This is a genomic window from Streptomyces sp. NBC_01716, from assembly GCF_036248275.1.
Taxonomy (GTDB): domain Bacteria; phylum Actinomycetota; class Actinomycetes; order Streptomycetales; family Streptomycetaceae; genus Streptomyces.
In genome coordinates, this window is the sequence record NZ_CP109181.1 from 1609624 (window position 1) to 2070996 (window position 461373).

The 461373-nt window shown below is 70.0% G+C and carries 374 protein-coding genes, 12 pseudogenes and 1 riboswitch (1 of these 387 only partly in view); of the genes and pseudogenes, 159 read left to right on the plus strand and 227 right to left on the minus strand.

The features are described 5' to 3' along the window. The 6 genes in view from OIE74_RS06895 to OIE74_RS06920 are tightly spaced (at most 27 nt apart) and all read left to right on the plus strand, a layout consistent with a single transcriptional unit that may run on beyond the window. On the plus strand, positions 1–1560 hold the 3' portion of the coding sequence (locus OIE74_RS06895; protein ID WP_329379472.1) for an ABC transporter substrate-binding protein. 150 nt of this gene lie to the left of the window's left edge; the window shows 1560 of its 1710 coding nt (coding positions 151–1710); its start codon lies off the left edge, out of view; its stop codon occupies positions 1558–1560. Beyond that, a complete protein-coding gene (locus OIE74_RS06900; RefSeq protein WP_329379473.1) occupies positions 1557–2597 on the plus strand; it encodes an ABC transporter permease in 1041 nt (346 codons plus the stop codon). Before OIE74_RS06895 ends, OIE74_RS06900 begins: the two co-directional genes overlap by 4 nt. Then, positions 2594–3508 (plus strand): ABC transporter permease, encoded by a 915-nt coding sequence (locus OIE74_RS06905; RefSeq protein WP_329379475.1) that lies wholly within the window; start codon positions 2594–2596, stop codon positions 3506–3508. Before OIE74_RS06900 ends, OIE74_RS06905 begins: the two co-directional genes overlap by 4 nt. Beyond that, the gene (locus OIE74_RS06910; protein WP_329379477.1) at positions 3508–4539 is read left to right on the plus strand and encodes an ABC transporter ATP-binding protein; all 1032 of its coding nucleotides are present in this window, start codon (positions 3508–3510) and stop codon (positions 4537–4539) included. Before OIE74_RS06905 ends, OIE74_RS06910 begins: the two co-directional genes overlap by 1 nt. After that, entirely contained in the window at positions 4536–5615 is a 1080-nt protein-coding gene (locus tag OIE74_RS06915; protein ID WP_443076042.1) for an ABC transporter ATP-binding protein, read from the plus strand. Before OIE74_RS06910 ends, OIE74_RS06915 begins: the two co-directional genes overlap by 4 nt. A gap of 27 nt (positions 5616–5642) precedes the next feature. Continuing rightward, positions 5643–7550 carry a prolyl oligopeptidase family serine peptidase gene (locus OIE74_RS06920; protein ID WP_329379481.1) on the plus strand — a complete coding sequence of 636 codons (1908 nt, stop codon included), beginning with the start codon at positions 5643–5645 and terminating at the stop codon, positions 7548–7550. Between the two features lie 37 nt (positions 7551–7587). On the opposite strand, the gene OIE74_RS06925 is transcribed toward OIE74_RS06920, so the two are convergent. The 7 genes and pseudogenes from OIE74_RS06925 to OIE74_RS06955 form a co-directional block, all read right to left on the minus strand. Next, positions 7588–8163 (minus strand): hypothetical protein, encoded by a 576-nt coding sequence (locus OIE74_RS06925; protein ID WP_329379482.1) that lies wholly within the window; start codon positions 8161–8163, stop codon positions 7588–7590. Between the two features lie 212 nt (positions 8164–8375). Continuing rightward, a pseudogene (locus tag OIE74_RS06930) lies at positions 8376–9509 on the minus strand (ROK family glucokinase); the annotation flags it as partial. A 275-nt stretch (positions 9510–9784) separates the two neighbouring features. Next, positions 9785–10714 carry an ATP-binding cassette domain-containing protein gene (locus tag OIE74_RS06935; protein ID WP_329379487.1) on the minus strand — a complete coding sequence of 310 codons (930 nt, stop codon included), beginning with the start codon at positions 10712–10714 and terminating at the stop codon, positions 9785–9787. After that, positions 10711–11790 carry an ABC transporter permease gene (locus OIE74_RS06940; RefSeq protein ID WP_329379489.1) on the minus strand — a complete coding sequence of 360 codons (1080 nt, stop codon included), beginning with the start codon at positions 11788–11790 and terminating at the stop codon, positions 10711–10713. Before OIE74_RS06940 ends, OIE74_RS06935 begins: the two co-directional genes overlap by 4 nt. Next, positions 11787–12809, minus strand: coding sequence for a sugar ABC transporter substrate-binding protein (locus OIE74_RS06945; RefSeq protein ID WP_329379491.1), 1023 nt, complete (start codon positions 12807–12809; stop codon positions 11787–11789). The genes OIE74_RS06940 and OIE74_RS06945 overlap by 4 nt, the downstream gene beginning before the upstream one ends. A 97-nt stretch (positions 12810–12906) precedes the next feature. Next, positions 12907–13917 carry a sugar ABC transporter substrate-binding protein gene (locus tag OIE74_RS06950; protein WP_329379493.1) on the minus strand — a complete coding sequence of 337 codons (1011 nt, stop codon included), beginning with the start codon at positions 13915–13917 and terminating at the stop codon, positions 12907–12909. A gap of 129 nt (positions 13918–14046) precedes the next feature. Next, the gene (locus OIE74_RS06955; protein WP_329392197.1) at positions 14047–14730 is read right to left on the minus strand and encodes a GntR family transcriptional regulator; all 684 of its coding nucleotides are present in this window, start codon (positions 14728–14730) and stop codon (positions 14047–14049) included. Between the two features lie 303 nt (positions 14731–15033). On the opposite strand from OIE74_RS06955, the gene OIE74_RS06960 reads away from it, so the two are divergent. Beyond that, entirely contained in the window at positions 15034–16041 is a 1008-nt protein-coding gene (locus tag OIE74_RS06960; RefSeq protein ID WP_329379495.1) for a Gfo/Idh/MocA family protein, read from the plus strand. 78 nt (positions 16042–16119) lie between these two features. Here OIE74_RS06960 and OIE74_RS06965 read toward each other — a convergent pair whose 3' ends face one another. The 4 genes from OIE74_RS06965 to OIE74_RS06980 form a co-directional block, all read right to left on the minus strand. Then, positions 16120–16542, minus strand: a complete 423-nt coding sequence (locus OIE74_RS06965; protein WP_329379497.1) for a PaaI family thioesterase — start codon at positions 16540–16542, stop codon at positions 16120–16122. A 75-nt stretch (positions 16543–16617) separates the two neighbouring features. Further along, on the minus strand, positions 16618–17829 hold the full coding sequence (locus tag OIE74_RS06970) for a cytochrome P450 family protein (protein ID WP_329379499.1): 1212 nt from the start codon (positions 17827–17829) through the stop codon (positions 16618–16620). A 71-nt stretch (positions 17830–17900) separates the two neighbouring features. Continuing rightward, positions 17901–18584: a response regulator transcription factor gene (locus OIE74_RS06975; RefSeq protein ID WP_329379501.1), complete on the minus strand. Its 684-nt coding sequence runs from the start codon at positions 18582–18584 to the stop codon at positions 17901–17903. Further along, positions 18581–19804: a sensor histidine kinase gene (locus tag OIE74_RS06980; RefSeq protein WP_329379503.1), complete on the minus strand. Its 1224-nt coding sequence runs from the start codon at positions 19802–19804 to the stop codon at positions 18581–18583. The genes OIE74_RS06975 and OIE74_RS06980 overlap by 4 nt, the downstream gene beginning before the upstream one ends. A 257-nt stretch (positions 19805–20061) precedes the next feature. Between OIE74_RS06980 and OIE74_RS06985 the strand changes: the two genes are divergently transcribed. Further along, positions 20062–20817 (plus strand): SDR family oxidoreductase, encoded by a 756-nt coding sequence (locus OIE74_RS06985; RefSeq protein WP_329379505.1) that lies wholly within the window; start codon positions 20062–20064, stop codon positions 20815–20817. 16 nt (positions 20818–20833) lie between these two features. Here the strand turns inward: OIE74_RS06985 and alc are convergent, their stop codons facing one another. Beyond that, positions 20834–22015, minus strand: coding sequence for an allantoicase (gene alc, locus OIE74_RS06990; RefSeq protein ID WP_329392198.1), 1182 nt, complete (start codon positions 22013–22015; stop codon positions 20834–20836). Between the two features lie 17 nt (positions 22016–22032). Then, on the minus strand, positions 22033–23388 hold the full coding sequence (allB, locus tag OIE74_RS06995; RefSeq protein ID WP_329379507.1) for an allantoinase AllB: 1356 nt from the start codon (positions 23386–23388) through the stop codon (positions 22033–22035). 360 nt (positions 23389–23748) lie between these two features. On the opposite strand from allB, the gene OIE74_RS07000 reads away from it, so the two are divergent. After that, positions 23749–24564: an IclR family transcriptional regulator gene (locus OIE74_RS07000; RefSeq protein ID WP_329379509.1), complete on the plus strand. Its 816-nt coding sequence runs from the start codon at positions 23749–23751 to the stop codon at positions 24562–24564. A 191-nt stretch (positions 24565–24755) separates the two neighbouring features. On the opposite strand, the gene OIE74_RS07005 is transcribed toward OIE74_RS07000, so the two are convergent. Continuing rightward, complete coding sequence (locus tag OIE74_RS07005) at positions 24756–25067, minus strand: DUF5955 family protein (protein WP_329379511.1); 312 nt, start codon at positions 25065–25067, stop codon at positions 24756–24758. Between the two features lie 268 nt (positions 25068–25335). Between OIE74_RS07005 and OIE74_RS07010 the strand changes: the two genes are divergently transcribed. The 3 genes from OIE74_RS07010 (at position 25336) to OIE74_RS07020 (ending at position 28143) form a co-directional block, all read left to right on the plus strand. Further along, positions 25336–25950: a nucleotidyltransferase family protein gene (locus OIE74_RS07010; protein ID WP_329379513.1), complete on the plus strand. Its 615-nt coding sequence runs from the start codon at positions 25336–25338 to the stop codon at positions 25948–25950. A gap of 217 nt (positions 25951–26167) precedes the next feature. Next, positions 26168–27790 carry a malate synthase A gene (gene aceB, locus OIE74_RS07015; RefSeq protein ID WP_329379515.1) on the plus strand — a complete coding sequence of 541 codons (1623 nt, stop codon included), beginning with the start codon at positions 26168–26170 and terminating at the stop codon, positions 27788–27790. Positions 27791–27852: 62 nt separating this feature from the next. Continuing rightward, positions 27853–28143 (plus strand): hypothetical protein, encoded by a 291-nt coding sequence (locus tag OIE74_RS07020; protein WP_329379518.1) that lies wholly within the window; start codon positions 27853–27855, stop codon positions 28141–28143. 19 nt (positions 28144–28162) lie between these two features. Here the strand turns inward: OIE74_RS07020 and OIE74_RS07025 are convergent, their stop codons facing one another. Beyond that, positions 28163–29755 carry an NnrS multi-domain protein gene (locus OIE74_RS07025; RefSeq protein WP_329379520.1) on the minus strand — a complete coding sequence of 531 codons (1593 nt, stop codon included), beginning with the start codon at positions 29753–29755 and terminating at the stop codon, positions 28163–28165. 54 nt (positions 29756–29809) lie between these two features. On the opposite strand from OIE74_RS07025, the gene OIE74_RS07030 reads away from it, so the two are divergent. After that, the gene (locus OIE74_RS07030) at positions 29810–30424 is read left to right on the plus strand and encodes a TIGR03086 family metal-binding protein (protein WP_329379522.1); all 615 of its coding nucleotides are present in this window, start codon (positions 29810–29812) and stop codon (positions 30422–30424) included. 57 nt (positions 30425–30481) lie between these two features. On the opposite strand, the gene OIE74_RS07035 is transcribed toward OIE74_RS07030, so the two are convergent. Further along, positions 30482–32704, minus strand: a complete 2223-nt coding sequence (locus tag OIE74_RS07035; RefSeq protein WP_329379524.1) for a HEAT repeat domain-containing protein — start codon at positions 32702–32704, stop codon at positions 30482–30484. A gap of 149 nt (positions 32705–32853) precedes the next feature. Here OIE74_RS07035 and OIE74_RS07040 point away from each other — a divergent pair, with 149 nt between their 5' ends. Together OIE74_RS07040 and OIE74_RS07045 are read left to right on the plus strand one after the other, a co-directional pair. After that, positions 32854–33675 carry a chitosanase gene (locus OIE74_RS07040; RefSeq protein WP_329379526.1) on the plus strand — a complete coding sequence of 274 codons (822 nt, stop codon included), beginning with the start codon at positions 32854–32856 and terminating at the stop codon, positions 33673–33675. Positions 33676–33711: 36 nt separating this feature from the next. Further along, entirely contained in the window at positions 33712–34095 is a 384-nt protein-coding gene (locus OIE74_RS07045) for a VOC family protein (protein ID WP_329379528.1), read from the plus strand. A 28-nt stretch (positions 34096–34123) separates the two neighbouring features. Here OIE74_RS07045 and OIE74_RS07050 read toward each other — a convergent pair. Then, positions 34124–34309: pseudogene (locus OIE74_RS07050) on the minus strand (ABC transporter substrate-binding protein); the annotation flags it as partial. A 179-nt stretch (positions 34310–34488) separates the two neighbouring features. On the opposite strand from OIE74_RS07050, the gene OIE74_RS07055 reads away from it, so the two are divergent. Continuing rightward, positions 34489–35346, plus strand: a complete 858-nt coding sequence (locus OIE74_RS07055) for a chitosanase (protein WP_443076043.1) — start codon at positions 34489–34491, stop codon at positions 35344–35346. Positions 35347–35440: 94 nt separating this feature from the next. Here the strand turns inward: OIE74_RS07055 and OIE74_RS07060 are convergent, their stop codons facing one another. From OIE74_RS07060 to OIE74_RS07090, 7 genes are all read right to left on the minus strand, one after another. Beyond that, entirely contained in the window at positions 35441–36799 is a 1359-nt protein-coding gene (locus tag OIE74_RS07060; RefSeq protein WP_329392200.1) for a nucleobase:cation symporter-2 family protein, read from the minus strand. Positions 36800–37106: 307 nt separating this feature from the next. After that, a complete protein-coding gene (locus OIE74_RS07065; RefSeq protein WP_329379531.1) occupies positions 37107–38483 on the minus strand; it encodes an 8-oxoguanine deaminase in 1377 nt (458 codons plus the stop codon). A gap of 40 nt (positions 38484–38523) precedes the next feature. Beyond that, positions 38524–39426 (minus strand): factor-independent urate hydroxylase, encoded by a 903-nt coding sequence (gene pucL, locus OIE74_RS07070; protein ID WP_329379534.1) that lies wholly within the window; start codon positions 39424–39426, stop codon positions 38524–38526. Between the two features lie 3 nt (positions 39427–39429). Further along, positions 39430–39822, minus strand: coding sequence for a hydroxyisourate hydrolase (gene uraH, locus OIE74_RS07075; protein WP_329379537.1), 393 nt, complete (start codon positions 39820–39822; stop codon positions 39430–39432). Positions 39823–39826: 4 nt separating this feature from the next. Then, entirely contained in the window at positions 39827–40336 is a 510-nt protein-coding gene (gene uraD, locus OIE74_RS07080) for a 2-oxo-4-hydroxy-4-carboxy-5-ureidoimidazoline decarboxylase (RefSeq protein WP_329379540.1), read from the minus strand. A gap of 136 nt (positions 40337–40472) precedes the next feature. Beyond that, positions 40473–40784 (minus strand): helix-turn-helix domain-containing protein, encoded by a 312-nt coding sequence (locus tag OIE74_RS07085; RefSeq protein ID WP_329392201.1) that lies wholly within the window; start codon positions 40782–40784, stop codon positions 40473–40475. A 62-nt stretch (positions 40785–40846) separates the two neighbouring features. Next, a complete protein-coding gene (locus OIE74_RS07090; protein WP_329379543.1) occupies positions 40847–41098 on the minus strand; it encodes a hypothetical protein in 252 nt (83 codons plus the stop codon). 252 nt (positions 41099–41350) lie between these two features. On the opposite strand from OIE74_RS07090, the gene OIE74_RS07095 reads away from it, so the two are divergent. Next, positions 41351–42103, plus strand: a complete 753-nt coding sequence (locus OIE74_RS07095; RefSeq protein ID WP_329379546.1) for a hypothetical protein — start codon at positions 41351–41353, stop codon at positions 42101–42103. Positions 42104–42184: 81 nt separating this feature from the next. Next, positions 42185–42859, plus strand: a complete 675-nt coding sequence (locus tag OIE74_RS07100; protein ID WP_329379548.1) for a hypothetical protein — start codon at positions 42185–42187, stop codon at positions 42857–42859. A 42-nt stretch (positions 42860–42901) separates the two neighbouring features. On the opposite strand, the gene OIE74_RS07105 is transcribed toward OIE74_RS07100, so the two are convergent. Next, positions 42902–43627: an LmbU family transcriptional regulator gene (locus OIE74_RS07105; protein WP_329379551.1), complete on the minus strand. Its 726-nt coding sequence runs from the start codon at positions 43625–43627 to the stop codon at positions 42902–42904. 45 nt (positions 43628–43672) lie between these two features. After that, entirely contained in the window at positions 43673–43981 is a 309-nt protein-coding gene (locus OIE74_RS07110) for an MmyB family transcriptional regulator (RefSeq protein ID WP_329379553.1), read from the minus strand. A gap of 30 nt (positions 43982–44011) precedes the next feature. Here OIE74_RS07110 and OIE74_RS07115 point away from each other — a divergent pair, with 30 nt between their 5' ends. The 4 genes from OIE74_RS07115 to OIE74_RS07130 all read left to right on the plus strand — a co-directional run bounded on the left by OIE74_RS07115 (position 44012) and on the right by OIE74_RS07130 (position 46807). Then, positions 44012–44146: a hypothetical protein gene (locus tag OIE74_RS07115; protein ID WP_329379557.1), complete on the plus strand. Its 135-nt coding sequence runs from the start codon at positions 44012–44014 to the stop codon at positions 44144–44146. Positions 44147–44253: 107 nt separating this feature from the next. Next, positions 44254–45120 (plus strand): TIM barrel protein, encoded by an 867-nt coding sequence (locus OIE74_RS07120; RefSeq protein ID WP_329379559.1) that lies wholly within the window; start codon positions 44254–44256, stop codon positions 45118–45120. A 51-nt stretch (positions 45121–45171) separates the two neighbouring features. Continuing rightward, positions 45172–46062, plus strand: a complete 891-nt coding sequence (locus OIE74_RS07125; protein WP_329379561.1) for a 2-hydroxy-3-oxopropionate reductase — start codon at positions 45172–45174, stop codon at positions 46060–46062. Positions 46063–46522: 460 nt separating this feature from the next. After that, positions 46523–46807, plus strand: a complete 285-nt coding sequence (locus OIE74_RS07130) for a hypothetical protein (RefSeq protein WP_329379563.1) — start codon at positions 46523–46525, stop codon at positions 46805–46807. Positions 46808–46880: 73 nt separating this feature from the next. On the opposite strand, the gene gcl is transcribed toward OIE74_RS07130, so the two are convergent. After that, the gene (gene gcl / locus OIE74_RS07135) at positions 46881–48656 is read right to left on the minus strand and encodes a glyoxylate carboligase (RefSeq protein ID WP_329379564.1); all 1776 of its coding nucleotides are present in this window, start codon (positions 48654–48656) and stop codon (positions 46881–46883) included. 238 nt (positions 48657–48894) lie between these two features. On the opposite strand from gcl, the gene OIE74_RS07140 reads away from it, so the two are divergent. Together OIE74_RS07140 and OIE74_RS07145 are read left to right on the plus strand one after the other, a co-directional pair. Continuing rightward, positions 48895–49515 carry a hypothetical protein gene (locus tag OIE74_RS07140; protein ID WP_329379567.1) on the plus strand — a complete coding sequence of 207 codons (621 nt, stop codon included), beginning with the start codon at positions 48895–48897 and terminating at the stop codon, positions 49513–49515. A 47-nt stretch (positions 49516–49562) separates the two neighbouring features. Further along, positions 49563–50078: a GNAT family N-acetyltransferase gene (locus OIE74_RS07145; protein WP_329379570.1), complete on the plus strand. Its 516-nt coding sequence runs from the start codon at positions 49563–49565 to the stop codon at positions 50076–50078. Positions 50079–50102: 24 nt separating this feature from the next. Here OIE74_RS07145 and OIE74_RS07150 read toward each other — a convergent pair whose 3' ends face one another. Beyond that, entirely contained in the window at positions 50103–51830 is a 1728-nt protein-coding gene (locus OIE74_RS07150; RefSeq protein ID WP_329379573.1) for an AMP-binding protein, read from the minus strand. Positions 51831–52080: 250 nt separating this feature from the next. On the opposite strand from OIE74_RS07150, the gene OIE74_RS07155 reads away from it, so the two are divergent. Both OIE74_RS07155 and lysA read left to right on the plus strand, forming a co-directional pair. Continuing rightward, entirely contained in the window at positions 52081–52467 is a 387-nt protein-coding gene (locus OIE74_RS07155; RefSeq protein ID WP_329379575.1) for an SAV_915 family protein, read from the plus strand. Next, positions 52464–53795 carry a diaminopimelate decarboxylase gene (gene lysA / locus OIE74_RS07160; protein ID WP_329379578.1) on the plus strand — a complete coding sequence of 444 codons (1332 nt, stop codon included), beginning with the start codon at positions 52464–52466 and terminating at the stop codon, positions 53793–53795. Before OIE74_RS07155 ends, lysA begins: the two co-directional genes overlap by 4 nt. Positions 53796–53865: 70 nt before the next feature. On the opposite strand, the gene OIE74_RS07165 is transcribed toward lysA, so the two are convergent. After that, positions 53866–54639: a VOC family protein gene (locus OIE74_RS07165; RefSeq protein WP_329379582.1), complete on the minus strand. Its 774-nt coding sequence runs from the start codon at positions 54637–54639 to the stop codon at positions 53866–53868. 213 nt (positions 54640–54852) lie between these two features. On the opposite strand from OIE74_RS07165, the gene OIE74_RS07170 reads away from it, so the two are divergent. After that, positions 54853–55890, plus strand: coding sequence for a LacI family DNA-binding transcriptional regulator (locus OIE74_RS07170; protein ID WP_329379585.1), 1038 nt, complete (start codon positions 54853–54855; stop codon positions 55888–55890). Between the two features lie 32 nt (positions 55891–55922). Here OIE74_RS07170 and OIE74_RS07175 read toward each other — a convergent pair whose 3' ends face one another. The 6 genes from OIE74_RS07175 to OIE74_RS07200 all read right to left on the minus strand — a co-directional run bounded on the left by OIE74_RS07175 (position 55923) and on the right by OIE74_RS07200 (position 63635). After that, positions 55923–56948, minus strand: coding sequence for a hypothetical protein (locus OIE74_RS07175; RefSeq protein WP_329379588.1), 1026 nt, complete (start codon positions 56946–56948; stop codon positions 55923–55925). A 100-nt stretch (positions 56949–57048) separates the two neighbouring features. Continuing rightward, positions 57049–58200, minus strand: coding sequence for an XdhC/CoxI family protein (locus OIE74_RS07180; protein WP_329379591.1), 1152 nt, complete (start codon positions 58198–58200; stop codon positions 57049–57051). A gap of 49 nt (positions 58201–58249) precedes the next feature. Continuing rightward, entirely contained in the window at positions 58250–59710 is a 1461-nt protein-coding gene (locus OIE74_RS07185) for an NCS2 family permease (RefSeq protein WP_329379594.1), read from the minus strand. A 132-nt stretch (positions 59711–59842) separates the two neighbouring features. After that, complete coding sequence (locus OIE74_RS07190) at positions 59843–62227, minus strand: xanthine dehydrogenase family protein molybdopterin-binding subunit (protein ID WP_329379597.1); 2385 nt, start codon at positions 62225–62227, stop codon at positions 59843–59845. A 2-nt stretch (positions 62228–62229) separates the two neighbouring features. Next, the gene (locus OIE74_RS07195; protein WP_329379600.1) at positions 62230–62742 is read right to left on the minus strand and encodes a (2Fe-2S)-binding protein; all 513 of its coding nucleotides are present in this window, start codon (positions 62740–62742) and stop codon (positions 62230–62232) included. Positions 62743–62744: 2 nt separating this feature from the next. Continuing rightward, complete coding sequence (locus OIE74_RS07200; protein ID WP_329379603.1) at positions 62745–63635, minus strand: FAD binding domain-containing protein; 891 nt, start codon at positions 63633–63635, stop codon at positions 62745–62747. A gap of 188 nt (positions 63636–63823) precedes the next feature. Between OIE74_RS07200 and OIE74_RS07205 the strand changes: the two genes are divergently transcribed. Both OIE74_RS07205 and OIE74_RS07210 read left to right on the plus strand, forming a co-directional pair. Further along, positions 63824–65569, plus strand: a complete 1746-nt coding sequence (locus OIE74_RS07205; protein ID WP_329379606.1) for a PucR family transcriptional regulator — start codon at positions 63824–63826, stop codon at positions 65567–65569. Between the two features lie 387 nt (positions 65570–65956). Then, positions 65957–66715, plus strand: coding sequence for a hypothetical protein (locus tag OIE74_RS07210; RefSeq protein ID WP_329379610.1), 759 nt, complete (start codon positions 65957–65959; stop codon positions 66713–66715). 22 nt (positions 66716–66737) lie between these two features. Here OIE74_RS07210 and OIE74_RS07215 read toward each other — a convergent pair whose 3' ends face one another. Further along, entirely contained in the window at positions 66738–67949 is a 1212-nt protein-coding gene (locus tag OIE74_RS07215) for an acyltransferase family protein (RefSeq protein ID WP_329379613.1), read from the minus strand. Positions 67950–68038: 89 nt separating this feature from the next. Further along, positions 68039–68866: a GntR family transcriptional regulator gene (locus tag OIE74_RS07220; RefSeq protein ID WP_329379616.1), complete on the minus strand. Its 828-nt coding sequence runs from the start codon at positions 68864–68866 to the stop codon at positions 68039–68041. A gap of 143 nt (positions 68867–69009) precedes the next feature. Here OIE74_RS07220 and OIE74_RS07225 point away from each other — a divergent pair, with 143 nt between their 5' ends. Further along, entirely contained in the window at positions 69010–69858 is an 849-nt protein-coding gene (locus OIE74_RS07225; RefSeq protein WP_329379619.1) for a (2Fe-2S)-binding protein, read from the plus strand. Between the two features lie 215 nt (positions 69859–70073). Then, positions 70074–71150: a DUF2637 domain-containing protein gene (locus OIE74_RS07230; protein WP_329379622.1), complete on the plus strand. Its 1077-nt coding sequence runs from the start codon at positions 70074–70076 to the stop codon at positions 71148–71150. Between the two features lie 96 nt (positions 71151–71246). Here OIE74_RS07230 and OIE74_RS07235 read toward each other — a convergent pair whose 3' ends face one another. Next, positions 71247–71672: an ATP-binding protein gene (locus tag OIE74_RS07235; RefSeq protein ID WP_443076046.1), complete on the minus strand. Its 426-nt coding sequence runs from the start codon at positions 71670–71672 to the stop codon at positions 71247–71249. Positions 71673–71893: 221 nt separating this feature from the next. Between OIE74_RS07235 and OIE74_RS07240 the strand changes: the two genes are divergently transcribed. Then, on the plus strand, positions 71894–75001 hold the full coding sequence (locus OIE74_RS07240) for an alpha-mannosidase (protein WP_329379627.1): 3108 nt from the start codon (positions 71894–71896) through the stop codon (positions 74999–75001). 30 nt (positions 75002–75031) lie between these two features. Here the strand turns inward: OIE74_RS07240 and OIE74_RS07245 are convergent, their stop codons facing one another. Further along, positions 75032–76780, minus strand: a complete 1749-nt coding sequence (locus tag OIE74_RS07245) for a pyruvate dehydrogenase (protein ID WP_329379630.1) — start codon at positions 76778–76780, stop codon at positions 75032–75034. 99 nt (positions 76781–76879) lie between these two features. After that, a complete protein-coding gene (locus OIE74_RS07250) occupies positions 76880–78520 on the minus strand; it encodes a protein phosphatase 2C domain-containing protein (RefSeq protein WP_329379633.1) in 1641 nt (546 codons plus the stop codon). Between the two features lie 478 nt (positions 78521–78998). Here OIE74_RS07250 and OIE74_RS07255 point away from each other — a divergent pair, with 478 nt between their 5' ends. Both OIE74_RS07255 and OIE74_RS07260 read left to right on the plus strand, forming a co-directional pair. Further along, positions 78999–80015, plus strand: coding sequence for a helix-turn-helix domain-containing protein (locus OIE74_RS07255; RefSeq protein ID WP_329379637.1), 1017 nt, complete (start codon positions 78999–79001; stop codon positions 80013–80015). Positions 80016–80085: 70 nt separating this feature from the next. Beyond that, a complete protein-coding gene (locus tag OIE74_RS07260; RefSeq protein WP_329379640.1) occupies positions 80086–80568 on the plus strand; it encodes a DUF456 domain-containing protein in 483 nt (160 codons plus the stop codon). Positions 80569–80609: 41 nt separating this feature from the next. Here the strand turns inward: OIE74_RS07260 and OIE74_RS07265 are convergent, their stop codons facing one another. Then, positions 80610–81440: a M23 family metallopeptidase gene (locus OIE74_RS07265; protein ID WP_384200671.1), complete on the minus strand. Its 831-nt coding sequence runs from the start codon at positions 81438–81440 to the stop codon at positions 80610–80612. A 252-nt stretch (positions 81441–81692) separates the two neighbouring features. Here OIE74_RS07265 and OIE74_RS07270 point away from each other — a divergent pair, with 252 nt between their 5' ends. After that, on the plus strand, positions 81693–83090 hold the full coding sequence (locus tag OIE74_RS07270) for an N-acetylmuramoyl-L-alanine amidase (protein WP_329379642.1): 1398 nt from the start codon (positions 81693–81695) through the stop codon (positions 83088–83090). Between the two features lie 33 nt (positions 83091–83123). Here OIE74_RS07270 and OIE74_RS07275 read toward each other — a convergent pair whose 3' ends face one another. After that, positions 83124–84125, minus strand: coding sequence for an ArsR/SmtB family transcription factor (locus OIE74_RS07275; RefSeq protein WP_329379645.1), 1002 nt, complete (start codon positions 84123–84125; stop codon positions 83124–83126). Positions 84126–84199: 74 nt separating this feature from the next. Here OIE74_RS07275 and OIE74_RS07280 point away from each other — a divergent pair, with 74 nt between their 5' ends. Continuing rightward, positions 84200–84574 (plus strand): PPOX class F420-dependent oxidoreductase, encoded by a 375-nt coding sequence (locus OIE74_RS07280; RefSeq protein ID WP_329379648.1) that lies wholly within the window; start codon positions 84200–84202, stop codon positions 84572–84574. On the opposite strand, the gene OIE74_RS07285 is transcribed toward OIE74_RS07280, so the two are convergent. The 3 genes from OIE74_RS07285 to OIE74_RS07295 form a co-directional block, all read right to left on the minus strand. After that, positions 84544–85983, minus strand: coding sequence for a bifunctional transcriptional activator/DNA repair enzyme AdaA (locus OIE74_RS07285; protein ID WP_329379650.1), 1440 nt, complete (start codon positions 85981–85983; stop codon positions 84544–84546). The two genes, OIE74_RS07280 and OIE74_RS07285, sit on opposite strands and share 31 nt — an antisense overlap. A 126-nt stretch (positions 85984–86109) precedes the next feature. Continuing rightward, positions 86110–87222 (minus strand): ribosome small subunit-dependent GTPase A, encoded by a 1113-nt coding sequence (gene rsgA / locus OIE74_RS07290; protein WP_329379653.1) that lies wholly within the window; start codon positions 87220–87222, stop codon positions 86110–86112. Between the two features lie 297 nt (positions 87223–87519). After that, positions 87520–88389, minus strand: coding sequence for a helix-turn-helix domain-containing protein (locus OIE74_RS07295; protein WP_329379655.1), 870 nt, complete (start codon positions 88387–88389; stop codon positions 87520–87522). A gap of 193 nt (positions 88390–88582) precedes the next feature. Between OIE74_RS07295 and OIE74_RS07300 the strand changes: the two genes are divergently transcribed. The 4 genes from OIE74_RS07300 (at position 88583) to OIE74_RS07315 (ending at position 91199) form a co-directional block, all read left to right on the plus strand. After that, positions 88583–89041: an ATP-binding protein gene (locus OIE74_RS07300; RefSeq protein WP_329379657.1), complete on the plus strand. Its 459-nt coding sequence runs from the start codon at positions 88583–88585 to the stop codon at positions 89039–89041. Between the two features lie 50 nt (positions 89042–89091). After that, positions 89092–89505, plus strand: a complete 414-nt coding sequence (locus tag OIE74_RS07305) for an AraC family transcriptional regulator (protein ID WP_329379659.1) — start codon at positions 89092–89094, stop codon at positions 89503–89505. A 48-nt stretch (positions 89506–89553) separates the two neighbouring features. After that, a complete protein-coding gene (locus OIE74_RS07310) occupies positions 89554–89964 on the plus strand; it encodes a VOC family protein (protein WP_329379662.1) in 411 nt (136 codons plus the stop codon). A gap of 68 nt (positions 89965–90032) precedes the next feature. After that, complete coding sequence (locus OIE74_RS07315) at positions 90033–91199, plus strand: aminopeptidase P family protein (RefSeq protein WP_329379665.1); 1167 nt, start codon at positions 90033–90035, stop codon at positions 91197–91199. A gap of 58 nt (positions 91200–91257) precedes the next feature. On the opposite strand, the gene OIE74_RS07320 is transcribed toward OIE74_RS07315, so the two are convergent. Then, complete coding sequence (locus tag OIE74_RS07320; RefSeq protein ID WP_329379668.1) at positions 91258–92520, minus strand: hypothetical protein; 1263 nt, start codon at positions 92518–92520, stop codon at positions 91258–91260. Between the two features lie 86 nt (positions 92521–92606). Continuing rightward, positions 92607–93743: a cation diffusion facilitator family transporter gene (locus OIE74_RS07325; RefSeq protein WP_329379671.1), complete on the minus strand. Its 1137-nt coding sequence runs from the start codon at positions 93741–93743 to the stop codon at positions 92607–92609. A gap of 103 nt (positions 93744–93846) precedes the next feature. On the opposite strand from OIE74_RS07325, the gene OIE74_RS07330 reads away from it, so the two are divergent. Next, positions 93847–94194 carry an ArsR/SmtB family transcription factor gene (locus OIE74_RS07330; RefSeq protein ID WP_329379673.1) on the plus strand — a complete coding sequence of 116 codons (348 nt, stop codon included), beginning with the start codon at positions 93847–93849 and terminating at the stop codon, positions 94192–94194. 95 nt (positions 94195–94289) lie between these two features. Then, a complete protein-coding gene (locus tag OIE74_RS07335; protein ID WP_329379675.1) occupies positions 94290–95066 on the plus strand; it encodes a peptidoglycan recognition protein family protein in 777 nt (258 codons plus the stop codon). Positions 95067–95120: 54 nt separating this feature from the next. Here the strand turns inward: OIE74_RS07335 and OIE74_RS07340 are convergent, their stop codons facing one another. Beyond that, positions 95121–95609 carry a GNAT family N-acetyltransferase gene (locus OIE74_RS07340; protein WP_329379677.1) on the minus strand — a complete coding sequence of 163 codons (489 nt, stop codon included), beginning with the start codon at positions 95607–95609 and terminating at the stop codon, positions 95121–95123. Positions 95610–95752: 143 nt separating this feature from the next. On the opposite strand from OIE74_RS07340, the gene OIE74_RS07345 reads away from it, so the two are divergent. Next, positions 95753–97093, plus strand: a complete 1341-nt coding sequence (locus OIE74_RS07345; RefSeq protein ID WP_329379679.1) for a 6-phospho-beta-glucosidase — start codon at positions 95753–95755, stop codon at positions 97091–97093. A gap of 363 nt (positions 97094–97456) precedes the next feature. On the opposite strand, the gene OIE74_RS07350 is transcribed toward OIE74_RS07345, so the two are convergent. The 7 genes from OIE74_RS07350 to OIE74_RS07380 all read right to left on the minus strand — a co-directional run bounded on the left by OIE74_RS07350 (position 97457) and on the right by OIE74_RS07380 (position 103688). Next, positions 97457–98167 carry a TSUP family transporter gene (locus OIE74_RS07350; RefSeq protein ID WP_329392203.1) on the minus strand — a complete coding sequence of 237 codons (711 nt, stop codon included), beginning with the start codon at positions 98165–98167 and terminating at the stop codon, positions 97457–97459. 73 nt (positions 98168–98240) lie between these two features. Beyond that, complete coding sequence (locus tag OIE74_RS07355) at positions 98241–99482, minus strand: cytochrome P450 family protein (RefSeq protein ID WP_329379681.1); 1242 nt, start codon at positions 99480–99482, stop codon at positions 98241–98243. Then, on the minus strand, positions 99479–100741 hold the full coding sequence (locus OIE74_RS07360; protein ID WP_329379684.1) for a cytochrome P450: 1263 nt from the start codon (positions 100739–100741) through the stop codon (positions 99479–99481). Before OIE74_RS07360 ends, OIE74_RS07355 begins: the two co-directional genes overlap by 4 nt. Continuing rightward, on the minus strand, positions 100738–101439 hold the full coding sequence (locus tag OIE74_RS07365; RefSeq protein WP_329379686.1) for a GTP-binding protein: 702 nt from the start codon (positions 101437–101439) through the stop codon (positions 100738–100740). Before OIE74_RS07365 ends, OIE74_RS07360 begins: the two co-directional genes overlap by 4 nt. Beyond that, positions 101414–101773 carry a DUF742 domain-containing protein gene (locus OIE74_RS07370; RefSeq protein ID WP_329379689.1) on the minus strand — a complete coding sequence of 120 codons (360 nt, stop codon included), beginning with the start codon at positions 101771–101773 and terminating at the stop codon, positions 101414–101416. Before OIE74_RS07370 ends, OIE74_RS07365 begins: the two co-directional genes overlap by 26 nt. Further along, the gene (locus OIE74_RS07375; RefSeq protein WP_329379691.1) at positions 101770–102192 is read right to left on the minus strand and encodes a roadblock/LC7 domain-containing protein; all 423 of its coding nucleotides are present in this window, start codon (positions 102190–102192) and stop codon (positions 101770–101772) included. The genes OIE74_RS07370 and OIE74_RS07375 overlap by 4 nt, the downstream gene beginning before the upstream one ends. After that, a complete protein-coding gene (locus OIE74_RS07380; RefSeq protein ID WP_329379694.1) occupies positions 102189–103688 on the minus strand; it encodes an ATP-binding protein in 1500 nt (499 codons plus the stop codon). Before OIE74_RS07380 ends, OIE74_RS07375 begins: the two co-directional genes overlap by 4 nt. A 756-nt stretch (positions 103689–104444) precedes the next feature. Here OIE74_RS07380 and OIE74_RS07385 point away from each other — a divergent pair. The 3 genes from OIE74_RS07385 to OIE74_RS07395 are packed head-to-tail and all read left to right on the plus strand — an operon-like array spanning position 104445 to position 108580. After that, a complete protein-coding gene (locus OIE74_RS07385) occupies positions 104445–104588 on the plus strand; it encodes a hypothetical protein (protein ID WP_329379697.1) in 144 nt (47 codons plus the stop codon). An 18-nt stretch (positions 104589–104606) separates the two neighbouring features. Further along, on the plus strand, positions 104607–104951 hold the full coding sequence (locus OIE74_RS07390; RefSeq protein WP_329392587.1) for a hypothetical protein: 345 nt from the start codon (positions 104607–104609) through the stop codon (positions 104949–104951). Further along, positions 104945–108580 carry an NB-ARC domain-containing protein gene (locus tag OIE74_RS07395; protein ID WP_329392204.1) on the plus strand — a complete coding sequence of 1212 codons (3636 nt, stop codon included), beginning with the start codon at positions 104945–104947 and terminating at the stop codon, positions 108578–108580. Before OIE74_RS07390 ends, OIE74_RS07395 begins: the two co-directional genes overlap by 7 nt. A gap of 208 nt (positions 108581–108788) precedes the next feature. On the opposite strand, the gene OIE74_RS07405 is transcribed toward OIE74_RS07395, so the two are convergent. Further along, on the minus strand, positions 108789–109376 hold the full coding sequence (locus OIE74_RS07405) for a GNAT family N-acetyltransferase (RefSeq protein ID WP_329379699.1): 588 nt from the start codon (positions 109374–109376) through the stop codon (positions 108789–108791). Positions 109377–109510: 134 nt separating this feature from the next. Here OIE74_RS07405 and OIE74_RS07410 point away from each other — a divergent pair, with 134 nt between their 5' ends. Both OIE74_RS07410 and OIE74_RS07415 read left to right on the plus strand, forming a co-directional pair. Continuing rightward, positions 109511–109888 (plus strand): VOC family protein, encoded by a 378-nt coding sequence (locus OIE74_RS07410; RefSeq protein ID WP_329379702.1) that lies wholly within the window; start codon positions 109511–109513, stop codon positions 109886–109888. A gap of 87 nt (positions 109889–109975) precedes the next feature. Continuing rightward, positions 109976–110440 carry a VOC family protein gene (locus tag OIE74_RS07415; RefSeq protein ID WP_443076048.1) on the plus strand — a complete coding sequence of 155 codons (465 nt, stop codon included), beginning with the start codon at positions 109976–109978 and terminating at the stop codon, positions 110438–110440. A 35-nt stretch (positions 110441–110475) separates the two neighbouring features. On the opposite strand, the pseudogene OIE74_RS07420 reads toward OIE74_RS07415, so the two are convergent. Next, positions 110476–110706 (minus strand): annotated as a pseudogene (locus OIE74_RS07420) (DUF6328 family protein); the annotation flags it as partial. 535 nt (positions 110707–111241) lie between these two features. On the opposite strand from OIE74_RS07420, the gene OIE74_RS07425 reads away from it, so the two are divergent. Further along, positions 111242–112135, plus strand: coding sequence for a S1 family peptidase (locus OIE74_RS07425; protein WP_329379704.1), 894 nt, complete (start codon positions 111242–111244; stop codon positions 112133–112135). A gap of 167 nt (positions 112136–112302) precedes the next feature. Beyond that, a complete protein-coding gene (locus tag OIE74_RS07430) occupies positions 112303–112746 on the plus strand; it encodes a VOC family protein (RefSeq protein WP_443076050.1) in 444 nt (147 codons plus the stop codon). Here the strand turns inward: OIE74_RS07430 and OIE74_RS07435 are convergent. After that, positions 112686–113438 carry a helix-turn-helix domain-containing protein gene (locus tag OIE74_RS07435; protein WP_329379710.1) on the minus strand — a complete coding sequence of 251 codons (753 nt, stop codon included), beginning with the start codon at positions 113436–113438 and terminating at the stop codon, positions 112686–112688. The genes OIE74_RS07430 and OIE74_RS07435 overlap by 61 nt on opposite strands. Before the next feature lie 83 nt (positions 113439–113521). Continuing rightward, a complete protein-coding gene (locus tag OIE74_RS07440) occupies positions 113522–114664 on the minus strand; it encodes a YihY/virulence factor BrkB family protein (protein ID WP_329379713.1) in 1143 nt (380 codons plus the stop codon). Positions 114665–114681: 17 nt separating this feature from the next. On the opposite strand from OIE74_RS07440, the gene OIE74_RS07445 reads away from it, so the two are divergent. The 14 genes from OIE74_RS07445 (at position 114682) to OIE74_RS07505 (ending at position 128254) form a co-directional block, all read left to right on the plus strand. Next, entirely contained in the window at positions 114682–116325 is a 1644-nt protein-coding gene (locus OIE74_RS07445) for an acyl-CoA dehydrogenase family protein (protein WP_329379716.1), read from the plus strand. Positions 116326–116542: 217 nt separating this feature from the next. After that, entirely contained in the window at positions 116543–117835 is a 1293-nt protein-coding gene (locus tag OIE74_RS07450) for a helix-turn-helix domain-containing protein (protein WP_329379719.1), read from the plus strand. Positions 117836–117929: 94 nt separating this feature from the next. Next, on the plus strand, positions 117930–118535 hold the full coding sequence (locus OIE74_RS07455; RefSeq protein WP_329379721.1) for a GNAT family N-acetyltransferase: 606 nt from the start codon (positions 117930–117932) through the stop codon (positions 118533–118535). 69 nt (positions 118536–118604) lie between these two features. Then, a complete protein-coding gene (locus OIE74_RS38605; RefSeq protein ID WP_356584885.1) occupies positions 118605–118688 on the plus strand; it encodes a putative leader peptide in 84 nt (27 codons plus the stop codon). Positions 118689–118814: 126 nt separating this feature from the next. Then, entirely contained in the window at positions 118815–120512 is a 1698-nt protein-coding gene (locus OIE74_RS07460) for a nitrite/sulfite reductase (protein ID WP_329379724.1), read from the plus strand. After that, positions 120509–120685, plus strand: a complete 177-nt coding sequence (locus OIE74_RS07465) for a hypothetical protein (protein ID WP_189106622.1) — start codon at positions 120509–120511, stop codon at positions 120683–120685. Before OIE74_RS07460 ends, OIE74_RS07465 begins: the two co-directional genes overlap by 4 nt. Further along, entirely contained in the window at positions 120682–121395 is a 714-nt protein-coding gene (locus tag OIE74_RS07470; protein ID WP_329379728.1) for a phosphoadenylyl-sulfate reductase, read from the plus strand. The genes OIE74_RS07465 and OIE74_RS07470 overlap by 4 nt, the downstream gene beginning before the upstream one ends. Continuing rightward, on the plus strand, positions 121395–121940 hold the full coding sequence (cysC, locus tag OIE74_RS07475) for an adenylyl-sulfate kinase (RefSeq protein ID WP_329392206.1): 546 nt from the start codon (positions 121395–121397) through the stop codon (positions 121938–121940). The genes OIE74_RS07470 and cysC overlap by 1 nt, the downstream gene beginning before the upstream one ends. Further along, a complete protein-coding gene (gene cysD, locus OIE74_RS07480; protein WP_329379731.1) occupies positions 121940–122911 on the plus strand; it encodes a sulfate adenylyltransferase subunit CysD in 972 nt (323 codons plus the stop codon). The genes cysC and cysD overlap by 1 nt, the downstream gene beginning before the upstream one ends. Before the next feature lie 2 nt (positions 122912–122913). Beyond that, positions 122914–124269, plus strand: coding sequence for a sulfate adenylyltransferase subunit 1 (locus OIE74_RS07485; protein ID WP_329379734.1), 1356 nt, complete (start codon positions 122914–122916; stop codon positions 124267–124269). A 278-nt stretch (positions 124270–124547) separates the two neighbouring features. Beyond that, positions 124548–125669 (plus strand): ABC transporter substrate-binding protein, encoded by a 1122-nt coding sequence (locus tag OIE74_RS07490; protein ID WP_329379737.1) that lies wholly within the window; start codon positions 124548–124550, stop codon positions 125667–125669. 59 nt (positions 125670–125728) lie between these two features. Further along, a complete protein-coding gene (locus OIE74_RS07495) occupies positions 125729–126520 on the plus strand; it encodes an ABC transporter ATP-binding protein (RefSeq protein WP_329379740.1) in 792 nt (263 codons plus the stop codon). Further along, on the plus strand, positions 126507–127409 hold the full coding sequence (locus OIE74_RS07500) for an ABC transporter permease (RefSeq protein WP_329379744.1): 903 nt from the start codon (positions 126507–126509) through the stop codon (positions 127407–127409). Before OIE74_RS07495 ends, OIE74_RS07500 begins: the two co-directional genes overlap by 14 nt. 5 nt (positions 127410–127414) lie before the next feature. Further along, on the plus strand, positions 127415–128254 hold the full coding sequence (locus tag OIE74_RS07505) for a sirohydrochlorin chelatase (protein ID WP_329379747.1): 840 nt from the start codon (positions 127415–127417) through the stop codon (positions 128252–128254). Positions 128255–128280: 26 nt separating this feature from the next. Here the strand turns inward: OIE74_RS07505 and OIE74_RS07510 are convergent, their stop codons facing one another. Next, positions 128281–128883, minus strand: a complete 603-nt coding sequence (locus OIE74_RS07510) for a TIGR03086 family metal-binding protein (RefSeq protein WP_329379749.1) — start codon at positions 128881–128883, stop codon at positions 128281–128283. Between the two features lie 87 nt (positions 128884–128970). Then, positions 128971–129969, minus strand: a complete 999-nt coding sequence (locus OIE74_RS07515; RefSeq protein WP_329379751.1) for a ketopantoate reductase family protein — start codon at positions 129967–129969, stop codon at positions 128971–128973. Between the two features lie 272 nt (positions 129970–130241). On the opposite strand from OIE74_RS07515, the gene OIE74_RS07520 reads away from it, so the two are divergent. The 4 genes from OIE74_RS07520 to OIE74_RS07535 all read left to right on the plus strand — a co-directional run bounded on the left by OIE74_RS07520 (position 130242) and on the right by OIE74_RS07535 (position 134439). Next, entirely contained in the window at positions 130242–131456 is a 1215-nt protein-coding gene (locus OIE74_RS07520; protein WP_329379754.1) for a sulfite oxidase, read from the plus strand. A 264-nt stretch (positions 131457–131720) separates the two neighbouring features. Further along, the gene (locus OIE74_RS07525; RefSeq protein WP_329379757.1) at positions 131721–132803 is read left to right on the plus strand and encodes an ABC transporter substrate-binding protein; all 1083 of its coding nucleotides are present in this window, start codon (positions 131721–131723) and stop codon (positions 132801–132803) included. Further along, on the plus strand, positions 132800–133705 hold the full coding sequence (locus OIE74_RS07530; RefSeq protein ID WP_329379761.1) for an ABC transporter permease: 906 nt from the start codon (positions 132800–132802) through the stop codon (positions 133703–133705). Before OIE74_RS07525 ends, OIE74_RS07530 begins: the two co-directional genes overlap by 4 nt. After that, the gene (locus OIE74_RS07535; protein ID WP_329379764.1) at positions 133681–134439 is read left to right on the plus strand and encodes an ABC transporter ATP-binding protein; all 759 of its coding nucleotides are present in this window, start codon (positions 133681–133683) and stop codon (positions 134437–134439) included. Before OIE74_RS07530 ends, OIE74_RS07535 begins: the two co-directional genes overlap by 25 nt. A 204-nt stretch (positions 134440–134643) precedes the next feature. On the opposite strand, the gene OIE74_RS07540 is transcribed toward OIE74_RS07535, so the two are convergent. The 4 genes from OIE74_RS07540 to OIE74_RS07555 form a co-directional block, all read right to left on the minus strand. Next, entirely contained in the window at positions 134644–135381 is a 738-nt protein-coding gene (locus tag OIE74_RS07540; RefSeq protein ID WP_329379766.1) for a scabin-related ADP-ribosyltransferase, read from the minus strand. Positions 135382–135494: 113 nt separating this feature from the next. After that, the gene (locus OIE74_RS07545) at positions 135495–135866 is read right to left on the minus strand and encodes a nuclear transport factor 2 family protein (RefSeq protein WP_329379769.1); all 372 of its coding nucleotides are present in this window, start codon (positions 135864–135866) and stop codon (positions 135495–135497) included. After that, entirely contained in the window at positions 135859–136413 is a 555-nt protein-coding gene (locus tag OIE74_RS07550; protein WP_329379771.1) for a DUF1697 domain-containing protein, read from the minus strand. Before OIE74_RS07550 ends, OIE74_RS07545 begins: the two co-directional genes overlap by 8 nt. 124 nt (positions 136414–136537) lie before the next feature. Continuing rightward, positions 136538–137734 (minus strand): S8 family peptidase, encoded by a 1197-nt coding sequence (locus OIE74_RS07555; RefSeq protein ID WP_329379774.1) that lies wholly within the window; start codon positions 137732–137734, stop codon positions 136538–136540. 378 nt (positions 137735–138112) lie between these two features. Between OIE74_RS07555 and OIE74_RS07560 the strand changes: the two genes are divergently transcribed. After that, positions 138113–140479 carry an MMPL family transporter gene (locus tag OIE74_RS07560; protein ID WP_329379777.1) on the plus strand — a complete coding sequence of 789 codons (2367 nt, stop codon included), beginning with the start codon at positions 138113–138115 and terminating at the stop codon, positions 140477–140479. Between the two features lie 118 nt (positions 140480–140597). On the opposite strand, the gene OIE74_RS07565 is transcribed toward OIE74_RS07560, so the two are convergent. Together OIE74_RS07565 and erm are read right to left on the minus strand one after the other, a co-directional pair. Continuing rightward, a complete protein-coding gene (locus OIE74_RS07565) occupies positions 140598–140771 on the minus strand; it encodes a hypothetical protein (RefSeq protein ID WP_443076052.1) in 174 nt (57 codons plus the stop codon). 52 nt (positions 140772–140823) lie between these two features. Then, positions 140824–141609 carry an ErmE/ErmH/ErmO/ErmR family 23S rRNA (adenine(2058)-N(6))-methyltransferase gene (gene erm / locus OIE74_RS07570; protein WP_329379779.1) on the minus strand — a complete coding sequence of 262 codons (786 nt, stop codon included), beginning with the start codon at positions 141607–141609 and terminating at the stop codon, positions 140824–140826. A 471-nt stretch (positions 141610–142080) separates the two neighbouring features. Here erm and OIE74_RS07575 point away from each other — a divergent pair, with 471 nt between their 5' ends. Continuing rightward, on the plus strand, positions 142081–142956 hold the full coding sequence (locus OIE74_RS07575; protein WP_329379782.1) for an aminoglycoside phosphotransferase family protein: 876 nt from the start codon (positions 142081–142083) through the stop codon (positions 142954–142956). 235 nt (positions 142957–143191) lie between these two features. On the opposite strand, the gene OIE74_RS07580 is transcribed toward OIE74_RS07575, so the two are convergent. Both OIE74_RS07580 and OIE74_RS07585 read right to left on the minus strand, forming a co-directional pair. After that, the gene (locus OIE74_RS07580) at positions 143192–143914 is read right to left on the minus strand and encodes a 3'-5' exonuclease (protein WP_329379784.1); all 723 of its coding nucleotides are present in this window, start codon (positions 143912–143914) and stop codon (positions 143192–143194) included. A gap of 85 nt (positions 143915–143999) precedes the next feature. Then, the gene (locus OIE74_RS07585; protein WP_329379787.1) at positions 144000–145232 is read right to left on the minus strand and encodes an SAV2148 family HEPN domain-containing protein; all 1233 of its coding nucleotides are present in this window, start codon (positions 145230–145232) and stop codon (positions 144000–144002) included. Positions 145233–145632: 400 nt separating this feature from the next. Between OIE74_RS07585 and glgX the strand changes: the two genes are divergently transcribed. Both glgX and treY read left to right on the plus strand, forming a co-directional pair. Beyond that, positions 145633–147756, plus strand: a complete 2124-nt coding sequence (gene glgX, locus OIE74_RS07590) for a glycogen debranching protein GlgX (protein ID WP_329379790.1) — start codon at positions 145633–145635, stop codon at positions 147754–147756. Positions 147757–147950: 194 nt separating this feature from the next. Next, positions 147951–150293, plus strand: a complete 2343-nt coding sequence (gene treY / locus OIE74_RS07595; protein WP_329379792.1) for a malto-oligosyltrehalose synthase — start codon at positions 147951–147953, stop codon at positions 150291–150293. Positions 150294–150320: 27 nt separating this feature from the next. On the opposite strand, the gene OIE74_RS07600 is transcribed toward treY, so the two are convergent. Together OIE74_RS07600 and OIE74_RS07605 are read right to left on the minus strand one after the other, a co-directional pair. Then, a complete protein-coding gene (locus tag OIE74_RS07600) occupies positions 150321–150872 on the minus strand; it encodes a hypothetical protein (RefSeq protein ID WP_329379795.1) in 552 nt (183 codons plus the stop codon). Positions 150873–150899: 27 nt separating this feature from the next. Further along, positions 150900–151448 (minus strand): DUF1707 and FHA domain-containing protein, encoded by a 549-nt coding sequence (locus tag OIE74_RS07605; RefSeq protein WP_329379798.1) that lies wholly within the window; start codon positions 151446–151448, stop codon positions 150900–150902. A gap of 425 nt (positions 151449–151873) precedes the next feature. Here OIE74_RS07605 and treZ point away from each other — a divergent pair, with 425 nt between their 5' ends. Next, positions 151874–153661: a malto-oligosyltrehalose trehalohydrolase gene (treZ, locus tag OIE74_RS07610; RefSeq protein WP_329379801.1), complete on the plus strand. Its 1788-nt coding sequence runs from the start codon at positions 151874–151876 to the stop codon at positions 153659–153661. A 68-nt stretch (positions 153662–153729) separates the two neighbouring features. Continuing rightward, the gene (locus OIE74_RS07615; RefSeq protein WP_329379804.1) at positions 153730–154713 is read left to right on the plus strand and encodes an aldo/keto reductase; all 984 of its coding nucleotides are present in this window, start codon (positions 153730–153732) and stop codon (positions 154711–154713) included. 207 nt (positions 154714–154920) lie between these two features. Here the strand turns inward: OIE74_RS07615 and OIE74_RS07620 are convergent, their stop codons facing one another. Further along, positions 154921–155685 carry an SDR family oxidoreductase gene (locus OIE74_RS07620; protein ID WP_329379807.1) on the minus strand — a complete coding sequence of 255 codons (765 nt, stop codon included), beginning with the start codon at positions 155683–155685 and terminating at the stop codon, positions 154921–154923. A 106-nt stretch (positions 155686–155791) separates the two neighbouring features. On the opposite strand from OIE74_RS07620, the gene OIE74_RS07625 reads away from it, so the two are divergent. Further along, positions 155792–156844, plus strand: a complete 1053-nt coding sequence (locus tag OIE74_RS07625) for an AraC family transcriptional regulator (protein ID WP_329379810.1) — start codon at positions 155792–155794, stop codon at positions 156842–156844. Positions 156845–156889: 45 nt separating this feature from the next. On the opposite strand, the gene OIE74_RS07630 is transcribed toward OIE74_RS07625, so the two are convergent. Further along, a complete protein-coding gene (locus OIE74_RS07630) occupies positions 156890–157864 on the minus strand; it encodes a hypothetical protein (RefSeq protein ID WP_329379813.1) in 975 nt (324 codons plus the stop codon). Positions 157865–157999: 135 nt separating this feature from the next. Beyond that, a complete protein-coding gene (locus OIE74_RS07635; protein ID WP_329379816.1) occupies positions 158000–158638 on the minus strand; it encodes a nucleoside/nucleotide kinase family protein in 639 nt (212 codons plus the stop codon). An 88-nt stretch (positions 158639–158726) separates the two neighbouring features. Between OIE74_RS07635 and OIE74_RS07640 the strand changes: the two genes are divergently transcribed. Both OIE74_RS07640 and OIE74_RS07645 read left to right on the plus strand, forming a co-directional pair. Further along, the gene (locus OIE74_RS07640; protein ID WP_329379819.1) at positions 158727–159116 is read left to right on the plus strand and encodes a VOC family protein; all 390 of its coding nucleotides are present in this window, start codon (positions 158727–158729) and stop codon (positions 159114–159116) included. 239 nt (positions 159117–159355) lie between these two features. Further along, positions 159356–160371, plus strand: a pseudogene (locus tag OIE74_RS07645) (IS5 family transposase). Between the two features lie 19 nt (positions 160372–160390). Here OIE74_RS07645 and OIE74_RS07650 read toward each other — a convergent pair. The 5 genes and pseudogenes from OIE74_RS07650 to OIE74_RS07670 all read right to left on the minus strand — a co-directional run bounded on the left by OIE74_RS07650 (position 160391) and on the right by OIE74_RS07670 (position 165370). After that, positions 160391–161818: a M20/M25/M40 family metallo-hydrolase gene (locus OIE74_RS07650; RefSeq protein WP_329379823.1), complete on the minus strand. Its 1428-nt coding sequence runs from the start codon at positions 161816–161818 to the stop codon at positions 160391–160393. A gap of 162 nt (positions 161819–161980) precedes the next feature. Further along, positions 161981–162388 carry a peptide-methionine (R)-S-oxide reductase MsrB gene (gene msrB / locus OIE74_RS07655; protein ID WP_329379826.1) on the minus strand — a complete coding sequence of 136 codons (408 nt, stop codon included), beginning with the start codon at positions 162386–162388 and terminating at the stop codon, positions 161981–161983. 18 nt (positions 162389–162406) lie between these two features. Beyond that, positions 162407–163807, minus strand: coding sequence for a UDP-N-acetylmuramate--L-alanine ligase (gene murC / locus OIE74_RS07660; protein WP_329379829.1), 1401 nt, complete (start codon positions 163805–163807; stop codon positions 162407–162409). A gap of 183 nt (positions 163808–163990) precedes the next feature. Further along, positions 163991–164455 (minus strand): annotated as a pseudogene (locus OIE74_RS07665) (indole-3-glycerol phosphate synthase); the annotation flags it as partial. 126 nt (positions 164456–164581) lie between these two features. Next, positions 164582–165370: a pyrimidine reductase family protein gene (locus OIE74_RS07670; protein WP_329379834.1), complete on the minus strand. Its 789-nt coding sequence runs from the start codon at positions 165368–165370 to the stop codon at positions 164582–164584. A gap of 613 nt (positions 165371–165983) precedes the next feature. Between OIE74_RS07670 and zapE the strand changes: the two genes are divergently transcribed. The 3 genes from zapE (at position 165984) to OIE74_RS07685 (ending at position 169127) form a co-directional block, all read left to right on the plus strand. After that, a complete protein-coding gene (gene zapE / locus OIE74_RS07675) occupies positions 165984–167087 on the plus strand; it encodes a cell division protein ZapE (RefSeq protein WP_329379837.1) in 1104 nt (367 codons plus the stop codon). 82 nt (positions 167088–167169) lie between these two features. Continuing rightward, a complete protein-coding gene (locus OIE74_RS07680) occupies positions 167170–167595 on the plus strand; it encodes an OsmC family protein (RefSeq protein WP_329379839.1) in 426 nt (141 codons plus the stop codon). A 170-nt stretch (positions 167596–167765) separates the two neighbouring features. Further along, on the plus strand, positions 167766–169127 hold the full coding sequence (locus tag OIE74_RS07685; RefSeq protein WP_329379843.1) for an alkaline phosphatase PhoX: 1362 nt from the start codon (positions 167766–167768) through the stop codon (positions 169125–169127). Between the two features lie 68 nt (positions 169128–169195). Here OIE74_RS07685 and OIE74_RS07690 read toward each other — a convergent pair whose 3' ends face one another. The 3 genes from OIE74_RS07690 to OIE74_RS07700 all read right to left on the minus strand — a co-directional run bounded on the left by OIE74_RS07690 (position 169196) and on the right by OIE74_RS07700 (position 172696). Next, positions 169196–170482 (minus strand): S1 family peptidase, encoded by a 1287-nt coding sequence (locus OIE74_RS07690; RefSeq protein ID WP_329379846.1) that lies wholly within the window; start codon positions 170480–170482, stop codon positions 169196–169198. 160 nt (positions 170483–170642) lie between these two features. Beyond that, the gene (locus OIE74_RS07695) at positions 170643–172070 is read right to left on the minus strand and encodes a flotillin family protein (RefSeq protein WP_329379849.1); all 1428 of its coding nucleotides are present in this window, start codon (positions 172068–172070) and stop codon (positions 170643–170645) included. A gap of 116 nt (positions 172071–172186) precedes the next feature. Beyond that, positions 172187–172696: a hypothetical protein gene (locus OIE74_RS07700; RefSeq protein WP_329379851.1), complete on the minus strand. Its 510-nt coding sequence runs from the start codon at positions 172694–172696 to the stop codon at positions 172187–172189. Between the two features lie 163 nt (positions 172697–172859). Here OIE74_RS07700 and OIE74_RS07705 point away from each other — a divergent pair, with 163 nt between their 5' ends. After that, entirely contained in the window at positions 172860–173699 is an 840-nt protein-coding gene (locus OIE74_RS07705; RefSeq protein WP_329379853.1) for a polysaccharide deacetylase family protein, read from the plus strand. A gap of 75 nt (positions 173700–173774) precedes the next feature. Here the strand turns inward: OIE74_RS07705 and OIE74_RS07710 are convergent, their stop codons facing one another. After that, positions 173775–174452: an AIM24 family protein gene (locus OIE74_RS07710; protein ID WP_329379856.1), complete on the minus strand. Its 678-nt coding sequence runs from the start codon at positions 174450–174452 to the stop codon at positions 173775–173777. Positions 174453–174523: 71 nt separating this feature from the next. Between OIE74_RS07710 and OIE74_RS07715 the strand changes: the two genes are divergently transcribed. From OIE74_RS07715 to OIE74_RS07735, 5 genes are all read left to right on the plus strand, one after another. Then, positions 174524–175306: a peptidyl-tRNA hydrolase gene (locus OIE74_RS07715; protein WP_443076053.1), complete on the plus strand. Its 783-nt coding sequence runs from the start codon at positions 174524–174526 to the stop codon at positions 175304–175306. A gap of 121 nt (positions 175307–175427) precedes the next feature. Then, on the plus strand, positions 175428–176213 hold the full coding sequence (locus OIE74_RS07720; protein WP_329379859.1) for a DUF4142 domain-containing protein: 786 nt from the start codon (positions 175428–175430) through the stop codon (positions 176211–176213). A gap of 136 nt (positions 176214–176349) precedes the next feature. Beyond that, positions 176350–177690 carry a DUF692 domain-containing protein gene (locus tag OIE74_RS07725; RefSeq protein ID WP_329379862.1) on the plus strand — a complete coding sequence of 447 codons (1341 nt, stop codon included), beginning with the start codon at positions 176350–176352 and terminating at the stop codon, positions 177688–177690. Positions 177691–177696: 6 nt separating this feature from the next. Next, a complete protein-coding gene (locus OIE74_RS07730) occupies positions 177697–178653 on the plus strand; it encodes a TIGR04222 domain-containing membrane protein (protein WP_329379865.1) in 957 nt (318 codons plus the stop codon). A 186-nt stretch (positions 178654–178839) separates the two neighbouring features. Next, the gene (locus tag OIE74_RS07735; protein ID WP_329379868.1) at positions 178840–180501 is read left to right on the plus strand and encodes an alpha/beta hydrolase; all 1662 of its coding nucleotides are present in this window, start codon (positions 178840–178842) and stop codon (positions 180499–180501) included. A gap of 79 nt (positions 180502–180580) precedes the next feature. On the opposite strand, the gene OIE74_RS07740 is transcribed toward OIE74_RS07735, so the two are convergent. Next, positions 180581–181438, minus strand: a complete 858-nt coding sequence (locus OIE74_RS07740; protein ID WP_329379871.1) for an aldo/keto reductase — start codon at positions 181436–181438, stop codon at positions 180581–180583. 166 nt (positions 181439–181604) lie between these two features. On the opposite strand from OIE74_RS07740, the gene OIE74_RS07745 reads away from it, so the two are divergent. After that, entirely contained in the window at positions 181605–182543 is a 939-nt protein-coding gene (locus OIE74_RS07745) for a LysR family transcriptional regulator (protein WP_329379874.1), read from the plus strand. On the opposite strand, the gene OIE74_RS07750 is transcribed toward OIE74_RS07745, so the two are convergent. The 3 genes from OIE74_RS07750 to hemG form a co-directional block, all read right to left on the minus strand. After that, a complete protein-coding gene (locus OIE74_RS07750; protein ID WP_329379877.1) occupies positions 182518–183030 on the minus strand; it encodes a mycothiol transferase in 513 nt (170 codons plus the stop codon). The genes OIE74_RS07745 and OIE74_RS07750 overlap by 26 nt on opposite strands. A gap of 347 nt (positions 183031–183377) precedes the next feature. Then, positions 183378–184094 (minus strand): hydrogen peroxide-dependent heme synthase, encoded by a 717-nt coding sequence (hemQ, locus tag OIE74_RS07755; RefSeq protein WP_329379879.1) that lies wholly within the window; start codon positions 184092–184094, stop codon positions 183378–183380. A gap of 4 nt (positions 184095–184098) precedes the next feature. Continuing rightward, a complete protein-coding gene (gene hemG / locus OIE74_RS07760) occupies positions 184099–185550 on the minus strand; it encodes a protoporphyrinogen oxidase (protein WP_329379882.1) in 1452 nt (483 codons plus the stop codon). A 266-nt stretch (positions 185551–185816) separates the two neighbouring features. On the opposite strand from hemG, the gene OIE74_RS07765 reads away from it, so the two are divergent. From OIE74_RS07765 to OIE74_RS07775, 3 genes are all read left to right on the plus strand, one after another. Then, positions 185817–186701 carry a DUF4349 domain-containing protein gene (locus tag OIE74_RS07765; protein ID WP_329379885.1) on the plus strand — a complete coding sequence of 295 codons (885 nt, stop codon included), beginning with the start codon at positions 185817–185819 and terminating at the stop codon, positions 186699–186701. Between the two features lie 70 nt (positions 186702–186771). Then, complete coding sequence (locus OIE74_RS07770) at positions 186772–188154, plus strand: FAD-dependent oxidoreductase (protein ID WP_329379888.1); 1383 nt, start codon at positions 186772–186774, stop codon at positions 188152–188154. A 248-nt stretch (positions 188155–188402) separates the two neighbouring features. Further along, positions 188403–189296, plus strand: a complete 894-nt coding sequence (locus tag OIE74_RS07775; protein WP_329379891.1) for an IS982 family transposase — start codon at positions 188403–188405, stop codon at positions 189294–189296. Positions 189297–189315: 19 nt separating this feature from the next. Here the strand turns inward: OIE74_RS07775 and hemE are convergent, their stop codons facing one another. After that, positions 189316–190407, minus strand: coding sequence for a uroporphyrinogen decarboxylase (hemE, locus tag OIE74_RS07780; protein ID WP_329379893.1), 1092 nt, complete (start codon positions 190405–190407; stop codon positions 189316–189318). 91 nt (positions 190408–190498) lie between these two features. Here hemE and OIE74_RS07785 point away from each other — a divergent pair, with 91 nt between their 5' ends. The 5 genes from OIE74_RS07785 to OIE74_RS07805 all read left to right on the plus strand — a co-directional run bounded on the left by OIE74_RS07785 (position 190499) and on the right by OIE74_RS07805 (position 197272). Next, positions 190499–191173 carry a DUF3000 domain-containing protein gene (locus tag OIE74_RS07785; RefSeq protein WP_329379897.1) on the plus strand — a complete coding sequence of 225 codons (675 nt, stop codon included), beginning with the start codon at positions 190499–190501 and terminating at the stop codon, positions 191171–191173. Between the two features lie 188 nt (positions 191174–191361). Beyond that, a complete protein-coding gene (locus OIE74_RS07790) occupies positions 191362–192021 on the plus strand; it encodes a helix-turn-helix transcriptional regulator (RefSeq protein ID WP_023537917.1) in 660 nt (219 codons plus the stop codon). An 87-nt stretch (positions 192022–192108) separates the two neighbouring features. Next, complete coding sequence (locus tag OIE74_RS07795; protein WP_329379899.1) at positions 192109–193392, plus strand: HRDC domain-containing protein; 1284 nt, start codon at positions 192109–192111, stop codon at positions 193390–193392. 536 nt (positions 193393–193928) lie between these two features. Beyond that, complete coding sequence (locus OIE74_RS07800; RefSeq protein WP_329379902.1) at positions 193929–195149, plus strand: thiolase family protein; 1221 nt, start codon at positions 193929–193931, stop codon at positions 195147–195149. Beyond that, the gene (locus tag OIE74_RS07805; protein ID WP_329379905.1) at positions 195146–197272 is read left to right on the plus strand and encodes a 3-hydroxyacyl-CoA dehydrogenase NAD-binding domain-containing protein; all 2127 of its coding nucleotides are present in this window, start codon (positions 195146–195148) and stop codon (positions 197270–197272) included. Before OIE74_RS07800 ends, OIE74_RS07805 begins: the two co-directional genes overlap by 4 nt. Before the next feature lie 156 nt (positions 197273–197428). On the opposite strand, the gene OIE74_RS07810 is transcribed toward OIE74_RS07805, so the two are convergent. Further along, on the minus strand, positions 197429–198475 hold the full coding sequence (locus OIE74_RS07810; RefSeq protein ID WP_329379908.1) for a hypothetical protein: 1047 nt from the start codon (positions 198473–198475) through the stop codon (positions 197429–197431). A 212-nt stretch (positions 198476–198687) separates the two neighbouring features. Here OIE74_RS07810 and OIE74_RS07815 point away from each other — a divergent pair, with 212 nt between their 5' ends. Then, positions 198688–199080: an NTP pyrophosphohydrolase gene (locus tag OIE74_RS07815; RefSeq protein ID WP_329379910.1), complete on the plus strand. Its 393-nt coding sequence runs from the start codon at positions 198688–198690 to the stop codon at positions 199078–199080. Here the strand turns inward: OIE74_RS07815 and OIE74_RS07820 are convergent. The 10 genes from OIE74_RS07820 to ngcE form a co-directional block, all read right to left on the minus strand. After that, positions 199056–200606 carry a glycosyltransferase family 39 protein gene (locus OIE74_RS07820; RefSeq protein WP_329379912.1) on the minus strand — a complete coding sequence of 517 codons (1551 nt, stop codon included), beginning with the start codon at positions 200604–200606 and terminating at the stop codon, positions 199056–199058. The two genes, OIE74_RS07815 and OIE74_RS07820, sit on opposite strands and share 25 nt — an antisense overlap. Positions 200607–200653: 47 nt before the next feature. Continuing rightward, positions 200654–202117: an amino acid permease gene (locus tag OIE74_RS07825; protein WP_329379914.1), complete on the minus strand. Its 1464-nt coding sequence runs from the start codon at positions 202115–202117 to the stop codon at positions 200654–200656. A gap of 195 nt (positions 202118–202312) precedes the next feature. After that, positions 202313–204244: a 1-deoxy-D-xylulose-5-phosphate synthase gene (dxs, locus tag OIE74_RS07830; RefSeq protein ID WP_443076344.1), complete on the minus strand. Its 1932-nt coding sequence runs from the start codon at positions 204242–204244 to the stop codon at positions 202313–202315. 244 nt (positions 204245–204488) lie between these two features. Then, on the minus strand, positions 204489–205781 hold the full coding sequence (locus tag OIE74_RS07835) for a sugar ABC transporter permease (protein ID WP_329379917.1): 1293 nt from the start codon (positions 205779–205781) through the stop codon (positions 204489–204491). Further along, the gene (locus OIE74_RS07840; protein WP_329379920.1) at positions 205778–206566 is read right to left on the minus strand and encodes an ATP-binding cassette domain-containing protein; all 789 of its coding nucleotides are present in this window, start codon (positions 206564–206566) and stop codon (positions 205778–205780) included. Before OIE74_RS07840 ends, OIE74_RS07835 begins: the two co-directional genes overlap by 4 nt. A 195-nt stretch (positions 206567–206761) precedes the next feature. Next, positions 206762–207874, minus strand: coding sequence for an ABC transporter substrate-binding protein (locus OIE74_RS07845; RefSeq protein ID WP_329379923.1), 1113 nt, complete (start codon positions 207872–207874; stop codon positions 206762–206764). 121 nt (positions 207875–207995) lie between these two features. Then, the gene (locus tag OIE74_RS07850; protein ID WP_329379925.1) at positions 207996–209195 is read right to left on the minus strand and encodes an ROK family transcriptional regulator; all 1200 of its coding nucleotides are present in this window, start codon (positions 209193–209195) and stop codon (positions 207996–207998) included. Positions 209196–209573: 378 nt separating this feature from the next. After that, entirely contained in the window at positions 209574–210497 is a 924-nt protein-coding gene (locus OIE74_RS07855; protein ID WP_329379928.1) for a carbohydrate ABC transporter permease, read from the minus strand. After that, positions 210497–211426: a carbohydrate ABC transporter permease gene (locus OIE74_RS07860; protein WP_329379931.1), complete on the minus strand. Its 930-nt coding sequence runs from the start codon at positions 211424–211426 to the stop codon at positions 210497–210499. Before OIE74_RS07860 ends, OIE74_RS07855 begins: the two co-directional genes overlap by 1 nt. A gap of 257 nt (positions 211427–211683) precedes the next feature. After that, positions 211684–213132: an N-acetylglucosamine/diacetylchitobiose ABC transporter substrate-binding protein gene (gene ngcE, locus OIE74_RS07865; protein ID WP_329379934.1), complete on the minus strand. Its 1449-nt coding sequence runs from the start codon at positions 213130–213132 to the stop codon at positions 211684–211686. Positions 213133–213655: 523 nt separating this feature from the next. Between ngcE and OIE74_RS07870 the strand changes: the two genes are divergently transcribed. From OIE74_RS07870 to OIE74_RS07895, 6 genes and pseudogenes are all read left to right on the plus strand, one after another. After that, entirely contained in the window at positions 213656–217498 is a 3843-nt protein-coding gene (locus OIE74_RS07870) for a GH92 family glycosyl hydrolase (protein WP_329379937.1), read from the plus strand. A gap of 189 nt (positions 217499–217687) precedes the next feature. Next, positions 217688–217762, plus strand: a pseudogene (locus tag OIE74_RS07875) (hypothetical protein); the annotation flags it as partial. 94 nt (positions 217763–217856) lie between these two features. Next, positions 217857–218432, plus strand: coding sequence for a DUF5753 domain-containing protein (locus OIE74_RS07880; RefSeq protein WP_329379939.1), 576 nt, complete (start codon positions 217857–217859; stop codon positions 218430–218432). Next, positions 218429–218632, plus strand: coding sequence for a DUF397 domain-containing protein (locus OIE74_RS07885; RefSeq protein ID WP_329379942.1), 204 nt, complete (start codon positions 218429–218431; stop codon positions 218630–218632). Before OIE74_RS07880 ends, OIE74_RS07885 begins: the two co-directional genes overlap by 4 nt. Before the next feature lie 2 nt (positions 218633–218634). Beyond that, on the plus strand, positions 218635–218829 hold the full coding sequence (locus OIE74_RS07890; protein WP_329379945.1) for a DUF397 domain-containing protein: 195 nt from the start codon (positions 218635–218637) through the stop codon (positions 218827–218829). Positions 218830–219104: 275 nt separating this feature from the next. Then, positions 219105–219857 (plus strand): IPT/TIG domain-containing protein, encoded by a 753-nt coding sequence (locus OIE74_RS07895; protein WP_329379948.1) that lies wholly within the window; start codon positions 219105–219107, stop codon positions 219855–219857. A gap of 97 nt (positions 219858–219954) precedes the next feature. Here the strand turns inward: OIE74_RS07895 and acnA are convergent, their stop codons facing one another. The 5 genes from acnA to OIE74_RS07920 form a co-directional block, all read right to left on the minus strand. After that, complete coding sequence (gene acnA / locus OIE74_RS07900) at positions 219955–222669, minus strand: aconitate hydratase AcnA (protein WP_329379951.1); 2715 nt, start codon at positions 222667–222669, stop codon at positions 219955–219957. A gap of 325 nt (positions 222670–222994) precedes the next feature. Next, positions 222995–223453, minus strand: coding sequence for a peptidase inhibitor family I36 protein (locus OIE74_RS07905; RefSeq protein ID WP_329379953.1), 459 nt, complete (start codon positions 223451–223453; stop codon positions 222995–222997). A gap of 63 nt (positions 223454–223516) precedes the next feature. Next, positions 223517–224467: a hypothetical protein gene (locus OIE74_RS07910; protein ID WP_329379956.1), complete on the minus strand. Its 951-nt coding sequence runs from the start codon at positions 224465–224467 to the stop codon at positions 223517–223519. Positions 224468–224560: 93 nt separating this feature from the next. Then, a complete protein-coding gene (locus OIE74_RS07915; RefSeq protein ID WP_329379959.1) occupies positions 224561–225550 on the minus strand; it encodes a helix-turn-helix domain-containing protein in 990 nt (329 codons plus the stop codon). Between the two features lie 157 nt (positions 225551–225707). Beyond that, a complete protein-coding gene (locus OIE74_RS07920) occupies positions 225708–226328 on the minus strand; it encodes a dihydrofolate reductase family protein (protein ID WP_329379962.1) in 621 nt (206 codons plus the stop codon). Positions 226329–226589: 261 nt separating this feature from the next. Between OIE74_RS07920 and OIE74_RS07925 the strand changes: the two genes are divergently transcribed. After that, the gene (locus tag OIE74_RS07925; protein WP_329379965.1) at positions 226590–228119 is read left to right on the plus strand and encodes a helix-turn-helix domain-containing protein; all 1530 of its coding nucleotides are present in this window, start codon (positions 226590–226592) and stop codon (positions 228117–228119) included. A gap of 173 nt (positions 228120–228292) precedes the next feature. On the opposite strand, the gene OIE74_RS07930 is transcribed toward OIE74_RS07925, so the two are convergent. Together OIE74_RS07930 and OIE74_RS07935 are read right to left on the minus strand one after the other, a co-directional pair. Then, positions 228293–228916, minus strand: coding sequence for an NADPH-dependent F420 reductase (locus OIE74_RS07930; RefSeq protein WP_329379968.1), 624 nt, complete (start codon positions 228914–228916; stop codon positions 228293–228295). A 246-nt stretch (positions 228917–229162) separates the two neighbouring features. Then, a complete protein-coding gene (locus OIE74_RS07935; RefSeq protein WP_329379970.1) occupies positions 229163–229897 on the minus strand; it encodes an SDR family NAD(P)-dependent oxidoreductase in 735 nt (244 codons plus the stop codon). Between the two features lie 208 nt (positions 229898–230105). Between OIE74_RS07935 and OIE74_RS07940 the strand changes: the two genes are divergently transcribed. Then, positions 230106–231017, plus strand: coding sequence for a LysR family transcriptional regulator (locus OIE74_RS07940; protein WP_329379973.1), 912 nt, complete (start codon positions 230106–230108; stop codon positions 231015–231017). Between the two features lie 73 nt (positions 231018–231090). Here OIE74_RS07940 and OIE74_RS07945 read toward each other — a convergent pair whose 3' ends face one another. Beyond that, entirely contained in the window at positions 231091–231474 is a 384-nt protein-coding gene (locus OIE74_RS07945; protein WP_329379975.1) for a substrate-binding domain-containing protein, read from the minus strand. Positions 231475–231527: 53 nt separating this feature from the next. Further along, positions 231528–232286 carry an SDR family oxidoreductase gene (locus tag OIE74_RS07950; protein ID WP_329379978.1) on the minus strand — a complete coding sequence of 253 codons (759 nt, stop codon included), beginning with the start codon at positions 232284–232286 and terminating at the stop codon, positions 231528–231530. Between the two features lie 62 nt (positions 232287–232348). Between OIE74_RS07950 and OIE74_RS07955 the strand changes: the two genes are divergently transcribed. Beyond that, positions 232349–232942, plus strand: a complete 594-nt coding sequence (locus tag OIE74_RS07955) for a TetR/AcrR family transcriptional regulator (protein WP_329379981.1) — start codon at positions 232349–232351, stop codon at positions 232940–232942. Positions 232943–232975: 33 nt separating this feature from the next. Here OIE74_RS07955 and OIE74_RS07960 read toward each other — a convergent pair whose 3' ends face one another. Together OIE74_RS07960 and OIE74_RS07965 are read right to left on the minus strand one after the other, a co-directional pair. After that, the gene (locus OIE74_RS07960) at positions 232976–234391 is read right to left on the minus strand and encodes a hypothetical protein (RefSeq protein ID WP_329379984.1); all 1416 of its coding nucleotides are present in this window, start codon (positions 234389–234391) and stop codon (positions 232976–232978) included. A 213-nt stretch (positions 234392–234604) separates the two neighbouring features. Then, entirely contained in the window at positions 234605–235222 is a 618-nt protein-coding gene (locus tag OIE74_RS07965) for a TetR/AcrR family transcriptional regulator (protein WP_329379987.1), read from the minus strand. A gap of 171 nt (positions 235223–235393) precedes the next feature. Here OIE74_RS07965 and OIE74_RS07970 point away from each other — a divergent pair, with 171 nt between their 5' ends. Both OIE74_RS07970 and OIE74_RS07975 read left to right on the plus strand, forming a co-directional pair. Beyond that, positions 235394–236389, plus strand: a complete 996-nt coding sequence (locus OIE74_RS07970) for a saccharopine dehydrogenase (RefSeq protein ID WP_329379990.1) — start codon at positions 235394–235396, stop codon at positions 236387–236389. A 293-nt stretch (positions 236390–236682) separates the two neighbouring features. Further along, positions 236683–237600 carry a D-alanyl-D-alanine carboxypeptidase family protein gene (locus OIE74_RS07975; protein WP_329379993.1) on the plus strand — a complete coding sequence of 306 codons (918 nt, stop codon included), beginning with the start codon at positions 236683–236685 and terminating at the stop codon, positions 237598–237600. An 83-nt stretch (positions 237601–237683) separates the two neighbouring features. Here the strand turns inward: OIE74_RS07975 and OIE74_RS07980 are convergent, their stop codons facing one another. Beyond that, positions 237684–238346, minus strand: a complete 663-nt coding sequence (locus OIE74_RS07980) for a response regulator transcription factor (RefSeq protein WP_329379996.1) — start codon at positions 238344–238346, stop codon at positions 237684–237686. After that, the gene (locus OIE74_RS07985; protein WP_329379998.1) at positions 238343–239470 is read right to left on the minus strand and encodes a sensor histidine kinase; all 1128 of its coding nucleotides are present in this window, start codon (positions 239468–239470) and stop codon (positions 238343–238345) included. The genes OIE74_RS07980 and OIE74_RS07985 overlap by 4 nt, the downstream gene beginning before the upstream one ends. 210 nt (positions 239471–239680) lie before the next feature. Here OIE74_RS07985 and OIE74_RS07990 point away from each other — a divergent pair, with 210 nt between their 5' ends. Further along, the gene (locus tag OIE74_RS07990) at positions 239681–240043 is read left to right on the plus strand and encodes a DUF6223 family protein (protein WP_329380001.1); all 363 of its coding nucleotides are present in this window, start codon (positions 239681–239683) and stop codon (positions 240041–240043) included. Positions 240044–240123: 80 nt separating this feature from the next. On the opposite strand, the gene OIE74_RS07995 is transcribed toward OIE74_RS07990, so the two are convergent. Beyond that, a complete protein-coding gene (locus OIE74_RS07995; RefSeq protein WP_329380004.1) occupies positions 240124–241092 on the minus strand; it encodes a helix-turn-helix domain-containing protein in 969 nt (322 codons plus the stop codon). Between the two features lie 530 nt (positions 241093–241622). Here OIE74_RS07995 and OIE74_RS08000 point away from each other — a divergent pair. Then, the gene (locus tag OIE74_RS08000; protein WP_329380007.1) at positions 241623–244469 is read left to right on the plus strand and encodes an AfsR/SARP family transcriptional regulator; all 2847 of its coding nucleotides are present in this window, start codon (positions 241623–241625) and stop codon (positions 244467–244469) included. 68 nt (positions 244470–244537) lie between these two features. On the opposite strand, the gene OIE74_RS08005 is transcribed toward OIE74_RS08000, so the two are convergent. The 13 genes from OIE74_RS08005 to OIE74_RS08065 all read right to left on the minus strand — a co-directional run bounded on the left by OIE74_RS08005 (position 244538) and on the right by OIE74_RS08065 (position 267136). Continuing rightward, positions 244538–244798, minus strand: coding sequence for an acyl carrier protein (locus tag OIE74_RS08005; RefSeq protein WP_329380009.1), 261 nt, complete (start codon positions 244796–244798; stop codon positions 244538–244540). A gap of 44 nt (positions 244799–244842) precedes the next feature. Continuing rightward, positions 244843–245844, minus strand: a complete 1002-nt coding sequence (locus tag OIE74_RS08010) for a beta-ketoacyl-ACP synthase III (RefSeq protein ID WP_329380011.1) — start codon at positions 245842–245844, stop codon at positions 244843–244845. Then, positions 245829–246923, minus strand: coding sequence for a histidinol-phosphate transaminase (gene hisC, locus OIE74_RS08015; RefSeq protein ID WP_329380014.1), 1095 nt, complete (start codon positions 246921–246923; stop codon positions 245829–245831). The genes OIE74_RS08010 and hisC overlap by 16 nt, the downstream gene beginning before the upstream one ends. Continuing rightward, positions 246916–247938, minus strand: coding sequence for a 4-hydroxy-2-oxovalerate aldolase (dmpG, locus tag OIE74_RS08020; RefSeq protein WP_329380017.1), 1023 nt, complete (start codon positions 247936–247938; stop codon positions 246916–246918). Before dmpG ends, hisC begins: the two co-directional genes overlap by 8 nt. After that, the gene (locus tag OIE74_RS08025) at positions 247935–248828 is read right to left on the minus strand and encodes an acetylating acetaldehyde dehydrogenase (RefSeq protein WP_329380020.1); all 894 of its coding nucleotides are present in this window, start codon (positions 248826–248828) and stop codon (positions 247935–247937) included. The genes dmpG and OIE74_RS08025 overlap by 4 nt, the downstream gene beginning before the upstream one ends. After that, a complete protein-coding gene (locus OIE74_RS08030) occupies positions 248825–249664 on the minus strand; it encodes a 2-keto-4-pentenoate hydratase (RefSeq protein ID WP_329380022.1) in 840 nt (279 codons plus the stop codon). Before OIE74_RS08030 ends, OIE74_RS08025 begins: the two co-directional genes overlap by 4 nt. Positions 249665–249694: 30 nt before the next feature. Continuing rightward, positions 249695–250660 (minus strand): methyltransferase, encoded by a 966-nt coding sequence (locus OIE74_RS08035; protein ID WP_329380025.1) that lies wholly within the window; start codon positions 250658–250660, stop codon positions 249695–249697. Between the two features lie 328 nt (positions 250661–250988). After that, positions 250989–251777 carry a thioesterase II family protein gene (locus OIE74_RS08040; protein WP_329380027.1) on the minus strand — a complete coding sequence of 263 codons (789 nt, stop codon included), beginning with the start codon at positions 251775–251777 and terminating at the stop codon, positions 250989–250991. Between the two features lie 43 nt (positions 251778–251820). Next, complete coding sequence (locus OIE74_RS08045) at positions 251821–252003, minus strand: MbtH family protein (RefSeq protein ID WP_329392209.1); 183 nt, start codon at positions 252001–252003, stop codon at positions 251821–251823. Positions 252004–252083: 80 nt separating this feature from the next. Next, entirely contained in the window at positions 252084–256175 is a 4092-nt protein-coding gene (locus OIE74_RS08050) for a non-ribosomal peptide synthetase (protein ID WP_329380030.1), read from the minus strand. Then, the gene (locus OIE74_RS08055) at positions 256172–262726 is read right to left on the minus strand and encodes a non-ribosomal peptide synthetase (RefSeq protein WP_329380033.1); all 6555 of its coding nucleotides are present in this window, start codon (positions 262724–262726) and stop codon (positions 256172–256174) included. Before OIE74_RS08055 ends, OIE74_RS08050 begins: the two co-directional genes overlap by 4 nt. 84 nt (positions 262727–262810) lie before the next feature. Beyond that, positions 262811–265789: a non-ribosomal peptide synthetase gene (locus OIE74_RS08060; RefSeq protein ID WP_329380037.1), complete on the minus strand. Its 2979-nt coding sequence runs from the start codon at positions 265787–265789 to the stop codon at positions 262811–262813. A gap of 72 nt (positions 265790–265861) precedes the next feature. Beyond that, positions 265862–267136 (minus strand): MFS transporter, encoded by a 1275-nt coding sequence (locus OIE74_RS08065; protein ID WP_329380040.1) that lies wholly within the window; start codon positions 267134–267136, stop codon positions 265862–265864. A 464-nt stretch (positions 267137–267600) separates the two neighbouring features. On the opposite strand from OIE74_RS08065, the gene OIE74_RS08070 reads away from it, so the two are divergent. From OIE74_RS08070 to OIE74_RS08085, 4 genes are all read left to right on the plus strand, one after another. Continuing rightward, on the plus strand, positions 267601–269622 hold the full coding sequence (locus OIE74_RS08070; protein WP_329380042.1) for an AfsR/SARP family transcriptional regulator: 2022 nt from the start codon (positions 267601–267603) through the stop codon (positions 269620–269622). A gap of 72 nt (positions 269623–269694) precedes the next feature. Beyond that, positions 269695–271593: an amino acid adenylation domain-containing protein gene (locus tag OIE74_RS08075; protein ID WP_329380045.1), complete on the plus strand. Its 1899-nt coding sequence runs from the start codon at positions 269695–269697 to the stop codon at positions 271591–271593. Between the two features lie 35 nt (positions 271594–271628). Then, positions 271629–273413 (plus strand): carbamoyltransferase family protein, encoded by a 1785-nt coding sequence (locus OIE74_RS08080; protein WP_329380048.1) that lies wholly within the window; start codon positions 271629–271631, stop codon positions 273411–273413. Then, positions 273410–279253: a non-ribosomal peptide synthetase gene (locus OIE74_RS08085; RefSeq protein WP_329380051.1), complete on the plus strand. Its 5844-nt coding sequence runs from the start codon at positions 273410–273412 to the stop codon at positions 279251–279253. Before OIE74_RS08080 ends, OIE74_RS08085 begins: the two co-directional genes overlap by 4 nt. Before the next feature lie 77 nt (positions 279254–279330). Here the strand turns inward: OIE74_RS08085 and OIE74_RS08090 are convergent, their stop codons facing one another. Genes OIE74_RS08090 through OIE74_RS08135 form a run of 10 tightly spaced genes read right to left on the minus strand, consistent with a single transcriptional unit; the run spans position 279331 to position 289452 of the window. Further along, positions 279331–280494, minus strand: coding sequence for an enolase C-terminal domain-like protein (locus tag OIE74_RS08090; protein WP_329380054.1), 1164 nt, complete (start codon positions 280492–280494; stop codon positions 279331–279333). 24 nt (positions 280495–280518) lie between these two features. Next, complete coding sequence (locus tag OIE74_RS08095; RefSeq protein ID WP_329380057.1) at positions 280519–281460, minus strand: phosphoglycerate dehydrogenase; 942 nt, start codon at positions 281458–281460, stop codon at positions 280519–280521. Continuing rightward, positions 281457–282626 carry a sialidase family protein gene (locus OIE74_RS08100; RefSeq protein ID WP_329380060.1) on the minus strand — a complete coding sequence of 390 codons (1170 nt, stop codon included), beginning with the start codon at positions 282624–282626 and terminating at the stop codon, positions 281457–281459. The genes OIE74_RS08095 and OIE74_RS08100 overlap by 4 nt, the downstream gene beginning before the upstream one ends. Next, on the minus strand, positions 282623–283390 hold the full coding sequence (locus tag OIE74_RS08105; RefSeq protein ID WP_329380063.1) for an HpcH/HpaI aldolase family protein: 768 nt from the start codon (positions 283388–283390) through the stop codon (positions 282623–282625). The genes OIE74_RS08100 and OIE74_RS08105 overlap by 4 nt, the downstream gene beginning before the upstream one ends. Before the next feature lie 41 nt (positions 283391–283431). After that, a complete protein-coding gene (locus OIE74_RS08110) occupies positions 283432–284382 on the minus strand; it encodes an aldo/keto reductase (RefSeq protein WP_329380066.1) in 951 nt (316 codons plus the stop codon). Further along, entirely contained in the window at positions 284379–285224 is an 846-nt protein-coding gene (locus OIE74_RS08115; RefSeq protein WP_329380069.1) for an ABC transporter ATP-binding protein, read from the minus strand. The genes OIE74_RS08110 and OIE74_RS08115 overlap by 4 nt, the downstream gene beginning before the upstream one ends. Continuing rightward, positions 285221–286027: an ABC transporter ATP-binding protein gene (locus OIE74_RS08120; RefSeq protein ID WP_329380072.1), complete on the minus strand. Its 807-nt coding sequence runs from the start codon at positions 286025–286027 to the stop codon at positions 285221–285223. Before OIE74_RS08120 ends, OIE74_RS08115 begins: the two co-directional genes overlap by 4 nt. Then, positions 286024–286935 carry an ABC transporter permease gene (locus tag OIE74_RS08125; protein ID WP_329380075.1) on the minus strand — a complete coding sequence of 304 codons (912 nt, stop codon included), beginning with the start codon at positions 286933–286935 and terminating at the stop codon, positions 286024–286026. Before OIE74_RS08125 ends, OIE74_RS08120 begins: the two co-directional genes overlap by 4 nt. Next, the gene (locus tag OIE74_RS08130) at positions 286932–287867 is read right to left on the minus strand and encodes an ABC transporter permease (RefSeq protein WP_329380077.1); all 936 of its coding nucleotides are present in this window, start codon (positions 287865–287867) and stop codon (positions 286932–286934) included. Before OIE74_RS08130 ends, OIE74_RS08125 begins: the two co-directional genes overlap by 4 nt. 1 nt (position 287868) lies before the next feature. Then, positions 287869–289452, minus strand: coding sequence for an ABC transporter substrate-binding protein (locus OIE74_RS08135; protein WP_329380079.1), 1584 nt, complete (start codon positions 289450–289452; stop codon positions 287869–287871). Between the two features lie 130 nt (positions 289453–289582). On the opposite strand from OIE74_RS08135, the gene OIE74_RS08140 reads away from it, so the two are divergent. From OIE74_RS08140 to OIE74_RS08150, 3 genes are read left to right on the plus strand one after another with little or no spacing between them, the layout of a single operon-like run. Then, complete coding sequence (locus OIE74_RS08140) at positions 289583–290728, plus strand: nucleotide-binding domain containing protein (protein WP_329380083.1); 1146 nt, start codon at positions 289583–289585, stop codon at positions 290726–290728. Continuing rightward, entirely contained in the window at positions 290725–291729 is a 1005-nt protein-coding gene (gene pdxA, locus OIE74_RS08145) for a 4-hydroxythreonine-4-phosphate dehydrogenase PdxA (RefSeq protein WP_329380085.1), read from the plus strand. The genes OIE74_RS08140 and pdxA overlap by 4 nt, the downstream gene beginning before the upstream one ends. An 11-nt stretch (positions 291730–291740) precedes the next feature. Continuing rightward, a complete protein-coding gene (locus OIE74_RS08150) occupies positions 291741–292541 on the plus strand; it encodes a DeoR/GlpR family DNA-binding transcription regulator (RefSeq protein ID WP_329380088.1) in 801 nt (266 codons plus the stop codon). A gap of 105 nt (positions 292542–292646) precedes the next feature. Here OIE74_RS08150 and OIE74_RS08155 read toward each other — a convergent pair whose 3' ends face one another. The 4 genes from OIE74_RS08155 to OIE74_RS08170 all read right to left on the minus strand — a co-directional run bounded on the left by OIE74_RS08155 (position 292647) and on the right by OIE74_RS08170 (position 298912). Continuing rightward, complete coding sequence (locus OIE74_RS08155; protein WP_329380091.1) at positions 292647–295676, minus strand: golvesin C-terminal-like domain-containing protein; 3030 nt, start codon at positions 295674–295676, stop codon at positions 292647–292649. 70 nt (positions 295677–295746) lie between these two features. After that, a complete protein-coding gene (locus OIE74_RS08160) occupies positions 295747–297093 on the minus strand; it encodes a glycoside hydrolase family 16 protein (RefSeq protein ID WP_329380094.1) in 1347 nt (448 codons plus the stop codon). Between the two features lie 218 nt (positions 297094–297311). Continuing rightward, complete coding sequence (locus OIE74_RS08165) at positions 297312–298247, minus strand: sugar kinase (RefSeq protein WP_329380096.1); 936 nt, start codon at positions 298245–298247, stop codon at positions 297312–297314. Beyond that, positions 298244–298912 carry a bifunctional 4-hydroxy-2-oxoglutarate aldolase/2-dehydro-3-deoxy-phosphogluconate aldolase gene (locus tag OIE74_RS08170; RefSeq protein WP_329380099.1) on the minus strand — a complete coding sequence of 223 codons (669 nt, stop codon included), beginning with the start codon at positions 298910–298912 and terminating at the stop codon, positions 298244–298246. The genes OIE74_RS08165 and OIE74_RS08170 overlap by 4 nt, the downstream gene beginning before the upstream one ends. Positions 298913–299050: 138 nt before the next feature. On the opposite strand from OIE74_RS08170, the gene OIE74_RS08175 reads away from it, so the two are divergent. Genes OIE74_RS08175 through OIE74_RS08185 form a run of 3 tightly spaced genes read left to right on the plus strand, consistent with a single transcriptional unit; the run spans position 299051 to position 301850 of the window. Beyond that, positions 299051–300217: a mandelate racemase/muconate lactonizing enzyme family protein gene (locus tag OIE74_RS08175; RefSeq protein WP_329380102.1), complete on the plus strand. Its 1167-nt coding sequence runs from the start codon at positions 299051–299053 to the stop codon at positions 300215–300217. Positions 300218–300219: 2 nt separating this feature from the next. Beyond that, on the plus strand, positions 300220–301134 hold the full coding sequence (locus OIE74_RS08180) for a dihydrodipicolinate synthase family protein (RefSeq protein ID WP_329380104.1): 915 nt from the start codon (positions 300220–300222) through the stop codon (positions 301132–301134). After that, positions 301131–301850: an SDR family NAD(P)-dependent oxidoreductase gene (locus tag OIE74_RS08185; RefSeq protein ID WP_329380107.1), complete on the plus strand. Its 720-nt coding sequence runs from the start codon at positions 301131–301133 to the stop codon at positions 301848–301850. Before OIE74_RS08180 ends, OIE74_RS08185 begins: the two co-directional genes overlap by 4 nt. Positions 301851–301945: 95 nt before the next feature. On the opposite strand, the gene OIE74_RS08190 is transcribed toward OIE74_RS08185, so the two are convergent. From OIE74_RS08190 to OIE74_RS08210, 5 genes are all read right to left on the minus strand, one after another. Then, a complete protein-coding gene (locus OIE74_RS08190; protein WP_329380110.1) occupies positions 301946–302851 on the minus strand; it encodes an SMP-30/gluconolactonase/LRE family protein in 906 nt (301 codons plus the stop codon). Continuing rightward, entirely contained in the window at positions 302851–303660 is an 810-nt protein-coding gene (locus OIE74_RS08195) for an IclR family transcriptional regulator (protein ID WP_329380113.1), read from the minus strand. Before OIE74_RS08195 ends, OIE74_RS08190 begins: the two co-directional genes overlap by 1 nt. A 114-nt stretch (positions 303661–303774) precedes the next feature. Beyond that, positions 303775–305079 (minus strand): ABC transporter substrate-binding protein, encoded by a 1305-nt coding sequence (locus OIE74_RS08200; RefSeq protein ID WP_329380117.1) that lies wholly within the window; start codon positions 305077–305079, stop codon positions 303775–303777. A gap of 38 nt (positions 305080–305117) precedes the next feature. Beyond that, the gene (locus tag OIE74_RS08205) at positions 305118–306002 is read right to left on the minus strand and encodes a carbohydrate ABC transporter permease (protein ID WP_329380120.1); all 885 of its coding nucleotides are present in this window, start codon (positions 306000–306002) and stop codon (positions 305118–305120) included. Further along, positions 305999–306940 (minus strand): carbohydrate ABC transporter permease, encoded by a 942-nt coding sequence (locus tag OIE74_RS08210; RefSeq protein ID WP_329380123.1) that lies wholly within the window; start codon positions 306938–306940, stop codon positions 305999–306001. Before OIE74_RS08210 ends, OIE74_RS08205 begins: the two co-directional genes overlap by 4 nt. 263 nt (positions 306941–307203) lie before the next feature. On the opposite strand from OIE74_RS08210, the gene OIE74_RS08215 reads away from it, so the two are divergent. After that, complete coding sequence (locus OIE74_RS08215) at positions 307204–309912, plus strand: FG-GAP-like repeat-containing protein (RefSeq protein WP_329380126.1); 2709 nt, start codon at positions 307204–307206, stop codon at positions 309910–309912. 77 nt (positions 309913–309989) lie between these two features. Here OIE74_RS08215 and OIE74_RS08220 read toward each other — a convergent pair whose 3' ends face one another. Genes OIE74_RS08220 through OIE74_RS08230 form a run of 3 tightly spaced genes read right to left on the minus strand, consistent with a single transcriptional unit; the run spans position 309990 to position 311937 of the window. Next, entirely contained in the window at positions 309990–310553 is a 564-nt protein-coding gene (locus OIE74_RS08220; RefSeq protein ID WP_329380128.1) for a YcxB family protein, read from the minus strand. A gap of 2 nt (positions 310554–310555) precedes the next feature. After that, a complete protein-coding gene (locus tag OIE74_RS08225) occupies positions 310556–311311 on the minus strand; it encodes a hypothetical protein (protein WP_329380131.1) in 756 nt (251 codons plus the stop codon). Then, positions 311308–311937, minus strand: a complete 630-nt coding sequence (locus tag OIE74_RS08230; protein WP_329380134.1) for an RNA polymerase sigma factor — start codon at positions 311935–311937, stop codon at positions 311308–311310. Before OIE74_RS08230 ends, OIE74_RS08225 begins: the two co-directional genes overlap by 4 nt. Positions 311938–312162: 225 nt before the next feature. On the opposite strand from OIE74_RS08230, the gene OIE74_RS08235 reads away from it, so the two are divergent. Next, on the plus strand, positions 312163–314559 hold the full coding sequence (locus tag OIE74_RS08235; RefSeq protein WP_329380137.1) for a SpoIIE family protein phosphatase: 2397 nt from the start codon (positions 312163–312165) through the stop codon (positions 314557–314559). 108 nt (positions 314560–314667) lie between these two features. Here OIE74_RS08235 and OIE74_RS08240 read toward each other — a convergent pair whose 3' ends face one another. The 3 genes from OIE74_RS08240 to OIE74_RS08250 all read right to left on the minus strand — a co-directional run bounded on the left by OIE74_RS08240 (position 314668) and on the right by OIE74_RS08250 (position 316040). Next, positions 314668–315108, minus strand: coding sequence for an Asp23/Gls24 family envelope stress response protein (locus OIE74_RS08240; RefSeq protein WP_329380140.1), 441 nt, complete (start codon positions 315106–315108; stop codon positions 314668–314670). 186 nt (positions 315109–315294) lie between these two features. Continuing rightward, positions 315295–315837: a DUF1707 SHOCT-like domain-containing protein gene (locus tag OIE74_RS08245; RefSeq protein WP_329380142.1), complete on the minus strand. Its 543-nt coding sequence runs from the start codon at positions 315835–315837 to the stop codon at positions 315295–315297. Between the two features lie 65 nt (positions 315838–315902). Continuing rightward, a complete protein-coding gene (locus OIE74_RS08250) occupies positions 315903–316040 on the minus strand; it encodes a hypothetical protein (protein ID WP_329392588.1) in 138 nt (45 codons plus the stop codon). On the opposite strand from OIE74_RS08250, the pseudogene OIE74_RS08255 reads away from it, so the two are divergent. Further along, positions 316018–316491, plus strand: a pseudogene (locus tag OIE74_RS08255) (sensor histidine kinase); the annotation flags it as partial. The gene OIE74_RS08250 and the pseudogene OIE74_RS08255 overlap by 23 nt on opposite strands. Before the next feature lie 28 nt (positions 316492–316519). Here OIE74_RS08255 and OIE74_RS08260 read toward each other — a convergent pair. From OIE74_RS08260 to OIE74_RS08275, 4 genes are all read right to left on the minus strand, one after another. Further along, positions 316520–316720, minus strand: a complete 201-nt coding sequence (locus OIE74_RS08260; RefSeq protein ID WP_329380145.1) for a ferredoxin — start codon at positions 316718–316720, stop codon at positions 316520–316522. A 116-nt stretch (positions 316721–316836) separates the two neighbouring features. Continuing rightward, positions 316837–317418 carry a TMEM165/GDT1 family protein gene (locus tag OIE74_RS08265; protein WP_329380148.1) on the minus strand — a complete coding sequence of 194 codons (582 nt, stop codon included), beginning with the start codon at positions 317416–317418 and terminating at the stop codon, positions 316837–316839. Between the two features lie 277 nt (positions 317419–317695). After that, a complete protein-coding gene (locus tag OIE74_RS08270) occupies positions 317696–319117 on the minus strand; it encodes a DUF2252 domain-containing protein (RefSeq protein ID WP_329380151.1) in 1422 nt (473 codons plus the stop codon). A gap of 116 nt (positions 319118–319233) precedes the next feature. Further along, positions 319234–320697: an MFS transporter gene (locus OIE74_RS08275; protein ID WP_329380153.1), complete on the minus strand. Its 1464-nt coding sequence runs from the start codon at positions 320695–320697 to the stop codon at positions 319234–319236. Between the two features lie 219 nt (positions 320698–320916). On the opposite strand from OIE74_RS08275, the gene OIE74_RS08280 reads away from it, so the two are divergent. Continuing rightward, on the plus strand, positions 320917–322002 hold the full coding sequence (locus OIE74_RS08280) for a serine hydrolase domain-containing protein (protein WP_329380156.1): 1086 nt from the start codon (positions 320917–320919) through the stop codon (positions 322000–322002). Between the two features lie 21 nt (positions 322003–322023). Here OIE74_RS08280 and OIE74_RS08285 read toward each other — a convergent pair whose 3' ends face one another. From OIE74_RS08285 to OIE74_RS08295, 3 genes are all read right to left on the minus strand, one after another. Further along, complete coding sequence (locus tag OIE74_RS08285; protein WP_329380159.1) at positions 322024–322620, minus strand: TetR/AcrR family transcriptional regulator; 597 nt, start codon at positions 322618–322620, stop codon at positions 322024–322026. Positions 322621–322698: 78 nt separating this feature from the next. Further along, the gene (locus OIE74_RS08290; protein WP_329380162.1) at positions 322699–323379 is read right to left on the minus strand and encodes an ABC transporter ATP-binding protein; all 681 of its coding nucleotides are present in this window, start codon (positions 323377–323379) and stop codon (positions 322699–322701) included. Between the two features lie 106 nt (positions 323380–323485). Next, positions 323486–324934: an ABC transporter permease gene (locus tag OIE74_RS08295; protein WP_329380165.1), complete on the minus strand. Its 1449-nt coding sequence runs from the start codon at positions 324932–324934 to the stop codon at positions 323486–323488. Between the two features lie 118 nt (positions 324935–325052). Between OIE74_RS08295 and OIE74_RS08300 the strand changes: the two genes are divergently transcribed. Further along, on the plus strand, positions 325053–325448 hold the full coding sequence (locus OIE74_RS08300; protein WP_329380168.1) for a nitroreductase/quinone reductase family protein: 396 nt from the start codon (positions 325053–325055) through the stop codon (positions 325446–325448). 15 nt (positions 325449–325463) lie between these two features. Here the strand turns inward: OIE74_RS08300 and OIE74_RS08305 are convergent, their stop codons facing one another. The 5 genes from OIE74_RS08305 to OIE74_RS08325 all read right to left on the minus strand — a co-directional run bounded on the left by OIE74_RS08305 (position 325464) and on the right by OIE74_RS08325 (position 331691). After that, on the minus strand, positions 325464–326468 hold the full coding sequence (locus OIE74_RS08305) for a glycoside hydrolase family 26 protein (protein WP_329380171.1): 1005 nt from the start codon (positions 326466–326468) through the stop codon (positions 325464–325466). Positions 326469–326533: 65 nt separating this feature from the next. Beyond that, positions 326534–327562 (minus strand): LacI family DNA-binding transcriptional regulator, encoded by a 1029-nt coding sequence (locus tag OIE74_RS08310; RefSeq protein ID WP_329380174.1) that lies wholly within the window; start codon positions 327560–327562, stop codon positions 326534–326536. Then, positions 327559–329988, minus strand: a complete 2430-nt coding sequence (locus tag OIE74_RS08315) for a glycoside hydrolase family 2 protein (RefSeq protein ID WP_329380177.1) — start codon at positions 329986–329988, stop codon at positions 327559–327561. The genes OIE74_RS08310 and OIE74_RS08315 overlap by 4 nt, the downstream gene beginning before the upstream one ends. Before the next feature lie 129 nt (positions 329989–330117). Further along, a complete protein-coding gene (locus OIE74_RS08320; RefSeq protein WP_329380180.1) occupies positions 330118–330555 on the minus strand; it encodes a RidA family protein in 438 nt (145 codons plus the stop codon). Then, the gene (locus tag OIE74_RS08325) at positions 330552–331691 is read right to left on the minus strand and encodes an acyl-CoA dehydrogenase family protein (protein ID WP_329380183.1); all 1140 of its coding nucleotides are present in this window, start codon (positions 331689–331691) and stop codon (positions 330552–330554) included. The genes OIE74_RS08320 and OIE74_RS08325 overlap by 4 nt, the downstream gene beginning before the upstream one ends. Before the next feature lie 106 nt (positions 331692–331797). Here OIE74_RS08325 and OIE74_RS08330 point away from each other — a divergent pair, with 106 nt between their 5' ends. Both OIE74_RS08330 and OIE74_RS08335 read left to right on the plus strand, forming a co-directional pair. Then, positions 331798–333441 carry an AMP-binding protein gene (locus OIE74_RS08330; RefSeq protein ID WP_329380186.1) on the plus strand — a complete coding sequence of 548 codons (1644 nt, stop codon included), beginning with the start codon at positions 331798–331800 and terminating at the stop codon, positions 333439–333441. Between the two features lie 43 nt (positions 333442–333484). Then, positions 333485–334303: a PaaX family transcriptional regulator gene (locus OIE74_RS08335; protein WP_329380189.1), complete on the plus strand. Its 819-nt coding sequence runs from the start codon at positions 333485–333487 to the stop codon at positions 334301–334303. Between the two features lie 54 nt (positions 334304–334357). On the opposite strand, the gene OIE74_RS08340 is transcribed toward OIE74_RS08335, so the two are convergent. Together OIE74_RS08340 and OIE74_RS08345 are read right to left on the minus strand one after the other, a co-directional pair. Next, on the minus strand, positions 334358–336670 hold the full coding sequence (locus OIE74_RS08340) for a bifunctional salicylyl-CoA 5-hydroxylase/oxidoreductase (RefSeq protein ID WP_329392210.1): 2313 nt from the start codon (positions 336668–336670) through the stop codon (positions 334358–334360). Positions 336671–336714: 44 nt separating this feature from the next. Then, the gene (locus tag OIE74_RS08345; RefSeq protein WP_329380191.1) at positions 336715–337542 is read right to left on the minus strand and encodes an enoyl-CoA hydratase family protein; all 828 of its coding nucleotides are present in this window, start codon (positions 337540–337542) and stop codon (positions 336715–336717) included. A gap of 359 nt (positions 337543–337901) precedes the next feature. On the opposite strand from OIE74_RS08345, the gene OIE74_RS08350 reads away from it, so the two are divergent. Beyond that, entirely contained in the window at positions 337902–338318 is a 417-nt protein-coding gene (locus OIE74_RS08350) for an ATP-binding protein (protein WP_329380194.1), read from the plus strand. A gap of 11 nt (positions 338319–338329) precedes the next feature. Here the strand turns inward: OIE74_RS08350 and argF are convergent, their stop codons facing one another. The 3 genes from argF to OIE74_RS08365 form a co-directional block, all read right to left on the minus strand. Further along, positions 338330–339382, minus strand: coding sequence for an ornithine carbamoyltransferase (gene argF / locus OIE74_RS08355; RefSeq protein WP_329380197.1), 1053 nt, complete (start codon positions 339380–339382; stop codon positions 338330–338332). 138 nt (positions 339383–339520) lie between these two features. Next, on the minus strand, positions 339521–340753 hold the full coding sequence (locus OIE74_RS08360) for an arginine deiminase (RefSeq protein WP_329380200.1): 1233 nt from the start codon (positions 340751–340753) through the stop codon (positions 339521–339523). A gap of 110 nt (positions 340754–340863) precedes the next feature. After that, on the minus strand, positions 340864–343455 hold the full coding sequence (locus OIE74_RS08365; protein WP_329380203.1) for a polynucleotide kinase-phosphatase: 2592 nt from the start codon (positions 343453–343455) through the stop codon (positions 340864–340866). 492 nt (positions 343456–343947) lie between these two features. Here OIE74_RS08365 and OIE74_RS08370 point away from each other — a divergent pair. Beyond that, positions 343948–344827, plus strand: a pseudogene (locus OIE74_RS08370) (IS5 family transposase). A gap of 504 nt (positions 344828–345331) precedes the next feature. Here the strand turns inward: OIE74_RS08370 and OIE74_RS08375 are convergent. The 5 genes from OIE74_RS08375 to OIE74_RS08395 all read right to left on the minus strand — a co-directional run bounded on the left by OIE74_RS08375 (position 345332) and on the right by OIE74_RS08395 (position 351570). Then, entirely contained in the window at positions 345332–347302 is a 1971-nt protein-coding gene (locus OIE74_RS08375) for a twin-arginine translocation signal domain-containing protein (RefSeq protein ID WP_329380206.1), read from the minus strand. Between the two features lie 82 nt (positions 347303–347384). Next, entirely contained in the window at positions 347385–348206 is an 822-nt protein-coding gene (locus OIE74_RS08380; protein WP_329380209.1) for a carbohydrate ABC transporter permease, read from the minus strand. 31 nt (positions 348207–348237) lie between these two features. Beyond that, complete coding sequence (locus OIE74_RS08385; RefSeq protein ID WP_329380211.1) at positions 348238–349128, minus strand: carbohydrate ABC transporter permease; 891 nt, start codon at positions 349126–349128, stop codon at positions 348238–348240. Between the two features lie 44 nt (positions 349129–349172). Then, positions 349173–350462, minus strand: a complete 1290-nt coding sequence (locus OIE74_RS08390) for an ABC transporter substrate-binding protein (protein ID WP_329380213.1) — start codon at positions 350460–350462, stop codon at positions 349173–349175. A gap of 73 nt (positions 350463–350535) precedes the next feature. Next, a complete protein-coding gene (locus OIE74_RS08395; protein ID WP_329380215.1) occupies positions 350536–351570 on the minus strand; it encodes a LacI family DNA-binding transcriptional regulator in 1035 nt (344 codons plus the stop codon). Positions 351571–351693: 123 nt separating this feature from the next. Between OIE74_RS08395 and OIE74_RS08400 the strand changes: the two genes are divergently transcribed. Continuing rightward, positions 351694–353304, plus strand: coding sequence for an FAD-dependent oxidoreductase (locus tag OIE74_RS08400; protein ID WP_329380218.1), 1611 nt, complete (start codon positions 351694–351696; stop codon positions 353302–353304). 13 nt (positions 353305–353317) lie between these two features. Here OIE74_RS08400 and OIE74_RS08405 read toward each other — a convergent pair whose 3' ends face one another. From OIE74_RS08405 to OIE74_RS08420, 4 genes are all read right to left on the minus strand, one after another. Then, positions 353318–354355, minus strand: a complete 1038-nt coding sequence (locus OIE74_RS08405) for a LacI family DNA-binding transcriptional regulator (RefSeq protein ID WP_329380221.1) — start codon at positions 354353–354355, stop codon at positions 353318–353320. 18 nt (positions 354356–354373) lie between these two features. Beyond that, positions 354374–356926, minus strand: a complete 2553-nt coding sequence (locus OIE74_RS08410; protein WP_329380224.1) for a glycoside hydrolase family 2 protein — start codon at positions 356924–356926, stop codon at positions 354374–354376. Positions 356927–357257: 331 nt separating this feature from the next. Further along, positions 357258–357452, minus strand: coding sequence for a hypothetical protein (locus tag OIE74_RS08415; RefSeq protein ID WP_329380227.1), 195 nt, complete (start codon positions 357450–357452; stop codon positions 357258–357260). Positions 357453–357787: 335 nt separating this feature from the next. After that, on the minus strand, positions 357788–358483 hold the full coding sequence (locus tag OIE74_RS08420; protein WP_329380230.1) for a DUF2238 domain-containing protein: 696 nt from the start codon (positions 358481–358483) through the stop codon (positions 357788–357790). A 373-nt stretch (positions 358484–358856) separates the two neighbouring features. On the opposite strand from OIE74_RS08420, the gene OIE74_RS08425 reads away from it, so the two are divergent. The 3 genes and pseudogenes from OIE74_RS08425 to OIE74_RS08435 all read left to right on the plus strand — a co-directional run bounded on the left by OIE74_RS08425 (position 358857) and on the right by OIE74_RS08435 (position 359847). Continuing rightward, positions 358857–359201: a hypothetical protein gene (locus OIE74_RS08425; protein ID WP_329380234.1), complete on the plus strand. Its 345-nt coding sequence runs from the start codon at positions 358857–358859 to the stop codon at positions 359199–359201. Then, positions 359159–359491, plus strand: a pseudogene (locus OIE74_RS08430) (IS30 family transposase); the annotation flags it as partial. The gene OIE74_RS08425 and the pseudogene OIE74_RS08430, both read left to right, overlap by 43 nt. Positions 359492–359673: 182 nt before the next feature. Next, positions 359674–359847 (plus strand): DUF6188 family protein, encoded by a 174-nt coding sequence (locus tag OIE74_RS08435; RefSeq protein WP_329380237.1) that lies wholly within the window; start codon positions 359674–359676, stop codon positions 359845–359847. A gap of 235 nt (positions 359848–360082) precedes the next feature. Here the strand turns inward: OIE74_RS08435 and OIE74_RS08440 are convergent, their stop codons facing one another. The 9 genes from OIE74_RS08440 to OIE74_RS08480 form a co-directional block, all read right to left on the minus strand. Next, positions 360083–361600 (minus strand): 3' terminal RNA ribose 2'-O-methyltransferase Hen1, encoded by a 1518-nt coding sequence (locus tag OIE74_RS08440; RefSeq protein WP_329380240.1) that lies wholly within the window; start codon positions 361598–361600, stop codon positions 360083–360085. 392 nt (positions 361601–361992) lie between these two features. Further along, positions 361993–362922 carry a homocysteine S-methyltransferase gene (mmuM, locus tag OIE74_RS08445; protein ID WP_329380243.1) on the minus strand — a complete coding sequence of 310 codons (930 nt, stop codon included), beginning with the start codon at positions 362920–362922 and terminating at the stop codon, positions 361993–361995. Between the two features lie 33 nt (positions 362923–362955). After that, complete coding sequence (locus tag OIE74_RS08450; RefSeq protein ID WP_329380246.1) at positions 362956–363882, minus strand: LLM class F420-dependent oxidoreductase; 927 nt, start codon at positions 363880–363882, stop codon at positions 362956–362958. Positions 363883–363940: 58 nt separating this feature from the next. Further along, positions 363941–364426, minus strand: a complete 486-nt coding sequence (locus tag OIE74_RS08455; protein WP_329380249.1) for a DUF6099 family protein — start codon at positions 364424–364426, stop codon at positions 363941–363943. Positions 364427–364569: 143 nt separating this feature from the next. Then, on the minus strand, positions 364570–364947 hold the full coding sequence (locus OIE74_RS08460; protein WP_329380252.1) for a nucleotide pyrophosphohydrolase: 378 nt from the start codon (positions 364945–364947) through the stop codon (positions 364570–364572). A gap of 72 nt (positions 364948–365019) precedes the next feature. After that, positions 365020–365424 carry a cell division protein SepF gene (locus OIE74_RS08465; RefSeq protein WP_329380255.1) on the minus strand — a complete coding sequence of 135 codons (405 nt, stop codon included), beginning with the start codon at positions 365422–365424 and terminating at the stop codon, positions 365020–365022. Between the two features lie 122 nt (positions 365425–365546). Beyond that, positions 365547–367949, minus strand: coding sequence for an excinuclease ABC subunit UvrA (locus OIE74_RS08470; protein ID WP_329380257.1), 2403 nt, complete (start codon positions 367947–367949; stop codon positions 365547–365549). Positions 367950–368082: 133 nt separating this feature from the next. Further along, a complete protein-coding gene (locus OIE74_RS08475; RefSeq protein ID WP_329380260.1) occupies positions 368083–369030 on the minus strand; it encodes an NAD-dependent epimerase/dehydratase family protein in 948 nt (315 codons plus the stop codon). A 44-nt stretch (positions 369031–369074) separates the two neighbouring features. After that, positions 369075–369524: an ATP-binding protein gene (locus OIE74_RS08480; protein ID WP_329380263.1), complete on the minus strand. Its 450-nt coding sequence runs from the start codon at positions 369522–369524 to the stop codon at positions 369075–369077. A 167-nt stretch (positions 369525–369691) separates the two neighbouring features. Here OIE74_RS08480 and OIE74_RS08485 point away from each other — a divergent pair, with 167 nt between their 5' ends. Continuing rightward, a complete protein-coding gene (locus OIE74_RS08485; RefSeq protein ID WP_329392211.1) occupies positions 369692–370531 on the plus strand; it encodes a helix-turn-helix domain-containing protein in 840 nt (279 codons plus the stop codon). Beyond that, positions 370531–370770, plus strand: coding sequence for a DUF397 domain-containing protein (locus OIE74_RS08490; protein WP_329380266.1), 240 nt, complete (start codon positions 370531–370533; stop codon positions 370768–370770). The genes OIE74_RS08485 and OIE74_RS08490 overlap by 1 nt, the downstream gene beginning before the upstream one ends. 67 nt (positions 370771–370837) lie before the next feature. On the opposite strand, the gene OIE74_RS08495 is transcribed toward OIE74_RS08490, so the two are convergent. Beyond that, positions 370838–371362 (minus strand): hypothetical protein, encoded by a 525-nt coding sequence (locus OIE74_RS08495; RefSeq protein WP_329380268.1) that lies wholly within the window; start codon positions 371360–371362, stop codon positions 370838–370840. A 467-nt stretch (positions 371363–371829) separates the two neighbouring features. Here OIE74_RS08495 and OIE74_RS08500 point away from each other — a divergent pair, with 467 nt between their 5' ends. The 4 genes and pseudogenes from OIE74_RS08500 to OIE74_RS08515 form a co-directional block, all read left to right on the plus strand. Beyond that, positions 371830–372420 carry a hypothetical protein gene (locus tag OIE74_RS08500; RefSeq protein WP_329380270.1) on the plus strand — a complete coding sequence of 197 codons (591 nt, stop codon included), beginning with the start codon at positions 371830–371832 and terminating at the stop codon, positions 372418–372420. 156 nt (positions 372421–372576) lie between these two features. Then, positions 372577–374412, plus strand: coding sequence for a pentapeptide repeat-containing protein (locus tag OIE74_RS08505; protein WP_329380273.1), 1836 nt, complete (start codon positions 372577–372579; stop codon positions 374410–374412). A 231-nt stretch (positions 374413–374643) separates the two neighbouring features. Continuing rightward, complete coding sequence (locus OIE74_RS08510; protein ID WP_329380275.1) at positions 374644–375921, plus strand: YeeE/YedE family protein; 1278 nt, start codon at positions 374644–374646, stop codon at positions 375919–375921. A gap of 304 nt (positions 375922–376225) precedes the next feature. Beyond that, positions 376226–376394, plus strand: a pseudogene (locus OIE74_RS08515) (IS5/IS1182 family transposase); the annotation flags it as partial. A 146-nt stretch (positions 376395–376540) separates the two neighbouring features. Here the strand turns inward: OIE74_RS08515 and OIE74_RS08520 are convergent. After that, positions 376541–378136: a hypothetical protein gene (locus OIE74_RS08520; RefSeq protein ID WP_329380278.1), complete on the minus strand. Its 1596-nt coding sequence runs from the start codon at positions 378134–378136 to the stop codon at positions 376541–376543. A gap of 404 nt (positions 378137–378540) precedes the next feature. On the opposite strand from OIE74_RS08520, the pseudogene OIE74_RS08525 reads away from it, so the two are divergent. From OIE74_RS08525 to secD, 6 genes and pseudogenes are all read left to right on the plus strand, one after another. Continuing rightward, positions 378541–378711: pseudogene (locus OIE74_RS08525) on the plus strand (YeeE/YedE family protein); the annotation flags it as partial. A 41-nt stretch (positions 378712–378752) separates the two neighbouring features. Next, positions 378753–379613, plus strand: coding sequence for an alpha/beta fold hydrolase (locus tag OIE74_RS08530; RefSeq protein ID WP_329380281.1), 861 nt, complete (start codon positions 378753–378755; stop codon positions 379611–379613). Positions 379614–379666: 53 nt separating this feature from the next. Then, complete coding sequence (locus OIE74_RS08535; protein WP_329380283.1) at positions 379667–379984, plus strand: ArsR/SmtB family transcription factor; 318 nt, start codon at positions 379667–379669, stop codon at positions 379982–379984. Then, the gene (locus tag OIE74_RS08540; protein WP_329380285.1) at positions 379981–380919 is read left to right on the plus strand and encodes an SRPBCC family protein; all 939 of its coding nucleotides are present in this window, start codon (positions 379981–379983) and stop codon (positions 380917–380919) included. The genes OIE74_RS08535 and OIE74_RS08540 overlap by 4 nt, the downstream gene beginning before the upstream one ends. Before the next feature lie 68 nt (positions 380920–380987). Beyond that, the gene (locus OIE74_RS08545; protein ID WP_329380288.1) at positions 380988–381557 is read left to right on the plus strand and encodes a hypothetical protein; all 570 of its coding nucleotides are present in this window, start codon (positions 380988–380990) and stop codon (positions 381555–381557) included. Positions 381558–381632: 75 nt separating this feature from the next. Next, a complete protein-coding gene (secD, locus tag OIE74_RS08550) occupies positions 381633–383984 on the plus strand; it encodes a protein translocase subunit SecD (RefSeq protein WP_329380290.1) in 2352 nt (783 codons plus the stop codon). A 251-nt stretch (positions 383985–384235) separates the two neighbouring features. Here the strand turns inward: secD and OIE74_RS08555 are convergent, their stop codons facing one another. Next, positions 384236–384979, minus strand: coding sequence for a LysM peptidoglycan-binding domain-containing protein (locus OIE74_RS08555; RefSeq protein ID WP_329380292.1), 744 nt, complete (start codon positions 384977–384979; stop codon positions 384236–384238). A 4-nt stretch (positions 384980–384983) separates the two neighbouring features. Beyond that, positions 384984–385149, minus strand: a riboswitch (cyclic di-AMP (ydaO/yuaA leader). Between the two features lie 828 nt (positions 385150–385977). Here OIE74_RS08555 and OIE74_RS08560 point away from each other — a divergent pair. Further along, complete coding sequence (locus OIE74_RS08560; RefSeq protein WP_329380294.1) at positions 385978–386625, plus strand: ScbR family autoregulator-binding transcription factor; 648 nt, start codon at positions 385978–385980, stop codon at positions 386623–386625. 115 nt (positions 386626–386740) lie between these two features. Here the strand turns inward: OIE74_RS08560 and OIE74_RS08565 are convergent, their stop codons facing one another. Further along, positions 386741–388639, minus strand: a complete 1899-nt coding sequence (locus OIE74_RS08565) for a glycosyl hydrolase family 28-related protein (RefSeq protein ID WP_329380297.1) — start codon at positions 388637–388639, stop codon at positions 386741–386743. Between the two features lie 261 nt (positions 388640–388900). Between OIE74_RS08565 and OIE74_RS08570 the strand changes: the two genes are divergently transcribed. Then, positions 388901–390559, plus strand: a complete 1659-nt coding sequence (locus OIE74_RS08570; RefSeq protein ID WP_329380300.1) for an FAD-dependent oxidoreductase — start codon at positions 388901–388903, stop codon at positions 390557–390559. Further along, positions 390556–392079, plus strand: a complete 1524-nt coding sequence (locus OIE74_RS08575; protein WP_329380303.1) for an ATP-binding protein — start codon at positions 390556–390558, stop codon at positions 392077–392079. Before OIE74_RS08570 ends, OIE74_RS08575 begins: the two co-directional genes overlap by 4 nt. Here OIE74_RS08575 and OIE74_RS08580 read toward each other — a convergent pair. Further along, positions 392064–392330, minus strand: a complete 267-nt coding sequence (locus OIE74_RS08580; protein WP_329380307.1) for a UBP-type zinc finger domain-containing protein — start codon at positions 392328–392330, stop codon at positions 392064–392066. The two genes, OIE74_RS08575 and OIE74_RS08580, sit on opposite strands and share 16 nt — an antisense overlap. 160 nt (positions 392331–392490) lie before the next feature. On the opposite strand from OIE74_RS08580, the gene OIE74_RS08585 reads away from it, so the two are divergent. The 3 genes from OIE74_RS08585 (at position 392491) to OIE74_RS08595 (ending at position 395713) form a co-directional block, all read left to right on the plus strand. Then, positions 392491–393870 (plus strand): VWA domain-containing protein, encoded by a 1380-nt coding sequence (locus tag OIE74_RS08585; protein WP_329380310.1) that lies wholly within the window; start codon positions 392491–392493, stop codon positions 393868–393870. A 178-nt stretch (positions 393871–394048) separates the two neighbouring features. Then, the gene (locus OIE74_RS08590) at positions 394049–395116 is read left to right on the plus strand and encodes an NAD(P)-dependent alcohol dehydrogenase (protein ID WP_329380313.1); all 1068 of its coding nucleotides are present in this window, start codon (positions 394049–394051) and stop codon (positions 395114–395116) included. Positions 395117–395125: 9 nt separating this feature from the next. Beyond that, on the plus strand, positions 395126–395713 hold the full coding sequence (locus OIE74_RS08595; RefSeq protein ID WP_329380316.1) for a TetR family transcriptional regulator: 588 nt from the start codon (positions 395126–395128) through the stop codon (positions 395711–395713). 22 nt (positions 395714–395735) lie between these two features. Here OIE74_RS08595 and OIE74_RS08600 read toward each other — a convergent pair whose 3' ends face one another. The 11 genes from OIE74_RS08600 to OIE74_RS08650 form a co-directional block, all read right to left on the minus strand. Then, entirely contained in the window at positions 395736–396029 is a 294-nt protein-coding gene (locus OIE74_RS08600) for a helix-hairpin-helix domain-containing protein (protein WP_329380318.1), read from the minus strand. A 106-nt stretch (positions 396030–396135) separates the two neighbouring features. Then, positions 396136–396882 (minus strand): hypothetical protein, encoded by a 747-nt coding sequence (locus OIE74_RS08605; RefSeq protein WP_329380320.1) that lies wholly within the window; start codon positions 396880–396882, stop codon positions 396136–396138. After that, positions 396879–397709 carry a phosphate ABC transporter ATP-binding protein gene (locus OIE74_RS08610; RefSeq protein ID WP_329380323.1) on the minus strand — a complete coding sequence of 277 codons (831 nt, stop codon included), beginning with the start codon at positions 397707–397709 and terminating at the stop codon, positions 396879–396881. The genes OIE74_RS08605 and OIE74_RS08610 overlap by 4 nt, the downstream gene beginning before the upstream one ends. Before the next feature lie 48 nt (positions 397710–397757). Next, positions 397758–398720 (minus strand): sortase, encoded by a 963-nt coding sequence (locus OIE74_RS08615; RefSeq protein ID WP_329380327.1) that lies wholly within the window; start codon positions 398718–398720, stop codon positions 397758–397760. Between the two features lie 135 nt (positions 398721–398855). After that, positions 398856–400262, minus strand: a complete 1407-nt coding sequence (locus OIE74_RS08620) for an Ig-like domain-containing protein (protein WP_329380330.1) — start codon at positions 400260–400262, stop codon at positions 398856–398858. 162 nt (positions 400263–400424) lie between these two features. After that, on the minus strand, positions 400425–401393 hold the full coding sequence (locus OIE74_RS08625) for a hypothetical protein (RefSeq protein WP_329380333.1): 969 nt from the start codon (positions 401391–401393) through the stop codon (positions 400425–400427). A gap of 209 nt (positions 401394–401602) precedes the next feature. Further along, complete coding sequence (locus tag OIE74_RS08630) at positions 401603–404050, minus strand: hypothetical protein (RefSeq protein WP_329380336.1); 2448 nt, start codon at positions 404048–404050, stop codon at positions 401603–401605. Continuing rightward, positions 404047–405759, minus strand: coding sequence for a phosphate ABC transporter substrate-binding protein PstS (pstS, locus tag OIE74_RS08635; RefSeq protein ID WP_329380339.1), 1713 nt, complete (start codon positions 405757–405759; stop codon positions 404047–404049). Before pstS ends, OIE74_RS08630 begins: the two co-directional genes overlap by 4 nt. Beyond that, positions 405756–407051, minus strand: a complete 1296-nt coding sequence (pstA, locus tag OIE74_RS08640) for a phosphate ABC transporter permease PstA (protein ID WP_329380342.1) — start codon at positions 407049–407051, stop codon at positions 405756–405758. The genes pstS and pstA overlap by 4 nt, the downstream gene beginning before the upstream one ends. Positions 407052–407145: 94 nt before the next feature. Then, positions 407146–408147, minus strand: a complete 1002-nt coding sequence (gene pstC, locus OIE74_RS08645; RefSeq protein WP_329380345.1) for a phosphate ABC transporter permease subunit PstC — start codon at positions 408145–408147, stop codon at positions 407146–407148. A 61-nt stretch (positions 408148–408208) separates the two neighbouring features. Further along, complete coding sequence (locus OIE74_RS08650) at positions 408209–408595, minus strand: hypothetical protein (protein WP_329380348.1); 387 nt, start codon at positions 408593–408595, stop codon at positions 408209–408211. Positions 408596–408903: 308 nt separating this feature from the next. On the opposite strand from OIE74_RS08650, the gene OIE74_RS08655 reads away from it, so the two are divergent. Continuing rightward, the gene (locus tag OIE74_RS08655) at positions 408904–409479 is read left to right on the plus strand and encodes a TerD family protein (RefSeq protein ID WP_329392212.1); all 576 of its coding nucleotides are present in this window, start codon (positions 408904–408906) and stop codon (positions 409477–409479) included. A gap of 96 nt (positions 409480–409575) precedes the next feature. Continuing rightward, positions 409576–410043: an NUDIX hydrolase gene (locus OIE74_RS08660; protein WP_329380351.1), complete on the plus strand. Its 468-nt coding sequence runs from the start codon at positions 409576–409578 to the stop codon at positions 410041–410043. Positions 410044–410110: 67 nt separating this feature from the next. Here OIE74_RS08660 and OIE74_RS08665 read toward each other — a convergent pair whose 3' ends face one another. The 14 genes and pseudogenes from OIE74_RS08665 to OIE74_RS08730 all read right to left on the minus strand — a co-directional run bounded on the left by OIE74_RS08665 (position 410111) and on the right by OIE74_RS08730 (position 426280). Then, positions 410111–411472: an enolase C-terminal domain-like protein gene (locus OIE74_RS08665; protein WP_329380354.1), complete on the minus strand. Its 1362-nt coding sequence runs from the start codon at positions 411470–411472 to the stop codon at positions 410111–410113. Between the two features lie 56 nt (positions 411473–411528). Beyond that, the gene (locus OIE74_RS08670; protein WP_329380357.1) at positions 411529–412488 is read right to left on the minus strand and encodes a 5-dehydro-4-deoxyglucarate dehydratase; all 960 of its coding nucleotides are present in this window, start codon (positions 412486–412488) and stop codon (positions 411529–411531) included. 136 nt (positions 412489–412624) lie between these two features. Continuing rightward, positions 412625–414046: an NADH-quinone oxidoreductase subunit N gene (locus tag OIE74_RS08675; protein WP_329380359.1), complete on the minus strand. Its 1422-nt coding sequence runs from the start codon at positions 414044–414046 to the stop codon at positions 412625–412627. Beyond that, positions 414043–415548 (minus strand): complex I subunit 4 family protein, encoded by a 1506-nt coding sequence (locus OIE74_RS08680; protein ID WP_329380362.1) that lies wholly within the window; start codon positions 415546–415548, stop codon positions 414043–414045. Before OIE74_RS08680 ends, OIE74_RS08675 begins: the two co-directional genes overlap by 4 nt. A 5-nt stretch (positions 415549–415553) precedes the next feature. Then, a complete protein-coding gene (locus OIE74_RS08685) occupies positions 415554–417530 on the minus strand; it encodes a proton-conducting transporter transmembrane domain-containing protein (RefSeq protein WP_329380365.1) in 1977 nt (658 codons plus the stop codon). Then, positions 417527–417832 (minus strand): NADH-quinone oxidoreductase subunit NuoK, encoded by a 306-nt coding sequence (locus tag OIE74_RS08690; RefSeq protein ID WP_329380367.1) that lies wholly within the window; start codon positions 417830–417832, stop codon positions 417527–417529. The genes OIE74_RS08685 and OIE74_RS08690 overlap by 4 nt, the downstream gene beginning before the upstream one ends. Then, a complete protein-coding gene (locus OIE74_RS08695) occupies positions 417829–418398 on the minus strand; it encodes an NADH-quinone oxidoreductase subunit J (RefSeq protein ID WP_329380369.1) in 570 nt (189 codons plus the stop codon). The genes OIE74_RS08690 and OIE74_RS08695 overlap by 4 nt, the downstream gene beginning before the upstream one ends. A 63-nt stretch (positions 418399–418461) precedes the next feature. Next, on the minus strand, positions 418462–419391 hold the full coding sequence (locus OIE74_RS08700) for an NADH-quinone oxidoreductase subunit H (RefSeq protein WP_329380371.1): 930 nt from the start codon (positions 419389–419391) through the stop codon (positions 418462–418464). Next, the gene (locus OIE74_RS08705; RefSeq protein ID WP_329380375.1) at positions 419384–420535 is read right to left on the minus strand and encodes a hypothetical protein; all 1152 of its coding nucleotides are present in this window, start codon (positions 420533–420535) and stop codon (positions 419384–419386) included. The genes OIE74_RS08700 and OIE74_RS08705 overlap by 8 nt, the downstream gene beginning before the upstream one ends. Next, a complete protein-coding gene (locus tag OIE74_RS08710) occupies positions 420526–420876 on the minus strand; it encodes an NADH-quinone oxidoreductase subunit A (RefSeq protein WP_329380379.1) in 351 nt (116 codons plus the stop codon). The genes OIE74_RS08705 and OIE74_RS08710 overlap by 10 nt, the downstream gene beginning before the upstream one ends. Before the next feature lie 147 nt (positions 420877–421023). After that, positions 421024–421299: pseudogene (locus tag OIE74_RS08715) on the minus strand (putative quinol monooxygenase); the annotation flags it as partial. Between the two features lie 63 nt (positions 421300–421362). Next, positions 421363–422997: an ATP-binding SpoIIE family protein phosphatase gene (locus tag OIE74_RS08720; RefSeq protein ID WP_329380382.1), complete on the minus strand. Its 1635-nt coding sequence runs from the start codon at positions 422995–422997 to the stop codon at positions 421363–421365. A 97-nt stretch (positions 422998–423094) separates the two neighbouring features. Further along, positions 423095–425557 (minus strand): ATP-binding SpoIIE family protein phosphatase, encoded by a 2463-nt coding sequence (locus OIE74_RS08725; RefSeq protein WP_329380385.1) that lies wholly within the window; start codon positions 425555–425557, stop codon positions 423095–423097. Positions 425558–425824: 267 nt separating this feature from the next. Further along, positions 425825–426280, minus strand: a complete 456-nt coding sequence (locus OIE74_RS08730) for a peptidoglycan-binding domain-containing protein (RefSeq protein WP_329380388.1) — start codon at positions 426278–426280, stop codon at positions 425825–425827. A 317-nt stretch (positions 426281–426597) separates the two neighbouring features. Here OIE74_RS08730 and OIE74_RS08735 point away from each other — a divergent pair, with 317 nt between their 5' ends. The 3 genes from OIE74_RS08735 to OIE74_RS08745 all read left to right on the plus strand — a co-directional run bounded on the left by OIE74_RS08735 (position 426598) and on the right by OIE74_RS08745 (position 430428). After that, positions 426598–427401 carry a peptidoglycan-binding protein gene (locus OIE74_RS08735; protein WP_329380391.1) on the plus strand — a complete coding sequence of 268 codons (804 nt, stop codon included), beginning with the start codon at positions 426598–426600 and terminating at the stop codon, positions 427399–427401. Next, positions 427398–428270, plus strand: a complete 873-nt coding sequence (locus tag OIE74_RS08740; RefSeq protein ID WP_329380394.1) for a helix-turn-helix domain-containing protein — start codon at positions 427398–427400, stop codon at positions 428268–428270. The genes OIE74_RS08735 and OIE74_RS08740 overlap by 4 nt, the downstream gene beginning before the upstream one ends. A gap of 343 nt (positions 428271–428613) precedes the next feature. Continuing rightward, entirely contained in the window at positions 428614–430428 is a 1815-nt protein-coding gene (locus OIE74_RS08745) for a pectate lyase (RefSeq protein WP_329380397.1), read from the plus strand. An 87-nt stretch (positions 430429–430515) separates the two neighbouring features. Here OIE74_RS08745 and OIE74_RS08750 read toward each other — a convergent pair whose 3' ends face one another. After that, positions 430516–432393: a CocE/NonD family hydrolase gene (locus OIE74_RS08750; protein WP_329380400.1), complete on the minus strand. Its 1878-nt coding sequence runs from the start codon at positions 432391–432393 to the stop codon at positions 430516–430518. 336 nt (positions 432394–432729) lie between these two features. On the opposite strand from OIE74_RS08750, the gene OIE74_RS08755 reads away from it, so the two are divergent. Continuing rightward, a complete protein-coding gene (locus OIE74_RS08755; RefSeq protein WP_329380404.1) occupies positions 432730–433974 on the plus strand; it encodes a serine hydrolase domain-containing protein in 1245 nt (414 codons plus the stop codon). 14 nt (positions 433975–433988) lie between these two features. Here OIE74_RS08755 and OIE74_RS08760 read toward each other — a convergent pair whose 3' ends face one another. The 3 genes from OIE74_RS08760 to OIE74_RS08770 all read right to left on the minus strand — a co-directional run bounded on the left by OIE74_RS08760 (position 433989) and on the right by OIE74_RS08770 (position 447712). Beyond that, positions 433989–434720, minus strand: a complete 732-nt coding sequence (locus tag OIE74_RS08760) for a hypothetical protein (protein WP_329380407.1) — start codon at positions 434718–434720, stop codon at positions 433989–433991. An 880-nt stretch (positions 434721–435600) separates the two neighbouring features. Continuing rightward, positions 435601–446439: a non-ribosomal peptide synthetase/type I polyketide synthase gene (locus tag OIE74_RS08765; protein WP_329380410.1), complete on the minus strand. Its 10839-nt coding sequence runs from the start codon at positions 446437–446439 to the stop codon at positions 435601–435603. Next, positions 446378–447712, minus strand: coding sequence for an MFS transporter (locus OIE74_RS08770; RefSeq protein WP_443076059.1), 1335 nt, complete (start codon positions 447710–447712; stop codon positions 446378–446380). Before OIE74_RS08770 ends, OIE74_RS08765 begins: the two co-directional genes overlap by 62 nt. A 220-nt stretch (positions 447713–447932) precedes the next feature. On the opposite strand from OIE74_RS08770, the gene OIE74_RS08775 reads away from it, so the two are divergent. Beyond that, a complete protein-coding gene (locus tag OIE74_RS08775; protein WP_329380415.1) occupies positions 447933–448382 on the plus strand; it encodes a hypothetical protein in 450 nt (149 codons plus the stop codon). Positions 448383–449927: 1545 nt separating this feature from the next. Next, on the plus strand, positions 449928–452117 hold the full coding sequence (locus OIE74_RS08780) for a polysaccharide lyase family 8 super-sandwich domain-containing protein (RefSeq protein WP_329380418.1): 2190 nt from the start codon (positions 449928–449930) through the stop codon (positions 452115–452117). 102 nt (positions 452118–452219) lie between these two features. Here the strand turns inward: OIE74_RS08780 and OIE74_RS08785 are convergent, their stop codons facing one another. From OIE74_RS08785 to OIE74_RS08800, 4 genes are read right to left on the minus strand one after another with little or no spacing between them, the layout of a single operon-like run. Then, positions 452220–453299, minus strand: coding sequence for a glycoside hydrolase family 130 protein (locus OIE74_RS08785; protein ID WP_329380421.1), 1080 nt, complete (start codon positions 453297–453299; stop codon positions 452220–452222). A gap of 2 nt (positions 453300–453301) precedes the next feature. Continuing rightward, complete coding sequence (locus tag OIE74_RS08790; protein ID WP_329380424.1) at positions 453302–454135, minus strand: carbohydrate ABC transporter permease; 834 nt, start codon at positions 454133–454135, stop codon at positions 453302–453304. A 1-nt stretch (position 454136) separates the two neighbouring features. Next, entirely contained in the window at positions 454137–455177 is a 1041-nt protein-coding gene (locus OIE74_RS08795) for a carbohydrate ABC transporter permease (RefSeq protein WP_329380426.1), read from the minus strand. Positions 455178–455188: 11 nt separating this feature from the next. Continuing rightward, complete coding sequence (locus OIE74_RS08800) at positions 455189–456490, minus strand: extracellular solute-binding protein (RefSeq protein WP_329380429.1); 1302 nt, start codon at positions 456488–456490, stop codon at positions 455189–455191. 214 nt (positions 456491–456704) lie between these two features. Between OIE74_RS08800 and OIE74_RS08805 the strand changes: the two genes are divergently transcribed. Beyond that, entirely contained in the window at positions 456705–457802 is a 1098-nt protein-coding gene (locus OIE74_RS08805) for a LacI family DNA-binding transcriptional regulator (protein ID WP_329380431.1), read from the plus strand. 463 nt (positions 457803–458265) lie between these two features. On the opposite strand, the gene OIE74_RS08810 is transcribed toward OIE74_RS08805, so the two are convergent. From OIE74_RS08810 to OIE74_RS08820, 3 genes are all read right to left on the minus strand, one after another. Further along, positions 458266–458916, minus strand: coding sequence for a nuclease-related domain-containing protein (locus OIE74_RS08810; protein WP_329380435.1), 651 nt, complete (start codon positions 458914–458916; stop codon positions 458266–458268). A gap of 836 nt (positions 458917–459752) precedes the next feature. After that, the gene (locus OIE74_RS08815; protein WP_329380437.1) at positions 459753–460106 is read right to left on the minus strand and encodes a hypothetical protein; all 354 of its coding nucleotides are present in this window, start codon (positions 460104–460106) and stop codon (positions 459753–459755) included. Between the two features lie 286 nt (positions 460107–460392). Beyond that, positions 460393–461298 carry an RHS repeat-associated core domain-containing protein gene (locus OIE74_RS08820; protein WP_329380440.1) on the minus strand — a complete coding sequence of 302 codons (906 nt, stop codon included), beginning with the start codon at positions 461296–461298 and terminating at the stop codon, positions 460393–460395. Between the last annotated feature and the right edge of the window lie 75 nt (positions 461299–461373).

Here is a 461373-nt window from a genome sequence, read left to right on the forward strand (position 1 = left end):
GTCAAGGAGGGCGGCAGCCTGGTCATCGGCGCCGAGCAGGAGCCCGACTGCGCCGACTGGATCTCAGTGTGCAGCGGATCCATCTGGGGCGACTACATGATGCGGACGACCACGATTCCCAAGGTCTTCGACGTCCGGCCCAAGGACAACACCTGGGTTCCGGTCGCGTCCCCTCTGATGGCCGGGCAGCCTACCATCACCGAGGGCGAGCGGCAGAAGATCACGTACAAGATCTCCCCGGACGCGGTCTGGTCCGACGGCGAGCCCATCACCTCGGCGGACTTCAAGTACACCGCCCTGCAGGTCCGTGACGGCAAGGACGTCCTCGACAAGACCGGCTACGACAAGATCGCGAAGGTCGACACGCCGGACGAGAAGACGGCCGTGGTCACGCTGAAGGAGCCGTACGGCGGGTGGCGCACCCTCTTCAGCTCCGCGTACGGCGTCCTGCCCGAGCACCTCCTCAAGGGCAAGAACCGCAACGCGGTCATGAAGGACGGCTACACGTTCAGCGGCGGGCCCTGGAAGATCGAGTCCTGGAAGAAGGGCACCGCGATCACCCTCGTCCCCAATGACCGCTACTGGGGCGAGAAGCCGAAGCTCGACAAGGTCACCTTCCAGCTCACGACCGACACAGCGGCGGCCTTCCAGGCGTTCAAGAGCGGACAGCTCGACGCCATGTACCCGACGCCGCAGCTCGACGTGGTCGAGCAGCTCGGCCAGGTCGCGGGCGGCGCCAGACGGCAGATCGACGCCCAGACGGGCAACCTCGAAGCTCTGTGGATGAACAACGAGAAGTTCCCCTTCGACTCACCGGACGTCCGGCGGGCCGTGGCCCACGCGGTCGACCGGAAGGCGATCGTCAACAAGCTCTACGGCTCCCTCGGTGTGAAAAAACCGGCCCAGAGCTTCCTCACGCCGATCCTCTCCTCGTACGCCGGATCGGACTTCTCCCGCTACACGCGGGACCTGGGAGCCGTCGACGAGGCCATGACCGGCGACGGATGGAAGAAGGGGGGCGACGGCATCTGGGCCAAGGACGGCCGCCGCGCCGAGTTCGGCATCGTCTCGCTCGCGGGCAACAAGCGGCGTGAACTCACCGAGCAGATCCTCCAGACCCAGCTGAAGCAGGCGGGCTTCCGGATGACGATCAGGAACACGAGCCCGGCCGACCTCTTCGGGAAGCAGGCTCCGGCCGGCAACTACGAGATGGGACTGTGGACACTCGTCGACACCTTCCCCGACCCCGCCCTCAGCAACAGTTTCAGCAGCACCTCCATCCCCACCGAGGCCAACGGTCAGTCCGGGCTCAACTTCGTCCGCGCCAAGATCGACGGGCTGGACCCGCTGCTCGCCGCCGTCGACCGGGAGACCGAACCGGCTAAGCGTGCGGAGTCCTCCCGCCGGGCCGACAAGCTGATCGCCGACGCCGTGCCCGCGATACCCATCGGCACGGTGCCGAACATCCTCCTGTGGAGCGACCGCGTCGGCGGCCCGCTCAGCAACAACCCGAGTGAAGGCCCCTGGTGGAACCTCGCGGAGTGGGGACTGGCGAAATGACCGTGGCCCCGCGGCCGTCGGCCGGCGGCCCCGCCGGCCGACGGGTCCGGGCCGGCCGGTCCCGGCAGATGCTCCGCTACGCCGCGCGCCGGCTCACGTACTCGGTCCCGGTCGTGCTGGTCGCGTCGTTCGTCTTCTTCTGGGCCGTCCGGTCCACGTTCGATCCCCTGGCCAAGCTCCGCCAGGGGCGCGACCCCGGGGTCATCACGCGGGAAACGGCCCGGCTGGGCCTGGACCGTCCGGTCATCGAGCAGTACGTCCTGTGGATGAAAGCCTTCGCCACCGGGGACTGGGGCGTCAGCACCCGGACCGGCGACCGGGCGCAGGCGATGATCGGATCGGCGCTCGGGACCACCCTCCAGCTCATGGTGTGGGCCGTGCTGTTCGCCGTGGTCATCGCCCTGGCGATCGGCACGTATTCGGCCTCGCGCCAGTACTCCCTCGGGGACCATCTGCTCACCGGCCTGTCCTATCTGGGTGTGGCCATGCCCGCGTTCTGGCTGGGCCTGATGCTCATCCAGGTACTCGCGATCTGGCCGCGTGAACAGTTCGGCCTCGACCAGCCCCCGCTGTATTTCGTCGGGCTCCACTCGCCGGGGCAGAGCGGTGTCAACGCCGACTACTTCCGGCATCTGGCGCTGCCCGTGCTGACCCTGACCGTCGGTCTGATCGCGAGCTGGTCCCGTTTCAGCAGGGCCTCGATGCTCGAAGCCCTCACGAGTGACTATGTGAGGACGGCCCGTGCCAAGGGCGTGCCTCCGCGCCGGATCTTCTTCCGGCACGCGCTGCGCAACTCCCTGGCGCCGTTCGTCACCGTCGTCGCCGCGGACACGGCCCTCCTGATCGGGGGCCTGGTGGTCACCGAGCAGATCTACGCGATCTCCGGGATGGGCCGTCTGTTCCTCGACTCCCTCCTGGCCGGTGACGTGTTCGTCCTGCTGCCGTGGATGCTGATCGTGGCGCTGGCGATGGTCCTGTTCAATCTGGCGGCCGACCTCGGGTACGCGCTGCTCGACCCAAGGGTGACCCTGCGATGACCGTACCCAGCCTGTATCCCGGACAGCCGGCGGAATCCCCCGGCCCGTCGGCCCGCGTGGCCACGGACAAGAGCGGACGCCGCCTCGTCACGGAGCGGTTCCTGCGTCACCGCATGGCCGTGGCCGGCCTGTTCATCCTGTCGGCGCTCATGATCTGCTGCTACGGGGCGGCATGGATCGCCCCGTACCCGCGCAACGCCCAGAATCTCCTGACCGGGGCGCTCGCCCCGTCCGGGCAGCACTGGCTGGGCACCGACGACCTCGGACGGGACTATCTGACCGAGTTGCTGTACGCCGGGCAGGTGTCCCTGACCGTGGGGCTGGGCGTCGCCGTGCTGTCGACGGCGGTCGGCACCCTGGTGGGCGCGGCCTCCGGACTCATCGGCGGATGGATCGACGAACTGATCATGCGGGTCACCGATCTGTTCCTCATCATTCCGGCGATCGCCCTCCTGGCCCTGGCCATGCAGACGCTGAGCCCGTCACCCGTGACCATCGTCCTCGTTCTCGCCGGGCTCGGCTGGACCGTGATCGCCCGTGTGGTGCGCTCCCAGGTGATCAGCCTCCGGGAGAAGGAGTTCGTCGAGGCCGCGCTGGTGCTGGGGGCGTCACGTACGCAGATCATCGGCCGCCATCTGCTGCCGAACCTGCTCGGGGTGATCATCGTCAACGCTTCCCTCTCGGTCGCCGCCGCGATCATCCTGGAGTCCACGCTCAGCTTCCTGGGCTTCGGCATCCAGCCGCCGCAGTCGAGCTGGGGCAACATGCTCAACCAGGCCGCCGGGCTCGTCGGCACGCCGAAGGACTATCTGCTGTACGCGCCCGGCGTGGCCATCCTCCTCACCGTTCTCGCAGTCAACTTCCTGGGCGACGGACTGCGGGACGCCTTCGACCACCAGAGCAGGCAGTGATGACCTCCCTCTCCTCCCGCGCCGGCGACGCCCCGGCGGACCCGGCCGCGGCCCTGCTGTCCGTCCGTGATCTCACCGTCGAGTACAAGACCGACGCCGGCCTGGTCGCCGCCGTGGAGCGGCTCTCCTTCGACGTGGGCGAACGGCAGACACTCGCCATCGTCGGCGAATCGGGCTCGGGCAAGAGCGCGGCGGCGATGGCCGTCATGGGGCTGCTTCCCGCGTCCGCCCGGGTGACCGGCTCCATCCGCTTCCGGGGGCGGGAGCTGCTCGGCCTGCCCGAGCGGGAGCTGCGCGCCGTGCGGGGACGCCACATCGGCATCATCTTCCAGGACGCCCTGGCCGCGCTGAATCCCATGATGACGGTCGGGGACCAGATCGCCGAGGCCGTGACCGTCCACGATCCGACGCTCGGACGCAAGGAGCTGGCGGCCCGCGCCGCCGACCTCCTCGGGCTCGTCGGCATCCCCGCGCCGGAGAAACGGCTGCACGAGTATCCGCACGAGTTCTCCGGCGGCATGCGCCAGCGCGTCATGATCGCCATGGGCATGGCGAACGAACCCGACATTCTCATCGCCGACGAACCGACCACGGCCCTGGACGTGACCGTTCAGGCCCAGATCCTGGAAGTGCTGCGACGGGTGCAGGAGCGCACCGGCACGTCGGTGCTGCTCATCACGCACGACCTGGGCGTCGTCGCGGGGGTCGCCGACCGGGTGATGGTGATGTACAGCGGCCGCAACCTGGAGCTGGGCGGCGCGGAGTCGGTCTTCTACGAGCCGTCGCACCCCTACACGCGGGCGCTGCTTGACGCACTCCCCCGGATCGACCGGCGTGTTCCCCGGCTCACCCAGATCCCGGGCCAGCTCCCGCCTCCCGGGCAGCGACCGCGCGGATGTCCGTTCCAGCCCCGCTGTCCCCACGCGCGGCCCGCGCTCTGCGGCGCCGAGTCCGCGTCCCCGCTCCAGGTGTCCACCCTGCACACGACGTCGTGTGTGCGGGCGCACGAGATCGAAGGCGAACTGCGATGAACACGTCAGTGGAGACCCCGTCAGCGGATACCCCGCCAGCGGTGAACGTCCAGGGCCTGGTCGCCGAATACCGCACCGGCCGCAGAGCGGGAGGGGGCGGCACCACCGTGCAGGCCGTGTCCGGCGTCGATCTCACCATCGGCCGGGGCAGGACCCTCGGCCTGGTCGGCGAGACCGGCTGCGGCAAGAGCACCCTCGGCCGGTGTCTCGTCCGCCTGGTACGCCCGGCCGGCGGCCGGGCCCTGGTGAACGGACTGGACGTCGCCGGCGCGAAGGGCGAGGCCGTCGCCCGGCTGCGCAAGCAGATCCAGCTCGTCTTCCAGGATCCGTACTCCTCCCTCGACCCCCGGATGACCGTCGAGCAGATCCTCTTCGAGCCGCTGCGCATCCACCGCCTCCACCGCTCCCGGCGGGCCGAGCGGGCACGGGAACTGCTGGAGCAGGTCGGCCTCGACCCGGACCACGCCCGTCGCTACCCCAGCCAGTTCTCCGGGGGGCAGCGGCAGCGCATCGGGATCGCCAGGGCCCTGGCGGTCGAGCCGGACATCCTCGTCCTCGACGAGCCGGTGAGCGCCCTGGACGTCAGTGTGCAGGCGGGGGTGATCAATCTGTTGCAGGACCTCCAGCAGGAGCTGGGGCTCACGTATCTCTTCATCGCCCACGATCTGTCGGTGGTCCGTCAGATCAGTGACGAGGTCGCCGTGATGTACCTCGGCCGGATCGCCGAGAGCGCCCCAGCCGCCGAACTGTACGAGGCACCGCAGCACCCCTACACGCAGGCGCTCCTGTCGGCGGTCCCCATCCCGGACCCGCGCGCCGAGCGGGCCCGCCGGCGCATCGTGCTCCAGGGGGACGCCCCCAGCCCGCACAGCCCGCCCTCCGGGTGCCGCTTCCGTACCCGCTGCTGGAAGGCGCGGGAGATCTGCGCACAGGAAGCCCCGCCGCCGCTGGACCTGACGTCCGGTCACCGGGTCGCCTGTCACTTCCCCGAGCGGGCCGCACCGCTGGATCCGGGAGCCTCGCAGCCCGCCACCGAACGCGACGTCCACGACGCCCGCGACGTTCACGACCTCTGACACACACGAGCTGTAAGGAGTCGGGCAATGGCCCACGACTGGCACCGGTTCTTCGAAGCGCGGCAGTGTGTCTCCTCCCGCCGGGGACGCGGCACGAGGCGCGACCTCGAACTGATGACGCACGACGCGCCCGACGGACCCGTCCTGACCGTGTGGGACGCCGGCGACGACGTCAGCCGTCCCGTCGAGGCCGCGTACGGCGATCCGCGCAACGCGGTGCTGTCGGCCGACGGCACCCACATCCTCAATCTGCTGGACGACAACGGGTCGGAGATGGGCCATGTGTGGTCCCTGCCGGTCGACGGGGGCCCGGCGGTCGACCTGACGCCCGGGACACCTCCGTACACCCTGCGCGGGATCGATGTCGCGCGCACCGGGGACCACGCCGTCCTGTCCGCGGTCGCCGCGGACGGATTCTCGCTGTGGCTCGTCCACACCGGCGGGGACCGGCCGCCCCGGCGGCTGTTCACCTCACCGGCGGAGGCGTGGAACGCACTCGTATCGGCCGACGGCCGGTGGGCGAGCGTGGACACCACGGACCACAATCCCGGCCTCCGGCGCTTCGCCGTGACGGTCGTCAGCACCTCGGCCGACGCACCGGGAGAACCGCTCAGGACACTGTCGGACGGGCCGGAGGAACCCGTACGCGGCATCCGGTTCTCGCCCGTGGCCGGGGACGGCCGGCTGCTTGTCTCCACCGAACGGACCGGGTTCATCCGGCCCTGCGTGTGGAATCACGCCGACGGGTCACGCGCCGACCTGGACGCGCCCCACCTGCGGGGCGATGTCGTCCCGCTCGACTGGTCGGACGACGCCGCGTACGTCCTGCTGGTCCATGTCGACCAGGGCGTGCACAGGGTGCTGGAGTGGCACCCGGACAGTGGCGCGCTTCAGGCCGTCGCGCACCCGCCGGGCGCGTTCTTCGAGGCCGACGTCGCCGACGCCCATGCCAACTACTGGGCCTCCCACTACGGCGCGGACGGACAGATCCGGCTCCTCCATCAGCGTTTCGACAGCCCGCTCGCCCTCCTGAGTGTGGACCGGGCGTCGGGCGCCCTCACCCCTCTGTGGACACCACCTCTGCGCCCGGCGGGCGTCCCCCTGACCTCCCACACCGTGCGTTCCCTGGACGGGACACCCGTACAGCTGTGGGCGGGACGTCCCCCGGGAGCCGACGGCCCGAGGCCGACCCTGCTCAGCGTGCACGGCGGCCCGCAACTGGTCACGGTCGACCGGTACACACCCGAAGCCCAGGCCTGGCTGGCCAACGGCTTCGCGTTCGCCGCGGTCAACTACCGGGGCTCGCAGACCTTCGGCCGCCGCTTCCGCGAAGGGTTCTGGCACACGGTGGGCGAACGGGAACTGGAGGATGTCGCCGCGTCCGCCGAGTGGCTGGTGAGCGAAGGCATCGCGGACCCGGACGCCCTCTTCATCTCGGGAGCCTCCTACGGCGGCTACCTGTCGCTCCTCGCCCTCGGACGCCTGCCGCACCTCTTCGCCGGAGCGCTGGCCTTCGTCCCGATGGCGGACTGGGTGGGCGCCTACGCGGACATGAACCCCGCGCTGCGAAGCGCCATGCGCTCCTTCTTCCACACCGGTCCGGACGACGACCCGGACACCTTCCGGCGGGCATCCCCCATCAGTTACGTCGACCAGGTGCGCGCACCGGTATGGATCAAGACGGGCACCCACGACACCCGGACACCGCCCCGCCAGGTCCACGGATACGCGCGGGCACTGGAGAAGGCGGGCGGCGACGTCACCGTGGAGTGGTTCAGCGGCGGCCACGAAACGAGCAGCAGAAGCGCCGAACTGGCCGACCAGCAGCGGATGATGGATCTCGCGGGCAAGGCACTGAGGGGCGAACGCTGGGCCGAGGGGCGGGTGACGCCTCCTCCCGAGGGCTCGGTCGGACATCCCGCGTCAGGTCAGTGAAAGGGTCACCGCCGCATCCCAGGGCCAGGGGTGGTCGTCACGGGGTGGTCGTGGAGACGACGTACACGCGGGGCATGGCCGGGTCGCTCAGGTCCACCGTGATGTCCTGGGTGGGGCGTGGGTCCTTCTGTTTGTGGGTGGTGCCCGACCAGACGCGGGTGGGGATGAAGTTCCAGCCGACGGTGCGCGAGTCGCGGGGCGCGATGCTGACGTGGCCCTCCTTGAGCGCGGAGCGGTGCGTGCCCAGTTCGGTGAGGAAGGTGTCGAGCCGGCCCGACGTCACGTTGAACTGCACATACAGCCGGCTGGACTTCCAGTTGCTCGTCTCGTAGTAGCGCACGTTGGTGGCGCGCGCGGGGATCGGCACCTCGAAGACCCGCTGCTTCATCCGGGACGGCACGGCGTCCGTGAGACCGGTGGCCGAGGACTCCAGCTCCTTGTCGAGACCGCTGCGCCGGCTCTGGCCCGCCGAGACCACGAGATAGCCGGCGGGGACGCCGATGAGCAGCACGATCACTATCGCCGTCAGCCACCGGCGGCGGACCATGTGGCGGTGGTTCTCCGGCGGCTTCTGGGCCTCGTCCGGAGACTTCGACTGGTGGGGCACGGTCATGAGGGAGGTTCCTGGCTCGTGCGCGGGGCGCGGCTGGGGCTGGTACGGGGTTCCCGCGGGTCTCCCGGTGCGCGCGGCGTCTCGGAGGTGTGCTCGTCCGACGCCGGCTTGGGCTCCGTCTCCGCTTCTGCTTCCGCTCGCGCCGCCGCGGCTGATTCCTCCGCCTCGCGCGCCTCGCGCAGCTCGTGTTCCTCGCGCAGTTCCTGCGGCATCCGGCCGGTGCGGATGGCCTCCGCGTACAGCTCGTACTTCTCGTACCGTTCCAGTCTTCGCCGGTTCGCCCGGCGGAAGCGGCGCGCCACGAGCCGGGAGAGGTCGGCCGCGCCGACCATGCCGGCCTCGGGGCCCAGCTGCGCCTTGGCGATACGGGCCTCCGGCCGGTAGCCGCGCCCGGTGAGCTGGCGGCGGAATGCCTCCCTCGCGGGGCCGATCAGCAGATCGTCGGCCGCGCTGACGCCGCCGCCGATGACGAAGCAGGACGGGTCGAGGGCCGCCGCCAGATTGGCGATGCCGACGCCGAGCCACTGGCCGATCTCCTGGAGCAGTTCGACGCACATGGCGTCGCCCTCGCGGGCCAGCTCGGTGATCAGGGGTCCGGTGATGTCGGGGATGTGGCCCTTGACGCGTTCGATGAGGTTGTACGCCACCGGGGAGTCGGCGGCGGCCAGTTCCCTGGCCTCCCTGACGAGCGCGTTGCCCGAGCTGTACTGCTCCCAGCAGCCCCGGTTGCCGCAGGGGCAGCGGTGCCCCGCGGGCACGACCTGCATATGGCCGAACTCGCCGGCCACCCCGTACTTGCCGCGCTTGACCCGGCCGTCCTCCAGTATGGCGCCGCCGATACCGGTCCCGAGCGTGATCATCACGAGGTGGTCCTCGCCGCGTCCGGCGCCGAAGCGCCACTCCGCCCAGGCGGCGGTGTTCGCGTCGTTGTCGACCATCACGGGGACGGCGAGCCGGGAGGAGATCGAGTCCCTGAGGGGTTCGTCGCGCCAGGCGAGGTGCGGGGCGAAGAGCACCTTCGCCCGGTCGGCGTCCACCCAGCCGGCGGCGCCGATGCCGACGGCGTGCACGTCGTGGCGGTCGGAGAGGTCCAGCACCAGCTCGACGATGGTGTCCTCGACGACCTTCGGGCTCTTGGACTTGTCCGGCGTCTCGGTGCGGATCTTCTCCAGGATGTTGCCGTCCGGGTCGACGACGCCGGCCATCACCTTCGTACCGCCGATGTCGATGCCGACGGTGGGCACGCGCGGCGCGGACGCGTGCGAGCGGCGTTCGCGGGTGCCGACGGTCCGCAGGACGGTGGCGCGCGCGGTGCCGCGGTGCGTGAAGTCGCGGTAGGTACTCATCGCAGCCGCCCCCTCATGTGCTGTGGGGCGAGCGCGGTCCGGGCGGCCGGAGCAGGGCGGGGACTTCCCGGGCTGGGGCCGCCTGCGGGGTGGGCGGCACTGCTACCGGAACGCGGCCTGGGTACTCGCACGTGTCGTGTCGTCCCTGCGGATCGGGGGCTCGTCGCGCCCGGTGACCGGGGCGGCGGCGGTGGGGGGTTGGCCACCGCCGCCGATTCTGCCATCCGGAAGGTGGGGAGGTCGGTCAGGGCCGGGGCCTGTCCACCGGACAGGATCTAGACTCCGCCGGCCGGGGGCTTCCCGTTTTTGTCGTCTTTCACCAGTTGACCCCCGTCGTCCACCGGACGGCCACCGAGGTGGGCCGGTGCGGGGGCCTTCGCCAGTTCGTGGCTCAGCTCTTCGAGCTCAGAGCCGCCCGCCATCTGGCGCGTCAGCTCGTCCAGGGTGATCGACCGCTTCGTGTGGCTGCCGGCCATGACACCGCGCTTGAGCAGGACGAACCGGTTGCCGACGAGATACGCGTGGTGCGGGTTGTGGGTGATCAGCACCACGCCCAGACCCGCGTCGCGCGCGGCGGCGACGTACTTCAGTACGACTCCGGACTGCTTGACGCCGAGCGCGGCGGTCGGCTCGTCCAGGACGAGGACCTTCGCGCCGAAGTGGACGGCACGCGCGATGGCAACGCACTGCCGCTCACCGCCGGACAGGGTCCCGATGGGCTGGTCGACGTCGCGCAGGTCGATGCCCATCCGCAGCAGTTCCTCGCGGGTGGTGCGGCGCATCCGTTCGACATCGAGGCGCTTGAAGGGGCCCGCGCCCTTCGTCGGCTCGGAGCCGAGGAAGAAGTTCCGCCAGACGGGCATGAGCGGTACGACAGCGAGGTCCTGGTAGACGGTGGCGATGCCCAGGTCGAGGGCCTCGCGCGGCGAGCCGAGCGTCGTCCTCCTGCCCTCGATGAGGAATTCGCCCGCGTCGTGCTGGTGCAGTCCCGCGATGATCTTGATGAGGGTGGACTTGCCCGCGCCGTTGTCGCCGAGGACGCAGGTGATCTCGCCGGCACGCACCTCCAGCGAGACGCCTTCGAGGGCCCGGATGTTGCCGTAGTACTTACTGACGTCGGCCAGCTCGACCAGGGGTGTCGTGGTCGCCGTTCCACCGTCGGTCGTGCCGGTCGCGCCGGCCGGGGTCGTGGGCGTGCCGGTCATTGGACTGCCTCCGCTCGCTTGCGGACCCATGCGTTGAGCAGGGTGGCCAGAAGGAGCATCGCTCCGAGGAAGAACTTGAACCAGTCCGGGTTCCACTCCGCGTACACGATGCCCTTGCTGGTCATGCCGAAGATGAAGGCACCGACCGCGGAGCCGATCGCGGAGCCGTAGCCGCCGGTGATCAGACAGCCGCCGATGACCGCGGCGATGATGTAGATCAGCTCGTTGCCGACGCCTTCACCGGACTGTACGACGTCGAACGAGAAGAGCAGATGCTGGCCGGAGACCCAGGCGCAGAAGCCGACGCCCATGTAGAGGCCGATCTTCGTCAGCCGGACCGGGACACCGACGGCGCGGGCGGCCTCGGCGTTGCCGCCGACGGCGAAGATCCAGTTGCCGAAGCGGGTACGGAGCAGGATCCAGGTCGCGAGGGCGACCAGGCCCGCCCACCAGAGGATGGTGACCTTCAACCCGACGCCGCCGAGAGTCAGTTCGGAGGCGAAGACCTTGCGCGCCGACTCGAAGCCCTCCATGTCGCCGACGCTCTTGGTCGAGACGGTGTCGCTGATCAGCTTGGTCAGACCGAGGTTGAGCCCCGTGAGCATCAGGAATGTGCCGAGGGTGATGATGAAGCTCGGCAGTTTCGTCCGCGTCAGCATGAAGCCGTTGAACACCCCGATGGCGAGGGTGACCAGCAGGGACACGAGGACGCCGACCCAGATGTTGGCCGTCATCTGGTAGCTGAACATCGAGGAGATCAGAGCCGAACTGGTCACCAGCACACCGGCCGACAGGTCGAACTCGCCGCCGATCATCAGCAGTGCCACCGGCACAGCCATGATCCCGATCGTCGACGCCGCGTACAGGACGGTGCCGAAGCTGGACGTCTTCAGGAACGAGTCGGCGACGACCGAGAAGAAGAGGAACACCGCCACGGCGCCCACGACCGCGCCCAGTTCGGGCCTGCCGAGCAGCTTGCGCAGCGGCGAGTCACCGAGCAGCCGCTCGTCCTTGGCCCGGCCGCCGCTGCCGCCGTCGCCCGGCCGGTCCTTCACAGGTGGTGCGGTTGTGGTCATCGGGTCCCTCGCTCCGCGTATTTCTCCAGCTCGGCGGCGTCCTGCTGGTTGATGATCTGCGGTCCGGTGAGGACCGGGCGCCCGCCCCCGAGTACGTCGGCGTTGTACCGGTAGAGCCAGAGCAGATCGACGGCCTCGTACCCCTGGAGATACGGCTGCTGGTCGACGGCGAAGCCGAGACGGCCCGCCTTGAGCGAACCCGCGACGGCCGCGTTGAGGTCGAACGTGTCGATCTCGGCCTTGCTGCCGGCCGTCTCTTTCGCCTTGACGGCGGTGTCGGCGAACGGCGCGCCCAACGTCACGACGGCGTCGATGCTCTTGTCGCTCTGGAGCTTGGCCTCGATGGACGCCTGGACGTCGGGCATGTTGGTGCCCTCGACGTACAGGTTCCGCATCGTGCCGTCGAAAGTCTTCTTGGCCCCGGCGCAGCGCTGTTCATGGCCGACGTTGCCCTGCTCGTGCAGGACGCACAGGGCCTTCTTCTTGCCGCGCTTGTCCAGTTCGTCGCCGACTGCCTCGCCGGCGATGGACTCGTCCTGGCCGATATGGGCGAGCGCGCCGAACTGCTCCGACTGCTCGGAGCCCGAGTTGACGGTGATCACCGGGATGCCGGCCTTCGTGGCCTTGGCGACGACGGCCTTCATCGCGTCGGGCTTGGCGAGCGTCACGATCAGCCCGTCGACGCCCTTGTCTATGTACGACTGGACGAGCTGCGCCTGCTGCTGGCCCTCGTCGCTGTGCGCGTACAGGAAGTTGATGTTGTCCTTGGCCGCGGCCTGCTCGGCGCCCTTCTGGACGATGTCCCAGAAGGTGTCGCCGTCTCCCGAGTGGGTGACCATGGCGACGGTCCACTTCGGGGTGCTCACAGCGGCCCGCCCCCGTGCCTGTGCCTCGGCCGCGGCGGCCCGCTCCTCGGCGCGTTTGCCGCCCGTGCTGCTGCATCCCGCCAGGGACGCCGCCCCGAGAACCACCGCCAGCACCGCGCCGACCGCGCGTATCCCTGTCCCCACTCCTGCCACGACGCCGTGCCCTTCCCGCTGTGCTTCCCGGTACCGCCGGGCGTGGTACGTCCCGGCCCGGCGGCCCAAGTATCAGGCATGGGTGAACGGGGCATGGTCATCGGGTGCCGCGGGCGGTGTACTTCTCCAGCGCGGGGACGTCCTTCTCGGTCACGAGTGCGGGTCCGGTGAGTACGGGCTTTCCACCGCCGATGACGTTGCCGTTGTTCTTGTTGAGCCACAGCTCGTCGACCGCGAGATAGCCCTGGAGATAGGGCTGCTGGTCCACGGCGAAGCCGATCTCCTTGGCCTTGAGCTGCTTGACCACGTCCGCGTTGAGGTCGAAGGTGTTGATCTCGGCGCCGGATCCCGCGCCCTCCTTGGCCTTCACGGAAGCGGCGGCGAACGGCGCCCCCAGCGTCACGACCGTGTCGATACTCTTGTCGCTCTGGAGCTTGGCCTCGATGGACGACGTGGACGCGGGCATGTTGGTGCCCTCGACGCTCAGATTCTCGACGGTGCCCTCGAAGGTCTTCTTGACACCGGCGCAGCGGCCTTCGAGCGAGACGTTGCCCTGCTCGTGGATGACGCAGAGCGCCTTTTTCTTACCGCGCTTGTTCAGCTCCTCGCCGACGGCCTCACCCGCGACGGCCTCGTCCTGGCCGATATGGCTGAGCGCCCCGAAGGGCTCGGAGAACTCGGCGCCGGAGTTGATCGTGACGACGGGGATCCCGGCGGCCGTCGCCTTGGCGAGGACCGCCTTGACCGCCTCGGGCTTGGCGAGGCTGACCACGAGCCCGTCGACGTCCTGGTCGATGTAGCTCTGGATCAGCTGGGCCTGCTCCTTGCCCTCCTTGTTGGCCGCGTAGAGGAACTGGACGTTGTCCTTGGCCGCGGCGACCTTGGCGCCGCTCTGGACGATGTCCCAGAAGGTGTCGCCCTCGCCGGAGTGCGTGACCATGGCGATCTTCATACGCGGGGTCTTGGCAGCCGTACCGCCGCCGCTGTCGTCGGCCTTGTCCTCGGAGTCCTTGCCGCCGGAGCCGCTGCATCCGGCGACGAGGGCGAGTGCGCATGCGGTGAGCAGCGCCGCCGCCGTGCGGGCCGCCGCCTTTCGGTTGGTACGCATGGTGGGTCCGCCTTCTCTTCCGGCCGCCCCGTTGCGGCTGGGGGGAGTTCTAGCGGCGGTCGCGCGGCCCCGTCAATACTTTGTCCGAACATTCTTACGACAAAGTCTCAAGGGCGGGCTCAGGAGGACTCAGGAGCGGACGAGGAGCTGGAACTCGAAGACGTAGCGCGAGGCCCGGTAGATGTGCGAGCCGAACTCCACCGAGCGGCCCGTGTCGTCGAACGTGGTGCGCTCCATCGCCAGCAGCGGCGCGCCCGTCGTCTCGTCCAGCAGCCCCGCCTCCCCGGCGTCGGCGGCGCGCGCGCCGACCGACTGGCGCGCGCTGTGCAGCGTGATGCCGACGGCCCGCATCATCCGGTACAGGCCGGTGGATTCGAGCTGTGCGGTGTCGCAGTCGAGGAGTTCGACGGGGAGATGGTTACGCAGCCGGGCCATCGGTTCGTCGTGGGCGTACCGGAGCCGTTCGATGAGCCGTACGTCCGTCCCCTCGGCGATCCCGAGCGCGGCGGCGACCTCGGCGGTGGCCGGTTCGACCGTGTTGCGCAGCACGCGGGTGGCGGGGCGCTGGCCGGCCGCCTCCAGGTCGTCGTAGAGGCTGCTCAGCTCCAGAGGTCGTCTGACCTGGCTGTGCAGGACCTGGGTGCCGACGCCCCGGCGGCGTACCAGCAGACCCTTGTCGACGAGCGATTGGATGGCCTGGCGGACGGTCGGCCGGGAGAGCCCGAGCCGGCCCGCCAGCTCGATCTCGTTGCCGAGGAGGCTGCCCGGCGCGAGCCCGCCCTGCTCGATGGCGGCTTCGAGCTGCTGCGACAGCTGGAAGTAGAGCGGGACCGGGCTGGTGCGGTCGACACCGAGCCGGAGCGCGGCGGCCTGCGGCGCGGCGGCCTGGTGGGCCGCTCCGCTCGGCTGCTCCCGCTCCGGCTGCTTGGACACGTCCGCGAGCGTAGCCCCGTGCGATGTTGACGGAAAGTCCTGAAGTTCGGTTGTCAGGACAAGAGCGGAACAAAGCGCGGGGACGGACAGTGACCTCCGCCGTTCGAACAGAGATCAACTTCAGGTCTGGATGTCAGGACAAACGCTTGACATGGCGACAGGCCGAAGGCCACCTTGGGGGCCATGCGCATCGGACTTATCGGCACCGGCCGTATCGGCACCTTCCACGCGGAGGTGCTGAGCCGCCATCGCGAGGTCGGCTCCCTGGTCGTCGCCGACACGGACGCGGCCCGAGCCGCACACGTCGCCGACCGTACGGGCTCCACGGCCGCCCCCTCGGTGGACGAGGTCTTCTCCTGGGGCGTGGACGCCGTCGTCATCGCCTCCGCCACCTCCGCCCACGCCGACCTGATCAGCCGCGCCGCGCGGGCCGGACTGCCCGCCTTCTGCGAGAAGCCGATCGCACTGGACCTCAAGGGCACGCTGGGCGCCCTGACCGATGTCGACGCCGCGGGCACCGTCCTGCAACTGGGCTTCATGCGCCGCTTCGACGCCGGTTACGGCGCGGCCCGCGATCTCGTACGGTCCGGGGCGCTGGGCCGGCTGCACACCGTCCGGGCCATCACCTCCGACCCCGCGCCGCCGGCCCCGGAGTATCTGCCGCTGTCCGGCGGGCTCTACCGGGACTGTCTGGTCCACGACTTCGACATCATGCGCTGGGTCACCGGGCGCGAGGTGGTGGAGGTGTACGCGACCGGTTCGGACGCCGGTCCCCCGATGTTCCGCGAGGCCGGGGACATCGACACGGCCGCCGCCGTCCTCACGCTGGACGACGGGACGCTCGCCACCGCCACGGCCACCCGCTGCAACGGCGCGGGGTACGACGTACGGATGGAACTGGCCGGTGAACAGGACCAGTTCGCGGTCGGCCTCGACGACCGTACGCCGATCACCTCGACCGAGCCGAAGGGTCCGCCGCGCTGCGACAACCCGTGGCCGGGCTTCCTGGAGCGGTTCGCGCCGGCGTACGAGGCGGAGCTCGACGCCTTCGTCCGGGTCGTGGGCGGCGAGCTGGCGAACCCGTGCGACGGGCACGAGGCGCTGCACGCGCTGCGGATCGCGGAGGCGTGCGAGCTGTCGCGGCTCGAACACCGGCCGGTGCGGCTGGAGGAGATCCCGGGCGGGCGTTAGGGCGTGTCTGTCGGATCTTGCCGGGCCCGCGAAGATCCGCCGGACAGGGCCTGGGGTCCTGTCCGGCGGATCTTCGGCTCAGGCGGGCTTCCGCACCGGCAGGATCGTGCCCTGCGCCACCGCGCACAGCGTCTCCGTGCCGTCCTCGGCCACCGTGAACAGGTCGCAGCGCACCGTGGCCTGTCTGCGTCCCGCGTGCACGACCGAGGCGCGGGCGACCAGCTTGGTCCCGGTGCCGGGGCGCATGTACTGGATGGAGAAGCCGGCCGTCAGCACGGCGGGGCCGAGCACCGTACCCGCCGCGAACGTGATGCCGTTGTCGGCGGCGTACGCCAGGACTCCGCCGTGCAGATAGCCGTTCTGCTGCTGGAGGTCCTTGCGGATGTCCAGCTCCAGCTCCGCCTCGCCGTCTCCGAAGACCATGATCCTGGTGCCGAGCAGGCTGCTGAACGGCTGGGCCTCCAGCACCTTCCGCGCCAGGACAATGTCGAACTCCCGCATGGTCAGACTCCTCCGGAACGTACCCGCGCGGCACCCCGCGCCTTCAGGGCCTGATCCGCACGACAGGCCCTATCCCTACCACCGCACCGGCAGACTCCGCACCCCGCGGATCAGCATTCCGGGCAGCCAGTCCAGCGGCCCCGTGTCCGGGTCGAGGGTCAGGCCGGGGCAGCGTTCGAGAAGGGTGCGGACCGCGATCCTGGCCTCCAGGCGCGCGAGCGGCGCGCCGAGGCAGTGGTGGATGCCGTGCCCGAAGGCGAGATGGCCGTGGTTCTGGCCCTTGGCGCCGGTCGCCGTGGCCGTCGCCGTACGCCGGATGTCGAAACGGTCCGGGTCCTGGTAGCGCGCGGGATCGCGGCCGGCGGCGCCGAGGCCGACCAGCACCGCCTGGTACGCGGGGATGACCGTGTCACCGACGGTCACCGGTTCGCTTGTGAAGCGGGCGGTGCCGTTCAGGACCGGCCCGTCGTAGCGCAGCATCTCCTCGATCGCGCCGTCGAGCAGCCCGAAGTCCTCGCGCAGAGCGGCCAGTTGACCGGGGTGGCTGAGCAGGGCCCGGATGCCGTTGGTGATGAGGTTGACCGTCGTCTCGTGACCGGCGATCAGCAACAGGAAGGCCATCGCGCGCAGTTCGGCGGCGGAGAGCCGGTCGCCGTCCTCGGCGCGGGTCCGCAGCAGGGCGGAGAGCAGATCGCCTGAGGGGCCGGCGCAGCGTTTGTCCTCGATCAACTCGTCGAAGTAGGCGCCCAGTTCATGCACGGCCGTGTACTCGCTGGCGGCGCCGGCGGGCGCCACGATCTCCGTGGACCAGGCGCGGAAGACATCGCGGTCCGCGGCCGGCACACCGAGCAGTTCGCAGATGACGGTGATGGGCAGCGGATACGACAGCGACTCGACCAGGTCGCCGTGGCCCGCGGGAAGCATGGTGTCGATCAGTTCGTCGGTGAGCCGCTGGATCCGCTCCCGTAAGCCGGCGACCCGGTGGGCGGTGAACTCACGGGCGACGAGCTTGCGCAGGCGGGTGTGGTCCGGCGGGTCGACGACCAGCAGGGTCGGGCCGATGACGCGCTCGTCGAGCATGCTGCCGCCCACCGTGGCCGGGGACTTGGAGAGCCGTGGGTCGGCGAGCGCGGCGCGCGCCTCCCGGTGCCCGACGATCAGCCAGAGCCGGTCGCCGTAGGGCGTACGGATCTGGTGGACCGGTCCCGACTCGCGCAGTTTCGCGTAGTACGGGTACGGATCGGCGGTGAAGTCGGGCCCGTACGCGCCCAGATCGACGACAGTCATCGCGTCAGGTTACGACGCCCCGGCGTGCGCCGCCGACCGACCATGACCGCATGATGGCCGCCCGACGACCGCTACGTGTCCTCCCCGCCCTTCGTCACCAGATCCGCGTCGTGCACCAACAGGGCGATCTGGACACGGTTGTTGAGGTCCAGCTTGGCCAGGATGCGGGACACGTGCGCCTTGACCGTCGGCAGGCTCATGTACAGCTCCGCCGCGATCTCCGCGTTCGAGCTGCCGCGCCCCACGGCGAGCGCCACCTCCCGCTCGCGCGCCCCGAGCCGGGCCAGCCGGCCGGTCGCCGTGTCCTTGCGTACGGGGGTGGGCGCCCCCGCGACATGGGTCATCAACTGCCGGGTGACGGCCGGGGAGAGCACGGGCTCACCCGCCGCCACCTGCCGTACCGCCGCGACGATCTCGGCCGGCGGCGTGTCCTTCAGGACGAACCCGGCGGCGCCCGCGCGCAGCGCCCTGAGCACCTGCTCGTCGGCGTGGAACGTGGTCAGGACGAGGACTTCGGGCGCTCCGGCGCGCGCCCGCAGGAGTTCGGTGGCGGTGAGGCCGTCCATGGCCGGCATCCGGATGTCCATGAGGACGACGTCGGGGGTGAGTTCGCGGACGAGTGCCTCGACCTCGGCGCCGTCGGACGCCTCTCCCACGATCTCGATGCCGTCCGCACCCCCGAGCATGAACGTCAGTCCCGCGCGTACGAGTGGATCGTCGTCGACGATGAGCAGCCGGATGGTCGTGGTGGTCATGCGGACCACGGTAGCCAGGCGCGGACGGCGAAACCCCCGTCATTCGTCGGACCGTGCTCGAACCGGCCGCCGGCCAGGGTCGCGCGTTCGGTCAGTCCGATCAGCCCCTGGCCGGATCCCGGTACCTCCGGAACGGGGCCGCTCGGCGCCTCGTTGCGTACCTCCACGGTGATTCCGTCTCCCGGGCCGCCGCTCACGAGGACGGTCGTGCCGGTGCCGGGTGCGTGCTTGCGCGCGTTGGTCAGGCCCTCCTGGGCGATGCGGTAGGCGGTGCGGCCGGTGGCGGTGGGTACGGCCGCCGGGTCGTCGACGGCGCTGTCGATGGTGACCTTCATCCCGGCCTCGCGGGACTCGGCGACCAGGGCGTCCAGCGTGACGAGGGTGGGCTGCGGACGCTCGCCGTCCTCGCCGGGAGCGCGCAGCACGCCGATGATCATGCGCAGGTCCTGGAGCGCCTCGTGCGCGCTGTCGCGGATCACGCCCGCGGTTCTGGCCACTTCGGGGGCCGGCGCGTCGGGCCGGAACTCCAGCGCGCCCGCGTGGACGCTGAGCAGCGTCAGCCGGTGCGCCAGCACGTCGTGCATCTCGCGGGCGATGGCCTCGCGGGCCAGGCGCTGTGCCTGCTCGGCCCGGAGCGCGGCCTCGTTCTCGGCACGTACGGCGCGCTCACGCAGCGCCAGGACGAGCCGCCGACGGGACCGTACGAGCATGCCCCAGGCGACCGCGAGCAGCGTAAGGAGCGCTCCGAGGATGACCGCGACGAAATGGGTGACCGTCGGGTCGGGCCGCAGATACGCCTGGGCGGTCATCGCCGCGAGAGACAGGGCCGCGACGTAGGCCACGGGCCTGAACGGCCGGTGGACGGCCAGGCTGAAGAGCGCCACGAGGGCGGCGCCGCTCGCCGCCGGTGACACGATCTGCACGAGGTTGAGGCCGACGGCCAGGGCCACCGGCCAGCGCCGCCGCACCCAGAGTGTGCCGCAGGCCGCCAGGCCGCTCAGCAGGTCGGCCATGATGACGAGCTCGCCGTTGCCGGCCTTCTCGGACGCGTCCAGCGAGACCATGCCGATGAAGACGGCGAAGAAGAAGACCATCAGGTCCACGACCCAGTCGCGCACGGTACGCCGGAGCCGGCGCCCGCCCCGTTTCGCGGCGCGCTCGGGGTCGAGGGACCCCGCCATGGCCGAGGGCAGCAGCCAGGGGTATTCCGTACGCGTCATACGGCCAATCTATGCAGGTGGGGGCGGAACGCGCTGCTCGTGAGCGGTGTGCGGCTACCAAAGTCGCGGGTTCATCGACTTTGGGCCTGGCTGGTCGGGGGTCGTAAGGCCCGGGGTGTGCGGGCGGGTGCATGCGCGCTCGCTGTCGCCGTCCGATTACCGCCGGTGCCAAGGGGTGCCGGGCCGGTTTGATCGAGGGCATCCGCAGCACCCACCTGTCGCCCGCCGTCGCGGGCGACCGACCGAAGGAAGCAGCCATGTCTGTATCGAGTTCCGCGCCGGCCGGCAGAACCGCGCTGGTCACCGGCGGCAGCCGGGGCATCGGGGCGGCGGTCGCCCTGCGGCTCGCCCGGGACGGCTTCGACGTCGCGATCACCTATGTCGCGGACGAGGCCGCCGCGCGGGCGGTCGTGGGGAAGATCGAGGCGACCGGGCGGCGCGGCCTCGCGCTGCGCGCCGATTCGGCGGACCCCGCGCAGGCCGTGGGCGTGGTGGAGCGGGCCGTCGACGGTCTCGGCGGGCGGCTCGACATCCTCGTCAACAACGTCGGCATCGGACTGCTCGGCCCCATGGACACCTTCCCGGTGACCGAGGTCGGCCGGCTGCTGGCGGTGAACGTGCAGGGCGTCTTCCTCACCACGCAGGCCGCCACCGCGAGGCTCGTACACGGCGGCCGGATCGTCACCGTCGGCAGCTGTATGACCCAGCGGGTGCCCGGCCCCGGCGGCACGCTCTACGCGACGAGCAAGTCCGCGCTGATCGGGCTGACGAAGGCGGTGGCACGGGAGTTGGGCGAGCGGGGCATCACCGCGAACATCGTCCACCCGGGCCCGACGGACACGGACATGAACCCGGCCGACGGCCCCTACGCGGCGAGTCAGAGCGCGATGACCGCGCTCGGCCGGTACGGGTCCGCCGACGAGGTGGCGTCGATGGTGGCCTTCCTGGCGAGTGACGAGGCGGCGTACGTCACGGGTGCCGAGTTCGCGGTGGACGGCGGGCACGCCGCGTAACGGCGTCGGCGGGCGGTCAGCCGCCCAACTCGCGGTGGCGGGCGGCCAGTCGGGTGGCGCCCTCCTCGGTGAGCGAGCCGAAGAGGCGCAGTCGGGAGATGCCGCCGTCCGGGAAGATGTCGATCCGGACCTGACGGGCCGTCACGGGGCGGTCGAGGACGAAGCGGTGGTTGGTGTCGGGCTGGAGGCGGGTGCGGGGCAGGACCTCGGTCCACTCCCCGTCCCGCGTCCCGGCTCCGGGCTCACCGTCGCGTACGGAAAGGGCCGCCCAGCCCGCCGAGTTGCCCTTCAGATACGCCGTGTCGATCTCGACGGCGCGGATCTCGGACCGCTCGGCCAGCTCGTAGCGGATCCAGTCGTTGCCCCGGTCGCGGCGCCGGCGTGTCTCCCAGCCGTCGTCCATCTGGCGTGAGCGGCCCGGCTGGATGGTGTTGGTGGCGGGTGAGTAGAAGCGGTCGGATGCGTCCTCGACCCGGCCGCCGTTCTCCAGGGCGGCGAGGTCGAACGTACCGAGGGCGGTCAGCCACACCGGGTCGGGCGCGACATCGCCGTACACCCGCAGTCGCGCGATGCCGCCGTCGGGATGCTGGTTCACCCGCAGATGGGTGAAGCGCCGCTCGGCACGGACGGCGAAGCCGTTGGCAGCGTGTCCGCCAACAGCCGTACGGGGCACGAGAGTTGTCCATTTCACGCCGTCGGCCAGCAGCTCGGCCGGGGACGGCGAGCCGGGCAGCGACGTCGCTTCGACGGACACGGCCCGCGGGTAGTTGCCCCGGAAGTGCGCCGTGTCGACGACGATTCCGCGTACGACACCGGGGGCACCGAGCCGTACGAGAGCCCAGTCGTGGTCCTCGTCGGCGGGGTGCGGCCGGTCGGCGGAGGCGCCGCGCCTGCGGCGGGTCTCCCAGCCGTCCATGATCTTGCCCTTGTGCCCGAAGCGCTCCGGATCGAACTCGGCGGGGCCGGGCTTGAGCAGATTCTCACGCTCGGCGAAGAACTCGTCGTTGGCCGCGACGACCCCGGCGCCGAGCCTGCGGTCGGCCAGGTCGACAAGGTGGGTGAAGGGGTGGTCGGCGGAGCGGTAGTCCGCGTACGGATCGCCGCCGCCGTACGGCGCGGCGTCACCGGTGAAGGTGGCCTCGGTGGCCTCGGGCGGCGTCTGGGCAGTGGACGGGGACGGGGTCGAGGTCGGGGGCAACGGGCTTGTGGGCACGGTCAGTTGGTCCTTTCGAGCAGTCGGCCCGAGGGCTCGGCGATGGCTCCGTCGGCGACGATCCGCCGGCCGCGCAGCCAGGTCGACCTGACGACGCCGTACAGCGTCCTGCCCGCGTACGCGGTGACACGGTTGCGGTGCTGGAGCGCGGCGGGGTCCACGGTGAACGAGTCGTCGGGCGCGAGCACCGCGAAGTCGGCGTCACGCCCCGCCTCGATGGCGCCCTTCCTGTCCAGCCCGGCCAGCGCGGCGGGGGCCGCCGACATCCAGCGGGCCACGTCGTCGAGCGAGTGACCGCGCCGGCGGGCCTCGGTCCACACCGCGGGCAGGCCGAGCTGGAGGGAGGAGATGCCGCCCCACGCGGTCGCGAAGTCGGAGGTCTTGAGGTCGGTGGTGGAGGGCGAGTGGTCGGAGACGACGCAGTCGATCGTCCCGTCGGCCAGCCCCTGCCAGAGGGCGTCCTGGTTCGCGGCCTCGCGGATGGGCGGACAGCATTTGAACTCGGTGGCGCCGTCCGGGACTTCCTCGGCGGTGAGGGTGAGGAAGTGCGGGCAGGTCTCGACGGTCAGCCGTACGCCGTCCCGCCTGGCCGCGGCGATCAGCGGCAGCGCGTCGGCGGACGACAGGTGCAGGACATGGACCCGGGCGTCGAGCCCGCGCGCCGCCGCGATCAGCCCCTCTATCGCGGCGATCTCGGCGTCGCGGGGGCGGGAGGCGAGGAAGTCGGCGTACTTCGCGCCGTCACGCTGCGGTGCTGCGGCCAGTTCGCGCGGGTCCTCGGCGTGCACGATGAGCAGCCCGCCGAAGCCGGCGATCTCGGCGAGCGAACGGCCGAGCTGTGCGGCGTCCAGTTCGGGGAACTCCTCGACGCCGGACGGCGACAGGAATGCCTTGAAGCCGAACACCCCCGCTTCGTGGAGCGACTTGAGGTCCTTGACGTTGTCGGGCAGCGCGCCGCCCCAGAAGCCGACGTCGATGTGCGCCTTGCGGCCCGCGACCTCGCGTTTGATCCGGAGGTGGGCCGTCGTGGTGGTCGGCGGCAGGGAGTTGAGCGGCATGTCGATCAGGGTGGTGATGCCGCCGGACGCCGCCGCGCGGGTGGCGGTCCAGAAGCCCTCCCACTCGGCGCGGCCGGGGTCGTTCACATGCACATGGGTGTCGACGAGGCCGGGCAGTACGACGTCGTCGCCGACGTCCTCCACCCGGGCGCCCGGCGGGGGCTCGTCGGGCCACTCGTGGGGGAGCACGGCGGTGATCGTGCCGGCGGCGACGGCGACCGACGCGGGGCGCGTGCCCTCGGGGGTGACGACACGCGTCGAGCGCAGCACCAGGTCCACGTGCCGGTCCGGGCCGGTCATCGGCGCCACCCTCACTTCTCCGTCGGGTCCAGGGGGAATCCAGGAAATTCAACGAACTGTTGAAGGAGTCTTCATGCCCGACCGCCGGTCCGTCAAGGCCACCCCGCCCGCTACGGCGCCCGCTGCACTACACTGAGGTGTTTCCGCAAAGTGAAAATCGAATTTCGCAAGACAGAAGACCGCTCCACCGCCTACGGTACGGACCGATCACTCCAGGTGACGGACGACACCCGGACAGGCACCCTCTGACCGGCGAAGACGTGGATCGGCCCGCTGATCAGGACACCGGTCGCCCGCCTGGGCGCCCGGTAAACTGCTGACTCGCCCCGCCCGTCCCGACGCCCCGAGAGGACCGTTGTTGTGCCGACGTCCAGCGCCGCCAGCGCCACCGACGCTGCCAAGCCCGCCTCCGCGAGCGGCGGCGTCCAGTCCCTGGAGCGCGCCTTCGATCTGCTGGAGCGGATGGCGGACGCGGGGGGCGAGGTCGGCCTGAGCGAGCTGTCGGCCAGCAGCGGTCTGCCCCTGCCGACCATTCACCGGCTGATGCGTACGCTCGTGGCCTGCGGTTACGTACGCCAGCAGGCGAACCGCCGGTACGCGCTCGGCCCGCGTCTCATCCGGCTGGGCGAGTCGGCGTCGCGGCTGCTCGGCACCTGGGCGCGGCCGTATCTGGCGCGGCTGGTCGAGGAGACCGGCGAGACGGCGAACATGGCGCTGCTCGACGGCGACGAGATCGTGTATGTCGCGCAGGTGCCGTCCAAGCACTCGATGCGGATGTTCACCGAGGTCGGCCGGCGCGTGCTCCCCCACTCCACGGGCGTGGGCAAGGCGCTGCTCGCGCACACGTCGGCCGAGGAGGTACGGGCGCTGCTCGCGCGTACGGGTATGCCCGCGGCCACGGAGAAGACGATCACGACGCCCGACGGCTTCCTCGACGCGCTGGAGGCCGTTCGCGCGGCCGGTTACGCGGTGGACGACAACGAGCAGGAGATGGGGGTCCGCTGTCTGGCGGTTCCGGTGCCCAACTCCCCCACTCCGGCGGCGATTTCGATCTCGGGCCCGGCCGGACGCGTCACGGAGACGGCCACCGAGCGGATCGTGCCGATACTCCAGGAAGTGGCGCGGGACCTGTCCGAGGTCCTGGCGAGCACGGCGGCGGCCCACCAGCAGTCCTGAGCCCTCTGCCGCCCGCCCGGAAGCCGAGGATCCACCGGACAGGACCTGGCTGCCGTACGCCCCAATCCCCTGGGGCGTACGGCGCTCAGGCGCCTCTGATCCGGTACCCGATACCTGAAAGACCGGGTGGGCGGCGGCGCTTCATGCGGTCGTGCTGGTCATGCGGGTCGTGCTGATGACACCGGTGGCTCTCAGTGCCCTAACTCTCCGAAGAGGTCTACCGCCTTCCTGACATCCATCAGGGTGGGCGCCAGAGCGCTCACCGAGCCGATCGAACCGACGATCAGCAGCAGCGAGCGGCGCATCCGCCGGATCTCCGGATCGCCTCCCGCCACCATCGCGGCCATCGCGGCAAGTTCTTCCTCCGCGATTCCCCTGTCTCTGAACTCACTCGGATACGCGGCGAGTTCCCGTCTCAGTCGCGCCACGGCGAACCGCAGCCCGGTCAGCCGGGGATCCTCACCCTGCTCTGTCACTCGCGTATGCCCCACGCTCCGCAACAAAGTTCTCCCCCTCGCACGCCATCGTGCTTGTGCCTTCGGCATGATGCCCGCCCCTCCGGCGCCTCCCTGTTGACACGCCTGGCGCCGTGAGACGCCGCACAGTAAACGCCACCCGGGAGGCCTTCCGCCACCGAATGAACAGGATTCAACTTGTTGAAGTGACGTATCGCCAGGTGAGCGCCCGACAACGTTCTGACGCGCCGTCCGACACGGACGGACGGGCCGGGGGCGGCGGAGCGCGAAAGGCCTGGTGAGGTAAGGAGAACCTATGAAAAAGAACGATCACGGAGAGTCGCCGGTCGCGGGGCTGCTGCTCGCGGCAGGCGGGGGCCGGCGGCTGGGCGGCCGGCCGAAGGCGCTGCTGCCGTACCGGGGGCGTCCGCTGGTGGAGCACGCAGTGCGGTCACTGCGGGAGGGCGGCTGCGAGCGGGTGTACGTGGTGCTCGGCGCCGCCGCCGACGAGGTACGGGCCCGCGCCCAGCTGCCGGACTGCGTACTGGTCGACAACCGTCGGTGGGCCGGCGGCATGGGCTCGTCCCTGCGGGCCGGACTCGCCTCGCTGACAGAAGCCGCCACGCACCGCGCGGCGCTGCTGATGCTGGTCGACCAGCCGGGCATCGGTCCGGCGGCCGTGGCACGGGTCCGGGCCGCGTACCGCTCCCCGGGCACTCTCGCCTCGGCCTCCTACGGAGGTGAGCGCGGGCATCCGGTGCTGCTCGGCGCGGACCACTGGGCCGGGATCGCGGCGGGTGCGACGGGCGATCAGGGGGCACGCGGGTATCTGAGAGACCGCGCGCGGGACATCGTTCTCGTCGAGTGCGGGGATGTCGCGGACGCGTACGACATCGACACGGAGGAGGATCTGTCGCACCTTGAGTCCTGAGTGGGGACGGTGGCACTGAGCGCCACGGTCTCTCGCCCCGGAGAATCTCGACATCAACAAACCATTGAACTTCCACCATGAGGAAACTAGTATCCACAGGCCAGAAGCGCCCGACCCCCCGGAAGGCGCCCGTGACCCGGCCCGGAGCCCCGGCACCCAGTGCCCCCACGGTGATCCGGCGGTCGCCGGAGGCCGCCCCTCGAAGGAGTGACAGCTCATGTCCGCACCAGCGCCGTCCCCGCTGGCCGTCGTCGATGCCGACACCCTGCCCCGGCAGGACGAGGTCCTCACCGACGCGGCTCTCGCCTTCGTGGCCGAGCTGCACCGCAGGTTCACCCCCCGCCGTGACGAGCTCCTGATCCGCAGGGGCGAGCGGCGCGCGGAGATCGCCCGTACGTCGACACTGGACTTCCTGCCGGAGACCGCGGCCGTACGGGAGGACGACTCCTGGCGGGTCGCGCCGGCCCCGGCCGCGCTGGACGACCGCCGGGTGGAGATCACCGGGCCCACCGACCGCAAGATGACGGTCAACGCGCTGAACTCCGGCGCGAGGATCTGGCTCGCGGACTTCGAGGACGCCTCGGCTCCCACGTGGGAGAACGTCATCACCGGCCAGCTCAATCTGATGGACGCCTACGCGCGGAAGGTCGACTTCACCGACCCGGTGTCCGGCAAGTCGTACGCGCTGAAGGCCGACGGCGAACTCGCGACGGTGGTCACCCGCCCGCGCGGCTGGCACCTGGACGAGCGCCACCTGCGCCTCGGGGACCGCGCGGTACCCGGCGCGCTGGTCGACTTCGGGCTCTACTTCTTCCACAACGCCCAGCGTCTGATCGAGCTGGGCAAGGGCCCGTACTTCTACCTCCCGAAGACCGAGTCGTACCTCGAAGCGCGGTTGTGGAACGACGTGTTCGTCTTCGCCCAGGAGTACGTGGGGATCCCGCAGGGCACCGTCCGCGCGACCGTACTGATCGAGACCATCACGGCGGCGTACGAGATGGACGAGATCCTGTACGAACTCCGGGACCACGCCTCCGGGTTGAACGCCGGGCGCTGGGACTACCTCTTCTCGATCGTCAAGAACTTCCGTGACGGGGGAGCCAAGTTCGTGCTGCCGGACCGCAACGCGGTCACGATGACGGCGCCGTTCATGCGCGCGTACACCGAACTCCTCGTCCGCACCTGCCACAGGCGCGGCGCCCACGCCATCGGCGGCATGGCGGCCTTCATCCCCTCCCGGCGGGACCCCGAGGTCAACAAGGTCGCCTTCGCCAAGGTCAAGGACGACAAGGACCGCGAGGCGGCGGACGGCTTCGACGGCTCCTGGGTCGCCCACCCCGACCTGGTCCCGATCGCGATGGCCTCCTTCGACGCGGTCCTCGGCGAGCGCCCCCACCAGAAGGACCGCCTGCGCGAGGACGTATCGGTGACCGCGGCCGAGCTGATCGCGATCGACTCCCTCGACGCCAGGCCCACCTACCAGGGTCTGGTGGGCGCGGTCCAGGTCGGCATCCGCTACATCGAGGCGTGGCTCCGGGGCCTCGGCGCGGTCGCCATCTTCAACCTGATGGAGGACGCGGCGACGGCGGAGATCTCCCGCTCCCAGATCTGGCAGTGGATCAACGCGGGAGTGGTCTTCGAGAACGGTGAGACGGCCACCGCCGAGCTGGCCCGCGAGATCGCCTCGGCCGAACTGGCCGCGATCCGCGCGGAGATCGGCGAGGAGGCGTTCACCAGGGGCAAGTGGCAGCAGGCCCACGACCTGCTGCTGACGGTGGCGCTGGACGAGACGTACGAGGACTTCCTGACCCTGCCGGCGTACGAACAACTGCGGGGCTGAGCCGCGTCTTCACGACACCTTCACGGGGTATCGCCCCCCGCCATCACTCACTGGGGGGACGCATGAAGCGGTGGGCGAACGAAGGCCCGAACGGCCCGCGCCCGATGACACCGGCCCTGCGGGTGGAGATCAGATCGGATCTCAACCACGCGCGGGGGCGGATGATCTACGGGGTCGTACTGGCCGCCCTGGGTGTCGGGGTGAACATCTGGACGTTCACGAACGGCATCGGCCAGATCGCGGTCCTCGTCGGCGGCCTCGCCCTCGGCCCCCTGGTGTTCCTGGGCGGCTACGTCTCGGACCTGCGGATACGGCGGTATCTGCGCAAGCACGATGTGTCGATCGACGCGTGAAGGACCGGCGTTCCTGATCTCACTTGGTGCCCGCCTTCCACGCGGCGGCGGGGAACGCACACCTCGCCCTCGCGTGCTCGGCGGGCAGCAGGCGGACCTGGGAGGCGGGGACCTTGAAGGCCGCTTCGGTGTCCTCGTTCCACAGGGCCGCCTCTCCCCCGGTGACACCGAACGACAGAAGAGGGCGGGCCGGGTCGAGTTCGCCGTCCTGGACGTTCAACTCGGCCTTGGGGACGGTCGGTTCGACGCAGGTCCAGGCCGGTTCGACGCCGAAGTAGGACGGTGGGCGCGTCCGCTGCGCCGCCGCCGACTTCACCTCGTCGACCGCCGCGCCGGCCGACTCCAGTGCCAGCAGGCTCACCTGAGCGGCCACCAGGAGTTGCGCGGCCACGTACAGCGGGGCGTTCAACTGCTCGCCGGGACGCAGATAGGTGGCGTGGACGTGCTTGGCCATCCCCCAGAGGGCCGGCACGACCAACGCCACGCTCAGGAAGCTCAGCAGCTTCAGCGCGGAGGCGGTCTGCCAGATGCCGGGGACGTCCAAGTCCCCCCGCTTCAGGCCCAGTTCCGTCGCGTAGATCGCGTGCAGCAGCGATCCTGAAGCCACGGTGAACGACGCGACGAGCGTGAGCGTCACCGGCGCCGCCCAGGCCAGCCACTCGCCCCAGGTCCACTGGCGCACCAGCAGCCAGATGCCGGTGATGGTGACCAGCACCGCCGCGAAAGTCAGCATCTGCAACGGGGTCCAGCCTTCGCCGCCCGGTCCGATGGGGGCGAGTGCGAGCACGAGAAGGAAGCCCGACGCCAGAAAGGTGGCGAAGACACCGAGCGCGCGTCCGCCGGACTGGAACATCAGGCTGCCGACGCGCGCGGCCACCACGAAGCACACGGCGGCGAACACCACCCACAGCCAGGTGCGGAAGCCCGACTGCTGCCTCGCGACCACCGCGCAGAACGCCATCACCGCCAGCCAGGCGAAGAGCCTGTACGTCCAGCGCTGCCGGTCCTCCTCGCGGCGCGGCACGATGTGGGCGCGCTCCTTGCCGTGCAGCGCGCGTACGTCGGAGCCGGTGCCCGCGGGGGCGCCGCCGCCCGGCAGGGTCATCCGGGACAGCCGTCTGGCCTCCGAAGCCGTACCGGTGACGAGCATGCCGGTGTCGTAGCGCCCTCGGCGTTCCCTGTACCGGGCGCGCGCCAGGGTCAGCCGCCGGCGGAGCCGCCCGGGGACGGTGAGCGGGCGGGGCGCCGGACCGGGTGCGGGGCGATGGGCGACCGTGTGGACCAGCCACTCGGTCAGCTGCTCGCGGTCCCGCTCGACCAGTTCGCAACGGCGTACGTGCATCTCCAGCCGCGCGGCCTTCGCCAGCCGCTCCACGCGCCAGGCCGCCGCGCGCTCGGTCCTGCGGTTGCGCGCACCGAACAGCCGGACCTCCACGACATAGAGCCGCGAGCCCGGCACCGGGCGCAGTACGCCGGCGGATATCCCCTCGCCCCGTACGGAACTGTCGACCAGGGGCCACCCCCGTTGCTCGAACTCCCGCTCCGCCTGGTCCCAGTCACGCTGCCGCCCTCTGACCTCGACCAGGGCCAGCACCCGTTGGTCGTACCGCACACCCTGCACCCGAATCCCCCGATGAGTTCTGGTCGGCGGTGAGGTCTACCCCACATGGACACCCCTACCGATACACGATTTCCCGACCACGGACCCGCCTGTCGCAGCATTGCCGGGCTGCTCAATGGAATTGACGAGAAGCATCTCGCGTCGCCCACGCCCTGCCCGGAGTACAGCGTGCGTGAACTGCTCGCGCATCTGGTCGGGCTGACCCTCGCCTTCCGGGACGCCGGGAAGAAGGAGCTGGGGGTGACGACCGACTCGTCGCCGAGCAAGGCGCTGCCCCAACTGCCGGACGGCTGGCGGGGCGCGCTCCTCACGCAGCTGGACGGGCTCGTCGAGGTCTGGCGGTCGCCCGGCGCCTGGCAGGGCTTCACCCGGGCCGGCGGGGTGGATCTGCCGGGCGAGGTCGCGGGGATCGTCGCGCTGAACGAGCTGGTGGTGCACGGCTGGGACCTGGCGCGCAGCACCGGCCAGGCGTACGAGGTCGACCGGGCGAGCCTGGAGGCGACGCTCTCCTTCCTCGAACCGGCGGCAGCGAGCGCGGAGTCGGGCGACGGGCCCGAGGGCCTGTTCGGCCCTCCGGTGCGCCTCCCGGACGGCGCGCCGCTGCTCGACCGGGTGATCGGCCTGAGCGGCCGCCGACCGGACTGGCGGCCGGGTCTGTAGGACGGGGACCGGTCCGGGGTGGGCGCGGCGCCGGGGAGCGCGCCCACCCCGGGTGTCCTAGGCCGTGCGCAGCAGCGCCCGTGCCTCCTCGCGGAAGCGGGCGTCCGCGCCTGACGGGTCCTGGGAGAGGCCGGGGATGAAGACGTGTGCGTCCCGTTCCGCCAGACTCGTCAGGCGGCTGAGCTGACTCTCCGTCAGGTTCCCTGCTCCGACGGCCCGCAGGACCTCCAGTGCCGTGTACGGGTCGGAGTTGGTCTCGGCGGATGTCAGTGCCGCGTCCGCGAGCCGGGTGAGGTCCTGGTTCGCCGGGTCGACGGCGAGGAGAGCGAGTGCCGCCGCCGCGGCGTGGTCGCGGTGGGCGAGTTTGCGTTCCAGGAGTGGGGCGAGCGGGCGGCCCTGCTCGCCGAGCTCGCCCGCGGCCCGTGCCGCGCGGATGTTCTGCCAGCGCGTCCAGTCGCCGTCGGCCTCCTCCAGTACTCCGGCGATGATCGGCAGGGCTTCGTCGGCGCTGCCCGTGAGCCGCCACAGCGCGCGGGCGATCTCCGTGTCGGCGTCGAGGCGGGGGGTGTTGCGCTTCTGCTCCGGGGAGCCGGACGCGGAACCGGACTCGGGGCCGGACTCGGGGCCGGACGGCTTGCGGGCCGCGTCGCTCAGCGCGGCGCGCAGGTACGGCAGCAGTGCCGGTGCCTGCGAACTGTCCAGCTCCGCCGTGCGTTTCGCCGCCTCGGCCACATCCCGCCCGCCGGCGACCAGGGCCTCGGTGACGGCCCCCACCAGCGGCTCCGGCTCCCCGGTGAGACGGAGCAGCGCCGAGCCCAGTTCGATCGGGCTCTGCTCGGTGAGGTCCGCCGCACGCAGCGCCGCGGCGACACGGTCCCGTTCCTCCGGTGGGCAGACAGTCGGCAGGGCGCGCAGGGCGACGAACGGATACCGGTCCAGCGCGGCGAGCAGCTCAGGCACGGCCGGTGCCGCGCGGCGCCCCCAGCCGGCCAGGACCAGGCCGAGGTGGATCGACTGGTTCCACGGGATGTCGCTGTCCGCCAGCCAGGCCCGGATCGCGTCCAGCAGCTCCGGTACGTACGGGAACGCGCCCGGGGCACCCTCATGACCCGCCGCCTCCCAGCCTCCGGCGTACGCCTTCGCCGCCCCGTCCAGCGCCGTCGGACGGTTCGGAAGGTCCGCGGCCAGCAGCGGGGCCGCCTGCTCGGGGACCGTCGCGACCAGTACCGCCAGCGCCCGGTCGGCCAGTTCGCCACCCGCCGTGGCGATGGCCATGAGCGCGGGGACGGCGGGCGCCGCGTCGCGGCCGAGGTGCTTGACGAGATACAGCGCGTCACCCGCCGACGACGGGTCGTCCAGGAGCGCGGTCAACGGCCCGGCGAGGCGGGCCGACGCGGCACGCGAGACCTCGCAGGCGTGCTCGGCCGCCGCCACGGCCTCCTTGCGCGCGTCCGCGTCCGGGTGCCGCAGCCCGGCGTCGACCAGTGTGAACGCCGCCTCCCGCGCCTCGTCCGTGTCCCGGTCGAGCAGCACCTCGGCCACATACCGCAGCGGCTCCGCCTGCTCCTGGACGAACCGGCTCGCGACCAGTGGCGCGGCGGGCAGCAGAGCGATGAACGCCTCGTGATGGGCACCGGTCCACGGCAGGTCCGCGTCCACGCTCGCCAGCAGCGCGGCCAGCCGCACCGGCGCGGCCTCCACCGCCTCCCCGGCGTCCCCGCCGATGCCGAGCACGGCCCGCTCGAACTCCCCCGCGCCCGCCGGATCGAGCCATACCGCCCCGGCCAGCGCCTCCGCCCGTACCAGCGGTTCCAGCTCCTCCTCCCAGCACCGCCGCAGCACCGGAAGCACCTGCTCCGTCGCGCCCGAGCGGGCCGCCGCCCAGACCGCCGCCTGTCGTACGGAGCTGTCGGGCGACTCGACCAGCGGGAGTATCAGGGGCAGTTGGGCGGTCACGGCCACCCGGCACGCGCCGGGCGTCTCACTCCGCTCGTCCTCGCTCTCGGCGATATGGCCGATCAGCGGAAGCACATCGCCCGGCCGGACACCGGCGGCGGCGAGCCGGGCGAGATACGGCACCGCATAGGGCGTGGCCTCGTACACCGAGCCCTGGTGGACGATGTTTCCGTAGAGCTCGTACAGCGCCTCCTCCGCCTCCTCGGCGTCGTCGCTCGCCAACGCCCGTAGCTGGTCGGGGACATCGTCGGCGCCTCCGTAGGCGTGCTCCCGTTCCGCCCAGGGCTGTGCGTCGAGATCGGCGAAAATCTGTGCGAGATCCATGAAGCGAATCCTGGCACGAGCCTCTGACAACGCGGCCCGGCCCGGCTCCACATGGGACCGCGCACGCGTGGGCCGCGACCGGGCTGTTGACTGGGACCGTCACCTGCGCCGGGCCGACCCCCCGGTCCGTGAGGAAAGGCCGCCGCCCCATGCCGTACGCGCTCCGCCGCCCGCTGCTCGCACTCCTGCTGGCACTCGCCACCCTGTGCGCGGCCTGCACGGCCGCCGCGCGGGAGGACACACCGGCGGCGCTGGACGACCCGGCGAAGAAGGAGATCGCGATGCGGCTGGTCTCCAGCGCCGAGAACGCCTCGCTCGACTGGAAGGCGCAGTACCGCTACATCGAGGACATCGGCGACGGCCGCGGCTACACCGCGGGCATCATCGGCTTCTGCACCGGCTGCGGCGATCTCCTCAAGGTGGTCGAGCGTTACGTCGCGGCCCGGCCGGACGGCAACGTGCTGGGCCCCTTCCTCCCGGCACTCCGCGCGGTCCGGGGCGGCGACTCGCACGACGGGCTCGGCCCCGCGTTCACCAGAGCCTGGCAGCGGGCCGCCGCCGACGATCCGGCGTTCAGGAAGGCACAGGACGACGAGCGCGACCGGGGCTACTTCGACCCGGCCGTCGACACGGCGAAGGCCGACGGGCTCGGCGCGCTGGGGCAGTTCATCTACTACGACGCGTACGTGATGCACGGCTCCGGCGACGCACGGGGCTCCACCGGCTTCCGCACGATCCGCGAACAGGCCCTGAAGGAGGCCGAGTCACCGGCGAAGGGCGGTGACGAGGCCGCTTACCTGGACGCGTTCCTCGACGCCCGCGTCGCCGCGATGCGCCGCGAGCCGGCGCACGCGGACACCAGCCGGGTCGACACGGCGCAGCGCGTTTTCCTCTACGCGGGCAATCTGGACCTTGAACCGCCCCTCAAGTGGAAGGTGTACGGCGACACTTACCGCATCGCCGGGAGCTGAGGGGGCGGGGCGCGAGAGCGGCACTACCCTGCCCGTATGGCACTTGAATGGGAACAGGTAGTGGTGGACTCGGCCGACCCGGCGGCGCTGGCCCGGTGGTGGGCCGATGTCCTCGGGTGGGTCGTGGTCAATGACGAGGACGGCGAGTACGAGATCCGGCCCGCCCCGGATCGTATGCCAGGGCTGCTGTTCCTGGCCGTACCGGAGAAGAAGACCGTGAAGAACCGGCTCCATCTCGATTTCCGCCCCACCGACCACGAGGCCGAGGTTCAGCGGTTCCTGTCCGCCGGCGCGCGCCGCGTCGACGTGGGTCAGGGTGACGACGCCACCTGGGTCACCCTCGGGGACCCCGAGGGGAACGAGTTCTGCATCCTCCGGTCACGGGGAGTCCCCAGCGGCCAAACCGCCGCCTCGGACTGATCAGCCGGTGTGGAGGATCCGGGACCCGTGGCCGTCCGAGGATCCCGTCGGCCTCGTTGACGTCGGAAACGGCCAACTCAAGCCCGGCGAGCAGGTGTTGGCCCGCCTCGACCCATCCGGGCCGGGTCAGCGGAACGAGAGCGCCGATCCGGACGGCTGATTCGTCAGCCCCCTCCGTCGCAGGTGGCGGGGGTGGCGAGGGTGGCGTACTCATGCGTTGGCGTCTCCCGACCGACGGTTCACGGGCAGTGCGGCAGCAGTATGCCCACGGCGACGCTCCCCGCGCATCGGAGATTTCTTTGACCGGGCCATGGGTGTACCTCGCCGCCAACCTTCGGTAGGAAAGCTTCCTAACAGAACACCGAAGCGATCGACTCCCCCCATGGAGGTCCGGTGCCAACCCCCCACACACGCACCCGCACGTTCGGAATGGTCCCCCGCGTCCTGCTCGGACTCGTCCTGGTCGCGGGGCCGGTGACGGCCGTCGCCCACGCCGTGCCCGGTGCCGACAGGGCCGACGTCACGGCGGCGGCCGTCGCCGCTCCCGGTCTGGACGACCCGGCGAAGAAGGAGATCGCCATGCAACTGGTCTCCAGCGCCGAGAACTCCTCGCTCGACTGGAAGGGCCAGTACGGCTACATCGAGGACATCGGCGACGGCCGCGGCTACACCGCCGGCATCATCGGCTTCTGCTCCGGCACCAGCGACATGCTGGACCTGGTCGAGCTCTACACCGAGCGCGAGCCGGACAACCCGCTCGCCTCCTACCTTCCCGCCCTGCGCGCCGTCGACGGTACGGACTCCCACGAAGGGCTCGACCCGGGTTACCCGGACGCCTGGAAGCAGGCGGCCCAGGACCCGGCGTTCCAGACCGCGCAGAACGACGAGCGCGACCGCGTCTACTTCAACCCGGCGGTCAACCGCGGTAAGGAGGACGGCGTCGGCACGCTCGGGCAGTTCATCTACTACGACGCGATCGTCATGCACGGCGACGGCAACTCCGACGTCAGCTTCAGCGGTATCCGCCAACGCGCGCTGGACCAGGCCCGGCCTCCGTCGGAGGGTGGCGACGAGACCGCGTATCTGAACGCCTTCCTCGACGCCCGGGTCTGGGCGATGAAGCAGGAGGAGGCGCACGAGGACACCAGCCGGGTGGACACCGCGCAGCGGGTGTTCCTCGACGCGGGCAATCTCAGTCTGGACCCGCCGCTCGACTGGAAGGTGTACGGGGAGGACTTCCACATCGGCTGATCCCCCCGGGGCGGAGGCCCCTGAAGTCGGTGCCGGGGCGGCGCACTTGGCTGCCCCGGCACCGATCCGCCCTCAGTGAACCGTCAGTGAGCAGTCAGTGAGCCGTCAGTGAAGTCTCGCCGGAGCCGGTACGGGCGCTCCCCTTCCCGCCCCAGTGGTTGAACGCCAGATTCAGCACGATCGCCACCACACACCCCGTACTGATCCCGGAGTCCAGCACCACCAACAGGTCCTCAGGGAACGCGTGGTAGAAGCCCGGCGCCGCTATCGGTATCAGTCCGATCCCGACGGCGGCGGCCACTATCAGCGCGTTCTCGCCCTTCTCCAGCGCGGCGCCCGCCAGCGTCTGAATACCGCTCGCCGCGACCGAGCCGAAGAGCACGATGCCCGCGCCGCCGAGAACCGGCAGCGGGACGAGCGCGATCACCGAGGCGAGCACCGGGCACAGGCCGAGCAGAACGAGGATGCCGCCACCGGCAGCGACCACGAAGCGGCTGCGGACCTTGGTCATGGCGACAAGACCGATGTTCTGCGCGAAGGCGCTGCACATGAAGCCGTTGAAGAGCGGGCTGACGGCGCTGCCGAGCGTGTCGGCCCGCAGCCCGCCCTTGATGATCCGCTCGTCCGCCGGCCGGTCCACGATCTTGCCGAGCGCCAGCATGTCGGCGGTGGACTCCGTCATACAGACGAGCATCACGATGCACATGGAGACGATCGCCGCGATCTCGAACTGCGGCGCGCCGAAGTGGAACGGCGTCGGGAAGCCGACCAGTCCCGCGTCCTTGATCGCGTCGAAGTCGGTCATGTTCAGCGGAATCGCCACGACGGTGCCGACGACCAGACCGAGCAGGATGGCGATCTGCTGGAGGAAGCCGCGCAGCACTTTCCGCAGGACCAGCACGATCAGCAGGGTGAGGCCGGCCATTCCTATGTTCTTCATGGAGCCGTAGCCGTCGGCTGTGGCATCGCCGCCCTGCGACCAGTTGAAGGCCACCGGGAGCAGCGAGACGCCGATCAGGGTGATGACGGTGCCGGTGACCACGGGTGGGAAGAACCGCACCAGTTTGGAGAAGTACGGTGTGAGGACGAACCCGAGCACGCCGGCGACGATGATCGCACCGAAGATGACGGTGATGCCCTCGGCGCCGCGCTCCCGCCCGATGGCGATCATCGGCGTGACACCGGCGAACGAGACGCCGTTGACGAACGGCAGCCGCGCACCGACCTTCCAGAAGCCGAGGGTCTGGAGCAGCGTGGCCAGGCCGGCTGTGAAGAGGCTGGCGCCCATGAGGAACGCGGTGTCCCGGGCGTTCAGCCCCACGGCCGGCCCGACGATCATCGGCGGCGCCACCACGCCCGCGTACATCGCGGCCACGTGCTGAAGGCCGCTGGTGAACGTCTTGAAGGGCGGGAGGGTCTCGTCAACCGGATGCCCGCGGTCCTGGCCGGACATCTCGTCGGGGGCGGGTACGTCTTCGCGAAGCCTGGGCCTGGCTGCCACGGGGGTTTCCTCCGGTCGGTTACGCGTCGGCGGCGACGCGGGTGTCAGGGAGGTGCTGGGGGAAGTGGGGTCACGCGAGTGATCCGCGACGTAACGGGGCTGTGTTACGTACACGAGTCACCGCCCCGGGTGGTGGCGCACCGTCGTGCGGTACGCCACCACCCGGACGCGGCTGCCAGGAACCCCGCTCGGGTCCCGTGGCCGCCGGTCGAGGGCCGTCCCCCTCGACCGGACGTCCGGAAAGTCCGGCCGGGCTTCGTCAGCCCGCCGCCGCGATGCTCGCGAGGCGCCGTGCCTCGGTACGCGTCGAGCGGGCGACGGCGTCCTCGTCCACCGTGGTCAGGTGGTTGTCCTCGACGACGGTCCTGCCGTTCACGAGGGAGAGGGTGACGGGCGCGGCGGCGCCGAAGACCAGGGCGACGACGGGGTCCGCGATGGCGGAGTGGGCCAGGGTGTCCAGCTTCCACAGCACCAGGTCGGCGAGCTTCCCGGTCTCGATAGAGCCGAACTGGTCGGCGCGGCCGAGGACTTGGGCGCCACCGTAGGTGCCGAGCCGCAGTGCCTGACGGGCGTTCAGGGCGGACTCGCGGTGGGCGCCGAGGCGGTTGATGAGCAGTGCGTTGCGCAACTCGGTGTGCAGTTCGCCCGATTCGTTGGACGCGGTGCCGTCCACGCCGAGGCCGACGGGGACGCCCGCCTTCAGCATGTCGGGTACGCGCGCGATACCGGCCGCCAGACGGGCGTTGGAGGACGGGCAGTGGGCGACGCCCGTGCCGGTGCGGGCGAAGGCGGCGATGTCGGAGTCGTTCATATGGACGCAGTGGGCCATCCATACGTCGGCCCCGAGCCAGCCCGTCGACTCGAAGTAGTCGGTCGGGCCCATCCCGAACAGTTCCTTGCAGAACTGCTCCTCCTCGACCGTCTCGCTGCCGTGCGTGTGCAGCCGTACGCCCCTGCGGCGCGCCAACTCGGCTCCCTGACACATCAGTTCGGTGGAGACGGAGAACGGCGAGCAGGGTGCGACGGCGATCTGTGTCATCGCGTCGAACGAGGCGTCGTGGTAGCGGTCGACGGTCGCCTCGGTGGCGGCGAGCGCGTCGTCCAGGGACTCGACGGCGAAGTCCGGCGGCAGTCCGCCGTCCGACCGGCCCCGGTCCATGGAGCCGCGGGCGAGGGTGAACCGTACGCCGGTCTCGGCCGCGGCCCCGATGATGGCGCCGGTGAGATCCCCGGAGCCGCGCGGGTACACGTAGTGGTGGTCCATCGCGGTGGTGACTCCGCCGCGCGCCATCATCGCGAGCGAGCCCTGGGCGGCGGCGCGCACCATCGGCTCGTCGATGCGCGCCCAGGTCGGATAGAGCGCCACGAGCCAGTCGAACAGGTTGTGGTCGGTGGCCAGGCCCCTGGTGATCCACTGGTAGAAGTGGTGGTGGGTGTTGACCAGTCCGGGGGTGAGCAGATGGCCGGTGGCGTCGACACGCCGTACGACGTTCTCCAGGCCGGCGGGCGCGCTGCCGGCGCCCACGGATTCGATGAGGTTGTCCGCGACGACGACGTGACCGGACGCGTACTCAGTGTCGTTCGCGTCCACGGTCGCGATGGCACAGTTCTCGATGACGATGCGCGAATCCGCCATGGCGGGTTCTCCTTCTTCCCGTTGAATGGACGGATCCGGGCTAGAGATTGGTCATGTCGAGCGGGATCCGCGCTTCGACGCCGTCGCGCAGCACGGTCGCCTCGATGAGGCCGTAGGGGCGGTCGGCGGCGAAGTAGACGGCTCCGTCGGGGGTTTCGTTCTTCAGGCCGAACGGTTCGAGGTCGACCAGGAAGTGGTGGTTGTTGGGGAGGGAGAAACGGATCTCGTCGATCTCGCCGCGGGATTCGATGATCCGCGAGCCCATTTGGTAGAGCGTCTGCTGGAGGGAGAGGGAGTACGTCCCCGCGAAGGCCTGGAGCAGATGCGTGCGCGCCTGGTCGTAGGAGTTCTCCCAGTCGGGCATCGGCTCGGCGTCGTCGGTCCAGTTGTAGCGCCACCTCGCGGAGACGTCGGTGGCGAGTATGCGGTCGTACGCCTCGCGGAGCGTCGTGTACTTGTCCTTGACGTAGCCCCAGAACTCGGAGTCGGTCGAGTTCAGCACCGTCAGATCCTTGAGGCCGGAGATGATCTCCCACTCCGAGCCGTCGTAGGTGATCTGCGCGACGCGGGTCTCCTGGCCCTTGCGGACGAAGGAGTGTCCGGCTTCTTCGGGGCCGATGCGCTCCCAGGCGTACTCCTCGATCCGGATACGCGCCCGGTGGATCGGGTCCTGGCTGGTGACGAAGTGCCGGGCGAGATGGATGCCGAACTGCTCGGCGGACTCGATGCCGTGCTCCTTGGCGAACGCGTACACCGTGTTCTTGGTGGTGTCGGTCGGCAGGACGCTGGCGTTGGAGCCGGAGTAGTGGACTTCCTCCATGTCGCCGGAGAGGGCGACCGAGACGTTCAGATCCTTGATGTGGTGGGTGTCGCCGTCGCGCGCGATCTTGACGACGCGGTTCTCCGCTTTGCCGTACTGGTTCTGGCCGAGAATGGTCGGCATCTGCTAGCTCCCTCGGTATACGGAGTAGCCGAACGGGTTGAGCAGCAGCGGTACATGGAAGTGTTCGCCCGGAGTGACGGCGAAGGTGATCGCCACCTCCGGGAAGAACGCACCGCTGTCCCGTGGCGCGGGGGCGTCCTGCTGTGCCTCGGCTCGCTTCTGGCTGTGGAGGTACGCCTCGGTCTCGAAGTCGAGACGTACGTGGGTCGTTCCTTCCGGCAGCGCCGGCAGGTCTCTGCACCGCCCGTCCGCGTCGGTCGCCGACCGGCCCAGCACCACCCACGGCTCGCGGCTGCCGCCGCGGGCGGAGAGCGAGACGGCTACGGACGCGGCGGGGCGGCCGACACTGGTGTCCAGGATGTGCGTGGACACCGATGCGGTGGTCTGGGTGCTCAAGGGGTCACTCTCCTGCGTGTACGAGGCGGGTCAGCCGGATACGGTTGATCTTGCCCAGCTCGGTGCGGACGACGGCCCGCTCCTGCTCGGGCGTGTTGCCGATCCGTACGCGGACCGCGTCCCGCATCTGCTCACCGGTCCGGCCGGTGGCGCAGATCAGGAAGACGTGTCCGAACCTTTCCTGGTAGGCCAGGTTCAGTTCGAGCAGTTCCGCCTTGAGCGCGTCGGACGCCCCCGCCATGCCCCGCTGTTCGCGGGCCGAGGTCGGGTCGCCCGGCTTCGGACGGCCGATGGGCGGGTGCCCGGCCATCGCCTCCGCCAGATCGCCGGCGGTCAGGCCGGCCGTGGCGGTGTCACCGGCGCTCAGGAGAGCGTCTGCTGTGGCGTACGGACGGTGGGCGAGCAGCTCGCTCCCCCACGCCGTACTGGCGCACACCTCGTGCAGTGCGGCGCGTGCCGCGCTGTCGGAGGAGGTGTTGAACCGGGTGAGGCCCGGTGGCGGGTCGGTCGTCACGGGAGCCTCCGTGGCTGTGCTTGACGGGCTGCGGGACAGCTAACGCCCTCACGAACATCACGTCAACACTTTGTTGAATTTTTCAGCCCGCCCCCGACCGACTCCGACCGGCTCGGCCAGCTCGTCTCCGACCGGTTCAGCTCGTCTCCGACCGGTTGAGATAGTTGTAAACGGTGAACCGGCTGACTCCGAGAGCACCTGCGACGGTCTCCACCCCGTGCCGTACGGAGAACGCCCCGCGCGCCTCCAGCGAGCGCACCACGGACTGCTTGGTCCTGCGGTCGAGTTCCGACAGCGGCATGCCGTGCCGGCGCTCCAGCGCGACGAGGATGTGGTCGAGCGACTCGGAGAGCTGCGGCAGGCGTACGGCGACGACGGCCTCGCCCTCCCAGCTCAGGACGACGTCGTCGGGCCTGGCCAGGTCGGGCCGTACGGTCTCCGCACCCATGGCGTCGATGAGCGGCTTCACTGCGGCGAGGAGCGGATGGCCGGTGAGACCTGACTGCTCGGTCACTTCCCGTCCTCCGCGATCACGTTCACCTGGAGCGACACACGGGTGGCGCCGGCCTCCAGGGAGCGGCGGAGCAGGGTGTCGACGGCCGCGATGACTACGTCGGCGCCGCCCTCGGCGGTGTTGCCGAACGGCCCGACGTCCACGGAGTCCAAGTCGGCCCCCTGGATTACCTCACGGGCCACCACGGCGTGGCCGGGGGGTTCATCCAGGTCGAACGGCTCGGTCGTGAATTCCACTCTCAGTCGCACCGCGCCCCCTAGAAATCGCCGTCGCTCCGACCCGACCCTAACGGTCGCCCCGCCATGACGACTCGGCGCGCGACGTCTCCGCAGGTCAGCGTGTGGGACGTCCCAGGATGCCGCCACTTCCGCTTCAATTGTGGCGGAACACCGCGCCGGTCCCGCAGACTCGTCCGACCAGCCGCACCCGCTCTCAAGGAGACGACTCTGAGGAAGAACACATCGCGGTGGCTGCTGCCGGCCATCGTTTCCTTGCTGGCCGTGCCCTTGTCGAGCGGCTGCGCCATCAACAAAGGCACGGCACTCGCCGCGGATTTCGAGAAGGACTGGGCGGGCACGGCGGACGTGGTGAGAATCCACACCACCAAGAACAACACACTGCCCTTCGCCGGGTCGTCGACCGGGGTGCTGGTTCTGGCGGAGGGCACGTCGGCCGACCGCGTGTCCGAACGGGCCGACGAGCTGGGGGACTACGTCGCCCGGCACAAGAAGATCACCGGCCGGATCACTGCGGACGGCATCACGTTCACCGTCTTCGCGGACAAGGGACGCACCCGTGAAGTGCTGGCCCTCTGGCGGTCGTTGACGGTCGACGATCACGTGGTGAACGGCGACATCAACGACGCGTCCCGGAAGGCCACCAAACGCTGGCGGTCCGAGTTCACCGCGGCCGATGCCACCGGTGCGATGACGGTGTTCAAGGACATGGTCTCCGACGGAGGGCGGTACCGGCCGCTGTCGGGCGTGGCGTCCTTGAAGGTGAGCACGGGGCGAGATGTGCTGCCGGGGCTTTCCGTCGAGACCGGCTTCGACGGCAGCCTCCCGACCGAGGCGATCGCCGCGTACGAGGCGGTGACCGCTCGGCACGAGGTTGTCGGAGCGGGCCTTTACCCCGATCGTCTGTCCATCGTCGTGGCGGAGGGGGCGGACCTGGCCGATGCAGATGAAGTCGCCAGGAGCGCGGCGCCGGGTCTCGGTGCCGCCGTAGAGGTCAGGAGCAAGGGCGGTGGCTGATCGCCGACCGGACGGATCCATCCCGGGGCGCCCCTTCGTAGCGACCGTTGGGACACAGACACACGAGAAGGAGCCCATCGGGTGACCAGTACTCTGAAGCTGCGAGCGCGGCGGCGGCTGCGGACGACTCCCGGCGGGCAGTTCGACTGCGAGATCAGCTTCTCCGACGGACCGGGAACCGTCCAGACGGTCGCCTACGGGGAACGGGAACTGCCGCCGGGCGGCATACCCGCCTACCTCGCGGCCCGCAAGGACGGCGTCCGCTCCTTCGTCCTGTGGGCGGATGAGCACCGGCAGGCGCGGGTCGCCCGCGTCGTCACCCTCACCGCGGGCCGGCGGGCACAGTTCGAGGTGCTCGGCCCGCAGGGCGAATCACTCGGCAGGCTCACGCGCGACAAGGCGTTCAGCCGGGGCATCCGCACACGCTGGACGGTGAGCCGCCCCGGCGCCCCCGACGCCGTGGGATACAAGGGCCGGCTCTTCTGGTGGTGCGTGTGGTGGCTCTGCACTCCCATGCTGCCGTTCGCCTTCATCGCCGCGCTGTTCAACGGTGGCATCGGCGGCGACTTCCCACGAAGCCCCCGCCGCATCAAGTGGCGCGCCGGCGGACGGATACCGCTGGAGTTCAAGTCGTTCGGCGACACGGTGCGGGTGAACGCACCCGACCTGGACTGGCGGCTCGCAGCGGCCCTCGCGGCCCTGATCCCGTCGTTCGACGGCTGGATCGGGTACGCGTGGGACAGCAGGACGGACTGATCCGCGCGGACGATGTGCCCGTCACACGCGGTCCGGCAGTCCTCACCCGGCTCCCGCCGGAGACAGGCCGGACCGCCCCCGCGGGGGCGACTCCGCCGCCGCATCGATCTCCGGGTGACCGTGTTCACCCAGGACTCGCTCGGCCGCCTTGTCGAGCGTGGTCAGCACCCACTGCTCGAAATCGATGCCCGCCCGCGCCGCGGCCTCGTGCCACCACGTGACATGAGCGTGAGGGACGGCGAGCCGTTCCTTGGCCTCGGTCCGCTTCTCGCGTCCCGCCTCGCCTTCGCGCGAGGCGCGCAGGGCGGTGCGGAGCTGCTTGGTGGACCACTTCATCTGCTCAGCACGATCGAGCCACGCCTCCTGATCGTCGACAGGGAGCGAGGTCAATTCGGCGTGGTGCTGGAAACTCAGTGCCGCCCGCCGGCGGTTGAACTCGAATCGCCGTGAGACCCAGGCGTAGTTCCGGAGCGTCTGGTATCGCAGGCCCACGGCACGGATTCCTCGTTGATACCGGTCCGTGTAGTGGTCTTTCCCGTACACGAGCCAGTCGCCGAGCCACCATGAGGATGAATCCAGGATTCCGGACAATTGGCGCCCGGCGTGCTCCCAGTCTTCGAAGGTCATCCCGGCCGGTATGCGCAGACCGATCTTTGTGGTCAGCAGCCGGCCTCGGTCGGGCCCGTCGCCCATCGCCCTTCGCTCCCGTGGCATTGTCCGCGGGTTCGTACGGAGCGTTGCCGCCTCGGCGTTCCTGGGGTTCGTCATCTGATTCGTCACCACGCGAATGCGTTCATCAACGGCCCGCCCCGTTCACCGAAATCCGCTGTTTCCACCCGTACAACGGGCACGGTAGCCCGGCCCGGTCACGGAGTGTGCCGGTCGTTCGGCCCACAGCCGGGCGAATTCCTCGTCGCGGGTGGTGAATTCGGCGATGAGGCCGCTCAGCACCCGGCCCTCCGGATGCGCGGCCCACGCGGCGCGCAGATGCGCGATCCCTTCCCGTACGACGCGTTCGCGGTCGACGTAGAAGGCGGAGATCCGCGGATGCATCAGACACAGCCACATCGCATTGCGCCGGGACGGCGGCAGGGTGTCGAAATCCAGGAGCAGGCCGGCCATTTCGCCGTTCCGGGCCAGGATGTCGTAGCGGTGGTGGCGGTAGGCCCGTCGGCGTTACGCGACGGGGCCGGCGCGATCGAGCCGGGCTTCCCGCACAGCCTGCTCACCGGTGCCAGGGGCCCCTCGCTGACCCGCGGCGACATGGTGGTCGAACCCCGCCGCTGATACGGGCCGAAACGGGCCCGCCCCCTTGACAGCCCTCCCACACCCCAGGCAATCTTCCATTAAGCAGAAACTAACTTCCGCAATACGGAAGGAGCGCAGAACCCCTCATGGCCCCCTTCACGAACAGGCCCGGCTCGGAGCAGCGCTTCAATGTGAATCTTTCGATCCTCTTCACCGAACTCCCGCTGCTGGAGCGCCCCGCGGCAGCCGCGGCGGCGGGCTTCACCGCCGTGGAGCTGTGGTGGCCCTGGGTCGACACCCCCACTCCGCCGCAGGCCGAGCTGGACGCCCTGAAGTGGGCACTCGACGACGCGGGCACCCAGCTCGTGGGGCTGAACTTCTACGCCGGCCGGCTGCCCGGCCCCGACCGTGGCGCGCTCTCGCTGCCCGGCGACGAGTCGGACCGCTTCCGCGCGAACATCGACGTGGCGGCCGGCTTCGCCGCCTCGGTGGGCTGCAAGGCGCTCAACGCGCTGTACGGGAACCGGGTCGAGGGTGTCGGCCCCGCCGCGCAGGACGAACTCGCCCTGGAGAATCTGGTCCTCGCCGCCCGCGCGGCCGACCGGGTCGGGGCGATCCTGCTGGTCGAGGCGCTCAACAGGCCCGAGTCCCCACACTATCCGCTGGTCAGCGCCGAGGCCGCGGTCGGCGTCGTGGACCGGGTCAACGCCGCGACGGGTCTCGGCAACGCCGCGTTCCTCCTCGACATCTACCACCTGTCGATGAACGGTCTGGACGCCGAGGCGCTGGCCGCGGTCATCGACACGTACGCCGACAGGACCGGGCACGTACAGATCGCCGACAACCCCGGCCGCGGCGCGCCCGGCACCGGCACGCTGCCGCTCCAGGACCTGCTCGACCGGCTGCGCAAGGCCGGTTACGAGGGCTGGGTCGGGCTTGAGTACAAGCCCGGCGACCGCCCGAGCGCCGAATCCTTCGAGTGGCTGCCGGCCGACGCACGAGCCGTGCGCTGAGCCGGAGCCCGTACCCGGACACGACACATATATGTGAGAGAGGCACCCCCGATGAGCACTCTTCCCAAGGTGGCATGGATCGGCCTCGGCATCATGGGGTCCCCCATGGCCGAGAATCTGATCAAGGCCGGATACTCCGTGACCGGCTTCACGCTGGAGCAGGAGAAGCTGGACCGGCTGGCGGCCAACGGCGGCACGGTGGCGGCCTCGATCGCCGAGGCCGTCGACGGCGCGGATGTCGTCATCACGATGGTGCCCGCCTCTCCGCAGGTCGAGGCCGTCGCGTACGGCGAGGACGGCATCCTGGCCAACGCCGGGCAGGGCGCCCTGCTGATCGACATGTCGTCGATCACCCCGCAGACGTCGATCGATCTGGCCGAGGCCGGCCGGGAGAAGGGCATCCGGGTCCTCGACGCGCCGGTGTCCGGCGGCGAGGCGGGAGCGATCGAGGCGGTTCTCTCGATCATGGTCGGCGGTGAGCAGGCCGACTTCGACGAGGCCGGGCCGGTCTTCGAGGCACTGGGCCGGACCATCGTCCTGTGCGGTCCGCACGGCGCGGGCCAGACGGTGAAGGCGGCCAACCAGCTGATCGTCGCCGTCAACATCCAGGCGTGCGCCGAGGCCGTGGTCTTCCTGGAGAAGTCGGGCGTGGACCTGACCGCCGCACTCGACGTCCTGAACGGCGGTCTGGCCGGCTCGACCGTCCTGACCCGCAAGAAGGACAACTTCATCAACCGCGAGTTCGCGCCCGGCTTCCGGATCGATCTGCACCACAAGGACATGGGCATCGTCACCGACGCCGCCCGCAATGTCGGTGCCGCCCTTCCGGTCGGCGCGGTCGTCGCGCAGCTGGTCGCGTCGCTGCGCGCGCAGGGTGACGGCGGTCTCGACCACTCGGCGCTCCTGCGCGGCGTGGAGCGGCTCTCCGGAGAGCAGGTCTGACCGGCCCGGTCCGCCGGGTCCGACCGGTCCCACCGAACTCCGGGTTGTGGCGGCGCTGACACCTGTCCTGTCGCGCCCAGGCGCCGCCGCAGCCCGGGAACCACCAGCCCACGGCAACGGGGGCCAACAGCCGTCCCTCCCAACGGCCCTCGTGAGGGGTGGTCGCTGGGAGGGACATCCCAGGGACCGCGGCGGCGCGCGAGCCAGTGCGGTGGCAAGGGGAGCGCCTGTCACCTTCCTGACCAGGAGGAAGGCCGGCCGGCGCGCCCCGTCGCCGTCGCCGCGGTCCCACAGCCCCGTCCGGGGCTCCGTCAGGCGCCGTCCGGCGGTGCGAATGTCCTGTCGCGCCAGCCTCGCACCGTCGGACGGTCTCCAACTCCCGTGTTAGGCACGTAAGATGCCCGGCCGATTCGTCGGCCGGGCATCTTGTGCGGTACCGGCGGATCCGCACACTGAGAGGATGAGCCTCACCGTCCTCCTCGTCCCGCCGGTCGTGCTGCTGCTGATCGTGGGGCCGCTCATGCTCGCCAAGTACCAGAAGGCGGCCCGACGGCCCGGCGCGGGTGCCGCCGCCGGTGCCGCTGCCGGTGCCGGAGCTGTGGCGTCCGCCAGTTGGTGGGCCGACGGCCACGCGCACGGCGACGCCGGGGACGCGAGTGGTGGGGACAGCGGAGGCGGGGACGGCGGCGGTGGAGACGGTGGTGGGTGCGGCGGGTGCGGAGGCTGTGGCGGTTGCGGAGGCTGAGGTCGCACGTACGACAGCGGCCCCCCGCACCGGTGTTCCGGGCGAGGGGCCTGACGACACGTCACATGTCGTGTCAGACAAGCGGCTTGATCTCCGTCGGCGCGTGGCCGGGCTCGGTCGCGAGCTCCTCCCACTCGTTCACGCTGTCGATCCGCACACCCATCGAGATGTTCGTGATCCGCTCCAGGACCGCCTCGACCACTACCGGCACACGGTGCTCCACCGCGAGCTTCTTGGCCTCCTCGAAGGCCGGCAGCAGCTGGTCGGGCTCGGTGACCCGGATCGCCTTGCAGCCCAGACCCTCGACGACCTTGACATGGTCGACCCCGTAGACGCCCAGCTCCGGTGAGTTGATGTTCTCGAACTCCAGGTTGACCTGGAAGTTGATGTCGAGATTGCGCTGCGCCTGCCGGATCAGCCCCAAGTAGGCGTTGTTCACCAGCACATGGACGTACGGGATCTTGTGCTGCGCGCCGACGGCCAGCTCTTCGAGCATGAACTGGAAGTCGTAGTCGCCCGAGAGCGCGACGACCGTCGTGTCCGGGTCGGCCTTCGCGACACCGAGCGCGGCCGGGATCGTCCAGCCGAGCGGTCCCGCCTGGCCGCAGTTGATCCAGTGGCGCGGCTTGTAGACGTGCAGCATCTGCGCGCCGGCGATCTGCGAGAGCCCGATGGTGGTGACGTAACGGGTGTCCGTACCGAAGGCGCGGTTCATCTCCTCGTACACGCGCTGCGGCTTCAGCGGCACGTTGTCGAAGTGCGTCCTGCGGTGCAGGCTGCCCTTGCGCTCCAGCACCGACCCGATCCACTCCGTACGGTCGGGCAGCCGGCCATCCGCCTTCAGCTCCTTCGCCACCTCCACGAAGAGCTCCAGCGCGTCCCTGGCGTCCGAGGCGATCCCGTAGTCCGGCGCGAAGATCTTGCCGATCTGGGTCGGCTCGATGTCGACGTGGACGAAGGTGCGGCCCTCCGTGTAGACGTCGAGCGCGCCGGTGTGGCGGTTGGCCCAGCGGTTGCCGATGCCGAGGACGAAGTCCGAGGCGAGGAAGGTCTCGTTGCCGTAGCGGTGCGAGGTCTGGATGCCGACCATGCCCGCGTTGAGGTCGTGGTCGTCGGGGATGGTGCCCCAGCCCATCAGGGTCGGCACGACCGGCGTGCCGGTCAGCTCGGCGAACTCCACCAGCAGGTCGGACGCGTCGGCGTTGATGACACCGCCGCCGGCGACGATCAGCGGGCGCTCGGACCCGGTGAGCAGCGTCAGTGCCTTCGCGATCTGCGCGCGGGTCGCGGACGGTTTGTAGACCGGCAGCGGCTCGTACGTCTCGATGTCGAACTCGATCTCGGTGAGCTGCACATCGATCGGCAGATCGATGAGGACGGGTCCCGGCCGGCCCGAGCGCATCAGATGGAACGCCTGCTGGAACACACCGGGGACCTGCGCGGCCTCCAGGACGGTGGTGGCCGCCTTGGTGACCGGCCGGGCGATCGACGCGATGTCGACGGCCTGGAAGTCCTCCTTGTGGATCACCGCGGTCGGGGCCTGTCCGGTGATGCACAGGATCGGGATGGAGTCACCGATCGCGGAGTACAGGCCGGTGATCATGTCGGTGCCGGCCGGACCCGAAGTGCCCACGCAGACACCGATGTTGCCAGGTTTCGTACGGGTGTAGCCCTCGGCCATGTGCGATGCGCCCTCCACATGGCGGGCGAGCGTGTGGTCGATGCCACCCGCCTGTTCGAGGGCCTTGTAGAAGGGGTTGATCGCCGCGCCCGGCACACCGAACGCGTCGGTGACGCCTTCGCGCTTGAGGATCTCAACTGCCGCTCTGGCAGCGGTCATACGAGGCATGGAGTGCTCCTGCTTCGGCCTGGTGGACTCGGGCTCTGTCGCGCCACCTGAGAGCGTCGATTCCGTTGATTCCTTCTCTTCCGGTCCCTTCCAGTCTCTTCCGGGATGCGGAAACTGTGTTCTACTATGTGGAATCAAATCTAAAGTGCCTTCCCAGCGGCGTCAAGGGAAGGCGGAAGCCCCTCCCCAACGGCCGTCCGTTGATGGACGATGGGCGGCGGAAGAGGGGGTACCGAAGGTGGCAAAGACCGTTCCTGTCCGCTGTCCCGACTGCGGGCTCGGTCATCAGTTCACGGCGCCGGCCTATCCGTGCCCCTGTGGATCGACCGTCTCGGCGCCCCTGGTCGCGGGTTCGCCCGCCACCCGCGTCGTGCGCCGCACCTGGGACGACGAGTGGGTGACCGTCAGCTGCTCCGCGTGCGGACGGCAGGACCAGTGGCCGCGGCCGGAGCTGGGCTGCCAGTGCGGGACCATACTGCGGGTGCCGGTCAGGCCGGTGACGGCGGGCACGACGTACGACGCCCGGCGCGACGCCGCGCTGTATCTGCTCGCGATCGGCTTCCGGAACGTCGTACGGGCCCAGGCGCCGCCGGAGGCCGGTATCGATCTGCGCGGTCCCGGGCTCGTCGCCCAGGTCGACTCGGGCCCGTCTCCCGCCGATCCGCGCGCCGTCGAATGCCTGTGGCTCAACGCGCTGCACGAGTCGGCGGTGAGCGCGTTCTTCTCCCTGGCCGGTTACACGGACGAGGCGCGCGAGCGCGCCGACGCCCTCGGGGTGCCCCTCTTCGTCCTGGACCCGGCGGGCACCCCGCGACCGGTCAACGGGCCCGCTGCCGACCTGGATCGCTCACACGCCTGACCGGAACACCACAACCGCGCACGTGGTCGCGCGGGCATACTTTCTCCATGCGAATCCGCCCCGCGGTCCCCGCCGACCTCCCGCTTCTCCAGGACATCGAGAGGGCCGCCGGTGAACCTTTCCGCGCCGTCGGCATGGCGGAGATCGCCGACGACGACCCCCCGGGCATCGATCTCCTCGACCGCTATCTGCGCGCGGGCCACGCGTGGGTGACCGAGGACGCCGCGGGCCGCCCGGTCGCGTATCTGATCTACGACGAGGTCGACGGCGCCGCCCATATCGAGCAGGTCTCCGTCCACCCCACGGCGTCGCGGCACGGCGTGGGCCGCGCGCTCATCGAGCATCTCGCCGTACGGGCACGGTCCGCCGGGCTGGCGGGACTCACCCTCACCACCTTCGCGGACGTGCCGTGGAACGCGCCGTACTACACCCGGCTCGGCTTCCGCACCCTCGCGGAGAGCGAACTCACCGACGGGCTGCGGGAGATCAGGCGCGCCGAGGCCGCGCACGGGCTCGACCACTGGCCCCGCGTGTGCATGCGCCGCACCACGACGCCGAGTTGAGTGACCGGACGCGCTCCGGGCCCCTCAACGCAGGTCGCTCTCCTCGTACTCGGCGCCCGAGCCCTCGGCCGTCCGCTCGCGCAGTTCGATACGGCGGATCTTGCCCGAGACCGTCTTGGGCAGCTCGGCGAACTCGATGAGGCGCACCCGCTTGTACGGGGAGAGAACCGCGCGCGAGTGCGCGAAGAGCAGCTTCGCCGTGTCCGGGCCAGGCTCCCAGCCGTGCGCCAGGACGATGTACGCCTTCGGCACGTTGAGCCGCAGCGGATCCGGCGCCGGTACGACGGCGGCCTCGGCCACCGCCTCGTGCTCCAGCAGCGCGCTCTCCAGCTCGAACGGCGAGATCTTGTAGTCCGACGCCTTGAACACGTCGTCGCCGCGGCCGATGTACGTGATGTAGCCGTCGGCGTCGCGCGAGCCGATGTCGCCGGTGCGGTAGAAACCGTCCGCCATGGCCTCGGCCGTACGCTCCGGGTCGCCGTGGTAGCCGGTCATCAGACCGACCGGGGAGTGGGCGAGGACCAGCGAGATCTCGCCCTCGGTGGCGCCGGGCGCGCCGGTGACCGGGTCGAGCAGCTCCACCGCATAGCCGGGGGTCGGCCGGCCCATCGAACCGGCCTTGAGCAGCTGCCCCGGTGAGTTGGCGACCTGGACGGCCGTCTCGGTCTGGCCGAAGCCGTCCCTGATCGTCGCGCCCCACTCCCTGCGGACGGTCTCGATGACCTCGGGGTTGAGCGGTTCACCGGCGGCGACGACCTCGCGGGGGCGGTTGCGCAGCTGGGTGAGGTCGGCCTGGATGAGCATCCGCCACACGGTGGGCGGGGCACAGAAGCTGGTCACGCCCGCGCGGTCCATCTCGGCCATCAGCCGGCCGGCGTCGAAGCGCGTGTAGTTGTGGATGAAGACGGTCGCCTCGGCGTTCCACGGCGCGAAGAGATTGGACCAGGCGTGCTTGGCCCAGCCGGGTGAGGAGATGTTCAGATGCACGTCGCCGGGCCTGAGCCCGATCCAGTACATCGTGGCGAGATGGCCGATCGGGTACGAGACATGGGTGTGCTCGACGAGCTTGGGGTGGGCGGTGGTGCCGGAGGTGAAGTAGAGCATCAGGGTGTCGTCCGCCCGGGTGACCCCGTCGGGCTCGAAGTCCACGGACTCGCCGTGGGACGCCTCGTAGGACCGCCAGCCGCCGTCGGAGGCACGGCCGGTCCCGCCGTCCGGGTCCCCGGCGCCGGCATCGGGGCCTTCGGCGCCGACCACGATCCGGGTGTACTCCCCCGGCACCTCCGCGAACTTCCCGGTGTCACCCGCCCGGACGATCACATGCCGTACCCGCCCGCGCTCGATCCGGTCCCGCAGGTCCAGGGGGCCGAGCAGCGGGGTCGCCGGGATGACGACGGCGCGGAGCTTCATCGCGGCCAGCGCCGTCTCCCACAGCTCCGTCTGATTGCCGAGCATGACGAGGATCCGGTCCCCGGCCGCCACGCCCTGGGCGCGCAGCCAGTTGGCCACCTGGCCGGAGCGGGTGGCCATCGCCGCGAAGGAGGTGACGCGCTCGGTGCCGTCCTCCTCGACGATGTGCAGCGCGGGCCGGTCGTTGTCCTCGGCGATGACGTCGAACCAGTCGAGCGCCCAGTTGAAATGCTCGGGCCGGGGCCAGACGAAGCCTTCGTACGCCGCCGTGTAGTCCTCCCGGTGCCGCAGCAGGAAGTCCCTGGCGGCGCGGAACTGCCCGGTCGCATCGACTGTCGTCATGTGCCCTCCTCATCACGCGCCCGTTCACCGACATCCTGTAACGGGCGATGCGCGTCTCACCACCCCCCTACGGGGGTGAACCGATCGTGTCACCCGTAGGGGCTGCCGCCGTGAGAAAGCCGCCGCCGTAAGAGAGCCGTCAAATAACCGGCCCCGCCGGTCAACGCCGCGTCATGAGATGTCCGGTCCGCCCCGGGCCGGGCATAGCTTCCAGGTGTCAGACAGCGACGACTCCCCTGGGGAGGACACCATGGAGAGCACCACTCACGAAGACGCGGACCCCGAAGAACGCAAGCCGGCGGGGCCGCTGTACATACCTGTACGGCTCGGCTCCGCCGGGGGTCACCATCTGCGCTTCATGCGCACACCGCTCGGCGCGCGTACCGCCGTCGGCTTCACCAGCGCGCGGCGGCTGACCGCCGCGCTCGGCCCGCGACAGCCGTACATCCGCCTCGCGGAAACGTGCCTGCGGACGCTCTCGGAACCGCTCGGCGTCGTCCTCGTGACCATCGACCCGCAGCTCGCCGCCGCGCCCGTCGACCGGCGGACGCCCGCGCCCGGCCACGCGCCGGCCCGCACGACGGTGCGGCCGTGTCTGCGCCACACCGGCGGGGTGCCGCTGGCGGTGGGCGCGTGAGAACCGAACCGCGGCTCGTCGTCAACGAGCTGAGCTCCCCGTCCGTCTGGCCCGCGTCGGCCGTGTCGGCTCCCGGCGGCGACCTCTGTGTCGCCGGTGTCTCCCTTCTGGAGCTGGCCGAGCGTTACGGCACTCCCGCCTACGTGCTCGACGAGGGCGAGGTACGGTCCCGGGCCCGCGCCTGGCTGCGCGCGCTGCCCGAGGCGGAGATCGTCTACGCGGCGAAGGCGTTCCTGTGCCGCGCCGTCGTGGACTGGATGGAGCAGGAGGGCCTGGGCCTCGACGTCTGCTCGGCGGGCGAGCTGGAGCTGGCGGCCACCCGCGGCTTCCCCACCGAGCGGATCGTGCTGCACGGCAACGCCAAGTCGCCGGAGGACCTGCGGACGGCGCTGCGGCTCGGGGTCGGCAGGATCGTCATCGACGCGGACTGCGAGATAGCGAGGCTCGCCGCGCGGGTGCCGCCGCACGACACGCAGCGGGTGATGATCCGCGTACTGCCGGGGATCGGGGCCGGCGCCCACCCGAAGATCCGTACGGGGACCGAGGGCCAGAAGTTCGGTCTTTCGATCGCGAACGGGGACGCGGCGGACGCCGTGGCCCGGATCATGGGCCAGCCGCAGCTCGAACTGGTCGGTCTGCACTGCCACTTGGGCTCGCAGATCGTCTCGCCGGAGCCGTACGAGCGGGCGGCACGGGCGCTGGTCTCGTTCCTCGTACGCGTACGGGACCGGTTCGGTGTCGTACTGCCCGAGCTGGATCTGGGCGGCGGCTTCGCCGCGGCGTATCTGCCGGGCGACGAGGCTCCGGCGCCCGCCGTGTACGGACGGCGGATCAGGCGGGCGCTGATCGGCGCCTGCGCCGGGGCGGGCCTGCCGATCCCGCGGCTGACGCTGGAGCCTGGCCGCTCGATCATGGCGCCGGCCGGGATCGCGCTGTACCGGGTGCTCGCCGTGAAGCGGACGGGCGGCCGGGTCTTCGTGGCGGTGGACGGCGGCATGAGCGACAACCCGCGCCCCGCGCTGTACGGCGCCCTCTACACCGTCCGCCGGGTCGGGCGCGCCTCGACGGCGCCGATGCGGGCGGCCACGGTCGTCGGCCGGCACTGCGAGGCGGGGGACGTGCTCGCGGACGGGGTGGAGCTGCCGGACGACATCCGGCCCGGCGACGTGCTCGCGGTGCCCGCGTCGGGGGCGTACCAGGTGTCGATGGCGTCGGGCTACAACATGACCGGCCGCCCGCCGGTGGTGGCGGTCGCCGACGGACGCTCGCGGCTGCTGGTGCGCCGCGAGACGCTCGACGACCAGCGCCGCCGCGACGTCGGCCTCTGAGCCCTAGGGCGTTTGGATCTTGCCGGTGGCCGGGCGGGCGCGCCTTCCGCCCGGCCCGGCCCACCCCGTGTCAGACCGCCGCGGTGACCGTGAACAGCGCGCCGTCCGGGTCGCGGAGTGTGGCCTCCTCGACCTCCGACGACGCGTCCGACCGCACCACGAGAGAGCCGCCCGATGCCAGCGCGGCGTCAACGGCCGCCGGCACGTCCTTCACGTTGAAGTGCACGTGCCAGCGCGGCCGGATCTGCGGATCGGGGGACGCCTGGACCGCGCCGCCCCTGATCCGCGCGAGCGGCTCGTCGCCGTCGAGGAGCACCGCCTCGTCCTTCTCGTGCGCCAGGCGCAGTTTGCCCACGCCCTCCGGCTCCCAGCCGAGCGTGAGCGAGTAGAAGCGCCCTGCCGCCGCGGCGTCCCTGGTGCACAGCTCCAGCGAGGCCGAGCCGCTGCCGCGCCCCATCGACCAGTCGGTGCGCACGGAGCCTTCCCAGATACCGAAGACCGCGCCGTCCGGGTCGACCGCGAGCGCGGCGCGCCCGGTGTGGAAGGCCAGCGGACCGACGCCGACCGTGCCGCCGCGCTCCCTGATCCGGGCCGCCGCCTCGTCGACGTTCGTGACGTCGAAGTACGGGGTCCAGGAGACGGCCACCTGGAGCGAGGAGGCGAGTGCCCCGATGCCGCCGACGGGCACGCCGTCGATGAGCGCCACGGAGAAGTCGTCACCGAGCCCCGCGCGCCGGTAGGTCCAGCCGAGGACCCGGCCGTAGAAGTCCTGGGCGCCCGGCAGTTCGCGTGCCAGCAGGCTCACCCAGATAGGCGCTCCGGCGACTCCCTGTGCTTTCGGCATCCCGCTCCGTTCCATTGAAATCACTGCCCTCCCGTGCGGCGCATCGGAAGGCTGGTGCCCTTACGTACACGACAGACACCTTTGAATGTATTTGAAGGAAATGCCGAGCGGCACCCAGCGGGCGTCCGCGATATGATCAACCACTTATCGTGGGAGCGCTCCCAGTGATTGGATGTCGGTCCCCCCGACGGAGCCCCCGATGGAGGTCGCAGGATGGTGGCAAGGGGACGTACGCGTACGGGCCGGAGCCGGCCCACCCTCGAAGAGGTGGCGGCGCACGCGGGCGTGGGCCGGGGCACCGTCTCGCGCGTCGTCAACAACTCGCCACGGGTACGGGAGTCCACCAGGCAGGCCGTCGAACGGGCCATCGCCGAACTGGGCTACATACCCAACCGGGCGGCCCGCGCGCTCGCCGCGAACCGTACCGACGCGGTGGCCCTGGTGATCCCGGAGACCGAGAAGCGGTTCTTCGCCGAGCCGTACTTCTCCGACGTGCTCCACGGTGTCGGCACCGGCCTGGCCGACACCGAGATGCAGTTGCTGCTCACGCTCGTACGCACCGAGAACGAGCGCCGGCGCTTCCTCCAGTACGCGCGCGCCGGCCGCGTCGACGGCGTGCTGCTGGTGTCCGTGCACGGCAGCGACCCGCTGCCGGATCTGCTCGCCGAGATGGACCTGCCGACGGTGCTCAGCGGCCGTCGTTCGGCCGACGAGCCGGTGAGTTACGTCGACTCCGACAATGTCGGCGGCGCCCGCTCTGCCGTACGGCACCTCGCGGAGACCGGGCGGCGGCGGATCGCAACGGTCACCGGGCCGCTCGACATGTACGTGGCGCGGTGCCGGCTCGGCGGGTATCAGGAGGCCGTGGCCGCCGCCGGGGGTGACGCGGATCCCTCGTGGACCGCGCACGGTGACTTCACCGAGGAGAGCGGACGGCGGGCGATGACGGAGCTGCTGGCCCGCCACCCGGATCTGGACGCGGTGTTCGCCGCGTCCGACGTGATGGCGGCGGGCGCCCTGCACTCGCTGCGGGCGGCGGGGCGGCGGGTGCCCGAGGACGTGGCCGTCGTCGGCTTCGACGACTCCCCCATCGCCGCCCACACCGATCCGCAGCTCACCTCCGTGCGGCAGCCGGTGGAGGAGATGGGGCGGGCGATGGCGCGGGTGCTGCTGGAGGGGATCGACGATCCCGGCGCGCCGGCGCAACACGTCGTACTGCCGACGGAGTTGGTGCGGCGCGCGTCGTCCTGAGACCGTGGCCGTCGTTCGGCGTCAGCGTGAAGTCAGGTCAGGCGCCGTCGACTTGAGGTAGGTCGCGACCCAGACCAGCGGCGCGTTCCAGTTGATGGTGTTCTCCTTCGAGCCCCAGGCGCTCGGCGCCGTGCCGGGCCCCGCCTAGGACTTGGCGGCGGGGCGGCCGGTGGGGGTGACCGGGTCGTTGACGAGGGCGCTGTTCGGGCCGCCGGAGAGCCAGCCCTTCGGGTACGGGGTCGCGGGGTACAGCCCCCAGGCCAGCCGGTCGTGCAGATCGGTCTCCCGGTGGGCGCCGTAGCGGAGCCCCACGGGTAGGCCTCGGCGCCCGAGATGAGCGCCGGACACCCCTCGCCCCGCTGGGTCTTGACGAGCGTGTCGGCGACGGTACGCAGAGTCGTACGCATCCGGGCCAGGTCGGCGGCGGGGAGGCCGTTGGGCACGGCGAGCAGCGAGAGGGTGCCGGCGGCGGCGACCCGGCCCCAGTCGACGGGGGCGATCTCGCCGTAGTGCGCGGAGCGGGTGAGGGCGGAGCGGTAGGTCCTGGCGGTGCGGTCGGCGCGCTGCTCGGCGGTGAGGTAGAGCTCGGCCGCCGCCGCGTAACGGTCGTCGCTGTTCTGGGTGTCGGGGTAGTCGCCGCGGCCCTCGGCGTCGGCCCAGGATCCCGCCACATCGAGGCGCTGCTCCTTGCCGCTCCTGGAGTCCTTGCCGCACCAGTTCTTGTAGCAGGGTGCGGAGTTGTCGCCGGGGTGCAGGGCGGTGTGCGCGTGCGCGGCGTGCTGGAGGTGCTCGGCCTTGACGGGGGTGCCCATGCGATGGAAGTAGAAGTACTGCATGGCCTGTCGGCCGAGGTCCGGGTAGAGCGGCTTACGCGTGACGGTGAACGGCACGCTCGTACCGGCGCCGGTGACCGTGAGCCGGCGGATCCCCTCGCCGGTGGCCCCTGAGAAGTCGGCCTGGTGGACATGGTCGCCGGACGCCTTGTCGGCGCCGCGGAGACCATAACGGACTATTCCCAATAAAATATGCCAGAGACTCTGGTGGCTCCCGCTCTTCACCCACCTGCGGCTGTTCGGAGTGGAGCGGCTCGCTCGAAAGAGGTGTGCACACGGTCCGTACGGCCGTCCGGGGACGGCGGGCGCCGGGCGCCCGGGGGCGTCAGGCGACGGAGCCGATACGGCCGGCGGGTGCCCGGCTCCGGTCGTGGTGGATCGGGGTGTGGGCGCCGGTCAGTGAGACGCCGGTGCCGCCGCGCCGGTTCGCGACGATCTCCGCCGCGATCGACAGCGCGGTCTCCTCCGGCGTGTGCGCGCCGAGGTCCAGGCCGATGGGGCTGCGCAGCCTCGCCAGCTCCAGTTCGGTGACGCCGACGGCGCGCAGCCGCTCGTTGCGGTCCAGGTGGGTGCGCCGGGAGCCCATGGCGCCGACGTAGGCGACGGGCAGTCCGAGGGCGAGTTCCAGCAGGGGGATGTCGAACTTGGCGTCATGGGTGAGGACACAGAGCACCGTACGGCCGTCGGTCTCCGTCGACTCCAGATAGCGGTGCGGCCAGTCCACGACGATCTCGTCGGCGTCCGGGAAGCGGGCCCGGGTGGCGAAGACGGGGCGGGCGTCACACACCGTGACGTGGTACCCGAGGAACTTCCCCACCCTGACCAGGGCGGACGCGAAGTCGATCGCGCCGAAGACGATCATGCGCGGGGCGGGCACGCTCGACTCGACGAGCAGCGTCAGCGGCCGTCCGCAGCGCGAGCCGTCCTCGCCGATCGTGACGGTGCCGGTGCGGCCCGCGTCCAGCTGGGCGCGGGCCTGGTCGGCGGCGGTGCGGTCCAGCTCAGGGTGGCCGCCGAGCGTCCCCTCGTACGCTCCCCCGGGGCGTACGAGGAGCGCGCGGCCCCGCAGGTCGGCGGGCCCGTCGGTGACCCGTGCGACCGCCGCCGCCTCGCCTCGGGCTGCGGCGGCGAGCGCGGCCCGCAGCACCTCCCCGCCGGGAGAGTCCGCGCGTACCGGTGTGACGAGGATGTCGATGACGCCGCCGCAGGTCAGGCCGACGGCGAAGGCGTCCTGGTCGCTGTAGCCGAAGGTCTCCAGGACGCTCTCGCCGCTCTCCAGGGCCTCCACGCACAGCTCGTAGACCGCGCCCTCCACACATCCGCCGGAGACCGAGCCGATCGCCGTGCCCGCGCTGTCCACGGCGAGGGCGGCGCCCGGCTGCCGGGGCGCGCTGCCGCCGACGGCCACCACGGTGGCCACGGCGAAGTCACGTCCCTGCCCGACCCACCGGTCCAGTTCTTCGGCGATGTCCAGCATGTCGGCCTCCTTCGTTCTCAGTATCGGACGCGGGGAGCGGCGCGGCGCGTCAGCCCACGCCGAGCCAGCCCTCGATCGGGTGGAGGGCGAAGAAGACGAGGAAGATCACGGTCAGCCCCCACATGAAGGCGCCGATCTCCCGGACCTTGCCCTGGGCGGTCTTGATGGCGGCGTAGGAGATGACTCCGGCGGCGACCCCGGCGGTGATCTGGTAGGTGAACGGCATGATCACCACGGTCAGGAAGACCGGGACGGCGACCGCGCGGTCGCTCCAGTCCACGTGCTTGGCGTTCTGCATCATCATCGCGCCGATGACCACCAGGGCCGCCGCCGCGACCTCGCCGGGGACGATCTGGGTGATCGGGCTGAAGAAGAGGCACGCGGCGAAGAAGAGGCCGGTGACGACGGAGGCGAAGCCCGTACGTGCGCCCTCGCCGACGCCGGTCGCGGACTCCACGAACACGGTCTGGCCGGAGCCGCCCGCGACGCCGCCGATCACACCGCCCGCTCCGTCGATGAACAGCGCCTTTGACAGGCCCGGCATCCGGCCCTTCTCGTCGGCGAGCTTCGCCTCCGTACCGACGCCGATGATGGTGGCCATCGCGTCGAAGAAGCCGGCGAGCACGAGCGTGAAGACGATCATGCCGACCGTCATGGCGCCGACCTCGCCCCACCCGCCGAACTCGATGTCGCCGAAGAGCGAGAAGTCCGGCATGGAGACGGCGCCGCCGGTCAGTTCGGGCGGCCCGCTCGCCCACGCCTTGGCGCCGATGACACCGGCGGCGTTCAGTACGGCGGCGACGGCCGTGCCGACGACGATGCCGATCAGGATCGCGCCGGGCACCTCGCGGGCCTGGAGCATGAAGATCAGGAGGAGCGTGAGGGCGAAGATCAGCACGGGCCAGCCGGCCAGTTCACCGGCCGGGCCCAGGGTGACGGGTCCGCCGCCCTGCGAGGCGTGCACGAAGCCCGCCTTGACGAGGCCGATCAGCGCGATGAAGGTGCCGATGCCCATCGTGATCGCGTGCTTGAGGGCGAGCGGGATGGCGTTCATGATCATCTCGCGCAGGCCGGTGACGACCAGCAGCATGATGACGACCCCGTACATCACGCACATGCCCATGGCCTGCGGCCATGTCATGTTGGGCGCGACCTGGGTGGAGATGACGCCCGAGACGGAGAGCCCGGCGGCGAGGGCCAGCGGCACCTTGCCGACGAAACCCATCAACAGCGTGGTGACGGCCGCCGCGACGGCGGTGGCGGTGATCAGCGCGGGCTGGCCGAGCACATTGCCCGCGACGTCCTTCCCGCCCAGGATCAGCGGGTTGAGCAGCAGGATGTACGCCATGGCCATGAAGGTCGTGACGCCGCCGCGCACTTCACGCGCGACGGTTGAACCCCGCTGGGATATATGGAAATACCGGTCGAGCCAGGACCTTCCGGCCGGGGGACGCGAGCCGGGGCCGGCGTCATCGGCGGTGGTCCTGGGCTGTACGGACTGCTGGGTCATGGTGCCTGCTCCCAAGGTTCACAGGGGCACCCGCGTGAAGACTCCAGATGCGGGATGTGGGATGGTGCGTCGGCTGCACGACCCGGGGGACGGCCCGAGGCGAACTGGGTTTTCCTGTGGCGGTGCCGTGTGTCAGGTGCCGGTGAGATGCTCCGGCCTGACCGGCGTCCTGTTCAGCTCCAGCCCCGTCGCGTCGCGGATCGCCGCGAGTACGGCGGGGGTCGACGACAGGGTCGGTGCCTCGCCGACGCCACGCAGCCCGTACGGCGCGTGCTCGTCGGCCAGTTCGAGCACGTCGACGGGGATGGTCGGCGTGTCGAGGATGGTGGGGATCAGATAGTCCGTGAAGGACGGGTTGCGGACCTTGGCGGTCTTCGGGTCGACGATGATCTCCTCCATGACGGCCACGCCCAGGCCCTGGGTGGTGCCGCCCTGGATCTGGCCGAGGACCGACAGCGGGTTGAGCGCCTTGCCGACGTCCTGGGCCACGGCCAGCTCGATCACCTTGACCAGGCCCAGCTCCGTGTCCACCTCGACCACCGCGCGGTGCGCGGCGAACGAGTACTGGACATGGCCGTCGCCCTGCCCCGTACGCAGGTCGAAGGGCTCGGTGGGGCGGTGGCGCCATTCGAGTTCGAGGTCGACCGACTCGCCCTCCAGGACATCGGCCAGATCGGCCAGGACCTCGCCGCCGTCGGTGACGACCTTGCCGCTTTCGAGCAGCAGCTCGGCCGTGGCCCAAGCGGGGTGGTACGTACCGAACTTGGCGCGGCCGATCTCCAGGACCCGCTCGCGGACGTGCTCGCAGGTGTTCTTGACCGCGCCGCCCGTGACATATGTCTGACGGGACGCGGAGGTCGAACCGGCGGACCCCACACGGGTGTCGGCCGGCTGGATCGTCACCTGTGCGACGCCCAGCTCCGTGCGGGCGATCTGCGCGTGGACGGTGACGCCGCCCTGGCCGACCTCCGCCATCGCGGTGTGCACGGTGACGACCGGCTCGCCGCCCACGACCTCCATCCGTACCCGGGCGGTGGAGTAGTCGTCGAAGCCCTCGGAGAAGCCGACGTTCTTGATGCCGACCGCGTAGCCCACACCCCGTACGACGCCTTCGCCGTGCGTGGTGTTGGAGAGACCGCCGGGCAGCGCCCGTACGTCGGCCGCCTCGCCCGCCGTCAGCCACTGGCGCTCCGGCGGCATGGGACGCGCCTTGACGCGGCGCAGCAACTCGGCGACGGGGGCGGGCGAGTCGACGCGCTGGCCGGTGGGCAGGAGTGTGCCCTGCTCCATGGCGTTGAGCCGGCGGAACTCCACCGGGTCCATGTCGAGCCGGGCGGCGAGCTTGTCCATCTGCGCCTCGTAGGCGAAGCACGCCTGTACGGCTCCGAAGCCGCGCATCGCGCCGCAGGGCGGGTTGTTGGTGTAGAGCGCCAGTGCCTCGATGTCCACGTCGTCGACGACGTAGGGGCCGACGGAGAGGGACGAGGCGTTCCCGACGACGGCGGGGGACGCGGAGGCGTACGCGCCGCCGTCCAGCACGATCCGGCACTTCATGTGCGTGAGCTTGCCGTCCTTGGTGGCCCCGTGCTCGTACCAGAGCTTCGCCGGGTGCCGGTGCACATGTCCGAAGAAGGACTCGAAGCGGTTGTAGACGATCTTGACGGGTTTGCCGGTGCGCAGCGCGAGCAGACAGGCGTGGATCTGCATCGACAGGTCCTCGCGGCCCCCGAAGGCGCCGCCGACGCCGGAGAGCGTCATCCGGACCTTGTCCTCGGGCAGACCGAGGACGGGCGCGATCTGGCGCAGGTCCGAGTGGAGCCACTGCGTGGCGACGTACAGATCGACGCCGCCGTCCTCGCCCGGCACGGCGAGGCCGGACTCCGGGCCGAGGAACGCCTGGTCCTGCATGCCGAAGACGTACTCGCCGGAGACGATCACATCCGCGCGCCCGGCCGCCGCGTCGGCGTCGCCGCGCACGATGGGCTGGCGGTGCACGATGTTCGGGTGCGGTACGTGGCCGGCGTGGTGGTCGTCGCGGTTCTCGTGGATCAGCGGGGCGCCGTCGGCGGTGGCGGACGCCTCGTCGGTGACGACGGGCAGCTCCGCGTAGTCGATCCGGATCTTGGCGGCGGCGCGGCGCGCGGTCTCGGGGTGGTCGGCGGCGACGAGCGCGACGGGCTCCCCGTGGTGGCGGACCTTGCCGTGGGCGAGTACGGGGGTGTCCTGGAACTCCAGGCCGTACCGCTTCACCCCGGTCGGCAGGTCGTCGTGGGTAAGGACGGCGTACACGCCGGGGGTGGCCAGCGCCTCGGCGGTGTCGATCGAGCGGATCTCGGCGTGCGCGACGGTGCTGCGCAGGGTGTGGCCCCAGAGCATGTCCTCGTGCCACATGTCGGAGGAGTACGCGAACTCGCCGGTGACCTTCAGGGTGCCGTCGGGGCGGAGCGTGGACTCACCGATGCCGCCCCTGGTCGGGGTGCCCTGCGTGATGTCGGTGGGTGTACCGGTGGTTGCCATGGTCAGACCGCCTCGGACTGCCGGGCGGCCGCGAGGCGGACCGCGTCGAGGATCTTCTCGTAGCCGGTGCAGCGGCAGAGGTTGCCGGAGAGCGCCTCGCGGATGTCCGCGTCGGACGGCGAGGGGTTGCGCTCCAGCATCTCGTCGGCGGCGATCAGCAGTCCGGGGGTGCAGAAGCCGCACTGCACGGCGCCGGCGTCGATGAACGCCTCCTGGATGGGCGAGAGTTGGGCGGAGTCGGCGCCCGGGTGCGCATCGGCGCGGTGCTTCGCGTAGTCGGCCAGGCCCTCGACGGTGACCACGTCGCGGCCCTCGGCCTGCCCGGCGGCGACGAGGCACGCACAGACCGGCACACCGTCGAGGCGGACCGTACAGGAGCCGCATTCGCCCTGTTCGCAGGCGTTCTTCGAGCCGGGCAGGCCCATGCGCTCACGCAGGACGTACAGCAGGGACTCGCCCTCCCAGACGTCGTCGGCCTCCTGGGGACGGCCGTTGACCGTGAAGTTCACACGCATCGTTACGCAGCTCCTTCCAGCGTGGTGCCGGTGGCCCGGTACTGCTCCCAGGTCCAGCCGAGCGTGCGGCGGGCCATGATGCCCACCGCGTGGCGGCGGTACTTCGCGGTGCCGCGCACGTCGTCGATCGGGTTGCACGCGCCGGACACGAGGCCGGCGAACTGCTTGGCGACCGACGGGGTGATGACCTTGCCGTTCTCCCAGAAACCGCCCTCCTCCAGCGCCGCGTTGAGGAAGTCCTCGGCGGCGCGGGCCCGCAGCGGGGTGGGCGCGGCGGAGCCGATGCCGGTCTTCACGGTGCGGGTGTCGGGGTGCAGCGCGATGCCGAACGCGCAGACGGCGATGACCATCGCGTTGCGCGTGCCGACCTTGGAGAACTGCTGCGGCCCCGACGCCTTCTTGATGAGGACGGCCCTGATCAGTTCGTCCGGGGCCAGGGTGTTGCGCTTCACGCCCGTGTAGAACTCCTCGACGGGGATGCGGCGGACACCCCGTACCGACTCCGCCTCCACCTCGGCGCCCGCCGACAGGAGCGCCGGGTGCGCGTCCCCGGCGGGTGAGGCCGCGCCGAGGTTGCCGCCGACGGATCCCCGGTTACGGATCTGGGGCGAGCCGACGGTGTGCGAGGCGAGCGCGAGGCCCGGCAGCTCGGTCCGCAGATGTTCCATGATCGTGGTGTACGGGACGGAGGCGCCCAGCCGGACGTGTTCCTCGCCGACCTCCCATTCGCTCAGTTCGCCGATACGGCCCAGGTCCATCAGGTACTCGGGCCTTCGGTGGTCGAAGTTGATCTCGACCATGACGTCGGTGCCACCCGCGATGGGGACGGCGGCGGGGTGCTCGGCCTTGGCGGCGAGCGCCTCCTCCCAGCTCGCGGGGCGAAGGAAGTCCATGAGTGACTCTCTTGTCCGGTTTGGTCGCGGATATTCACTAGCTGTTAACGCTGTGTGGCCCAAGTACACCCGCCGTGCCCCGTCCGGTGCAGTCACCGAAACCATGAAGGAGTTGCCTGGGCTGCTTCCGGGTCTTGTAGATTCGAACAAATGGCGACGCGGGGACGAGACAGATCGGCGGCGACGAGATGCGGCTGCGCGCACTGCTGGAGACCGACGCGCTGGGGCTGCGGCTGCTCGGCGGCCGGGACGAGCTCGACAGGACCGTACGGGGGGTGATGACCACCGACCTGCGGGACCCGAGCCGCTATCTGTCGGGCGGTGAGCTGGTCCTGACCGGTCTGGCCTGGCGGCGTACGCCCGGGGACTCCGAGCCTTTCGTACGGCTCCTCGTGGGCGCCGGGGTCGCGGGGCTGGCGGCCGGTGAGGCCGAGCTCGGCGCGATCCCGGACGATCTGGTCGCGGCGTGCCGGGCGCACCGGCTGCCGCTCTTCGTGGTGAACGAGTCCGTGGCGTTCGCGGCGATCACCGAGTACGTGGTGCGGCAGGTCTCCGGCGAGCGCGCCGGTGACCTGGCCGCCGTCGTCGACCGGCACCGCAGGCTGATGACGTCGGGCCCGGCCGGCGGCGGGCCCGAGGTCGTGCTGGATCTCCTCGGGACCGACCTCGATTTGCGGGCCTGGGTGCTCTCGCCCACCGGGCGGCGGATCGCGGGCGCGAGCCGGCCGCTGCCCGCCACGAAGCGCGCGGCGCTGGCGACGGAGCATCTGGCGGCGACGCGCGCGGGGCGGCGGGCGCCGCACCGGGTGGCCGTGGGCGGGACGACGTACTCGCTGTTCCCCGTACGGCGGCCGGACCGTGGCGCGGCGACGGCGCCGGGCGGCGGGGACGCGGACGTACGCGAGAGTGCCCTGTCCGACTGGCTGCTGGCCGTGGAGGCGGACGCCGGTGAGTGGGCCGCGCCCCGGCTGGATCTGCTCCAGGGCGTCACCCAGCTGATCGCGGTCGAACGGGAGCGGCGGGACGCGGCGCGTACGGTACGGCGCCGGCTGGCCCAGGAGATCGTGGAACTCGTACAGGCGGGCGCCCCGCCCGCCGAGATCGCGGCGCGGCTGAGGGTCGCGGCGCCGGTGCTGCTGCCGGGCCAGGGGGCGGCCCCGCACTGGCAGATCGTGGTGGCGCGCGTCGACTGGCGGGACGGGAACGGCGGGGAAGGCGCAGGGGGTGCGGACGGCTCGCGGGGCGCGGTCGGATCGGGGGAGGTCGCGCGGTCGCTGCTGGAGGAGATCCTTGTCGATCCGGGGGCGGCGGGCATGGAGTGCGGCGACCGGATCGCGGTGGCGCACACGGACGGCGAGGCGATCGCGCTGCTGCCGACGGCGGCCCCGGCCTCCGAAGGAGAGAACGGCGGGGACGGGGACGCGAAGCCGGAGGACGGGGGCCTTAGGGCGGACGCTCTGCTGGCCGCCGTACAGGAACCGCTGGCCGCCGGTCTGGCCGACGACGGCCGGCTGACCCTGGGCGTCAGCGCCGCCGTGCACTCGGCCGATGGCCTGCGCGGCGCGCTGGAGGAGGCCCGGCACGCCCGCAGGGTGGCCGCGGCGCGTCCCGGCCGGGTGTGCGCGGCCGGGCACCACGAACTGGCCTCGCACGTACTGCTGCTGCCGTTCGTCCCGGACGACGTACGGCGCGCGTTCACCGCGCGGCTGCTCGACCCGCTGCGGGACTACGACCGCCGCCACCGCGCCGAACTGGTCCCGACACTTGAGGCGTTCCTCGACTGCGACGGCTCCTGGACCCGCTGCGCGGCCCGGCTGCATCTGCATGTGAACACGCTGCGGTACCGGGTGGGGCGTATCGAGCAGCTGACGGGGCGCGATCTGTCCCGCCTGGAGGACAAGCTCGACTTCTTCCTGGCGCTCCGGATGAGCTGACGCCGAGCCCTGCTGTGCCGCGCCGTGCCGCGAACCGCGTCACCCGGTGCCAGGTTGACCGCTGTCACCCGTGGCGGTCACGGCGAGATCCAACTCCTTGACGTGGACAGGCCCATGGGCCGCCCGCGCGGTGAACTCCCCACCGTCCGGCGGGAGGACAACCTCGCTGGTCAACCGGGGTGGGCGCGCCGGCGAAGACCCTTCCGCGGTGCGCTCGCGGGCGGTTCGACGGGACGTCGAACGAGCCCTTGTCGACCCCTTGTTGACCAAGGCATTGTGAATTTTTTCACCTGAGCTATTGGCCCGGCGTGCCGATCCGTGCTGAGATGCGGGAGAACTCAACAGCACAAAGGCGCGCTCGGGGAGGGCAATGTGGCGGATACCGCCATGTCTGGTTCCGGATCCACTACCGGTGACGACCCACTCCAGACCGCGGTATGGCGGCTGCGCTCGCGCGGCTGTTGGACCGACGCGGCCGCCCTGCTCGCGCCCCATCCGGGGGCAGCGCCCTCGCTCCAGCGGGCGTCACTGCTGGTGGAGCGGTGCCTGTTCACCGGTGAGGGCTGGCCCGAGGCCGAGGACGCGCTCCGGGTCGCCGAGGCCACCGCGCGTGAGGACGACGAACGGGGCGGCGCGGCCAGCGAGCGCGGCCATCTCGCGTACGCGGCCACCATCCTCGGAGTGCGCGACCGCGCCGACGAGGCACGTGCCGCGCTCGGCCGGGCCGCCGCGCTGCTGGCGCCGACGGCGCTCGCCCGGCCGCTGCTGGACTTCCGGCGGGGCCTGATCGCCGAACACCTCTCGGACTCCCCGCAGTCGGCCCTGGCCGCCTACCGGCGCGCCCATGCGGGCGCCACCGCGCACGGACAGACCTTGCTGCTCTCCTTCACCTGGCGCCATCTGGCCGGACTCGCCCTGCGCGAGGGCGAGTTGGCGGAGGCGCGGCACGGCTTCGGCGAGTCCCTGCGGATCCGTGAGGAGCTGGGCTATCTCGTCGGTACGGCTCCGGCGCTCGCCGCGCTGGCCGACGCCGAACCGGAGCCGGAGGCGACGCGCCTGCGCGCGGAGGCGGGACGGCTGTTCCGGCTGCTTGACGGCGTCCCGACGTGGCTGGCGGCGCAGCTCGCGCCGAGCCCTGCGGCCTGACAGCCTGTCCGAGCCCCGCGGCTCACCGGGGCGTTGTCGGACCCGGCGCCGCCGCGTGGGGGCCTGGCCCCACGCCCGCCGGGTCCAGGTCACCCGCCGCCGGGCTCTTGCGCGCCTGCGGGCCCGCCCCGCGCAACAGCCGCTCCAGCGGGTGCTCCACCCACTGGTACGCCAGCCCCGCGACGGCCAGGCTGATCACGATCGCCAGCAGCCAGAAGCCCGCGGTGGTGGCCAGGGACTCCGTACGGCCGTAGCGGGCGAGCAGGGAGCGGATGACGATCTCGTGCACCAGGTACCAGGCGAAGGACCAGTGCCCCAGCCGTACCGCCCACGGCCCGCCAAGACCCGTACGGCTGCCCCGCAGGTCCGCCTGGGCCGCCGCGCACACGAGCAGGGCGAAGATCGGCGCGGAGAGCAACTGCGAGGCGCTGTACGGGCTGTACCAGAGACTGTCGGGAACGGCCTCGTGCCACGGCACCAGCGCCAGATGCCAGAGCACGACCAGTCCGATCGCCGCCGGCAGCCCGACCGGTGAGCTCCGGCCGCGCTTGACGGCGAGTCCGGCGGCCACACCGATCACGAACTGGAGCATGCGGGTCGGCGGGAAGTAGTCGAGCAGCCATACGCGGGTGGCGCCGGTCTCGATCAGGGCACTGGCGAACCAGACGCCGACGAGCGCGGCGCTCATCGTCGCCATCACCCAGAGGCGGCCCCGGCCGGTTCGCAGCAGCGGCAGCATCATGAGCAGCGGGAAGATCAGATAGAACCAGGCCTCGTCGCTGAGCGACCAGGCCGCCGGGTTCGCGCCCTTCTGGATGACCGTGTCGGGGGACCAGGCGTGCACCATGAGCAGCGTGGCGAGCACGGCCTTGGCGGACACCTCCTTGCCGATCGCGATCCAGACGGCGACGGAGGCCGCCGACGTCACCGCGAGCAGGGGCCAGATACGGGCGAAGCGCCGCCACAGGAAGACCTTGGCGGGCACGCGCCGGCCGTCGTAGGTCCAGGCGAGCACGAAGCCGGACAGGACGAAGAAGAAGGTGACGCCGCTGCGCCCGTACCAGGTGGCCTGGCTGAGCCCGGGGATCTCGCCGACCTGCCGGGACAGGTGGTAGAGCACCACGATCAACGCGGCCCAGAACCGCAGCCCGGTGAGGGACGGCAGCCGGTCCCGGCCGGAGAGACCTGACCGGTCGGCAGTGGTGGCTGGCTGACGAGCACTGCTGGCGCGCATGACGTCCCGTGGTGTGGGTGGTAACCGGAAGATGAAGACTGGGTGACGCTACCCGTACACGCGCGCGACGCCAAAGCGGGAACGGGCGGTCAGCCCGCGCCGCCCGTGAAGTGTTCGCGGACCAGCGTGCGCACGGCGGGCAGGTCCCCGGCGATCAGCGCGTCCAGGAGCGCGGAGTGCTCGGCCGCGTCCGCGACGAGCGCGGCCCTGATCGTCCTCGGTGCGCCGGCGAGGGGCCATTGGGCGCGGCGGTGCAGTTCGTCGGCGACCATGACGAGCTGGTGGTTGCCGGAGAGACGGAGGAGCGCGCCGTGGAAGGCGCGGTCGCGCTCCGCGTAGGCGGCGAGATCGCCGCACGCCGCCGCCTCGGTGGTCGCCTCGGCGAGCGGGCGCAGTTCCGCCCAGCGCTCGGCGGCGACGGTACGGGCCAGTCCGAGCATCACCGGGACCTCGATCAGCGCGCGTACCTCGGCCAGCTCGGCGAGGTCGCGGGCGGTGCGCTCGGCGACCCGGAAACCCCGGTTGGGCACGACCTCCACGGCACCTTCGAGTACGAGCTGCTGCATGGCCTCGCGTACGGGGGTCGCCGACACTCCGAAGCGCTCGCCGAGCGCGGGGCCGGAGTAGACCTGGCCGGGCGCCAGCTCGCCGCTGACGAGGGCGGTACGGAGCGCGGCGAGGATCTGGCCGCGTACGGAGTGACGCCGCACCGGGCGGCGCGCGGCGGGCTCGGCCGGGGGAACCGAGCCGTCCTGGCCGGTGCGGGGGGTCTCGTGCCCGTGCTCGTGTCTGTGCTCGCCGCGTGCCTGCTCAGGGACCCGCGGGGGGCCGCCGGCCCGGGTCTCGCCCGGCGACGACGCCCGTTCCCGGGGCGCGGAGGGCCTGGCCGCGTCGTCGCGCGCTCTGCTCCGCTCCACGGCGACTCCTCCTCCATCCGGCCCGGCTCGCGCATCAGGGGTCCCCGGAGCACCATAGGCGGACGGGGGAACAGTTCACACATCCATCGTGTCGGGTAAGGTAAGCCTCACCTTCAGACGAGCGCGATTCGGTGGTTCCAAGGATGTCTGTGCCCGCTCTGCTGCCCGGTCACCTCTCACCGGTCGCCGACGCCTACCGGCGTCTGACCGAGGTGTTCCCCTCCCTGGGTATCGACGAGCTCACCGCCGGCGAACGGCCCGCGGCCGACGAGGGCTGGGTCGGCGCCACCGATCTCGCGGCGGGCGGCCCCGCCGTCGACGCCTTCCTCGCCTGGGACGACGCGCAGGTGGTGCGCGACTACGGACAGCGGGCCCGCCCCGATGTCGTCGCGACCTTCGGACTGCACCGGTACGCCTGGCCCGCCTGCCTGTTGATCACCGTGCCGTGGTTCGTGAGCCGCCGGGTGCCGAGGGTGCCGGTGGAGAACGTCGCCTTCCAGCGGACGCGGAGCCGGATGGCCGTCCGCGTGGACGAGTTCGCCTGTCTGCCCGGTGACCCGGCCGCCGAACTGCCGGGCGCCCGGGTCGTGGCGGACGAGGAGGCGCTGCGCGCCGAGGTGCGCGACGCGGTGGCCGAGCATCTCGGCCCGGTGCTGGCCGCGTTCGGGCCGCGCATGCGGCGGCGCGACCGTGCCCTGTGGGGCATGGCGACCGACGAGATCGTCGAGGGCCTCTGGTACGTCTCGCATCTGCTCGGCGAGGAGCGTCGGGCGATGTCGGAGCTGGAACTTCTGCTGCCGGGCACGACGAAGCCGTACGTCGGTACGGCGGGCTTCCGTGAACTGCCGGTCCCCGGCGGCGAGTCGCTGCCGACCAGGGACCGGGCGAGCTGCTGCCTCTTCTACACGCTTCGGCCCGAGGACACATGCGTGACCTGTCCGCGTACCTGTGACTCCGAGCGCGTCCGCCGGCTGAGCGCGAACAGCAACTGATCGCTCCCGCGTGGTTCGCCGGGCCATGCCACCCGTTCGGGTGGCTTAGTATCGAACGCAACTCGCGCTCCACAGGCATCCGTTCGAGCAGATCGCCCCTATTCGCGCGCCCTCGCGCCTCGTTGGCGTTCTCTTGTCCCGAAACCCCCTGAGCGCGGTCACGGTTCGGCCAATATGGCGCCCGAACCGCCCCACTGCGATGCAAGGGACACCGCATGCGACTGACCGACATATCCAACTGGCTGCTTCCGGGCGTCGTGATGCTCGTCGGAGTCCTGGTGGCGGTGGCAATGGTCACGCGCGGCAAGCGCGCCGGCGTCAAGACCGCGACCGAGGACTCCTGGGAACGCAGCGAGGAGCGCCGCAGACGGAAGGAAGCGGTGTACGGCACCGCCTCCTACGTACTGCTGTTCTGCTGCGCGGCCGTGGCCGCCGCGCTCTCCTTCCACGGGCTCGTCGGCTTCGGCCGGCAAAACCTCAACCTCACGGGCGGCTGGGAGTATCTCGTCCCCTTCGGTCTCGACGGGGCGGCGATGTTCTGCTCCGTACTGGCCGTGCGCGAGGCCAGCCACGGTGACGCGGCTCTCGGCTCGCGGCTGCTGGTGTGGACGTTCGCCGGTGCGGCGGCCTGGTTCAACTGGGTGCACGCGCCGCGCGGTCTGGGCCACGACGGAGCGCCGCAGTTCTTCGCGGGCATGTCGCTCTCGGCCGCCGTGCTCTTCGACCGGGCGCTGAAGCAGACCCGCCGCGCCGCGCTGCGCGAACAGGGCCTGGTACCACGTCCGTTGCCGCAGATCCGGATCGTCCGGTGGCTGCGGGCGCCCCGCGAGACCTTCGGCGCCTGGTCGCTGATGCTGCTCGAAGGCGTACGCACGCTGGACGAGGCGGTCGACGAGGTACGTGAGGACCGCAGGCAGAAGGAGCAGAACAAGCACCGGCGGCGTGAGCAGGAGAAGCTGGGCCGGGCCAGGATCAAGGCGCTCAACCGGCAGCACCGGGCCTGGGGACGCGGCCGTGGCCGACAGGTCGAACTGCCGGCGGCCGCGGCCGTACCGGCCGTCGGCGGCTCTTCGAGCTCGCCGCCCGCCGTGGGTCCCGCCGCGCCGGAGCCTGTCATACCCGGTCTCCGCGAACCGGACCCGTTCCCCGTACCCTCCCGGCCCTCGCTTCAAGCGGTGAAGGGTTCGGAGGGCCGCACGGTCGACCTGACCGCCGAGGACGACACGATGGCGCTGCCGAGGCTCGACTCCCTGGAGCGCAAGCTCAAGGACCTTGAGCAGCAGTTCGGCTGAGCGTCTTCCTCGGGAACGACACCGTGGGTGCGCACACGACCGGCGTGACGGAGGGCCGTCGCGCCGGTCGGTCGTACGGGCGCCGCAGAAGGCGCCTCAGGCGGCCACCGCCGCCTCACCGTCCAGCTCGAACCAGACCATCTTGCCCAGCCCCTGCGCCCGCACGCCCCACGCGTCGGCCAGCCCCTCCACCAGGACCAGCCCCCGCCCGTGCGTCCCGTCGTCCACGTCGGGCTCGTTGGGCGTCGGCGGCGCGTCTGCGAAGTCCCGCACCTCCACCCGTAGCCGCGAATCCGCGACAGTGGCCTTGACGACCGCTCCGTGGTCGGTGTGCACCAGCGCGTTGGTGACCAGTTCGCTCGTCAGCAGCTCGGCCACCTCGGCCGATTCGCGCTCCTGCCAGTGGCTCAGCAGCTCGCGCAGCGCGTGTCTGACCTCGGGCACCGCCGTGAGGTCGGCGCCCTCCACTCTTCTGAGCAACTGTTTGCGCAGCAGTCGCGCCTGCTCCCCCGTGCCTTTCATGTCCCCCATCCCCCCATGCCGCTGCTGTCTTGGCGAGCTTCCCCTCGTGAACGCTCTCCCCGAGATGCATGCCCCGCACACCACCGGCCACGCATGACGATCCGGGACGGTGTCACGGCGAGTGCCCGGTGCTCCTCCTGGGAAGTGAGGGGTTGCGAGATCCGCCGGACACCTGGAGTCTGCCGTTCCAGAAGGCTGAGCCGTAGAACTGAGGAGCCTTGATGCACGACGACCGCACCCTGGTGGAGGGCCGTCTGGAGCGCGCCCTGCGCCAGTTCATCCGCCCCGCGCAGTACGCGGCCAGGACGCCGCTGGCCCTCTCCGTCTGGGAGGTGCCGGGCGAGCCGGTGCCCGTGGGGCAGGCTCTCCAGGGGACGTACACGCCGTTCGAGACGGGTACGCCGTGGGGACCGCCCTGGTCGACCAGTTGGTTCCGGCTGGAGGGAATCGTCCCCGACGAGTACGCGGGGCTGCGCGTGGAGGTCGTGGTCGACCCCGGCTTCACCGGCGAGGGACCCGGCTTCCAGGCCGAGGGGATGGTGTACGACGCGGCCGGGGTGCCCATCAAGGGGGTGCACCCGCGGAACCGGCACGTCCCCGTCGGCGACCCGGCCGCGGGCGGCGAGGCGATCCATCTGCTCCTCGAAGCGGCGGCGAACCCGTCGATGCCGGGCGACTTCATGCCCTCGGCGCTCGGAGACGTGCGGACGGCCGGTGACAGCCCGCTGTACACCTTCGCCGCCGCCGACATCGCCGTGCTGGACGAGAACGTGTGGCATCTGGTGCTCGACATCGAGGTGCTGTCCGAGCTGATGGCGGAGCTGCCCGCCGACCGGTCGCGGCGGCACGAGATCCTGCGCGCCCTGGAGAACATGCTGGACGCGCTCGACCTGCACGACGTGGCGGGCACGGCGACGGCGGCCCGCGCCGAGCTGGCCGGGGTCCTCTCCCGCCCCGCCTCGCCCAGCGCGCACCGCGTCTCGGCGGCCGGGCACGCGCACATCGACTCGGCCTGGCTGTGGCCGCTGCGCGAGACCGTGCGGAAGGCGTCGCGCACGTTCGCCAATGTCACCGCGCTCGCCGGGGAGTACCCGGAGCTGGTCTTCGCCTGTTCGCAGGCCCAGCAGTACGCGTGGGTCAAGGAGCACCAGCCGCACATCTGGGAGCGGATCAAGAAGGCCGTGGCGGACGGCAACTGGTCGCCGGTGGGCTCGATGTGGGTGGAGTCGGACGCCAACATGCCGGGCGGTGAGGCGCTGGCCCGGCAGCTCGTGCACGGGACGCGCTTCTTCCGGGAGGAGCTGGGGGTCGAGACGGAGGAGATCTGGCTGCCGGACTCCTTCGGCTACACGGCCGCTTTCCCCCAACTGGCCAAGCTGGCGGGCGTGAAGTGGTTCCTCACCCAGAAGCTGTCGTGGAACCAGACCAACAAGATGCCGCACCACACCTTCTGGTGGGAGGGCATCGACGGCAGCCGGGTCTTCACGCACTTCCCGCCGGTCGACACCTACAACGCGCAGTTCCACGCGTCCGAACTGGCCCACGCCGAGCGGAACTTCGCCGACAAGGGCCGGGCCTCGCGCTCGCTGGTCCCGTTCGGCTGGGGCGACGGCGGCGGTGGTCCCACCCGCGAGATGCTGGAGAAGGCGCGCCGGCTGAAGTCCCTGGAGGGCTCGCCGCGCGTCGACATCGAGAAGCCCGCCGCGTTCTTCGCCGCCGCCGAGCGGGAGTACGGGGAGAAGGCCCCGGTCTGGTCGGGCGAGCTCTATCTGGAGCTGCACCGGGCCACGTACACGACGCAGGCGAAGACCAAGCAGGGCAACCGCCGCAGTGAACACCTCCTGCGGGAGGCCGAGTTGTGGGCGACGGCCGCCGCGCTGCGGACCGCGTCGTACGCGTATCCGTACGAGGAGCTGGACCGGCTGTGGAAGACGGTGCTGCTGCACCAGTTCCACGACATCCTGCCGGGGTCGTCCATCGCGTGGGTGCACCGGGAGGCCAGGGACACCTACGCCCGGGTCCGCGAGGAGCTGACGGAGATCACGGCGGCGGCCGTCGCGGCGCTCGGCGGAGGCGGCAAGGCGGTGCTCAACACCTCGCCGTACGAGCGGACGGAGATCATCGAGGCCGACACCGCCGACATCCCGGAGGGCGCCGCGGCGCAGGCGCTGAACGGCGAGGGGCGCGAGGCTGTCGCGGTGCGGGTGCCCGCGCTGGGCGCGACGGGACTGGCCGCCGCCGAGCCGGCGGGGGCGGCCCCGGACGTGACGACACGCTCCGCGGGCTCGGACGTGATCACTCTGGACAACGGACTGCTGCGGGTCACCGTCGACCGCGACGGCCTGCTCACCTCCGTGACCGATCTGACGGCCGACCGTGAGGTCCTGGCGCCGGGCAGCCGCGGCAATCTGCTCCAGCTGCACCCGGACCACCCCAACCAGTGGGACGCCTGGGACATCGACCGGCACTACCGCCGCAGGCACACCGACCTCACGGCGGCCGAGTCGGTGCAGCTGGTCGAGCAGGGCCCGCTGCGGGCGACGGTCCGGGTGGTGCGTACGTTCGGCGCGTCGTGGATCGTCCAGGAGATCCGGCTCGCGGCCGGCAGCAGGCGTGTGGACGTCGTCACCGAGGTCGACTGGCAGGAGTCGGAGAAGGTGCTCAAGGCGGCCTTCCCGCTGGACGTGCAGGCCGAACGGTCCACCGCCGAGATCCAGTTCGGGCATGTGCACCGCGCCACGCACGCCAACACCAGCTGGGACGCGGCCCGGTTCGAGATCTGCGCGCACCGCTGGCTGCGGGTCGCCGAGCCGGGCTACGGCGTGGCGGTGGTCAACGACTCGACGTACGGCCACGACGTGACCCGTACCGCGCACCACGAGGGGGTGGGGACGACCGTACGGCTGACGCTGCTGCGGGCGCCGCACAGCCCCGACCCGGAGACGGACCTGGGGACGCACAGGTTCAGCTACGCGTTGGTGCCCGGCGCCGAGGTGACCGACGCGGTCCGGGAAGGTCTGGCGCTCAATCTGCCGCTGCGGGTCGCCGTCGCGCCGCCGACCGCGCCGCTGGTGGCGGTCGACCACCCGGCGGTCACGGTGGAGTCGGTGAAGCTCGCCGAGGACCGGAGCGGCGATGTGGTCGTACGGCTCTACGAGTCGGCCGGGAACCGCGCGTCGGCGATGCTGCGGACCGGCTTCCCCGTCGTACAGGCCCATGTCACGGACCTGTTGGAGCGTCCGCTGCACGAGGCGGGGACGGGTGCGGACGGTCTGCGGGTCGCCCTGCGGCCGTTCCAGATCCTGACGCTGCGGTTCACGCCCGCGTAAGGACTCGCGCCCGTGTAAGGACGCGAGGGGTCAGGGCCGCGGCACGTTGCGCAGGTTGGAGCGTGCCATCTGCACCATGCGGCCCACCCCTCCGTCCAGCACGATCTTGCCGGCGGAGAGCGCGAAGCCCTGCACCATGTCCGCGCTGATCTTCGGGGGGATGGACAGGGCGTTCGGGTCGGTGACGACGTCCACCAGGGCCGGGCCCTTGTGCTTGAAGGCGTCCTTGAGCGCGCCCGCGAGCTGCCTGGGCTTCTCGACCCGGACGCCGAACGCCCCGGCGGCGCGGGCCATGGCGGCGAAGTCGGGGTTGTGGTTCGTGGTGCCGTACGACGGCAGGCCGGCCACCAGCATCTCCAGTTCGACCATGCCGAGTGAGGAGTTGTCGAACAGGACGATCTTCACGGGCAGTTGGTACTGGACGAGGGTGAGGAAGTCGCCCATCAGCATCGCGAACCCGCCGTCGCCGGACATGGAGACGACCTGGCGCTCCCGGTCCACGAACTGCGCGCCGATGGCCTGCACCATGGCGTTGGCCATCGACCCGTGGCTGAACGAACCGATCACACGGCGGCGGCCGTTGGGCGAGAGATAGCGGGCGGCCCAGACGTTGCACATGCCGGTGTCGACGGTGAACACGGCGTCGTCGTCGGCGACTTCGTCGAGCACGGACGCGACGTACTCGGGGTGGATCGGGACGTGCTTGTCGACCTTGCGGGTGTACGCCTTGACGACGCCTTCGAGTGCGTCGGCGTGCTTCCTGAGCATCTTGTCCAGGAAGCGGCGGTCGTTCTTCACCCGGACCCGTGGCGTCAGACAGCGCAGCGTCTCGCGTACGTCGCCCCAGACGGCGAGGTCCAACTGGGAGCGGCGGCCGAGGCGTTCGGGCCTGACGTCGACCTGGACGATCTTGACGTCGGTACCATCGGGCAGGAAGGCGTTGTACGGGAAGTCGGTGCCGAGCAGGATGAGCAGATCGCACTCGTGGGTGGCTTCGTAGGCGGCGCCGTAACCGAGCAGACCGCTCATGCCGACGTCGAACTTGTTGTCGTACTGGATCCACTCCTTGCCGCGCAGGGCGTGGCCGATCGGGGACTTGATCCGCTCCGCGAACTCCATCACCTCGGCGTGCGCCCCGGCCGTGCCGCTGCCGCAGAAGAGCGTGACGCGGTCCGCGTCGTCGATCATGTCGACCAGCTTGTCGATCTCCAGGTCGCCGGGGCGCGCCGTCGGCCGGGAGGTGACGATGGCGTGCTCGATCGCTTTCGTCGGGGCCGGCCGGGAGGCGATGTCGCCGGGCAGGGTCACCACGCTGACACCGCCCCGGCCGACCGCGTGCTGAATGGCCGTCTGGACCAGCCGGGGCATCTGCTGCGGGTTGGTGATCATCTCGTTGTAGTGGCTGCACTCGTCGAACAGCCGCTCGGGATGGGTCTCCTGGAAGTAGCCGAGGCCGATCTCGCCGGTGGGGATGTGCGAGGCGAGCGCGAGGACAGGGGCCATGGAACGGTGCGCGTCGTACAGGCCGTTGATCAGGTGCAGATTGCCGGGGCCGCAGGAGCCCGCGCAGGCGGCGAGCCTGCCGGTGAGCTGGGCCTCGGCGCCGGCCGCGAAGGCCGCCGCCTCCTCGTGCCTGACCTGCACCCAGTCGATGGCCGCGTTGCGCCGGATGGCGTCGACGACGGGGTTGAGGCTGTCGCCGACGACTCCGTACATCCGCCGCACGCCCGCGCGGGCGAGGATGCCGACGAACTGCTCCGCCACGTTCTGCCTGGCCATGGAAGCGCGCCCTTCTGCCGGGGTCCGGGGCCGGGGCCGACCGGTCTCGGCCCCGGGCCCCTCCGGTACCCGCTGTCCATCAACCCACGCCCCGCGCCGTTACGCCTCCCAGACCGCCACGGCCGTACGGTCGTCGGCGTAACCCTTCACCCGCACCCCGACGTCCGCGAGGAACGCGGCGAGTCCCGGCGGCTCTCCGGAGGCCCAGCGGGCGGCCAGTTCGTCGCCCAGGCCCGGTTCACCGCGCAGCGGCTCCGCGAGGCCGACACTGGTCAGCAGGAGCGTGTCGGCCGGACGGGCCACCGAGGCGCGGAAGCGGAACGGCTCCGGCGGGGGTGGCACGGGTGCCTCCACGACCGGGCCTGGCGGCTTGGTGATCTCCAGGTCCATCGTGAGGCGGTCGCCGTCCGGGGACTGTTCGGCGAGGGCGTCGGCGGGCGCGGAGCCGAAGCCGAGGACCGGTGCGCCCGTGATGTCGGCGGGCTCGGGGAGCAGCGGCTCCAGGTCCTGCCAGGCGCCGTCCCTGAGCCGGAAGAGCCCGCCGCCGCCGACGCCGAAGAAGACGCGGGTGCGGCAGTCGGGGTCGGCGGAGAGCAGCAGACAGCGAAGGCTCGCGGTGTACTCGTCCGGCTCGCGGCCCAACTCGCCCGCGCGGGCGCGCAGTTTGCCATAGGTGCGGTCGGTGAGCCGGTGCAGACCCGACTTCAGGTCGCCCCGGCGGCCGGCCCTTATGTCCTCGGCGAGCCGGCTGTGGCTGCGGCCGACGGCGCCGCCGATCCACCGGCACGCGTCCGCGGCGGCCAGATGTGCGCCCTCGGTGGCGCGGGCGCCGGTGGCGACGGCGACCAGGACGAGGGCGCTCGGGCCGACGCCGAAGCGGGCGGTGAGCAGGGCGTCTCTGCGGGGCTCGCCCCTATAGCGCGCCGAGTCTCCGCGCATGGAGGCGGCGCGGAGTGTGTACGTGCCGTACCGGGCGCCGTCGAGCACGGTGTCGGCGACGAGTTGGCCGAGCTCGTCGGCCCGGCTGGCGGGCAGCGCGGTGGGCTCGGCGTCGTAGGTGGGCGGGCTGTCGCCGACATGGCCCGAGCGGGCGGCGGGAGCGGGAGCGGGCGCCTGCGGGGGCTCGTGGGCGGCGCGCGGGTCGCGGGGCGGGGGCGTGTCGGCGGCCGGGGCGGGAGGCTTCGGCGCGGCGGGTGCGGGCGCGGGGGGCGCGGGCGCGGGCTTGGCCGGCGGTTCGGGTTCAGGGGCCGACGGGGGCGGCGGATCGACGGCGCCCGGCAGCGGGCGGGCGTCGCTGGGGCTGAACGCCGGTGGCGGCGGCTCCCACGGCGCCCGCTGCCGGGGCGCGCGAGGCGGCGGCGGCGCGACGGGCGCCGGTGCGGGCGGCGGGGGCGCGAGCGGGACGTCCGCCACCGTGGGCCGCGGCGGGGGCGGGGGCTCGGGCGCCTGGATCACCGGGTAGGCGCCGCGCGCCTCCCACCAGGCCAGGGGCCGTGAGACGGGACCGCCGCTCAGGGCCCCCACGTCCTCGTCCTCGTCACCCGGATCTTCTTCGTCGGCGACGTCGATCGCGTCGACGGCCTGTCCGTACCGCCCGCCGAGCGTGTCCGCAGCCGAGTCGAAACGGTCGTCGATCGTGTCGTCCCGCGTCTCGGCGGGACCGGTGTCGGGTGCGGACTCGTCGTACAGCCGGCCCCACCAGTCGTCGGCGGTGGCGGGCCGGTCCCCCTGCTGGCTCATGCTCCTATTGTCGACCGCACAGGGCGTCAGAAAACGGGACACCGGGAAAAATAAGAGGCCGGGCGCGATCACACCGGAGCCCCGTCGGCCCAAGTCCGCCGGGCGACCCCACCCCCCACGGGAAGGACGCCCGGCGGACGTTCGGCAGGCCGGCGCGCACCAGGTGCGCCGACCAGGATTCGGGGCCGGAAACCGACCGTACGACGATCCGTACGCCGATTCGAATCGTAGCGACTCGTCGGGGTTCGACGGGAACGTCCGGGTAATCAGCTTATCCGGCATACGAAGGCCGGCCCACCCACCCCGTACCGGGGCATATCCCTGGGGTCTGTGGATCCGGCAATGTCGCCACATTGGCAGAGTGGCGCGTGATGCGGGGATGATGTGCGCGGCGGGTTTACGCCGTGGCCGGTATCCGCCATCGGTGGCCGGGTTTGAGCGCCGGGTTTGAACGTACGTCCGGGGAGGGGTTCCAGGGGTGCTGGGAGCAATAGGTCTCGACGCGAGACAGGAGTCGGCGTATCGCGCCCTGGTGGCGCTGGGCGCCGCCGAGGCCGCCGATCTGGCACATCGGCTCGCGATTCCCGAGCAGGACACGGAGCGCGCGCTGCGCAGGCTGGAGCAGCAGGGGCTGGCCGCGCAGTCGTCGGCCCGGACGGGCCGCTGGGTGGCCGCGCCGCCCGCGGTGGCGCTGGGTGCGCTGCTCACCCAGCAGCGCCACGAGCTGGAGCGGGCCGAGCTGGCGGCCGTACTGCTCGCGGAGGAGTACCGGGCGGAGTCGGCGGGGCCCGCCGTGCACGATCTGGTCGAGGTGGTGACGGGGGCGAGCGCGGTGGCGCACCGTTTCCACCAGTTGCAGCTGGGGGCGACGGAGGAGATCCGCGCGCTGGTCACCGGCAGGCCGGTGGTGGTGTCGGGGGTGGACAACGAGTCCGAGGAGCGGGTGGTGACGCGCGGTGTCCGCTACCGCGTGGTGATCGAGCGGGAAGTGCTCTCGCTGCCCGACGGGATCACGGAGCTGTCGGCGGCTCTCGGCCGCGAGGAGCAGGTACGGGTCGTCGACCGGGTGCCGACGAAGCTGATGATCGCCGACGGGACCCTGGCGATGGTGCCGCTGACGGCGGGCGACGCGGAGCCCGCGGCGCTGGTGGTGCACGCCAGCGGCCTGCTGGAGTCGCTGTCGGGGCTCTTCGAGGCGGTCTGGCGCGACGCTCTGCCCCTGCGTCTGGTGCCGGGCGGGGACGGGGCCGGCCGGGACGGGGCGACGGTGACGGAGGACCCGGCCGACGGGCCGGACGAGACCGACCTTGAAGTGCTCTCGCTGCTGCTCGCGGGGATGACGGACGCGAGTGTCGCCAAGCAGCTGGATCTGGGGCTGCGGACGGTACAGCGCCGGGTGAAGGGCCTGATGGAGCTGGCGGGCGTGACGACCCGGCTCCAGCTGGGCTGGCACGCGTACGAGAAGGGCTGGGTGGCACGCGACCCGCGCGGCTGACCGCGAGGTGGGGTCGCGAGGTGGATCGCGCCCGCGTGCCACTCCCCCGGGGATCCTGCACCCTGGGCAGATGGACGTGTGGCAGCTCGTGCTGGTGGCCCTGGTCATGCTGCTGGGCGTCATCGGTGTGCTGATTCCCGGCGTGCCGGGGCCCGCCATCGTCTGGGCCGCCGTGGTCTGGTGGGCGCTGAGCGACACCTCGGCGACCGCCTGGGCGGTACTGATCGCGTCCACGGCGCTGCTGCTGCTCAGCCAGGCGCTCAGACCCCTGCTGCCGTCCAGACGCACACGCCGGACGGGGACGCGGCGGCGCACGCTGCTGGCCGGCGGGCTCGCGGGGATCGTGGGGTTCTTCGTGCTGCCGGTGGTGGGCGCTGTCGTGGGCTTCGTCGGCGGGATCTACGCGGTGGAGCGCGTACGGCTGGGCAGCCACCGGGACGGCTGGGCGTCGACACGCACGGTGATGCGGACCTCGGGCTACTCGCTGCTGGTCGAGCTGTTCTGCTGTCTGCTGGTGATGGGCACGTGGATCGGCGCGGCGGTCTGGGGCTGACCTCTGGCCGCCGACCGCCGCGCCGGTCCGCCGACGTACCGTCAGCAGATGGGCACGCCCGGGAGCTGGGCCGCCGGGTGGTCGATGTAGATGTTGGAGATGAAGCCGCCCTGGTCGCGCAGCTTGCTCCACCAGTTGTTGGTGTACCCCTCGGCGTTCACCGTGTCGCCCTGCTTCTGGCAGAGGACATGGACGCTGGTCGGGCCGGGCAGCCGGGTGATGATCGCGGCGTTCAGCCGGGCGTCGGCGCGGACGCTGACTCCGGTGCCCCAGGTCATGAAGGGCGTGCCGCCGCCTCCGCCGCAGCCGTTGTCGCTGGTGAGGTAGTGCTGGTTGTAGCTGCCGGGGTAGGGAAGGCCGCCGCCGTTGATGACGATGTTCTGGCCGACGCCGTTGAGCAGCTGCTCGTAGTGCAGATGGGGGCCGGTGGAATTGCCGCTGGAGCCGGTGGTACCGATCTGCTGGCCCTGGTTGACGAACTGTCCGCCGGCCACCGAGAAGGAACCGAGGTGGAAGTAGTACGTCGTCCAGCCGCCGCCGTGGTCGATGGAGATGTAGTTGCCCGCGCCGCTCGGCTGGCTGTGCCGGGTCGCGGTGCCGGCGGCCGACGCGAGGGCGGGGGTGCCGTTGGTGGTGCCGCCGTCGGCGCGTACGAAGTCCAGCGCACGGCGGACCTCGGCCGAATGGTGGCTGTAGGTCCACCGCTGGCCGCACGGGTAGGGGGCCTTGAAGTTGGGCGCCGCGGCCACGGCTGCCGTGTCGGAGGCGCCGGCTTCGGCCGCTTCCGCCGCTCCGGCGGGTACCGTCAGCATCCCGACGAGTACGAGGAGCGCACCGGCGAATGTGGTCGATAGGCGTCTGAGACGGGTCACGAATGCTCCCGGGTGTGGGGGTTGCAGACGGTCGGGCGGGGAGCCGCGGACCGCTGCGAGACGCGGCAAAAGTAGCGACGGGCGCTCGTCCTCACAACGGCTGGACGGCGCCTTTCGTCGGAGATGAAATGTCTTGCTCCTGACAAGTCGGCACTCCACCATGGCGGGGCTGACAGTTCCTCACCCCGCCTTGTCCCCCACTCGTGCGCGCAGGTCCAGTACCCCGCGCACCACAGAGCGGAGAGAAGACCGATGACCTTGATCTCAGGCTGGAGGCGCGGCCGGGCCGCGCTCCTCGGCACCGTGGTCGCCGCGTCACTGGCCCTCACCGGCCAGCCCGCGAGCGCCGCGCCCTACCCCGGCGGCGGCTCGGACGCCGCTGCCGGCACCGGCGTCATGAACACGGCGTTCTCGAAGGCCGCCGCCGAGTACGACGTACCCCGTGATCTGCTCGTCGCCCTCGGATACGGCGAGACGCACCTCGACGGTCACGGCGGAAGACCCAGTCAGGCGAACGGCTACGGCGTGATGCACCTGGTCAGCCGGCCGAAGCACCAGACGCTGGAACGGGCCGCGAAGCTCACCGGCGAGTCCGTGGCCGAGCTGAAGAAGGACACGGCCGCCAACATCCGCGGCGCCGCCGCCGTTCTGCGCGCCGTCGCCGACGAGCAGGGCCTGGACGCCACCGACCGCGACTCGCTCGCCGAGTGGTACCCGGTCGCCGCCGAGTACGGCGCCGCGGCGAACGACCGGACGGCGCGGCTGTACGCGGACACCGCGTACGACCTGCTGAACAAGGGCCTGCGCGCGCAGGCCGCCGGCAACGAGCAGATCCTCGTCACGGCCCACAAGGTGACGCCCCACCGCGGCAAGTACGCGGGCATCCCCTCCGACTTCGGTGTGCTGAGCGACGACTACCCGGCGGCCCTCTGGGTCCCGGCGAGCACGTCGAACTACCAGACCGGCCGTACGTCGGCGATCAACAAGGTGGTCATCCACGTCACCCAAGGCTCGTACGCCGGCTCCATCAGCTGGTTCCAGAACCCGGCGTCCAAGGTCAGCGCACACTATGTGATCCGCTCGTCGGACGGCCAGGTCACCCAGATGGTCCGCGACGCCAACACCGCCTGGCACGCGCGCTCGGGCAACCCCAGCTCCATCGGGATCGAGCACGAGGGCTTCGTCGCCGACCCGTCCTGGTTCACCGACTCGATGTACCGCTCGTCGGCCGCGCTGACCCGCCATCTCACCGCCAAGTACGGTATTCCGCGCACCCGTACGGGCATCGTCGGGCACAGCGAGGTACCGGGCAACGACCACAGCGACCCCGGGGCCAACTGGAACTGGACCTACTACATGTCGCTCGTCAACGGCGGCACCGGTGACCCGGGCCCCGGTCCCGGCACCTCGTTCCCGACGTGGGGCACCGGCGTGAGCATCCGTCAGGAGGCGACGACCACCTCGGCGCAGGTCGCGAGTCTGGCGGGACCGACGTCGGTCAAGGTCCAGTGCCAGAAGCGCGGACAGCTGGTCAACTACCAGGGGTACAGCAACGACGCCTGGTCCTACCTGCCGGACTACGGCGGCTACATCTCGAACATCTTCATCGACGTCTCGGACTCGTGGCTGCCGGGCGTGCCCACCTGCTGAGCGTCCCAGCCGTAGCCGATGCACCACCGCCCCTCAGGGCGCGGGGCCGTCCAGCAAGGCCTTGCCCAGCTGGGTGCGGTGGTGCATCATCCGGTTGCCGTGCCGGTGCGAGGTGAGCAGACCGGCCTCGCGGAGTACGGAGGCGTGGCGGCTCGCCGTCGAGGGAGCCATCCGCAGCGCCCCCGCCAGCCCCGTCGTCGTCATCGGCCGGTCGAGCAGTTCGAGCAGCCGGGCCCGCGAGGTGCCGATCAGCTGGGCCACCGGCCGCGTCGCCTCACCCTGCCGGGAACGCACCAGCCACCCGGGGGCCGGGGAGAGCGGGTGAACCAGCACCGGGGGAAGCTCGTGGTCGACCAGGGCCAGAGGCGTACCGACGCAGAAGAAGCCCGGCACCAGGGTCAACGTCTGCCCGGACAGCTGGAGTTCACGGCTGAGCGGGTACGGCGTGCGCAGGATCCCGTCCTCGCAGCGCCAGCCGGGCATCTCCTCGTAACTGGCCAGCAGCCCCTCCGCTCCCCCGCCCAGCGCCGCCTCGGCGCGGCGCGAACGGTCGGCCGCGGCCTGGGCGCGGATCGCGGGCAGATACGGCACCACGGCGACGGAGTAGTAGCGCCGCAGTGTCGAGCCGAGCCAGCGCAGCGCCTCCACGTCGCCCTCGGAGAGCCGCCGTACGGTGGCCGGGACCGATCCGGGTCTGCGCGCGTAGAGTCGCGTGAGATCAGCGGCCAGGCGGCGGCGGGGAGTTGACAGCAGACGGTCCACACCGATGTCGAGGTCCAGCTCGCCCCGGCCGGGAGTGAGGAAGTCGGGGAAGTACTCGGCCGCGGGGCAGAGCAGCATCAACTCCCGTACGGCCGAGGCGAGTCCGGCGCGTTCCAGGGCGGTGCGGACCTCGCGCCGCCAGGGCGCGAAGGCCGGCGGGACGTGCTGGTTCTGGAGCAGATGCAGGCTGAGCGCGGCCTCCCACAGAGCGTCGGCTCCGTCCGCCACGCGCAGCCGGTTGAGCTCCCGTCCACGGAGATCGACTCGCAGCACCTTGGACTCCCCCGGAAAGCCTGTGCGGTCAGGCCCGGATTCTAGCGGGGTGGCCGGCGTGTGAGGCTGGAGTCATGAGCGAATTCAGCGAGGCCGAGCGCCTGTATCTCTCCTCCCAGCGGCTGGGGCGGCTGGCCACCGTCGATCCGAAGGGCCAGCCGCAGGCCAACCCGGTGGGCTTCTTCCCGCAGGCGGACGGCACGATCCTGATCGGCGGTTACGCGCTGGGCACCACGAAGAAGTGGCGGAATCTCCAGGCCAACCCCCTGGTGGGGCTGGTCGTCGACGACATCGTGAGCGTCAAGCCCTGGAAGGTACGCGGTGTGGACATCCGGGGTGAGGCCGAACTGCTCACCGGGCCACACGAGTTGGGGCCGCACTTCAGCGAGGAGCTGATCCGGATCCATCCCCGGAAGATTCACAGCTGGGGGCTGGACGAGACGGTCTGACCGGCTCGGATCCTCAGGTGCCAGGCGGCGTACGAACGCCACGGGCGCCATGCCGCCCCGCGAGGCTCGTCGTCCGGCGCCACGTCCGGTGCCACGTCCGGGTCGCCCAGGCCGCGCATCCGGATGAGCGCCGCCGTGCGGGGCGTCACCCCGGGCACGGTGAGCAGCGCCCGCTCGGCCTCGTCGCGGCCGGCTCCGCTGTCGAGCCGTACGGTGCCGTCGGCGAGCGCGGTGGCGAGCGGGCCGGCCACCGGGTCGGTCACCAGGGCGGCGGGCGCGGGGAAGAGGCGGGTGAGTTTGCCGCAGGGGCGCTCGACCGTCTCCCCGTACGCCGCGACGAGCCGCCGCGCCCCGGCGGGACCGGCGTGGACGCGGAGCGCGTACTCCTCGGCGTCGGCGGCGCCCGGCGCCCGCAGCCCGGGGCGGGCCGCGACAAGCGGCGCGAGGAGGGGGTCGGCGGCGAGGCGTTCGTCCACGGCGTACGGATCGGCGTCGAGGTCGAGGAGCCGGCGCAGGCGTTGTACGGCGGTGGTGAGGTCGCGCAGGTCGGTGAGGTGGATCCGGGCCTCCAGCCAGCCGGAGCGGGCGCCCGTGCCCGTAGGCGGGAGGGATTCGTCGACCGAGACGATCCCGGGGCCGTGCGGCAGGCGCAGCGTACGCCGGTAGGTGCGGGCGCCCGGCCCGCCGGTGACCTCCTCGACACAGGGGACGGCCTCGGCGGCGAGCAGGTCGAACATCTCGCGTGCCGCGTAGGCGCCGCGGTGGGCGAGCCGTAGCGGGATACCGGCGAGCGTAGGCGCCGCGGGGACACGCTCGCTCGGGCGGCGGGTGCGGCCTGGGCCGCTCATGCCGTTGGCGGACTCGGCGCGCAGGCCGCTCGGCGTACGGGCGTAGATCTGCCGGATCGTGTCGTTGAACTGCCGCACGCTCGCGAATCCGGCGGCGAAGGCGATCTCCGTGACCGGCAGGGCGGTGGTCTGGAGCAGCGTCCGCGCGGTGTGGGCGCGCTGCGCGCGGGCGAGGGCGACGGGCCCGGCGCCGAGTTCGGCGGTGAGCTGGCGCTGGACCTGCCGGGCGCTGTAGCCGAGCCGCCCGGCCAGTCCGGGTACGCCCTCGCGGTCCACGACCCCGTCGCCGATCATCCGCATGGCGCGGCCGACGACATCGGCGCGTACGTTCCACTCCGCCGACCCGGGCACGGCGTCGGGCCTGCACCGCCGGCAAGCGCGGAAGCCGCTGCCCTGGGCAGCGGCGGCCGTGGGGTAGAAGCGGACGTTCTCGCGTTTCGGGGTGACCGCCGGGCAGCTGGGCCGGCAGTAGATGCCGGTGGTCTCGACGGCGAAGAAGAACGCGCCGTCGAATCGGGCGTCGCGGCTGGCCACCGCCTCGTACCTGGTCTCTTCGTCCATCACACCGTCCAGTGTGCGTCGCGCCGCACGACGGCACTCGCGGGATTCGGACACGGAGCTCCGGACGCCGGGGCGGGGCCGGACTCCCCTCTCGGAGAGCCCGGCCCCGCCCCGGTCACCGGGTAACTACCGGGCACGCCCGCGCTTGGCCTCGCTGGCCGCGCGGCCCTCCGCGACCTTGAGCCGCCAGTCGCGCCGGATCTCGGCCCGCAGCCGGGCGTCGGTCTTGGCGACGATGCGCTGGTTCTCCCGCAGCAGCTTGCGGTAGCTCTCCAGCCGCCGCTCGGGCAGCGAACCGTCGGCCAGCGCGGCGAGCACCGCGCACCCCGGCTCGCTGACGTGGGCGCAGTCGTGGAACCTGCACCCCTCGGCGAGCTCCTCGATCTCGGTGAACACCTGCCCCACGCCCTGCCCGGCGTCCCAGAGCCCGACACCCCGCAGCCCCGGGGTGTCGATGAGGACGCCACCGCCGGGCAGCACGAGGAGATTGCGGGTGGTCGTGGTGTGCCGGCCCTTCCCGTCCGCGTCCCGGGTGGCCTGGACCTCCATGACGTCCTCGCCGAGCAGGGCGTTGGCGAGCGTCGACTTCCCGGCGCCCGAGACGCCGAGCAGCACGCTCGTACTCCCCGATACGACGGCTGACAGCACGTCGACGCCTTCCCCCGTGGCCGCGCTGAGGGCGAGGACCTGCACACCGGGGGCCGTGGTCTCGACGTCGTCGACGAGATACGACAGCCCTGTCGGGTCCGGCACGAGGTCGGCCTTGGTGAGCACCACGACCGGTTGCGCACCGCTCTCCCAGGCCAGGGCCAGGAAGCGCTCGATCCGCCCCAGGTCCAGCTCGACGGCGAGCGATACGGCGATGATCGCGTGTTCGACGTTGGCCGCGAGGATCTGGCCCTCGGAGCGCTGGGACGAGGTGGAGCGTACGAAGGCGGTACGACGCGGCAGGAGCGTCCGCACGTACCGCGGATCGCCGCCGGGATCCACCGCGGCCCAGTCCCCGGTGCACACGACCTTCATCGGGTCGCGCGGCACGACGAACTCGGTGTCGGCCCGCACGGTGCCGTCAGGAGTGACGACATCGCACTGGCCCCGGTCGACCCGCACGACGCGGCCGGGCAGCAGGCCCTGCGCGGCGTACGGGGTGAACTCCGCCTCCCAGCCCTCGTCCCAGCCGTACGGGGCGAGCGGATGAGCGGTGGAGGAAGCCTCGGAAGAGGCAGCAGAGAAAGACAAGGGGGAACCCTTCACAAGGGCGGCCCCGGCGCACGCGCCGATCAGGCGCGAGAAGAGTGGAAGGTCAGCCGGAGACCACGGAGGTGACATGGACGACTCGCTGATCGCGGGCAAGGCCCAGCACGGAAACAGCCATCGGTACACACCTCCCGGTTCACACGCACGGCCGACGGGACCGGACCGGCCCCTCGGAACAGGTGGGAACTTAGCGCGTCTCCCACCGGGCCCGCCACCCATTTACCGCCGGCCGCCATACCGCCCACCGATTTACCGCCGACCCATTTACCGCCGACCCGGTCACCCCGGCTCCGCGTCCGCCGGCCGTGGCGGGGGCGGCGGGCCCGTCGGCAGGGCCGGTTCCGTGAAGTCGACGGGGATGCCCACGATCATCCGCAGTCCCGGGTTGGCCAGCGGCTCCAGTGCCTGGACCGAGACATGGACCCGGCCGGTGAGCGGCAGGACCATCGGGCGCACCGTTCCGTAGGGGTGCAGGCTCATCTCCGCGCGTTCGTCGCCGTCCCAGAGGCGGCGCACCTCCGCCGAGCGCCGGACACGGCGCACCACGCGCTGGATCGGGTCGTGCTCCAGGTCCACGACGGAGCTGCGGCGCAGCTCGGCGACCATGTAGGGCGCCCAGTGGGTCTCCCACTGCCGGCACTGCTCACGTCCCTGGGAGAAGGGGGCGAGCAGTTCCTCCATGACATTGACGCCGGGGCGCTGCATCCAGGGCCAGTGCCAGGCGGCGCGGCAGTTGTAGGCGAGAACGGTGTAGGTGTCGTCGCACCAGTAGGCGCCGTGGCCGATGCGGTGCAGCAGCCCGAGCAGGTCGTCGGGGACGTCCGGGTGTTCCGGGACGGCCGTCCGCGGCGGCTGGTGACCGGACCACACGTAAAGGGCGGACGCCTCCGCCGGGTTCAGGTCCAGAATCCGGGCGCAGTCCCTGACCAGGTCCTTGCTGATCCGCCCCTCGCCGTGTTCGAGGCGCCGGTAGTGCCGCTCGTCCACTCCGAGCAGATCGGCCATGATCGACTGCGTGAGCTGTCCGCGGCGGTGCCGGTGCCGGGGCAGGTCCTTCAGCCCGGGAACGTCTTCCAGATTCCGGCGCGCCCGCCACGTACGCATGATCTTCTGCATGTCCGACTGAGGGGGCAGCTCCGCTTTTCCCATCTCGCCACCTCCGGGCACGGGCCACCGGCGACATCGCCGCCTGCACCCCCCTTTTCCCATCGTGCCCCTCCGTGGCCGTGGCGGCGCGCGGAGGGACCGGACACCGGGGCGTCCGGTCACGATCACACCCTTCCCCGGTGTGCCGGCACGCGTTTGGGTGGGAGCTGGAGATTTTCGTTCCCAGGAGAGGACCATGGAGATTCCGGCCGCTCAGCGCGCCGCACCCAGCCTGCCTCCCACCGGTGTACGGCACGTCTGGTGCCTGCCGGACACCGATCTGACGCAGGCAGCCGATGCCCGGCGGAAGGCCACCGGTGTGCTGGAGGGGTGGCGGCTGCCGCGCGCCACCGTCGACGACGCCGTCCTTGTGGTGTGCGAGCTGGTGACCAACGCGCTCCGCCACGGCCGCAGTCCGGTGCGCATCGCGCTCCACCGGGGGGTTCATCTGGGCCATGGCGCCCTGACGATAAGCGTCAGCGACCAAGGCAAGATCGCCTACCCGTCCGGCCCAGAGGAGGACCTGGTGCACGCCGGGGAGAACGGCCGGGGGCTGTCCATCGTGGCCGCGCTCGCCCAGGCCCACGGGTACGAGGGGGGAAGCTCGACCACCTTCTGGGCCCGGCTGCCCACCCGTGCGGCGGACGGACTGTAGTCGTCCGCCTCGGCGCGGAGCCCGTGGGTGAGCCGTGATGTGATGGTTCCGTGGGCCGCGCCGTGGAGGAGACCAATCGCCGCATGCTGCGGGTGCGCGACGCGATGGACCGTGACTACGCGCAGCCGCTGGACGTCCCTGCCCTGGCCAGGATCGCCCATGTGTCGCAGGCGCATTTCACTCGGACCTTCCGCGCCACGTTCGGCGAGACCCCGCACCGTTATCTCCAGCGCCGTCGGGTCGAGCGCGCGATGTTCCTTCTGCGGGAGACGGACCGCGCCGTGACGGACATCTGCTACGAGGTCGGCTTCAGCAGTCCGGCGACCTTCAGCCGCACCTTCCGCGACATCGTCGGACGGCCGCCGAGGACGTACCGCAAGGAGGTGGCGGCGGCCGTCGCGTACGTACCGTCGTGCTTCACGAAGGCGTGGACGAGGCCGAGCACCGCCGCCGGTGTCGACTGAGCAGTTCTGGACAAGTTTTCACCCCCCTCGGGCCGTAACGTGACGCCCATGTTCAACGCACTCACGATCTCGCAGATTTACGTCCTCGATCAGGACGAGGCACTCGACTTCTACGTCGGCAAGCTCGGTCTGGAGGTCCACACCGACGCCGACCTGGGCTTCATGCGCTGGCTGACCGTCAATGTCCCCGGCGTGCCCGACAGACAGATCCTCCTGGAGAAGCCGGGCCCTCCGGCGATGTCCGAGGAGACCGCACAGCAGGTCCGTGAACTGGTGACGAAGGGCGCGACGGGCGGCTCGCTCTTCTTCACCACGGACGACTGCCGCGGGACGTACGAGACGCTGAAGGGCCGTGGCGTCGAGTTCACCGACGAGCCCACCGACCGGCCGTACGGCATCGACTGCGGGCTCCGCGACCCGTTCGGCAACAGCATCCGCTTCTCCCAGCCGAAGTCGTAGGCGCTGGGGCCGAGGCGGGGCGGGGGCCGGGGTCGCCGAGCGGCTCGGGGCGGCGGCAGGATGGCCGTATGACTGGCAGCGACGCATCCACCGCACAACCGGCCGCCGGGACTCCAGCGGCCCCTGTCCCCTTCACCGCCGACGACTACCGCGCCCGGATGGAGCGCGCGGTGCGGGACGCCACCGCCGCCGGGCTGGCCGGCGTCCTCGTGGCTCCGGGGCCCGACATGGTCTGGCTCACCGGTTACCGGCCGCCCGCCGACACCGAGCGGCTCACCCTGCTCGTCCTCACCCCGGACGCCGGCCCCGTCCTCGTGGTGCCGAAGCTGGAGGCGCCCGACGCCGCGAAGGCGGTCGGCGCGCCCGCGCTGACCCTGCGGGACTGGACCGACGGCGTCGACCCGTACGCCGTGACCGCGCCCGCGCTGACCGCGACCGGGCGCTACGGCATCAGCGACAACACGTGGGCCCTGCACCTCATCGGCCTCCAGGAAGCCCTGCCAGGCTCCTCCTACACGCCGTTGACGAACGCGCTGCCGATGCTGCGCGCGGTCAAGGACGCGCGGGAGGTGGCACGGCTCGCGGCGGCGGGGGCGGCGGCCGACTCCGCGTACGAGGAGATCAAGAAGGTGCCCTTCGCGGGCCGCAGGGAGACCGAGGTCGCGGCGGACCTCGCCGGTCTGCTGCGCGAATTCGGCCATTCCCAGGTCGACTTCACCGTCGTCGGCTCCGGCCCCAACGGCGCCGACCCGCACCACGAGGCCGGTGAACGGGTCATCAGGGGCGGCGACATGGTCGTGCTGGACTTCGGCGGGCTCCGCGAGGGTTACGGCTCCGACACCTCCCGTACCGTCCACGTCGGCGAGCCGACGGAGGAGGAGCGGCGCGTCCACGACGTGGTGCGCGCGGCGCAGCGGGCGGCTTGCGAAGCGGTGCGGCCGGGCATCGCCTGCCAGGAGGTGGACCGGGTGGCACGCGCGGTGATCAACGACGCGGGATACGGCGAGTACTTCATCCACCGCACCGGGCACGGTATCGGCGTCACCACCCATGAGCCGCCCTACATGGTCGAGGGCGAGGAACTGCCGCTCGTACCCGGCATGTGCTTCTCGGTCGAGCCCGGCATCTATCTGCCGGGCCGCTTCGGCGTCCGGATCGAGGACATCGTCACGGTCACGGAGACCGGGGGCCGCCGGCTCAACACGACGGAGCGTGAGCTGGCCGTGGTCGGCTAGGAGGACGCGCGGGGGTACTTGGGACCGGCGTCGTGCGGCCCCAAGTACCCCCGCCGGTTCAGCAGTTCGGTACGCCGGGGAGCCAGGACTCCACCACGTCGATGAAGATGTTGGAGATGTACCCGCCGAAGGCAGGCAGATAGGCCCAGCCGTCATTGGTGATGCCGTCCACAGTGATCCGCTGCCCGTGGACCTGGCACTTGACGTTGACCGTCGTCGGACCGGGCAGCCGCGCCACCTCGGGCGACGCGGTGGTCGCCTGCTGGCGAATGCGGACGTCCGTGCCCCAGGTGGGGAACGACTTGCCCGTCTGGTCGCCGGTCCAGAGATAGGTGACCGTCACCCAGCCGTTGTCGTTCAGGCCGACGTTGTAGAAGGTGCCATCGGCGAGGTCGATGCCGGCCGGGTTGAGAACGACGCGTCCTGAACCGTCCCGGCCGCCGTTGTAGCCGCTCTCGTAGGCGGCCTGGGCCTCGGGCAGGCCCTGGGGCAGGTCCTTGAACATCTCCCGGGTCGGGGACGGGTTCCAGTAGTCGTCCTTGGTGTTCCAGGGGCCCACGTCCCACACCGGCGCGGTCTCGCAGCGGGCGGGGCCGCAGACCTGCACGGAGTACTGGCCGCTGCCGTTCGGCGACAGGCCGCGTCGCGAGGGCAGCGCGACGAAGTGGTCGTTCGGCTGGATGACATGGCCGTTGGCGGTCGTACGGCCGACGAGACCCTCGCGGGTGGCGAAGACCCGGGCGCTGAGCGCGGTCGCGCCGGCGGCGCCCCGGGGCGCGGCACCCTTCTCGGCGGACAGCCGCAGGCTCTTGACGCGCGCCTCGCCCTCCTTGTCCCAGAGGGTGATCCGGGCCTGGACGGTGGTGACGGCGCGGGGCAGCACCGCGGGGCCCCGGTCGGCCGGTGTCCACTCGGTCCAGGCGCCCCGCGCGGAGCGGCCGCGCACGTCGACGACCACCTCGGCGCCGGAGTCCGCTGGCGTGTCGGTGACCAGTTCGGCGCTGACCCGGTTGACGGGATCGCCGAGTTCTTCCGGGGCGAGCACCTGGGTGCCGTAGCCTTGACCGGCCTCCGCCGACGCGGGGCGGAAAGCGGTGCTTCGGACGCTCAACGCACCCTTGGTGTAGCGGACGTTGACGTCGTCGGAGGTGATGCGCGACAGGTCCGCCGACCAGGAGGCCGGCGAGGACGCTACGCGCGTGGACTTCTTGCCGTCGGCCGCTCCGGCCGGTGGTGTGGCGACAGCGACGCCTACGCAGGCGAGCAGGGAAAGGGCCGCGGTGATCCGACGCCGGTACATGGGTCTCGCTCGGTCCTTCATGCCGGTCTCCTCGTGTGGGGGATGGAACCCGGCACACGCTAGTGAGGATGTCATGTAACCGACAAGACCCGGAGAGCGCGGGAACCTCAGACGAGAGGGGCAGGGGCGTGACCGTGACCGCGACTGGGCGCGTGGTGGATCAGCGCCGCGTGCGGGTCGGCTTCACCGGCGGTGGCGGCGGGGTCGGAATGGACCAGGGCGGCGGTCAGTTTCGGTACGGCGTGCAGCAGCGCGTGCTCAGCCGCGACCGACACGTCATGCGCCTGACGTACGGTCAGCTCGCCGTCCACCACGACCGCGACCTCGGCGCGCAGCCGGTGCCCGATCCAGCGCAGCCGGAGCTCGCCCACCGCCCGTACACCGGGGACGTCCAGCAGGGCCGACTCGGCGGCGTCCACGAGCGCGGGGTCGACGGCGTCCATGACGCGGCGGAACACCTCGCGGGCGGCGTCGCGCAGGACAAGCACGATGGCGGCGGTGATGAGCAGGCCGACGATCGGGTCGGCGAGCCGCCAGCCGATCGCGGCGCCACCCGCGCCCAGCAGGACGGCGAGTGAGGTGAAGCCGTCGGTACGGGCGTGCAGCCCGTCGGCGACCAGGGCGGCCGAGCCGATCTCGCGGCCGACGCGGATGCGGTAGCGGGCGACCCACTCGTTGCCGGCGAAGCCGGCCACGGCGGCGATGGCGACGGCCGGCAGATGGCTGACGCGCTGCGGGTCGAGCAGCCGGTCGACGGCGGTCCACCCGGCGAAGACGGCCGAGGCGGCGATGGTCAGCACGATGACGATGCCGGCGACGTCCTCGGCGCGCCCGTACCCGTAGGTGAATCCGCGGGTGGCCGCGCGCCGGCCGAGTACGAACGCGACGCCGAGCGGCAGAGCGGTGAGGGCGTCGGCGGCGTTGTGGACGGTGTCACCGAGCAGCGCCACCGAGCCGGACAGGATGACGACCACCACCTGCGCGAGCGCCGTCACGCCGAGTACCGCCAGCGAGACCCACAGCGCGCGCATGCCCTTCGCCGACGATTCGAGGGCGGTGTCGATCTTGTCGGCCGATTCGTGGGAGTGGGGGGTGAGGAGATGTCCGGCCTTGTGGCGCAGACGAGCGAGGGGCGGCCCATGAGCGTGCCCGTCTCCGTGAGCGCGCTCGTCTCCGTGCGGGTGGGCGTCTCCGTGCGGGTGGGCGTGTCCGTGCGGGTGGGCGTGTCCGTGCGGGTCGTTCATGGCGGTGACCTTCCGACGCGCGGGCGATGGGACCGGCCGGGGAGGAGCGGCGGGGTGGACAGCGCCGTACCCCGTTCGCCATTATGTGCATATGAACGCACTCATGCAACTATCACCTGCGCATGATGCGCACCCGCCCATCCCGGGCGAGGAGCAGTTCACGCTCGCCGCCGAGGTCTTCGCCGTCCTCGCCGACCGCACACGGCTGGTCCTGCTGCACGCACTGGCGGGCGGCGAGGCGGACGTCACGACCCTGACCGAGAGGTGCGGCGCGGCCCGCCCCGCCGTCAGCCAGCACCTCGCCAAGCTCCGGCTCGCCGGTCTGGTGGTCACCCGTAAGGAGGGCCGCCGGGTCGTCTACAGCCTCCGCGACGGCCATCTGCGGCGGGTGATCGACGAGGCGCTGAGCCTGGCCGACCACAAGCTCGACGGCCGCCCCTCGCACGACTGAGCTGTCGGAGAGACCCCGTACGGCCCCCGAAAAGACACGGAAGAGGCACCTGGGAGGGGAGGCGGATCCCGGCGTGTCGCCATACGCTCGTCCCCATGAGCATCGACCGGCGGGTGCTGCTTCGTGGCATGGGCTGGGCCGCCGCGGCAGGCGCGGGCCTCACCCTGGCCGCCGACGCCGCCGGAAGAGCCGGTGAGGACGGGTCGGCCCCGCCCTCGCGTCCGCAGGCACGCCCGGAACGGCCGCTCCGCTGGTCCAGCGCCGCGCCCGCCGTCGAGCCCCGGACGTTCTGGCAGGAGAAGCCCCCGCCCCGGCGGAAGCCGGAGCGCACCGCCGACGAGGTCAGGGCCGTGTTCATCCACCACACCATCGGCCCCAACGACTACACGCGTCCCGAGGTCCCCGGTCTCATCCGTACCTTCGCCGTCGACCACGTCGACAACCGCCAGTGGGACGACATCGGCTACAACTTCCTGGTCGACCGGGGCGGCGTCATCTACGAGGGCCGCGCGGGCGGCATCGAGAACCCCGTCGTCGGCGCGCACACCCTGGGGTTCAACGTCGGCACCGTCGGCATCGCGGCGCTGGGCGACTTCAGCGACGGCGCGACGGTGCCCGAGGCGATGGTCGACTCACTCGCCCGGCTGATCGCGTGGAAGCTCGGGCTGTACGGGGTGGATCCGCGCGGCACGACGACGCTGGTGTCGACCAACGACGGGAGCCGGTACAAGAAGGGCACCCGGCAGATCTTCCGTACAGTCTCGGGCCACCGTGACGGCTACTCGACGCGCTGTCCTGGCGGCGCGCTGTACGGGGCACTCCCCCGGATACGCGAACGCGCCGCCCGCCTCCAGGGCCGCCCGGACAGCTAGGGCGTGTTTTAGAAGTCCCGTCTGGCCAGGGCGGGTCTTTCGGATCGGGCCGGGTCAGAGCGCGCGGTGCATGATGTGGAGGCCGACATAGCCCCGTACCGGATGGCGGAAGCCCTCCGGGAGCGTGCCGAGCACCGTGAAGCCGAGTGATTCGTACAGCTTCACCGCGTGCGTGTTGGTCTCCACGACGGCGTTGAACTGCATCGCGCGGAAACCCTCCGTACGCGCCCACTCCAGGCTGTACTCGCACAGCGCGCGGCCCACGCCCCGGCCCGTGTGTTCCGCGTCGACCATGTAGCTGGCGCTCGCGATGTGCGAGCCGTTGCCCATGTGGTTGGTGTTCATCTTGGCGGTGCCGAGGACCGTGCCCGCGTCGTCCACGGCGACGACGGTACGGTTCGGCGGAGCCAGCAGCCACCACTCGCTCGCGTCCTGCTCACCGAGGTCGGTCGGATACGTGAAGGTGTCGCCCGCGGCCACGATCCGGTGGAAGAACGGCCAGATGGCGGTCCAGTCCTCGCGGGTGGCTTCCCTGATCAGCATCGGGCCAGCATGCCGGTGCGCCGGCCGAGGCCGCCAGCGCTTTACCCGCGCGGCAAACCGGTCCCGGCACCGGTGACGTATAACGGGACCGTCCTGTCGGTCGCCGCGCGACATCCGCGGCGCGCGTTGAAGGTGGTTGGCGGATGAGGCTCACGGTCCTCGGCGGCGGGGGCTTCCGGCTCCCCCTGGTGTACGGCGCGCTCCTCGGCGACCATGCCGAGGGCCGGGTCACCGATGTCGTCCTGCACGACGTGGACACCGCCCGGCTGACCGCGATCGCCCGCGTGCTCGCCGACCAGGCGGCCGGCGTGCCCGACGCGCCGCGAGTCACCGTCACCACCGATCTGGACGAGGCGATCCGGGGCACCGACTTCGTCTTCTCGGCGATCCGGGTCGGCGGTCTCGAAGGCCGCGCGGCCGACGAACGCGTGGCGCTCGCCGAGGGGGTGCTCGGTCAGGAGACCGTCGGGGCCGGAGGTATCGCCTACGGCCTGCGGACGGTGCCCGTCGCCGTCGAGATCGCGCGCCGGGTCGCCAGGCTCGCGCCGGACGCCTGGGTCATCAACTTCACCAACCCGGCGGGGCTGGTCACCGAGGCGATGGCGCGCCATCTCGGCGACCGGGTGATCGGGATCTGCGACTCCCCCGTGGGGCTCGGCCGCCGCGTCGCGCGCGTACTGGGCGGCGACCCCGGTACGGCTTTCATCGACTACGTCGGCCTCAACCATCTCGGCTGGCTGCGCGGCCTGCGCATCGACGGCCACGACCAACTCCCGCGCCTGCTCGCCGATCCCGGACTGCTCGGCTCGATCGAGGAGGGCAAGCTGTTCGGCACGGACTGGCTCCGGTCCCTCGGCTCGATCCCCAACGAGTATCTGCACTACTACTACTTCAACCGCGAGACCGTACGCGCCTACCGCGAGGCCGAGCGCACACGTGGCGCCTTCCTGCGGGACCAACAGGCCCGTTTCTACGAGGAGATGGACCGGTCCGGAACGCCCGCGCTGGAGGCCTGGGACCGTACCCGCGCCGAACGCGAGGCCACCTACATGGCGCACAACCGCGAGGCGGCGGGCGCCGGCGAACGCGCCCCGGAGGACCTGGAGTCGGGCGGGTACGAGAAGGTCGCCCTCGCTCTGATGCGGGCCATCGCCCACGACAGCCGCTCGACGCTGATCCTCAACGTCCGCAACGGCACGACGCTTTCGGTGCTGGACCCCGAGGCCGTCATCGAGGTCCCGTGCCTCGTGGACGCGAACGGCGCCCATCCGGTGTCCGTGGCGCCGCTGCCGTATCACGCCACCGGTCTGGTCTGTGCCGTGAAGGCGGTCGAGCGTGAGGTGCTGGCGGCGGCGGAGAGCGGTTCGCGTACGGCGGCGGTGAAGGCGTTCGCGCTGCATCCGCTCGTCGACTCGGTGACGGTGGCGCGGCGGCTGGTGGACGGCTACGTGGACGTGCACCCGGGCCTGGCGTATCTCCGTTGATCGAGGCGCCGGGGGCCTCTGGGCCGTGTCTGACAAATAGCGCCGCCCGCCCGCAGGGCGGGGCACGCGGGGTCCGGTGCGTGCGATCGCAAGGCGGAGGATCAGCCCGGTAGATGGACCGGACGTACTTGGATGACTCCGACAACGCGGCGAGCGTGCGTGCAGGGCGTCGCGCGCCAGGCGGGATTTGTCAGACACGGCCTAGGGCCTGTCGTTTGGATCTTGCCGGGCTCGCGGTCCCTGGCACGCACGCCCGCCGCGTTGTCGTCAGTCGCCGACGCTCCGCGTCGTCTCCCTCCTCCGCCTTGCGACCGCACGCACCAGACCCCGCTCACTGATCCGGCCTGATCCAAAAGACAGACCCTAGAACCCGGCGATCAGCACCGCACCCGACACCGCCGCGAAGGCCAGGACCGTGATCCGCAGCTTCGCCGCGTCCACCCGGTGGTGTACGAGACGGCTGAGCCGGACGCCGAGCGCGAGGGCCGGCAGGAGCAGCAGCGCGGGCGACGCCTGGCCGGGGCTGCCCTGGCCGGTGGCGAACAGCAGCCCCAGGGAGGCGACTTCGCCGACGAGGAAGCAGACGGCGACCGTCGAGCGCAGCTCGGCCGGCGGCCGGTGCTGGTAGACCAGCGCCAGCGGCGGGCCGCCGACGCCGGTCGCCGTCTCGGTGAGGGCCGTGACGGCGCCGGCGCCGGCGTACGCCGTCCGGCCGGGGGTGAACGCGGGTGCCAGCAGGCTGACCAGCGCGGCCAGCAACGTCGCGGCGCCGACGGCCACGCCGAGGTGGCGTTCGGGGACCGCCCACAGCAGCGCCAGTCCGCCGGGGGTGGCCGCGAGGCGCGCCGCCGAGATCCAGCGGGCGCCGCGTACGTCGAGACTGGCGCGCTCCCGCCAGGCCACGTACAGATTCAGCGGGATCATCGAGGCCAGCAGGAACACGGGCAGCAGCCCGGGATCCACCATGCCGACGACGGGTGCGACGATGAGGGCGAAGCCGAGGCCGCTCGTTCCCTGGACGAACGCGGCCAGCGCGACCACGGCGGCGAGGAGCGCGATCGTCCCGCCGCCCAGCCCCTGGCTCAGCCCGTCGATCACACCGTTCCCCGGCCGGCTCCCTGACCCGCCGTCATAAGCCGGCGCTCCGTCACTTGCCGTGCAGCAGTATCGGAATCTCCTGCCAGCCGAACGCTATGAACGACGGCACCTGCTTCAACTCGTCGGCCTCGACGGCCAGTCGCATGTCCGGGTAACGGTCGAAGAGCGCGGGCAGGGCCGTCAGGGCCTCCATGCGGGCGAGCGGCGCGCCGATGCAGCGATGAACGCCGATCCCGAACGACAGGTGCTCGTCCGCGCCCCGGTGGATGTCGAACTCGGCCGCGTCGGGGCCGTACTGCTCGGGGTCGTTGCCCGCGGCGGCGAACGTGGTGACTATGGCGTCGCCCGCCGGGATGGTGACGCCGTCGATCGTGATGTCGGAGACGGCGTAGCGCAGCGGGAGGCTGGCGATCGAGGGGTGGACGCGCAGGACCTCCTCGATGACCGTCTCCCAGCCGACCTCGCCGGCGCGGACGGCGGCGAGCTGGTCGGGGTGGTTCAGGAGGGTCACGACGGCGTTGCCTATGAGGTTGACCGTCGTCTCGAACCCGGCGCCGATGACCAGCAGGAGGGTGTAGAGGAGTTCATGGTCGGCGAGCCGGTCGCCCTCCTCGTCGCGTACCCGGATCAGCTCCGTGGCCAGGTCGTTGCCCGGGTTCTCCCTCTTGTACGCGATCAGCGCGGGGAGCACGGTGCCGATCTGCTGCTGCACGGAGGCGGCGTGTTCGGGGGACGGGTCGGAGGTGTCGAAGACGTCGTTCATCATCGTGACGGCGGCGTCGCGCAAGTCGTCGGGTATCCCTAACAGTTCGCAGATCAGCCGCATGGGCAGCGGCTGGGCGTAGCCGGCCTTCACGTCGACCGGCCCGCCCGGTGCCGCCGCCGACGCGTCGAGTCCGGCGAGGAGGTCGGCGGTTATCGTCTCGACCAGTCCCCGCATCGCCTCGGTGCGCTTGTGGGTGAAGCTCGGCGAGACGAGCTTGCGCAGCCGGGTGTGTTCGGGGCCGTACGTGCTGAGCATGTTGACCACGCCGACCCAGCCGAGCACCCAGCTCCACTCGGGCTTCCTGTTGACCTCCTCCCACAGCGACCAGTGCAGCCGGGGGTCCTTGCTGACGCGCGGGTCCAGGATGAGGGCGCGCAGCGACGCGAAGCCGGTGGGCGCCCAGGCGGGGATGGAGCCGGGCAGGTCGACGGGAACCACGGAGCCCAGTGCGCGCAGCCGGACGCTCTCGGCGGGGATGTCCGCGCCGAAGGGGTCGAGGGGCACGCGAGTTGTCTCTGTCGTCATGCTCGGTCTCCTGACGTGTCGGGGGTGGCGACGGCGGTGTCCGGCCTACGAGGGGTGAAGCGGACGGGCAGCGCCTTGAGGGAGCGGATGAACGGGCCCGGCCGCCAGGCGAGTTGGTCGCGCGGCATGACGGGCTCCAGGTCAGGCAGCCACTGGGTGATGCGCTCGATGGCCTCGGTGGCGATGAGCAGCGCCTGCTGCTTGACCGGGCACTTGTGCGCGCCCGCGCCCCAGGACAGATGCGAGGCGTCGTGCGGATGGTGCGGCACCTGGGCGTCGTCCTGTTCGGAGAAGTACCCGAGCGCTCCGTAACTGACGATGACAGGCACCGACTTGCGCACCCAGACGCCGCGGAAGCTGAGCGACTCGCGCGCGTAGAGGATGCCGTAGTTCGCCAACGGGGTCTCGTGGCGGAGCACTTCGACGACCGCGTCCATCACGGGGCGGGAGCCGCTGGTGAGGGTGGAGTAGTACGCGGAGTTACCGAGAATCCGGGAGAGCGCGTTGGCGAGGAGGTTCGCCGTGGGCTCGTGGCCCGCGGCCATCATGATGAAGACCTGCCAGACGACCTCCTCGTAGGTGAGGTCCGCCGGGTGGTCGATGAGCCAACTGGTCAGGTCGTCACCGCGTTTGAGGTTCTTGGCGGTGACGAGCTCGGTGACGTACTGGCCGTACTCCACCTCGCCGGCCGCGGCCTCCTCGCCGCCCTCCATGAGCCGGCCGATGGAGTTGTGGAGCCGGGCGCTCTCGCTGTCGGGCAGCCCGAAGAGGTTGTTGAAGATCAGCGTCATCAGCGGGCGGGCGAAGTCGTCCACGAGGTCCGCGCTGCCCGCCGGGCCGAACCGGCCGACCAGCAGGTCCACGGCGCGGTGCACCCTCTCGCGCAGGTCGTGCGGCTCGACCAGGTCGAAGGCGTCGATGAGTGCTGTGCGGTAACGGGTGTGCGCCGCACCGTCGTTGAAGAGCGGGTTGGGGCGCCACTTCAGCATGCTGAGGATCGGTGAGTCCGGTGCGGCGCCGGCCTCCCACTGCCTGGAGTCGTGCGACCAGGTGTCCGGGTCGTGCAGGATGTCGAGCGCGGCCTTGCGGTCGGTGACGATGTACGCTGTCTCGCCGGGGGCGAGTTCGCCCCAGCCGACGGGGCCCTGGGCCTTGAGCGCCTCGTAGCGGCTGTGCGGATCGGCGGCGAACCCCTCGTCCCAGAGCCGGACCGGCGCGGAGAGGGAGAAGGCCTTCGCGGGGGCGGGGTACGAAGTCACCAGGTCACCGTGTTTCCTTCGGCGGGCGCGGCGCCGCTCCGGACGGCGCCGGCGAGAGCTTCGGCCTCGGCGCCGGCGGGCCCGCCGGCGGCCTGGCCTGCTATCAGATGCTGGACCAGCGCGAGCAGGGCGTCGATGGAGGAGTTGGTGTCACGCGCGTCGCACACGACCATCGGGGTGCTCGGCTCAAGGTCGAGCGAAGCGCGCAACTGCTCCACCGTGTACGCGCGCGAGTCGGGAAAGGTGTTGAGCGCGACGGCGTACGGCAGCCCCGACTCCTCGACCAGCCCGAGCACGTCGAAGGAGTCGTCGATACGGCGCGTGTCGACGAGGACGAGCGCGCCGAGCGCGCCGTGGGCGATGTCTGCCCACAGCGAGCGGAATCGCTCCTGGCCCGGGGTGCCGAACAGATAGAGCACGATCCCGCCGTCCAGGCTGATCCGCCCGAAGTCGATCGCGACGGTCGTGGTGGTCTTGTCGCGGACGCCAGCGAGGTTGTCCACGGACACCGACGCCTCGGTGAGGTGTTCCTCGGTGTGCAGCGGACGGATCTCGGACACCGAGTCGATCAGCGTGGTCTTGCCGACCCCGAAGGGGCCCGACACCAGGATCTTCACCAACTCGCGTGTGGTGTCCGGCAGGTGCAACCCGCCGGTGCCGGTGCCTGTGGTGCTACTGCTTGAGGGCGCGGAGGCCATCGGCCACTCTCTTCAACAGGTCGGGCGCGGGCAGGGCGGCCGGGGGTACCGGCGGGCGTACGCTCACCAGCCCCTGGTCCGCCAGCTCGGCGGCGAGTACGCGTACGGCGGAGACCGGCAGTTGCAGCAGGGCCGCGGCTTCCACCAGGGTGAGCGTTCCGCCGTCGAGCACGTCGAACAGCGCGTGCCGCGCGGCGGGCAGTCCGGCGGGGGCGGGCCCGGTCCCGCCGGTCAGCAGCGAAAGCCGCTCCAGCTCGGTGCGGCGCGGCCGAGCCACCCCGCCGGTGGACAGATAGGCGGGAACGAGTGGACGGCCGCTCCTGCGGCCGGTCATGCCGGAGAGCCGCCCTCACCCGCGCGCGGGGCGGCCGTCATCGTCTTCTCACCGAGTCTGGCGACCTGCGAGTGCACGCGGTGGGCGAGCAGGTCGAGCCGTACCTCGGGACCCCCGTACGCGGCGACGCACGTGCCGTGCGAGGTGGGGGCGACCAGGATGTAGCCGTGGTCGGACTCGATGACGATCTGTCGGATGTCGGCGTCGTCCTGGTCGGCGAAGGCGGCGGCGGCCGTACGGCACGCGCCCTGCACAGTGCTGGTGATCGCCGCCGTGCGTTCGGCGGTGGCCTGGCTGAGCGCCTCCGTGTAACCGGAGACGAGACCGTCCCTGGTCAGGAGGACGGCTGCCCGCACATGCGGGATTTCCAGGATCGGATCGAGCACCCACGCCGTTTCGCCGGCGTCGCGGCTTTTCATCGCGGGTCGTTCCCTTCGGGGTCGGCGGTGGATCGTGCCGCTGCGGTGCCGGTCTGGAGCGCGCCGAGCGCCGCTGCGGAGTCTTCGGGGGTACGGGCGGGCGGCGGGGCCTGCCCGGGGACGGGCCGGGCGGCCGGTACAGCCGTCTCGCCGCCGGGGCGGGCGCTGCGGCGTCTGCGCTGCGGCAGGACGTCGTCGGCGGCGCCGGGGGTGGGGGCGGGGGCGGTTTCGGTGTGAGTGTCGTCGGTGCGGGGGGAGTTGGTCCGCGTGGGGGTCTCGGGGGCGGCGGGAGGCGCGGAGTTGGCCGCCTTGCGGGTCCGCAGGGTCCGCGAGGAGACGCCGGTCCTGACGGGCAGCTTCCCGTTCGTCTCCGGATTCGCCCGCGGTTCCGGTGTCTCCGCCGGGCGGGTGGAGCGCGGCGCGGCGGCGGCCGGCGGCCTGAGCACCGGGTCGACATGGCTGAGCAGATGGTTGTTGACGAGCAGCACCGCGCGTACACCGCCGTACGGCGACGGGGTCGACAGGTCGACGGACAGGTCGAACTGCCGGGTGAGCTGGCCGATCGCGGCGAGCCCCATCCGGGGCGGGTCGCCGAGGTCGGAGAGCAGGATCGGTTCGCTGCCAGCCACCATCCGCTGCGCGTAGGCGCGTTCGTCGGCGGACATGCCGACCCCGGCGTCGTCGATGGTGACGGCGACCCCGTGGTGGGCGCGTTCCAGGTTCACCGTGACGTCGGTGTCCCGGGAGGAGTGCCGCAGCGCGTTGTCGAGGAGTTCGGCGACGATGATCGCGACCGGCTCGACGGCGTGCGAGACGAGCCCGGTGCCCGGCTCCAGATGGTTGTTGACGCGGACGCGGTGGTATCCGACGAGCCGCGACTGGCCGCCGGACACGGCGTCCACCAGGTGCGACTCCTCGCGGGCCAGGCCCACCCAGGCGCCGCACACCACGGCGGCGACCTGCGCGCGCCGCAGTGACTGCTCGTTCTCGTGGTCGAGTTCGAACAGGGTCTGGGCCAACTCGGGCTCGTCGTACTGCTGTTGCAGTCCTCGGAGCACGTCCTGGAGCCGGTAGAGACCGGCCTGGATCTCCCGGGTGGTGCCGCGCATGCCCGCGCGCGCCGCGGCGTCGAGCCGCTTGCGCTCCTGGGTCATGACGCCCAGCAGGCCGTCGAGCAGCCCTTCCAGCCCGGCGCCGGGCCGGGTGCGGGCGAACTCGGAGCTGAGCGGTCCTGGCACCTGGGCGTGCGGGTGCGCCGCCCGGGTCGCCACCGCGGGGATGCGCTTCTCGGTGAGATGCGCGATCTCGGCGGTGAGGTCGTCGGACACGCGCCCGGCCTTGGCCCGCTCGTTCTCCAGCCGGTCCCGCAGATCGGTGATCTCGTCGCGAAGTCGGGACCGGTCACGGCGGGAGCGGAGGAGTACCCCTCCCAGGACGAGAGCCAGCAGAGTTCCGGCGGCCAGGCCAACCGCGGCCGGAACCGTTATCTCGATCATCGGACGGACCTCAGGAGGATCGGGGACGTTGGGAGGGTCCGGAAGGACCCGTGAGGCGGACCCGCACAGTACACACCGTCATCGGGCGTGATCGCACCGCATTCCTGTGAAGATCCATTGGGAATCGCCTCCGTGAGGGCCGCGACCACCCGAAGTGTCCGGTATGGAAAGGCCGTTCGTGCACCGCGTGGAGTAACGGCCTACTTCCGGGGGGGCGGATGTGGGGGCAGGAGCCGACGCCGTCGGCGGACGACGTACCGGCGCGCGCGTCGTGAGCGATACGAACTGGCCGACTGCCCCGCGCGGAAGGGAAGTTCCCCTGGCCTACGCCTACCTCCTGGGCGGCCCCGTGGACGAGGCCCTGTTCCTCTGCTTCGAACGGCTGCGCATGGCCCGCACGGTCTTCGGCCCCGGGATCGTGGACCGGGAGGTCGACACTGTTTACGGCTTGCTGCGCGGCTGGGGATACCGCCTTGAAACGGCGGGCAGCCACGCGGTACGCACTTTGATCGCGCACGCGATGCTCCTCAACCGCAGCCCCCTGCCGGCAGATATGGACGCGGCAGTGCTGGAACGCCTGCGCCAGGCAGTGCGTTCCACCGAGAGGGCCTCCAGTGACATGCACTCTCTCCAGCGGACGCCGGCGGCGCTGGGACAGTGCGAGCCGCCCGTCGCCCGCAACGAGACCTTGTTGAGTGAACTGCGGGCCCAGCGGTGGATGGATGTGCCGGCGCCGTGGGCCGAGATCGTCTCCCGGTGGTTCGACACCTCTCCACACTCAGCCGCAACGTCCGCCTGGCCTACCGCCTGGATCTCGCCCGCATGGGCCGGTGGCTGGCTGTCGAGCATCCACAGATCACCGAGCCCGCCCAGTGGACGAGGGCGACCTGCGCGGCCTGAGTGGCCACGGTGGACCGGATGCGGATCGGTGACTACGTCGAACGCACCGCGAACCGTGGTGTGTTCGGAAACCCGATGTCCCAATCCACCAAGGACAGCGCCCTCACCGCCAGCCGCGCGTTCTTCCGCGACCTTCAGGAATGGGAGTGGATCCCGCGCCGGTTCGATTCCGGGCGCGCTCTGGAGACGCCCCGCAGCATCCGTGCACCGCTGGGCCCCAACCCCCGCGTCATTGCCGACGAGGTACACGACGGCACGGCCGCGAGTCCGGACGCTGGAATCGCCTCTGTCATGACGGTGACCAACCTCCTCCCCCTCCTTGGCGTCGCGAGCTCCCGAGCGGGAAGATCCTGTCCATGTTGAGTCGGGGGCGGGTTTGGGGGCTGTGGGGGGCTCTGGGGGTTTGTGCAGCGGCGCTTGTATGGCTCGCGGTTGCCGTGGTGCGGGGCGGGTGGCAGCTGGGTGACCAGGTGGCTAGTGTGCTGGGCGGTAGTGCGGGGATTCTTGCACTCCTTCTTGCCCTTGAGGGTCGTGCTCCCGCTGCGGCCGTGGGGCAGCTGCCTGGCGTCGGTTTGCCCTCTGTGCCCGAGTGGGTTGTCGGACGCGCCGAGGTCGAGCACGTCGTCGCGGCCCTGATATCCCCCCGGCGCTGGTCGTTTTGGCGCCGTCGGTCGCGTTCACATACGGGCGGTCGCCGAACCGTCGGTATCACCACTGGATTGCACGGTGCCGGTGGCTTCGGCAAGACCGTGCTTGCGCATCTCGTCTGTGCGGATCCCAGGATTCGGCGTCATTTCGGTGAGCGCGTCTACCTCGTGACCATTGGCCGTGATGTGCGGACACCGGCGGCCATCGCCGCCAAGGTCTCCGAGGTCACCCGGTACCTGACGGGTGACACCCGGGAGGTCGGCCAGGATCCCGCCGTCGCCGGCGCGCACCTCGGTGCGCTGCTCGATCAGCGGCCACGCATGCTCCTTGTGCTCGACGACGTGTGGGATGCCAAGCAACTCGCGCCTTTCCTGATCGGTGGCGGGAACTCGTGCGTGCGGCTGGTCACCACGCGGAATCCGTCCGTGCTGCCACCCGGGGCGGTGCCGGTGACTGTGGACCGGATGTCCCGTCACCAGGCGCTGTCCGTCGTAAGATTCGGGCTTTCCGGGCTGCCGGATCCGCTCGCCGCTCGCCTTGTGGATGCCACCGGCCGGTGGGCGCTGCTCCTGCGTATGGCGAACCAGCACCTCGCCATGCAGACCGCCACAGGCGCTGACCTCGCCGGTTCTGCCGAGCAACTTTTGGAGCGGCTTGAGCGGTTGGGACCCGCGAGCGCCGACAATCCGTATCTCGAACCGGATCTGGACGATCCCGCCCAGCGCAGTGCCGCGGTGCGGGCCAGCATCGAGGCGGCCACCGAGCTGCTGCCGCCGGGCGGTGGTCGACGCTTCGCCGAACTGGGTGTCTTCGCCGCGGACGAAGTGGTTCCACTGCCGTTGGTGTGCACGCTTTGGGGTGCCACCGCCGATTTGGACGAGGCGGGGGCACGGCGACTGTGCAAGCACATGAGCGACCTGTCGCTGCTCACACTCGACAGCGGTACTCCCGGGGGAACACTGAGCCTGCACGACGTCGTACGGGACTATCTGCGTGCTGAGCTCGGGGATGACCTCGTCGCCGTCAACGCCCGGCTGCTCGACGCCGTCGCCACCACCGAGGCGGTACCTGATGCTCCGGCCGCGCGGGACGGCACGTCGGTGCCCGCCTGGTGGACAGTGAGCGGTTCCTATCTTCTCGATCACCTCGTCGAGCATCTCGTCGACGCAGGCCAGGGCGTAGAGGCGGCGGCACTGGCGTCGGACCTCAGGTGGGTGCGTACCCGGCTGCACCAGCGTGGTCCCACCGCTTCCTGGCGCGATCTTGAAGCCGTCGGCACCTCCGCGTGTCGGGCACTCGCAAGGGACATCGCCCGCACCGCCCACCTGCTCTCCCCCACCGACCCCCCGCGCGCCCTCGACGACGTGCTGCTGAGCCGTCTCCAGCCCCTGCCGCACTGGAATGGTCAGGTCCATCTGCTGAGCGACGACGTGGCGATCACCAACCGTTGGACCCCACCCGACCTGCCGCACCAGGGACTCCGTCGATTGCTCGTCTTGGATCGGGGCGCCGCGATGGAGGATGTCGTCATTGGGCCCGAGGGAACGTGGCTGGCCACATCCGACCGGTACGGCATCCATGTCTGGGGCACCGCGAGTGGAGACGTGTACCGCACACTGCCCGACTCGTCCGGCGGCCTCCCCATGAGCCTCAGCTCCGACGGCACCCGACTCGCCTCCTCGGGCTACAGATACGTCCGTATCTGGGACACCGCCACCGGAGAAATCCTACGGACCGTGCGGACGCCGGAATTCTTCGGCCGAGCGTTCGGCAGGGGCGTGATCCTCAGCCCGGACGGACACAGGATGGTAGTCCAGGGCCGCAGGGGCAGGTTCTTGATCCTGGATGTGGACACGGGCAGGCGGCTTCAGACCCTTGACCTGGTGGCGGAGCGGACCACCGATTCGGAATCCCTGTTCCCTCCTCCCCGTGGCACCATGCTCTCCAGCCTCCGCGGTTCTCGCGAGTACAGAGTGGAAGACCTGGCGTTCAGCCCGGACGGGAACACGCTCGCCGTCGCCGTCGCCGTCGGCTTCGGGACTGGCGGGGAAGTGCAGATCTGGGACACTGCCACAGGAAAGCGGCGCCGCATCCTCCGCTTCGACGACAGGTTCGGGTCCCGAGTCTCTGCGGTGGCAATCGGCCCGAGCGGCGCGTGGCTCGCCGCAGGCAGTCTCCTCGGCGTCGGGATCTGGAACGTCGCCACCGGCGAGCTCGTCCACACCCTGAACGGCCCGGTGCACGTTCAGCGCATCGTGATCAGCTCGGACAGTGCATGGCTTGCCGTTCTCGAGGGCACGCGGGTGAGCGTCTGGGACACCGAAACGGGGGGCCTGCGCGGGGAGTTGTCCGGCAACAACAGCATGCGAGCCATCGCAGCCGCACCGGACGGCACATGGCTCGCATCAGCCGGCCGCGACGGCGTGCGGATCTGGGACGTCCCGGGAACTGGCCGTGACAGAATCTCAGCGCCCCTCAACCGACAGGCAGGCGTGTGGACCATCGCCGTCGGCCCCGACGGCACATGGCTGGCCACCTCCGAGAGTCGCGACACCGGGGTTGTGATACGCGATACCAGCACCGGTAACCAACTCCGCATACTGTCCGGCTACCCAAGTGATGGAATACCGCAGATCGTGCTCAGCCAGGACGGCACACGTCTCGCAACGCACCGATTCGAGCACGGAATCTGGTGCGGGAACACTGTCGGAGGCCCGATCCTGCGCCTCTTCATAGAGCCGCTCAGCGTATCCGCCATGGCCTTCACCTCCGACAATGCCCAGCTCCGCACCGCGCACTGGATACCGGACCAGGACCCGTGCGAGGTCCGCACCTGGGAGGTGGCCACCGGACGCCTGCTGAACACGGTGACAGCGGGCCGTCCTGGGGCGAGGGCCCTGGCGCTGTCACCCGACGCGAAAGTGCTAGCCGTCGCGTCGCATGGTGGTGTGACGCTGTACGAGGCCGTGACCGGGGAGCCGCTGCGCCCACTGGACGGCTGTGACGGCGATGTGCAGCGCGTGGCGTTCAGTGCCACCGGGAACTTCCTCGCGACCCTGGGTTCGTCCGGTCGCGTCCAGGTGTGGAACCGCGCCGACGGCTCACTGCGCGGGACTGTAGAGGCGACCGCCAGCCGCGAATTGAAGCTGGCCCTCAGCGCCGACGGCGACCTGATCGCCGTGTCAGCCAACAACAACATCCAGGTCCTGGCCACCGAGTCCGGTGCACTGCTCTCCGCGATGCGCACAGAGGACCACGTGTTCACGTGTGAGTTCGGCATGGACGGGCGCACGCTGTTCGTTGGCACCGCGTACGGGCTGCACGGATACGACATCCGACGGTGAGAGACACAGAATCCCGGCACCGTCTGCGGCGGCGACGATCTCGGTCAGGTCGCGGCGGAGCAGCGGTTCGCCGCCGGAGAGACGGCTCTGTACGACTCCGAGGCCGGCAGCCTGGCGGACCACGTCGGCCCGCTGATCGGCCGTCAGTTCACTCGCTCTGCCCACGAGTTCGACGGAGTGGGAGCAGTACGAGCAGTGCGGCGGTGATTCAGGATTGGCTTCTCGGTGACACACGGTGCGGACCGCATCCCGTCCGACCGCATCCGGTGGTCCCGGCGTGGCCGACCCCGATGACCAGTTCCGGGCGGTCCCACATCACCGCGGGCGGGTTCGCCGCGACCGTACCGACGCGTTCGGCGCCCACGCGCCGGTAGAAGCCCTCGGCGGGCGGGTGCGACACCACGCGTACGGCGGTGACACCGGCGGCGCGCGCCTCCTCCTTCATGTGCTCGACCAGCTGCCGCCCGACACCGAGGCCCTGGGCGGCGTCGGCGACGAACATCAGGTCCAGCTCGGGCGGGACGAGCAGCAGCGCGTAGAAGCCGAGCAGGCGGTCGTCGGGACCGGCGGCGAGGAAGACCCGATGCGCCTCGATGTAGTCGGGTCCGACGCGGTAGCCGGCGATCATGGGCGCGTACGGCCCCTCGTAGGCGCGGGACGCCCGGATGAGCCGGGTCAGCCGCTTGGCGTCGCGCGCGGTGGCCCGGCGGACGGTGGCGGCGGGGGCTGAACGGTCCGCCCCCCGGCCCTGGGACCGGGCCGCCGCCGGACCGGTCGCGGTAATGCGCGAGATCATGGCCGGAGTATTACGCACGGGCGAGACGGCCCGGACGGCGGGCCTCCGCCCGGCAAGATCCACACGACAGACCCCGGCCCCGCTTGTACGGTCGGGAAGAGTGCCAGGACCCGGCCGCACGAGAGGAAGCAGCCATGCTCGGCAGAAGCAAGGCGTTCAGCGGTTTCGCCGTGGACGACATCCCGCGGGCCCGCGTCTTCTACGAGGAGACCCTGGGCCTGAACGTCACGGAGGCGAACGGCATGCTGCAGCTGCGCCTCGGGGGCGGGGCAGAGGTGCTCGTCTACCCGAAGCCGGACCATGTCCCCGCCACGTACACGATCCTCAACTTCCCGGTCGAGGACATCGAGCAGGCCGTGGACGAGCTGGTCCGGCGGGGCGTGAGCTTCGAGCGCTACCCCGGTATGGAGGCCGACGACCGGGGCATCTTCCGGGGCGGCGGCCCGTACATCGCGTGGTTCACCGACCCGGCGGGCAACACGCTCTCCGTCCTCCAGGACCGCCCGGAGTGATCCGGCGGGGACGGCCTTGACCTCAAGCCTGGTTCAACTTCTACGTTCGTGGTCATCGGCAGACAGCCGGACGAGGAGGCAATCCCCATGACCACGAACACCGTTCCCGAGCACTACCGCCACTCCGTGATCGCCCATGTGATGGTCGACGGCGCCCACGCGGCGATCGACTTCTACAGCAGGGCTTTCGGCGCCGAGGAGCTGTTCCGTATCGACGGTCCTGAGGGACGCGTCGTGCATGCCGAGGTCGGCATCGAGGGATCGGTCTTCATGCTGGGCGACGCGGAGGGGCCGCTCTTCGGCGCGCCGACCGCGCTCGGCGGCGCCACCGTGGGGCTGCATGTCTTCGTCGCCGATGTCGACGCGCTGACGCGACGGGCCGTCGCGGCCGGGGCGGAACTGCTCCAGCCACCGGCCGACCAGTTCCACGGCGACCGCACCGCGATGCTGCGGGACCCCTTCGGACATGTCTGGGTCTTCCTCACGCACCTGGAGGACCTGACACCGGAGGAGATCACCCGCCGGGCGAGCGGACTCTTCACCGAGGAGTGATCTGCCGGGCACCTTCGGGGCCGGGTCCGTGGCCCGGCCCCAGGACAGTGAGCGCCGAGCACCACCGTCGCCACGTAGATGTCGGTGTCGGTGTCCGACAGTTCGGTCAAGCGCGGCTGGAAGACGACGGTGAGCAGGAACCCGAACAGGATCCGCACGCCGGTCCGCGCCACACGTAGCTCCTGGTGCAGCTCCGCCCAGCACATGGAGGCCCGCTCCGCAAGAGCTGAGGGCTGGCCGAATGCGGACGGACATGATGACGCCAACTCCCCTCCATACGAACGTATTCGGCCATCGAGCGGCTGCGCGGATACCGCTCGTACGCCCCATATCGCCGCACCGGCAACAGCGGCGGCACCCGGCCCGGCGGCCCTGCCCACGCCGTGGGCAGGGCAGTTCACGCGCTCGTACGACATGCTGAACCGCCGCGCAAACCGTGTGTGTTCGTGACGTGACCCGTCGCAGCCGTCCCGGTGCACAGGCTCAAACCCGTTGTCTCGCAGGCACTTTCGGCCTGCGCCACACACCGCGTCGCCGTGCCCCGCCGCTTTGCAGCAAAGCACTTCACGGGTGGGCGGGAAGCCGTTTCGAAGGCCCGGCGGAGGGGGCGGGGGCGAGGTCGCGTGGTGCGGACGGCCGGGGTCCGGAAGTCGGCCTTGTGTACGAAGCTTGCCCCGTCAACGATTCCATCCGTGCGGATCGAACAGGTCCGCGGTCGGCAACGGCCGGCCACGGACCGGCGCACGAACAACGGCCCACACCCCACGGGGCCGTGCTTTCCCCCCACCGATGGAGGATTTCGTGACCTTCAAGCGCTTCTCCCCCCTCAACGGCGTGTCCAGACGCGCTCGCCTTCTCGCCGTGACGTCCGGTCTGGTGACCGCCGTCGCGCTCGCGGCTCCGTCCGCGGTCGCCGCGCCGGCCCCCGAGGCCAAGGTGACGGCCGCCGTGCTCGCCGACGCCAGTTCGGCCGTCCTCGGCGCGGACGTGGCCGGTACCGCCTGGTACACCGACCAGGCCAGCGGCAAGATCGTCGTGACCGCCGACACCTCCGTCTCGGCCGCCGAGCTGGCCGAGGTCAAGTCGGCCCTCGCGGACACCGACGCCGGTGTGACGATCAAGCGCACGCCCGGCACCTTCAGCAAGCTGATCGCCGGCGGCGAGGCCATCACCACCGGTGGCGCCCGCTGCTCGCTCGGCTTCAACGTGACCAACGGCAGCACGAACTACGCGCTGACCGCCGGTCACTGCACCAACATCGGCAGCAGCTGGTCCATCGGCACGACCGCCGGTTCCAGCTTCCCGGGCAACGACTACGGGATCATCCAGCACTCGAACCCGAGTGCGGCCGACGGCAGGGTCTACCTGTACAACGGCAGCTACCAGGAGATCAACGGCGCGGCCGACCCCTCCGTCGGTCAGTCCGTCACCCGGAGCGGCAGCACGACCGGTGTGCACAGCGGCACGGTCACTGGCCTCAACGCGACCGTGAACTACGGCGCCGACGGCATCGTCTCCGGCCTCATCCAGACCAACGTCTGCGCCGAGCCCGGCGACAGCGGCGGCGCGCTCTTCTCCGGCACCACGGCGCACGGCCTGACCTCCGGCGGCAGCGGCAACTGCTCCTCCGGCGGCACCACGTTCTTCCAGCCCGTCACCGAGGCGCTCAGCGTCTACGGTGTGTCGATCATCTGAGGCCTCCGGGCCTCTGAACTCCCCGAGGCGTCCCGGTACTTCGAGGGTGACGATCCTCTGAGTCCCTGAAGGACGCAGGGACGACCCTGTCCCCGGCGGGCCGCGCACCAGGCGCGGCCCGCCGTCGTACGTCCGCGCCCGGGGCGTGTCCGGGGCGCGCCCGGAGCGTGTCCGATTCGTTCAAGACCGGCCGGCCGCTCCCGGCCTACGTTCGACCCATGACTCCACGATTTGATCTGATCGGCATCGTCGTCTCCGACATGGCGGCCTCTCTCGACTTCTACCGCAGGCTCGGTCTGGACATCCCCGCCGACGCGGACTCCGCTCCCCATGTGGAGGCCGCCCTGCCCGGCGGAACACGTATCGCGTGGGACACCGAGGAGGTCATACGCTCCTTCGACCCCGGCTGGACCCCGCCGTCGAGCGGCGACCGGGTGGGCCTCTGCTTCCTCTGCGACAGTCCCGCCGAGGTCGACTCCGTCTACGACGCGCTGGTCGGCGCCGGGTACCGGGGCCACCTCAAGCCGTGGGACGCGACCTGGGGCCAGCGTTACGCGGTGGTGCTCGACCCGGACGGCTGCGGCGTCTCGCTCTTCGCCAACGCCTCGTAGGCACCGAGCGTGAGACCGGCCAGATCGCGCGTCTCCCTGGCGAGATGCGCCTGGTCGGCGCAGCCCGCGGCGACGGCGGCCTCCGCGTACGGCACCGAGGCCCGTACGAGCGCGAGCGCGCGCTGGAGCCGCAGGACGCGGGCCAGGATCTTGGGGCCGTAACCGAAGGCGTCCAGGGAGCGGCGGTGCAGCCGGCGGGTGCCGAGACCGGCCATGTCGGCGACGGAGGCGACCGTGTGCCCCGCGTCGAGCCCGGCGACGACGGCCCTCAGCAGCGGATCGGGCGGCCCGGCGAGCGCCATCCGGCGAAGCGCCACGGATTCGAGCGCGGCGGCGGGGTCGGCGGCGGTGCCGATGCGCTCGGCGATCTCGCGTGCCTCGGCGCCGGGCCACAGGTCGGCGAGATCCACGCGCCGGTCACGCAGCTCGTACGCCGGTACGCCCAGGAGCGCGGGCGCGATGCCGGGCGCGAAGCGGACCCCTACGCACACTCCGCCGCCGGTCGCGTCGGCGGGCAGATCCGGCTGGTAGGCGTGGGTGTCGGGTCCGGCGACCCCCAGCCGGCCGCCGATCCAGAGCAGATCCATACAGCCGTCGGGCAGGACCGGGTAGACGGGGCCACCGCCCGGTACCCGCGCTGTCCGCGTCCACACGACGACACCGTCGGCGCGCGACGCCCGTTCCCTGTACACACTTCCAGGCTAGGGCGTGTCCCCGTGCTCCGGCCTGGTCCGGCCTGCTCCGGCCTGGTCCGGCCTGATCCGAAAGACAGGGACTAAGGCTTCTGCTCCCGGTCGCGGCCGGCGTGGAAGCGGGACTTCAGGTCGTCCGGTGGCAGGAAGCGGGACCATCGCTCCGGGAATTCCGACGGCATGTCCGGGTCGGGGCCGTACTCGCTCTCGTCCGTCTCCCCCGACAGCGCCTCCACACGCGCCACCAGCTCCGCCGCCTGTGCGGCCCGGAGGCGGTCGTTGGCGGCGCGGGCCGCCGCCGTGGCGACGGACGGCCAGACCCGGTCGATGGCGGCGTTGACGGCCGCGCCGACGAGGACCGCGAACGCCGAGATGCCGATCCACAGAAGGACCGCGATCGGGGCGGCGAGCGATCCGTAGATCGTGGGGCCCTCGACCGTACTGGTGAGATAGATCCGCAGCAGGAAGCTGCCGAAGACCCACATGCCGAGGGCCACGAGCGCGCCCGGGACATCCTCTATCCACGGCGACCGCGCGGGCACGGACACGTGGTAGAGCGTCGTCAGGAACGCGACGGAGAGCAGGATCACCACCGGCCAGTACAGGACGATGGCGACGTCCGTCCCCCACGGGATGATGTCTACCACCCTGTCCGGCCCCACCACCGCCAGCGGCAGCACGACGGCGCCGATGAGCAGCGCCACGATGTAGAGCAGGAAGGCGAGCAGCCGGGTGGCGACGATGCCTCGCCGGCCGTCGAGTCCGTACATCACGGTGATCGTGTCGATGAAGACGTTCACCGCCATGGAGCCCGACCACAGCGCGATCGCGAAACCGATGGAGATGAGGTCGGGGCGCCCGCCGTGCGTGACGTCCGACAGCAGGGGTTTGGCGATCTGGTCGACCCCCCGGTCCGAGAGGACCGTGCCGACGGCGGTGAGGATGTTCTCCTCGATCGAGGCGACGGTGGTGGTGTTGGTCCAGTCGTCTATGTACCCGAGTAGGCCGAGCAGCCCCATCATCAGCGGCGGCAGGGAGAGCAGCGTGAAGAAGGCCGCCTCCGCCGCGAGACCGAGGATCCTGTACTCGATGCACGAGTTGACCGTGTCTTTCAGCAGCAGCCAGGCCATCTTCCGCTTCGAGACGTTGCGGTAGAGGGCTCGGACCCGGCGGAGCCGGCGGAGTCGGCCCGATGGCCGCTCGGGTGTTTCGTTTGCTGCCTGCACCTCCTTACCGTAGCGGCATGACAGCCACCACCCACACAGTGACCAACCAGGTTCCGCCCCTGGTGGGATACGACGTCTTCAGCGGCGACCGGGCCCTCGCGGAAGGCCTGGAGCGGCACGCCACGCCCGAAGTCCTCGACCTGGCGCGGTCGGAGCTGTCCGCGCTCGGTCTGCTGGCCGGTTCCGCGCGGGCGCAGGAGTGGGGGACGCGGGCCAACGAGAACCCGCCGAAGCTGCGTACGCACGACCGGTACGGGAACAGGATCGACGAGGTCGAGTTCCATCCGGACTGGCACCAACTCCTTGACTCCGCCGTGTCGGCGGGGCTGACGGACGCCTGGGGCCGCCCCGACGGGCATCTGCGCCGGGCCGCCGGGTTCTACGTCTGGACGCAGGCGGAGGCCGGGAACGGCTGCCCGGTGTCCATGACGCACGCGGCGGTGCCCGCGCTGCGGACCGAGCCGGAACTGGCCGCCGAGTGGGAGCCGAGGCTCACCTCGCACCGGTACGAGCCCGGTCTGCGGCCCGCCGCGGAGAAGGCCGGCGCGCTGTTCGGGATGGGCATGACGGAGAAGCAGGGCGGCAGCGACGTACGGGCCAACACGACGGCCGCGAAGCCGCTGGACGCGGCCGGCGAGTATCTGCTGACGGGGCACAAGTGGTTCTGCTCCGCGCCGATGTGCGACGGCTTCCTGGTGCTGGCCCAGGCGCCGGCCGGGCTGACGTGTTTCCTCGTGCCCCGGGTGCTGCCGGACGGGACGCGCAACGTGTTCCTGATCCAGCGGCTGAAGGACAAGCTGGGCAACCGGTCGAACGCGTCGAGCGAGGTCGAGTTCGACGGCACCTGGGCCCGCCGGGTCGGCGAGGAGGGGCGCGGGGTGCGCACCATCATCGAGATGGTGGCGGCGACGCGGGTGGACTGCGTACTGGGCTCGGCGGCGCTGATGCGCCAGTCGGTGGCGCAGGCGGTCCATCACGCCGCGCACCGCAGCGCGTTCGGCGGTCTGCTGATCGACAAGCCGCTGATGCGCAACGTACTGGCCGATCTGGCGCTGGAGTCGGAGGCGGCGACGACACTGGCACTGCGGCTGGCCGCGGCTCAGGACGCCGAGCAGAGCACGGGTTCGGAGGCGGAGCGGGCGTTTCTGCGGCTCGCGGTGCCGACGGCCAAGTACTGGGTGACCAAGCGCTGTACGCCGGTTGCGGCCGAAGCCCTTGAGTGTCTGGGCGGCAACGGTTACGTGGAGGAGTCGGGGATGCCCCGGCTGCTGCGTGAGTCGCCGCTGAACTCGATCTGGGAGGGCTCGGGCAACGTCCAGGCACTCGACGTGCTGCGGGCGCTCCAGCGCGAGCCCGAGGCGCTGAACGCGTTCCTCCAGGAGGTCGGCGAGGCGCGTGGCGCGGACCACCGGCTGGACGGGGCGATCAAGGACCTGCTGACCGAACTCGCCGATCTGGACGGCGTCGAGGCCCGCGCCCGGCGGCTGGTGGAGCGGATGGCGCTGGTGCTCCAGGGCTCGCTGCTGGTGCGGTGGGCACCGCCGGCGGTCGCGGACGCGTTCTGCGCGTCACGGCTCGGCGGTGACTGGGGTACGGCCTTCGGTACGCTGCCGCACAGCCTGGACCTGGAGTCGGTGGTGACGCGGGCGCGGGCGGTCTGACGCGCCGTCGGCCGGCCTCGGCGGGCGCCGGCGGCCGGGAACAGACCGGACGCGGAGACGCGTTGAGGCCGGGGGTGGTGCTGCGCCGACACGGCACCACCCACGACTTGATGTCACTTTCACGTATGTCGCGGTTGTCTGCCAGAGTTGCAAGTGGTTGCAGAAAATCAGAACGATCGCGTAATCGACAGACGCGCCGTACGTGGCGGGGGGCCCGATGAAGGACACACCGCTCGACCTGTCACGGCTGGCGACGATGGACGGCGGGCAGGCGACGCGGCTGCTCCAGCGGATCCGGGAGGCGTCGCTGGCCGGTGACCGGCCGCCGGTGGCGCCCCGGCCCGTCATCGGGGCGTCGTGGCAGCGGATGCGGCGGCTGGGTGTGGACCCGGACCGGCAGGCGGGGCGGGTGGTGCTGGCGGCGGCGGAACTCGAACACCGGCGTCGTACGTCGGCACTCGCGGAGGTGATCCGCGGCGTCACCGGCGGACTGACCGATGTCGCCGACGCGACGCTCCAGATCCTGGTCGTCTCGGACGACCAGGGCCGGGTGCTGTGGCGCGAGGGGAACCCGAGGGTGAGCCGGCGGGCGGACAGCATCAGCCTCGCGGAGGGCGCGGCCTGGGCCGAGCAGGTCACCGGGACCAACGCCATCGGTACGGCGCTGGCCGCCAGGGCGCCCGTCCAGGTCCACTCGGCCGAGCACTTCGTGCACACCCTGGCGCACTGGACCTGCGCGGCGGCGCCCGTGCACGACCCACGTGACGGACAGCTGCTGGGCGCCATCGACGTGAGCGGCCCCGCGGTGGGTTTCCACCCGACGACGCTGGCGCTGGTCACCTCGGTCGCCAGGCTCGCCGAGAGTGAGCTGCGGGAGCGGCACCAGCGGGCCGTGGAGCGGCTGCGCTCGGTGGCGGCGCCGATCCTGTGCCGGGTGGGCGGGCGGGCCGTGGCCGTCGACACACACGGCTGGACGGCGGCCGTCACGGGGATGGCGCCGGTGGACCGGCTGCCGCTGCCCAAGTCGCTCAGGCCGGGGCGGCTCTGGCTGCCGTCGCTCGGAATGTGCACCGCCGAACCGCTGCCGGGCGGCTGGCTGCTGACCGTGGAGGAGGAGCCGCCGCCGGACACACCGAGCAAGGTGGTGCTGGATCTGAGCCGGCCCCGGCGCTGGTCCCTGACGGTGACGGGGGCCGCGGGCAGCTGGGCGCAGGAGCTGACGCCGCGCCACGCGGAGCTGCTCTACGTCCTGGCGGTGCACCGGGACGGCCGGAGCGCGGCGGAGCTGGCGGCGGACGTCTTCGGGGACCCGACGCGCACGGTGACGGTGCGGGCCGAGATGTCGCGGGTGCGCCGTCATCTGGCGGGGGTGCTGGCCCACCGGCCGTACCGCTTCAGCGAGGAGGTCGAGGTGGAGGTCGTACGGCCGGAGCACCCGGCGGATCTGCTGCCGCACTCGACGGCCCCGGCGGTGGCGGGCGGCCGTCTGTTCGGGCTGGACCCCGCGTAGCGGAAGGGCGCGCGGGCGGGGGTGCGGAGGGACCGTGTCATCCGGGCGGGGGCGCGGTTTGGACGGTGCGGGGGCGCGTGATTCCCTGGCGGTCATGAGCATCACTGTGACCACGTGGTCCCTGGAGCAGACCTCCCCCGCCGATCTGCGGCCGGCCGCGGAGCCCGAGGGCGATGTGCGGATCATCCGGTCGGAGGTCCCCTCGGCGGAGTTCAGCCGGTTCCTCTACACGGCCGTCGGCGGTGACATCCGCTGGACCGACCGGCTCGCCCTGAGTTACGAGGAGTGGCACGAGGCCGTATCCCGGCCGGGTGTCGAGACCTGGGTGGCGTACGAGAAGGGCACCCCGGCCGGGTACGTGGAGCTGGCGGCGCAGGAGGACGGCACGGTCGAGATCGTGTACTTCGGGCTCCTCCCGGCCTTCCGTGGCCGCCGTATCGGCGGGCATCTGCTGTCGTACGCCGTGGCCCGCGCGTGGGACATGGCGGAGCGCCGGCCGGGGCGTACGCCGACGAAGCGGGTCTGGCTGCACACCTGCTCCAAGGACGGGCAGTACGCCATGGACAACTACCTGCGGCGTGGCTTCACCCTCTTCGACACGAAGGTGGCCGAGGAGCCCGACGTGGCGGCGCCGGGGCCGTGGGCCGGGGCCGAAGCGACGTCCCCGGCCGCACCCCACCCCGCGCCTCATCTCGCATAGCGGGACAGTCTCGTCCACATCATGGATAGTGGTGGACTGGCCTCAGATCCGCGTGCCAGGCTTCCCCCCATGTCTACAGCTGGAATCGCCTTGGTGAGTCGGCGGCACGTCGATCTCGGCCGCATGTCCAGCGCCATCTGTCGCGCGAGCTGATCAGCACAGCCCCGCCACGCCCCACCCGCACCCCCCCTTCGCTCGAATCCCACTGCGCACCGCTGCGCCCGTAGCCACGTGTGCAGGTCAGAGCCGTCTCCGTAGTCCCGAAGGACGTATGCCGCCATGGCCGCCACCCCTGAGAAACCCGCCGCAGCCACGCCCCGCCGCAAGGTGAGCCGTCACCGCGGCGAGGGCCAGTGGGCCGTGGGGCATTTCACTCCCCTCAACGCCAACGAGCAGGCGAAGAAGGACGACGACGGTCTCAATGTGCGGACACGCATTGAGACGATCTACTCGAAGGCCGGGTTCGACTCGATCGACCCGGCCGACTTGCGGGGACGTATGCGCTGGTGGGGGCTTTACACCCAGCGCAAGCCCGGGATCGACGGCGGCAAGACCGCGATCCTGGAGCCGGAGGAGCTGGACGACCGGTACTTCATGCTGCGGGTCAGGATCGACGGCGGCCGGCTGACCACCGAGCAGCTGCGGGTCATCGGCCAGATCTCGCACGAGTTCGGCCGGGACACCGCCGACATCACCGACCGGCAGAACATCCAGCTGCACTGGATCCGGATCGAGGACGTCCCCGAGATCTGGCGCCGTCTTGAGGACGTCGGTCTGTCGACCACCGAGGCGTGCGGCGACACGCCCCGGGTGATCCTCGGCTCCCCGGTCGCCGGAGTGGCCGCGAACGAGATCATCGACGGCACCCCGGCCATCGACGAGATCAACGACCGGTTCATCGGCACCAAGGAGTTCTCGAACCTCCCGCGCAAATTCAAGACGGCCGTCTCAGGATCGCCACTGCTCGACGTCGCGCACGAGATCAACGACATCGCCTTCGTCGGTGTCGAGCACCCCGAGCACGGCCCCGGCTTCGACCTGTGGGTCGGCGGCGGGCTTTCGACCAACCCCAAGATCGGGCAGCGGCTCGGCGCCTGGGTCCCGCTGGACGAGGTCGCCGACGTATGGGCCGGCGTCATCGGGATCTTCCGGGACTACGGCTACCGCCGGCTGCGTACCCGCGCCCGGCTGAAGTTCCTCCTCGCCGACTGGGGCACCGAGAAGTTCCGGCGGATCCTTGAGGACGAGTATCTGAAGCGCGCGCTCGTCGACGGCCCCGCCCCCGAGCGGCCCGTCGAGGAGTGGCGCGACCACGTCGGGGTGCACCGCCAGAAGGACGGCCGCTTCTACGTCGGCTTCGCGCCGCGCGTCGGCCGGGTGGACGGCCCGACCCTGAAGAAGATCGCCGACCTCGCCGAGGAGCACGGCTCGGGCCGCGTACGGACCACCGTCGAGCAGAAGATGATCGTCCTCGATGTCTCCGAGGACCGGGTCGACTCGCTCGTCGCGGGCCTGGAATCGCTTGACCTTCGGGTCAAGCCTTCGCCCTTCCGGCGCGGCACGATGGCCTGCACCGGCATCGAGTTCTGCAAGCTGGCGATCGTCGAGACCAAGGCGCGCGGCGCCTCGCTGATCGACGAACTGGAAGCCCGTATCCCCGACTTCGACCAGCCGATCACCATCAACGTCAACGGCTGCCCCAACGCCTGCGCGCGGATCCAGGTCGCGGACATCGGCCTCAAGGGCCAGCTCATGCTGGACCGGGACGGCAATCAGGTCGAGGGCTACCAGGTGCACCTGGGCGGCGCGCTCGGTCTCGACCCCTCCTTCGGCCGCAAGGTCCGCGGTCTGAAGGTCACCGCCGCCGAACTCCCCGACTACGTCGAGCGGGTGCTGACGCGCTTCCAGAAGGAGCGCGAGAGCGACGAGCGTTTCGCCACCTGGGCGGCCCGCGCCTCCGAGGAGGCGCTGTCGTGAGCGAGCGCGCCGCCCCGTTCTACTGCCCCTACTGCGGCGACGAGGACCTGCGCCCGAACGAACAGGGCCACGGCGCCTGGGAATGCGGGGCCTGCAACCGGGCTTTCCAGCTGAAGTTCCTCGGGCTGCTGACCCGTGGGCTGACGACGGACGACGGAGGGGAACGGATATGAGGACTCTTGACGAGACCGACGACCGGAAGGCCGCCGGTCTCCAGGCACTCGCCGAACGCGCGGGCCGCGAACTCGAAGACGCCTCCGCCCTGGAGATCCTGACCTGGGCCACCACCACCTTCGGCGCCCGCTTCTGCGTCACCTCCTCCATGGAGGACGCGGTGGTCGCCCATCTCGCCTCGCGCGCCCTGCCCGGCGTCGACGTGGTCTTCCTCGACACCGGCTACCACTTCCCCGAGACGATCGGCACCCGCGACGCCGTCGCCGCCGTGATGGACGTCAACGTCATCACGCTCACCCCGCGCCGTACGGTGGCCGAACAGGACGCCGAGCACGGCCCGAAGCTGCACGACCGCGACCCCGACCTGTGCTGCGCCCTGCGCAAGGTCAAGCCCCTCGAAGAGGGCCTGACGGCGTACGACGCCTGGGCGACGGGGCTGCGCCGCGACGAGTCGCCGACCCGCGCGAACACCCCGGTCGTCGGCTGGGACGCCAGGCGCGGCAAGGTCAAGGTCTCGCCGATCGCCCGCTGGACGCAGGAGGACGTGGAGGCGTACGTCGCCGAGCACGGCGTCCTCACCAACCCGCTGCTCCAGGACGGTTACGCCTCCGTGGGCTGCGAGCCCTGCACCCGCCGGGTGCTGGCGGGCGAGGACGCCCGCGCCGGCCGCTGGGCGGGCAACTCCAAGACCGAATGCGGGCTGCACTGATGGGCCGCACCGAACAGGGCGCCACGATCTGGCTCACCGGGCTGCCCAGCGCGGGCAAGACCACCATCGCCGTCGAACTGGCGGGCCGGCTGCGCTCCGAGGGCCACCGGGTGGAGGTCCTGGACGGCGACGAGATCCGCGAGTTCCTCTCCGCGGGCCTCGGGTTCAGCCGCGAGGACCGGCACACCAACGTGCAGCGAATCGGCTTCGTCGCCGAACTGCTGGCGTCGAACGGCGTCAAGGCGCTGGTGCCGGTGATCGCGCCGTACACCGACAGCCGCGAGGCGGTCCGCAAGCGTCACCAGGGCGAGGGGACCGCGTATCTGGAGGTGCATGTCGCGACTCCGGTCGAGGTGTGCTCCGTCAGGGACGTGAAGGGGCTGTACGCGAAGCAGGCGGCCGGCGAGATCAGCGGACTCACCGGCGTCGACGACCCCTACGAGGCGCCCGAGGAGCCCGATCTGCGGATCGAGTCGCACACGCAGTCCGTGCAGGAGTCCGCGGCGGCGCTCCACGCGCTGCTCACCGAGAGGGGTCTGGCCTGATGGCGACCAGCGTGGCATCCGTCACCGACGGGACCGGGGGCGGCGAGGGTGAGGGCACCGGCGGCAGCGAGGCGCCGTACGCCCTGAGCCATCTGGACGCCCTGGAGTCGGAGGGTGTGCACATCTTCCGTGAGGTGGCGGGCGAGTTCGAGCGGCCGGTGATCCTCTTCTCCGGCGGCAAGGACTCCATCGTCATGCTGCATCTGGCGCTGAAGGCGTTCGCGCCGGCGCCGGTGCCCTTCACACTGCTGCACGTCGACACGGGTCACAACTTCCCCGAGGTGCTGGCCTACCGCGACCGTACGGTGGCCGAGCACGGGCTGCGGCTGCATGTGGCGTCCGTGCAGGAGTACATCGACGCCGGCACGCTGCGTGAGCGCCCCGACGGCACCCGTAACCCGCTCCAGACGCTTCCGCTGACGGAGAAGATCCAGGCCGAGCGGTTCGACGCGGTCTTCGGCGGTGGCCGCCGCGACGAGGAGAAGGCGCGCGCGAAGGAGCGGGTGTTCTCGCTGCGCGACGAGTTCTCGCAGTGGGACCCGCGCCGGCAGCGCCCCGAGCTGTGGCAGCTCTACAACGGCAGGCACGCGCCGGGCGAGCACGTCCGGGTCTTCCCGCTCTCCAACTGGACCGAGCTGGACGTGTGGCAGTACATCGCGCGCGAGGGGATCGAGCTGCCCGAGATCTACTTCGCGCACGAGCGTGAGGTCTTCAACCGGCACGGCATGTGGCTGACCGCCGGCGACTGGGGCGGCCCCAAGGACGGCGAGCCGACCGAGAAGCGTCTGGTGCGCTACCGCACCGTCGGCGACATGTCCTGCACGGGCGCCGTCGACTCCGAGGCCACCACGCTCGACGCGGTCATCACGGAGATCACCGCGTCCCGTCTCACCGAGCGCGGCGCCTCCCGCGCCGACGACAAGATGTCCGAGGCCGCCATGGAAGACCGCAAGCGCGAAGGGTACTTCTAACGATGACGACCACCGGGCACACGGCCACCGAGCAGTTGTCGGCCACCACCCTGCTGCGCTTCGCCACCGCCGGATCCGTGGACGACGGCAAGTCCACGCTGGTGGGGCGGCTCCTGCACGACTCGAAGTCCGTGCTCACCGACCAGTTGGAGGCCGTCGAGCGCGCCTCGCTGGGCCGTGGTCAGGACACGCCCGACCTGGCGCTGCTCACGGACGGGCTGCGCGCCGAGCGGGAGCAGGGCATCACCATCGATGTCGCCTACCGCTACTTCGCCACGCCCCGGCGCCGGTTCATCCTCGCCGACACCCCCGGGCATGTGCAGTACACCCGGAACATGGTGACCGGCGCCTCCACCGCGGAGCTGGCCGTCGTGCTGGTCGACGCGCGCAACGGGGTCGTCGAGCAGACCCGCCGGCACGCGGCGGTCGCGGCCCTGCTGCGCGTCCCGCACGTGGTGCTGGCCGTCAACAAGATGGACCTCGTGGAGTACGCGGAGCCCGTGTTCGCCTCGATCGCCGAGGAGTTCACCGGGTACGCCGCCACGCTCGGCGTACCCGAGGTCACCGCGATCCCGATCTCCGCGCTGGCCGGGGACAATGTGGTGGAGCCGTCGGCGAACATGGACTGGTACGGCGGGCCGACCGTCCTGGAGCATCTGGAGACCGTCGCCGTCAGCCACGACCTGGCCGGCTGCCCGGCCCGTTTCCCCGTCCAGTACGTGATCCGGCCGCAGAGCGCCGAACACCCCGACTACCGCGGCTACGCGGGCCAGATCGCCTCCGGTGTGCTGCGCGTCGGCGAGGCGGTGACCGTACTGCCCTCGGGCCGTACGAGCACGATCGAGGGCATCGACGCGCTCGGCACAAGCGTCGACATCGCGTGGGCGCCGCAGTCGGTGACGATCCGGCTCAGCGACGACGTGGACGTCTCGCGCGGCGATCTGATCGCGCCCAGCTCCGGCGTCCCCGCCACCACGCGCGACGTCGAGGCGACCGTCTGCCATGTCGCCGACCGGCCGCTGACCGTGGGCCAGCGGGTGCTGCTGAAGCACACGACCCGCACGGTGAAGGCGATCGTGAAGGACATCCCGTCCCGGCTCACGCTGGACGACCTGTCCCAGCACCCCGCCCCGGGGCAGCTCGTCGCCAACGACATCGGCCGGGTGGTGATCCGTACGGCCGAGCCGCTCGCGCTCGACGCGTACCGCGACTCGCGCCGTACCGGCTCGTTCCTGCTGATCGACCCGGCCGACGGCACCACGCTGACGGCCGGCATGGCGGGCGAGTCGTTCGCCGCCGAGCCGCCGTCCGCCCCGGCGGCGGACGCCGCGGCCGACGACCAGGGCTGGGACTTCTGATGGCCACGAGCACGGCGGATGTGCTGGACATGTTCGCGACCTTCGCGAAGGAGGGCGGCCGGGTGGGCAGCGGCGCGCTCGGCGCGGGAACCGGCGGGGTGGCGCGATGTGCGTGCTGACGTACGCGCACCGCACGCGCGCCCAGCGAACCCCCGGCACCCCGGTGCCGAACCCGCCGTACCCGTCGTATCCGTATCCCCGAAGACCCGCCGACCGCCCGGCCACGCAGCCTCGTCACCGAGGGACGTGAGCACGGGCCGACGAGAGGAAACCCTCCCGTGCCAGCCACCCGTACCGCCCCGTTCCGCCGACGCGCACTCGCCGCTGTCGCGGCCCTGCCCCTGCTCGCCGTGGCGCTCGGCGCCTGCGGCTACGGTTCCGAGAACGACACGAAGGACGAGAAGGTCGCCCCCGCCGCCGAGGGCGAGAAGGTCGGCGGTCTCGGCGAGGTGAAGATCGGCTACTTCGCCAACATCACGCACGCCACCGCGCTGGTCGGCCTCCAGGAGGGCCTGATCCAGAAGGAGTTGGGCGGCACCAAGATCAAGCCGCAGGTCTTCAACGCGGGACCCTCGGAGATCGAGGCGCTCAACGCGGGCGCGATCGACATCGGCTGGATCGGCCCCTCCCCCTCGATCAACGGCTTCACGAAGTCGAAGGGCCAGAATCTGCGGATCATCTCGGGCTCGGCCTCCGGCGGTGTCTCGCTCGTCGTCAACCCGAAGAAGATCAAGTCCCTGGACGACCTCAAGGGCAAGCGCATCGCGACGCCGCAGCTCGGCAACACGCAGGACGTGGCGCTGCTCAACTACCTGTCGGAAAAGGGCCTGAAGGTCGACACCAACACCGGCAAGGGCGACGTCACCGTCATCCGCCAGGACAACAAGCAGATACCGGCGTCCTTCGAGTCCGGTTCGCTGGACGGCGCGTGGGTGCCCGAGCCGACCGCGTCGAAGCTGGTCGCGGGCGGCGGTTCGGTGCTGCTCGACGAGAAGAAGCTGTGGAAGGACGGCAAGTTCGTCATCACGAACGTGATCGTCTCCCAGAAGTTCCTCAAGGAGCACCCGGACGTCGTCGAGGCGGTGCTGCGCGGCTCGGTGAAGACGAACGCCTGGATCAACGAGAACCCGGACGAGGCCAAGGCCGCGGCCAACGCCAAGCTCAAGGCGGACTCGGGGGCGGCGCTGCCGCCCGAGGTGCTCGACCCCGCGTGGCAGAACGTCGACATCACCGACGACCCGCTGGCCTCGACGCTCGGTCTGTCGTCCGAGCACGCGGTGAAGGCGGGGCTGCTCGAAGACCCGCTGCTCGACGGCATCTACGACCTGTCACTGCTCAACAAGGTGCTGAAGGCGGACGGCAAGCCCGCGATCGACGACGCCGGTCTCGGCGTGAAGTAGCCGGCCCTCACCCGACCCGCCCGCAACCGGACCGCCCCAGGACCCAGGAGGTGTGACTCATGACCACCACACTCGTCAAGCAGGCCACAACGGTCGGCACCGAGCCGTACGCCACCCGTCTCGACCATGTGTCCAAGTCGTTCGGCCGGCCCGGCAGCGCGCAACTCGTGCTGGACGACGTCAGCCTCGACGTGGCCCCCGGCGAGTTCGTGACCCTGCTCGGGGCGTCCGGCTGCGGGAAGTCGACCCTGCTCAATCTGGTCGCCGGGCTCGACCTGCCGTCGGCGGGGGCGATCGACGTCCCCGGCGGCAGGCCGGCCCTGATGTTCCAGGAGCACGCGCTGTTCCCGTGGCTCACCGCGGGCAAGAACATCGAACTCGCCCTGAAGATGCGGGGCATGCCCAAGGCCGAGCGGCGCGGCGAGGCCGAGCGGCTGCTCGAACTCGTACGGCTGAAGGGCTCGTACGGCAAGCGGGTGCATGAGCTGTCCGGCGGTATGCGCCAGCGGGTCGCGCTGGCCCGCGCGCTGGCGCAGGACAGCCAACTGCTGCTGATGGACGAGCCGTTCGCCGCGCTCGACGCCATCACACGCGATGTGCTGCACGAGGAGCTGACCCGGATCTGGGCCGAGACGAACGTGTCGGTCCTCTTCGTCACGCACAACGTCCGCGAGGCCGTGCGGCTCGCGGAGCGGGTGGTGCTGATGTCGTCACGGCCGGGGCGGATCGCGCGGGAGTGGCGCATCGGCATCCCGCAGCCGCGCCGGATCGAGGACGCCGCGGTGGCCGACCTGTCCGTGGAGATCACCGAAGAGCTGCGTGGGGAGATTCGCCGACATGGCCAGCACTGAGGCCGACGTGGCCGGCACCAAGGTGTCGAAGGAGGACCATCTGGCGGGCCTGGAGGCCGGCCTGGACGCGCTGGACACCAGGACCGCCGAACGGGTGCCGCTGCGCAGCGTGCTGCTCTCGAAGCTCCTTCCGCCGCTGGTGGCGGTCGTCCTGGTGATCACGGTCTGGCAGGTCGCCGCCGTCTCCGGGATCAAGCCCGACTACGTCCTGCCGGGGCCGCTCGACGTCTGGCACTCCATCGAGCGGATGTGGCTGGAAGGCACGCTGATCGGCTACATCTGGACCAGTGTGTCCCGGGGTGCGCTGGGCTTCGTGATCTCCGTCGCCATCGGTACACCGCTCGGGCTGCTGGTCGCACGGGTGAAGGTGGTACGGGCCGCGATCGGACCCATCCTGTCCGGCCTCCAGTCGCTGCCGTCGGTGGCCTGGGTGCCCGCCGCGATCATCTGGTTCGGCCTGACGGACGCCACGATCTACGCGGTGGTGCTGCTGGGCGCCGTACCGTCCATCGCCAACGGCCTGGTCGCGGGCGTCGACCAGATCCCGCCGCTGTATCTGCGGGCGGGCCGCACCATCGGCGCCACCGGCGTCAACGGCATCCGGCACGTCCTGCTGCCCGCCGCGCTGCCCGGCTATCTGGCAGGCTTGAAGCAGGGCTGGGCGTTCTCCTGGCGCTCGCTGATGGCCGCCGAGCTGATCGCGAGCTCGCCGGACCTCGGTACGGGACTCGGCCAGCTCATGGAGAACTTCCGCACCTACAGCGACATGTCCGGTGTGCTGGCCACGATCATCCTCATCCTGATCGTCGGCATCGGCATCGACCTGCTGTTCTTCTCTCCCCTGGAGCGCCGCGTCCTGCGCAGCCGCGGTCTCCTGGTCAGGAGCTGATCCGCGTGACCCGCATGCCCGGTACGCCACGTACGGCCCGTACGCCTCGTACGGCCCGTACGCCTCGTACGGCCCGTACGGCCCGTACGGCGGCTCGCCCGGTGCTGGTCGTCGTCGCGCACGGCAGCCGCGATCCGCGGCACGCCGCGACCGTGCGCGCGCTGCTTCGCCGGGTGCGGGCGCTGCGTCCGGGGCTGCGGGTCGAGGCGGGGTTCCTGGACTTCAACACCCCCGCGGTGCCGCGCGTGCTGGAGCGGCTGGAGGCGGAGGGCGTACGGGACGTGGTCGCCCTTCCGCTGCTGCTGACGCGCGCCTTCCACGCCAAGTCCGACATCCCGGCCGTGCTGCACGAGGCGCGGGCGCGACTGCCCAGGCTCGCCGTGCGGCAGGCCGATGTTCTCGGCCCATCCGCACTGCTGACCGAGGCGCTGGAACGGCGGCTGTACGAGGCCGGGCTCGGGCCCGGCGACAAGGGCTCGACCGGGGTCGTCCTGGCATCGGCGGGCTCCAGCGACCCGGAGGCGATCGCGGTGATCGCTCATGTCGCGCGGGAGTGGCGGCGCACCGGCTGGTGTGCCGTGCGGCCCGCGTTCGCCTCCGCCTCCCTGCCCCGCACGGAGGACGCGGTGCGCGAACTGCGGGCGGAGGGGGTACGGCGGGTGGCCGTGGCCCCGTATGTGATCGCGCCGGGCCGCCTGCCCGACCGTATCGCGCGGGGCGCGCGCGAGTCGGGGGCGGACGTGCTGGCCGATGTGCTGGGCCCGGCACCGGAGTTGGCGCGGCTGATCGTACGGCGCTACGAGGCGGCGATGGCCGCCGGGGAAGTCGCCGTACTCACCGCCTGAACGATCCCGCGATCCCTGACGGAGCGTCAGGCCGTCCAGAGCGGGTTACGGCCGCTTGCCGCGAGTGCCCGGTCGAAGGTCCCCGTCGTCCCGGGGACCGGTACGGGGTCGGCGAAGCCGTCGTACTGCCGGTACATCTCGGCGTACTCGTCGACAACGCCGAGGACGAACGCCGCCGTCTCCTCCGAGAGCCGGAACTCCTGCCCCGTGGCCCGCGCCAACTCCCAGCCGTGCAGGGCCATTTCGAGGGTCATGAGGGTGGCGACGGTGGTCGCCGGGGTGGCGCCGGCGCCCTCGCCGATCTCGCCCTCCCAGACGGCGGGCAGGGTCCAGGCCTCGACGGCACGGTCCAGCGCGACCCCGTACCGCTCGGGCCAGTCCGCGTCCGCGGTGAAGTCGCGCGCGGTGAGCGCCTCGGGCATCTCGGTACGCAGGGCACGGTGCTCAAGTCCGTGCGAGGTGTAGAGCACCAGGTGGTTGACCAGGGCCCGGACGTCCCACTCCGCGCTGGGTGTGGGCGCCGCGAGCCGGTCGGCGGGTACGGCGCCGGCGATGCGGGCGGCCTCGGCGGCGCATTCCCGCATCGCGGGGCGGACGGTGCTGATGGCGTTCTTCGTGTCGCTGTTCATGCCGCTCACCGTAGGGAGGGCGGCGGGCGCCGGTCTTGAAGAAAGGCGACAGGACAGGGCCGGAAGCCGGGCGCACCACGCGCCGGCTCATACCCCCGCGTCGATGATCCTCAGCAGTTCGGCGACCGGCAGGGACCCCGCCGGCCGGTGCTCGCGGGCGAAGGTGTTGGCGACCCGCTGAAGGGCCTCGTTGACGGGAGTCGGCACCCCGTGCAGCCGCCCCAGCAGGGCGATCTCACCGTTGAGGTAGTCCGACTCGATCGTGCCGGTGCCCCGGCTGAGACTCTGCCAGGACGACCCGCCGCCACCCTCCGGGACGGCGTAGGGGTCGAAGCTCATCAGGGCGCGGGCCTCGTCCTGCTCCGCCGTGCTCACGGCGTCCACACCGGCGGCGGCGAGCACCGCGCGGCCCTCCGCCAGTGTACGGGCGGCGAGGTCACGGGCCTCGTCGCCGAGGAGACGTCCGGAGACCGCCTCCACCGCGTTGGCGAGGTTGGCGATCAGCTTCCCGTACTTCCAGCGCATCGGGTCCGGCACGACCGGGGCCAGCATCCGGGACTTCTCCAGGTCGGCGGCGATCCGGGCGGCGGTCTCGTCGGTGCCCGAGGGGTAGCGCCCGATGTGCAGGGCGCCGGTGTACGGGGTGCCCGCGGCCGAGACCACACCCGGCTCGACATGGGTGGCGGGCAGCCAGACGCACATGGCGTACACGTGCCGGAAGCGGCGCAGGGCGAGCCGTTCGCTCTCCACCCCGTTCTGGGCGCAGACCAGCGGAAGCCGCTCGCCGGCGGTCCCGCCGCCGTCGACCGGCCGCACGGACCAGGCGTCCAGGGCGGCGACACTGTCCTGTGTCTTCACCGAGAGCAACAGGACGTCGTCCGCGCGCAGTTCGAGCTCGTCGGGCCGCTCGATCACGGGCGGCCGGTGCACGCGGGTGCCGTCGGGGGTGGTGAGGCGCAGACCGTGGTCGCGCAGCGCCTCGTGGTGCGCGCCGCGCGCCACGAGGACGACGTCGTGCCCGGACTCGGTGAGCCGGCCGCCGATGCTGCCGCCGACGGCGCCCGCCCCGATGATGATGTAGCGCATCCCCGACTCCGTTCCGTTCGACCACGCGTCCGATTCCTGCCGAGCATAGATCCGGCGCGGGGCGGTGCGGAGAGCCGGGGCGGATCGGGTCGGGTCGGTGACCTCGTATTGGAAAGGGCTGACCGGGGCGGGGGTGCGCGTCTAGGCTGCCGCCATGGCTGTCATGTCGCGCCTCTCGCCGCGCCGCTGTTGTTGTCGCTGACGCCTGTTTCTCTCCCGCTCTCCCCCTTTCCAGGACCCTTCCGTCCTCCCCTCCTTCGAGGAGTCATGTGATGAGCCCTGCTCGTCGTTCCGTACTGAAGCTGCTCGCCGCCGCTCCCGTCGCTCCGGTGGCCGCGCAGATCGCGACCGCCGCGCCCGCCACGGCCGCCCCGGCTGTTCCGGCTGTTCCGAGCGCCGGGCCGACCGTGCCAGGCATCGTCAAGCCGCTCCCGCCCGAGCTGTTCACCGTTCGCGGCACCAACGCCGAGGCCAACTTCGCCGCCCTGCGCGACACCGGACTCCACACGCCCGTGGACCGCTTCTTCGTCCGGAACCACACGGCGACCCCCGTGCTGGACAAGGACTCCTGGAGCCTGACGGTATGGGGCAGCGGCCTGCGCGGCGGCCCGGCCCGGTTCACGTACGACCAGCTGCGCCGGCTCCCCTCCGTCACCCGCGACGTGGCCGTCGAGTGCGCGGGCAACGGCCGCAGCTTCTACACCTCCCAGCAGGGCGACACCGCCACCGGCACCGCCTGGACGCTCGGGGCGATCGGGGTCGCCCGCTGGCGCGGTGTACGGCTCTCCGATGTGCTGCGCCGCGCCGGGATCGGCGCGCACGCGGTGGACGTGATGCCCACCGGACTCGACGCCGACTACGTCACCGAGGGCGTGAACCTGGGCCGGGTACGGCGCCCGCTGCCGGTGGCGAAGGCGCTGGACGATGTGATCCTCGCGTACGAGATGAACGGCGAGCCGCTGCCGTACGACCACGGGTATCCGGTCCGGGTCGTCGTGCCCTCCTGGGTGGGGATCGCCTCCATCAAGTGGGTCGGCGACATCGAGGTGAGCGCCGAGCCGCTGAACTCGCCCTGGAACACCGACTTCTACCGGCTGTTCGGCCCGTCCTACCCGCCCGGGGGCAGCGCCCCGCTGACCCGGCAGACCATCAAGTCCGGCATCGAGATCGCGCCGGACACGGTCCTGGCCGCCGGGCGCACCCATCTGCTGACCGGCCGCGCGTGGTCGGGCCACGCGCCGGTGCGTCAGGTCGAGTTCAGCACCGACGGCGGGGCCCGCTGGCAGCGGGCACAGCTCCGGGACACCCCGCGGCGCAACAACTGGGTGCGCTGGTCCGCCCCTTGGCGCCCGCACTCCACGGGGTCCACGCATCTGCTGGCGCGCGCCACCGACTTGGCCGGGAACACCCAGCCCGAGCGCTCGGTGCCGAACACACAGGGCTACCTCTTCGACGCCGTGGTCAGGGTCCCGGTCACCGTGAACTGACGTACCGTTTCGTCCTGTTCCATGACCCCTTCTGTGTCAGGCGTATAGCGGGGGTACGAAGCCATTGTTGCCGTATCGCACATCCGGACCGGGCCTCTTGCCCCTGGCTTCGTACCGCCACTAGCTTCGCGAACATGTCCAGATCCCAGCGGCTGAGCAGACGGCGTGCCGTCGATTTCATGCGCGTCGCTACCGCTCTCTGTAGCTGACCTCACCACCTCGTTCCGTGACGGCCCCAGCGATACAGAGAACCCGGGAACAGACATGCCCAGAGCACTCCGTGCTGCCCTGCTCGCCTCCGTACTGATCGGATCGGCCGTCCTCACCGGCTGCGCCGACAACACCGCCACCACCACCGCGTCCTCGAAGGATCTCTCCGACGTCGAGATTCCGGAGACGGTGGATCCGGACACCGAGATCACCATCGGGAGTCCGGAGACCGAGGTGGCGCTCAAGCTCTCCGGCCAGATCGACAAGCTCCCCTTCAAGGTCAAGTGGGCGAACCTCAGCGGCGGTCCGCAGTGCTCCGAGGCGTTCCGGGCGAATTCCCTGGACGTGTGCTCGGCCGCCGAGATCCCGTCGATCCACGCCCACTGGACCGGGCTCGACACCAAGCTGGTCGCCGCCGCGTTCCGTACGGACCCGGTCAAGAACCCGATATACGAGCTCGGCATCGCGCCGGGCGCCGACATCGACAGCCTCGCCGACCTGCGGGGCAAGCGGATCGCGTACAGCCCGGGACAGGCCCAGGGCGCGCTCGTGCTGCGTATCCTCGCCAAGGCCGGGCTCACCAAGGACGAGGTGAAGCTGGTCGAACTGCCGAGTACCGGTGACGTCTATCCCACGGCGCTCGGCGGCGGCCAGGTCGACGCGGCGCCGCTCGGCGGGGTCAACATCAAGCGCTATCCGGCTAAGTACGGCAAGGACGGCGGCAAGACGATCCCGCACGGGCTGCGGGACGACCCGACCCATCTCTGGGTGCCGACAGCCTCGGTGAGTGACCCTCAGAAAGCCGCCGCCATCAGGGAGTTCGTCACGTACTGGGCCAAGGCGAAGGTCTGGATCGACACGCACCCGAAGGAGTGGGTCGAGGGCTGGTACGTGAAGGACCAGGGGCTTTCGCGCGAGGACGGCGAGTATCTGGTCAAGACCGGCGGGCACCCCGCGATTCCGGGGGACTGGACGGAGGCCATCGCCAATCAGCAGAAGACCGTGGACCTGCTGGCGAAGGAGACGGGCCAGAAGCCGTTCGACACGGAGATCCTCTTCGACCGCCGCTACGAGAAGACCGGGGCCGCAGCGATCGCGGGCACCGGCGCCGACACCGGGACCGGGGCCGGCTCATGAGCACCGAAGCAGCCGAGGAAATCACCCTGAGCAAGGCCGGGTTGGCGACGGACACCGACCCGGCCCCCGCCACCGGCAACTCCCCGCCGACCCGCGACTCCCGCACCACCCGGCGGCTCGGGCCGCGCCGCCGGCTCGGTCTGGGGCGCCCCGTCCCGTACGGCTGGGCACTCGGCCCGCTGCTGCTGCTCGCCGTATGGGCGGCGGGCTCCGCCACCGGCCTCATCGACGCCCGTAATCTCTCGGCCCCCTGGACCGTCGTGACGACGGCGGGCGATCTGATCGCGGACGGCCGGCTCCAGTCGAATCTCGCCACCTCGGCTGGGCGCGCCGCGCTCGGCCTGCTGTTCGGCGTCGCGGCCGGTCTGTTCCTGGCGCTCGTCTCGGGCCTCAGCAGGATCGCCGAAGGCGTGATCGACGGCCCGGTGCAGATCAAGCGGGCCATCCCGTCGCTCGCGCTGATCCCACTGCTGATCCTCTGGTTCGGCATCGGCGAGTCCATGAAGGTCATCACGATCGCGCTGGGCGTCTTCGTACCCGTCTACATCCACACCCACAACGGGCTGCGCACCATCGACAACCGCTATGTGGAGCTGGCCGAGACGGTGGGGCTGAGCCGCACGGCGTTCCTGCGGCATGTCGTGCTGCCCGGCGCGCTGCCCGGTTTCCTGCTGGGCATGCGATTCGCCGTGACCGGCGCCTGGCTGGCGCTGGTGGTGGTCGAGCAGGTCAACGCGACGAGCGGGATCGGTTACATGATGGAGCTGGCCCGGACGTACGGGCAGACCGACATCATCATCGTCGGCCTGGTCGTGTACGGGCTTCTCGGGCTCCTCTCGGACGCGCTGGTACGTCTCGTCGAACGGAGGACGCTGTCATGGCGACGCACGCTGGCGGGCTGACCGCCGACCACCCGGCCGCGACCGTACGGATCCGGAGTCTGGTCCGCTCGTTCGGCGACCGGAATGTCCTCGACGGGCTCGATCTCGACCTGGGCGCAGGGGAGTTCGTCGCGCTGCTCGGCCGCAGCGGCTCCGGCAAGAGCACCCTGCTGCGCGCGCTCGCCGGTCTCGACCACGACGTGAGCGGCACCGGCGAACTCGACTCCCCCGACCCGGTGTCCGTCGTCTTCCAGGACGCCAGGCTGCTGCCCTGGAAGCGCGTGCTCGACAATGTGGTCCTCGGTCTCGACGGGCCCGATCCGCTGGCACGCGGGCGGGCCGCACTCGCCGAAGTCGGCCTGGCGGGGCGGGAAAAGGCCTGGCCGGTCGAGCTGTCGGGCGGTGAGCAGCAGCGCGTGTCGCTGGCCCGTTCGCTCGTACGCGAACCGGGACTGCTGCTCGCGGACGAGCCGTTCGGCGCGCTGGACGCGCTGACCCGCATCCGGATGCATGTACTGCTGCGGCGGCTCTGCGCCAGGCACCGTCCGGCGGTCCTGCTGGTGACGCACGACGTGGACGAGGCGATCGTGCTCGCCGACCGGGTGGTGGTCCTCACCGAGGGCCGTATCGGCGCGGACATCCCCGTGGAGCTGCCCGCGCCCCGCGCCCACGGCAGCGCCGCGTACGCCGCGCTGCGTGAACGGCTGCTGGAGGAGCTGGGGGTGGACAGCGAATCGAGCCCGGCCGGCGATTGATGGAGGGGCGGGGGCGGTGCGCGGTGGGGCCGTGTGCCGCGAGGCGGCGTCGCCGTACACCGGACACAGCGCGCCCGCGACGCACAGCAGGTCGATGTGTCGGCGGGAGTACATGCCGCCGGCGCCGGGGCGCCTCCCCTGATCGCCGGACGCAGTCACGTCCGGCGATCAGGGGCGGCGGGGCCGGCACGATCAGGCGGGACTCTAGTGCGCGGCGGGAATCTCCAGGCCCTCGGTCAGCGGACGGAAGTTCCGGTTGGTCTTGCAGCCCAGGTTCTCGTACGTGTTGACCTTGGTCTTCGGGTCGGTCTTCGTCAGGTGGTACTTGCACGCCTGCTTGACGAAGCGGCCGTTGATCCCGCCCGGGAAGTCGACCTCCTTGTTCCACAGGTACGGCGACTCGTAGCGGTTCAGCGCGGCCGTGGCGTTCACGTCGATGCCGCCGGGGGCGTCGATCTCGTACACCCAGCCGGTCTTCGCGGCGCCGTAGGTGGCGAACTTCTGCGCCACCCACTTCTCACAGCTGGTGCTGACGTGCGCGCTGTCCTGCCCGCCGCCCTTGACGATGTACTCGGCCAGCGGCACCATCGCCTCGCCGCGCGGGGTGAAGCCCTTGTCGAAGAGGTCCTGCACGTTCTCGCGGGTGTCGCCGCGCCACAGGGTGTTGGTGTCGTCGCGCCACTGCCAGCGCTCGGACGCCGCGGTCTGCCTGACGGTGTCGGCGATGAGCGGATTGGTCGTCGTACGCCACCAGTCCCAGGCGCGGTAGCCGGCGACCGGGCCGCAGGGCGCGGTGTCGAGTTCGGGAGCGAGGACCGGGGTGAGCTCGGGGGCGCGCGGCGCCGGAATGGGTGCCGCGGGAGACGCGGACGCGGCGGTCGGGGCGAGCGCGGCAGTGGCGAGAGAGGCGGCGGCGAGGACCCGCAGGGCGGCCTTCAGCATGGTGGTGAGTACCCATCAGTCGAGCAACGTGACGGGCCCTTTTATAGCGGTGCAGGAGCCGCATAACGGGCGCCAATGGATAGATCCACTCGAATGGTGGGCGCCCGGCGCGGTCAGGAGTACTCCGGCGTGAAAGCCGTGCCCTGGTGGAAGTAGAGGAGCCAGCGCCCGTCGGTCAGCATCCACAGGGAACTGCGGTGGGCCCAGACCCCCTTGTGCTCGGTGTCGAACGTCAGCAGCACCAGGTGCGGGGCGAGTTCGACGCCGCGCATCCCGGTCGTCGTGACGGGATGGGCCGCGGGCGGGTCGTACGCGGTGAGGGCCGCGAGGATCGACCGCCGGTCCCAGCGCCGGCCCGACGAGCCGAGCGCCCTGAACTCCGGGTGGAGCAGTGCCCCCGTCAGCTCGCCCGACGAGCGGACGACCGGGTCGAGCAGGTGCAGTTCGGCCTCGATGGCGGCGACGACCGCGGGCGACTCAGTCATGGGTCAGCTCCACCAGCTTCGTGACGGTGTTCCAGTTACGGCTGGTGGCGACGGCTCCCTCGTACAGGCGTGGCCTGGAGAGCGCGTCGGCCAGTTTCGAGCGGCCGAGGCCGTCGGGGACGTACAGATACAGCGCCCTGTCGCCGAACCGGAACTCCTCAGGAAGATACGACTCCTGGTCGATCGCGGCGAACCGCCCGGGGTCCACCGCCTCGGACAGATACGTGACATGGAGCTGCTTGGCCTGGAGGGACGCGGCAGGGAAGGGGCAGGCGTCGGCGACGGCCTTCAGATAGGCGGCGTCGCGCACCACACAGTCGACGGCGAAGCCGAACCTGTCGTGGATGGCGTCCCCGAGCGCGGCGGCGAGCGTGGAGTCATCGGCGCCCGTGCTGTCGGTGAAGACGGCGTTGCCGCTCTGGAGGTAGGTGACGACGCCGCTGTGGCCGAGGCCGGTGAGCACGTCACGCAGAGCCGCCATCGGAACCTTCCGGCTCCCGCCGACATTGATTCCGCGCAGCAGTGCCCCGTACCTGGTCGTCGTCATGGGTCCACGATAGGTCGGCGGGCGCCCCTGACCGCTCCGGCGCGGGGACGACGGCCGCCGCGCCCCGTGGGGGAGAGCGCGGCGACCGCCGGTCCGGCAGGCGGAGCCTGCTATCGGGCCTCGGTCACTCGACCACCTTCAGCAATTTGTTCGGGGTGCCCGGGTCGGCGTCGGTGATGGCGTCGGGGGTGGCTCCGTCCGTCAGGGCCGTGGCGACGTCGGCCGGTGCGGCGTCGGGGTGTCCGGCCAGATAGAGCGCCGCCGCGCCGACGACATGGGGCGTCGCCATCGACGTACCGGAGATGGTGTTCGTGTCGGTGTCGCTGCCGTTCCAGGTCGACGTGATGTCGGAGCCCGGGGCGTAGATGTCCACGATCGGGCCGTAGTTGGAGAAGACCGACTGCTGGTCGTCCACGGTTGACGAGGCGACCGTGATGGCTTCCTCCACGCGGGCCGGGGAGGTCTGGCCCGCGTCGCTGGTGTCGTTGCCCGCCGCGACGCCGAAGGTGACGCCCGAGGCGATGGCCTGGCGGACGGCCTCGTCGAGGGCGGGGTCGGCGCCGCCGCCGAGGCTCATGTTGGCAACGGACGGGCCCGTGTGGTTCGCGGTGACCCAGTCGATGCCGGCGACGACCTGCTCGGTGGTGCCGTTGCCCGAGTCGTCGAGGACGCGGACGGCGACGATCTTCGCCTTCTTGGCGACTCCGTGGGCCGCGCCGGCGACCGTACCGGCGACATGGGTGCCGTGGCCGTTGCCGTCGTCGGCACTGTCGTCGTTGTCGACCGCGTCGAAGCCGGACGAGGCGCGACCCTCGAAGTCGGCGTGGGTGACGCGGACTCCGGTGTCGATGATGTACGCCGTGACGCCCTCGCCACCCGCGTCCGGGTAGGTGTAGGCGTTGTCACCGGCGGCGGCGGTCTGGTCGATCCGGTCCAGGCCCCACGACGGCGGGTTGTCCTGGGTGGCGTCGATGGAGAACTTCTTGTTCTGTACGACCTTGGAGACGGCCGGGTCGGCGGCGAGACGCCCCGCCTCGGTGGCCGAAAGGCCGCTGGCCGAGAAGCCGTTGATGGCGGAGCCGTAGGTGCGGTTGAGCTTCCCGCCGTACTCGGCGGCGAGGTCCTTGTTGTTCGCCTTCTGGTCCAGCAGCACGATGTAGCTGCCCGCGACCGCGCCCTCGGCGTCGGCCCCGTACACCGTGCCGAGGGGGGTGGCCGCCCCCGCCGTGGGGGAGGTGAAGGCGGTGATACCGGCCACCGCCGCCACCGCGGTTATCGCCGCGGTGAGTCTCATCCGGTTGGCGCGCTTGTGAGTTGACATGAAGAGGCTTCTCCTCGTGAACTTTTGTGGGGGGAAAGCCCGCCGGACGAAGAACTTCCGGCGAGCTGGTTCGAACCCTGGCTGATTGACGCGCTCAGATCAAGACCCCCCGGCCGCTGTGGCGTTGAGAACGACGTCTCTTCACACGAAATCGGCCAACCTCACCCAACTCGGACCGTGCCTTCCGCCTCCGTCGGCGGCGGGTTAGTTGTAAGGGGCTTCGATCCTCGTTGTCAGGGATGCGCCCTCCCCGTGAGGAGGAGAAAAGGCGCTCCCAGGCTCACCGGGTGGCAGGAGGAGAAGGCCGGAATCCGACCCTAAGTTCGAAGAGGGGCAGCGGCGCAGGGCCGCTCTCGGGCCCGAGGGGACGGACCGGCGATGGGTACGACAGAAGGAAGACGACGCGGACGCGAGCGCGGCGGGCCGCCGGGGCGGGGGCCGGGAACGGCGCCCGCCCCGCGCGGGATCGCGGCACGCGCCGGTGGCTGGAGCGCGCGGCACCGGTGGACGGCGGTCACCGTATGGGTGCTGTTCGTCGTACTCGCCATGGGACTCGGCTCGGCGGCGGGCCGGGTCGACGTCAAGGACAGCGACCAGATGTCCGGCGAGATCAGCCAGGCGGAGCGGATCATCGAGGACTCGGGTCTTGAGGAGCCGGTGAGCGAGTCGGTCCTCGTCCAGGGTGTCGACTCGTCAACGTCCGCCACGGACAAGGAGTTCCGCGACGGGGTCGCGGCGGTCATGGCCGCCGTCGAGCGTACGGGCGAGGCCGTCGACGTCACGTCGCCGTACGACACCAAGACCATCTCGAAGGACGGGCGCAGCGCGCTGGTGCAGTTCAACATGCGCGGCGACCCGGAGACCGCGAGCGAACGCGTCGAGCCGGTGATCAAGGCCGTCGACGGCGTACAGGAACAGCACAAGGACACGCTGCGGATCGCCGAGATCGGCGGCGCCAGCATGAACAAGACCTTCGAGGACGCGTTCGGCGACGACTTCAAGCAGGCGGAGATCTCCGCGGTACCGGTCGCGCTGGGCATTCTGCTGATCGCCTTCGGCGCGCTGGTCGCCGCTCTGCTGCCGATCGCGCTGGCCCTCACCGCCATCATCGCGACGATGGGGCTCATGGGCGTGGTCAGCCATGTGATGCCGATGAGCGAGACGGCCAACTCGGTGATGCTGCTGGTGGGTCTGGCCGTCGGCGTCGACTACTGCCTGTTCTATCTGCGGCGTGAGCGCGAGGAGCGCGAGGCCGGCCGCGACGCGGCCACGGCGCTGCGGATCGCCGCGGCGACCAGCGGCCGGGCCGTCATCGTCTCCGGTGTGACGGTCTGTGTGGCCATGGCCGGCATGCTCTTCACCGGGCTGGCCGAGTTCAAGGCGATGGGGCTCGCTTCGCTGATGGTGGTCGCGGTGGCGATGGTCGGTTCGGTGACCGTGCTGCCCGCGCTGCTTTCCCTGCTCGGCGAGCGCGTGGAGCGGGGCCGGGTGCCGTTTCTGAACCGCCTCAAGCAGTCGAAGAAGCAGCGGGCGGCGGCGGCCGGGGGCGCCGGGGCCGGCGGCACGGGTGAGAGCCGGGTCTGGCGCGCGGTGCTCGGTGGCGTGCTGCGCCGGCCGAAGACCGCGCTGGTGGTCGCCGGGGGCGCGCTTGTCGCCATCGCCCTGCCGGCCGTCGGCATGCAGACGCAGAACCTCACGCTGGACCAGGAGTTCGGCGACTCGCTGCCCATCGTCCAGACGTACGAGCGGGTCAACGAGGCGTTCCCGGGCGGCGCCGACCCGGCCGAGGTCGTGGTGCGGGCGGACGACATCAACGCCGCGCCCGTACGGCAGGCAATCGCCGACTTCCGTGCTCGGGCGGTGAGTTCGGGCGCCTCGCAAGGGCCTGTCGAGATCGTCACGCACGACGCGCAGAACATCGCGATCATCGAGGTGCCGCTGGTCGGCGGCTCGGACCAGGACCGGGCGGAGAAGAGCCTCGGGCTGCTGCGGGACACCGTACGGCTGGCCACGTTCGGCACGGTCGACGGCGTCGAGGCGCCGATCTCCGGCCAGGTCGCCGGGTCGAAGGACTTCAACGACCAGCTCGCCGGGGCGGTGGCGCCCGTCTTCGCCTTCGTCGTGATCTTCGCCTTCGTCCTGATGCTGCTCTGCTTCAGGTCGCTGACGATCGCGGTGACGTCGATCGTGCTCAACCTGCTGTCGGTCGGCGCCGCCTACGGCATCCTGACCGCCGTCTTCCAGCACGGCTGGGGCGCGTCGCTGGTCGGCGCCGAGGGCGTCGGGGCGATCATCTCCTGGCTGCCGCTGTTCCTCTTCGTGATCCTGTTCGGTCTGTCGATGGACTACCACGTCTTCGTGGTGTCCCGGATCCGCGAGGCGCGGACGCAGGGCCGTACCACCCAGGAGGCCATCACCCACGGGGTGGTGACCACGGCGGGTGTGGTGACGAGCGCGGCGGTGATCATGGTCGCGGTGTTCGCCATCTTCGGGACGCTGTCGATGCAGTCGATGAAGCAGATGGGTGTGGGCCTGGCGGCGGCGGTGCTGATCGACGCGACGATCATCCGGGGCGTGCTGCTTCCGGCGATCATGGCGCTGCTGGACGAGCGCAACTGGTACTTCCCCAAGTGGCTGCGGTGGCTGCCCGACCTGACGCACGACGAGTCGGTCGTCGAGGCCGGGACCGGTGCGGGCGACCCGTACGAGAAGGCCGGCGAACAACCGGATCCGGTGCGAATCTGACGCACTGTCACCTCTTTTGAGCATCGCATGACGCCGTACGCCCGACCGGCCTCCACCGGCCGGGCGTACGGCGTCATGCGATGCGCGCGGTGCGTGCCGGGGGGGGTGCGGGGGTGCGTCAGGCGGTACGTACCGGCAGGGCGACCTCGATGATGTCGGCCGCCTGGCACGTGCCGCCCTCCTTCGCCATGTCCTGCCTGATCTCCGCACCTCTGCGGGCGACTTCGGGGTCCGCCACGAGCGCGGTCACCGCCTCCCGCATGGCGATGCGGGCACGCTGTCGTGAGGTCATGACCGCACCGTAGCATCCAGCGAGACGAGACGTATCGTCGCTCTTGGAGGGCTCAGTCATGCCGCAGCCCCGCGTACAGAGCCAGCCAGGCCCGGGGCGGCACATGCGCGACGATCTCGGCGCGGTCCACGCGCGCGGCGTCGAATGCCGCGTCCAGTTGTCGACGCGCGTGCCCGGCCCGGTGCAGCGACGCGTACAGCGATCCGCCGACCCCGGAGAAGCCCAGCCCGACCAGACGCCGGTAGCCGGCGAGTTCGGCGGCGGGCAGCAGCGGGCGCGGGCGCCGCTCGACCCGCAGGATGCCCGCGTCCACGCGCGGCACCGGGCGGAACTCGCGCCGGCCGATCCGGCCGAGCAGCCGCCACTCGAACTGCGGCCAGGTCTCCACCGTCCGCAGTGACCAGCGGCCGAAGTCCCCGGTGCGCTTGCGGGCGTATTCGAGCTGCGTGATGAGGGTGGCGTCGGTCAGCGCGGGTGCGCGCAGACACCAGCCGACGATGTCGGCCGTACGCGAGAAGGGCACGTTGCCGACGACGGCGAAGCGCTCGCGCGGCGGGTCAACGGCGACGAAGTCGCCCTCGTACACCCGCACATGGGGTGTGGCGGCGAAGAGGGCGCGGAGCGGCGGGACGAGCCCGTGGTCGATCTCGTACGTGCGCAGCTCGCGGCAGTACGGCGCGAGCGCGGCGGTCAACGCGCCCCGGCCTGGGCCGACTTCGAGCAGCAGCCCGGTGCGGTCGGGGCGGGCGGCACGTACGAAGCGGGCCGCGGTGGCGGGATCGGTGAGGAAGTTCTGCGAGAGCGTGCGGGCACGGTGGTGCTGCCGGCTGCGGGCCATGGCCTGCGTCCTGTCTCCTGAAGGGCTTCGTGGGCAGACGAAGGCCCTGACCGGAGCAGGGTCGAGCGGCGCACGGACCATGGACCACGGGTCAACGGACCACGGGGCGTGGATCGGTGCGCTCGGGGATGCGCTGAATCAGCGGTCGAAGATCCCCTGGCCGGTCAGGGCGCCGGGGGCGCGCCGCAGCCGGGTGAAGGCGGCGACGGAGCCCCGGACGGAGCGGATGCTTACGATCGCCATGAAGGTGCTACCCATGGCACGGACATTAGACGGACCGGATCGTCTCGCACAACTGATTACCGGGGGCAGGGCGAGAGGGCCCAGCGCTGACAGCGGGCCAGGGACCAGGTGCCCCGGCGGCCTCCGGCAGGGTGCTGACCAGTGAGGGGTTCGTCAAGCGAACCCGCGTGAATGCGAGACTGAGGGCCGATCTCGCCGGAGCGACCGGAGAGTGACGGGAGAGTTCTGATGGACGAGGCACGGGCGCGCGCCGTACTGGACGCCACGGAGCTGCCGCACGGGCCGGGGCCCGACGCCGAGTTGCTGGCGCTGGGCGAGAACGCGGTGTTCGGCGTCGGCGAGCTGGTCGTCAAGGTCGGCCGGAGCCTGGCCGAAGCCCCGGAGCTGCTGGCCCGCGCCGAGCGTGAACTGGCCGTCGCGGACTGGCTCGCGGCGAGCGGTGTCCCGGCGGTCCGGGCTGCGGAGCCCAAGGCCCGTACGGTGGACGGCCACCCGGTGACGCTCTGGCGGCGGCTGCCCGCTGCCGTACGGCCCGCGGGCCCCGCCGACCTGGCGGAACTGCTCCGGCTCGTCCACGCCCTGCCCGCGCCGCCCTTCGAACTGCCGCGCAGGGAGCTGCTCGGCGGCGTGGAGCGGTGGCTGCGGATCGCCGGCGACGCGATCGACGCGGCCGACGCCGGCTATCTGCGCGAGCGCAGGGACGGTTTCGCCGCTGCCGCGGCGGCGCTCACCCCGCACCTCGCGCCGGGGCCGATCCATGGCGACGCGCTCCCCCGCAACGTCCATGTCGGCCCGGACGGACCGGTCCTGGTGGACCTGGAGACCTTCGCCACGGATCTGCGCGAGCACGACCTGGTGGTGATGGCGCTGTCCCGGGACCGGTACGGGATGTCCTCGGAGGCGTACGACGCCTTCACCGCCGTGTACGGCTGGGACGTTCGGGACTGGTCCGGCTGCGGGGTGCTGCGGGGGGCGCGGGAGACTGCGAGTTGTGCGTGGGTGGCGCAGCACGCGCCGACGAATCCGGGGGCGCTCGCGGAGTTTCGGCGGCGGGTGGCGTCGCTGCGGGACGGTGACGCCGAGGTGCGCTGGCGGCCCTTCTGACGGGCGGGCCGCTGCGCGGGGCTGTTCCCCTACCCGCCCCTTCCCGAAACCGGAGCTCCGCCCCGGACCCCGTACGGCCTCCGGCCGTGCCCTCAAACGCCGGGCGGGCTGATTTTCGGGGCTCCGCCCCGGACCCCGCTCCTCAAACGCCGGAGGGGCTGAGTGCGGGGCTGGACAGGCCCGTTGTCACCGTCGCCCTCAAACGCCGGCGGGGCTGAAAGGCCCCGCCCCGCGCTCAGCTCGTCGCCGGCACCAGTTCGCGCAGTGGCCAGTCCGCGTCCACCACCGCGTCCGTGTTGCCCTTGCGGCGCAGGAAGCTCTGGAAGTCGGCCGCCCACTCCGCGTACCAGGCGATCTGCCGCTCGTGCAGCGCCGCCGCCGACAGGGACGCGACCTGGCGGTGGCGGGCCGCTATCGCCGTCGCCACCCGGACCGCCGCCAGCGCGTCCTGGCCCGCGTTGTGCGCGCCCTCCAGCACCACCCCGTACTCCGTGCAGACCGCCTCCAGATTCCGCTTGCCCCGGCGGTACTTGTCGACGGCGCGGTCGATCGTGTACGGATCGATCACCGGGCCGATCGGCCCGCCGCCCATCCGGTCGTTCAGCGACGGCAGCCCGTGCCGCGCCAACTCCGCCGCGAGCAGCGTCAGATCGAACGACGCGTTGTACGCCACGACCGGCACGCCCCGTGTCCAGTACCCCGTCAGCGTCGCCGCGATCTCGTCCGCCACCTCACGCGCCGGCCGCCCCTCCGCCGACGCCCGCTCGCTGGTGACCCCGTGGATCGCCGACGCCTGCTCCGGGATCCGGATGCCCGGATCGGCCAGCCAGTCCCGCCGCTCCCCCACCGCACCGTCCCGTACCGCGATCACCGCCGCGGTCACGATGCGCGCCTCCAGCGGCTCCGTGCCGGTCGTCTCCAGATCGAATCCGGCCAACGGCTCCCCGTGCCAGCTCATCCCCGTCCTCCTTCACGCTTCTCCCCGTTCGACATTCACCTTCGCACGCGGCACTGACAACGCCGGGCGGAGCCTTGACCCGGCCTCAGGAGACGGGGCGCGAGTCGGCCCACACCGACTCGAACTCCTCGCGGTACGTCTGGAACAGCCCGTGCTCCGTGTCCTGGCCCACCCGCACCACATCGCGTCCCGCGCCCCGCAGCACGAGCACCGGCGCCTCCATGCCGCGCGCCCGTCTCAGATACGACTGCACGACCGCGAGGCCGTCCGCGCCGTCCCCGTCGACCAGGTACGCGGTGAAGCGCGGCGTCTCGTCGAAGACATGGATCTCGAAGGCGTCCGGGTCCCGGAGCCGCGAGCGCACCCGGCGCATGTGCAGGATGTTCATCTCCACGGAGCGGCTCAGCTCGCCCTTCTTGAGGCCCAGTTCGCGCTCGCGGCGCTTGACCGAGCTGCTGGCCGGGTTGAGGAAGAGCAGCCTTATCCGGCAGCCGGACTCGGCGAGTCTGACGAGGCGCCGGCCGGAGAAGTTCTGCACGAGGAGGTTCAGGCCTATCCCGACGGCGTCGAGGCGCCGCGCGCCGCCGAAGAGGTCTTCGGCGGGGATCTGCCGCTGGAGGCGGACCCGGTCGGGGTGGACCGAGACCACGTCCGCGTACCGGTCGCCGACCAGGTCCTCCACGGCGTCCACCCTGAGCCGGTCCGCGGACGGTACGGCCGTCCCGCTGCCCAGGATCTCCAGCAGCCGCGCGGACGCCCGCTCGGCCTGTGCGAGCACGGCCTCGGACAGCGCCCGGTTGCGCGAGACGACGTTACGGGCGACCTCCAGCTCGTCCAGGGCGAGCTCCACGTCGCGGCGGTCGTCGAAGTACGGCTGGAAGCCCGGCCAGTGCTGGACCATCAGCTCCCGCAGTTGCGGGAGCGTCAGGAAGCTGAGGACGTTGTCGTCGGCCGGGTCGAGCAGATAGCCCTTGCGGCGCGACACCTCGCGGACCGCCACGGCGCGCTGGACCCACTCCTGGCCCGCCGGTCCGGCGGCCGCCACCACCCAGTCGTCGCCGTGCACCGGCTCGTAGATCGGCTTGAGAATCGCCGAGACGACGGCACGCAGCCGCTGTTCGACCAGATTCAGCCAGATATAGGCCCGGCCGGCCCGCTGGGCGCGCGTACGCACCTCGCTCCAGGCCTCCGGACCCCAGTCCAGTTCCGCCCCGATCTCCATCGGCCGTGCGAGGGAGACCGCTCCGGGCGGGATGTCGCCGGGAACCCCCTCGTGACCTGGGTCACCTGGGGGTAGCTCCAGCCCTCCCGAGCTCACCCGCGCACCGCCTTCCCTCCCCTTTCAACGATCAAGGAAGGGTACTGCGCAAACGGGAGGAGGTGCAGCCGGATGCGCAGGCTCGTTTCTCAACTCCTGTGGTGCGGGCGGGCGTTCTGTGTGCCGATCTCGGCCGAAGTGGGATGATTCATAGGTATTGGGCCTGGTGACAGGGGGTCGGACGAGGGGCATCGTATGGTCTGAATCCGGCCATATGCCACGTCAGGACACGGTCCGGCAACGGGGTGGTGCCCAAAGAACCCGAAGTTGACCCACCGGTTCGTTCGACTGCTTCCGGCCCGGCTTCCGAACGGGCCTCCTAGGAGGTTGCGCCTCTTTCGGGGAGTATCTGATCGGAGAAGGCCCCCGCACCCGGATCAGAAATGGAAGAGTCATATCTATGCAGGTCTGGCCGGGACAGACGTATCCCCTCGGCGCCACCTACGACGGCGCCGGAACCAACTTCGCGGTCTACTCAGAGGCCGCGCACCGGATCGAGTTGTGCCTCCTGCACGACGACGGATCAGAAACGGCGGTGGAGCTCCGCGAGACGGACGCCTTCGTCCGGCACGCCTATCTGCCGGGGATCATGCCCGGCCAGCGGTACGGCTTCCGGGTCCACGGGCCGTACGCGCCCGAGAACGGGCAGCGCTGCAACTCGGCGAAACTGCTCCTGGACCCGTACGCCCGCGCGATCAGCGGCAGCATCGACTGGAACGAGTCGGTGTACGGCTACCACTTCGGCAGGCCCGACTCGCGCAACGACATGGACTCCGCACCGCACACGATGACGGCCGTCGTGGTCAACCCGTACTTCGACTGGGGCGACGACCGCCGCCCGCGGACCGACTACCACCGCACCGTCATCTACGAGGCCCATGTGAAGGGCCTGACGATGCTGCACCCGGAGCTGCCCGACGAGCTGCGCGGTACGTACGCGGGGCTCGCCCATCCGGCGGTGATCGAACACCTCACGGAGCTGGGCGTCACCGCGCTGGAACTGATGCCGGTGCACCAGTTCGTGAACGACCACCGGCTGGTGGACTCCGGCCTCAACAACTACTGGGGCTACAACACCATCGGTTTCTTCGCCCCTCACAACACCTACGCCTCCTGGGGAGACCGGGGCGAACAGGTGCTGGAGTTCAAGCAGGCGGTGAAGGCGCTGCACGAGGCGGGCATCGAAGTGATCCTCGATGTCGTCTACAACCACACGGCCGAGGGCAATCATCTGGGCCCGACGCTCTCCTTCAGGGGCCTCGACAACGCCTCCTACTACCGTCTCGGCGCCGACAACCCGCGCTACTACACGGACACCACCGGCACCGGGAACTCGCTCCTGATGCGCAGTCCGCACGTGCTCCAGCTGATCATGGACTCGCTGCGGTACTGGGTGGAGGAGATGCATGTCGACGGCTTCCGCTTCGACCTGGCCGCCACGCTGGCCCGCCAGTTCCACGAGGTGGACCGGCTGTCGTCGTTCTTCGACCTGGTCCAGCAGGACCCGGTGGTCAGCCAGGTGAAGCTGATCGCCGAGCCGTGGGACGTCGGCGAGGGGGGCTATCAGGTCGGGAACTTCCCGCCGCTGTGGACCGAATGGAACGGCAAGTACCGCGACACGGTCCGTGACCTGTGGCGGGGCGAGCCGCGCACCCTGGCGGAGTTCGCGTCGCGGCTCACCGGCTCGTCGGACCTGTACCAGGACGACGGGCGGCGCCCGCTGGCCTCCATCAACTTCACGACCTGCCACGACGGCTTCACCCTGCACGACCTGGTCGCCTACAACGACAAGCACAACGAGGCGAACGGCGAGGGCAACAGGGACGGCGAGAGTCACAACCGCTCCTGGAACTGCGGGGTGGAGGGCGAGACCGACGACCCGGAGGTACGGGAGCTGCGCGACCGTCAGGTGCGCAACTTCATCGCGACGCTGATGCTGTCCCAGGGCGTGCCGATGCTCAGTCACGGCGACGAGTTCGGCCGTACGCAGGGCGGCAACAACAACGCGTACTGCCAGGACAACGAGGTCGCCTGGGTGCACTGGCCCGAGAAGGGCGACGAGAAGAACAAGGGCCTGCTCGCCTTCACCCAGACGATGGTCTGGCTGCGGCGCGACCACCCGGTGTTCCGGCGGCGGCGGTTCTTCCACGGCCGTCCGGTGGAGGGGACGCACGACGAGCTGTCGGACATCTCCTGGTTCACCCCTGAGGGTGAAGAGATGATCCAGGGCGACTGGCAGGCGACCGACGCGAAGGCCATGTCGGTCTTCCTGAACGGACAGGCCATCTCGGAGCCGGGGCCGCGCGGCGAGCGGATCTCCGACGACTCGTTCCTGCTGATGTTCAACGCGAGCGCTCGGACGCTGGAGTTCGCCGTGCCCGTGGATCACGGCAGCCAGTGGCGGATCGTCGTGGACACCTCGCGTCCGGAGGGTGTGCCGCCGGGCGACGGTCCGAAGGTGGACGCGGGCGAGCGGATCACGATGATCGGCCGCAGCATGACGGTGCTGATGCGGTCTGTGTAGGCGGGGCGGGTGCGGACGGGCCGGGGCGCTTACGGACGGGCCGGGGCGGGTGCGCGGAGCCCGTACCCGGTCCCGGCCCGTCGCGTGTGTCGTGGCACGATGGCACCCGTGTCGTGGCCGCTCCCGTGGCCGGTCGGCTGCCGAATGCATGACCGGATGACACAGAAGCCGTTGAGCGGGGTACGTACGTTCGCATGACGCCCTCTGCCACCTACCGGCTCCAGCTCCAGCCGGACTTCCCCTTCGCAGCCGCCGCCAAGGCGGTGCCGTACGTGGCCGCGCTCGGGGTCTCGCATCTGCATCTGTCGCCGGTGCTGGAGGCCATGCCGGGCTCGACCCACGGATACGACGTGGTCGACCACTCGCGCGTGCGCGCGGAGCTCGGCGGTGAGGAGGGGCTTCGGCGGCTGGCCGACCGGGCCCACGAGTACGGGCTGGGGATCGTTCTCGACATCGTGCCCAACCACATGGCGACCGCGCCCTCGCAGAACAGGGCCTTGTGGGAGGTGCTGCGGGAGGGTCCGGCGTCCCCGTACGCCCGGTGGTTCGACATCGACTGGGAAGCCGGCGGCGGGAAGCTGCTGCTGCCCGTCCTGCCGGGCCCCGTGGGCGGTGAACTCGGCGAACTGCGCGTCGCCGACGGCATGTTGCACCACGGTGAACTGCGCTTCCCGCTCGCCGAAGGCACGGCGGAGCTGCCGCTGCCCGCGCTCCTCGACGCCCAGCACTACCGGCCCGCGTGGTGGCGGCTGGGCCGTACCGAGCTCAACTACCGCCGCTTCTTCACCATTTCGGAGCTGATCGGGGTACGGGTGGAGGACCCGGAGGTCTTCACCGCGACCCACGCCAAGATCCTCGAACTCGTACGGGACGGGGTCGTCGACGGTCTGCGGATCGACCATCCGGACGGTCTCGCCGACCCCGAGGAGTATCTGCGGCGGCTCAACGAGGCCACGGGCGGCGCCTGTTGGACGGTGGTGGAGAAGATCCTCACCGGTGACGAGCCGCTGCCCGCGAACTGGCCGGTGGCCGGGACGACGGGCTACGACGCGCTGCACCGCATCGACGGGCTGTTCACCGACCCGGTCGGCGCCGACGAACTGGCCCACCGTTTCAGGGACTTCACCGGGCCTGCGGGCGACCGGGGCGGCTACTGGGAAGCGACCGTGCGGCGCGCGATGTACAAGGTCGTCATCGACGAACTGGCCGCCGAGACCTCGGCGCTGGCCCGGATCGCGGAGCGGATCTGCGCGACCGACGCCGCGTTGCGCGACCACGCGCCGTGGGCGCTGCGGACGGCCATCAGAGAGCTGCTGGTACGGGTGCCCGTCTACCGGCCCTACACGGTCGCGGGCGGGCCGTGCCGGGAGTCCGACGAGGCGGCGGTGTCCAAGGAGGCGGCGCGGCAGGCCAAGGCGGCGTTCGCCGTGCCGGAGGAGGCGGCGGCCGTCGACGTCGTACGGGAGCTGGCGCTCGGCCGGCTGGGGGGCGGTCCCGACCGGGCGGCGTTCTGCGCGCGTTTCGCCCAGACGTCGTCCGCGCTGCGCGCCAAGGCCGTCGAGGACACGGCGTTCTACCGCCATGTGCCGCTGCTGTCCGCGAACGAGGTCGGCGGCGACCCTGGGCGGCCCGCGGTGAGCCCGGAGCGCTTCCACGACTACTGCGCACGCCTGGCCCGCGACTGGCCGGCCACCGGCACCGTCCTGACGACGCACGACACCAAGCGCAGCGCGGACGTACGGGCCGCGATCGCCGTCCTGTCCGAGTGCCCCGAACGGTGGGACGCGCTGCTGCGGCAGCTGGCGGGGGTTCCCGCGCCGGACGCCCAACTGGCCTGGCAGGCCTGGCAGACGGCCATCGGCTTCACCCCGCCGGAAGCGCCGCCGGACGGCGCCCGGATGGAGCCCGCGCTGCTCAAGTCCGTACGGGAGGCGGGGCTGCACACGAGCTGGACCGAGCCCGATCCGGTGTACGAGCAGGCGGTACGGGACTTCGTCGCGGCGGGTCCGGCGGGCCGGCCGCGCGAGGCGGTGGCCCGTCTCACCCGTGAACTCGCCCCGTACGTAAGGGCGAACACGCTCGGGGCGGCGCTGGTCCATCTCACGATGCCGGGTGTGCCGGACATCTACCAGCGGACCGAGCGGGAGTATCTGGCCCTGGTCGACCCGGACAACCGCGAACGCTTCCGTACGGGCCCGCCCGACGAGAAGACCGTGCTCACGGTGGCGGCTCTGCGGCTGCGCCGCGAACGCCCGCACGCCTTCGCGGAGTCGTCCACGTACACGCCCTTGAAGGCGACGGGCCCGGCGACGGACCACTGCACGGCGTTCTCCCGTTCCGGCGAGGTCATCTCGGTGGTCACGAGGCTGTCGCTGCGCCTGGCTTCGTCGGGCGGCTGGTCGGGCACGGTGCTGGAACTGCCCGCGGGCCGCTGGACGGACGCGCTCTCCCCGGACCGGGAGTTCGCCGGCGGGCCGATCTCCCTGACGGAACTCCTGTCGGCGAGCCCGGTGGCGCTGCTGTCGCGCCGCGAGTAGCCGGGCCGGTCGGGAGTCGGCTGCCGCCTACACGTCCGGGGCCCGGGGCGCGGGGAACTCGTCCTCCGGGTAGTCCTCGATGATCAGCTCGCGCACGTCCGCGTCCGCCGACGCCAGCCCGAACTGCCGGAAGCGGGCGATCAGTTCCGTCGCCCTGATGTCCTCCAGCAGCATCCCCAGCGCGCGCAGGGCGAGCGAGTCGTCACCCTCGTCGCGCAGTGTCCGCTCCATCAGCCGCCCGATCTCCTCGTGCAGGCCCTCCGTGCACGGGTCGCCCGAGCGGGCCAGCCGGCGCAGGACCAGCCGGGCGAAGACGCCGGCCCTGCCGAGGCTCAGCGAGGACGCGTACAGCTCGGGCACGAGCACGCGCACCAGCTCCGGCCGGTTCCACCCGACATCCATCAGCAGATTCAGCGCCGCGAACAGGCCGGGCCCGCCCGCCAGTTCCCTGCGCACCAGAGGCAGCGGATCGGTTTCGAACAGCTTCCTTCGCGCGGCGGACAACCCGTCGCTCGCCCGGACGTAGGCGTCCCACGCCCGTTCCTCGTCCGTTCCGCTGTCGGTGTCGGACCGGCCCATGAACTCCCCCTTGCCACGCCCGCCGTTTCAGTGCGCGGCGAGCCGGAAGCTCAGTTCGCCGAAGCTCACCATGTCCCCGTCGCGCACCACGACCGTCCCCGTCACCCGGCGCCCGTTGACCGTCGTGCCGTTGGTCGACCCGAGATCCCGCAGGATCCACCGCCCGCCCTGCATCCCCAGCTCGGCGTGGAGCCGGGAGACGGTGTCGTGGCTGAGCCGCAGCCCGTTCATGGGATCCCGGCCGATACGCAGCGGGAACGGGCCCGGGTCGGGCAGCAGCAGCTTCGGCAGCCGCTCGACCTGCCAGGCCCTGCGCAGCCGCGCGGAGAACGCGGAAGCCCGCCCCACCGCGCCGAACAGCCGCCGCGCCCAGCGGCCGTCGGTGTCCAGGTCGGCCGTGAGCGCTTCCAGCTCGTCCGACCTGCGCGCGGCCAGCGCCAGATCCATCCGCCGTATGAACGTGTCGTGCGACAGCCTGCCCTGCGCCATTCCTTCTCTCAGGACGGCGAGCACACGGTCGCGCTCGGCGTCGGAGAGCCGCGCGGGATACGTGTGGAACTCGAACGAGGACGTCACACAACTGATTGTCGGGCCGAGTCCTTGACGTGTCCAGAAGGGGCCTGTTCAGGCCGAGAAGTGTCGGCGAAATTGATTCGCCCGTCCCCGGCCGGTCCTTGACGGTGGGCCCCCCTTCCTGGAGGCACATTTCATGACGGAACCGGTCTTCCGCCAACTCACCCCCTCCGAAGCCCCGTTGTTCCGTTCGCTGGCCGACCCGGGGCTCGTGGGCCGCACGGACCGGGCCGCCCAGGAGGAGCTGGACCATGGCCGCGCATTTCGCGCGCGCCGGCTACCCCGTCGTACAGGAGCGCATCAACCTCGTCCCACCGGAAACCCCCCTGGGGTGACGCGTTCACCGAATCGACGCGATCACCAGGCTTCCCGCCTGCCCCCTTGTCACCATGTGGGTGAAGAGTGCCGACGACAGAGGGGGACGACCCGTGCAGTTCGAAGTCTGGGCACCGCAGGCGCAGGACCGTGTCACGCTCCGGATCGGCGAGCCGGCCGACCGCGCCGAGGACGCGCGGTCGGGTGAGGGCGCCGACCACGCCATGGCCCGGGACCCGCTGCGCGACGGCTGGTGGACCGCCGAGGCCCCCGCGGGAGACGGCACGCGCTACGGCTTCGCGCTGGACGGCGGCCCCGTGCTGCCCGATCCCCGCTCCCGCCGCCAGCCGGACGGCCCCGACGGGCTCAGCGCGGTCGTCGACCACGCCTCGTACGAATGGTCCGCGCCGTGGCACGGCCGGCCGCTCCCTGGCGCCGTCCTCTACGAGGTGCACGTGGGCACCTTCACCGCCGATGGCACCCTGGACGCCGCGGCGGCCCAACTGGCCCCGCTGGCCGCGCTCGGCATCACGCACGTGGAGCTGATGCCCGTGTGTCCCTTCCCGGGGACGCACGGCTGGGGGTACGAGGGTGTGTCGCTGTGGGCGGTGCACGAGCCGTACGGCGGTCCCGGGGCGCTGAAGCGTTTTGTCGACGCGGCGCACGAGCTGGGGCTGGGCGTCGTGCTCGACGTCGTGCACAACCACCTTGGCCCGTCCGGCAATTACCTGCCGCGGTTCGGCCCGTACTTCACCGACACGCACCACACCCCCTGGGGATCGGCGGTCAATCTCGACGCCCCGGGCTCGGACGAGGTCCGCGCGTATCTGCGTCAGAGCGCGCTCGCCTGGCTGCGGGACTACCGCTTCGACGGGCTGCGTCTCGACGCGGTGCACGCGCTCGCCGACACCCGCGCGCTGACCTTCCTGGAGGATCTGTCCGCCGCCGTCGACGGGCTCTCGGCGGAGCTGGCCAGGCAGCTGTTCCTGATCGCCGAGTCCGACTTGGGCGATCCTCGTACGACAACGCCGCGCGCGGAGGGCGGTATCGGGCTGCACGCCCAGTGGAACGACGACTTCCACCATGCCGTGCACGCCGCGCTCACCGGTGAATCGCAGGGCTACTACGCGGACTTCGCGGCCGAGCCGCTCGCCGCGGTCGCCAAGACCCTGACCCGGGCCTTCTTCCACGACGGTACGTATTCGAGTTTCCGGGGGCGGACGCACGGCCGCCCTCTCGACCCCGCCAGGACCTCCTCGTACCGCTTCCTCGGCTACGCGCAGACGCACGACCAGATCGGCAACCGCGCCCTCGGCGACCGGCTTTCGGCGACGCTCTCCCCCGGTCTGCTGGCGTGCGCCGCGGCGCTCGTACTCACCGGCCCGTTCACGCCGATGCTCTTCATGGGTGAGGAGTGGGGCGCCCGTACGCCCTGGCAGTTCTTCACCGACCACCAGGACCCTGAGCTGGCGGAGGCCGTACGCACGGGCAGGCGGCGGGAGTTCGCGGCGCACGGCTGGGCGGCCGAGTCCATTCCCGACCCGCAGGACCCGGCGACGCGCGACCGTTCGTGCCTGGACAGGACCGAGGCGCAACGCGAGCCGCACGCCCGCCTGTTGGCCTGGCACCGCGATCTGATCGCCCTGCGCCACAGTCATCCGGATCTGTCGGATCCGGACCTGGCGACGGTGAAGGTGGCGTACGACGAGGGCGCGCGCTGGCTCGCGTACCGGCGCGGCGACGTACGGGTCGCGCTGAACCTGTCCGCGCGCCCGGCCGAGATCCCGCTGGGTGACCGGAGCGGTCAGGTGCTGCTGGCCTGGGAGCCGGTGGAGGCGCCCGGCCCGGAGGGCGTGCTGCGGCTGCCGCCCGAATCGTGCGCGGTGCTCGCGGGAGGCTGAACCGGTGGAATCAGCGGTGAGTGAAACCACCCGTGTTCGTGTGCGCTCGAAGGCCTAGCGTGCACACCATGAAGCAGCGAAATCTGGGCAGGACCGGGCTCCGCGTCAGCGAACTCTGTCTCGGCACGATGACCTTCGTGAAGGACGACGAGGCGGGCGCGCACCGGATACTCGACACCTTCACCGAGGCCGGCGGCACTTTCCTGGACACGGCCGACGCGTACGGCCGGGGCGTCTCGGAGGAGGTCATCGGCGGCTGGCTGAAGGGGCGCGACCGCGACGGGCTCGTCATCGCGACGAAGGTGGCCCTCCCGATGGGCGAGGGCCCCAACGAGGGGGGCCTGAGCCGCAAGCACATCATCGCGTCGGTGGAGGCGAGCCTGCGGCGGCTCGGCACCGACTACATCGACCTCTACCAGACGCATGTCTGGGACGTCAGGACACCGATCGAGGAGACCCTCGGCACGCTCGACACCCTGGTCAAGGCGGGCAAGGTCCGCTACCTGGGCGCGAGCAACGTCTCCCCCGGCCAGCTCCAGCGGGCGCTCGACGTCGCCGACCGGCGGGGCTGGGAGCCGTACGTCTGCCTCCAGCCTATCTACAACCTCCTGGCGCGCGAGGTGGAGTGGGAGCTGCTGCCCCAGAGCGAGGCGGCGGGAGTCGGCGTCATCCCCTACAGCCCGCTCCAGGGCGGCTGGCTGACGGGCAAGTACCGGCGCGGCATGACGTCGGTCCCGGCCGGCAGCCGCGAGTCCCACGGCGACGGCGAGAGCTGGCGGGCGCGGGACAACGAGGAGACCTGGCGGGTCGTGGAGACGGTCCAGGCGGTCGCCGCCGAGACGGAACGCACGCCCTCCCAGGTGGCGCTGCGCTGGCTGCTGGACCGGCCGGGCGTCACGGCCCCGATCATCGGCGCGCGGACGCTCGACCAGCTGAAGGACAATCTGGGTGCGGTGGACTGGGAGTTGACGGCCGGTCAGACCGCGCGCCTGGACGAGGCGAGCGCCCGCCCGCTGCCGTATCCGTACAGCGTGCTGTCGCACTTCAGCTGAGGGGTAATGACCGCCACCGGCACCGAGGCCCCAACTCCCGCCCACACCAGGCTCGTTGACCTGCACCGATCAAAGGCCATCGGGTGGTTGGTGAGGCGAGCGGTCATGAGGGCCTCCCGAGACAGAGAAGCGAGCGGTCGGCAAGGGCCGAGCAGCGGCCCGGCGGGCGGGGGCGAACCGCTCCCGCCCGCCGGGGTGTAGTGCGGGTCAGCGGGTGGTGTAGCCACCGTTGAGGAACAGCGTCTGGCCGTTGGCCCACCAGCCGTCGGTCAGCAGATGCCGCACCCACGGCACAATGTCCTCGATCTTGGTGAGCTCACCGTTCGTGGCCGAAGACTTGTGGTAGGCGATCGAGTCGTCGTCCTCGGCCGGATAGAAGAAGGGCGTGTCCATCGGCCCTGGAGCGATGTTGTTCACCGAGATGTTCCGGCCGAACATCTCCTTCGACAGCGCCCGGGTGAAGTGCTCGACAGGGGCCTTGCTACCCGCGTACGAGGAGTACAGGCCGGTGTAGGCGGCCAGCAGCGACGTGACGATGGTGACGATCTTGCCGCCGTCCTCCATCCGCCGGGCGGCCTCGCGCATCACGAAGAACGCGGCCTTGGAGTTGACCGCGAACATCCGGTCGTACTCCTCCTCCGTGATGTCGGTCAGCGGCTTCTTCAGCACCATGCCGGCCGTGTTGACGCTGTAGTCCAGCTTCCCGAACCGGTTCACGACCTCGTCGAAAACCCGCTCCACCTCGGCAACCCGGGTCAAGTCCCCCTGGATCGCGAATGCTTCACCGGGGCCCGCGTTGATCTGCGCCACCACATCCTCCGCCTTGGCCCGGGAGGAATCGCTGTTGTAGTGCACCGCCACCAAAGCGCCCTCGGCGCCCAGGGTCGTGCTGATCAGCCCGCCCAGATTGCGGGACGCACCGCCGACGAAAGCGACCTTGCCCTCGAGCGTCTTGTCCGGGGTCTTCACCATGACAGCCTCCTGTGGATTCCACGTTCACGGCACGCGCCGGTCAGGTCGCCCCGACCTGGAATGCGCGCCTCCGGAGGAAGGATGCGCCGAGCGCAGGGGGAGGATCTTGAACAATCACCTCATCTTTGGAACAAAAAGATCAGACTGGGAGCCGCATGGCAGCGGGCGAGTGGGCAGACGTGTGCAAGGCTGCCTGGGCAAACAGCCGCTCCGCCCCATCGTTGTGCCCGATCGCCATAACGGGCTCATACTGTTTTTTGTGGTTATCTCTCACATCAAGCCTCACCTGAAGTGCCTCACCAGCAGCGGCGACGACCTTCAGCACGCCGTGGTGGAACGCGCGGTCGAGCGCGCCGCCGGACGCGCCGACACAGCGCCGCCACCCGTCGGCCCGGGTTCACACGTCCTCGTGGTACATACCGGGCGCTCGGCCAATCTGCGCTGGCGCGACGACGGTACCGCTCGCCGGGAGCGCTTCCACACCGGCGAGGCGTTGATCAATCCAGCCGGCCACGCCGCCCAGCCCCGCTGGCAGGACGACGTCGAGCTCATGCTCCTGGGCCTCGATCCACTGTGGCTGGAGAAACTCGCCGCGGAAAGCGGTCTGCAAGGGTCCGTGAAACTCGCCCCCGCATTTCATTTCACCGATCCACTGCTCGCCATGTTGGTGCACCGGCTCGTCGCCACGTACGAAGGTCCCGAACCCACCGAGTCCCTGTACACGGAATCACTCGTCCAGGCAGCCGCCTCCATCGTGCTCAAGGAAGCCATCCAGGGAAACAGACTCCCTGCCCGCGCGGGCGGTATGCCCGCCCGGCGCCTGGGAGAACTGCGGGACTACATCCACGTCAATCTCGGCCAACGCATCGCGCTCGATGAACTCGCCAAGGTCGCGGGGGTCAGCGCGTCGCACCTGAACCGCGTGTTCAAGGCCTCCACCGGTGAGACTCCGCATCAGTACGTGCTGCGCCAACGTGTCGAGCGGGCCCGCGACGCCCTGCTCCACACGGACGACAGCATCGCGGACATCGCACTGGCCTGTGGATTTGCCGACCAGAGCCACCTCACCCGGTCCCTGCGCCGCGCCCTCGGCCTGACCCCGCGCGCGCTTCGCGTGGAACGCACCGCACACCACCCACAGCAAGACCGTTCTGCTTGACTCGTGGACGTCGCGTCCTACTCGGCACAGGTTCACATCGCGGGCTCAGAGCTCGTCGTCCCCGTGTGACGGTGAGACCAGTCGCTCCAGCAGCTCCTGGAAGTCCTCGCCGACCACAATGCGCAGCCCGCCCGCCTCGTGGTTCCCCTCGTCCTTGTCGCTGAGCTGGGTCAGCGTGCCGTCGCGCCACCAGTAGACGTACGGGCTGATCGCGCCCGGCGTGTCCTCGAAGCCGGACGCGGCGAACGACGCCATCGCGTTCAGCGACGGGATGAGGCCGGCGTCACGTATGACATGGAACGCGACCTGGTGGCGGAACGGGAACGCCACCAGCGCGCCGTCCGGGCCGAGTTGCCGCCCGGTGATCTGGTGTACGAGGCTGTCCAGCGCCAGGACGCGGCTCGCGGTGTAGAAGGAGTCGCCCATGACGACCTCGAACCGCATGCCTCCCGCGTCCTTGACCGTCTCCCGCCCCTCGACGGGCAGTTGGCGCAGATTGCCGAGGGCCTGCGCCCGCAACTCGTGCAGCGGGCCCAGCGGTTCCAGCGCCTCGTCGGTGAGCATCATGACGCTCTCGGGGAGGTCGAGCGCGAGGATCTCGTACAGTCCGGGGGCGACGGAGCGCGCGTACGCGAAGGCCTGCGCGTCGAGGCTGTCGCCGCTGATCACCCGCGGGTAGAGCTGGGCCCGGATCTGCGCGGGCGACAGGGTGTCGAGGGCGGAGGGGCCGTCCATGGTCCGCAGCACCATCCCGGCGTGCTGCCGGACGAGTTCGCCCCAGACGCGGGCGCCGCGGTCGTCGTTGTGACAGACGGCGGCGAGGTTGGAGAGCCCGAACTGCCGTCCCGCGCTGTCGGTCACCAGGTCCGAGTAGACGGTGACCTCCAGGCCCCGCTCGGCGAACGCCTCACGCACCTGGCTGCGGAAGAGTGCGGCCTCGTCGGTCGAGAAGAAGGTGAATTCGGGGTCGCGAGGCATCTCGCGCCCGTCCCGTTTCGGCCCACGCCTGAACAACCCCACGTCGTCCGCCTCCCCATGATCGCGCTCGGCTTCGCGCCCCGGTCCCCGTTGCCCCTGTGATCGTCACGTGCGTCGAACGTTCGATGGTAGGCCCTACACCGCCCCTGATGTCGGTTCGGGGGCATACGATGCGGCTCAGCCGGGGCCGACCGTGACCGGAATCACCAGGTCCGCGCGGTGCCTGCCCCGGGCGACGAGCCGGGCGTTGGCCTCGTCGGAGTCCCTGACCCAGCGCTCGGCGTAGGGGCGCTCCTTGCCGAAACGCACATGCCGGTCGACCAGACGCCGCAGGCGTACGGCGTCGTCGAGCTCCAGGAACCACGCCTCGTCGATGAACGCGCGGACCGGCGCCCACGCGCCGTCGTCGTGCAGCAGGTAGTTGCCCTCGGTGATGACGAGCGGTACGTCCGGACCGACCGGGATGCTGCCCGCCACGGCCTCCTCCAGGGCCCGGTCGAACGCGGGCGCATAGACGACGACCCCAGGCGCGGGTGCCCTCAGGCGCCCGAGCAGCGCGGCGTAGCCGACGGCGTCGAAGGTGTCGGGCGCACCCTTGCGCTCGGCGCGGCCGAGCCGGCGCAGCTCGGCCTGGGCGAGGTGGAAACCGTCCATGGGCACGAGCACGGCACTCCCGCCGAGCGCCGCGACGAGCTCCCCCGCGAGCGTGGACTTCCCCGCACCCGGCGCGCCCGCGATGCCGAGGATCCGGCGCTGCCCGGTGGCGGCGAGCCCCCGGGCGCGACGGATGAGTACGTCGAGCTGCCGCGCGTCCATGTCGGCATTGTTCCATCCGGGGCGGTGGGGGCCAGGTGGCCCTTCCGCCGCCTTGCCCGACCCCTGGTCATACGTATAACCTCCCGCCATGCCTCATATCGCCCTGGTCACCCTCGTCGTCCGCGACTACGACGAGGCCATCGCCTTCTACACCGGATCCCTCGGCTTCGAGCTGGTCGAGGACACCGACCGGGGCGACGGCTCCCGCTGGGTCGCCGTACGGCCGCGCGGCGGCGCCGGGGCGCTCCTGCTGGCCCGCGCGGCCGACGACGCCCAGCGGGCGAGCGTCGGCGCGCAGACCGGCGGCCGGGTCGGCTTCTTCCTGCACACGGACGACTTCGCGCGGGACCACGCCCGGATGACGGCGGCGGGGGTGCGCTTCCTGGAGGACCCCCGGCACGAGCCGTACGGCACGGTGTCGGTCTTCGAGGACCTGTACGGCAACCGCTGGGACCTCCTCCAGCCGACGCCGGTCTGAGAGCTAGGGCCTGTCCGGCGGATCTTCGTGGATCAGCCCGGGGCGTCTGGTGCGGTGCATCGCAAGGCGGAGGATCGGGCTCGTACTGGACGTACTTGGCCGACTCCGACAACGCCGCGAGGTGCCGTACCAGGCGCCCCGGGCCCGCGAAGATCCGCCGGACAGGGCCTAGGAGCTGTTCGAAGTTCGGATCTTGCGAGGTTCAATGGTGTGCTGGCCTGGGCTGGTAGAACTCCTGCGTGGCGCGTTTTGATGTGACGGATCCCGAGTGGGAGTTGATCGAGGGACGTCTGCCGGTGGCGGCGACGGGTCCGCTGCCTCGACGGGTGCGGGACCAGTTCAACGGCGTGCTGTGGAGGTTTCGCACCGGCAGCGGCTGGCGTGATGTCCCGGAACGCTACGGGCCCTGGTCCACGGTGTATTCACGGTTCAGAGCCTGGTCGAAGGCCGGGGTGTTCCAAGCGCTGATGGACGGTCTGATCGCCGAGGCTGCTGCACGCGGGCAGGTCGGGCTGGAACTGGTCAGTGTGGATTCCACGGTCGTGCGGGCCCATCACGAATCGGCAGGTCTGGCGATCGCCGGGGAGACCCTGGACGCACTCGAACAGGCACTGACCGAGGAAAAGGGGGTTCCGCTGCCGGAACAGGGACCGGTCCTGCGGGTGATGCGCCACCGCCGGTATCCGGCGCGGGCGACTCGCAGGAGGGCCGGGAGCGGTCCGCGGCACGGCGCCGTCGCCGGGCACGGGCGGAGGCGGCCGGGCTCGGCAGGTCCAGAGGCGGGCTGAGCAGCAAGGTCCACGCCGCGGTCGACGCGGCGGGACTGCCACTGGTGCTCGTGCTGACCCCGGGCCAGGCGGCGGACTGCCCGCAGTTCCAGGTGGTGCTCGGCCGGATCCGCGTCGCAGGCCCCAGGGGCCGCCCGCGCACCCGGCCCGGGGCGGTGGCCGCCGACAAGGCCTACTCGTCCAAGGCCAACCGCGCCTACCTGCGCAGACGCGGGATCACCGCAGTCATCCCGGAAAAGAACGACCAAGCTGCCAACCGCCGGAAGAAGGGCTCGGCCGGCGGCCGGCCCGTCGTCTTCGACGCGCACCGCTACAAGCAGCGCAACACTGTGGAGCGCTGCTTCCAGAAGATCAAGACCTGGCGTGGGCTCGCCACCCGCTATGACAAGTCCCCCGAGAGCTACGAGGCAGGACTTCACCTCCGGGGATCGCTCATGTGGCTGAAGCAGCTCACCTCAACTACATGATCCGAACCCCAAACAGCCCCTAGTTGCCCGGCAACGGGAAGGCGACCGGGCTGCGTTTGCCGTTGCGGTTGAACGCTCGGACGCCGAAGAAGACGTTGTCCTTGGACAGGTCCACCGTGTGCGTGGTCACGAGACCGACCTTGATCACGTGCGTCCATTCGGAGTCCGTCGTCTCGCGCCACACCACCTCGTAGCCCGCCAGGTCCGGCTCCGTGCCCAACTCCCATTTCAGCTCGGTGTCGTTGGTGAGGTTGCTCGTGACGATCCGCGCCTCGCGCGGCGTACCGGGTGCCTGGGCCAGGGTCCACAGCACCGCGCCGTTCACCCGGGTCACACGCGCGATGTAGTCGAAGTCGCAGAACTCGGGCAGGTCGCCGTACTGCTTTCCGTCCTCGACCCGTACGTCCTGGTGCTGGTGCGCGAAGTCCTCGGCGGGTTCGGTGAACCGGGCCGCCGGATAGCCCTGTTCGAGGAACGGGATGTGGTCCCCGCCCCGCAGATAACGGTCGCGCCGGTAGACCACGCGTACGTTCATGCCCGTCGCGTCGTTGGACCCCACGTCGCTGACGAAGCGGGCGAGCTGCCGGGTCGCCGAGTCGTTCTCGCCGCCCACCGAGCGGCGGGTGTTGGCCTGCGCCGGGGTCTCGGACGTCGGCACACCCTCGGTGAACAGCCGCACCGTGTACGGGTCGCGGGTGCCGTCGTCGGCGCGCGAGCTGCCGATGATGTCGTTGGTGAACATGCCCTGGATGTCGGCGCCCGCCGCCTTGAACTGCCGTGCGGCGTACCCCGATCCGTACAGCCCCTGCTCCTCGCCGGCGACCGCGACGAACACGATCGTCGCCGCCGGCCGCCGCTTCGCCAGCACCCGCGCGAGCTCCATCACGAGCGCGACACCGGACGCGTCGTCGTCGGCGCCGGGCGCGTCGCTGGTCGCGTCCATGACGTCGCTGACCCGCGAGTCGTAGTGCCCGGCGACCACGTACACCCGGTCGGGATCGACCGAACCACGCAGTGTGGCAACGACGTTGGTGATCCGCGTCGCCACCGGGATCCGCGACGCGGGCTCCTGGATGTACGACTGGAGCTCGGCGGTCATCCGGCCACCGGACACCGCCGCGTACTTCTTCATCTCGGCCAGGATCCAGTCCCGCGCGGCGCCGATCCCGCGCTCGGGGTCGTCCTGGACGGACAGCGTGTGCCGGGTCCCGAACGCGGCGAGCCGCCGCACGGTCGCCTCGATACGGTCCGCGTCGATCTCCTTGAGCAACGTGCGCAACTCCCGGTCGGGCGCCTGCGCGGTGACAGGCCCGTGCCGGCCGTCACCGGTCGCCGCGACCGCCTGCCCGGCGGAGACGGTCAGCGGTACGGCTGTCGCGGCGGTCACGGCGGCGGCGGAAGTGAGCACGGTCCTTCTGCGCGGCATTCCAGCGGGCTGCTCAGACATGGAAATTCCTTTCCAGAACGATGAACCGGCGCCTCATCGTCATGGACAGGACAACTTCCACACAAGCCCACGGCTCGTGAAGGGCCGGCCGGCGCGGAAGGGAACGCCGCACGGCGGAAAGCTCCGTAAGGGCCCTGTGGAAAGGCCCTTACGGAATCGCGGTCAGGCCCCGTCGGGAGTCAGTCGCAGGGAGATCGAGTTGATGCAGTACCGCTGGTCCGTCGGTGTGGCGTAGCCCTCGCCCTCGAAGACGTGGCCCAGGTGCGAGCCGCAGCGGGAGCAGCGGACCTCCGTGCGGACCATGCCCATCGAGCGGTCCTCGATGAGCTCGACCGCGTCGGTGTCCTTCGGGTCGTAGAAGGACGGCCAGCCGCAGTGGGACTCGAACTTCGTGCCGGAGCGGAACAGCTCCGCGCCGCACGCGCGACAGGAGTAGACGCCCTCCGTCTTGGTGTCCGTGTACTCACCGACGAAGGCGGGCTCCGTGCCGGCCTCGCGCAGCACCCTGTACTCGGCCGGGGACAGTTCCTCGCGCCACTGCTCGTCGGGCTTGTCGATGTCGTACGCCATGACTTCCTCTCTCGCTCCTCAGTGGGGCAGCCGGGCCAGAATCTCCGGACCGAGGTCCGTGACATCCCCGGCCCCCATGGTGAGAACGAGATCCCCGGGCTCCGCCATTCCCGCCAGGGTCTCTGCCACCGCGCCCTTGTCGTGCACGGCCCTGGCGTCGGCGCCCGCGCGCTCCGCCGCCTCGACGATCAGCGCGCTGGTGATGCCGGGGATCGGGTCCTCGCGGGCCGGATAGATGTCGAGTACCACCGACGCGTCGGCCAGGGCGAGCGCCTGGCCCATCTCCGTGCCGAGCTCCCGCGTGCGCGAGAAGAGGTGCGGCTGGAAGACGACGAGCAGCCGGGAGCCGGGCTCGGCGGCGGCGCGCATCGCCTCCAGGTCGGCGGTCATCTCGGTGGGGTGGTGCGCGTACGAGTCGATGACCTGCACGCCGTTCGCCTCGCCCTTGAGCTGGAGGCGGCGCTTGACGCCGGTGTACTTGCCGAGCGCGGAGGCGAGGTTGTGCGCGGGGACGCCGAGCGCGACGCCCGCCGCGAGGGCGGCCACGGCGTTGTGCGCGTAGTGGCGGCCGGGGACCGAGACCGTGAAGGTGAGGAAGCGGCCTGCCAGGACGACGGTGACCTCGCTGGTCAGACCGCGCGGGGTGACCTTGTGGACGCGTACGTCGGCGTCCGCCGCCTCGCCGTACGTCACGATCTTGAGCGAGGCCCGGTCGCGCACCTTCGCGGTCAGCTCGACCGCGCCCGGCTGGTCGGCGGCGACGACCAGCGTGCCGCCGGGGGCGATCTTGCCGACGAACGTCTCGAAGGACTCGTAGATCTCGTCCATGGACGCGTAGTTGGCGTGGTGGTCCAGCTCGACGTTGAGGACGATCGCGACCTCAGGGTCGTACTTCTGGAAGCTGCGGTCGCTTTCATCCGCCTCGGCGACGAAGATGTCGCCCGCACCGTGCCGGGCGTTGGTGCCGGGCCCCTCCAAGTCGCCGCCGATGGCGTACGACGGGTCGAGGCCCAGCTCCGTGAGGGCGACGGCCAGCATGGAGGTCGTCGTCGTCTTGCCGTGCGTACCGGCGACGGCGATGGACCGCAGGCCGCCGCCCATCAGGGCGGCGAGCGCGTCGGAACGGTGCACGACCGGGACGGACAGCTCGGCGGCCCGCACCAGCTCCGGGTTGTCCGCCCGGATCGCGCTGGAGACGACCACGCACGAGGCGTCGTCGGCGAGGTGCTCCGCCGCGTGGCCGATGTGGACCGTCGCGCCGAGGGCGCGCAGGGCCTCGGCGGTGCCGGACTCCTTCGCGTCACTGCCCGCGACCTTCGCACCGCGCTGGGTGAGGATCTTGGCGATACCCGACATTCCGGCGCCGCCGATGCCGATGAAGTGCGGCCGTTCCATGGCGGTGGGGATACCGGATGCCATACGTGTTCTCCCAGGTGGTGCGGTGCGGGTGCGGTGAGAGCTGTGCGCTTTCGCGGGCCGCCGGCCGGGTGCCGTCGGCGCTCTCCCAGCCTATTCGCTCCGGCCCGCCCCGTTGGTCTCCCCTTCGGTCCTGCCCCGGGCGCTGTCGCCGTTCCGCGCGCCGTTCCCGGTGTCGTCCTCCGCGCTGTGCGCGAAGAGCTTGAGGACCGGCACACCGACCTTGTGACGTGCGCGCGATGCCCAGTCCCGGTGGAAGAACTCCTCCACGTAGTGCGGCGCGGTCAGCACGATCACCTCGTCGGCAGCCGCCTCCTCCACCACCGACTTGAGGTGGTCGAGCGGGTGCTTCTCGACCACCACGCCGTTGGCCTGCCGGCCCGCCGCTCTCAGGGCGGCCAGCGAGTGCGCCAGCGCCATCTCGGCGGGCTCGCGCGCCTCGGCGCCCTCCAGTACGTCGCCTTCGCGGCCGGCCTCCCCCAGCTCGCCGAACGCGACGTCGTCGATGGCGCGCAGCAGCGCGTCGACCTGGTCGCCGCGTGGCTGCATGAGCACGATGAAGCGGACCTCCTCGTCGCCGTGGAGGGTGGTGACGAATTCGACGTCCACGGACGACAGGGCCTTCTCGATCATCAATACGCTTGTGAACACGACAGGCGCCCTTCGTCGTTCAGGGGCCGCTGCGGCCCACTGCGTAAACCATCCTTCCCCGTGTCCGCACGGGGTCTGCGTGAGTAAGTGTGCCCAGCGGGGACTAACCGGAACAGAGAATTCCGCTCAATGTCGGATCCGACGGTATCGGGTGAAAAGGAACCCGGCCTCCTCCAGTACGGCCGCCAGGCCGAAGCGCTCGGGGTCCGCGAGATCCGGCCCACCGGTGATGCGCTGGGCACTGCCCACCGTGAGCAGGGGCGCGACCGTCAGGCAGAGCTCGTCCAGTACGCCGGCCGCCACGAACTGGCCGAGCAGCCGGGGTCCGCCCTCCGCGAGCTGCCGTACGAGACCCATGTCCGCCAGGGCCCCGACCGCCCTGTCCGCGTCGACGCCGGGCCCGTCCCCGGCGATCAGCACGCGCGCGCCCGCCTTCTCCGCGTCGCGGATCCGGTCGGGGGACGCGGCGGCGCCGGTCAGGACCAGGGTCTGGACGAGGGGCGAGGTGAAGAGGGGAAGCGAGAAGTCGAGATTCAGACTCGCGGTGACGACGGCGATCGCGGGTGCGGCCGTCTGCCCGGCGGCGGCGCGGCGCTCGGCGAACGCGTCGCGCGCCCGGGCGGGACGGTAGCCCTCCAGGCGAACCGTTTCCGCACCGACGAGTACGACATCGGCCAGCCCTCGCAGGGTGCCGAAGATCCGCATGTCGGCGTCGGACGAGATGCCCTGCGAGCGCCCGTCGTGCTGGGCGGCGCCGTCGAGCGTGGAGACCATGTTGGCGCGCAGCCAGCGGGGGGAGTCGGTGGTCGGGGTTGGGTACGCGTACGCCTCGGCCAGTTCGTCCAGCGTCCACTCGCGGTCCACGGGGGTGGGGGCGGATGCGGTCGGATCGGTGACGGGGAAGAGACGTCGCATGCGCAGCAGTCTGACACGCGGGGTCGCACACAGTCACAGGGCTCCGCGCCCCGCGCGCGCCGGTCGGGGGCGGGGCGTTCTGTCCTCAATCGCCGGACGGGCTGGGTGCGCTGCCCGCACGTGGCGGGCGAAGGTGTCCGCGTACGCCGCTGACGCGTGCTGCCGGGCCACTTTCCGTGCGGGGGTCCTCAAACGCCGGACGGGCTGAGTGTGCTGCCCGCACGTGGCGGGCGACCATGTCCTCCCACCGCGGCGGACACCGCAGGCGCGCCCTGCCGGGCCACCTCCGTGCACGGATGTCCTCAAACGCCGGACGGGCTGGGTGCGCTGCCCGCCCACCTCGGGCGAACCGGCCGCCCGCGTCCGCCCATGCCGGCGGACGCCGCTGGTGTCCTCCTCGCCGGACGGCTCTGTTCGGACCGGGCGGGCCCGTTTCACGGGGTGGGCCCCCCGGCCGGGCGGGAGTCTTCAGCCCGTCCGGCGTTTGAGGACAACCCCGCTCCGGCGGTCGGATTCCCCGGACGGCCGACCACCCCAGCCCGTCCGGCGATTGAGGACGCCCCCGCCCGGCAGGGCGAGGGCGTCGCTGGCGTAGCGCTTACAGTTGGGGACCGTGTCAGCCTCCTCCGCCAAACCGGTGTCCGCCGCTCCCGTGAGCGGGCCGGTCTCGCTGTGTGCGCGGGAGCCGCGGGTCGATGCCGGGCGGCTGGTCGCCGAGATGGTGCCGCCGCCGCGCTTCGACTCCGTGCGGTTCGCGACGTACGTCCCCGACCCGGGCCGGCCCGGCCAGGCCGAGGCCGTCACCGTCCTGAGCGCGTTCGCCGCCGGACTCGGTCACGGCAGGGGCCAGGAGGGCAAGCGGCGCTGGTTCGGCCGGAGGCCCCAGGCAGCCACCGGCCCCCGCGGTGTGTACCTCGACGGCGGTTACGGCGTCGGCAAGACCCACCTCCTCGCCTCCCTCTGGCACGCCGCCCCGGCCGCCCCCGAGGAGAAGGCGTTCGGCACCTTCGTGGAGCTGACGAACCTCGTCGGCGCGCTCGGTTTCCAGCAGACCGTACGGACCCTCGGCGGCCACCGGCTGCTCTGCATCGACGAGTTCGAGCTGGACGACCCGGGCGACACCGTCCTCGTATCGACCCTGCTGAGCCGACTCGTCGAAGCGGGCGTGGCGCTCGCCGCCACCTCCAACACCCTGCCCGGCAAGCTCGGCGAGGGCCGCTTCGCCGCCGCGGACTTCATGCGGGAGATCCAGGGGCTCTCCGCGCGCTTCCGCCCCCTGCGTATCGACGGCGACGACTACCGGCACCGGGGACTGCCCGAGGCGCCCGCCCCGCTCACCACCGAGCAGGTGACACGCGCCGCGCACGCGACCGCGCGCTCGACCGGGGCCGGCACCGCCAGCCTGGACGACTTCCCCTCTCTCCTCGCCCACCTCGCCACCGTCCACCCCAGCCGCTACGGCGCGCTGACGGAGGGGCTGCGGGTCGCCTGCTTCACGGACGTGGGCCCGGTGCCCGACCAGTCGACGGCGCTGCGTCTCGTCGTCCTGGCCGACCGGCTGTACGACCGGGAGATACCGGTTCTCGCCTCCGGGCTGCCCTTCGACCGGCTGTTCGGCGAAGAGATGTTGAACGGCGGCTACCGGAAGAAGTACTTCCGCGCGATCTCCCGTCTCACTGCCCTGGCACGCGACGCGAAGAACGTGATCGCCGAGTAAGTTCGGAGCCGTAATGAAGTGCGGTGCGTGAGGTGCGTTCGATCAGCTCCCGCGTGCCCGATACAGAAGGGTTCCCATCACCATGGCTACCACGCGCCAGGCACACACCGTCTGGGAAGGCGACCTCCTCAAGGGCAGTGGCGTCGTCACCTTCGACTCCTCCGGCATCGCCGACCAGCCGGTTTCCTGGGCCTCCCGCGCCGAGCAGGCGAACGGCAAGACCAGCCCGGAGGAGCTGATCGCCGCCGCTCACTCCAGCTGCTTCTCGATGGCCCTGTCCAACGGTCTCGCCAAGGCCGGCACCCCGCCGACCAAGCTGAACACCCAGGCCGACGTCACGCTGGTGCCCGGCACCGGCATCACCGGCATCCACATCACCGTGCAGGGTGAGGTCGAGGGGATCGACGAGGCGGACTTCGTCAAGGCCGCCGAGGACGCGAAGGCCAACTGCCCGGTCAGCCAGGCGCTCGCGGGCACGAGCATCACGCTCACCGCTTCGCTCGCCTGAGCGGCGAGTCTCCTCCGATCAGCACGTCACCTCCGATCAGCGGGTCTCCTCTGATCAGCTGATCTCTCAGGACACATCAGGCCCAGTGGCCCGCACAGTTCACGTGTGCACGACACCCGTGATACACCGTGCGGGTCACGTCTCTGTCCGCCAACAGGGAGTTGCCTTCTATGTCCGCAACACGACGTCAGGTTCTGGCCACCGGAGCATCGGTGGCGGGAATCGCATTCACCGGAGCGGTGTCGGAGTTGTTCGCCGGCACCGCTGTCGCACAGGAAGTGGGACGCAGCGGCTACGGCCCGCTCGTCCCCGACCCCGACGGCCTGCTGGATCTGCCGAAGGGTTTCCGTTACCGCGTCCTGTCCAGAACGGGCGACGCGCTCCGTTCGGGAGAGGGTGAAGTCCCCAGCAATCCCGACGGTATGGCCGCCTTCGCCGGCCGGCGAGGCCGCGTCCATCTGGTCCGTAACCACGAGAACCGCGCCAACGGCAAGATCGGCGTACCGACCGTCGACGGCCTGACCTACGACCCGATGGGCAAGGGCGGCTGTACGGCGCTCGAACTCGACGGGCGGAACCACGTACTCGGCGAACGCGTCGCCATCGCCGGTACCGCCGTCAACTGCGCGGGCGGGCCCACCCCTTGGGGCACCTGGCTGACCTGCGAGGAGACCGAGGACAAGGCCGGCACGAACGGTTACACCAAGGACCACGGCTTCATCTTCGAGGTCGACGGCGCCGATCCGCACCGCAGCGGAGCCGTACCGCTGAAGGCGATGGGCCGCTTCCAGCACGAGGCGATCGCGATCGACCCGCGTGAGGGCGTCGTGTACGAGACGGAGGACGCGTTCGACAGGCCCTTCGGGCTCTTCTACCGCTTCCTGCCCGACAAGCCCCTCGGCGGCCACGGCTCGCTGCGCGCGGGCGGCACGCTGGAGGCCATGCGCGTCCCCGGTGTACCCGACCTGTCGGTCGTCCAGGAGCCGGGCACGGCCTTCGACCGTATCGAGTGGGTACCGGTCCCGGACCCGCAGGCGAAGGAGACGCCCATCCGGCTCCAGGACTTCGGCAAGAAGGGCATCACCCACGCCCAGAAGCTGGAGGGCTGTTACTGGGGCGACCGGTCCGTCTACTTCGTGTCGAGCTTCGCGAAGAGCGCGGAGGGCTCGGCGGCCGACCACTTCGGACAGGTGTGGAAGTACGAGCCGCATCGGCGTCGGCTCACACTGGTGGTCGCCTTCGGCCCGGACACCGACATCCAACTGCCCGGCGAATCCCCGGACAACATCTGCCTCGCGCCCAGCGGCGGCCTGATGGTGTGTGAGGACGGCGGTGGCGCGCAGCATGTGTACGGGCTGACGCGCGGCGGCGAGCTCTACGAGATGGCGCGCGGGGCGGAGAACATCGGGACGCCCGAGGAGCCGGAGTGGGGTGAGTTCGCGGGAGTCACGTTCGCACCGGACGGCGGGACGATGTATGTGAACTGCTACACCCCGGGTACGACGTTCGCGATCACGGGACCCTGGCGCTAGTAGCGTCTTGAAGGTCGCCGGACGGGCCGTTCGTGGCCCGTCCGGCGACCGACCGGGGTCATGCCCGGTCAGTGGTCGCTTCCGGCCTCCAGGCCGTTGTCGCCCACGCCGACGCCGCTGCCGTCATCGACGCCGCTGCCGTCGTCGCCGGCCCCCGCACCGCCGTCCTCGGCGGCACCACCGGCGTCACCGGCGCCGCCCTCTTCACCCGCGCCGCCCGCGCCGATCTCCGCGCCCACCGCGGCCAGCGCCGTCGAGACCGGCTGGAAGAACGTCTCGCCTCCCGACGTGCAGTCGCCGCTGCCGCCCGACGTCAGGCCGATCGCCGTACCGTCCGCCGTGAACAGCGGGCCGCCGCTGTCGCCGGGCTCCGCGCAGACGTTGGTCTGGATGAGACCGCTGACGGAGCCCTCCGCGTAGTTCACGGTGGCGCCCAGACCGGTGACCGAACCGTCGGCGAGCCCGGTGGTGCTGCCCATCCGGACGACCTCCAGGCCCACCGCGGCCTCGCCCGCCTGTCCGATCGGCAGGGTCTGCCCGTCGCCGAGGTCCACCTCGCTGGGCGCGGCGGTGGCCGGGTCGTCGTACGTCACGAGCGCGAAGTCCCCGTCGCCGGGGAACGTCGCGGCCTGGACCGTACCGACAGCCGCGCCGTTCTGCTCCTCGGACCACTGCTCGGCCGCGACACCGCAGTGCCCGGCGGTGAGGAACCCGGGTGTGCCGTCCTGCGTAAGGACGTTGAAGCCGAGCGAACAGCGGGCCCCGCCGCCGAAGATGGCGTCGCCGCCTTCCAGGAACGGTTTGAACTCGCCCGCCGACTTCTGGATACGGGCCATACCGTCGCCCAGCGAGGCCACGGTCGACTCCAGCGTGTCCCAGCGGTCACCGGTGACCGTCGTGTCGGCGGTGACGAGGATCTGGTTGGTCCGGGGGTCAACGGCCCACGCGGTGCCAGGAATGGTGGCGTCCCGGCTCAACGTGCCTGTGGCCGACCGGAGTTCGCCCATGCTGTTCTCGACGCTTCTCGCCACGGCACCGGCGTCGCGCACCCGCGCGGTCGAGTCGCCGTCACTGTCGCCGCCGTCCGCGACATTCACCACGACCTGCTTCTTCTGCGCGTCGTAGTACGCCCCCGCGTACTCGTCGCCGAGCTGTGAGGACAGCCGCGCGACGAGTTCCGGCGCCGAAGCGGCGCTGACCGTTCGCGCGTTCTGCCCGGAGCCGCCGCCCGCACCGTCGTCCGTGCCGGACTGTGACGCGTTGGCGTTCGGCAGCAGGATGGCCGCAGCCGCGACACCCACCGCCCCGGCTCCCGCGAGAACGGCCTTGCTCTTGGATATTCGCCTGTGACTCAACTCGTCGCCTCCTGTGGGGGATTACGGAGTCCGACCCCTTGATACGGGCGATACGGGAGTTGCGTTCAACGGGCGCGACAGACGACCGGCGAACAACACGTGAGGGGCCGGCCGGACAGCGGTCCGGCCGGCCCCTCACCTGCCACGAACTGACGACTGATCAGCCGCTGATCTCGATCTTCTTGTTGTTCTCCGACGCCTCGACCGGCTCCGCCGAACTCGTACGCTCCGAAAGGTTCTTGAGCAGCGCGGCGATGTCGACGCCGGTGGTCGACGTGAGCAGTTCCATGCCCTGTGCGACGTTGTCGGTGACCGTACGCGAGAGCTGGCTCGCGCCGTCCGTGGAGATGACCGTCAGCTTGTCCACGGCGCTCAGCGGCTCGGCCGCCTTGCCCACGACGGCGGGCAGCACCTCGACGAGCATCTGGAGCACGGCCGCGTCGCCGTACTGCCGATATGCGTCCGCCTTCTTCTGCATCGCCCCGGCCTCCGCCGTACCGCGCGCCGCGATGGCGTCGGCCTCCGCCTCACCCTCGATCCGTACGGCCTCGGCCAGCGCCGCGCGACGCAGCTTCTCGCCCTCACCGGTGAGCCGCGACCGCTCGGCGTCCGCCTCGGCCTCCTTGACCAGCGCGATCCTGCGGGCCTCCGCCTCCTGCTCGGCCTGGTAGCGGGCGGCGTCGGCCGGCTTACGCACCTTGGTGTCCAGCTGACGGTCCGTCAGTGCCGCCTGACGCTGCGCCACCTTCTCCTGCTCGCCGAGGACTTCCTGCTGGCGCGCGGCCTCGGCGAGCGGTCCTGCCGCGTTCGCCTTTGCCTTGGCCGCCTCGGTCTCGACCTTGATCTCGGCCTGCTTCAGATAGAAGGTCCGCTCGGCCACCGCGATCTCCTCGGCGGCCTTGAGCCTGGCCTGCTCGGAGGCCCGCTTGGCGATCGCCTCGGCGATGTCCGCCTCCTGGCGGGCGCGAGCGGCCTCGGGCCTGCCCAGGTCCTCCAGGTACGAGCCCTCGGTGGTGATGTCCTGGATCTGGAAGGCGTCCAGGATCAGGCCCTGCCCGGACAGGCTCGCCTCGGCCTCCTCGGCGACCTGTCCGGCGAAGGCGGCGCGGTCGCGGATGATGTCCTCGACGGCCATCCGGCCGACGATGGCGCGCAGCGCACCGGAGAGCACTTCCTGGGTGAAGCCGACGATGCCCTTCTGCTGCCGCAGGAAGCGCTGGGCGGCGGCGCGGATGGCGTCCTCGTTGCCGCCGACCTTGACGATGGCGACACCTTCGAGATGCGCCTTGACGCCGCGCAGGGTCACCGCGCCCCGTACGGCGACCGGGATGTGCCTGCTGGACAGGTCGAGCGTGAACTTCTGCTGGACGAAGGGGACGACGAAGACGCCGCCGCCCACCACGACCTTTTGGCCACTGTTGTCGGTGCTGACCCGGCCGGTGACAGGGTCGGTGGACGACTTGCCCCGGCGGCCGGTGATGATGAAGGCCTCGCTGGGGCCCGCGACCTTGTAGCGGGTGATGACGACGAGAGCGAGCAGGACGAGAAGTACGACGACTCCCGCCACCGCGATGATCACTGGACTCATATGGGTGCCCCCCTGTTGACGTACGAGCTGTCGGCGTCGCACATGAGGGACGCCCACAGCTGAGCGGTGGTTCGGTATTCCGGCGCTTCAGCGCTTCGATGTTCCGGCGGTGGGGATCAGCGCTCGACGGGGCGGACGCCGACCGAGGTGGACGACAGCGTCGACTCCACCCAGACCTCGGCGCCGCGCGCCAGCGGCACCGTGCTCTTCGCGGCGAACTTCACCGGCTGGCCCGCCACCCGGAGCATCACCTCGCCGTAGCCGTCGACCGGGATGGCCGTGACCACGGACCCCGACGTGCCGAGGAGATCCGCTCCCCGTGGCGTGGCGTCGGTCTGCTCGCGCATCAGCACCCGGCTGAGTTTCCAGGCCAGCCAGCCGGTGACGGCACCGGCGACGGCGCCCGCGGCGATGGCGGGGCCGACCCCGAGGTCGGTCGTACCGAGCACGATCGCGCCGCCGAACCCCAGCATCGCGACGAATCCCGCGACGACGGGCAGCGACAGCAGGCCCGCGAACAGACCGTCGAGCACTCCGCCGAACAGGCCCTCGAAGATCCCGTCGAAGATCAGCGCCACGGCGAGCAGAACAACGCCCGCGATACCGAGACCGAGAAACACATCCATGGGTCGCCCCTCCCCCGGCTCCCGCCGGTCCCCCTCGAACCCCTGAACCCTTGAATGGGAGAAGAATTTTCTCACGGTCCGTCACGGCAGAGCAGTGCCCGGTTCCGGCAATCTTTGAGTGCCGAAACCGCAGGATGAACATTTAGTCCTATATTTTTCCTTTATGCCCACATACGTACCGAGACTGCTGCCCCTCGCCCTGCTGGGAACCGTCATCGCGGGATGCGCCGGCGACACCGATACGCGGCTGGCCCCCGCCCCGTCGACCAGACCCACGACGCACCAGCCGGCCGGGCCGGAACGCCCGGCGACCACGCCGGTCTTCCTCCGCGCCGCGGACCCCCCGGGCAAGACCCGTGCCAGTACGGCCGCCAAGACCGTCGCGCTCACCTTCGACGCCGACATGACGGCCGACCAGGGCGCCCGCGCGGCCCGCGGCGAGCGCTTCGACAACCCGACGCTGATCTCGTCGCTGCGCCGCCTCGAAGTCCCCTCGACGATCTTCATGACGGGCCGGTGGGCGGAGGAGTACCCGTTCCAGGCGAGAGAGATCGGCTCGGACCCCCTGTTCGAGGTCGCGAACCACTCGTACAGCCATCACTCCTTCACGGCCGGGTGCCACGGGCTGCCGGTGCTTCCCAAGAAGGACATGGCCGCCGACGTGGAGCGGGCCTTCCGCGCGTTCCGTGAGGCGGGGGTGCGCCAGGTGGTGCCGTACTTCCGCTTTCCCGGCGGCTGTTACGACCAGTCGGCGCTGCGGACCCTGGCCCCGGCGGGCCTGACGGCGGTCCAGTGGGACGTCGTCAGCGGCGACGCCTTCGCCACGGACGCGGACGCGGTGGCGGAACAGGTAATCGCCGAGGTACGGCCGGGCTCGCTGGTGGTCATGCACTGCACGACGAGCGCGGCACCGGTGACGGACGAGGCGGTCCGGATGATCGTCCCGGCGCTGCGCGAGCGCGGCTACCGCTTCGTCAAGGTGTCGGACCTGATGAAGGGCTGACGCGGCGCGGGCCCCGCCGCCAGGGGCCGCCGACACCGCGGCGGCGGCCCACTCCTCGCGGCTCCACGCGTTCGGTCAGCTTCCGGACGTCTTCGGCGGCGTCAGCTCGCTCGGCCGGACGATGACGAAACCCTCGCCCTGGAGCATCAGTTGGACGGCCTCGCCGGAACCGCCGCGGATCATCGAGCCGACGGACTGCGAGCGGTGCAGCGAGGTGCCCAGCTGGGCGCTCCAGCCGACGACGGCGTCCGTGTCGACGTACACCGGCGCCTGAGCGGTGACGGGGATGACGATGGGGGTGCCCTCGCAGATGACGGCGAGCTTCCCGTAGCCGGTGAAGAGGCTGTTGAAGAGGCCGCCGCCGGTCATGCCCGCGCCCTTCACCGTCTTGATCTCGTAGGAGAGGGTGGAGTCGAAACAGAGGACGTTGCGGCCGTTGACGGTGAGCGCGTCGCCCTGGTCGATGTCGACGATGAAGCAGTTGTTCGCCTCGTGCGCGAACCACGCCTCGCCCTGGCCCTTGACTGCCATCAGCGGCAGCCCCTCGCCGGTGACGGCGCGCTTGAACATTCCGCCGATGCCCTGGCCCTTGCGTTCGAACTGGAGATTGCCCCGGAAGGCGATCATCGACCCCTGACGGGCGTGCATCTCACCGTTGACGGCGTATTTGACGGATTTGGCGTTCTGGAGGCTCATCCCGGGAGTCGTGGCCTGCTGCGCCATGTTCTCGCTGGCAAAGAGATCGCTTTTCATGTCGAGCATGGTCACCCGGAGGCGACGGTTCCGCCAACAGAACGGCGAGCCGGGGCTGGCACACTTGCCAGGTGAGCATCGACAACACCTCCGGCAGCGCGTCCGACAGCCCGTTCCGGCATGAGCTGACCGCGCGCGACGAGGCCCCGCAGTTCGTCCTGCCGCTGGTGGTACGGATCGAGAGGGCCGCGCCGCCGACCCGTACCGACGCGCTGGAGGCCGCCGCCCGCGCCGTACTCGTCATGCTCGCCGACGAGCGGTCGAACGGGGACGGCGAGTGGGCGCGGGCGATGCGGGACTGGCAGGACGCCCGGATCCGCAAGGTGGTGCGCAGGGCGCGCGGCTCGGAGTGGCGGAAGGCGTCGCAGCTGCCGGGGATCACGGTGACCGGCCCCGAGGAGACGGGCCCCGAGGGCGCGGCCGAGCCGGCCGAGGGCGCCGCCTTCGCCCGGTACGCGGAGGTACGGGTCTTCCCGCCGGTCCCGCTGGACGGCTGGCCCAAGGAGCTGGCGAAGCTCCAGGTCTCCGGCACCGACCTGGCCGATCCCGAGGAGCCGCCGGCCGCCGACCTCTCCGCCCCCGTGCTCTGGCTCAGTCCCGACGTCGGCATGTCGGCGGGCAAGGCGATGGCCCAGGCCGGCCACGGCGCGCAGCTCGCGTGGTGGGAACTGTCGGAGACGGAGCGCAAGGCGTGGCAGGAGGCCGGGTTCCCTCTCTCCGTACGTACTCCGGACGCCGCGCGCTGGCGCCAACTGACCATCAGCGGGCTGCCGTTGGTCCGTGATGCCGGTTTCACGGAAATCGCGCCCGGGTCGAGCACGGTGGTCGCCGATCATCCCGCGCTGCGGCGTTGAACACTCCCGTTCCGGGATTCGTATCTCCCAATACCGCTAAGTAGGTTGAACGACCGGCCAGCGAACGGTTGATTCTGCGGTGGTACGCGGTGGTAGTACATCGGCCCGGGAGAACACTTTGTTGCGACGTATCAATGGCACGGCACTCATCATCGCGGCACTCGTCGCGACGGTCGGGGCGCTCGCCTTTCCTGTCTGGTCGTACGCCGACCGGTCCGGCACGGGGGAGGCGAATCTCGCGGCGTCGAGCGTGTCGACCCAGTGGGGTCCGCTCTCGGCGACGGACCGCGACTTCCTGGTGAAGGTGCGGCTCGCGGGGCTGTGGGAGCTGCCCGCCGGGCAGCAGGCGATCGAGCGTGCCCCGAGCCAGGCCATCAAGGACGCGGGTGACCATCTCGTCGTCGGCCACACCGATCTCGACGCCCGTTCGCGCGACGTGGCGGCGAAGCTCGGTGTCGCGCTGCCGAACCAGCCCAACGACCAGCAGCAGGGCTGGCTCAGGGAGTTGTCGGCGGCCACGGGTGCCGAGTACGACCGGAAGTTCGCGAACCTTCTGCGTAACGCGCACGGCAAGGTGTTCGCGCTGATAGCCGAGGTCAGACATACGACCAGAAACACCCTGATACGGCAGCTGGCGACCGATGCCAACCAGACGGTGCTCGACCACATCACCATGCTGGAGGCCACGGGGCTCGTCGACTTCGACAGCATCGCGCGGGAGGCGGCGGGCACCAAGACCGCCAGTCCCACGGGTCCGCCGCCGCCGAACGGCAATCTGCCGCCGTCGCCGCCCGCCGCGTCGCCGACCGGGGACAGCTCCTTCACCTCCCGGCCCTCCACGCAGCCGGGCGCGCCGACCGCCGTCAACACCAACCGTCCGGAGCCGAGCATCAAGGCGACGCCGTGAATCCTGCCCCCTCCGCCACCTGAGGCGGGAACCTCAAATGATGCTCTGAACGTCCCTTTCTCTGGATTCACCGGCGCCCGGCGGGGCCATTACCCCTGAACCGGCACTCGCCGAGGCACGGAGGAGGGGGAGATTCATGAGCCACACGCCACAACTGGGGAACCCGGCGGAACTGGGGATCGGCATCGGCTGGCGGCCCGAGATCGCGGAGGCGGTGGAGGCGCTGCCCGGTATCGACTGGGTCGAGGCCGTCGCCGAGAACGTCTGCGCCGACCATCTCCCCGACTCGCTCCTCCGGCTCCGCGCACGCGGGGTCACCGTCGTCCCGCACGGCGTCTCCCTCGGCCTGGGGGGCGCCGAGCGGCCCGACGCCCGGCGGCTGGCCGATCTGGCGGAGCGGGCCGAGGCGCTCGGCTCGCCGCTGATCACCGAACACATCGCCTTCGTACGGGCCGGCGGCCCGCTCACCGCCTCCCCCGCTCTGCAAGCCGGCCATCTGCTGCCGGTCCCCCGCACCAAGGACGCGCTGCGGGTGCTGTGCGAGAACGTACGGATCGCGCAGGACTCCCTGCCGGTGCCGCTCGCGGTGGAGAACATCGCCGCGCTGATCAACTGGCCGGACGAGGAGATGACGGAGGGTCAGTTCCTGGCGGAACTGGTGGACCGCACGGGCGTACGCCTGCTGATCGACGTCGCGAACCTCCACACCAACCACGTCAACCGCGGCGAGGACCCGGCGAAGGCGCTCGACGAACTGCCGGTGGAGGCGATCGCGTACGTCCATGTCGCTGGTGGCATGGAACGCGACGGCGTCTGGCACGACACCCACGCCCACCCGGTGACGGCCCCGGTGCTCGACGTCCTCGCGGAGCTGCGCTCCCGGGTGTCCCCGCCGGGAGTCCTCCTGGAACGTGACGACAACTTCCCGCCCCCGGCGGAACTGGCGGCGGAACTGATGACGATCCGCGAAACGCTCCGGGGCCCGGGGCCAACCTCTGTGCGGAATAAGGGGGTTGCTCCCACGCCCCGCTCTTCGGCGCAGGCGCAGCCCGAAGAGCAGCCCACCGATCGGGCTCGGGAGCGGCTGGCTCTCGCGCAGGTCGCTCTGTTGTCCGCCCTCGTCGCCGGGACTCCCGCGCCCGAGGGGTTCGACTCTCGGCGGCTGGGGGTGCAGAGCCGGGCGCTTGCCGGGAAGCGGGCCGAGGTGGTCGCGAAGGTGGCGCCCGAATTGCCGGGGATCCTCGGGGGCGGCTATCGCGCCGCGTTCCTCGCGTACGCCAAGTCCCGGCCCATGCACGCCGGTTACCGGCGTGACGCGCTCGACTTCGCCGAGCATCTGCTCATCGCCGACCTGCCCGAGGACGCGGCGGCGCGGCGTGAGCTGACGCGATGGTGGCGGGACCGGGCCGGGGCGCGCCCGCCGGGGCGGGCGACGCGTATCGCACGGGTGGCCCGTTCCGTACTCGTGGGGCGGTGACCGGCCATGGACCTGCTTTCAGCCATTTTCCAGATCGCCATCGGTCTGTCCGTCGTCTCGCTGATCGTCGGAGTGGTCAGCCTGCGCTCACGCGGCGGCAGCCCTCAGATCAACAGCCTCATGGACGCCGCCTTCCTCGGCGGCGGTCCGGGCCGGGTCGCCGAGACCGCCCTCGTCGCGATGCACGCGGACGGGCGGCTGGGCATCGGCGGACCCGGCATCGTCGCCGTGTACAGCAATGTCGCGCGTGACCCGGTGGAGCACGCCGTCCTCCAGGAACACGCCCGCGCGCCGCACGGCGCCCTGCACTCGCTGCGCCTGGCGGTGATGCGCAGCCGCGCCGTCCAGGACGTCGGCGACTCCCTCGCGGTGCGGGGTCTGCTGATCCCGGCCGCGAAGTCCCGCCTCTGGGTGTACTGGGGGCTGACCCAGGCGATCCTCTGCGTGCCGCTCATACCGCTGACCATCGTCATGCTGGTGAGTTCCGGCTCGCCGGCGGTCATCCCGACCCTGCCGCTCGCGTTCATCGGGTTCTTCTCCGGTGTCTTCTGCGCCGTGCTGGCCAGGCGCCGGCTGACCGCCGCCGGGGTCAAGGCGCGGGCCGGATTCCGTACGGCGTACACGCACATCACCACGCCGGCCCATCTGGTCGCCCTGGACGGGGCGTCGGCTCTCCCGGACACGCTGTTGCGGGAGCAGCTCATGGTCGCGACGCTCATGCGGCCGGGGCGTGACTTCCAGCCGGACTCGCATCTGGCCGCCGTGACGGTGGAGTGGTGCGCGAGCGCGGGCTTCGGGGACGGCGGTTCGGGCGGCTCCGGCTCCGGCGGGTGCGGGGCCTCGGGAGGCGGGGGCTGCGGCAGCTCCGGAGGGTCGGGCTGCGGGGGCGGTTCCGGCGGCGGGGGCGGCTGCGGAGGGGGAGGGGGCGGCGGAGGCTGCGGAGGGGGCGGCGGCGGGGGCTGACCGGCGCCCCCGCGGGCCCCCGCGCACGGAGCACGCCCCGTCCGATCCCGCACCCCGAACGGGCCTATTGAGTGACTGTATGACGCATCGGAGTCACACGCTCCGACACCGCTCACAGATCCTTTACCTGCCTCAGGCACCGGAGATGATCGCCTTCCCCACCGCGGCACGCCTGAAGGGAAAGCGATGAGAGCAGTTGCGAAGTACGGGGCCCTGGCCACCCTCGGCTCCTTGGTCCTGTCCACCCTCTCCGCCGCCCCGGCGGGCGGCGCGGACTTCGCCGGCGCCTCGTCGGAGGAGCGCGGCACGGTCGTCGCCGCCAAGCGCGCCGCCGCCGCCGGAATCACGTTCCGTACGTGCCCCAAGGCCGAGATGCTGCCCGCTCCTCTCACCTGCGGCACCGTCGAGGTCCCCCTCGACTACGCTCGGCCGGACGGCGAGCGGATCCGGCTCACCGTCAGCCGTGTGAAGGCGTCCGGCAAGACGGGCGCGGCGGGCGGCGACGGCAAGGCCGTGGAGACCGTCGCGCGCCAGGGCGCCCTCGTCTACAACCCCGGCGGCCCCGGCGCCTCCAGCATGGCCTTCCCGCTGGCGGCCGGCCTGCCCGAGTGGAAGCGGATCGCGGCGGCGTACGACGTCGTCGGCTACGCCCCGCGCGGCGTCGGCCGCTCCGCGCCGCTGTCCTGCCAGCAGCCCGCGGACTTCGCGAAGGCCCCCACCCTCGCGCCGACGCACCCCTCGGAGTCGTACAAGAGGGAGCGGATCTCCCGCGCGAAGGCGTACGCCCAGGGCTGCGCCCGCAACGGGGGACACGCCCTGCGCCACTACACGTCGCTGAACAACGCCCGCGACCTCGACGTTCTGCGGGCCGCCCTCGGCGAGAAGAAGCTGACCTTCATGGGCGCCTCCTACGGAACGTACTTCGGCGCGCTCTACGCCTCGCTCTTCCCTTCCCACGTGCGCCGGATGGTCTTCGACTCGGCCGTCAACCCGGACCCGGACCAGATCTGGTACCGCAACAACCTCGACCAGTCCCTCGCCTTCGAGGAGCGCTGGGCCGACTTCCGGGCCTGGGTCGCCAAGCACGACGCGACGTACCACCTCGGTGTCACGCCCGAGGAGGTGCAGCGCAGTTACGAGCGCGTACGGGCGTCGGTCGCGCTCAAGGCGGCCGGCGGCAAGGTCGGGCCCGGCGAGCTGCACGCGACGATGCTCGGGGCGGGCTACTACGACGACTACTGGGCGATGCGCGCGACGGCGCTCTCGGAGTTCCTGAAGGGCAACACGAAGCCCCTGCTCGACCAGGCCACCCCGCGGCCGGCCGCCGCCGTCGACAACGAGAACGGCAACGCCGTCTACACGGCCGTGGAGTGCAACGACGCGCCGTGGCCGACGGACTGGAAGGTGTGGGACCGCGACAACACGGAACTCGCCGCGCGGGCCCCGTTCGAGACGTGGGACAACGCGTGGATGAATCTGCCGTGCGCGTTCTGGTCGGCCCCGCGCCAGCGGCCCGTCGACATCCGCACCGCTCCCGGTGCGCTGCCGCCGACGCTTATCCTGGCCGCCGAGCGGGACGCGGCGACGCCGTATCCGGGGGCGCTGGAGCTGCAACGGCGCCTGTCCGGTGCGGCGTTGGTGACCGAGCGCGACGCGGGCACGCACGGCATCGCGGGCGGCCCCAACGCGTGCGTCAACGACCACGTGGAGGCGTATCTGCTGGCCGGAAAGACGCCGGGGGAGCACGCGGAGTGCAAACCGCACGCGGAGCCCAACCCGGTGTCGCTGGAAGAGGACGAGACCCGCTCCGAGCTGCGGCGGAGGCTGAACCCGGGCGCTCAACTCTGAGTGCGTGAAGGCGAAGGCCCTGCCCACCGCGGATGCGCGGTGGGCAGGGCCTTCGCCTTACCCGTCGGTCAGTCAGGGATCAGGCCGCGTCCAGCTCCGCCACCTCGGCGGGCGTGAGTTCGAGCTCGGCGGCACCGACCGAGTCGGTGATGGTCTCGGGCCGGCTGGAGCCCGGGATCGGCACCACGACGGGCGACTTCGCCAGCATCCAGGCCAGGCAGACACGCTGCGGGCTCACTCCGTGAGCCTCGGCGACGCGGTTGAACGCGCCGAAGGACGTGCCGAGTCCGGCCGCGTTCCTGATGCCGCCGAACGGGCTCCACGGCAGGAACGCGATCCCCAGCTCCGTACAGAGGTCGAGCTCCGGCTCGCTGGAACGGAACGCCGGCGAGAACTGGTTCTGTACGGAGACGAGCCGGCCGCCCAGGATCTCGTTGGCCGCGCGGATCCGCTCCGGGTCGGCGTTGGATATGCCGGCCTGCTGGATCTTGCCCTCGTCGAGCAGCTCACGCAGGGCGCCGACGGACTCCTCGTACGGCACCTTCGGGTCGGGGCGGTGGAACTGGTACAGCCCGATCGACTCCACCCCGAGCCTGCGGAGCGACTCCTCGCAGGCACGTTTGATGTACTCCGGCGAGCCGTTCAGCGTCCAGGAACCGTCGCCGGGCCGCAGATGACCGCCCTTGGTGGCCACCAGGACCTCGCCGCCCGCGCTGTGTGAGGCCAGCGCCTTGGCTATCAGGGACTCGTTGTGGCCCACGTCGGTGGCGAGCAGATGGTAGGCGTCCGCCGTGTCGATGAATGTCACGCCGGCGTCCAGCGCCGCGTGGATGGTGGCGACGGAACGGGCCTCGTCGGGCCGTCCCTCGATCGACATCGGCATTCCGCCCAGCCCGATGGAGCTGACTTCGACGGTGCCGATACGACGAGTCTTCATGGTGTGACGCACTCCTTGCCGCTGCTGCGACCGGCCGGTTCCGGCGGGCCTCGGACAGTCTCGCTCCCTCCCCGACAGGGCGTCCAATAGAAGAAAACGAACGCATTGAGCGCTCCGGCTTCTCAATGCGCCCGGTACACGGAACGGTCTCGCTTAGGCTGATTCCGTGGAACTCCGTCATCTTGAGTACTTCGTCGCCGTCGCGGAAGAGCGGCACTTCACGAGGGCCGCGCAGCGACTGCTGGTCTCCCAGTCGGGCCTCTCGGCGTCCGTGCGCGCGCTGGAACGCGAGCTGGGCGCCGCGCTCTTCGTGCGGTCCACGCGCAGGGTGGAGCTGACCGGCGCGGGGCGCGCGCTGCTCGTGGAGGCCTCGCGCGCGCTGGCGAGCGTACGGGCGGGCAAGGAGGCAGTCGCCGCCGTACAGGGGCTGATGCGCGGCACGCTGTCGGTCGGCACCGAGCAGTGCGTCACCGGCGTGCACGTCCCCGGTCTGCTCGCGCGCTTCCGGTCCGAGCACCCCGATGTCGAGATACGGCTGAAGCAGGCGGGCTCCGCGTCACTCGTGGACGACGTCGCGGAGGGACGGCTGGACCTGGCGTTCGTCGTCGTGGCCGGGGCCGTACCGGAGGGGGTGCGGCTGGTCCGGCTGGCGGGCGAGCCGATGGTGCTGCTCTGCCACCCCGGTCACCGGCTCGCGGGGGCGGCCGAGGCGCGGTGGGCCGATCTGGCCGACGAGGTCTTCGTGGACTTCCACCAGGACTGGGGAGCCCGTGGCCTCACGGACCGGGCTTTCGACGCCGTGGACGTGGAGCGGCGGGTCGCCCTGGAGGTCAACGATGTCCACAGCCTGATCGAGTTGGTCGGGGAGGGCCTCGGCGTCGCCGTGGTGCCCCGCCCGGTCGCCCGCAAGGACCACGCGGCCGGGCTCAGTACGGTGCCGCTGGCCGGGGCGGAGAGCGGCCTCTGGGAGGTCTCGGCGGCCGTCCCGGAAGAAGGCCGCACCGGCCCCGCGGCGCGCAAGCTGCTCTCGTACCTGACAGACCCGGGGGCGTACGAGATGCCGGAAAGTGCGTGCGGCGCTAGGGCCGCAGCAGCCACCCCCTGATGAAGGCGGCCTGGCCGACGTGCTGGAGGTCGTCGGAGATGACGCTGACCAGCCGCACGCCGAGGGTCACGGCCGGGGTCCAGGTCCGGTCCACGACGCGTGCGTAGTCGGCGTCCTCAAGGGTCCTGATGTACGTGACGGTCTGCTCGTGGACGGCGTCGTGGTACTCCGCCAGTGCCTCCCCCGTGACGCCGCCGACCGCCGCCACGTCCTTGGGCGAGTGTCCGTATCCCGTGGCGTGCCGCGAGAAGGGCAGTTCGAACCTGCCCGTCCAGTTCTGTGCGATCCACACCTCGTCCGTCCCGGCGGCATCGGCGAGGTGATCGTCCTGGATCCGGGTGAGGTGCCAGACCAGCCAGGCGATCGAGTTCGCCCCCTCGTCGATGCGGACGGCGAGCGCCTCCGGGGAGAGTCCGTCGACCACCTCGTGGACGTTCTGACGGATACGGTCGAAGGCGTCGATGAGCAGGTCACCGCTCGTGGTCATGGCACGCTCCACTTCTGTACGTCCCGATCCCGCGCGTTCCGCCGCAGTGGGGGACCCGGGTCCCCGCCAACGCTCCGGGCCCACCGGTCGCGACCGGCGAAGCGCGGGCGAGTACGGGGAAAAAATGGCGCATTCCCCCGTTGTTCACCGCGTCTGCCGCCGGTCGGCGACCGGTGCGACCCGGAGCCGGACCCGGTGTCGCTGGACGAGAGGTCCGGCCGCGGGCTGCCGCCGGTCGTCTGATCTTCCGGGTGGGACGGCCGGGCCACCCGGGGGCGGCCCGGCCGTCATGCGGTTGTGCGATCACGCTACGCGGACCACGGTCCGCGCCTGTGGATCAGGCGTGGTCAGGCGAGTCCGTCGACCAGGTCCGCGACCGACTTCCGGCGGCCCGTGTAGAACGGCACTTCTTCCCGTACGTACAGCCGCGCCTGCGAACCCCGCAGATGACGCATCAGGTCGACGATCCGGTCCAGTTCGTCGGCCTCGAAGGCGAGAATCCACTCGTAGTCACCGAGCGAGAAGGATGACACGGTGTTGGCGCGGACGTCCGGATATCCACGGGCCATCTTTCCGTGATCGGCGAGCATCGTACGGCGCTCGTCGTCGGGCAGCAGATACCAGTCGTACGAGCGCACGAAGGGGTAGACGCTCACCCACTCGCGCGGCGTCTCGTCGGCCAGGAACGCGGGCACGTGCGACTTGTTGAACTCGGCGGGGCGGTGCAGCGCCATGTTCGACCAGACCGGGTCGAGCGTCCGGCCGAGCCGGGTGCGGCGGAAGAGGTTGTACGCGCCCTGGAGCTCGTCCGCGGTGCCGGCGTGCCACCAGATCATCAGGTCGGCGTCGGCGCGCAGTCCGGACACGTCGTACGTGCCGCGGACGGTGATGTCCTTGGCGGCGAGCTGGTCGAACAGCTCCTGGACCTCGTCGGCGTAACCGGCCCGGTCCTCCGGCAGCAGATCGCGCAGCTTGAAGACGGACCACAGCGTGTAGCGGATCACGTCGTTGAGGTCCTTGGCCTTCTTGCCCGCGTTGGGGGTCTTGTCTGGTGCGGAAGTCATACGGCTATTCTCCCGCGCCCCGATCCGTGCCCCGCGCCAGGGTCGGCGTCGCCATGATCTCGTCGGCGGCGCGCCGGGCGCTGGCGATACAGGCGGGGATGCCGACGCCGTCGTACGGGGCGCCGCAGACGCGCAGTCCGGGGAGTTCGGCGACGGCCTCGCGGATGCGGGCGACGCGGGCGGGGTGGCCCACCGGGTACTGGGGCAGGCCGCCGATCCACCGGGTCACCTCGGCGGCCACGGGCCACGTGGCGAGCCCGGTCGCGGCGCCGAGGTCGCGCAGGGAGGCCGTGACGAGTTCGGTGTCCTCGCGCTGGAGTTGGTCCTCCTCGCCGTACCGGCCGATGGACGTACGCAGGACGAAGAGGTCCGGCGCCGACTCGGCGACCCAGCCCCACTTACGGGTGGAGAAGGTCGCGGCCTTGATGGTGCGGCCGTCGACGGGCGGTACGAGAAAGCCGCTGCCGTCGGGCAGTCCGGGCAGGTCCGCGACGTCGGCGCGGCGGAAGGCCATCGTCACGAGCGCCATGGAGGCGTACTCGATCTCCGCGAGTCCGGCGGACGCGGCGGGTGACTCGTGCGCGAGGAGGGCCGAGGCGGACCAGGCGGGGTTCGCCATGATCACCCCGTCGGCGGCGACGGTCTCGCGCTCGGTGCGGACCGCCCAGCCGCCGGCGGTGCGGGTGAGGGCGAGGACGGGCGTCTCCGTACGGATGTCGCCTCCACGCTCCCGTACGGCGTCGGCGACGGCGCCCGGCAGCCTGCCCATGCCGCCGTCGATACCGGCGAACACGGCGTCGGTACGGGGGGTTTCGGCGGCCTTGGCCTGAACGGCGCGGACGGCGTCGAGCAGTGAGTCGTGGGTGCGAACCGCCTCGAAGAGCTGGGGGACGGCGGCGCGCATCGAGATGCGGTAGGCGTCGCCCGCGTAGACGCCGCCGAGCAGCGGCTCCACCAGCCGGTCCACGACCTCGTGTCCCAGCCGCTCCGCGACGTACTCGCCGATGGACACGTCGTCGCCGACGGCCACCGGCCCGAGGTCCCGTTCGCGGTCGATCCTGGCGAGGCCTTCTGCGGAGAGCAGACCGGCGAGGGCCGACGCGTCGGCCGGTACGCCCATCACATGGCCCTTGGGCATGGCGTGCAGCCCGCCGCGCGACCAGACGGAGGCGGAGGTCGTCGCCGGCGTCCGGAGGCGCTCACCGAGCCCCACGGAGCGGGCGAGGTCGACGGCCTCGGGGCGGCGCGCGAGCATGGACTCGGCGCCGAGGTCGACGGGGGCGCCCTCGATCTCGCCGGCCCGGAGTTTGCCGCCGAGGCGGTCGGTCGCCTCCAGGAGGGTCACGCGGGCCCCGGCGGACAGCAGCCGGTCGGCCGCGGCGAGACCGGCGATACCGCCTCCGACGACGACGACATGGGGGCCGGCGGGAGGCGTGGGGTTCGGACTGCTCACCATGGCCTCCACTCTCTCAGACCGCCTCCGGCCCGCCTCGGCCGCCGCAGGGTCCGTACAGAGGCCCGTACCGAGGCCCGACCGTGACCGCTTCGCGACCGGAAAAGCGCAACCCTCTCCCCCGCCCGTCCGTCGAACCCCCGAAATCAGCGCTCGGCATCTTTGGGGGGACCGGCATGCGCGCACTTCCCGCATTCGCGGCAGCACTTCTCACCGTTTCACTGGCCCTGGCAGGGTGCGGCGGCGCGGACGATTCGGACAGCGGAGACATGAAGGCCGACAGCGCGGCCGGACCGGCGAGGGGCGGGCAGGGTGCCGCCGGGCCGGAGGCGGCGGCCGACGGGGCCGGCGAGCAGCGGGCGGAGAAGGGTACGGAGGCCGGCGCGGACTCCGTGCAGACCCATGTGATCCGCACCGCCGGCCTGTCGGTGGAGGTGAAGAGCGTGACGAAGGCGCTCGCCACGGCCCGTTCGGTCGCGCTCGGCGCGGGCGGCGAGATCGAGGACGAGACCACGGAGCGCATCGACGACACCCATGTGACCTCGAAGATCGTGCTGCGGGTCCCGGAGGCCGATTACGACTCCGTCCTCACCGAACTCGCGGGCACCGGCAAGCTGTTGGCGCGCACGGCGAACGCGAAGGACGTCACCGAGCAGGTGGTCGACGTCAAGAGCCGTATCGCGACGCAGCGCGCGAGCGTGAACCGCGTACGGGATCTGATGGACCAGGCCGATGACATCACCGACGTCGTGGCCCTGGAGTCCCAGCTGAACACCCGCCAGGCCGAGTTGGAGTCCCTGCTGGCCCGGCAGGCGTCGCTCGCCGACCGGACGACGATGGCCACCATCACGCTCGACCTGAGCGAGGAGACGAAGGCGAAGGACGAGAAGGACGACGACCCGGGCTTCCTCGACGCGCTCGGCGGCGGCTGGGGCGCGTTCGTGTCGATGCTGCGCTGGACCGTGGTCGTGGTGGGCGCGGTCCTGCCGTTCGCCGCCGCGCTGGCGGCGCTGTACGTGCTGTGGCGGCTGTTCGGCGTCCGGCTGCTGGGCCTGGGAGCGCGGCGTACGCCGGTCGCGGCTCCGGCACCGGAGCCCGCGCCGACGCCGGTGCCGGCCCCGGCTCAGTCGCCGGACACGGGCAAGCAGGACTGAACCGGCGCGTCCGCGTAGCGTCTGTGTGCGGGGTACGCGGTACCCCGCACACATCCGAAGGGGACGCGCAATGGCAGCGGAGCGCTTGGTGGTCATCGGCGGCGACGCGGCGGGCATGTCCGCCGCGTCGCAGGCCCGCAGGTTCAAGGGGCCCGGAGAGCTGGAGATCACCGCCTTCGAGCGCGGCGACTTCGCCTCGTACTCGGCGTGCGGCATCCCGTACTGGGTCGGCGGCGACGTCGAGCGGCTGGACGACCTCATCGCCCGCACGCCGGAGGAGCACCGGGAGCGCGCGATCGATCTGCGGATGCGGACCGAGGTCGTACGGATCGACACCGGGGGCGGGCGGGTCCTGGCCCGGGACCTGGACGCCGGGACCGAGTCCTGGACGCACTACGACAAGCTCGTGATCGCCACCGGCGCGCGCCCGGTCCGGCCCTCGCTGCCGGGCATCGACGCCCCCGGCGTGCACGGTGTGCAGACCCTCGGCGACGGGACGGCGCTGATCGAGACGCTGGCCCGCACGGACGACGGCGGACGCGCGGTCGTGGTGGGCGCGGGGTACATCGGCGTCGAGATGGCGGAGGCGCTGCTGAAGCGCGGGTACGAGGTGACCGTCCTGCACCGCGACGAGCAGCCGATGGCCACGCTCGACCCGGACATGGGCCGACTGGTCCACGAGGCGATGGACGGCCTCGGCATCACGACGGTCGGCGGCGCGGCGGTCTCCAAGATCCTGACCGGCGACGACGGGCGGGTCAGGGCGGTCGTGACGGACGACGCCGAGTACCCGGCGGATGTCGTCGTCCTCGGCATCGGTGTCCGCCCGGAGACCTCGCTCGGCGAGGCCGCCGGCCTGCCGCTCGGCCCGCACGGCGGGCTGCTCACCGATCTGTCGATGCGGGTGCGCGGCCACGAGAACATCTGGGCGGGCGGCGACTGCGTCGAGGTGCTCGACCTGGTCACGGGCACCACCCGCCATATCGCGCTCGGTACGCACGCCAACAAGCACGGCCAGATCATCGGCGCCAACGTGGGCGGCGACTACGGCACGTTCCCGGGCGTCGTCGGCACCGCCGTCAGCAAGGTCTGCGACCGGGAGATCGCCCGGACGGGGCTGCGCGAGAAGGACGCCCGCGCGGCGGGGCTCCAGTACGTGACGGCGACCATCGAGTCCACCGGCACCGCCGGGTATCTGCCGGGGGCGCCGCTGATGACGGTGAAGATGCTCGCCGAACGCCGGTCGGGCCGGCTACTCGGCGTGCAGATCGTGGGCGGCGTGGGCGCCGCGAAGCGGGTGGACATCGCGGCGGTCGCCCTGACGGCCCGGCTGACGGTGGAACAGATGACGGCGCTGGACCTCGGCTACGCGCCGCCGTTCTCACCGGTCTGGGACCCGGTCCTGGTGGCGGCCCGCAAGGCGACGGCCGCCGTACGGAAGGCGGGCTGGTGAAGCCCTAGGGCGTGTTTCAGCAGTAGCGTCGTCCGCCCATCGGGCGGGGCCCACGGCGTCTGGTGCGTGCGATCGCAAGGCGGAGGATCAGCCTCGTACTGGACGTACTTGGATGACTCCGACAACGCGGCGAGCGCGCGTGCCAGACGCCGTGGGCCAGACGGGACTTCTCAAACACGCCCTAGACGAGTCATTCCGAATGCTGACGGTGTGTCCGGGAACGCAGACAGGGCGTCCAAGATCGTTGTGTGACGAACAACCTGGACGCCCTGCTGACCGCACTGTACGTGAAGATCGACGACGAGATCGGGGGTACCCGGTGGCTGGGCCGACCGCCGCAGCTGACGGATTCCGAGCTTGTCTGCCTCGCTGTCGCGCAGGCGCTGCTGGGCTTCACTTCAGAGTCGCGGTGGCTGCGGTTCGTGGACTCCCGCTTGGGCCGGATGTTCCCGTACGTGCCCAGGCAGCCGGGCTGGAACAAGCGGCTCAGAGCCGCGTTGCCACTGGTCAGGAAGGCGATACGGCTGCTGGCCGTCGATACGGACTTCTGGTTCGACAACCACTGGATCGTCGACTCCACGCCGGTGGAGTGTGGCCGCTCGCGTCCGACGGTCAAGCGGTCGGACATGGCCGGCTGGGCCGGATACGGGTACTGCGCCTCGCACTCCCGGTTCTTCTGGGGCCTGCGCCTGTTCCTGGTGTGCACCCCGGCCGGGATGCCGATCCTGTGGGCGCTGGCGACCCCGAAGATGGACGAGCGCGAGGTACTGACCGCGATGCTCGACCGCGAACCCGAGACAGTCACGAACCGGCCGGGGCTGCTGGTGATCTCCGACAAGGGTTTCGCCGCCAAGGAGTTCGAGGCCGATTTGGCCTTGAGGGGTGCCGAGTTGCTGCGGCCGTCGTTCAAGCGCGAGAAGAAACGCAAGGGCGAGAGTCTCCTGAAATCAGTGCGGCAACTGATCGAGTCGGTCAACGACACCCTCAAAGGCCAGCTCGACCTGGAACAGCACGGCGGCCGGACCTTCGAGGGCGTCGCAGTCCGCGTCGCTCAGCGCGTCCTCGCGATGGCCGCCGCGATCTGGCACAACCACAAGACCGGCCAGCCCGTCCTGCGATCCCTGATCGCCTATGACCACTGATCACATCGGAATGACTCGTCTAGTGCGCGGTCCGGGTGTGGACGTACTCGACGAGGCGGGTCAGCGAGTCCGGGTCCATGTTCGGCAGGACCCCGTGCCCCAGGTTGAAGATGTGCCCCTCCAACCCCTTCGCGGCGTCGAGGACTTCGTCGGTCTTCGTCTCCACCGCCCGCGTGGGGGCGAAGAGGACCGCCGGGTCGAGATTGCCCTGGAGCGCCTTGCCGGGGCCGACCCGGCGGGCCGCCTCGTCCAGCGGTACGCGCCAGTCGACGCCGACGACGTCCGCGCCGGCCTCGCCCATCAGGCCGAGCAGTTCGCCCGTACCGACACCGAAGTGGATACGGGGCACGCCGTACCCGGCGATCATGTCGAAGACCTTCGCCGACGCGGGCATCGCGGAGCGCCGGTAGTCGGCGGGGGCGAGCGCGCCCACCCAGGAGTCGAAGAGCTGCACGGCGCTGGCGCCCGCCTCGATCTGCACCTTGAGGAACGCACCGGTGATCTCCGCGAGCCGGTCGAGCAGCTCGGCCCAGAGCTCCGGGTCGCCGTACATCATGGCCTTCGTGTTCTCGTGGTTACGGGACGGCCCGCCCTCCACGAGATAGCTGGCGAGCGTGAACGGGGCGCCCGCGAAGCCGATGAGCGGGGTCGACCCCAGCTCGGCGGTGAGCATGCCCATGGCCTCGGTGACGTAGCGGACGTCGTCGGGCGTCAGGTCCCGCAGCTGCGCGAGGTCGGCGCGCGAGCGGACGGGGTGCGCGACGACGGGGCCGACGCCCGGCTTGATGTCGAGGTCGACGCCGATGGCCTTGAGCGGGACGACGATGTCGCTGAAGTAGATCGCGGCGTCGACCCCGTGCCTGCGTACCGGCTGGAGCGTGATCTCGGTGACCATGTCCGGCCGCATGCACGACTCCAGCATCGCGGTGCCCTCGCGCAGCTTGCGGTACTCGGGCAGCGACCGGCCCGCCTGCCGCATGAACCACACCGGGGTGTGCGGCACGGTCTCCCGCCTGCACGCCTTCATGAAGGCGGAGTCGCGGGTGGCGAGTGTCGCCGCTGTCGGCGCGGTCTTCGTCGGCTGGCCCGAGGGGCGGTCGTTGGCGCTCACGCCCAGAATCTTCGCATGTACACAGAAGCGGCCGCCCCGGGCCGGGTGTCCTTCACCGCACGGGACGCTCGTTCCGCCTACTCTTCCCCGCATGGCTGCGGCTCAGGGACAGTTTTCTGATCATTCCAACGGCGTCGGCGGTACGGGGGGTACGGAGGGGGACTCCGTCCCGTCCGCGTTCCGACTGGCCGTCGAGGCTTTGCGGACGGCGCGGCTGCGCCCCGAGATGGAGATCGACCCGACGAAGCCTCCTCAGCGGCTCGCACCGCACGCGTACGCGCTGGAGGCGGCGGTGGTCCAGGGGGACGATGATCTGGCCGACGGCAGGCTCGTCCTCCTTCATGACCCGGAGGGCCACGACGCCTGGCAGGGCACGTTCCGTCTGGTGACGCTCGTACGGGCGGAGCTGGAGCCGGAGATGGCGGTGGACCCGCTGCTACCGGAGGTCTGCTGGTCGTGGCTGACCGGGGCGCTGGAGGCGCGCGGGCTCTCGTACGGAGAGCCGAGCGGCACGGTCACCCGCGCGGGGTCGCATTACTTCGGCGGGCTCTCGGAGCGCCGTCCGGCGACCCAGATCGAGATCCGGGCCTCCTGGACGCCGCGCGAGGGCATGGGCGGAGTCCCGGACGCGGCAACGCACTTGGCGGCCTGGTGCGATCTGCTGTGCCAGCTCGCGGGGCTGCCGCCGGCGGCCCCGACGGGCCCGACGGAGCCGGGGGCGGGCGTGGTCTCGCTTCCCCAGCGCCGGGGCCCCCAGGCCCGCTAGGGAGGGACCCACTCGTATGATGATCGATCGCTCATCCGAATTGCCCGAATTGTTACTCATCAATTCGTGATCATTCTCTAAAGGCGGGGACCGTTGCTGCCGAAGAGGTCAATGACCCTTCAAGCACGGTTCGCCCCCGGCTTCACCCCCCAGAGCCGGCCCGTCCCGCACCCTTCCCAGGAGGCCTGGTGTCCGTTCTCCTCGAGCAGCCCGCAAGCCTGGTCGCCTACCGCCCGAACAAGCCGACGGCCATGGTCGTCGTCGCCGACCCTCGCGTCCGCTCCACCGTCACCCGCCATCTGTGGGCCCTCGGAGTACGCGACGTCATCGAGGCTTCGTCCATCGCGGAGGCCCGTCCCCGCGTCGGCAATCCACGCGACATCTGCGTTGCCGACGTCCACCTGCCCGACGGTTCCGGGCTGACCCTGCTGTCCGAGACCCGGGCAGCAGGCTGGCCCAACGGCCTCGCCCTCTCCGCAGCCGACGACATCGGCGCGGTGCGCAACGCCCTCGCGGGCGGCGTCAAGGGCTACGTCGTGACCGGTACGCGCACGAACATCGGCCACCCCGGCCGCCCCGGCGCCGCCCCCATCGGCGCCGGACCCCGTATGCACCGCCGCCCCCCGGGGTCCCCGAGCCACCCGGGCGGCTACCGCGAGCTCTCCGGCCGTGAGGTCGAGGTGCTCAGGCTGGTCGCCGAAGGCCAGTCGAACAAGGCGATCGGCGTCTCCATGGGCCTCTCGGCCCTGACCGTCAAGAGCCACCTCGCCCGCATCGCGCGCAAGCTCGGTACGGGCGACCGGGCGGGAATGGTCGCCGTGGCCCTCCGCACCGGAATCATTCACTGACCGGTTTCACCCTCCCCACCGGCCGCATCGCCCGCCGACGGAACGTTCCGTCGGCGGGCGGCGTCCGTTCACAGATACCCTTGACACGTGACCGACGCCCAAGAGACCGCAGCAGACCCAGCACTGCGAACCACCGGGGGCGCTCCCCCGGCCGACGTCGAAACGGCGCCGATCCCTTTGTTGGAGCCTCGCGAAGGCATTCCGCCGGTGGTCGCCACCGAAGAAGCGCTCGCCGAGGTGATCGCTTCCTTCGCCGCGGGCACGGGCCCGCTGGCCGTCGACGCGGAGCGCGCGTCCGGCTACCGCTACGGGCAGAGCGCCTACCTCGTACAGCTGCGCCGCGAAGGCGCGGGCACCGCGCTGATCGACCCCGTCGGCTGCCCCGACCTCTCGGCCCTCGGCGATGTCCTCGCCGGTACGGAGTGGATCCTGCACGCCGCGACACAGGACCTGCCGTGCCTGAGGGAAATAGGCATGCGCCCCACGCGGCTGTTCGACACCGAGCTGGCGGGACGGCTCGCGGGCTTCCCGCGCGTCGGCCTCGGCGCGATGGTCGAGAACGTTCTCGGGTTCGCCCTGGAGAAGGGCCACTCCGCCGTCGACTGGTCGACCAGACCACTGCCCGAGCCGTGGCTGCGGTACGCCGCGCTCGACGTCGAGCTGCTGGTCGATCTCCGCAACGCGCTGGAGAAGGAGCTGGACCGGCAGAACAAGCTGGACTGGGCGTGGCAGGAGTTCGACGCGATCGCCTCGGCCCCGCCGCCGCCCCCGCGCCGGGACCCGTGGCGCCGTACGTCCGGCATGCACAAGGTCCGGCGGCGCCGGCAGATGGCCGTCGTACGGGAGCTGTGGAACGCCCGCGACCAGGCCGCGCAGCGGCGGGACGTCTCGCCCGGCAAGGTCCTCAGCGACGGCGCGATCATCGAGGCGGCGCTGGCCCTGCCGCTCAGCGTGCACGCCCTCACCGCGCTGCCCGGTTTCGGGCACCGGATGGGGCGGCGCCAGCTCGAACAGTGGCAGTCCGCGATCGACCGGGCGAAGGCCCTGCCCGACACGGAGCTGCCGCAGCCCGGCCAGCCGCTGAACGGTCCGCCGCCGCCGCGCTCGTGGGCGGACAAGGACCCGGAGGCCGCGGCCCGGCTCTCGGCGGCCCGCGCGGCGGTGACGGCGCTGGCGGAGCGGCTGAACATGCCGCAGGAGAACCTGATCACGCCGGACACGGTGCGGCGGGTTTGCTGGGAGCCGCCGGCGGAGCGGAGCGTGGAGGCGGTGTCGTCGGCGCTGGCCGCGCATGGGGCGCGGCGGTGGCAGGTGGAGCAGGTGGCGCCGCTGCTGACGCGCGCGCTGACGGCGACGTCGTCCACGGGCTGAGCCCCCCGTTTGCGCCTCCGGCGGGGTTCGTGGTGCGGGTCGGTGTCCGGGTGCCGCTCCGGGGTCATGCCCGGACGGCGTGATTTACGCCGCGTGCAACGCTCGTTGGACCCAGGGGAACCAGGCTGTCCACGCGACACAAATCAGCCTGAGTGTCCGGACACGACCCCTGCACGTCCCCCTTCCATCCCCCGGGCCGGTACGGGGCTTTGACAGCGCCCCCCGGCGGCGTGAGGGGGGCGGGGTCGCAGGAGGGGTGTGTTCGGACACTCAGGCTGATTTGTGGTGCGTGAACAACAAGGGCACATCGGGTCCAACGAGCGTTGCACGCGCCGTAAATCACGCCGTCCGGACATATCCCTCCGGAGGCCCCGCACCCCGCCCCCGGCAACGAACAGCAACCCGAACCGCGCCGGAGGCGACCCCGTGACCCGGGGAACACCCCGGGTACCTGTGCAGTGCGGTTACCCGCAAGTAGCATAAGGTGGGAAGCAAGCGTGCCCGCAGAGCCATCCGCACCCTGGAGGAGAGCCATCGTGCCTCGTACCGTCAGGGACGTCGTCTTCGTCGACGGCGTCCGCACCCCGTTCGGCAAGGCGGGCCCGAAGGGCATTTATCACGAGACCCGCGCCGACGACCTCGTCGTGAAGGCCATCCGGGAGCTGCTGCGCCGCAACCCGGGCCTCGACCCCGCGACGATCGACGAGGTCGCCATCGCCGCGACCACCCAGATCGGCGACCAGGGCCTGACCATCGGCCGTACCGCCGGCATCCTCGCCGGACTGCCGCAGTCCGTGCCCGGCTACTCGATCGACCGGATGTGCGCCGGTGCGATGACCGCCGTGACGACCACCGCGGGCTCCATCGCCTTCGGCGCGTACGACGTCGTCGTCGCCGGCGGTGTCGAGCACATGGGCCGCCACCCGATGGGCGAGGGCGTCGACCCGAACCCGCGGTTCGTCTCGGAGAAGCTGGTGGACGAGTCGGCCCTGTTCATGGGCATGACGGCGGAGAACCTGCACGACCGCTTCCCGCACATCACCAAGGCCCGCGCCGACGAGTACGCCGTGCGTTCGCAGGAGAAGGCCGCCAAGGCGTACGCGAACGGCAAGATCCAGCAGGACCTCGTGCCGATCTCGGTGCGCCGCACCAGCCCCGAGGGCGGTGAGACGGGCTGGGGCCTGGCCACCGAGGACGAGCCGATGCGCCCCGGGACGACGCTGGAGTCCCTGGCCGGGCTCAAGACGCCGTTCCGCCCGCACGGCCGGGTCACGGCCGGCAACGCGGCCGGTCTCAACGACGGCGCCACCGCCTCGCTGATCGCCTCCGAGGAGTTCGCGCGCGAGGCCGGGCTGCCGGTGAAGATGCGCCTCGTGAGCTACGCGTACGTGGGCGTCGAGCCCGAGGTCATGGGCTTCGGACCGATCCCCTCGACCGAGAAGGCGCTGGCCAAGGCCGGTCTGTCGATCGGTGACATCGGTCTGTTCGAGATCAACGAGGCCTTCGCCGTGCAGGTGCTGGCCTTCCTGGACCACTACGGCATCGCCGACGACGACCCGCGCGTCAACCAGTACGGCGGCGCCATCGCGTACGGCCACCCGCTGGCCTCCTCCGGCGTACGGCTGATGACGCAGCTGGCCCGGCAGTTCGAGGAGCAGCCGCAGGTCCGCTACGGCATCACCACCATGTGCGTCGGCTTCGGCATGGGCGCGACGGTCGTCTGGGAGAACCCGCACTTCGACGGAGGCAACAAGTGAGCACCGCTGAACTCCTGAAGGGCGCGGCCGAGCTGTTCCCGGACGAGGTCGTCACCCAGGCGCACGTGCGCCATCTCGAACTCCCCGGCAAGGTCGGCACGTTCGCGCTCATCACGCTGGACAACGGACTGGACCACACGAAGCCGACGACGTTCGGCCCGCAGTCGCTGGCGAATGTGGACGCGGCGATCACGCAGGTCGAGGCGGAGGCCGCCGAGGGCCGGATCGTGGGTGTCGGTGTCACCGGCAAGCCGTTCATCTTCGCCGTGGGCGCCGACCTCAAGGGCGTCGAGCTGCTGAAGCGGCACGAGGACGCGCTGGCCATCGGCAAGGGCGGTCACGACGTCTTCAAGCGGCTCGCGGGGATCGCGGTGCCGACGTTCGCGTACTACAACGGCGCCGCGATGGGCGGTGGTGTCGAGATCGGGCTGCACTGCTCGTACCGCACCGTCTCCGCCGCGCTGCCCGCCTTCTCGCTGCCCGAGGTCTTCCTCGGTCTCGTCCCCGGCTGGGGCGGCTGCACGCTGCTGCCGAACCTGATCGGCGCCGACCGCGCGGTGACGGTGATCATCGAGAACTCGCTCAACCAGAACAAGCAGCTCAAGGGCGCCCAGGTCCATGAACTGGGCATCGCCGACGCCCTGTTCGAGGGCGCCGACTTCCTGGAGCAGTCGCTGCTGTGGACCGCGTCGGTGCTGAGCGGCGAACTCACGGTCGAGCGCCCGGAGATCGACCGGGGCGAGGCGTGGGACCAGGCCGTGGCGCGCGGCCGGTTCGTGGCCGACTCGAAGGTCCACGGCGCGGCCCCGGCCGCGTACCGCGCGCTGGACATCATCGCCGCCGCCAAGGACGGTGACCTCCAGGCCGGTTACGACGCCGAGGACACCGCCCTCGCCGACCTGATCATGGGCGGTGAACTGCGGTCGGGGATCTACGCGTTCAACCTCGTGCAGCGTCGCGCCAAGCGTCCGGCGGGCGCGCCGGACAAGGCGCTCGCGCGTCCGGTCACCAAGGTCGGTGTGGTCGGAGCCGGGCTGATGGCCTCGCAGTTGGCGCTGCTGTTCCTGCGCAGGCTCGAAGTGCCCGTGGTGCTCACGGACATCGACCAGGAGCGGATCGACAAGGGTGTCGGCTATGTCCACGCCGAGATCGACAAGCTGCTCGGCAAGGGCAGGATCAATCAGGACAAGGCCAACCGTTACAAGGGTCTGGTCAGCGGAGTCCTGGACAAGGCCGATGGTTTCGCCGACGCCGACTTCGTCATCGAGGCCGTCTTCGAGGAGATGGGCGTCAAGCAGAAGGTGTTCGCGGAGGTCGAGGCGGTCGCTCCCGCGCACGCGATCTTCGCCACGAACACCTCGTCGCTGTCGGTCTCCGAGATGGCGTCGAAGCTGAAGAACCCGGAGCGGGTCGTCGGCTTCCACTTCTTCAACCCGGTGGCGGTCCTGCCGCTGCTGGAGATCGTGCGCGGGCAGCAGACGGACGACGCGTCGCTGGCGACGGCGTTCGGTGTCGCGAAGAAGCTCAAGAAGAGCGCGGTGCTGGTGAAGGACGCCCCGGCGTTCGTCGTCAACCGCATCCTCACCCGTTTCATGGGTGAGATCCAGAACATCATCGACGAGGGCACCCCGGTCGACGTGGCGGAGCGGGCCGTCGAGCCGCTGGGTCTGCCGATGTCACCGCTGGTTCTGCTGGAGCTGGTCGGACCCGCCATCGGTCTGCATGTCTCCGAGACCCTCCACCGGTCGTTCCCGGACCGCTTCACGGTCTCGGAGAATCTGGCGGCCGTGGTGAAGGCGGGCAAGCGCGGCTTCTACGTACACGTCTCCGGGAAGCCGGAGCTGGACCCGGAGGTCCTGGCGCTGCTGAAGCAGGGCGACAGCGTGCTGACGGAGGAGCAGACCCGGGCGCGGGTGCTGGACGCCGTGGCGCAGGAGATCGGTCTGATGCTGGACGAGGGCGTCGTGGCGGAGGCCCAGGACATCGACCTCTGCCTGCTGACGGGCGCGGGCTGGCCGTTCCATCTGGGCGGTATCACACCGTACTTGGACCGGGAGGGCGTCTCGGAGCGGGTGAACGGGAAGAAGTTCCTGGAGGCCGGTGTGGCGAGCGTCCCGGTGTAGGGCCTGTTCAGCGACGGACCAAGGGCGGGGCTGGGCGGAACCTTCCGCCCAGCCCCGCCCGCTGTGGTTCGAACCGGGCATGACCCCGCAGCGGCACCCGGCAACCAACCCGCACAACCAACCCCGCCGGAGGCGACCCCGCGCCGCAGGCAGCCTTCAGACGCGCGACCACGCCTCCAGCGCGAGTCCCGGTTCCGCCTTCTGGCGGGCCACGCGCAGGGTGCCGTCCTTGCCCACCGCCGCCATCACCACCCGGCCGCGGCCGTCCAGGGCCAGGGCGGGGGCGCCGACGCACTCCTCGCCCGTCGGGGTCCAGGTGACGCCCGCCGCCTCGTCCTCCGTCGGGTAGGCGGCGAGCAGGGGGCGGCCGTCGAGGCCGCGTTGGGCCAGGATCGTGCAGTCGTGGCCGTCGACGGGCGTACGGAGCAGGGCGATCGGGCCGGTGCCGGGGCCGCCCAGCGGGGCGGTCTCGCCCTCGCCGAGCCGCCAGGCGTGCACCGTACGGTCGTTGGTGTCGCGCCAGTAGTGGGTGAGGCGGTCGGCGCCGGTGCGCTCCGAGCTGAGGGTGCCGGGGGTGACGCGCGCCGCGAAGCTCTTCAGGTCGCGCTCGGGCTTCCCGGCCTGCTTGGGCTGTCTCCAGCGCATCACCGCGTCGTCGGTCGGGGCCAGGACCTCGATCAGGCCGTCCTCGCCCACGACGGCCGACGCCTCGCCGGTCATCCTGGACCCCTTGAGGTCCGCCCACGCGAACCAGGCGCCGGTGGGCTTCTGGAGCCTGGCGGACAGACCGCGGCCCGCGTTGCGGGCGAACAGGTAGAGCGAGCCGTTGGGGTCGATGACCGCCCCGGGCAGGCCGATGAGGCCGCCCCTGGCGAGGTCCTTCGGGTACGGCGTACCGAGCGGCTGCCAGTCGCGCAGCGGGCGGCCGGTCTGGAACTGGACGGCGTACACGACATCCGTGCGGATCTGTCCGTCGTCGGTGGGCATGCGGCGCAGACCCACCAGATGGACGTAACCCTGGGCGCCGCTGGCGATGGAGAGGTACGGCAACAGGCCGGGGACCGGGAGCAGTTCGGGGCCCGACCAGCCCGGACCGCCGAGCCGGTCCTCCGTCCACCGCCGCACACCGTCGTCGGTGGGCGCGTACGCGGTGAGCCTGCCGTCCTTGCCGCGCAGCAGCCAGCCGGTGGTCGCGGGGACCACACCGTCGGCCGTGGGAACGGGAATGGATTCAGCCGGCCGGCCGCCGGTGTCCGGGGCCTCGCCGGGGCCCCGACCGGATCGTTTCGGCGTCCGTGCGGACCGCAGTGCCATGACCCACTGCCACCTTCCCAGCGCATGAAATTTCCCCGACGATAGCATTCGCGGGTGACGCGGAACCGTACCGCCCCGGCTGGTTGTGGCACGCTCCTGAAGTGCGGATTCTACTGATTGTCGACGGGGCGAACGTGGTCGGTTCGGTGCCCGACGGATGGTGGCGCGACCGGCGCGGAGCGGCCGAACGGCTGCGGGACGAACTGGTGCCGCTCGCCGGGGACGGCCTGCCGGGCGCCGGGGTTCCGGGACCCCTGGACGTGGTGCTGGTCGTGGAGGGGCGGGCGCGAGGTGTGGAGTCCGTGCCGGGTGTCCGGGTGGAGGCGGCGCCCGGCAGCGGTGACGACCTGATCAGCGAACTGGCCGCGGGCTCGGGAGAGCGCCCGTGTGTCGTCGTCACCGCCGACCGGGAGCTGCGGCGGCGGGTCGAGGCGTACGGCGCGCGGTGCGTCGGGCCCCGTACGGTGCGTCAACTCCCGGACGAGCGGACGTAGAAGACGGTGCCATCGACGGTGCCGGGCAGCGGCTCGTACTGTCCGGCCAGGAGCCGGCGCAGCGTCGGGAGGCGTTCGGGGGCGTACGGCTTGCCCCGTGAGTCGTCCACGATCAGCGCGGGTGGGCGCGCCCTCATCTCGGCGGCGAAGACCCGCCAGGCGCCCGGTACCCCGTACCGCTCGCCCACCTGTGGCCCGTCCCTGCCGCCGCTGAAGTTGGTGAGGAGCCCGGCGGTCAGATAGCGGCTGGCGGGGGTCCGGTCGGCGAGGCGGTACGTCTGCGGGTGTATTCCCCACACGAGGACGCGGTCGGTCGGGGCGCTGTGTTCCCGTACGGCGGTGGCGACGCGTTCCGCGTGGGTGAGTTCGGAGCGCGGGGCGAAGACGGCCCAGACGACGAAGCACGCGCAGACGCAGGCGGGCACGGAGAGGACGTGCCTGAGCCGTTCGTGGCGCAGTGAGCGCAGGGCGGAGGTCGCCAACAGGGCGATGGGGGGCAGGAGTTGCAGGAAGTAGTGGCCGAAGAAGTGGAAGCCGACTGCGACGGCTCCGGCGGACGCGCCGAACCAGACCCAGAGGGCCGCCTCGCGCGGCCGGGGTCCGGTGCGCAGGGCTCTGCGGACCGGCGGGAGGATACCGAGGCAGCAGAGGCCGAGGACGGAGCAGTTCACCACCGCCCGGACGAGGACGTGGAGTTCGGACCCGTCGAGGGAGAAGGCGTACGCCCCCGATCCGGTGACCGTCCAGAAGAGGAAGCCCCCGGGGTCGGTCAGGAGCGCTGCCGCGACGACCGGGGCGGCGAAGCCGACTGCCGTACGCAGGAGACCTGTTCGCAGCGGGGCGCGGCTCGGGGCGGCACCGTGGGTGCGCCAGAGTAGCCAGAGCACCGGGACGAGAACGACGCCCCCGGTCTGCTTGGTGAGGAACGCTCCCGCGACGGCCGCTCCGGCGGCGCCCCAGCGGCCCCGGTCGGCGCAGAGGACGGCCGCGGCGGTGAACGGCAGTATGACGACCTCGAAGGTGACGGCCTGGGTGTCCTGCGGGATGAACCCGACGGAGATCAGCAGGAAGAGCACCCCGGCCGTGACACCCGAGCGGTCGCCCCAGCGCCGCCGGGCGAAGGCCGCGAGCAGGGCGGCGGTGGTGAACTGGGCGCCGACGGCGAGGAGTTTCATCGCCTGGCCGGATCCGTCGCCGAAGAGCAGGAACGCCGCCTCGTACAGCCACGGCAGCAGCGGTGTCTTGCGGTCGACCACGGTCTCGTACAGCTCGCCGCCCTCCGCCAGTATCCGGGCCTGGACCGCGAGATAGCCCTCGTCCGGGCTCCAGAAGGAGTGCGGGAAGGACGGGAGGCGGATGGCGAGGGCGAGGGCTGCCAGGACGGGCAGCAGTCGTCGCCAGAAGCCGTCCGCGGGGGCGCTGGTGGGTTCGGCTCGGGCGGGCTTCCGCTGCGCCGGCAGCGGCCTGGTGGGTCCGGGGCGGGTGGGCGAGAGGTGGGGTGCGGCGGACCGCGGCTCGACGGGCATGGGCGACTTTCCTGCGGCGGGGGGTGACGGTGGAAACTGATGCGGCGTCAGGCGGCCTTGCCCAGGCGGCTGTTGCCGCGTCCGTAGGCGAAGTAGACGACCACACCGACGGCCATCCAGATGGCGAAGCGCAGCCAGGTCTCGGCGGGCAGGTTGAGCATCAGCCAGAGCGAGGCCAGCACGGACGCGGCGGGCAGCCATGGCACCAGCGGGGCGCGGAAGGACCTCGGCAGGTCGGGGCGCGTACGGCGCAGGATGACCACGCCGATCGCGACGACGACGAAGGCGAAGAGCGTGCCGATGTTCACCAGCGACGCCAGCTCCTCAATGCTGGTGAAACCGGCGACGATCGCGATGATCACGCCGAGGAGCACCGTCGAACGGTACGGGGTGCGGAACCGGGGGTGGACGTGTGAGAAAAAGCGTGGAAGCAGCCCGTCACGGCTCATCGCGAAGAACACCCGGGTCTGGCCGAGCAGCAGGATCATGCACACGCTGGTGAGGCCGACGGCGGCGCCGAAGCTGATGACGCCCGCGTAGAACGGATGCCCGGTGGCCTTGAACGCGTCGGCGAGCGGTGCGTCCACGGTGAGCCGGGTGTAGTGCTGCATGCCGGTGACGACGACGGACACGGCCACGTAGAGGACGGTGCAGATGAGCAGCGAGCCGATGATGCCGCGCGGCATGTCGCGCTGCGGCACCTTCGTCTCCTCGGCTGCCGTGGCGACGATGTCGAATCCGATGAAGGCGAAGAAGACGACGGAGGCGGCGGTGAAGATGCCCATCACGCCGAAGTTGGTGGGCGCGTAGCCGAACATCAGCTGGATGAGCGGCGACGCCAGTCCGGCGCCCGCGGGCTGCTCCTGCGCCTTGGGGATGAACGGCGAGTAGTTCGCCGAGTCGATGAAGAACGCGCCGGCGATGATGACGATGAGGACCACGGTCAGTTTGACGGCCACGACGACCGCGGTGACGCGCGCGGAGAGTTTCATCCCGAGGACGAGGATCGCGGTCAGCAGCAGAACGAGAAGGAACGCCAACAGGTCGAAGCCGAAGCCGGTTTCCTCGTTGGTGCCCGCGAGGGAGTCGGGCATGTGCCAGCCCGCGTTCTGGAAGAGCGACTGTACGTAGCCGGACCAGCCGACGGCCACCACGGCGGTGGCGAGGGCGAATTCGAGGACCAGGTCCCAGCCGATGATCCAGGCGGGCAGTTCGCCGAGTGAGGCGTAGCTGAAGGTGTACGCGGAGCCGGCCACCGGCACGGTCGACGCGAACTCCGCGTAGCAGACGGCCGCGAGGGCGCAGACGATGCCCGCGGCGACGAAGGCGAGGGCGGTGGCGGGGCCCGCGTTGTTCTTGGCGACGGCGCCGGTGAGGACGAAGATGCCGGTGCCGATGATCACGCCGACGCCGAAGACCGTCAGATCCAGCGCGGAGAGCGACTTCTTGAGCGCGTGCTCGGGCTCTTCGGTGTCCTGGATGGACTGTTCGACGGTTTTCGTGCGGAACATCGGGTGTCTTCTGGGTCCCGTGTCGTGCGGGGTGGTCACCGGCGTACCTCCGAGTGCGTGGTTGCCGCCATGATCGAGAGGTGCTCGGCGACGCCGGTGCCCGGGAGCGCTTATTTCACACGGATGGGCCGGTCGGACCACCCGTACAGGGAGTCCGACCGGCCCATCCGCCGGTGCGTTTTCTGTGCTCTCGCGTCAGTCGCGCGTGATCTCCTCGGCCGAGAGTTCGCCGGCCATGCGGCCGTCGATCCTCGATACGAGGCCGGTGACCTGGCGCGCGATGTCCGGGGCTGTCAGCCCGATCTCGGCCAGCAACTCCTTGCGGGAGGCGTGGTCGAGGAAGCGGGCCGGAATGCCGAAGTCCCGCAGAGGAATGTCGATCCCGGCGTCCCGCAGCGACTGCGCGACGGCCGAACCGACGCCGCCCGCACGGCTGTTGTCCTCGACGGTGACGACGACGCGGTGCTGCTCGGCGAGCGGCGGGAGGGCCTCGTCGACGGGCTTGACCCAGCGCGGGTCGACCACCGTGGTCGAAATGCCCTGCTTGTCCAGGAGATCGGCGATCTCCAGACACATCGGGGCGAGCGCGCCGACCGACACCAGCAGTACGTCCGCGGGACCTTCCGTGGGGCGGCGCAGCACGTCCATGCCGCCGACCTTGCCCACTGCGGCGACCGCGGGGCCGACGGCGCCCTTGGAGAAGCGCACCACGGTCGGGGCGTCGTCGACCGCGACGGCCTCGCGGAGTTGGGCCCGTACCTGGTCGGCGTCGCGCGGGGCGGCGATCCGCAGGCCCGGCACGCACTGGAGGATCGACATGTCCCACATGCCGTTGTGGGAGGCGCCGTCGGTGCCGGTGATGCCGGCCCGGTCCAGGACGAACGTCACGCCGCAGTTGTGCAGGGCGACGTCCATCAGGACCTGGTCGAAGGCGCGGTTGAGGAAGGTCGCGTACACGGCGAAGACGGGATGCAGTCCGCCGGTGGCCAGACCGGCCGCCGACACCGCCCCGTGCTGCTCGGCGATCCCCACGTCGTACACCCGGTCCGGGAACGCCTTGGCGAACCTCTCCAGGCCGACGGGCTGGAGCATCGCGGCGGTGATGGCGACGATGTCCGCGCGCTCGGCGCCGAGTTTGACCATCTCCTCGCCGAACACCGAGGTCCAGTCGACGCCTGAACTGGCGATCGGCAGACCGGTGTCGGGGTGGATCTTGCCTACGGCGTGGAAGCGGTCGGCCTCGTCCTGGAGGGCGGGCTGGTAGCCGCGGCCCTTCTCGGTGAGGCAGTGGATGATGACGGGGCCGCCGAAGCGCTTGGCGCGCTGGAGGGCCGACTCCATCGCCTCCACGTCGTGGCCGTCGATCGGGCCCACGTACTTGAGGCCGAGGTCCTCGAACATGCCCTGGGGGGCGATGAAGTCCTTGAGGCCCTTCTTCGCGCCGTGCAGCGTGTCGTAGAGAGGGCGGCCGACGACCGGCGTGCGCTCCAGGATGTCCTTGCCGCGGGCCAGGAAGCGCTCGTAACCGTCGGTGGTGCGCAGGGTCGCGAGATGGTCCGCGAGGCCGCCGATGGTGGGCGCGTACGAACGCTCGTTGTCGTTGACGACGATGACGAGCGGGCGGTCCTTGGCGGCTGCGATGTTGTTCAGCGCCTCCCAGGCCATGCCGCCGGTGAGCGCGCCGTCGCCGATGACGGCGACCACGTGGTCGTCGCGGCCCAGCACCTGATTGGCCTTGGCGAGACCGTCGGCCCAGCCGAGGACCGTCGACGCGTGCGAGTTCTCGATGATGTCGTGCTCGGACTCGGCCCTGGACGGGTAGCCGGAGAGGCCGCCCTTGCTCTTGAGCTTGCCGAAGTCCTGACGTCCCGTGAGCAGCTTGTGCACATAGGACTGGTGGCCGGTGTCGAAGAGGACCTTGTCCTTGGGTGAGTCGAAGACCCGGTGCAGCGCGATCGTCAGCTCGACGACCCCGAGGTTGGGGCCGAGGTGTCCGCCGGTCTTGGAGACGGCGTCGACGAGGAAGGACCGGATCTCTCCGGCGAGCTGCTCCAACTGCTCCGGGCCGAGGCGGTCCAGATCACGCGGGCCCTTGATGCGGGTCAGCAGGTCCCATCCGTCGCCCACCGCCGCCTCGGGCGGCCTGGCTGCGCGCGGCTGTGTCACCGTGCCTCCTTGGGTTGAACTGATCTGGCATACCGGTCCGCCGAGTCTAATGTTCCCGTCGCCACGGGCGTCATCGGGCGGCACATGATTCACCGTATGAGCATCTGTGCGTATGTCAGACCTACGCCCGTCGAACGCCCCACCACCACACGAACACGCCCGGTACCGGGCCTCCGGTACCGGGCGCGACGTGCGAGGACAGCTGTCAGGCGCGACCAGCGGTCTTCTGGGTCTTCCGGGTGACGGCGTCGATGACGACGGTGGCCAACAGCACACCACCGGTGATCATGTACTGGATCGGCGAGGCGATGCCCTGGAGGGCGAGGCCGTACTGGATCGACGTGATGACGAGCACACCGAGCAGCGCGTTCCAGGTGCGGCCCCGGCCACCGAAGAGGCTGGTGCCACCGATGACGGCAGCGGCGATGGCGTTCATCAGCAGCTCACCGGCGCCGGCGCCCTGGTTGGCGGAGGCGATCTTCGAGGCGATGAACAGACCGCCGATCGCGGCGAAGGTGCCCGCGATGGAGAAGACCGCGATCCGGACGCCGACGACGCTGATACCGGCACGGCGAGAGGCCTCGACGCTGCCGCCGAGCGCGAAGATCTTGCGGCCGAAGGCGGTGCGGCGGAGTACGAAGTCCGTCAGCACCAGGACGATCACGAAGATCAGCACGGCCAGGGGAAGGCCCTTGTACTGGTTGAAGGTGATCGCCGCGGCGAAGGCCAGGACGGCCAGCAGCGCCGTACGGACGATGATCTCGCTCAGCGGCCGGGACGGGACACCGGCGGCGGCCCGGCGGCGGTTGTCGAAGAACGAGGAGAGGAAGAAGCCGGCCACCACGACCACGGCGAGCCCGTAGGCGGCGGCGACATCGGCGAAGAAGTACCCGGTGAGATTGCCGACCAGGCCTTCGGGGTCCAGGTTGATCGTGCCGTTGTCGCCGAGGATCTGGAGCATGAAGCCGTTCCAGAACAGCAGACCGGCCAGGGTCACGGCGAACGCGGGCACGCCCACCCGGGCGAAGAAGAAGCCGTGGAGGGCACCCGCGGCGGCGCCGGTCAGGATGGCCAGGATCAGCGCGAGCCACTCCGACATGCCGTGTGTGACGGCGAGAACCGCGAAGACTGCGCCCGCCACACCACTGACGGAGCCGACCGACAGGTCGATCTCGCCGAGCAGCAGGACGAAGACGATGCCGACCGCGATCATGCCGGTGCCGACCATGGCGACCGAGATGTCGGAGAGGTTGCCGGCGGTGAGGAAGTTCGAGTTGAGGCTGGTGAAGATCGCCCAGATGATGATCAGGCCGAGGACCACCGGTATGGAACCGAGGTCACCGCCGCGCATCTTGCGCTTGAACTCCGACACGTAGCCCGCGAAGCCCTGTTCGCGTACGACGAGCCGGGGGTCCACGGCGACCGTCGCCGCGCCGGCCGCGGGGGCGGGCGCGTCGTCGGCGGTGCCGACAGGTGCGGAGGTCTTGTCGAGACTCACTTCTTAACCTCCACGTTGCGCGCCGCGCGGCGGGTCACGGCGTTGTCCGTGGCACCGGTGATCGCGGAAATGATGTCTTCCTGCGAGGTGGTGGCGACGTCGAAGAAGCCGTTGTTACGGCCCAGCCTGAGCACGGCGACCTTGTCGGCGACCGCGCGGACGTCCTCCATGTTGTGGCTGACCAGGATCACGGCGTAACCGCGCTCCCGCAGCCGCTCGACCAGGTCGAGGACCTGGGCGGTCTGTTCGACGCCGAGGGCCGCGGTGGGCTCGTCGAGGATCACCAGCTTGGGCTCGCCGAGCATCGACCGGGCGATGGCCACGGTCTGGCGCTGGCCGCCGGAGAGCGAGGCGATCGGGATGCGCACGCTGGGGATGCGGATCGACAGCGTGGTGAGCAGCTCGCGGGCGCGGCGCTCCATCTCGACCTCGTTGAGAACACCCCAGGAGCGCAGCTCCCGGCCGAGGTAGAGATTGCCGACGACATCGAGGTTGTCGCACAGCGCGAGGTCCTGGTAGACCGTCGCCACACCCAGTCCCTGGGCGTCGTGCGGCTTGTTGATGGCGACCGACCTGCCCTCCCACTCGATGACGCCGTCATCGATGGGGTGGACTCCGGCGATCGTCTTGACGAGCGTGGATTTGCCGGCGCCGTTGTCGCCCACGAGGGCGACGACCTGTCCGGCATGGACCTCAAGCTCTACGTCGGTGAGCGCCTGCACGGCACCGAACCGCTTGGAGACCCCTCGCAACGCCAGCACGGGCGTAGCGGTCACGTAAACCATCTCCTTCGCCGCCTGGCCGGCGGGGATACCGCGCCCTGGGGGTGGTGGGCACGGGGGTCGAGCAGAAGAGAGAAATGCGGGGGACGCACGAAAAGCCGTGAAGTGGTCCGTCCGGCGCCCCGCCCGGTAGCGGGACAGTTGAGGGCGGGGCGCCGGACAGGCTTCAGGGCGGGTTTCCGCGGTCCTACTGGCTGACTACTTGACGCCGAGGGTGTCGCACTTGGCCTTGAGCTTGGCGGTGCAGATCTCGTCGACGGTGTAGATGCCGTCCTTGATGACCGTGTCGTTGATGTTGTCCTTGGTCAGCGAGACGACCGGGACGAGCACCGACGGGATCTCCTTGGTGGTGGCGCTGTCGACCGTGGTCTTGGCGATGGCGTCCAGGGACTCGCCCTTGGCGACCGCGACGGCCATCTCGGCCGCGATGGAGGCCTCGGTCGGGTACGGCTTGTAGACGCTCATGAACTGCTCACCGGCGACGATGCGCTGCACACCGGCGAGTTCGGCGTCCTGGCCGGTGACCGGCGGGAGCGGGGAGATTCCGGCGCCCTTGAGGGCGGTGATGATGCCGCCCGCCATGCCGTCGTTGGCGGAGTAGACGCCGACGATCTTGTCCTTGCCCAGGGCCGAGATCGCGCCTTCCATGTTGGCGTTGGCGTTCTCCGGCTTCCACTCCTTGGTGTCGTACTCCTTGCCGATCGTCACCTTGCCGTCGAGGACGGACTTGGCGCCCTTCTTGAAGAGGGCGGCGTTCGGGTCGGTGATCGCGCCGTTCATCATCACGATGTCACCGTCCTTCGCCTTCGGGCCCAGCTCGTCCAGGAGCGCCTGGCCCTGGACGCGGCCGACCTCTTCGTTGTCGAAGGAGACGTAGCCGTCGATGTCGCCCTCGGCGAGGCGGTCGAAGGCGATCACCGGTATGCCGGCGTCCTTGGCCTTCTTGACCGAGCCCGTGATGGCCTTGGAGTCGACGGCGTCCACGATCAGGGCGTCGACCTTGTTGGTGACCATCGTGTCGGCCTGCTGGTTCTGCGTCGACGCGTCCTGCTTGGCGTTGGCGTAGACGACCTTGCCCTTGCCGTCGGTCAGTTCGCTGACCCGCTTCTCGATCAGCGGCTTGTCGAACTTCTCGTAGCGCGCGGTCTGGTTCTCGGGCAGCAGCAGACCGATGGTCAGCGAGCCGTCGGACTTCTTGGACGACTCCTTCGCCGAGTCACCGGACTCCTTGGCGCTTCCACAGGCGGCGAGAGAGACGGCCATCGCGGTGGCAGCGGCAGCCACGGCAGCACGTCGGAGATGTGCGTTCACTTCAGAAACCTCCCTGACGAGGCCGCGACGTTGCGGCCGAGGTGGCTGGAAGTCAACTCCGCTGCGGACGCAGCGTCAAGGAGTAAATCCTTAACGAGATGACAACGGTGCCATTCGTTATCTAAGTGAAGACAGCCGAGCCGACGGGCAGAGTGCTCTCAAGTAGGGTCGAATCGCCCATTTCGCTCAGTACGAGGGCGAGGGCGCCGAGCACTTCCGCACGGCCGCCGAGGGCTCCCGGCAGCACCGAGAGCTGTCTGGCCGCGCTCGGGATCGCGTACCGGGAGACCGACTCCCGTATCGGCGCGAGCACCAGCTCACCAGCCTCGGCCAAATCGCCGCCGAGCACCACCCGGCTGGGGTTGAGCAGATTGCAGAGATTGGCGACGCCGCTGCCGATGTGGCGCCCGACGTCGGCGATCACCCGGCGGCAGCCCGGGTCGCCCTCCCTGGCCAGCTGTACGACCCGCTCCATGGTCAGATCGCGGCCGTGGCTGGACCTGAGCAGCGGCAGTACGTAGCGGGCGGCCGTGAAGGTCTCCAGGCAGCCGCGGTTGCCGCAGCGGCAGACGGGACCCGACTCGTCCAGCGTGATGTGCCCGATCTCACCCGCCGTACCGCCCGGTCCGCGGTAGATCTGGCCCTCTATGACCAGGCCGGCGCCGACGCCGCTGGCGACCTTGATGTAGGCGAGGTCCTGCACGCCCCGGCCGCTGCCCCAGACCAGCTCGCCGAGGGCGCCGAGATTGGCGTCGTTGTCGACGTACACCGGTACGCCGAGCCGCCCCGCCAGCTCTTCGCTGGGGTTGATCCCCGTCCAGCCCGGCAGGATCGAGGTCGAGCCGAGGGTGCCCGAGACGACGTCGATCGGGCCCGGCACCCCGAGCCCCACGCCGATGACCTTCTGGCGGCCTATCCCGGTGGCCTCGATCAGCCTCTCCACCAGCTCTTCCGCCCGGCCGAAGCCGTACGCCGACGAGGCGTCCACGTCGAGCGGTTCGGACTCCTCGGCGAGCACCTGGTGGGCCAGATTCCCGACCGCCACCCGCAGATGCGTATGGCCGAAGTCGACGCCGATGACGATGCCCGCGTCGCCGCTGAGCGAGACGCTGCGGGCCCTGCGGCCCCCCGCCGAGGTGGGCGTCACCTCGACGGTGCCGCCCTCCCTGAGCTCGCGGACGATGTTGGAGACCGTGGCCGCCGACAGTCCTGTGCTCCGGGCGATCTCCGCCTGGGTGAGCGAGCCCGCCATGCGCACCGCGCGCACGACACGCTCCAGATTCGCCCGGTGCAGAGACGACTGTGACCCTGGAGTCTCCACAACTGATCCACTCCTGCCCTTGGCAGGCGGCACGACCACCGCCCCCGGCCGGGGTCGCGCCTGTGAGGCCCCGGCGTATCTCCAACTTGTGAACTCTAAGCTCAGCCTTTCGGGTCGCTTCCCGTCAAGACCTTGAGCAGTGCTGGACGTGGATGGGCACCGTACGTACGCATCTGACCTGCGGACATGGGCGTTTTGGCGAATTCAGGCCAGTGGCGGTGGCGAAAACTGCCCCTTCGGCTCGGGATGGATACCGAACGAACCCCCCGGACGAGGGCCCGGAGCACGGCGCGACGAGGGCCCGGAACGCCGCGAACCGCCCCCCGGCGAGAGGCCGGAGGGCGGTTCGACGAAGGGACTCCGAGGAGGTGCGAACGGCTACTTGAGCGCTCCCGCCGTCAGCCCCGCCACGACCTGGCGCTGGAAGATGATGTACGCGGCGAGCACCGGCAGCATCGCCATCACCAGTCCGGCGAAGAGCCCGGAGTAGTCGCCCTTGTAGCCCTGGCTGACCGCCAGCTGCACCAGACCCTGCGAGAGCACCTTCTTGTCCGGGTCGGTGTTGAGCACCGTCGGCAGCATGTACTGGTTCCACTGCCCGAGGAAGTTGAAGATACCGACGCTGATCAGACCCGGCTTGGCCATCGGCAGCATGATCTGGAAGAAGGTCCTCGTATGCGAGGCGCCGTCGATGATCGCCGCTTCCGCCACCGAAGTCGGCAGCGTCCTGAAGAAGGACGACAGGAAGAACACCGTGAACGGCAGCGAGTAGGCGATGTAGACCAGGATCAGACCGTGCGTGGTGTTCAGCAGCCCCATGTTGTTCATGACGAAGAACAACGGGACCAGCGCCAGGATGATCGGGAAGCTCATCCCTCCCACGAAGAGGAAATAGATGAAGCGGTTCCCGGGGAAATCGAAGCGCGCCAGTACGTACGCGGCCATCGAGCCGAGCACCAGAGTGCCGATCAGCGAACCCCCCACCACCAGAATGGTGTTGAGGAAGTAGTCGCTCATGTGCGCCTGGGTCCAGGCCCGCGACCAGTTCTCGAAGTGGAGCCTGTCCGGCAGCGCCCAGGGCGAACTGAAGATGGAGTTGTCGTCCTTGAAGGAGGACATCACCGCCCACAGCAGCGGCAGCACGACCAGCAGCGCCCAGATGACCAGCACACCGTGCGAGAAGACGTTGAGGACGCCGCCCCCGGAATTCTCCCTCTCCGGCGGCGCGTTCACCTTGGTCACCGGCGGCCGGTCGCGCGGCTCCTCGGGCGTGGTGGCCGGAGGCGTGTCAGTGGTCTTCATCAGAACTCCAGCCGCTCGCGCCGGCCCAGTTTCGTCACGACCGCCGCGAAGGACAGCGTGACCACGAGCAGAGCGACACCGATCGTTGTGGCATAACCGGCCTGGGCGTCCCTGAAGGCCGTTTGGTAGACGTACAGCGGCAGGACCGTGGTCGAGTAGTCGGGTCCGCCACCGCCCGGCCCCACGGTCATGATCTGTACGACCGCGAACGCCTCGGCGCCGAGCGCCAGGATGCCCATGTAGATCCAGCCCGCCTGCACGGTGTCCCAGAGCAGCGGAAGGGTGATCCGGAAGAAGGTCGTGAACCGGTCCGCGCCGTCCAGCAGCGCCGCCTCGTAATAGTCCTTCGGAATGGAGGCCATTCCGGCGGAGAAGAGAACGACGAAGAAGCCGACGGTGCTCCAGATCAGGACCGCCATCACGCACCAGAGCGCGAGATCCGGGTCACCCAGCCAGAGCGGCTGGATGTTGTCCAGACCCACCGCGGAGAGTGCCGCGTTGATGGCGCCGCTCTCCGGGTTGTAGGCGAACTGGAAAAGCAGGGCGACGATCGCGATGGAGAGCACCTGCGGGAAGAAATACGCGATCTTGTAGAAGCCCGAACCGCGTACACCCGCGATCGTGGCGCCCTTTCGCCGCCGCCCGCCGACATTGATCATGAAGGCGAGGAACAGCGCGAGGGAGAGCGTCACCAGCGGAAGCAGCAGCACGAACAGCACGCTGTGCTGCAAGGACTTCCAGAAGATGTCGTCTTCGAACATCTTCTTGTAGTTGTCGAAGCCCACCATCTTGAAGTCGGAACTCAGCCCCGTCCAGTCCGTGAACGAGTAGTAGATGGACTGGATGAACGGCCATATGACGAAGATCGCGTACAACGCCAAGGGGGCGATCAAAAACCCCGCGATGAACCGGTATTTACCGTGCTGCATGGATCCGACCCCGATCTGTGCGCGGATGCCGCCGCTGGGACGTGTCTTCAAAGTAGCGCCGTCCGCCTGCAAGGCGGGGCCCGCGGCGGCTGGTGCGGTGCATCGCAAGGCGGAGGATCGTGCTCGTACTGGACGTACTCGCACGACTCCGACAACGCAGGGGGCACCTCCCGTGCCCGAAGGGCTACGGGGGAGAGGTGCCGTCCAGGCGTCGCGGGCCAGGCGGGACTTTGAAGACACGGCCTAGTGACGCCTGCTCACTGGTGCTTGTAGTGCTTGATGGACTGGTCCTTCGCGGCGGCATCCGCGTAGCCCTGGATCTTCTTGATGGCCTCGGCGGGGGTGAGACGCCCGGCCATCATCTCGCCGAGACCGGCGACCCCGATCTGCTCCTTCTGGAGCTTGACGTACCAGTCCTGGAGGCGCGGGTTGACGACGTTCTCGCCCGCCTTGTCCAGGGAGGCGACGGCCGACTTGAGGCCCGGGGTCAGCTCGATGCCGTCCGTGCCGCCGTTGAGGGCGGTCAGCGACTTCACCTGGGAGGTGAAGTTCTTCGACGACTCCTCGCTGAGCATGATGCGCAGCAACTCCATGCCGCCCTGCGGGTTCTTGGCCTTCTGCGGGACGATGAAGGGCTCACCGCCGGAGGCCCAGATGGTCCCGAACGGCAGCGTGTCGGAGGCGTCCATGCCGGTCGGCGCGCCGACGGCGAGGTTGAAGTCGGCCGGCATCGTCTTGGCCGCCTCGTTCTCCACCCAGGAGCCGTTCGGGATGAAGAGCGCCTTGCCCTTCGTCCAGGCGGTCTGCGACTGGATGTGGTCCAGGCCGGGGGTGCCCTGGAGGATGTAGCCCTTCTTGAAGAGCTCGTAGTACGCCTCGAACGCCGTCTTGACCGCCGGGTCCTTCCAGGCGTTCGGCTCCAGGTTGTCGATCTTGTCGAGGACCTCGGCGCCGCCGATCTTGGCGATCATCGGGTAGAGCGAGAAGGGGATGTAATACGGGTGCTTGCCCGCGTACGTCCAGCCGGCGATGCCCTTCTTCTTCGCCTTCTCACAGACCGCGAGCATGTCGTCCCATGTCTCGGGGTAGGTCGCGTCGAGATTCTCCAGCGCCTTCTGCGAGTACCACACGCCGTAGACCGTGTAGGCGTAGTACATGATCCAGACGGGGTCGCCGTCGAACTGACCCATCTCGACGATGCCGGGACGCAGGGTGTCGCGCACCTTCTTGGCGGGGTCGTCGTACGACGGGGCGTCCATCAGCGCCGTGAGGTCGGTGAGCTGCTTCTTGCCCACCAGCACGCCCATGTCCATCTGCTCGGCGCCGGAGTTGTCGATCAGGTCCGGCGGGGTGCCGCCGTTGAACCTCGGCTGGAGCGTGGACTGGATCTTCTCGGTCGCCGCGTGCTTGACCTTCGGGGCCTTCGGGAACGCCGTGTTGTAACGCTTCTCCGCGTCGATCGCGTACTGCTCGCCGAACCCGCCGTTGAAGATGACGACTTCGAGCTGCGCCGTCTCGTTGGCTCCGAGGGGGTTCTTCGCCGAGGTCTTGCCCTTCTCGACCTTCTCGTCGCCGCCGCTGTCGCTGCTCGCGCAGGAGGCCAGGAAACTCATCGTCGGCACGGTGATCAGGCCGACCGCCGCCGAACGCTTGATCAGATCGCGACGGCCAAGGCCCTCATTGCTGTGAGCGGAGGTTGATCCCATGCTCAAGTCCTCGCCTTCTCCAGGACTCAGGCGGTGTACCGGTCGCCCGTCCTTCTCGCCTGAGGCAGAAGGGCCCCGCCACCGCGGTCAAATGAAGCTGGGTCGTGCAGGATTGTGGTGCTTGATTCGCGTGCGCTCCCGGCCCTTCGCCGTTCGAAACCTGGCGAGGCGGACGCCGACAGGTATAGTCCACTTCAGGTCAAGTGAGCAAGATCGAAAGCAGGTTTGGGCGGGAGACTTTCCCTAGTTGAGACCTCCGGCGGGTTTCAGAAGACACCCATGGCATCGTACGGATCTCACCGCATTTCCCGGATCGCGCACGCCACGATATCCGGCCCGCTCGCGTGCTCTCGCGCACCTGAATATGCGCAGCTCCAACGAATCACTTTTGGCGGAATGGCCGGTTTCTGTCATCTCACACCGGCAACACTCTTGACACCGTGCACCTTCTGCATCACTACTTAACCTGCGCATGGCTTATGACAACGTTGTCCATCACGCTTTCGCAGGAGGAAGGCTCGGGATGCAGCGCACACCAAGACCCCGGCACACGCAGTACCGCAACGCCGCCCTGGTGGCGGTCGCTTCGCTGCTCATGGTCACCGCACACTCGGCGGCGGTCGCACAGCCCGCCAGGACCGACGCCCCCAAGGACTCGTTCACCTCGTCCTTCGAGGAGAGCGACACGCAGCCCGACTGGCGCGACACCGTGGACACCGGAGCCGACGGGAAGAAGCGTTCCTCGGGCGTGACCGGGGAGTTCAACGCCGGCATACCGGGCAATGTCACGGACCGGGTCGTGGAGCTGCGCGCCAGCGACGAGAACACCGGCGGCGGCGAGGGCAAGGAGAACCTGGTCGACGTCCAGTCCAGCACCAAGTGGCTGGCCTTCGAGCCCACCGCCTGGGTCGAGTTCGACCTGGACGCGCCCACCAAGGTCGTGACCTACGCGCTGACGTCGGCGAACGACCACGCCGAGCGCGACCCGAAGGACTGGACGCTCCAGGGATCGACGGACGGCAAGGAGTGGAAGACCCTCGATTCCCGGGTCGACCAGACCTTCGACGAACGATTCCAGACAAAGTCATACGACTTCGACAATTCGACCGCGTACGCGCACTACCGGCTGGACATCACCAGGAACAACGGCGCGGGTGACGCCACCCAGCTTGCCGATGTGCAGTTCTCCAACGGCGATACGACCACGCCGCCGCCCGCCGACATGCGCAGCCATGTCGACGGCGGCCCCGGCGGCTCGCCCACGGCCAAGTCCAACGCCGGCTTCACGGGGAAGCGCGCACTGGAGTACTCGGGTTCGCACAAGCCCGACGGCCGGGCCTACTCGTACAACAAGGTCTTCGACGTCGACACGGCCGTGCGCCCCAACACAGAGCTGTCGTACCGGATTTACCCCTCCATGCCGGAGACGGACCTGAACTACCCGGCCACGAACGTCTCGGTGGACCTCGCCTTCACCGACGGCACGTACCTGAGCGACCTGAAGGCCCTCGACTCGCACGGCGGGCTGATGACCCCTCAGGGCCAGGGAGCGGCCAAGCGGTTGTACGTCAACCAGTGGAACGCGGTCTCCTCGCGGATCGGTTCGGCCGCCGCTGGCAAGACGGTGGACCGGATACTCGTGGCGTACGACTCCCCGAAGGGCCCGGCCAAGTTCCAGGGCTGGGTGGACGACATCGCGCTGGCCGTGAAGGCGCCCGAGAAGCGCCTCGCGCATCTGTCGGACTACGCGTCCACCACGCGCGGCACCAACTCCAGCGGCTCGTTCTCGCGCGGCAACACCTTCCCGGCCACGGCCGTGCCGCACGGGTTCAACTTCTGGACCCCGGTGACGAACGCCGGGTCCACGAGCTGGCTGTACGAGTACGCGCGCGACAACAACAGCGACAACCTCCCCACCCTGGAGGCGCTGTCCGCGAGCCACGAGCCGAGCCCCTGGATGGGTGACCGGCAGACCTTCCAGCTGATGCCGTCGACGGCCGGCGGCACGCCGGACGCGTCGCGCTCGGCGCGCGCGCTGCCGTTCCGCCACGAGAACGAGATCGCCAGGCCGCACTACTACGGCGTCACGTTCGAGAACGGACTCAAGGCGGAGATCACCCCCACGGACCACGCGGCGGCGATGCGGTTCACCTATCCCGGTGACGACGCGAGCATCGTCCTCGACAACGTCAACAACAACGGCGGTCTGACCATCGACGCCGCGAACCGGTCCTTCACCGGCTTCTCCGACGTGCGCAGCGGTGGATCGGCGGGCGCCACAAGGCTGTTCGTGTACGGCGTCTTCGACGCGGCGGTCACCGACAGCGGCAAGCTGCCGGGCGGCGGCGGCAAGGACGTCACCGGATTCGTACGCCTCGACGCGGGCCAGGACCGCACGGTCGATCTGCGGATCGCGACCTCGCTGATCAGCGTCGACCAGGCGAAGAAGAACCTCGCGGACGAGCTGCCGGCCGACCTCGGCTTCGAGCGGGTCAAGAAGGACGCGCAGCGCGCCTGGGACGGCATCCTGGGGAAGGTGGAGGTCGAGGGCGCCAACAAGGACCAGCTCACCACGTTGTACTCCAGCCTCTACCGGCTCTACCTGTATCCCAACTCCGGCTTCGAGAACACGGGTACGAAGAAGAAGCCGCGGCAGCAGTACGCCAGCCCCTTCGTACCGAAGACGGGCACGGACTCCCCCACGCACACCGGCGCGAAGATCGTCACCGGCGAGGTGTACGTCAACAACGGCTTCTGGGACACCTATCGGACGACGTGGCCCGCGTACTCCTTCCTGACGCCGAAGAAGGCCGGGGAGATGGTGGACGGCTTCGTCCAGCAGTACAAGGACGGCGGCTGGATCTCACGCTGGTCCTCCCCCGGCTACGCCGACCTGATGACCGGCACCAGCTCGGACGTGGCCTTCGCGGACGCGTACGTGAAGGGAGTCGACTTCGACGCCAAGGCGGCGTACGAGGCGGCGCTGAAGAACGCGACCGTGGTGCCGCCGAGTTCGGGCGTGGGCCGCAAGGGCATGGAGACGTCGCCGTTCCTCGGCTACGCCTCCACGGAGACCCATGAGGGCCTGTCGTGGTCGCTGGAGGGCTACCTCAACGACTACGGCATAGCGAAGATGGCCGAGAAGCTCTACAAGGAGACGGGCCAGAAGCGGTACAAGGACGAGTCCGCGTACTTCCTCAACCGCGCCCAGAGCTATGTCTCGCTCTTCGACTCCGAGGCCGACTTCTTCCAGGGCCGCGACCTGAAGGGCGACTGGCGGGTCCCGAGCGACACGTACGACCCGCGGGTGTGGGGTTACGACTACACCGAGACGAACGGCTGGGGCTACGCCTTCACGGCGGCGCAGGACTCACGGGGCCTGGCCAATCTGTACGGCGGGCGCGCGGGTCTGGGCGACAAACTCGACGAGTACTTCGCGACGCCGGAGACCGCGGGCGCGGAGTTCGTGGGCTCCTACGGCGGCGTCATCCACGAGATGACGGAGGCGCGGGACGTCCGGATGGGCATGTACGGCCACTCCAACCAGGTCGCGCACCACGCCACGTACATGTACAACGCGGCGTCCGAGCCCTGGAAGACGCAGGAGAAGGTCCGCGAGGTGCTCGGCCGCCTCTACACCGGCAGCGAGATCGGGCAGGGCTACCACGGCGACGAGGACAACGGCGAGCAGTCGGCCTGGTACCTCTTCTCCGCGATGGGCTTCTACCCGCTGGTGATGGGCAGCGGGGAGTACGCGGTGGGCTCGCCGCTCTTCACGAAGACGACGGTGCACCTGGAGAACGGCAGGAAGCTGGTCGTCTCGGCGCCGAAGAACAGCGACAAGAACATCTACGTGCAGGGCCTGAAGGTCAACGGCAAGTCCTGGAAGTCCACGGCGCTGCCGCACGACCTGCTCGCCAAGGGCGGCACGCTGGAGTTCGACATGGGCGCCAAGCCGTCGGCGTGGGGCACGGGCAAGAACGCGGCGCCGGTCTCGATCGCGAAGGACGACAAGGTGCCTTCGCCGAGGACGGACGCGGTGACCGGCTCGGGCGCGCTCTTCGACAACTCGTCGAAGACGACGGCTGCGGCGGGCGGTCCGGTGGATCTGCCGGTCCCGTCGGCGACGAAGGCGGTCCAGTACACGCTGACGTCCGCCAAGGCGGAAACCTCGCCGGTCGCCTGGGAGTTGCAGGGCTCGGCGGACGGCAAGACCTGGAAGACCCTGGACAAGCGGTCGGGGCAGTCGTTTGCGTGGGACCAGCAGACGAGGGCGTTCACGGTGGTGACGCCAGGGCCGTACGAGCACTACCGTCTGGTGACGCAGGGTCAGGCCGACCTGGCGGAGGTGGAGTTGCTGCGGTAGCTCGCTGTCCGGTCTGAACGGGAACGGGTCACCGGCGTTTGCCGGTGACCCGTTTCTTGTCTTCCGCGTACAGAAAGGTAAGGATTGGCTACGCTGGGTCACATGCCACAACCCAACGATCTCGACGCGTACGCCAACCCAAGGGCCTTCTACGGAGCGGAACTTCGCCGCTTGCGGGAAGAGGCGGGGATGACCCAGACCCAGCTCGGTGAGCGGGTGTTCTGCACCGGCTCGTACATCGGCCAGTTCGAGTCGGCGACGCGATGGCCGATGGTGGACATGTCGCGGATGATCGACGAGGTGCTCGGCAGCGGGGAACACCTGCAACGCCTCGCGAAACTGGCGCGGAGCACGAGCATTGCCGACTACTTCGCGGACGCGGCGGGCCCTGGAGCCGTTGGCCCGGTCGATCTGCGAGTACTCACCGCTGGTCGTCCCAGGGCTGCTTCAGACCGAGACGTACGCACGTGCCATCACCCACGCGTCGCTGCCGCTCGCCCCGCGAGAGGAGGTCGAGGAGTACGTACGCGCCCGGATGGCGCGCCAGCGCATTCTTGATGCGGATACGGCACCGGTGCTCTGGGCAGTTCTGCACGAGGCGGCGCTGCGCGTCCCGCTGGGTGGTCCGGACTGCATGTCCGACCAACTCGGGCACCTGGCCTCGCTGGGGCGGGCCCGGCGGGTGATGGTGCAGGTGGTGCCGTACGCCGCTTCGGCGCACGCCTTCGTGCAGGAGACGTTCCGGCTGATGACCTTCGGCGACGCGCCTGAAGTGGCGTACACCGAGGGCTCGCACACGGGCCAACTCATCGATGAACCGGTGCTGGTGGGCCGGTTCCACTCGTCATACGATCTGGTCAGGGCCGCTGCGTTGTCACCGATGGCATCCCTCGACTGGCTCGAATCGACGGCGAAGGACTACACGACACCATGAGCGCGACAGCCGACATGACCAGCCTCACCTGGCGCAAGTCCTCGTACAGCAACGGCGAAGGGGGCGACTGCGTCGAGGTGGCGGACGGCATTCCGGACGCCGTCCCCGTCCGCGACAGCAAGACCCCCCAGGCCGCCGCACTCGTCTTCCCCGCCCCGGCCTGGACCGCGTTCATCGCCGGCGTCAAAACCGAGAGGTGATCATGCTGGAACCAGCCCCGTATTCATGGCGCAAGTCCTCATACAGCAACGGCGAGGGCGGCAACTGCCTGGAGGTGGCGGACGGCGTCCCCGGGATCATCCCGGTCCGCGACAGCAAGGCGCCCGAAGCCGGGGCGCTCGTGATACCTGCCCCCGTCTGGACCGCGTTCGTCGCGAGCGTCAAGACCGACAGGTAGTCGGAGCCGCCCACGCCGGTGGTACGCCTGGAGGTGCGGTGACCCCGCACGCTCCGCAGAATGACGTATTTACCGTTAAATCCCTTGTGTCGGGCAGGAGATGACTGGGTTACTGATCGTGTCCTAATAGGCGGGCCGCCCATCCCTCCGCGGGAAAGACGGCGGTCGGCCGGGCGCGTGCGGTCGTTTCACGGCGCCGTGGTGCGGGCCCGCTGGAGGCGTGGATTCCATCAGCGAGCGCTGGTGCGGTGGCTCGGATCGAGTCAGGAGACACCATGGCAGTCATCTCCAGCATCACGCCCAGCCAAGGAGCCAGCGGGACGACCGTCACCATCATCGGCACCGGGTTCACCCCGGTCACCGAGGTGACGATCGGAGGCCGCCCGGTTCCCTTCACCATCGTCAACAGCACGACGATCGTCGCCATCGTCCCGACCCTGTGCTGCGGCCAGACCGAGGTGAGAGTGGCCGTGGGGCAGTCGTGGAGCAACGGTGTGCCGTTCTTCTACATCTGCCCGCCGGAGTGCCGGGAGGTGCGGCCCAACTCCGGGCCGGCCGCGGGCGGCACGATCGTCACGATCTACGGCAGTGGGCTGGCGACCGCGACCTCGGTCACCTTCGGTCCGACCCCCGCCACCCTCACCGTGGTGTCGGACAGTCAGCTGAACGTGACATCCCCGGCACACTCCTTCCCGGACTGCACGGAGACGGTGGACATCGTCATCACCACGGCGGGCGGCACCACTTGTGCCGGATGCGGCTGCTGCCGCTTCACGTACTTCAACCCCCCGACGGTCACCAGCATCACCCCCGCCTCCGGCTCGGGCTGCACGAGCATCACCCTCACCGGCACGTGTCTGCTGAACGTCAGTGACGTGACGTTCTCAGGGACGCCGGTGGCCTTCACCAGTATTTCCAGCACGATGCTGACCGTCACCGTGCCCTGCGGGCTCGCCCCGGGCACCTATGACGTCGTGGTCGTCACCCCGGGCGGCTCCACCGCGCCCGTCACGTTCACCGTCCTCTAGAGGGAACCGCACGCGGAACCGCGACCGGAACCGCGCACGCCGAAGGGCCGTACCCCGCGCGAGTCCGACGCGCGGGGTACGGCCCTTCGGGCAGCGCCTACTTGCGGATCAGGCTGCGGAGCACGTACTGCATGATCCCGCCGTTGCGGTAATACTCCGCCTCGCCCGGGGTGTCGATACGGACGACCGCGTCGAACTCCACACCCGTGTCCGTCGTGACCTTGACCGTCGCCGGGGTCGTGCCGTCGTTCAGCGCGGTGACGCCCGTGAAGGTGAAGGTCTCCTCACCCGTCAGGCCGTACGACAGCGCCGACGCGCCCTCCGGGTACTGGAGCGGCAGCACGCCCATGCCGATCAGGTTCGAGCGGTGGATGCGCTCGTACGACTCGGCGATGACGGCCCTGACGCCGAGCAGCGCCGTACCCTTCGCCGCCCAGTCGCGGGACGAGCCCGAGCCGTACTCCTTGCCCGCGAGGACGACCAGCGGGGTGCCGGCCGCCTGGTAGTTCTGCGAGGCGTCGTAGATGAAGGAGACCGGTCCGTCCTGGGCCGTGAAGTCGCGGGTGTAGCCGCCCTCCGTGCCCGGCGCGATCTGGTTGCGCAGGCGGATGTTGGCGAACGTGCCGCGGATCATGACTTCGTGGTTGCCGCGGCGCGAGCCGTACGAGTTGAAGTCACGGCGCTCGACGCCGTGCTCCGTCAGGTACTTGCCCGCCGGGGTGTCCGCCTTGATCGCGCCGGCCGGGGAGATGTGGTCGGTGGTGACCGAGTCGCCCAGCATGGCGAGCACGCGCGCGCCCGTGATGTCGGCGACCGGGGTCGTCTCCATCGTCATGCCCTCGAAGTACGGGGGCTTGCGCACGTACGTGGACTGCGGGTCCCACTCGAAGGTGTTGCCCGTCGGGATCGACAGCGCCTTCCACTGGGCGTCGCCCGCGAAGACGTCCTGGTAGGACTTGTTGAACATGTCCTCGCCGATGGCGGAGGCGACGACCTCGTTGACCTCGGCCTCGGTCGGCCAGATGTCTTCGAGGTGGACGGGCTTGCCGTCCTGGTCCACGCCGATCGCGTCGCGCGTGATGTCCACCTTCATGGAGCCTGCGATCGCGTAGGCCACGACCAGCGGCGGTGACGCCAGGTAGTTCATCTTGACGTCGGGGTTGATCCGGCCCTCGAAGTTACGGTTGCCGGAGAGCACCGCGGCGACGGCCAGGTCGTTCTCGTTGACCGCCTTGGAGATCTCCTCGTCCAGCGGACCCGAGTTGCCGATGCAGGTCGTGCAGCCGTAACCGACCAGGTTGAAGCCGAGCTTGTCCAGGTACGGCGTGAGGTTCGCCTTGTCGAAGTAGTCCGTGACGACCTTCGAGCCCGGCGCCAGGGTCGTCTTGACCCACGGCTTGCGGGTGAGGCCCTTCTCGACGGCCTTCTTGGCGACGAGCGCGGCGGCGACCATCACGTACGGGTTCGAGGTGTTGGTGCAGGAGGTGATCGCGGCGACGGTGACCGCGCCGTGGTCGATCTCGTAGTTCGGTCCATCGGGCGTGACGACGAGGGTCGGGCGGGTCGGCACACCGTCGGAGGAGGCCGGCGAGTCGGAGGCCGGGAAGGACTCCTTGCCCGCCTCCTCGTCGTCCGTCACGTAGTTGCGGACGTCGAGCGCGAACTGCTCCTTGGCGTCGGCCAGCACGATGCGGTCCTGCGGGCGCTTGGGGCCGGCGATGGACGGGACGACTGTGGCGAGGTCGAGCTCCAGCTTCTCGGAGAAGTCGGGCTCGGCGGCCGGGTCGAGCCAGAGGCCCTGCTCCTTCGCGTACGCCTCGACCAGCGCGAGCTGCTGCGCGTCGCGGCCGGTCAGCTTCAGGTACTTGATGGTCTCGGCGTCGATCGGGAAGATCGCCGCGGTCGAGCCGAACTCCGGCGACATGTTGCCGATGGTGGCGCGGTTGGCGAGCGAGGTGGCGCCGACGCCCTCGCCGTAGAACTCCACGAACTTGCCGACGACGCCGTGCTTGCGCAGCATCTCGGTGATCGTGAGCACGAGGTCGGTGGCGGTGGTGCCGGGGGTCAGCTCGCCGGTCAGCTTGAAGCCGACGACGCGCGGGATGAGCATCGAGACGGGCTGGCCGAGCATCGCGGCCTCGGCCTCGATACCGCCGACGCCCCAGCCCAGCACACCGAGGCCGTTGACCATGGTGGTGTGCGAGTCGGTGCCGACGAGGGTGTCCGGGTACGCCTGGCCGCCCCGGACCATGACGGTACGGGCCAGGTGCTCGATGTTGACCTGGTGGACGATGCCGGTGCCGGGCGGGACGACCTTGAACTCGTCGAACGCGGTCTGGCCCCAGCGCAGGAACTGGTAACGCTCCTTGTTGCGGCCGTACTCCAGCTCCACGTTCTGCGCGAACGACTCCGGCGTACCGAACTTGTCGGCGATGACGGAGTGGTCGATGACCAGCTCGGCCGGGGCCAGCGGGTTGATCTTCGCGGGGTCGCCACCGAGCTCCTTGACGGCCTCACGCATGGTGGCGAGGTCGACGACGCAGGGCACGCCCGTGAAGTCCTGCATGATCACGCGGGCCGGGGTGAACTGGATCTCCTGGCTCGGCTGCGCCTGGGAGTCCCACCCGCCGATCGAACGGATGTGGTCGGCGGTGATGTTCGCGCCGTCCTCGGTGCGGAGCAGGTTCTCCAGCAGCACCTTCAGGCTGTAAGGGAGGCGCGCTGAGCCCTCGACCTTGTCCAGCCTGAAGATCTCGTACGACTCGTCGCCCACGCGCAGCGTGCTGCGGGCGTCGAAGCTGTTCGCCGACACGACAGTCTCCTTCATGAATGTGCGCGTACTACCGCGCCGCGACGCATGTGCGGCTGACGCCGCGCGGTGCCGCCAACGGGCTGCTCGCCGATCCGCTAAGGTAAGGCTTAGTTAGGTTGGCCTTACTGCCTGGCGGCTGCGGTACGCCTTCGGCAGATATCTCGATGTCGAGATAACTCTAGTACATGACCGCTGCGAGGTCATGCCCGGGAGCCATGTGTCCGCGCCTTCCTTTCCCGGCCGGAGCACGGCCGGCGGCCCGGGTGTCCCGGGCCGCCGGTTTCGTGCCGGCGTGGCGTGGCGTGTCAGGCCGGAACGGGGTGTGTCACGTCAGCACGCCGGAACCCGAGCAGGAGGCCGCCGTCACCCACTGGTGCGAGGTGATGCGGTCGTTGACCCCGTAACCGTTGTGGAAGCGGTTGTCGGTCACGTCGTCGGCGTACAGCTCCTCCGGGTACAGGCAGGTGTGGCCGCCCTTGTAGTCGATGTCCTCGTAGAACTTGACGATGTCCCTGCCGCCCAGGAAGCCGCGGTTCATGACGGAGGTCGCCTTGTCGGTGGCGGACGCTCCCCAGTAGGTGCTGTTTCCGGCGGTGCGGATCAGCAGGGTGCCCTGGCAGTCCAGGTTCTGCCAGGCGTACATGTTGCCGTCGCGCGGGCCCCACTTGTCGTTGCAGCCGGGGCCGGCGACGGTGCTCCCGGTCGCGTGGGCGGTGGTGGCCGGTGCGGCGATGCCCAGGGCGGTGAGGCCGGTGAGCGCTGCCGCGACGATGAATTTACGCATGGTGGATTCCCCTCGTTGGTGATGCGGTGATGGTGTGCTGCGGTGCTGGTGGTGCCTTGGTGGTCAGGTGCGCTCCGGGACGACGCGCACCGCCCGGTCGTACGCGCGGCGGCCGAGGTGCCGGTAGGTGTCGACCGCCTCGCCGAACCGGTCGCGCAGGCGGTCCTGGTAGTACGTCTCCCGGGCCTTGGCCACGGCCCGCAGGGAGGTCTCGCGGGCGCAGGTCGCGTCCGCGACGGCGGTCCTCCGTTCGGCGGCGAACGCCTCGTCGGCTCGGGTCACGCCCAGCCGGCCGGTGTTGACCCTGATGGCGTCGCGCGCCGCCTGGGGGTCCTCGTAGGGCTGCCCGGCGCTCTTCATGCACCGGGCCCAGGCCCGTACCGAAGCGGCGAGCCGGCGGTCCTTCATGAGCTCTGCGGCGTAGAGCGAGTTGAGGCCCATGGCGGTCTTGCTCGTACGGAACCATTCGGCCGGGTCGCCGTACAGCTCGCGCTCGGCCTCCTCCGTACAGCCGCCGAGGAGCTTGCGGATCTCCCCGCCGCCGGGCAGCTTCGCCACGAGCATGCGGGCGGTGTCGCCGCCGTCGAGCGCGATGTCGAACGCGGCGCGCCGGGTGGCCGAAAGCCCTTGCCGGTAGGTGCCGTTGGGGTTGGCCTCGTGGATACGCCCGCCCTTGGCGTCGATCCGGCTCCCGTACCCGTGGGTGCGGGCCCACGCCACGTCGTCCTGGACGTAGCGCACCGGGCGGCTCTCCCGGAGCGTCAGGCTCCGGTCCTCCCAGTAGGTGAAGCCGTGCCGGTTCATGCACCGGCTCATCAGGCGCTGCTTCGCGTCGGCGACGCGCAACTCCTGCTGCCAGGTCAGCGCGGGGGGCCGGGAGCGCGGGCGTTGGCCGTCCTCGGCCGCCCGGACGCCGTCACCGCCCGCGTAGGCGATCGTCGCCACCGCAGCGGTCGCCGCGACCGCGCACAGTGAGACGACCGTACGGCTGCGTACCCCCGGTACTCCCGGCACGGGAGAACCCCCCCTCGATCGGGCCTCGTTCCTTCCTCGACGAGGGTGCACGCGACGGCGGGGTGCTGTCGTTACGGGTGCGCGTACACCTCTTTAGTGAGCGCGCACAGTCGGGACGGTCGCGCACTGCGCGCGGTACTGGCGCGGCGGGACGCCGTACGCGGCCCGGAACGCCTGGCTGAAATGCGCGGGGCTGGTGAACCCCCAGCGCGCAGCGATCGCGTTGATCGGACTGGCGGCCAGCCGGGGGTCGGCGAGGTCGCGCCGGCACTGCTCCAGACGGCGCTCGCGGACCCATCCGGCGACGGTGTGGCCGTCCTGCTGGAACAGCTTGTGCAGATACCGCAGGGAGATGTGGTGCGCGGCGGCGATCGTGTCCGGGGTCAGCCGCGCGTCACCCAGGTTGTCCCGGATGAAGGCGTGGATCCGGGCCATGAGCGCTCGCCGCCTGCTGTGGGGCGGCACCGCGTTCCCGGCGTCCAGCGCGTCGGCCAGCGCCGCGATGAGCACGTCGAGCGTCAGGGTGGTCAGCCGGGCTGCGTCGGAGGGGCTGAGTTCGTCGAGGTGCCGGGCGAGTTGGAGCATGAACTGTGAGGTCAGCGCACCGATGCCGCGGGCTCCTGGAATACGGGTCGCGCTCAGGCTCCGCAGTTCGCGGGGCGGCAGTGGCAGGAACGAGCGCGGGAAGCCCAGAAGCAGCAGCCGGCTCACCGAAATATGCTCCTGGAACTCGGCTTGGTAGGGGCGTGATGTGTCGAAGAGGACCAGGTCGCCCACTCCGAACTCCGTGCACCGGCCGTCCTGCGCCACCCTGCCACCACCCCGCTCGACGCAGACCAGCTTGAATGTCTCGGGGTCGGACTGGCGGATGTGCTTGGGCGTGCGGTGGACCGTATGCCGCGTGCTGGTCATCAGCGCCGCCTGCACCGGGCCGAACTCGGTGACACCGACGTCGGCCTCGAAGTCGTTCTCCAACTCCCGCTCGCAGCCCAGTTCGTAGGGCACCCAGAGCTTCGAACTCACTTCACGCCAGAAGGCCAGTCGTTCTCCCGCCGCTACTCCGGCGGTGCTGAGCACGTCCATGACTCACCACGATGTTGTCGCTGTGGAGGGTGATTCTGTCGTTCTACCGTTCCGGGGGCCGCGAAAGCGAGGGGTTTGTGCCGAAGTAGGAGATCGTGTCGGAGCGGACCGGAGGCGCGAACCCGGCGCTTTCGGCCCTCCACCGCCTGGCCGCCCGCTACTTGAGGATCCGGTACTTGAGGTGGGTGGCGCCGGGGGTGTCGACCACGCGGACCGGTTCGAGGTCGTGCGAGCCGAGACCGAGGTTGTCGAAGAGCCTCAGACCGGCGCCGAGCAGCACGGGGATCACATGCAGTTGGAGCTCGTCGACGAGGCGGGCCTTCAGATACTGCTGGACCGTGTCGGCGCCGCCCGCGATGTCGACGTTACGGCCGCCGGCCGCGGCCTTGGCCTGGTCGAGCGCGCTGTGGATGCCGTCGGTGACGAAGGTGAAGGTCGTGCCGCCCTCCTTGAGGAGGGTGGGCGCGGGCCGGTTGGTCAGGACGAAGACCGGGGCGCGGAAGGGCGGGTTGTCGCCCCAGAACTCCACCCCGGAGTCGTACATGAGCCGCCCCATGACGACGGCGCCGGTCGCCTCGAACCACTCGCGCATGATCTCGGAGTCCTGGTCGTCCTCACCGCCGCCGATGCCGGCGCGCTCACGCCAGCTGGACTGGGCGTGGATCCAGCCGCCGATCCGGTCGGCGCCGTGGCCTCCGGGGTTGGCGACGCTGTGTTCGGTGCCGGCGATGTAGCCGTCGAGCGACATGGTCATGTCGGCGGTGACGGTGACCGTCATGGAGGTGCTCCTTCAACTTTTCCGGAGTTGCGCTTCTTCATATGGGCCTGTCATGAAGACGTCGATCGGCGGACGCCGAATTCGACATCGGTCCCGCACGGCCGTACCTCACTCGCCGAAACGCGCGACCCGGGCCATGATGGTCCACGAGACGTGTTCACGACGTGCGTGCGCGCGCCTCGCGCGCACGGTCCCCGTCGGCTCGCACGAATGGCGTACCTCAACAACGCCCTCATCTCACATATGAGATAGCCTGTCGCCATGGCAGACGACTACCTCGTACGTATCGGCAAGCTCATCCGTGACGCCCGTCAGCACAGAGGCTGGACACAGACCCAGCTTGCGGATGCGCTGGCCACCAGTCAGAGCGCCGTGAACCGCATCGAGCGCGGCAACCAGAACATCAGCCTTGAGATGATCGCGCGCATCGGTGAGGCGCTCGACAGCGAGATCGTTTCCCTCGGATACGCCGGGCCGATGCACCTGCGGGTCGTCGGCGGGCGCCGGCTCTCCGGCTCCATCGACGTCAAGACGAGCAAGAACGCCTGCGTGGCGCTGCTCTGCGGTTCGCTGCTCAACAAGGGGCGTACGGTCCTGCGGCGGGTGGCGCGTATCGAGGAGGTCTACCGGCTCCTCGAAGTGCTCAACTCCATCGGTGTACGCACCCGCTGGATCAACGACGGCATGGATCTGGAGATCGTGCCGCCGGCGGAGCTGGACATGGCCGCCATGGACGCGGAGGCCGCGCGCCGTACCCGCTCGATCATCATGTTCCTCGGTCCGCTGCTGCACCGCATGGACAACTTCCTGCTGCCGTACGCGGGCGGCTGCGACCTCGGTACGCGCACCATCGAGCCGCACATGATCGCGCTGCGCCGCTTCGGCCTGGACATCACCGCGACGGAGGGGCTGTACCACGCGGTGGTCGACCGCGCGACGTCGCCGGACCGGCCCATCGTGCTGACCGAGCGCGGCGACACGGTCACCGAGAACGCGCTGCTGGCCGCCGCGCGGCACGACGGCGTCACCGTCATCCGTAACGCGTCATCGAACTACATGGTGCAGGACCTCTGCTTCTTCCTGGACGCGCTCGGGGTACGGGTCGAGGGCGTCGGCACCACCACGCTCACCGTGCACGGCGTGCCGAGCATCGACACCGATGTGGACTACTCCCCCTCCGAGGACCCGGTCGAGGCGATGAGCCTGATCGCCGCGGCGGTGGTCACCGAGTCCGAGCTGACGATCCGCCGGGTGCCGATCGAGTTCCTGGAGATCGAGCTCGCGGTGCTGGAGGAGATGGGCCTGGACCACGACCGTACGCCGGAGTACCCGGCGGACAACGGCCGTACCCGGCTGGTGGATCTGACCGTACGCCCCTCGAAGCTGGAGGCGCCGATCGACAAGATCCACCCGATGCCGTTCCCGGGCCTGAACATCGACAACGTCCCGTTCTTCGCGGCCATCGCCGCCGTCGCCCAGGGCAAGACCCTCATCCACGACTGGGTCTACGACAACCGCGCGATCTATCTGACGGACCTCAACCGCCTCGGCGGCCGGCTCCAACTCCTCGACCCCCACCGGGTCCTGGTGGAGGGCCCGACCCGCTGGCGCGCGGCGGAGATGATGTGCCCGCCGGCACTGCGGCCCGCGGTGGTCGTACTGCTGGCGATGATGGCGGCGGAGGGCACGTCGGTGCTGCGCAACGTCTATGTGATCAACCGGGGTTACGAGGACCTGGCGGAGCGGCTGAACTCGGTGGGGGCGCAGATCGAGATCTTCCGCGACATCTGATACGAGGACGCCGCCGCACCCCTCCCTGACCTGCTGCTCAGCGGGTCAGGGAGGGGTGCGGCGGCATCTCTGGGACTTCTCTGGGACTTGGGCCCACGGTGGGCTACGAGCCACGCTCCACAGGCTCTGCCGGTGCACGGCGCCCTGTTCACCGACTGCTCGGCCGCGGGAGCTCAGCCGGTAAATTCGTTGACGCCGAGGGCGAAGTCCCAGTGGCCAACCCCGTTGCCGGCGAGGCTCACCGTGACCACGCCCATTCCTTCCAGCCAGTGCGCCATTTTCAGGCCGCCGACGTCCAGCGGGCGCAGCCCGAGGCTCTCGATGAATGCCGCCACGCCCGCCTTGGCCTGCGCATTGTCGCCGGCGATGAAGACGTTGGGCCGGCCCTTCTCCAGGACATTACGGAAAATGGTGTTGAATGCCTTCACCACGCTGGCACTGGCCGGGGCCACCTTGGCAACTTCCCGCGCGATCGAGGTCTCCTCGCTGTGGGCCAGTCCGTCGAACGTGGCGTTGAAGGGGTTGCTGATGTCGACGATGACCTTGCCCGCGAGGGCGTCTCCGTACTCGGCGACGACCGGAACGACACCGTCGTACAACAGGGCCGTGATGACGATGTCCCCGGCCGGGACGGCGCCCCACTTGCCCGTCGTCGCGCCGCCGCCCAGAGCCTTGGCCAGGTCATCGGCCTTGGACTGATCGCGTCCCATGACCTCGACGGTGTTGCCGCCCGCCACCGCGAGCGTGCCGATGGTACGGGCCATGTTCCCCGTACCGATGAGGGTAATGCCGCTCATGAGGTGTGCTCTCTTCCTGTTCTCGAGGTGTCGCTCTGTCTCGTTCGTGCCGGGTCAGGCGCAGGGCGTCGGCCGCGACGTTTCCGGGCCAACTGCCGCGCTTTTCCCGGCACCTCCGGCTCGTCAGCACGCGAATTCGGCGCCGGCGCGACACTTCGGCGTGTTGCGGATGCCCGCGTTCGAGATCAGTTCGTTGTGGCGACCGGGTTGTTGTGGGGTGTGCCCGCGGCATTCCTGGTGTGTGGTTCAGATGGCGGTGGTGCCGCCGTCGGTGACCAGTTCCAGGCCGTTGACGTAGCTGGAGTCGTCGGAGGCGAGGAACAGGGCGACGGTGGCGATTTCTTCGGGGCGGCCCATCTTTCCGCGGGGGATGAGGGACTCGAATGCGGACTTGCTTGCCTCGTCGAACAGTTCCTCCTGTTTGGCGGTGGCGACCTGGCCGGGGGTCAGGACGTTGACCCGGATCTTGCGGTCGCCCAGTTCGTTGAGCCAGACGCGGGCCCAGGCCTGCTGGACGGCTTTGCTTCCCGCGTAGAGGCTCCAGCCGGGGAAGGCGCCGAGAGAGGCGTTGGATCCGGTCATGAAGATCGAGCCGTTGTCGTTGATCAGCGGCAGTGCCTTCTGCACGGTGAACAGGGTGCCGCGCGCGTTGAGCCAGAAGGCGCGGTGGAACTGTTCCTCCGTGATCTCGCCGAGGACGGCGGGTTCGCCCATCCCGGCGCTGGCCCACAGCACGTCGATCGAGCCCTTTTCCCGCTTGACGGTGTCGTACAAGCGGTCCAGGTCGTCCAGTTCGGCCGCGTCCCCCTGGACGGCGGTGACGTTGCGGCCGATCAGCTTGACGGCGTCGTCCAGTGCTTCCCGGCGCCGGGCCTGGATGAAGACGTGCGCCCCTTCCTCGACGAACAGTTTGGCGCCGGCCAGTGCCATGCCGGTGGACCCGCCGGTGATCACCGCTACCTTGCCATCGAGCTTTCCCACGATCACTCCATTGAACTGATGGGTATCCGAAAAAGTGTGCTCATTCTGGGCCTGGGCCCGGCTATCAAGTTCCGATGTCGAATTCTTGTGCCGAATTCTCTTCGACCCCAATAGGCACGTATTCAGGTTGCCATCGGCCTGAGTGGGTGTCCAAGACTTCTTTTAGCCGTGGTGATACCCTGAAGGCATTACCGGACTGGGAGACGCCATGGATCTGGATCTGCGCAAATTGCGTTACTTCGCCGCCGTGGCCGACCAGTTGCACTTCGGCCGCGCCGCCGATGAGCTGCATATCGCGCAGCCGGTACTCAGCCGGCAGATCCGCGCGCTCGAGCAGGATCTCGGCGCCTCGCTGTTCACCCGGGATCGCCACGGCGTAGCGCTGACCGACGCGGGCCGACAGCTGCTGGCCGACGCCGGTCCGCTGCTCGCCTCCGCGCACGCGGTCCGCCGCCGGGTGTCTGTGGCAGCCCGTGGCAGCCGGCGGCTGATGGTCGGTTTCCGGGCCGGGATCCCGGTTATCCCGGCGGCGCGGGCATTCGAGGCCCGGCACCCGGACGTGGTCGTGGACGTGCAGCGGGTCGAATGGGACGAGCAGGCCCCGATGCTGCTCGACGGCCGCATCGACGTCGGCTATGTGCGGCTGCCCATCGATGAGGCCGGCCTGCGCGTCGCCCCGCTGTACACCGAGCCGCGGGTGGCAGTGCTGCCCGCCGGCCACCGGTTGGCCGGCAAGGAGGAGGTCACCGAGGCCGACCTGGCCGGCGAACCGCTGGTCTGGCATGCCGACCCGAGCACGCAGCCCACCAGGCGCCCGCACCCTAACGCCGGGTACCTGGTGCGCGGGGTGGACGAGACGCTCGAACATGTCGCGGCCGGCCGGGGCATCTCGTTCCTGGCCCGTTCGGCGTCCGTGTTCTACTCACATCCGGAAGTCGTCTATGTGCCCATCCCGGATCTGGCGCCCGACCAGGTGTGCCTCGCGGCGGCGGCATCGCGCACCTCGCCAGTGGTCGATGACTTCTTCACCGCGGCTCAGGCGACGGCCGAGATCACGGCAGAATGTGGGAACCATGAAATGTGGCAGCTTGGAAGCGATGCTGTTTCAAAGCGCGGTTGAGCGGTCGGACTGACGACAGCAGGGCCAAAGCTCGGAGGGGAAGGCGACAGGGTCTTCACCCTTGGCTGGGCCTTCACCAGGTCGACGGTGGTGCGGTGGTTCGGCGGACGACGAGGGATGGAGATAGCTTGACCTGGGCCGATGGCTTACCTCGGTCGGCGAGACGGCCGAGGAGGAGCCGGGCGGCCTCGGTGCCGATGTGCCGGCCTGCCTGGTCGACACTGGTGAGTGAGATGGGACCGAGCGCGGCGCCGGCGGTGTCGTCGTCCGACACCGTGTCGTATACGGCCGACTGCCCGTGCCGCCCGACGACCACGGTCGGCACCGTGTGCGCCAACTGTTCCAGATGAGGCCTTGGAGAGACGGGCGCGATCAGCACCAGTCCGTCCGTCCCCCGGTCGATCATGGCCTCGGTGACCCGGGCCTCCGCCGCCTCACCGTTGCAGCCAGGACCCATCAGGACCTGGTAGTCCGTTTCTCGGTTCTGGTCATGCTCACCCCCGGCCCGGCTCAGAGGCTCGATCCACCGGTGGCGTCGATCGTCTGCCCGGTGATCCATCGGGCGCCGTCGCTCGCGAGATAACTGATGATGTCGGCGACGTCCTCGGGGGTGCCGATCCTGCCGAACGCGGACACCTTGGCCGCACCGTCCCGGGCGCCTGGTGCGTCGATCCAGTCGGCGTTGAGGTCGGTGTCGATGATGCCGGGCGCAACCGAGTTGACGGTTATCCCGCGCCCCGCGAGCTCCGGGGAGACCGCGTGCAGGACTCCTTCCAGTCCGGTCTTGGAGGCGGTGTAGGCGAGGTGGGTCGGTGCCGCGACGCGGGTGTAGCCGGTGGAGACGGCGATCACGCGGCCGTTCTCGTTCAAGGAGTTCGCGAGGTGGTGGAGCAGGAACAGCGGCGCGGTGAGGTTGATCGCCTGCACTCGGGCATACGTATCGGGGTCGAGTTCGGTGAGGGTCTGCTCACCGTTGATCCCCGCGTTGCTCACGAGCACATCGGTGCCGGTGAAGTCGTGCTCGCTCACCGCCCGAGTCCACTCCCGCGCGATCGCGACGGACGCGGCTCCGCCTTCGGCGAGGTCGGCCTGGATCAGCACCGGAGTCGCTCCGAGCGCCTGAACGCGCTCGGCGGTCGTCTCCGCGGCGGCCTGGTCGTGGCCGTAGTGGATGCCGACGAGCGAGAAGCCGTCGCGGGCGAGGGCTGCTGCCGTGGCGGCGCCGATGCCTCGGGACGCGCCGGTGATCAGAGCTGTGGATCGGGTCACGATTCCCCCGTAGTGATCGTTACGAAATAGGTTCACGGGATACCGTAGCAGTCACTATGGAAATGACGCGCAAGGCAGGACGCCCACGGGCGTTCGACCCCGACGAGGCACTGCGTCGCGCCCTGATGGTCTTCTGGGAGCGCGGCTACGAGGGCGCGAGCATGACCGCGCTACAGGAGGCAACCGGGCTGACCGCACCGCAGCTCTACCGGGCGTTCGAGTCCAAGGAGCGCCTGTTCGAGCGGGCGGTGCGGCTGTACCAGGACGAGTACGGCTTCGGCATCCGCTCGGGCATCCCGCTCGCCGAGGCGGTCGTCGAGTACCTCGACCGCGCGGCCCGCGAGTTCACCACCGAACCCGGCCGCGGATGCCTCGTGTCAACCGGCCTGCTCGCGACCGGACAAGACGCCCAGGCCGCCGCGGCGATCTGCCGGGCAGAACGCGATCACGCTCTTACCGGCCTGCGCCAACGCGTCGCCGACGCGGTCGCGCGGGGCGAACTTCCCGAGACGGCCGATGTCGCTGGGCTCTCCCGCACCATCGGGGCACTGATCCAGGGCATGTCGGTTCAGGCCCGAGATGGGGCCGGATACGAGGAACTGGCGCACATCGTGACCGCGGCACAGATACTGCTCGCCGCCGTATCCAAGGGTTGAGAACCTGGGTGAGTCCGAGGTGGGCCCTGGGTCTCACGCCCAGCGCAGTCGGTTGCCGGTTGAATTGCGGGACAGGAAGAGGGTGAGATATGCCTGCCCCGCCATGGCGCCGATGCGGTGTTCGCGCCCGTAGTACGTGTTCTCCGAGGTGGCGCCGTATGTGCGGCCGTCCGTGAAGCGTGACATGAGGGAGAGCTGTGCGTTGTTGTGCAGCCGTTCCCACTTCGCCGCGGCCGGGTCGATGCCGGTGTCCTGGCCGGTGAGGGTGACCAGTAGGTCGAAGTTGCCGAAGTAGAAGGGGAAGTGCGTGCCCCAGTCGTTGCCCTCGGGGTAGTAGATCTCCGCCGAGTTCTCACGGTAGATCGGGCTGGTGCCTCCGCCGGGCAGCGGGAAGGGCTTGTCCACCAGTGCGGCGTATGTGTGAGTGATGTTGTGCAGGGCGGCCTTCGGAGCTGCCCGGTTCGCGAGGCCGAAGACGAAGCCCTGGTAGAGGCTCTGGTCGAACGCCACCATGTACAGGGGATGCAGGCGTGCGTGGTTGTGAAGTGTTCCGTCGTCGGCGATGTTCGTGCCCCGCAGCCAGGTCGACAGCCGGATGCCGTTGATCGTCCTGTCGCTGGTCAGGTCGGCCGGTCTGGCCGCCGCGGCCAGCAGGAGTTCGACGTTGCGGCGCGTCCAGCGGGCGGCGTTGGGGTGGTTCGGCATCATCACCGCGGCCAGCGAGAGCGCGGCGGCGCTCCAGTTGTCCTCCTCCGCCTTGCTGTCGCCGGGAGTGACGACAGTGCCGTCGCGGCGGGTCATGTAGAGCTGCTCGCCACCGGTGCCGATGAGGTGGACATCGTTGCCGGTGGTCAGCCGGTCGGCCTCCCAGACCAGCATGGCGGCCAGGTGATCGCGCTCATCGGCGGCCAGCCGGTCCCAGAACAGCCAGCCGGCCAGCGCGGTGTAGTACGCCCACAGGGCGGTCTGCCAGCCGTTGCCCCAACGGGTCGCGGTGTCCGTGTTGTTGGCCCGGTGCCGGGCGGCGAGCGTACGGATGAGATTCCGGGTCCGGATGGCGGCGTTCGCGGCCGAAAGCGTCCGGGGGTCGTACGTATCGGTGACCAAGGCCGTGGTGGCGGCGACCGCGGCCATGGCGGGCAAGCGGACGGCCCGCTCGTCGGTTCCCTTGAGGTCGATGTAACCGTCGGGAAGGTAGTGGGTGTACGTGGCGGCGTACCAGGGTCCGATCAGATATCGCGAACTCCCCGCGAGGATCGCCGTCACCCTTTTTCCGGCGGCATCGGCCCCTGGATACGACCCCAGGCCGGGCCAGTTGACGGGGACGACGCTGTTGCCGTCCGCCGCCAGGGCGGTGCCCGTCGTCCCTGCCCCGAATACACCGGTGAGTCCGATCGCGCTTGTCGCTCCGAGGAAGCGACGTCGGGAAAGTGCAGGCAGGTCGGACATCGGCGGACTCCTACTCTCGAGGGGCATCGGACAACACGAGGCGTGGCCGGTGGCAGCGCACCGCCGGTCCGCCGCCAGGCCTCCTGATCATGCCCACGACAGAAAGCGCTCTCTGAGCATCGCCAGGCGGGGAGCGGCCGTCAAGAGGGCGAGCGGTCCCGCCCCCTCCCCGCTCGTGCGGACCCGGTCGAACAGGGATCTACCGCGGGGATGTCAGGAAGCCGCCTGTGTCGTGTCGCGTCGGTCCTCGGTGGCGATGGCCGTGATGACGCGGGTCAGTGCGCCGTGCGCTCGCGCGGAGCTGATCCTCCCGGAGAGCGCGCCCCGGGCCAGAGCGTCACCGGCGCCGATGATCACGTGCAGACCCGCCGCGTCGATCGGTCCGGCGAGGGGTTCCAGCGCCTCACGGCACATGGCGAGGTAGGCGTCCTCGGCTTCCTGACGCAGCCGGCTCAGGGTGGGCGAGCCCGCGAGCGCGGCGACCACATCGGCCAGTTCCCGCCCCTCCGCGAGACAGCAGTCGATGTACGCCCCCGCGACGACGCCCGCCACCGCCGGCAGTTCGGGTCCGGCATCGTCGAGCGCGACGCCGAGCATCTCGCGCTGATGAGCCTCGAACTCGCGGTACAGCTCGGCGAGGACCCCGGACCTGTCACCGAAGTGGTCGTAGACCAGCGGCTTGGTCACCCCCGCCCGCTCAGCGAGTCGTCCGAGAGTGAACTCGTCCGTACCCATGTCCCGGATGAGTTCGCGTGCCACTTCCAAGAGCTGGGCGTGACGCTTCTGCTTCGACAGGCGCCGGCGCGGGGTCGCGGCGGAGGGGTCGGGCATCATGACTCCTCTCAGTATCTACCTTTAGTAACTTACTGGTGGTAGTCTACTGCAAGTAGCTTTCGATCGCGAAGCGAGAGGACACTCGATGCCCACGCATATCAGACGCCACCCGGAGGTTCGGACGCACTCGCGCCCTGTTCGCGCGACCACCGAGGAAGGATGCGCGCTGTGAGGCCAGGTCCCGTACTCTTCGCCGGCGGATCAGGCGTGGTGGGGCGCGCCGCCCTCACCTGGTTCCGCGAGCGCCACCCCGACGTCCCCGTGATCGTCGGCGGCCGGAACATACAGCGAGCGCGTGAAGCGGCCCGGGAGACCGGCGCCACGGGAGCGGTCGCCATCGATCTCGACCGCGCGGGGATCGGCCTCGACGACAGCGGCGATGTCTCAGCGGTGATCGCGCTTGCCCCCGACCACGCACTCCATGGGCTGCGCTACGCCCAGGACCAGGGCATCCCCTATGTGAGCGGCAGCACTTGGCTGGCCGAGGCCGGGGCGGAGATGGCACTGTTCGCCCACCGGCCTACCGTCCCCGTCGTGCTCGCCAGCCACTGGTACGGCGGCAGCGCGATGTTCCTCGCCCTGCGGGGCGCCGAAGAGTTCGACACACTGCACAGCGTCAGAATCGGGGCAGTGCTCGACGAGCAGGACGCGACCGGCCCCGCGGCGACCGAGGACATGGAACGCAGCGAAGGTTCGGCCGCGGCCCTGGCTCTCGAACACGGCAGGCGCGTGTGGCTGGTCGGCGACGCCGGGAAGGGCAAGGTCCAGGCCATCGACGGCCGCGTGCTCGACGCCGACGCCTACGCTCCCCTGGACATCGTCAGCCTGCACGCTGCCACCAGGGCCGACAGCATTCGCTTCGACCTCGCGATCGGCGCGTCGTCGAGCCGCCGCCGCGGAGGCCCCATCGCCGCGGAAGTCACTGTCGAGCTCAAGGGCGAGGCGGACGGCAGGCCCCAGGAATCACGCTCCACCCTCGAATTCGCCGGAGGACAGGCATCGCTCACGGGCCTGAGCGTCGTACTCGCCCTGCCCGCTGTCCTTGGCCTGGACGGACGTACCCCTGTACAGCCGGGGATCCACCTTCCCGAGCTGCTGTCCGACACCGACTGGTTCCTCCGCCAACTCCTCGACGCCGGCGCGACGATCCACGAAAACCACTGACCACGGCCTCAGGCCCAACCCGTTCGTCAAACGGATTGAACCGTTGATGCTGCGGCACCGTTGTCACTCGCTGAGTGCTCAATCGCGCAAGCGCAAGGCCGCCGGCGCCGTCCCGGATCCAGCCCGGCGCCGGCGTTGGCGGCCTGCCGGTCCCGGAGTCCGGGGAGCCTTCGCAGTACCTGTCCGGCTTACCTGTTTGCGGCGTTCATATCTCGTGCTCTCCGGTCGATCCTGACACTTGACGCCCTCGGTACCGGTATTTCCACGAACCTCCTACAGATACGGAATACTTTATGGCTGCCATGACTCTTTCCCTGCGCAAGGCCGTCATTGGCGGAGCCGTACTCACTGGGGTGGTCCCGTTCGTCGCCTGGGCCGGCACGTCTCAGTCCCCTCCGCCGGAAGTCGCCGCCACGAGTGCGGTGTTGGTGGATGACAAGGGCAATGTGCTGTACGGCAAGAACGAGAGCACCGACAGCTTCACGGCCAGCACGGTGAAGATCATGGTGGCCGCGGTGGTCCTCGACAAGACCGGCCTCGACCTGAACCGCCTGGTGACCGTCCAGCAGGCATACCGCGACTACGTCACCGAACACCACGCCAGCACCGCCGACCTCCAGACAGGCGACAAGCTGTCCGTGCGGCAACTCCTCTACGCGGCTCTCCTGCCCTCCGGCGCCGATGCCGCCTACGCCCTCGCCGACACCTTCGGTCAGGGAGCGACCAGGGCGCAGCGCGTGCAGTCGTTCGTCGTGGACATGAACGCCGAGGCCCACGAACTCAAGCTCGGCAAGACGAAGTTCGACACCTTCGACGGTACGGGCGACGACTCCAGTTCAGCGGCGGACATGACCAAGCTGGCCCGTCACGCCATGCGAAGCGATACGTTCCGCCGGGTCACCAAGACCAAGGAGTACGAGACAGAGGCCCCGGCCGCCAACGGCAACACCCGCTATTACACCTGGCACAACACGAATTTGTTGCTCGACTCCTACAAGGGCGTCATCGGTATCAAGACCGGTACGACGTCCAAGGCGGGCGAATGTCTGGTATTCGCGGCCGAGCGGGACGGAAAGGTCCTCACCGGTACGGTGCTGAACAGCACGGACAGGTACAGCGACGCGGCGAAACTGCTGGACCACGGTTTTGGGACCGACGAGGCGCAGGACATGAAAATCCGTGAGCTGCCTTCAGGGGTCGTACGCGATTGATCAGGAAGCGGCCGAAAGCGGCCGGCCTTCGCCGTGGTGCCCGTGGCCGGCGCGATATTGAGGCCGATGGTCGACCCGGGCGGTCAGGGGTTGCGCGGGGTCACCAGGCCGGATTCGTAGGCGAGGACCACGAGTTGGGCGCGGTCGCGGGCGTGGAGCTTGGCCATGGCACGGTTGATGTGGGTCTTGGCGGTCGACGGGCTGATGACCATGCGGCCGGCGATCTCGTCGTTGGACAGGCCGTGGGCGACCAAGGTGACCGCCTCGCGTTCACGGCCGGTCAGCTCGCCCAGCCCACCGCCGACGCGGGTGGCCGGCGGCTGGGTGACGTACCGGTCGATGAGCTTACGGGTGATCGTGGGCGCGAGCAGGGCGTCTCCGCGGGCGGCGACGCGTACGGCGTGCAGGAAGTCCTCCGGGACGATGTCCTTGACGAGGAAGCCGGCGGCGCCGGCGCGCAGCGCGTCGAGAACGTACTCGTCCATGCCGTAGTTGGTCAGCATGACGACGTGTACGCCGGCCAGGGCCGGATCCGCGGCGATGGCCCGGGTTGCTTCGATGCCGTCCACGACGGGCATCTGGATGTCGATCAGCACGACGTCGGGCAGGTGCTTCCGGACGAGCGCCAATCCCTTTGCGCCGTCGGCCGCTTCGGCCACCACCTCGATGTCGTCTTCGAGGTCGAGCAGCGCGCGGAAGCCGCTGCGGATGAGCGGCTGGTCGTCGACCAGCAGGACCCGGATCACGAGGCTCCGTTCGTGGGGAGTTCGGCCTGGACGGTGAAGCCGCCCGTGCCGCACGGCTTGGTGTGCAGGTGGCCGCCCAGGGCCGTGACGCGTTCGCGCATGCCGAGAAGCCCGAGGCCGCGCGTCGGCGCGGGGCGCGGGGTGGCTGTTCCGTTGTCGTCGACGCGGATGGCGAGGGCGTCCGGCCGGTAGCCGATCAGCACCGAGGCGGTGGTCGCCGCGGCGTGCCGGGTGACGTTGGTGAGCGACTCCTGAACGATCCGGTAAGCGGTGCGGCCCACTGCGACCGGCACGGTGTGCGGGTGTCCTTCTATCGTCAGCGTCGTCTCCAGGCCGGTCATCCGGAACTGTTTCACCAGGTTGGGGATCTGGTCGAGTCCGTGCGGTGGGGTGGTGGTGTCGTCGCGCAGGGCCTCCAGGGTCACGCGCAGCTCCCGGCTCGCCTCCCGGCCGGCTTCCTGGATCGCGAGCAGGGCCTCAGGCACCTGCTCGCCCCGCCGCCGGGCCACGTGGACGGCGACCTCGGACTGCACCTTGATGACCGAGATCTGGTGCGTGAGCGAGTCGTGCAACTCCCGTGCGATGCGCAGCCGTTCCTCGTCGGCCCGGCGCCTGGCGGTCTCCTCGCGGGTGCGCTCGGCTTCGTCCGCCCGCCGTTCGGCCTGCCGCACCGCCTCCCCGGCGGCGAAGGCCGCGATCAGCCAGGCGATCTCCAGGGTGTTCCGAGCGTGCGTCACGGCGTCGCGTACGGGTCCGTCCTGGGAGACCAGGGCGGTGAGGAGGAGCACAGGCGGCAGTCCCACGGATGCGGCCAGTGCGATGGTGCGGTGCCCGGCGCGTACGGCGCTGTAGACAGCCACCAGATAGGAAACGGCGAGCACCTCGAACCCGGCCGTCTGGTAAGCCACCGCGGACAGTCCGGTGACAGCCAGGACCACGAGCGGTGCCCGGCGGCGCGCGGCCAGCGCCAGCCCGCCGACCGCCAGCAGGGCGGAACCGAGCAACTCGCGGCCCCCGGCCGGGTGTGGCCCGGACAGCCCGGTGCCCAGCAGCAGCGCTGTCACGCCCACGGCGATCGACCAGTCGGTGACCCCGGCAGGGACAGCGAACCGCCCTTTGTTCATAGGCGCACCGTAACCGGTCGCGGTGGTGGGCGAGTCCGTCTCATGAAGGAGCGGTGGGCTACCGCGTGTGCGGGTACCCACGTTCCGCCTGCCGCGTCCGCGGTATCCGGATGCCGCGGCGACGGCACCGGGAGGTTCCCACGTCTGCTGGACGACCGGCGGCGAGTCCGGGGCGCATGCTCAAGGCAGACGGAGAAGGAGGAGAGCTGTATGAGTGCTTCAGCTGCGCTGATGGTGGCCGCGGAGGGCGGGATCATCGGCGACGGGCGGACCGGGGCCAACCTGGCCCTCGCGGTGGGGCTGCTCGGCCTGGTGATCGGCTGGCTGGCCCCGGTCCGCGCCGGCGGCCGGATCGGCATCGGCAACACTCGCACCGTCGGCAGGTCGGCCATCGTGGTGGGGATGGTCGGCGTGGTCCTCGCGGTGCTGCACGTGGCCACCTCCAGTGGCGGCCCCGGTACCGGCAACGGGCTCGTCGGCGCCATCGTGGCCGTCCCTCTGGGGCTGGGCGGCGTGTTCCTCGGGTACCGGGCGCTGACCCGCTCTCGCGGCTCCGGCCGGCCGATCGAATGACCGTCTGCGCGTCCGCCGTCCGGCCGCCGGCCGCACCCGTGGCGGCGCCCACTCCAAGGAGCTCACTGAAACGGGGACCGTCAGGTGGAGGCGTGGGGGTGGTTCTGGTCGCACCAGGCTCGGGGTGAGATTCCGTAGGTCTGCTTGAAGATCTTGCTGAAGTGTGAGGCGTTCGCGAAGCCCCACTTGCGTCCTGTGGCCGCGATGGTCCGCAGCCGCCCGTTGGGGCCGGCGAGTTCGCGTCTGCATTCGGCCAGGCGGCGGGTACGGATCCAGTCTCCGAGGCTGATGCCCGAGCGGGACAGCACGGCGTAGAGGTGGCGTACGGAGATGCCGTGGGCGGCGGCTATCCGTGCGGCCGACAGATCGGGCTCGGCCAGGTGCTCCCGGATGTAGTGAGTGACCCGCCGGGTGAGCGTCGCCTCCAACGGCCCTTTGGCCAGGGTGGAGTTGCCGTGCTGAGTCGTCAGCACGGCGCGAAGGAGTTCGACGCTGGGTGCCACGACGGCATCGGCGTCCGCACCTTGGAGCAATTCGCCGGTGACGGCCAGTTGGGAGAAGTAGCTGAAGGCGAGGCGCGCTACGGGGTTGTCGGATCCCAGGGGGACCGCGGTGATGTCTCGCAGCAACCCGTCGGGGAGCGCGAGTGCCGCGCGGGGGAAACGGATGAAGCGGTGGTCGACTCCCTCGTCGTAGAGAAGCGAGTAGGGAGCGATCAACTCGTAGACCGCGCAGTCCCCCGGCCCCAGCAGCGCCTCGCGACCGTTCTGCACCACCACGCTGCTGCCCGCCATCTGAACACCCAGGGTGACGGCCGGCTCCTCGTCCTCCCGTGCCAGGCGCTCCGTCCGGCGGAGGGTGACCGCCGTCGCCCGCGCCCAGCAGATCCTGATCGGCCCGGCGGAACCGAGCCCGATACGTACGGATATGTCCTCAGCCGGCGGACCGTGGTCGATATCGACCGCCACCATGGACTCCCACACCGCGTTCCGGACCACTTCCTCCCGGTCCCGCGGCGCTATGAACGCGGTGTCCAGAACCGGACTCATGAGACGAACCCCCGCCCGCCCCCGTCATGGTCCCGGCCCGGCACCGCCTCGGCCCGCTCGCCCACAAGACCCCCTCGACATGGCCGGTTCCCAACATCAGTCTGGCTCGATTCCCTCTCGCTGTGCAACACCTCCGACGGGCACTCGCCTGATGCGGCGTCGGCTTGAGGCGGTGCACCACTGACACAGTTCCCTGCGCGGATGACAAAGTCCGAAGCCGACCATGCCCCTAAGGTCCATGCACGAGGCCAGAGAAAGGGGCGTCACACACCCTCCGACCTGTGCGGAAGCGCCCTTTGTGGGGTGAACGACCGGCACACCCGGCGAACGGGCCCGGCTACCATGCCCGTCGGATGGGCTGAAATCAGGAATAGGACGCGGTTCTTCGTCGGGTCGGAGCCGCCGCGAACGGCGGCTTATGTGGAACGTGAGCTGCCGCCGAGTGGCACAGCCGCTTGTCCGACATCTTCAAGGGTCTCGATAATTCGCGCCCGGACGGGCGGTAGTTCCTGATAGCGAGGGTGTCAAACATGTCTGTTCGGTTTGAGGTACTTGGACCCCTTAGGGCGTACCAGTACGACCGCCCGGTCGGCCTCGGATCGGTCAAACAACGTCTTCTGCTTGCCACCCTGCTCGCCAAGGCAGACGAACTGGTCACCTCGGAACAACTGATCGACGTGCTGTGGAGGCACGAGCCTCCGGCGTCAGCCGCGTCAAACCTGCGGTCCTACGCCCGTGGGTTGCGGACGGTGCTGCGCAGCGACTCCTGGGACGGTCTGCCTCCCGCTCGCGGCGGCTACATCTTGCGTCTGCTGCCGGGCCAACTCGATCTGGAAGTATTCGACAGGGCCACCACTCGGGCCAAAGCAGCGGCCGCCGCCGGTGACTCGGTCGTCGCCAAGGCCGAATGGACTCGTGCACTCAGCTTGCGGCGCGGAAGCCCTCTGTCCGGCTTGCCTCACCATTCACCGTTGGCCGAGTGGGTCGCTCGTATCGAGGAAAGATATCTCGCCGCCGAGGAGGACTACGGCGAACTACTCCTCGGCACCGAAAACTGGATGGACGCGGTTCAGCGAATGCGTCAGCTGCTCGACCGAGCTCCCCTCAGAGAACGAGCCTGGTGCCAGTTGCTCACAGGACTCTACGAGATGGGCAACACGACCGAGGCTCTGGCTGCTTTCCGCCAGGCCCGCAAGATATTCGCGACGGAGACCGGACTCGAACCCGGTCCCCAGCTGACGCAGTTGCACGACAACATCCTGAACCGACGCCCGCTCGCCGCGAGACGGGAGAAGAGCCGACCCACCGAGCGTCGGCAGAAGCATCCTCATACGCTTGTGATACCCCGTCAGCTCCCGCCGCTCACACATGCTTTCGTCGGGCGCAGGGAGGAGATCGCGCAGCTCGACGCGAGGCTCGCCCCTTCGCCACAAGGCGCCGAACTGACAGCGATCACCGTGGTGTGCGGAATGGCCGGCGTCGGCAAGACGACCTTGGCTGTGCGGTGGGCGCACCAGACGTCCAATTCCTTCCCCGACGGCCAGCTCTATGTGAATCTGCGCGGCTACGACAAGGACTCCAAGCTGGCGCCCTTCGATGTTCTCAGAGATTTTCTGGACGCACTCGGTGTGGCACAGACCAGGATCCCCGCCACGCTGGAGGGGCGCACCGCTCTGTTCCGGAGTCTGCTGGCGACCCGACGGATTCTGCTGCTCCTTGACAACGCCGGTGACGCCGAGCAGGTTCGGCCCCTTCTACCCGGCGCCGGACGCATCACCGTGGTGGTGACCAGTCGCGACCAGTTGCACGGTTTGATCGTTTCGGAAGGCGCCCATGCCCTTCCTTTAGCGGCCCTGTCCCGGGACGAGTCCCGGGAAATGCTGCGACTCCGACTCGGCGAGAAGCGAACCTCCGGTGATCGGGAATCGCTGGACGCCATCGCCACGACGACCGGCGGACTTCCCCTGGCACTGTCCGTGGTGGCCGCGCGTCTGGCCAGTGACCCCGATGTCTCGCTGGAGAGCGTTGCCGCGAACCTTCGACGGAGCCAGAACCGCCTCGACGCCTTGGCCGTCGGTGACGTGCGGGGCTCCTTCTGGTGGTCCTACCGAAGCCTGTCGCTCGATGCCGCCCGTGTTTTCCGGCTGCTTGGGCTGCACCCGGGTCCGGAGATCGGTGAGGAGGCCGTCTCTGCTCTCGTCGGCAGTCCCATTCATGTGGTCAGGCAGAATATGCGCGAGCTGACAAGGCTTCACCTGCTGGACGAGATCCGTCCGGGCCGGTACACCGCCCATGACTTGCTGTGGGGCTACGCGGTCGAACTGCTGCGGTCCTCCGAAGCACACGACAGCCAACGAGCCGCTCGCGACCGGATGTACGACTTCTACCTTCACCGCTCCCACTCGGCCGCCGTGTGCCTGCAACCTCAGTGGCTGACTTTCACCCCTCATCCGCCGGTGAGCCCCGGCTCCTACGCGCCACCGAGTGACCAGGCCGAGGCGCTGGCCTGGTTCGGAACAGAGTTGGATGTACTCACCCGGCTGGTCCGCCAGGGGACGGAGGGCGGTTACGGAATGCACGCCTGGCAGTTGGCCTGGGCACTCACCGCCTTTCTTGCCCCCAAGGGTCTGTGGCAGCTCCAATTCACCGTCCAGCGTCTGGCGCTCTCCGCCGCTGAGCAGAGCGAGTCCATGACCGGGCAGGCGACGGCCCACCGGCTGCTGGGCCGGGCGATGACCCGCCTGGGCATGTTCGCGGAGGCCGAGGACCATCTCAAACATGCCCAACTCAGATATGAGCAGGCTCGTGATATGCGAGGAACAGCACAGGCCTTGCACAACAGAACCGAAGTATCCTTCGTCACCGGAGACCGGCAGGCGGCTCTCGTCCACGCGAGGAAAGCGCTGCGGCTCCATCGGCTCGCGGGTCACGCCCCTGGTGAGGCACGGACACTCAACGCGATCGGCTGGGTCTCGGCCGTGATCGGCAACTACGCGCAGGCCGTGGACAGTTGTGAGAAGGCTCTGAAGATCCAAAGGCAGATCAACGATGTCAACGGCCAGGCCGCCACGCTCGACACCCTGGGTTACGCCTTTCATGGCCTGGGCCGCTGGGATGAGGCGGTTCACAGTTATCGGCAGTCGGTGGCTCTTTTCCGTGATTCCGCGGACCGCTATCACGAGGCGGAGACTCGCGTCCGCCTTGGGGAGACCCTCGAAGAGATGGGGGAGGTCCTCGCCGCGGTGGCGGAGTGGCTGGTCGCCGCTGAGATCTTCGACGAGTTGCAGGACCCCGCCGCCGACGACGTACGACGTCATCTCGCCCGGGTCGACGGCGCCTCCTCGGAGCCGGGTCAGCACTTCGGTGTTCTCCGCTGACGGCCGGTAGATCACCGTCTTCCCACCCACGGTCCCGTGCGGGTGACAGGTCCACCGGCCGCGCGTTGTCAGGCGGCAACGACCCCGGTAACACCCTTGGACCGCAGGAGCGCCGCGATTCCCGCGGCGCTGCCGGCCTCCTTGAGTGCGATGTCGTCGAGTTCAACTGCGTACATCTTCTCTAGCGTGAGACTCAGTTCGACGGTGGCCAGAGAGTCGAATCCGAGACCCTCGAAGCCGGTCTCCGTGGTGGAGTCGGCCGGGACCTCGAAATGCTCGATGAGGTGGTCGAGGATCTCGTGCTCCAGCGATGTGGCGCTCGTGCTCATGGCGATGTGCTCCTTACGGTGATCGAGGTGGGTGTTCGGGAAGCTCACAGCGGCGTGATGTCGGGCCAGGTAAGGGCCACGGAGCCCCAGGTCAGTCCGCCGCCGAAGGCGGTCATGAGGATGCGGTCGCCGGGGGCGAGCCGGCCATGCCGGGCGGCGTGGGCGAGGGCGAGGGGGATGGATGCCGCAGACGTGTTGCCGACCCGGTCGATGTTGACGACGGTGCGTTCGACGGGAATGTCCAGCTGTCCGGCCAGCGCCGTGAGGATGCGGGCGTTGGCCTGGTGTCCGACAAGGTGGTCGACCTCGTCGGCCGCCCAGCCGACCCGGTGGAGAAGGGTGGTGGCGGATTCGCCCATGCGGACGACGGCCTGCCGGAAGACCGCTGGTCCTTCCATGGTGAAGTAACGGTCGGCCTCGGGCATGTCTGCGGTGATGGGGTACCGGGAGCCACCGGCGGGGATGCGGATGAGGTCCTTGTGCGCACCGTCGGAACCGAGGTGGGCACCCAGCAGGGCACCGGGTCGGTCGGTGTCCTCCCGGGCAGCGAGGACGACAGCGCCGGCACCATCGCCGAAGATGACGCCGGTGGTGCGGTCGTCGGGGTTGAGGATGGTCGAGTAGGTCTCGGCACCGATGACCAGCACCGTGCGCGCCTGTTGGGCGACGATCTGAGACTGGCCGATGGCCAGGGCGTAGAGGAAGCCGGAACACACGGCCGCGATGTCGTAGGCGGGTACCGGTCCGAGTCCGAGGCGTGAGGCGACGTCGGGGGCGGTGGCGGGGCACGGGTGATCTGGCGTGGTCGTCGCCAGCACCACGACATCAATGTCGCCGGGGGCTGTACCGGCGGACTTCAGCGCGCGCAGGCCGGCCTCGGTGGCGAGATCGCCCGTGGCTGTGCCGGGCTCGGCCCAGTGCCGGGTACGGATACCGGTGCGGGAAGTGATCCACTCGTCGCTGGTGTCGAGCCGGGCGGCGAGCTCCTCGTTGGTGACCAGGCGTGGAGGGAGATGGGTGCCCAGTCCGATCACTGCGGCGTGCATGCTGTGCTCCTCTCACGCGTGGCCATGGTGAGGAACGCGTCGTTGTCCTGGGCCGAGCCGACCGATACCCGTACGCCCTCGTGGGCATAGGTCCGCACGGCGATTCCCGCGGAGGTGCACAGGTCACCGAACGCGGCCGACGCGTCGCCGAGGGGCAGCCACAGGAAATTTCCCTGACTGTCAGGTACGTCGAATCCCGCGGCCAGCAGGGTGTCTCGCATCCGGGTGCGTTCCGCGACTGTCGCGTCGACGTGCCGCAGGAGTTCGTCCTCCAGCCGGAGTGCGGCGAGCGCCGCCTGCTGGGCGACGGTGCTCACGGAGTAGGCGAGGAGTACCTTGCGCAGCTGCCCGACGCTGTGCGGGGCGCCAAGGAGGTAGCCGATGCGAAGACCGGCAAGTCCGTAGGCTTTGGAGAAGGTGCGGGTCACCACAAGGTTGGGGTGGGTGTCGAGCAGAGCGATGCCGCTGCACGCGGCCTCGTCACGGACGTATTCGAAGTACGCCTCGTCGATGACCACCAGGCAGGTCGCCGGTACTCGGGCCAGGAACTCCTTGAGTTCCGGCAGGCCGAGGACAGTGCCGGTGGGGTTGTTGGGGTTGCAGACCAGGACGAGCCGGGTGGCCTCGGTGATTCGATCGGCCAGGGCGGGCAGGTCGTTGTGGCCTCTGATCAGCGGAACCGGTACCGACCGGACTCCGGCGACTTCGGCGAGGACGGGATAGAGCTCGAAGGAGCGCCAGGGATGGACGACTTCGGCACCGGGCTCCGCGACGGCCTGAATGAGAGCTTGCAGCAGGGAGACGGATCCGGCACCGACGAGTACCCGATCGGCATCGACGCCATGCCGACGGGCGATCTCCCGGGTGAGTTCGGCACACTCGGGGTCGGGATAGCGGTTGACCGTGGCGCCCGCCGCGGCGATCGCAGCGACCAGACCGGGCAGGGGATCGCGCGGGGATTCGTTGGCCGACAGGGGACGAGCGGGTATCGCGGCGTAGACGCCCTCGGTGGGCCGGTAGCCGGGTATCGAATCGAGGACGGCGCGGAGTCTGGGGCCGGGCGCGGTATTCCTAGGCATGCCGCTCCTGGTCTCGTGCGGCGGACCGCAGAGCAGCCGCCACGTCCACGATCAGGTCCTCCTGCCCGGCCACCGCCTGACGGCGGCCCAGCTCGAAGAAGACGTCGCGTGGGTCGACGCCCTCCCGTCCGGAGATCTCCAGCACTCGGGTCTTGAACCCGGAGAACACCCCCGACAGACCGCTGACGACACCCACGGAGTCGATGCTCGGAGGAGCCTTCATCAGCTCGCGCCCGGCGAAGTCGGTGGCGTCCAGCAGCCGGTACAGGTCGATGCCGGTGGTGTGTCCCAGCCTCTCCAGGACCGGCACCACCACCTCAAGTTGCGTATTGCCGGCGCCCGCGCCGAACCCGCGCGCACAAGCGTCGATGATCTCCGCGCCCGCTTCCACGGCCGCCACCGAATTCGCCACCGCCATACCGAGGTTGTTGTGCCCGTGGAACATCACCGGCACATCGACCGCCGCCCGGATCGCGGCGACGCGCGCGGTGACGTCGGCGGGAAGGAAGTGGCCGGAGGAATCCAGGATCCCCACCCCACGCGCCCCGAACTCCACCAGTCGCGCGCACTGCTCGGCCAGTTTCTCGGGACCGGCCATGTGGCTCATCAGGAGCACACCGTGGGCCTCGACACCCCGCTCGCTGAGGTGACCCAGGTGCCGTTCGGCGAGATCGGCCTCGGTGCAGTGGGTGCCGATCCGCACCACGTCGACACCGTGGGCGATCGCCTTGTCCAAGTCCTGGGCGCGCCCCCAGCCGGGCAGCATGAACACACCCATCCGACTGTGTGTCAGGGCCTCCCTGACCACCGACAGCATCTCGTCGTCACTGAGCCGTGCCCGTCCCACTTGGAGTGACGAGGCGCCCAGACCGTTGCCATGTCCCACCTCGACCACGGGTATCCCCGCCGCGTCCGCCGCGGCCGCGTAGGCACGCAGTTGCGCCGCCTCAAGTTGATGGCGGACGGCGTGGTGGCCGTCCCGCAGCGTCGGATCGTGAATCAGCACATGGCTCATGACGTCTCCGCGTACGCGCTGGACAACTGGACGGCCGCGTACCGTTCGGCGACATCCAGTGCGGCGGAGTTGATGATGTCGAGGTTGCCCGCGTAACGCGGGATCCGGTCGCCGGAGGCGTCGACCTCGACAGCGATGAGTGCCTTGCCGTCTTTGACGGTGCAGGCGGTCACGGTGTAGCCGCCTACGAAGGCGCGCATCTCCCGCGCCGTCGAATCCACCGCGGCGCGGACCGATTCCGGCGACAACTCCTTCCCCAGCAGGGAAATGGCGACCCGAAAAGTCACGGGAGGCCGAGCCGGGCTCAGGTTGACCATCACCTTGACGTCCTGGATCCCGCTGAACTCCCGGACCGCGTCCTGGGTGGTCTCGATGTACTCGTCGAGGTTCAGCCGGGTGGAGCGGCCGATGCTCGGGCTGGCGGCGGTGGTCACCACCTCCGCGTACTCGATCGAGTGGTGGCGCGCGAGGGCGTGCAGCACCGGAATCGCGGCCTGTCCGCCGCAGCTGACCATGTTCACGTTCCGGTGGGACAGCGCGTCCAGCCCGTTGACGGTCGGAATCACCATTCGCCCGACCTGACTCGGAGTCAGGTCGACCAGCAGAGCGCTGAACGGGCTCAGCAGCTTCGCGTGCTCGGGGTGCGCCAGCGCATTGGTGGCGTCGAACACCACGTCGAACGGTGTGTCGTTCTCGATCAGGGAGCGGATGCCGTTCGCCGCGACCGGCAGGCCCTCCCTGGCCAGGCGCCTCAGGCCCGGGGTGCTCTCGTCACGGCCCACGACCAACCCCAGGCCGAGTCGGTCCGAGCGTGAGATCTTGGTCGCGAGATCAACGCCGATCAGTCCGGCACCGATCACCGCGGCGGACAGCCGTCCTCTCTGGTTCATGCCCCTGCCGCCTTCTCTCCGGCGCGACCGCCGGCCGATTCCCCTACAGTGAGCGACACCGAGCCCAGGGACGCGAAGGACGCCTCGACCGCGAGGCCGGGCACCAGGTCGACAGCCTCGGCCCAGGAACCCGCGAGCACCAGGTCGCCTGCCCCGATCCCCTCGCCGAAGGTGTCGAGGATCCGCGCCAGGAAGGCCACGGATTCGGCCGGATGTCCCATCACCGCCGAGCCGTACGCCGTCTGCGTCCGCTCCCCCGTTTGGAAGATCAGGTGCTCGGCTGCCAAATCGACCCTGCCGGCGGGGCCGAAAGGCACCTCGGGACCGACCACGACCATCGCGGAGGACGTGTTGTCGGCAACCGTGTCCACCAGCTTGATCCGCCAGTCGGCGATCCGGCTGTCCAGCACCTCAAGCACCGGATGGACCGCGATGGTCGCGTCCAGGACGTCGGCCGCGGTCACCGAACCGCCCCTCAGATCTTCCCCTACCCGGAACGCGATCTCCGCCTCGACCTTGGGGGCGATGAACCGCGCCGCGTCCAGACACGCCCCGTCCGGAAGCAGCATCCGGTCTGTCAGATGACCGAAGTCCGGGTGATCGATCGCGAACGCCTTCTGCATCACCTCACTCGTGACACCGATCTTGTACCCGACCAGCTCCGCGCCGTCGGCGACTTCCATGGCGCGCAGTTCACGCTGCACCTCGTAAGCGTCCGCGAGGGTCAGTTCCGGGTGGCGTGCCGAGAGCGGCTCCACCGGCTTGCGCTCCTGGGTGGAGGCCCACAACTGTGCCGCGAGTTCCTGGTACATGAAACGTGTGGCCGACACCGTCATCAGCTCGGCTCCTTTCGTCGGGTCGGCCAACTACTTGGCCGCGATGAACAGACGGCTGCCGGGCATGGGCTGCGGCACACACGTCACCGACGAGAACCCCGCGGCGTCGAACTTCCGCAGCCACTCGTGCTCCGCGGGCAGTCGGATGTCCATGAAGTTGGCGTGAAGGTACGTGAACAGCGCGCTGAACTTCCGCTCCCTGCCCGGTGCGTAGGAGACCGCGTCCACGACGGCCATGAAGCCGTCGGGCGCCAGCCCTTCGCGGCAGCCGGCCAGTACCTTGCGGAACACCGTGTCGTCCTCGACGACATCGTGCATGACAAAGCACGCCTGGACGGCGTCGGCCCCGTCCACCGGGGAGATGTCGTCCATGAGCGACTCGATGGGGCGCTCGGTGACCTCCAGCCGGTCCTCCACACCCGCCCGCACAGCGGCCTCCTTGGCCGCGGCGCAGGCCGCTCCGCTGATGTCGAGGGCGACACCGGTGCGAGCAGGATCCTCCAGCAGGAGTTTGATCAGCAGGCGCCCCGCCCCGGCGCCGAGGTCGGTGATTCGACGCGCGCCTGAGGCCCGGACATGCTCGTACACCCCCTGATAGAAGCCCCGTTCACCCACCCAGCGGGAGCTGACCGCGACCCTTCGGCCGTCACGGGAATGCACCCGTCCGGCTCCGTCCCGGTCCGCCAGGAACGACCGGGCGTGCTCGATGAACGGATAGTTCGCACCGACCGACCAGGACACATACCCTGCCTCGTACCGTCGGTCCGCGTAGTCGTCCGCAGGCCGGTAGTGCCCCGCGGCGCCCGTCTCCACGACCAGGCCGGCCGCCACCAGTGCGGTCAGATACTGCTTGAGGCCGGGCGTCGGCAGGTCGGTGTGCCGGGCGAGTTCATCGATGCCGAACACGTCACCGGCGTCGAGCGTCTGGTCCACGCCCAGCTCGGCGCCGATCTGGAGCAGAGCCGCGGTAGCCGCGATGTCGGCGGCTTTGTCCAACGGGGACTCCGGTGGGGAACTGAGTGGAGACGGCCGACTCATGTCTTCTCCTCCTACGGGGGTGTCGGCGACGCCGACGAGCGACTTGCGGTGCGAATCCGGCAGCGGGCGGACGTCCTTCTCCCGCGTTCCGTCAACTGGCTGCCCAGGCAGGCTGAAATGTTCTGTACGGTCCGCGGCGCCCGCACCGTCGGTCGGTCCGCAATTGCAGGCGCCTACTCATTCGCCGTTCATTGTTCTCTGTGTTTCGTTGACGGTACATCCGGTCCCCGTCGGGCGGTGCATGACGCAGATACAATTCCCGTACAACACGAAAGACAGGCACTGCTCACGGTCTTGGGCCGCCCGCGTTCCCCGTCACGTTCAGAAGGGCTCCGACGCTGCCCACGACCTCCCGTTCATGGGAGTGCAGGAAGAAGTGGTCCCCGGGGAAGAGACGCAGGCGGAACTCTCCTGAAGTCAGGTCGCGCCAATGGCGCGTGGAGTCCCCCATGGAAAGGCGGTCCGAGGATCCCCCGAAAGCCGTCACAGGGCATTCGAGCTCGAAATGCCTGTCCCATTCGTAAGTGTCATAGAGCCAAATATCGTACTTCATCATGGGGTAGACCAACGCCTGTACTTCTGTGCTGCCGCGTATGATCTCCGGAAGTCGCAGGGAATCGTTCCAGGCAGCGAAGAACTCCTTTTGGCCGAGACCGTGCAGGGGCGTCGCCTTCTCACCCTTGTGCGGAGCCACACACCCCGATACCACGAGGTGGTCGATCGGGACACCGTGAAGCATGAGCTCCACGGCGGTCTCGTAGGCCAGCAGAGCGCCGAGGCTGTGCCCGAAGAGGACGGTCGGCACGCGAGGCAGAGCGGCGATCTCTCCGGCGATGAGTGCCGCCACGTCCAGCAACCCCTCCGAGGGCACCGCACCTTGTTGTCCGGTGACCCTGCCCGGCGGGTCCGCGCCGAGCAGTTCCACCGCGGGCGGCAGTCTCGCTCCCCAGTTCCGGTAGACCGTGGCGGCGGCGCCGGCGTACGGCAGACACACCAGCCGTACGCCGGCCCCGGCCTCACCACTCAATCGGGTCAGCCGGGAGGACACCCGGGTCATCTGGGCACGGGGCGCCATACGCCCCGATCCGACCGAGGGCAGCCGACTGCCGTACGCCCGGTCAACGCAGGCTCTTCGGTGTTATGTCGGTCCACACCTTCTCGATGTGGTCCAGGCACTCGGACTTCTCCCCGGAGAAGCCGACGGTGTGCCAGCCCTCCGGCGCCTCGCGGTGATCCAGCCAAATCGAGTACTGCTCCTCGTCGTTGACGACGACCTTGTAGCGATCCGTGCTCTCGGACATGTTCTCCCTCTCCCGCATCGTGTTTCGTATCCTGCATCTCGGGTCAAACTGGTCCATCTGCTCCGGGGGCCGGGCAGGGTTCAGCCGCGCCGGTCGAGCCAGTGCCTCAGCAACTCACCCAGGGTTTCGCTGTGTTCGACCGCCATCAGTTCGCCATGAGTGGACGGCATGGACATGACGGTCAGTTCTCCGGTGACGTAGGGCTCCCAGTCCTGTTCCGGTGCCCTCCCGACGGGGACGGGGTCCAGCGCGGCCCGGATCAACAGCGCGTCACCGTGGAAGGTCTCAGGACGATGCAGGCTGAGCAGCTGAAGATTGTTGGTCACGACCCCCCGGACAACGGCCTCGGCCTGCTTCTGGTCGGCCGCGTCGTCCACCGGGCTGATCAGCCGGCCCACGGTGAAGTCGGGGCCGGCCGCCTCCGCCATCACGCGCTCCACTTCCGCGAAGTCCCCCACCGCGGCGGAGGCTTCGTCATCGAGCACCGGGTAGCTGTCCAGCATGATCAGGGCCCCGACCTCCTCGCCCCGCCGCTGCGCCTCCACCGCCATGGCGTGTGCCACCACGCCGCCCATCGACCATCCCAGCAGGTGAAGCGGTCCCTGCGGCTGCACCTCGCGCGCCCGGTCCACGTAGTCGGCGGCCATCTCCGTCAACGTGCCGGGAAGCATGGCATCCGTCGAGACGTCGAGCCCTCGGGCCTGGAACGCGTGAACCGGCCGGCCGGATCCCAGCATGCGTGGCACACCCGAGTAGCACCATCCGAAGCCGCCTGCCGGGTGGACACAGAACAGTGGTGGCTCATCTCCGCCGGTCCGCAACGGAAGCATCGTTGACGCGGCCCGCGCGCCTGCCCCCTCCTCAAAGGTGGTGGCGAGGAGGGCGGGGGTGGGGAGGTTGAACAGGTCGGCGACCGTCACGGGCCTGTGGAGTTTCTCACCGACCTGGGTCACCAGGCGGACGGCCAGCAGGGAGTGGCCGCCCAGATCGAAGAAGCTGTCGTCCGCTCCCACCTCGCTCACACCCAGGACCTGCGCGAACACGTCCGCGATCACCTGCTCGTCCGGAGTCCTGGGCGCCCGCCCACGCGCCGTCCCCGACACCACCGGCTCCGGCAACCGCGCCCGGTCCAGCTTCCCACTCGACATCATCGGCAGCGCGTCCAGCACCATGAACGACACCGGAACCATGTACGCGGGCAACTCCGCCACCACACCCCGCCGCACCTCAGCCACATCCACCACCGACCCGGCCACCGGCTCGACATACGCGACCAACTGCCGGTCCCCCGCACGCTCGAACACCGACACCGCCGCCCGGCCCACACCCTCCTGCCGCAACACCGCAGCCTCCACATCCCCCAACTCGATCCGATACCCGCGCACCTTCACCTGACCATCGATACGCCCGAAGAACTCCAGCGCACCATCAGCACGCCAGCGCACCGAATCCCCCGTCCGGTACATCCGCCCACCCGGCACCCCACCGAACGGATCCGGAACAAACCTCTCCGCCGTCAGCCCCGGCCGACCCGCATAACCACGCCCCACACCAGGACCCGCCACACACAACTCACCCCGCACCCCCGGCGGAACCAGACCACCCCACTCATCCACCACACACACCCGCACATTCACCAGCGGACGACCAATACTCACCCCACCCCCACCCACCACACGAGCAAACGTACTGTAGACCGCACACTCGGTCGGTCCGTAAAAGTTGTGAACCGCTACGTCCTTCGTCTCCAGCAGCTGATCCCACAGCGGCTGGTCCATGGCCTCACCGCCGACGGACAGCACCGCCGGACGCGGATGCCCCTCGTCGAACATGCCGACACCCGCCAGCTGCCGCACCACCGACGGCGTGACGTCCATGAACCCGATGCGGTGATCGGCGACGTACCGGGCCAGCGCCTCCATGTCCAGACGCGTCACACTGTCCACAATGTGCAGCTCATTCCCCTCGAACATCCACAGAAGAGCCTCCCAGTGGCTGTCGAAGGACAGAGGCGCGGTCAGCGCCGCGGGCATCCCCTCGCCCCGGACCTCCCGGAACGCCTTGTCATGACCGTGATGAAGGCTACAAGCCGCCCGATGGGAGATGACGACTCCCTTGGGCCGGCCCGTCGAACCCGACGTAAAGATCATGTACGCGGCATGCTCCGGCAGCAACGGCGACAACCGGTCCACATCCGACAGATCACCCCCGCCGAACCCCGCCAGCAGACCACCACCGGCACCCTCCTCCGCCACCCCCGCCAAATCCACCCACTCCGTACCCTCCGGCCACGACACCCACGAACGCGAATCCCCCAGCACCACCACCGGACCCGCATCATCCAAAACCGCCCCCACCCGCGCCACCGGCAGATCATCACCCACCGGCACATACACCCCACCAGCCTTCAACACCGCCAGCACAGCAACAACCATCTCCACCGACCGCGACACACCCAACGCCACCCTCGACTCCGGCCCCACCCCCCGACTCACCAACAACCGCGCCAGCCGATTCGCCACAACATTCAACTCCGCAAACGACAACGACACCCCACCAGCCACCACCGCCACCCCCGACGGCGACCTCACCACCTGCGCCTCAAACAACTCCGACACCACCCCTACCGAACCCCCCTCCGCCAGACCCCCAACACCCTCCAGCCACCCCCGCTCCTCACCCGACAACAACTCCACATCACCCAACAACACACCCGGATCAACCGCCACACACTCCAAGAACCGCACAAACCGATCCGCCAACCCCCGCACCGACACCTCATCAAACAAATCCAACCGGAACGCCAAACCACCGTGCAGTACATCCCCCGCGTCAACCAGCGTCAGATCCAGATCGGCAGGTATGTAACCGGCACCGGGCTCCATCCGGGTGGCGGTGATCCCGGCGAAGCTCGACTCCGTCAAAGGCTCGGCGACAGTCTCCGGGAAGTAGGTGAACATGGCTTGGTAGAGGGGGTTGCGGCTGGGATCACGGGCCGGCTGCACTCGCTCCACCACGGAACTGAACGGCACGTCCTGATGAGCCATACCCTCCAGCACGGAACCACGGACCCGCCCAAGGAAGTCCACGAACCGCATCCCCGGCTCCCACTGACCCCGCAACACCACCGTATTCACAAAGTATCCGATCAACGGCGCCACCTCAGGACGACTCCGCCCCGCCATCGGACACCCCACCGTCACATCACGCTGACCACACACCCGGCCCAGAAACGCCTGATACACAGCAAGCAGCGTCATGAACATCGTCGCGTCAGCACCCCGGGCAAGCCGACGCAACCCCTCAACCACACCCACAGGAACAACAAACCCGACATGACCCGCCCGACCCGACTGCACCGCCGGCCGCACCCGGTCAACCGGCAGATCCAACACCGGAACACCCGCCAACCGACCACCCCAATAATCCAGCTGCGCATCCAGCACACCACGCTCCCGCAACCCATACTGCCAACGCGCCACATCCAAAAACTGCAACCCCAACTCAGGCAGCCCCGCAACCCCACCACCCACCGCAGCCCCATACAGAACCGTCAGCTCACGCCAGAAAATCTCATCCGACCACGCATCCGTAAACGCATGATGCGTCACCACCAACAACACATGCTCATCCACACCCAACCGGAACAACACCACCCGCAACGGCACATGCCCATCCAGATCAAACGGCTCACCCGCCCGCTCAGCCACCAACTCCTCAAGCAACCCCTCCCCACCAGCCCCACCAGGAACCGACACCACCTCAACCCCCACCGGACCCGCCGGCATCACCTCCTGCACCACCGACCCCCCACGCTCCACAAAACGAGTCCGCAACACCTCATGCCGACCCACCACACCCGCCAACGCACCCTCCAACGCCCCCACATCAAGCCGCCCCACAAGCCGGAACGCCGACGGCACGTTGTACGACCCCACCCCCGGCCCCAACCGCCACAAAAACCACAACGCCTCCTGCGCAGGCGACAACACCCCCTCACCCGCACCCAACCCCACCAACACATCCCCAGAAACCCCACCCATCAGCCTGCGCTGGAGCAGCTGGCGCTTGGCAACGCTGAGGCTGCGCCACTGCTCGTCGGTGACGCGGGGAATCGGGCTGCGCTCCGACGTGACGTCAAATGCCGTGGGAAGGAATCCCTCGTTGCTCACTGCTCCTCCTCAAGAAGTCGCACAGCGTCACTGTCGGACAGCTGATCCAATTCGGCCAACAATTGCCCTATGTCCTCGGAATCCGCCTGCAGTTGGCGGACATGGGCCGCGAGGACCGCGAGGCCTGGGCAAGCCAGTACGTCTTGTACGGCGATTCCGACACCGAGGTCGGCATTGAGGCGGGTGGTCACCCGGATGGCATGCAGGGAATGCCCACCGAGATCGAAGAAATTGTCCGTGGTGGAGACGCGTTCGGTTCCCAGGGTTTCGGACCAGATCCGGGCGATCGCCTTCTCGACATCGTCGGCCGGCGGTACGTACTCGTCCGGCCGGGTCCCGATGTCCGGCTCTGGCAGCCCGCTTCGGTTGATCTTCCCGTTGGGGAGTAGGGGCAGTGTGTCCAGGACCACCACCTGTACGGGCACCATGTGTTCGGGCAGCCGTTCGGCCAGGAAGGCCCGCAGTTCGCCCCCGCTTCCAGGTTCCAGGCCCGGCCCCTCGGCGTAACCCACCAGACGCAGTGCACCACCCGTCCCGGGCGAAGCCACCACCACGGCCGCCTCGACCTCCGGATGCGAGTGCAACACCACCTCGATCTCGCCCGGTTCCACCCGGAAACCCCTGATCTTGACCTGCTGATCGACACGCCCCACGAACTCCAGCGTCCCGTCCGGCAGCCACCGCGCCAGATCACCCGTCCGGTACAACCGCGCACCCGGAACCCCGGAGAAACAGTCCGGCACGAACTTCTCCGCCGTCAGCCCCGGACGCGCCCAATAGCCCACCGCCACACCAGGACCACCCAGCCACAGCTCACCCGGCACACCCACCGGCGCCAGCCACCCGAACCGGTCCACCACCCACGCCTGCGTATTCGCGATCGGCGGACCAATACGACCCGGTGTGACCGATCCCGCCACCAGCGGCATACACGTCGAGGTCGTGGTGACCTCGGTGGGACCGTAACAATTGTAGAAACGCGCCCCGCCGGCCCCGATAGCACGCTCCACCATCACCGGATTGAGCGCCTCACCACCCACATGCACCCGCTCCAAGGTGGCAAAAGCGTCAGGGACCGCCGATACCGTCGCGTTGAACAGTGCCGACACGGCTCCAAGGACGGTCACGCCCTCCGAGCGGATCAGATCGCGCAGGCTCTCCGGAGCCGTCACCACTTCCGGTGGAATGATCACCACCCGGCCACCGTTCAGCAGCGGTCCCCACACCTCGAACGTCAGAGGATCGAACGACGCCGAAGCAAGCTGCGCCATCACTGACGACTCGGACAGCGGAAGATAATCGGCCTCACATACCAGGCGCACCACCCCCGCGTGCGGCACCACCGCGCCTTTCGGCCGGCCCGTCGAACCCGACGTATACATCAGACACGCCGGCCTGAGACCAGAACCACCGCCAACACCCCCACCGACACCGCCGGATGTGAGAGGGACAGGCCGCACCTGACTGATGTCGATGGTGGTCCGGCCGTCCAGCGGCAGACGGTCGAACAGATACTCATGCCCCACCACCACCCGCGCCCCGGAATCCTCCAGCATGAACGCCAGCCGCTCCCGCGGATACTCCGGATCCAGCGCCACATACGCCGCCCCCGCCCGCAACACACCCAACATCCCCACCACAAGATCCGCCGAACGCTCCACACACAACCCCACCACCCCACCACGCCCCACACCCACAGCCCGCAACGCCGCAGCCACCCCATCAGCCCGCGCCACCAACTCCCCATACGACACAGACACACCACGATCCCGCACCGCCACCGCACCCGGCCGCTCCAACGCCCGCGCCACCACCCCCTCATCCACCGAATCCCACACCAGATCCGCGGCCGTCGAATTCCACGAGGAAAACGCCCGCCGCTCCTCATCGGAAAGGACATCAATGGTGTCCACCCGACGATAAGGATCCTCAGCCAGGGCCCGCAGCAACCGCAGATAGCAGTCCCGGTAGCCACGCACCTGCTCGCCGGTGAACTCGGCCGTGTGGTAATCGATGACGTGAACGAGCCCGTCGGCCCCTGGTTCACGCATGAACCCGCACGCGAAAGGCCAGTTGGTCGGCTCGGACCGCGCGGTCATGTAGGAGCCGTCCGCCGCGCTCACGATCCCGACCTCGCCCGCCTCCAGCGCCTCGGCCAGTACATGGAAGTGGTTGTAGATGAAGTGCGTCTCGTACAGCTGGGCTCCGCCGGCCAGCGCCCTGATCTCGGTGTGCGGGAACCGTCGGTGCGGAAGGATCTCCGTGTCCCGGGCGAAAACCGCGCGGATGACATCCGCCATCGTGCCTTCCACCGGGACAGAGAAAGGAACCGAATTCAGGAAAAGACCCCGCGTGTCGGTCCCTCCCTCACCCTCCAACCGGCCATTGACCAAGAGCCCGGTAGTCGGACTACGGTGCCCGGTCAACTTGGACATCACCGCCAGATGAGCGCCAAGCAGCACAGACTTCAACGGCAGACCAAGCCGACGGGTGACGTCCACCAGCCCTTCGTACACAGCAGGATCCAGCCGAGTCTCAAGCGAGCCGAAGCCACTCCCCTCCTCCGGCGAGACCCGTTCCCCGTCTCCGACATCGCCGACCGGAACCGGGGCGCCTCCGCGCTCCGCCGGCGGCAACCGGGGAAGCCGGAGCGCCTCCCAGTCGCATATCGCTTCCTCCCAGAACGCCCGTGAAGCAGCGCTACGGGCATCCGCCCGCTCCAACGCCACGAACTCCCGGAACCGGGAAACCGGAGCGGACTCCCGCGCGGCCTCCGGATCCTCCAGCAGCAGCGCATAGCGACCGATAATCTCACCGATCGTGGAATTCAGGCTCCAGCCGTCCAGAATCGCGTGATGCTCGACAAGCGTCCACTGGAACTCCCCGTCATCCACTACATGAATGAAGAACCTCAGCAGGCCGGGAACATTCACATCGAAGGGTATTCCGCGCTCCCTTCTCACGCACTCGGCGACCAACGCCGACCGTTCCGCCTCCGCCAGCTCACGGACATCCTCAACCACGACCGAAAGCTCAGCCATCTCATGGACAACCTGGAGCAAATCGTCGTAACCACTCAGGTGGAAAGAGGTACGCAAGATTTCATGACGAAGGACCACATCGTCCACAGCACGACGGAACAGGGACTCGTCGAAACGGGCCCGCATCCCAAAACTGTCCACATTGAGATAAGGGCTGATCCGGGAATCGGCCTCCATCTCGTAGATCATTCCCATCTGAAGCGCGGTCATCGGATAGGCGTCGACCGCGTCCGCGGGCATCCTTTCCCGGTCCCCGGTGGAGACCATCGAGAACGGTTTCAACTCCTGGGCTCGGGACTCGTGCGAGGTGCACAGCGGCGCCAGTCGCTCTACCGTCCTGTGCTGGAAGAGACTCTGAAGGTCAAAGGTCAGCCCGCGACTACGTGCGGCCGCCAGCACCTGAACACTTCGGATCGAGTCACCACCCAGATCGAAGAAGTTTTCACGCACCCCCACGCGATTCACACCGAGCACCTCGCACCACACATCGGCAAGGATCTTCTCCTGCTCCGACGACGGCGCCAGATACTCCTCACGCGTTTCCGCGTGTGCGAACTCCGCGGAAGGCAGCCGAGCCAGATCGGCTTTGCCGTTGGCGTTGAGCGGAATCTCGTCGATCAGGATGATCAGCGCCGGAACCATGTAGGACGGGAGCCGCGCGGCCAGATGGTCGCGCAGGTCATTGACTGATGTCTCAGCTCCCGCAGCGGGAACGCAGTAGGCCACGAGCCGAGGAGTGTCCTCGTCGCGGGTCACGGTCACCACGCTGGAATCGACCTGCGGATGAGCACCAAGGACGGCTTCCACCTCGCCCGTCTCCACCCGGAACCCTCGTATCTTGACCTGCTGATCGGCGCGGCCCACGTACTCGAGTTCGCCGCTGGGCAGCCAGCGCGCCAGGTCTCCGGAGGCATAGGTGACTCCGGCCCGGGAATTCTCAGGATCGATGGGAAGAAAGCGCTCAGCGGTCAGCTCCGGCCGGTTCAGGTAGCCGGCCGCCACCCCGGCGCCGGAGATGTGCATCTCCCCGGCGACACCGATCGGCTGTTCCCGCCCGTCAGGACCGAGCACACGGATGCTGTATCCGGGCAGCGGGACACCGATAGGGCTGACGCTGTCGTCCAACGCTTCGGGGGTGAGCGTCTTGACAGTGGCATGCACCGTCACCTCGGTGATACCGAACATGTTGATCAGCTCAGGAGCACCAACCTGGTGCCGCTCCCACCAACGGCGGACCGCCGAGAGATCGACAGCCTCGCCCCCGAAAATTACCTTGCGCAGAGCCAGCGGTGCGGGTATTTGGGCGTCCGCCTCTTCGAACCTGCCGAAGGCGGTTGGTGTCACATTGAGGACGGTGACGCCGGCCTCCGAAACAAGCCGATGAAATCCGGCGGGATCCCTGGCCAATTCCGGAGGAACCACGACGAGGCACCCTCCGTTCGCGAGCGCGCCCCAGGTCTCCCACACGGAAAAGTCGAAGGACGCCGAGTGAAACAGTGACCAGACATCTTCGGGGCCGAAGTCGAAACACCTGCGGCCGATGGCCATCAGTGAGCCGAGATTCCGATGTCGTACCGCGACGCCCTTCGGCCTCCCGGTGGAACCCGATGTGTAGATCAGGTACGCGAGATCGTCACCGCGCTCAAGGTTCCGGCCGATCGCATTCGCCGTGTCGGGTGTGAGGGCGACGGGTCGGGTTTGGCTGATGTCGATGGTGGTCCGGCCGTCCAGCGGCAGACGGTCGAACAGATACTCATGCCCCACCACCACCCGCGCCCCGGAATCCTCCAGCATGAACGCCAGCCGCTCCCGCGGATACTCCGGATCCAGCGCCACATACGCCGCCCCCGCCCGCAACACACCCAACATCCCCACCACAAGATCCGCCGAACGCTCCACACACAACCCCACCACCCCACCACGCCCCACACCCACAGCCCGCAACGCCGCAGCCACCCCATCAGCCCGCGCCACCAACTCCCCATACGACACAGACACACCACGATCCCGCACCGCCACCGCACCCGGCCGCTCCAACGCCCGCGCCACCACCCCCTCATCCACCGAATCCCACACCAAATCACCACCACCACCCCGCGACCACGACCGCAGCAACTCCACCTCAGCCGCCGGCATCCCCCTCAGCTCCGACAACCGCACCCGCGGATCCGCCGTCACCTCACCAAGCACCGCAAGCCACTGATCCACAAACCGCCGCACCGTAGACGCATTGAACAAATCAGACGCAAACTCAACCTCCCCCCACATACCATCCGCACCAGCATCAAAGACCAGCATCCCCAGATCAAACTTCGCCGTCCCCGTATGCACCGAACCAACCTCCCCCTCAGCACCACCACCCCACTCCCACCGGCGCCGCTCCACCGGATTCACACTGAACGTCACCTGCACCAACGGCGACCACGACGACTCACGCTCCGGCACCAACGCATCCACCAACGACGAAAACGGCACCTCCTCATGCCCCTGCGCCGCCACCGCACTCCCCCGCACCCGCCGCACCAACTCCACAAACGACGGATCACCACCCAGATCCACCCTCACCGGCAACATATTCGCGAAAAACCCCACCACCCGATCCAGAGCAGCGGCACCCGACCGCCCCGCACCCGGCACCCCAACCACCACATCCTCCTGCCGCGACCAACGACCCACCACCACATCAAAAGCCGCCATCAGCACATGAAAAACCGTCGAACGGCACTCCCGCGCCACACCACGAACCCCGTCCACCAAACCACCAGGAACATCAAAAACAACCATGTCCCCCACATACGACTGCACCGCCGGCCGCACCCGATCACCCGGCAGACTCAACACACCCGGCGCACCCTCCAAATACCCACGCCACCACCCCACACCCTCATCCAGCACACCCCCCGACAACCGCTCCCGCTCCCACACCGCAAAATCACCGAACGACAAAGAAACCTCCGGAAGCACCACCTCCCGCCCCTCAACCCCCGCCGCATAAAACTCCCGCAACTCCTCCTGCAAAACCCCCAACGACCACCCATCACACACCGCATGATGAAACACCAACCACAGAAGCCCCTCACCCACACCACCAAACTCCACAAACCCACCCCGCACCAACGGCGGCACACTCAAATCAAAAGACCCACACACCCCCTCACGCACCACATCCCACGCCTCCCCCTCACCCCCCACAGAAACAACCGACCACGACACCTCAACCCCCACACCCGCCACCACAGAAACCGGACGCCCACCCACCGTCCGAACCCCCGAACGCAACGCCTCATGACGATCCACCAACCCCTGAACCGCCCCACCCAAAACCCCCACATCACACCCACGCACACGCACCACAAACGGCGCGTTATACAACGCACCCCCACCCACCAACTCATCAAGAAACCACAACCGCTCCTGCCCGAACGACACCACACCAGCCCCCACACCCCCACCAGGCACCGGACCAACCGACGGCACGAACGACCCAACAGAAGCCTCATACGCCTTCATAACTCTCCCCACTCCACTTCCCAATCAACAAACAAAACCATCCACCAGAAAGGGCAACAGGACGGCTCAATCGCCATCCGTTTCTCAATGCCGTGGGCCGGCGCCACGTCCTCGTCCGGCCCGGTCCCGATGTCCGGCTCGGGGCAGCGCTTGTCGGTTGATCTTCCCGTTGGGGAGCAGGGGCAGGGTGTCCAGGACCACCACTTGTACCGGCACCATGTGTTCGGGCAGCCGCTCGGCCAGGAAGGCCCGCAGTTCGCCCCCGCTTCCAGGTTCCAGGCCCGGCCCTTCGGCGTAACCCACCAATCGCAGTGCACCACCCGTCCCGGGCGAAGCCACCACCACGGCCGCCTCGACCTCCGGATGCGAGTGCAACACCACCTCGATCTCGCCCGGTTCCACCCGGAAACCCCTGATCTTGACCTGCTGATCGACACGCCCCACGAACTCCAGCGTCCCGTCCGGCAGCCACCGCGCCAGATCACCCGTCCGGTACAACCGCGCACCCGGAACCCCGGAGAAACAGTCCGGCACGAACTTCTCCGCCGTCAGCCCCGGACGCGCCCAATAGCCCACCGCCACACCAGGACCACCCAGCCACAGCTCACCCGGCACACCCACCGGCGCCAACCACCCGAACCGGTCCACCACCCACGCCTGCGTATTCGCGATCGGCGGACCAATACGATACGGAGTAACCGATCCCGCCACCAGCGGCATACACGTCGAGAACGTGGTGACCTCGGTGGGACCGTAACAATTATGGAAGCGGGCCCCGCCGGCCTGCATGGCACGCTCCGCCAGTACCGGGTTGAGCGCCTCACCACCCACGTACATCTGCTCCAGCGAGGCGAAGACATCAGGAACCAACGGCACCATCGCGTGGAACAAGGCAGTCACCACAAAGGCCACGGTCACGCCCTCCGAACGGAGGAGATCACGCAGGCTCTCCGGAGCCGTCACCACTTCCGGTGGAATGATCACCACCCGGCCACCGTTCAGCAGCGCACCCCACACCTCGAACGTCAGAGGATCGAACGACGCCGCGGCAAACTGGCCTGTCACTGACGACTCGGACAGCGACACATAGTCCGTCCCGCAGACCAGGCGCACCACCCCCGCGTGCGACAGCACCGCGCCCTTCGGCCGGCCCGTCGAACCCGACGTATACATCAGACACGCCGGCCTGAGACCAGAACCACCGCCAACACCCCCACCAGCACTGCCGGATGTGAGAGGGACAGGCCGCACCTGACTGATGTCGACGGTGGTCCGGCCATCCAGCGGCAGACGGTCGAACAGATACTCATGCCCCACCACCACCCGCGCCCCGGAATCCTCCAGCATGAACGCCAGCCGCTCCCGCGGATACTCCGGATCCAGCGCCACATACGCCGCCCCCGCCCGCAACACACCCAACATCCCCACCACAAGATCCGCCGAACGCTCCACACACAACCCCACCACCCCACCACGCCCCACACCCACAGCCCGCAACGCCGCAGCCACCCCATCAGCCCGCGCCACCAACTCCCCATACGACACAGACACACCACGATCCCGCACCGCCACCGCACCCGGCCGCTCCAACGCCCGCGCCACCACCCCCTCATCCACCGAATCCCACACCAAATCACCACCACCACCCCGCGACCACGACCGCAGCAACTCCACCTCAGCCGCCGGCATCCCCCTCAGCTCCGACAACCGCACCCGCGGATCCGCCGTCACCTCACCAAGCACCGCAAGCCACTGATCCACAAACCGCCGCACCGTAGACGCATTGAACAAATCAGACGCAAACTCAACCTCCCCCCACATACCATCCGCACCAGCATCAAAGACCAGCATCCCCAGATCAAACTTCGCCGTCCCCGTATGCACCGAACCAACCTCCCCCTCAGCACCACCACCCCACTCCCACCGGCGCCGCTCCACCGGATTCACACTGAACGTCACCTGCACCAACGGCGACCACGACGACTCACGCTCCGGCACCAACGCATCCACCAACGACGAAAACGGCACCTCCTCATGCCCCTGCGCCGCCACCGCACTCCCCCGCACCCGCCGCACCAACTCCACAAACGACGGATCACCACCCAGATCCACCCTCACCGGCAACATATTCGCGAAAAACCCCACCACCCGATCCAGAGCAGCGGCACCCGACCGCCCCGCACCCGGCACCCCAACCACCACATCCTCCTGCCGCGACCAACGACCCACCACCACATCAAAAGCCGCCATCAGCACATGAAAAACCGTCGAACGGCACTCCCGCGCCACACCACGAACCCCGTCCACCAAACCACCAGGAACATCAAAAACAACCATGTCCCCCACATACGACTGCACCGCCGGCCGCACCCGATCACCCGGCAGACTCAACACACCCGGCGCACCCTCCAAATACCCACGCCACCACCCCACACCCTCATCCAGCACACCCCCCGACAACCGCTCCCGCTCCCACACCGCAAAATCACCGAACGACAAAGAAACCTCCGGAAGCACCACCTCCCGCCCCTCAACCCCCGCCGCATAAAACTCCCGCAACTCCTCCTGCAAAACCCCCAACGACCACCCATCACACACCGCATGATGAAACACCAACCACAGAAGCCCCTCACCCACACCACCAAACTCCACAAACCCACCCCGCACCAACGGCGGCACACTCAAATCAAAAGACCCACACACCCCCTCACGCACCACATCCCACGCCTCCCCCTCACCCCCCACAGAAACAACCGACCACGACACCTCAACCCCCACACCCGCCACCACAGAAACCGGACGCCCACCCACCGTCCGAACCCCCGAACGCAACGCCTCATGACGATCCACCAACCCCTGAACCGCCCCACCCAAAACCCCCACATCACACCCACGCACACGCACCACAAACGGCGCGTTATACAACGCACCCCCACCCACCAACTCATCAAGAAACCACAACCGCTCCTGCCCGAACGACACCACACCAGCCCCCACACCCCCACCAGGCACCGGACCAACCGACGGCACGAACGACCCAACAGAAGCCTCATACGCCTTCATAACTCTCCCCACTCCACTTCCCAATCAACAAACAAAACCATCCACCAAGACGACGACAGGACAGCCCTGTGCTCACCGCCCCTCCGGAAGGGCGGGAGAAGAGTCCGAGCCCGGCTCCCGCGCCCCTTCCTCGACGACAGCGTCCTCATCCCGCTCCCGGCCGACCAGCGCCCACTGCCCGGAGTGAGATGCGAGGTAGAGCGCCGCCCCACAGAGCACCACCGACACGACCACGACCAGGACGCGGTAGTCGACCAGGGAGATGAGCAGAGCGCCCATCGCCATGGACACCGTCTGCGGAACCGTGGCGATGAACTCGAAGGCGGCAAACGCCCTGCCGAGATGGGAATTGGGCACCTGCCGTTGCAGGGCGGTGGTGGCAGAGGTGGCCAGAGCCGGAAACGCCACGCCCAGGACGAACACGGCGAACAGGACCGCCGGGTAGGACGGGATCAGCAGAAGCAAGGTGGCCAGACCGCCGGCCAGCAGCCCCGCGCTGACGATCAGTCCTTCGCCGAGCCTGCGCAGAAGCACACCCACGGTGATGCCGCCCGCGATGGTCCCCACTCCCTGGGTCGCTCCGATGAAACCCAGATGCGATGCCTCCTGCCCCAGCCCCTTGGTGACGACCTCTATGCCGATGACTTCGAAGAAGCCCAATGCCAGCATGGCAATCCCCAGAGCCGTCACGATCTGGCGAAGGGCCGCGGTCCGGGCGAGGAGTCGGACGCCTCCGGACACCTCCGCCCACCAGCTCTCGCCCGTCGGACGTTCCGCGACCGTCTCCTCCGTCTTGACCGGAAGCAGCACGAGCGCCGAGATCACGAAGACGCAGGACACAGCCGCCGAGACACCGGGCCCACCGATCAGAGCGAACGCACCGACACCGATGGCCGGGGTGAAGAGGCGCAGAGCTCCGTGCAACGACTGCCGAATGCCATTGACGATCGACAGTTCCTCACGTGGCACCAGAGAGGGCAGCAGCGCGGCCTGCGCCGGCGCGGTGAACGCTCCGTACAGTCCGTACACGAAGATGACGCCGTAGATCATCCACACGTCGTCCTTCGAGTCGACCATGACGAGGGTGAGCAGCAGCAGAGCGATCAGCAGGTGGGCAGTGATCAGCATCCGTTTCCGTGGGAAGCGATCAGCGAGCACACCGAACAGCGGCAGGAACAGGCCACCCAGCGCGAAGGAGAACATCACCAGCCCTGCGGCAGCGGTGCTGCCGGTCAGTGTCTTCACCCAGACCGCCATCGCCAGCCACAGCGCGAAGTCAGCGAAGTTCGCGAGAAGATCTCCCACCAGGAACAGGCGGAAGTTCTTCTCTTTGAGGATTGCGGGCACGCCCGCTCCTTCCCGATGGTCGGAACTGCGGGACCATGGCTTGTCGTCACCCGCCGCGCATGGCCGGCAGCCGACTTACCACGTCAATCGTGGTGAGGAATTGACGGAGCCGAGAACGCGCTCACTTACCCTGCGGCGATGCACTGGCTTGACTGATCAGTTTCGCTATTGGAGCAGCGACAACGTAAGGGCAGCGACTCACAGAGGGTGTATGAGCCCCGCACAAGACACGTGCAAGCCGGTTTCGTTGTCGTGGGGTTCACGGCGTGGAGGCTCACGTGTCCCCCTCTGGAGGCACCGGGTTCAGGCCTGGCTTGGCCAGGAATTGTGCGTTGCCCATACGAAGTCGGTACGCGGTGTCTGTACCGTTCGGCGCCCCTGAGCGGGCCCCCCACCGAGGCGGGCGGCTCGCTCCGCAGACGGTCACGATCCGAGGAACTCACGACGGAGGAACGACAATGCCGGTGAGGATCTCCGTTCTGGGTGACGTGGCGATGCAGGTCGACGGGCGTCTCATCGACCTCGGACACGCGCGACGCAAGTCCGTGTTCATCAGCCTGCTCACCGATGCCAGTCGCTTGGTGCCCGTCGATGAACTCATCGGCCGCGTCTGGGGACCCCGGCCCCCGCAGAGTGCCCGCTCGACGCTCTACACCTACTTGTCCAGGCTGAGAACAGCTCTCTCTCCGGCCGGCCAGGCAGCCAATGTCCATCGACAGACCGATGGCTACGTCCTCGCTCTCGATGAGAGGACGGCAGCCACGGTAGATCTCCACCGGTTCCATGAGCTCACCGCACAGGCCAACGCCGCCACGGACGACGACACCGCTCTGGCCCTGCTGGAGGAAGCACTCTCCTTGTGGGAGGGGGACGCCTTTGGCGCTCTGCGCTCCCCCTGGATCGACGAACTGCGGGAATCGCTCCGCCGGAAACGCCTCCGGGCCCACTTGGACCGCAACGAACTGTTGCTGCGCCAGGGCAGGCAGACGAAGATTCTCGGTGACCTGCTGTCCCTTGCCCGGCAGGAGCCCCTCAACGAACGTGTCATCGGTCAGCTCATGGTGACGCTCTACCGCGAGGGACGCACCTCACAGGCCCTTGACTACTACGAGCGCACCAGGCAGACCCTGGTCAGGGAGAAGGGGACCGTCCCGGGCTTGGACCTCAGCGACATCCACCTGCGTATCCGCAACGCCGATCCAGCCCTCGATACCCCGACCAGACCCGCCGCCGCGGTGTCTCCACGGGCCGCGGTCCCGAGCGAACCCGGACCCGTCACGCTTCCCGCCGCACCCCCTGTGCTCGCCGGCCGGGCGGCAGCACTCGCCGAACTGGACGACGGGCAGTCGGCCACCACGCCCCCCGTCGTCGTCATCACGGGTCTCGGCGGGATCGGCAAGACGTCTCTGGCCCTGAGATGGGCTCACGACAACGCTTCGCGGTTCCCCGACGGACAGCTCTACATAAACCTCCACGGGTACGATCCGACGGTTCCGGCCATGACACCGTCGGGGGCGGTACGCGACTTGCTCGTCACCCTCGGCGTGGAACAACGAGCGCTCCCCGCCCGCGCCGAGGCGCAGTACGCCCTGTTCCGCGGCCTCCTGGCCCATCGGCGGATGCTCCTCCTCCTGGACAACGCGCACGACGCCGAACACGTACGTCCCCTCCTGCCCGGATCCCCCACCTGTAGCGTCGTGATCACCAGCCGCGACCGGCTCAACAGTCTCGTGGCACATGAGGGAGCGCGTCCCCTCGCGCTTGACGTGCTGTCACCCGAGGCCTCGCGCCAGTTCCTTGCCACGCAGCTGGGCGAACGCCGTACGGCGGCCGAACCGCACGCCGTCGGCGCGATCATAGACAGTTGTGGGCGGATGCCCCTCGCTCTCGCGAGCGCTGCCGCACGCGGCGCCGCGCGTCCACAGTTTCCGCTCTCCGCACTCGCGGATGAACTGCGCGCGGCGGAGACGCGGCTGGACACACTGGAGACCGGAGATCCGCTCACGTCTCTTCGAAGGGTCTTCGATGCCTCGTACAACGCGCTGCCCTACTCAGCGGCGCGGGTATTGGGCCTGGTGAGCCTTGCGCCCGGCCGGCACATCGAGCTGTCCGCGGCCGCGGCGCTGACGGGACTCACGCCCAGCCGGACGCAAGCGCTGCTGTCCAGCCTGGAGTCCGCGCACCTGGTGAATCAGACGTCACCGGGCCGCTACGAGCTCCACGAACTCGTCCGTCTCACCGCCGCCGAACGGTGCGTTCACGACCAATCCGCCGAGGAGCGCTCCGAAGCTCTGCACTCGCTCGTCACCTTCTACGTGCGGACCGCGGCCTCCGCCGGCGAGTCGCGGGATGCTCAGGTGACTCCGTCCGCGGCCGTAGCCGGGGTGTCCGAAGATGCCGAAACCGTTCAACCGAGTTGTGCCTTGTTCATGCAGTCCTTGTGCACCTCTGGATCCGAATTCTCGAATGATGTGACCACAGCCTAGGAACCGTGTGATCACACGCCGCCGGCTGCCGCCGCGCCTACGGAGAGTGCGATGCCGCCAGGAGGAGCCTTCATGACAGGAAACGCGGGTGATCTTCCGCAATCGGCCGGCCCGGCCCGTGTCGCGGCGGCCGGGGGCTTGGTGATGAGCCGTGCGCAGGCACTGCCGCGCTTCGAGCTCGGTCCGGACGACGGCACCGGCACGAAGCCGTTGGTACTGCCCTGGCGGGCCACGCTGGCGGACGCGGTGCGGGGCATCAGCGGGCGGCAGTCCGCCGAACACCTTGAGACGTGGGTGTCCGGCGGCATCGGCATGACCCTTGAGACTTCCGCCCGAGGCATGTCGATCAACATGCCGGACGGCCCGCCGTATGTGGACGGCGAACTCCTGCGGGGACGCGTCGTCGCCATCCTGGATCAGTGGGATCGTCTCGCGAATGAGCCCATGGGGAGCGTGGCGCCTTGGGGAGTTGGCGACAAGACCGTCATCGACGCCGCCAGCGGTACCGCCGTGCCACCTCCCAGCCGGCTCGTTCCCCAGACGATCGCCGACGCGGGCAAGGGTGCCGCCGGCGACATCTGCCTGATCGACGACGCCGGCAGTGTGACGTGGGCGGAACTGGCCGCTCTTGCCGCCGGCTACGCGGCGGGGCTGTGGCAGGCCGGACTGGGACCCGGAGACGTAGCGGCGGTGGCTCTGCCACGAAACCGTCACCTGATCGCCGCGTACCTCGGTGTCTGGCACGCCGGTGCCGCCTTCGCCCCGGTCGACGCGACCCATCCGGCAGCGCGTGTCGCACGTCAGCTGGAAGCCGTCGGTGCGCGGGCCGTCGTCGGAGACCCGGGAAACACACTTCCCGGACCGCTGCCCCGGATCCGGCCCGTTCGGGGCAGCTCCGCTCCGGAGCACCGGCACAGCCCCGGCGAACTCGCCTATGTGATGTGTACCTCCGGGTCCACCGGCGAACCGAAGGCCGTGGGGGTGTCGCACGGCGCGCTCGCCGGCTGTGTCGAAGCGTTCCGCGATGTTCTGGGCGACGGCCGAAGGACCGCCTATCTCACCGGATCCACGTTTGACATATCCCTGCTGGAGTTCACGTATCCGCTGACCACCGACGGTGTCCTGCTCGTGGTGGGAGACGCCCGGCGTCGTGACCCCGCCGACACCACGCGCTGGCTGCTGGATCAGCGGGCCGATCTGATCCAGGCGACCCCGAGTGCGTGGAGTCTGATGACGGACTCGCTACGCGAGGACATGTCTCACACCGTTCTGCTCTGCGGGGGCGAGGCCCTGGCTCCTGATCTCGCAGCCCGCCTCACCGCCACCGGCGCTCAGGTGTGGAACTGTTACGGACCGACCGAAGCCACCATCTGGGCCACCGTGCAGCCACTCACTTCCGGGACGACGGGCCCCGTGTCCATCGGCCGGCCGCTTCCGGGGACCACCGCGCATGTCTTGTCCGGCCCCGGTCTGGTGCCGGTCGCCGTCGGCGAGCCGGGCGAACTCTATATCGGAGGGCGGCAGCTCGCCGTCGGCTACCTCGGACGTGACGACCTCACCGCGGAAGCTTTCGTCACCCATCCCGTCCATGGCCGCGTCTACCGGACAGGAGACATCTGTTCGTGGCGGGATGACGGCACTCTTCGTTTCCACGGCCGTGAAGACGGCCAGGTCAAGGTGCGGGGCCATCGGGTGGAACTGGTGGAGATCGACGCCGCCGTGGAGTCTCACCCCAAGGTGCGCAGGGCGGCGACCCTCCTCTCCGGAGAGGGCGAGACGGCGTCGCTGCTGTGCTGTCTCGAACCGGCTGACGGGGCCGATCCCGATGCCACCGAGCTCCGTACGTTCATCGCCGGTCTGCTTCCCGGGGCTTGGGTGCCGGCGCGGTTCGCGATCGTCGACGAACTGCCCCGGACATCCAGTGGCAAGGTCGACCGCCGTGCGCTGACGGCGCTTGCCAGCAACTCCTGACGTACCTGTTCCGCAACGAAGTCGGAGGATTCCCGGTGAAGATACTCGGCCTGAGTGGGTTCCATACGAGTGCGGCCTTCAAACGGGCCCAGCTGCCGGACCTGGACGAGCGCGAGCTTCGCATTCTCCAGGGCCAGGACTCGGCCGCCGCTCTGCTGGTGGACGGGGAGGTACGCGCCGCCGCCGCGGAGGAACGCTTCTCCGGGGAGAAGGCCACCGGACTCTTCCCGGCGGCCGCGATACGCGACGCCCTCGACCGCAGCGGTGTGAAAGCGCATGAACTGGACGTCGTCGCGCACGGCTTCGCCTACCAACGGCCCTCCGGGGCCGGCGAGGGCAGCGATTACCGCACGCGCCAGTTCGATGAGGTCTTCGACCCGGAGCTTCAGGCCCAGTGGCTGGGCGAGCACTTTCCCGGCGTCGACTGGCGAGAGCGCCTGCGCCCCGTGCCGCATCACCTTGCCCATGCCGCCAGCGCCTATTACCCCTCCGGCGCGTCCGAGTCACTGATCCTCGTGGCGGACGGCATGGGCGAGAGGGAGAGCCTGACGGTGGCCGTGGGGCAGGGCCGCGACATCGAGATCCTTCACACCGTTCCCGTTCTGCATTCACTCGGAACCTTCTACGGAGCGATCACCCTCTATCTCGGCTTCGACATGATGATGGACGAGTACAAGGTGATGGGCCTGGCCTCCTTCGGCGACCGGGGCCGCTTCGCCAAAGACTTCGCCGATCTGGTGGTGCGGCATCCGGGTGGGCGGTTCGCGATTCCGCTGCTCGCGCGTGACCGAGGACTGGTCGAGCAGGAGAGCCTGCGCGGAGCGCTGCGTGTGCTGGCCGAGCGCTTCGGTACGCCGCGCAAGCCGGGCGAGCCGCTGGAACAGCGGCACATGGACGTCGCGGCCGCCGCGCAGGCGGAGCTGGAGGCCTGTCTCCTGCACGTTCTCTCCCACTACAAGGAGCAGACCGGACTGCGTACCCTCAGCTTTGCCGGAGGAGTGGCGCTCAACTGCACGGCCAACGGCGTGATCGCGCGCAGTGGCCTCTTCGACGAGGTGCACATCCCGCCGGGTGCCGGCGACGACGGCACCGCACTCGGTGCCGCCATGTATGTGGCGTCGACCTCACCCCAGTCACCGCCCGTGGCCCACGCTCCCATGCCCTACTGGGGAAGCTCATTCAGCAGGTCCGAGATCGAGGGGGCGATCGACGAGCGGCGGGACTGCGAGGCCACGTCCTTTGCCGACTTCGATGAACTCGCCGCCGTGGTCGCGGACGCCCTGGCCGCCGGGGAGGTGGTCGCGTGGTTCCAGGGCGGTATGGAGTTCGGCCCGCGAGCGCTCGGGCATCGCAGCATTCTCGCGGACCCGCGGGAAAGCGGTATGCGGGACCGCATCAACGCGCTGATCAAGCGGCGTGAGGACTTCCGGCCTTTCGCGCCGATTGTTCTGCACCGCTCCGCGGCGGAGCTCTTCGAGATCGAGCCGGGCACCGAAGACCGCTACGCGCACATGTTGTTCGCCACCGCCACTCGTCCTGGGCACCGACACCATCTCGGTGCGGTCACTCACATCGACGGGAGCGCGCGAGTTCAGGTCCTTCGGCCGGAACACAATCCACGACTGGCCGCGGTTCTCGAGGAGTTCGCGGAGAGGGCGGGCATACCGGCGCTGCTGAACACCTCCTTCAATCTCCGCGGTCAGCCGATCGTGCGTGACCCGGCGACGGCCCTGGACACCTTTGTCCGGGGCGGTCTGGACCGGCTGGTCATCGGCGACTTCTCCGTTCAGCGACGGGGCACCGAGGGAGTGAAGAAGTGACGAGAGACCTGCCTCAGGGACCTTCCAGCGGCAGCCCTGCCCACGAGTTGCCCGGGACGGCCGATCCACGACTTCTTTCCTACGAGCGGGCCTCGCTGACCCATGTCATGCCGACTGCCCGACGGGACATCACCGACGCGGCGACTCGGCACGGGGTCGGCTCGGCACGGGTCGTCGAAGCCGCCCTGCACGCGATGCTCGCCGCGGACGGCCACGAAGGAACTGTCCTCTTCCTGCGCGATTCCGGGCATCCAGCCCCGGTGCCGGAGCTGATGCCGGTGACACCGGTCACGCCCCTGGCCGAGGTGACGAGACTCGGCGCCGTGCGGCCGGCATCCAGTGATTCCCGCACCCCGGCCGTGCCGGGGCTCGCGTTGCTGTTCACCGAAGCCGACGCGGTCCCACCCATGCCGCGTGAGGCCGACTCCGCCGACGTTGTGGTTCACGTGGACATGGGTGGCGAAGCCGTAAACGCGACGTGGACCTATGACGCGGACCGCCACACACAGGCGGACATCGACGCCCACGCACGCACTCTGGAGGTGCTGCTGGTCGCCTTGGGCACGGAGAATCCGGGTACGGTCGAGGAAGCCCGCCATTCCCGGTCGCCGGGGCTGACCCTGCTCGCGCCCCTTCGTCATTCCGATCAGCTGGACTCCGATCAGCTGGAAACTTCCACGGAGAAGCGTCTCGCCGAAATCTGGTGCGACCTTCTCCTGTTCGACACCATTGGCCCCGGCGACGACTTTTTCGCTCTCGGCGGTGACTCCTTCACAGGAACCCGCCTGATGGGGATTGTCGCCAAGACGTGGGGCGTCTACATCGGCATCCAGAGTCTCCAGGATCATCCCACTCTGGCCGGTCTCGCGTCCGTGATCAGTCGCGCCGTCGACGAGGACTCCGCCGGGGCCTCGTCCCTGTCGCGCGTGCCGTCCCGCGAGGGCACCGGGCCGGCGGTCGTGTCGCTCGGTCAGGAGCGTCTGTGGTTCCTCGACCATCTGGTGGGGGGAGGCGCGCTGTACAACGTCCCGTTCGTGGTGCGTGTACGTGGCGGATGCGACGTGGGCTCACTGCACGGGGCGATCCAAGAGCTGGTGGGCCGTCATGAGGCCCTGCGTTCGGGAATTCGTACAGTGGACGGGCGTCCCGTCCCCGTGGTGTGCGACGTGGGGACCGGCGTGCCGTGGTCGGTCGTTTCCGCGACTGACGAGAGCCAGGCGTGGAATGTGGTGCGTGCGGGGGTGCGTGAACCTTTCGACCTGAGCGCGCCGCCGCTGGTGCGGGCGGGATTCGTGCGGTTCGGTGAGGGCACGCGGGGAGACGGGCTGCTCTGGCTCGTCCTCCATCATGTGGTCTGCGACGGCTGGTCGTTGCGGCTACTTCAGCAGGAGCTCCAGGAACTCTACGAGGCGGGTTCCCCGGCTCGTGAGGCGGATCCAGCGGAGTTCACTCCGTCTTACGCTGATTTCGCGGTGTGGGAGCGTGACCGGCTTTCCGGTGAGGTGTTGGAGGAAGGCATCGGGTGGTGGCGCGAATACCTGGAGGGTGCGCCCGGAGCGTTGAGTCTCTCGCGGGATCGTCCTGGACCCGCGGTGCGGTCCTTCGCGGGTGACATGATCGCCTTCGACGTCCCGGGAACTCTGGTCGAGGGGATTCGCGCTCTGGCACGGGAGTGCCGATCCACGGTTTTTCATGTGCTGATGACGGCGTTCAACGTGGTGGTGAGCCGTTGGTCGGAACAGGATGACGTGGTCGTCGGAGTGCTGGGTGGCGGGCGGTCTGGCGCTGTCGGCCTGGACCGTACGGTGGGGTTCTTCGCTCGTACGCTGCCGGTGAGGGTGGATCTGGCGGGTGATCCGTCGTTCGCCGGACTGGTGCGGCGAGTCCGGGCGAGTTCTTCCGCGGCCCAGGGGCACGAGCATGTGCCGTTCACGTCGCTGGTGAACGCGCTGGTGCCGGAGCGGGAGAGAGCCGGATCTCCCCTCGTGCAGGTCACCTTCAGTGTGAATCAGGTGGAGCGTCGTCGTTGGCGATGGAGTGACGGAGCTGAGGCGGAGGTCGGCTCGGTGCACACCGGCACGGCCAAGTTCGATCTAGGGATGCTGATCTTCGACGCCGGTACCGACGGAATGTGGGGCGAGGTGGAATTCGCCTCGCAACTGTTCGACGTCGCAACGGTTCAGCGATTTGTTGACGAGTTGCTCGCGTTGCTCGAAAAGGCCGCGGTCGACCCGCAGTTGAGGCTCTCGGACCTGGGGGGCCGGTCCTCCGCCGAGACGGCACCGGTACGCGGCCACCGCGGCACCGAGATGTTGTCCGCCAAGTACGCCGCGTACCGGGAGAAAGACGGTGGTCACGTACCACCGTCCAGTGAGCAGGAGCGAATTCTCGCCGGTGCCTGGGAGGAGGTGCTGGGCGTCGAGCGGGTCGACCCGCGGGACAATTTCTTTGATCTGGGAGGAGACTCGATCCGCGGTGTGCACATGCTTGCCACGGTGCGTCGGCGCGGGCTGACGTTCGAGCTTCAGGATCTGTTTCAGAACCGGACCGTCGAGGCTCTGGCCCGGTGCTGCACACCGGTCGCGGCTCGCGACAAGGATCTGGATCCGTTCTCCATGATTTCTCCGTCGGATCGGGAGCGGATGCCCGCGACCGCGGTCGACGCCTATCCGCTGGTGTCGCTTCAGACAGGGATGATCTATGAGATGGAGGCGGACACCCAGCGCAATCTCTACCACAACGTGGACAGCTTCCGGGTACGTGGCCTCTTCTCGGAAGATCTCTTCCGTCAAGCCGTCGACGACGTGGTCAGTCGCCACGATGTTCTACGTACATCCCTGCACATGAACGGCTTCGACGATCTGCTCCAGATTGTTCACGAGAGCGCGAGCATCTCCCTGGCAGTGCGGGACGTCAGTTCCCTCCCGGAAGACGAGCGGGCGGAAGTCCTGGACGCCGCGGTTGGAGAACAGCGCGGGCTTCCTTTCGACGCGACCGTTCCAGGCCTGATGCGCTTTGTTGTCCATCTGCTGGACGACCGCGAATTCCAATGGACGATAGCAGAGCATCACGCGATACTGGACGGCTGGAGTCTGAATGCGACCGTCAACGAGATACTGAGCCGTTACGCTGCCCTTCTCAGTGCCCCTGACGCCCCATTGGCTCCGCCGCCGGCCTCCCAGTTCCGGGACTTTGTCGCACTTGAGCGGCGGGAGGTACTCGGGCATACCTCGGCCGCGTTCTGGGAGGAGGCTGTGCGGGACTGGGAACTGCCGCTGTTGCCTCGTGTGCCCCTTGCCGGGCGTGGGGTTGTGATGCCGCCGGCCAACAGCCCTGGATCGGCAGACCGATCACCGTCGGCCCGCAACGACGATTTCTACGGGTCCAGGCAGAGCAAGCTGGATCACGCGCTGCGCGATCGGCTGACGGATGTTTCGCTGCAATTCGGTCTACCGCTGAAGAGCGTACTGCTGAGTGTGCATCTGATTGTCATGTCGACGCTGACAGGGCATCCGATGCCGGTAACCGGTGTGGCTTCGAACGGGCGACCGGAGACCGAAGGGGGCGTTGATTCCCGTGGCATGTATCTGAATTCTTTGCCCTTTTCGGTGCCGATTGAAGGCACTTTCTCCGACATCGTTCATGCGGTCTTCAAGCGCGAAACGGAGATTATTCCGTACCGGCGCTACCCGAGCGCGCAGATTCAGGCACTGGCCGGCGGAGGCCGGCTACACGAGGCGCATTTCGCATACAATCACTTCCACGTGCTGGGAGATGTCCTGGGTGATGGCCGGGTGAGCATCGTAAGCACCGGAGGTGACTCATACCTGAGCGCCCGGGTAGGACCGACGGACTTCCCGTTCCTCTGCGCCTTCCTGCGTGATCCTCTGTCGGACGACATCCACCATGTCATTGACTTTCACACCGCCGAGTTCACCGACGATCAGGTTCAGTCCTTCATCGACTGCTATCTGCGGGTGATGCATTCGGTTGCTGAGGATCCTTATCGTCGGGTGGACACCATTGATGTCCTTTCCGATGAGGAGCGGCGGGCGTTTTCCTCGTGGAATTCGACGGCCGCGGATCTGGTGTGGGATTCGGTGGATGAGGGGGTGGTGGCGCGGGCGTTGGAGCGGCCGGGTGCGGTGGCGGTGCGGGATCGTGGTGTGTCTGTGTCGTATGGGGAGTTGGTGGCGCGGGCTGATGGGGTGGCTGCGGCGTTGCGGGCTGTGGGTGTGGGGCGTGGTGGGGTGGTGGGGTTGTGTGTGGAGCGTTCGGCGGATCTTGTGGTGGGGATGCTGGGTGTGTTGCGGGCGGGGGCGGCGTATGTGGCGCTGGATCCGGAGTATCCGCGGGAGCGGCTGGCGTTCATGCTGGAGGATTCCGGGGCGCGGGTGGTGGTGGGGCATGAGTATCTGTTCGACCGTCTCCCGCTGGACGGCCGGACCACCATCGACATCAGCCAGGTGCGGCCCATGGGGATCCCGGAGTCGGCCAAGTCGGTCGCTTCGGCCGGATCTCCGGTGTGTCTGACGTATACATCGGGATCCACGGGACAGCCGAAGGGCGCCTTGCTGCCACACGCGGGCGTGGTGCGGCTGGTCTGCGGGACGGACTTCGTGTCGTTCTCGGAGTCTTCGGTGATCGCACAGATCTCCTCGTCGTCGTTCGATCCTCTGACGCTGGAGGTGTGGGGTGCGCTGCTGAACGGGGGACGGCTGGTCATGGTTCCGCCGGACGTGGTGGTGGACCCGGTCGCGCTGCCGGAGCTGTTGCGCTCAGAAGGCGTGACAACGCTGGTGATAGTCACGGCACTGTTCAACGCGACAGTGGCGCAATTCGCGGATGCCTTCGCCTCGATGGACCAGATCTACATCGGAGGTGAGTCGATGAATCCTGCCATGGTGCGGCGTGCCCTCGAAGCGGGGGACGCACAGATCTACAACGTCTACGGGCCAACTGAGGTGAGTTGCATCTCCACATCCGAACCCTTGGTGGAGGAGCCGGAGGGGACGGGTCGTATTGGTCCGCCGATCGCGAATACGCAGGCGTGGGTGGTGGACCGGTTCGGGTGGCTGGCGCCGGTGGGTGTGCCGGGTGAGCTGTGGCTGGGTGGTCCTGGTGTGGCGGTGGGCTATTGGGCGCGTCCGGGGCTGACGGCGGAGAAGTTCGTGCCGGACTGTTTCTCCGGGGTTCCGGGTGCGCGGTTGTACCGGACGGGTGATCTGGCGCGGTGGCTGCCGGACGGGACGCTGGAGTTCGTGGGGCGTGTCGATCAGCAGGTCAAGATCAGGGGTTTCCGGGTGGAACCGGGCGAGATCGAAGCGGTGCTGTGGTCGCATCCGGAGGTCGAGGCGGCCGTGGTGGTGCCCATGACGGGGCCGGACGGTTCGCAGCGTCTGGTGGGTTACGGCCAGGGGCCCGGCCTGCGCCCGGGGGACGCGCGAGAGTTGCGCGCGTTCCTGGCCGAGCGGCTGCCCGAGCACATGGTGCCCGCGCAGGTGGTGGTGCTGGACACGCTGCCGCTGCTGCCCAACGGGAAGATCAACCGGTTGGAACTGCCTCAACCGGAAGAACGTCAGGCGGAGCCGGGCGAGTTCGTATCGCCCGGAGGCGAGATCGAGGAAACCATCGCTCGGATCTGGTCCGAGGTGCTGGGCGTGGAACGGATCTCGGCCACCGACGACTTCTTTGATCTCGGTGGGCATTCCCTCCACGCCGTCCAGGTCATCACGCGCGTCAATACCCGCCTCGGAGTCGGCATCGACCTGAACGATCTTTTCGAGGCCGAGTCTCTGAGCGCGCTGGCCGATCGCTGCGAACTTCTCCGGGCCCGGTAGAAGATGGCGCTCACGGCAACCGACAGGAGTGCGAGCCCTCTGGGACTTCTCTGTGCGGACCCCCGTGGCCGCCGGTGTCATCCGGTGAACTCGACGGTCTCGACCGTGTGCGCCTCGATGGCGTCCCAGTCGTACTCCACGCCGAGCCCGACACCCTCGGGCACCGGCACACAGCCGTCCGCGCCGATCGCGGTGAGCCCGTCGCGGTAGTCGTCGGCGTAGATCAGCTGACTGCGCCCGATCTCCGAGGACTTGGGGTGCACGAAGGACATCTCGTAGTAGTTGGTGTTCCGCAGCGAGGCCATCAGCTGGCGCTGCGCGGGGCCCGGTGTGTGCAGTTCCACGTCGAGGCCGAGCGCCTCGGTGGCATGGGCGATCTTGAGCGCGCCGGTGATGCCGCCGTCGTACTCGGCGTCGGCGCGCATGAAGTCGGTGCCGCCGCCGATCGCGAAGTCCATGTGCTGCTCAAGACCGCGCACGTGCTCGGTCTGGAGCAAGGGCGTGCGGATCAGCTCCCGCAGGCGCTTGTGGCCGAAGATCGAGATGCCTGTGTCCTTGTACGGGTCCTCCAGCCACAGGTAGTTCGCGTCGTCGCACGCGCGGCCCACCTGTACGGCGTGCGCGAAGGTCTCCAGCTTGCAGCCGGGGTCGAGCATCAGGTCCATGTCCGGTCCTACGGCCTCGCGCACCCTGGCGATCGTGCGCACCACCTCGGGCACCTCGTAGGTGTCCCACACGTGCAGCTTGTACGCGCGGTAGCCGAGCTCCTTGCAGGCCACGGCGAAGTCCGCGTACGCCTCGGGGCTGTCGAGGCCGCCGTTCCGGTCGCCCGCCGCCGTGGAGGCGTAGGCGGGCAGCCGGGTCTTCCAGCCCCCCAGCAGGGTCCGGACAGAGGCGTTGTGCACCCGGCCCGCGAGGTCCCACAGCGCGATGTCGACGAAGCCCATGCCCATCTTGTCGAACTTGCGCAACTGCCGTTTGACGTCGTTGTAGATGAGTTCGCGTTGCAGCGGGTCCTTGCCGACGAGGTAGTCGCCGAACATCTTCACCTGCGCCGTGGCCACCGAATTACCGCCGACGTACTGGCCGACCGCCCCCTCATCGGTGTAGATCCGGATCGCGTAGGCGCTGGTCGGCTTACGGCTGCCGGGGGTGTAGACCAGCGAGAAACCGGTGGGGTGCTTGGAGAAGTCGAGCATGTCGAACTTCGCCTTGTCGATGCGAATACGTTCGATCTTCATGACGGTCCTTTGCGTTGAGTGGGGTCAGAGCGCGGCGTACCGGGGCTGGGCTCCCTGGAGCACGGCGAGTACGCCTCTCGCCACGGCGACGCCCATCGTCCGGTTCGCCTCCCGGCTGCACGCGCCGATGTGAGCGGTCAGCACCACGTTGGGAGAGCTCAGCAGCGGGCTGTCGTGGAGGGGCTCGACGGCGAAGGCGTCGAAACCGGCTCCGGCCAGGTGCCCGCTGTGCAGCAGCTCGGCGGCGGCCACTTCGTCGACGAGCCCACCGCGTGCGGCGTTGAGCAGGATGGCCCCTGGCCTCATGGCGGTGAGCCGGTCGCGGTCCAGCAACGGCTTGGCGCCGGGGACGGCGGGCAGGTGCAGGCTCACCACGTCACTGTCGAGCGTCGTGTCGAGATCGGCCGAGGCCACGGTCCCGAACGCCTCGGCGGGCAGGTACGGATCGTGCGCGGTCACGTCCATGCCGAAGGCGGTGGCGTAGCCGGCCATCACCCTGCCGATCCGGCCGAAGCCGATGATGCCCAGGCTGCGCCCGGCCAGTTCGACGCCGAACGTCTTGGGCCAGCCGCCGGCCCGTACGGCACGGTCGTTGGCGGAGATCCCGCGCGCGACGTCGAGCAGCAGACCGAACGTCAGCTCGGCGACGGCGCGTGAGTTGCTGCCCGGCGCGTACACCACCCGCACGCCGTGCTCGCGCGCGGCGTCGAGGTCGATGTTGTCGTGGCCGACACCGTGCTTGGCGACGACCTTGAGCCGGGGCGCGGCCTCGAACACGTCGTTGTCGATCGGGTCGAGCCCCACGATCAGTGCCTCGGCCTCGGGGACGCGGTCAAGCAGGTCGGCGCGGGGCAGCGGCACGTCGTCGCGGGGCCGCTCCGCACGCACGCCCGCCATGCGCAGCAGGTCCCACGGCTCGTCGGAGAACCGGCCGAACGTGGGTGTGGTGATCAGGGTCAGACTCACGCGGTCTCCCGCCAGCCCGGCCAGTCCGCGTCGAGCCGGACGTAGGAGATGGACGAACGGTGATGGGTGAACGCCACGTGCACGGCGCCCCGCGCGTCCGCGACGATCGACGGGTAGGAGAGCTCCTTGTTGAGGCCGTCACGGGAGTTGTTGCTGAGGCATGTCCCCTCCCCCTGGGCCAGATCGGTGTGCCGGCGCCAGGTCAGTCCGTCGTCCGCCGACGTCGCCAGCGCGAGCGGCGCTCTCGGCGCGCCCCAGAACGCCTCGGTGCTGTCCGCGCGTCCGGTGTGGGCGAGTGCCGGACGATCCTGCCCGCCCAGCGCGCCGTGCTCGTCGACCTCGTCGTAGAGGCCCGCCCTGCGGTGCGTGGCGTGGGCGGCGCTGCTCGCGTTGTAGACCAGTGCGAGCCTGCCGTCGCCGAGCCGGGTGGCCTGGATGGAGGAGTTGTTGTTGGGCAGCGCCGTCGGCTCCGGCTCCGTCCATGTCAGGCCGTCGGGCGAGGTGCTGGAGCGGATCACATCGGCGAAGCGACTGCGGTAGAACGCGACGTAACCTTCGGAGCGGGGCAGCACGTTCATGTGCACCGAGCCCCTGCTCCCCGGTACGTCGTGGCGGGTCCAGGTGGCGCCGGAGTCGTCACTGGCGTACACGGCGCTGGTGTCGTCGCCGCCGGACCAGTCGCCCGCGGCCGGTGTGACGCAGTGGAACGCGGGCAGCAGCCACGTGCCCGAGGCCGTGACCTGGATCGGTTGCCGGATGAAGACGCCACGGGTCTGGTCGGCGGGCAGCAGCACCCGTGGTTCGTCCCATGTGTACCCGCCGTCGCTGGAGCGGCGCGCCCGCACCTCGGCTGTGTTCTGCCGGCCCGCGTGCTGCGCTGTCCACAGCAGCCACAACGTGCCGCCGGGGTCGGTGAACAGCAAGGGGTTCTGGTCGGACCGGTCGGGGTCGCCGGTCAGCGCGACGGGCTCGGACCACTCGTCTCCGTCCGGCGCCAGGCGGGAGAACCAGATACGGATGTCGTGCACACCTTCCTGCGTGCCGCCGAACCAGACGCATCCGAGGTCGCCGCCGGGCAGCACGGCGAGATTCGCCGCGTGCGACTGGGGCACCGGGGCGGTGAGCGTGGCTTCGGCGCGGCCGGGTCCGGTCTCGCGCAGCCTCACAGGTCGCCCCGCGCGGCTGACAGATGGTCCCGCGCCGCCTGCTCCAGGTGGGTCAGGTCGCTCGCCACCGACGCGAACGTGTAGCCCTGTGCCAGCCTGCGCCTGGCGATCTCGCCGTTCGGCGTGTGGATGCCCGCGGCGATCCCCGCCGTCTCCGCGGCCTTGGCGATCTTCGCGACGGCCTGCTCGAACACCTCGTCCACGGCCGGGTCGGTGGAGGTCTCTCCACCGACCGCGAGCCGCAGATCCGACGGGCCCACATAGATGCCGTCGAGACCGGGGGTCGCGCAGATCTCGGCCACGTTGTCCAGGCCCTGCGGCGTTTCGATCATCGCGAGTACGAGCACCGACTCGTTGGCCTCCGCGGGCTTGGGGCCCACGCGCAGTTGTGAGCGCATCGGCCCGTACGAACGGCGTCCCTCCGGTGGGTAGCGGGTCGCGCGTACGGCGGCCGCGGCGTCATCGGCGGAGTCGATCAGCGGCACGATGACGCCGGTGGCGCCCGCGTCGAGCACCCTGCCGATGGCGAACGGGTCGTTCTGCTCCACCCGTACCAGTGCCGCGGATGTGGCTCCCGCGTCGATGGCGAGCATCGCGTTGCGGATGCCGGTGTAGCCGATGAGGCCGTGCTGGGCGTCCACCGCGACGTAGTCGTAACCGAGCCGGGCGAGCCGTTCGGTGGCGACCGGGTCGTCGAGCACCACCCAGTAGCCGATGGCCTGTTGACGGGTCCGGACTCGATGTGCGAATTCGAGTGCGCTCACGGAGATGTGCTCCTGTTCCTCGTCTTCTTCGTTCTCTTCGATCAGCGGTTGTAGTTGGGCATCGGTCCGCGCAGTACGGCCCCGACCTCGTCGCACGCCGCGGCGACGTCGCCGGGCAGCGGTCCCCTGCCCAGCGCGGCGATGTTCGCGGTGAGGTGGTCGAGCCTGGACGCTCCGAGCAGTACGGAGCCGACCACGGGCTGGTTGAGCAGCCAGCGCAGTGCGAGCTCCGTCAGCGGCAGCCCGGCCTGCCCGGCGACGCCCTCCAGTGTCGCGACGGCCTCGAAGAGCCGCTCGTCCCAGTAGCGCCGGCGGTACATGTCTGCGAGCACGGAATCGCCGAAGCGGCCGGTGCCCGGTTCGGCGGCGAAGCGGTGCTTGCCCGTGAGCAGCCCGCCGCCGAGCGGGTTGTAGACCATCGTCTCCAGCCCCGTCGCCGCGGCCATCGCCGCGTACTCCTCCTCGATCCTGCGCGCGAGGAGGTTGCAGAGTTGCTGGGCCACCACGGGCCGGGGCGCGCCGACGCGGTCGGCGACATGGTTCAGTTCCACGATCTGCCACGCCGCGAAGTTCGAGACGCCCAGCTCGCGGATCTTGCCCTCCGTCACCAGGTCGGCGACCGTGCTCAGCGTGTCCTCGACGCGGGCGGCGTAGTCGGGCTGGTGCAGGTAGAAGAGGTCGATGTGGTCGACGCCGAGCCTGCGCAGGCTGCCCTCCACCTCGGCCCGCAGGCCCTTGGGCGACAGCGGCGAGTGCTCCCCGGCGTCCGGGTGGGGCATACCGGCCTTCGTGGCGAGCCTGATGCGGTCCCGGCGAGCCGCGACAAGGGGCGCGAGAAGTTCCTCCGTGGCGCCCTTGGCGTAGCCGTTGGCCGTGTCGACGTCGGTGATCCCGGCGTCGAGCGCCGCGTCGAGCATCGTCTCGGCGTCGGCCGCCGAGACGGTGTCGCCGAAGGTCATGGTGCCGAGCACCAGCCTGGGTGTGCCGGTCATGGGTTCCTTCCGGTTGTTGTCGCGCGCGTGCCGGAGAGCAGGTGCCGGGGTTTGCGGCCGGTCATGGCGGCGGGATCCAGCGCGGCGTCGCGCAGCGCCCGTGTGTAGGCGGACGCGGGTTCGGTCAGCACCTGGTCGGCCGGGCCGTGTTCGACCACCTCGCCTCGGCGCAGCACGAGCACGTCGTCGCTGAGCTCGTGCACCACGCCGAGGTTGTGCGAGATCACCACGTAGGCCACGCCGGTCTCCGCCTGGATGTCCTTGAGCAGTGCCAGCACCTGTGCCTGCACCGAGACGTCGAGTGCGCTGGTCGCCTCGTCGCACACCAGCACGTCGGGCCGGCTCGCGAGCGCCCTGGCGATGCCGATGCGCTGCCGCTGCCCGCCGGAGAACTCGGCGGGCAGCCGGTCGAGTGCGCTCTCCGGCAGCTCGACCCGCTCCAGCAGCGCGAGTGCCTGCTTCCTGCGCTGGGCCGGGTCGCGCACTCCGCGCAGCTTCAGGGGCTCGCACACGATCTCGCCCGCGGTGAGTCTCGGGTCGAGCGACGCGTACGGGTCCTGGAAGATCATCTGCACGCGGGCGCGCAGCGGTCGCAGGCGGCGTTCCGGCAGCTGGGAGATGTCGGTGCCGTCGAGCAGGATGCGGCCGGACGTCGGCCGCTGCAGGCGGACGATGCTGCGCGCGATCGTGGTCTTGCCGCAGCCGGACTCGCCCACGATGCCGACGGTGCGGCCCTTCCTCAGGCTGAATCCCACCCCGGAGACGGCGCGGAACTTCGTCTTGCCGCTGCCGGGGAACTCCACCACCAGGTCCTCTACGGAGAGGATCGATTTCTCGCTCACGCGGGCACCTCCTTGCGTGCCAGTCGCGGCACGGCTGCGAGCAGTTGCTTCGAGTAGGGGTGCGCCGGCGCGTTCACCACCCGTTCGACATCGCCGCTCTCCACGAACCGGCCCGCGCGCATCACATGCACGCGGTCGGATACGAGCCGGGCCACGCCGAGGTCGTGGGTGATCATCAGGATCGCGACGCCGGTGCGTTCCTGGAGCTCCATGAGCAGGTCGAGCACGCCCGCCTGCACGGTGACGTCGAGGGCGCTGGTCGGCTCGTCGGCCACCAGCAGTTCGGGCTCGCCCGCGAGCGCGCACGCGATCAGCACCCGCTGCTGAAGTCCGCCGGAGAGCTGGTGGGGGTAGTGGCCGAGCACCCGTTCCGGGTCGGGTACGTGCACGCGCTCCAGCAGTTCCCTCGCCGTCAGCCGGGCCTGGCGGCGGCTGGTTCCCTTGTGCCGCAGGCGGACCAGGTCGGTCAGCCGCCTGCCGACCGTGTGCACCGGGCTCAGGGCGGTCATCGGGTCCTGTGGGACGAGCCCCACGACGCGCCCGCGCAGGCCGCTGATCGCGGCCGGATCGGCGATCACGTCGTGCCCGGCGAGCACGGCCCTGCCGGACAGTACGGCCAGGTCGGGCGGCAGGAGCCGCAGCAGGCCCATCGCCGTGGTCGACTTGCCGGAACCGGACTCGCCGATCAGGGTCACGGTCTCGCCGGGGTCGACATGCAGTGAGACCCCGTCGACGGCGCGGACCACACCGCGTTCGGTTATCAGCTCGATCTGGAGGTCCTCGACCTCTAGCACACTGCTCACGCTGCCACTCCCTTCTTGGTACCTCTGATCGTGTCCCGCAGTCCGTCGCCGAGCAGGTTCACGCCGACCACCAGCAGCACGATGACAAGACCGGGCAGCGTGACGAGCCACCACGAGGTGGTGATGTAGTCCTGACCGTCCGAGATCAGCCGTCCCCAGGTGGCGAACGGCCGCTCCGGGCCGGCGCCGAGGTAGCTGAGCGCGCTTTCCAGCAGCACCGCCTGCGCGAGGAGCAGGAGTACGACGAGGCTGGTCTGCCGGACGATATTGGGCACGAGGTGGCGCAGCAGCACGCTGTGGTGGGGCAGGCCGAGTGTGCGGGCCGCGTCGACGTACGGCTTCTCGCGCTCGACGAGCACCATGGAGCGGGTCAGCCTGGCGACCTCCGGCCACTGCGCGATCGCGATGACTGCGGTGATCACCGGTACGGACGGTCCGAACAGTGCCACGACGAGCAGCAGCATCATCAGCAGGGGCAACGACATCTGGGCTTCCAGCAGGCGGCTGATGACCGCGTCGCACCAGCCGCCGAAGTAGCCTGCCGCGGCACCGGCGGCGAGCCCGATCAGCCCGGACACGACCACGGCGAGGACACCGATGAGGATCGACACCTGCCCGCCGTCGAGGACCCGTGCGAGCAGGTCCCTGCCGAGCTGATCGGTCCCGAACAGATGGCCGTCGGTGAGCGGCGGCAGCCGGCGTGCGCCGAGGTCCTGCTCGGTGGAGCCGGGCAGGGGCAGCAGGCCGGCCAGCGCCACCGGCAGCACGACCAGCGCCGTGAGGACCGCGCCGACGCGGATCTTGATCCGGGCCATGCGGGGGCGGCGGGTGGCTCCGGCGTCGCGCAGCTGGGCGGCGGTGATACGGCTGGGACGGCTCTCGGTCTCCGTACTTTCTGTGATGGTCATCGCGCCGTGGCCTTTCCGAGGCGGATCCGTGGATCGAGCAGCGGGTACAGCAGGTCGATGACGAGCTGTACGAGGATCGCGAGTGCGGCGGTGACGAGCACCGTCGCCTGAATCAGCGGGTAGTCGCGGGTCTCCAGCGCCCGGACCACGAGCGAGCCGACGCCGGGCCAGTTGAACACGACCTCCACCACGACGACGCCGTTGAGCATCGCCGCGAACCGGGTGCCGAGCGCGGTGAGCACGGGGATCGCGGAGTTGGTGAGCGCGTGGTCCCAGACGAGTCTGCGTTCCGGGATGCCGTGCGCACGGGCCACCATGAGGTGGGGGGAGGTCAGATTGCTCACCATCTCGCGGCGTACGAGCCGTGAGATGAGCGCGACCTGGAGCAGCGCGATGGTGGTCGCGGGCAGCACGAGCCCCGACCAGGTGGTGAACCCGGACGAGGGCAGCACCGGCACGAGCACGGAGAAGACGGTGAGCAGCATGATGCCGCTCCAGAACTCGGGCATCGACTGCGCGGCGATCGTCAGGATGTTGGCGCCCATCTCGCGGCCGGTGTCGGCGCGGCGGGACATCCAGATGCCCAGGGGCAGCGAGATCACGGCGGTGAGGGTGACCGCGGCGAGCGCGAGGGTGATCGTGTAGGGCACCCGGTCGAGAACCACATCGAACGCGGGCGCGCGGAACGAGTACGACATACCGAGGTCGCCGGTGAACAGATGCTCGATGAAGGTCAGGTACTGCGAGAGGACCGGGCCGTCCAGCCCGAGCTGGGTACGGATCTTGGCCAGGTCCGCGGCGGTCGCGTTCGGCGCGGCCAGGGCTGTCGCCGGGTCGCCGGGCGCCATCCGGATCAGCACGAACACAGTGGAGACCGTGAGCAGCACGACGAACGCGCTCTGGCCGAGTCGCCTGAGGATGTACGTGGTCACCTCAGCCCTCCAGACCGACGCGCGCGAGCTGGTAGGAGTTGGTCGCTTCCAGCGTCACGTCGGTGACGCGGTTACGGAAGGCCAGCACCGAGTTGGGTACGAACGCCCACATGCTCGGCCATGAGTCCCACACCACCTGCTGGGTGCGGGCGGTGATCTTCTGCCGTCGCTCGGCGTCCACCTCGGCGTAGGCCTGGTCGAGCAGCGCGAGTACCTCGCGGTTGACGTAGCCCTGGTAGGTGTCGCGGGTGCGTTCGCGTTCCGGCGTGCCGCCGTACATCCCCTGCAGGATCGGCAGCGCCGCACCGACGGGAGAGGCGTATCCGTTGCCGAGGATGTCCCAGTCGCCGGCCCGGCCCTGGCGCCACTTGGAGATGTCGCCGCCCGGCTCGAACTGACGGAGCCTCACGCGGACGCCGATCTCGCCGAGCATCTGCACGACGGCCTCCATCACACTGGTGTCGCCCGCGAACTCGCCTGTCTCCCAGATCAGCGTGAGCCGCAGATCGCCGTCGGCGATGCCCTCGGCTTCCAGCATCTGCTTGGCGCGGCGCGGGTCGTAGTCGTAAGTACCGCAGGACACGGCGCCGTTGAGTGTCTGGGCCACGGGCCCGACAGCGGGCTGCGCGGAGCCGGCCAGGACCTCTTCGGCGAGCCGTTCGCCGTCCACGGCCAGCGAGAGCGCCTGGCGGACCGATGCCTTGGACAGCGGATGGCTGTCCGGCTTACGGAAGTTGTAGAAGAGCTGGTTGATCCGGGTGCCGCGCACCCGCTCGAACGACACGTCCGGCTGTCCGCTCAACTGGTCGGCGGAGTCGGGGGTGATCGTGTCAATGATGTCGATCTCGCCCGAGCGCAGTCCCACCACCCGGTTGGATTCCTCGGGCACGAACCGCACCTGTGCCTGCTTCACGCGCGCGGGTCCGCCCCAGTAGTCGCGGTTGCGGCGCAAGGTGTACTCGCCGGTGCCGCGGTTCGACGCGGTGACCACGTAGGGGCCGGAGCCGACGCCGGACTGGAGTTCCTCGGGCACGTTCGCCGCCGCGGGCGTCACGAGGATGTTGGCCATCAGATAGTCGAGAACCGGCAGCGGGCGGTTGGTCTCCAGCGTGAACGTCCGCTCGTCCACCGGCACGACCGTCGGCCACTCGGGGAAGAACCCCGCCAGATAGGAACCGCTGACCTGTTGATACATCGTGAGCGCGGTGCTGACGTCCTTGATGCGCACCGGACTGCCGTCGGAGTAGCGAACGCCTTCGCGCAGCCGCACCGTCCACTGTGTCGGGGCGGTGAGCTCGAACGTGTCGGCGAGCACGGGCACCGGGGAGAGATCGGTGCCGATCCGGGTCAGCCCCTGGCGGACCGCGCGCTGCACGGTGACCGCCGCGTCGAACTGATTGAGCTTGTTGTCGAGTGAGACGAGTGAACGGTTCAGCCCGAGGGTCACCGAGCCGGGCGGCGGACCGCCCGTGGGACTGGCGCAACCGGCGAGGCTGCCCGCGGCCATCGCGCCCCCGGTGACGCCCAGTGCCTTGAGCAGTGTTCGTCGGGATATCTGTGCCTTCTGTGGCATCACTTTCCGCATGTGGAACCCTCCGTGGCTCGCCGGCGCCATCGCCGTAGGAGCACCTGTGGCTGCGCACTCTGGCACCCTTGCACGCTATGCGCAATACAGATAGCGTGTTTCACGCAGAACAAGTTGTGGGGAGGTGCGAATGAGATCTGCTGAGATCATGGGCTCGGCACTGTGTGACGACCTCAGCGGTGCCGCGGAGGCCGCTCTGGCTCTTGGTATCGATACAGTCGATCTTGCGCGTTCCGCGCAGGACACGGGGGCGCGGGTGGTCGACCTTGATGTCCGTCAGGCCTCTCCGGAGACCGCCCGCGCCGCCGTTCGAGCGGGGCTGCCACAGCGACGCCAGGCCTTCGTCAAGATCGACTCGCTCCTGCGCGGCAACGTCGAGGCGATGGTGCGCGGAGTGCGCGATGTGCGCTCCGGCCTGGTGGTCTGTACCCCGGCGTTGCCGGTCGCGGGCCGCCCCACACTCAACGGGCGCGTGGTGCTGTCCGCCGAGCCCGGCATCGGCGAGCACCGCCCCGACTCCGTCGAGGACGCGCTCGGGGATCTCCCGGTCACCCATGTGAAGCTCGACGAGCTGCGCTCGCCCGGCCTGCGCGATGCGCTCACGCAGGCCGCGCGCTCCGGGCGGATCGCGGTCTGCGACGCGGAGACCGACGCCGATCTCGACCTGCTCGCCGCCGCCACCGTCGCGACGACCGGCGGTGCCGACGACGCCGGCGACATCACCGCTGTCGGATCCGCCGGGCTCGCGGCGGCCTTCGGAAGGTTGCGTCCTGCGCGAACCACGCAAGTCCCGTCCACCGTGTCCGCGACAGTGCTCGTCGTGGTCGGCTCCGCCGAACCGGGCGCGCGCCGCCAGGTCGAACTGCTGGCCTCCAGCGGCGCGCGGCTGGTCGAGGTGGACCCGGCGACCCGTGACGTTCCCCGCTTCGAGCTCACCGGGGGCCGCACGGTGCTGACCCTGTGCCCCGCGCCGCTCGATCCCACCCGCGCCCGTGCGCTCGCCGTACACCTCGCGGGCCTCGTCCGCGAGGTCGTCGCCCGGCACGACGGCCCGCTCCGGCTCGCCCTCACCGGAGGCGAGACCGCACGGCGGGTACTCGACGCGCTCGGCGTACGACGCCTCCACGTGCTCGGCCAGGTGCATCCCGGCGCCGTGCACATGCGTACCGACACCGGGCTGGAGATCGTGACCCGGCCCGGCAGCCACGGCGGCCCGGACAGCCTGCTCATGATCGCCAACCGGCTCCACCAGCCTGCTCTTCAGGAGGAACTGTGAACTCGCCCTTGCCCGCCATAGCCATCACGATGGGGGACGGAGCCGGAATCGGCCCCGAGGTCGTGGTCGGCGCGCTCGCCGACGCGGCCGTGTACGAACGGTGCCGTCCCCTCGTCATCGGGGACGCCCGCCGCCTGCGCGAAGCCGCCCTGGTGCGGGGTGAGACGGTCGAGGTGGTGGCCGTCGAATCGGTGGCCCAGGCCCGGTTCGAGCCCGGCCGGATCGATGTCATCGATCTCGGTCTGCTGCCCGACGGCCTGGAGTGGGGAAAGCTGAGCCCGGCCGCGGGCGAAGCGGCGTACCAGTACGTGCGTGTCGCGGCCGAACTCGCGGTCGCCCACGAGGTGCAGGCCATCTGCACGGCGCCGCTGAACAAGGAGGCGCTGCACGCCGCGGGGCACATCTACCCCGGGCACACGGAGTTGCTCGCGGCGCTGACCGGCATCGAGGAAGTGTCGATGATGCTGTCGACGCCCAAGGTCAAGGTCATCCATGTGACCACCCACATCGGCCTGATCGACGCCATAGCCAGGATTGATCCCGGGTTGGTGGAGCGGACCGTACGCCGCGGCCACCGGGCGATGCGCTCCTCGGGTGTCGAGGCACCCGTCATCGGGGTCTGCGGGATCAACCCGCACGCCGGGGAGAACGGCCTGTTCGGTGCCGGTGAGGAGGCGGAGAAGATCGAGCCCGCGCTGGAGAAGCTGCGCGCCGACGGCATCGACGCGCGCGGCCCGCTGCCCGCCGACACCGCGTTCTTCCTCGCCGGGCGCGGAGACTACGACCTGATCGTGGCCATGTACCACGACCAGGGCCACGGCCCGGTGAAGGTGCTCGGCATCGAGGCGGGCGTCAACATCACCGTGGGACTTCCCGTGATCCGCACATCGGTGGACCATGGAACGGCCTTCGACATCGCGGGAACCGGAACAGCCGAAGTAGGTAGCATGATCGAGGCCCTGCGCCAGGCTGCGGACCTGGCCCCGGCTTCGGTCGGCTGAAGGGACAACGAGTGGCTCGCGATTCCGAACTCCGCAGACAGGCCATCGTCCAACTGGCCACCACCACAGGGCTCGCCAACGTGGACGAACTCTCCGGGCAGTTCGGAGTGACCGCGTCGACCATCCGGCGCGATCTCGCCCAGCTCGAACGCGCGGGCGCCCTGGCCCGCACCTACGGCGGCGCGATGGCGCTCGTCGCGCACCCTGAGGCCAGCCTCCGCCAGCGCGTCGGTGAGGCGTTCGAGGCCAAGCAGTCCATCGCGCGCTGGGCCGCGCGCCAGATCGGGGCCGGGGAGACGGTGCTGCTCGACGCGGGCACCACCACCGGCGCGCTCGCACACGAGCTGCGGCACGGCCCCGCGCTGACAGTGGTGACCACCGGCATGACGGCTCTCCAGGAGCTCTCTTCGGCCGACGCGGTGACCGTGGAGTGCCTCGGCGGCCAACTCCGGCCGCGGAGCCAGGGTTTCATCGGCCCCCTCGCCGAAACCGCCCTGGAACGCCGCACGTTCGACCGGGTATTCCTCGGCGCGGACGGGGTCACCGCCGAGGACGGCATCTGTGAGGCCGACATCCGGCAGACCCGGCTCAAGGAGCTGATGGCGCGCCGCAGCGACCGCGTCTATCTGCTGGTGCACGGGGCCAAGATCGGTCGTCGTCCGTTCCACGCCTGGGCTCCGCTGCCTCCGAAGTGGACACTGGTCACCGACGAATCGGCCACCGGCGCCGATCTCGACCCGTTCCGCGCCAAGGGGATCGATGTCGTGGTCACCGACGAGAACGGCGACGACGTGTCCGGCGGCCGGAGCTGACCGCAGGGTGAGCGACGGCGCTCACGCGCCGGTGCGGGCGTGCGTCACCGTGCCCGGCACCGGCGGTTCGGCCGGTGCCGGGCACGGGTCCTGCTCAGCCTCCTGTCACTTCGGTACGAACTTGACGTAGCTGGTGCGCAGATAGCTGCTGCCCGCGCTGTTGGAGACCGTCACGTCACCGGCCGATCCCTGGGCGAACTCGAAAGTTCCGAGCGAGATCCACCGGTTCCCGCCCGCGCTCTGGCCGATGTCCACGGCTTTCGTGCCACCGGCGTGGGTGACGGTGTACCGGGCCGCCGTGGTGCTGTTGGGATGGCTGGGCACCCACGCGAACACCTCGTAGCCGCCGGCCGCTCCCAGCTCGGGGCGCCACGTGGCCGTCGCCGAAGTGTCGTTGCTGGTACGCGTCTTGGAGCCGAGCCAGCCTGCGACGCTCGACCCGGTCCAGGTGCCCTTCTCGGTGTAGCCCGCGTCGTCGATGCCGATGATGCTCATGGGCAGTGGCGTGATCCGTACGGACGACGGCTTGGACTCGTTGCCCGTCTGGTCCACCGCGGTGACGGCCAGCTCGTGCTCGGCGTTGTTCGTCAGATCCTCGACCGGGAAGCCGAGCGCGCGCAGGTGCGCGTCGACCGGGTTGCCGTAGGGCTCGTCGGTGATCCGTCTGCCGTCCACGTACACGTGGTAACCGTGCAGGTCCACCTCAAGGCTCTGGTCCCAGTACAGCACCGCCGCCTCGTTCGTCGCCTCCGCGGCCACGCGGGCCGGTGGTGCCGGTGGCTTCGTGTCGGCCGGTGTCCTCACCGACAGCGGTGCCGAAGGCGCCGACTCGTTGCCGGACCGGTCGACCGAGGTCACGGTCACCTTGTGCGTCTGGCCGGCCAGCATCTCGTACAGGCGGAACGAGTCGCGCCGCACCGGCTTCCAGGTGATCCGGCGCCCGTCCAGGTAGACGTGGTGCCCGAGTACGTCGTCGTCCTGGGCGGGGCTCCAGCGCACATGGAGTACGGCGTCGCCGTTCGACGCGTTCGGCTGGACGAAGGCGTGCGGATTGCGCGGCGCGGCGGGCCGCCGCGCGTCGTCCCGGGGCGCGGGAACGAACTTCACCGCGTCCGCGTGCATGAGCCCGTGGGAGCCCTCCTCCCTGCCCAGTTCCACATAGCCGTCAGATCCGGCGTCGAACGGGAAGTTGCCGAGCCGGACCCAGCGGTCCGTCCCGCCGCTCGTGTCCGCCGCCACCTCGGTGGTGCCGCCCGCGTGGGAGACGGTGTAGCCGGCCGGGTCGGGCGTCTCCGTACCCACGCGGGCGAACTTGACCACGTTGGTGCGCAGGTAGTTGCCGCGAGCGGCGTTCGAGACGGTGACGTGCCCGTCGGTGCCGGCCGCGAACTCGTACTCGCCGAGCTCGACCCAGTCGTTGCCGCCGGTGGTCTGATCGATGTCGGTGGAGTCGGACCCGCCGGCGTGAGTGACGGTGTACCGGGCCGCTGTCGTGCTGACGGGGTTGGCGGGCGACCACGCGTACACCTTGTACGTGCCGGCTTCCTTGAGGTCGGGGCGCCACTCGGCGGTGGCCGAGGTGTCGTTGCTCGTCCTGGTGGGGGTTCCGTCCCAGCCCCGGATACTCGACGCGGCCCACCGGCCGGTCTCCGTGTAGCCGGTGTCGTCGGTGCGGGTGACGGTCTCGTTGTCGCCCGCGGCGTCCGGAAGCCAGGCGTAGACGTCGTAGGTGGTGCGCTTGGGCAGGTCGGGCGTCCAGCGGGCGGCCGAGGCTGAGGCGGTGGCCCAGCGGGTGCCGGTGCCCCGCCAGCCGGTGACCGCGTCCGACGCGCCCCAGGTGCCCCGCTCGCGGTAGCCGTCGTCACCGTTGTCGACGACCACGGCAGGCACGAACTTCGCGGCGTCGGCACGCAGGATGCCGCCGCCCGGACCGCCGGTCACACGCACGCCGCGGCCGGCTTCGGGCGTCATCGGGTAGGAGCCGAGACTGACCCACTGCTGGCCTGCCCCGGTCTGGTCGACGACGACTTCGGTCTCTCCGCCGTCGTGGGTCACTGTGTAGGTGGCGGCCTTGTGCCCGGTCTTCAGGAAGCTCGGGTTCCACACGAACACCTCGTACGGCTGGGCTGACCGCAGCTTCGGTGTCCAGCGGGCCGTCGCACCTGGGTCGTCGGAGCGGCGGAGCTCCTTGTCCTGGTATCCGAAGACCTCGCGGTGCCCGTCCGTGATCTCATCCGCCCACCTGCCTGTTTCGGCGTACCCGCCGTCGCCGTTGTCGACCACGACGGTGTCCGCGGACTCGTCGTCACCGGTGTCCACGGGCGCGTAGTACCGGAAGTAGTCCCAGGTGGTCTCGCCCGGCAGGTTGGTCTCGTCGACCGGGGAGGTGTAGCCGAGCGTGGTCAGCCAGATGTTCTGCAGTCCGTGCGGGCCGGCCTTGGGCAGTGTCTGGGTCAGCTTGCCGTCGATGTAGTACCGCACCTCTGTGGGGGTCCACTCGAAGCCGTAGGTGTGATAGCCGTCGGACGAGTCGGGGCCTTGGTACAGCCGGCCGGGGTTCCCCACGTGGTGCGGTACGAACCAGTGCGAGACCTGGGTGAACTCGTCGGGGGTGTGCGAGTCGACCTCGAAACCGTCGATCTCGTTCACCCGGTTGTTCGGCCCCTTGTACTTCGGTGTGTCCGGCACATAGTCGGCCAGGCCGGTGGTCCACATCGCGGAGTGGAAGCCCTGGTCACCCCAGAGCCGGGCGCGTGTCTCGTAATATCCGTAGCCGAACGTCCGCTTGCTGATCACACCGCCGCACGTGTACTCCATTCCGTTGCGGTCCTCGCGCTTCAGCGCGATGCGCATCAGCCCCTGGGACACGGATACGTTGTCCGGGCTGTTCGAGCAGATCGCCTTCTCGCTCTCGCGGTAGTGCCACTCCGCTTCGTCGAGGCCCTTGCCTTCCGCGTCGACGCCGTCGAACTCGTCGGACCAGGCCAGCTCGTATCCGGGCGCCGGCGCCCCGGCCGGCGCCGCCGCCTCCGGGGCCGCGGCCGGGGCTGCGGACATCGCCGACGACGCGGGCACGAGGGATATGGCGACGGAGGCCGCCAGGAAGGCGGCCACCACCGTTCTGCGGACGTTCACAACTCGGGCTCCTCTACGGGCGATGAATGGCTCGGGGTGAAGGCGGCCGTCAACAGGCTCATGGGGTTTCTCAGGGGGACGTCATGGCGACGTCGTCGACACTGAAGGGCTGGTTGTAGCCCTTGACGCCCCACTTGCCTTCGGCCAGGGACCTGTCGGTGACGCTCATGATCCCTGTGCCGTTGAGCTTGGCGGTCAGCCGGGCGTCGTGGAGCTCGAAGCTCAGCCGATAGGTGGTCCCGGGATCGATCGTGGTGCTGTGACTGGCGAGGGTGGTCACTGAACCAGCCACCTTCTTGACGAGGGTGACGGTGTTCGTCTCCGGGAAAAGGCGCAGGTAGTAGTAGTTGTCGGCGTCCGTGTAGCGTCCGACGATGCCGGCTCCGCCTCCGGTGCCCGACAGTTCGACCGCCGCGGAGAGCGTCGTGCTCCGCCACTTCGGGAAGTGCGTCGCGGTGGCGGTGTAGAGGGAGTACACGTCCCCGGAAGCAGTGTTGCGGTACGCGTGGTCCCCGCCGTCGGCCGTGACGGACCAGGAACCCCCGACAGGGGTCCAGTTCGCCGCTGTACCGCTTTCGAAGTCGTTGTGGTAACTGGTCAGTGAGGCGGGCACCGATGCCGGGACGGTCGCGGGAACGGCGCCGTCGCTGGAGTAGTAGCGGACCCAGTCGACGTTCATGGTGCCGTAACTGTGTCCGGCCGGATCGGTGAGTCCGTCCAGCCGGCCCACCTGCGGGATGGTGGACAGCCAGATGGACATCGGACTGTTCGGAATCGAGGTGTAGGCCAGCGACCCCTGCTCGGTGCCGTTCAGGAAGAACGTCGTCTTGCGCGGTTCGTACAGCACCCCGTAGGTGTTGTAGTTCCTCCCGTCCGGGGTGCCCATGGTGCGCCGCTCGGAGGTGGACTGCTTGATGTCCTCCTGGCCGGACAGCCAGGTGAGGTAGCCGCCGTGGGTCTGGCCCTTGAACGACTCGACGATGTCGATCTCGGTGAAGCCGGCGTTGTAGTCGGGCTTGGCGTACTGGCCGTCCCAGATCTGCGTCCAGAACGACTGGTGGAAGGGGCCGGTGTTCGGGGGAAGCTTGACCCGGGCCTCGTAGTAGCCGTAGCCGAAACGCTTCTTCGTGGTGATACCGCCGCCTCTGAAGCTTGAGGTCTCCGTATTGGCGGTCGAAACCCGGGTCTGGTCGATGCTGAGACTTCCGCCGGTGACCTTGACGTTGTCGTCCGAGACCCAGGAGCTCTGGCGGGTGCGCCACGCGTTGGCGTCGAGGCTCGTGCCGTTGAAGTCGTCGGAGAACACGAGCTGGTAGCCGGCCGGCGCGGTGGAGCCGGGCGGAGGATCGGCATGGGCGGGCGTGGTGAGTGTCGCCGCGGCGAGGGTGCCGACGAGGACGGCACTCGCGCATGCCATCACCCGTGTTCTTGCGCGAAGCAGAAGACTCAACGGCTTTCCTGTCTCTGGAAGCGGCGTGCGGGCAGATGACGTCATCAGCTCTCCGGTAGGCGCATCCCTATGGTGAATGACACATCCGAATTGCTCGCAGCGTAGGAGTGTTCATGGATGCCGTCAATCATGTTGCACGCGAATCTTGTTGCAGGCGATCGGCCGGCCCGGCCCGGCCCGGTGGCTCATCGCAGAGCGGTGCCGGAGGTACGTGTGAGGAGCCCAAGGTCCTGGCGGGTGGGCAGGCCTTCCCAGTCCCCGCGTGTTCCCACGCAGAACGCCCCTGTGGTGGCCCCGCGCCTCAGACGCTCCCGAGGGGGCAGGTCGTTCAGCGACGCGGAGAGGTAGCCGGCCACGAAGGCATCACCGGCGCCGACGCTGTCGACCACGGTGACCGGGAGGGCGTCCTGGTGGTGTTCGGCGTCCGCTGTACGGCAGTACGCACCGGCGGCTCCGGCGGTGACGACGACCTCGGCGACCCCGTGGGCGAGCAGGTCGGACACCGGATCCGGTGCGTCCGTGAGGATGTCGAGTTCGTCGCTCGACGCGAACACGATGTCGGCCGAAGGCAGCAGGGGGCGGAGGGCCCCTGCCGCTTGCCGGCGGGTCCACAGGCGGCTGCGGTGGTTGACGTCCAGGCTCACCCGGACTCCCCTGGCGTGCGCGGCAGTTGCCGCCGCGAGCGTCGCCGCCCCGGCCGCCGGCGAGAGGGCGGGGGTGATCCCGGTCAGGTGCAGCAGCGACGGCGAGGCGTCCTCCAGTGCGGCAAGGCACTCCTCGGCGGTGAGCAGTGAGCCGGCGGACCCTCTGCGGTGGTAGCTGACTCGCGTGATGTCGTGGACCGGCTGGTCGAAGGCGACGAGTCCGGTGAACGACTCCGCCGTGGAGCGGATGAAGCGGGTGTCGACTCCTTCGGCACGCAGTGTTCGGCGGATGAGCCGGCCGGGCTGGTCCTCACCGACCACGCCGAGCCATGCGACGCCGTGGCCGAGCCGGGCAAGACCGATGGCAACGTTGCTCTCGGAGCCGGCCACGGACAGCCGCGCGGCGCCGCCGAGTTCGAGAGGTACGGGGGTGCGCACGGACACCATTGCCTCGCCGATCGTAAGAACGCCGCTCATCGCGTCTCCTGCCCGCGGTCGCGGCCCACGGCGTGGCGGGGCTCCACCGCTTCGAGGAATGCCGCAGCGCGTTTTGCCAGGTCGTCCTGTGCCCGCGGTGCGTCGGTGGCCCCGGCGGGGCCGAGGAGAGGGGACCCGACGCCGACGGCGACAGCGCCCGCCGCGAGGTACTGGGGTGCCGTCTCGCGGTCGACGCCGCCGACGGCCACCAGTGGCGCTCGGGGCAAAGGGCCCCGCAGTTCGCGCAGGTAGCCGGGTCCGTGCTGACCGGCCGGGAAGATTTTCACAGCCGTGGCGCCGAGGTCCAGCGCGGTGATGACCTCCGTGGGGGTCAACGCGCCGCACAGGAGCGGGACTTCGGTCGCGGCGGCGCGGCGGGCGCCCGGCGTGATCCCCGGCGTGACGATGAAACCGGCGCCCGCGGCGGACGCGGCGTCGGCCTGGTCGGCGGTCAGTACGGTGCCCGCGCCGATGAGGACGGCGGGCGGGCACTGCGACCGGGCCCGGGTGATCGCGTCGAGGCCGCCCGGCGTGGTCAACGAGACCTCCATCGCCGTGACGCCGGCGTCGATCAGGGTGCGCATACAGCGCAGGGCCCGCTCGGCGCTGTCGGCGCGGATGATGGCGAGGAGCCTGCGCTGTGTGATCTCTTCCAGCAAATTCATGCCATTTCCGGTTCTGGGCCATGACGCGGCAGCGGTCGCGGTCCGGTGAGGGGCTTGACCAGCCCACGGTGGATGGATGTTTAATCCATCATGCGCAAGTATTGAACCGCAATACGAATCTCACACTCTGGAGGCACCATGCGGGTCACGCAGGTTCGGACATACGTCCTGAAACAGCCCACGGAGTCTGCCTATCTGGGCAAGCTGAACGACGGATCGGCGCCGGCGCCGGACCTGGGCTACTTCGTGCGCCCGCCGTGGCGAAGCCTGTACTCGGCCCATATGGAGACCGTCCTCGTCCGCGTCACGACAGACGAAGGGGCAGAAGGGTGGGGCGAGGCGCTCGCTCCGGTCGGTCCCGAGGTCGTCGCCGCGATCATCGACCGCATGCTGGGACCGTGGCTGGTGGGCCGGGATCCGTCGCAGGTCCGGCCTCTCTGGGACGGCATGCGCGATCTCATGCGTGAGCGCGGCCATTTGACGGGGCATCAGGCAGACGCGCTGGCCTCTCTGGACATCGCCTTGTGGGACCTGGCGGGCAAAGCGTCCGGTCTCCCCGTGGCCCAGCTTCTTGGCGGGGCCTACCGCACCGAGATCCCCGCCTACATCTCCGGTCTGCCCGAGCCGACGGACGAGGGCCGCGCCCGGCTGGCCGCCGAATGGGCGGCTCGGGGAGCCTCCATGGTGAAGCTCGCTCTCGGCAACGGCATCGACGAGGACCTCGCCACCTATGACGCGGTGGCCGCTGCCGCGCCGAGTCTGGGCATCGCGATCGATGCCCACTGGGTCTACTCACTCCCTCAGGCCCTGGAACTCGGGCGCGAACTCGACCGCCGGCGCGCCCTGTTCTTCGAGGCCCCCCTGGCGCCCGAGGACATCGCCGGCCACCGCGAGCTGGCATCCCGCCTCACCACCCCGGTCGCGGTCGGCGAAGCGATGCGCAACCGCTACGAGTTCCGTGACTGGTTCGACCACAGGGCCATGGGGCTGGCCCAGCCGGACGTCGCCCGCACGGGGATCACGGAGGCCATGACCATCGCCACGCTGGCCGACGCCCGCCACATCCCTGTGGCCTGCCACCACTCCGTGGGCCTCGGCGTGGCACTCGCCGCCGGGCTGCACGTCTCCGCGGCCGTGGCCGACAGTCCTTTCTTCGAGTTGCAGCCGACCACACTGCCCTTCGCGCAGCGGATTCTGCGGACCCCGGTCAACAGCACCGCCGCCGGGTTCACCTTGCCGCACGGGCCAGGGCTGGGCATCGACATCAACCAGGACGTCCTCGACGACCTCGTTCAGGGAGGCTGACCATGACACGCACCGCCACCCCCATCGGACTCGTACCGATTCTGGCCACGCCGTTCACCACCTCCGGTGAGCTGGACCTGCCCTCCCTGCGCTCCCTCGTGGAGTTTCAGCTCGACGCGGGTGTGGACGGCCTGGCGGTCTTCGGCATGGCGAGCGAGGGCTTCGCGCTCGCCACCGACGAGCGAGCGGCCATCCTGCACGCGGTCAGGGACGTGGTGGGCGACGACCTGCCGATCGTCGCCGGAGTGAACGGCACCAGCACGGTGGTAGCCATCGAACAGGCCCGGCACGCCGCGGCCGGTGGAGCCGACCAGTTGATGGTTCTCCCCCCGTACCTCGCGAAGCCCAGCCAGCGGCAACTTCTCGAATTCTTCGGCGAAGTGGCGGCGGCGACAGACGCGACGGTCATGGTGCAGGACGCCCCCGGGGTCACCGGCGTCACGATCGACGTGGCGACGGTGGCGGCCCTGGGCCGCGTTTCCGGCATCACCTCGGTGAAAGTGGAGGCACCGCCCACCCCCGTCAAAGTGGCAGCGGTGACCAAGGCCATCGACGACCTGGCGGTTCTCGGCGGTCTCAACGCCGCCTCACTGATCGAGGAGTACGACAACGGCAGCGTTGGCACCATGCCGGCCTGCGAATACTCCGACCTGCTCCGCGGCATCCTCGACGACCTGGCCGCCGACCGGCGCCCCCAGGCGCGTTCGGCGTTCGGCCGTCTGCTGCCGCTGATTCACCTCGGCACGCGCCCCGGCCAGGCGTGGGCGGTGCACAAGGAAGTGCTGCGCAGGCGCGGGATCATCGAGTCGGGCCGGGTCCGGCTGCCCGCACAGGAACTTGAGCCGGTCACGGCCCGCGCGCTTGACGAGATCCTGGCCGAACTGCGGCTTCCTTCCTGGCAGAAGGTACCCGCGTGAGCCGGTCGGTGCTGCTGATCGGCAGCTCTTCTCCGATCGGGCAGGCCATCGCCGCCGGCTTCGCCGAGGCGGGGGACAGGGTCGTCGGCATCTCGTTGGACGGCACGGCCGGCCCTCACCTGGTGGAGGCACTCGCTCTCGACGTCAGTACCGAGGAGGGGGCTGACGCGGCGGTGGGCCGTACCGTGGAACGGCTCGGCTCCCTCGACGTCCTGGTCCTGGCCGCTTCGGTGATGGCGCCGGCGCCGGCCCATGCCGCCACCGCTGACGACTGGCATCGCGGCATCACCAACACCCTGTACACCGCCTTCTTCCCTGCCCGAGCTGCTTTGGCGGTTCTGCCCAGGGGAGGCAGCATCGTGGCGGTGAGTTCCGTCAACGCCACCCTTGCCGCGCCGTGGCTGCCCGCCTACTCGGCGGCGAAGTCCGGGGTCGAGGGGTTGGTGCGGCAGCTGGCGCTGGAGTACGGCCCACGCGGCATCCGCGTCAATGCCGTGGCTCCGGGGATCATCGACAACGACGACCTTCCGAAGGTCACCGAGGGGTACCCGCTGGGCCGGGTCGGCCGACCCGGTGACGTCGCCGGCGCGGTGTTCTACCTCGCGGCGGCCCCCTTCGTCACCGGCGTCGTGCTGCCGGTCGACGGCGGCCTGTCCATCGCTTCTCCCGCCGCGTTCCTCCGCCCCGACCTGCGGAGCAAGCTCCTGGGGGACTGATCGGCTCCAGGCATGACGAAGCGGGGCGCGGGCACGTGGCCCGTGCCCCGCTTCGTGCGGGACGGAGGTGCGCGGGACGACCGGACAGCCTGCTTCTACGCGGTCGGCTCTCCCGGGACCCGGGCGCGGGGGGCGGCAGGCCCGCCCACCGCGACCTCGACGGTGTAGGTCCAGCCTGACGCCGCCTCGCCGGGCAGCGTGGCAGTGCAGATGACAAGGCGCGAACCCAGCAGAGCGCACGAGGTCGGCCGGGAACAGGGCATGGTGACGCGCTGGAGCACCTGGCCTTGTGGGCTCAGGCGGACGACGGCCGCGGCATCCCACAGCGCCACCCACAGACAGCCCTCGTCGTCGACGGTGATCCCGTCCGGGACACCGGCCGGCACGGACAGCGGCGGTCCGGCCGGGCCGAGCAGTTCACCGGAGGCCGCCTTGACGCGGTGGATCAACCGGTGGCCGCTGTCGACGGCGTAGCACGTCGAACCGTCGGGGCTCCAGGCGATGCCATTGGCCGCGAGCATCCCTGCCCGGACGACGCGGCCGCCGACGGATGTGCCCTCGTGGTCGAGTACATGCAGTCTTCCCCACGGCTTGAGAGGGCGGGGAACACTCATCGAGCCCACCCAGAAGCGTCCCTCCGCGTCCACGGCACCGTCGTTGAGACGGGCCGTGTCCGTATCGGGCTCAAGGACGGCCAGCGGGGTCGGCGCCGTGCCGGCTCGCCAGCGGAACACCGTCCCGCCGGACGCGAGCAGCCACCCACCGCTCGTGGTCCGCACGGCACAGCCCAGCGGTCCTGGCACCTCGATGAGCGGTTGGGCCTCAGGCTCCCATGCCGCCACGGGATCGTCGGGTGCCGCGTGGGCGAGCCAGAGACGCCCGGCGACCAGGTCGACCCAGCTCACCGTCCGCGTCTCGGCATCGAAGCGAGGAGACTCTCCCAACTCCGCGCGAGCGAAGCCTGTGCGTACGATCTCCTTTTCCAGGGCGCTGTCTCCCACTAACCCAGGGACACACGCGGCTGCGGTGCGCGGGCGATGGTGAAGCCCAGCGCGACGGATACCTCGTCGGCGGCCTCGACCACCATCAGCGCGAGCTCCCGCAGGCGCCGCGCGTCGTCCAGTTCGGAGAGGGGACCGCTCACCGACAGCGCTGCCACGACCTCTCCCCCGCGGCCGCGAACGGGAGCGGCGACGCAGGCTCGCCCGAAGGCGAGTTCCTCGATCTCCGTGGCGTAGCCGCGGCTGCGGGCCTCGGTCAGCGCGCTCTCCATGGCGGCGAAGTCGGTGATGGTGTGGGGGGTGTAGGCGAGGCCGAGCCCCTTGGCGTAGAACTCGCGGACGTACTCCGGGGTCTGAGCCGAAAGGAACGTCTTGCCCATGCCGGTGGCGTGCAGCGGTGCCGTGCGCCCGGCCATGGTGAACGACTTGGGGGACTTCGCCCCCTCGAAGTTCCCGAGGTAGAAGAGCTGGTCGCCGCGGAATTCCGCGAGATTCGCGCCGAGTTCCGCGACATGGGCCAGGTTCTGGGCGATCTGCCGTGCGGCACGGAAGATCGACGAGCTGTTGAGCGCCACCGATCCCAGCGTCACCACGGTCGGGCCCAAGCGGTACAAGCCCGTCCGGGGGTCCTGTGCGAGGAAGCCCATGCGGTCCAGTGAGGAGACCATGCGGGACACGGTCGACTGCCCGAGATCAGTCTGGGCGCAGAGCTCGGAAATCCGCAGTTCACTGGTCTCGTCGGTGAAGCAGGCGAGCAGCGACATCGCGCGTTCGACTGCCTGTGTTCCGGCGCCGTGTTCGGCTGCCATGGTTCTCCTGTCCTATCGGCGGCGTCAACTGACCATTTTACATCGGCCATCCGCTTTGTGGGTTACGTTTCCACGCACGCGCCCGTCCCCGCAGTGGTGCCGGGCCGGCATTCGTCACCCCTGCTCAAGGGCGTCGTCAACCTTCTTCCTCAGGGCATTGAGACCGCTCTGGACTCCGACCTGACCAGCGAGGATGGAGGCGACGCCCTCGCCGATCGCCGTGTCGATCTGGGCCGTGGTGGACAGCGTGTCCCAGGCTCCGAGCCGGGCGTGCTCGGCCACCGCGTCGGCGAAGCTGGTCTGGAACGTGTCCTTCCGCAGGGCATCGATGCGGTCGGCGACATTCTTGTCGGCGGGCGGCAGCGCGGACTGCTCGTACAGCGCGGTCACCGCGCCGAGGTCGCCGGCCGCGTAGGAGATGAAGTCCCTGCTGGTCTTCTCCCCCTTGCCGGCACTGCAGGACAGTCCCGCGCCCCAGAAGCGGTTGTAGGAGGGGAGGCTCTGGACGGTCGGTCGCCGCAGGGGGCGTACAGCGGCCTGCAGCGCCGCCGAGCCACCGTTGGACTTCACGAACGTGTTGGCCAGGGGGGCGTCGTCGTACATGACCGCCTGTCCGCGCGCGAACATGATGCGCGCGTCGGTACGCGCGACGCCCGACTTGGTGAGCTTGGCGTCCTGGAGCTCCTTGTACCACTCGACGGCGGCGACGCTCTCCGAGTCGCCGATGGTGCACTTCAAGTCCTTGGTGACCACCTCGCTGCCCCAGCCCCACATCCAGTGCACGGCGTCCTTCAGGTCCGGGTTCTTCGTGACGGCCGCGTACGGGACGAGGTCGGGATCCTGACGCTTGATCTTCTCCAGTGCGGTCGCGAATTCCTCGACGGTCATGCCGCTCTTGAGACCGGTCTCGTCGGCGATCCGGCCGTCGCACACCAGGCCGATGCCGGAGGCCGTCAGAGGGAGCATGTAGAGCTTGCCGTCGAGACGCAGTCCGTCGAGTACCGCCCGCGGCAGGTCCATGCCTTCAGCGAGATCGGAGAGGTCGGCGAGAATGCCCATGGGAACGAGCAGTTGCCACGGGCCCTGGGAGACACCGTTGAAGGAGCCCGACTTCGCGGCCAGTGCCAGCTGGGTGGAAGCCTGGTCGTAGGGGTATATGACCGGCTTCACCTTCTTGCCCGACTTCTTTTCCCAGCCCGCGATCACGGCCTGCCACGCCGCCTTCTGGGAGTCCTCACCGAGTGCGTTGCCGTAGAGCTTGATCGTGTCGATCTCCGACGCGTCGCCGCTGTTCGCGGCGCCGCCGGGTGCGGAAGTTGAGCAGGCTGTCAGGCCGAAGGCGCTGGAAAGGCCGAGGGCTCCAAGGCCCGCGAGGACTCCTCGCCTGGTCATGGCCTGCCGGGGGGCATTGTGGGACATGATGGCTCCGTCGTGTGTCGGGGTGGGAAACGGGCGGCTCAGCCCTTGACTGCTCCGGCCGCCAGGCCGGAGACGAAGTACCGCTGCAAGGCGATGAAGATCAGCGCGAGCGGCAGAGAAGTGATCACCGACGCGGCCATCAGGGCGGGCCAGTCGCCGGAACCCTCGTGGATGAAGGCCGAAGTCATGCCGACGGGGAGAGTCTGCTTGTCCGGGCCGGCGAGGGTCAGAGCGAACAGCAGATCGCTCCAGCCACGCATGAAGGCGAACATCCCGGCCGTGACCAGGCCAGGCGTGATCAGCGGAAAAATGATCCTGAACAAGATCGCCAGGTTGGACAGGCCGTCCACCTTCCCAGCCTCGATGATCTCGTCCGGCAGCCCGTCGATGATGCCTTTCAGCAGGAACACGGTGAGCGGCAAGGTGAACGTGGTGAACGCCAGAACCACGGCCGTATACGTATAGAGGAGCCCCGCGGCGCTGAACATCAGGTACAGCGAGACCAGAAGCAGCACACCCGGAACAAGCTGCCCGACGAGGAACATGACCATGAAGAGGTTGCGTCCGCGGTAGCGGAACTTCGACAGCGAGTACGCCATCAGTCCGGACACCAGGACCGAGACCGCCGCGGTCCCGGCCGAGACGATCACCGAGTTGCCGAGCGCGGACAACAGCGCGGTGTCCTCGAAGAACGCGCCGAAGTTGTCGAGAGTCGGGTTGAACGGGAAGAACGGCCGGTCTTTGGAGAAGACATCCTCGCGCCGCATGAACGCGGTGGCGACCAGCCAGTACACCGGAAGCAGCCCGAAGAGACCGAGCACCGACAGGCCCAGCTTGCCGAGGACGCCGAGCGTCGGCCGGGTGATGCCCTCACCCACATGGCGTGACCGGCGCCGGGCCGGCGGGAACGGCACAATGCTCACCTTCGCGCCTCCAGTCTCTTGTTCAGCAGGAAGTACGCGGCGCACACGACGGACAGGGCGACCAGCCACAGCACGCCCATGGCGGCCGCGCGGCCCAGGGAGAACTCGACGAACGCGTACTGGTAGATGCTCACCGCGAGGGTCATGGTCGAGGTTCCGGGACCGCCGCCCGTCATCACGAAGATCATGTCGAACGAGCCGAAGTTGTAGATGAACTCCAGCATGGTCACGAGCGCGACCGGGCCGATCAGATGCGGCAGTGAAACGTGCCAGAAGCGCTGCCGGCGGGAAGCGCCGTCGATCGCGGCCGCCTCCAACTGCTCTCGCGGCAGGGTCTGCAGGACCGCGAGGACCACCACCATCATCCAGGGGAAGGTGTTCCACGACTTGGCGATGATCACCGCCGCCAGGGCAGTGCCCGGCGCCCCGAGGAAGTCGACCTCCGGCAGACCCAACTGCGACAGAACGTGGTTGAGCACGCCATAACTGTCATTGAAGATCCACGCCCACAGAAAGGAGACGACCACGCCCGGCAGCAGCCAGGGAAGCATCAACACGCCTCGCAGCACGGCACGCCCCTTGATACGGGCGTTGAGGAGCAGAGCGATCCCCGTACCGAGCAGGAGGGGGAGGACCGTCGCGAGAACGGAGAACACGAGCGTGGTCCCCAGGCGGTCGACGAAGTCGGGCCAGACCTCGGCGTAGTTGCGCAACCCGACGAATGACCGGCCCGGCCGTATGAGGGATTGGTCGAACAAGCTGGTTCCGAGGCTCGACACCAGCGGGTACACCGCCACGGCGATGAAGAGCGCCACCGCGGGGGCCGCGAGCATGAACCCGAAGGTGCGGTCGCGCCCGTTCAGTGAGGAGCGTTGCCCGGCCCGCCTCGGCGGGCGTGCGGGGGCTCGCACCGGCGGACGTCCAGTAGTAGTCGTCATATCAACTCCTTGCGATGCGAGGGACCATATCTCAGAAGCTGCATCTGGTAAATGGATATGAAGCCCACATTATGGCGAGCTACTCCGCTGCACCGTGGACGAGTTGCCGGCCTCGGGCCTGACCTGGCCACTCATGTGACGTTTCGCGGGTGGGGTGCGCTGGGTAGGAGAGGTCGCCCATGTGACGGGTGCGCCGCAAGTGAACTCGTTGAGGGGTGGGGCATTTGAGCCCGCGTACGTCGCATGCGTACCGAATACTGAGCATGAAGCGCCGGGTATGGCTGACCGTCGGCGCCGTTGTTGTGGGGGGCGCGGGACTGATCACCGTCGCCATAGCCGATCCGCCGGAGAACCCGGGTAAGGCCGGTCAGGAGAAGCGGGCGGCCAAGGTTCGTACGCTTCAGCTTTCCCAGGGCGACGCCAACGAGAGGGAGCTGCCGAGCACCGGAACGGAGCCGTTCTCGCTCGTCGGCATCGGCTGGGACAGTGCGACGGCCGAGATCGACGGCGTGGCCCAGGTGCGTACCCGGGAGGCGAAGTCCGGCAAATGGTCCGGCTGGCAGTCGCTGGACCTGGACTCGCACGGACCGGACGAGCCGGAGGGCAAGACACGGGGTGCCTCCGAGCCGCTGTGGGTGGGGCCGTCGACCGCGGTGCGGGTACGGGTGGAGTCGGACAAGGGGCTGCCCAAGAATCTGAAGCTGCACATGGTCGATCCCGGAGTGAGCGCGACCGAGGCCGGGAACCCGGCCGAACCGGTCATGGACAGCGCCGCGTTCGCGGTGGACGCGACCGCGACCCCGGCGGCGAGCGATGCCGGGCCATCGGGCGACCCCGTGACGCCCAGCGATGCCGTGACGCCAGGGGATCCCGTGACGCCGACGGACAGCATCGCCCCGACGGAGTCGGTCACGCCCCCGGGCACCCCGACCGACAGCCCCGCTCCGACGGACACCGCGACGCCCGGTCCGAGCCCGACGCCCACCAAGCCGACCGCGCCGCCCTCGACGGTGAAGCGCCCGCCGATCATCGACCGTGCCCAGTGGGGCGCGGACGAGTCGATCGTCGCCGACCCGCCGGAGTACATCGACAAGGTGCGGGCGGTCTACATCCACCACACCGTCGGCTCGAACAACTACAGCTGCGCCGAATCGGCCGCTCTGGTCCGCGGCATCATGACGTACCACGTCAAGACGGAGGGCTGGAACGACCTCGGCTACAACTTCCTGATCGACAAGTGCGGCCGGATCTTCGAGGGCCGGGGCGGCGGCGCCGACCTGCCGGTCAAGGGCGCGCACACGTACGGCTTCAACAGCTACTCCACCGGCATCGCCCTGCTCGGTGACTTCGAGGGCGACGCCGCCGCGGGCAAGGCCGCCGGGCGGCCGACCAGCGCCGCGCAGCAGTCCGCCGCCCGGGTCGCCGCCTGGAAGCTGGGCCAGTACGGCGGCAATCCGAAGGGCTCCGTGACCCTCGTCGCCCAGGGCAACACCGGGAAGTACACCGAGGGCCAGCAGGCCACGATGAGCGTGATCTCCGGCCACCGCGACGCCTTCGCCACCGCGTGTCCGGGCAAGAACCTCTACGCGAAGCTCCCCGCGATCCGCGACTTCGCCGCCGGCCCCGGCCGTAACTCCGCCATCCCGACCGCCGACTTCAACAGGGACGGCATCAACGACCTGGTGGCCGGGCTGCCCCGCGTCGCGAACAGCGACGGAAGCGTCACGGTCCTGCCGGGTACCACCGACGGACCGGGCTCCGCGGCACGGAGGACGATCAACCAGAACAGCCCGGGAATCCCCGGGAACTCCGAGGCGGGCGACCTCTTCGGCTCCTCCAACGCGTGGGGCGATGTCAACGGCGACGGATACGCCGACCTGATCGTCGGCTCACCCGGCGAGAACGGCACCACCGGGCAGACCGACACCGGCGTGGTGGCGGTGCTCAACGGCCCCGGTCTGAACAGCGGCAAGGGGTACTGGACCAACGCGACCACCCGGACCGCAGGCGAGAAGCTCGGCGCCACCGTCACCTCCGGTGACTTCAACGCCGACGGCAACGCGGACATCCTCTCCGTCGCTCCGGGCAAGCCGGGCCGCTGGTGGGCCTGGGACGGCAAGTCCGGCGCGGCCAAGTCCGGTTATCTGAACTCGACGGCGTACACCGGCGCCGTGAGCTACGCCTCCGCCGTCAGCGGCGACTTCAACAAGGACGGATACGCGGACGCCGCGATCGGCTTCCGCGACCCGGGCGGTATCGGCCGGCTGCTGTGGCTCAAGGGCTCCGCGACCGGGCTCCAGCGCGTCGGCGTCCTGGACGCGCGCGGCGGCCGTTCGCTCGCGGCGGGCGACCTCAACGGCGACGGCTACACCGACCTCGCGGTCGGCCAGCCGAGCACCACGGAGTCGGGGCACACACTCAAGGGCGGCGCGGTCACGGCCGTCTTCGGGTCGGCGACGGGTCTGACATCGACGGGACGCAAGACGTTCGGCCAGGACACCGCCGGCGTTCCTGACACGGGCGAGACCGGCGACGACATGGGCGCCTCGGTCTCCGTGGGCGACGTGAACCTCGACGGGTACGACGACATCCTCACCGGCCTGCCGGGCGAGGACATCACCCGGAGCGGCGTCGCCAGGACCAACGCGGGCCAGGTCATCCTGCTGCGCGGCACGTCCACGGGCCCGACCGCCACCGGCTCGGCCGCGTATCACCAGGACACCGCGGGTGTGCCGGGCAGCACCGAGTCCGACGACCGCCTCGGCTCCGCCGTCTCGCTCACCGACCTGTCGGGCTACAGCCGGGCCGATCTGGCGATCGGCGCCGACGGCGAGGACGCGAACAACGGCACGATCCTGCAGTTGGACAACAGCAGTGCGAGCGGCATCGTGACCAGTTCGGGCGTCTACTACGGCACCACGGCACTGGGCGCTCCCGCGGGCATGCGCATCGGCCAGGTACTGACGCCGTAACATCCACGGCGCCCCGGTCTCCGCGCCGACACACGGAGACCGGGGCCGCCAACACCCCCTGGGCGCCTTCCCGTTCGTCACACGCGAGCGGTGTGCCCGTCCAGGATCGCCCGCAGCCGGTCGAGGTCCCCGGCCGCACGCACGCCCCGCTTGGGCAGGACGTCGAGGCACATGATGTTGGGGTCCCGGCTGAGCAGGACGAAGTGGCCCGCCGTCTCCCGGTAGCCCTGGAAGACGGACCACTGCTGGACCAACGTGCTGTGGTCGGTACGGCAGGTGATCCCGGCCGGAGACACGCTCGTGCGGTACTCGCCCTGCCATCCGACAATCCGCTGCACGTGGGCGGCTTGCAGCCGCGGGTACCCCCACACCATCAGAACGACCAACAGGAACAGCACCGTCGAGACGACGTCGGCACTCCCCCGGCCCACGGTGGAGAACAGCCAGTGCCCCACCCACAGCGCGAGGAACCCCCAGCGCAGCAGCCCGGTCCTCTTGATCCGCCCGCGGACCCGCAGGCCGGCCAGTGTGTCGGCGGGCTCGGGCCGGTAGGCGAGTCGGACCGCCGTCCGCTCGTCCACGACATCCACGGGAGTCTCCGCGCTGTTGTCGGTGCCTTCGGCACCGCGGTCCTCTGCCATGACTACGACCCGTCCTTACCGGTGTCCTGGGTGTGCTCCGCGCTTCTGCCCCGCGAGGGAGAAGCCGCCGGAGGAGAGACCGCCGGGGGATTCCTCGGCTGTCCCGGCTGTCCCGGCGCGGCTGTCCCGGCCGGCTTCCCGGGCGCCGAGGGAGCGTCCGCGTCCGCACCGGACAACGCGGCGCAGTAGCCGTCCACGGCACCCTCGCCGCCCGCGGCGTCCACCAGTCGCCGGAACGCCGCGCCCTCGTGCTTCTCGGCGCCCTGACTCCACGCGTGGCACAGCGCCGCGTGACTCCGGGACCCCGGATCGTGCGCCGAGGGCGGGGGCGCCGGTGACGAGGGGCTCGGGACCGTAGCGCCGGGTGTACCGCCAGGGGTACGCGGGGCGTCCACGCCCGGCGTGGACGTGGAGTTCTTCGCGGGGCCTTCGGCGGGGCGGAACGGATCCGGGAGCCCGCCGGGAACGGCCGCCACCGCCAGTCCGCCGAGCGTGGCGGTGGCGAGGGCCGCGCCGAGCGCCGCCTTCCATGAGACAAGGGCGGGGAACCGGCGCCGGGCCGGGCGCCAGTCGTCGCGCCTCCTGCGACTCCGGCCACGCCGGGGCACGGCGCCTTCGGCGGCGCTGCAGGCCTCCCGGAACGCCGTGAGCGCCCGCTCGACCCCCTCCGGCTCGACACCGCCTCGAACAGCGTCGGCGAGCGCCTGGACCTCGGGCGTGATGAACGACGCATCCGTCGCTTCCGGCTCGCGTTTCATGTCTCATCCCTCAGCGTGCCCGACGCGGCGGGCGCCGCATTCTCCGCCCGGCTTCCCGAGGTCAACTGCTCGGCCAGCCGCTTCAGCCCCCGATAGGCGGCCGTCCGCACGGCGCCCGGCCGCTTGCCCAGCACCCGTGCCGTGGAAGGTCCGTCCAGCCCCACCACCACCCGCAGCAGCACCGCCTCCGCCTGGTCCGGCGGCAACTCGGCGAGCTGCCCCAGCGCCCACTGCGTCGACATCGACTCGAACACCGTTTCCACGGTGTCCGCCCGTCCGGGCAGTTCCAGGACATCCTGCTCGATGAGTGACATCCGGGGCCTGCGCTTCTGCTTACGGAGGTGGTCCAGCGCCCGGTTGCGCGCGATGGTCGCCGTCCAGCCACGAAATCCCGCGCCGTCGCCCCGAAAACGCCTCAGGTCCCTGGCGATCTCCAGCCAGGCGTCCGAGGCGACATCCTCCGCGTCGTCCCCGACCAGCCCGCGCAGATATCCGAGCAGCCCTGGATGCACGAGCCGGTACGCCCTCGCGAAAGCTTCCTCATCCCCCTGCTGGGCGAGCGATACGGCAATCCCGAGCTCCACGTCGGACACCTGCGTACGACGCTGGTTCCCACCCCTATCCACACATGCCTCTTCGATCGCCCAGCATTCTTCCCCCTCCTGACAGCGCCACGACGCACAGAAATGTCACATCAGGCGGAACATCAGGCGGAAGGAACGATAAGGAACGATCTCGACGCTCCGCGTCCGATTACTCACCTTGTGTGAGCGATGCCGCTCACCTTGCGCGCCCCGGTCAGGCGGACAATGGTTGTGATGGGATCTCCATGATGAGGTCGGGCGATAGAAATGAGCCAAAGCGGACTTCCCGCCGACGCATCTCATCCGCGTCGGCTTTCTTCAGAAGGCGAGGCCTTCTTTCCCGCCTCCTTCGCTCTTGCTCTTGTCGACGCCGACAGCACCATCTCGTGGGCAGGCGAGTGGGCGGAGCGGCTGCTGGGACACCCGCCTCAGGAAGTCGTCGGGCGATCGGTCGCGGCGCTGATCGGTGACACGGATTCGGTTCTGCGCCACCGCGACGGTCGGCGGCTGCCCTTCCGCCCTCACCTGATCCAGCTGCCCGAGCACGTGGCCCGGGGCGGACGGCTGCTGGCGGCCGTTCCCACGCGGGACGTCGCGGGAACGGACACCGCGGCGCTCATGGAGGCGGCGTTCGAGCAGTACCCGACCGCTTACGCGATCTATGACACGGAAGCGCGGCTGCTGCGGCTGAACACCGAGATGGCGCGCGTGCTCGCCCGCTCCGAGGAAGACCTGCGCGGCATGCACATCGGCGACATCGAGCACACCCCGGAGTACGCCGAGGCCGACATACGCGTTCGCCGGGTCGCCAAGACCGGAGAACCCGAGATCATGGAGCCCTTCACGAAGGTGCCCGGTGAGTCCGAGGCGCACCTGTGGTCGTCGGAGATCTTTCCCCTCAAAGACGACTCCGGGGAAGTGCGTGCCGTCGGCACCAACGCCCAGGACTTGACCGAGCTGCACCGCGGCCGTGAACGGCTGGCCCTGTTCACCGAGGCGCGCACGCGGATCGGGGTGAGCCTGGAGGTGGACGGCACAGCGCGCGAGCTGGCCGATGTGGCCGTTCCGCGCTTCGCGGACTACGCGTGCATCGACCTGCTGGGTGCCGTCCTGGGCGGCGATCTGCCCGGACCTGTCGAGGACGGGACGGCCACACTTCATCGAGCGGTCAGCGCGTCGGCGTATGTCCCCTCGACGGTGCCCGACGGCAGCGCACACAGCCACCTGGCTCTCTCCCCCGTGAACCTGTGCCTGACGAGCGGCCGGGCGCTGCGGTTCTCTCGTACGGACCCGGAGATACGGCGCTGGCTGGCCGGGGACCCCGCCGGCGCGGCCCTGCCCGAGAATCACGGAGCGCACTCCTTCATCGTGGTCCCCATCCGCGCACGGGGCGCCACGCTCGGGGTCGTGTCCTTCACGCGCCATTCCGCCTCTCCGGGCCCGTTCTCCCCCGACGACCTGCTCGTCGCCGAGGACCTGGTGGCCCAGACGGCCGTCTGTCTGGACAACTCCCGCCGTTACACCCATGAACGGAACATCGCTTCGTCCCTTCAGCGCCGTGAGCTGTCTCCGCAAGCGCGTGCACAGCCCGCCGTCGACGTCGCTGCCCGGTATCTGTCCGCGCGCGGCGGCTCCGGTCCGGGCGGCGGCTGGTTCGACGTCATTCCGCTGCCCGGCCTTCGGGTGGGCCTGGTCGTCGGCACCGTGGTCGGGCATGGCATCCGTGCCGCCGCGGCGGCGAGCCGGCTCCGTATGGCTGTACGGACCCTCGCGGAGATCGAACTGGCACCGGACGAAGTCCTCACCCGCCTCGACGACATCGTCAGCCACGCGCAGGAGGGAACGCGCATCGCGGGTGACGCGGTCAGCGACATCGGCGCCACCTGCCTCTACGCGGTCTACGACCCCGCGTCCCGGGTCTGCACACTGGCGCGGGCGGGTCACCCGGCGCCGGTTCTGATACGCCCCGGAGCACGCGGCGAAGTCGTCTCCCTGCCTTCCAACTCCCCCCTGGGCATGGGGGGTCTGCCGTTCGAGGGAGCGCAGGTGACGCTGCCGCCGGACAGCGTGCTGGCCCTCTTCGACCGAAATCTCGGCCGGAGCGGCAACACCGTCGACGGCGACACCATCGAGGAGGCACCCGCCGGGCTGATGCGGGCGTTCAACGACCGGACCGACTCGCTGGACGAGATCTGCGAGAACATCGTGGACCTGGTCCGGCCCGAGGAGCCGAGGGACGACATCGCACTCCTTGTCGCCCGCACCCACGCCCTCGACAGCGACCGCACCGCCTCCTGGGACCTGCCGTGCGATCCGTCGGTGGTCGCCGAGGCGCGCCAGAACGCGTGCGGGCTTCTGACCGCCTGGGGACTCGAAGACCTGGCTTTCGTGACCGAGTTGGTGGTGAGCGAGCTGGTCACCAACGCGATCCGCTACGGGGTGGGCCCGATCCGGCTGCGGCTGCTCAAGGACACGGCGCTGATCTGTGAGGTCTCGGACGGCGGTGACACCAGTCCGCATGTGCGGCGTGCCAAACCCACCGACGAGGGCGGCCGGGGTCTGCTGCTGGTGGCCCAGCTCAGCGAGCGCTGGGGCACTCGGATGACAGCCGTCGGGAAGACGGTCTGGGCCGAGCAGTCGATCCCGCCCGACCAGGCGCTCTGACCCGCAGGAGGGCGGCGCGGAGCCGACGAGGCGGAGAATCCGGCCGCGCGAAATCAGGGACGGTCGCGCGGGTGGGACCCTCGTGACCGTCCCTTCATGATCCTTCGGTCATATCGCGCGGGGCGATTCGCCGCCGCCCTCGTCCGAATCCGGGAGGTGCACGTCGAGGACGTCGATGTTCACCTCGGCGATCTCCAGACCGGTCATGCCCTCGACCGCGTCGGCGATACCCGTACGGATCTCTTCGGTGGTCCTGGTGATCGGATACCCGTACTCCACGACGACATCGACATCCACGGCGGCCTGCTTCTGGCCGACCTCGACCTGCACACCGCGTGTCACGTCGTCGGAGCGGACCATCTTGTCCCGCGCGGCTCCCAGGGTCCGGGTCATACTGCTGCCCATCGCGTAGACCCCGGCCGCCTCGCGGGTGGCGATACCGGCTATGGAGGCGACGACCGAGTCCGCGATCGTCGTCGTTCCCTTGATGTCACCGTGGTGGCGGTGGCCGTTCGACATTGCTGTTGACGTGGCTTCTTTGACTGCCATGACCGACTCATCTTCCTGGGATAGGGAGCGATGTCGCGTGCGATTGCACAGCCGCCGGGGATCTCGGAGATTTCCTGGGGCGGCCATGCCCCCTATCAACTGTGCTCCGCGCATCCCCATCACGCCATTCGGGTGATCGGGAGCCGGGCCGGCGCCCTCACGCCCGCCTCCGCGCAGCGCCTCCGCTCAGCGGCGCGCGTGGCGGATCTTCAGCCGGCCGAAGCCCATCGTTCCGGAGATCCGGATCGTCGGCCCGCCGGGGCCGGAGTGGCGCGGAGGCTTGTAGCGCATGTCCTTCCACCCGGTGCCCAGGTTCTCGAACTCGACGATCGCGTCGCGCGGGACCGTGACCTTGGCCCCGCCGGTGCCCAGTTGCAGCTCGATGTCGATCACCGGATGCTCGATGATCGCCCTGGACAGGTCGAGTCGCACGCTGCCGAAGGCGGACTCGACCTTGAGGGTCCGGGGTACCCGCCAGGGGCCGCGCCGCTGGATCCGTCCCGCGTGGACGGCGATCGTGGACGGCGTGGCGGGCTTCTCCGCCGGGAGCGGGGCCAGAGCCTGCGCGAGCGCGTCGTGCGTCTGGGCGGTGAGCGCCTGGTTGAGGAGTGCGTCCATCTCCTCGTGCGCGATGTGGCCTTCGGCGTACGCCTCCTGGAGGCGCCGCACGGCCGTGTCGCGGTCGGTCTCACTGATCCGTGGCGGCCGGTTCTCCGGCAGGGAAGTCACCCGTTCACTCTAATGCCGGTGCCGTGCCGGTCAGAGCCCCGCGACGGGACCGGCCCGGGACGGGGTCAGATCAGGCCGGAAACCTTGACGACGGTCTTGGCCGCGTCGAGCTCGATCAGCCGTTGGGCGACGCCGTCGGACCAGCGCACGGAGACGAGCCGGTCGCGCTGCTCCGGCGGCCCCGAGCACGCGGACGTCGACATGCCGATCGGGGACCGTATGGCGCCGGCCCTGTCCGGCCGGGTGCCGGATCCGTATCGCGGCGCTGCTCGCGGCGGTCAGCCACGACCTGCGTACCCCGCCCGGCATGTCCCGTCTCCAGACGGACACGGTGACCACGCTGATCCGTGAGATCGATCTGGACGAGGTGGTGCCGATGGCGCTCGGCGGTGTGCCGGAGGGCAGTGTCGTGCTGGTGTCCCTGACGACGCGAAGGACCGGATCTTCGCCCCGCTCCAGCGGTACGGGGACGCCCCCCGAGGTGCCGGTGTCGGGCCCGGCCTCGCCGTCGCCCGGGGCTTCGCGGAGGCGATGGGGGGCACGCTCGCCGCCGAGGACACCCCCGGCGGCGGCTTCACCATGGTGCTGACACTGCGGACCGCCGACGGTCACCCGCCGGCGCGTCCCGATCTGCCGGCCACGGCGACTTTCTGAGTACGCCGTGCCGGGTCAGGGGGTACGGCTACGCGTTGTCGATCACGGTGATGGCGGCCGAAGGACAGCCGGACGCGGCCTCACGGACAGTCGCGTGCACCTGCTCCCCGGGCTCGGCCTCCAGCAGCACGACGATGGCGTCCTCGTCACGCTGGTCGAACACCTCCGGCGCGAGCGCGACGCACTGGCCGGCGCCGCAGCACAGGTCCTCGTTCACGGTGATTTTCATTCGGATCCCCTTTTCCAGATGGCGAGTTGTGAGCGGCGACATGCGAAGAGGATCACCCTTTCACGGGCGCTTCGCGCCGACCACCCGGCACGCCCGCCGCGCCCGCCACCCGGACGTCAGAGCGTGAGGGCCTCGATGAGCGTCCAGATCGCGAGTCCGCCCATGCACAGCGCGCCGACGCGCTGCACGGTCTTCAGCGGCACCCGCCGGGCGATGAACCGGCCGGCCAGCAGGGCGAGCGCGGAGACCGACATCAGCGCGAGGGCCGAGCCGATCGCGGTGGGCAGCCAGCCGTTGCTCGCGGCCAGGTTGGCGGTGGTGATCTGGGTGAGGTCGCCCCACTCGCTGATGAAGACGGCCGTGAAGGCGGTGGTGTAGACGGGCCAGAAGCCGGTGACGGTCTTGCCGGCGCCCTCCTCGTCGTCGTCGCCCCCGCTGCGCAGCAGAACGAAGGCGCCGAACGCGAACAGGGCGGCGGAGACCAGCTTGACGGCGATCTCCGGAAGCAGGCCCAGCAGGCTGCCGGCGCCCACGGCGATGGCGACGTGCACGATGAACGCGGTGGAGGTGCCGAACCAGACGTACAGCGGACGCATCCGGGTGCCCATGGCCAGTGAGGCGAACATGGTCTTGTCGGGGAGCTCCGCGAGGAAGATGAGCCCGAAGGCGGTGATGATCGCCAGGGGGTCGAAAGTCATTCCCTTGCTTTCTGCTGGGGCCGGGCCGTGAGCTCGTACGACACCCAGAAGGCGACGGGAGGAACCACTCGACCCGGCACGACGGGCGACCCGCACTGAAGCGCGGGCCGGATCATGCCTTGGTCGAAGGTCTCGTCCGCCCCGCGTGGTACGCGGTGGCCCGGTGGCCGGGACGCCCTGGGGCGGCCAGTGTGTCGACCAGCGGTTCTCGGGACTACTCCCCTTCGCTGCGCTTCAGCCTAACAGGCAGGTCGGACAGGCTTCCGGCCCGTGCGCGTCACGCCGCCTCGGCCGTGACCCGGCCCTTCTTCACCGCGGTCACCAGGGCCGCGTGGTCGCGCTCGTTCTGGTCGGCGTAGCTCTCGGCGAAGTCGGACACCGCGTTGTCGAAGACGGGTCCGCCGCCCAGGTACGCGGCGATCGCGATCCGGTCGCCCGAGCGGGCGTGGGCGCGGGCGAGGGTCGCGCCGCAGAGTTCGGCGAAGACCCGCATACCGTTCGGGACCATGACCTGGGGCACCACGATGCCCTTCCAGTCGTGCAACTGCCTTATGTAGAAGTCCCGTTGAATGCCGTCGGGCCCCAGTACCCGGTCCCAGCCGAGGAAGACGTCGCCCACCGCCTGCATGAGCCGCTGGCCGGCGACGACGCGCTGGCCCTGGTTGTTGTACTCGCTCTCGCCGACGTGCTCGGCCAGTACGGAGTGGTCCGCCTCCTTCGCCTGGAGGATCAGCGGATCGCTGTCGTCCTTGCCCAGCAGGAGCAGGATCCAGCAGCGCGTGCCGACGCTGCCCACCCCGACGACCTTGCGGGCGATGTCCACCACGCGGTACTGCCGCAGCAGTTGTCTGCGCTCGGTGGACAGGCTCCGCCCGTACCGGTCGACCAGCTTGCCGAGATCGCGGACGAGCCTGTCGTGCTCCGCGCCCCGCAGCAGGTCGTCGACCGGTACGACCAGCGGCGGATCGGGGGCGAAGCGGCGGTCCCCGTCCTGCTGCCGGGTCAGCTTCTCGAACGCCTGGATGCTGTCGCGGGTGCGCGCCTTCGTCATCATCCTCGACAGCCGGTGCCGGCCCTTGGCGCTCAGCCTGCGGTCGGCCAGCGGCTGGAGTTCCTCCATGTCGGCGCGGGAGTACCAGACGTCGAGATTGCCCATCCCGGCGAACACGCGCATGCGCTCGCGGTAGGACCGTACGGCCGCCCGTACGATCATCGACCGCTCCTTCCGGGAGTAGCCGTTCTCCCGGCCGGCGATCACCAGGCTCGCGGCCAGGCGTTTGACGTCCCACTCCCAGGGGCCGGGCAGAGTCTCGTCGAAGTCGTTGATGTCGAAGACCAGGTGCCGCTCGGGCGAGCCGAGGAGCCGGAAGTTCAGCAGATGCGCGTCCCCGCAGAGCTGCGCCGTGATGCCGGAGACCGGGGTGGTCGCCAGGTCACCGGCCATGATCGCGGCGGCTCCCCGGTAGAAGCGGAAGGGCGACTCGGTCATCCGCCCGTACCGGATGGGCACCAGCTCCGGCACCCGCGTCTGCGACTGGGCGTCGACGACCGCCACCGGATCGGGCCGGGCGCGGACCGCCTCGAATCCCGCGTGGCCGGACCTCGGCGCTCGCTTACGGGCCGCCCTGCCCCGCTCGGCGCGCTCCCGGGGCGAGAGATGGGCGGGGGTTCGCCGTCGTACGGCCGTTCCGCGGTTCATGACGGGGTTCCTGCCGCGCCTGGTCATCGATGCGCCTCCAACCCCGAGAGCCGGCCCCACGCACTCACTATCCGTTGCCCGCCGGCCACGCGCATGTCGGGCCCGGCCGGCCGCCGTCAGGCCTTGCGGACCGCGGCCAGCAGCGCCGGGGAGTGGTAGCCCGTCGACGTACCCGCATGCCAGGACACCAGGTCCGGTGCCTCCGGCCGTGCGCCGCCGAGGAGGTAGAGGGTCACCAGGCCCAGCGCGCCGACGACGGTGATTCCCAGCGTGATCCCCACCGACTGCCGGAACCCGTCGGCGATCCCCTCGATGAGCGCGAAGTGCAGCAGAACGGGACCGATCAGGAAGGCCGCCTCCGAACGGAGCAGTTCCACCAGCGCGAAGGTCGGGCCGATCTGAGCGGCCGGCACGGAGAAGCCGGCCAGGAAGAGGCCCGGGGTCACACCCGCCCCCGCGCCGAAGCCGAGGAAGAACGAGGCCACGGGGACGGTCGCGGAGGCGTTCTGCGTCTCGGTGGCCAGCAGGACGGCGCCGCCGATGGCCACGCTGACGGTGCCGCACAGGGCCAGCACCGGCGTCCAGCGGGTCGACATCAGCTGGCGGAACAGCAGAGAGGCGATGAGGACGCCCATGATCTGGGGGGTGACGAGTGCCCCGATCCGTACCGGGGAGAAGTCCCCCTCCCTGGTCAGATAGACCTCGATCAGTTCCAGCAGGGTGGTGAAGCACGCCCCGACGAGCATCGCGTTGAGCGTGCCGACGACCGGCAGGGTGTTGCTGATGGGCCGCACCGGCATCAGCGGGTGGGCCTTCCGGTACTGACCGCCGACCAGGAAGACCCCGCAGGCCAGTCCGACGACGACCGGCACGTAGAACTCGGGGTCGCTGAAGTCGCCGCGCGTCAGCCACGAGACGCCGAAGAACGGCAGCGCCGTGGTGCCGAACGCGAGCGGGATCGCGGTCCAGTCGAATCTCGCGCGGCGGGCCGGTGGCTCGTTGCCCTCGAAGGTCAGGGAGCCGACGATCAGTCCGATCAGGGCCAGGGTGCCGATGCCCGCGAACAGTGGCCGCCAGCCGCCGAAAGAGCCGACGATCCCGCCCACCAGCGGCCCGAAGGCCACCATGCCGAAGAGCCCGAGACTGACGACGACGGCGGTCGTCTGGAGCTTCCCGATGGGGTGTCCGATGATCAGCGGCGGCAGCGACGCGACCAGCAGCATGCCGGTGAACAGCCCCTGGAACACGACTCCGGTGGCGAACATGCCGAGGTTCTGCGCGCTGAGCGCCAGCACCGTGGCCAGCACGAACCCGCATTCGCAGACGAGATAGACCAGACGCCGGGCCAGCCGCTGCACGAGGTCGGCGCAGGCGACGGCACCGAAGGCGTACCCCGCGTTCGACATGCCGCTGGTGAGCTGGAGTTCGTACGCCGTGGCGCCGATGCTCCGCATGATCTGCGGCTCCATCAGGGCGGTGGCGGTGGTGAGGATCAGATACGGGCTCAGCGCGAGCAGCGCCAGAGTGACAGCCGCCGGGTAGTTCCCGGCCAGCGGAATCCGGGTGAACAGGCTCGGCAAGGGTGAGCGGGACGGCAAGAACGCCTCCGGGGCCGGCGTGTGTGTGTGGGGGGGCCGCGAACCGGCTCAGCGTACGGTCGGACGCCGCCCCGCCCCGGCCTGACACGCCCGCCCCCAGGCACGAGACCTCCGTCCGTACGACCCTTCCCTACATACCCCCTATGGGTATAGGCTCCGGCGTGGTCGGGGGCGTCCGCCGCATCACGGAGGGGAATCGGGATGAGCGTCGAAGGGCATGTGGCCGAGGGGTACGAGACGGTCCGTCAGGTCTTCCGGGGGATGGTGGACGACGGCCGCGAGACGGGTGCCGGTCTGTCGGTGTGGCGGGACGGTGTCGAGGTCGTCCGGCTCAGCGGCGGCTGGGCCGACACCGCGCGGCGGCGTCCCTGGCGCCCCGACACGCTGGTCCAGCCGTACTCGGTCTCGAAGCCGTTCGCCGCGCTCGCGGCCCTGGTGGCGGTCCGGGACGGCGCGCTGACGCTGGACGAACCGATCGGGCGGTACTGGCCCCGGTACGCGGTCGCGGGGAAGGAGCGGACCACCCTGCGTCATGTCCTGACCCACCAGGCGGGCCAGGCCCGGTTCCCGGTGGCGGCCGTGGGGACGGATCCGCTGGACGACGCCCGGCTGCGGGAGATCCTGGCCGCGTCGGCTCCGGAGTACGTTCCCGGTACGTCGCTGGGCGAGCACGCCCTGACGTACGGGCATCTGATCGACGGGGTGCTGCGGGCCGGGGCGGGCATCTCGCTGGAGCGGATGTTCGCCGACGTCGTACGGCCGGCGCTGGGTCTTGACGGCTGGTTCGGGGTGCCCGACGGTGAACTGCACCGGGTCGCCGAGCTTGAGCCGGCCTCCCCCGAGTGGTCCCAACAGCTGCCGCAGGAGCCGTGGTTGACCATCCCGGCGGGTCTGCTCGACATGGAGCGGATGAACTCCACGGCCTGGCGGCGGTCGGTCTTCGGCGCCGCCAATCTGCACGCCACCGCGACCTCCGTGGCGGAGTTCTTCGACGGCCTCACCCGCACGGACGGACCGGTCCACCGGCTGCTGGGCAGCGAACTCCACGCGGCGTATCTGGCGCCCCAGGTGCGCCGGCACGACGAGGTCTTCGCGACCACCGTCGGCTGGACGCTGGGGCTCATACGCGACGACGGGAAGATCGCGAAGGGCGGGCTCGGCGGGTCGGCGGCGTGGTGGTCGATCAAGCACGGGCATTCGTGCGCGTTCCTGACCCGCCGGCTGGACGATCTCTCGCGGGCCGCCGAGATCGCGGCGGCGCTGGGTGACGACCTGAGCCTGCGGTGAGCCGGGCGACGGATCGAGCGGTCAGGAGCGGTCTTCTTGTGCACCGGACGGGGGCCAGTGCTCCAGGAGCGTGTGCAGGGCGTCGAGGGCGCGGACCCAGGAATCCTGGGGCGCACGCGCGTGCGCGAAGCCGCCCGCCGACTCCAGGGCGACGAACCCGTGGAACGTGCTGCGCAGCAGCCGCACCGCGTCGGTGAGATCGGGCTCCGCCAGCCCGTAGCCGCGCAGCATGCCGTACGCCAGCTCCACCGCCCGCCGGGGCCCGGACGCCTTCGCCGCCAGTTCGGGGTCGATCCGGACCGGGGCCTGGGTCGCCGTGTAGCGGCCCGGGTGCCGGTGGGCGTAGTCCCGCCAGGCGTCGGCGTACGCGACCAGCGCGTCCTTGCCCGCCCGGCCGGCCGTCGCCTCCGCGATACGGAGGGTCTTCTCGTCCGCCGCCAGCAGCGCGATCCGGCCGCGCAGGTCCTCCAGACCGCGGACGTGCGCGTAGAGGCTCGCGTCCGTCACGCCGAGCCGCCGGGCCACCCGCGACATGGAGAGCCGGTCGAGCCCGACCTCGTCCGCCAGTTCGGCGCCCGCGAGCGTCACCCGCTCCGCCGTCAGCCCGGCCCGCGCCATTCGCCCACCTCTCGCCGTTCCCGGGAACTCCCCGGTCCACAAAGGTAGGGGGCCCGGGAACGGCGAGCAGTGTCCGGGCTACTCCGGGCGTTCGGTGATGGTGATCTTCCCGCGCTTGATGGTGGCCAGACGGGTCGCGCGGCGGGCGATGGCACTGTCGTGGGTGACCATGACGAACGTCAGCCCGTGCTCCTTCCACAGCCCTTCGAGCAGATCCATGATCTCGTCGCGCATGGACTCGTCGAGATTGCCGGTGGGTTCGTCGGCGAGCAGCACCTTGGGCCGCTTGACCAGCGCCCGCGCGATGGCCACGCGCTGCTGCTGACCGCCGGACATCTCGGAGGGCACATGGTGCAGGCGCTCCCCCAGTCCGACCGAACGCAGGGCCTCCGCCGCCCGCTCGCGCCGCTCCTTGGCCTTCGTACCGAGCGGGACGAGCGCGGTCTCGACGTTCTCCTGCGCGGAGAGGGTGGGGATGAGGTTGAAGCTCTGGAAGACGAAGCCGATGGTCCGGCCGCGTACGGCGGTGAGTTTCGCCTCGCCGAGCCGGGCGAGGTCGGTGCCGTCGAGCAGGACGCTGCCCGCCGTGGGCCGGTCGAGGCCGCCGAGCATCTGGAGGAGGGTGGACTTGCCGCCGCCGGTGGGGCCCTTGATGACGAGCCGGTCCCCTTCACCGATGGTCAGGTCGACGCCGGCGAGCGCGTCGACGGTGTCCTTGCCTCTGCGGTACTGCTTGGTGACGCCGCTGAGTTCATACATGGTGCGACTCCTGGGCTGCTGACTCTGCCGGCTGTGCTGTGTCTGCCGGCTCTCCGTGGCTGCTGCTGACTGCCGGTTGCGCGCCGTTCATCGGACGCGTCCGGCGCTACTCGACGCGGCGCAGCGCGTCGGCGGGCCGGAGCCGGGAGGCGCGCCAGCCGCCGAAGGCACCGGCGATCAGGCCGCCGGTCACCGCGAGACCGACCGCCAGGGCGATCGTGGCGGCGGAGATGGGAGCGGTGAGGGCGATCTCGACGGCCTTGTCGGCGGCCTGTCCGCCGGGGCCGCCGGCCCGCATCAGGCCGCCGCCCGCACCACCGCCGCCACCGCCCGCGGCGCCGAGCTGGGCGGTCAGGGACGGGCTGACGGCAGTCAGCGCGTAGGCCCCGGCCACGCCGACGGCGATGCCGAGCACACCGCCGACCAGACCGTTGACCATCGCCTCGCCGACGACCTGCCGGGTGACGCGCCCGCTCTTCCAGCCGAGGGCCTTGAGCGTGCCGAACTCCTGTACGCGACGGCCGACGGCCGACATGGTGAGCAGGCCCGCGACGACGAACGCGGCGACGAGGACGGCGATGGACAGCCACTTGCCGACGTTGGTGGCGAGGTCGGACGCCGTGGAGAGGGAGCCGGAGACGGTGTCCGCGAGATCGGCGGACGTGGTGACGGTGGTGCCCGCGATGTTCTCCTGGATGGCCGACTTGACGGCGTCGATCTGCTGCGAGTCGTCGGCCTGGACGTAGACCGTGGTGACCTTGTCCTTGGAGTCGGACAGGGTCTGCGCCTGCTTCAGCGGTATGTACAGATTGGCCGCCGCGTCACCGCTGTCGGCGGTGGCGATACCGATGATCTCGAACTTCGTTCCCTTGATGGTGACTTCGCTGCCGACCTTGTACTTCTTCTCCTTCGCGTACGCCGAGTCGACGACGGCCACCTCGGCATCGGTCTCGGTCGTCTTGAACGCGCGGCCGTCGGTGATCTTGGAGGAGGTCAGCGGGCCGAGGTCCTGCCGCGCCGTGTCGGTGCCGTAGACCGTGTAGGAGTTGACGTCGAAAGCGGCTCCGCCGCCCCGTACCTCGCCCTGCGGCCCACCGCCGCCACCGCCACCACCGACCGTGCCGCCTTCCCTCGGCTTGAACTCGCCGGGCTTGAACTCACCGTCGACCTTGACGACGGTGAGGCTGAGACCGCCCACGGCACTGGCCACGCCGGACTGTCCTGCGACCTCGCCGACGGTGCTGGACGCCAGGGTCTGGAAGCCCTGCGGCATGACGACGTCGTTGCTCTGCTTCTCGTCACCGTCCTCCGCGTCGAAGTTGAAGCGGGGCCGTGCGCTGCCGCCCTCGGACGGGGGCGGGGCGGCCTTGGTGACGGTCATGTCCGTGCCGAGTCCGTACAGCGACTCCAGCACCTTCCCCTGGGCCTGCTGCATGCCCGAGGAGACGGAGTTGACGACGATGACCAGCGCGATACCGAGTGCGAGCCCCGAGGCGACGACCAGCGCGGCCTTTCGGCGGCGGCGCAGTTCGCGCCTGAGGTAGGTGAGGAACATGGCCCGAAAAATATGTACGGCGCGTGATGACAGCATATGAGCGACGTAAGAGAAGGATGAGAAGCCGACAGAGCGAAGAGCGAAGAGCAGAAGAGAAGAACGAAGGGGAGAGTCACGGATGTCGCGCTACGACGAGATCAAGCACCGGGCCGTCACGACGTTGCAGAGGCGGGTCGCCAATCCGCTCTCCCGGCGGATGCCGGGGCAGGTGCTCCTGGAGACCACGGGGCGTACGTCAGGACAGCCCCGCCGGACCCCCGTCGGCGGGAGCAGGGTCGGCCAGGAGTTCTGGCTGGTGTCCGAGTACGGCGACAAGTCGCAGTACGTACGGAACATCCTGGCCGACCCGAGGGTCCGCGTCCGGATCAAGGGCACGTGGTACGCCGGGACCGCGCACCCCGTGCCGGAGGACGACCCGCGAGCGCGGCTCAAGACCCTGCCGACGGGCAACAGCGCGATGGTCCGGCTGATGGGTACGAACCTGCTGACGGTGCGCGTCGACCTCGACGGCTGACCGGGCGCGGTGCGATCAGGGCAGCGCGACCTCCCCCTGGTTCAGGACGCGCGGGTGGAAGTAGCCCGCCTGGATCTCGGCGTTGGAGTTGCTGCCCTGCAACTGCTCGGACCAGAGCATGAAGTACGACCAGCGTGTCTGGCTGTCGAGCAGCGCGGCGTTGGGGATCTTGCCCATCTCGGCGATGGCGATCGGCTTGGTGCCCGCGATCGTCCGCAGCTGCTGGTAGTCGGCCGCGCTGGGGTGGCCCTTGTACCAGACGTCCAGCGACACCACGTCGACGTAGCCGTCACCCGGGTAGTACGAACTCCAGCCGCCCGCCGGGTTGTCCTGGACGTTCCAGACCCAGAGCAGGTTGTCGAGGCCCTTGCCCGCGAGATGGTCGCGGGTGAGCTGGTAGAGCCGGGCGCCGCCGTTCGGCCCTGGGCGCTCACCCCACCAGTTCCAGGACTCGTTCATCTCGTGGAGCGGGCGGAACAGTACGGGGACGCCCGCGTCCTTGAGCTGTCGGAGGTACGGGACGACCTCGTCCAGGCGGCGCTTCCACGCGGTGTTGAGGGCCGTGCCGTCGGTGATCGTCGCCTCGAACTCCTCCTTCGAGATCCTGGACTTGACGCCGCCGTCGAACTCGCACGAGCTGCCGACGGTCGGCGGGCAGACATGCCAAGTCAGCGTGACGAGTGAGCCGTTGGCCCATTCGGTCTTCGCCTGGTCGATGACGCGCTGCCGGCCCGCGACGTCCTCGGCACGGAACATGAGGTCACCGCCCCAGAGGCCCGGATACTGGCCGGTGATGTCCTTCACGAGCTGCGTGTAGCGGCCGGGGGCCGATGCCGGTTCCTTGTTGTGCTGGCCGGAGACGACGCCCGAACCGGCGATGGACTTCAGGTAGTTCAGCACCTCCTGCTTGGGTGTGGCCGGGAACGCCTGGGCGGGGGCGGGGGCGGCGGTGAGGGACATCACCGCCGTGGTGAGTGCCGCCGTGGCGACGGCGACGAGCCTGGATCGGTTTCCGCGCATGGCGAAGCGAACCTTCCTCTTCGGTGGGGGGTTGCGGGAGTCGCGCTGTTCGTCGAAGCGGCGGGTTACGGGGATGGTGGGCCGGTCGAGCCGCGTGGCGTCAGGGTCGGGGTGGGGACCTGCCGGGCGGCGACGCGCCCGCCGCCGATGAGGTCGTACATCGCCCGCGCCACCTCGGCGCCGAACGCGTGGATGTCATGGCTCATCGCCGACAGCGGCGGATGCGTGAGCCGGCACAGCTGCGAGTCGTCCCAGGCCAGCAGGGACACGTCCGCGGGGACCCGGAGCCCCATCTCGGCGGCGACGGACAGTCCGGCGACGGCCATGAGGTCGTTGTCGTACATGATCGCCGTGGGGCGCCCGGCGGAGGCGAGCAGCGAGCGGGTGGCGCGGGCGCCCGCGCCGCCGGAGAAGTCGGTGGTGCTCTGCCGCCCTTCCGGCAGGCCGAGTTCGGCCATGGCCGCCGTGAAGGCCTCCCGGCGCAGGGCGCTGTGTCCCAGCTCGGCCGGTCCGCCGACACGGGCGATGGAGCGGTGGCCGAGGGCCGCGAGATAGCGGACGGCTTCGGTCACGGCCGTACCGTCGTCCGTCCACCGGGCGGTGAACGGCCCGGCGAGCGACGGATGGCCGACAGCGATCACCGGCATGCCGAGCTTGGCGAGCGCCGGGACGCGCGGGTCGTCGCTCCGGAGGTCGACAAGCACGGTGCCGGCGACCTGGCCGGATCGCCACCAGTGGTGCTGGAGTTCGATCTCCTCGTCCGCGTCGCGCACCAGGCGCAGCAGCAGCGCACCGGAGTGCTCGGTGAGGAAGCTGCCCATGCCGGAGATGAAGTCCATGTAGAAGGGTTCCAGGCCCAGTTGGCGGGCTGGGCGGCAGATCGCGAGCCCTACGGTGCCGGTCCCCCGCGCTCCTCGCGCGCGGGCCGAGCGGTTGGGCTCCCAGCCCATCTCCCTGGCGGTCTCAAGGATGTGCGCCCGCGTGGTCTCGGACACGCCCGGCTTGTCGTTGAACGCGAGGGAGACGGCGGCGCGCGACACGCCCGCGCGGGCGGCGACGTCCCTGATCGTGAGCCGCTGCCCCGCCGCGCTCACGCGGGCTCCACCGCGAACAGCGCGGCCCGGACGGCGGCCGGCCCGCCGGCCCCGGCGCCGTCCCAGCCACGTACCCGGATGGTGACGCTCTCGCCGGGCAGCAGAGTGAGCAGCCCCCGGTCGGCGACGGCCGTGGGCGCGAGCCGGTCCGCCTGGAGCAGCAGATCGCGCAGCAGCGTACGGGCGGTGACAACGACGTCCACGACGTCGGCCCCGCTGTTCACGAGGTCCACGTCGTAGCGCGGCGCGGGGAAGGCGAACTCCCGGTCGCGTACGGGGAAGTGGACCGCCCGCAGCTCTCCCGCGTCGGCGACCAGGAACTCCTTCGCGGAGCCCGCGTCGGGCAGGAGTTCACCGGGCACCGTCGCGACGGCGACCGAGCGCGCCCCGGCCCGTGCCGTCACCGTCCCCTCGGCGAGGGTGCGGCCGTCGCCGGCCATGCGGCGCAGCCGTACCTCGGCGTCCCAGCGTGCCGGTGACTGGTTGTCGGCGACGACGGCCGGGCGTCCTTCGCGGTTCTGTACGGTGAGGAGCCGGTCCGCGTACAGCCGTTTCAGTGCGTGATAGAGCGGCTTGAGGCGTTCGTCGCCGTCGATGGCGGCCCAGGAGGTCACCGGCCAGCAGTCGTTGAGCTGCCACAGGACGGTGCCCGCGCAGACCGGCCAGTGGGAGCGCCAGTGTTCGATGCCTGTGGCGACGGCGCGCGCCTGGTTGAGCTGGGTGAGGTAGTGCCAGCGGTCGAAGTCCGCCGGCCCCGGCCCGGGTACGGCGAAGTGGTGGGCGAGGCCGCGCTCCAGTTTGCCGTTGCCGTCGTGGGCCTTCTGGTGGTGCAGCATGCCGGGCGACGTGGGGAGAAGTTCCTCCCCCGGCAGCGCGCGCCGCAGGGTGGCGTGGGCGGGCGGTGCCTGCCAGCCGAACTCGGCGACGAAGCGGGGGACTTCATGGAGGTAGTCCGTGTAGTCGGTGCGGTTCCAGACGTCCCAGGAGTGCGCGGTGCCGTGCGCCGGGTCGTTGGGGTGGTGGTCCCAGGAGCCCGACCAGGGGCTGCCCGCCCAGTAGGGCCTGGTGGGGTCGGTCTCGGCGACGACGCGGGGCAGCAGGCCCAGGTAGTAGCCCTCGCCCCAGGAGTCGCCGCCGAGCGCGGGCTCCCAGTCCCAGTCGCGGAAGCCCCACAGGTTCTCGTTGTTGCCGTTCCACAGGACGAGGGAGGCGTGCGGCATGAGGCGGGTGACGTTCTCGCGGGCCTCGGCCTCGATCTCCGAGCGCAGCGGCTGTTCCTCGGGGTAGGCGGCGCAGGCGAAGAGGAAGTCCTGCCAGACCAGCAGGCCGAGTTCGTCGCAGACGTCGTAGAAGTCGTCGCTCTCGTAGATGCCGCCGCCCCAGACGCGTACGAGATTGACGCCCGCGTCGGCGGCCTGGGTGAGGCGGGTGCGGTAGCGGTCGGGGGTGATGCGGGAGGGGAAGACGTCGTCCGGGATCCAGTTGACGCCGCGCGCGAAGACGGGCTCGCCGCCCACGGCCAGGGTGAAGGCGGTGCCGTGCGCGTCGGTGCCGGTGTCGAGGGTGACGGTACGGAATCCGATCCGGCGCCGCCAGCGGTCGAGAACGGTGCCGTCGGCATCCAGCAGCTCCAACTCGGCGTCGTACAAGCTCTGTTCGCCGTAGCCTCGGGGCCACCACAGTGCGGCGTCGGGGACCTCGACGGTGAGTGCGGTGTGCGCGCCGTCGAAGTCGGCGGAGGCGGTGTGGCCGCCGACGCGGGCGCGGGCGGTGAGGACCCCGCCGCCGGTGGCGGTGCGCTCGACTTCGACGCGCAGTTCGGCGCGGCCGGTCGTGCCGTCGACGGTCACGAGCGGGCGGACCGTGGTGAGCCGGGCGGTGGACCAGTGCTCAAGACGGACGGGCTTCCACATACCGGCGGTGACGAGGGTCGGCCCCCAGTCCCAGCCGAAGGAGCAGGCCATCTTGCGGATGTACTGGAACGGTTCGGGATAGGAGCCCGGCCGCTCTCCCACCAGGGCGCGGACCGCTTCGGCCTCGGTGTAGGCGGAGGTGAACTCCACGCGCAGCGGGGTCGGGGCCGCCGGGTCCAGCCGGTCCGTGATGTCGAAGCGGTAACTCCGGTGCATGTTGCGGGTGTTGGCGACGCGTTCACCGCCCACGCTGACGGTCGCGACGGTGTCGAGGCCGTCGAAGACGAGGTCGGTGCGCTCGTGCGCGGTGTCGCGGGCGCCGAGCACGGTGTCGTAACGCCAGTCGGTACGGCCCACCCAGGCCACTTCGGTCTCGTTCCGGGAGAGGAACGGGTCCTCGATCTGCCCGGCGTGGAGGAGGTCGGTGTGGACGCAGCCGGGGACCGTCGCCGGCAGGTCGGCCTGCTCGTGGCGCAGCGTCCAGCCCTCGGTCAGGGGGGTGACGTCCTTCATGCGGATGCTCCGTTCTCGGACGGCGTGCCGCTCAACGTAGAGCCGGTCACGTGGTCCGGTCCATAGACCGGTCAAGCAAATTTCCGCAGTGTGGGTAAGGGAGTTGACGTCGGATTACTTAACCTTTACTCAACTCACCGGTCCGGGACGCGGGTCCTCGCCGGGCACCATCGCGATGCCGTCCAGCTCCACGAGCGCGCTCTCGTCCCAGAGCCGCACCGTGCCGATCACCGCCATCGCCGGGTAGTCGCGGCCCGCGAGCCGCTTCCACACCCGTCCCAGTTCGGCGGCGTGGGCGCGGTAGTCCGCGACGTCGGTCGCGTAGACGGTGACGCGCGCGAGATGGGCCGGGGTGCCGCCCGTCGCGGCGAGCGCCGTGAGGAGGTTGCCGAGTGCGGTCTCGAACTGCTCGACCAGGGTCTGCCCCACGATCGCGCCCGTCCGGTCGAGCGCGGTCTGGCCGGCCAGGAACACCAGCCGTCCTTCGGTCGCCGTCACGCTCACCGCGTGCGAGAAACCGGAAGGCGGGGAGAGTTCGGCGGGGTTGGTCCGCTCCAGGCCGCTCATCCGTACAACTCCTTCGCGATGATGGTGCGCTGGACCTCGGTGGCGCCCTCGTAGATGCGGGGCGCGCGGACTTCCCGGTAGAGGTGTTCCAGCAGATGCCCGCGTCGCAGGGCGCGTGCGCCGTGGAGTTGGACGGCGGCGTCGACCACGTACTGCGCGGTCTCCGTCGCGAACAGCTTCGCCATCGCCGAGCGGCGCGGCACGTCCGGCGCCCCCGTGTCGTACGCCTCGGCCGCCGCGTACACCAGCAGCCGGGCCGCCTCCGTACGCGTCGCCATCTCAGCGACCTGGTGGGAGACGGACTGGAGGTCCTTGAGCGGGCCGCCGAACGCGGTGCGGTCGGCGGTGTGGGCGAGAGTCGCTTCCAGCGCGGCGCCCGCCATGCCGACGGCGAAGGCACCGACGCTCGGGCGGAAGAGGTTGAGGGTGTCCATCGCGACCCGGAAACCCCGGTCCACCTCGCCCAGGACATCGGCGGCGCTCACCGGTACGGAGTCGAGGGCCAGGGCGCCGATGGGGTGCGGCGAGAGCATCTCGATCGGGGTGCCCGTCAGTCCGGGCCGGTCGGCGGGGACGAGGAACGCGGTGACGCCGCGCGCGCCCGCGCCCGGGGTCGTACGGGCGAAGACGGTGTAGAAGTCGGCCTCGGGCGCGTTGGAGATCCAGCGCTTCTCGCCGGTGAGCAGCCAGCCGGGGCCGTCACCGCCTCCGGGGCCGTCCGGGCCGTCTTGCGGTACGGCGGTGAGCGCGAGCGCCGCCGCGTCCGACCCGGCGCCCGGCTCGCTCAGCGCGAACGCGGCCACGGCGCGCCCCGCCGCCACCTCGGGCAGCCAGCGCGCCCGCTGTTCGTCGGTGCCGGACCGGAGGACGGGATGGCTGCCGAGCCCCTGGAGGGCGAGCGCGGTCTCCGCCTCCGTACATTCGTGGGCCAGGGACTCGCGCAGCAGACAGAGATCGAGCGCCCCGGCGCTCAGCATGCGGTCGAGGAGTCCCAGCTCACCGAGGGCGGCGACCAGCGGGCGGTTGATCCGGCCGGGCTCGCCCTTCTCCGCGAGCGGGCGCAGCCGGTCGGCGGCGAGGGTGCGCAGCTCGTCACACCAGGACTTCTGTGCCGGATCGAGCGAGAATACGGGCATCCGGGCCCTCACTTGAATCGCGTCTATCGCGGACTGTTGACTGTCGTCACCCACACGATACGCTCGATGCACAAGGCCACCAAGCCACCCCACGAGGGGGCGAACGATGGAGCTGACACCGGCGGTACTCACACCCTCGGCGCACCGCGACACTTTTCCGCGCGACCATCTGCCGCCGCCCGAGCAGTGGCCGGAACTCGTCTTCAACCCGCCCTCCCTGCGCGGGCCCTACCGGCTCAACTGCGCCGTCGAACTGCTCGACCGCACCGTGGACCGCTTCGGCGCCGGCCGCCCCGTCTTCCATCTCCCCTCGGGCGACACCTGGTCGTACGGTCAACTGCGCACCCATGTCGACCGGATCGCCCACGTCCTGACCTCCGACCTGGGTGTGGTGCCCGGCAACCGGGTCCTGCTGCGCGGGCCGACGACGCCCTGGCTGGCCGCGTGCTGGCTCGCCGTGCTGAAGGCGGGCGCGGTGGCGGTGACGGTGCTCGCCCAGCAGCGGGCGAGCGAGCTGGCCACGATGTGCGAGATCGCGCGGGTCGGACACGCGCTCTGCGACGTCAGATCGGTGGACGACCTGGTCAAGGCAGAGGTGCCGGGGCTGCGCGTCGCGACGTACGGAGGGGACGCGCCGGACGATCTGCTGCGGCTGGCGGCAGGGAAACCGGAACGGTACGAGGCGGTGCGGACCGCCGGCGACGACGTCGCGCTCATCGCCTTCACCTCGGGAACGACGGGGCGGCCCAAGGGCTGTATGCACTTCCACCGCGATGTGCTCACCATCGCCGACACGTTCTCGCGCCATGTGCTGCGCCCGGAGCCGGACGACGTGTTCGCCGGCAGTCCGCCGCTCGGCTTCACCTTCGGGCTCGGCGGGTTGGTGGTCTTCCCGATGCGGGCGGGCGCCTCGGCGCTGCTCCTCGAACACGCGGGCCCCAGGCAGCTGTTGGGGGCTGTCGCCGAACGCGGGGTGTCCGTGCTGTTCACGGCGCCGACCGCGTACCGCGTGATGCTCAACGAGCTGGCCGGGGCGGGCGGGGCCGCGTACGACATCTCCGGGCTGCGCCGCTGTGTCTCGGCCGGGGAGAACCTGCCCGCCGCGACCTCGCAGGACTGGTACGAGCGGACCGGGATCCGCGTCATCAACGGCATCGGCGCCACCGAGCTGCTGCACATCTTCATCTCGGCCGCCGACGAGGCGGTCAGACCCGGCACGACGGGCCTGCCGGTGCCCGGCTGGGAGGCGCGCGTCGTGGACAAGTCCGGCGCCCCGGTGCCCGACGGGGAGCCGGGGCTGCTGGCGGTCCGTGGCCCGGTCGGCTGCCGCTATCTCGCCGATCCGCGCCAGACCGTCTACGTACGCGACGGCTGGAACCTCACCGGAGACACCTACGTGCGGGAGCCCGACGGCTACTTCCGCTATGTCGCACGCGCGGACGACATGATCATCTCGGCCGGGTACAACATCGCGGGCCCTCAGGTCGAGGAGGCGCTGCTGGCACATCCCGACGTGACGGAGGCGGCGGTGGTGGGCCACCCCGACGAGCTGCGGGGCCAGATAGTGGCGGCGTACATAGTGCTGCGCGAGGGGGTGCGGCCCGGCGAGGAGGAGCGGGAAGCGCTCCGCGCCTTCGTCACGTCGCGGCTGGTGCCGTACAAATGCCCGCGCGTCTTCGAATTCCTGGACGCGCTCCCCCGTACGCCGACGGGCAAACTCCAGCGGTTCCGGCTCAGGCCGGGCGCCTGAGCACCCCTCAGAAGCCGTTCCGCCCACCCCTTAGAGTGATCACGTGGCCGAGCAGCACACTCCGCGATCCCTGATCGTCACCCTGTACGGCGCGTACGGCCGGACACCGGACGGCGCCCCGCTCGCCGTGGCCGAGCTGGTCCGGCTGCTCGGCGCGCTCGGGGTCGACGCGCCGTCGGTGCGGTCGTCGGTGTCGCGGCTCAAGCGCCGGGGGCTGCTGATCGCCGAGCGCACGGCGGAGGGCGCGGCGGGTTACGCGCTGTCGGCCGGCGCGCGGCAACTGCTCGACGACGGCGACCGGCGCATCTACGACCGTCCGGTGCCCCGGCTGTCGGACGGCTGGGTGCTCGCGGTGTTCTCCGTCCCGGAGGCCGAGCGGCACAAGCGTCATCAGCTGCGGTCGCGGCTGGCCCGGCTGGGCTTCGGGACCGCCGCGCCGGGTGTGTGGATCGCGCCGGGCCATCTGTACGAGGAGACGCGGCACGCGCTGGAGCGGCTGCGGCTCGACCCGTACGTCGACCTGTTCCGCGGCGGGCACCTGGGCTTCGCGGCGACGGCGGATGCGGTGGGGCGGTGGTGGGACCTCGGGGAGATCGCCACGCTGCACACCGGGTTCCTGACGGCGCACGAGCCGGTGCTGCGGCGGTGGCAGACGCACGGACCGGCCCCCGCCTCGGCCGAGGACGCCTACCGGGACTATCTGCTCGCCCTCGACTCCTGGCGCCAACTGCCTTATGCCGACCCGGGGTTGCCGGTGGAGCTGCTGCCCCGGGGGTGGCCGGGCGGGCGTTCGGCGGAGGTCTTCACGGCGCTGCACGCCCAACTGCGGGAGGCGGGGGCGCGGTTCGTACACCCCGCGTGAAGTGAGGTGACCTGCCGGGGCGGGCGGGGATGCCGGGGCCAGGGGCAGGTCAGCTCAGCTCAGGGTGAGCCTCGGTTTTGGGCCGTCCGTGCGGCCCGTCGGGGGTGTGCGGCTGCCCGCGCGGTACGGCAGTGGCCACGGCGCGGCAGGACCGCTGTAGCCCTGGTCGGCCGCCGCGTGCAGGGTCCAGTGCGGGTCGTAGAGGTGGGGGCGGGCCAGCGCGCACAGGTCGGCGCGGCCGGCCAGCAGCAGTGAGTTGACGTCGTCCCACGACGAGATGGCGCCGACGGCGACCACCGGCACCGAGAGGGTGTTACGGATCCGGTCGGCGAACGGTGTCTGGTAGGAGCGGCCGAACTCGGGGCGTTCCTCGGCGACGACCTGCCCGGTCGACACGTCGATCGCGTCGGCGCCGTGCGCGACGAACGCGCGGGCGATCTCGACCGCCTCCTCGGCGGTGTTGCCGCCCATGGCCCAGTCGGTGGCGGAGATCCGTACCGTCATCGGCCGGTAGTCCGGCCACAACTCCCGTACCGCGTCGAAGACTTCGAGCGGATAGCGGAGCCGTCCCGCGAGGTCGCCGCCGTACGCGTCGGTCCGGGTGTTGGTCAGCGGGGAGAGGAAGCCGGAGAGCAAGTACCCGTGGGCGCAGTGGAGTTCGAGCAGGTCGAACTCCGCGTCGGCCGCGCGGCGGGCCGCCGAAGCGAACTGCTCGCGGATCGCGGTCAGTCCGGCCGGGTCGAGGGCGTGCGGGACCTGGCCGACCTCCGGCAGGTACGGGAGGGCGGAGGCGGCGGACAGCGGCCAGTTGCCGTCCGGCAGAGGCTGGTCCATGCCCTCCCACATGAGGCGGGTGGAGCCTTTGCGTCCGGAGTGGCCGAGTTGAACGCCGATCGCGGCGCCGTGCTCGCCTGCCCCGGTGGGTGCGCCGTGGTGCACGAAGTCCGTCACCCGCCGCCACGCCGCGCCCTGTTCGTCCGTCCAGAGCCCCGTGCAGCCCGGCGTGATCCTGCCCTCCGGGCTCACGCACACCATCTCGGTCATGACGAGACCCGCCCCGCCGAGGGCACGCGCCCCGAGATGCACGAGATGGAAGTCGCCGGGCATGCCGTCCTCGGCGACGTACATGTCCATGGCCGAGACGACGACCCGGTTGCGCAGGGTCAGTCCCCGCAGCCGGAAGGGGGTGAACATCGGGGGCGTACCGGGCTCGCAGCCGAAGTCCGCCTCCACCGCGCCGGTGAATCCGGCGTCGCGCAGGCGCAGATTGTCGTGCGTGACGCGGCGGCTCCGGGTGAGCAGGCCGAACGCGAACTGCCGGGCCGGCTGGTCCGTATACGTCGCCAGCTCCTCGAACCAGCGCAGACTCGCCGCCGCCGCGCGCTGCGTGGACTCCACGACGGGCCGCCGCTCGGCCTCGTACGCGGCGAGCGCGGCGGGCAGCTCCGGCCCCTGCTCCTCGATACACGCCGCGAGCGCCAGGGCGTCCTCGACGGCGAGCTTCGTGCCGGAGCCGATGGAGAAGTGCGCGGTGTGGGCGGCGTCGCCGATGAGGACCACGTTGCCGTGGCTCCAGCGTTCGTTCACGACCGTACGGAACGCGGTCCAGGACGACTTGTTGGCGCGCAGCGCCCGGCCGTCCAGCGCGTCCGCGAAGATCTTGGCGCACTGCTCGGTGGACTGCCGCTCGTCGAGCGTGTCGAACCCGGCGGCGTGCCAGACCTCTTCGCGCATCTCGACGATGACGGTGCTGGCGTCGGGCGAGAACGGATAACCGTGCAGCTGCATCACACCGTGCTCGGTCTCGGCGATCTCGAAGCGGAACGCGTCGAAGGCGAAGTCGGCGGCGAGCCAGATGTAGCGGCAGCGCTCGGTGGTGACGGTGGGCCGGAAGACATCGGCGTGGGTCTGGCGGGTGCGGCTGTTGACCCCGTCGGCGGCGATCACCAGATCGTGGGTGGCGGCGAGTTCGGCGGCGGGCGGTGCCTGGGTGCGGAAGCGGAGCCGTACGCCCAGTCCCGTACAGCGCTCGTGCAGGATTTCGAGGAGCCGGCGGCGGCCGAGGGCGGCGAAGCCGTGACCGCCGGAGGTCAGGGTGCGGCCCCGGTGGACGATGTCGATGTCGTCCCAGCGCACGAACTCGTCCTGGAGGGCGCTGTGGACGGTGCGGTCGGCGTGCTCGATACCGCCGAGGGTCTCGTCGGAGAGGACGACCCCGAAACCGAAGGTGTCGTCGGGGGCGTTGCGCTCCCAGACGGTTATCTCGCGGCGCGGGTCGAGCCGTTTGAGCAGGACGGCGGCGTACAGCCCGCCGGGGCCGCCGCCGATGACGGCGATCCTGAGAGGTTCCCCGGCTGCCCGGCCCACCGGCGCGGGTGCCTGCGACGGTGCCTGTGCCCGCGCCGACACGGTCAGCGGCCCTGCCACTTGGGCGGGCGCTTCTCCGTGAAGGCGGCGTGGAACTCCGCGTAGTCCTCGCCGTTCATCAGCAACGCCTGCGTGGCCGCGTCCAGTTCGACGGACGCGGCGAGCGGCATGTCCAGCTCGGCCGTGAGCAGCGCCTTGGTCTGCGCGTACGCGAGGGCCGGGCCGTCCGCGAGCCGGCGGGCGAGTTCGTGTGCGCGGGTGCCGGCGGCGCCCTCGTCGGTCAACTCGCTGATGAGGCCGATCCGTTCGGCCTCGGGCGCACGCACGGGCTCGCCCAGCATCAGCAGCCGGGTGGCATGCCCGAGGCCGACGACGCGCGGCAGCAGATAGGCCGCGCCCATGTCACCGCCGGAGAGACCGACGCGGGTGAAGAGGAACGCGAAGCGCGCGGTGGGGTCGGCGACCCGGAAGTCGGCCGCCAGCGCGAGGACCGCACCGGCACCGGCCGCGACCCCGTGCACGGCGGCGATCACCGGGAACGGGCATTCGCGTACGGCCCTGACGACCTGTCCCGTCATCCGGTTGAAGTCGAGGAGCTGGGCGGTGTCCATGGAGAGCGTGGCACCGATGATCTCGTCCACGTCTCCGCCCGAGCAGAAGCCGCGCCCCTCGCCCGCCAGCACGAGGGCACGGACGGACCGCTCCCTGGACAGCTCGGCGAGCAGGTCGCGCAGGTCGGCGTAGGCGCCGAAGGTGAGGGCGTTGAGTTTGTCGGGCCGGGCGAGGGTGACGGTCGCGACGCCGTCCTCGCGTGTCAGCCGCAGATGGCGCCACTCCTCGGTGCGGGGGGTGGAGCCGGAGAACGGGCTCATGGGGTGCGGCCTCCTTCAGCTCGATGCTGTGTGCCGGTCGCCCGGTGGGCGCGGGACGCCGGGGCGGACCCCGCGGACCCTCGAAAGCAAGGTATCACTTGTCCGTGACTTCCGTCACGAGTACGCGATAAGGTGCGCGCCGACCGCGTCGGGCGCGTCTCACCGGTGCCGCCAAAGGTCCCGGGTGATATGTGGCGGAGGTCCCATTTCCAGCGGTCCGCTGCCCCTTGTGAACATGTTTACGCTCCGTAAAGCTGGCCCAAGCCCCTCCCGTGCCGGGAGACTCCCCACGTTCCGGCCCTGGATCTCGTGGCATCTCCACAGCACCTCGGAACAGCACCTCGAACGGAATTCCCGCCTTGCCCGAAAGACCGGACACCGCCTTCTGGCGCATCACACTGCCGCACAACGCGGCAGCTGTGCCGATGGCGCGTGCCCTGATCCGTACGGCGCTGGCCGACATCGGGCCGACGGCGGACAGCGACACGGCGGAGCTGCTGACCGCTGAGCTGGTCGCCAACGCCGTCGAGCACACGGATCCGGCCGTCCCCATAGAGCTGGTGGTCGAGCTGCTGCCGTCGGGCTGCCAGATCGAGGTCCACGACGGCGACCCCGGCCCGCCGGGCGACCTGACGACGCCGGTGCCCGGCCAGATGCCGGACCCCTGGCAGGAGCACGGCCGGGGGCTGCTCCTGATCCGCAGGCTGAGCGCCGACTGCGGTCATCGCCCGACGGATCAGGGCAAGGCGGTCTGGTTCACGCTGTCAGCACGCTGAGCCGCCCGGCGTCACCGGCGCGCCTGGCCGGGCGCGGGGGCGGGCGCGAGGCCCGGGGCCAGGTCAGGGGCCAGCGTCGCGACGAGTACGGCCTTGATGGTGTGCAGCCGGTTCTCCGCCTCGTCGAAGACCACCGAGTGCGCGGACTCGAAGACCTCGTCGGTCACTTCGAGTTCCGTGAGCCCGTGGCGTTCGTGGATCTCCCACCCGACGACCGTCCCGAGGTCGTGGAAGGCCGGGAGGCAGTGCAGGAACTTCACGTCCGGATTCCCGGTCGCGCTCAGCACGTCCATCGTCACGCTGTACGGGCCGAGCGCCGCGATGCGCTCGTCCCAGACCTCCTGCGGCTCCCCCATCGACACCCATACGTCCGTGGCCACGAAGTCGGCGCCGCTGACACCCTCCGCGATGGACTCGGTGAGGGTGATGCGGGCGCCGCTGATCTCGGCGGCCTTGCGTGCCACGGCGACGACGTCGTCCGCCGGCCAGTAGGCGCGGGGCCCGACGATCCGTACGTCCATGCCCAGCAGCGCGCCGGTGACGAGGTAGGAGTTGCCCATGTTGTAGCGGGCGTCGCCGAGGTAGGCGAAGACGATCCGGTCCAGCGGCTTGTCCGTGTGCTCGGTCATCGTGAGCACGTCGGCGAGCATCTGGGTGGGGTGCCAGTCGGCGGTGAGTCCGTTGAAGACGGGCACTCCGGCGTGGGCGGCCAGCTCCTCGACGGTCGACTGCGCGTCGCCCCGGAACTCGATGCCGTCGAACATCCGGCCGAGCACGCGGGCGGTGTCCTTCGCGGACTCCTTCTTCCCGATGTGCGAGCCGGCCGGGTCGATGTACGTCGTGGAGGCACCCTGGTCGGCGGCGGCCACCTCGAAGGCGCAGCGGGTGCGGGTGGATGCCTTCTCGAAGATGAGGGCGATGTTCTTGCCGCGCAGGAGCTGGACCTCGTTGCCCGCCTTCTTGGCAGCCTTGAGCCCGGCGGCCAGCTCGACCAGCCCACGGAACTCCTCGGCGGTGAAGTCGAGCTCCTTGAGGAAGTGGCGGCCTGCGAGTTGTATCGCCATGGTGGCTGCTCCTGCTTCGCGAATACGGGGACTGGGGGGATACCGGGACCTGTACGGGACCGATACAGAGACCTTGGAACTATATACGCCATTCCGTATTGGTATACAGAGGGTCCTGAGGCCGGGCGGCCGCTTGGATCACACGGCGTCCCGCTCGATCGGGCAGCTCATACAGCGCGGCCCGCCCCGCCCCCGGCCCAGCTCACTGCCACGGATCTCGATCACCTCGATCCCCTGCTTGCGCAGAAAGGTGTTGGTCGTGGCGTTGCGCTCGTACGCCACGACCACCCCCGGCTCCACGGCCAGCACGTTGCAGCCGTCGTCCCACTGCTCGCGCTCGGCCGCGTGCACGTCCTGGGTCGCGGTCAGGACACGGATCCTGTCCAGGCCCAGGGCGGCGGAGATCGCGCGGTGCATGTGCTCCGGCGGATGGTCGGTCACCTTGAGTTCGTTCCCGCCCGCGCCCGGCTCGATCGTGTACGAGCGGAGCATGCCGAGGCCCGCGTACTGCGTGAAGACGTCGCGGTCGACCATCGTCATCACCGTGTCGAGATGCATGAAGGCGCGCCGCTTGGGCATGTCGAGCGCCACGATCGTCCGGGCCGAGCCGGCCTCGAACATCCCGCGCGCCAGCATCTCGACGGCCTGCGGCGTGGTGCGCTCGCTCATCCCGATCAGCACGGCGCCCTCACCGATGACCAGGACATCGCCGCCCTCGATGGTGGAGGGATAGTCGGCCTGCCCCTCCGACCAGTGGTGGAAGGGTCCGGCGTCCGGTCCGGTGAAGAGCGGGTGGTGCTTGTAGATCGCCTCGAAATGGACGGTCTCGCGCTGCCGGGCGGGCCAGCGCATCGCGTTGATCGAGACACCGTCGTAGATCCAGGCGGAGGTGTCGCGCGTGAAGATGTGGTTCGGCAGCGGGTCGAGCAGGAAGTCGTCCAGGTCCATGACATGGAAGCGGACGGAGGTCGGTTCGGCGTGACTGTCCAGGAACTCCCGCTTGGTCATCCCGCCGACCAGCGCCTCAGCGAGCTCGTCCGTCGGCAGCGAGTCGAAGACCGCGCGGAGGTGGTCGGTGGCGAGCGGCCCGTACTCCTTCTCGTCGAAGACACGGTCCAGGACGAGGGCGCGTGCCGTCGGGATGTCCAGGGACTCGCGGAGCAGGTCGCCGAAGAGATGGACCTTGACGCCACGGTCGCGCAGGACGTCGGCGAAGCCGTCGTGCTCCTCGCGCGCGCGGCGCACCCAGAGCACGTCGTCGAACAGCAACATGTCCTTGTTGCTGGGGGTGAGCCGCTTGAGCTCCAGGTCGGGGCGGTGCAGTATGACGCGGCGCAGCCGCCCGGTCTCGGAGTCGACGTGGAATCCCATGCCCCCATCCTCGCGGATCGGGTGGCTTTCACACGGCGAATGCCCCAGAGACCGGGCGACGGGGTGACGGGGCCGGGGCCCCGGGCCCGCGAAGATCCGCCGGACGGGGCCTAGAGCCGGGGGTCGACCGGTTCCGACTCCAGTGCCAGCACCGCGAACACCGCCTCGTGGACGCGCCACAGCGGCTCGTCGTCCGCCAGCCGGTCCAGCGCTTCGAGGCCGAGCGCGTACTCCCGCAGCGCCAGCGACCGCTTGTGCCCCAGGAACCGGCCGCGCAGCCGCTCCAGACTCGCAGGCCGGGTGTACTCGGGGCCGTAGATGATCCGCAGGTACTCCCGCCCGCGCACCTTGATGCCCGGCTGCACCAGCCGACCCTTGCCGTCCCGTACGAGAGCCTGGAGCGGCTTGACGACCATGCCCTCGCCGCCGCGCCCGGTCATCTCCAGCCACCAGTCGACCCCGGCCCCCACCGACGCCTCGTCGCCCGTCTCCACGACCAGCCGCCGGGTGACCTGGAGCAGACCGGTCGGGTCGTGCTCGGTCAGGCGGTCGAGCCAGGCCAGCTGCCGGTCGTGCGGCACGGCGGCCAGACTGCGGCCCCGCGCGGCGAGGAGCTGGAACGGCGCGAGCCGTACGCCCTCCAGGCCGTCCGTCTCCCAGCAGTAGCGGCGGTACGGCTCCGTGAACGCCGCCGCGTCGGCGGCCCGTTCCCGCTGGCCGGCCAGCAGCGCGCCCACGTCGACGCCGCGGGCCACGGCCGCTTCGAGCGCACCCGTCACGGCCGGGAAGGCGGCGCCCGCAGCCGCGCCGACCGCCGCGTACTGCGTGCGCAGCAGGCCGGTGGCCTTCAGCGACCAGGGCATCAGCTCGGCGTCGAGGAGCAGCCAGTCCGTTTCGAGCTCGTCCCAGAGACCGGCGGCGCCGACGGCCGTACGGAGGCGGCCCAGGATCTCCTCGGTGACCGCCGGGTCGTCGAAGAAGGGCCGGCCGGTGCGGGTGTGCAGGGCGCCGGTCGGTGCGTCGTGGCCGCCCGCGCCGCCGTCTGCGTCTGCGTCACCTATGCCGAAGCGCTCGCGCGCCACGGCCGCGTCGCGGCAGATCAGGGCCACCGCGCGCGAGCCCATGTGCTTCTCCTCGCACACGACCCGCTCCACACCGTCGTCGCGGTACTGCGCGAACGCCTCGGCCGGGTGCTCCAGAAAACCGTCCTCGCGTGACGTCGCGGTGGGCGCCATGGTCGGCGGCAGGTAGGCGAGCAGCCGCGGGTCGACCGCGAAACGGCTCATGACCTCAAGGGCCGCCGCCGCGTTCTCCTCGCGCACCGCGAGCCGGCCCATGTGGCGGGTCTCCACGACACGCTTGCCGTGCACGTCGGCGAGGTCGAGCGGCCGGCCCTCACGGCCGCCGGGGGCCGCCGTGTGCAGCGGCTTCGCCGGCTCGTACCAGACGCGCTCCGCCGGTACGTCGACCAGCTCACGCTCGGGCCAGCGCAGCGCCGTCATCCTGCCGCCGAAGACGGCGCCGGTGTCGAGGCAGATGGTGTTGTTGATCCAGGAGGTGTTCGGTACGGGGGTGTGCCCGTACACGACCGCCGCCCGGCCCCGGTAGTCCTCGGCCCACGGGTAGCGCACGGGCAGGCCGAACTCGTCCGTCTCGCCGGTCGTGTCGCCGTACAGCGCGTGCGAACGGACCCGGCCCGATGTGCGGCCGTGGTACTTCTCCGGCAGTCCGGCATGGCAGACGACCAACTTGCCGCCGTCCAGGACGTAGTGGGAGACAAGACCGTCGATGAAGGCCAGCACCTCCGCGCGGAAGGCGTCGTCCTCCTTCTCCAACTGCTCGACGGTCTCGGCGAGTCCGTGGGTCAGCTGGACCTTGCGGCCCTTGAGCCGGCGGCCGAGCTTGTTCTCGTGGTTGCCCGGCACGCACAGCGCGTTGCCCGCGGCGACCATGCGCATCACGCGGCGCAGCACGCCGGGGCTGTCGGGGCCGCGGTCGACGAGGTCACCGACGAAGACCGCCGTACGGCCTTCGGGGTGCGCACCGTCGCCGTCCGGGTAACCGAGCTCGGCCAGCAGTGTGTCCAGCTCGGAGCGGCAGCCGTGGATGTCGCCGATGATGTCGAAGGGGCCGGTGAGGTGGGTGAGGTCGTTGTAGCGGCGCTCGGTGACGACCTCGGCGCGCTCGACCTCTTCGACGGTGCGCAGGATGTGGACCTTGCGGAAGCCCTCGCGTTCGAGCCCGCGCAGCGAACGGCGTAGTTCCCGCTGGTGGCGCTTGATGACATGGCGGGGCATGCCGGCGCGGTCGGGGCGGGCGGCGTTGCGTTCGGCGCATATCCCTTCGGGGAGATCGAGGACGATGGCGATGGGCAGCACGTCGTGCTCCCTGGCGAGCCGCACGAGCTGCCGGCGGCTCTCCGGCTGGACGTTGGTGGCGTCGACCACCGTGCGGCGGCCGGCGGCGAGGCGCTTGCCCGCGATGTAGTGGAGTACGTCGAAGGCGTCGCCGCTGGCGCTCTGGTCGTTCTCGTCGTCGGCGACGAGGCCGCGGCAGAAGTCGGAGGAGATGACCTCGGTGGGCTTGAAGTGGGCGCGCGCGAAGGTCGACTTGCCGGAGCCGGTGGCGCCGATGAGGACGACGAGGGAGAGGTCGGTGACGGGCAGGGTGCGGGTCTCGTTGGTCGTGGGGTTGTCGTTCATGCGGCCTTCTCCTCCTTCGTGGTCGTGACGGCCATGGTGAACACCGCCATCTGTGTGGGCGGCCCGAACTCTCCGATAGGACATACTTCCTTGACAGGATCAGGGCCATACCCCCGATTCTCACAGCGGCGATCGAGACGACTCGCCGCGCGATCCGCTGTTACGTCTATGCACGTATCTCACAGGACCGCACCGGCGCACCTGGGTACAGGCCGGGCTGATCGACCTCTCCACCCCACACGGCCGTATGACCGCGCGCATCCTTGGAGCCGGAGCATCTGCTGAAGCTGCGCAGCACTGCAGATGCTGTTTCGTTCTCGTACCAGCGAGTGACCAACTGCGTGAGCCTTCCGAGGCCGCGGCCGAGGAGATCTCGGGCCTGCTGCAGCGCCAGGCCGAGGTGCCGGACGTGCGGGATCCGCGTGGCGTGCGGCATGCGCTGGTCGTCCTGCTAGGCCGTTTCGTTCGGATCATCTGATCGTTGGTCCGGGTGTGCCGTTGACCGACGCGCAGTGGGCGCGGATTGAGCCGTTGCTGCCGGACCGGACGCCCCGGCGGGGTGGCCGGTGGCGGAATCACCGTGAGGTGATCGATGCGATCGCGTGGAAGTTCCGGACCGGATCGCAGTGGGTGCACCTGCCGGAGAAGTACGGCAACTGGCGGGGGGCTACAACCGGTTGAGGATGTGGGCCGTCGACGGCACCTGGGAGCGGGTCTTCACCGCGCTGATGGCCCAGGCCGACGCCGATGAGGACCTGAACTGGGCGGTCTCGGTGGACTCCGCGATCGTGCGCGCACATCAGCACGCGGCCGGGGCCCGTGAAAAGGGGCCCCGGCCGGCGAGCCGCACGATCATGCCATCGGCCGGTCCCGCGGCGGGCTGACCACGAAGGGCCACCTCGCGGCCGACGACCGGTGCAGGCCCTGGCCTTCGTGCTGACCGCCCGGCAGGCGGGCGACGCGCCCGCCTTCACCCACGTGATGGCCCGCCTGCGCGTTCCCCGACCACGGGGACGGCCCCGCACCCGGCCCGATGTGGTCCTGGCCCACAAGGCGTACTCCTCCCGCGCGATCCGCGAGCACCTGCGCAAACGCGGAATCCGGGCAGTCATCCCTATCCCGGCCGATCAACGGGGCCACCGACTGCGCCGGGGCAAGCCAGGGCGGCAGACCACCCGCGTTCGACCGCAACGCATACAAACAGCGAAACACCGTCCAGCGCTGCATCAACAAGCTGAAGCAATGGCGCGGCATCGCCATCCGCTACGACACGACCGCACATTCTTCCCACCGCGCCCCCACTGCTGCCCGTGGCCGAGGACAGCGATCACCACGAAGCCAGCGAGACGCACGCAAGACAGATAACGAATGAGGCTACAGAGGCCATGCAGGAATCAATTATTACTCTCACCCGTACGGCAGGAACGGAGACAGCGGCCTCGCACCCCGCCGCCCAGGTCGGGCTGCCCGCCGACGAACCGTCCGCATCTGTTCTGGTCGCCACGCCGCACGAACTGCTGTTGCTCCTTGAGCGCGCCGGGCTGAACACCGGACAGATTGGCGAGCCGTACGGGGCCCAGGAGACGGCCGTCATAAGGCAGTTGCGCGGCCTCGATGTGAAGCCCCGGCAGGGACCGGCTCCTGAGGGGCCCCGGGTTGTCTTGGTAGGCGCCCAGGCCGAACGAGGCCAGGTCGTTGACCGCCCCGACCGCGTACTGGTCACAACCGCTCACAGCCCTGGCCGGCACTCACCCCCGGCTCGATCTCGCCAGGGCGGTGCATCGTCGGGCATTCCGCAGCATGCTGGTCGAGAAGCCGCCGAGCGGGTTCGTGCCGGCGCCGGAGAGCTGACCAGCGCCGACGCGGACTGCTCGACTCAGCTCACCGGCTCGACACGGAGATCCACGGAGAGGGTCCCGGAAAAGCTGATGGTGAGGATGCGATGAGTGCGATTGCCCAGGTATGACCGGTCCATCGGAGCATACTTCGCTTCACGGCCCACTCCCCAGTCGATGATGAACCTCATGCTTCCGCGGGTGACGGTGAGCCCTCGGGTGACGGTGATCGTCTCCTGTCCGTAGGGCGCCGGCGTGCCGTTCGCGAAGGCCACTTGATCTCCGGTGCCGATGATGAGAGGGATGCGTTCGCGGGAGGCTCCCGGTGTGGTGAGCACACGCCTGATTCCATCAGCGCGATGCGTCACGTCCGTTCTCACAGCGCCGTCCGCGGTCACGTACCTCGTGGTGAACACGCCCGCGTATCCGGTCAGCGCGTCCGCCGGGATGACGGCACCGGACGCCGTCGACCCGGCATGGTGCGTCGCGCTCACCGGGCCACGTGAGGAGGCGGTGCCGACGGTGTCGGCCACGGTCGTCCAGTCATCCGGACCTGTGCTGTTGACTGTGAGGGCGAGCATGCCCGCGACGGGGTGCCAGAAGGCGTTCGTCCCCATCCGCTGGAGCGAGTTCTGCCGCACGCCGTAGAGACCGGCGGTGTAGTAGCCGGGACGGCGGACGAACACGTACTGCTGGTTGAGGGTGCCCTTGCGGAGTTCGGTGAACGTGGACTCGCGCAGATAGCGCAATGCGGCGACCTGTGCGTCGCGCTGGGCTCCAGGGATCCCGAGCGGGGCCTGCGGGACGTGCATGTGCAGCCGCGGCGACGAGTCCTGTTTCTGCCGAGGCGAGACCGGCGCCGTGGAGTCCCTCCAGGCGTTGCGCGCTTGCGTCTTCTCCTCCGAGCTGGCGAAGAACGCGCCCAGGGCAGGCACGTGGGGCACCAGGGTCCGCGCGAGCGCGCTGCGGTCCACGTCGTCCACCGGGGTGGTGACGAACGTCGCGACGATGTTGCGCGCGCTCGTCCCGGAGAGGATGAAGCCCTCCTTGCGGCCGGGTTCCATGACGACGATGTACCCCCACCAGGCGGCGAACCGCTCGGCCAGCTGGATGATGGCCGGGTCCGGCAGCCGCTTGTACAGCGCGCCGAGATCAGGGAGCATCACGTCGAAGTTGTACCCGGCGTCCGGTGCGACGGGCTCGTGGAAGAACCCGGCGGGCGCCTGTCCGTCCTTGAGGATGATCTGCAGCCGGTTCGGGACGGAGGCGCTGACGGCCGGTTCGCCGAGGACGTGTGCCGCTTCGACGACGCCGGAGAGCCCCGCGACGACCTGGTTGGCGAACTGGACCGGGCGGTTCCAGTGCGGACGGGAGGTGTCGACGAGCCACGCGGAGCTGTCGCGGATGGCGTCGCGGATCTGCAGTCGGCGGTCGTAGAGCTCACCGGCCGCGCGGAGGTCCCGGAGGACGGCGGCGAGCGCGACGGTGCCGAACCCGGTCGGGGAGAGGTGGTGCTCGGTCGGCGAGTACTCCGGGTACGACCCGTCGGCGTGCTGCAGGGAGAGGTAGTAGCCGAGGGCGGCGTCCAGGCGCGCGAGGAGCGCGGGGTCGCGGTAGTACGGGTTCCACGGCCGATCGTTGGCATAGAACCACGAGAGGGTGGCGACGTGCTCCATGATCCGGGAGTTGTACGGCTCGTTGGGCGTGCGCCACCAGCCGTCCTCCATCCACCCGTAGTTCGGCGCGACGTCCCGGACGCTGTTGGCGAGCGGAGCGACGATCATCAGGTACGCGGCCAGTACCTGCTCGTTGGGCGCGAACTGGGTCCGCACCGGCTGCCCGGCCGGGAGCGGGGCGACGAGTGGCAGCACGGTGCCGTCCGATGTCGCCAGCGCGGGCGCCGCTCCCGCATTCCCTATCCCGATCACCGCCGCGGTGGTGCCGACGCCGACCAGGAAGTTACGTCGGCTGAGCGCCGGCAGCATCGGTGGGCGTGTCTGATCCTCATGCATCGTCTCGACTCCTTCGTCTCTCGACCGGGGCGATGAGGTCAGCGGCGGCGTCCGGTCCGCGTCGTCGCTGTGGTGGGTCAGCTCATCCCTTGAGCCCCGTCTGGGCGAGGCCCTGGACGAACTGCTTCTGTGCGATGAGGAACACCACGAGGATCGGGACGACGGTCAGCGACGCGGCGCCGAGCTGCGTGTTCCACATCTGCTCGCCGTAGAAGTCCTGATAGCGCGTGATCGCGAGCCCGAGCGTGAAGTTCTCGGGGGTCCGCAGGAAGATGAGCGCCTCGAAGTACATGTTGAACGAGCGCAGGAACGCCATGATCCCGACCGCCGCGATCGCCGGCGTCGCCAGCGGGAGGGCTATCCGGAAGAACACCCCGGCACGTGACACGCCGTCCAGCCGTGCGGCCTCCTCGTATTCCTTCGGGAAGCTGAGGAAGTGCTGCCGGAAGATGAACACGGAGACGACCGCCGTGGGCCCGAAGATCGGCAGGATGATGAGCGGCCAGTGCGTGTTGGTGAGACCCATCGCCTTGACCGCCGTGAAGATCGGGATGATCGTCACCTCGGTCGGCACCATCATCGTGGCGAGCATGAGCGTGAACGCCGCGTTGCGCAAAGGGAAGCGGATGCGGGCGAAGGCGTAGCCCGCCATCGCCGACAGCAGGATCGATGCCGCGGTGACGACCACCGCGATGTACATCGAGTTGCCGTACTGCCGCAGGAACGGCTGCGCGGTGAACACCTGCGCGAATCCGTCCAGCGTCCACTCCCTGGGCAGCAGGGTGGGGGGCTGGAGGAAGATCTCGTTCGCCGGCTTGAACGACGAGAAGAACATCCACAGCGTCGGATAGAGGAACGGGATGGATGCGACCACGAGCAGCACGTACAGCGTGACGGTCGTCACCCGCGAGCGGCTGCGTGCCGCCCTCGATGCATCAGACCTCATCGTGTACCCACTTCCGGCGGGAGGTCCACTGCAGCATCGTCAGTGCCAGGATGATGGCGAACAGCACGACGCCGATTGCGCTGGCGTATCCGAACTGCTGGCTGACGAAGGCCGTGCGGTAGAGGAAGAACGGCAGGACGTTCGTCGCATTGCCCGGCCCGCCGTCGGTGAGCAGCTGCACGGGAGCGAACACCTCGAGCGAGCCGATGGTGGTGAGGATCCCGGTGAGGAGGATCGTCGGCGCGATCATCGGGACCGTGATTGACCAGAACGATCTCCACGGCGACGCGCCGTCCAGCTGCGCAGCCTCCCGGATCTCCTCCGGGACGCTCTGGAGAGCAGCGAGGAAGAGCACCATGTTCATGCCGACGCCCTTGAACACCTGCACGACGACGAGGGAGATGAGCGCGGTCGAGGAGTCGGCGAGCCAGCTGGTTCCGTCGATGCCGACAAGCTGGAGTGCGCCGTTGAGGCCTCCGTTGGGGGCGAGGAGGAAGCCCCACGTCACGGACCAGGCGACGACGGACACCACGACGGGTGAGAAGAAGATCGTGCGGAACGCAGTGATGCCCTTCATCCGCCGGTTGAGGAGGACGGCGAGGCTGATGGCGACCACGAGGTTCAGCACGAGGACGCCCACGCTGAAGAGCAGACTCGCGATGACCGACGCGGAGAAGGTCGGATCAGCGAAGAGGCGGGAGTAGTTGTCGAGTCCGGTGAACTCCATCTCGCCGGTGAGCGGCCGCCACTCGTTGAAGCTGTACCAGATGACGAAGAGGAAGGGGACGACACCGAGGATGATGACGCCGAGGACCTGGGGCGCGACGAAGGCCACGCCGAGCCAGCGGTCCCCGTCAGGACGGGGGCGCCGGCTCTCCATGACTTTTCGGTCGTTCGCTGCGGAGGTGCGTGCGGTCACTGGGGTCAGCCCTTGAGCGTCGGCGAGATCTGCTCGCATATGCCGGTGACGGCGGTCTTCACGTCGCCTCCCGACCACACCGAGTCGAGGCCTGCGCGGACCTTGTCGGAGAACTGTGAGAGCACCGGGTGCTGCGGCTTCACCGAGGCCTCGGGGACCACGTCGATAATCGCCGACTGGATCGCCTCGGGCGAGAGCTTCGGCGCGGCCTGGGAGAGCGTCTTCACATTGAGGAGCGACTTACGGGGCGGCGGGAAGAACTGCGCGAGGAGCTCGGCGTTCGTGGGGTTCGTCAGGTGGGCGAGGAATCCGGCCGCCTGCTCCTTGTGGCCGCTGCGTTCAAGCACGCTCATTCCCCCCTGTCCGACGATGGGGTGGTAGCCCTTCGGCCCTGCCGGGAGGGGGAGGAACGACCACTCGAAGCTGTCGTCGAGGCTCCCCGACTGACTGAGCTGCGCGACGCTGAAGGCCACGTCGCCGCTCGCGAACGCCGCGGGCTCCGCCTTCGCCGAGACGGGGGGGATGGCGCCGCGGCTCATCTGCTTCTGGTACCAGGTGAGGTAGTCGATCATCTCCGGCGACGCGAACTCGCACGTCGCGCCGTCCTCGGACCACGGGGCGGCACCCCATGCGTTGCCGAGCATGGTCACCGCGCTCCAGTTCGTGGTGTTGAACGTGGGGACGTTCAACCCCACGGCCTTTGTCTTGCTGTTCGTCGCCGCTGCGATGTCGGCGATCGTCTGCCACGTGTAGTCCGGGGTCCCGACCAGTGATGCCACATCGGGCTGGCCGGCGGTCGCCAGGAGGTCTTCGTTGACGTAGAGCGCGAACGGCGAATTGGAGAACGGATACCCGTAGAGGCCGTCGTTGTCGTCCCGCCACGGAGCGAGCGCGGCGGGGAGGATGTCGTCGAGGTCGTAGCCGTCGGCGCCTTCCAGCGTGTCGCGGACATCGTGCAGGACGCCCGCGTCGACGAACTCGGGGCCGCTCGCCTCGGGTATCCAGGCCAGGTCGGGAACGTCGCCACCGGCTAGCTGCGTCGTCAGCCCGGCGATGTAGTCCGGGTTCGTGACGGGCTCGAACGTGATCGACGCGACCTCGTCACCGTGCTTGGCGGCATAGCTGTCGCCGATCTTCTGCAGCAATGCCAGGTGATCTTTATTGGATGACCAGAGCGCCATCTTCAGGTCGGCCGGACCTGACGCGCTGGTGTCGCCGCCGCTGCATGCGCTGAGGAACAGGGCCAGAACTCCGCTGAGCGCGATGGCGGCTCTTCGGGATCGGGTAGCTCGCATGAAGTACTCCCTCGTACTCATTCCGCGCCTCGTAGCGCTCCGCAGGAAAGTAAAGTACTAGCTACCGAGAAAATCAAGGCATATTTTCGGTAACTTGCGGAGCTGCTGTCGAGTCCCGCACGATGAGCTCTGTCGCGAGATCGGTGTGGTACACGGGAGGCGCTCCGCCGAGCAGCAGCTTGTGCGCGACGTCCACCGCGTACGACCCCATTGCCTCCGACGGCTGCCTGACGGTCGTCAGCTGCGGCGCCGTCATCCGCGCGACGGGTTGATCGTCGAACCCTGTGACACTGAGGTCGCGCGGGACGGACATGCCGGCACGTCGCGCGGCTTCCAGGACCCCGGCCGCCTGGGCGTCACTCGCCGCGAAGATCGCCGTGACGCGGTCCGGCCGGCCCAAGAGCAACTCCGCGGCCCGCAGTCCCGATTCGTATGTGAAGTCGCCCTCCTCGACGATGTCGGCGCCGGGCTGGATCCCCGCAGAGGCGAGCGCGGCCAGGTGCCCGTGCTTGCGCGCGATCGACGCCTGCGTGTCGGACACGCCGCTGAGGAAACCGATGCGCGTGTGCCCGAGCGACAGCAGATGCTGTGTGGCCGCCATGCCGCCTGCGAAGTTTGTCGCGCCAACGGAATACGAGTCGTTGTCCGGCAACCGGTAGGTGTCGACCTCGACGAGCGGGACTGAGTTCTTCGCGAGCTTCGCCCGCTCCTCCGTCCTCAGACGGGATTTCAGCGCGATCACGGCTACCGGCCCGTTCCGCTTCGTCCGCTCGATCCACCCCGCGGCGGGCACTCCGTCGGGAAGGTCGAGAAGGACGAGCTCAAGCCCGGCCTCGTGGGCCGCGCGCATGACGCCGCGAAGGATCTCCACGGTAATTGGCGACGACATGCTTGAGCTCGAGAGCACGACCACCACCGTCGCCAGATCACGCCGGGAGCGCTGCTTCGGCGACAGGTACTGCTTGTCGCGCAACACGGACTCCACCCGCACACGGGTGTCGGCGGCGACGTCCGGCGCCCCGTTCACGACCTTCGAGACGGTGGAGATCGAGACACCCGCCTCGCCCGCCACCTCGGCAAGCGACGGCCGACGCTCCTTCTCGCGCATGGGTATCCCTTCGATCACTTTGAGTTCTGGAAGTCTACGGCGAACGACGTCACCTTGAGAGATTTTACTTACGTATGATCGAGAAACTTACCTAGAGTTTTCGGGAAAGAAAGGTGTTCTCCCGTGACACGACAGCAAGCTGACCTTCTCATCATCGGTGGTGGCGTCGGCGGCGTCTCCGCCGCCCTCGCGGCATTGCGCCGCGGCAGATCGGTGATCATGACCGAGCAGACGCCGTGGCTGGGAGGACAGTTGACGGCTCAACTGGTGCCCAGCGACGAGCACCGACGCATCGAGACAACCGGCCGCAACCGCAGCTACGCCCAGTTCCGCGAGCTCGTCCGCGAGCACTACCGGACTTACTATCCGCTCACCGCAGCCGCGAGAACCGACCAGCACCTTAACCCCGGCGCGGCGTGGGTCAGTCCGCTCAGCGTCGAGCCGAAGGTCATCCTCGCGGTGATCCACAGCATGCTGCGCCCGTACGAAGCGTCCGGACGACTCACGCTCATGCTCAAGACGTCGCCCGTCGCTGTCCACACCGACGGTGACCGCGTCACCGCGGTGACGGTACGCGATCGCGCGGGAGATGTGTGCGACCTCTCCGCGCCGTTCGTGCTGGACGCGACCGAGCTCGGTGACCTCCTGGAACTCGGCGGAGTCGAGTTCGTCACCGGCCGCGAGGCCCGCGGCGAGACCGGCGAGCCAGGCGCACCGGAGACCGGCGATCCCCTCGACATGCAGAGCGTCACCTGGTGCTTCGCGGTCGAGCACCTCGCCGGCCAGGACCACACCATCGACCGACCCGACGACTACGGCTTCTTCCGCGAGTGGCGACCGCCGCAGCTCGACGGCGAGAAGATACTCGGGTTCCGCCGTGCCGCCCACGACGGATCGATCGCCAGGCAGTACACGCTGCGCGTGAACGACGACGACGACCCGTTCGCCATCGACGTGGACCACCGCAACATGGGCGAAGCCCCCGAGCTGTGGAACTACCGCCGCGTCGCAGCGCGGCGCCAGTTCGAGGACGGCGCGTACGAGAGTGACATCGTCATCGTGAACTGGCCGATGAACGACTACGCCGGCGGTACGGTGTTCGGCAGCGACGACGCGGCGGTCCACTGGGATCGGTCGAAGGCGCTGAGTCGGTCGCTGCTCTACTGGCTACAGACGGAGGCTCCGCGACCCGACGGCGGCGTCGGCTGGCCCGGACTGCGCCTCGCGCCGCGCGTCACGGGGACGTCGGACGGTTTCGCCATGATGCCGTACTTCCGGGAGTCACGCCGCATTCGAGCGGAGCGGACGATCCTCGAGCAGGACTTCGACCGGGACCTCCGCGACGGCCGGGGCGCCGAGCGCTATCCGGACACCGTGGGCGTCGGTCACTACTACTGGATCGACCGGCACGCCACGACCGGTGGCAGCGCGGGCGGCGGCGGCCTGCCGGAGCCGTTCGAGATCCCGCTCGGCGCTCTCCTGCCGCAGCGTGTACGGAACCTTCTCCCCGCCGCGAAGAACATCGGCACCACGCACATCTCCAACGGCAGCTACCGACTGCAGCCCGTCGAGTGGTCCATCGGCGAGGCCGCGGGAGCCCTCGCCTCATACTGCCTCGACCACGGCCTCGAGCCGTCCGCAGTGCGCTCCGATGCGCACCGGCTCGGCGATTTCCAGCGCGACCTCGAACGCGGAGGTGTGCAGCTGCGCTGGGATCCCGCGCTCCGCTGGTAGACCGCCGCGAAGGTCAGGCCTCGTCCGGCGCACGACCGGTCGAGGCTCTGACCTGCAGCGTTGGGGTCGCGTCCTGATGAGTGGACGGGTCCGCGCCGTCGATGACGTCGAGAAGTCGGCGCGCGGCATGGGCCCCGAGGGCGACGACATCGTGGCCGAGCGCGGTCAGCCCCGGCGTAACGAGGCGGCAGAGCAGCGAGTCGTCCCACGCGATAATGGAGACGTCGCTGGGGACCGAGAGACCCAGTTCGTGTGCGGTGGTCAGCGCTACGACCGCCATGACGTCGTTGTCGAACAACAGACCCGTCGGCGCCCGGGGCGACGACAGCACGGTGTGCGCGGCTGCCGCACCGGAATCCTGTGAGAGATCGGTGCGCACTATGTCGTGTTCGAGGCCCGCGGCGCGAGCGGCGCGCTCGAACGCCTCGTCGCGGATGGCCGCGTACACATAGCGGCGGGGGGCCGCAACACGGGTGATGCGTCGATGGCCGAGGGCCGCGAGATGCTCGACTGCCTGCTGCATCGCCTCGGCGTCGTTCGTCCACACCGTCGTCAGTCCGGCGGCGACCCTCGGGTCGCCGACGACGACCGCGGGGATGCCACCCTCCGACACGACGGAGATCCGCGGATCATCCGGGATCAGATCGGTGAGCAGGACGCCGTCGACACGACGCGACATGTGCCATCGCCGGATCGCCTCGGCCTCGGCGTCCGCGTCGGGCGCGAGCTCGAGCAGGAGCCCCATCGAGCGAGACGCGAGCGTCGCCTCCACGCCGGCGATGAACTGCATGTAGAACGGCTCGACGGAGAGATCACGAGGGTCCTTGCTGAGCACCAGACCGATCGTGTCCGCGCCTGCACCCGCCAGCGTGCGGGCGGCGCTCGCTGGCGACCAGCCGAGCCGGGCCGCCACCTCGAGAACCCGTTCGCGCGTGGCCGAAGACACACCGGACCGGCCGTTCAGAGCATAGGAGACGCTCGCGGTCGACGTCTGTGCCTCCCGCGCGACGTCCGCGATGGTGACCCGCCGGGTCTGCGGAGCGCTCGTCATCACCGATGCCAGCTCCCGTCAGTCGGAGTGGATGGTATCGCTCAGCGAGGCAACGACGAACGCAGCCTGTGGCGAGGCGGCATCGAGCGGCTCCGGCGCGCGGACACGGAAGATCTCCGTCTCCCCCGGCAGCACGGTGGTGAAGCCACGGTCGACCGTCGCCTCGGGATGGATCCGGTCCGGCTGGACGAGCACATCGCGCGCGAGGTGATGCGAGCGGACACCGATGTCCAGCCCACCGGTGACGGCGGTGACCGTGACCTCCAGCGGTGTTCCGTTGAGCCGTGCATCCCTCGGCGAAGCGAAGTGCCAGACGGCCCGCTCGTCGTCGACCGTCGCGATGATGAACTCGGAGCCTGGATCCGACGACTCGGCGACAGCCGACGGCAGCGTGAGGCGGGTCACCGAACGCGGAGGAACCGAGAGCGAGTGCGATCGCTCCGCGGCGGGCACGCCGTCGAGGCGCCGCCGAGCGAGGTGCGCCATCGTGTCCCACGCCTCGTCGTCGTCGTTGATGACGCAGAGCTCCAGTGCGCCGTCACACGGCTCGATGGTCACGACCCGCGGCGCGTAGATGTCGCGCAGGGCGAAGTAGAGCGGCTTGCAGCGGCCGGCGCTGTCGATCGCCGACCACGACGTGACAGGCCAGAGGTCGTTGAGCTGCCACACGATAGTGCCCGTGGTCCGCGGCCAGCTCGCGCGCCAGTGCAGCACGCCGGTGCGGACCGCCTCGACCTGCATCCACTGCGTCTGCAGGTGCCACCGGTCGAAGTCCTCCGTCGGCGGGAGGTGCCGGGCGAGGTTGCGCGCAAGCTTCGCGTGTCCGTCAATGGCCTTCTGATGGTGGCGCACGTTCTCGGCATCGATGCGCAGCTCCCGGTCAGTGATCGCATCTCGGAGTGTTCGCCAAGCCGCTGCGCCCTGCCAGCCGAACTCGGACACGAAGCGCGGAGAGCTGTCCCGGTAGACCGCGTAGTCATCCGCGTTCCAGGCGTCCCAGGAATGGAACGTCTGGTGGTCGGTGTCGTTCGGGTCGTGCGCCCAGCTGCCCGACCAAGGGCTCCCCTCCGTGTAAGGACGGGTGGGGTCGAGCTCGCGAACGAGGTCCGGGAGCCACTCGAGGTAGTACCGCTCGCCCCAGGTGAGCTCACCTCCTGGCTGCGCCGCCCAGTCCTTGTCGAGGCGCATCCAGAGGTTCTCGTTGTTCCCGTTCCAGATGGCAAGGCTGGGATGAGAGCTGAGCCGCACGATGTTCTCGCGGGCCTCGGCGAGCATCTCGGAGCGGATCGGCTCCTCCTCGGGGTAGGCGGCGCACGCGAAGAGAAAGTCCTGCCACACGAGCAGGCCGAGCTCGTCGCACGCTTTGTAGAACGCGTCGCTCTCGTAGACCCCTCCGCCCCATACGCGGACGAGGTTCACGTTCGCGTCAGCGGCCTGTTCCAGACGGGTCCGGACGCGGTCGGCGGTGACCGCCCCGGGGAAGACACTCTCTGGGATCCAATTCACGCCCTTGACGAACAGAGGGCGCTCGTTCACCGTGACCACGAACGGGGTGCCGTGAGCGTCGGGTGCCCGGTCGATGGCGACAGTCCGGAAGCCGACCCGTGTGTGGTACTCGTCGAGCTGCTCCTTCCCGGACCAGAGCGAGACATCGACCGGATACAGGTGTGGTTCGCCAAGTCCTCGCGGGTACCACCGTCGTACGTCGGGAACGGCGACGACGACGGTCGCGGAGTCCTCGCCGGGCTGGACCTCGGCGTGGACAGCCTGCCCGGCGATCTCGACCTCCAGGTGGAACGGGAGTGTTGCCCCCGAGCCGGTTCGCTCGAGGTCGATGTGGGCGGTGAGGATGCCGGTGTCCTCGAACAAGTCGACCAGGGGACGGACCCCGGCGATCCGCGCAGTGCTCCACGTCTCCACCTTGACGTCGCGCCACAATCCGCAACCTGGGAGGGTCGGTCCCCAGTCCCAGCCAAAGCTGCTCGCCATCTTCCGGATGAACGCGAAGGGCTGTGGATAGGCGCTGGGCCGGCCTCCGAGCGAGCGCTCCCATCGCTCCGCCTCCGTGTACGCGGACGTGAATCGGACATCGACGGCATTCGTCTCGGCCGCGACCGCCGTGATGTCGAACCGGGAGGAACGATGCATGTTCCGGGTGCTTCCGACCGTCCGCCCGTTGACTGCGACGGATGCGACGGTGTCGACACCGTCGAGGACGAGGTCGATCCGCTCTGCGCCAACGGCGGCGGCGAACGTGCGGCTGAGTCCCCAGTCGCATCTCGACACCCACGAGACTTCGTCCTCGTTCTGGTCAACGAAGGGGTCGGGGATGAGGTCCGCTGCCAGCAGGTCGAGGTGGATCGCTCCTGGAACCTGCGCATCGATGACCTGGCCGATGAGCGGGATGGCCGATTCTGGCACCGAAGTCTGGCCGTCCGCAACGACTGTCCATGTCCAACGTCCTGCCAGGTCCAACGTCGTGCGCATGCGGACTCCTCCTCGCCGAGCCAAGTGCGTTCCAGCGTAGCCTAAGCGCTTAAGTTCCACCGGGACGGGACCCGGCCGCTCCATGCGCTTATCTGCGTCTGTCCGTCGTTGTCATCCGGTGACACCGGATGCCGGCGCACGGAGGGGGCCAGTGATGTCGGCCCCAGCCATCGAACTCTTGCTCTTCACCTCGTAGTTCTGCGGAGCACGCCGCCGCGCGTTGCTCATCCCCGGCCTCGAACAACGAAGATGGCAGCGCGGGTACGGGACTCTACGGTCATGAAGCGTAGAGAAAGGCTTACGCCGCGTAGGGCTCCCTCTCAGGTCTCCGGCACCACGGTGATCTCGCTGCGTGCCTAACGAGCTCGTGCATGGTTGGCGGTGAGACGTCGAGGACTTCGGTGGGGCCTGGGTTTCACATCTGCTGAGCCGATGTCAGGTCCGCGGTCTGCTGGTGGGACAGCAGGCAGGCGATGGCCTGGACCGTGTCGCTCATGTGCTCGCGGCGGCCGACGTGGCGGGCCGGCGCCCGCCAGTTCTTGAGATGCGCGATGCCGTGCTCGACCCGGATACGGCGTGAGGAATGCGCCTTGCGCCGACGCTCATGCATCTGCTCGTACCAGTCCGGGGCGTTCTTCTTGAACTTGCGGTGCGGTGGCGCCTCTACACGTCCCCCGGTCTGCGCGCGAGCCCCTGGTAGCCGGCATCGGCGAGGATCTCGACCGCAGGCCCACCGGCCAGGAGCCCCACCAGCCCCGGAGTCCGGGTCACGGCCGAGCGGCACCCCGACCATGGAGGTCCCGGCGCCCGCGCCGAACGGCCACAGACCGCACACCTGCACGGAGGTACCTCGCCACTCAGGTGCGGGATCGACGTAGCCGACCATGCCGCCCGCCGAGCCGGGCCAGCCAGGGGCAGTGGCGCGGGGTGGACGGGATTGCCTGGTCATGCGTGCCATCTGAAGGAACGCGGCATCAGCCTGCCCCGCCCCAGACGGGAGAGGGCGCGGTCGTGGACGCGGCTCAGGAGCAGCAGGGCGCAGGTGGCGCCGATCAGGGCGCAGAACATGTCCCACTGGGTGTCCCAAACGTCTCCCTGCGTGCCCAGGAAAGCGTCCGCGGCCTCGCCTCCGGTGACCGCCGCGAACCATTCCAGCATCTCGAAGACGGCGCTGAAGGCGAGGCAGGCGCAGACGGTGAGCGGGGCGAGCCAGCGGCTGCCTCGCAACGGGGAGGTGCGGACGAGGAGTTCGCGTACCAGGATGGCCGGGACGAAGCCCTGCACGAGGTGGCCGAAGCGGTCGTAGGGGTTGCGGTCCCATCCGAGCCAGTCGCGCACCCAGTCCCCTGCGGGCACCTCCGCGTAGGTGTAGTGGCCGCCCACGATGAGGACCAGGGCGTGCGCCGCCAGCAGCCCGCACAGCAGACCGCTCAGCGGGAAGCGGTGGCGCAGCAGGATCGCCAGCGGCAGACCCGCCATCACCCACACCGTCTCCAGCACCCAGGTCGTCGGATCGGCCGCGCCGAACCTCGACACGACGAGCGCCGCGGTCACCGCGACGGCGAGGGCGGCCGGCAGACGGCGCCGGGGCGACAGCCTCGCGTCCAGCGTCGGGGCGGGGGCGGGGTGAGTGGCGGTCAAGACTGCTCCTCGTATTCGGGGCGGGCCCTCACTATCGGGCCCGCCCGCGACCGCCCTCATGAGTACGTGTACTCAGACCACCACGTCGCACCACCCGGTCGGGGTGAGTGAGGGCGGAAGGCAACCCGTGCGGGAGGCGGCGCGTCCTCTCCCACGACATCGGCGCGGGAGCGTTTCCGCCCGCGTTGGGAGGCCACGTACGAAAGGCGGCGCACACGATGCCGGACCCTTCCTTCTGGTTGGACGCGGCCGAGGGATTCGACGACTCGGACGAGGAGAGCAGCGTCCATGCACTCGACCGCAAGTTGTTCCAGAGGAGCAGCCCAAGCGGGAGGGGCTGAACCACGCGATCTCTCCCCACCTGGCAAGGGAGATGACGGCTGCCGCAGCGGCGGTGGGCGCTACATTCCTCGACCCCGAACCGAACTTCAAGGGCAAGGCGATCTGTGGTGACCGCAAGTCGGTCCACGCGGTCACCACCGAGGGCAAGTCCGAGGCGGACAATCCTGGGATCCCTCCGTCCATGGAGCCGTTCCACCCGAAGATCAGTGGTGCCACGCTCTATACCGATGCGCTGGAGCGCGCGTCGTCGCTTCGCGCCCCGGGAGCGGGCCGCAGTCTGGTTCAGGGCCGAGAGCGCTGCCACGGCAATCGCCGCCGTTGGGTACGCGCTACCGCGGCACCGAGCTGGTCCGCGACGCGCTGGTGGAGGCCGTGACGACCCTGCCGGCAGACCTCACACGGTCCGTCACCTGGGACCAGGGTAGCGAGATGGGACGGCATCACGAGTTCACCATCGCCACGGACGTCCCTGTCTACTTCTGCGACCCGGCCAGTCCCTGGCAGCGCGGCTCGAACGAGAACACGAACGGCCGGCTCCGGCAGTACTTCCCCAAGGGCACCGACCTGTCCGTCCACCCCCGCGAGCATCTGAACGCCGTCGCCGCCGAACTGACCAGCAGGCCCCGCAAGACGCTCGGCTGGGAAACGCCGGCCGAGCGCCTGTCTACACTGCTCAAGGCCCACTGGAGCCGGTCGTCGGCTTTCCGTCGACACACGGCAGAACCGCGGCAGGGGAGCGGTGAAAGCACCCGCGGAGCTGATCGGCACTCGTGTCACATGCACGGCCTTCGACCACCAGGTCCGAATCAGCTTCACCGATCAGGCCCCGGACGGCCGCATCCGCGTCGATGGTGAGCACCGAAACCGAGGTCACCGGGCAAGGCACCCTCTCGCTCGGCTTCGATGACGGCTCTCGGCTCAGCGTGGAGCCAGACCCCGACTACGAGTCGTGGAACCTCACCGGCTCGGGAATCGACCCCATCCTGGTAGGTCCAGGCGGCGAAACCGACTGGCAACACTGATCACCGCCGCAACCGACACCGATGCGGCCCTCAACCTGTGTTGCGACGACCGCTGGAATCCAGCAGCGGCCCGACATGATCTGTAGCTCGGTCAACTCGACCCACGCCGCCCAGTCTGGTTGAGGCGCACTGCCCGCGTCGCGCAGCGCGGCCTCGTTCCCAGAGCCCCTCGCGGAGCCGAGGCCACCTGATCCAGGAGGCTCTACTGGCCGTGAAATAGAGAGGCCCAACCGGTTCAGATCGGTTGGAGCTTCTTCACGCCGCTGGATACGTATGTACGCTTTTGAGATTGATCACCGAGAGTAAAAACAGCCAAAGACTGTCCCGATTCATTTGTCGGGGGCCCCACCTCGGGGTCTTCCGGTCCCACCGGTACGTAACGCACCGCGTACCCGTGGCGCGACGCCACCGTGTCCGCCCAGGCGCGGAACTCCTCGCGCGTCCACTCGAAGCGGTGGTCCCGGTGGCGGGTGTGCCCGGCGGGCAGGGTCTCCCAGCGGACGTTGTACTCGACGTTCGGCGTGGTCACGACGACGGTCGCGGGCCGGGCCGTACCGAACACCGCGTACTCCAGCGCGGGCAGCCTCGGCAGGTCCACGTGCTCGATCACCTCGCTGAGCACGGCGGCGTCGTAACCCTTGAGCCGCTTGTCCGTGTACGTGAGCGAGCCCTGCATCAGCGTGACGCGCTCGGCCTGGCGCTCGCTCATCCGCTCCACCTTGAGCCGGCGGGCGGCGACGGTGAGCGCGCGTACGGACACGTCGACGCCCACCACCTTGGTGAAGAGCGTGTCCTTCAACAGCGCGTGTACGAGCTGCCCCTGGCCGCAGCCGAGGTCGAGGACGCTGCCGGCGCCCGATTCGCGCAGGGCGGTGAGGATCGCGTCGCGGCGCTGCACGGCGAGCGAGACGGTCTTCTCGGTCTCCTCGTCCGGGGCCGGGTCCTCGACGGCGTTGTCGATCGCCTCGACGGTGAGGTCGTCGGCCTCGGCGAGGCGGACGAGTTCGAGCCGTTCGTTGGCCTCCCTGGTCAGACCCCAACGGCGGGACAGATAGCGGCTGGTGATGAGCTGCCGCTCCGGGTGATCGGCCAGCCAGCCGTCACCGGCCCGCAGCAGTTTGTCGACCTCGTCGGGGGCGACCCAGTAGTGCTTGGCGTCATCGAGCACGGGCAGGAGCACGTACAACTGCCGCAGGGCGTCGGCGAGTCGCAGCTCCCCCTCCAGTACGAGCTGTACGTAGCGCGAGTCACCCCAGGCGGGAAACGTCTCGTCCAACGCCACGGGCTTCACGTCGACCGTGGTCCACCCCAGCGGCCCGAAGAGACTGCCGACCAGCTCGGCACCGCCCCGCGCGGGCACGGCGGGCACCTCGATCCGCAGGGGCAGGGGCTCGGCGGCGCGCTCGGGCAGCGCTTTGCACACGCCGCGCAGGGCGCTCTTGAAGACGGTGCTCAGCGCGACGGCGAGCAGCGAAGACGCGGCGTACGGACGGTCGTTGACGTACTGCGCGAGAGCCGCGTCGGGCGCACCCCCGCGCCCCTTGCCCTTGCCCCGCCGGACGAGAGCCACCGGATCGACCTCCAGCAGCAACGCGGCCGTACACCGCTCGACGGACGCCTCGGGATAGAGGACATGCGCGATGCCGTGCGAGGTCGAGAACGTCTGCGCCTTGCCGGGATGCTTGTGCAGCAAAAACCCCAGGTCGGTGGCGGGACGTTCCGGGCTACCGGTAGTACTGATCGTTAGGAACACCCGACCGAGTATGTGTGTGAACGGGCGGGTGCCGGTAGCGATTTACCGCGGGCGTCGTCGCGCTCGGACTGGTACGGATTGGTCGATGATTGCCATCGATTTGCAGGCAAGGCAGCCCCACCCGCCTCCCAGGCGCAGAGGCAGGTGGGACACCGGCCCCCACCACCGCCTGGACCCTGCGGTGTCCGCGCGAAGCGCGACACTCCGCCCGAGGACCCCACCCGAGCCAAGACCAAGCGGTCAACGGCCGTCCCGCTACGCAACCCGAGCCGGCCCCACCAGGCAGGCCCCACCACCACCAAGGCCGGCCTCCCGATCCTGCCGAGCGAAACAGGCCCCCTTCGCGACCAGCTTCACAAACCCTCCAGCCAATCCGGTACCGGATCGGACGGTCAGCGGTCGTCCCTCTCCGCCCCCAGCCACGCCGCCACCCCCGCGATCTGGGCCGGGCCCACGCGGCAGCAGCCGCCCAGGAGGCGGGCTCCGGCCGCCTGCCAGGCTCGGAGCCGGGTGGCCGGGAGGGGGCCCTCCCCCCTCCCCTCCCCCACCCACCCCTTCGTCGTCGCGTTCCACGTCTCCCCGCTGTTTGGGTAGACCACCACCGGCTTGGCCGTCGTCGAGGCCGCCAGGGGGACCGCCTCGTCCGCGTCCGGCGGGGTGCAGCAGTTCACGCCCGTCGCGATCACCTCGGGCTCGGACGCCGCCAGGGCGAAGGCCTCCATCAGGGGCTGGCCCGCGCGGGTGCGGGTGCCCTTGATCGTGTAGGAGAGCCAGACCGGGACTCCGCAGCCCTTCGCCGCCCGCAGCATCGCCTCCGCCTCGTCGGTGTCCGGGACCGTTTCCAGGGCGAGGACGTCCGGGGCCGCCGCGGCCAGTGTTTCGATCCTTGGGCGGTGGAAGCGTTCCAACTCCCGGACCGACAGCCCGTACCGGCCCCGGTACTCACCGCCGTCCGCGAGCATCGCCCCGTACGGGCCGACCGAGGCGGCCACCCAGATCTCCCGTGCCACCTCCGCTCCCGCCCGCCGGGCCAGCGTCACGCTGTCGGTCAGCAGCCGGGACGCCTGCTCCCGGTCGATGCCCCGGCGGGCGAAGCCCTCGTACGTCGCCTGGTAGCTGCCGGTGATCAGCACCTGGGCGCCGGCCCGGACGTACGCCGCGTGCGCCGCCTCGATCTGGTGCGGGCCGTCGGCCAGGAGCCGCGCCGACCACAGGTCGCCGGAGAGATCGCAGCCCTGCGCCCGGAGTTGGTCGGAGAGACCGCCGTCGAGGACAAGGCTGCCCTCGGCCAGCGCGGCGGCGAGTGTGCGGGCGGGCTTCATGGACACCTCCCTGTCCTCGATCGGCGGACAGGCTCACTCAGCCAGCTGGGACTGGACCTGGGTGGAGAGCAGTTCCAGGTGGTCGAGGTCGTCCAGATCCAGCATCTGGCAGTAGATACGGGACGCGCCGGTCGCCCCGTACCGGCCGATCTTGTCGACGACCTCGGCGGGCGAGCCCGCGAGTCCGTTCGCCTTCAGTTCCTCCACCTCCCGTCCGATGGACGCGGCCCGGCGGGCCACCTCCGCGTCCGTCCTGCCCACGCACGCGACCAGCGCGGTCGAATAGACCAGGTCGTCGGCCTTCCGTCCGGCCTTCTCCGCCGCCTCCCGCACGCGGCCGAACTGCGTCTCGCTGTCACCGATCGAGGCGAACGGGATGTTGAACTCGTCCGCGTACCGCGCGGCGAGGCGCGGCGTGCGCGTCGCGCCGTGTCCGCCGATCAGCATCGGAATCTTGGACTGGGCCGGCTTGGGCAGCGCGGGTGAGTCGGCCAGCTGGTAGTAGGACCCGTCGTACGAGAACTTCTCACCGGGCGGTGTGCTCCACAGCCCCGTGACAATGGCCAGTTGCTCCTCAAGGCGGGCGAACTTCTCCGCGGGGAACGGAATGCCGTACGCCTTGTGCTCTTCCTCGAACCAGCCCGCGCCCAGGCCCAGTTCGATCCGGCCGCCCGACATCTGGTCGACCTGGGCGACCTGGATGGCGAGCACGCCCGGCAGCCGGAAGGTGCCTGCCGTCATGAGGGTGCCGAGCCTGATCCGCTTGGTCTCACGCGCGAGACCGGCAAGTGTGATCCAGGCGTCCGTGGGGCCGGGAAGACCGTCGGCCGCGCCCATACGCAAATAGTGGTCGGAGCGGAAAAAGGCGTCGAAGCCAAGGTCTTCCGTCGCCTTGGCGACGGTCAGCAGCGTCTCGTAGCTGGCCCCTTGCTGGGGCTCGGTGAAGATTCGAAGATCCATGCATCCATCCTGCACCTTCGAACCCCGGTCGGCGGCGCCTCCTCGCCGGGGCGATTCCTCATCCCATCTCCTTCTCCTTCTCCACGTCCCGCTCGCGGATCTCGTCCCGCGCCGTGAGCTGTCGCAGCATTCCGTGCACCCTGTCGTTCGATTCGTCGGCCGCGTCGATCGCCTCGATGCACTGCCAGTACAGCCCCTCCTCGTCCGTCCCGCAGGCCACCGAGACCAGCGCGATCCCCGCCTCGCCGAGGAGCATGCCCAGCCCCGTCAGCGCACTGCGCGCGTCGGTCACCGTTGTCAGCCGCGCCGCCCGTATCCCCCCGGCCCGCAGCGAGGGGTGCTCGGGCAACGCGCCGCCCCGCGCTCCTGTCTCAGCGAGGTCCCGTGCTTCCGTCCGCAGCTCCTTCGGTCCGTACAGAGCCAGTTGATCTCCTATCGCCTGGGCGAGAGCCTGCGCCTGCCAGGCTTCCGCCACGACGTCCAACGCCGCACCGCTCCGGGCCAAGGCAACCCGGCCGGCCGCGATGAGCCTCTCCGCGTCCATTCGCCATCCCCGTCTGTCGAACACCCTGCCCATCTACTCATTACCCAGCGTGAGCTATCGGCAACAGAAAGACCAGAGGAATTCGGAAATCTGTGGACAGGAAGCCAGTTGTGGATAACTCGGCCACTCCATAGAGTGACGAATCAGTCGGAGACAGGCCCGGAGGCAGATCCGGACCCGGCTGCAGACCCGGACCCCGACGCGGGCGGGAAGCGCAGCTCGTTCCGGTCGATCTTCTCGGCGAGCGCGCTGAGCGCGTCGACCCCCAACACGTCGCAGAACTGGAGCAGATACGCCAGCACATCCGCGACCTCGTCCCGCACGCGGTGCGCCGCCCCGGGGTCCTCCATCACCCGCGCCGACTGCTCGGGGGTCAACCACTGGAAGATCTCCAGCAGTTCGGAGGCTTCGACGCTCAGCGCCGCCGCCAGGTTCTTCGGCGTGTGGTACGGCTCCCACTCGCGCGCCGCCGCGAACTCCACGAGTCTGCGCTGCAATCCCTGCACATCCAGTTCCGTCACGGACCCAGATCTATCAGTTCCGCGCGGGCGGAAGGACACGCGGAAGCACAGGCGGACGGACCGGGGTTCTCGTCACGGCTGCTGGGCCGCCGCCGCCGCGATCCCCTCGACCTCGGTGCCGACCGGCGCGAGCAGGAAGACATTGCGCTCGACCCGGTGCATCCCGCTGCCGAGCCCGAAGACGACACCGCTGCTGAAGTCCAGGATGCGCTTGGCCACGTCGGTCTCCGCGCCGGTCAGGTCGAGGAGCACCGGGATCTGCGCGATCAGATGCTCCGCGACCTCACGCGCGTCGGCGAAGACCCGTACCCGCAGGACCACGAACCGCCGCTGCTCGGCGGCGTAGTCCTCCGGGATCGTGCGGTGGTCGACCCGCGAGGGCCATTCGTCGCGGCCCCGCAGCGGGACGACCTCGGCCAGGCCCTCCCACTGCTCGTCGGTGGCGTCGTACCTGTCGTAACCGCCGTATCTGCTCACCGGATCACCCCTTCCGCGCGCTCTGTCTGTAGGCGGCCATCCTCCCGCCCCTCACCCGTTCGGCCCAACAGCGACACGGCCCAGTTACGCAAGGAGCATGGGAAGGCCGGTGGGAAGCCCGGTCAGGCGCCGACGTACGCCGCGAGGTGTTCGCCGGTAAGAGTGGAGCGGTCCGCCACCAGGTCGGCGGGGGTTCCCTCGAAGACGATCCGGCCGCCGTCATGTCCCGCGCCGGGGCCGAGGTCGATGATCCAGTCGGCGTGCGCCATCACCGCCTGGTGGTGTTCGACCACGATGACCGACTTGCCGGACTCGACAAGCCGGTCGAGCAGCCCGAGCAGTTGCTCGACATCGGCGAGGTGCAGCCCGGCGGTCGGTTCGTCCAGTACGTAGACGCCGCCCTTGTCCGCCATGTGCGTGGCCAGCTTGAGCCGCTGCCGCTCGCCGCCGGACAGGGTGGTGAGCGGCTGGCCGATGGTGAGGTAGCCGAGCCCGACGTCGTCCAGCCGGCCGAGCACGCGGTGCGCGGCCGGTGTGTGCGCCTCGCCCGCGCCGAAGAACTCCTCGGCCTGGGCGACCGACATGGCGAGCACCTCGCTGATGTCGCGCCCGCCGAGGTGGTTGTCGAGCACCGACGCCTGGAACCGCTTGCCCTCGCACTCCTCGCAGACGGTGGCGACGCCCGCCATCATCCCGAGGTCGGTGTAGATGACGCCGGCGCCGTTGCAATTGGGGCAGGCACCCTCGGAGTTGGCGCTGAACAGGGCCGGTTTCACGCCGTTGGCCTTGGCGAACGCCTTGCGGATCGGGTCGAGCAGTCCGGTGTACGTCGCGGGGTTGCTCCGTCGCGAGCCGCGGATCGGGCCCTGCCCGACCGACACCACACCCGGGTCGCCCACACCCCCCGCACCCGCACCCGCCACCAACGACCCGTGCACCAGCGAGCTCTTGCCGGACCCCGCGACACCGGTGACGACGGTCAGCACCCCGAGCGGGATGTCGACATCGACGGAGCGCAGATTGTGCGTGGTCGCCCCGCGGATCTCCAGCGCGCCGGTGGGCTTGCGCACCGTCTCCTTGAGTACGGCCCGGTCGTCGAAGTGCCGGCCGGTGACGGTCCCCGCACCCCGCAGCCCCTCCACCGTCCCCTCGAAGCAGACGGTGCCGCCCTCCGAACCGGCGCCAGGACCCAGGTCCACCACATGGTCGGCGATCGCGATCGTCTCCGGCTTGTGCTCCACGACGAGCACGGTGTTGCCCTTGTCGCGCAGCCGCAGCAGCAGGTCGTTCATCCGGCTGATGTCGTGCGGGTGCAGCCCGATCGTCGGCTCGTCGAAGACGTAGGTGACATCGGTGAGCGAGGAGCCGAGATGGCGGATCATCTTGACGCGCTGCGCCTCGCCGCCCGACAGGGTGCCCGACGCCCGGTCGAGGCCGAGATAGCCGAGCCCGATCTCCACGAACGAGTCGAGCGTCCCGCCCAGCGACTGAAGCAGCGGCGCGACCGACGGCTCGTCCAGGGCGCGTACCCACTCGGCGAGGTCGCTGATCTGCATCGCGCACGCGTCGGCGATGCTGATGCCCCCGATCTTCGAGGATCTGGCCTCCTCGCTGAGCCGGGTGCCTTCGCACTCGGGGCAGGTGGTGAAGGTGACCGCCCGGTCCACGAAATCCCGGATGTGCGGCTGCATCGACTCCCGGTCCTTGGAGAGGAACGACTTCTGGATCTTGGGGATCAGTCCCTCGAAGGTGAGGTTCACGCCCTCGACCTTGACCTTGGTCGGCTCCCGGTAGAGGAAGTCCTGCATCTCCTTCTTCGTGAACTTACGGATCGGTTTGTGCGGATCGAGGAGCCCAGACTCCGCGTAGACGCGCACGGTGAAGAAGCTGTCCGACTTCCAGCCGGGGATGGTGAACGCGCCCTCGGCGAGCGACTTGCTGTCGTCGTAGAGCTGGGCGAGATCGATGTCCGACACCGATCCCCGCCCCTCGCAGCGGGTGCACATGCCGCCGGTGCGGTTGAAGGTCGCTTTCACGGTCTTGCGGTTGCCGCGTTCGACCGTGATCGCGCCACTCGCCCGCACGGAGGCGACGTTGAAGGCGAACGCGCCTGGCGAGCCGATGTGCGGCTTGCCGAGCCGGCTGAAGAGGATGCGGAGCATCGCGTTGGCGTCGGTGGCGGTGCCGACCGTGGAGCGCGGGTCGGAGCCCATCCGCTGCTGGTCGACGATGATCGCCGTCGTCAGCCCTTCCAGTACGTCGACCTCGGGCCTGGCCTGCGTCGGCATGAAGCCCTGTACGAAGGTGCTGTACGTCTCGTTGATCAGCCGCTGCGACTCGGCGGCGACGGTGCCGAACACGAGGGAGCTCTTGCCCGAACCCGAGACGCCGGTGAACACCGTCAGCTGCCGTTTCGGGATCTCGACGCTGACGTCCTTGAGGTTGTTCACCCGCGCGCCGTGGACGCGGATCACCCCGTGGCCGCCGACGGCGGGCCGCGCGCCCGTCCCCGTCTTCCTGTTCATCGTCGCTCCGTCCGTGAGGCGGGTTCGTCCATGTCCCCTCACGCTAGTGCGGCCGGTTGACCGGCGCTTCTCCGATCCTGATCGGTGTGCGGACGGCGCGGCGTGCGGCCGGCTACGCGCTGGACGGTCTGCGCTACACGCCGTGACCCCCGGCGGTGGCCATGTCGGCCGCCAGACCTTCCCGGTATCCCGGAAAACGCGGTGTCCAGTCCAGCTCCGTACGCGCCCGCTCGTTGGAGATCCGCACGTTGACGCGGGTCATCACCTGGGCGATGTACGGCGCGGCGAGCCGGATCAGTCCGGCGGGGAGAACGATCGGCCTGGGAGTACGGGTCGTACGGGCGATCTCCTCCATCAACTCGCGCCACGTGGCCGGGGTGTTGTCCACGACGTTGTAGACCCGGCCCCCGACTCCCCGCTCCAGCGCGGCGACAGTGGCTGACGCCGCGTCCTTGTGGTGGACCAGCGCGAGCGTCCCCGCGCGCCCGAGCGGCACCGGCAGCCGGCGCCTGCTCATCATCGCGGCGAAGACCTCGATGTCGCCTCCGTAGAAGAGCCCGTAGCGCAGGGCGATGCCCGCGATCTCGGGCCCGGCACCGAGCACCTGGTCCTCGGTGGACTTCAGCGCCGCGAGAACGGGGTCCGTCTTGGCGCCCGTGGGTACGGCGAACGGCGCGTCCTCGGTAAGAGGCTCGGGCCCCAGGTCACGGAAGCCGTACCCGAGGAACATCGACTGCGTCAGGAAGCGCGTCGCGCCCATCTGCCGCGCCGCGTCCAGCAGGTTACGGGTCCCCTCCACCCGGAGCCGGTTGGTCGGCTCCAGGTCGGCATAGCGCAGGGGTGCCTTGGTCAGCGCGGTGAGTTCATGGACGACCGCGTCGGCGCTCAGTCCCTCCAGGGCGGCGAGCAGCGCGCTCCGGTCGAGCACATCGGCCAGCACGGCGGTCGCACCACCCTGCCTGAGCCGCTCGGCCGCCTGCGGGAAGCGGGTGACGGCGATGACGTGATGCCCCGCCGCCATGAGCTGGGGTACGAGGAAGTGGCCGAGGGTGCCGGAGGCTCCGGCGAGGAGAACTTTCATGGCTCCTCCTTGAGCCGCCTCGATCTTTGTTCCACGGTAGTGCCTCAGGCTCCCTCGTGCGAAGCCGGCACGTACGCCCACACGGTCTTGCCCGGCCCCGTCCGCCCGCTGACCCCCCACTGCAAGGCGACGGCGTCCACGAGGACGAGCCCCCGGCCGTGCTCGCCGTCGGCGGCGACGCCCCGCGGAGCGCGCATCGGCATCGCGCCGTGGGTGTCGCTCACCTCGATCCGTACGAGGTCCTTGGCCGTGTTGTACGCCAGCCGCAACGCGAAGTCCCGCCCCGGCACCCGCCCATGGAGCACGGCGTTCGCCGCCAGCTCGGCGACCACGAGGACGGCGGCGTCGGACGGCTCGGACCCGTACGGAATACCCCACGCGTCGAGCTGCTGCGTCGCGAGCCTCCGCGCGAGCCGCGCGCCGCGCCGGGTGGCGGAGAACCGCTGGTTGAACACACGTACGGTGACGGCCTCTTGGGCCTGGAGGGATGGCATATGCCCAGCGTCCGGGCCGGATTGGGCGGTTTACCAGGGACTACGCCAGTACACCTGCCCGCTGTACTGGTTGACCGTCTGGACTGGGTGAGTAACTACCAGTGATGCTGGACCAGTTGTGCGGGGTACGCATCGAGCCGAGCAGGGCCCAGGGAGAGGCGAACGGTATGACGGCGGTCGGCAGTGGCATGAGCAGTGAACCCGAGACGTCGGACAGTCTCAAGACCTTCGGCTCTGTGTTGAAGGCGCTGCGGGAGGAAGACGGCCTGACCCAGGAGGAGTTCGCGCATCTGGTGCAGTACTCGGTGCACTACATCGCCAAGATCGAACAGGGAAGGCGATTCCCGCCGAAGGACCTGCCGAACCGGGCGGGAGCGGTGCTGGATCCACCCGCGAAGCGAATCATCGAAGCCGCGTTCAAGACCCTCACCAAGGGTGCGGGGCTGGCTTCGTGGTTCAAGAAGTGGGCGATCATCGAGGAGACGGCGATCTCGCTGTACGCGTACGAGTGCCGGGCGATTCCGGGGCTGTTGCAGCCGGAGGCGTACGTCAGAGCGCTCTTCGAGCGGAGGCTGCCGCCGCTGACCGAGGAGGAGCTGGAACAGAAGGTAGCGGCCCGCCTGGAACGTCAACGGCTCCTGACGGAACGGCCCAACACCTCCTTCAGCTTCATCATCGAACAGGCGCTCCTGGAGAGGATGTTGGGGGGCCAAGAGGTCACCAACGCGGTCGTTGACCGGCTACTCGAAGCGGGCGCTCGACGCAACGTGGAGATCCAACTCATGCCTCTGCGCCAGGAGGATCACAGCGGTTCCGGCGGCCAGATGTACCTTGCGGAGACGCCCGATCACCAATGGATCGGATACGTCGAAGGCCACGACAGCAGCACCCTGCTGAGGGATCCGAAACTGGCGAGTTCCATGCTCCAGCGCTATGGGAAGATGCGGTCACAGGCCCTGAGCCGTCAGGCCACCGCGAGCCTGCTGGAGCAGATGCGAGGAGCGTAATGAGCACCACTGAACTGACCTGGTTCAAGAGCAGCTACAGCAGCGACGGCGGTGACAACTGCCTTGAAGTCGCCTGGTCGAAGAGCAGCTACAGCAGCGGCGACGGCGACAACTGCGTCGAGGTCGCCGCTCAGCCCGACGCCGTCCTCGTGCGGGACTCCAAGGACCCCCGCATCGGCCGGCTCACCCTTGCCCCCACCGCCTGGGCCGCGTTCACCGCCCACATCGCCACGCGCTGACGCGGCTGACGCGCTGACGGGGCGGCCCGAGCGTTCTCGGGCCACCCCACCCGCGTCAGACGCGCGTTCAGCACATCTTCTGGGTGGCCGCCTGGCCCGCGAGCGGGTCGCCCGCCCTGCGCAGGGAGCCGACCGCCGCCGTGCAGTCCTTCACCGTGTCCGCGCCGCCCGACCAGAACTCCTGGCCATTGTGGTCGGTCCACGCCTTCCCGCCGAAGAAGTCGTCCTGGCTGTAGCTGTAGACGGCGACGCTCACGTCGTAGTCCTTGTTGACGTTACGGAATGAATCCCAGACCCAGAGATATCCGTAATTCTCGTTGCACGTCTTCGAGTAGAACTGCTTGACCGACGCGATGTGCGCACCGGCCCTGTCGATGTAGGCTGTTTTTCCGACCTGGTACGCGTCGGCGCAGACTCCCGCCACCCGTGCTTTCGCGCTCGCCGGGTTTCCCGCCTCACTGGGGGCGGTCGACTTCGCCTTGGCGGACTTGGACGGCTGCGGTGCCGGACCGTCGCCCGCGACCGCCGCGCCCGCAGGGATCAGGGCGAATGCGCAGGCCGCGGCCACGACCGCGCGCTTGGTGTAGCGCATAGGAACACCTCTCTCTGAGCAAAAGGGCGCGGTAAACCCACGGGCCCGCCAGTGGCGGCTACCGCTCGGTTATCGGGCCCGATGCCGGCTGCTGGAATTACTTCCGAACACCTAGGCAGACAACGGATCTTGACCGAGGGTTGCACGATTCCCCGGTTTTATTTCGGGCGGGTAAACGGAATTCGCGCCTCGGCTCCATTTCAACCTCAGGAGACACATGACAACCGACAACAACGCGTTCACCGGCAGCCGTCGCCGGCCGTGGCACGCGCTCCCTTCCTCCGTACGAGCCGGCATCGAGGACGTGCTCGGGGGGCGGGTGGTGGCGGCCAGGAGCCAGCCGGGCGGGTTCTCCGACGGGCTCGCGGCGCGGCTGGAGTTGGCGGACGGGCGAAAGGTGTTCGCCAAGGCCGTGGACCCGGGGGCGGCGCCGGGGGGTGGCGGCGTTCCACCGGCGGGAGGTGGTGGTGAACGGGGCGCTGCCGCACGGGGCTCCCGTACCGAGGCTGTTGGGGTCGTACGACGATCTGGGGTGGGTGGCGCTGGGCTTCGAGGACATCGAGGGGGCGTTGCCCGTACAGCCGTGGCGGGAGGACGAGTTGGAGCGGGTGCTCCACGCGTTGACCGACCTTGCGGAGTCTCTGACTCCTTCACCGGGGCTCAACTGCCGCGACGTGTCTCCCCGGTTGGGGGGTTGGGGGCGACGGGTGGACAGCCCTCGGTCGCTGGCGAAGTTGGGGGTGGTCGCACCGGATGCGGCGCGGGAGTTGGACCGGCATCTCGCCTGGACCGGGCCCGTGTACGCGGATCTGGTGATGCTGCTCGGCAGCGTGGCGCTGAGCGGGCTCGACCCGGAGCGGTACGCCACGCGACATCCTCTGTTGCGGGGTGTCGATCCGGCGGCGGTGGACGTGCTCATCTCGGCACAGGCGGGGTTTCTGCTGGCGGCGGCGTGCTCGATGGACTCGGCGGATCCGGGGGTGGATCCGAGGCTGGAGCACGCGATGACGGGCCTGGGGCTCGCGTCGCTGCGGGGTGGACGTCGGTCCCAGGGGTGACTGTGCGCTGGGGCAACCGAGTTGACTGTCGGAAACGTCTGGTGGGACATGGCGACCACTGGCACACCGTCCCCCTCACCCATCCCACCGCGCTGGCCGCATTGCGCCCACGGTGCGGATCCGGTCGGTGACCCGGTTGGCTGCCGTGGCCGGCGCGTGGAGCCGTACGACGGGTGTCTGGCCCACCTCACGGACGCCGACCGAGACGGCTACCTGAGCACACTGGGGCCAGGTAGCGACCTCGATCACCGGGGCACCCAGATCTCAGAGACGCTGCTGGAGCAACTCCTGGACGCGGTCCGCGACCCTCTCAGTCAGAAGCCCCGCCTTGGCGAGATCTCATTCGTTGACGCGAAGTTCACCGGCAGCGCCAACTTCGGCGGGACGAAGTTCACCGGTGATGCGAACTTCAGCGGGGCGAAGTTCTCCGACAACGCCAACTTTATCCTGGCGAAGTTCTCCAACCACGCCAGGTTCGACGAGGCGTCGTTCTCCGACAACACCAACTTCGACATGGCCGTGTTCTCCAACCACGCCAGGTTCGACGGGGCAAAGTTCTCCGGGTACGCCAACTTCGGCAGGGCGAAGTTCACCGGCAGCGCCAACTTCGGGGGGGCAGTGTTCTCCCACAACGCCGGGTTCAGCGGGGCGAAGTTCACCGGCGATGCGAACTTCAGCGGGGCGAAGTTCTCCGTCAGCGCCGTGTTCAACGGGGTGAAGTTCTCCAGGTATGCCAGGTTCCTGGGGGCAAAGTTCTCCGGCTACGCCAACTTCGCTTGGGCAGTGTTCTCCGACAACGCCACATTCGCCAGGGCGAAGTTTTCCAGCGACGCTGACTTCAGCGGGGCAGTGTTCTCCGACAACGCCGAGTTCAGCGGGGCGGAGTTCGAGACGGCTTCGGAATTGGGTCCTCTCGTCTGCTGGCATGTCCTCAGCCTGCGCGGAGCACGGTTTGCCGGCCCCGTAACCATCGAAGCGGCAGCGGCCCGGCTCGATTGCCGGCGGACGCGGTGGGAGTCCACCGCCGCTCTGCGGCTGCGGTACGCGTCCGTCGACCTGAGCGATGCGGTGGTCGAGTATCCGGTGAGTGTCACCGCCCGGAAGACCCCCTTCCCCAGGGAACTCAGCCGCGTCGCCTTGGAGGAAGGGGCACTGGCCACCGGCGATGCAGGCGTGCGCGTCGTGTCCCTGCAAGGCATGGACGCCGCACACCTCGTGCTGAACAACGTCGACCTCAGCGAATGCGTATTCACCGGCACCGTGCACTTGGACCAACTGCGGCTGGAGGGCGAGTGCCCCCTCGCACCCACCCCCTCCGGGCTTCGCCAGCGGGGGCCGTTTCCCGTGCGGTGGACCGCGCGGCGCACGCTGGCCGAGGAACAGTACTGGCGCACTAGCCGAGGTTGGCCGGGGTGGGAGGCCGCGCCGGGTGGGGTGGAGGTCGTCGGGCCGGCGGCTCTCGCTCCCGTGTACCGGCAGTTGCGGAAGTCCTTCGAGGACGGCAGGAACGAGCCCGACGCCGCGGACTTCTACTACGGCGAGATGGAGATGCGTCGCCACGACCGCCAACGGCCCCGCGCCGAGCGGATGTTGCTCGCCCTGTACTGGGCGGTGTCCGGGTACAGCCTGCGGGCCTCCCGCGCACTGGGTTGGCTTCTCGGTGCCATGGCCGCCACCGTGCTGGTCATGATGCTGTGGGGGTTGCCCAAGGACGACCCGAAGCCCGCCACCACCGGACGGCTGTCGGGACAGGACATCGCCCTGACCACGGACACTCCCGACCCGGCCAACCCCACCGGCTCTCTCCGCTCCCGGCTCACCTCCGAGCGGTGGGAGAAGTCCGCGCGGGTCGTGGTCAACTCGGTCGTCTTCCGCTCCTCCGGCCAGAACCTCACCACCACCGGTACGTACACCGAAATGGCCTCCCGGGTGGCCGAACCGGTACTCCTCGGTCTCGCCGTCCTTGCCGTACGCAGCCGGGTCAAGCGGTAGCTGCGCACGCCCCCGTCATGCCGGATCATGGACGCACCGTCCGGTCCGTGAGATACGTGTGCACGGAATCGAATACCCGCGCTAGTCTCCCCGCCATGTCCGCACCCGCCCGCTTCCTCTGTCTCGCGTGCTTCGCGAACTCGGTCTGGTGCGTCGACGACAACCTCTGTTGTTCCTGAGTCGAGCCCCCGCGCCCCGCCACCGCCGACCACCCGACTCCGGAGAACTGTCGTGACCACCACCGCTCCCCCGCGCCGGACCAGCCCCGCCGCGCTGCTCGTCCCCTCCCCGACCTCCTCCCCCGCCCCCGAGGCCGAGCCCGCGCCTCCGGTACGGCGCGTGCCGCTCGCGATATCCGGGCTGCTGGCCGTCGCACTGACCGCGTACGTGTGGTCGACGCACGGCGCCAAGCCCGGAACGCTCCTGCTGCTCGGGCTCGGTCTGGGCCTGGCGCTCTTCCACTCGCGGTTCGGATTCACCTCCGCCTGGCGGCAGTTGGTGGCTGTCGGCAACGGGCAGGGGCTGCGCGCCCATGCCCTGCTCCTCGGCACCACCGCCACCCTCTTCGCGCTGATCATCGGCAGCGGGACGGGGCTCTTCGGCTCCGTGCCCGCGCCGTCGGCCGGGCCGCTCGGCGTCGGGCTGCTCGTCGGGGCGTTCGTCTTCGCCATCGGGATGCAGCTCGGGGGCGCGTGCGCGTCGGGGACGCTGTTCGCCGTGGGGGCGGGGCAGTCGTCCATCGTTCTGACGCTCGGTGGTTTCATCGTCGGATCGACCGTGGCCGCCTGGCAGTTCGACCTGTGGAAGGACCTGCCCGCGCTCGACCCGGTCCTTCTGTCCGACCACGTCGGCTGGTTCGGCTCGTGGGCGGTGACCATCGCCGTACTGGGCCTCATCGTGCTGGTCAGCCGCCGCGTACAGGCGCGCCGTACCCCGCCGCCGATCAGCACCCCGCCGAGCGCCAAGGGCGCGGCGCGCGTGCTGCGCGGATCATGGCCACTGGCCGCCGGCGCGCTGGCGCTGGCCGTGCTGGGCGCCGGGGTGCTGCTGGTGTCCGGCGGTCCTTGGGGTGTCACCAGCGCGTTCAGCCTGTGGGGCTCGCGGGTGGTCGACGCGCTCGGCGGCAACCCCGCCAACTGGTCGTTCTGGCAGCAGCCGGGCAACGCGGAGATGTTCGCGGGGCCCGTACTGAAGGACAAGAACAGCCTGACCGACATCGGCATCATGATCGGCGCCGCTGTCGCCGCCTCGCTCGGCGGGACGTGGGCGCTGCACCGGGGCATCCCCGGCCGCACCGCCGTGGCCGCGGTACTCGGCGGCGTACTGATGGGGATCGGCGCGCGGCTGGCGGGCGGCTGCAACATCGGCGCGTACCTCGCGGGCATCGCGTCGGGCAGCCTCCACGGCTGGATCTGGGGCGCGACCGCCCTGCTCGGCACATGGGCGGGGATACGGCTGCGCCCGCTGTTCGCGCTGGGCAACCCCAAGCCGGGGGACGGGATCTGCTGAGGGCAGGGGCGGAACGCGCCGTTCAGGAGGGGAACGGGTCGGCGTAGGGGGCGTCTTGGCACGCTGCGCGGGTCGACGGCCGGCGAAGGGCCCGCCGGGATCCCGAATCTCGCTGCTGGGCCTGGCGGCAACTGCGCTCAGTCAAACGAGCGCGGGGACGAGTCGTCCCGCCGGATCCGATGCCGCTACGCCTTTTGGACCGGGTGGCAGGGGAGGCTGAGCGTTGACCCATCCAGGCGGATTTGGAACGACTGTGGTGAGTGACCATCGAACATGAGGTGAAGCTCAGCAAACGAGAGCACACCTCACGCCCACCCAACAAACGGTCAACCACGCGCTCTCGGCAGGGCGGGCGCCAGGGGAAGGGCATTGTCCGTCCGGGGTGGGCCTGGGCCAACTTCCACGGATCTCTGTGCAGCCCAAATCGAATGACGTCAATAGCCGCAACCGTCCTCACCCTGGAGCGGCAACGCCGACGAGAGCACCAGCCTGCGGCCGATACCGAACTCGCCCGCCACGCGCAACGTCTTCGCCCCGGACGGCGTGCACGATCTTGCGGATTCGACCGCGCGTCGCGCGGCAGCAGCGGCCGAATCGGCTTCTCCCGGAGTAACCGCTATTACTTCTTCTTTCTTTTACCGCTTTTAGTTCCATACCCCTCATAGCTCCGATTCTTGCCGCTACTTTCACGCCTCTCATCGGTCCGATGCTCACCCGTCCCCAAGTTGGCGTAATACGCCTGACCCCTCGACCCCGAAACAGCGGTATGCGCCTCACCCGCATGCGCCTCATCAGTCACCGTCAAGTCGGCAAAATCTCCCTCCAAGGGAGATATCCGTTCGGTGTCATGATGATTCAGGGGCCAGGCCCTCCTATCCTCTGAAAACGCAACGTTTGCAAACTGGACGCCCGAAAGAGGGTAAGACGCCTGACCCGTCGACCCCGAATCAGCGTAATACGCCTGACCCGTCGACCCCGAATCAGCGTAATACGCCTGATCCGTCGACCCCGAAGGAACAGAATTCGCCCGACCCGTCGACCCCGAAGCAGCGTAAGACGCCTGATCCGTCGGCCCCGAAGCAGCGGAAACACTTCTACTCCGCATTTCGATGCTTCCATCACGAATGGCTTTTATGAGCTGCAATTTGTCGCCCACTGAGTGACGCAGAACCTGCTGGTACTCCACATTCCTGTAGATATCATTATCTTGAATGGACATCTTCCTCAGGCCCCTGTGAGCTTTACGGGCAGCACCCAATCTATCCCTTTCGTTCTTTTTGATTCCTTTCAAAAGATCTACGTCACCCGGGACAATTGCATTCCTGCGTGGCAGCAGGATGGCAACATTCTTATCGCCAACGGCAGTCACGAACTCGTCGATCGACGCCTTCCTATTCTCTTTCTCGTACCATATTTGCTGGCGTTGCGCAAAACCAGTGCCCGGAGAGGGAATTTTCCCGAAAGAAGCCACGGAGTGAACGTGAAAAGTTTTGCCGTCCACTAGAGTCCACCTTTCCGGTGGCTGGCTTGGGTCATCGATGTTCTCAATTTGGACATGCAGTTCATTCACCAGCCCCTTTTTGATCATTTCCGCCAAAGTGGGTACCTCATGATTTGCCATTACACTTCCATCGGTCCTCCCTTCAAGCATAAATGCTTCCACGCACGACCGCGCGCCTCTCACAAACCCAGTGGACATACCCGTCCAGAGGTAGCCCGTCACCAGAGCATCAGACCATTTTTTGACGCCATTACTTCTTTTATTTTGGGGCTCAGCGGCGGCAATTTCTTCCAGAGCAACGAGTCCTCTCTTCTTAGTTTCTTCCAACACCCACTTGGTGTCCGTCTTACTCCACAGAGCCTTACGGTGACTGGCCTTGTCAGCAGCCTCGTTCAAATCCTCCCAATACTTGGAATGTGTGTCATTACTATAATATTTCCTATTATCCTTGAACCACTTCGCCGGAACGTCCAGCATTCGCATAGCATTAAATTCATCAACAAGCCCGCCGGCCGCCCATTCACTCCTTTCCACGTCAGCAGCAATTCCAGCATTTAGATTTTGTCCGGTCTCCCACAATACTTGATAATAATTTTTGAGTGCCTCCATGAGGTATTCATTTGTCCCCATGTTGTATTCTACTTGATAGGTATACATCGCCGCGTCACGGTCTACAACGAATTGATCTTCATTGAAAGGTAGATCTTCTGGCATTTCTCCTCCTTATGATCGCACTTCATGCGATCATTACTTGCCGGTGCGCATCCGATACCAGTCGCGCTCTCGGCGTGAATCACTCTGCGAGGAAGCCGCTTCCGCGGGCGACTTCGCAGACATCAACGGACTCGGCAACGGATCGGTTCACCACCGGATCCAGAACGTGCCGATGAAGCCGCGCGCGGCATGCGGCTGGTGGCGTACGGCCGCTCCGGTTACGGGGGTTCGAGCCCGCTGCCGGGCCGCCTGGCAGGCATCGCGTCGTACACGGAGAGCTTCGACTGGTACGAGGGGACGGTGGGCCCCGGCGGTCTGCGCCGCCGCCCACGGGCGCGAGGGCGCGTGAACTCTACGCGGCGACGGGCGAGTTCGACCCCGCGAGATGCGTGTCCGCCGACTTCGCGGCGCAGGCGGGCGGCTGCGACATCGGCGCGTACCTCGCGGGCATCGCGTCGGGCAGTCCGCACGGCCGGATCCGGGGTGCCACCGCCCTGCTCGGCACCTGGGCCGGGATACGGCTGCGCCCGCTGTTCGCGCTGGGCAACCCCAAGCCCGGCGACGGGATCTGCTGAGTCGGCCGGGCCGGCCGGGCCCCGCGCCGTAGGCTGAGACGGTGGTCATCGAACAGAACGTGAACCTGAGCGACGGGCGCACCCTGCGGACGTACGACAGCGGTGGAGGTGCCGACAGGCGGGGTGCCGACGGGCACGTGCCGACGCTTGTCTGGCATCACGGCTCGCCGCAGACCGGCGCCCCACTGGAGCCGCTGCTCAGCGCCGCCGCGGCGCGCGGTATCCGGCTGGTGTCGTACGGCCGCCCCAGCTACGGGGGTTCGAGCCCGCTGCCGGGCCGGAACGTGGCAGCGGCGGCGGACGACGTGGCCGGGATCGCGGACGCGCTCGGCCTGGGGCCGTTCGCGGTGATGGGGGCGTCGGGGGGCGGGCCGCACGCGCTGGCGTGTGCCGCGCTGCTGCCGGACCGGGTGACGGGAGCCGTCTGTTTCGCGGGGCTGGCGCCGTACACGGACGACTTCGACTGGTACGAGGGCATGGTGTCGCGCGGCGGTCTGCGGGCCGCCGCCGACGGGCGCGAGGCCCGCGAACTGTACGCGGCGACGGACGAGTTCGACCCCGTGAGCTTCACTTCCGCCGACTTCGCCGCGCTGGAGGGCGCGTGGAAGTCGCTGGGCGCCGACGCGGTGAAGGCGGGGCAGGCGGGGCCGGACGGACTGATCGACGACGATGTGGCCTTCGCGACCGCGTGGGGCTTCGACCTGGGGGAGGTGGACGCGCCCGTACTGCTCGTGCAGGGCAGCCTCGACCGGGTCGTACCGGCCGCGCACGCCGGGTGGCTGCTCGCCGGGCTCCCCCGGGCGGAGCTGTGGGTACGGCCCGAGGACGGGCATGTCTCGGTTCTCGACGCGTGTCCGGCGGCAATGGACTGGCTGATGGCGCTGGATACGCCGCTTGCATAGCCACTCGGTTATATGGCGTTGCGGTTATATAGCCGAGTGGGTATGGTCGAGGTATGCCCATACCGTTCGACGTGCTCGCGGAGCCCAGCAGGCGCAAGATCCTCGATCTGCTCCTGGAGCGACCGCATCTGGTCGGTGAGCTGACCGACCGGCTCGGCCTGAGCCAGCCCGGGACGTCCAAGCATCTGCGGGTGCTGAGGGACGCGGGGCTGGTGCGGGTCCGGCAGGAGGCCCAGCGCCGGTGGTACGAACTGACGCCGGAGCCGCTGGCCGAACTCGACGCCTGGCTCGCGCACTACCGGCATCTGTGGACCGGGAGTCTCGACGCGCTCGAACGGCATCTCGACGCGATGGAGGACGACTCCTCATGACTCCGCACACCGACGGTCCCGGCGGTCCCGATGGCCCGCACAACCGGCAGGGCACGCAAGGCCCGCAGGGCTTCTCCTCCCTCTCCCACGCCGGCGACGGGCTGACGGCGCTGCGCATGGAGCGACGGCTCGCGCATCCGCCGCGGCGGGTCTGGGAGGCGATCACGCGGCCCGAGCACCTCGCGCGGTGGTTTCCCTCCGAGGTGAGCGTCGATCCGCGGCCGGGCGGCGAGATCGGCTTCCACTTCCCCGGCGACTCCGGCCCCGGCATGACCGGGCAGGTCACCGACGCCGACGAGCCGCGTCTCTTCGCCTTCACGTGGGGCGAGGACCATCTGAGCTGGGAGATCACCCCTGACGGGGACGGATCGCTGCTCGTGCTCGTACACACCTTCGGCGACCGGTTCGGGGCGGCGAGCTTCGCGTCCGGCTGGCAGGTCTGCGTCACCGCGCTGGGGCAGGTGCTGGACGGCGGCCCCATCGATGTCGAGCAGGACACGCGCGGGGCGCTGCACGAGGCGTATCTGGCCCGGTTCGACGAGCTGACCCGGGGCCGGGCCGAGGAGACCGGGGGCGGCGGGCGACTGGTGCGGTTCGAGCGCCAGCTCGTACGGCCCGCCGGGACGGTCTGGGCCCAACTGACGGGCGGCGCCGAGCCGTTGACCGGTTCACCGGTGCCTGCGGGCTTCACCGCGGACAAGGTCCCGGCGGGCCCGGTCACGGCCGTACGCGCACCGGAACTCCTCTCGTACGCCTGGCATCCCGAGGGCGAGGTCCGCTGGGAGCTGCGCCCGGGGACTGGACACGGGCCCCGGCTGGTGCTCACCCAGACCGGGCCGCGCGACTTCGACACGGACGCGGCGCTGGCGGCGTGGCGGGTGCACGTGGAGGAACTGGCGGCGGAACTGATGGAGACACCGGAAGCCGGGACCTGAGGCGGGTCCGCAAGGGAGCGTCGTCCGCCCGTGCCCGGCTGTCGGCTCGTGGCGGGTACCTTGAGACGGTGATTGTCCAGGCACGGAAGTCGCGCGGTGGCCGCGCGGAGCCGGCGTCGGCGAACTCGCGGGTGCGGCAGACGGGTTGGGGAGTTCGGCAGCGTGCCGCGGGGGTGCTGTCGGCGCTGCTCCTCGGCGTCGTCACGCTGGTATCTCCCGCACCGGCCGCAGCGGTGGGCGCCACGAACGCCGGCGCCGCGGCAACTCCCGTCCAGCGGACACTCCCCCAGCAGGCCGACCGGCCGACGCGCTCCGAACGCTCCGAGCGGTCCCGCGAGTTCCGGCGGGACTCGCCCCGCGCCGCCCACAGTTACGCGGGCGCGCCGACCCGGGCGGCCTCCACCGGTCTCCGGACACCCGAGCACACCCGGCAGCAGCACGCGCCGCAGGACGACACGGGCGTCCTGCCGTTCACCACGGGACTTCCCCTCCCCCGCGCCGTCGTGGACTGCCGCGTACGTCCCGGCGCCACCGCACCGGCGGCCCAGCCCTCCGGACTGCCCGACGTCCGCGGGCCTCCCTCCGGGAGCAGTCATCCGCACTGTCCCCTTTCCGCGCCCACGCACCGCCCCCGGTAGAGCCGGGCGGGCCTGAAGCCAGGCCCGTCTCCCTCGCGGGGGTGGCGCGTTCCGGCGCCCTCCCGGAGGAATCCCATGACTCGCGCCACCACGGTGCGGGCAGTTCTGGCTGTGGCCGTCCTGCTCGTATCGCTCTTCGTCACACTCACCATGAGCCCCAGACTGGGGCTCGATCTGCAAGGCGGCACCCGGCTCGTTCTCCAGGCCCGCGACTCCGCGACCGCGACCGCCGACCGGGAGAGCACCGACCGTACGGTCGAGGTGCTTCGCCAGCGGATCGACGCGCTGGGGGTCGCGGAGCCGACCGTCACACGTTCCGGCGAGGACCGTGTCCTCGTCGAACTCCCCGACGTCACCGATCCGCGGAAGGCCGCCGAGGTGCTGGGCCGGACCGCCCAGCTGTCCTTCCATCCCGTCAACGGCCCCGCCGGCGACGAGCCTCCCGAAAGGACTGAAAAGCCCGAAAAGATCGATAAGCCCGGAGAGCTGGTCCTCCCCGACGAGAACGGCAGCCGGCTCAGGCTCGGCGCGTCGGATCTGTCGGGCGCGGGGGTGAAGGACGCCCGCGCGGAGTTCGACGGCCAGCGGGGAGCCGGCTGGTTCGTCTCCCTCGACTTCCGTGACGAGGCGTCCCGCGCGTGGACTCGGCTGACGGGGGAAGCCGCCTGCCATCCGCCGCAGGACGAGCGGCGCCGGGTCGCGATCGTGCTGGACGACAAGGTGATCTCCGCGCCGCAGGTGAGCCCCTCGGTGGCCTGCGGGGCCGGACTTCCGTCGGGTACGACCCAGATCAGCGGTTCCTTCTCCGCCGAAGAGGCCAGGAACCTGGCGCTGCTGATCAAGGGCGGTGCCCTGCCGGTGCCGGTCGATGTCGTCGAACAGCGCACCGTGGGCCCGACACTGGGCGCCGAGGCGATCAGCGCCGGCGCGCGGGCCGCGGTGATCGGCGCGAGCCTCACCGCGCTGTTCATCACCTTCGTGTACCGCCTCTTCGGCGGCCTCGCCTCGCTGGCCCTGGCCGGGTACGCGCTGATCTCGTACGCCGCCCTGGTCGCGCTCGGCGTCACGCTGACGCTCCCCGGGCTGGCCGGATTCGTGCTCGCCATCGGAATGGCCGTCGACGCGAACGTGCTGGCCTTCGAACGGGCGCGGGAGGAGTACGCGGGCCGTTCCGGCGGCGCTCCACGGTCCGGCCGCACCCTGCGGTCCGCGACGGCCGCCGGATTCCGTAACGCGCGCACCGCGGTCGTCGACTCCAACGTGACGACTCTGCTCGCCGCCGGCCTTCTCTTCGCCCTCGGATCGGGGCCGGTGAAGGGGTTCGGCGTCACCCTGGCAATCGGCGTGCTCGTGTCGGTGTTCTCCGCCCTCGTCATCGCGCGGGCACTGACCGATCTGGCGGCACGCTCCCATTTCGTCGCCGATTTCCCGGGCGTCAACGGAATCGGCCTGCCGGGCCGCGTACGTACGTATCTGACCCGCCGCGCCCCTCATCTGTTCCGCAGGTCGCGGCGGTGGCTGCTCGTCTCGGGCGCGGTGATGGCCGTCGCGGTGCTGGGTGTGGCCCTGCGCGGGGTGAACCTCGGCGTGGAGTTCACCGGCGGACGGCTCATGGAGTACGCGACGACCCGGCCCGTCGACGTCGACACGGCTCGCACGGCCCTGGCCGACGCGGGCTTCGCCGATGCCGAGGTCACCACGGCGGGCCGGCAGGAGCTCTCGGTACGCACCGGGGACACGGGCGAGCGGGCCGAGGCGGCGATCCGCAGCGCCCTGAGCGAGGAGGGCGGACCGACGACGAAGGTACGGGACGACCTGATCGGCCCCAGCCTCGGTGATGAGCTGAGGCGCCACGCGCTGATCGCGCTGGGGATCGCCGTCGGGGTCCAACTCCTGTATCTGGCCGTGCGGTTCAGATGGTCCTTCGCGGTGGCGTCGGTAGCCGCGCTGGTGCACGACGTGGTGATCCTGATCGGGGTCTTCGCGTGGCTGGGCCGTCCCGTCGACGGGATCTTCCTCGCCGCGCTGCTCACCGTCATCGGTTACTCGGTGAACGACTCCGTGGTGGTCTTCGACCGGGTCCGTGAGCTGTGGGCGAGGGCACCCCGCGCTTCCCTGGTGCCGACCGCGCGAACAGCCGTACTGCAGACGGTGCCCAGAACCGTGAACACCGGCATGGGCGCGCTGTTCATCCTCACGGCGCTGGCGGTGCTCGGCGGGGACTCGCTCAGAGACTTCGCGCTGGCCCTGCTCATCGGTATCTGTGTGGGCACGTACTCGTCCGTGTTCACTGCCGTGCCGGTCGCGCTGGCGATGGAGGCGTCCCGCGAGGGGGGTCCGGGGGCGGCGCGGGGGCGGCGTGGCACGGGCCGTTCGCGACCGCTGCCGCGTCGCGGGCGCCCGGCGGACAACGGGGCGCGGGTGTGAGCGTGTGAAGGCCGCCGGCCGGGCCGCGTGTGCGGTCCGGCCGGCGGTCGGTGAGGTGACGGACGCCGCAGGGTCTAGGGCGTGTTTTAGAAGTAGCGTCGTCCGCCCATCGGGCGGGGCCCACGGCGTCTGGTGCGTGCGATCGCAAGGCGGAGGATCATCCTCGTACTGGACGTACTTGGATGACTCCGACAACGCGGCGAGCGTGCGTGCCAGGCGTCGTGGGCCAGACGGGACTTCTCAAACACGCCCTAGTACGGACCGTTGACGTTGTCGATGGAGCCGTAGCGGTCGGCCGCGTAGTTGCACGCCGCGGTGATGTTGGCGACCGGGTCGTAGCTGTCGGTCGACGTGCCGGGCACGTGGTACGCCTCGAACGTCGGGGCGATGACCTGGAGCAGGCCCTTCGACGGGGTGCCGGCCGCGGCGTTGGAGTCCCAGTTGTTGATGGCGCGGGGGTTACCACCGGACTCGCGCATGATGTTGCGGTGGATGCCGTCGTACGAGCCGGGTATGCCGTTCTGCGCCATGACGTCCAGCGCCTCCCGGATCCAGCCGTCGAGGTCGTTGGTGTAGGTCCTGGCGGCGGTCTCGACAGCCTCGGTGGCCTTGCTCTCCGACGCGGTCCCGGTCGACGCGGTCCCCTCGGTCTTGGCCTTCCCGGCGAGCTTCAGCTTCAGGCCGGGGTGGATGAGCGAGGGGTTCTCGCCGACAGCGGCGCGGTTGGTCTTGTAGAGCGCCTGCCAGCCACCGCTCACGGAGCGGGCCTTGGCGATCTTGGCCAGCGACTCGCCCTTGACGACGGTGTGGGTCACCTTCTGGACGGCGGTCGAGGCGGCCGGGGCCGTCTTGACGTGCTGCGGGGCGGGGGCCGCGCCCGCCGTGGTGGCGGTCACCAGGGGAAGGGCGAGTGCTGCGCCGCCCGTGCCGACCGCGATGAGGCGGCGGGCGAGCGGGCTGGTGCGGGTACGGCGGTGCTTACCCTCTGCGGGCATGACGAAATCCTCTCCGTCGCCTGCGAGGTGAGCTGTCGGGTTCGAGCGGGAGATGCCCGGCCGCGATAGTGCGCGACTTCACCCCAAGCCGGTCCGATGTAACGGATCGGCGACTTACCTGGGTCCCCCGCTCCTGCCGTCCATGAGTTGTTGGGTGCGGTTTCCGGACAGCGGCAGGATTCGGCGTTCCGCCCGGAATGACGAGAACGTAAGCGAGAAGGTCCGGGCGAAACAAGTCCTGAATTCACAGCGCCATGCCATTAACGGATCCGGCGCCGGTCAATTCGAATTCGGGCGAGGCGATTCAGGCCTCAACTTTCTTTTGCGGCAGGGGAGGTGGGGCGGGGCGGCGAGAAGCGCGGTCCTTCAAAGCTGTGACACACATCACGGGCTCTCGATGCAACCACTGAAACCCAACACCACCCAGAAAGGGACAAGTTAGGCTCGAAATACCCATAACGACCGCACCACAAAATGGACAAATGAGCTTTTTCCAATAGGGCGGGGCGGGGTGGTTTCCCGGCCCCGCGCCGGCCTGGTCATCCGGCCGGTCTGGGGGGAGCAGCCTGCTCGGCAGACGGCGTGCCCCCCGAGTCACGGCCGAATTGCTCGGGCAGCAGAGCCCTGAGCGCGGAATGTGCGGAACATTCGGAACGTACCGAACAAGCGTCCCCACCCTGGGAGTTGCTTTCAAGAGGCCCCGCGTCAGGGAATGGTCAGGTCCCGTCAGAATTCGGATTCCACCGCAACGGAGAACGCCGTCCTGGGTCCCGGCGACCCGGACGCCGACCGTCGCGAGACTCCGCGTGGGCCAGCATCATGGTTGCCTGCCGCGTGGTCTCGGACTGCTTCGGTGCTGGTCAACTGTGCCCAGTCGTCCGGCAAAGGTGTAGGTGGAGCCGTCCAGCTCCGTTATAAGATACGTACGAAGCGGTTTGTTTTTCAATACCTGTCGTCACAGCCCGACTACAAATCCATGCAAGGCAGGAGGGAGCCCGATGGCGCAGCAAGACCGTGCAATCCGGACCCGCCGGTCGATCCTCGAAGCGGCGGCGGCCGTCTTCGACGAGCGCGGCTACAACTCGGCCACCGTCGGCGAGATCCTCACGCGGGCGGGGGTGACCAAGGGCGCCCTGTACTTCCACTTCACCTCGAAGGAAGACCTCGCGCTCGGGGTCCTCGACGCCCAACTGGCGATCGGACCGTTCCCCGAGCAGAGCAGCAAACTACAGCTGCTCGTGGACCAGGGCATGGTCCTCGCACACCGGCTGCGCCACGACCCGCTGGTCAGAGCCAGTACGGGCCTGGCGCTCGACCAGGGCGCACTCGGCATCAACCGCGGCACACCGTTCGAGTCGTGGGTGGCGCAGAACGAGGACATGCTGCGCCAGGCGAAGGAGCAGGGCGAACTCCTGCCCCATGTGAACCTCAGGGAGACCGCCGAGCTGTTCACCGGCGCCTTCGCCGGCGTGCAGACGATGTCCCATGTCCTGTGCGACCGCGCGGATCTCGACCACCGGATCTCGGTGCTTCTCAACCATGTGCTGCCGAGCATCGCCGTGCCGGCGGTGCTGGCGAGGCTGGACATGGCGCCGGACCGGGGTGAGCGGATTTACGCGGAGATCGAAGCCCTCCAGGACAAATAAAACCGACCACTCTGTTTTATGAGTCGCTCGTTCTGTCCCAAAAAGACTCGACGCCTTCCGCGGGCTCCTTACTCGGGAGCGGTACGGAAGGCGTCGAACGGGCCGGTCCCGCGGGTCAGTTGGCGGTCCGCCGCGTGCCGGGGAAGCCGTTGATGACAAAGGCCGATCCCGGCTCTACGAGGACATCGCCCTCGGCCGAGTTCGTGATGGTCACTCCCGTCAGCGTCGCGCTGCCGCGGGCACCACCCATCGCCAGGATTCCCGAACCGTTGTTGGACTTGTCGATGGTCACGTCGCTGATCTCGACGTCCGGTACGTTGCCACCGCCGTTCTTGAACTGGATGCCGTCATACGTGGAGTCGGAGATCTCGGTGTCCCTGATCTTCACGCCGGTGATGTCCCGGCTCGCCGGGAAGATGGTGATCGCGCCGAATTCCTGGTCCTCGTTCCAGAAGGCGCCACCCGTGCGGTGGAGGGCGTTTCCGGTGAGCAGGGTCTCGCCCGAGAACGGCAGCGGGTCGTGGTCGGTCGCCAGCATGATGCCGGGATAGTTGGCCGTGTCGGCGATCAGGTTGTTCTGCACCTTGTTGCCGTAACCGCCGTATATCGCGACGCCGTTGGCCCGCCACGGCAGCTGGATCGTGTTGTCGGTGAACGAGTTGTCGTGCGCGATGTCCACGGCCGGGTCCTTGACGTACCGGTTGGCCCAGACGGCGAGTGAATCGTCGCCCGTGGTGCGGAAGGACGAGTTGTCCACCGATGAATTACGGGTGCCGTTGGTGAAGTTGATGCCGTCGGCGTACGTGTTCCGGATCCGCATCCCGCTGAACTGAAGGCCGTCGGCGGGACCCCAGAGCGCCGGGATGTTGTCGTAGTCGCGGCCGACCCAGACACCGACGTTGGCGTGCTCGATCCAGACGTCTCTGATCTTGGTGTTCTGCCCGAAGCGGCCGTTGAGGCCCACGCCGCCCTCGGCTCCCCCGCCGCCGCGGATCCGGCCGGAGCCGAAGATCGCGATGTCGGAGATCTGGGTGTTGTCGTCGATGTCGAAGCCGAAGTTGCCCTCGTGCGGATGGTTGATCCCGCCCGCGTTCTGCGGCTCGGTGAGCGTGTAGAGCTGCGAGTGCCACATACCCGCGCCGCGGACGGTGACGTTCTTGATGCCGATCTGGTTGTACTGGCCCTGGTTCTGCGGGTCGTCGGTCAGGATCTTCTGTTCCTGGCGCCACTGGCCCGCCGGGATCCAGACGCAGTCGATGTCGCCGTTCTGGTCGGCGGTCACCGCGTCCTGGATGGCCTTGGTGTCGTCGTTGCCGTCGTCCGGGACCGCCCCGTACTCGGTGATCGAGGTGCACTCGGCCGGCTTGGCCGCGGGCGGCGCCACCTGCTCCAGGTCGATCAGGTCGACGATGTAGAACGGCGCGGAGTCGTCCGCGTCGCGCTGGAGCTTGAACTTCGTGCCCGCCGGATAGCTCTTCTCCAGCAGCGCGTGCGACTCGTCGAAGAGCCTGCGGGCGTCCGCCTGGGGTGTGTTGGTCAGTGACTCGGGATCGTCGGTGTTGCCGTACAGCCAGCTGTGCTTGGAGGAGAGGTCCAGCTTCTGCACGAAGGCGCCGTCGGCGTAGAGGCTGAGGGTGGCGTCGATGCCACCGCCGCCCGGCGCGTCGGGTATGGAGTTGCGTACGACGATCGAGTTGGCGTCGTTGGTGGAGGTGAACTCCACGAACTGCCCGGAGTTGTCCAGGCGCACCGATTTACGGCCGGACGACTCGCTGCCGAAGTTGGTGTGCCCGAAGGTGCGTTTGGGGTCCGCCTCCAGCAACGTGCCCTCGTAGTCGGCGGCTTCGGCCTCGTACTCGACGTACGGAAGCGTCGCCCCGCGCTCGGCCACCGGCGCGGGGGCCTGGGCCTGCGCGGGGGCTGAGGCTGAGGCGGCGGGCAGGAGTCCGACGACGAGCAAGCCAGTCATGGACATGCCAGTGATCAGTCGTCGTCTCAGGTGCTTCGACTTCATGATGTCCTCTGTTTCCGTGGGGTCGACAGAGTGAGAAATGCCGGTCCGCGGTGGGGGTGGACGGCATCTTGCAAGAGAACCGCAATTAATTGAGCTTGGCAGTTCAGGTCATGCGATCAGGCAGTGAGAGTTTTCAAGCATGTCACGGGTTTGTCAACAGTCCGCGTCGGACCCGGACTTGGCGCGGGGCCCCGCCGGACGCGGGACCGGCGTACGCGCGAAGACCCCGCACCCCGCGCCGTCAGGGGCGATGATGGAGGTATGGCGAATCCGACAATCCTGACCGTCGACGACGATCCGGCCGTCTCACGAGCCGTCGCCCGCGACATCCGGCGGCATTACGGCGAGAGCTACCGCGTGGTACGCGCCGTGTCGGGCGAGGAGGCCCTGGAGGCGCTGCGGGAGATCAAACTGCGTGGGGACCAGCTCGCGGTCATGCTGGCCGACTACCGGATGCCCCATATGAACGGCCTGGAGTTCCTGGAAGCCGCGATGGATCTGTTCCCGCTGGCCCGCCGGGTGCTGCTCACCGCGTACGCGGACACCGAGGCCGCGATCGACGCCATCAACGTCGTGGACCTCGACCACTATCTGCTCAAGCCGTGGAGCCCGCCGGAGCAGAACCTCTACCCCGTGATCGACTCGCTGCTGGAACTGTGGCTCGCCACCCCGGACCCGGTCGCCACCGAGACCCGCGTGGTCGGCCACCGGTGGTCGGCGCCGTCCTTCGCCGTACGCGACTTCCTCGCCCGCAATCTGGTGCCGTTCCGGTGGCTGCTCTCCAACGAGCCGGAGGGCACCCGGCTGCTGAGCGCCGCCGGGCTCAGCGGGGCGGACGTGCCGATGGTGGTCACCTCCGACGGCAAGACGCTGGTGCACCCCTCCGAGCGGGAACTCGCCGCGCACGTCGGGCTGAGCACCGTACCGGCCTCCGACTTCTACGACCTGGTCGTCGTCGGTGGCGGTCCCGCCGGGCTGGGCGCGGCCGTCTACGGCGCGTCCGAAGGGCTCCGTACGCTGCTGGTGGAGCAGCAGGCCACGGGCGGCCAGGCCGGCCAGAGCAGCAGGATCGAGAACTATCTGGGCTTCCCCGACGGCGTTTCCGGACAGCAGCTCACGGAGCGGGCCCGCCGGCAGGCGCTCAAGTTCGGGGCGGAGATCCTCAGCACCCAGCGGGCCGTCTCGCTGGCCGCGGCGGGCTCCGGCCGGGTGCTGCGGCTGGGCGAGTCGAACTCCGTCACCGCGCACACCGTGGTCCTCGCCACCGGCGTCTCCTACCGGCGGCTGGGCGCGGACGGTGTGGAGGAGCTGACCGGCACGGGGGTCTTCTACGGGTCGACCGTCACCGAGGCGATCAACTGCTCCGACCAGGACGTCTACATCGTCGGCGGCGCCAACTCGGCGGGCCAGGCGGCCGTCTACTTCTCCCGCTACGCGCGCCGCGTCCACATGCTGATCCGTCAGGGCGATCTGACGCGTTCCATGTCGAGCTATCTGATCGACCAGATCCACGACATCCCCGCCATCGAGGTCCACCCGTGGACCGAGGTGACCTGCGCGGAGGGCGAGGGGCATCTGCAGAGCCTGACCCTGCGCGACAGCCGTTCCGGGGAGAGCTGGGACGTGCCCACGTCGTGGCTGTTCGTCTTCATCGGTGCCGAGCCCCGCACGGACTGGCTGGACGGCTGCGTCACGCGCGACGAGCGCGGATTCGTCCTGACCGGGACGGACCTCATGACGAGCGGGCAGCGCCCGCCGGGCTGGCGGCTGCCACGCGACCCCTACCACCTGGAGACGAGCGTCCCGGGCGTCTTCGCCGCCGGCGACGTACGCGCGGCCTCGGTCAAGCGCGTCGCCTCGGCCGTCGGCGAAGGCGCCATGGCCGTCTCCCTGGTGCACCGATATCTGGAGGCACAGTGACCACATCCCCGGAGGGCCGGCTGGCACCGGACCAGCTGCGCACCCTCTTCCTGTTCGAGGCGCTCAGCCTCGAACAGCTCGGCTGGCTGGCCGAGCGCGGCCGGGTGGAGCGGTTCGACGCCGGTGAGGTGGTCTACCGGGAGGGCGAGCAGGCCACCTGCTTCTATGTCCTGCTCGGCGGGGCCCTCTCGCTCCACCGCGTCCTGCACGGCGACGACGTCGAGGTCAACAGGACCGACCAGCGGGGCGTCTACAGCGGCGCCACGCGCTCGTATCTGGGCGAGCGGGTCGAGCAGACCTATCAGCACACCATGCGGGCCGTCAGTGATGCCGAGTTCTTCGTCCTGCCCGCCGAGGAGTTCGCGTGGGCGATCCGCACCTGGTTCCCGATGGCGCTGCATCTGCTGGAGGGCCTGTTCTTCGGTACGCGCGCGGCCAACGCGATCGTCAGCGAGCGGGAGCGGCTGCTGGCCCTGGCGTCGCTCTCCGCCGGTCTCACCCATGAGCTGAACAATCCCGCGGCGGCGGCGCTGCGGGCGACGGCCGGGCTGCGCGAGCGGGTCACCGGTATGCGGCACAAACTGGCCATGATCGCCGACGGCCGGGTCGACGGAGCCGGACTGCACCGTCTGGTGGGGCTCCAGGACGACGCCGTGCGGCAGGCAGCGACGGGGGTGAGCATGACCGCGATGGAGGCGGCCGACGCCGAGGACACCGTCAGCGACTGGCTGGAGGAGCACGACATCGCGCGGGCCTGGGACCTGGCGCCGTCGCTGGTGGCCGCGGGCATCGAGGTGAAGTGGCTGGAGGGTGCGGCCAGGACGGTCGGCTCGGAGCATCTCGACGCGGCGGTGCGCTGGATCACGTACACCATCGACACCGAGCTGATGATGGGCGAGATCGACGACTCCGTGGAGCGGATCTCGGAGCTGGTCGGGGCGGCCAGGCAGTACTCGCAGCTCGACCGGACACCGCTGCAGATCGTCGATGTGCACGCCCTGCTCGACGCCACGCTGACGATGCTCCAGGCCAAGATCCCCAAGTCGGTACGGGTGGTACGGGAGTTCGACCGGGACCTGCCGTCGATCCCCGCGTACGGCGCGGAGCTGAACCAGGTGTGGACGAATCTGATCGTCAACGCGCTGGACGCGATGCCCGACGGCGGCACGCTCACGCTGCGCACCTGGCGCGAGGACGAGCGGCTGCTGGTGGAGATCGCGGACACGGGGGTGGGGATCTCGGACGAGGTGCGGCCACGGATCTTCGAGCCGTTCTTCACCACGAAACAGGTGGGTGAGGGGACGGGGCTCGGCCTGGACATCTCGTACCGGATCGTGGTCAACAAGCACCACGGTGATCTCAGGGTCAGCTCACGCCCGGGAGACACCCGCTTCCAGGTCTGCCTGCCGATCGGGCAGGAGCCGACCGGCCAGGTGTCCGAGCAGGGGCCGTCGACCGAGCGGGACTCGGGAGGCCGGGCGTCCGGCCGGACGTCCGGGGGCGGTCAGCCCAGCAGCTGATGGGTGAAGCACCAGCGCCAGTCCTCGCCGGGCTCCAGGGAGCGCATGACGGGGTGACCGTTCTGTGTGAAGTGCTCGGAAGCGTGCCGAAGCGGCGAGCTGTCGCAGCATCCGACATGACCGCAGGTGAGACACAGTCGCAGATGCACCCAGTCCCTGCGGTCGAGCGCGACACAGTCGACGCACTCGTCGGCGGGCGAGAGGGGCGCCACGTCAGCGTTCGCGTTGGCGAGATCTGTACATGTACCCATGCCGCCGAGGGTACTGCGCGGGGCCGCCATCAGCACGGTGAAGAAGGGGTGTACGGGAGCCTTACGGGCTCCACCGGGCGGGCGGGCCCGGAGTCCACGAAGTCCGTGAAGTCCGTGAAGACCGCAGACTTCCGGTGCGGCGGCGGGCACACTGGCTGCCGTGACGACACTGAGCAAAGGCGCCAATCTTCCGATAACGGTCCCCGCTGTCCGGGCCGTCCTCAGCTGGTCGGCAGGGCCGGGTGTCCCGGACGTGGACGCCTCCGCGCTGCTGCTGACCCCCGCCGGACAGGTCCGCTCCGACGGCGACTTCGTCTTCTACAACCAGCCGCGCCACGCCTCCGACGCCGTACGCCATCTCGGCAAGCAGCCCGGCGCTGACTCGGTCGAGGTGAACCTGGCCGGTCTTGAGCCGGGCATCGACCGCGTGGCGCTGTGCGCGTCCGCCGACGGGGGCACGTTCGGGCAGGTGCCCGGTCTGCGGCTGCTGGTGCTGGACGTGGCGTCGGGGCGGGAGCTGGCCCGCTTCGACATGGCGGCGGGTACGGAGACGGCGTACGTCAGCGGGGAGCTGTACCGGCGGGCCGGTGGCTGGAAGTTCCGGGCCGTCGGGCAGGGGTACGCGAGCGGGCTGGCGGGGCTGGCGACGGACTTCGGCATCACGGTGGACGCGGAGCCGGAGCCCGCGCCGGTGGCGGCGCCCGTACGGGCCCCCGCTCCGGCGCCGGCGCCGGCCAGGGTTCAGCCGGCCCCCGCCGGCCGGCCCGCGGCCAGGCTCACCAAGGGTGAGGAGCGGCTTCCCGTCGACATGCGCAAGCGCCTCTCGCTGCGCAAGGAGCAGGTCGCGGTCAGCCTGGACAAGCACGGCGTCACCGGAGTCGTCGCGCGCGTCATCCTCGTCCTCGACGCGTCGGGCTCGATGTCCGCCCTCTACTCGCGCGGCGTGGTGAAGAACGTCGCCGAGCGGATGGCGGCCGTGGCAGCGCAGCTGGACGACGACGGCGAGATGCAGGCGTGGACGTTCGCCACCAATCCGGCCCGGCTGCCCGATCTGGTGATCGGCGATCTGCCCGAGTGGCTGAACTTGCATGTACGGGTGGGGCAGATGAGCCTCTTCGGCCGGAAGAAACCGCCCAAGGGGCTGGTGGCGGGGCAGGTCGACATGCGGGCGGTCGGCTTCCAGAACGAGGAGCAGAAGGTCATCGCGGAGGTGCGGGCGTATGTGGGCGCGAATCCCGTGCCCGCGCCGACGCTGGTCCTGTTCTTCTCCGACGGCGGCGTGTACCGCGACAGCGAGATCGAGCAGCAGCTGCGCGCGGCCGTCGAGGAGCCGATCTTCTGGCAGTTCGTCGGGCTGGGCCGGGCCAACTACGGAGTGCTGCAACGCTTCGACACGATGGCGGGCCGCCGCGTCGACAACGTGGGCTTCTTCGCCGTGGACGACATCGAGAGCGTCTCCGATCCGGAGCTGTACGACCGGCTTCTGTCTGAGTTCCCGTCGTGGCTGAGGGAGGCAAGGCAGGCGGGGATCCTGCGCTGAGATCCGGGGCCCGTCTCTGCGGCGGGGGCGGATAAACAAACTAGTTTGTTTGACTATCGAAGGTCCGCTTAGGTACGTTTCCCTATGCGACAACAAACTAGTTAGTTGACCATGCCCGCTCGCGATCCGTCCAGCTCGCGGGCGGCGGGCGGCAGACGGCACGAAAGGAACCCCTGGCATGAGGAACGTCACCGGATGGGCCGCGCACCGACAGGGCGGACCGCTTGAGCCCTGGAACTTCACCCGCCGTGACCTGCGCGGCGACGACGTGGCCGTACGGGTGGACTACTGCGGCGTCTGCGCCACCGACAACTCCGCGGTCGCCCACGGCGGCGAGTACCCCGTCGTGCCCGGCCACGAGATGGTCGGCGAGATCACCGCTGTCGGCGAGGCCGTGACCCGGTTCGCCGTCGGCGACAAGGTGGCGGTGGGCAACATCATCGACTCGTGCGGCGAGTGCCCGCCGTGTCTGGCGGGCCGGGAGAACTTGTGCCTGCGGTTCCCCACGCTGACCTACGGCAACACCGACCCGAAGGACGGCATGACGACGCGGGGCGGCTACTCCTCGGAGTACGTACTGCCCGAGAAGTTCACGTACCACCTGCCCGAGGGGCTCGACCCGGCCGGTGTCGCGCCGCTGATGTGCGCGGGCATCACCACGTACGTGCCGCTGAAGCGGTGGGGCGCCGCGCCCGGCCGCAGGGTCGGCATCGTCGGGATGGGCGGGCTCGGGCATCTCGCGCTGAAGATCGCCCATCATCTCGGCGCCGAGGTCGTCCAGTTCACGCGGACGGCCGGCAAGGCGGACGAGGCCCGTGCGCTCGGTGCGGACGAGGTGGTGCTGTCCACGGACGAGCAGCAGATGGCGGAGCAGGAGGGCCGTTTCGATCTCATCCTCGACACCGTCGGCTCCGCGCACTCTCTGGAGCCGTACCTGTCCGCGCTCGCGGTGGACGGCACCCTGTGCGTCGTGGGCATACCGCCGGAGGACTTCGCGGTCAGCCCGCTCAGCCTGATCCAGGGCGCGAAGACCCTGGCGGGCGCGGGGAGCGGCGGGACCGTCGAGACGCGGGAGATGCTCGACTTCTGCGCCGAGCACGGGATCGTCGCCGATGTGGAGCTCATGCGCGCCGACGAGGTCAACGTGGCTCTGGACCGGCTGGCACGCAACGACGTCCGGTACCGCTTCGTCCTGGACATGACGGCGGGTGACGGCGCCGGTGATGCGACAAACCAGTTGGTTTAGCCTGAGGTCATGAAGACGGGACAGATCACCAGCGCGGGACAGGCGTCCCGGCGGCGGCTGCTCGACGCCGCGACGGCGGAGTTCGCCGCGTACGGCATCGCGGGTGCCCGCGTGGACCGGATCTCCGCCGCCGCGCAGGTCAACAAAGCGCAGCTGTACGCGTACTTCGGCAGCAAGGACAAGCTGTTCGACGCCGTCTTCGCGGAGCATCTGGAGATGATCGTCGGTACGGTCCCCGTCACCGGCGACGATCTCCCCGGCTACGCGGTACGGCTCTACGACGCGTACCTCGTCCATCCCGAGCTCGTCCGGCTGGCCACCTGGGCCCGGCTGGAACGCACCCCCACCGGGGATCTGTACCACTTCATGCCGGGGCACGACACCGAGAAGCTGCGCTCGATCACCGACGCCCAGGATGCGGGCCTCGTCGACGCGACGATCCCGGGGCCTGAGGTGCTCGCCATGGTCACGGCCATGTCGATGACCTGGTCGCCGGCCAGCGTGATGTTCACCGCGAGCGGGGACGAGCCGGAGTCCGACCACGACCGCCGCCGCACGGCGCTGACGCGCGCCGTGGGGCGCGCGTTCGCGCCGTGAGCGTGAGCGCCCCGTCGCCGGGTCAGCCTCGCTGCCCCGCTTCCTGTCCCGCCTGGAGGCGCTTGCGTTCGGGGGTGTAGTGCCACCACGGGCGGGCGGGGCGGCCTTCCGCCTGGTCCACCGCGGACATCACCGTGTCGAGCAGGCACGGGTCGTGCTTGCGGCCCGCGGCGGCCGACATCCGCTCGTACAGCTCGACCGGGTCCTGGTCCACCAGCTGGGCGACCCTGGTGATGCCGATGGTTCCGAAGTGGCCGGCCACGGAGCGGCCGACGTTGGCCAGCCGGGTGAGGTCGGATCCGTCGTACGAGGTCATCGGGGCCCCTCCTGCCACTGGTCCGTTTCTCTGCTCATACGGCCACCGTAGGCGGGGCGCCCGGGGCGGGTCTTGAACGAATCGGACGCCCTGGGAGACGCCGCCTTCAGAGCCGTTCCAGATAGGTGAAGCCCGTGTCCGGGCCCACGCAGGACTGGAGGGTGAGATCGCCCCAGTAGAGGCCGTGGGCCGGGGCGCCGCGGCCAGGGGTGAGGTGGCGGGCGTAGACGCGGTAGCGCAGCACCTCGCGTCGGGTCTCCACGGTGACCACGGTGCCGATCGCCAGTGTCGCGAGCTGTCCGAAGCCGCAGAAGTCGTGGCCGACGACGACCGCCGTACGCATCGCGTAGCCGTCCTCCGTGCCGAGGTCCGGGCCCGTCCACTGGACGGCGTCGCGGCAGGCGTCGACGGCTTCCTGGCCCCCGCGGACGATCCTGGCCGACCATGATCCGATCCGCAGCGTGGTGCCGGTGGGCCGGGCGGTCGTGCTCGGCCTGGCGGACGGCTTCGCGGAGGGGGACTTGGGGGGCGGGGACTTCGGGGTGCTCGGGCCAAGGGTCGGGCGGGCCGGGGCGCGGGGCGCCGCCGGCTCGGGCGTGCGGGAGGGGACGCGCGGTGTGCCGGGGAGCGCGGCCGTCGTACGCGGGGAGGGAGGTGGCGGCGTTGTCGAGCGGGGCGCGGGCGGCTCGGGCCGGGGCGGCTCCACGGCCGGCGGCGCGGTGGACGACGTGGCGTGGCGCGCGGCCTCGTAGGCCGAGGGGCCGGGGCCCGGGGCCGTACCGCACGCGGAGAGCGCGAGGAGCAGCGTGCACAGGGCCGCTGCGCGCCGGCGTCGGCGCCCGCGTGCCGTCATCCGAAGCGGCCGTTCACGTAGTCCGAAGTCCGGCTGTCCTGGGGGAAGTTGAACATGGCGTCGGTCGTCCCGTGCTCGACGATCACACCGGGTGTGCCCTGTTCGGCGAGGAAGAACGCGCAGTTGTCCGAGACGCGGGCCGCCTGCTGCATGTTGTGGGTGACGATGACGATGGTGACCTCCTCCTTGAGGTCGGCGATGGTCTCCTCGATACGGCGCGTGGAGGTCGGGTCGAGCGCGGAGCAGGGCTCGTCCATCAGCAGCACCCGGGGGCGTACCGCCAACGACCGTGCGATGCACAGGCGTTGCTGCTGGCCGCCGGAGAGCGCGCCGCCGGGCTGGCGGAGCCGGTCCTTGACCTCGCGCCAGAGGCCGGCCTTGGTCAGGCACTCCTCGACGAGGTCGTCCTTGCCGGAGCTGTTGGCGCGGATGCCGTTGAGCTTCAGGCCCGCGAGGACGTTGTCGTACAGCGACATCGCGGGGAACGGGTTGGGCTTCTGGAAGACCATGCCGATCTCGCGGCGGGCGCGGGTGATGCGGCGGCCCCGGTCGTAGATGTCCTCGCCGTCGAGCAGCACCCGGCCGGCGAGCGAGGCGGAGCCGATCAGTTCGTGCATCCGGTTGAGGATGCGCAGGAAGGTCGATTTGCCGCAGCCGGACGGACCGATGAGGGCGGTGACCTCCAGCGCGGGCATGGTGAGCGAGACCCGGTCGAGGACCTTGTGGTCGGCGAACCAGGCGGAGATCTCCTCGGCTTCGAGCGTCGCGGGGGACGCCGCGCGGCTGCTCGTGGCGGCCGTGGACAGGGCTGTCGTGACGGCGGTCATGGTGACCAACTCCCGTTCCTTCGGGGCAGGTTGTACAGAGCAGGCTGTTCAGAGCAGGTTGGGCAGGATCCGGGTGGCGGCGCCGGAGACGGCGATACCGAGTGCGACCAGCACGGGTCCGGCGGCGATCCACGTCTGCCAGGTCCCCCACACCCGGTGCAGCCAGACGGTGAGGAGGGCGGCGATCAGCAGGCCCTGCGACCAGAGGAAGACCGCGAGCCAGGCGCCGTTGTCGCCGGCGAGCGCCTCCTCGGCGGGGCTGATCCAGCCGCTGCGCAGCGGCCGGGGCGGGCTGGGCTGGACCGGGGTGGTGAGCGCGGCGTCGACCCGGAGCACCCCGGCGGGGGTGTACGGGGCGCCGGACGCGGTCATGAGGGTGAGCCGGCCGCGGCCCTGGGCGAGCGGGGCGGGCAGCTTGTCGCCGGGGCGCCGTACCCCCAACACCTCGTAGACGGCCTCGCCCTGACCGGTCGTCACCTCGATGGGTGTGCCGGGGAGGAGCTTGCCGAGCGCGTTGAACGGGCTGCCGTAACCCCACTGGCGGCCCATGATCACGCTGGTGCCCTCCTGGCCGGGCAGCGCCGTGTCGCGGCGGTGGCCGGGCCCCGACATGAGGACGCCGGACGTGGTGCCCTCGCCGACCACCTCACGCAGCCCGAGGGAGGGGATACGCAGGAGCGCGACGGGCGCGCCCATGGCGAGGGTCTTGCCGTCGTAGGTCCGCTGGCCCACCGGGGCGGTGCCGAGGGCGAGTTGCTTGCGCAGCTCGTCGTAGGCGGTCTGCTGGTCGCGGGCGTGCTGGAGATGCCCGACGACGGTGAGGTTGGCGGCGAAGCCGAGCAGGACGGCGGCGAGCACGCACAGCGCCGCCCCGGCGAACGCGAGTCCGGGGCGGGCCGGGGGCCGACCGCCCCCGGGGCCCGGCGGGGGCGCGGTCGCCGGGGCGGGCGGTGGCGGGACGGCCGATGAAGGCGGTGGCGGAGACGGTGGCGGTGTCAACACGGTCGTCACGTCGGATGCGCTCCTCGCGGGGCGGGACTGGGATGGGGGATGTGTTGTGGATCAGGCCGGATCAGGCCGGGGCTTCGGTACGGGGGCGGGGCGGCCGGGGGCGGGTGCCGTGCCCGGCCGCCCCTCCCCCGCACGTCAGAACCTGAGCAGTCCCCCGCGGCGGGCGCGCAGCACGAACGCCGCGCCGAGGCCGCACAGGGAGAGCGCGGCCAGAGCCAGCGACAGGGCGCTGCCGCCGGTCGACGCGAGCCCGCCCGAGCCGCCGTCGCCGCCACCGGAACCGCCGGCGCCGCCGCTGTCGGACCCGCCGCTCGCTCCGTCCGTCGAGCCGCCGTCTGCGGTGCCGCCGTCGGCACCGGCCGTGTCACTCGGGCTGGGGTCGGGATCCGGTGCCTCGCCGAGGGTGAAGACGAACTCGACGCTGTGGCCGTCCGCCTTGTCCTCGGTGAGCGTGAGGGTGTACGAGCCGTCCGCCAGCGCGTCGGGGACCTTGAACTCGTAGTCGCTCACGGTGCCTTCACCGTCGGCCGCGGCGTCCGGGAAGGACTCCTCGCTGTCGGCGAGCGCGACCTTGACCTTGGCGTCATCGGTGTAGCCGCGGGCGGTGATCAGGACGGTCTGCCCGGCGGTGAGGGTCGGATTGACGTCCAGCGTGTTGCCGTCCTGGTCGGTGACGTCGAGGTCGGCGGGCTCGGTCTCGCTCGGGTCCGGGTCGGGGTCCGGATCCGAGCTCGGCGGCGGCGAGGAGCCGACCGGGGTTACCGTGTACGAGACGGCCGCCGAGTCCGAGGGGGCGTACGCGGCCGGGTCCGTCGGAACGTACTTCGCCGTCAGGGTGTGCGGTCCCGCCGCGAGCGTCTTCGTCTTCAACTCGGCGGCGCCCGCGCCGACATCGACGGCGCCCAGTTCGGTGGCGCCGTCGAGGAACGTCACCTTGCCCGCCGCTCCGGCGGGCGTGACGGCGGCCGTCAGCTTGACCTCCGCACCCGCCGGTGAGGTGTTCGCCGGGGTCGCGGTGAGAGTCGTCGTGGTCGGGTCGGCCGCGGCGGCCTTGACCGCCCAGGAGTCACCGGTGACCTGGATCTGGGCGCTGAAGTAGTCGAATCCGACGTTGGTGGCGTTGCGGCAGAAGAGCCGGATCTCGTAGGTGCCGTCGAGCGAACCGGTGGGGGTCACGGTGCGCAGTCGCGTCTCCAGCGCGGTCCCCACGGGGATGTCGGCCGCGACCGGGCCCTGGTCGTACGGCGCGCCCTCCTTCGTCCTGCCGAGCAGCAGCGTGCCGCCCGAGGCGCGGACCAGGGTCAGGTCGAGCTGCGCCGCGGTGGCGGTGGGGCACGCGGCCTCAGTGGCGACTTTGGGGAAGGTCGGGTTGTCGGCGATCTTGCCCGAGGTCGCCGGGAACGTCAGCTCGCCGATGTCCCCGGCCGCTCGGGCCTGGGGGGCGAGACCGAGCACGGCGGCGGCCACTGCCAGCAGCAGCGAGCCGATCAGCAGGAGCGTGGGCGTTCTGGACGACGAGCCGGGCGGTGCGGTGTTACTCATGGTGGGTTGCCCCCCAATAGGACTGTCTGTCGGGTCAGTTGAGTTGTGCGTGGTCGGTGGCGCGGTCTTCGACGCGGTAGGTGGCGTGCCCGTCGCCGGGTACGCCGGGTGGCCGGACACCCCGAGGGGTGTCCGGCCGTCGTGCCGGTCAGTCGGTGGTGATCAGCTCTCGCCCTTCAGGACGGTGCTGCCGCAGTTGGCGACGGTGCCGAAGCCGTACTCCTCGATGACGGCGTCCTGGTCGCAGACCAGGGAGTTGCCGGTCACGAAGGCCGCCTCGATGTTCGGGAGGTCCAGGTTCTCGGTCGGGACGACGTTGTAGACGTCACGGTTGAACGGGAACGCGGTGTTCAGCTTGCCGTCGGCCAGCGTCGGCTGGGCGCCGTCCACCGAGCCGAGCACGGAGAAGCCGCGACGGTCGATGACATCGCCGGGCTGGTTGCCCTGGGCGATGTACTGGGCGATGGAGTACGGGGCGATGTCGCCCTCGCTGTCCAGCTCCTCACCGTTGTGCTCCTGGACCGTGTCGTCGACACACGGGCCGAAGGTGTCCTCGGTCAGACCCAGGGCGCCCAGGAAGAAGGAGCGGGTGCCGGAGCCGGCCTGCGGCAGCAGCGGGGTGAGCGCGACACCGTTGAGCTCGTCGAGGTCGCAGGTGTAGATGTCCGTGAGCTGCTGCGTGGTGAGCGCGGTGGGCAGGTCGCTGTCGCCGCGGACCGCGAAGGTCACCGCGTCCTTGGCGAACGGGATCCAGGTCAGGTCGGTCGTCGAGTCATTGTTGACACCGCGCGAGGAGCGCGCGAAGTCCAGGCAACCCGTGTTGTTGTCGACCGCGTTGCGCAGCGCGTTGATCCCGGCCGAGGAACCGTTCGGGCGGGGGATCTCACAGTTCGTGGCGCGCGTCTTGATCGTGGTCGTGCCCGTGGCGTTGTACGACGCGATGAGGTCACCGCCGGCGACGGCGTTGCCGAGACCGTTGAACACGTCCTGGGTCGTGTCCGAGCCGACACCGGCGAGCACACGGTACTCGCCGGGCGGCACGTCGGCCTGGGCCGGAACGGCCAGGGCGCCCAGGGCGAGAGCGGTGGCGCCGACCAGGGCACCGATACGTACGCGGGACTTGACGTTCACTTCTGTTCTCCTCCGTCATTACGGATATGAGGAATGGACGTTCAAGCGGAAACGCGAAATTCCGAATTCCGGATTCTTTCGACCACCGGCCCGTCGACCGGACGTGCATCACCTTTCCGTATCCGCTTACGGGCGGCCACCAACGCGTACCGTTGATCAGGTTACGAATCGATTTACGAGGCGACTCCTGGAGAACTCGGCGAAAGACATCAGGCACCCACGGATTTCCGGGCCGAAAGCCGTAGCAGAACGGGACCCGAGAGAGCGGCGACACCTCCCGCCACCAGCACACCGAGCAGCACCCAGCGGATGATCCCGAGGACCGTGGAGGGGGTGAGACCGCCGGACTCGGCCACGTTCTGCTTCTCCGGGTCCGGTGGGGTGGCCGAGACCTCGGGCGCCGCCGCGTCCGGGTCGGCGGACGGATCGCCGGAGCCCGACGCCCCGCCGGAGCCGCCGGCCGCGCCACCGGCGGCGGACCCGTCGTCCACGAGGGAGCCCCCGGCGGCTGCGCCGGCACCCTCGCCGCCACCGCCGCCACTGCCGCCGGAATCTCCTCCTCCGCCGCCTTCCTTCGCGTTCTGGAGCAGGTCGGCCGCGGCCAGCGCCTGGGTGCGCAGCGCCTTGGGCAGCGGGGCGTAACCGGGCGGAAGCTGTCCCCGCGAGACTCCGGGGGCCTGACCCGCACCGACCGCGTAGCGGATCAGGGACGCGTAGTCCTTGCGGTCCGTGGCGGCGGTGTTGGTGAATCCGGCCGCGTACACGACCGAGGCGAGCGGGTAGGCGCCGCCCTTGGCCGCGCCCGGGTCGGTTCCGAGCACCCCCGCCACCGGGGACTTCTTCATATCGGCCACCCCGGCGAGCAGCGAGTCCTCGGTGGGCTGGACGAATTTTCCGTCCGCGTTGCGCAGGGCGGCCGTCTGGAGGCCGTAACGCGCGGCGGACGCGGCGTCGACGAGGGCGAGCACCATCCGCTGACCGGGCAGCGGCGGGGTGTTGATCAGCTTGGCGGGCGAGCCGTTGCTGCCCGCGTCGGCCGTGGTGGTGGCGCCGTTGTTGCCGCGCCGGGTGCGCAGCGCGCCGTCGTGCATGTCCTGGACGTACGGGGCGACCTCGGTCGTGCCGTACTCCAGGGTCTCCTCGCCGATCGTCACCTCGGTCTTGGTGGGGTCCGCCTTGGGGAAGTCGGACAGCGACTCGTCCGTGGCGAGACCGAGGTCGGCGAAGAAGGGATTGATCTTCGCTCCCCAGGGGTCCGCGGTGCCCGAGAGGAATTCCTTCGCCTCGCGGTCCGACCTGAGCCACTGCCAGGCCATTCTCGTGGTGTCGGTATTCGCGAGCTGGACCATGAGACTCATGGGCGGCTGCGAGGTCGCTTTCCAGTCCTTGAATTCAGGGTTCAGCTCTTTGAATTCCGGGTCGTGGAACAGGCTGAGCGGATTTTCCTTGACATGCTCGGGTATTTCACGCCTGCTGCGGGTCACATCCTTCTGGTACGAGGAGGTGAGCAGCTTCGCGAGCAGTCTGGGGGTGAGTTTCATCGAGGTGAGCTGTCCGGCCCCGGGCAGTTCGACGAAGTAGCCCACCGCGAGACCGCTGACGGCCACGGGCGCGTGTACGACGTCGGGACCGTCCGCCGGTGCCTCGACCGGGTCGACGGTGAAGGCCAGTCCGGGCGATCCCGCGGCCGGGCGGGAGATCGTGTCCCTGGCCCCGGCCTCACCACTCTGGCTGAAGGCGAACTTGGCGCCGCCGGGCGCCGAGCAGACCGCGGGCTGCCACGACGAGATCGCGTCGGTGACCAGCTCCGAGCCGGTCACCCGGCGCTCCTCCCGGTCGGCCGGGCAGGTGTTGCCGACGGGCAGGAATTCCAGCGGAACGAGCATGCGCTGCGCCCAGTTGGAGGCGGAGAGCGGGGACGACTGGAGCGGGTTGCCCGCGCCCGTCGTGCCGTCGACGTCGTGTTCGCCGCGCGGGACGATCACCAGGAAGCAGGAGCGGCCCTTGACGACGCCGCCCTGCGTCACCGGGGCGCCGCAGCCGAGCTGGTCGGCCTCCTGGTCGGTGAGCATCGGGAAGGTGAACTCGCCGGTGCCGTCCGCGTGGGTGACCGCGTAGGGCTCCTCGTTGGTGTTCAGGGTGCCGAAGTAGGTCCAGTCCCGGGACCCGGTGGTCTTCGGCTGGCCGTTGGCGGGCTCGAAGGGGACGTACGACTCGCGCTCCCCATTGTCGACGTACTCCGTCTCCGCCGGGTCGGGCACCGCGCCGATCTGCCTGAGCGACGTCCAGGAGCCGCCCTGCCGTACGCCGCTGCCGCCGAACTGGCACTGCTCGCGCCGGGGTCCCCCGGAGCCGCCCCAGCACTGCATGATCTGAAGGTAGTTGTGCTTGAAGCCGCTCTCGGTGGGCTTGCCGCCGGTCCAGCTCACGCGGACGCCCTGGGCCCGGAGCTGCTTGGTCTGGTGGACGGTGACCTTCAGGCCGGAGAAGTCGTCGTACTTCCCCTTCTCGCCGGTCACCGTCACCGCGGAGCCGGCGGACGCCGCCTCGGCGGGGGTGGTCGCGGCCGGCAGCGGGAGCAGCGCCACCACGAGGGCGGCGAACAGCGCGGCGATGCCTGTCGTCAGCCGTACGCGTACGGCCGTGGGCCTGCTCATCGGAAGCCTTCCTTGCGTCGGGTGCGCGCGGCCAGGGCGCGTGCGGTGAGCGGCGGCCCGACGACCACGCCGAGCAGCAGGACCGCGGACAGGGCCATGAGGACGCCGCGCAGACCACCGGAGTCGCCGGAGGCGAGCGTGACGGGGTTGGCCGCGACCGAGGAGTCCCCGAGGGATTCGCCGGCGATCAGTTCGCCGGTGTCCGGGTCGATGGCACCGCCGGCCGCGCTGCCCGCCGTCTCGCCGGAGGCTCCGCCGGCGCCCGTGGCACCCTCGGTGGAGGCGCCGCCCGTGCCGGCCGTGGCCGCGCCGCCCGAGGCGCCGCCCGTGCCACCACCGCCGGTGCCGCCGGTGGCCGCGCCGCCGGTCCCGCCGCCGGAGCCGCCGCCCGTCGCACCGGGCTTCACGGGTGTCTTCTCCTTGGCGCCTGCCGTGCCGTCCGCGCACTGTGTCGGTCCGCGCTTGTCGCACGCCTTCGGGTAAGGGGCGTTCTTGGCAAGGGTGTTGGAGCCGTCGGCGGAGAAGGTGGGGTTACGGCACTTCGAGATGTTCGTGCTGCCGGACGGCGCTCCCGGGATCTTCTTGACCTGCGCGAATCCGGCCTCGACCAGGTTCCTGGGGAGTGGCGAGTAGCCCAGCTCCTCGGCCTGTTGCTGGCCGTCGCAGAGGAAGTAGTTGGCGAAGGTGCCGAGTGTCTTGCCCTTGGCGGTGGTGAAGGGCTGTTCGGCCTTGGTCGGGATGATCATGTAGCTGTAGCTGGAGAGCGCGTAGGTGCGGCGGTCGGGCGACCGGTAGACGTTGTCGAGGATCTGCGTCAGATAGTTCGGGGAGCTCTTGTCCTCGTTGATGCGGGCCCGCATCAGGGCCACGGCGACGCTCGACGCGGTCGGCTCGACGTAGTACCCCGACGCGTTGAGCAGTTTCGCCACCGGGAAGCCGGTCGTGATCGCGTACGAGTACTCGACGTAGGTGATCGCCCCGTCGGCGTGCCCCTGCTTGGTGAAGCCGGAGACGCCGAGCGAACCGGACTTGGCGATGTGCGAGGACCCGGGCACGACGGGGAAGTACGAGGTCATTCCGCACGGCGTGGACCTGCCCGCCCGGCGGCAGTAGTCGTTCCACAGGCTGCCGTGTTCCTTGGCCATCCAGGTGGTGAGCTGGGCCGTCGTACCGGAGCCGTCGGAGCGCACGACCGGGACGACACGACGCGCGGGCAGGTTGAGCCCGGGGTTGTCGGCCCGGATCTCCGCCGCGTTCCACATGGTGATCTTCCCGGTGAAGATCTTGGTGACGACGTCGCCGGAGAGCCGCAGATTGGTGACCTTCTTGCCACCGATCTTGAGGTTGTACATGAAGGCGGTGCCGCCCGCGACGATCGGCATGTAGGCGTAGCCGCGCTTGGGCGGGGCGTCCGTGGCACCGGCCTCGGTCAGCCCGTACGGGATCTCGGAGACGGCGAAGTCGGCGGTGCCGTTCTTGAACTGCTCACGGCCGACCGATGAGCCCAGCGCCGCGTAGTTGACCGTCATACCGCTGTTGGAGGAGACGTTGCGGCGCCACTGGTCGAGCGCGTTGGAGCTCCAGGTGGAGCCCGCGCCGCTGATCTTGGTGTACGAGGCCGCCTCGGCGGCCGGCGGATGGAAGGCGAGCAGCGCGCAGAGCAACGCGGCTACCGCCATGGTCAGTCGGGAGACGGTGGCCGGTCTCACGGGGCACTCCTTCTGGGTGTACGGGGTGGACTCGGCTGCTTGGTGGGGGAATCCGGGCCGGGGCCCGGGGGCGGCACGGCGCCGGCGGGACCGGCGCCTGCGGGGCGGGCCGCGGCGCGGGCCGCCATCCGTTCGGCGTCCTGCCGCGACGCCCTTACCCTGCGGTGTTCCTGACGGCGCGTCAGCTGGCCGGGGCCGCGCCCGCCGATGACCCGGGCGATCACGAACAGCAGCAGCACCAGGGCCATCAGCACCGCCGCCGTACCGAAACCGCGCGCGATCATGGTGGGTTCGGGCGACTTGACGAACTCGAAGGTGGCCAGCGGCAGGGAGAGCTGCGGCCCCTCGATCGGGTTGGCGTTGATCTCGGCGGTGAATCCGGCGGTGAGCAGCACCGGCGAGGTCTCACCGACCCCGCGCGCGGTACCGAGGATCACGGAGGTCGTCAGACCGGAGCGCGCGGTCGGCAGCACCACGTGCCAGACGGTGCGCCAGCGCGAGGTGCCGAGCGCGTACGCCGCCTCGCGCAGATTGCCCGGCACCAGCCGGATCACCACGTCCGCCGCCCTGATGATGATCGGCAGCATCATCACGGCGAGCGCGAGGGATGCCGCGAAGCCGGACCGGTCGAAGCCGAGCGCGAGGATGATCGTCGCGTAGATGAACAGACCCGCGACGATCGACGGCAGCGCGGTCATCGCCTCGACGACGGTCCGTACGAACCGGGCGAAGCGGCCCGGGACCTCGTTGAGGAAGACCGCACAGAGCAGCCCCGTCGGCACGGTGATGGCGAGCGCGATGGTGATCTGTTCGAGGGTGCCGAGGATCGCGTGCACGATGCCGCCGGTCGTGAGCGGATCCAGCGGGCCCGCCTCGGCCATGTCCTGGGTGAAGAAGTTCAGGTGCGGCAGCGCCTTGCGGCCCTCCCACAGCGTGTAGACGACGACGCACGCGAGCGCGCCGACCATCACCAGGCCGAGGCTCTGTACGACGACGGCGGCGAGCCGGTCGCGTACCGCTGGCCCCGCCTCGTCGAAGGAGACCAACAGGCCGTAGAGCAGCAGGAACAGGAGGTACGCGACGACCAGGAAACCGACGGCGCCGCTGAACGGCAGCAGCCGGGTGAACAGCAGCCCGGTGAGGGACAGGGCGGCGGCAGCGGCGCCGAGCAGCGCGTACACGTCGGTGGCGCGCAGCCGGCTCGGTGAGCGCCGCTCCTCCCCCACCGACGGGGCGCGCGGGGGCGGACCGGGGGTGCCCGGCGCGGCCGGTCTCTCCGGCGCGATGGTCATCTGCGGTGTCCCCTCATCGACTTGTTGGCTTCTTTCACTCGCCCCGGCCTCATTCGCGTGGGCCTGATTCGCTCCGGCACCGCTCGCCCCGGCCTCATTCGCTCGCCGCTCCGGAGCGGCTGCGGGCGACGATCGAGGAGGCGGCGAAGTTGACGACGAGAGTCATCAGGAAGAGCGCGAAGCCCGCGGCCATCAGCGCCGACATGCCGAACTCGCTTGCCTCGCCGTAGCGCAGAGCGATCAGCGCGGCGACCGAACTGGAGCCGCTCTGGAGCACATGCCACTGGATCTCGAAGACCGGCGAGATGATCAGGTACACCCCGATGGTCTCGCCCAGCGCGCGGCCGAGCCCGAGCATCGTGCCGCCGATCATGCCGCCCTTGCCGAACGGCAGGACGACGCTGGAGATCATTCCCCAGCGGGTGGCCCCCAGCGCGAACGCGCCCTCGCGCTCGCCGACGGGCGCCTGCGAGAACACCTCGCGCATCACGGAGCACGCGATCGGAGCCACCATCAGGGCGACGACGACGCCCGCGATGAGGGTCGAGGAGGTGTAGACGGTCTCCGGCGCGAGCGGGTCGGCCGGATCGGCCCCGGGCACGCTGAAGACCGGTATCCAGCCCAGGTAGGTGGCGATCCAGCGGGCGGTGGGCAGGATCTGGCCCTCGAAGAAGAACAGCCCCCACAGGCCGTAGACGACGGACGGCACGGCCGCCATCAGGTCGACCACACCGATCAGCGTCTGCCGCAGCCGGGGCGGCGCGTACTCCGAGATGTAGAGCGCCCCGCCGACCGCCAGCGGTACCGCGACGACGATCGCGACCAGTGCGATCAGCACGGTCCCGACCAGCACCGCCGCGATCCCGAAGCGGCCGGCGTCCGGTTCCCAGGTCTCGGTCGTCAGGAACGACCAACCGGCCTTGGAGAGCGCCTGCCAGGCGCGGTAGAGCAGGAATCCGCCCACCATGAGCATGACGGCGAGAACGAATCCGCCCCCGCCACGGGCGACGCCCCGGAAGACGCGGTCGGGCAGGCCCGGGTCCGCGTAGAGCCTCCGGGGCACATCGGCTTCCGCCCCACTCGCTTTTCTCGTCACGCGGCCGACGCTCTCGATACGCGATTGACGAGCGCGCACCGAGATGTGAACGAGGTGTGCCCTAAGGGCAACTTCCGGTAACCTCCATCTCTCTCAGCAACGCGTGGAATCTCTGCCAAGCCGCACGGCAGGTCGAGTGCCGTTCGTAGGGGCGCGCCGAGACGGCGACCACGCCGCCGCCGGCGTCACGTAATAACCACATCCAGCCGTTGCCCCCCGCCGTGTGCTGAACGGCGCCCGCGAGTTCCGCGCGACTGCGGCACAGCGTCTCGAAGGCGCTGCGGCACTGGCCGTACTCGCCGAACGGCTCCGCGGAGACCGCGACCACCCGGCCGTTCTGCGCGACCACCCGCCAGCTGTACGCCCCGTCCGCATCGACGTCTATCCGGCAACGGGCCCCTCCCGCGTCCGGTCTGTCGCCACCGTCCATGCCACCGGTGTCCGTCATGTCAGTCCCCACCCCCGCCGCCCCATCGGAGAGCGGGGCGGCAGGCGCAATTTATTGAGACGGACGTGACAGCGGACGCCATAAACCCGACAACGCTGTCGAGTTTCATGACGAAGTTGCCCTTAGGCCGCTCGCAGTACACCGGAAGCAAGCCCTTTCTCCCGTCCGGGGCAAGCGAGTTGGGCTCCCGGGTCGGTCCGCGGCGGGCCATGTGGATGCCTGAGGCAACACCCCGCCAACTTCTACAGTGTTGTAGATTTTGAAGGGTCCACATGTGTGAGCACACCATCGAGCACCAGGAGAAGATCGTGGGAGTTTCCCTCTCCAAAGGCGGCAACGTTTCGCTCAGCAAGGAGGCCCCGGGCCTGACGGCGGTGCTCATCGGCCTGGGCTGGGACGCACGCAGCACGACCGGCGCCGACTTCGACCTCGACGCGAGCGCGCTGCTGGTCAAGGCGGACGGCAAGGTCCCCTCGGACCAGCACTTCATCTTCTACAACAACCTGAAGAGCCCCGACGGTTCGGTCGAGCACACCGGTGACAACCTCACCGGTGAGGGCGAGGGCGACGACGAGTCGGTGAAGGTCAACCTGGCGGGTGTCCCGGCCGAGGTCGACAAGATCGTCTTCCCGGTCTCCATCCATGAGGCGGAGTCGCGCGGCCAGAGCTTCGGCCAGGTCCGCAACGCGTTCATCCGCGTGGTGAACCAGGACGGCGGCGCCGAACTCGCGCGCTACGACCTCACGGAGGACGCCTCGACGGAGACCGCGATGGTCTTCGGCGAGCTGTACCGCAACGGCGCGGAGTGGAAGTTCCGCGCGGTGGGCCAGGGTTACGCCTCCGGTCTCTCCGGCATCGCCTCCGACTTCGGCGTCGGCGTCTGAACCGGGCACGGCCCGCGGCGGCGCTGTCGCGGGCCGTGTCCTCCCCCGCGCGACCGCTCACGGATACCCTGGTCGCCGGACTGGGGAGGCGCTGGGATGAGTTTCCGGCTGGCGGCGTACGCCGTGTGTGTCGAGGACGGGCGGGTGCTGCTCGGCCGCTACGTACCGCCGAAGGGCAAGAGCAACTGGACCCTGCCGGGCGGGCGGGTCGAGCACGGGGAGGACCCGTTCGACGCGGTGATCCGGGAGGTCGCCGAGGAGACCGGCCACGAGGCGGTGGTCGAGCGCCTGCTCGGCGTGGACTCCAGGGTGATCCCCGCGGCCGTGGCGCGAGCGGGAGTCGAGCACCAGAATGTCGGCGTCTTCTACCAGGTCCGTATCACCGGCGGGCAGTTGCGGCCCGAGCCGAACGGTGAGATCGCCGAGTCCGTCTGGACCCCGTTCGCCGACGTCGCCCGGCTGCGCCGGTCGTCGCTGGTCGACGTCGGCCTCGACCTGGCGCGGACCGCTCCGCCGACCGGCCATGTCGGCCCCGTAGCGGTCGGTGGTCTGATCCAGCACTGAGGCCGCGTCAGCGGCATCAGCAGCGCCGGCGGGGGCCGTCAGGGGCCGCCGCCGGCGCGCGTCCGGCTCAGCGCACCAGGCAGGGCCGCTTCGCGTCGAACTCCCAGCCGGGGACGAGATACCGCATTCCTATGGCGTCGTCGCGCGCGCCCAGCGCCTTCTCCCGGTAGAGCTCGTGGGCCGCGAGGAGGCGGTCCATGTCGATCCGAACGCCGAGGCCCGGCGCGTCGGGGACGGCGATCTCGCCGCCGACGATGCGCGGCGGCGCCGTGGTGAGCCGCTCCAGGCCCTCCTGCCAGATCCAGTGCGTGTCAAGGGCGTTGTACGCGCCGGGCGCGGCGGCCCCGCAGTGGGTCACCATGGCGAGGGAGATGTCGAAGTGGTTGTTGGAGTGACAGCCCCAGGTCAGACCGCTCGCCTCACAGAGCTGCGCGACGCGGACCGACCCCTGCATGGTCCAGAAGTGCGGATCGGCGAGGGGTATGGACACCGATTGCAGCGCCAGGGCCTGGGTGAGCTGGCGCCAGTCGGTCGCGACCATGTTCGTCGCCGTCGGCAGACCGGTGGCGCGGCGGAACTCCGCCAGGATCTCCCGCCCGGAGTAGCCGTCCTCGGCGCCGCAGGGATCCTCCGCGTAGGCGAGCGTGCCGACCAGCGGCGAGCACAGCGCGACCGCCTCGCGCAGCGACCACGCGCCGTTCGGATCGAGGGTGATCCGGGCCTCCGGGAAGCGTTCCTTGAGGGCGCGTACCGCCCTGACCTCCTCCGCGCCCGGCAGCACACCGCCCTTGAGCTTGAAGTCCCGGAAGCCGTACAGGTCGTGGGTGGCCTCGGCCTGGCGGACGATCGCCTCCGGGGTCAGGGCCTCCTCGTGCCGGATGCGGTACCAGTCCTCGGCCGCGCCGGGCTCACGCACGTACTCCAGATCGGTCAGGCCGGGGTCCCCGACGTAGAAGAGGTAGCCCAGCACCCGCACGGAGTCGCGCTGCTGTCCGTCGCCGAGCAGTGCGGCGACGGGCACGTCCAGGTGCTGCCCCAGGAGATCGAGGAGCGCCGACTCGACGGCCGTGACGGCGTGCACCGTCGTACGCAGGTCGAAGGTCTGACCGCCCCTGCCTCCCGAGTCCCGGCCCGCGAACCGGTCCCCGATCTCCCGCAGGACCCGCTTGAAGTCGCCGACCTTCGCGCCGACCACGAGGGATTCGGCGTCCCGCAGGGTCCGCGTGATCTTCTCCCCGCCCGGCACCTCGCCGAGCCCCGTCCGTCCCTCGGAGTCCTCGATGATCACGACGTTACGGGTGAAGTAGGGCCCGTGCGCGCCGGAGAGGTTCAGCTCCATGCTGTCCCGGCCGGCCACCGGATAGACGGAGAACGCGGTGACGGTCGGCCGGTTCCGCGGGCTCGTGCTCCTGCTCGTGCTCGTGCTCATGGTCAAGAAATCCTTACGGACGGGGGGCGTTCGGGCACGTCCTCTTCGGGGGGCGTTCAGTCTCGTCGTCGTACGGCGCCCACCAGGCTCAGGCCGTCGTCGAGGATCTTCTCCAGGTCGGCGAGGTCCGCCGGGCCGGGGTCCATGAGCGGGGCGCGTACGGGACCGACGGGCAGGCCGCGCAGCCGGGCGGCGGCCTTGACCAGGGCGACGGCGTAGCCCGGCACCCGGTCGCGCAGTTCGACGAACGGTACGTAGAAGCCGCGCAGGAGCGTGTTCATGGTCGCCTCGTCGCCGTCGCGCAGCGCCGCGAAGAAGGCGTCGGCGATCTCGGGCGCGAAGGCGTGGACGGCGGAGGAGTAGGCGGGGACGCCGACCGTGGCGTACGCGCGCGCCTGGAGCTCGGCGGTGGCCGCGCCGTTGAAGAAGAGGAAGCCGTCGGGCGCCGCGAGGGTCAGTCGCTGGAGCCGGTCGAGATCGCTGTGGCCGTCCTTGAGGCCGATGACCGTGGGGATGTCCGCGATCCGGCGCAGGCCCTCGGGGGTGAAGGTGACCGGGCCGCGCTGGTAGGCGATGAGCGGCAGCCGGGTGCCGGCGGCTATCCGGCGCAGCTGCTCCACCAGACCGTCCTGGGTGGCCTCGACCAGATAGTGCGGCATCACCAACAGGGCGTCGGCGCCCGCCTCTTCGGCGATCCGGGCGAACCGCACCGCCTGTGCCCAGCCGTAGCCGACGCCGACCACCACGGGGAGCCGGCCGTCGGCCACCTCGACGGTGGCCGTGACCACCGCGCGGTACTCGTCCTCATCCAGCCCGCTGAATTCACCGGTCCCGCAGGCGGCGAAGACCCCACCGGGCCCGGTGGCCAACTGGGCGGCCAGGTACGCCCGGTAGGCCGGCAGGTCGAGAGCGCCGTCCTCCTGGAAGCTCGTGAGGGGGAAGGACAGGACGCCGCCCGCCATCGCATCACGCAACCGCCGCGTCGCGTCCTCGGTCTCCACACTCAGCCCTGCCATCAGTCCGGCCCCGCTTTCTCTTATGAATACTGTCCACGTATGAGAACTCAGGTTAGAACCATGAACAGGACAGGTCAATGGGTCCACCCGGCCCGGATCGGTCGCCCCGCTCAAGTGGCCCCTCGCGCGGGGGACTTCACGGCAGCAGTGGGTCGTCGGCGAGCGTGAGGACAGCCTGCCCCGCGAGGCCGAGCGCCAGGGAGAGCGCGGCTGCCACATAGGCGGTGACGGCCGCCGACCGTCCTAGTACCGCGTGCGCGGCGGCGGGCGCGGCGTCGGCGGTGACGAACAGCGGGCCGAGCCAGCGCAGGTAGTAGAAGAGCGACGCCACGGTGTTGGCGACGGCCAGTGCGGCGAGCCAGGTGTGACCGCCGTCGACACTCGCGCTGAAGACCTCCAGTTTGCCGAGGAAGACGCCGGTGGGCGGGGTGCCGACCAGACCGAGGAGGCAGACGACGAGTACGGCCGCGAGGCCGGGGCGCGAGCGGGCCAGACCGCGGTAGTCGGCGAGGGAACGGGCCCGGGGAAGTTCGGTGACGACGGCGAAGGCGCCGAGGTTGGTGACGGTGTAGGCGGCCAGATAGAACAGCAGGCTCTGCTGGGCGAGTTCACTGCGGGTGGCGACGGCGGGAGCCATCAGGAGGTAGCCGACCTGGCTGATGGTGGAGTAGGCGAGAAGCCGTTTGACGGAGGTCTGGAAGAACGCCGCCAGGTTTCCCAGGGTCATGGTGGCGGCGGCGACAACCGCCAGCAGCAGCGGCCAGTTGACGTCCGTGCCGGCCAGTGCCTGGTGGAGCAGGCGGTACGCGGCGATCAGCCCGCCGATCTTGGGGAGGGTGGTGACGTAGGCGGCGACCGGCGCGAGAGCTCCGTCGCTGACGTCGGGCACCCAGAAGTGGGCGGGTACGGCACCGATCTTGAAGAAGAGACCGGCCAGGACGCCGACGAGACTGACGGCGACGAGTCCGTAACCGGCCCCGGGCAGGGCCCTGTTGAGCCCGCCGTAGCCGGTCGCGTGGCCGGCGCCGTACAGCAGCGCCGTACCGGCGAGCATGGTGGTACCGAGCAGTGCGCCCAACAGGTAGTACTTCAGGGCGGCTTCGGTACCCCGCGCGTCCTTGGCGAAGGCGGCGAGCGCGTACGCGGGCACACTGGCCAGCAGATAGCCGGCGAACAGCATGAGCAGATCGTTGGCGCCCGTCATGGCGAGAGTGCCCGCGCCCGACATCAGCAGCAGGACCCAGTACTCGGTTTCGCGCGGGTGGTTCCGTACGGTCTCCACGGACATGCCGATGACCAGCAGCAGGGCGGTGAGGACGGTCAGCCGCCCGATGCCGGTGGCGGTGTCGACCGCGAACGCGGCGGAGAAGACTGTCTGTTCGCGGCCGGTGGCCATGGTGACGGCGGTGGCGGTCAGACCGGCCGTACACGCGGTGGCGGCGAGCGCGGCGACGATCCACTGGCGCCGGCGGGGCAGCCAGGAGCCGGTGAGGAGGCCGATGACGGCGGCGCCCAGGAGCGCGAGTTCGGGGATGAGGGCGGTGAGGTTCTGGTTCACCGCGCGACCAGTCCGGTCAGGGTGCGGCCGGCCGGTTCGATGACGTCGAGCAGCCAGCGTGGCGCGACGCCGATCACCAGGGCCACGGCGAGCAGGATCACCGTCGGCCACGCCTCGGTGCCTCTGAGGTCCGCGACGCCGCCGGCGGGCATGGCCCCGGGCAGTCGCGGCGTACCGAGGAACACGCGCCGCAGCGCGGTCAGGAACAGGGCCGCGGTGATCACGATGCCGGTCAGGGCGACGGCGGTGGCGATCGTCTGGGAGGCCAGGCTGCCGGTGAAGATCTGGAACTCGGCGATGAATCCGGAGAAACCGGGGATACCGAGGGCGGCGAACGCGGCGACGGCCGTGACCGCCGCGAAACGGGGTGTGTGGGCGGCCAGGCCCGAGTACGCGTCCATGGCGTACGTACGGCCGCGGTCGTACAGCACCCCGGTGAGCAGGAACAGCGCACCGGTGATCAGGCCGTGGCTGACCATCTGGGTGACCGCCCCGGTCACGGCGAGCGAGCGGGCCTGGGCGTCCGTGCCGGCGAGTGTCCCGGCGGCGCCGACGGCCAGGACGACATAACCCATGTGGTTGACGGAGGTGTACGCGATCATTCGCTTGAAGTCGGTCTGCGCCAGCGCCACCAGGGCCCCGTACACCACCGAGACCGCTCCGACGACCACGATGACCAGCGCGTAGTGGCGCCAGCTCCCCGGCAGCAACGGCATCGCGATACGTACGAACCCGTAGGTGCCCATCTTCAGCAGCACCCCGGCCAGGATCGCCGAGCCGGTGGCGGGGGCGTCGGTGTGGGCCGGGGGCAGCCAGGTGTGGAACGGCACGGTCGGGGTCTTGACCGCGAGCCCGGCACCGATGGCCAGCAGCACCAGACCCGCGTAAGTCCCGCGGCCGGCCAGCGGGTTGCTCCTGGTGAGGTCGACGATGTCGAAGGTGTGCGGGTCCGCCGCCAGATACAGGCCGATGAAACCGAGCAGCAGGGCGAGGGAGCCGGTGAAGGTGTAGAGGAAGAACTTCAGCGCGGCGGCGCGGGCGCGTTCGCCGTGGCCCCAGCCGGCGATCACGAAGAACATGCCGACGATCGACAGGTCGAAGTAGACGAAGAACAGGATCAGATCGAGGGCGACGAACAGGCCCACACAGACGGTCTGCAGGAAGAGGAAGAGACAGACGTAGGCGCGCACCCGGCGCCGCTCGCGCAGCGAGAAGATTGCGACCGCCAGGAACAGCAGACAGGTCAGCGCCACCAGGGGCAGCGACAGCCCGTCCACGCCCACGTGGTAGCCGACACCGGCACCGGGGATCCAGCGCACCCGTTCCTCGTACCGCATCCCCGCGCCGGCCTCGAACCCCGCCCACACCGCGACGACCAGGGCCAGCTCGGCGGCTGCGGTGCCGGTCCAGATCCAGAGGTACGCCCTGTCGGGAAGGGTGCGCGGCAGGAGCAGCAGCACCGCGCACACCAGCAGCGGCAGGAACGTGACGACGCTCAGCACAGGGGTTACCTCACCGACAGGATGATCAGGACGAGCACGGCGAAGCCGGCGGCGGCCTGCGCGTAGTACTGGTGCAGCAGTCCGGTCTGCGGGCGGCGCGCCGCCCGGCCCAGGCTCCGGGCGCCGGACGCAATCGCGCGTACGGCCGCGTCGACACCGCCGTCGTCCAGGCGGCGGGCGAGGCGCGCCGCCGCGAGTCCGCCCCGGGCGGTCTGCCGTACGGCGCCGTCGACGACGCGGTCGTCGAAGACGGCGAGTGCCCTGGCCAGGGCCAGTACGGGGCGGACCAGGGTGAGTTGAGCGGTCCGTTCCAGGAAGAGCCAGTTCCGGGCGTATCGCACGGCGGCGCGCGGGACAGGCGCGGCCGTGTCTTCGAAGTAGCGCCGTCCGCCTGCAAGGCGGGACTTCGAAGACACGGCCGCGGGACGGGACGCCCACCACAGGACCAGGCACGCGACAGCGAGGGCGACACCGGCGGACAGGGCGAACTCCCAGGGCTCGGGAGCCTGCTCGCCTTCGGCGCCGAGCAGGCTTCTGAGCCAGGAGGCGGGCCCCGGCAGGGCCAGTACGCCGAGGACGGCAGCGGCGGAGATGAGCGCGATGAGGGGGACCGGGGTCGTACGGGCGGTGCGCCGGGTGCCGTGTCGCTCGGCGCCCCGTCGCTCGGTGTCGTCTCCGGCGCCCACGTCGGAGGGGAGCGGGCGGGTGACGTACCAGAGCGCTTTGACGCTGTAGACGGTGGCGACGGCCGCCGCCGCGAGTCCGACCACGTACAGGCCCGTTCCCTCGCCCCGGGCGGCGGCGAGCACCTCGTCCTTGGCCGCCCACAGGGACAGGGGCGGCAGCCCGGCGAGGGTCAGCGCGCCGACGGTGAAGGCCACGCCGACCGTCCGACCGGTACGGGCAGCGCCGCGCAGGGCGGGCAGTCGCTTGGCGCCCAAGGCCGTCAGCCAGGCCCCCGCGGCCAGGAAGAGGCCCGCCTTCGTGGCGGCGTGGGCGACGAGTTGGGTGGTGCCCCCGGCCACGCCGTGACTGCCGGCGGCCAGCACGACGAATCCGATCTGGGCGCAGGTGGAGGCCGCGAGCAGTTGCTTGAGGTCGGTCTGTGCGGCGGCGACCAGGCCGAGGGCCAGGGCGGTCACCGCACCGGACCAGGCGACCAGAGGTCCGGCCCAGCCGGTCGTGGCCAGCAGCGGTTGGAGGCGCAGCAGGAGGTAGGCACCGGCCGCGACCATGGCCGCCGAGTGCAGCAGCGCCGACACCGGGCTGGGGCCCTCCATGGCCCGTGACAGCCAGAAGGAGAACGGCAGTTGGGCGGACTTGCCGAGTGCGGCCAGGACGATGCCCGCGGTGATCACATGCGGCCAGGGCGCAACGGCCCCCGGCAGGCTGTCGAGACGCAGGGTGGTGACACCCCCGGCCAGGGCGGCGCCCGCCGCCACGTACATTCCGAGGTCGGCCGTACGGGTCGTCAGGAACGCGACATCGGCGGCGGCCGTCTTGCCGGGCCCCCGCCACCCGTACCCGATGAGCGCCCAACTGGTGGCGCCCATCGCCTCCCAGGCCATCAGCAGCGGCGGCAGCGTAGTGGCCGTGACGGTGACGAGCATGGCTCCGGAGAAGACGAGCATCAGGCCGAAGAACCGGCCGCGGTTCTCGTCGGGGCCGAACTCCCCCGCGCCGAACTCCCCTGCCGCGAAGGCCAGGACGGCGGTGGTGACGGCGGCGACGGTGACCACCATGACCGCGGACAGACCGTCCACCGCCAGCGCCGCGTCCATCCCCGCGAACAGCGGCGCGCTCGCGGCCGGGCGGGTCAGGGCGGCGGCGACCGCCGCACCGAGCGTCGCCACGGACGCTGTCAACGCGGCGGCGGGGATCAGCCGGTCGTACCGTCGCCCCGTCGCGGTGAGCCCCGTCACGGCGAGCACCGCTCCCGCGCCGAGCGGCAGCGTGACCAGCAGCCAGAGCAGCGCGCTCATCCCTTCAGGTCCTCGGCCATGTCGGTCATGTCGACCTGCCGGGCGCGGTAGATGGCGGTGGTGACGGCGAAGCCCATGGCCATCTCGACCGCCATCGCCAACACGGCCGCGACGACGATCACTTGTCCGCCGGGGGCGGCCGGGGAGAGGAAGGACCACAAGTCCGCGGCGGCGACAATGACACCACCGATCATCAGCTCGATCCCCATCATGATCATGACGATGGACTGCTGGGAGAGCGCGCCGTACAGCCCGGTCGAGAAGAGTCCGGCGGCGAGGACCAGCAGCAGTTCGAACGTCATCGGCCCACTCCCCCGCCGGCCGGGTCGTCGGCGGGGCGCCGGTCGAGCCCGTCGCCGAACCGGTCGTAACGGCCGCGCCGGGTGGCGAGCACCGTGGCACCGACCATGGTGGCCAGCAGGACGAATCCGAGGGTGATCATGGTGAGCATCTGGTCCTCCATGAGCGACCTGCCCAACTGGAAGGTGGTGTCCTTCGGCCGTACGCCCGTCCGGCCGGGCCAGGGGACCAGGAAGATCCCGGCGACCAGCGCGGCGAAGACCGCGCCACTGATGACCAGCGCGCCGCGGGTGTTGTGCACCATGAACATCGGCATCAGACCGGCCGGATTCATCATGTACGCGATCATGAACACGGCCATGATCACCATCTCCATGACCATCATCAGCACGATCACCACACCGAGGTACGGCAGCCCCAGCACGGTCACCACACCGCCGACGCACGCCAGGCAGCCCAGCAGGGCGAAGGTGACGCGGGCCATCGAGCGGAGCGTGAACACCAGGACGCCGCCGGTCAGGGCGAGCAGGCCGAGCACCCACAGCAGCACGGTGTTCGTCACGCCCATCACGCGCTCCTTCTCCACGGGGTCAACAGGTCGGGTGGGACTCGGGGTTCGGTACGAGCGGCGCTACGGGCCGAGGCTGACGAGGGCCGGTACGAGCGCCTGCACGACCGCCGCCGGCAGGAGCACCACCCAGGCCACCTCCACGTACCGGTCGGCACGGAGCACCGGCAGCCGGCGCAGCACCCACACCAGCAGTGCCAGCACCAGCACCGTCTTGACCAGCGACCACGCCCAGGCGGGCAGCCCAGGACCGGCGCCGCCGCCCAGGAACAGCGGCACCGCCATCGCGGCCCCGGCCGCCAGCCACAGCCACCGCCCCGCCTGGAGCAGCAGCCGGTCGACGCCGGAGGTCTCGCCCAGCACACCGCCGGCGATGTCGCGGCCGGCCGGATACGCGAACGGGCCGAGGAAGCTGAAGGCGAGCACCCCGGCCAGATAGACGGCGAAGGCGAAGGGCATCCACACCGCGTACCACAGGCCGTACTGCGCACCCGCGATGTCGGTGACACGCAGGGACTGGGCGCCGGTGGCGGCCGAGATCAGCGCGAACATCAGCGGGAGTTCATAGGCCAGGCCCTGGGCGAGGAAGCGATAGCCGCCGACGAGGGAGAACGCCGCGTCGGGGCCCCAGCCGGCCAGCCACAGCCCGGCCCAGGTCAGCACCTCCATGGCGTTGAACCACACCACCCCCACCGACAGGTCGGCGACGACATGGTTCCCGAACGGGATCACCAGCGTCGACAGCACAGCGGCCACGGGCACGGTGATCACACCCACGCGCCACAGCCGCCGGTCGGAGGCCGGGAGCCGCCGGGGCTGCGCGACCAGGGCGCGCGGCACGGCCAGCAACGGTCTCAGCGCACCTGCGGGGGTGACGGTCCGTCCGGAGCGGCGGTCGTCCAGCGCCGCGTCGCCGGCCACGGCCAGTACGGCCAGGCCGAGCAGGAGGGCCGGGGCCACCGGCAGCGTCCACCACGCTCCCGCCTCAACCACGCGCCACCTCCGGGCGTCTGACGGCCAGTTCGTCCGGGTCCGGGTCGAGGCTCGCGACGACGAGGCGGGCGGCGGCGAGTTCGGTGCCCTCCAGCAGCCGGGGCAACAGGGCGGCCAGAGCGGTGGACGGCGGCCGGTCCGGGTCCCACCGGCCGCGCGGGCTCTCGTGCGTCACGGGGTCGAGAGGGGTGGCGTCGCCGTCGAGCCGCCGCAGGCTGTCCACGGCGTCCACGGTGTCCGAGAGCCACTGCCGGTAGCGGGCCGGTACGTCGCCGCCCGCCCGCGCGGCGGGTCCGCTCACGCCCGCGGCGCGCGCGTCGGCGGCGGTCAGCGGGCCGATGCCCCGGGTCAGCCGGTACAGGGTCCGGGACCGCCCGACGCGCCGTGCGAGCCGCACCGTCCGGGGCAGAAGGGCGTTCACGGGTGCCCGCTCCAGCAGGTCGTCGCGGAGCCGCCGGGCGGTCACGGCCTCGGCCGGCCAGCCCGCGACCGACAACAACCGGCCCAGACTGTCCAGATGGGCCGCCGCGCGCCGCCGGGCGGCCTGCGCCAGGGGCACCCGCTCGCCCGCCGATGCCCGGCTCCAGGGCCGGCTCCAGAACGGGCAGGCCGGGCCGGTCGCGTACGGTTCGCCGAGCCGTGCCCGCTGAATGACGTCGCCCTGCATCACCACGCGGACGACCAGCCCGGCCGGCCAGTCGGCGAGGAACGGGCCGAGCGACACATGCAGTCGGTCCAGGGTCAGCCCGTCACGGTCCTCGCCGAGCTGGGCCATGGGCCGGCCGCCGGGCATGTCCGCGTGGGTGCCGTGGCCTTGCGGGTGCCTCCCGTGCTCCGTCTCCCCCAGCCGGGCACGCCCCGCGTCGAGGGCCGATGGCACCTCATCGGGCGCCGTCACCCGCAGACGTACGCGAGGACGGGGCATGTCGTCCCACAACCGGTCCAGTTCGGATGCCGAAGCCGCGCGGTCGGGGCCCGCCACGAGCAGCAGGTCGGCTCCGGCCGGCGTCGACGCCACCGCCCAGCCCCGGCACCGCAGTTCCTTCTCGGCGGCCAGTCGCACGCGCGTCCCGCCGGGCGTTGTCACCAGCAGCACGCGCGGCCGGCGGGCGGCGGCGCGTACGACGAAGTCCCTCACGCCCATCGCAACGCCCCCTCCCGCCAGGCGTAGACGACTCCGCTGAGCAGCACGCCGAGGAAGACGAACATCTCGATCACCGCCGTGGGGCCCATCACGGAGATGACGAGCGTCCACGGATACATGAAGACCATCTCCATGTCGAAGGCGAGAAAGAGCATCGTGACCGTGTACCAGCGCATATGAAACCGGCTGACCGCGTGCTCGGCCGGTTCGTGCCCGGAACCGAACGGCTGGGCGGCCAGGGGCTCGTGGGAGACGCGCAACGCCCGCGCGGCGCCGTAGCCGCCGGCGACGACGAGCAGGATCAGGGCCAGCAGGGACAGTGCGGCCGTAAAGCCGTTCATCCACTCACGCCTTCCCCGTTTTCCCGTTCCCCGCGCCCGCCGTCGAGCGCTACGGCCACGGTGCCCGAGCCACCCGCACCAGGCGCGACAGCGTGCGGCGGCAGACGGGTGAAACGCCGACGAGCCGTACTCCCGCCCCGTACCGACTCAGGCGCCGGCCGTGTCCTCGACGAGATTTCCCCGCATGAGCCAGGTGGGGCCTTCGGCGTATTCGCCGACCTCGGCGAAGAACTCCCCGAAATACGGGCCGCCGGCATGGGCCTCGAAGGCGGCGGTGTCCTCGTAAACCTCGTTCAGATAGAGGACATTCACGTCCTTCTCGTCCTGGATGAGCTCGAACCGCGCCGATCCCGGTTCGTTCGCCAGGGAATCACGTGCCGTCTTCCGCGCTGCTCGAATGAAGTCGTCCCGATGTTCGGGCTGGACGGCGAAAGAAACGAGAAACTAGTACGTGCTGGCCCCATCCTCTCCATCCGGGTCTGCCCGTCAGGTGATCGGCTGCTCGGTCCAGATCGTTTTCCCGCGGAGACCGTAACGGCTGCCCCAGCGCGTCGTGCACTGGGCGACGATGAAAAGACCCCGGCCTCCCTCGTCGGTGGCGTTCGCCCGGATCAGTCGCGGCTGGGTGTTGCTGGAATCGGTGACCTCGCAGATAAGGACACTGTCACGGATCAGACGCACTCCGACAGGACCACCCGCGTACCGGATCGCATTGGTGACGAGTTCGCTGATCACGAGTTCGGTGTCCAGGGCCTGGGCCTGAAGTCCCCACCCCCTCAGTCGACCCATGATGTCCCTCCGGGCGAGCGCCACCGAGTCAGGTTCGGCGGGATACTCCCAGCTCGCCATATTGTCCGGCCCGACGGCGCGGGTTCGCGCGAGGAGAAAGGCGATGTCGTCGTCCGTGGGCTTACTGCCCAGATCGCTGAGCAGTGAATTACCCATCGCTTCCAGCGAACGGCCCTCCTCGTTGAGGGAGGCGAGGCGGGAACGGAGACGGTGCATGCCGGATTCGGAATCATGGTGGTCCGGTTCGAGCAGGCCGTTCGTGTAGAGCACGAGTATGCTGCCCGGTTCGAGTTCCAGGGTTTTGGATTCGAAGTGCACCCCGCCCACACCCAGCGGCGGGCCGGGCAGTACATCGATGAATTCCGTCGAGCCGCCGGGCCGCATCGCGACCGCGGGAAGCTGGCCGGCGCTCGCGAGCGTGCACTGGCGGGTCAGCGGGTCGTAAATGGCGTAGAGGCAGGTGGCGCCGACCGGATTCTGGTCGGTGGGCGCTTCCGCCGCCAGGCGCTGGACGAGTTCGTCGACGTGCGCGAGGAGTTCGGCGGGGTCCAGTTCCAGATCCGCGAGAGTCTGTATGGCCGTACGCAGGCGCCCCATCGTCGCGGTGGCTGACAGACCGTGGCCGACGACATCGCCGATCACCAGCGCGACTCGCAGGGAGGGCAGCGTGATCACGTCGAACCAGTCGCCCCGGATACCGGCGCCCCTGCCCGCGGGCCGGTAGATCCCCACCGTGGACACGGCGGCCGATGACGTCGTCGCGCTGGGCAGCAGTCGCTCCTGCAGCGTGACCGCCGCCCGCTGTTCACGGTTGTGGCGGCGGGCGTTGTCGATGCCAAGTGCGGCCCTGGAGACGATTTCCGCCAGGAGTTTCCTCTCGTCCTCCTGGAAGGCTTCCGGCTGTTCTTCACGCCATACGGAGACCGTGCCCAGGACGAGATCGCGCGCGATCAGCGGCGCCACCGTGACGGAGTCCCCGAACGGCGGGACGAACTGCTCCACGAGGTCGCCGTCGCCGAGGGCCTCCGCGACGGAGGCGCGGTCCATGGTGATGACCTCACCCATCTGGATCTCACGCAGTTGCGAGCTGTCGGGCAGGACCGGATACGGCGCCCCCGGCATAAGGACCTTGCCCAGCCAGGCTCCTGACGCCGAGGCGATGGCCGAACGCAGCAGATGCAGCCTTCCACCGCCCACCATTCTCGGCGGCTCGTCGCCGACGACCACGGCCTCGGCAAGGTCGACGGTCACGAGATCGCCCAGACCGGGCACCAGCAGATCGGCCAACTCCTGTGCCGTCTCGGTCACTTCGAGGGACGAGCCGATGTGCACAGAGGCATCGTGAACCCTGCCGAGACGAAGACTCCGGTCCTGCCGGCTCCGGAACCCGGGTCCACCCGTCGTGGCCGGAGTTCGCTTCTCTGTCCTCTCACGAGGCGTCATGCCTGGTACCTCTTCGTGTGCGGAGTGCCGCCCAGACGACCTTTCCGTCCGTCGTACGGCGGAATCCCCAGCTGTCGGCCGAGTGGGCGACGATCACAAGCCCGAGTCCGTTGTCGTCCGGCGGCCCGGACTGGCGTGGGCGGGGTGCACCGGCTCCCGCGTCGAAGACCTCGCAGAGCAGGACGTCGTGGAAGACCAGGCGCAGCCGAACGGGCGGCGCGCCATGGGTGAGCGCGTTGGTGAGCAGTTCGTCGACGATCAGCCCGGTCTTCGCCACCAGGTCGTCCAGCCCCCAGTTCCGCAGCTGGGCCGCGACCGCCGAGCGGGCCCGGGGCACGGCCGAGAGGTCGGGCGGGATGTCGTAGGAGACCACACGGTCGGCGCTCACATCGTGGCAGCGGGCCACCAGGAATGTGGCGTCGTCGGTGAGAGTGCTGGTGTCGGCGCTTCCCAGCGCGGCGTCGCAGAGTTCTCGCAGTGCCGCGTGGGGCGGTGTGAGGGCGTCCGCGAGGCGGTCGATCCCGGCCTCGATGTCGTCGTCACGTGTCTCGACCAGACCGTCCGTGTAGAGGGCGACCGTGCTCCCCTCGGGGAGTTCGATCTCCGCGGACTCGAAGGAGTTCACTCCCAGGCCCAGGGGCGTCCCCGAAGGGATGTCGGGGATGGCGGCGCCCGCCGTCGGGTGGATGATCACCGGAGGCGGGTGCCCCGCGCTGGCGATGTCCAGTCGCCCGCTGATCGGGTCGTGCACGGCGTACAGGCAGGTGGCTCCGATGGCGGCAGGCCCCAGACCCTCCGCGCCCTCCTGGTTGAGGCGTACGACGGTGCGGTCCAGGCGCGCCAGCAGTTCGTTCGGCGGCAGGTCCATCTCCGCGAGGGTCTGCACCGCCGTACGGAGCCGGCCCATGGTGGCCGCGGCGTTGATCCCGTGCCCCACCACGTCGCCGATGACCAGGGCGGTCCGGGCGCCGCTGAGGTGGATCACGTCGAACCAGTCGCCGCCGACCTTGCTGGCCATGTCCGCCGGCAGGTACCGCGCGTCGACCTCGACCGTTCCGCTTCCCACGAGGCGCTGTGGGAGCAGATGCCGTTGCAGGGCGAGGGCCGCGTCCGCCTCACGGGCGTATCTGCGGGCGTTGTCCAGGCTCAGCGACGCGCGCGCGACCAGTTCGGTCGCCAGCCACAGGTCGTCCGCGTCGAACGGCGTCGGGGTGTCGTTGCGTACGAACACGACAACACCCAGCACGGCGCCGCGCGCCTCCATCGGAACGATGATCAGGGAGTGCATGCCCGTCTCGTGAATGACCTTGGCCCGCTGCGGGTCCTGGTCGAGCCAGTTGCCGGGCGTCGTGTCCAGGACACGTTCCATGACCGGGCGGCCGGTGCCCAGGGCCTTCGTGAAGGGGGACGACGGGGGAACGAACACGGGTTTGGCGCGTTCGAAGAGCGATTCCGGGGTTCCCTGGTGGATCGAGGACACGCCGGCGCGGCGGAAGACGGGGATCCGGCCGTTGTCCATGCCGATCCGTTCCAGCGGCTCACCGCCCAGAGGCACGGTGTCGACAAGGTCGACGGTGACGTAGTCGGCGAGCCGGGAGACCGCGTAATCGGCGAGTTCCTGCGCGGTGCGCATCACGTCCAGGGTGGTGCCGATCTTCTTGCCGGCCTCGCTGAGGGTGTCCAGGTGTTCCCGGTTACGGCGGGCTCCGGTGACGTCCGAGCGCAGGCCGCAGATGCCGAGCGGGGTGCCGTCGCCCCTCTCCAGGCGGTACAGCGAGATGGAGTACGTGTGGCTCCGGTCCAGATCGCTCGGTATGCGCCTGGTGTATTCGTAGCCGAGCGCGGGACTGCCGGTTCGCAGGACCTCTTTCATCACCGCCTCGAAGGACGCCACGTCGAGCGCGTCGCCCAGCACTTCCTCGATGGTCCGGCCCACCCACCGGTCCTGGGGAATCCCGCTCTCGGATTCGAGCGCCTCATTGACCCAGAGGTAGCGCAGCCCCGTGTCCCAGATGACCGTGGCGACCGGTGAGTACGTGACGACAGCGGCGGACACCGCCGCGTTCCAAGCCGCCTGGGCGTTCGTCCGCGCGTTCGCCGCGACGACCAGCCAGCCGCTCGGACCGTCCTCGCCGTGCCCGGTCAGCGGCGAGACCCGGACCTCCAGGGACAGGGTGCGGCCCTCCCGGTGGCGGAACTTCAGCCGCCCCGACCAGTCGCCGCCCGTACGGGTGCGCTCCGCCACGTCCGCCGCGACGGCCTTGCCGTCCTCGGACGCGTCCAGCAGGAGGGCCCCCGGCGTGCCGGCGACTTCTCCGGCCGGGTAGCCCAGCAGTCGCTGGGCGTGCCCGGTCCATCCCGTCACGGCTCCGGCCGCGTCGAGCACGGCCACCGCGGCATCGGCCATCGCGGCGGTCGGACCAGTGGTCGAACCTTGTGCGAACGTCATCCCGTGCCTTCCGGAGCGGGTGCCGTCCCCAGCTCCTCGTTCCCGGGGTTCGCGTCGCCCCCGCGACGCTCCGGGCCGCTTGAAACGGGTGGGCCCGCTCTCACGCGCACGAATCCACCCATACTCAACATCCGAGCCTAAGGCAGGTCGTACCGGCTGGCGAATGCTCTGGTCGGCGGCCGGGGGGAGCGACGCGACGCGGCCCGTCCTCCCGCTGGGGAGAGGACGGGCCGCACGGTGTGCGGGGGTGTGGGGGCGTCGGACGCCTCAGCAGATGCTGCGCAGCAGGTTGGCGTATTCCGCGAACGCGGCCTTGGTCTGTGCTCCGGCGACCCCGTCGACCTTCAGGTTCTCCTTGAGGTTCATGTTCAAGAAGCGCTGAAGCGCCATGACCGTGTTCGCTCCGACGATCCCGTCGGGCTTGCCGGCTTTCAGGCCCAGGTCGTTGAAGAACCTCTGCGCCGCCTTCCAGCTGTCGCTGCCCAGCCGCCCGTCGATCGTGCCCGGGGTGTAGCCCAGTACGCGGAGCTGGCACTGCCAGTCCGTCGCCTGGGCGGTGCTCAGTCCGAGGTTGACGACCGCGAGCGGCGCGGCCTCGGTGCTCACCGTCCGCTGCTGGGCCGGCGCGGGGGCGGCCATGGCCGTGCCCGTGGTGGCCAGGCCGCCGACGGCGATCCCGACCGCGGCGGTGGCACCGACGAGTGCCTTCGTGAGAGCTCGCATGCTGTTCCCCTCCGTTGATGTGCGATGCGCGGAGCGGGCCGATCGCGCGTGGGCCGGCTCCGCCAATGGAGCGTGCGGAACCGGCGCGAACTCGCGCCACAGCTCGCGCGAAAGTGACGTCATCCCGGGATGTCCCACGCGCTGACCTGCGGGAACGCCAGGCGCGAAGTCGACGTGGCGGGACGATCGTGAGCGGGGGCGGTGGCCGATTCCGTACGAGGGTGGGTTCCCGCTCGATGAGCGCCGGGAGGGCTGATGCAGAATGAGGCCGGGACGCCGGGGTCGGCTCCACTGTCCCGGACGCGAGTGGGGGAGATATGCCGCGTTGGAAGGCGCTGCCCGCCGGACTGCACCCACAGGTCCGCCAGTTGATCGTGCGATTGCGCGGACTGAAGGACCGGGGGGAGCTGAACACACGCCAGCTGGCCGTGAAGACCGGGTACAGCGCGAGGTCGTGGCAGCGGTATCTGAACGGTGGATCACTGCCGCCCCGGGACGCCGTCGAGGCGATGGCCCGCGTCGGCGGTGAGGATCCGACCCGGCTGCTGGCACTGCACGAGATCGCCGCCGAGCGCTGGGCGGAGGGACTCGTGGTCACCGCGGACGCCCCGGGAAGCGGTCCGGAAGACACCCCGGCGGCGCCGTCGCACCCGCCGACGGAGCGGCAGCCTTACGGGCGTCAGCTGCGCGCCGGGATCGCGGCGGGCGCCGTGGCCCTGGTGCTGTCCGTCTCCGCCGCGCTGCTGCTCGCGGTGCGGCTCGCCGACGCGCGCGCGGAGCTGGCGGACCGAGCCGGTGCGGTCGCGGCCCCGGCCACCGTGTCCGAGTCCTTGATCCCGGTCGTCTACTCCTGCCGGCCGGAGCAACGTGACGGCCGCTGGTACGCGGGGCACAGCAGCACCACGGACACCATCCTGGCGTACACGCACATGGGGCCCGAAGTGGCCGAGGCACAGTGCCTGCTGCGCCGGGCGGGCATCTCGCCGGGGGACATCGACGGCATCTTCGGCCCGCAGACGCAGCGCGCGGTGGAGCGGATCCAGACCCGGGACGGGCTGGTCGTGGACGGTGTCGTCGGCCCGCACACCTGGCAGTCCTTGCGCGGGGCGGCACCGAAGTGACCACGGAACACGCCCGGTTGACCGAGGAGCTGCGGCGGCTGCGGGCCCGTACGGGGCTGAGCCTGGCGGCGCTGTCGGAACGCACGACGTACAGCAAGTCCTCCTGGGAGCGTTACCTCAACGGCAAGAGCCTGCCTCCTCGTCAGGCCGTACAGGAGCTGTGCCGGGAAGCGGACGAACCGGGCGGGCGGCTGCTGGCCCTGTGGGAGATCGCCGAGTCGTCCTGGAGCGGACGGGCGGCGGCGCCCGCCCCTGCCCCTGCCCCTGCCCCTGCCCCTCCCGCCGCCGCTTCCGCCGCCGAGGAGCCGCGGCCTCCGGAGACCGGGCGCCCGCGCCGCCGCAGGGGCCGGCTCATGGTGGTGCTGGCGTCGGCGTACGCCCTGCTCGCCGGGGGTGTGGCACTGGCACTGGTCCTGCTGCCGGACGGGGATGCCCCGGGGGACGAATCGCTGCCGGCCTCCGCTCCGTACTCCCTCGCCGCCCAGTGCCGCGCGGAGGACTGCGAGGGCCGGGACCCGATGCGCCTGGTCTGCGGCATCGCCCCCGACACCCTCGCCACGTACCGCACCGCCACCGGCGCCCGGGTGGAGCTGCGCCACAGCGAGAAGTGCGGCGCGAGCTGGGCGCGGATGTGGGGGACGCGGATCGGCGACCGGCTGGAGATCACGGCCGGCGGCCCGGACCACGGTGTACGCGTCAAGGACAGTGCCGGCACGGAGACGTACGTCTACACCGAGATGACCGCGGCCCAGTCCGGCGGCACGGTCCGGGCCTGCTTCAGCCCCGCGTCGGCCGACGGTGAACGGGAGTGCGTCGAGGCCCGCGTGGGCGAGAGCACCGCCACGCCCGCGCCGCCCTCACGCCGGTAGCGTCAGACCCTCCGGCGCACGGTCCGGGCGGCCCCCGGATGCTGCCGCTGCCGGGGCCGTTCATAGCGGTCTCAGCGTGGTGGCCGCGTCCGCCGCACGCCAAGTCCTTCCGTGCCGCCTTCCGCGAGCATCCCGAGGCCGAGGGAGCGCCGTCCGCTCACGGCGCTGGAGGACCTCGGCAGCCATCCATGTTCCCGTACGAAAGTGCTGTCCATATCCTTGTACGGCCTTTCGGGACTCACTACCTTCTCTCTGTTGAACGCGGCATATGTGTTCACCGACTTGAAGATCTCTCATGTGCCGCGCCCGCTTCGGCTACCACATGAGGAAGGCACTTCACCGGATGAAGAAGCCCCTGAGCCGCCGCACCTTCAGCCAACTCGCCGTCACCCCGATTCTCGCTTCCACCGCCCTGCTCCCGCCCGGGACGGCGCAGGCCGCTTCCGCCCCGGCGGCCGGCCGGGCCGAGGCCGTCCGTGCGATGCGCCGGGCCGCCGCCTTCATGGACGGGACCGTCTCCTACAAGGGCGGTTACGTCTGGAACTGTCTGCCCGACCTGTCCGTCACCTGGGGCGAGATGGAGGCCAAGCGCACCATGTGCTGGGTCCAGCCGCCCGGTACACCGTCCGTCGGGCACAGCATGCTCGACGCGTACCACGCGACCGGCGACGAGCTCTTCCACCGGGCCGCCGTCCGTACCGGCCTGGCGCTCGTCGAGGCCCAACTCCCCGTCGGCGGCTGGAACTACATCCATGACTTCGCCGGCGAGGATTCCCTGCGCGACTGGTACGACAGGATCGGCTCCAACGGATGGCGCCTGGAGGAGTTCCAGCACTACTACGGCAAGGCCACCTTCGACGACGCGGGCACCTCGGTCGCCGCCCAGTTGATCCTGCGGCTCTACGTCGAGCGCCGCGATCCCCGGTTCAGGCGGTCCCTGGAGCGGGCGCTCGACTTCGTGCTCGCGTCCCAGTTCCGCGGCGGCGTCGCCGACGGAGGCTGGCCGCAGCGTTACCCCGCCTTCCCGGGGGCCGTCAGCCGTACCCCCTGGCCCGAACAGCGCCCCCCGTGGCTGCCCAAGGACGTCCAACACGGAATGGAGGACGGCGAGTACACGCAGCACGTCACCTTCAACGACGACGTCCTCGGCGAGAACATCAAGTTCCTGATCATGTGCGTATCGGCGCTGGGCCGCCGCGACCTCGTGGCCCCGGTGCACCGCGCCATGGAGTGCCTGCGCCGTATGCAGCAGCCGGGACCACAGGCCGGCTGGGCCCTCCAGCATCTGTCACGCGCCAGGAACGGCAGGCCCGCGGGAGCACCCGCCGGCGCCCGGTCGTACGAGCCGCGCGCCCTGACCACGCACACCACTCAGACCAATGTCACCCAGCTGTTCCACTACTTCCGGCTGACCGGCGACCGCGCCTGCCTCAGCCGGGTTCCCGAGGCTCTCGACTGGCTGGAGAGCTGCCGGCTGACGAGCCGTCAGATCGAGGAGAACCCGCTGCTGGCCGGCCGCACGCACCCCACCTTCGTCGAACTGGGCACCAATCGCCCGAAGTTCGTCCATCGCTTCGGCTCGAACATCCGCAACGGCGCGTATTACTACGACTACGACCACACGAGCACGCTGAGTCACTACTCGGCAGGGCGGTCGGTCGACATCGACGCCCTGCGGAGCACCTACGCCCAACTCGCCGCGCTCACACCCTCGGAGGTGGCCGACCTGCGTGCCCGTTCGCCGCTCACCCCTGCCGGTGGCCATGACCACGGCGACCGGATCCCGCTGCCCCGCTACTTCTCCCCGCGAGACCTTCAGCTCTCCGACCTCCTGCGGGACGCGCCTCTTCCGTTGCCCGAGGTCACGGACGCCGAGGCGGCCGCCCTGGTGGACGGCCTCGGGACGAGGAACCACTGGCTCACTCCCCTCGACGCCGTCACCAACCCTTATCTGGGACCGGGCTCGACGGAGCCGTACGACGGCCGGGCGTACATGAGCAAGAACGTCGGCGACCCGCGCGACACCTCGCCGTACAACCCCGAGGACCCGCCGCTCGAACCTCCGTATCAGCCCCGGGAACGCCCCCTCGGCATCAGCTCGTCCGCGTACGTGTCGAACATGGGCAAGCTCATCGGATACGTGACCCGCCAGAAGTGACCCGGCAGAAATGACCCGGCCGATGTGTCCGAGGGCTTCCTGGTCATGGGTCATGCCCAGGAAGCCCTCGGACGCCACGCCGGAGGGTCAGTGGCGCCCGCCGGTTGGCACCGTGAACGATGCGGGGCCGGCCGGCAGATCCACCGTGTACTGGCGCAGATAGGTGTCCAGGAACGGTGCGCGGGCCCCGGCGGTGGCGCGGTCGTCGGCCGGGTTGTCCAGGGCCAGTTCGATCCGGGCGTTCTTGACCTTGATCGTCTCGCCGGAGGGCGTGTCACGCCATGAGCCGGTCTGGATGGAGCCGATCTCCACCGCCAGGACGTGCCCGGTCGTCAGGGTCCAGTCGGTGGCCTTGAGGTCGACCGTCAACTTGCCCGAGTCGAGCAGCGAGACCTGCTCGTCGAACATGACAGCGGTGCCGTCCGGGGCGACGTCGTACAGCTTGACCATGACGTTGCCCTCGCCCTTGGCGGTCAGGGAGACCTGTGGGGTGCCCGTGACGCGCACGGCCTGCTTCACCGGCTTGGACCAGACGAAGAAGCTGGACGTGATCTCACCGGACTTCTGGAGCTTCGCCAGTCCCTCGGCCAGGCCCTTCGGCGCGGCCGGGTCGAGCGCGGGAGCGTTCTCCATGTCCCACTCGCCGGAAGGCTGTTGGCGTTGCCGCGGCGTCGCCTCGCCGGACGGGCCCAGACCCAGACCCAGGCCCAGGAGCGCGGAGACTCCGCCGTCGTCCACGTACGAGCCGTCGCCGAGCGGGAGGGTGACGGACCGTTCCACGACGGGCCACGTCTTCTGCGCGCGCCAGGTGCCGGTGGAGTCCTGGACCGAGTAGGCCGGGTAGTCGACCTTCGGTTTGATGCCCTTGAGGTACTGGTCGTAGAAGGAGAGCGTCTCGTCGTACCAGCCCTCGCGTCCCATGGCCAGACGCCCGTCGCTGGTGCGGTCGCCGCCCCGTACGTGGTCCCACTGTCCGAGCCACCCGCGCTCGGGGCCCTTGTGGTTGGCGAGGTACTCCTGCATCTCCTCGGGCTTGGTGTTGTTCTCGACGAAGCCCTGTGTGACGAACAGCGGGGTGTCGGTGCGCTTGGCCATCCTGGCCAGGTCACGGGAGGTCCAGTGCTTGTCACGCTGGTCGGCTATTCGGTAGCCGGCCGAGTTCTCCGTGAGGCACTCCGGGTGGGTCTCCTCCCAGCGGGCGTTGGCCAGGTAGCGCGCGTCGTCGTCCGCCATCTGGCCAAGGGTGGCGATGGAGTTGTAGGCGTTGGCGGTGCCGGTGACGTTGGGGCGGGGCACGCCGTTGGAGTAGATGTACTGGTACATGTCCCACACGGGCTCCTGGGCGACGACGGCCTTGAGCGCGCGCTGGTCCAGGTTGTTGCCGATGAGCCCGGTGACGGCGTCGTACGACTTGCCGTACATACCGACCGCCCCGGTGGACCACGGCTGCTTCGCCGCCCAGTCGACGGCGGCCTCGACGTCGGCCTGCTCACCCGGCCCGCCCCAGTCGAGACAGCCGGTGGAGCCACCGAAGCCGCGCAGGTCCACCATGACGAAGGCGTACCCCTCGTCGAACAGGTCCGTGCCCTCGATGAAGTCCTGGAAGCGGGCCGAGGGGCCGGTGTGCGTCCAGTCCTCGACACCGGTCTGCCCCGAGTGCCCGAAGTACGGACCGACCGACAGGATGACGGGCACCCGCTTCTTCTTCTTGGCGAGTGCCTCGGGAAGCAGGACGTCGGCGTGCAGTTCGGTGCCGGAGTCGTCCGCGGACGGGAAGTAGCTCTGCGTCCAGACGGAGCCCTCCGGGACGCGGTCGTTCTCCGCGTGCGTGACGGGCTCGGCCGCACCAGCGACTTCCCCCGCCCGGTCCTGCGCCGCGGCGACGGGGCCTGTGAGGGTGCCGGTCAGCATGAGGGTGGCGACGAGTGATGAGGCGGCCCAGGTGGCCGCGCGACGTCTTTTCACATGCGTCTCCCAGAATCGTGGGTCCGGAATCGTGGGTACGGAGTGGTGCGGACGTACGTACCGGTCGAGCAGCGGCCTTGACGGTAACGGCCCTGCGTACGCCGGGGAGTTGTGTCACGGGCACGGTCGGAGCTGACGGCGAGGCAGCCTACGATCATCGGTAAATCACGTCAATGCGGCATCCCGTGGGGGGACTTGCCGGACCGGGGTCCGGGCCGTCGCCACACAGCACGGCGCGGAAGCCGCAGCCGCAGCGGTGGCCGTAGCCGTAGCAGCATCCAGCGCACCGTCAGGGCGGCCAGGTTGAAAGCCCATCGAGCACTCTATTGTTCTCGTATGGTGCTGAAACTCGATGTGCCGATGGCCCTGGTCCACGGCGACGTGGATGAAGGCTACGGTGCCGTCGCGGACGCGTTCCGGCGGAACTTCGCCGACGGCCGGGAGATCGGTGCCGCGTGTGCCGTCTACCGGGACGGGGTCAAGGTCGTTGACCTCTGGGGTGGTTACCGCAACGGCCTGACCCGGGAGCCCTGGCGGGAGAACACGCTGGTGCCGGTGTACTCCACCACCAAGGGGGTCGCGTCACTGGCGGTCGCGGTCGCCCACGCCCGCGGACTGCTGAGTTACGACGAACGGGTGGCCGCCTACTGGCCCGAGTTCGCCGAGGCCGGCAAGAGTGATGTCACCGTGCGCCAGTTGCTGTCGCACCAAGCAGGACTGCCGGTCATCGACCGGCAGTTGAAGCTGGCGGACCTGGCGGATCCGCGCGTGCTGTCCGCGGCGCTGGCCGAGCAGCGCCCGGCGTGGACACCGGGGACGCGGCACGGCTACCACGGGCAGACACTGGGCTACTACGAGAGTGAACTGATCCGCCGGGTGGACCCCCAAGGGCGCGGCCTGGGCCGCTACTTCGCTGAGGAGATCGCCGCCCCGCTCGAAGCGGAGTTCCACATCGGCCTGCCATCAACGGTGGATCCGGAGCTCATCGCGCACATCCACGGCTTCGCCGGTTTCGAAATGCTCCTGCATGTCGGCGAGATGCCGCTGCCGTTCGTTCTGGCCTTCAGCAACCCGCGCAGCCTCTCCGCGCGGGCGTTCAGCAATCCCCGGGAGCTGAGCAAGGTCGAGGCATTCAACCGCCCGGACGTGCACGCCCTGGAAATACCCGCCGCCAACGGCATCGGCGAGGTGCGTTCGATCGCCAAGCTGTACGGCGATGCCGCGACCGGAGGCAAGGCACTCGGCCTGGACCCGGCCACTGTGGAGGCCCTCACCCGCGCCGCCCGGTCTCCTTCCGAAGGGCTGCGGGACCAGGTGCTGCGTGTCGACACGCTCTACTCCCTCGGTTACATGAAGCCCTTCCCCCGGTTCCGTTTCGGCTCCTCCGCGGGCACGGCGTTCGGCACGATGGGACTGGGTGGGTCGTTCGCCTTCGCCGACCCGGACACCGGTGTCGGATTCGCCTACGCCATGAACCGGTGCGGCTTCCACCTGTGGAACGACCCGCGCGAAGTGGCGCTCCGTGACGCGCTGTTCGCCACCGTCCTGGGTGAGGCGCCGCAGCGTCCGGACGTACGCTGACCGAACGCGAAGATTCAGGGCGTGACCTCGGCTTCGAGGTGAAGGCTCCGGCCGCTCTCGACTTGCCAGGTCGACCCGGAATCGTGGCTGATCATGGCCTGGCCCCCGGCGTACGGGGCGGTATCGGTGTAGGCGATGCCGTAGGCGCCGGACGTCGACTTCGTGCTGACGGTCACCGCGAACTGATCGCCCGCCCTGACCGGCAGCCGGCGGTCGAGCCGGAGGCCGACCCAGCGGGCGGCCCACGACACCTGGTTCGCGGGGATCTCGACGGACTGGACCGTCGCGCCGATCACGCCGTCGTGGACGCGCTTCAGTTCCAGGGTCAGGGGACGGTCCGGGTGGCCGCTCCGGAAGCTCGTGAAGCGCACCCCGGTCAGCTTGCCGCGCTTCGGAACGGTGAAGGTCTGCGCCCGCGCGAGCCCACCGCTCACATCCCAGTGGGTACGGTAACCGGCGTGACCGGTGGAGATCGCTGCCGGCGGCGGAAGCTCCGTCGGGCGCCCTGTCGGGATGGTGACCCGGTAGGAGTTTCCGCACTCGATCGGCTGGATCGCGCCCGCGTCGTCGAACCTCAGCGGCTGCCAATAGTGCTTGGCGAGGGCCTCGTTGGCCTTGCCGGCCTTCTCCTGGACGACGACGCCCGGGGCGCGATAGCCGCACGGCTCGGACGGCGAAGCAACCGCACCGACTTCGTCGAACGCTTCTGGTGGGGTATGCCAGCGAAGAACGCCGGTCGTCGGCAAGCGGGAGCCCCTGCCGAGGAGTGTGTCCTCGGCAGGGGCTCCAGGAGATACTGAAGCTACAGCGCGAGGATGGGCGCAGGCTGTCGAACGCTTCTCAGGGGCCCGGAGGAAGGTGCGCGAACTGGCGGCGGAGCGCCAGGAGATCGCAGATCTCTCTGCACGGGTATCGGGGCCGGACGCCCTCCCGGACGAGCTGCTGACCCGGGAGTCCAACGCACACGACGCGACCAAACCCGGTGCCGCATCCCCACAGCGACTCCGTTCTCCTGGACCATCAAGATCCATGTCTCTCCGGTGGTCCAAGATCCGGGGGCAGGCCCCCGGGGCACCTCACGCTGCTTCATCACATGCTTCTTGGCGCGGGTGTTGGTGCTCTCGGGCGAGAGGCCGAGCCCGTGACTGCCGAGCACCTGTCGCACCACGTGCCCGTTACCCTCGTGCTCCGTCCAGGCCTCGGCGAAGTGGTCGTGTATCAGGGTCAGCGCCTGAACCACCCACTCGCGAAGATCCCCGTACCTCCGTCGAACTTGGGGAAGGTGAGCGAATCGGCGAAGACAATCTCTGGAAAGGCCACTTGAATCCGGCTGAAGAATTCGGACTGCGCCACGTTCTCGCGGGTGAACGGCCCTCGCCGGAACCCGGAAACAGCGGTGGTCTCCGCGAGAGAGAAGACGTCGGACTCCGCGCCCGTTCCCGACGCCGGACGCCAGCCGCGACGCGCCGCTGAGGAAAGGACCAGGCAAGAGATGAGCCGCACCGGTTCGCCGTCGATGAATCATCTTTGTACACCGGTGAACTGACGAGGGATCAACTCGCGGACTACCGGTTGGCAGCCGTGGCACGTGTCGCCGAGGCCGATCGCGGAACGGTACCCAATGATTCATGTTCGCAGGCTTTCCAGTGGACCCTCGGGGTTCTCTGTCGCCATTCGCAGGACCTTGGTGAAGGATCGCGCCCACCTTTCGATGGTCGTAGGGGTGAACAGGTCTGTGGAGTATTCGAAAGTGATGGTCATGGTTTCTTCCCCTGGAGACACGACGACGTAGAGCTCGTTGCGTGCTACACCGGATATGGGTAGGCCTCGCATCGAGACCGACACCGACCGCAGGTCGAGGGTGGGTGGCGGAGTGGTGACCACGGTGAACAGCACGGTGGGAAAAAGCTCGTCCCCGGTCTCGGGGGAGACCAGTTCGATCACGTCCGTCAGCGCCAGGTCCTGGTGGTCCAATGCGGTGAAGAGGGTCTTGCCCAGCCACGTCACGAGGTCGGCGAAGGTTCGCGCCTCGCTGGTCCGGGCGCGCAGCAGAACCGCGTCGCCCAGCAGCCCGACCACATCCGAGCGCTCGCGTCCCGTACGGTTCGCGCTCGACGCGGCCAGCACCACGTCACCGGGCGTACCACACAGTCCGGCCAGCCATGTGGCGAACGCGGAGGCCAACACGGCGTATGGGGTCGTGCCCAGACGGGCCGCCGTGTCCGCGACCCCGCGGGTCATGTCGGCGTCGATGGTCCAGGTGTGCAGCGCGCCCCGGCCGGACAGTGTTCTGGGCCGCGGCTGGTCGTAGGGCAGGGCCGGGCGCAGGGCTACGCCGTCGAGTTCGGTGCGCCAGAACCGTTCGAGTTCCGCCCTGCGTCCGTCCCCCAGTCCGTGCTCGGCCCGCGCGAAATCGGTGAACTGAGCGGCAACGGGGGGAAGCTGGGCAGAAGCACCAGCACTCCGTGCGTTGTACAGCTCCTGAAGTTCGCGCCAGACGATACCCATGGACCAGCCGTCGACGATCGCGTGGTGGAACACGGTCACGAGCACCCAGCGATCCGGGCCGAGGCGGGCGAGGCGGAAGCGGAACAGGGGTGCGCGATCCATGGCGAGCGCGCCGGACACCTGCTCCTGGCACCACCGCTCGACGGATGCGGCGTCCTTGGCGTGTGCGGAGAGATCGGTGACCGGCAGATCCACGGGGACGTCCGCCAGCACCTCGACCGCGTACTCGCGCACACCCTCGCCTTGACCTGAGCCCTCTACGGCTCTGCTGCGCAGCGCGTGATGCCGGCCCACCAGGTCCTCCAGGGCGCGGACCAGAGTTCCGGGGTCCAGTTCGCCGTGCAGGTCGATGCGGTGAGCGACGTTGTAGACACTCGGGTCGGAGCGGTCGTGGTGGCGCCGCCACAGCCGGCGCAGCGTGGACGGCATCGGCGCGGTGTCCACCACCCGGTCCGCGGGTACCGCTGGTTCGCGGCGGGTCGCGATGGCCCGGATGCTGGGATCGAGGAAGAAGTCGGCCATGGTCAGGTCGATGTCGAGGTGCTCCTGCATCCGGTTGAGCAGCCGGATCGCGCTGAGGGAGTGACCGCCCAGCTGGAAGAAGGAACGGGTCACCGGTATCCGCCGGGCGCCGAGTTCCTCGCACCACAGGTCGTGCAGGGCTTTCTCCAGTGGGGAGGCGGGCCCGGCCTCGGTCTCCCCGGACTCGGCGTCGGCCGTGGGTTCGGGCAGGGCGTCGCGGTCCAGCTTGCCGGAGGCGTTGACCGGGAGCCGTTCCAGGCACGTCCAGTGACGGGGCATCAGATGGCCGGGAAGTCCCCTCGAGAGCGCGGTGCGCAGCTCACGCATATCGGCGGCCGGGGTCGCGGGCACCACGTAGGCGATGAGTTCCAGGTCGCCGTGCCGGTCGCGGCGGGGCACGACGGCCGCGTCCCGGACGCCGGGGAGCGCGGTCAATGCCGCCTGGATCTCGCCGGGTTCCACCCGATGGCCCCGGATCTTGACCTGATCGTCGGTGCGGCCGTGGTACTGGAGGGTGCTGTCCGCGCGCCAGCGGCCGAGGTCACCCGTCCGGTACAGCACCGTTTCCGGGCCCTCGTCAAGGAAGGCTGCCGCGGTCTCCTCGGGCCGGGCGTGGTAGCCATGGGCGACTGGCACACCGCCTATGTGGATCTCGCCGACGGCGCCCACAGGCACGTCCCGCCCGGCGCCGTCCAGCAGCCGGATCCGCGCTCCAGATACCGGCCTGCCGATCGGCGGCCACTCGTCGGCGGCGGGGTCGACGCGGTGGGAGGTGACGATGATCGACGCCTCCGTGGGCCCGTACTGGTTGTACAGGGCGCACCGGGGGTGGGCGGCGAGGAAGCGGCGGAACGCGTCGGTGAGTTGCAGGGCCTCGCCGGCCGAGAACAGCTCGCGCAGGGACGGCAGTTCGGGGCCTGTCTCGATCAGGTACTTCAGCGGGGTGCAGGGCATGAACAGCCGCTCCACCTCGTGCCGGCGCACGGCCTCGGCCAGGGCTGCGGGGTCGTGCCGCGCTTCGTCGTCGATCAGGACGAGCGCGGCTCCGGCGGCCAGCGTGGTGAAGATCTCCTGCACACTGACGTCGAACGCGGACGAGGTCCACTGGAGGGTACGCAGCGCGGGATGCCGCTCCAGGTGTCCGCGGACGAGGTTCGCCGGGCCGCGGTGGGGTACGACAACGCCCTTGGGGTGGCCGGTCGAGCCAGAGGTGTAGATGCAGTACGCCGGGTCCTCGGGTCGGGCCGCGTCGTCCTCCAGTGGTTCGGCCGGGAGTGTGTCGTCGACCTCGTCGGCCAGTTGCACGGGCACTCGTGGCGCGAGCTCCGGGTGCCGCGCGAGGGCGGCGTCGTTGGTCAGCAGAAGGACGGGTGCGCCGTCGTCGAGCAGTGCGGCGATCCGGGGGGTGGGCAGTGACGGGTCGACGGGCAGATAGGCGGCCCCGCTCTTGAGCACGGCCAGCAAGGCGATGATCAGCTGCGGGCCGCGGGGCAGCAGCACTGCCACGCGCTCCGCGGTCACCGCGCCCCGGGCGCGCAGTCGGCGGGCCATCCGGTTGGCGCTGTTCTCCAGTTCCCCGTATGTGCTGCGCTGTTCACCGCTGATCAGCGCGACAGCGTCCGGGGTCCGTCGTACCTGCCGCTCAAACAGACCGTGCAAGGTGTGCGCGGCGGCGGGCGGCGGCTCGTCCAAGTGCCCCAGCAGGGCCAGGGCGGCACGGTCGGTGTCTGTGATCGCGGTCAGCTCGGCGAGCGGCGCGCCGGGAGCATCCAGGGCGCGGCGCAGCACCTGCTCCACGTAATCCACGAGACGGCGTACGGTGCCCTCGTCGAAGAGGGCCGTGTCGTATTCGACCATGAATCGCACGCCGTCCCGGTGGTGGGTCAGGTAGATGCTGAGGTCGAACGGGGCGCGTTCGCTCGGCGTGTCGAGCAGGGTGGCCGTCAGCCGCGGCGGGTCGAAGTCCACCTCACCCTCGTTCTCGTATTCCACCATCACCTGGAACAGCGGGTTGCGGCCCGGGTCCCGGCGCGGGTTCAGCGCACCCACAAGCTCGTCGAAGGGGACGTCACGGTGTTCGTACGCCGCCATGCTGCCGTCGCGTACGCGGGCGAGTAGCGTTGGGAAGTCCGGGTCGCCGGTGAGGTCGAGGCGCAACGGCACGGTGTCGAGGAAGAGGCCGACGTATTGCCCGGCGCCGGCGGGGCGAGCCGCGACGGCGGTGCCGAGCAGCACGTCCCGCTGTCCCGCGAACCGGCCGAGCGTCGCGCCGATGGCGCTGGTCAGGGTCATGAAGAGGGTGGCGCGGTGCGCGGCGGCGAACGTGCGCAGTCTGCCGACGAGGTCGGCGTCCAGAGCGTGGGCGAGGCTCGCTCCGGCTCCGGACCGGACAGGCGGTCGGGGCCGGTCGGTGGGCAGGTCGAGGTCGGGGGCGTCGGCCAGTTCGGCGCGCCAGAAGTCGAGGGAAGCGGCGACTGCGGCGGGGTCCGGCGGGGCGGCCGGGGGCAGGTCGGGCAGGGGCGGCAGCCCAGGGGCGCTGTGTGACCGGGCCTGGTAGCAGGCGGCGAGGTCCTGGACCAGCACCACCGTGGAGGAGGAGTCGAAGACGATGTGATGGGCCATCAGGAAGAGCAGGTGCCGCTCCTGCGACAGGCGCAGCAGTCGGGCGCCGACCAGCGGCCCGGCGCCCAGGTCGAGGATCCGGTGCCCCTCGGTGGCCAGGGCGACGCGCAGCGCCTCCTGCTCTGTCGCCCCGGTGTGGTCGTCGACCGGACAGTCGAGCCGTATTCGGTCGCGTATCTGCTGGTAGGGCACTCCGTCGTGGTCGCCGAACACCGTGCGCAGCGCCGGTTGCCGGTCAGCGACCTCTTGCAGTGCCCGCCGCAGCGCGGCGACGTCCAGCGGGCCGTCGAGGCGGATCGCCTTGGGCTCGTGGTACATACGGGTCCCGGGATGCAGCCGCTCCAGGAACCAGATGCGGCGCTGCGCGGGCGTGAGCGGCATGGACCGTGGCACGAGCGCGACCGGCTCCGCCACCTCGGGCTGCTCGCGGCGGCGTAGCCGGTCAAGCAGGGGCAGTGCCGCGAGGACCTTGTCCTTCGGCACGCCGAAGTCCACGAAACAGGCGATCTCATCCGCCCCGGCGTCCATCAGACGGCGCACCGTCCCGGCAGCCGTGTGCTCGTCGCCGATCAGGGCACGCGAGGCGCAGTAGCGCTCGTAGGCGCGCCCGAGCAGGAACTCCACGTCCTCCTCGGGGGTGTTGTCCAGGTCGACATCAACGCCGAGGCTGTTCGTCACCTGGTCGAAGAGCGAAAGCGAGGAACGCAGGTAGGAGACGAACGGCCGGTACGCCTCGGAGCGCGCACGCTCCGCGTCCTCGCCGAGGTAGCTGTGCACCAACACCACCACGCGGCCCGCCGCCGGGTCGAGGCCGTGCTCGGCGCGGGTGCGCCGGTACAGTGCGATGTTCTCCGCCAGCCGCTCAACGGTCTGCGTCATCAGGTTGGTGACCACGCCCAGGCCCTCGGCGGCGGCCCGGCGGTAGCTGTCCGGATTGCCCACCACGGCCACGTACATGGGCAGTTGCTTCTGTACGGGTCGGGGGTGCAGCCGTATCTCCACGGGCTGCCCGTCGCCCGCTGTCGTCGTCACCGGTTGACCGGACCACAACTGCCGTACCGTCGCCAGGTGCTCGAACATCACCTCGCGGTGTCGGCCGAAGTGCTCCGGGGCGAGGGCGAAGTCGGTGGCATGCCAGCCACTCGCGACGCATAGCCCGGCCCTGCCGCGGGAGATGTTGTCGACGACCGACCACTCCTCGGCGACTCGGACCGGATGGTGCAGCGGCAGCACGACGGAACCCGCGTGCAGCCGGATCCGGCTGGTCCTGGCCGCGAGCGCGGCGGCGAGCACGGACGGGTTCGGGAACAGCGCGCCAAAGGAGTTGAAGTGGCGCTCCGGGAACCACAGGGCGTGGAACCCGTGCTGGTCGGCGAAGTCCGAAGCCTCCATGATCAGCGCGTACTTGTCGTCGTCCGTGTCCTGCGGATAGTCGCCGAAGAAGTAGAGGCTGAAGTCGCAGCCCGTAGAGAGGGCGGGTGCGGGTTCGGCGGTGGCGGACGCCGGTTCGGGACGCGGGGTCCAGGTAGTTGTTCGGACCGGGGCCGGGGGCACCGGTGCCGGGACGGCCGCGGCCGACATCGTCCCGTTGGCGGACGCGAGCACGTCGAGCTGACGGGAAATCAATCCGTTGACGTGGTCGACGACTTGCTCCGCCAGTTGCAGCTGCCGGCTGAACAGAGCCTGGAGTTCCGGGGATGCCTCCGGCGCCGGAGGCGCCGTCGGCACCGCGCGCGCCACGGACACCGCGGCGACCGCCGCTTCCGGTGTCTCTCGCGTGTTGCCCCGTAGCTCTGCCAGGCGTTCAGCCAGCCGGCGCGGGGTGTCGGCCGAGTCGAAGAGTTCCCGGACCGGGACGCGTACCCCGTATCGCTCCTCCATCTCGGTCGTCATGCCCATCAGCGAGAGCGAGTCGGCGCCCAGCTCGAAGAACGAGCTGTCGGGCGTGACTTCGGCCAGCTGCCTGCCAACCTTGTCGGCCGTCAACTGCCGTACAGAATCCAGCAGTTCGCCTGCCGCGACAGACGGTGCCTTCGGAGCGGTGGGCGGCTCGGGCGTCCGCATGGCCGGCATGGCCGGGAATGCCACCGGATGCCGTCGCAGGGGGTGCCCCGGCAGCGACACCCGGCCTCCGCCGCGAGTGAGCGCGCGCCAGTCGAGATCGGCTCCCCTGCGGTACAGCGAGCCGAGCGCGGTGAGCAGCCCATGCGCCTGCCCTGCCGCCCCGTCGCCCTCTCCCTGCCCGCTCAGCCAACGGCTCGCCGGCACGCAGTGGCGGCCAAGGCTGGTGAGAGTGGCCCCGGCCCCGATCTCCACGAACTCCTCGCACCCGTGGGCGGCGGCCACGTCCATGGCCAGGTCGAAGCGGACCCGCTGCCGTGCCTGACGGCAGAGGTAGTCGGCGTCGACCGTCCAGCCGACATGGCGGACCTCGCCGTCCGCCGACGTCACCAGCGGAGTGTGGAGCCGGCTGTACGTCACTTTCTCGGCATGGGCGCGAAATTCACGCAGCGCCGGTTCGATCGCCGTCGAGTGGAACGCCCGGTCGACGGCCAGCGTCCGCCATCGCAGCCCCGCCTGGTCGAGCAGGCGAGCCGCCTCCTGAAGGCTGTGCGGTGCACCGGAGAGCACCTGAGCACTCGGGCCGTTGACCGCGGCAAGTTCCGCACCGGCGGTGTGGGCGATGCGTTCAGCGGCGGCCCGGTCGGCTCGGACGGCGAGCATGCCGCCCGGCGGACAGGCCGTGTGCATCAGTTGCCCGCGCCAAGCGGTGAGACGCAGCCCGTCCTCCAGGGTCAGGGCGCCGGCGGCGTACAGCGCCGCGTACTCGCCCACGCTGTGGCCCAGCAGCAGAGCGGGGCTGATGCCTGCGGCGCGCCACACGTCGGCGAGCGCCGCCTGGTGGGCGAACAGAGCGGCTTGGGCCGTCTCGGTTGGCCAGACCTCGCTCTCGGTCACGGCTCCGTCCAGCATGCGCGGCAGCAGCGTGCCGCCGAACTCGTCGGCGTAGATCTCCGCGCACCGCTCAAGCGTCCGCCGGGCGGCGGGAGACACGGCGTACAGGCCGCTTGCCATGCCACGCCGTGCGCTGCCCTGTCCGGGGAAGGCGAAGGCAACCGCTCCGAGCGGAGCAGGCGACGCGGGCTGTCGCTCCTTGAGAGCGAGGGCAAGTTCCTCGGCCGTCCGGCCCACAGCCACGGTGCGTGCCGCGTGGTGCGGCCTGCCGAGCGCCAGGGTGGCGGCCACGTCGGTGGCCGCAAGTTCCGGCCGCTGCCGCAGCCGGTCGCGAAGCCGTACGGTGAACTCGTCCAGGGCCTCGACGTCCCGGGCCGACACCGGCACGAGGACGGGCAGTTCGGGTGGGGCCGCCGGAGTCACGGGCGGAGCCTCTTGCAGTACCACATGGGCGTTGGTGCCGCCGACGCCGAGGGCGCTGACACCGGCCCGGCGCGGTACACCGTCCGGCACCGACCATGGGCGCAGCTCGGTGGCAAGCGTCAACGGTCCGCCGTCCAGCTGGACTTCCGGGTTGGGACGGTTCAGGTGCGGGGTCGGCACCAGGGTGCGGTGGCGCAGCATGAGGACTGTCTTGATCAGCCCGGCCATTCCGGCGCAGCTGTCGAGATGCCCGATGTTCGACTTCACCGAACCGACCGCGCAGAAGCCGGTGCGCCCGGTGCCCTCGCCGAGCGCCCGGCCGAGCGCCTCCAGTTCCACCGGATCTCCGATCCGCGTCCCGGTCCCGTGCGCCTCGACGTACGAGATCGACTCTCCGGGGACGGATGCTCTGCGCAGCGCCTGCCGCACGACGTCGACCTGACCCGCGACGCCCGGTGCGCTGAAGCCAACTTTCCCCGCGCCGTCGTTGTTGACCGCGGAGCCCAGGATCACCGCGTGAACGGTGTCCCCGTCGGCCAGCGCCCGGTCGAGCCGCTTAAGCAGGACGGCGGCCACACCGTTGCCGCCGACCGTGCCGTCTGCCTCCGAGTCGAAGGGTCGGCAGCGCCCGGTGGGCGACAGGATCGACCCGGGGTGGCTGCGGTAACCGGTCTCCTGGGGCAGGTGCACGGCCGCGGCGCCCGCGAGCGCCAGGTCCGCCTCACCGGTCAGCAGCGCCTGCACCGCCAAGTGCACGGCGACCAACGAGGTCGAGCAGGCCGTCTGCACGCCGATGGCGGGGCCGGTGAGCCCGAGCCGGTAAGCAACGCGGGTGGCGAGGAAGTCCGGCCGGCTGCCGACGGCTGACTGCATGCCGGTGACGGGATCCGTTCCGTCGTACGGCCCGGACGGCGCTCCGGTCGATGCCTGCTGCTGGTGGTCGTACAGGTTCATGCCCGAACCCGCGAACACCCCAATCCTGGTGCCCGGTTCGGCCACCGCGTACCCGCCCTCCTCCAGCGCCCGGTGGCAGCTCTCCAGGAACAGCCGGTGCGCGGGGTGCGTGAGCTCGGTCTCCTTGGGGCTCATGCCGAAGAAGTCCGTGTCGAACTCCTCGACCCCGTCGAGGATTCCGGCGACGGGCACCAGGTCCGGGGCGCACCGCTGCTCCGGGGTGAGACCCGTCGCCGCGAGTTCCTCTTCACCGAAGACCTGGACGCTGTCCACGCCGTCGCGCAGATTGGCCCAGAACCGCTCCGGCGAGTCCGCCCCCGGGAAGCGCAGCGAGAGTCCGATGACCGCGACGCGCCGGTCATCGGTGTCGGCCGAAGCGGTGTCCGCCGGGGAGGTGCCTGCCGGGGAGGTGCCTGCCGGGGAGGTGCCTGCCGGAGTGGTGTCCGCCGGGGAGGTGTCGCCATACGAACGTTCGTCCTTGCCGCCGGGGCGTTCCGCCCCCGTTCCGCCCTCGTCGAACGCGCCGAGGGCGGACAGGTGCGCGGCGAGCGTGGTGGCCGTCGGGTGCTCGAAGAACGCGGTCTGGGCGATCGGTGTCCCGAGCCGCTCCTCCAGCCGGGTCCGCAGGCGTACGAGAAGGACAGAGGTCAGGCCGAGCTCATAGAACGGCCTGTTCTCGTCCACCGGGCGCCCCAGGACGACATCGAGTTCCTCGCGCACCACCTTCGTCGCAGCGCCGGAATCCAGCCGCGTACGCGGGGCGGCGCCAGTGTCGAAGCCGCCGCTCAGCAGGTGGTCCCGGAGCTTGGTGCGGCGCACCTTCCCCGCGGGCGTCCTTGGGAACTCGTCGCGAAGAACGGGCAGGGCATGGGCGGTGATGAGCCCGAGCCTCGTGAACAGCGCCGCTTTCACCTCGCCCGCGATCCGCACGTCGTCCTCGGCACCTCGGCTGACGAAGAACACGGCCAGTGCCTCCGTGCCGCTGTTCTGGTCCGGTATGCCGCAGGCGGCCACTTCCCCCTGCCGGACACCGTCGACGGCGGCGGCAACCTCCTCCACTTCGTGGCAGTAGAAATTGAGCCCGTTGAGGATGATTACGTCCTTGCGCCGACCGGTGATCACGACCTGTCCGTGGTCGAGAAAAGCCAGGTCACCGGTGTCCAGCCAGTCCCGCCCGGCGGGGAAGACGGCTGCGTCGGCCTCCGGGTTGTTCACGTAGCCGGGTATGAGGCGGGCTGGCGAATGGACTTGCAGCCGTCCGATCCTGCCCTCGGGCACGACCTCGCCGAGGTCGTCCAGGACACGCAGGGTGACCCCGTGCGCCGGTGCTCCAGAGGCGACGAAGGTGACGCACTCGTCCTCCGGCGTTCCCTCGTCGGCGGGTACGATGTCGCCGCCGAGGCTGCTCTTGAGCAGGCGGTGCACAGTGTCCGGCCGGTCGAGCCGACCGTAGGTGACGCCCGTGATGGTCTCGGCCATCCCCCACGCGGGAACGATGTGCTCCTCGCGGACCCCGTGCCGAGCCGTGGCGTCGAGGAAGCGCCGCAGCACCGGCAGCGAGATCTGCTCGCCGGCGCACACCATGGTCTTCAGACCATCGAGGTCCCAGCGCCCGTCCGGCCGTTCGGCCAGCGCGTCCGCGACGAGTTGGTAGGCGAACGTCGGCGCCCAGCTATGACGTGCCCGGTGCTCGTCGAGGAGGTCGAGCCAGCGCAGAGGCTCGGCCAGGACCCAGTCGGTCGGCGCGTGCACGTTGGTGCAGCCCGTGAAGACCGCGAGCAGGTGGTACAGCAGGAACGCGCCGCTGTGGTCGACCGGCAGCCAGTTCACCATGGTGTCGTCCGGCCGCACGTCCAGGATCCGCCGACTGCTCGCCGCGAAGTCCGCCAAACCCGCGTGTGTCAGGCGCGCGGCCTTGGGCACACCGGTGCTGCCCGAGGACAACATCAACAGCGCGGTGTCGGACTCGGCCGGCTCCACGTGGTCGTCCACGGGCAGCGCGCCCAGGCAGTCCCGGGCGACGGCGACGCGCAGCTCGCGGGCGGCCCGAGCGAGCGCCGCCGCGCCGGCCGCGTCGCTGAGCACCAGAGGCTGGTCGAGCAACCGGGCCGCGTGCAGGAGGCGGTCAAGGGCTGGAGAGCCCGGGGCGGGGTGCTCCGCTATGGCCGCAGGTCGTGCTCCGCCGAGCACACAGGCCCAGAAGGTGGGGAAGAAATCGGCCAGCGGCAGCCCGCACAGGACCACCGTGTCTCCGGGACGCAGCCCCTGTTCGCGCAGCCCGGTCAGCAACCGCCGTGCCGTGTCAAGCAGTTCGCGGTACGACTGCGAGGTCGTCGTACCATCCGGGGCGACGGTGACGAGGGACCCGCCCGAAGGGGACTGAGCGGCTCGTAACAGGGCCCGCACGGCGTCACGCGAATCATCCTCGGTGCGGTCCGGCTCGGGGCCCCGGCTGAATGCTTGCCCCCGTACGCGTTCCATGCGTGTCCCTTCTCTCATCTTCATTCGTGGATGGTTGTGACCGGGCCTCGTCCGCCCGGCCGGCGGTGCACAACAGCAGAACCAGTGCCCCGCAGACGGCCGCACCGTGGAAGGCGCCCACGACGGCCAGCGCGGGCAGCGCCTCAAGAGCCGCCGCCGCCAGCACTGTCCCCACGGCGAACCCTGATTGCTCCGTTATCGCCGACAGTCCGAAAAGTCGGCTGCGCTGCCGATCGGGGACGGCTTGCAGGCGCGAGATGTAGACGATCTCGGTCCAGCCGTCCGCGAACCCCGCCGCCATGGCCACCACGACCAACGCCAACGCGGGCAGCCCCAGGAACGCTGTCACGAACGAGAGCGCCATCGCGCAGGTGCCGAGGGCGAACGCCCGCTCACCCCACGCTCCTTCGCCCTGTCTACGCCTCAGCACCAGGTGAGCGAGGACGGTACCCACCGCCCACGCGGCCCAGAACCGGGTCATGACCACCGCGGGCTCCGCCGGGTGGGTCGCGTGCGCGACGACGGGCAGCGCGACGTTGTGCGAGGAGGACGCCAGGGCGTCGACCCCTCTGAGGAGGAGCATGCCAAGCAGAAGAGGCGGCAACCCCGCCGCCACGCGCCACACAGGTGCGTCGCGGAACTCCCCGGGCGAGGACTCGGCCTCCCCGCGGGCATCAAGATCCGCCGGTACGTGCTTCTCCTCGTTCCTCTTCTCGTCGTCGGTGCGCGGTCGCAGTACCAGCAGTGCCGCGGCAGATACCAGGAAACTGGCGCCGTTGACCGCGAACGCGACGGCGAAGCCGCCGAACCCGATCACGGGGGCCGCCGAGGCGAACCCGAGCACCGTGCCCAGGGACCGCGCCATCACCAATAGTCCGTTGGCCCGGGTACGGGCTTCCTGACCGACCATGACGGGTATCGCACTGCGCAGGGAGACGGTGAAGAACGTGTTCCCCGCGCCCAGGACAACGACCACCCCCGCAAGCAGCCACAGAGGTGTACGCGAGGCGTAGAACGCCATGACGGCCATGGTGGCGCCCTGGGCGACATCGGCACAGATCATCACGGCCCGTCGGCCAACCTGGGCCGACAGTGCCGCGGCGGCGAGACCAGCCACGAATCCGGCGAAGAGCCGCAGAGCCATCACAGCACCGACACCGAACGCCGTACCCGTGACCTCGTAGGAGAACAGGCTCAGCGCGATCAGATTCAGGTAATTGCCGTAAGTGGATACGGCATACGCGGACGCAAGCGCATGAAAGCGACGTCCCACACCCCCCACTGCACCCTCATCACGGTAGTAAAGCAACACACCCGCCAGCCACACACCCGCCACACACCCGCCAGCGACACACCCGCCAGCCACAAACCCGCTTGACCATAACCAGTGTGGCTGGCAGACACAACCTTCTTCGAACAGACGGTTCATCTCCTTGACTCCACGAAGCGCGACTGCACAACCGTGCTCATGCCGTGATCGCGACCTCCAGGTCGTGGAGTTGGCGGATCAGGGGCGTCGGCAGCACAAGGACGAACCGCACGGCAAGACGGACCATCACACCGCCCGTCCGCTTCCCAGGAACTCTTGTCAGAGGTCAGGAACCCTTGAACGCCGGTTCCTGGAGGGCGCCCGGCCGACGACCGCTGGCAACCGGATCGACGACCTCGGGCTGGAAGGCGGGACCGCCGAGCCGAGAGAGCTGCTGGGCCTCCTCTCCGAACCGGCCGGACGCGACCCGGAGTACTGGGGCGAACACATCCCCCAGCGCTCCCTATGCGAACACACCCGCGCGCACCCGGGCCACGGCCCCTCCGCGCGCCGGCCCGCCCCCGGCCACAGCCCCACCCGCCGTACGCATCCCCCACTGACCGCCGACGGCATCGCCACCGGCTACCGGTCGCCCCATCCGGAGCAGGTAGGCCCCTCACAACAAGCGCGATGAGAGAGGGCAATTGTCATTCACGTGGCGCTGGTGGAGACGGGCGGGCGTCGTCCGACCCCGCTTCCCTGCCATAAGACCGAACCGTGCGCGGGCACACTCAGTCCGGCCACGGAGTGGCTGAACTGCGTTGCGTGCCGCCGATTGAAGATCAGGCTGTCCTGCAGAGTGGTCCCTTCAAGTCCTCGGCTGAGAACAGGTCGTCGGATCCGCTCGCCCGGATTGGCAGTACAGGCACGGTGACGGTCACTCGCGACAACCGTCAGGCCTCCACATCCGGCGGCAGCTCTAGCTGATGAGTGAGCCGCTGGGAGAAGAAGGGGCGATACGACCTTGAACCGGTGTGTGGCCTAGGGCGTGTTTGAGAAGTAGCGTCGTCCGCCCATCGGGCGGGGCCCACGGCGTCTGGTGCGTGCGATCGCAAGGCGGAGGATCAGCCCCGTAGATGGACCGGACGTACTTGGATGACTCCGACAACGCAGCGAGCGCGCGTGCCAGACGCCGTGGGCCAGACGGGACTTCTCAAACACGCCCTAGGAACCGGGGGTCGTGGTGGGCCCTTTGGTGTTCTCGGGTCAGCCCTACTCGGCGAGATGGTCGAGCCGGTCGGCGAGCTGCCGGGGGCGGCAGACAGGACCGCCGGGGGAACCTTGCTCGCCGAGCCGTGGCGGCCGACGTAGCCGACGAAGGTCTCCGGGGCCTTGAGGAAGTCGCCGGAGGATGCCGCCGTCGAATACCCACTGGAGCTGGTGGAGCCAGTGCGTGGCCCCGCGAGTCTCATCGAGCGGCGAGGTGAGGCAGGTAGAGGCAGTAGGCGGCGGGCGCGGCTTCGGGCGCCGACGGCGAACTGCCACCAGAGCTGGTCACCTGGCGAGTCGAAGAGGGAGGGCCATCGGGCCTCCTCTGGACTATCCGCGTTGCTGCGCAGATCATCGGCGGCACCGGGACCTTCACCTGCCCCAGCGCGGCGTCCGCCGCAGCGGCAACGACACCCACACCGCACATGGGCACATCGATAAAACCGCAGGTCAATTCCCCTTTGGGACTGGTCAAGGATCGCCACGCACTCCAGGTGATGCGACCTCGGGTAAGCCTTGGCTCGCTGCCGATCGCCACCGCCCTGACTGGTCCGCCTTCCCCGGAAGGCCGAAGCCCGCGCGGTGACAGGAGGGCTCCGACCGGGCAGGGACTGGGAGATGGTCACCCGTATACCGGGGCCTGATGGTGGGGTGAACACGTCCCGCAGTACTCTCACCGGCGCCCCCAGCACGTCGAACATCCTGCGGCGATCCCTGGCCCTCAGCCCACCGACCGGCTGCCCCCCGGGCCCACTCCACCCGCGCTCGTTGATGTCACGACTGTTGACGTACCCGGGCCGTAGCCGGTAACTGTTTACACGTTGCCTTCAAACCGGTTTAAGGATCGGTGCGCACCAGCTCGAAGCCGTCACCGAAACAGCACCCGGAAGACCTCGCCAACCGACGCCCACACCGGCACCCGCACCGCATGGCAACGTTGTCAGGACCTGGGCGCGTCTAAGGAGTCCGCATGACCGAAAACGGAGTCGCACCCCTGCCCGATCGACGTCGAGTCATCCTCGGGGGCCTCGGCCTCGCCGCCGGTGTCGCCGGACTGACGCTGTCAGTGCCGACTCTCGCCCGGGCCGCCGAGGCCAGTGGGAGTCAAGCCCTGACGGATGACATCCAGCTCATCGTTGAACGCCTGCGGCAGCGGTTTCTGGCGCAGGGTGACCAGGTGAGGATCGCCAACGGCATCTTCCTCGCCCGTACGTCCGAGGCCCTGGCCCATGCCGAGTCCCTGCGTGCCGACGGCTCGTGGCCCAATGTGGACTACGCCGACACCACCAGTTCCGCCAACGGCCGGGTCTGGTCGCCGTATCACGCGCTGTACCGCATGATCGCGATGGCCCACGCCTACCGCGATCCGGACGCCGCGGGCTACGGCAAGCCGGAGCTGATCGAGGCCCTGAACCGCGCACTGCTCCACTGGGACAGCGTCAAACCCACCAGTACGAACTGGTGGGAAGTCGAGATCGGCAAGTCCATGGCCATGGGCCGGGTGTCGATCTTCGTGGGCGACGAACTCAGCGCCGAGGCACGGGAGGTGACCTACGCGCACAACACCGGCCGGCTGGACCCGGCCGGGGCGAACGGCTCCTGGAGGACCGAGAACTACCTGTACGAGGCCGTCGCGAAGCGCGCGACCGCCGACATCGAGCAGGGTTACGCCACCATGTCGCAGACGATCGCCGTCGAGCGCAGCGGCAAGGTCGCCGAGGCCGTGCAGGTCGACTCGTCCTTCTGGGCGCACGGGGCGCAGCTCTACAGCGAGGGCTACGGCATGGCCCTGTTCACCATCGTCGCGGCCTGGGCCGATGTGGCGCGCGGCACCAGCTTCGCCTTCTCCCCGGACGACATCGACGCCGTCGCCTTCTACATCCTCGACGGGACCCGCTGGCTGATCCGCGGGGAGATCGGGATGATGTACCTCGGGTACCGTCCCCCCAACACCATCGACGGCATTACGAGTTACGCCGCCGACTTCCTGGAGCCGCTCGACCGGATGGTGCGCGCCGACGAGGGCAACTCGGCGGCGTACAAGGAACTGGCCGACAACATCCGCGGGAAGACCCGCGGGAACGGCATCACCGGGCACAAGTACTTCTGGCGCTCGGAGTTCTCCTCACACCTGCGCGACCGGTACGGAATCCTCACCAGGCTCAACTCCCCGCGCATGGTGGGCGTTGAGTACCGCTCCACCTTGCGGCCCGAAGTCGGCAACGAGATCGACTGGAACGCGCAGGGAGTCACCTCGATCCAGGTCACGAACCGGGAGTACGACGACCTCGTCCCCGCCTTCGACTGGTTCCATTACCCGGGTGTCACCGCGCCGTACGTCAAGGTGACGTCGCAGTCCGGAAAACGCAACGCCGGCAGCTTCACCGGCGGCGTCTCCGACGGGCGCTACGGCGCCGATGTCTACACCCTCGACCGGGCCTCGACCACCGGACGCAAGAGCTACTTCTACTTCGACGACGAGATGGTCGCGCTCGGCGCTGGCATCAGCTCCACCTCGGCGCACGCGATCCACACGACCGTCAACCAGGGCGCGGCCCGGTCCAATGCCTCCGTGGGCGGCAGGGCCGTGCGCCCGGGGACCGATTCCGCGGCCACCGGGGCCTCGTGGGCGTACAACGACGAGATCGGCTATGTCTTCCCCAACGGCGGGCCGCTGAAGGTCTCGAACAAGGAACAGACCGGGAGCTGGATCGACCGTGACCCGGTGAAGCGCAATGCCTTCACCCTCTTCTTCGACCACGGCATCACCCCGGACGACGCCGAGTACGCCTACGTTGTCCTGCCCGGCGCGACACCCGCGAAGGTCCGCTCCTACGCGGCCGGGCCCGCCGTCAGGATCCTGCGCAACGACGAGCAGGTCCAGGCGGTCCGCCACCCGCGGCTGCGGCTGACGATGGCGGTCTTCCATGCCGCGGGCTCCCTCGACCTGGGACCGGGTCGCGCGCTGCGTGTCGATCGGCCGGCCATCGTCATGCTCAGGGAGGACGGCCGCTCCGCCGTGGTGAGCGTCGCCAACCCCGACCAGCCCGGTCTGACGGTCTCCGTCGTCCTCGCGGCACCCGGCCGGACCCGCCGCGCCGGCTTCGCGCTGGGCACCGGCCCGGACCTCGGCAAGACGGTGACGCAGCCTCTCAGGTGACGCGCTCCCCGGACATGAACCGGCGTGCGGCCGACGGCGAAAAGCCGTCGGCCGCACGCCGGTTCAGTCGGAAGCGCCGGTCCGCGACGTCAGCGCGCGACGTCAGTCCGCGGTCCGCTCCAGAGCGGCCACGCCGATCGCGCTGTCCGCCATCCCGTAGAACACATACACGGTCCCCGCGATTCGTTCGACGGCCGTCGGGAAGACAACGTTGCCGAGCGTTCCTGTGGTCTCCTCACGGGTCTCCGGAGACAGCCACGGCTCCTGTGAACGCGCCAGCACCCGCGCCGGGTCTGCCGGGTCCAGCAGCATGCCCCCGGCCCGGTAGACGGCGCCATGGCTGAGCTCGAAGCCCTTCGCGACCGGGCCGGTCACCCCGTGGTGGATGAGCAGCCAGCCCTCCGGCACCCGCAGCGGCGGCGGGCCCGCGCCGATCTTCGCGACCTCGAACGGCATCTCCGGGCCGGCGACCGGAGCGGAGTGCCGAAGCGAGGTCAGAGCGGAGAGATCACAGCGGGCCGCCTCGGCGTCCACGTACGCGATCCAGATCGACGGGCGGCCGTCGTCGACCCCGGCCGGGATCGGGGCGCCCTCGCCGGCGCGCAGCCAGTCCAGATCCCACATCGGCCGGTGCAGCATCGCGAAGCTCGGGCGGCCGTCGGGGCCGGGAACGGTCTCGGGGAAGAAGACGAGGTCCTTGTTGGGGAAGAAGTTCAAGTCCGTTGCCAGGTGCGGCTGATACGTGAAGTGCAGCGGGCCCAGACGGCGCCAGTTGATCGTGTCCGTGGAGACGGCCAACGCGGGCCGCGGGCCGAGCGGACCGTAGGCGACGTAGGTCATGACATGCACGCCGAGGTCGGAGACGAAGGTGATACGGGGGTCTTCCACGCCGGCGTTCTGCGCGCCCCGCTCGAAGCCCTCGTCCGGGGACAGCACCACGCCTTGGCGCTCGACGCCGACCGGTACACCGTCTTCGATCACGACGCGGGCGCGGCCGATGCGCGAGACGTTGCCGGCCGCGACCATGCGGGGGTAGAGGTACAGCTCGCCGTCGGGTCCCCAAGCGGTGGCCGGATTGAGGACGCCCTCCGCCTCCAGGGGGTCGGTGGGGTCGGCGTCCATGAGCACGCCCACCCGGTTCAGGGCATACGGGAGCGCGGTTTCGGTGTTGCGCTGGGTCATACCTAGCCTTTGATCGCGGATCCGAGGTTGGCAGAGGTGAAGTGGCGCTGGAAGAGCAGGAAAAGGACGACGGCCGGCACCGCCAGTACGCAGGCACCGGCGAGCACGGCGCCCATGGGGTTGTCCTGGAAGGTGGAGTTGGCCTGGGAGAAGTTCGCCAGGCTGACCGCGAGGGGCTGCATCTCCTGGTCCTTGGTCACCAGGAACGGCCACAGGAACTCGTTCCACGGGCCGATGAAGGTCACCAGCATGGCGGTGAGGATCGCGGGGCGCACCAGCGGCACCGCCACCGAGCGCAGGATGCGCGTTTCGCTCGCTCCGTCCGTGCGCGCCGCGTCGAAGATCTCGCGTGGGATCTGGAGGAAGTACTGGCGGAAGATGAGCACGGCGACGGAGTTGACGGCGAACGGCAGGATCATCCCGGCGTAGCTGTCGGCGAGGCCGAAGTAGCGCACCACCATCACGTACAGCGGGATCATCAGCAGCTGGAACGGGATCGCCTGGACGAGCAGGACGAGCGCGAACACCAGGCCGCGGCCCCGGAAACGCAGGATCGCCAGGGCGTAGCCGGCCAGCAGGCCGAAGACCAGCGTGCAGGCCACCACCCCGACGGTCATGATCAGGGAGTTGGTCAGGGCGGTGAGCAGGCTGAACGAGTCGTCGATGCCGGTGAGGTTGTCCAGGGTGAGGTTGCCGGGCTTGGGCAGCAGGCCGCCGAGGCCGGTGTCGCGCTTCTTCTGCAACGCCCCGATGAGCATGTAGTAGAACGGCAGCAGCGCGGCGAGGGCGCCGAGGCCGAGTGCGGCGTAGCGCAGGACGCGCGAGATGCGGGCCATGTCAGTCCCTCTCCGTGACGCGCCGGGCCACGGTCGCGATGATGAGCACGCCGGTGACGAGGATCAGCCCGATGGCGGCCGCGGCATCCGGCTCGCCCTGCTCGATGCCCCGCTGGTAGACCAGCAGCGCGGGGGTGAGCGAGGCGCCGCTCGGGCCGCCGCCGGTGAGCAGGAACGGCTCGGTGAAGATCTGTCCCGCGGTGATGATCGACAGCAGGATGACGAGCGAGGTGACGGGGCGGACGGCCGGCAGGGTGACGGCCCGGAACGCCTGCCGGCGCCCGGCGCCGTCGGTCAGTGCCGCCTCGTGCAGTTCCTTCGGCACGTTCTGCAGCGCGGCGAGGTAGAGCAGGATGTAGAAACCGAGCTGCTTCCAGGTGACGTAGACGGCGATGAGCGGCATCACCAGCTGTTTGTTCGCCAGCCAGGACGGGTCCGGGGCCCAGGAGCCGAGCGCGTTGTTGACGGCGCCGGAGCCGTTGAACAGAAACAGCCAGACGGCGAGGGTGGCGACCGAGGCGGTCACGTACGGCACGTAGTACGCCACCCTGAAGAAGCCCCGCCAGTGGGTCGCGGCATTCAGCGCCGACGCCAGCGCGAGCGCCAGCACCACGGTCAGCGGGATGTTGATCGCCATGAACAGCCCAAGGTTGACGAACGCGCGCCGGGTGTTCTTTTCGCCGAGGACCTCGGTGAAGTTGTCGAAGCCGACGAACGGGTGCGGCACGGAGACGCCGGGCGCGGTGAAGAAGTAGTCGTGGAAGGCCATCCATACGCCGACCCCGAACGGGACGATGAACACGACCAGGACGTACGCGGTGTACGGCGCGGTCAGCAGGAGCCCGAGCGGGCTGCCGCCCAGCCGGCGCTCAAGCCGCGGGACGGCGGGCCGCCGGCCCGGGACACGGGGCTCGTGTGTGGCGGTCGGCGGTGTGTGCCGGGTCGATGGACGGCGGCGACGCGGGGCGCGGGGCGGATCACCCGCGGCCCGGGTGTCGTCGCGGCCGGCGCGGCGGACGCCGCTGGCGCGGAGTGATTTCATGGTGCGCCTCGTCAGCCGGTGGTCTGGTCGTCGATCTGCTGCGCGGCCTTGTCGAAGGTCGACTTCACATCGCCCTTCCCGGGCAGCACCGCGTCCTCCCAGGCCGTGCGGAAGGTCTTCCACACCTCGGTCGAGCCGGCGATGTTCGGCACGTCCACCGCCCGGGGGACCGCGTCGGCGAAGGGCTGGTAGAAGGGGTTGTCCTGGAGATAACCGCCGGCGACAGCGGTCACGTCACCGCGGGTGGGGAACTGCCCCGTCTTTTCCAGCAGTGCCACGTCGTTCTTCTTGTTCATCGAGAACTTGGTGAACTCCCAGGCGGTCTGCTTGTTCTCGCACGAGGTGAACAGACCGACATTCTTGGAGTCCGCGAACGTCGAGGTCTCACCGGCGGGTATTCCGGCGGCCGTTGGCAGCGGCACCACGCCGTACTTCACCTTGCCGTCGAACTGCCCCTTGCCCCACGGCCCGGCGATGCCCATGGCGGCCACGCCCTCGGCGAACGGGCCCGCCCACATGTCACCGCTGAACGCCTCCGGGGAGGAGTAACCGTCGGCATACATCCGCTGCCAGAAGCCGAGGGTCTGCTGTCCGGCCTCGGAAGTGAAGGTGGCCTTCTTGTCCTTCACGAGCTGCGTGCCGCCGGAGTTGGCCAGATACAGCGGGTAGAAGTCGAACAGCGCGTTGGTGTAGTCGCTGGTCGCCGGGGGGTACAGGGCGAATTTCGCCGCCTTGCCGCTCTTGATCTTCTTGGCCGCGGCGAGCACATCGTCGTACGTGCCCAGCTTCGGGTTCTCGGCGTCCAGGCCGGCCTTCTTGAAGACGTCCTTGTTGTAATAGAGCATGAACGGGTTGGTTTTCCACGGCACTTGATACAACTTGCCGTCCGGGGAACGGAAGCCGTCCGCGGCGCCGCCGGAGCGCTCCTTGATGAAGGACTCGGCATCGCCGAAGGTGTCCGAGAGATTGACCAAGCCGCCCTGCTTCTGGAATGCCGCGACCGCCGCCGGACCGGTGTTGTAGACGAGGCACGGGGTGTTGCCAGCGGTGATCGCGGCCCCGAGGACGTCTTCGGTGGACTTGCCCGACGGCACCGCCTTGGCGGTGACTTTCTCCTCGGGGTGCTCGGCGTTCCAGTCGGCCACTGTCGCCTTGGCCCAGGCTTGCTCCTGCTCGTTCGTCGAGTACCAGATGTCGATCGGTCCCGAGGTCGGCTTGCCGCCGCCGCCGGCGTCGCCCGAACCGCAGGCGGACAACGGCAGGACGACCGCCGCGGTGGTGGCCAGCACCGATATGCGCGGAAAACGCCTCATGGCGCCCAACTCCCTTTCCATGCGGGTGGTTGAGGGTCCGAAGCGGCTCCCCTCCCGTCGCCGCCGGCCCGCCCCGTCGGAAATGATCACCACGGGGTTACGAGCGTCATCAAACCGGTTTAATATCTGAGCGTCAAGGATGGATGCGAGATGTTTCGGTATCCGGGGTGGCGCGCTCCTGTCACCCCGGGGCCCGGTGGGAAGGCGAGGCGGCATGGTGCAGGGCCAGGGAAAAGCGGCCGGGTCGGCGGACGGTTCCCACGAGGCGAAGCCTCCGCCGCCACGCCGGGGCAAGGGCAACCGGCCGACGATCGGTGATGTCGCCGCGCTGGCCCAGGTCTCCAAGGCGACGGTCTCCTTCGTCATCAACGACCGCCCCGGGGTCAGCCCGCAGGCGCGCCGACGGGTCACGGACGCCATCGACCAGCTGGGCTGGCAGCCCAACGCCGGCGCCCGGGCACTCTCCACCAAGCGGTCCCAGACCCTCGGCCTGGTGATCCGCCGGCCGCCGGAACTGCTGAGCACCGACCCGTTCTTCCCCCAGTTCGTCGCCGGCATCGAGACCGGCCTCTCCCCTCTCAGCTACGCGCTGGTGCTCCAGGTCGTCCCCGACGAGGAGACCGAACGGCAGGCGTACGAGCGGCTGGCCCGGGACGGGCGGGTCGACGGCGTGTTCCTCACCGATCTGCGCACCGACGACCCACGGCCCGCACTCGTGACGGAGCTGGGCATCGGCGCACTGATCGTCGGACCGCCGCAGCCCGGCAGCCCGGTGCCGGCCCTCGGGGTCGACGACGGCAGCGGGGTGCGCCGTGCGGTCGGCCATCTGCGCTCGCTCGGCCACCGGTGGATCGGACACGTCTGCGGGCAGGCCGGATATGTGCACACCCAGGCCCGGCGCGACGCCTGGCGCAGTGCGCTGGCGGATGCCGGCCTGCCCGAAATCCCGCCGGTGGCGGCGGACTTCACCGGCGCGGCCGGAGCCCGGGCCACGCACCAGCTGCTGGACCTGGACCGGCCGCCGACCGCCATCGTGTACGCCAACGACCTGATGGCCATCGCCGGAATCACCGCCGCGACCAGCCGCAGGCTGCGGGTCCCCGAGGACCTGTCGGTGGTGGGCTTCGACGACATCCCGCTGGCCGACTGCATCGCGCCACCGCTGACGACGGTGCGCCAGGACGTGCTGGCCTGGGGGCGCGCCGCCGCGCAGGCACTGGTCTCACTCACCGAGGGAGGAAAATTCCAGCCGACCGAGCTCCCCCCGATGGAATTCGTGGTCCGCGCGAGCACCGCGCCACCACGGACGTGAGCCCGGTGGCCGCGGGCGCAGGAATAGCCGCCGGATACGAAGACCCTGCGCCCGCACCGGCCGCCCCAGCATTTCCGTTCCCGAACCGGCGTGGACGGCAGCCGCCGAACCCTCGGCTGCTGCCGGCTTCGAGCAAGCTCGGGCCGTGCTGGGCATGGCTTGTTGGACCCGACGCTGGAACTGCTCGCATGCCGAAGTGGGGACTGAAGAATGCTTCTCGCTGCTGATACGGACCCCGTCCTGACACTCCGGGGCCGGCAGATCCAGGCCACTGCAGCCGCGGTGCCATCGTTCCGGAACCGGGAGCCACATGCCGTAGTGCCCTGCACTCCGCCAGTGACATCACTCCTGCCAGCACGAGCCCGCCCAGAGCGAGAGTTGGCCGCCAACAGTAATCGGTCACGCAACCGAACTGATGGGGCGCCCTACCTCACTCTTCTTCGAGTGCCGGACAACCGGACGGCTACCCCCGGCCCGCAAAAGGGGCCAGCACCCGCTCCACCTGCTCGGCCAACGCCCGAGCACGCCAGGCGTCCGGCACTCCGGGGGCTTTGAGCAGCGTCGGCACCAGAAAACCGGGGCTGAGGACGTGCACGGGTCCGTGAGGCGTCATCGCTTCCAGGAACCCGCCGGCGACCGGGGAGCCGTGCACCACGATCAGCGGGCGTACCACCGCCGGGTGCAAACCGGCTACCGCGGCGACCGCCTGCGCGTACGAGGCGACCTTCTCGATCTGGCTGTGCCGGTCGTCCGGCCCGCAGTGCACCCGCCCGTACACAAGCCCCGTGGTCCAGGTGCGGCGCCACGCCTTCGTGTCCAGGACGACCACCACCGTCCCGCACGGGCTTATGAGGATGTGGTCCAGGTTGAACCGGCGCCCCCACAACATCAGGTCGTGCCACACCACCCACCCCCGCGCCTGGAGCTCGACAAGTAATCGAGCGGTCTGCTCCTCCCCCGCGGCACCGTGCGACCACAACGCCGCTCTCGCGTCCGTGCGCCGCGCCGCACGCCCTCCGATACCTATCCAGGCCAGGACACGCCGCCACCAGCCCTTCCGGGCTGCCGCCCGCATTGCCGCGGCGCGCGCCGAAGCCGAGTTCCCCGCAGTCATTCAATGGTCTCCTTACCGTGGTGACCGACCTCGCCGCGGCGACCACCGTGATCGAGAAACGTGGGCGGGTGCTTCGCACGCGAATTACGCGGCGGCGCCGTCCTGTTGGAGCGGCACCCCACGGTGTCACGCGATCTCCGCCCCGGCCATAGCGCCATAACCGGTCATTCCACGGCGCGTTCGGCACGTCTGAGCGCAGCGCGGAGGACCCGGGCGCGCTCGTGCAGGCGAGAGATCCGGACTCCTCACGGGCCAACACCCCAGGAGGCGATAGCCCTCTGGGCTTCTCTGGGACATCCGGCCGCATAGACAGGTACGAGCGTGAGCGCTGTGTCCAGCGTCAAGAAGTCGCCCGCAACGCTCCAACCCGTCCCCCACCCGGGGTGAAACAGACTCCGACACAAGGAGGTGACATCGAGTCCGCCGGTCTCGACGAACAGCAAGTGGTAGATGACGAACCAGCCTGCCCCCTCCGGGCCGTCGGCCTCCGCCCGCCGACGGGCCTGCTGGCGAATCTCCGGGGTCGACGCCACGGGCCTCGGACGTGTCGCCGGTGACGGCGCCTGTGAGGGTGAGGGCACTCGTCCTAACGACATCTAAGGAACTTGCTCGCGAAGCCCTCCACCCCCGACCCCGCCAATCGGAAATCCGCGCCTACATCCCGCCCCCGGCCACGCTCACGAACTTGACGTGGTCCTGTTCCCAGCCCGGCGATCTGCCCCCGGCCGAGCCGCTCGATCTGTTCCCCAACCGGCTGAGGAAGCGGTCGCGGGGGGGGTGCTCGGGCCGAGCACCCCCGCCGACAACGGACTCCAAATGCAGAACGCCTGGGATTCTCAGGACAACAGCATGGCGTCCATCACTTGAAATTCGGGCAGAACTTGCATACTCAATTCTCCCGCCACATCGGCTACTTCATAGCGCACAAATAGGCGCGTTTTCCCTGCGTCCGACCTGAGAGAGAATTCCGATACACCCTCACGGAACAGGTCGATCACCAGCTTCTCAGCGCGATGAATTCGAAATCGCACGGAGCACCCCAAGACATCCCAGGAGATCAATGCCTTCTCCGAGCCCAATTCGACCGTCACAGAGAAAGTCAGGTCCTCCGAGTTCTCCGACTGCGGTACCACTCCCAGCGCCTCTATGAATTCCTGCTCACTGGGGAACTTGAGTTCTCGCTGTGGCACTACGGTCCGCCTCTCGAGATTACGGTAGAAAGTGATAGCCCGTCGCCGGTGACGCGCCAAGTGGAATCAAATTTAAGGAATCCACCCGGCCCAACGAACAGCGACTCACGCTTCTGGAAAGAGCCCCACTCGTTCTGGAAAGTCTCGATGATATTGCTGTCGTTCTCGACGGCATTATCAAAGTGCTTCTTGAGCAACCCTCTTCCCGCAGCGTTATCATACACGCCGACCCGCGCGAGCTGAGCCCTGTTCTGAAGAGAACGTGGGGTGTTGTGGGGATCCTTCTTCACCTTGCCGAAGAGGTAGTCGTATTTCCCTCGGGTATAATCGCGCCACGAGTGGATGATCCGGCTCCTTCCTTGGCAGTCTTCTTCGCTCCTCTTTCTCCCGCCTTTGCGGAGCCTCCCTTCAACAGCTTCTTCGCGAGAGAGCGAATCGCCCCCACAGAAGAGAACAGGCCCGCTACTTCCGCGACTGTGTCGCCGGAATCCCACGCCTTGGCATCGCTGTCGAGGCCCTTTCTGGTGACGAAGTCATCGTATTTTTTTGTTGCTCCGCTGCAATCTTCGATCCAGCAGTAAGGCGTCACGTTGGTGACTGCTTCCGCGCCCGCGACTATGTTGTGACCGATGCCGCCGAGGAAATCCAGGAAGCCGCCCTGTGCCTGTGGGTCGCTCGGTTCACCGGCGTAGCCGAAGTTGACGGTGGCATTCCATGGCTTGATACCCAGGGGCGGGCCGAGCCATCCTGAGGTCCCTATCGGGGAGATGCCGATGCGCCGGTTCACCGGGGGTCTGGCCCTTGACCGGTTGATGGCGTGAACCACTGCGGTGACCGCTCGGACGACCGCTCGGACGATTTTGACGAGCGAGAGCCAGAACTTTCCGTCGGGGTCGGCGAACGTGACGGGGTTGTTGCTGCTGTAAGCGTAGCCGTTTATCTGTTGCGGGTCTTTGAAGTCGGCGACGGGGTCGACGCTGATGAAGCGGCCGGTGGCGGTGTCGTAGTGCCTGGCGCCCAGGTGCGTGAGGCCAGTGGGGTCCTGAGTTCCGCCGACGAAGCCCTTCTCGCCCGACCAGGCCGCTGGGTTCTGTCCGCGTTGTTCGCCGAAGGGCTGGGTGTGACGACGTGTTACTGCTTGCGTTGCGGAATCTATTTGAAGGTTTCCGGTGCCGTTGTGGTCGGCGCTCATCCAGGTGAGTGCCTTGGGTGTGCGCATGGCGACTGTCTGGCCCACGTGGGAGTAGTAGCGGGTTGCTTCGACCTT

Excerpts from the sequence above, each read along its gene's own strand:
- OIE74_RS06900 (WP_329379473.1), top strand. The coding sequence starts at position 1,557 with ATGACCGTGGCCCCGCGGCCGTCGGCCGGCGGCCCCGCCGGCCGACGG.
- OIE74_RS06905 (WP_329379475.1), top strand. The coding sequence starts at position 2,594 with ATGACCGTACCCAGCCTGTATCCCGGACAGCCGGCGGAATCCCCCGGC.
- OIE74_RS06910 (WP_329379477.1), top strand. The coding sequence starts at position 3,508 with ATGACCTCCCTCTCCTCCCGCGCCGGCGACGCCCCGGCGGACCCGGCC.
- OIE74_RS06915 (WP_443076042.1), top strand. The coding sequence starts at position 4,536 with ATGAACACGTCAGTGGAGACCCCGTCAGCGGATACCCCGCCAGCGGTG.
- OIE74_RS06920 (WP_329379481.1), top strand. The coding sequence starts at position 5,643 with ATGGCCCACGACTGGCACCGGTTCTTCGAAGCGCGGCAGTGTGTCTCC.
- OIE74_RS06925 (WP_329379482.1), bottom strand. The coding sequence starts at position 8,163 with ATGACCGTGCCCCACCAGTCGAAGTCTCCGGACGAGGCCCAGAAGCCG.
- OIE74_RS06935 (WP_329379487.1), bottom strand. The coding sequence starts at position 10,714 with ATGACCGGCACGCCCACGACCCCGGCCGGCGCGACCGGCACGACCGAC.
- OIE74_RS06940 (WP_329379489.1), bottom strand. The coding sequence starts at position 11,790 with ATGACCACAACCGCACCACCTGTGAAGGACCGGCCGGGCGACGGCGGC.
- OIE74_RS06950 (WP_329379493.1), bottom strand. The coding sequence starts at position 13,917 with ATGCGTACCAACCGAAAGGCGGCGGCCCGCACGGCGGCGGCGCTGCTC.
- OIE74_RS06960 (WP_329379495.1), top strand. The coding sequence starts at position 15,034 with ATGCGCATCGGACTTATCGGCACCGGCCGTATCGGCACCTTCCACGCG.
- OIE74_RS06965 (WP_329379497.1), bottom strand. The coding sequence starts at position 16,542 with ATGCGGGAGTTCGACATTGTCCTGGCGCGGAAGGTGCTGGAGGCCCAG.
- OIE74_RS06970 (WP_329379499.1), bottom strand. The coding sequence starts at position 17,829 with ATGACTGTCGTCGATCTGGGCGCGTACGGGCCCGACTTCACCGCCGAT.
- OIE74_RS06975 (WP_329379501.1), bottom strand. The coding sequence starts at position 18,584 with ATGACCACCACGACCATCCGGCTGCTCATCGTCGACGACGATCCACTC.
- OIE74_RS06980 (WP_329379503.1), bottom strand. The coding sequence starts at position 19,804 with ATGACGCGTACGGAATACCCCTGGCTGCTGCCCTCGGCCATGGCGGGG.
- OIE74_RS06985 (WP_329379505.1), top strand. The coding sequence starts at position 20,062 with ATGTCTGTATCGAGTTCCGCGCCGGCCGGCAGAACCGCGCTGGTCACC.
- allB (WP_329379507.1), bottom strand. The coding sequence starts at position 23,388 with ATGACCGGCCCGGACCGGCACGTGGACCTGGTGCTGCGCTCGACGCGT.
- OIE74_RS07010 (WP_329379513.1), top strand. The coding sequence starts at position 25,336 with ATGAAAAAGAACGATCACGGAGAGTCGCCGGTCGCGGGGCTGCTGCTC.
- aceB (WP_329379515.1), top strand. The coding sequence starts at position 26,168 with ATGTCCGCACCAGCGCCGTCCCCGCTGGCCGTCGTCGATGCCGACACC.
- OIE74_RS07020 (WP_329379518.1), top strand. The coding sequence starts at position 27,853 with ATGAAGCGGTGGGCGAACGAAGGCCCGAACGGCCCGCGCCCGATGACA.
- OIE74_RS07030 (WP_329379522.1), top strand. The coding sequence starts at position 29,810 with ATGGACACCCCTACCGATACACGATTTCCCGACCACGGACCCGCCTGT.
- OIE74_RS07035 (WP_329379524.1), bottom strand. The coding sequence starts at position 32,704 with ATGGATCTCGCACAGATTTTCGCCGATCTCGACGCACAGCCCTGGGCG.
- OIE74_RS07040 (WP_329379526.1), top strand. The coding sequence starts at position 32,854 with ATGCCGTACGCGCTCCGCCGCCCGCTGCTCGCACTCCTGCTGGCACTC.
- OIE74_RS07045 (WP_329379528.1), top strand. The coding sequence starts at position 33,712 with ATGGCACTTGAATGGGAACAGGTAGTGGTGGACTCGGCCGACCCGGCG.
- OIE74_RS07060 (WP_329392200.1), bottom strand. The coding sequence starts at position 36,799 with ATGTCCGGCCAGGACCGCGGGCATCCGGTTGACGAGACCCTCCCGCCC.
- OIE74_RS07065 (WP_329379531.1), bottom strand. The coding sequence starts at position 38,483 with ATGGCGGATTCGCGCATCGTCATCGAGAACTGTGCCATCGCGACCGTG.
- pucL (WP_329379534.1), bottom strand. The coding sequence starts at position 39,426 with ATGCCGACCATTCTCGGCCAGAACCAGTACGGCAAAGCGGAGAACCGC.
- OIE74_RS07085 (WP_329392201.1), bottom strand. The coding sequence starts at position 40,784 with ATGGGTGCGGAGACCGTACGGCCCGACCTGGCCAGGCCCGACGACGTC.
- OIE74_RS07105 (WP_329379551.1), bottom strand. The coding sequence starts at position 43,627 with ATGACGAACCCCAGGAACGCCGAGGCGGCAACGCTCCGTACGAACCCG.
- OIE74_RS07110 (WP_329379553.1), bottom strand. The coding sequence starts at position 43,981 with ATGGCCGGCCTGCTCCTGGATTTCGACACCCTGCCGCCGTCCCGGCGC.
- OIE74_RS07120 (WP_329379559.1), top strand. The coding sequence starts at position 44,254 with ATGGCCCCCTTCACGAACAGGCCCGGCTCGGAGCAGCGCTTCAATGTG.
- OIE74_RS07125 (WP_329379561.1), top strand. The coding sequence starts at position 45,172 with ATGAGCACTCTTCCCAAGGTGGCATGGATCGGCCTCGGCATCATGGGG.
- OIE74_RS07130 (WP_329379563.1), top strand. The coding sequence starts at position 46,523 with ATGAGCCTCACCGTCCTCCTCGTCCCGCCGGTCGTGCTGCTGCTGATC.
- gcl (WP_329379564.1), bottom strand. The coding sequence starts at position 48,656 with ATGCCTCGTATGACCGCTGCCAGAGCGGCAGTTGAGATCCTCAAGCGC.
- OIE74_RS07145 (WP_329379570.1), top strand. The coding sequence starts at position 49,563 with ATGCGAATCCGCCCCGCGGTCCCCGCCGACCTCCCGCTTCTCCAGGAC.
- OIE74_RS07150 (WP_329379573.1), bottom strand. The coding sequence starts at position 51,830 with ATGACGACAGTCGATGCGACCGGGCAGTTCCGCGCCGCCAGGGACTTC.
- OIE74_RS07155 (WP_329379575.1), top strand. The coding sequence starts at position 52,081 with ATGGAGAGCACCACTCACGAAGACGCGGACCCCGAAGAACGCAAGCCG.
- OIE74_RS07165 (WP_329379582.1), bottom strand. The coding sequence starts at position 54,639 with ATGCCGAAAGCACAGGGAGTCGCCGGAGCGCCTATCTGGGTGAGCCTG.
- OIE74_RS07170 (WP_329379585.1), top strand. The coding sequence starts at position 54,853 with ATGGTGGCAAGGGGACGTACGCGTACGGGCCGGAGCCGGCCCACCCTC.
- OIE74_RS07180 (WP_329379591.1), bottom strand. The coding sequence starts at position 58,200 with ATGCTGGACATCGCCGAAGAACTGGACCGGTGGGTCGGGCAGGGACGT.
- OIE74_RS07185 (WP_329379594.1), bottom strand. The coding sequence starts at position 59,710 with ATGACCCAGCAGTCCGTACAGCCCAGGACCACCGCCGATGACGCCGGC.
- OIE74_RS07190 (WP_329379597.1), bottom strand. The coding sequence starts at position 62,227 with ATGGCAACCACCGGTACACCCACCGACATCACGCAGGGCACCCCGACC.
- OIE74_RS07195 (WP_329379600.1), bottom strand. The coding sequence starts at position 62,742 with ATGCGTGTGAACTTCACGGTCAACGGCCGTCCCCAGGAGGCCGACGAC.
- OIE74_RS07200 (WP_329379603.1), bottom strand. The coding sequence starts at position 63,635 with ATGGACTTCCTTCGCCCCGCGAGCTGGGAGGAGGCGCTCGCCGCCAAG.
- OIE74_RS07205 (WP_329379606.1), top strand. The coding sequence starts at position 63,824 with ATGCGGCTGCGCGCACTGCTGGAGACCGACGCGCTGGGGCTGCGGCTG.
- OIE74_RS07210 (WP_329379610.1), top strand. The coding sequence starts at position 65,957 with ATGTCTGGTTCCGGATCCACTACCGGTGACGACCCACTCCAGACCGCG.
- OIE74_RS07215 (WP_329379613.1), bottom strand. The coding sequence starts at position 67,949 with ATGCGCGCCAGCAGTGCTCGTCAGCCAGCCACCACTGCCGACCGGTCA.
- OIE74_RS07225 (WP_329379619.1), top strand. The coding sequence starts at position 69,010 with ATGTCTGTGCCCGCTCTGCTGCCCGGTCACCTCTCACCGGTCGCCGAC.
- OIE74_RS07230 (WP_329379622.1), top strand. The coding sequence starts at position 70,074 with ATGCGACTGACCGACATATCCAACTGGCTGCTTCCGGGCGTCGTGATG.
- OIE74_RS07235 (WP_443076046.1), bottom strand. The coding sequence starts at position 71,672 with ATGAAAGGCACGGGGGAGCAGGCGCGACTGCTGCGCAAACAGTTGCTC.
- OIE74_RS07240 (WP_329379627.1), top strand. The coding sequence starts at position 71,894 with ATGCACGACGACCGCACCCTGGTGGAGGGCCGTCTGGAGCGCGCCCTG.
- OIE74_RS07245 (WP_329379630.1), bottom strand. The coding sequence starts at position 76,780 with ATGGCCAGGCAGAACGTGGCGGAGCAGTTCGTCGGCATCCTCGCCCGC.
- OIE74_RS07250 (WP_329379633.1), bottom strand. The coding sequence starts at position 78,520 with ATGAGCCAGCAGGGGGACCGGCCCGCCACCGCCGACGACTGGTGGGGC.
- OIE74_RS07260 (WP_329379640.1), top strand. The coding sequence starts at position 80,086 with ATGGACGTGTGGCAGCTCGTGCTGGTGGCCCTGGTCATGCTGCTGGGC.
- OIE74_RS07270 (WP_329379642.1), top strand. The coding sequence starts at position 81,693 with ATGACCTTGATCTCAGGCTGGAGGCGCGGCCGGGCCGCGCTCCTCGGC.
- OIE74_RS07280 (WP_329379648.1), top strand. The coding sequence starts at position 84,200 with ATGAGCGAATTCAGCGAGGCCGAGCGCCTGTATCTCTCCTCCCAGCGG.
- OIE74_RS07285 (WP_329379650.1), bottom strand. The coding sequence starts at position 85,983 with ATGGACGAAGAGACCAGGTACGAGGCGGTGGCCAGCCGCGACGCCCGA.
- OIE74_RS07295 (WP_329379655.1), bottom strand. The coding sequence starts at position 88,389 with ATGGGAAAAGCGGAGCTGCCCCCTCAGTCGGACATGCAGAAGATCATG.
- OIE74_RS07300 (WP_329379657.1), top strand. The coding sequence starts at position 88,583 with ATGGAGATTCCGGCCGCTCAGCGCGCCGCACCCAGCCTGCCTCCCACC.
- OIE74_RS07310 (WP_329379662.1), top strand. The coding sequence starts at position 89,554 with ATGTTCAACGCACTCACGATCTCGCAGATTTACGTCCTCGATCAGGAC.
- OIE74_RS07315 (WP_329379665.1), top strand. The coding sequence starts at position 90,033 with ATGACTGGCAGCGACGCATCCACCGCACAACCGGCCGCCGGGACTCCA.
- OIE74_RS07320 (WP_329379668.1), bottom strand. The coding sequence starts at position 92,520 with ATGAAGGACCGAGCGAGACCCATGTACCGGCGTCGGATCACCGCGGCC.
- OIE74_RS07325 (WP_329379671.1), bottom strand. The coding sequence starts at position 93,743 with ATGAACGACCCGCACGGACACGCCCACCCGCACGGACACGCCCACCCG.
- OIE74_RS07330 (WP_329379673.1), top strand. The coding sequence starts at position 93,847 with ATGCAACTATCACCTGCGCATGATGCGCACCCGCCCATCCCGGGCGAG.
- OIE74_RS07335 (WP_329379675.1), top strand. The coding sequence starts at position 94,290 with ATGAGCATCGACCGGCGGGTGCTGCTTCGTGGCATGGGCTGGGCCGCC.
- OIE74_RS07340 (WP_329379677.1), bottom strand. The coding sequence starts at position 95,609 with ATGCTGATCAGGGAAGCCACCCGCGAGGACTGGACCGCCATCTGGCCG.
- OIE74_RS07345 (WP_329379679.1), top strand. The coding sequence starts at position 95,753 with ATGAGGCTCACGGTCCTCGGCGGCGGGGGCTTCCGGCTCCCCCTGGTG.
- OIE74_RS07355 (WP_329379681.1), bottom strand. The coding sequence starts at position 99,482 with ATGACGACAGAGACAACTCGCGTGCCCCTCGACCCCTTCGGCGCGGAC.
- OIE74_RS07365 (WP_329379686.1), bottom strand. The coding sequence starts at position 101,439 with ATGGCCTCCGCGCCCTCAAGCAGTAGCACCACAGGCACCGGCACCGGC.
- OIE74_RS07370 (WP_329379689.1), bottom strand. The coding sequence starts at position 101,773 with ATGACCGGCCGCAGGAGCGGCCGTCCACTCGTTCCCGCCTATCTGTCC.
- OIE74_RS07375 (WP_329379691.1), bottom strand. The coding sequence starts at position 102,192 with ATGAAAAGCCGCGACGCCGGCGAAACGGCGTGGGTGCTCGATCCGATC.
- OIE74_RS07380 (WP_329379694.1), bottom strand. The coding sequence starts at position 103,688 with ATGATCGAGATAACGGTTCCGGCCGCGGTTGGCCTGGCCGCCGGAACT.
- OIE74_RS07390 (WP_329392587.1), top strand. The coding sequence starts at position 104,607 with ATGCGGATCGGTGACTACGTCGAACGCACCGCGAACCGTGGTGTGTTC.
- OIE74_RS07395 (WP_329392204.1), top strand. The coding sequence starts at position 104,945 with ATGTTGAGTCGGGGGCGGGTTTGGGGGCTGTGGGGGGCTCTGGGGGTT.
- OIE74_RS07405 (WP_329379699.1), bottom strand. The coding sequence starts at position 109,376 with ATGATCTCGCGCATTACCGCGACCGGTCCGGCGGCGGCCCGGTCCCAG.
- OIE74_RS07410 (WP_329379702.1), top strand. The coding sequence starts at position 109,511 with ATGCTCGGCAGAAGCAAGGCGTTCAGCGGTTTCGCCGTGGACGACATC.
- OIE74_RS07415 (WP_443076048.1), top strand. The coding sequence starts at position 109,976 with ATGACCACGAACACCGTTCCCGAGCACTACCGCCACTCCGTGATCGCC.
- OIE74_RS07445 (WP_329379716.1), top strand. The coding sequence starts at position 114,682 with ATGACAGCCACCACCCACACAGTGACCAACCAGGTTCCGCCCCTGGTG.
- OIE74_RS07450 (WP_329379719.1), top strand. The coding sequence starts at position 116,543 with ATGAAGGACACACCGCTCGACCTGTCACGGCTGGCGACGATGGACGGC.
- OIE74_RS07455 (WP_329379721.1), top strand. The coding sequence starts at position 117,930 with ATGAGCATCACTGTGACCACGTGGTCCCTGGAGCAGACCTCCCCCGCC.
- OIE74_RS38605 (WP_356584885.1), top strand. The coding sequence starts at position 118,605 with ATGTCTACAGCTGGAATCGCCTTGGTGAGTCGGCGGCACGTCGATCTC.
- OIE74_RS07460 (WP_329379724.1), top strand. The coding sequence starts at position 118,815 with ATGGCCGCCACCCCTGAGAAACCCGCCGCAGCCACGCCCCGCCGCAAG.
- OIE74_RS07470 (WP_329379728.1), top strand. The coding sequence starts at position 120,682 with ATGAGGACTCTTGACGAGACCGACGACCGGAAGGCCGCCGGTCTCCAG.
- cysC (WP_329392206.1), top strand. The coding sequence starts at position 121,395 with ATGGGCCGCACCGAACAGGGCGCCACGATCTGGCTCACCGGGCTGCCC.
- cysD (WP_329379731.1), top strand. The coding sequence starts at position 121,940 with ATGGCGACCAGCGTGGCATCCGTCACCGACGGGACCGGGGGCGGCGAG.
- OIE74_RS07485 (WP_329379734.1), top strand. The coding sequence starts at position 122,914 with ATGACGACCACCGGGCACACGGCCACCGAGCAGTTGTCGGCCACCACC.
- OIE74_RS07495 (WP_329379740.1), top strand. The coding sequence starts at position 125,729 with ATGACCACCACACTCGTCAAGCAGGCCACAACGGTCGGCACCGAGCCG.
- OIE74_RS07500 (WP_329379744.1), top strand. The coding sequence starts at position 126,507 with ATGGCCAGCACTGAGGCCGACGTGGCCGGCACCAAGGTGTCGAAGGAG.
- OIE74_RS07510 (WP_329379749.1), bottom strand. The coding sequence starts at position 128,883 with ATGAACAGCGACACGAAGAACGCCATCAGCACCGTCCGCCCCGCGATG.
- OIE74_RS07515 (WP_329379751.1), bottom strand. The coding sequence starts at position 129,969 with ATGCGCTACATCATCATCGGGGCGGGCGCCGTCGGCGGCAGCATCGGC.
- OIE74_RS07520 (WP_329379754.1), top strand. The coding sequence starts at position 130,242 with ATGAGCCCTGCTCGTCGTTCCGTACTGAAGCTGCTCGCCGCCGCTCCC.
- OIE74_RS07525 (WP_329379757.1), top strand. The coding sequence starts at position 131,721 with ATGCCCAGAGCACTCCGTGCTGCCCTGCTCGCCTCCGTACTGATCGGA.
- OIE74_RS07530 (WP_329379761.1), top strand. The coding sequence starts at position 132,800 with ATGAGCACCGAAGCAGCCGAGGAAATCACCCTGAGCAAGGCCGGGTTG.
- OIE74_RS07535 (WP_329379764.1), top strand. The coding sequence starts at position 133,681 with ATGGCGACGCACGCTGGCGGGCTGACCGCCGACCACCCGGCCGCGACC.
- OIE74_RS07540 (WP_329379766.1), bottom strand. The coding sequence starts at position 135,381 with ATGCTGAAGGCCGCCCTGCGGGTCCTCGCCGCCGCCTCTCTCGCCACT.
- OIE74_RS07545 (WP_329379769.1), bottom strand. The coding sequence starts at position 135,866 with ATGACTGAGTCGCCCGCGGTCGTCGCCGCCATCGAGGCCGAACTGCAC.
- OIE74_RS07550 (WP_329379771.1), bottom strand. The coding sequence starts at position 136,413 with ATGACGACGACCAGGTACGGGGCACTGCTGCGCGGAATCAATGTCGGC.
- OIE74_RS07555 (WP_329379774.1), bottom strand. The coding sequence starts at position 137,734 with ATGTCAACTCACAAGCGCGCCAACCGGATGAGACTCACCGCGGCGATA.
- OIE74_RS07560 (WP_329379777.1), top strand. The coding sequence starts at position 138,113 with ATGGGTACGACAGAAGGAAGACGACGCGGACGCGAGCGCGGCGGGCCG.
- OIE74_RS07565 (WP_443076052.1), bottom strand. The coding sequence starts at position 140,771 with ATGACCTCACGACAGCGTGCCCGCATCGCCATGCGGGAGGCGGTGACC.
- erm (WP_329379779.1), bottom strand. The coding sequence starts at position 141,609 with ATGGCCCGCAGCCGGCAGCACCACCGTGCCCGCACGCTCTCGCAGAAC.
- OIE74_RS07575 (WP_329379782.1), top strand. The coding sequence starts at position 142,081 with ATGGACGAGGCACGGGCGCGCGCCGTACTGGACGCCACGGAGCTGCCG.
- OIE74_RS07580 (WP_329379784.1), bottom strand. The coding sequence starts at position 143,914 with ATGAGCTGGCACGGGGAGCCGTTGGCCGGATTCGATCTGGAGACGACC.
- glgX (WP_329379790.1), top strand. The coding sequence starts at position 145,633 with ATGCAGGTCTGGCCGGGACAGACGTATCCCCTCGGCGCCACCTACGAC.
- treY (WP_329379792.1), top strand. The coding sequence starts at position 147,951 with ATGACGCCCTCTGCCACCTACCGGCTCCAGCTCCAGCCGGACTTCCCC.
- OIE74_RS07600 (WP_329379795.1), bottom strand. The coding sequence starts at position 150,872 with ATGGGCCGGTCCGACACCGACAGCGGAACGGACGAGGAACGGGCGTGG.
- OIE74_RS07615 (WP_329379804.1), top strand. The coding sequence starts at position 153,730 with ATGAAGCAGCGAAATCTGGGCAGGACCGGGCTCCGCGTCAGCGAACTC.
- OIE74_RS07620 (WP_329379807.1), bottom strand. The coding sequence starts at position 155,685 with ATGGTGAAGACCCCGGACAAGACGCTCGAGGGCAAGGTCGCTTTCGTC.
- OIE74_RS07635 (WP_329379816.1), bottom strand. The coding sequence starts at position 158,638 with ATGGACGCGCGGCAGCTCGACGTACTCATCCGTCGCGCCCGGGGGCTC.
- OIE74_RS07640 (WP_329379819.1), top strand. The coding sequence starts at position 158,727 with ATGCCTCATATCGCCCTGGTCACCCTCGTCGTCCGCGACTACGACGAG.
- OIE74_RS07650 (WP_329379823.1), bottom strand. The coding sequence starts at position 161,818 with ATGTCTGAGCAGCCCGCTGGAATGCCGCGCAGAAGGACCGTGCTCACT.
- msrB (WP_329379826.1), bottom strand. The coding sequence starts at position 162,388 with ATGGCGTACGACATCGACAAGCCCGACGAGCAGTGGCGCGAGGAACTG.
- murC (WP_329379829.1), bottom strand. The coding sequence starts at position 163,807 with ATGGCATCCGGTATCCCCACCGCCATGGAACGGCCGCACTTCATCGGC.
- OIE74_RS07670 (WP_329379834.1), bottom strand. The coding sequence starts at position 165,370 with ATGCGACGTCTCTTCCCCGTCACCGATCCGACCGCATCCGCCCCCACC.
- OIE74_RS07680 (WP_329379839.1), top strand. The coding sequence starts at position 167,170 with ATGGCTACCACGCGCCAGGCACACACCGTCTGGGAAGGCGACCTCCTC.
- OIE74_RS07685 (WP_329379843.1), top strand. The coding sequence starts at position 167,766 with ATGTCCGCAACACGACGTCAGGTTCTGGCCACCGGAGCATCGGTGGCG.
- OIE74_RS07695 (WP_329379849.1), bottom strand. The coding sequence starts at position 172,070 with ATGAGTCCAGTGATCATCGCGGTGGCGGGAGTCGTCGTACTTCTCGTC.
- OIE74_RS07700 (WP_329379851.1), bottom strand. The coding sequence starts at position 172,696 with ATGGATGTGTTTCTCGGTCTCGGTATCGCGGGCGTTGTTCTGCTCGCC.
- OIE74_RS07705 (WP_329379853.1), top strand. The coding sequence starts at position 172,860 with ATGCCCACATACGTACCGAGACTGCTGCCCCTCGCCCTGCTGGGAACC.
- OIE74_RS07710 (WP_329379856.1), bottom strand. The coding sequence starts at position 174,452 with ATGAAAAGCGATCTCTTTGCCAGCGAGAACATGGCGCAGCAGGCCACG.
- OIE74_RS07725 (WP_329379862.1), top strand. The coding sequence starts at position 176,350 with ATGAGCCACACGCCACAACTGGGGAACCCGGCGGAACTGGGGATCGGC.
- OIE74_RS07730 (WP_329379865.1), top strand. The coding sequence starts at position 177,697 with ATGGACCTGCTTTCAGCCATTTTCCAGATCGCCATCGGTCTGTCCGTC.
- OIE74_RS07735 (WP_329379868.1), top strand. The coding sequence starts at position 178,840 with ATGAGAGCAGTTGCGAAGTACGGGGCCCTGGCCACCCTCGGCTCCTTG.
- OIE74_RS07740 (WP_329379871.1), bottom strand. The coding sequence starts at position 181,438 with ATGAAGACTCGTCGTATCGGCACCGTCGAAGTCAGCTCCATCGGGCTG.
- OIE74_RS07750 (WP_329379877.1), bottom strand. The coding sequence starts at position 183,030 with ATGACCACGAGCGGTGACCTGCTCATCGACGCCTTCGACCGTATCCGT.
- hemQ (WP_329379879.1), bottom strand. The coding sequence starts at position 184,094 with ATGACTTCCGCACCAGACAAGACCCCCAACGCGGGCAAGAAGGCCAAG.
- hemG (WP_329379882.1), bottom strand. The coding sequence starts at position 185,550 with ATGGTGAGCAGTCCGAACCCCACGCCTCCCGCCGGCCCCCATGTCGTC.
- OIE74_RS07765 (WP_329379885.1), top strand. The coding sequence starts at position 185,817 with ATGAAGGCCGACAGCGCGGCCGGACCGGCGAGGGGCGGGCAGGGTGCC.
- OIE74_RS07770 (WP_329379888.1), top strand. The coding sequence starts at position 186,772 with ATGGCAGCGGAGCGCTTGGTGGTCATCGGCGGCGACGCGGCGGGCATG.
- OIE74_RS07785 (WP_329379897.1), top strand. The coding sequence starts at position 190,499 with ATGGCTGCGGCTCAGGGACAGTTTTCTGATCATTCCAACGGCGTCGGC.
- OIE74_RS07820 (WP_329379912.1), bottom strand. The coding sequence starts at position 200,606 with ATGCCCGTCGAGCCGCGGTCCGCCGCACCCCACCTCTCGCCCACCCGC.
- OIE74_RS07825 (WP_329379914.1), bottom strand. The coding sequence starts at position 202,117 with ATGTTCCGCACGAAAACCGTCGAACAGTCCATCCAGGACACCGAAGAG.
- OIE74_RS07840 (WP_329379920.1), bottom strand. The coding sequence starts at position 206,566 with ATGGTTTACGTGACCGCTACGCCCGTGCTGGCGTTGCGAGGGGTCTCC.
- OIE74_RS07855 (WP_329379928.1), bottom strand. The coding sequence starts at position 210,497 with ATGAAGACCACTGACACGCCTCCGGCCACCACGCCCGAGGAGCCGCGC.
- OIE74_RS07860 (WP_329379931.1), bottom strand. The coding sequence starts at position 211,426 with ATGCAGCACGGTAAATACCGGTTCATCGCGGGGTTTTTGATCGCCCCC.
- ngcE (WP_329379934.1), bottom strand. The coding sequence starts at position 213,132 with ATGGGATCAACCTCCGCTCACAGCAATGAGGGCCTTGGCCGTCGCGAT.
- OIE74_RS07870 (WP_329379937.1), top strand. The coding sequence starts at position 213,656 with ATGCAGCGCACACCAAGACCCCGGCACACGCAGTACCGCAACGCCGCC.
- OIE74_RS07885 (WP_329379942.1), top strand. The coding sequence starts at position 218,429 with ATGAGCGCGACAGCCGACATGACCAGCCTCACCTGGCGCAAGTCCTCG.
- OIE74_RS07890 (WP_329379945.1), top strand. The coding sequence starts at position 218,635 with ATGCTGGAACCAGCCCCGTATTCATGGCGCAAGTCCTCATACAGCAAC.
- OIE74_RS07895 (WP_329379948.1), top strand. The coding sequence starts at position 219,105 with ATGGCAGTCATCTCCAGCATCACGCCCAGCCAAGGAGCCAGCGGGACG.
- OIE74_RS07905 (WP_329379953.1), bottom strand. The coding sequence starts at position 223,453 with ATGCGTAAATTCATCGTCGCGGCAGCGCTCACCGGCCTCACCGCCCTG.
- OIE74_RS07915 (WP_329379959.1), bottom strand. The coding sequence starts at position 225,550 with ATGGACGTGCTCAGCACCGCCGGAGTAGCGGCGGGAGAACGACTGGCC.
- OIE74_RS07920 (WP_329379962.1), bottom strand. The coding sequence starts at position 226,328 with ATGACGGTCACCGTCACCGCCGACATGACCATGTCGCTCGACGGCTAC.
- OIE74_RS07925 (WP_329379965.1), top strand. The coding sequence starts at position 226,590 with ATGGCAGACGACTACCTCGTACGTATCGGCAAGCTCATCCGTGACGCC.
- OIE74_RS07930 (WP_329379968.1), bottom strand. The coding sequence starts at position 228,916 with ATGAGCGGCATTACCCTCATCGGTACGGGGAACATGGCCCGTACCATC.
- OIE74_RS07940 (WP_329379973.1), top strand. The coding sequence starts at position 230,106 with ATGGATCTGGATCTGCGCAAATTGCGTTACTTCGCCGCCGTGGCCGAC.
- OIE74_RS07945 (WP_329379975.1), bottom strand. The coding sequence starts at position 231,474 with ATGGGTCCTGGCTGCAACGGTGAGGCGGCGGAGGCCCGGGTCACCGAG.
- OIE74_RS07955 (WP_329379981.1), top strand. The coding sequence starts at position 232,349 with ATGACGCGCAAGGCAGGACGCCCACGGGCGTTCGACCCCGACGAGGCA.
- OIE74_RS07960 (WP_329379984.1), bottom strand. The coding sequence starts at position 234,391 with ATGTCCGACCTGCCTGCACTTTCCCGACGTCGCTTCCTCGGAGCGACA.
- OIE74_RS07965 (WP_329379987.1), bottom strand. The coding sequence starts at position 235,222 with ATGCCCGACCCCTCCGCCGCGACCCCGCGCCGGCGCCTGTCGAAGCAG.
- OIE74_RS07975 (WP_329379993.1), top strand. The coding sequence starts at position 236,683 with ATGGCTGCCATGACTCTTTCCCTGCGCAAGGCCGTCATTGGCGGAGCC.
- OIE74_RS07985 (WP_329379998.1), bottom strand. The coding sequence starts at position 239,470 with ATGAACAAAGGGCGGTTCGCTGTCCCTGCCGGGGTCACCGACTGGTCG.
- OIE74_RS07990 (WP_329380001.1), top strand. The coding sequence starts at position 239,681 with ATGAGTGCTTCAGCTGCGCTGATGGTGGCCGCGGAGGGCGGGATCATC.
- OIE74_RS07995 (WP_329380004.1), bottom strand. The coding sequence starts at position 241,092 with ATGAGTCCGGTTCTGGACACCGCGTTCATAGCGCCGCGGGACCGGGAG.
- OIE74_RS08000 (WP_329380007.1), top strand. The coding sequence starts at position 241,623 with ATGTCTGTTCGGTTTGAGGTACTTGGACCCCTTAGGGCGTACCAGTAC.
- OIE74_RS08005 (WP_329380009.1), bottom strand. The coding sequence starts at position 244,798 with ATGAGCACGAGCGCCACATCGCTGGAGCACGAGATCCTCGACCACCTC.
- OIE74_RS08010 (WP_329380011.1), bottom strand. The coding sequence starts at position 245,844 with ATGCACGCCGCAGTGATCGGACTGGGCACCCATCTCCCTCCACGCCTG.
- hisC (WP_329380014.1), bottom strand. The coding sequence starts at position 246,923 with ATGCCTAGGAATACCGCGCCCGGCCCCAGACTCCGCGCCGTCCTCGAT.
- dmpG (WP_329380017.1), bottom strand. The coding sequence starts at position 247,938 with ATGAGCCATGTGCTGATTCACGATCCGACGCTGCGGGACGGCCACCAC.
- OIE74_RS08025 (WP_329380020.1), bottom strand. The coding sequence starts at position 248,828 with ATGAACCAGAGAGGACGGCTGTCCGCCGCGGTGATCGGTGCCGGACTG.
- OIE74_RS08030 (WP_329380022.1), bottom strand. The coding sequence starts at position 249,664 with ATGACGGTGTCGGCCACACGTTTCATGTACCAGGAACTCGCGGCACAG.
- OIE74_RS08040 (WP_329380027.1), bottom strand. The coding sequence starts at position 251,777 with ATGGCGCCCCGTGCCCAGATGACCCGGGTGTCCTCCCGGCTGACCCGA.
- OIE74_RS08045 (WP_329392209.1), bottom strand. The coding sequence starts at position 252,003 with ATGTCCGAGAGCACGGATCGCTACAAGGTCGTCGTCAACGACGAGGAG.
- OIE74_RS08055 (WP_329380033.1), bottom strand. The coding sequence starts at position 262,726 with ATGAAGGCGTATGAGGCTTCTGTTGGGTCGTTCGTGCCGTCGGTTGGT.
- OIE74_RS08060 (WP_329380037.1), bottom strand. The coding sequence starts at position 265,789 with ATGAAGGCGTATGAGGCTTCTGTTGGGTCGTTCGTGCCGTCGGTTGGT.
- OIE74_RS08075 (WP_329380045.1), top strand. The coding sequence starts at position 269,695 with ATGACAGGAAACGCGGGTGATCTTCCGCAATCGGCCGGCCCGGCCCGT.
- OIE74_RS08090 (WP_329380054.1), bottom strand. The coding sequence starts at position 280,494 with ATGAAGATCGAACGTATTCGCATCGACAAGGCGAAGTTCGACATGCTC.
- OIE74_RS08110 (WP_329380066.1), bottom strand. The coding sequence starts at position 284,382 with ATGACCGGCACACCCAGGCTGGTGCTCGGCACCATGACCTTCGGCGAC.
- OIE74_RS08125 (WP_329380075.1), bottom strand. The coding sequence starts at position 286,935 with ATGACCATCACAGAAAGTACGGAGACCGAGAGCCGTCCCAGCCGTATC.
- OIE74_RS08135 (WP_329380079.1), bottom strand. The coding sequence starts at position 289,452 with ATGCGGAAAGTGATGCCACAGAAGGCACAGATATCCCGACGAACACTG.
- OIE74_RS08140 (WP_329380083.1), top strand. The coding sequence starts at position 289,583 with ATGAGATCTGCTGAGATCATGGGCTCGGCACTGTGTGACGACCTCAGC.
- OIE74_RS08160 (WP_329380094.1), bottom strand. The coding sequence starts at position 297,093 with ATGGCATGCGCGAGTGCCGTCCTCGTCGGCACCCTCGCCGCGGCGACA.
- OIE74_RS08165 (WP_329380096.1), bottom strand. The coding sequence starts at position 298,247 with ATGAGCGGCGTTCTTACGATCGGCGAGGCAATGGTGTCCGTGCGCACC.
- OIE74_RS08170 (WP_329380099.1), bottom strand. The coding sequence starts at position 298,912 with ATGAATTTGCTGGAAGAGATCACACAGCGCAGGCTCCTCGCCATCATC.
- OIE74_RS08175 (WP_329380102.1), top strand. The coding sequence starts at position 299,051 with ATGCGGGTCACGCAGGTTCGGACATACGTCCTGAAACAGCCCACGGAG.
- OIE74_RS08180 (WP_329380104.1), top strand. The coding sequence starts at position 300,220 with ATGACACGCACCGCCACCCCCATCGGACTCGTACCGATTCTGGCCACG.
- OIE74_RS08195 (WP_329380113.1), bottom strand. The coding sequence starts at position 303,660 with ATGGCAGCCGAACACGGCGCCGGAACACAGGCAGTCGAACGCGCGATG.
- OIE74_RS08200 (WP_329380117.1), bottom strand. The coding sequence starts at position 305,079 with ATGTCCCACAATGCCCCCCGGCAGGCCATGACCAGGCGAGGAGTCCTC.
- OIE74_RS08210 (WP_329380123.1), bottom strand. The coding sequence starts at position 306,940 with ATGACGACTACTACTGGACGTCCGCCGGTGCGAGCCCCCGCACGCCCG.
- OIE74_RS08215 (WP_329380126.1), top strand. The coding sequence starts at position 307,204 with ATGAAGCGCCGGGTATGGCTGACCGTCGGCGCCGTTGTTGTGGGGGGC.
- OIE74_RS08220 (WP_329380128.1), bottom strand. The coding sequence starts at position 310,553 with ATGGCAGAGGACCGCGGTGCCGAAGGCACCGACAACAGCGCGGAGACT.
- OIE74_RS08225 (WP_329380131.1), bottom strand. The coding sequence starts at position 311,311 with ATGAAACGCGAGCCGGAAGCGACGGATGCGTCGTTCATCACGCCCGAG.
- OIE74_RS08235 (WP_329380137.1), top strand. The coding sequence starts at position 312,163 with ATGAGCCAAAGCGGACTTCCCGCCGACGCATCTCATCCGCGTCGGCTT.
- OIE74_RS08240 (WP_329380140.1), bottom strand. The coding sequence starts at position 315,108 with ATGGCAGTCAAAGAAGCCACGTCAACAGCAATGTCGAACGGCCACCGC.
- OIE74_RS08250 (WP_329392588.1), bottom strand. The coding sequence starts at position 316,040 with ATGTCGACGTCCGCGTGCTCGGGGCCGCCGGAGCAGCGCGACCGGCTC.
- OIE74_RS08260 (WP_329380145.1), bottom strand. The coding sequence starts at position 316,720 with ATGAAAATCACCGTGAACGAGGACCTGTGCTGCGGCGCCGGCCAGTGC.
- OIE74_RS08265 (WP_329380148.1), bottom strand. The coding sequence starts at position 317,418 with ATGACTTTCGACCCCCTGGCGATCATCACCGCCTTCGGGCTCATCTTC.
- OIE74_RS08270 (WP_329380151.1), bottom strand. The coding sequence starts at position 319,117 with ATGAACCGCGGAACGGCCGTACGACGGCGAACCCCCGCCCATCTCTCG.
- OIE74_RS08280 (WP_329380156.1), top strand. The coding sequence starts at position 320,917 with ATGAGCGTCGAAGGGCATGTGGCCGAGGGGTACGAGACGGTCCGTCAG.
- OIE74_RS08285 (WP_329380159.1), bottom strand. The coding sequence starts at position 322,620 with ATGGCGCGGGCCGGGCTGACGGCGGAGCGGGTGACGCTCGCGGGCGCC.
- OIE74_RS08290 (WP_329380162.1), bottom strand. The coding sequence starts at position 323,379 with ATGTATGAACTCAGCGGCGTCACCAAGCAGTACCGCAGAGGCAAGGAC.
- OIE74_RS08295 (WP_329380165.1), bottom strand. The coding sequence starts at position 324,934 with ATGTTCCTCACCTACCTCAGGCGCGAACTGCGCCGCCGCCGAAAGGCC.
- OIE74_RS08300 (WP_329380168.1), top strand. The coding sequence starts at position 325,053 with ATGTCGCGCTACGACGAGATCAAGCACCGGGCCGTCACGACGTTGCAG.
- OIE74_RS08305 (WP_329380171.1), bottom strand. The coding sequence starts at position 326,468 with ATGCGCGGAAACCGATCCAGGCTCGTCGCCGTCGCCACGGCGGCACTC.
- OIE74_RS08315 (WP_329380177.1), bottom strand. The coding sequence starts at position 329,988 with ATGAAGGACGTCACCCCCCTGACCGAGGGCTGGACGCTGCGCCACGAG.
- OIE74_RS08320 (WP_329380180.1), bottom strand. The coding sequence starts at position 330,555 with ATGAGCGGCCTGGAGCGGACCAACCCCGCCGAACTCTCCCCGCCTTCC.
- OIE74_RS08325 (WP_329380183.1), bottom strand. The coding sequence starts at position 331,691 with ATGCCCGTATTCTCGCTCGATCCGGCACAGAAGTCCTGGTGTGACGAG.
- OIE74_RS08330 (WP_329380186.1), top strand. The coding sequence starts at position 331,798 with ATGGAGCTGACACCGGCGGTACTCACACCCTCGGCGCACCGCGACACT.
- OIE74_RS08345 (WP_329380191.1), bottom strand. The coding sequence starts at position 337,542 with ATGAGCCCGTTCTCCGGCTCCACCCCCCGCACCGAGGAGTGGCGCCAT.
- argF (WP_329380197.1), bottom strand. The coding sequence starts at position 339,382 with ATGGCGATACAACTCGCAGGCCGCCACTTCCTCAAGGAGCTCGACTTC.
- OIE74_RS08360 (WP_329380200.1), bottom strand. The coding sequence starts at position 340,753 with ATGGGATTCCACGTCGACTCCGAGACCGGGCGGCTGCGCCGCGTCATA.
- OIE74_RS08365 (WP_329380203.1), bottom strand. The coding sequence starts at position 343,455 with ATGAACGACAACCCCACGACCAACGAGACCCGCACCCTGCCCGTCACC.
- OIE74_RS08375 (WP_329380206.1), bottom strand. The coding sequence starts at position 347,302 with ATGCATGAGGATCAGACACGCCCACCGATGCTGCCGGCGCTCAGCCGA.
- OIE74_RS08385 (WP_329380211.1), bottom strand. The coding sequence starts at position 349,128 with ATGGAGAGCCGGCGCCCCCGTCCTGACGGGGACCGCTGGCTCGGCGTG.
- OIE74_RS08390 (WP_329380213.1), bottom strand. The coding sequence starts at position 350,462 with ATGCGAGCTACCCGATCCCGAAGAGCCGCCATCGCGCTCAGCGGAGTT.
- OIE74_RS08395 (WP_329380215.1), bottom strand. The coding sequence starts at position 351,570 with ATGCGCGAGAAGGAGCGTCGGCCGTCGCTTGCCGAGGTGGCGGGCGAG.
- OIE74_RS08405 (WP_329380221.1), bottom strand. The coding sequence starts at position 354,355 with ATGACGAGCGCTCCGCAGACCCGGCGGGTCACCATCGCGGACGTCGCG.
- OIE74_RS08410 (WP_329380224.1), bottom strand. The coding sequence starts at position 356,926 with ATGGAGCGGCCGGGTCCCGTCCCGGTGGAACTTAAGCGCTTAGGCTAC.
- OIE74_RS08415 (WP_329380227.1), bottom strand. The coding sequence starts at position 357,452 with ATGCATGAGCGTCGGCGCAAGGCGCATTCCTCACGCCGTATCCGGGTC.
- OIE74_RS08425 (WP_329380234.1), top strand. The coding sequence starts at position 358,857 with ATGACGGCTGCCGCAGCGGCGGTGGGCGCTACATTCCTCGACCCCGAA.
- OIE74_RS08435 (WP_329380237.1), top strand. The coding sequence starts at position 359,674 with ATGGTGAGCACCGAAACCGAGGTCACCGGGCAAGGCACCCTCTCGCTC.
- mmuM (WP_329380243.1), bottom strand. The coding sequence starts at position 362,922 with ATGAAGCCCGCCCGCACACTCGCCGCCGCGCTGGCCGAGGGCAGCCTT.
- OIE74_RS08450 (WP_329380246.1), bottom strand. The coding sequence starts at position 363,882 with ATGGATCTTCGAATCTTCACCGAGCCCCAGCAAGGGGCCAGCTACGAG.
- OIE74_RS08455 (WP_329380249.1), bottom strand. The coding sequence starts at position 364,426 with ATGGACGCGGAGAGGCTCATCGCGGCCGGCCGGGTTGCCTTGGCCCGG.
- OIE74_RS08470 (WP_329380257.1), bottom strand. The coding sequence starts at position 367,949 with ATGAACAGGAAGACGGGGACGGGCGCGCGGCCCGCCGTCGGCGGCCAC.
- OIE74_RS08475 (WP_329380260.1), bottom strand. The coding sequence starts at position 369,030 with ATGAAAGTTCTCCTCGCCGGAGCCTCCGGCACCCTCGGCCACTTCCTC.
- OIE74_RS08480 (WP_329380263.1), bottom strand. The coding sequence starts at position 369,524 with ATGCCATCCCTCCAGGCCCAAGAGGCCGTCACCGTACGTGTGTTCAAC.
- OIE74_RS08485 (WP_329392211.1), top strand. The coding sequence starts at position 369,692 with ATGACGGCGGTCGGCAGTGGCATGAGCAGTGAACCCGAGACGTCGGAC.
- OIE74_RS08490 (WP_329380266.1), top strand. The coding sequence starts at position 370,531 with ATGAGCACCACTGAACTGACCTGGTTCAAGAGCAGCTACAGCAGCGAC.
- OIE74_RS08495 (WP_329380268.1), bottom strand. The coding sequence starts at position 371,362 with ATGCGCTACACCAAGCGCGCGGTCGTGGCCGCGGCCTGCGCATTCGCC.
- OIE74_RS08520 (WP_329380278.1), bottom strand. The coding sequence starts at position 378,136 with ATGCCAGAAGATCTACCTTTCAATGAAGATCAATTCGTTGTAGACCGT.
- OIE74_RS08535 (WP_329380283.1), top strand. The coding sequence starts at position 379,667 with ATGCCCATACCGTTCGACGTGCTCGCGGAGCCCAGCAGGCGCAAGATC.
- OIE74_RS08540 (WP_329380285.1), top strand. The coding sequence starts at position 379,981 with ATGACTCCGCACACCGACGGTCCCGGCGGTCCCGATGGCCCGCACAAC.
- secD (WP_329380290.1), top strand. The coding sequence starts at position 381,633 with ATGACTCGCGCCACCACGGTGCGGGCAGTTCTGGCTGTGGCCGTCCTG.
- OIE74_RS08555 (WP_329380292.1), bottom strand. The coding sequence starts at position 384,979 with ATGCCCGCAGAGGGTAAGCACCGCCGTACCCGCACCAGCCCGCTCGCC.
- OIE74_RS08560 (WP_329380294.1), top strand. The coding sequence starts at position 385,978 with ATGGCGCAGCAAGACCGTGCAATCCGGACCCGCCGGTCGATCCTCGAA.
- OIE74_RS08565 (WP_329380297.1), bottom strand. The coding sequence starts at position 388,639 with ATGAAGTCGAAGCACCTGAGACGACGACTGATCACTGGCATGTCCATG.
- OIE74_RS08570 (WP_329380300.1), top strand. The coding sequence starts at position 388,901 with ATGGCGAATCCGACAATCCTGACCGTCGACGACGATCCGGCCGTCTCA.
- OIE74_RS08580 (WP_329380307.1), bottom strand. The coding sequence starts at position 392,330 with ATGGGTACATGTACAGATCTCGCCAACGCGAACGCTGACGTGGCGCCC.
- OIE74_RS08590 (WP_329380313.1), top strand. The coding sequence starts at position 394,049 with ATGAGGAACGTCACCGGATGGGCCGCGCACCGACAGGGCGGACCGCTT.
- OIE74_RS08595 (WP_329380316.1), top strand. The coding sequence starts at position 395,126 with ATGAAGACGGGACAGATCACCAGCGCGGGACAGGCGTCCCGGCGGCGG.
- OIE74_RS08600 (WP_329380318.1), bottom strand. The coding sequence starts at position 396,029 with ATGACCTCGTACGACGGATCCGACCTCACCCGGCTGGCCAACGTCGGC.
- OIE74_RS08605 (WP_329380320.1), bottom strand. The coding sequence starts at position 396,882 with ATGACGGCACGCGGGCGCCGACGCCGGCGCGCAGCGGCCCTGTGCACG.
- OIE74_RS08610 (WP_329380323.1), bottom strand. The coding sequence starts at position 397,709 with ATGACCGCCGTCACGACAGCCCTGTCCACGGCCGCCACGAGCAGCCGC.
- OIE74_RS08620 (WP_329380330.1), bottom strand. The coding sequence starts at position 400,262 with ATGAGTAACACCGCACCGCCCGGCTCGTCGTCCAGAACGCCCACGCTC.
- OIE74_RS08630 (WP_329380336.1), bottom strand. The coding sequence starts at position 404,050 with ATGAGCAGGCCCACGGCCGTACGCGTACGGCTGACGACAGGCATCGCC.
- pstA (WP_329380342.1), bottom strand. The coding sequence starts at position 407,051 with ATGACCATCGCGCCGGAGAGACCGGCCGCGCCGGGCACCCCCGGTCCG.
- OIE74_RS08650 (WP_329380348.1), bottom strand. The coding sequence starts at position 408,595 with ATGACGGACACCGGTGGCATGGACGGTGGCGACAGACCGGACGCGGGA.
- OIE74_RS08660 (WP_329380351.1), top strand. The coding sequence starts at position 409,576 with ATGAGTTTCCGGCTGGCGGCGTACGCCGTGTGTGTCGAGGACGGGCGG.
- OIE74_RS08665 (WP_329380354.1), bottom strand. The coding sequence starts at position 411,472 with ATGAGCACGAGCACGAGCAGGAGCACGAGCCCGCGGAACCGGCCGACC.
- OIE74_RS08670 (WP_329380357.1), bottom strand. The coding sequence starts at position 412,488 with ATGGCAGGGCTGAGTGTGGAGACCGAGGACGCGACGCGGCGGTTGCGT.
- OIE74_RS08685 (WP_329380365.1), bottom strand. The coding sequence starts at position 417,530 with ATGAGCGCGCTGCTCTGGCTGCTGGTCACGCTGCCGCTCGGCGCGGGA.
- OIE74_RS08690 (WP_329380367.1), bottom strand. The coding sequence starts at position 417,832 with ATGACGTTCGAACTGCTGCTGGTCCTCGCCGCCGGACTCTTCTCGACC.
- OIE74_RS08695 (WP_329380369.1), bottom strand. The coding sequence starts at position 418,398 with ATGGGCGTGACGAACACCGTGCTGCTGTGGGTGCTCGGCCTGCTCGCC.
- OIE74_RS08705 (WP_329380375.1), bottom strand. The coding sequence starts at position 420,535 with ATGGGCGTGAGGGACTTCGTCGTACGCGCCGCCGCCCGCCGGCCGCGC.
- OIE74_RS08710 (WP_329380379.1), bottom strand. The coding sequence starts at position 420,876 with ATGAACGGCTTTACGGCCGCACTGTCCCTGCTGGCCCTGATCCTGCTC.
- OIE74_RS08725 (WP_329380385.1), bottom strand. The coding sequence starts at position 425,557 with ATGACGTTCGCACAAGGTTCGACCACTGGTCCGACCGCCGCGATGGCC.
- OIE74_RS08730 (WP_329380388.1), bottom strand. The coding sequence starts at position 426,280 with ATGCGAGCTCTCACGAAGGCACTCGTCGGTGCCACCGCCGCGGTCGGG.
- OIE74_RS08735 (WP_329380391.1), top strand. The coding sequence starts at position 426,598 with ATGCCGCGTTGGAAGGCGCTGCCCGCCGGACTGCACCCACAGGTCCGC.
- OIE74_RS08745 (WP_329380397.1), top strand. The coding sequence starts at position 428,614 with ATGAAGAAGCCCCTGAGCCGCCGCACCTTCAGCCAACTCGCCGTCACC.
- OIE74_RS08755 (WP_329380404.1), top strand. The coding sequence starts at position 432,730 with ATGGTGCTGAAACTCGATGTGCCGATGGCCCTGGTCCACGGCGACGTG.
- OIE74_RS08765 (WP_329380410.1), bottom strand. The coding sequence starts at position 446,439 with ATGGAACGCGTACGGGGGCAAGCATTCAGCCGGGGCCCCGAGCCGGAC.
- OIE74_RS08780 (WP_329380418.1), top strand. The coding sequence starts at position 449,928 with ATGACCGAAAACGGAGTCGCACCCCTGCCCGATCGACGTCGAGTCATC.
- OIE74_RS08785 (WP_329380421.1), bottom strand. The coding sequence starts at position 453,299 with ATGACCCAGCGCAACACCGAAACCGCGCTCCCGTATGCCCTGAACCGG.
- OIE74_RS08790 (WP_329380424.1), bottom strand. The coding sequence starts at position 454,135 with ATGGCCCGCATCTCGCGCGTCCTGCGCTACGCCGCACTCGGCCTCGGC.
- OIE74_RS08795 (WP_329380426.1), bottom strand. The coding sequence starts at position 455,177 with ATGAAATCACTCCGCGCCAGCGGCGTCCGCCGCGCCGGCCGCGACGAC.
- OIE74_RS08800 (WP_329380429.1), bottom strand. The coding sequence starts at position 456,490 with ATGAGGCGTTTTCCGCGCATATCGGTGCTGGCCACCACCGCGGCGGTC.
- OIE74_RS08805 (WP_329380431.1), top strand. The coding sequence starts at position 456,705 with ATGGTGCAGGGCCAGGGAAAAGCGGCCGGGTCGGCGGACGGTTCCCAC.
- OIE74_RS08810 (WP_329380435.1), bottom strand. The coding sequence starts at position 458,916 with ATGACTGCGGGGAACTCGGCTTCGGCGCGCGCCGCGGCAATGCGGGCG.
- OIE74_RS08820 (WP_329380440.1), bottom strand. The coding sequence starts at position 461,298 with ATGAGCGCCGACCACAACGGCACCGGAAACCTTCAAATAGATTCCGCA.